Consider the following 461373-nt stretch of genomic DNA (forward strand, 5'->3'; position numbering starts at 1 on the left):
AGCTCCCCTGCCGGACCGTCTTCGCGTCCGGTACCGGCATCCGGTGCGAGCCCAGCGGCTTCCCGTCCAGCCAGGCCATCAGCATGCCCTGGGTTCCCGTGCTGTAGGCGAGGGAGACGGACTCCAGGTCCACCAGGGAGTCGTCCTCGATCCGCCCCCGGTACCAGACGTCCCCGTAGTGGAAGCCGTAGTCGTCGGCGAAGAGCACGGGCCGGCCCGTCGGCACGGGCGTCGTGCTGAACGTCGTCTTCTTGTCGGCGACCGTCCACTTCGCGTCGTCGAAGCCCGCCGCCGACTCGGGGTTCTCGGTCTTCCGGCGCCAGCCGTCCAGCACGGGCAGCGTCACCTTCGGCGCCCCCGCGAGGTTGATCTCGGAGACGAGGCTGCCGGCAAGGCTCACCCGGGTCCGCACCGGCTGTCCGTTCCAGGTGACCGAGGTGATCCCGCGGGGCCCCCAGACCTCCAGACCGGTCTCGACGGTGGTGTCGCCGGTGAGCTCCACGGTGTCCCCGCGGAGCTTGGCGTGGCGCAGCAGCGTCGGGCCGTAGACCAGTACCGTGCCGGACGGGGTGTCGTACGGGAACAGCCGCATGGACGTCCCGTCGGCGGCGAAGAGCAGGAGCAGCGGGGTGTCGCTGTCGCCGCGCTGGACCAGGACCCGGGTGAGCCCGCCCACCCCGAGCGGCACGGTGACGTGCAGGACGTCCTGGTCGTACACCCAGGCCGCCTCGGCGTCGATGCGCTGGACGAACGGCTCGGACGGGCTCTCCAGCACCAGGTGCGCCATCTCGCCGTACCGGCCGGTGAACAGGGCGATGTCCTGCCGGCCGGCGGTGAGGACGAACGCCGGCTGGGCGGTGCAGTACCGCAACGTCCGTTCGCCGAGGGCGAGTCCGGTGGTCAGGAGCCTGGCGTCCGTGGCGGGGACGGTGACTTCGACGTCGTCGCCCGCCGCGGTCCTCAGCGTGGACTTCACCTCGGTCGTGCCGTCGTTGCGCAGCACGTACACATGTGAACCGGTGTCCGGGTTGGTGAGGTGGTACGCCTTCAGGCCGGGCACGTGGACGTCCGCCGCGCGTTCGAGTTTCGCGAAGTCCGGGACGCGCTGGAGGAGATGGCCGAGCTGGTGCATCGGCGCGATCTTCGTCGTGACGTTGCGGGCCTCGTCGATGGCCGCGCCGTAGTCGTACGACGTGTAGACGACCGGCGCGGGCAGCCAGCCCCAACTGGTGCCGCCGTAGGTCATGTAGACGTTGTGGAGGGTGATGCCGTTGGCGAGGTTGGTGAGGTAGAAGCGGCGTTCGTAGGCCGCGTCCCGGGTGAGCCGGGACCCGGCGTAGCCCTTGCCGCCGAACTCGACCCCGCCCCAGGGGTCGAACCAGCCGCCTCCGAACTCCGGTACGAAGCCGGGCGTGTGCGGGCTCGCGGTGGCCCCGCCCTTGAGGCCGCCGATCCCGAAGTCGCCCCAGTCGGGCGGGGTCTGGGAAGGCGAGGGGTAGCCGTCGAAGCCGTACAGCCACTTCCCCTTCTCGCCGCCGGTGTCGAAGGAGCCGGGGATCCAGTAGCCGTTGCGTCCCTTGTCGTTGTGGAAGAGGGGGACGTCGATGCCGTCGGCCCGTACCTTCTTGTACAGGTGGGACATGTAGGCGGGGCCGGTCGGGTCGGTGACGTGGCCGTCGTACTCGTTCTCGATCTGGTAGAGCAGCACGGACCCGCCGCCGTCCGTGAACTGGTGGCGGCGCACGATGCGGTTGACGGCCGTCAGCCACTCGTCGACGTGCCCGAGGTAGGTCGGGTCGGTGGTGCGGGCGGTGCCCTCGGTGGCGGTGAGCCAGCCGGGGAAGCCGCCGGCGTCGACCTCGGCGTTGATGTAGGGGCCGGGGCGGACGATGACGTACAGCCCGGTCTCGGCGGCCGTGCGGAGGAAGAGATCGAGGTCGCGGACGCCGGTGAAGTCGTACGCGCCGGGTGCGGGGGAGTGGTAGTTCCAGGCCGCGTAGATGCTGACCGTGTTGTAGCCGTGCGCCCGCATTTTCTCCAGGACGTCCCGCCACAGGGACGGGCTCGGGAGGCGGAAGGGGTGCATCTCGCCGGACCAGACCACCAGCCGTCGGCCGTCGACGACGAGTGAGTGGTGGTCGTAGCCGATGGTGTGCCGCTGCCCGTCGGCGCTCGGCGGGGCCGGGGCCGGGCCGGTCGGCACGCTGCGCGCCGCGTACGCCGAGGGCGCGCCGGGGCCGCCGCTGCCGCCCAGGGCGAAGCCGAGCGCGGCCGAGCCGGCGAGTGCACTGAAGGTACGTCTGCTGAGCGCCAAGGGATCCTCCCGGGCGATCTTACGGGGCGCGGGTCCGGTCATTCTGCACGGGAGTACGCCCCACAATGGATCCATGAGGATCTCGGCACGGGCGGATTACGCGGTACGGGCGGTACTGGAGCTCGCCGTACGGCAGGGCGACGGTCCGGTGAAGGCGGAGGAGATCGCCTGTGCGCAGGACATCCCGCACAAGTTCCTTGAGGGCATCCTGGGCGACCTGCGGCGCGCCGGGATCGTCGACAGCCGGCGGGGCGGGGGCGGCGGCTACCGGCTGGCCAGGGAGGCGTCCGCGATCACCGTGGCGGACCTGATCCGGGCGGTGGACGGTCCGATCGTGTCGGTACGCGGCGAACGCCCGACGGGCCTGGCCTACACCGGCACCGCCCAGCCCCTGCTGCCGCTCTGGATCGCGCTGCGCGCCAACGTCCGCAAGATCCTCGAAGGTGTCACCGTGGCGGACATCGCGGCGGACGCGCTCCCGGAACCGGTACGGGCACTGGCGGCGGAACCGGCGGCCTGGGAGAACCCGTAGCGCCCGGACAGGCTTCAGGGGGCTGTGAAATCCGGTGTTGTGAATGGCCGGAGTTCGCCCTGACCGGTTCGCGTGGGGGTTCCTACGATTCGAGCGCCCCGGTCTTCACAGGAAACCCACAGGTTCTTCAAAGGTAAACCATGTGGGTGATGAGGGTCGCGGGCGTAACCCCCCACCCGATCACCGAACTGGAGAAACCATGGGACTCAGGAGACCCAGGAGACATGGACTCCTGCTCGGCGGAGCGCTCGCCGCGCTGCTCACCGCCGGGCTGCCCGCCCAGGCCCGGGCCTCGTCGTCGCCCGTGTTCGACGACCCGCCGCCGGACAAGATCGTCATCACCATCGCCACGGTGAACGGCTCCGGCTGTCCGCAGGGCACCACCGCCGTCGCCGTCTCCGAGGACAACACCGCCTTCACCGTCACCTACAGCGCCTATCTCGCCCAGGCGGGCGGCAACTCCGACCCCACCGCCCTGCGGCGCAACTGCCAGCTCAACCTGGTGGTGCACGTCCCGCAGGGCTTCACCTACGCCATCGCCAGCGCCGACTACCGGGGCTACGCGTCCCTCCAGTCCGGCGCCACCGGCACCCAGCGCGCCTCGTACTACTTCCAGGGCTCGTCCAACACGGCCGCCGCCAGCCACCCCTTCAGCGGCCCCTACGACGACAACTGGCAGGCCACCGACACCACCGACTGGGCCCAACTGGTCTGGGCACCCTGCGGGGTCCAGCGCAACTTCAACATCAACACGGAGCTGCGGGTGAACGCCGGGACCGCCAACCCCGGCAAGGTCAGCTTCATGACCATGGACTCCACCGACGGCGACATCAGCACCGTCTACCACATGGCCTGGAAGGAGTGCCCCGGCAAGTAGGCCCACCGGGCCGCCCGGGCGGTCACAGGCTGCCCGGGCGGACCAGGCCGGTCCGCCCGGGACTGGTACGACGGCTCCCGCCTCGCCGCCCTCGGCGACGTCGTGATCGTCACCGCCAGCTACCGCGTGGGATCGCTGGGTTACCTGTATCTGCCGGAGATCGGCGCCGCCAACCTCGGCCCCCGGGACCAGGATGCCCTGGGTCTTCGGCGGCGCGGTCGCCGAGTTCGTCAGGATCGGCTCGGTGCACGACTGGCTGCCGTACGCCCCGCGACGGCCGCCCGCGTCCGCCACTTCGCCTGAGCGAGAGCGGGAGGAGAGTAGGAACGGGAGCGGGAACGGGAACGGGAACGCGCTCAGACCTTGCTGTCGCCCGGCACCGTGTTCCGGAAGGTGTTCCGGTACGCCTGCGGGGAGACGCCGATCGCCGCGTGCAGGTGCTGCCGCAGGGACGTGCCGGTGGCGAAGCCGACCTCCGCCGCGACGCGGTCGACCGGAAGGTCGCTGCTCTCCAGGAGGTGGCGGGCGCGGTGCACCCGCTGCTGGATCAGCCAGCGCCCCGGGCTGGTACCGGTCTCCTCCTGGAAGCGGCGCGCGAAGGTGCGCCGGCTCATCCGCGCATGCTCGGCCAACTCCCCGAGGGCGAGCGGGCGTTCCAGGTTCTCCAGGGCCCAGGCCCGGGTGGCCGCCGTACCGGTGGCGCCCTCGTCCGGCACCGGCTGCTCGATGTACTGCGCCTGCCCGCCGTCCCGCCACGGCGGTACGACACACTGCCGGGCCACGCTGTTGGCGACCGCGCTGCCGTGGTCGGAGCGGACGACATGCAGACAGACGTCGACACCGGACGCGGCCCCCGCGGAGGTCAGCACATCACCGTCGTCGATGAACAGCACGTCGGGGTCCAGGGCGACCTGGGGGAACATCCGCCGGAACCGGGGCGCCAGCGCCCAGTGGGTCGTAGCGGGCCGCCCGTCGAGCAGCCCGGCCGCCGCGAGCGCGAACGCCCCCGTGCAGATGGAGACGATCCGGGTGCCCGGCCGGATCCGGTCGAGCGCGGCGGCGACCGGCTCGGACAGCTCCTGCGAGATCCGCGCCATGTCATACGGCGGTACGACCACGGTGTCCGCGCTCTCCAGCGCCTCGGGCCCGTGCCCGACGGTGACCGTGAAGTCGGCGCTGGTCGCCACCGTACGGTCGTCCGTCGCCGCGCACGTCACCACCTCGTAGGCGCCGGGTACACACGGGAACACCCGGTTGGGGATCCCCAGCTCGAAGGGGTAGACGCCGTCGAGGGCGAGGACGACGACCCGGTGGGGCCGGGCGGGCAGGAAGTCGATGGCGACGGACATGGCACGATGCTATCGCTCACCGCTCATATGGCCATCGCGCGCAGGATCGCCGCCGTCCGCGCGTCCGCCGGGAAGAAGGTCTCGACGGCGATCTCGTCCAGGGTCACGTCACGCGGCGAACCGAACACGGTGGTGGTGTAGAGCAGCGCGAGTTCCCCGTGCTCGGACGACAGCCGCAGCGGAACCACCAGGTCGTCGTACGGCGTCCGGTCCCGGCCCGCGTCCGTCTCCTCGGGGCCGGGGTAGCTCTCCAGCTCCGCGAGCAGCTCGGCCAGGCCGGCGGCCGAGGTCCGCTCCAGCTGGCGGCGGACCCGGCGCAGCACATGCGCCCGCCACTGTGCGAGGTTGCGGATACGTCCGGACAGGCCGTCGGGGTGCAGGGTCGCCCGCAGCACGTTCAGCGGCGGCCGTGTCACCTCCGCCGCCGCATCACCGAGGAACACCCCCATGGCACGGTTCGCGGCCAGCAGCTCCCAGCGCACGTTGACGGCGAGCGCCGGGTTCGGTTCGTGCCCGGTCAGGACGGCCTCCACCGCCTCGCGCGCCGCGCCCAGATCGGCGTAGGCGCGCTCGGGGTGCACCGGGGCGAACCCGGCCGCAAGGTAGAGCGCGTTGCGTTCCCGCAGCGGCACGTCGAGCTCCTCGCACAGCCGCCGGACCATGTCCCGGCTGGGGTTCGCCCGCCCGGTCTCGATGCAGCTCAGGTGCCGGGTCGACAACTCGGCGGCGAGCGAGACGTCGAGCTGTGAACGCCGGCGCCGCTCCCGCCAGCAGCGCACCAGCACCCCGACCGGTTCGGCGGTGGTCGTCGTCATGCCCCTCAGACTGCCCGGCGGTACGGGCCACGGCAATGACCTCGCAGGTCATCGACAGCGCTCGCCCCGCGCCCTCAGAGTCGGGACACGGAAGCGCAGTTCGCGACGAAGGGAGCACCACCATGACCGAGACCACCGTCGACGCCCACGAACAACTGGCGCAGTACGTACGGTTCTGGAACACCGGCGTCGAGCGGGAGCAGCGCGCATGCGCCGAAGCCGCCTTCACCGACGGCGTCGAGTACCGCGCGCAGATCGGGATCCTCACCGGGGCACAGGCGTTGATCGACTTCCGCGACCAGTTCGCCGCCCACATGGGCACGGTCACGTTCCGCCTGCGCGAACAGCCCCAGGTGCACCACGGCCGGGCACGGCTCCGGTGGGAGATCCTGACCGGCGACGACGCCGACACGTCCTTCGCCACCGGAACCGACGTCCTGCACCTCGACGAGGACGGCCGGATCAGCTCCGTCTCGGTCTTCCTCGACCGGGCGCCCGAGGGCTTCGACCCCGAGGCGCACGACTAGCCTTCGACAGGGAGAGCCGTGCCGAGACGGATCCGGGTGTCGCAGCCGAGATCCTGGTGGTAAGTGGCGGAACCCTGCCGGTACTCGTAGCGGCAGGTGGACAGGTCCCCGTGCACGGCACCGGTCACCTTGACCCGGGCCTCGTAGTACAGGCTCGACATGCCGTGCGCCGTGACCGGGATGGAATCCCCCTTGTGATCGCCGGCGCTGTCGGCGCCGACGGGTATCACCCCGATCGGGTGACCGCCGGTGCCGGCGTCGGCGACCCGGTACCCCGTGATCCGCAGCCCGGCCGGGACATGGGCGATCTCCGCGCTCAGGACGGTGAGCGGCTTCCCCGACTTGTTCGACATCTGGGGCATGGTCACCCAGTACTCCTTGCCGACCTGGGCATGGTCGTACCCGGCGAGGTCCGAGGCCTTCGCATCGCCCTCCAGGGCCGTACCCCCGGAGCCGGAGCACGAGGTGAGGAGAGCGGCGGTGAGGAGGAGCAGCAGGGCCCGTCTTCGATGTCTCATCAGGTGATCATCGCACCGCGAACCTGGGGAAGATACCCCCAGGTGACGGCGCGTGCCGCGTAGTCTTCACCGACAACTCCCTGGCGGAGAAGGTGCTTCCGTAAGGGGGAAGAAGCGGTGAGCCCGATCAGGTACGCGCGGGTGCTCGGTGGTGTCGCCGGGGCCTCCGCCCAACTGTGCGCGCACGACAGGTGCGTCGAGGACCGGCTGCGGGACGAGGGCATCACGAGCTTCGTACTGCGGCTGTCGGACGACGTGGGCCCCGATCTCGGCACGGTCCGCTTCCGGGTGACCCGCAAGGGCAGCACCGAGCCCTCATCGACGCGTCCACCGACAAGAAGCTCAGCCACCAGTCCGACGGCTGCGCCTACAACGGGGCACTCGCCTTCATCAAGGAGGGCGGCCTGACCGGCACGGTCCCGAAGGCCGTGTCGGACGCCTGGTTCAAGCAGGTCAGGACTCGGGCGACCGCATCCCCGCGTACGTGAGGAAGCCGGCCCAGGTGGCGGGGGAGAGGGTGAGCTGCGGGCCCTGTGGGCTCTTGGAGTCGCGGACGTGGATGGTGGTGGGGCGGGCGGCGACTTCCACGCAGTCACCGTCGCCGCCGCTGCTGTAGCTGGACTTGCGCCAGGAGAGGGCGACTTCGATGCAGTTGTCGCCGGATCCGCTGCTGTAACTGCTCTTGAACCAGGCCAGGCCGGATGTGCTCATAAGTCCCCTCGCATCCGTTCCAACAGGCTCGCGGAGTCCTCGATGGTGAGAGCCTGTGAACGAATCCTGGCATACCTGCTGTGCAGCACGCTGACCACTTGAGGGTTGGCGATCATCTGTCCGTTCTCCTGCCCTTCGCTGTAGCCGAACCACTTGTGCTCGGGCGTTTCCAGCAGGGCGATCGGCCCGTGCAGGCCTGCGTGCGACCTCTGGACAAGCGGCATGATCTGGATCTCGATGTTCCGCAACGTGAGCATTTCCAGAAGGCGTTCAATGGCCGCGCGCGTCACCTCCGTCCCGCCGGTCCGACGGAGGAGCGCGTGCTCTTCCAGGATGAAGCTGAAGGCGGTGTTCGGTCGCTCCCATAGCAGCAGTTGCCGTTCGGCCCGTGCTGTCCAGCTGACCTCGATCTGCTCGTCGGACAGCGGGGGAAGCTCGTCGGCGAACAGTTGCCGTGCGTAAGCCTCTGTCTGCAACAAGCCGGGGATCATCCTGCACTCGTAGTTGAACAGGCTGATCGCTGCCTTCTCCATCCGAGCCCACTGCCGGAACCAAGCCGCCAACCCCGGCTGCCGTGCCAGATGCGCGGCCGCCCGCCGCAAGGCCCCCGTGTCGCCCAGCGCGGCCTCCGCCGCCTCCACGAAGGACTGGTCCGGCATCCGGCGGCCCAACTCGATGGACGCCACCGTATGTTTGGAGAACCGCACTCGCTCCCCGAACTCCTCCCTGCTCAGTCCGGCGTGCTCGCGCAACGCCTGGACCACCGCCCCGAAGGTCCGCAGACTGTCCGACGGCTCCGGTTCGCATCCATCGCCCACGTAGGCCACCTCCGACCCTATGGTGACAGTCAGTTACTGGTACGGTCCAGTCAGTGACCGCGTACGCGGTTCGGGCGTACGCGGCTCCCACCTGGAGAAGTGGCCTTTCCGCAGGCCAGATTGGGCGCATGGAAGCTCCCCCCACCACGGTCACCGTGAGTCGGACATTCGCCCAGCGGCTCAGTGCCACCCCGCGTGGCGCCCGGCTGGCCCGCCATCTCGCCGTCGCTCAACTCCACGTGTGGGGAGGCAGGTTCGCGGCGCCGGAGGTGATCGACAAGGTCTCGGTGATCGTCGCGGAGCTGGCCGCGAACGCCGTGACGCACGGACGGGTGCCCGGAAGGGACTTCGAGTTGCGGCTGGCCCTGGTGACGGGGAGCGTGCGCGTCGAGGTCACCGACACCTGGGCCGACCGACGGCCGTCCGCACCGGGGGTCGTACGGCCGCCTCGGCCGCTGGACGACGGCGGGCGCGGGCTCGTGCTCGTGGACGCGCTGGCCGACCGGTGGGAGGTGCTGGACCGGGAGTGCGGTGACGCGCCCGGCAAGGCCGTGCGGGCCGAGGTGGACCTGCCGCTGCGCCGCAGACGCTGAGGCGGGCCCCGGGGGACGCACCTTCCCCGGGGCCCGTGGCGTCAGCTGGAGACGCCGAGGGTGAGCGTGCCGGTGTAGCCGGCGGAGGTGGAGCCGGTGACGGTCAGGAGGCCGGAGGAGGCGCCGCCGCCGTCGTAGACCGAGTCGCCCGAGAGGGTGGTGCGGGTGACCGTGTTGGTCGAGTACGGCGAGACCTTCGCGACGGCCGTGGTGATGGTCTCGTCGATGAAGAGCTGACCGGTGTGCACGGTCGTACCGCCGCTGAAGGAGCCGTCGGAGGTCAGGGTGACGCCCGTGTGGACCTTCACGTGGATGTGGATGCAGCGGCCCTGGTACCAACCCGGGTAGATGGTGGTGATGTTGGCGACGCCGCTGGAGTTGGTGAGGACCCCGCCGCGCAGGAAGGTGCCGTCGTCGCTCTCGCTGTGGCCGTTGTTGCCGACATAGCCGGAGTACTCGCCGAGCGCGTCGGCGTGCCAGACCTCGACCAGTGCGTTCGGGATGACGGTGCAGGCGGAGTTGACGACGGTGAGGGCGAGGCTGAGCGCGATGCCCGACTTGCCTTCGGTGATGTTCGTGCGGACCAGTGCCCCGTCGAGGTAGTAGGGGCCTTCGGTCTGTTCCTCCGTGAGGGTGCAGACCGCCGCGGCGGCGGCCGGCCGGACGTTGGGAGCGGCGACTGCCGCGGGGGCCTCGGTCGAGACCGCTGCGCCTACGGCCAGGGCAGCGGCGGTCGTACCGGTGGCGACGAGTACGGTACGGCGCCCGACGGAGCGGGCGTCCTCTGAAGTTTCTGTCATGGACACGGCATCGTAGGAAGGGTTTCTGTTCGCAGCCTGTCAGTTGTGCAAAGTGGGCAACCGTCAAGTCCGCGGATGAGACAGCCGAGTTGAACCTCAACCGAAACCACTCCGCCCACCCCCGATCCGCGCTCGCATGGCTGACGAACAACAGGTCCCTGCCCGCGGCGCGCCCGTCCTCGACCACCATCTCGGTCCCACCCCGAGACTGGAGCCGGCCGTCCGCCTCTATCTCGACTTCGCCCGGAAATCGTCTCGGTGAAAGCCCCGGGATGCGTACCTTTCCCAGGTCGGACAGGGTCCGTTGGTAGCGTCAGCGTATCCGTGCCGTCCGACCGAGAGAGACGTGATGTCCCCGACGATCCGCAGGGCCGTGATCCCCGCCGCCGGTCTCGGCTCCCGCCTGCTGCCGCTGACCAAGGCCACGCCGAAGGAGATGCTCCCGGTCGGCGACAAACCGGTGATCGAGCACACCGTGCGCGAGCTGGTGGACTCGGGCATCACCGACATCACCATCGTCGTGTCCGGCGGCAAGAGCCTCATCCAGGACCACTTCCGGCCCAATCCCGCGCTCGTCGAACAGCTTCGCAACGACGGGAAGGCCGCCTACGCGGACGCGGTCGAGGAAGTCGCCGAACTGGCCCGCCGCGGCCACATCACCTACCTCGACCAGTACGGCCCCTACGGCAACGGCACCCCCGTGCTGAACGCCGCCCGCGCCTTCGGTGACGAACCCGTCCTGGTCCTGTGGCCGGACGACGTCTTCGTCGCCGAAGTCCCCCGGGCCCAGCAGCTGATCCGCGCCTACGAGCAGACCGGCTGCCCGGTGCTCGCCCTGCTTCCCATGGACCCCGCCGACTCCCAGCGTTACGGCGTGCCCATAGTCAAGGAGGACCTCGGCGACGGCCAGCTGCGCATCACCGGCCTGGTCGAGAAGCCCGACCCGGCCGACGCACCCTCCCCGTACGCGGCCATCGGCGGCTATGTCGTCACCCCCGGCATCATCGACGAGCTGCGCGAGCAGACCCGCCGCTGGTACGAGCGCCGGACCGGCGAGGTGTACCTGACCGACGCCATCAACGCCTACGCCCACAGCCGCGCCGTCTACGGGCAGGTCATCCAGGGGCGGTGGTACGACACCGGCAACCCGGCGGACTACCTCGTCGCCCAGATGGCCTCCGCCCTGGCCCACCCCGAGTACGGGCCGGTGCTGCGCCGCCTGGTCCGCCAGCTCGACGAGGGACAGGACGGCTCGCCGCGTACGGTATGATCTTCTCAGAGCTGGTCGCCGCAAATCCCGGTGGCTGGTGCTGCGTTGGTGGTCCAAGGAAAGACGCCCCGCTTCCTGCGGGGAAATGCAGGTGCAAGGCCTGCCCGGCGCTCGATCCGGTGCCCGTCCGCATGTCGCGCGGACGGGCACCGTGCCGTTCGGCCCGCTCTCGGCAAGACCCGCACCACCTGCCTGTTCCGCAGCGACCGTGGTGAATTCGCCCTGAACTACGGGAAGTTGGGGCAGGGCGAGGTTCATACCGTCTACCCCCGGCAGGAACTCGTACGAGACCTGGTCGCCGAGCACCTGCGGCGCGGCGGCGAGATCCGGTTGCCCGGTACGGTTCCGTAGCCGGCTTCACCAGGCCCGCCCAGCTTCCCGAAAGGGGCGCGGAGAGCTGCGCGACCGGCCATGGACAACCCGCACCCGGCCACGGCCACGCACCGCACCCCGACGGCGAAGCCCTAACCGGCCTGCCCCATCCCCGCCGCATTGGGCCAGCTCTGCGCATTCGGCCACCCGGTAGGCGAAGCCGGCTGCAACCCCGGCGCCTGGGCAGGGGCGGGGGCGGTAGCCCCCCGCACCTGCGCCGCGGTCAACCCACCCCGCGCCGGAACCCCCGGCGGAGTCGGCCCGGTCATCGGAGGCGCCGGCATCTGCATGGGCGCCGGAGCGGGCGCCATCGCGGCAGCGGGCGCCATCGCGGGAGCCGGCGTCGGAGCCATCACCGGCGCCATCATCGGCTGCGGCGCCATCATCGGCGCGGCCGCCGCCGGCATCGGCATCCCGGCCGGCGGACCGGCGACGGGGAGCGGCATGCCGACACCGGCGGCCGGGGCCGCGGTCAGACCCGGCCCCATGGCGGGAGCCATCGCCGGTGCCATGGCGGGAGCCATGGCCGGAGCCGCGGCCAGTCCCGGGACGGGCCCCGCGCCGACGGCCTGCGCGAGCTGCATCCCGGCCCCGTTGGTCGCGCTCACCAGCCGGTCAACCGCCGCCGTACCCGAGCTGTAGCTGGTCCCTGTGCCCAGCTCGGGCACGGCGGCTCCCCTCCTGGTCCCGTAGAGCACCTGTTCCATGGCGGACACCAGGCGACGTACGTCCACTTCGGGGCGCACCACGAGACGCAGGAAGCGGCTGGAAGACCCGATCTTGTTGCCGCACTCGCGGACCAGGATCCGGTGCTCGGTGAGCATCCGGTCCCGGACCACCGTGCCCTCGGCGCCGACGGGAAGGCGCACGAAGAGGAAGTTGCCCTGCGAGGGGTAGACGGTCAGACCGGGCAGGACGGAGAGCTGGCTGGCCATCTCCAGCCGGTCCTTGCGGATCTGGAGCAGGCTCTGCGCGTACTCGGCGCCGTGCTCCTTGAGCATGAAGACGACGTACTCGGCGAACGCGTTGAGGTTCCACTTCGGCAGCATCGAGCGGACCTTGCCGGCCAGCGAGGGGTTGGCGACCATGTAGCCGAACCGGATGCCGTGCAGGCCGAAGTTCTTGCCGAGGCTGCGCAGCACGATGACGTTGGGCCGGAGCATCGCCTCCTGCACGACGCTCGGCTCCTGCTCGGCGTCGGCGAACTCCAGGAACGACTCGTCGATGACGATCAGGTCCAGGTCGGCCATGGCGTCCATGAACTGCACCAGGGCCTGCTTGTGGATGAAGCCGCCGTCGGGGTTGTTGGGGTTGCAGATGACGGCGACCTTGGTGCCCCGTTTGCGGATGAAGTCGGCGTACTGCGCGAGGTCCAGGACGAAGCCGTTGGACTCCTGGAGCGGGAACATGTCGACCCGCTTGCCGGTCTCCATCGGCTGGTCGGTCCAGCGGCCGAACGTGGGGACGGGGATGGCGAGGGACTCGCGGACCAGCAGGTGGTCGATCCAGGTGATCAGCTCGGTGGACCCGTTGCCCATGGCCACGGCCTGCGGGGGGAGCTGGAGGAGGTTGCAGAGCTCGGCGGTGATGGTGTCGGCGCTGGACGGGTAGAAGGTGATGATGTCCTTCAGCCGGGCCGCCATCGTTTCCATCATGGCCGGAGTGGGGAAGTAGGGGTTGCAGGGGATGCAGAAGTCAACCGGCCCGGTCCCGTCGCCTCCTTCGCGCGCCAGCGCCGCCATCGACGGGCTGTGAGCACCGCTGCGGAACAACGAGGTGACGTTGCCGGCCATTGAACCTCCGGTATGAGGCGGGCCCGATGGGGACGTCCGGGCCCGTCGCTTGGGCGGCCCGCGCGGGGGAGCACGGGCCACCCCTGAATACGGAGGGCGCTGTGGCCCTGTTCAACCAGTGTGAAAAAAGTGTGAGTTTACGTTCCTTCTTGTGGCCCGGCTGTGCGACACGCCCCAGAACGGGGAGCGGGGAGCTGCGTGCCCGGCCCCTTACCGGTCACGCAGCTCCCCACAACCTCAGGCGTCGAACGTGTGAACCGTCCGAGTCCTGTAGACCTGCCCCGGCCGCAGTACCGTCGACGGGAAGTTCGAGTGGTTCGGCGAGTCGGGGAAGTGCTGCGTCTCCAGGCACAGGGCGTCACCCTGGCGGTAGGTGCGGCCGCCCGTGCCCGTCAGCGTGCCGTCGAGGAAGTTGCCGGAGTAGAACTGCAGACCGGGCTGGTCCGTCGCGATCTTCAGCGTGCGGCCGGAGCGCGGGTCGCGCAGCGTGGCCACGTGCTCGGGCTTGGCGGTGATGCCCTTGTCCAGGACCCAGTTGTGGTCGTAGCCCTTGGCCTGCACCTGCTGGACGTGGCCGGCGCGGATGTCGCGGCCGATCGCCTTCGTCTCGCGGAAGTCGAACGGGGTGCCGTGGACGGTGGCCAGCTCACCGGTGGGGATCAGGCCGGAGTCGGTCGGCGTGTAGCGGCCCGCGGCGATCGTGAGCTCGTGGTCCTCGATCGTGCCGCTGCCCTCGCCGGCGAGGTTCCAGTAGACGTGGCTGGTGAGGTTGACGACCGTGGCCTTGTCGGTGGTGGCTTCGTAGTCGATGATCCACTCGCCGCGCCGGGTGAGGGTGTACGTCACCTTCGCCTTGAGCGTGCCCGGGTAGCCCATCTCCCCGTCGACGCTGGTGTAGTGCAGGTGCAGGCCGACGTCCGAGCCCTTGACGAACGGCTCGACGTCCCAGACGTGCTTGTCGAAGCCCTGGCTGCCGCCGTGCAGGCTGTTCACGCCGTCGTTGACGGAGAGCTGGTAGGACTTGCCGTCGAGGGTGAACTGGCCCTTGGCTATGCGGTTGCCGTAGCGGCCGATGAGGGCGCCGAAGTACGGGGACTTGGCGACGTAGTCGTCGATGTTGTCGAAGCCGTTGACCACGTTGCCGTAGTGGCCGCGCCGGTCCGGGATCTCCAGGCTCTGGACGACACCGCCCCAGTTGAGGACCTTCAGGCGGGTGCCGCCGTTCTCCAGCGACCAGCGGTAGATCTTCGTGCCGTCGGCGAGCTTCCCGAAGGACTCCTTCACCGGCTTCCTGCCTCCCGAGGCGGCCTCGGCCGTGCCCGTGCCGAGGGTGGTGGCGGCGATGCCCGCCGCCGCGGCTCCTGCGATGACCGTGCGTCTGTTCAGTTCCATGTAGCGGCTCCCGTGAATGAGGTGAAAGACGCCCGCTGGACCCGCGCCCCAAAGGGGCGCGGGGAACTGCGCGACCAGCCACACACGGCCCGCAGATTCGTACGGCCTTCCCAGCGGAGCGTCGTCGCTGACTTACGAACCGGACTTGCGCTTGTTCCACACGTCGAACCCGACCGCCGCGAGCAGGGCGAGGCCCTTGATGACCTGCTGCCAGTCGGTGCCGACGCTGAGGAGATTCATACCGTTGTTCAGCACGCCGAGGACGAGACCGCCGATGATGGCACCGAGGATGGTGCCGACACCGCCGCTCATGGAGGCGCCGCCGATGAACGAGGAGGCGATCGCCTCCAGTTCGAAGCCGTCGCCCGCCTTCGGCGAGGCCGCGTTCAGCCGGGCTGCTACCACCAGACCGGCCAGGGCCGCGAGCACGCCCATGTTCAGGAAGACGTAGAAGGTGACCTTCTTGTCCTTGACGCCGGACAGCTTCGCGGCCGGCAGGTTGCCGCCGATCGCGTAGATGTGCCGGCCGAAGACCGCGTTGCGCATCACATAGCCGTAGCCGACGACCAGCGCGCCCAGCACGATCAGGATGATCGGGGCGCCCTTGTAGCTGGCGAGCAGCATGGTGAGGACGAGGATCGCGGCGCCCAGGGCCGTCAGCTTGAGCAGGAACAGCCGGGTGGGCGGTACCTCCAGGGCGAACTCCTGCTGGCGGCGCCGGTCGCGGAACTCCTGCCAGACCACGGCGACGATCAGCACGATGCCCAGCAGCAGCGTGATGTTGTGGTAGTTCGTGTGCGGGCCGACCTCGGGCAGGAAGCCGTTGCCCAGGTTCTGCAGGCCGTTCGGGAACGGGCCGATGGTCTGCCCCTGGAGCAGGATCTCGGTGAGACCGCGGAAGAGCAGCATCCCGGCGAGGGTGACGATGAACGACGGTATGCCCAGGTAGGCGATCAGCACACCCTGCACCGCGCCGGCCACGGCACCCATCGCCAGACACATGATGAGCGCGATCGGCCAGGCGATCCCGTGGTTCACCGTCAGCACGGCCGCGAAGGCACCCACGAACGCCGTCAGCGAGCCGACCGACAGGTCGATGTGCCCGGCGATGATCACCATCATCATGCCGATGGCGAGGATCAGGATGTAGCTGTTCTGCAGGACCAGGTTGGAGACGTTGCGCGGCAGCAGCAGGTCGCCGTTGGTCCACACCGCGAACAGGGCGACGATCAGACCGAGCGCGATCAGCATGCCGTACTGGCGCATGTTGCGGCGCAGCCCGCCGAGGACCAGCTGGAGCAGGTTCCCGTCGGCGGCCGATCCGCTCTTGCCCGGCGGCGCGGGCGCCGGGCTCGTTGCGGTGACATCCGTGCTCATCGCGTTACCTCTTTGTCCTTCGTCATATGGCGCATCAGCACTTCCTGCGTGGCCTCGGCCCTGGGCACCTCACCGGTCAGGCGGCCCGCGGCCATGGTGTAGATGCGGTCGCACATGCCGAGCAGCTCGGGCAGCTCGGAGGAGATGAAGACGACCGCCTTGCCCTGGGCGGCGAGCTGGTCGATGACCGTGTAGATCTCGTACTTGGCGCCCACGTCGATACCGCGGGTCGGCTCGTCCAGGATCAGCACGTCCGGACCGGCGAAGATCCACTTGCTGAGGACGACCTTCTGCTGGTTGCCGCCCGACAGCTTGCCCACCGGCTCGAACACCGTCGGCGCCTTGATGTTCATGGACTTGCGGTAGCCCTCGGAGACCTGCCGCTCCTCGTGCTCGTCCACGATCCCGCGCCTGGCGACCTTGGCCAGCGCGGTCAGGGAGATGTTGCGGTTGATGGTGTCGATGAGGTTGAGGCCGTAGTGCTTGCGGTCCTCGGTGACATACGCGATGCCGTGCCCGACCGCCTCGGCGACCGACTTGGTACGGATCTCCGTGCCGTCCTTGAGCACGGTGCCGCCGTCGTAGCGGCCGTAGGTCCGCCCGAAGACGTTCATCGCCAGTTCGGTGCGGCCGGCGCCCATCAGGCCCGCGATGCCGACGATCTCACCGCGCCGGACGTCGATCGACACGTCGTCGACGACCTTGCGCTCCTGGTCGATCGGGTGCCGCACGGTCCAGTTGCGGATCTCCAGGGCCGGCGCCGCGTCCTTCTCGCCCTCGTAGGGGGTGCGTTCGGGGAAGCGGTGGTCCAGGTCGCGGCCCACCATGCCCGAGATGATCCGCTCCTCGGTCGTGTCCTTCGACTTCACGTCGAGGGTCTCGATGGAGTGGCCGTCCCGGATGATCGTGACCGAGTCGGCGACCTTGCGGATCTCGTTGAGCTTGTGCGAGATGATGATCGAGGTGATGCCCTGGTTCTTCAACTCCAGGATCAGGTCGAGGAGTTTGCCGCTGTCCTCGTCGTTCAGAGCCGCGGTCGGCTCGTCGAGGATGAGCAGCTTCACCTTCTTCGAGAGCGCCTTCGCGATCTCCACGAGCTGCTGCTTGCCCACGCCGATGTCGGTGACACGGGTCTCCGGGTGGTCGTCCAGACCCACCCGGCGCAGCAGTTCGGTGGCGTGCCGCAGGGTCTCCCGCCAGTCGATGAACCCGCCCTTGGCGTGTTCGTTGCCGAGGAAGATGTTCTCCGCCAGCGAGAGGTACGGCGACAGCGCCAGCTCCTGGTGGATGATCACGATGCCGCGCTGCTCGCTCGCCCGGATGTCGCCGAACTCGCAGAGCTCACCCTCGAAGAGGATCTCGCCCTCGTAACTGCCGTGCGGATGGACGCCGGAGAGGACCTTCATCAGGGTCGACTTACCGGCGCCGTTCTCCCCGCAGATGGCGTGGACCTCGCCCTGGCGGACGGTCAGGGTGACGTCCGACAGCGCCTTGACGCCGGGAAAGGTCTTGACGATCGAGCGCATTTCCAGGACGGGTCCCGCCATGGTCTGCCTTCCAATCAGTACGTGTGGGTCAGGACCGGCGGACTACTTGAGCTCGGCGTCCGTGTAGTAGCCGCCCTTGACCAGGACGTCCTCGTAGTTGGTCTTGTCGACGCTCACCGGCTGCAGCAGCATCGCGGGGACGACCTTGGACCCGTTGTCGTACGTCTTGGTGTCGTTGGTCTGCGGGGTCTTCTTGTTCAGCACGTCGTCGACCATGGTCGCGGCGACCTTGGCGAGCTGACGGGTGTCCTTGTAGACGGTCTGCGTCTGCTCGCCCGCGATGATCGACTTCACCGAGGCCAGCTCGGCGTCCTGGCCTGTGATGACGGGCAGCGGCTGGCTGGAGGAGCCGTAGCCGTCCGACTTCAGCGCGGCGATGATGCCGATCGAGATGCCGTCGTACGGCGAGAGCACCGCGTCGACCTTGCCCGACTTGTAGGAGGAGGTGAGGATGTCCTCCATGCGCTTCTGCGCGGTCGCGCCGTCCCAGCGCAGCGTGGTGACCTGGTTCAGCGCGGTCTGCTTCGACTGGACCACCAGCTGCTTCTTGTCGATGTACGGCTGGAGCACGCTCATCGCACCGTTGAAGAAGTACTTGGTGTTGTTGTCGTCGTTCGAGCCGGCGAACAGCTCGATGTTGAACGGGCCCTTCTTGCCGCTGTCCAGGCCCAGCTTGTGCACGATGTAGGTGCCCTGGAGGACACCGACCTTCGTGTTGTCGAAGGACGCGTAGTAGTCGACGTTCTTGGTGCCGAGGATCAGCCGGTCGTAGGCGATGACCGGGATGTTGGCGTCCGCGGCCTCCTTGAGCACGTTGTTCAGGGACTTGTTGTCGATGGCCGCGATGATCAGGCCCTTGACGCCCTGCGTGATCAGGTTCTCGATCTGCGAGACCTGGGTGTCCGGGTCGTCCTCGCCGTAGACCAGCTTGGTCTTGTAGCCCTTGGACGTCAGGTCCTTGACGACGTTGTTGCCGTCGTTGATCCAGCGTTCGGAGGACTTGGTGGGCATGGCGATGCCGATGGTGCCGCCCTTGGCGCTGCCACCGGACTCCTTGCTGCCGCCCGTGCCGCTCTGGCCACAGGCGGACAGGGTGAGAGCGAGGGAGGCGGCCCCGGCTATGGCGGTCAGTGCGGCTCTGCGGTTGCGCATGTGATCAGTCCTGTTCGTCTCGTCGTTGAGAGGGGCTGTGCTGGGTCTTGTCCGTCGGCGGTTCAGGCGCCGACCGGAAAGCGGTTGAGCGGCCCCGGCAGCCGGGAGCCGAGCGGGGCCATGCCGCCGTCCGCGCCGTGCCGGGCGAGCAGGTCGAGGGCGAGCCGGCCGCGCCGCACCCGCTCCTTGGCGGTGTTCAGGGTCAGGTCCCGCAGGTGGTTGCCGTACGGGTAGATACCGGGGGCCTTGGACAGACCGAACTTCAGGTAGACCGGCGCGCCGCGCCGGATCAGTTCGGCGACCTCGTACATCCGGATGTAGCCGCCGAGGTCGTCGGGGGCCTCGATGTACATGTCCATGGGGGCGCCGGACACCCGGCGGATCTCGGTGAGGTGATCGAGCGTCAGGTCGCTGGGGACGTTGACGGAGTCGGCGCCGAGGTGCTCGAAGACGGAGTACGAAGCCGGGTTGACCGGACCGATCAGCGCCGAGACCTTCAGCGTGGTGTCGGCCGGGATGATCCCGGCCTCCCGCGCCCGGTGCAGCGTCCACAGCACGCCCTCGTCGGCGACGAGCAGGCACTTGACGCCCAACTCCGTTGCCCGGACCGCGTCTTCGACACAGCCGGCGACGGCGTCGTGGCCGCGTGCGCGCAGTCCGGCCCCCCGCGAGTCGGAGCGCACCGAGCCGCCGATGTCCCAGGTGCCGCGCGGGCCGGTGAACAGGCAGAGCTCGATGTCCCGTTCGCCCGTGGCGTCGACCATCTCGGTGATCTCGGCGTCGGTGAGCATCCACACGCCGCTGCCCTGGCTGATCCGGTGGATCGGCACGTCCAGGCGCGAGGACTCCTTGAGTACGACGGCAAGCGCCTCGGGACCCTCGCAGGAGGGGATCTCGGTGCGCCACTTGCCGCCGCCCGGGAAGCTGTGGGCGGAGGCGTCGGCGGGGTCGAGGGCGGGCGCACCCAGGCCGAGGGCGGCGAGCGCCTGCTCACCGGGTCGGCGGGCCGCCGTAACGGAAGCGTCGGTCGTCACAAGCTGTCCTTCATGTTCGGTATTTCGGACAAGGTTCGCGGCTCGGGGTAGAAAAAACGGCTTGGTGGTACGCCGGCCACGGCGAGGTCAGGGCACGCCGCGGCCGGCGTACGACTCAGGGGCGGAGCAGCACCTTGCCCACCTTCGGATCACCGGCCCCCACCAGCTCGATGGCCTGCGGGAACTCGGTCAACGGCAGCTCGTGCGTGACCAGCGGCGACGGGTCGAGAAGTCCGGCCCCGAAGACCCGCACCGTGTGCGCCCAGGCGTCCGGCGGTGCCCCGAAGACGGTGTGCACCTCCAGCTGCCGTACGACGAGGTCGGTCGGGTCGAGACCGTCGGCGCCCGCGGCCGGGATGCCGGTCAGAACCAGGCGTCCGCCACGCCTGAGCAGGGAGGCAGCGGTGCGCGCGGCGGACGCGGACCCGGCGGTCTCGATGACGACGTCGAAGTCGTCCGGGAGTTCCTGGTCCTTGGTACGGAAGTCGGTCGCCCCGAACTGGCGGGAGAGGGCCTCCCGGTCGTTCCGGGTCCCGACCACCAGCAGTTCGCCCGGCGAGATCGCCTTCAGGAACTGCACGGCGAACATGCCCAGCGTCCCGGTGCCGACCACCGCCACCCGCTCGCCCGGCTGGGCGTTGCCCTTCAGAGCGGCCGCCGCGATACAGGCGGCGGGCTCCAGGAGGGCGGCGGCGGTGAGGTCCGCGTCGTCCGGCAGGACGTGCAGCAGACGGGCCGGCAGGGTCAGGGTGGCGGCCATGGCGCCCGGCTGGGTGAAGCCGGTCTCCTCGTAGCCGTCGGTGCACAGGGTGGTCTCACCGGCGTGGCAGCGGTCGCAGACCTGGCAGTTGCGGAAGCCCTCGCCGACGACCTTGCGGCCGACCAGACCGGCCGGCACCCCGGCGCCCACCGCCCGCACCGTCCCCGACCACTCGTGGCCGGGCGTGAGCGGGTAACGGACGTACCCCTCGGGCCGGTTCCCCTGGTACACCTCGCGGTCGCTTCCGCAAATCCCGACCGCGTGCACGGCGACCAGCGCCTCGCCGGGACCGGGCTCGCGGGGCGTGTGCTCCTCGACCCGGTGGGCGCCCGGCGCCTCGACGACGACCTGGGAGCTCACTTCGACGTCCCCTTGGGCTTGCGCTGCTCCCAGCCGTCCGCCCAGAGGTCGAACCGGGCCTGCTGCTGCGGGAACTCGGCGGCCGCGTCGGCGTCGAACTCGACCCCGAGCCCCGGCGCGTCGGACAGGTGGAAGTACCCGTCGATCACCTCGGGCGCGCCCTTGACGATCTTCTTGATCTCGGCGTCGGCGAAGTCGTTGAAGTGCTCCAGGATCTTGAAGTTCGGGGAGGTGAACCCGACCTGGAGGGAGGCGGCGGTCAGCACCGAGCCGCCGACGTTGTGCGGAGCGACCAGTACGTAGTGCGTCTCGGCGGTGGCGGCGAGCTTCCGCGTCTCCCAGATACCACCGATATGGCCGACGTCCGGCTGGATGATGTCCACGGCCTGGCTTTCGAAAAGCTCGCGGAACTCGATGCGGTCGTGGATGCGCTCACCCGTGGCGACCGGGATGTCGACCTTGGCGGCGACCTTCTCCAGCGCCTTCAGGTTCTCCGGCGGGCAGGGCTCCTCCAGCCAGGCCGGCTTGAAGGGCGCGAGCTCGCGCGCCAGCCGGACGGCGGTGGCGGGGGAGAAGCGGCCGTGCATCTCCAGCATCAGCTCGGCGTCCGGGCCGATGGCGTCCCGCACGGCCTCGATCAGCGACACGGAGTACAGCGTCTGCTCGTGGTCGAGCTCGAAGTGCCCGGTGCCGAACGGGTCGATCTTCAGCGCCTTGTACCCGCGCTCGATCACCCCCTGGGCGGCCTTGTGGTAGGCCTCCGGCGTCCGCTCGGTGGTGTACCAGCCGTTGGCGTACGCCTTGACCTTGTCGGTCACCTTGCCGCCCAGCAGCTGCCACACCGGCACGCCCAGGGCCTTGCCCTTGATGTCCCAGCAGGCCATCTCGATCACGGCGATGCCGGACATGACGATCTCGCCCGCCCGGCCGTAGTCGCCGTACTTCATGCGGCGTACGAGGTCTTCCACTGCGAACGGGTCCGAACCGAGAATGTGATTCGCCTCCGCCTCCCGCAGGTAGCCGATCAGCGCGTCGGTGTGACCGAGCATCCGGGTCTCGCCGACTCCCGTGATCCCCTCGTCGGTGTGCACCTGGACGTACGTCAGGTTGCGCCACGGCGTCCCGACCACGTGTGTGCTGATTCCGGTGATGCGCACGGCAGTTGCCCCTCAGCTGTTCGAGATTTCGTCACACGTTCGAAATGCTGGCGTGACAGTAAGGACGGGGCGGTCTGGGTGTCAATGGGTCGAACAGGTAACGGTTTCGACAAGGCTTTCGAGAGTTTTTTCGATCCCCCACAGAACCTTCACGAGGGCGCCTGGTTATGTGACCCGCGGGGAACTTAGTCTTCCCGCGTCATGGACTACTGCCACCCGTGCCGACGGCACCTCAACGGCGCCCTCGCCTGCCCGGGGTGCGGCACACCGATCGAAACGCTACGCGCGTCCGCGCAGGGGGCGACCCCGCCCGGACCGGCCTCGGCCGGTGAAACGCCGTACGCGGAAGCGGAGTTCGCGGAAGCGGAGTTCGCCGGTGCCGACGGCGACGGTGGCGACCACGGGGGCGGCGAGCCCGACGAACCCGTGTCCGGTGGCCGCGCCGACCGGCGCCGGTCGGCGCGTGGGCGCGGGCGCGGCCGGGGCGCCGACAGTCCCTCCGGGCCCGCCGGCGATGCCTCCACGGGGCCTTCCGAGGCCGACGGGAGCCGTCGCGACCGCAAGGCCGCGGCCCACCGCCGACGGCGCCGCAGGGTCCTGCTGGTGACCGCGGCGTGCGTACTGGCGGCCGGCGGCCTGAGCCTCGCCGAACTCGGCACCGACTCCATGCCGTTCACGAGCCCGGGCCCGGCCTCGGCGGGCGGCGACACGACCGACGGCGGTACGTCGACGTCGTCCCCGGGTACGACGGCCGAGCCCCTCGGTGACACGTCCGGCGGGACGGGCGCGAAGGCTTCCGCGTCGGCCGACCCCTCCGCGTCACCGTCCCCCTCCTCGTCGAAGGACAAGGCGTCCGACTCCCCGTCGGCGTCCGCGAAGGGCGCGTCGGCCCAGTCGGCGACGGTGAACCCGGGCACGAAGGCCCCGACGGCCACGGCGACGAGCACGGCGGGCTCGACCCCGACCGCGGACCCCACGACATCGAAGCCGTCCCCGGACCCGTCCCCGAGCAAAACGTGTACACGGTTCCTGTGGTGGTGCTCGTAAGGGGGACCTTCTGCCGCGCCCCGCTGCAACGCGGCCCCAAAGGGGCGCTGGGGGTACCCCCGGCCGAAGGCTGGGGGAGGAACTGCGCGACCAGCCCCCACCGGCCGGCACCCGAAACTCTGCCGAAGCAAATTCAGCAAACGTGTCGCATTCGACGGACCCGCACTGTCGTAGAACAGGTGCCCCCCGTGCGTCGGCCGCTACGCGCCCGCGTCCAGCATCCGCCGCAGCAGATCCCGCAGCGACAGCCGCTCCTCGTCCGACAGCCCGGCCAGCGGCGCGCGCGCGAAGCGCAGCCCGTCCCGCAGATCCCGGGCGACCCGCAGCCCCTCGTCCGTCGCGGCGGCCAGCTTCACCCGGCGGTCGGCCGGGTCGGGCCGCCGCTCCACGAGCCCGCGCGCTTCCAGCCGGTCCACGATCCCGGTCACGTTCGACGGCTCGCACTTCAGCTTCTGCGCCAGCTTCCGCATCGGCAGCGGCTCCAGCGACAGCAGGCTGAGCAGCCGCGCCTGCGCCCCGGTGAGCGTGCGCTCGCCCGCCGCCTCCTCGTAGTCCGCGTAGAAGCGGGCCACCACGTCCCCGATGAGCTCGACGACCTCCAGGGTCAGGGCGTCGGGGCGGCGGGTCTGCGCTGGGGTGGACTGTGACGACGACATGCGGTCAAGAGTACCCCTTTACTTGACATGCTGAAATATTCAGGAGCATGGTTGTTTCAGGTACTGAAATATTTGCCGAAGCTGAAGCTGAAGCAGTGAGGAAAGGCGCACTGTCATGATCAACCGCGAGTGGCACCTGATCAGCCGTCCCGTCGGCTGGCCGAAGCCGGAGGACTTCGCCCTGGTGGAGGCGGAGGTGCGGACGCCGGGTGAGGGACAGGTGCTGGTACGGAACAAGTACCTCTCCGTCGACCCGTACATGCGGGGCCGGATGAGTGCCGCGAAGTCGTACACCGCCCCCTTCGAGTTGGGCAAGGTCATGCAGGGCGGCGCGGTCGGCGAGGTCGTCGAGTCGAACGCCGAGGGCATCGCGGTCGGCGACCACGTCCTGCACTTCTTCGGCTGGCGCGAGTACGCGGTCGTGGACGCGAAGAACGCGGTCAAGGTCGACGCCGACGCCGCGCCCCTCTCGACGTACCTCGGCGTCCTCGGCATGACCGGCCTCACCGCCTACGCGGGCCTGCTGCGCACCGCCTCCTTCAAGGAGGGCGACTCCGTCTTCGTCTCCGGCGCGGCCGGCGCGGTCGGCAGCCAGGTCGGCCAGATCGCCAAGCTCAAGGGCGCCTCGCGGGTGATCGGCTCGGCCGGCTCCGACGAGAAGGTCAAGCTCCTGGTCGAGGAGTACGGCTTCGACGCGGCGTTCAACTACAAGAACGGCTCGGTCAGCGAGCAGCTCCGCGCGGCCGCGCCCGACGGTGTCGACGTCTACTTCGACAACGTCGGCGGTGACCACCTGGAGGCCGCGATCGGGCAGCTGAACCAGGGCGGCCGGATCGCGATCTGCGGCATGATCTCTGTCTACAACAACACCGAGCCCGCCCCCGGCCCGAAGAACCTTGCGCGGCTCATCCAGACCCGCGGCCGGATCGAGGGCTTCCTGGTCGGCGACCACTACGACCTGCAGCCGCAGTTCGTCGCGGAGGTCGGTCCCTGGGTGGCGTCCGGGCAGCTGAAGTACGCCGAGACGGTCGTCGAGGGCATCGAGAACAACCTGGAGGCGTTCCTCGGGGTGCTGCGGGGCGACAACACCGGGAAGATGATCGTAAAGCTCTGACCGGCGTGACGCTCGGCTGACATCCGTCGTTGCGCTTTGCGGAGGCCGCACCCTTGGACGTGGGGTGCGGCCTCTCGTCTGCGGAGTGTTTGCCGCCGTCTTGAGGCGCGGGCCGGTGGGGGCTGGCCGCGCAGTTCCCCGCGCCCCCTACGGGGCGCGTTTCAGCCGGCCAGAGCTGCCAGGTGCACCGCCCTCGCCAATCGGTCGTTCTCCGGCGCCGCTCCGCCCGGAAACGCGAACCTCCGTCGGGTGTAGCCGTACGCCAGGCCGCTCCTCGGGTCCGCGAACGCCTGTGAGCCCGCCGCGCCGCTGTGGCCGATCGTGCCCGCGCCCAGGAACGGGTGTGCGATGTCCGCCGTCGCCTGGAAGCCCAGGCCGAACGATTTGTGGATCCTGGCCACCAGGTCGTAGCCCACCGAGTGGAACTGGCCGAACTCCGCCACGGTGTCCTCCTTCAGCAGCGGGGCCTTGCCGTCGATCTCGCTGAGCAGCGCCGCGTACATCCCGGCCAGGCCGCGCGCCGACGCCACCCCGCCGAACGACGCCGGGCCCTTGGCGCGGACCAGCGGGTCGTTGGGCAGCGACGCCAGGACGGTCGGCTCGGCCGTGTGCGTGTTGAAGGCGATCGAGGCGAGCGTGTGCGGGCCGGACGGCACGGCGTCGAGGAGCGCCTGCTCCTCGGGCGTCGGGAGCATCGGCAGGGTGGCGCGGAAGCGCGGCTCGTGCACCGCCGGCAGGCCCAGGAAGAAGTCCAGGCCGTACGGCGCCCGGACCCGCTCCTCGTACACGTCCTGCAGCGTACGGCCGGTCGCGCGCCGGACCACCTCGCCGGTGAGCGCGCCGATGACGAGAGCGTGGTACCCGAAGGCCGTGCCCGGGCGCCAGAACGGCCGCTGGTCGGCGAGACGTTCGGCCATCGCCCGGTCGTCCGCCAGTTCCTGCGCGCTGAACCCGGTGTCGGTGCCGACCAGACCCGCCCGGTGCGCGATCAGCTCTCGCAGGGTCAGGGCGCCCTTGCCCTCGGCGGCGAACTCCGGCCAGTAGTAGGTGACTTTACGGTCCAGCTCCAGCGTGCCGTCCTGCACCAGCATCGCCACGACCAGGTGTGCCGCCCCCTTGGTGGACGAGAACACACCGTAGAGGGACTCCCCGTCCGCGCCCTCGCCCGCCCACAGGTCGACGACCCGCCGGCCGCGGACGTACGCGCACAACTGCCCCTCGTAGTCGGCCGGTTCGCCGGCGACGAAGGCGGCGAACTCCTCGCGCACCGCTTCGAAGCCCTCCGCGACCGTGCCCTGGACGGTGATCTCCTGCGTCATCCGCTCTCCTCAACCGAGCCGCCGCGAGCAGCTCCCACTGTGAACAACGCCCTACCCACCTGGGCGAACTCCCCCTTCGGGTGATCCCGGAAGAGGGGCTCGGTGCCGAACAGCACGGCCCGCGGGCCGCTCACCACCGAGGCCTGTCCCGCCGCCGCGCCCGGCCCACCCGAGCCGTCGGACAGCGCCCGCCAGTGTCCCGACACCAGCGGGTTCCCGGGCGCGTAGGTCTGCTCCACGCGTACTCCGGGCCCGAGGTCGGTGAACCACACCGGCGCATACACGAAACCGTAGTCGGGGGCACCGGCCGTGACCGGTCCCGAATTCACAACCCGCACCACGCCGTTGGCGTCCGCGCTACCCTGCACGGCCCGCACGGGGAGCCGTCCCAGCGCCGCTCCGGCCGTACCGCGGCCGACCAGGCCGTGAGCGGAGAGGAAGCCGTCGAGGGCGGCCCGGGCGGTCGCGGTCAACGCCGTACGGTCCAGTCCGGCGGACACGAACAGCGCATCCGTCCGCGACCAGTCGAAGCCCGCGTTCAGGATCTCCGTCGAGACCGGTGTGACGGCGAAGCCCATCTCCCGCAGCGCGAACAGCTCACCCGGGGTGACGGCGGCGGCGATGCGCAGGGGGCGGCGGAGGGCGGGTCCCGAGGCTGCGTCCGTCGCCTCGAAGGCCACGTCGTAGGTACGGGCCGCCTGTGCCGCCCGCGGCCGTGCCGAGGCCGGGAGGACCGCGGCGGCTCCCGTCAGGTGTGCCGGTACGCCCTGTGCCAGAAGGGAGTTGAGAGCCGCGAGCGCTCTCGGGTCGTCCAGGCGCAGGCGCAGGTCACCGCGCGTAGCTACGGACCCGACGGCCGCCGCCGCGCGCACCCGCCGGACCGGCAGCCCGGACAGGGACCCCGTGCGCACCGCCTCCACCCGGGCGCCCCACAGCCGTCCCGGACTCCAGCCCGAGATGTCGTACATCACCGAGACCTTGTCGCTGATGTCCCGGCCGTCGGCGAGCAGTGCGTCGGCCAGCCCCCGCTCGGGCTGGTGCATGTCGACGACGTACGAGCCCTTCGGGTACGACCGCCCGCCGAGCCGGAAGGCGGTGCCCGCGCGGCTCACCCGGACGCCGTTGGCGAGGAGGTGGTCCACCAGCCGGGCGGTGGCGGTGCCGGTCGGGCCGGCCGGGAGGACGTAGGCGCGCGGGAACGTGGTCGTGTACACGTCCTTCGGGCCGATGCCCGGCACCCCGGGGACGGTCTGCGCCGACACCGGCACCTGTGCGGCCCCTGCCGCGCCCCGCCGGAACACCTCGATCTGGTCGGCGAGGAGGGAAGCGCGGTGCTGCTGCGCGTAGGCGAGCGCCGCGTTGATGGCGGCGCCGGCGACGGCCACGTTGATCGCGGAACGGCGGCGGAGTTCCGTGACCGGGAGGGTGTCGTACGCCGTGTCGTTCACCGTCATGGGGATCTCGACGGTGTGGGCGGCGACCGTGCCGTGGAAGGCCGCGTACTGCGGGGTGAAGACCGGCGGCCAGTCGTCCCAGCCCTCGCGCTGGTCCCGGAACGGGATCTGGACGGGCTGCACACCGTCCTTCGCCGGGGTGTAGCCGAGGCCGTTGACGGCGGACTCCATGCCGAGGGCGTCGGCGTAGGTGTGCTTGAGGAACAGGTCGTACTCGTAGTTCTCGCCGTGCGGCGGGGTGGCCGGTTCGATCAGCGTGCCGTTGACGTAACCGTGCAGGTCCAGCATGACGGCCGGCTGCTTGTCGATCTCGATCTGCCGCATCGCCCGGACCTCGGGCTGGGAGGCGGTGACGAAGTCCCGGTTGAGGTCGAAGCCATTGGCGTTGGCACGGGTGCCGGCGATACGGCCGTCCGGGTTGGCGGTGATGTCGAAGTACAGGCGGCTGTGGGCCAGCAACTCGCGGGTCCTGGTGTCGTTCGCGGTGGCGAGCTGCTCGATGAGCTTCAGGGAGGCGTCGGTGCCCTCCCACTCGTCGCCGTGGATGTTGGCGTTGAAGAAGACGGGGGTCTTGTAGGCGGCCTTCAGCGAAACGTCCTCGGCGGCCCGCGTCGGCGCGTTCTCGATCTGGTCGCGCATCCGTTCCTGCGCCCGGGTCTGCGCGGGCGTCTCCGGGGCGGTGACCGTGACCAGAAACAGCCGGTGCCCGCCGGCCGAGCGGCCCGCGATCTCGACGCTCACCCGGTCGCCGAGCCGCTGCAGCGCGTTCAGCTTCGGCGCGATGCCGTGGTACGGGGTCAGGCCCAGCCTGATCGACCGGTCGGCGGGGTCCACCGGGTCGGGGGCCAGGACCTGCTGCCGGGGGTAGCCGCGGCCGGCGTCCGCGAGGTCGGGGACCGGGGCGGCGAGCGCGGTGCGGGCGGCGGCGGCCGGGGTCCGGGCCGCCCCGGTGTCACGGCCGTGGCCCTCCCGGACGACCGGGGCGGGCTCGGCACCGGCGGCCGTGCCGGTGACCAGGGCGGTGAGGGCGAGGGCGGCGAACAGAACGGGTCTCGGGGGAACGACTGTCGCGGTGGGGCGCACGCGTACCTCCTCTGCTGGTTCCTGAGATCGGTACGGCGAGATGTACCTGTTCGACTCAACAGGCACGACGAGGTCTTGGTGTCACCGTTGCCCCGGATGGCCGACGCCCCCCTCGTACATACGCCCACTCAGCCCCCTCCCCGACCCCCGGTAAAGTTTTCGCCATGCGTGATCTCGGGGCGGGTTTCGGATATCTCCTCAAGGGCCAGCGATGGGTCGGCCGGCACGGCAGGCAGTACGGCTTCGGTCTGCTGCCCGGCCTGATAACTCTCGTCCTCTACGCCGCGGCCCTGGTCTCCCTGGCGATATGGGGAGCGGACTTCGTCGCCTGGGCCACCCCGTTCGCCGACGACTGGTCCAGCCCCTGGCCCGGCCTCTTCCGCGGCTTCCTGACCGCCGTGCTGTTCGCCCTCGGCCTCCTCGGCGCCGTCCTCACCTTCACCGCCGTGACCCTGCTGGTCGGCCAGCCGTTCTACGAGAACCTCTCCGAGAAGGTCGACGCCGACGTCTCGCCCGACGGCACCGCGCCCCGGTCCGGGCTGCCGTTCTGGCGCGAGCTGTGGATCTCGGCCCGCGACAGCCTGCGCATCCTGGTCCGCGCCGGGCTCTGGGGCGTGCTGCTCTTCGCCGTGGGCTTCCTGCCGTTCGTCGGCCAGACCGTCGTACCGGTCGTCGGCTTCTTCGTGACCGGCTTCTTCCTCACCGAGGAACTCGCCGCCGTCGCCCTTCAGCGCCGGGGCGTCGACCTGCGCGCCCGGCTCGCCCTGCTGCGCTCCCGCAAGACCCTGGTGTGGGGCTTCGGCACCCCGCTGGGCCTGGCCTTCCTGGTGCCGTTCGTCGCGGTGTTCCTGATGCCGGGCGCGGTCGCGGGAGCCACCCTCCTCGCCCGCGACCTGCTGGGCGAGGAGACGGCGGCGGAGGACGAGCAGGACGCGGACCAGCCGGCTACTTCCTGAAGCTCACGTCCGCCGCGACGGTCACGATCGCCCGTACCTGGTCGATGATGTCCACCCGGTTCCTCACGAAGTCGGGGTCGGTCACCTCGGTGGTGTTCCCGGCGCCGAACTCCAGCACCGGAGTGTGCACATGCCCGCCCGGGAGCGTGTCGTGCAGCCCGAGCCGGTCCCGCAGCAGGGTCGCCCGGTAGGCGATCTCGTTGGAGAGGTAGTTCCCGCCGCCCCCGGCGCGCGCCGTCGATCCGGCGGTCGGCCCGTCGGCCCGTACGACGGGGTCGGTACCCCCCGCAGGGATCTCGGTCACCTCCGTGTGGTCGTACACCGGGAAACGCCCGGTCTTCGCCGCCACGATCGCCGCGTACGGGAGTGTCGTGGTCGTCCACTGCGGCTGTGAGGCCGGGTCGGTGACCGGGACGGTCTCGGTCCTGCTCAGGTTCTCGTTGTCCGGATAGCCGCCCCGCCAGGCCCCGTTGGTCCGCTCCACGTCGAACCGCCCGACCCGCCCCTGGCTCACGGTCGTGAACAGGTCCACCTTCGGCAGGTACGGCCGCAGTGTCCGCTCCACGGTCCCCTGCGCGAAGTCGTCCCACCGGACGGGGAAGACGGCCGTCTCGACCCGGGCCGGACCCTCCGCGGTCCGTATGACCGTCCCGTCCAGCGCGAGCGCGGTCGCCCCGGAGGGATTGGAGATCCGGATGTCCCGGTCGAGCGTGAACGGATCGAACCCGGTGACGATGATGCGCCTCATGTGCCCGCCGGGGTAACGGATGTCCGTCTGCCCCCGCGAGGTACGCTCCAACGCGTCGAGCAGCCGCGTCCGTTGCTGCGCACTGAGCGCGAACCCCGGCTCCCAGGTGCGCACTTCCCGGGTCATCCCCAGCCGCGCCCAGTACAGCGGCCGGTCGTCGTCCCGGCTCAGGCCCACCCGTTGTCCGCCACCACCCTTACAAGGAAGCGCTTCGCGCCTTTTTGATTCGGCCGGCCCGCGCCCCTGCGCCCGGTCCACCGCCCGCCGCCACAGCGCCGAGCCCTCCCGTACGACGATCTGCCGGGCCTGCGCATAGGAGTGCGCACCCGTGAGTGCCTCGGCCAACTCCGGTGCCACGGCGTCGAATCCGGATCGCCGGAGAATCTCCTGCGGCACCGCCCGGTCCAGCCGCTGCTCCTCGACGGTGGGGGCGGGGACGGTCGTCGCCTGCGCCGCGGTGGGGGCCGACGTCCCCGCCAGCAGGGCGACTCCGAGGACACCGATCCGAACACGTAGGGAAGTCAAGGCAGTTGGCCCTCCGTCACAGTGGGGTGCGTGGTGCCGGACGGCCGCAGTATCGCCTGCCGGAACTGGTCTACGCCATGGCGCCCCCGGACGCCCCGTGCGGGACGCGGGCGGCCGCCTCGCGCAGTGCCCCGAGGAAGGACTCCGCGGCCGGGGCCAGGGACCGGCCGCGGGCCGTCGCCGCGTACACGGCCCGGGCCGGGGCGCCCTCGTCGAGCACCGGCAGCAGGGCGACGTCCCGGCGTACGGACTCGGCGGCCAGCGCCGGGACCAGGGTCACGCCGAGGCCCGCGGCGACGTATCCCAGCTTGGCGGTCCACTCGGCGACGACGTGGGTCACGCGCGGGCGGAAACCCTGGCGCAGGGCCGCGTCCAGGAGGGTGCCCTCGGGACGCGGGCTGCCGGAGATCCAGTCGGCGTCGGCGAGCCGGGCGAGCCGGACCGGGTCCGTGGAGCCGGCCAGGGGGTGGCCGGCGGGGACGGCGACGTACAGCGACTCGTCGAGGAGGTGGTGCAGGTCGTACGGCTCCAGCGGGGCGCCGCCCGTCGTCGAGACGACCGCGAGGTCGAGGTGGCCGGCGGCCAGCCGGTCCAGGAGACCGGGCGTGAGCCCCTCCTCGCGGGACAGCCGCACACCGGGGTGCCGGGCGCGGAACGCGGCCAGGGCGTGCGGCACCAGCGCCGCCTCGGCGGTGGGGAACGCCCCGAACCGCAGCCGCCCGGCCGCCACCTCGCGCAGCGCGGTCAGCTCACGGGCGGCGCCGTGCAGTGCCTCGGTGACGGCCTCGGCGTGTGGGACGAGCACCCGCCCGGCCGCCGTGAGCCGTACCCCGCGCGGCAGCCGGTCGAAGAGCGGACCACCGCCCAGCGCCGCCTCCAGCGCGGCGATCTGCCGGGACACGGCCGACTGCGTCCACCCGAGCGTCCGCGCGGCCACCGTGAACGAACCGTGCCGCGCGACATCCAGGAACACGCGCAGCCAGACGGTGGAGACATCGGGGAGGGCGGGAGCGAGGGCGGGAGCCCCTTCGAGATGCGGTGTCAGCATGGCAGCCATGCTAGACATTCGCTTGTTGCATCGCTCGCCGGTGCTTAGCGTCGACGGCATGGAACGGATCGCTTTTCTCGGCCTCGGGCACATGGGCGCTCCCATGGCCCGTCGCCTGCTCGCCGCCGGACACCCGCTGACCGTCTGGAACCGCACCGCCGCCAAGGCGCAGCCGCTGGTCGCCGAGGGCGCCGTGCTCGCCGGGTCCCCGGCCGACGCCGTACGGGACGCCGACGTGGTCGTCACGATGCTCGCCGACCCGGCCGCGCTCGGCGCGGTCGCCGACGAGATCGTGCCCGTGCTGCGCACCGGCGCCCGCTGGGTCGAGATGTCGACGGTGGGCCCGGACCCGGTACGGGAACTCGCCGCCCGGCTCCGGGTCGGCGTCACCCTCGTCGACGCGCCCGTCATGGGGAGCACGGACCGGGCGGCGACCGGCGGGCTCGTCATCCTCGCGGGCGGCGACACGGCCGGCGTCGAGCACGTCCTGGCCCACCTCGGCACGGTCACCCGCACCGGTCCCCTCGGCAGCGCCGCCTCGCTCAAGCTCGTCATGAACGCGGCCGTCATCGGCGGGGTCGCCCTGGTCGCCGAGTCGCTGCGGCTCGCCGACGCGCTCGGCGTGGACGGCGACACCGCGCGCACCGCCCTCGCGAACAGCCCGGTCGGCGGCGCCGTCGCCCGTGCCTTTGCCGAGGACGTGCACTTCGGCACCGCGCTCGCCGCGAAGGATCTGGAGCTGGCGACGAAGACGGCGGAACTGCCCGCCCTGGAAGCCGCGCTGGAGCACTACCGGCGGGCCGCCGCCGACCCCGCCCTCACCCACGCGGACATCTCCCTGGCCGCCGCCCGCATCCGCGCCTCCTGACCTTCTGACCCTCTGCCCCTCTGACCTTCTGACCTCCTGAAGGAGCACCGTGCAGGTCACCCTGGACAACCCGGCCGGCGCACCCCAGCCGGCGAGCCCCTACTACTCCCAGGTCGCCCGCGTCGAACACGCCGACGGCAGCGCCCTGTTGTTCGTCTCCGGCCAGATCGCCGAGGGCACCACCCTCGCGGAACAGACCCGGGGCATCTTCGAGGGCCTCGACGCGCTGCTCCGCGCACACGGGGCGACGCCGGCCGACATCATCAACATCCGGACGTATCTGACCGACATCTCCCGGCTGGCCGAATACGGCGCCGTGCGCCGGGAGTACCTCACGGGCACACCACCGACGAGCATGACCTTCGAGGTGCCGCGGCTGTTCCGCGCCGAGGCCCGGATCGAGATCGAGGTGGTCGCGGCGGTGGCCGGCCGAGAGTCTTTGTGAAGGGTTCGTACGAAATCGCTGTGGGACGCCCGATCACCGTCCGTCCGCGCACAGCCACGACTAAGGTCGGGTGCGGGACACGTCCCCCCTGAGCAGCCCCGGTCCGAGACCTGACCCTTGGACCGGGGCTTGCGGCTTTTCGGTGCCTCAGTCCCGCACGCCGAAGCCGTACACCGTCTGCGAGCGGTAGACCGCGCCCGGCTCCAGCCGTGTGCTCGGGAACTCCGGCCGGTTGGGGGAGTCCGGGAAGTGCTGGGTCTCCAGGGCGATGCCGTCGCCGGGGGCGAACGGGGCGGTCAGGTGCTCGGCCGTGTAGAGCTGGACGCCGGGTTCGGTGGTGGCCACGGTGAGGGTCCGGCCGGAGCCCGGGTCGTGCAGCTCGGCGATCTCGACCGGCGTGTCCGTGACGCCCTTGTCGAGGACGAGGTTGTGGTCGTAGCCGGAGCCGGTCTTACGGGCCGTACGGAAGTCGAAACGGGTGCCGGAGACGTCCTCCACGACACCGGTCGGGATCAGGTCGCCGTCGACGGGGGTGTAGCGGGAGGCGGCGATCCGCAGCTCATGACCGTCCGCGTTGCCGGAGCCTGCGAGGTTGAAGTAGCTGTGGTTGGTGAGGTTCACCACGGTCGGCGCGTCGGTGACCGCCTCGTAGGAGATGCGCAGCGCGCCCAAGGAGTCCAAGGCGTAGGTCACGGCCACCTCCAGCCGCCCCGGGAAGCCCTCCTCCCCGTGCGGGCTCACCCTGGTGAGCCGCACCCCGTGCTCGACACCCGCCACGTCCCACACCCGCTTGTCGAAGCCCCGGGAGCCGCCGTGCAGGGAGTTGGGCGCGTTGTTCGGCTCCAGGGCGTAGGTCACACCGTCCAGCGGGAAGCGCGCCCGGGCGATCCGGTTGGCGTACCGGCCGACCAGGGCGCCGAGGAACGGGCCAGGGTTCTCCAGATAGCCGTCCAGGCTCGCGAACCCCAGCACCACGTCCGCCGTCCGCCCGTCCCGGTCCGGGACCTCGACCGACTGCACGATCCCGCCGTACGACAGGACCCGCACCCGAGTCCCCGCGCGCTCCAGCGTCCAGCGGTGCACCTCGGTGCCGTCGGAAAGTGTGCCGAAAAGTTCACTCATGTGGGAAACCCTAGGTCACGGCCCCCGGAATCCCTAGGTGACCGGGTCCTTCGCGGTGATGGTCCGATAGGCGATCGCCGCGAGCCTCGACTGGCCGTCGGTGCTCGGATGGAACCAGTCCCAATGGCTCAACTGATCCGTGCCGAAGCGGTACTCGTACACCGCCCCGCCGTCGAAGCGGCACCGCCGGTCCTTGGCGCAGACCGCCTTCAGCACCTTGTTGTAGTCCTCGACCCGCTGTTGCACCCGGTCCCGGCGCAGGGTCGCCGCGCTGGTCAGATCGTCCGCGTCGCCCAGCATCGACGGGCAGATGCCCAGCTTCCAGATCTGCTTGCCCAGCGGATTGGTCCGGCCCTCGGACCACAGCCGCTTCAGATTCGGCACGCTCGCCACGTACACCTGCGTCTTCGGCAGCGCCTTGCGCAGTGTGTCCATCGCGTCCTCGAACTGGGCGCGGAAGTCCGCCACCGAGGTCATCGCCCGCACCGACGAACGGCAGGCGTCGTTGGCCCCCGCCATCACCGTCACCAACTGCGGCCTGCGGACGGCCGCGTCGGCCATCTGCCCGGGCAGGTCGGCCATCCGGGCGCCGGTCTCCGCGTAGTTCCAGCTGTGGTCGGCCGCCTTCGCCCGCCCCAGCAGCCGTACCGCCAGGCTGTCCACCTGGTCGCTGGTGCCGGTCGCCCAGGACACCTCGGGGCAGTCCGAGAGCACCGTGCAGGCGTCGAAGCCGCGGGTGATGGAGTCGCCGACGGCCGCGATCGAGGCCGGGCTGCGGTTCCACACCTGTACGGCCCTGGAAGCCCGCGTCCGGCCGGCGTCGGGCCCGGACGGGGAACCGCCGATGACATCGCACCCGGCCACCCCCAGCACGGCGGTGACGGCGACGGCACCGACCAGGGCACGCGAACGCCGGCGTCGCTGCTTGCGCATACCCCGTCGGTCCTCTCCGTCGGTTCGATCGTCCCCCGTAATGACAACGCACGGGAGTTCCCACCCCGCGCACTGCAACGGACCACCCCGTACAAGCGTCCCCCTGGGTGAATGGCAGGGGTTTCCTGGCTGTGGGACCGACGGTACGTCACACTCCTTGCGCCGCCGCACGGTAGCCTCGCCATCAACGCGGCCGTCGTGCCACTGCCGCCAGCCAGCCAGCAAGATGTCCCGCTCTGCCCGGAGGTTCCGGTGACGACACGTGGAGTTCTGTACGTGCACTCCGCGCCGCGCGCGCTGTGCCCGCACGTCGAGTGGGCCGTCGCCGGGGTGCTCGGCACGCGCGTCAACCTCGACTGGATCCGGCAGCCGGCGGCACCCGGCACCTGGCGCTCCGAGTTCTCCTGGCAGGGCGAGGTCGGTACGGCCTCCAAGCTGGCGTCGGCCCTGCGCGGCTGGCATCTGCTCCGCTTCGAGGTCACCGCGGAACCCTGCGCGAAGGCCGAGGGCGAGCGCTACAGCTGCACCCCCGACCTCGGCATCTTCCACGCGGTCACCGGAATCCACGGCGACATCCTGATCCCGGAGGACCGTCTGAGGGCCGCCATGACCCGCTCACAGCGCGGCGAGACGGACCTGGAGGCCGAGATCGCCAAGCTCCTCGGCAAGCCCTGGGACGACGAACTGGAGCCGTTCCGCTACGCGGGCGAGGGCGCGCCGGTGAGGTGGCTCCACCAGGTGGTCTGACGCCGGATGCCGTCCGCGGCGCCGTCGTGGCTGATCGCGCAGTTCCCCGCGCTCCTGAAGGGGCGCGGGAAACTGCGCGACCAGCCCCCGCCGGGCCGTCGGCCGACAACGAAACGCGAAGTGGCCCGAACTCCGACAAGGAGTCCGGGCCACACGCCGCTCACGGCAAGGAACCTCAAACGGTCCTGAAAGCCAGCACCACGTTGTGCCCGCCGAAGCCGAACGAGTCGTTCAGCACGGCGATCTGTCCCTCGGGCAGCTGCCGGGCCTCGCCCCGCACCACGTCCGCGTTGACCTCGGGGTCGAGGTTGTCCAGGTTGATGGTCGGCGGAGCCGTCCGGTTCACCAGCGCCAGGATCGACGCGACGGTCTCGATACCACCGGCACCGCCCAGCAGGTGACCGGTCATCGACTTGGTCGCCGAGATGGCCATGTGGTCGACGTCGTCGCCGAACACCTTGCGCAGCGCCTTGATCTCGGCCACGTCACCCTGCGGCGTCGACGTCGCGTGCGCGTTGACGTGCACGATCTCGGCCGGCTTCAGATCCGTGTTGTCGAGCAGGTTCTGCAGCGCCTGCGCGATGCCGTTGCCCGAGGGCTCCGGCTGCGTGATGTGGTGCGCGTCGGCCGAGATGCCCTGGCCGACCGCCTCGACGTAGATCCGCGCCCCGCGCGCCTTCGCGTGCTCCTCGGACTCCAGGACGATCACGCCCGCGCCCTCACCGAGGACGAAGCCGTCACGGCCGGAGTCGTAGGGACGCGACGCGCCCTGGGGGTCGTCGTTGTTCTTGGACATCGCCATCATGTTGCCGAACGCGACGATGGGCAGCGGGTGGATCGCCGCCTCGGTGCCGCCGGCCACGACCACGTCCGCACGCCCGGTGCGGATCATCTCGATGGCGTACCCGATGGCCTCGGCGCCGGAGGCGCAGGCCGACACGGGGGTGTGCACACCGGCCCGCGCACCCAGCTCGATACCGACGTTGGCGGCCGGCGAGTTGGGCATCAGCATCGGCACGGTGTGCGGGGAGACACGGCGTACGCCCTTCTCCTTGAGCACGTCGTACTGGTCCAGCAGGGTCGTCACACCGCCGATGCCGGAGGCGATGACGGCGCCGACCCGGTCGGGGTTGGCGGACGCGTCCTCACCGGCCTTGGCGGTGAAGCCGGCGTCCTTCCAGGCCTCCTGAGCGGCGATCAGCGCGAACTGCGCGGACCGGTCCAGCTTGCGGGCCTGCGGGCGGGGGATGATCTCGCTCGGTTCGACGGCGATCTGCGCCGCGATACGGACGGGCAGCTCGGCCGCCCAGTCCTGCTCCAAGGGGCGGACGCCGGACTTACCGGCGAGCAGGGCCTCCCAGAACGAAGCTGCGTCGCCACCCAGCGGTGTGGTTGCGCCGATACCGGTGACGACCACGGTGCGATTGGTCGGGCTCATCGGGAATTCTTTCTCCAACGGATACGGGATTCGACGGCGCCACCGCCGGGTGGCGGGGCATTGCGGCCGGAGGCTCGGTTAGCGCCTCAGGCCTGTGTGATGCCTCAGGCCTGGTGCTTGAGGATGTAGTCGGTCGCGTCGCCGACGGTCTTGAGGTTCTTGACGTCCTCGTCCGGGATCTTGACGTCGAAGCGCTCTTCGGCGGCTACGACGACCTCGACCATGGACAGCGAGTCGACGTCCAGGTCGTCGGTGAAGGACTTGTCCAGCTGGACGTCCTCAACCGGGATGCCGGCGATCTCGTTCACGATCTCGGCGAGACCTTCGACGATCTCTTCCTGAGTGGCGGCCATGTCAGGCGCTCCTTCTTAGATGTTCCAGACGGTTGCTGCGGTACTGCTGTCGGCGTTCCCGCACCGGACGCATGATCCGGCACGGAGTGCCTAGGGGAGGGTAACGACAGTGGCGGCGTAGACGAGACCCGCCCCGAACCCGATGACGAGCGCGGTGTCGCCGCTCTTCGCCTCGCCGGTCGCCAGGAGCCGCTCCATCGCGAGCGGGATCGAGGCGGCCGAGGTGTTGCCGGTGGTGCGGACGTCACGGGCGACCGTGACGTGCTCCGGCAGCTTGAGAGTCTTCACCATCGAGTCGATGATCCGCACATTGGCCTGGTGCGGGATGAAGACGTCCAGGTCGTCCGCGCTGATCCCGGCCGCTTCCAGCGCCTGCTGGGCGACCTTCGCCATCTCGAACACGGCCCAGCGGAACACCGCCTGGCCCTCCTGCGTGATCGCCGGGAACTTGATGTGGCCCTGGCTGTCGCGCGGAAGCTCGGCCCTGTCACCGAAGTGGAAACGGTCCCAGGGGATGGTCTGCTTGATGGTCTCGGACTTGTCGCCCTCCGACCCCCACACCGTGGGCCCGATCGCCGGCTCCTTCGAGGGGCCGACCACGACCGCGCCCGCGCCGTCGCCGAACAGGAAGGCGGTGGCCCGGTCTTCGAGGTCGGTGAGGTCGCTGAGCCGCTCCACGCCGATCACGAGCACGTACTCGGCGGAACCCTCCACCACCATGCCCTTGGCGAGCGTCAGACCGTAGCCGAAGCCCGCGCAGCCGGCGGAGATGTCGAAGGCGGCCGCCTTGTTCGTGCCCAGCTTGTCGGCGATCTCAGTCGCCACGGCCGGGGTCTGGCTGAAGTGCGAGACGGTCGAGACGACCACGGCGCCGATCTGCTCGGCGGAGATGCCCGCGTCCGCGATCGCCTTGCCGGCGGCCTCGATCGACATCGCGGCGACCGTCTCCTCGGGGCCCGCCCAGTGCCGGGTCTCGATGCCGGAGCGCGAGCGGATCCACTCGTCGGACGAGTCGATCTTCTCGAGGATCACCTCGTTCGGCACCACACGGGTCGGGCGGTAGCCGCCGACACCGAGGATGCGCGCGTACGGGGCACCCTTGCTGGGCTTGATCTTCGACATCGCTGTGGGCTCCTAGGTCAGGCGCTGTGCTCGGCGATGAGTTCGCGGGCCGCGTCGAGGTCGTCAGGGGTCTTCAGGGCCAGCGTCTTCACGCCGGGCAGGGCGCGCTTGGCCAGGCCGGTCAGGGTGCCGCCGGGGCACACCTCCAGGAGGGCGGTGACGCCGAGCTCCTGGAAGGTCTCCATGCACAGGTCCCAGCGGACCGGGTTGGCGACCTGGCCGACCAGGCGCTCCACGATCTCGTCGCCGGTGGCGACGGCCTGCCCGTCCTTGTTGGAGACGTAGCTGACCTTCGGGTCGGCCGGCACGAGCTCCTTGGCGGCCTCGGCCAGCTTGTCGACCGCGGGGCGCATGTGGTGCGTGTGGAAGGCGCCCGCGACCTTGAGGGCGACGACCTTGCGGACACCCTCGGGCTTGTCCTCGTTCAGCGCGGCGAGCTGCTCCAGGGTGCCGGCCGCGACGATCTGGCCGGCGCCGTTGATGTTCGCCGGGGTCAGACCGAGCTTCTCCAGGTGCGCGATCGAGACCGCCGGGTCGCCGCCGAGCAGCGCCGACATCCCGGTCTCGGTGATCGCGGAGGCCTCGGCCATCGCCAGACCGCGCTTGCGTACGAGCCGCAGCGCGTCGGTGTCGTCGAGGACACCCGCGAAGGCGGCGGCGGTGAACTCGCCCACGCTGTGACCGGCGACCGCGCCCGGCGCGACGTCGGACATGTCACCGAGTGCCGCGGCGGACAGGATTCCGGCGGCGACGAGCAGCGGCTGGGCGATCGCGGTGTCGCGGATCTCGTCCGCGTCCGCGTTCGTGCCGTAGTGCACCAGGTCGAGCCGGATGGCGTCCGACCAGGAACGCAGACGGTCCTCGACACCGGGGAGGTCGAGCCAGGGGGTCAGGAAGCCAGGCGTCTGGGCGCCCTGGCCGGGAGCGACGAGTACGAGCACCTTCACACTCTCTCTTGGGGACGGCCACGGCCGCCCGTGGGGACAGGGACGAAGAACACGAAGGGGTTTTGTGGACCCCCGACAAAATCCTATGGCTGGAGATCTCCATCGACCAGACGCCCCAGGATCAGCGCGATCCGCAGTGTGAAGGCGGATCGTACATCGGAGGGCGACCATCCGGTGACGTCAGTCACACGTCGAAGCCGGTAGCGGACGGTGTTCGGGTGAACGAAGAGCATTCGGGCGGCGCCCTCCAGGCTGCTCGCCTGTTCCAGATAGACGCTCAGTGTTTCCAGCAGCGCCGAGCCCGCTTCCTCCAGCGGTCTGTAGATCTCCTCCACCAACTGCTCGCGCGCACCCGGATCGCCCGCGATCGCGCGTTCCGGAAGCAGATCGTCCGCCAGTACCGGCCGCGGCGCGTCCTGCCAGGCGGCACAGGCCTTGAGCCCCGCGGCGGCGGCCTGCGCGGACCGGGTGGCGGCCAGCAGGTCCGGTACGACGGGCCCCGCGACGACCGGTCCGGCGGCATAAGGCCCGATCAGCGACTTGGCGACGGCCAGCGGATTGTCGTGGCCGCCCGCGATGACGACGAGCCGGTCCCCGAGCACCCCGGTCAGCACCTGCAGCTTGGCATGCCGGGCGGCGCGCCGGATGGCCTCGACGGTCAGCTCGCTGTCCCCGTCGGGCGCGGTGCCGAGCACGACACACACGTTGTCGGGCGAGTTCCACCCCAGAGCCGCGGCCCGGCTGACCGCACCCTCGTCGGCCTCCCCGCTCAGCACCGCGTTGACGACCAGCGACTCCAGCCGTGCGTCCCAGGCACCCCGTGCCTCGGCGGCCTGGGCGTACACCTGCGCGGTGGCGAAGGCGATCTCACGGGCGTAGACGAGCAGCGCCTCCCGCAGCACGCGCTCGTCGCCGGGGGCCGCCACCTCGTCGATGGCGCTCTCCATGACCTCGATGGTGGTCCGCACCATCTCGACGGTCTGCCGCAGGGTGATCGCCCGCGTCAGCTCCCGCGGCGCGGTCCCGAACACGTCCGTCGAGATCGCCTGCGGGGCGTCGGGGTGCCGGAACCACTCGGTGAAGGCCGCGATACCCGCCTGGGCGACGAGCCCGATCCAGGAGCGGTTCTCCGGGGGCATGGCCCGGTACCACGACAGGGTCTCGTCCATGCGTGCGATGGCCTGGGCGGCGAGACTGCCGGACGACTTCTCCAGCCGCTTCAGGGTCGCGGAGTGCGGATGGACCACATGAGCCGAGGGATCGGACTTGCGCGTTACGGGTTCGGGCACGTGGACAAGACTGCCTTATCCGGACGGGAGCCTGCGCCGCCGGGTGCCGACTGCGGTCTACCGTGGTCCCGTGATGGACGTCAGGCGCGCGGCGGAGCGCTACCCCGGGGGAGACCCGGCGACCGGGATCGAGTCCCGGCACGCCTTCTCCTTCGGCCCGCACTACGACCCCGACAACCTGCGCTTCGGCGCGGTCATCGCGTGCAACGAGGAGCGGCTGGCGCCCGGCGCCGGCTTCGACGAGCACCCGCACAGCCACACCGAGATCGTGACGTGGGTGGTCGAGGGCGAGCTCACCCACCGGGACTCCGAGGGCAACGAGACGGTGGTCCGCCACGGCGACGTCCAGCGGCTCAGCTCGGCGGGGGGCGTCCGCCATGTCGAGCGCAACGACGGGGCGGAGCCGCTGACCTTCGTCCAGATGTGGCTGGCACCGGTGCGCCCCGGCGGCGAACCGTCGTACGAGATCGTCCGCGGCATCGCGGACTCGACGCCGTACGCGGTCCCGGAGGCGGGAGCGATGCTGCACGTGCGCCGGCTGGGGGCGGGGGAGCGGACGGCGGTGCCGGACGGGGCGTATGCGTATGTGCACGTGGTGCGGGGCGAAGTACGGCTGGGGGGAGAGCCGTTGGGGCCCGGGGATTCAGCGCGGGTCGCTGACGCGGAGGGCCTGGAGGCGGAGGGGCTGACGCCGGCGGAAGTGCTGGTGTGGGAGATGGCGGGGTAGCCGCGGGCCGTCGTTCGGCTGCGGGCAGGTGGCGGCCGGCCGCGCAGTTCCTCCCCCAGCCTTCGGCTGGGGGTACCCCCAGCGCCCCTGAAGGGGCGCTGCAGTCGCGGCTTCTTTGCAGCCGCCGTCTTTTCTCCAGCCGCGGGCAGTCGTGCCTCCCCCGGAGGGGGGACCCCCAGGCGGCACGGGTGGGTGCGACGGCACCCTGCCAGCGCCGGTAAGCGTCCCCACCCCGCCCAGCGGACCTCAGCCGCGTGACTCCGCCAGCACCGCGTCCGTGAACACCGGCCAGACCTCGACCGCCCAGGGGCCGAACGCCCGGTCCGTCAGGGCGACGCACGCCAGCCCCGCATCCGGGTCCACCCACAGGAACGTGCCCGACTGCCCGAAGTGGCCGAACGTCCGAGGCGAAGACGAAGCACCCGTCCAGTGCGGCGACTTGGAGTCCCGGATCTCGAAGCCCAGCCCCCAGTCGTTGGGGTTCTGGTGGCCGTAGCCCGGCAACACGCCCTTCGTGCCGGGGTAGTGGACGGTCAGCGTCGCCTCCGCCACCGTCCGCGGGTCCAGCAGCCTCGGTGCCTGCAGTTCCGCGGCGAAGCGGAGCAGGTCGGAGACCGAGGACACGCCGTCCTTCGCCGGGGAGCCTTCGAGGGACGTCGACGTCATGCCCAGGGGCTCCAGCACCGCCTGCCGCAGATACTCGCCGAACGGAATCTCCGTCACCTTGGCGACATGGTCCCCGAGCACCTCGAACCCGGCGTTGGAGTACAGCCGCCGTTCCCCGGGCGGCGCCGTCACCCGGTGTTCGTCGAAGGCCAGCCCCGAGGTGTGCGCGAGCAGATGCCGTACCGTCGCCCCCTGCGGCCCCGCCGGCTCGTCGAGGTCGATCGCCCCCTCCTCGTACGCGACGAGCACCGCGTACGCCGCGAGCGGCTTGGTGACGGAGGCCAGCGGGAAACGGTGACCGACCGGCCCGTGGGCGCCCAGGACGGTCCCGTCGGCCCGTACGGCACCCGCCGCGGCCGTGGGCACCGGCCAGTTGTCGATCACTGCGAGGCTCTGCAAGGACATGCCTACGACCCTAAGTGCTTCAGAGCGGCAGGATCATCGTGGGGTCCGGCTTGTGGACGAAGCCGAGCGCGGCGTAGAGCGGCTCGGCCTCGGCGGACGCGGTCAGCATGACCTGGCCAGCGCCCCGCTCCCGGAACCAGGCCAGCAGTTCCTCCATGCACGCGAGCGCGTACCCGCGGCGGCGCGCGTCCGGGTCGGTGGCCACGCTGAAGACGTACCCGGCACGCCCGTGCGGACTGCTCGCCTTGCCGATCCGGTAGTCGATCGTCCCGACGACCAGCGCCCCCAGCGCCCCCGGCCGGTCAGGATGGTCCACGACGAACGCGGCGAAGTCGCCGTCCGTCTCGCCCAGCCTCTCCGTGAGCCCCGGCAGCGCCTGGTCGTGCCATCCGGTGGAGGCGTCCCCGCCGGGGAGCGCGTCGATCATGACCTGGCGCAGCCGCAGCACTTCCGGCGCGTCCTCGGGCGTGGCCCGGCGTACGAGACTCATGCCGTGCACGCTAGTCACGGCCGCTCCGTCGCGTCGCGCGCATTTATTACCGGGTAATACCGGGTTCCGCTTGCTTCGAGTGCACTCGAAGGTCATAGCGTTGGTCCATGACGGTGATGCAGTCCACGACCGCGGCCCCTATCGAACAGCAGAGCCCCGCTCCCGCCGACATCTGCTCCGCCCCACCCCGGCGGCACCCGCGTCCCGAGGGGCAGGACCGCTACACGATCAGCGAGGTCGTCGCCTTCACCGGCCTGACCGCCCACACCCTGCGCTGGTACGAGCGGATCGGCCTGATGTCCCACATCGACCGCTCCCACACCGGCCAGCGCCGCTACACCAACCGCGACCTGGACTGGCTGGACTTCGTGACCAAGCTCCGCCTGACCGGCATGCCGGTGGCGGACATGGTGCGCTACGCGGAACTGGTGAGAGAGGGCGAGACGACCTACCCCGAGCGCCGCGAACTGCTGGAGCAGACCCGCAGGGACGTGGTGTCGAGGATCGCGGAGCTGCACGACACGCTTTCGGTACTGGACCGAAAGATCAGCTTCTATGAAACAGGCGGCAACTGAAGCGCCCTTGAAAGGGGCGCGGGGCTGTATCGATTTGCGGCTACCGCCGCGTGGGCGCGACCAGCCCCCACCGGCCCGCGGCCAAACCACTGCCGATCACAGCTCGGCCAACAACTCCGCCTTCTTCGCGGCGAACTCCTCATCAGTGACCAGCCCCGCCTGATGCAGCTCTCCCAAATGGCGAATCCGCTCCGCGATGTCCGCCGGGTCACGGCGCCCCGCCGGCGCCGGCAGCGCGGCCGACCCCTTCGCCCGCACCGCATGGAGCACCGCCGCCGCGAACGGCAGCGACTCGTGCACGGGCCCGTACCCCAGCCCGAACACCACCGTCGCCGGATCCTGGTCCGGCTGCGTCGGCTGCGCCCCCGCGAGGTCCCGCCGCAGCAGTCGTAGATGCCCCTCGAAGACCTCCGGCGACCGCCACTCCACACCCCCGAGGTCGGCGACCGCGAAGCTCTGGTCGCCGGCCTTCCACTTCGCCGTGGACGCGCCCGTCCACGACCACCGGAAGTGCACGGCCTTGCCGTCGAAGCTCGCCTTCCCGTCGTACGCCTTGAACTGCCGGGGCGTCTCGGGCGCGGCCACCAGAAACCTTTCGGCCGGGCCGGACTCGGCGAGCAGCGGCCGCAGTTCGTCGGCGTAGTACTCCGCGAGGGTCGCCCGCTCGGCCGGCAGGACGAGGCGGTAGGGGTCGCTGCCGTCCTTCAACTGCCCGGCTGCCGCCTCCATCAGCGGATCCGCGCCGGCGCGTGGCTCGGCGCGGAGTACCACCGTGCCCCGTTTCCCCGTGGTGAGCGTCACACCCGCCAGCGCGGCCAGCGGCACCCGGCGTTCACCCAGGGCCTGGAGCAGCTTGGGTGTTCGAATCCCCCGTTCGTAACGGATGAGCACGGAGTCGGACTCGAACTCCCAGGCGGCATGAAATCCGGCCAGTACGTCACCCATGCGGCTCATCGTATGCGGCACGTGCTTCCCAGTCCCATCCCCGCGCGCACCGCACTTCCTGCTGTCTCTACGCGCGTCCGGCCGTCGACGTGCCGGACAAATCCGCCCGGCACCCGTCATCGTCATGGGCGCACGTCACCGCGCCGTACTCGCCAACTCCGATGTCGGCGAGGTTGCGCAGGCTGTCCGTGCCCGGCTCGAAGTAGCCGGCGTGTCCCAGTGCGTCCTGCGCCGACAGCACCCGGGCCCCGAAGGAGGAGGAGACGGGATCGGCGCCGTGGCCGAGTCCGCCGAGCTCCAGATAGGGGACGTCCTGGATCCAGTCGGTGGCGTCCCGCATCGCCCACACCCGCACCGAGGTGCCCAGGTCCGCGGCCTTCTCGACCCGCATCCCAGGGCTCGCGGCCACCGCTATGTCCGCCACCCGCGCCGGCATGCCGTGCGCGGCGACCCCGCAGAGCACCGAGCCGTAGCTGTGGCAGAACATCGACACCGGCGCCTCGCCGGGCAGGGCACGCAGCAGCGCGTTCAGGCGTACGGCACCGAGCTCGGCGGCCGTGCCCGTCGCCGCGTCCACGCCGAGCCCGCTGGGCGCGGTGTAGTCGGCCCAGGCGATCACCGCCGTACGGGTCCCGGGGCTCGCGGCGTGCTCCGCCTTGTGCAGCGCCCTGGCCATACCGACCGGCGCGGTGTACTGGCGGTTCGTCTTCTGGAAGGTGAGCAGATCGGTGTCGACGCCGGGGACGATCACGGAGATCCGCTGGGCCCTGGGGAGATCGCCGAAGACCTCGGCGACCCGGCCGTCACCGTCCGGGTCGAAGGAGAGGATCTGCCGGCCCTTCGTCATCAGCGCCTCGTAGCGGTGCATACGACGTCCCGCGTCCTGTTGCCCGGCCGCGGTGAGCCGCGGGTCGTGCATGCGCTTCTTCTCGACCCTGCGCTGCTGTTCGAGGGCGATGTGGTTGGCGCGGTAACGCAGTTCGACCGGGGCGCCGTTCATGTTGCCGACCGCCAGCGGGTAGCGGTGGGCGAGCCGGTCGCGGTCCTGCGGGGTGAGCGACACGAAGAAGCGGGTGAGCAGCGCGGGCGACGCCTGCGGGTCGGGCAGCTGGAGACCGTGCACGCTGCCGTGCTCCCACTTGGTGAGGGAGGCCTGCAGGGCGGTGGTCTCGCGGTGGGTGCGCAGGGCGGTCCAGCCGGTGGTCGCGAGCATCACGAACACCACGGCCAGCGCGAGCAGTGCGCGCCAGACGTTGAGTGGCGGGGAGGCGTCGAAGGAAGTCACTGGGAGGACACACTAGGAGAACGGGAGGGTCTCGCGGTAACCGAGTGAGGGTTATCACGTTTCGGCAAACGTGAGGCTCATCTCAGGCCCCTCCGAACGGCCTCAGCGCTCCCGCCAGTTCCCGGTGAGCGCCGGCTCCACCTTGTCCAGGTACGCCACGGTGAGTTCACGGATCGCCTCGACGCTGAAGTCGTCGCCGACCGACCACTGCCGCTCGGTCACCCGGATCACCGCGCCGAACAGCGCGACCACGAGCCGGGGCCGGGGGTCGGTGTCCGGGTCGACGCCCTCCCGCTCGGCGACGATCCGCGTGATCTCCTCCTCCGTCTCGGCCTGGCGGCGCAGATGGGCCGCGTGCAGGGCCGGGGTCGCCTCGATCATCCGGTAGGCGCGCATGTGCAGTTCGACCGGGACGTACCGCTCGATGGCCTGCTCGATGGAGTCGAAGCTGTCCAGGACCGCCCCGCGCAGCGCGTCCAGCGGCGCCTCCTCGGGCGGGCGCCGACGCAGTGCCTCCACGTAGTACGCCTCGGTGAGCCGGGGCACGAAGAAGGCCACCTCCTCCTTGCTGGCGAAGTAGCGGAAGAAGGTGCGCTGCGAGACGTCGACGGACTCGGCGATCTCGTCGACGGTGGTGTGCTCGTAGCCCTGGGCCACGAAGAGTTCGAGCGCGGACCGCAGCAGCGCGTCCCGGGTGCGCTGCTTCTTGCGTTCGCGCAACGTTTCCATGTCTGACAGTTACTGACTAGTGAATTTGTTTGTCAACTGTCAGAGGCTGTCACTAGCCTCGAACGCATGACTAGTCAGACCACGATCGACACGGCGGGGTCGGGGGACAAGGCCCCGGTGGCCCCCTCGGACCAGCCGCCGGCCTCCGGCCTGCGGGGCCATCCCTGGTTCACCCTGATAACCGTCGCCGTCGGGGTCATGATGGTGGCCCTGGACGGCACCATCGTGGCGATCGCCAACCCGGCGATCCAGAAGGACCTCGGCGCCACCTTCGCCCAGGTGCAGTGGATCACCAACGGCTACTTCCTCGCCCTCGCGGTCTCCCTGATCACCGCGGGCAAGCTCGGCGACCGCTTCGGCCACCGGCAGACCTTCCTGATCGGTGTCGTCGGCTTCGCCGCCGCGTCCGGGGCCATCGGCCTGTCCAGCAGCATCGGCGCGGTGGTCACCTTCCGCGTCTTCCAGGGCCTGTTCGGCGCGCTGCTGATGCCGGCCGCGCTCGGCCTGCTGCGGGCCACCTTCCCGGCCGAGAAGCTCAACATGGCGATCGGCATCTGGGGCATGGTCATCGGCGCGTCCACCGCGGGCGGCCCGATCCTCGGCGGTGTGCTGGTGCAGCACGTCAGCTGGCAGTCGGTGTTCTTCATCAACGTGCCGGTCGGCCTGATCGCCCTCGTCCTCGGTGCGGTGATGCTGCTCGACCACCGTGCGGAGAACGCCCCGCGCTCCTTCGACCTGCTCGGCATCGCCCTGCTCTCCGGCGCGATGTTCTGTCTGGTCTGGGCGCTCATCAAGGCGCCGAGCTGGGGCTGGGGCGACGGCAAGACATGGGCGTTCATCGCCGCGTCCGTGCTCGGCTTCGGGCTCTTCTCCTTCTGGGAGACGAAGGTCAAGGAGCCGCTGATCCCGCTCGGCCTGTTCCGCTCCGTCCCGCTGTCGGCCGGTGTGGTCCTGATGGTCCTGATGGCCATCGCCTTCATGGGTGGCCTGTTCTTCGTGACGTTCTACTTGCAGAACGTGCACGGTATGGACCCGGTCGACGCGGGTCTGCACCTGTTGCCCCTCACCGGCATGATGATCGTCGGCTCGCCGCTGGCCGGCGCCGCGATCACCAGGCTCGGCCCGCGCATCCCGCTGGCCGGCGGCATGGCGGCCACCGCGATCGCCATGTACGGCATGTCCACGCTCAAGGCGGACACCGGCAGCGGGATCATGGCCGTCTGGTTCGCCCTGCTGGGTCTCGGCCTCGCGCCCGTCATGGTCGGCGCCACCGAGGTCATCGTCGGCAACGCGCCGATGGAGCTCTCCGGTGTGGCCGGCGGTCTCCAGCAGGCCGCGATGCAGATCGGCGGCAGCCTCGGTACGGCCGTGCTGGGCGCCGTGATGGCCTCCAAGGTCGACAACGACCTGCCGGGCAACTGGGCCGACGCGGGGCTGCCGAAGCTGACCTCGGCGCAGCTGGCACAGGCCTCCGAGGCGGTTCAGGTCGGTGTCGCGCCGGTCGCGAAGGGTACGCCCGCGGAGGTCGCCGCGAAGATCACCGGCGTTGCGCATGACACGTTCATCTCCGGCATGAGCCTCGCCTCTCTGGTCGCGGCGGGGGTGGCGGCGGTCGCGATCCTCGTCGCGCTGCTCACCAAGCGCGGCGAGAACGCGGACGGCAGCGCCGGCGTGGGCCATATCTGACGTTGATTCAGGGGGAGTTCACCTATCAGGGTGGCTTCGCTAAAGATCCCTCACGCAGGGCAGGCGCCGCAGGTGACATTGGGTCAGGTCCTCCGCAGGGCATGAAGGGGGACTTGACCGAGCTGCGGCGCGCTGCTGGAGGGGGGCAGCGGGCCGTCGTTCGGCTGCGGGTGGGCGGGGGCTGGTCGCGCAGTTCCTCCCCCAGCCTTCGGCCGGGGGTGCCCCCAGCGCCCCTTACGGGGCGCTTTCCAACCGTCGGCAGTCGTGGCAGCGGGACTCCGTCAACGCCGGTGAGCGCAACGCCGTCACCTCGGCCCGCAGCGCCCGCACCTCCTCGGTCAGCAAGGCGATCGCCTCCGTCTGCCGCCGCTCCTCCACGTCGTCCTTCTCGAACCGTGCGATGAACCACGTCGCGATGTTCGCCGTCACCACACCCAGCAGTGCGATCCCCGACAGCATCAGGCCCACCGCGATCATCCGGCCGAGCCCGGTCGTCGGCGCGTGGTCGCCGTAGCCGACCGTCGTCATCGTCGTGAAGGACCACCACAGCGCGTCACCCAGCGTCCTGATGTTCCCGTTCGGCGAGTCGCGCTCCACCGAGAGCACGGCCAGCGACCCGAACATCAGCAGCCCGATCACCGCGCCCACCACATACGTCGTCAGCCGGATCTGCTCGGCCATCCGCGCCCGCCGCCCCACCAGCGTCAGCGTCGCGACGAGCCGCAGCAGCCGCAGCGGCTGGAGCAGCGGCAGCACCACCGCGCACAGGTCTATCCAGTGCGTCCGCACGAACTCCCGGCGCCGGGGCACCAGGGCCAGCCGTACCAGGTAGTCCAGGGCGAAGGAACCCCAGACCACCCACTCCGCCATCGTGCACACGGACGTCAGGACGTGCCCTGCGGAACTGTCCACGATCGGCAGCGCGTAGGCGATGGCGAAGACCACCGCGAGTGCCAGCAACGGCCGTTGAGTGAGCTGCTCCCAACGAGCCTGCGCGGACTGTTCCTTCATGTGCGCATCGTAAAGAAATCGCAAGGGCGGCGGAGACCGGAGTCCCGCCGCCCCTGCGACCTGCTGCCCGATACGGCCGATACCGCCGATATGGCCTACGCGTCGCCGCCGGCCGCGCCCGGGTGCGCCGCGGTCACGTCCAGCAACTGGTACCGGTCGATGGCCTGCTTCAGCACCGAGCGGTCGAGCTTGCCCTCGCGGGCCAGTTCGGTCAGCACCGCGACCACGATCGACTGCGCGTCGATGTGGAAGAACCGGCGCGCCGCGCCCCGCGTGTCGGCGAAGCCGAAGCCGTCCGCGCCCAGCGACTGGTACGTGCCCGGCACCCAGCGCGCGATCTGGTCCGGAACCGATCGCATCCAGTCGGACACGGCCACGAACGGACCCTCGGCGCCGCTCAGCTTCTGCGTCACCCACGGGGTGCGCTGCTCCTCCTCCGGATGGAGCAGGTTGTGCTCCTCGCAGGCCACGGCCTCGCGCCGCAGCTCGTTCCAGGAGGTGGCGGACCAGACGTCGGCCTTCACGTTCCAGTCCTCGGCGAGGATCTTCTGGGCCTCGATCGCCCAGGGGACCGCCACGCCGGACGCCATGATCTGCGCCGGGACCGTGCCCGTCGTGCCCGCGCTGATCCGGTGGACGCCCTTGAGGATGCCCTCGACGTCGACGTCGGCCGGCTCGGCCGGGTGCTGGATCGGCTCGTTGTAGACGGTGAGGTAGTAGAAGACGTCCTCGCCGTGCGGGTGCTCGGCGTCGCCGCCGTACATCCGGCGCAGGCCGTCCTGGACGATGTGCGCGATCTCGTACGAGTACGCCGGGTCGTAGGCGACACAGGCCGGGTTCGTCGAGGCGAGCAGCTGGGAGTGGCCGTCCGCGTGCTGGAGGCCCTCACCGGTCAGGGTCGTACGGCCGGCGGTCGCGCCCAGGACGAAACCGCGCGACAGCTGGTCGGCCATCTGCCAGAACTGGTCACCGGTGCGCTGGAAACCGAACATCGAGTAGAAGACGTAGACCGGGATGAGCGGCTCGCCGTGCGTGGCGTAGGCCGAGCCCGCCGCGATCAGGGAGGCCGTACAGCCCGCCTCCGAGATGCCGTCGTGCAGCATCTGGCCGGTCGGCGACTCCTTGTACGCGAGCAGCAGGTCGCGGTCGACCGCCTCGTACTGCTGGCCGAGCGGGTTGTAGATCTTCGCGCTCGGGAAGAAGGAGTCCATGCCGAAGGTGCGGTACTCGTCCGGCGCGATCAGTACGAAGCGGCGGCCGAGCTCCTTGTCCCGCATGAGGTCCTTGAGCAGGCGGACAAAGGCCATCGTGGTCGCGATGGACTGCTGGCCGGTGCCCTTCTTCACGGTCGCGTACGTCTTGTCGTCCGGCAGCGCGAGCGGCTTGGAGCGTACGACGCGGGTCGGGACGTAGCCGCCGAGGCCCTTGCGCCGGTCGTGCATGTACTGGATCTCCTCCGAGTTCCGGCCCGGGTGGTAGTACGGCGGCAGGCCGGACTCCAGCTCCTTGTCGGAGATCGGCAGGTGCAGCCGGTCGCGGAAGCCCTTGAGGTCGGCGACCGTCAGCTTCTTCATCTGGTGCGTGGCGTTGCGGCCCTCGAAGTTCGGGCCCAGCGTCCAGCCCTTGATCGTCTTGGCCAGGATGACCGTCGGCTGGCCCCGGTGCTCGGTGGCCGCCTTGAACGCCGCGTAGATCTTGCGGTGGTCGTGGCCGCCGCGGCCCAGGTGCAGGATCTGGTCGTCGGTCATGTGCTCGACCATCGCGCGCAGCCGCTGGTCGTCACCGAAGAAGTGGTCGCGGATGTACGCGCCCGACTCGGTGGCGTAGGTCTGGAACTGTCCGTCGGGGGTCGTGTTCATCTTGTTGACGAGCACGCCGTCGCGGTCCTGGGCGAGCAGCGGGTCCCAGGTGCGGTCCCAGACCAGCTTGATCACGTTCCAGCCGGCGCCGCGGAAGACCGACTCCAGTTCCTGGATGATCTTCCCGTTGCCGCGCACCGGGCCGTCGAGCCGCTGCAGGTTGCAGTTGACCACGAAGGTCAGGTTGTCCAGGCCCTCGCGAGCCGCGATGGAGAGCTGGCCGAGCGACTCGGGCTCGTCCATCTCGCCGTCGCCGAGGAACGCCCAGACGTGTGACTTCGAGGTGTCGGCGATCCCGCGCGCGTGCATGTAGCGGTTCATCCGCGCCTGGTAGATCGCGCCGATCGGGCCGAGGCCCATCGAGACGGTCGGGAACTCCCAGAAGTCCGGCATGGAGCGCGGGTGCGGGTAGCTGGAGAGGCCGTCCGGGTACTTCGACTTCTCCTGGCGGAAGCCGTCGAGCTGGGCCTCGCTGAGCCGGTCGAGCAGGAACGCGCGCGCGTAGATACCGGGGGAGGCGTGCCCCTGGAAGAAGACCTGGTCGCCGCCGAGGCCGTCGTCCTTGCCGCGGAAGAAGTGGTTGAAGCCGACGTCGTAGAGGGACGCGGAGGACGCGAAGGTGGCGATGTGACCGCCGACGCCGATGCCCGGACGCTGGGCGCGGGAGACCATCACGGCCGCGTTCCAGCGGGTGGCGTTCAGGACCCTGCGCTCGATCTCCTCGTTGCCCGGGAAGAACGGCTCGGCCCGGGTCGGGATCGTGTTGACGTAGTCCGTGCTGCGCATTTCGGGCACGGCGACGCGCCGCTCGCGTGCCCGCTCGATCAGGCGGAGCATCAGATAGCGGGCCCGCTCCCGGCCGCGCTCGTCCACGGCGGCGTCGAGCGAGTCGAGCCACTCCTGGGTTTCCTCGGGATCGAAGTCAGGAACCTGACTCGGAAGGCCGCCAATGATGATCGGGTTGCGATCGGATCCGGAAGCCACGCTGTTCCTTACCTGTCAGAGGGGCACTGATTCCCTGGTTTTTCTGTTTTCGCCGCTTTTCCCTGCGTCTTGCCTGCGCCGCTGTCCATCGTCCACCCCGGGGCAGCGCACGTCATCTCTACCGTGAGGTAACTCGGGACCGGCCAAAACGCAACGATACGCCCGAGGTGTGACGCGCTTGGCAAACTCGTTCGACCGCCGTGTGTGAGGATGATTCCGAAAGGTGCATTGCGGGCAAAAGGGAGTGGTGCGTGTCACAGCCGTCCGCGATACGGTGCCGGGAGTTGCGGCGACACGGCCGGGATCGTCACCGTTTCGGCGGTCTGAACGGCCGGGTACTTGCGCGATCCGTCCCGCCCGTGTGGACTACGGCCAATGCTTCGCGCACGCGCGTGGCTGAGTTAATCACCAAGACATGATCAGGAGGCAACCCGTGAGCGCGACCGCGGACCACGCGGAGGAGCGGACCACCCCTGCCGTCAGGCTGGGGTTCCAGCCAGACCAGGTGGTCCAGGAGATCGGCTTCGACGACGACGTCGACCAGGAGCTCCGCGAGTCCATCGAAGAGACCATCGGCAACGAGCTGATGGACGAGGACTACGACGACGTGGCCGACGCCGTGGTGCTCTGGTTCCGTGAGGATGACGGCGACCTGACGGACGCGCTGGTCGACGCCCTCGGCTACCTCGAAGAAGGTGGCTCGATCCTGCTGCTGACGCCGAAGACCGGCCGCGACGGCTACGTCGAGCCGAGCGACATCGGCGAGGCGGTCACGACCGCCGGCCTCTCGCAGACCAAGAGCGTCAGCGTGGGCAAGGACTGGAACGGCAGCCGGCTGAACACGCCGAAGGGTGCCGCCAAGAAGCGCTGAGCCCCACCGGTGGACGGACCGCGCCGGTCCGTCCACCGGCCTGCCGTGATCGCCGTGCAAGGGTCGCCGCATAGGGTGTGCGTACCCGAACAGCCCCTGACGAAGGGATGCAGCGATGGCGATCCAGGTCGGCGACAAGGCGCCCGACTTCGAGCTCAAGGACAACCACGGCCGGACCGTGCGGCTGTCCGACTTCCGCGGTGAGAAGAACGTGGTGCTGCTCTTCTACCCGTTCGCCTTCACGGGTGTGTGCACCGGTGAGCTGTGCGAGCTGCGCGACAACCTGCCGAGGTTCGAGGACCGCGACACGCAGTTGCTCGCCGTCTCCAACGACTCCATCCACACCCTGCGCGTCTTCGCCGAGCAGGAGGGCCTGGAGTACCCGCTGCTGAGCGACTTCTGGCCGCACGGCGACACCTCGCGCGCGTACGGCGTCTTCGACGAGGCCAAGGGCTGCGCCGTGCGGGGCACCTTCGTCATCGACAAGGAGGGCGTCGTGCGGTGGACCGTGGTCAACGGACTGCCGGACGCCCGCGACCTGAACGAGTACGTGACGGCGCTCGACGCGCTGTGACACGCGCTGTGACCCTCCTGTAACCCCCTCGGCCGACCCCTAGGGGTCGACATGGCCGACACCCGGTAATTCTTCGGGGTCCAGGGCCTGCGGGGGGCGGGAACCCGTCACTAGGATCGAATCGTTGATCCGGTATCCGACGTACGACGGGGGCTGACCGCCCCTGGACACCACATGGGAGGACTCGTGGGAGTCAGCCTCAGCAAGGGCGGCAACGTATCGCTGACGAAGGAGGCCCCCGGCCTGACCGCGGTCCTCGTCGGTCTGGGCTGGGACGTCCGGACCACCACCGGCACCGACTTCGACCTGGACGCCAGCGCCCTGCTGCTGAACTCGGCGGGCAAGGTCGGCAGCGACCAGAACTTCGTCTTCTTCAACAACCTCAAGAGCCCCGACGGCTCGGTGGAGCACACCGGCGACAACCTCACCGGCGAGGGCGAGGGCGACGACGAGGTGATCAAGGTCGACCTGGCCACCGTCCCGGCCGACGTCGACAAGATCGTGTTCCCGGTGTCGATCTACGACGCCGACAACCGCCAGCAGTCCTTCGGCCAGGTCCGCAACGCGTTCATCCGCGTCGTCAACCAGGCCGGCGGCGCCGAGATCGCCCGCTACGACCTGTCCGAGGACGCCTCGACCGAGACCGCCATGGTCTTCGGCGAGCTGTACCGCAACGGCGCGGAGTGGAAGTTCCGCGCCATCGGTCAGGGCTACGCCTCCGGCCTGCGCGGCATCGCCCAGGACTTCGGCGTCAACGTCTGAGCCACAGCGCCCGTGTCCCGGGCGTTCGAAAGTCCGCTCTGTCCGGCGCCGCACCGTTTACGGTCGGCGCCGGACGCGCAGGACAACCGGAGAAGCACCGTCAGGGGAGGACCATCACCATGGGCGTCACGCTCGCCAAGGGAGGCAATGTCTCCCTCTCCAAGGCCGCACCGAACCTCACCAACGTCATGATCGGACTCGGCTGGGACGCCCGCTCCACCACCGGCGCCCCCTTCGACCTGGACGCCAGCGCGTTGCTGTGCCAGGGCGGGCGGGTCCTGGGTGACGAGTGGTTCGTCTTCTACAACCAGCTCAAGAGCCCGGAGGGCTCCGTGGAGCACACCGGGGACAACCTCACCGGTGAGGGCGAGGGCGACGACGAATCGATTCTGGTCGACCTGCCCAAGGTGCCGGAGACCTGCGACAAGATCGTGTTCCCGGTCTCGATCCACATGGCCGACGAGCGCGGCCAGACCTTCGGCCAGGTCTCCAACGCGTTCATCAGAGTGGTCAACCAGGCCGACGGCCAGGAGCTCGCCCGCTACGACCTCAGCGAGGACGCCTCCACCGAGACCGCCATGATCTTCGGCGAGCTCTACCGCTACCAGGGCGAGTGGAAATTCCGTGCCGTGGGGCAGGGCTACGCCTCCGGGCTGCGGGGCATCGCACTCGACTTCGGTGTGAATGTCTCGTAGCAGCTTCACAGTCCGGATGTGGGGCCCGCCAGACCCGCAGGACACCGATGCCCTCTACACTTCGGTCAACAGTGAGTAAAGCCGAGTAAACGATGATTGGGTAGCCAGTGCTTCTGAAAACCTTCGGCTGGTCGTTCGCGATCACCGCGCTCGGCCTGGTCGCCGCGGTCTTCTACGGGGGCTGGCAGGCCTTCGGCATCGTCGCGATCCTCGCCGTCCTCGAAATCTCCCTGTCGTTCGACAACGCGGTCGTCAACGCCGGGATCCTGAAGAAGATGAACGCCTTCTGGCAGAAGATCTTCCTCACGGTCGGCGTCCTCATCGCGGTCTTCGGCATGCGGCTGGTCTTCCCGGTCGTCATCGTCGCGATCACCGCCAAGATGGGCCCCATCGAGGCCGTCGACCTCGCGCTCAACAACAAGGACCGCTACCAGCAGCTGGTGACCGACGCCCACCCGGCGATCGCCGCCTTCGGCGGCATGTTCCTGCTGATGATCTTCCTCGACTTCATCTTCGAGGACCGGGACATCCAGTGGCTGCGCTGGATCGAGCGCCCGCTGGCCAAGCTCGGCAAGGTCGACATGCTGTCGGTCTGCATCGCCCTGATCGTCCTGCTGATCACCTCCTTCACCTTCGCCACCCACGCCCACCAGCACGGCGGCGGCCACGTCGACAAGGCGCAGACGGTCCTGATCGCGGGTATCGCCGGTCTGATCACGTACATGATCGTCGGTGGCCTCTCCGGCTTCTTCGAGGACCGTCTCGAAGCCGAGGAGGAGCGCGAGCACGAGGAGGAGGAAGAGGCCGAGCGCACCGGGAAGAAGAAGTCGCCGGTGGTGCTGGCCGGCCAGGCCGCGTTCTTCATGTTCCTCTACCTGGAGGTCCTGGACGCGTCCTTCTCCTTCGACGGCGTGATCGGCGCGTTCGCCATCACCAACGACATCGTGCTCATGGCCCTCGGCCTCGGCATCGGCGCGATGTACGTCCGCTCGCTCACCGTCTACCTGGTCCGCCAGGGCACCCTGGACGACTACGTCTACCTGGAGCACGGCGCCCACTACGCGATCGGCGCGCTGGCCGTGATCCTCATGGTCACCATCCAGTACGAGATCAACGAGGTCATCACCGGTCTCGTCGGCGTCGTCCTGATCGGCTGGTCGTTCTGGTCCTCCGTACGGCGCAACCAGCGGCTGGCGGCCGCGAAGGGAAAAGCGGGAGCGGACGAGAAGGCTGAGGTCTCGTCCGGCGTCTGACCGACCGAAAAGAAGGGTGTGACACCCTTCTGGACGAGGAACGCTCTGATCGGGGCGGCCGGCGGGGCCGGCCGCCCCGAGCTGTCGGCAGGAGTCTCTGGGGGCGGGAATGGGTTTCTTCGACGGGCTGCTGGGCGGGAAGGCGGCCGAGTTCGACTCGGGCAGCGCCGCCTCCAACTCCATCGAGCTCACCAGGCGGCACCAGCAGGTGTCCCTCACGAAGCAGGGCGCGGCCACCGGCAACCTGCGTATCAACCTGAGCTGGCGGATGCGGACGTCCGACTTCGACGGGGAACAGCGGGAGAGCCTGTTCCGGCACCCCTTCAAGGCGCTCAGGCCGCCGGAGGTGATCGGGCACGGCCAGAGCATGGTCAACGTCGACCTCGACCTCGGTGCGCTGTACGAGCTGACCGACGGTACGAAGGGGGTCGTCCAGCCGCTCGGCGGCCTGCTCGGGGACGTGAACGCACCGCCGTACGTCAAGCTCAGCGGCGACGACAGGTTCGGCTCCGCGTCCGGCGAGACGATGTACGTCAACCTCGACCACCGCGACGACATCAAGCGGTTGCTGGTGTTCGTGTACATCTACGACCAGACGCCGGCGTTCGACCGCACCCACGCGATCGTGACGCTCTACCCCAGCAACGGGCCGCGGATCGAGATAGGCCTCGACGAGCGGCATCCGCAGGCCCGGTCCTGTGCGGTCGTGATGATCGAGAACGTGAAGGGCGAGCTGGTGGTCCGGCGCGAGGTGAAGTTCGTGTACGGCTTCCAGGGGGAGCTGGACCGGTTGTACGGGTGGGGGCTGCAGTGGGGGCGGGGTTACAAGACGCAGGTGGAGAGGTAGTTCGCCTACAGGGGTGGGTGGCGTGGCGGGTGCGCGACTGCTGCGCCGTCGTGGCTGGTCGCGCCCACGCGGCGGAGCCGCAGATCGACACGGCCCCGCGCCCCTGAAGGCAGGTCGGCATCCCTAGCGTCCGATGAATTGCGGGCCCTGTGGCGGCAGCCGGAAGTCCGTGTTCGGGACCGTCGCCACCGGGATCGGGGCCGGCGGCGGGTAGCCGTAGCCCGACTGGGGCTGTTGCTGGGTGTATGCGGGCTGCGGGAAGCCGTAGGCCGGCGGCTGGGCCGGTGAGGTCGGCTGGGGGTAGCCGTAGGCCGGCTGCGCGGGCAGCGGTGCGGGCTGCTCCGGAGGCAGCGGCATGGACGCCGACGGCTCCTCCATCGGCTCGGACTCGTCCACCGAGATGCCGAAGTCCGTGGCCAGGCCCTTGAGGCCGTTGCTGTAGCCCTCGCCCAGTGCGCGGAACTTCCAGCTCTCGCCCCTGCGGTACAGCTCGCCGCAGATCAGGGCCGTCTCGGCGCCGGTCTCCGGCTTGATGTCGAAGTAGGCCAGCGCCTCGGCGTCGGGGGACGTGGCGTCGTACAGCAGGATGCGCAGGGCGGGTACGTGTTCGAACGGGACGCCGTCCGCCGATGCGACCAGCAGGATTCGGCCGACATTCGGCTCGACACCGGGGAGATCTGTCTGGATCGTGTCGGTGAGGCCCTCGGCCACCCGCTTCTTGCCGAGCCGCCAGACCTTCCCGGAGGGGTGCCGGGGCTGGTTGTAGAAGACGAAGTCCTCGTCGGAGCGCACACGTCCGTCGGGGCCGAGGAGCAGCGCCGAGGCGTCGACGTCCGGGACCCCCTGCCCGGGTGTCCAGCGCAGCACCGCCCGGACCGTGGTGGCTTCCACGGGGACGTTCGACCCCTTCAGCATCGCGTGCGTCATGCGGTCATCCTGCCCTCTCGGTCCTGGTCACGACAATGCGGGGTGCCTCGCGACCGACACAGGCGGGTTACCTGAAGTTCATGCCCTGCGGGAACCTCCGACATGGCTTCGTACGTACTATTACCGGCCACCCTTTACCAATTTCACAGGCTCGGCCCACGCCACGGGGGAGTTTTATGCGTCATTTCGGGCACATCGCACCTGAGGTGCGGGAGCGCCTCTTCCACCAGGAGCCGTGCGAGTTCACCGCCGACTCACCGGCCAGGCTGCTCTCCGCGGCCCTGGGCGCCACGCTGTACAGTCCGGCCACCCGGGCGCGGCTCGCCGACGACATCGTCAAGCAGGCGGGACTCGGCGTGGTCTCGATGGTGCTGTGCCTGGAGGACTCGATCGGCGACGAGGACGTGGTGGCCGGCGAGGAGAACCTCGTCCGGCAGTTCGCCGATCTGACCGAACGGGCGCGGGCGGGCGTGGCGCTGCCGCTGCTCTTCATCCGGGTGCGCGAGCCCGAGCAGATCTCCGACCTCGTACGACGGCTGGGCGGAAGCGTCTCGCTGCTCTCCGGTTTCGTGTTCCCGAAGTTCACCGAGGAGCGCGGCATCCCCTTCCTGCAGGCGCTGGACGGCGCCGCGGCGAGCAGCGGGCGCCGGCTGTTCGGGATGCCCGTCCTGGAGACACCCGAGCTGATGTACCGGGAGACCCGCGTGGACGCCCTGGAGGGCATCGCCCGCGCGGTCGACAAGTACCGCGACATGGTCCTCGCGCTGCGCCTCGGCGTCACCGACTTCTGCTCCTCCTACGGGCTGCGGCGGGCCCCCGACATGACCGCCTACGACGTCCAGATCATCGCCTCCGTCATCGCCGACGTGGTGAACATGCTGGGCCGGGCCGACGGCACCGGGTTCACGGTGACCGGGCCGGTCTGGGAGTACTTCCGGGTCCCCGAGCGCATGTTCAAGCCGATGCTGCGCTCCAGCCCCTTCCTGGAGGGACAGGCCGTGGAGCTGCGCGAGCGGCTCATCGAGCACGCCATGGACGGCCTGCTGCGGGAGATCTCCCTGGACCAGGCCAACGGGCTGCTCGGCAAGACCTGCATCCACCCGTCCCACGTCATCCCCGTGCACGCGCTGTCGGTCGTCAGTCACGAGGAGTTCTCCGACGCCCAGGACATCCTGCGGCCGGAACGGGGCGGCGGGGGTGTACTTCGCTCGGCCTACACGAACAAGATGAACGAGGTGAAGCCGCACCGCGCCTGGGCCGAGCGGACCATGCTCCGCGCCGAGGTGTTCGGTGTCGCCAACGAGGACGTCGGCTTCGTGGAGCTGCTCGCCGCCGGAATACCCGGGTGACGAGCCCTGGGGGACGACACAAGGAACACATGAACATCGCAGCGAACGACGGGGTCTGGTCCGGCAGCTGGGTCGCCGAGCGGCTCGGCGTCGAGCTCGTGGGCGACGACGGCCTGACGGCCCTGCTGGGCCTCGCCCTGCGCCGCAACCCCAAACGGGCCCACCTCCTGGTCTCCAACGTGCTCGGCAAGCACGTACCGCAGTCCCCCGCGATGGTGTACGGCCACGGCTTCGCCCTGGGCCGCCGGGTACGCGACCTCCTCGGCGAGAAGGAGGCCCGGCGGGCCGTCGTCCTGGGCTATGCGGAGACGGCCACGGGCCTCGGTCACTGCGTGGCCGACGGCATCGGCCTCGCCCCCTGCCTCCACTCCACGCGCCGCCCGGTGGCGGGGGTGGCCCCGGCGGGCGGCTTCGAGGAGTCCCACTCCCACGCGACCTCGCACCTGCTGCTCCCGGAGGACCCGGCACTGCTCGCCACCGACGGGCCGCTGGTCCTGGTCGACGACGAGTTCTCCACCGGCAACACGGTCCTGAACACGATTCGGGACCTCCATGCCCGTTACCCACGGAAACGTTACGTCGTGGTGGCATTGGTCGATATGCGCTCCCCGGCGGATGCGGGGCGACTGACGTCGTTCGCCGAGGAGATCGACGCGCGGGTGGAGCTGGTGGCGGCGGCGTCGGGGACCGTGCTCCTGCCGGAGGGCGTCCTCGAAAAGGGCCAGGAGCTGGTGGCGCGGTACGAAGAGAGTGCCGCGTCAGGTGATCGGTCGGGTGCGGCGCCGTCCGGGCCGGCCGCGCAGTTCCCCGCGCCCCTTCCCGGCGTTGCCCCTCAAGCCGACTTCCAGCGCAACCCCCCAGGGGTGCGGGGAACTGCGCGACCAGCCCCCACCGCCCCGCACCAGACCGACAACCGCACCACCCCCCACTTCACCCGCATCGACCTGCACTGGCCGCAAGGCCTCCCCGACGGCGGCCGCCACGGTTTCACCCCCGCCCACCGAATACGCCTCGAATCGGCCCTCCCCACCATGGCCGCGCGACTCGCCGAAGCCCTGCCCCCCGACACCCGCCGCGTGCTGACGCTCGGCTTCGAGGAGCTGATGTACGCCCCCCTCAGAGTCGCCCGTGAGCTGGAGGCCCTGGTGACCGCCGAGGTGCGGTACTCCACCACCACCCGCTCGCCCGTCCTGGCCGTCGACGACCCCGGCTACGCCATCCGCAGCCGCCTCGTCTTCCCGGCCCACGACAACCCCGCCGACGGCCCCGGCGACCGCTACGCGTACAACGTGGCCGGCGCCGGCTTCGACGCGGTCGTCCTGTTCGTCGACTCGGCCGGCGACACCCCCGAACTGCACGCCCCCGACGGCCTGCTGGCCCGGCTCGGCGCGCATGCCCCGCACGTCCTGCTCGCGGTTGTACCGTCGTACGTCCCCGCGCTACCCGAAGAGAGCCCCGCCATGCTGCCCGAGCCCCTTTGCGGCCCCGCCTTCTCCTCGTACCCGCCGGAGGACGTCGGCTGGCTGCTCCAGGACCTCTCGGACGTCACGCTGGAGGCGCCGACCGAGGAGCGCGAGGAGGCGATCCAGAGCGGCGGCGCGCACTACGCCGAGTCGCTGCCGGTGGAGTACCAGCCGAGCGAGCAGTACCAGGCCCTCTTCCACGCGGCCCTGGAGACCTCGGCCGCGCGGATCGCGCAGGCCGTCGGGGTCGTCACCGAGACCGTGCTGGCCGAGCGGTCGCCGCGGCCGGTGCTGGTGTCGCTGGCCCGCGCCGGAACCCCCGTGGGCGTGCTGATGCGCCGCTGGGCGCAGTTCCGCTACGGCCTCGACCTGCCGCACTACGCCGTGTCGATCGTGCGCGGCCGGGGCATCGACGCGAACGCGCTGCGCTGGCTGGCCGCGCACCACGACCCGCGGGACATCGTGTTCGTGGACGGCTGGACCGGCAAGGGCGCAATCACCCGGGAACTCGCCGACGCGATCGAGGAGTTCGAGGAGCGGACGGGAGTGAGCGGCTTCGACCCGGAGATCGCGGTGCTCGCGGACCCGGGGTCGTGCGTACGGACGTACGGCACCCGGGAGGACTTCCTGATCCCGTCCGCGTGCCTCAACTCGACCGTCTCCGGGCTGATCTCCCGGACCGTGCTGCGGTCCGACCTGGTGGGGCCGGACGACTTCCACGGCGCCAAGTTCTACCGCGAGCTGGCCGGGGCCGATGTGTCGGTGGCCTTCCTGGACGCGGTCTCGGCCCGGTTCGGGGAGGTCGTGGACGCGGTGGACGGCGCGGTGAAGGAGCTGGCGGTGGCCGACCGCACGCCGACCTGGGAGGGCTGGGCGGCCGTCGAGCGGATCAGCCAGGAGTACGGCATCCACGACGTGAACCTCGTGAAGCCGGGCGTGGGGGAGACCACCCGGGTGCTGCTGCGCCGGGTGCCCTGGAAGATCCTCGCGCGGGCCGGGGCGGGCGCCGACCTGGACCACGTACGGCTGCTTGCGGAACAGAGAGGGGTACCGGTGGAAGAGGTCGGCGAACTGCCGTACACCTGTGTCGGGTTGATCCACCCCAAGTACACGCGCGGGGCGACGGGCGCCGACGGCAAGGCGGTGAACCTCTGATGCCGGTGCTGGTGGCGAGCGACCTCGACCGTACGCTCATCTACTCCGCGGGTGCCCTGGCGCTGACCATGCCGGACGCGCGGGCGCCCCGGCTGCTCTGTGTCGAGGTGCACGAGGCCAGGCCGCTGTCGTACATGACGGAGACGGCGGCCCAGTTGCTGACCGAACTCGGGGACGCGGCCGTCTTCGTGCCGACCACGACCCGTACCCGCAAGCAGTACCAGCGGATCAACCTGCCCGGGCCCGCGCCGAAGTACGCCATCTGCGCCAACGGCGGGCATCTGCTCGTGGACGGGGTGTCCGACGGGGACTGGCACGGGCAGGTGCTGGCGCGGCTGGCCGACGAGTGCGCGCCGCTGGACGAGGTGCGGGCGTATCTGACGGAGCACGCCGATCCAGTGTGGCTGCGCAAACACCGGGTCGCCGAGGACCTGTTCGCCTATCTCGTCGTGGAGCGGGAGCTGCTGCCCGAGGAGTGGGTGAAGACCCTGGCGGTGTGGGCCGAGAACCGCGGCTGGACCGTGTCCCTGCAGGGCCGGAAGATCTACGCCGTGCCGAAGCCGCTGACCAAGAGCGCGGCGATGCGGGAGCTTGCGCGGCGTACGGGGGCCGAACTGACGCTGGCCGCGGGGGATTCCCTGCTGGACGCCGACCTGCTGCTGGCCGCGGACCGCGGATGGCGGCCCGGGCACGGGGAGTTGGCCGACGTCGGTTGGACCGGGCCGGCCATCGGTGCGTTGCCCGAGCGCGGGGTGCTCGCCGGCGAGCGGATCCTGCGGGAGTTCCTGAAGGCGGTCCGTACGGGGGGCTAACCGCAGCAGCCTCCGCCGCAGCAGCCGCCACCGCCACCGCCGCCGGAACTGGGCGTGGGTGCCGAGGACTTGCCCGCCACCGCCACCGTGGACAAGAGCTTTACAGTGTCTTCATGCCCTTGCGGGCATGCTGCGGGGGCCGACGACTCGGCCATCGGGCGGGACAGTTCGAAGGTGTCACCGCAGGGGCGGCAGCGGTACTCGTATCGGGGCATGGGGACAGATTAACGGCAGTGGCGTCGGCGTGACGGGCATCACTGCGCCTCAGAATTTCATGAGTGTTCCTTTCTGTCCGATACTTGTGAGGAGATATTGAAAAGATCGCTGATAATTTAATCTGGCCGCGAGGAGCCAAAAGACTGAGGGAAGAGGGGGGGGCTCGTGCGTGCCGCGCCTGCCGCGGCCCTGTCCACCCGACCTGTCTCACCGCGCGCGCAAGACCGAGTGCGAGGGGAGACGCAGTCGTGACGGACGCAACGGAGCGGACGGGCGACCCGGAGGACGGCCGTGACCGGGCCGAATCCAGGGAGAAGAAGCCGTTCGGGCCGGACGCGACCCTGCATCTGAAAGTCGACGGCCTGCGCGCGGAGCATGCTCTGTGGCAGCAGGGCGACGACGCTCAGCGTGCGCAGGAGATCGCCCGGAGCAAGGCGGAGGCACTGTGGCAGGAGCATCGCGCCAGGCGGGCCGAGGAGGCCGACGCCGCGAAGGCGGCGGAGGGCAAGGGTGCGCGCCGAGGGAGGGGCGACGACCCGGCGCCTCGTGAGCGGGCGCGGCGCAAGGAGCCGGATCCGCCGATACACGACGAGACCCTGCATCTGAAGGTGGACGCCCTGCGGGCGGACGTCACGATGCAGATCCGGGTGCCCGAACAGCGGCAGCCGGAACCGGAGTCGGCGGCCTCGGGCGGCCGCGCCGAGCGGCGCCGCAGTGCGCGGCCATCGCCGCGGGACCGCGTCGTCGGCGTCTGGGGCCGGATCGGGGCCTTCGTGGGGCCCCGTGTCGAGCCCCTGCTGCCGTACGTGCGGAAGTTGAGACCGCTGTACCCGCGGCCCGGCCGGAGCGGCTGGCGGCGCTGGATGCCGTCCTGGCGGCAGTGGCTGGGGGCCTGGCTGGGCGGTATCGGGCTGACCGGGCTGTTCCTTGTCGTGGCCTACGCGGCTACAGACATACCCAGCAATCTCAACAGCTATGCCACCCAGCAGGACAATGTCTACTTCTGGTCCGACGGGACGCCGATGGCCCGTACCGGATGGGTGCAGCGGCAGGACATGCCGCTCAAGGACATACCCGTCGATGTGCGCTGGGCGGTCCTCGCGGCGGAGAACGAGAGTTTCTACACCGACCCCGGCATCTCGGTCAAAGGCATAGCCCGGGCCCTGTATCGGACGGTCGGCGAAGGGGACACCGAGGGCGGCTCCACCATTACCCAGCAATATGTGAAGAACGTCTATCTCTCGCAGAATCAGACCGTAAGCCGTAAATTCACCGAGGCGATGATCTCCCTCAAGCTCGGCAACAAGATGAGCAAGGACAAGATCCTGGAGGGCTACCTCAACACCAGCTGGTTCGGCCGGGGTACCTACGGCATCCAGCGCGCCTCGCAGGCCTACTACGGCAAGGACGTCAGCAAGCTGAACGCCAGCCAGGCCGCCATGCTCGCCTCGCTGCTCAAGGGCGCCGGGCTCTACGACCCGACACTGAGCGCCGCCAACCACAAGCGGGCGGTGGAGCGTTGGTCCTGGATCCTGGACCGGATGGTCAAGATCGGCAAGCTGTCGGCGAGCGAGCGGGCCAAGTACAAGGCCTTCCCCGAGCCGATCAAGTCCGGCAAGGTCTACGACACGGGCAAGCAGAGCGACTACCTGGTGGAACTGGCGCAGGCGTACGCCAAGAAGGCCGGCCATATCTCGGACAAGCAGTTCGACCTCGGCGGATACCAGATCTACACCACCTTCGACCGCAAGAAGGAGGCCACGCTCACCGACGCCGTGACCAAGGCCCGCAAGGACGCCAAGAAGAGCGACCCCAAGCTCGCCGCGGCCGCGCACTACGGCGCCGCCTCGGTGGCCACGGACGGGCGGATCATCGCCGTGTACGGCGGACCCGACCACCGTACGCAGGGCTACAACGAGTCCAACGCGGCCACCGTCCAGGCCGGCACCTCCTTCCTGCCCTTCGTCTACGCGGCCGGGCTGCAGAACGGCGTCCAGAAGGAACGCGGAGCGGCGGCCACCTCGATCACCCCTCAGACCCTCTACAACGGGAACGACAAGGTCTCGGTCACGACACCCGACGGGCCCTACTGGGACCGAAGCGGCAAGCAGGTCCACGCCGACAACGACGACGGGAAGTCCTACGGGCAGATCAGCCTGGAGAGGGCCCTCGCCCTGTCGGTGAACACCCCCTTCATGCAACTCGGCGTGGACACCGGGCTCGACAAGGTGCGGTCCACGGCGGTCGCCTCCGGGCTGCTCTCCGACACCATCGGGGCGCAGGTGCCCGCACTGTCCATGGGCAGCTCCACGCCCAGCGCGATCCGGATGGCGAGCGGCTACGCCACCTTCGCGGCCGGCGGCAACCACACCGAGCCGTACTCCATCTCCAAGATCACCCGCAACGGCGCCAAGGTCCGCCTGGACACCCCGCAGCCGACCCGCGCGGTCCGCGACGACGTGGCCGAGGACGTCGAGCAGGCGCTCACGGAATCGTTCCGTCTCAGCCATCCGACCACGGCACTCGGCACCGGGGCGGCCGGGAAGGCGGGCACCACCAACGCCAGCGGCAAGGACACCGCCTCCTGGTACACCGGCACGCTCTCGTCCGTGACGACGTCGGTCGTCGTCTACCGCATCGACCTGAACAAGTCCCTGGAGCCGCTCCCGCTCAAGGGACTGGCCGGATCCGGCACCGACAACGTCCCGTACACGGTCTGGGCACAGGCCATGGGCCTTGACTGACCATCAAGGCCCCGAAGCTCCCACGCCACCCACCCGCAGAATGAGCCCCGCATGAAGCCCCGCACGAAGTCGACAACCGGCGGCCGCCGTCGCAAGGCGCCCGCGCGTGACCGCCGTCCAGCCCGCCCGGAGTTCCTGACCCTGGCCGCCTTCCTGGTCGTTGCCTCCCTCGTCGCGGGCTATCTGGTGCTCACCAGACAGGACGACACCGCGCCCACCGCCGCCGGCAGCAGGAGATCCTCGCCGTCGGCGTCCGCGTCACCGAAGTGGGACGGCAAGACCCACATCCTCGGCGACGGCTCCACGTCGTACACCGGGCCGCAGAAGGACCAGTTGAAGCCCGTGAAGCTCAAGCCCGGTGAGAAGCCGCCCCAGTTCGTGGTCTTCTCCTGGGACGGCGCGCTCCAGGGCGACGACGAACTCTTCTCGCACTACCGGGAGATGGCCAAGGAGTACAACGCCCATATGACCTTCTTCCTCACCGGCATCTACCTGCTGCCCAAGAGCAAGAAGGACCTCTACACCGGGCCGATGCACAAGCCGGGCGACGCCGCCATCGACTACGCCACCGACGAGCACATACGCACCACCCTGGAGCAGCTCCGCGAGGCGTACAACCAGGGCAACGAGATCGGCACCCACTTCAACGGCCACTTCTGCGAGGCCAAAGGCGGCGGCGACTGGAGCGTCGCGCAGTGGAAGAGCGAGATCGACCAGTTCTTCAAGTTCACCGAGAACTGGAAGACCAACACCGGCTTCAAGGACATCCCCGCCCTGCCCTTCGACTTCAAGCAGGAGGTCGTCGGCGGCCGCGCCCCCTGCCTGGAGGGCCAGCCCAACCTGCTCAAGGCCCTGCAGAAGTACGGCTACAACTGGAAGTACGACGCCAGCTCCCCGGGCGACCTCCAGATATGGCCCTCCAAGAAGGACGGCGTCTGGAACTTCCCGCTCCAGCTGCTGCCGTACGGCGACAAGATCCAGGCCCTGTCGATGGACTTCAACTTCCTCTACAACCAGTCCAACGGCGAGACCAAGGGCGACCCGTCCCAGTACGCCACCTGGGAGCAGCAGGCCGTCGACGCCTACATGAACGGCTTCAACCGGGTCTACTACGGCAGCCGCGCCCCGCTGTTCATCGGCAACCACTTCGAGAACTGGAACGGCGGCATCTACATGAAGGCCATCGACCAGATCGTCCCGAAGATCTGCGCCAAGAAGGGCGTCAAGTGCGTCTCCTTCAAGGAGCTCTCCGACTGGCTCGACGTGCAGGACCCGCAGACCCTCGCCCGGCTGCGCACCCTGGACCCGGCGCAGGCACCGGCCGACTGGTCCTCGATCGTCAAGTGAGGCGCGCGCAGGGCTGATTCCAGTTCTGCAACCCCCTTCACAGGAGTCACACACGCCGTGCGAAGATGCCGTCGCCCGGTAGGTGTACCGGCGTAGAGGGGAACATCATTGAAATCCAGAAAACTGAGCCGTAAGCGCAGCCGTACGGTCATAGTCGCGGCGACGGCTGCCTCGGTCTTCGGCGGCGTCGCCTTCGCGGCCAACTGGAGCGCGGGCGCGGCCGTCGTCGACGACCCGACCGTTAACGCCGCGACCAAGGCGACCTTCCAGAAGCTGGCCGACGCGGTCTTCACCGACCGCACCCAGGCCCTCGTCCAGGGTGCCTCGAAGAAGCAGCAGACGTCCCACTTCTCCGGCGACGTCCGGCTCTCCAGCACCCAGTCGCGTGACGAGGACTCCGCGCTGACCCAGCTGCGCGGCCGCCAGAGCCGCATCGCCAAGGCCGGCGAGACGTACAGCGCCGGCAGCACCAAGGTCACGCTCGACGCGACCCGGGTCACCGGCCGCACCGCCAAGGCAGACGTCACCGAGACCACGACGCTGTCCTACGCGAAGGCCACCGGCAAGGAGCCGAAGACCACCAGCTTCCAGGCCCACCACGAGCTGACCTTCAAGGCCGACCAGCAGGGCACCTGGCAGCTCACCACCATCGAGGACACGGACAACGGCGGCCTCGCCGTCAACACCCTGTCCAAGCCCTCGGTCAAGGCGCCCGCCACGCCCGACGACGGCAACACCACGCCGGACGCCCCGCGCGCGGCCATCACGCCCAACCCGACGCCCGTGCCGAAGACCCTCACCGGCGGCACGTACGACTACAAGGCGATGGCGGCGTACGCCGAGAAGTACGTGTACAACTACAACCCGGACTACCCGAACTACAACGGGCACGCGGACGGCGGCGACTGCACCAACTTCGTCAGCCAGTCCCTGAAGGCCGGCGGCTGGAAGCACGTCCCGGGCTACGTGTACGACTACACGAAGTGGTTCGGCACCGCCGACATCCAGTCGGACTCGTTCGTCGGCGTCAACGAGTGGTCCTGGTTCGCCCAGAACTCCAAGCGCACCAAGCCGCTCGCCAACGTCTACCAGGCCGAGGTCGGCGACGTCATCCAGATGGACTTCGACCGCGACGGTGCGAAGGACCACACGATGATCGTGACGTACAAGGCCAACGGGGTCCCGTACGTCACGTACCACTCGAACAACACCTACCGCAGGTCGCTGGCGAGCATCATCGCGTCGTACCCGAACGCGTACTACTACGCCTACCGCACCTGATCATCGGTGGCCGGTGCGGCCCGCTGCTCCGCCTCGGGGTGGCGGGCCCGCCAGTACGGGTTGTCGTGCGGCAGGTTCGTGCTGACCCGGCCGTACATCCCGAACACCATCAGCACCAGGCCGACGACAAAGCTGAACAGCACGTTCTGGATCCTGAAGGCCAGGAAGTTCGAGGCCGTACTGAGCAGGCCGAGGAACAGGAAGCCGTTCAGGATGAACAGCACGCCGAGCACCATGTTCAACGTGGACGCGAAGTTCCCGCCGATCACCATGCCGACGAAGAGCAGCAGTCCGACACAGATCGACAGCACGCTCAGCGCGCCGTTGGTGTTCAGCCCGATCGCGGTGTTCCCGCCGGTGTCGAAGAAACCGATGTTGTCGGTGAGCCCGAGGATCCCGAAGGCCAGCAGGAACAGACCCATCAGGCCCGCCCCGATCCGGTAGACCGTGTTCAGACGGTGGTCGACGGGCAGCGCCTCGTCGAAGAGGATCTTCTTCCGCTGCGTTCCCGGGTGCGTGACGTGTGAGGCCATCTCCGCCTCCTGACATCGAATGCGGATCGGAATACGGGTCGCGTACCCAATATCCGCCCGGAACGGCTCCTCGGCAAACGCCTCAGTGGCCCGCGCCCCGATCCTCCCGGATCTGCGCGACCACCCGCGCCACCGACTGCCGTACCCCATCCGTCTCCGTCAGGAAGTGCCAGTAGTCGGGGTGCCGCCCCTGCAGCGACCCCGCCGCCCGGTCCAGCCGCGCCACCGCGTCGTCCAGCGGACCCGCGTGCCGCGGATCGGGGCTGGTCCGCCCGGACATCGCCAGCCGCTGCGCGTCCCGGATGGCGAAGCGGGTCCGCTCGATCTCCTGCTGCGGATCCTTCTGCACGGCGTTCAGCCGGCTCAGCCGGTCACCGGCGGCGGAAACGGCCTCATCCGTACTGTTGAGCAGCGCCCGCACGGTGGAGAGCAACGAGGCGGCATCCGCCCACCTCTGCGCGTCCCGCGCGCCCTGCGCCTCCTGCAGCTTCAGCTCCGCCTGCCGTACGTTCTCCACGGCCTGCCGGGGCACCTGCTGCAGATCCTGCCAGCAGGCCGCCGAGAACCGCCGCCGCAGCTCGCTGAGCACCGGGTCGACCTGCCCGGCCCGGGTGGTCAGCGCCTGCGCACGCGTCCGCAGACTCACCAGCCGGTGATCGATCTCGGCGGCCTTCTCCGGCAGCCGTTCGGCCTCGACCCGGATCGCCTCGGCCTCCCGCTGCACCCGCCCGGCCCGCTCCACCGTGGCCTGCACACCGTGCTGCCCGGCCCCCTGGTTGAGCTTGGTCAACTCGGGAGCGAGCGCGGCCAGCCGAGCCGCCAGATCATCGGCCTTGAGCTGCGTCTGTCGCACGGCGTCGAGGGCGTTGCTGGCCGCCAGCAACGCCTGCCGGGCCCGCTCCACGGCAGGCGCCAGCCGCGCCAGCTGTGTCTCGGCCTTCCCGAGCAGCGGCCCGAGCGACTCCCCGAACCGGTCCAGCTCCCGCTTCACACCGACGAGCTCGTCCTTGGCCCGGGTGATCTCCCCCCGGGCCCGCGACGCCGCGGCGGCCTCCAGATCGTCCCGGTCCAGGTCGTACGCGTCGATGGCCTGGATGTACCGGTTGCTGACTTCGTCGATCCGCCGCCCCAGCGCCTCGAAGTCGGAGACGGCACGACGGGCGGCCGGCGAGTCGTCGACGGCGGAGATGGTCTCTATGGAGATCCGCAGATCCCGCTGCGCGGTGTCCAGTTCGTAGAAGGCGGCCGCGGCGGCGTCCTTCGCCGCCTGCGCCTCGGCCCGCTGCCCCTCGGCCCGCCCCCCGAACCACCGCCGGGTCCCCCCGCCGGCGAACGCCCCGGGCACCACGAGCAGGGCCACCACCGGCAGACCCACGAGAGTGAGGACATCCCGCAGAGGAGTGCGCCGGCCCCTCACAGGAGGCGAGTACGACTGCTCGGATGCCGCCGAAGTCGCCGATGTCGCCGTCACTTCTCCCTCTCCCCGTGCCGCGGTGCGCCCTGTGTGCTGGCGGTTGTCAGTCATTCTCCCACCCGTGAAAGACGAACACACGGGGCGGTCAGTTCGCGGTTCGGGCGATCACTTCGCAGTGGCTCGCGCGATCGGTCCGGATTCGGGTTTGCGGGACAGCGCCTCGGGCAATGTAGGCTGTCGACTCGTCTCGGGTGCGTAGCTCAGGGGTAGAGCGCCTGCCTTACAAGCAGGATGTCGGCGGTTCGAAACCGTCCGCGCCCACAATGAGAGGACCCCGGCCGTAGCGGCCGGGGTCCTCTCGCGTTGTCAGTCCTCCTCGTGCGCGTGCTTGAGGCGGCTTCGGGCGTTCGTACGGTCCGCTGCCGTCACCTCGGCCCAGAAGCGGTGGCCGCTGACGAACACCGCCAGCTCGTGTTCGCGGCGGCGCAGTTTCTCGACCTCCGCCTGTTCGTCCTCGGTCCAGCCCGGGGAGGCGGGGCGCTCCACCTTGCGCCAGCCGCCGGCGTCACTGAATCCGTCCAGCGGCTCGACCGACCAGGGGAGCCGCTTCAGCAGGGCCGACAGCTCGGCCCGGACCTGATGCAGCTCCTCCTGACCGGCGAGGAGGTCACTCGGAAAGTCATAGGTCGCAGCCACACGGCAATGGTACGCCTGTTCGATTTTGGGTGGCGAGTTCGTTCGGGGGGTTCATGCGTTCGAGTTCGGCCCGGTACTGGCCCCGTGACCGCGCCCCGCTACGGTCGCCGGCTCACGAACCCGACGGTCATGTACGCCTCGCCCGGGCCCGGGGCGCGGTTCCAGGGGCGGGTGCGGAACGTGTGCAGGCGGCTGTGGGTGAGCGCGAACCGTGGCAGTGCGACGCCGAGTTCGGTCGCCAGGGCGTCGAGGGCGAGTCGCTCGCCCCGGCGGTCCTCGGCGGGTGTGTCCGGTGGGAAGAAGCGGTCCGGGCGGAGCGCGCCCGGGACGGGGCCCCGGCTGTCGGTCGTGGTGCCGCGGACCGTGAAGCCGTACCGCTCCTCGCCGTTCTCCGCGACGGAGAGGTGGAAGACGTGCGGGAGACCGGGGCGGTGCCCACGGAAGGGCTCGCTCCACACCGTCACCGCCCGGGTGCCCCGGGAGGCGGCGAGGCCGGGGGAGAGGAACCGCGGTCCGACGGCGTTCCCGCCCGGCGCCGCCTCGAACGCGAAGCTCCAGCCGGGGCCCGCCCGGCCGACGGCGGTCAGCGCCACGTCCGCCCACGGCGGGACGTCGTCGGTGCGGCGGAACCGCGTCCGGGCGTCCCACAGTGTCACCGGGTCGTTGAGGACGGTGGACTCGTCCACGCCGATCCGGGACGGCAGTCCGGCCGGTTCCACGCCCTCCACGAGGAGGAAGCGGTAGGACGACAGGATGTTGCCGGGGGCGATGTCCGCCAGCCAGGCCAGACCCGGCGGATCCAGGCCGGCGGTGGGCGGCGGGACCTCGCCCGGCCGGCCCGCCCGGGGCGTGGCCAGCAGCTCCCGGCCCCGCTCCGGTGTGATCACAGGGCCCAGCAGCGGGTCGGCGCACAGGCCGACCGGGGCGAGGTGGTCGGGGCTGCGCGGGCGCCACTCGGGCAGCGCGGCGCGCAGGGTGTGCCAGGCCGCGTCCGTGTCGCCCCAGCGGGCCTGTTCCCGCGCCTCCTCGACGGCACGGCCGAAGACGCCCTCGGCGGTGTAGCGGAAACTGCCGTCCCGTAGCTGCTCCAGGACCTGGTCCGCCGCCTCGCGCACCGCGCCGGAGGCGCCCGGCAGGTTGTGGGCCGCCAGGTCCTCGCCCCTGCGCGTGCGCGCGTGCTCGGCCACGAGTACCGGCATGATCTCCGGGGCGTACAGCGGATCGTCCGCCAGGCCGCGGAAGGACACCATGTACGTCTCCCCGAGCAGTCGGCGGATCTGGTCGTGCAGCCCCGCCGCCCGGGGCCTGCCGAACGCGACCGCCTCCGCCAGCGCCGTCGCGGCCCGCTCGTACCGCCCGCCCAGCGCGTCTAGCCGGGCGGCCTCGACGGACTCGTCCAGAGCCCGGGTCGTCGCGTTGACGAACTCCCTCCCCGCCCGCTTTGAGCGGCTGCTCGCCTGGAGTCTGTGGAACTCCCGGTACATCGCCTCCATGAACGCCCGGAACGACCCGTATCGCCTCGGCATATCCCCGTACCACGGCGCCCATGTGTACACGGCCCACTCGCCCGCCTCGTCCACGTCCCCCGGGTCCAGCAGGACGTGGACGGCGTCCGACTCCACGTCCAGTTGCAGCGCCCGCCCCCACATCCCGGCGAGCAGGACGTCCTCCGGGGCGGAGTCCTCGTCCAGTTCCCCGGGGAAGTACTCGGACAGGCCCGCCGCGTCCTCGTGCGGGCGCACCTGGCCGGTGCCGGCGAGCAGCCAGACGAAGCCGCCTGCGTGCCGCCAGCCGTCGCTCACCGCGAGGAACGTCCGGTACGACGGCGGCAGCTGGTGCCCGAGCCGCTCCTCCAGCGCGCCTATCCGCTCCTGCGACGCGGCCGGGAAATCCAGCCGGCGGTCCGGTTTGGACTCCTCGTCCCCCGCCGGCTCCTCCGCGCCCTGCGCGTCCGCCCACTCCTGGCTCCACCGTGTCAGGAAGGTCCGCCAGTCCTCGCTCACATCCGTCATGCCGGTGATGCTGGCAGCCGCCACTGACAACGCACCGGCCCGCGGGTGAGAGCCTGGGGGCGACGATCGCGTTCCCGCCGGGCGGGAGAACGGAGCACAGGACAGGATGAGCGGCCAGCAGTCGACGTTCGTGAAGGTGTGCGGGCTCACCCAGGAGCAGCAGATCGACTGGGCCGTCGAGCTCGGGTACGACGCGATCGGGATCGTCGTGACCCCGAAGAGCAAGCGGTACTGCCCGCCCGAGCGGGCCGTGGCACTCGCCGGGTACGCCCGCGGCCGGGTCCCGGTCTTCGCCGTGGCCCTGACCTACGCCGAGACGGCCGCCGTCGCCGAGCACTTCGACACCGTCCAGATCTACGAGCCGGCCGGCATCCCCAACCTGGCCCTCGCCTCCGGCACCCCGCCCAAGAAGCCGGAGGCCCTGCAGTACTTCTTCTACGACGCCAGCGCGGGCAGCGGAGTGTTCGCCGACATCCCCGCCTGGGTCGCGGACGTGCCGGGAAGGGTCGTGATCGCCGGCGGCCTCGACGAGCACAACGTGGCCGGTGTCATCGCGGACTTCGGACCCTACGGCGTGGACGTCTCCAGCAGTGTCGAGACCGCGCCGGGGGTCAAGAGCCGCGAGAAGATGGCCGCTTTCCTCACGGCCGCCCGAACCCCCGGGCGCAGCAAGCGGGTTGACGGCTAGGACCTGTCCGTCCGCGGCCTGATCGGCCGGACGGCCCCTAGCGACCGCCGGCCGACTTGCGCAACTCCCGTACGACGCGGGCCGTCACCGGCACAGGTACGCCGTGCCGGTCCGCCGCGCGCAGCAACGCGCCTCCGATCGCGTCGAGTTCGAGCGGGCGGCCCGCTTCCGCGTCGCGCTGCATCGAGGACTTGGTGGTGGGCGGGAAGGTGTCGTAGCGGGCCAGGGTCTGGGCCGGGTCGGCGGGGGCCCCGCAGGCGCGGCTGACCGCGGCCGTCTCCGCGACCAGCGAGGCCAACTCCTCCCGGTGCCGGGTGCGGGTCTCCCCGAGCGGGAGGCCGTAGCGGGTGGTGAGGAGGGCCAGCGGGGCCAGGAACGACATCTTCGCCCAGAGGGCCGTCGTCTCGTCGTCCAGGACGCGGGTGGCCGGGCCGGCCGCGGTGAGCGCTTCGGCCAGGGCCTCCAGACGGGGACGGGGGACCTTGGCGCCGGTGAGGTCGATCTCCGCGAACGGGCTGCCGTGTTCGATCAGGCCGGGGGCCAGGCGGGTCGACTCGACGCGGATCACGGAGGGGGCCACGCGGTCGGGGGAGTAGCGGGCGCGCAGGAGTGCGGGGTGCTCCACGCCGTTCAGGAAGGGTACGAGGAGGGCGTCGCCGAAGGCCGTCGGCGGGATCCGGGTGAGGGCCGCGTCCAGGGCGGTGGCCTTGACCGTGATCAGGCAGGCGTCGACGGACTGACGGAGGACCGTGTCGGCCTCCACGGAGGCCGTGAAGTCGCCGAACAGGGCGCTGCGGACCTGGATTCCGTCGGTACGGAGGGTGCGTGCCGTCTCCTCGCCCGCCAGGCAGATCACGCGGTGGCCGGTTCGGGAGAGCAGGGCGGCGAGGAGGCCGCCGACGCCGCCGGGGCCCAGGACGGCGACGGTGAGCGGGGGGAGCGGTGCGTCCGGCGTGTTCGGCGCGTTCGTCATGGAGTCGTCCTCTCGTCGGTCGGCCCCGGAGCGGTGGCCGCCTCGGGAAGATCCTCGCAGGAGGGAGGGGTTGTGAACAGGTTTGAGTGTGTTCTGGCATGCATGAGTGAGCCTTCGGGAGGTTGCAGGCACGCCTGTTCCGGGTGGGGAACGAGAGTTCCTGCATCGAATGGGTGACCTTCTGTGGTGGTGGTCGTTGGGTGGGGTGACGGATTTCTGCGACACGGGCCCGGGGGGTGTGAAAAGGGTGGGTGGGCTGCGGGAGGTGGCGGCGCCGTTCGTGGTGCCCGGCCCCTCGGGTGTCACGGTCCGTACCCGGCTCAAGGGCCTGACCGTGGTGGACGAGACGGTGCTGTACCTGGTCGGCGATCTTCTTGGTTCGCTGGCGTCCCGTGATCTGAGGGCGCGGTGTTCGGCCGGGCTGGAGCACGACAGCGGGCAGTGGGCCGAGCGCAAGCGTGTCCTGACCGCAGAGTCCTCCTCGCGCTGGGCGGGGTCGGTCACGAAGGCCATCCACGACCAGTGGGCGCTCGCCCGGCGCGGCCAACTCGCGCACGTCCACAGCCTCCAGGCGGGCGTGCGTACGATCAGGCACCGGCTGTCCCTGCCCGTCGGTGAGAAGGGCTCCAGACATGCGCCGGGCGGCTATCGCAGCAGGAAGGAGTGGTTCGCCAAGTCCCGCCGCCTGCGCGTCCTCGAAGACCGGCTGAGGGCGGCGCGGGCCGACTGGCAGGCCGGGGCCGTGCGTGTGGTGCGCGGCGGCAAGCGGCTGCTGAACACCCGACACCACCTGGAGGCCGCCCACCTCACCCACGAGCAGTGGCGCGCCCGGTGGCAGGCCGGACGCCGGTTCCTCGAGGCCGACGGCGAGTCCGGCAAACGATTTGGTAACGAGACCATCCGCGTCACGCCCGACGGTGAGGTCTCCCTCAAGCTCCCCGCACCACTTGCACACCTGGCGAACGCGCCGCACGGCCGGTACGTCCTCGCCGCGAAGGCCTCGTTCGCGCACCGGGGCGAGCAGTGGGCCGACCGCGTCACCTCCAACCGGGCCGTCGCCTACCACATCCACGAGGACGCGGACCGTGGCCGCTGGTACCTGACCGCATCCTGGACCATCCCACCGACCAGGACGGTGCCGCTGGAGACGGCCCGCGCGAACGGCCTGATCGGCGTGGACACCAACGCCGACCACCTCGCCGCCTGGCGCCTCGACCGGCACGGCAACCCCCTCGGCGAACCACTCCGCTTCGGCTACGACCTGACCGGCACCGCTTCGCATCGTGACGCGCAGGTCAGGCACGCGCTGATCCGTCTGCTGCACTGGGCCAGGCGCCATGGCCTCGCGATCGCGGTCGAGGACCTCGACTTCACCGGCGAGACCAGCCGTGAGAAGCACGGGGGCCGTAAACGCTTCCGTAAGCTGATCTCGGGCATGCCCGTCTCCCGGCTGCGGGCCCGGCTGGTGAGCATGACCGCCGAACTCGGCATCCCCGTCATCGCTGTCGATCCCGCCTACACCAGCCGGTGGGGTGCCCAGCACTGGCAGAAACCCCTCACCGGCAAGACTCGCAAGACCACTCGCCACGACGCGGCAGCGGTGGCGATCGGAAGACGCGCCCTGGGGCATCCGATCCGGCGTCGGACGGCACCGCCCCGCACCCACCAGAGCGATGGGTGCGGGCATCGGACCGTCCAGGCCGAACCGGTGGCCCCAGGACGTGAGGGAAACCGCCCCCGCGTCCCCGGACCACGGACACGATCCGTCGGCGCCGGACGCGGAGCGAACGCGGTCGACCAGAACGCCCAACACCGTCCGGGGCGTTCGGCTGAGCACGAGTCCTGGCAACAGGACTCACTCCCGCTCAGTCTCTAGGAACGGTGTTGCGGGAGACTGGGGACATGTGCCGGAGCATCAAGACCCTGCGTCCGCCTCAGCTGGCCGAGGAGGCCACCGAGGAGGAGATCCGTGCTGCCGCGTTGCAGTACGTACGGAAGGTGTCCGGGTTCCGGGCGCCGGCCGCGCACAACCGGGAGGCGTTCGAGCGGGCGGTGGACGCGGTCGCGGAGGCCACCGCCGAGTTGTTGGGGAGCCTTGAGGTGCGGGGGCAGGCCGTGCGGGCGACCGCCGACTGAATCAGGCGGGGCGTCTTCGCACCAGATACCCTGCCCCGGCCCCCGCCCCGAACAGCGCCACCACCGAGACCGCGGTCGCCATCCATGTCGCGCCCAGCCACTGCGCGCCCAGGTAGCCGAGGGCGACGCTGTAGACCGCCCAGGTCAGGCCCGCCAGGGCGGACCAGGGGAGGAACTCGCGGACTCGGCGGTGGGTCGCACCGGCCCCGAGGGAGACGATCGAGCGGCCGGCCGGGGCGAAGCGGGCCAGTACCACCAGCGCGCCGCCACCCCGGGACAGCGCCTCGCCGAGACGTTCCTGCGCGCTGCTCAGCCGCCGGGAGCGGGCGATCGCGCGGTCCAGGCGGGCACCGCCGCGCCGGGCCAGCCGGTAGGCGACCAGGTCGCCGAGGACCGACGCGGTGGCCGCGCAGAAGATCAGCGCCAGGATGTCGGGTATGTCGGCGTGCGGGACCTGTCCGGCCGACGCGCCGGAGCCCGCCGCGGCGGCCGTGGCCGCGGTGATGACCAGCACCCCGCTCGGCAGGACCGGCAGGAACACATCAAGCAGCACGGAGAGGGCGACCATGGCATAGATCCATGGCCCGGCCTCCAGCGACCCCATGCTTTCCCACACGACGGTTCCCCCGTGATTGTCCTGTTGCGCCCCCCGGCGACAGCCATACAGCGTACGCCGGGGTGTGACAGGAGTTTCACGGGGGGCTTGTGCGGTTGGCAAAGCGTTATACGGCCACCGGCGTGTTCCCCACGGCCTGCACCGGCCCACCAGCCCCGTCAGACCCGGCCGACCCGTCAGACCCGCCAGTTGTGGTCGACCCGCCAGCCGCGGCCGGCCCGGCCGCCTCCGCGGGGGCCTCCCGTGCCGTCACCTCCGCCGCGGCCGTCCGGAGCACCGCCCGTGCGACCGCGTCGGCGTCCGACAGCGTCACCGAGTCCACGCCCGGCCGGGCCCCCGCCGCGGTCACCCAGTGCACGCCCTCCGTGGGCACCCCGAAGGCGAACCGCCTGGTGTGCGACCGGCCTTGGCGGTCGATCAGCCGGTACGGGCGCGGTGTCACGTCCAGTCCGCCGGTCGCGTGGCCGTCCGCCGTATGGGGGCGGCACGCGCCCTCGCGCAGCAGCCCGGCCAGCAGGTCGTCGGCGGTGCGGCGCAGATCGGGTTCCGGGAGGCGCGCCTCTATCAGGGTGGACACCCGGACCGCCGAGCCGGGGACCTCCGGGGAGCGCGCCACCCAGGCGCCGTCCTCCCGGCCCACCTCCAGCCCCGGCCCGAGCACCTCCACCACGCCCGCCTCAAGCAGCGCGGTCAGCTCCTCGACACGGCGGCGGGGCGGGCCGATGGACAGGAACGCGTTGAGCGGGGTGTACCAGCCGTCCAGGTGGGTGCCCCGGGAGGCGCCGGCCAGTCCGCCGTGGTCGACGATCAGCCGTATCTCGTTGCGCAGGTCGCGCAGCACGTCCAGGGCCGCCTTGAGCGGGCCGCGCACATTGCCGAGGGCGGCCTGTGCCGCGTCCGCGCGCAGATACCCGAGGAGCCAGGCCCGCCATGCCGCGCGGTCGGTGAACCTCCGCTCCCGGTACGGGTGCTGGAGGCGGTCCCAGCACCAGCGGTCCGCCTTTGGGACACCGGATCCGTCGAGCACGGCCGCCTCCGCGCGCCGTCCGTCGGCCGCGAGGAAGCGCCCGGTGATCTCGGGGTCGCCGGTCAGGGCCGTGTAGTACACGGTCTCCACCTCCTTCGCGACCAGCGGCCAGATCTCCGTGAGGAAGTCGGGCGCCTCGCCGGAGTCCGCGCGTGCGCGGAAGCCCGCGATCACCTCGGGGGTGAGCAGGAGGGGGGTGTGACGGCCGTACGGGCCCTTGGCGTTGTCGCCGCGCGCCTGGTACGGGACGCCTCGCCGGGAGCCGGCGTACAGGCGGGGCTCGCGGCCCGAGGGCGTGTAGTGCAGGGCGCCGGCGGCTGTGCGGGTGAAACGGCCGCCCCTGCCGGTGGTCAGCAGGGCGAGGTGGTCGAAGAAGTTGAGGCCCAGGCCGCGCAGCAGCACCGGTTCGCCGGATGCGAGCGGGGTGAGGTCGACGTCGGCCGGGTTGGCGGGCGGTATGTGCCGCAGGCCGTGCCGGGCGGCGTGGGCGCGGTGCCGGCGGTCCTCGGGGGACGCGGTCGCCGGGAGGTGGCCCTGGGCCAGCACCACCGCCGCCAGGCCGGGCAGGGTGCGGCCGTCGTCGAGGGTGATCGTCTGCCGTCCGCCGGGGCCGTCGGCGAGCCCCACGGCGCGGGCGTGGTGCGTCTCGATGCGCACCGCCTCCGGCGCCCGCGCGACCGTCCTCGCGAACACCCACTCCAGGTAACGGCCGTAGTGGGCGCGGGTCGGGTAGTCGTCCGGGCCCAGCTCACCGGCCGCCCATTCGTGCAGGCTGGGGCCGGACCGGACCGGGCCCGCGCAGTCCACGCTGTCGTCGGTGAACAGGGTGACCTGGCTCGCCACGGTGTTCATCAGCAGCTCGGCCGACTGCGTCGTACGCCAGACCCGGCCCGGCCCGGGCGGCGCCGGGTCGATCACATGGACCATGAGGTGCCGCCCCGGGGGCAGCAGTTCGGGCGCGGAGGCGCAGAGGCGTTCCAGGACGCTGGTGCCGCGCGGGCCGGCGCCGACCAGGGCGACGGGCACAGGGGCGACGGGGACCGGGGCGGATTCCTGGGGCGAGGGGGACAAAGACATGACTCCCGGGCGTGTGGGGGCGCAGGGCAGGAAGAGCCGCCCGCAGGAGATAGGGAAGCGGACGGTCCGCCTCATCATGCCGTTGCGGTTAACAGAAGCCAACGCGCGCCCCACGCACCTCGGTTGTCCCTCATGGGGTGGTGAGGGCGGACTCCTCCACGGTCTCCAGGGACCCGTCCGGCCGGGCCCGCTCCAGCCGCAGCCGGGCCGAACGGCCGTGCAGCGTCAGCGTCATGAGCTGGTTGCCGAACCATGGCCCGCCCCTCTTCCGCCATGTCACCGGCGGTCGCGCACAGCGCCCGTGCCGGGCCAGCCGCCGCCCGAGGAACCGGGCCGGGGCGCTCCAGCCGAACCGGAAGCCGACCCGGATCGACGACGGCACGGAGTTGTGGACGGGGGAGCAAGTGAGTTGCAGCACACGGGAGTCGAGCGGGACCCCGGCGGGCCACGAGGGCTCGGCGACATACGCGTGGTGGACGTCCCCGGAGAGCACGCAGACGGTCGCGGGTGCCTCGGGGCCCGAACCGGTACGGGCGATCAGGTCGGCCAGTCCGGCGAAGGACGCCGGGAAGGCCGCCCAGTGCTCCAGATCGGCCGCCCGGCGCAGCCGCTCCCCGAACCCGGCCCAGCGGGAGCCCCGTTCGCCCCGGCACAGCGCCGCGTCCCAGGTCTCGACGTCGTGTATCAGGTGCGGCAGCAGCCAGGGCAGCGAGGTGCCGACCAGCAGATGGTCGTACGACTCCCGGTCGGCCAGCGCCTGTCCGTGCAGCCACTCGGCCTCGCCGTGATCGAGCATGGCGCGGTTTTGCTCGTCGAGCACCCTGGCCGCCCGGGTGTCCACCATCAGCAGCCGCACCCGCCCGAAGTCCCGCCGGTAACTCCACCGCACGGACGCCGGATCGGTGTCGGCCCCGGCGGCGAAGGCCCGCAACTCCTCGGTGCCGTCGGGGGAGTCGAGCACGGCCGTATAGAGCGGGTCGGCGGCCAGCTCGGCGGGGGAGAGGTTCCCCAGGTGCTGGTACACCCAGTACGACATCAGGCCGCTCAGCAGCCGCTCCTGCCACCAGGGGGTGGCCCGCATGTCGGCCAGCCAGACCGCCGAGGCGTTCCAGTCGTCGACGACGTCATGATCGTCGAAGATCATGCAACTCGGCACCGTGGAGAGCAGCCAGCGCACCTCCGGATCGAGCCAGGACTCGTAGTAGAGGCGGGTGTACTCCTCGTAGTCCGCGACCTCGGCGCCGGGCGGGTCCGCGAGGCCGCGGCGGGCGGCGAGCCAGTGCCGGGTCGCCGCCGAGGTCTCGTCGGCGTACACCTGGTCGCCCAACAGCAGCAGCACGTCCGGCCGTTCACCGCCGGCGGCGAGCCGTGCGGCCAGGCTGTCGAGGGCGTCGGGGCCGGCCGGGTCGTGGCCGTCGGCCGGGGGAGCGGCCCAGCGGCAGGAGCCGAGGACCACGCGCAGGGGGTCGCCGTCGGCCCGGGTGCGGATCACCGGGGGCGGGAAACGGTGGTCGGGCGGCGGCCAGACCCGGGTGCCGTCCAGGACCACCTCGTACGACGGCGAGGTCCCCGGGGTCAGCCCGGTGACCGGGATCAGGGCGTAGTGGTGGCCGGCCACCTGGAAGGTGTGCGCGGTGCCGCCGGCGCCGTCCGGGCAGCGGACCCCGGCGGTGCACGGACGGCTCGTCTCGACCCAGACGGTCGCCGACGAGCCGTCGGCGTACCTCAGCAGCGGTCCCAGGAGCAGTCCGGCCACAGTCCCCTCCTCCGTCGCCCCGTACGGTACGGAACGACGGAGGTCGGCGGGGAGGTTCCGGTGCTCAGCAGTTGGCGAGGTAGCCGGTGAGCGCGCTCTTCTCGGCGGAGTCCACCGAGAGGTTGTAGTAGTACTTCACCTGGACCCAGGCGCGGACGTAGGTGCAGTAGTACGAGGAGAGCGGGGGCATCCACTCGGCCGGGTCCTTGTCGCCCTTGGACTGGTTCACGTTGTCGGTGACGGCGAGGAGCTGCGGGCGGGTGATGTCGTTGGCGAACGCCTGGCGCTGTGCGGTGGTCCAGGCGCTGGCGCCGGAGTCCCAGGCCTCGGCGAGCGGGACCAGGTGGTCGATGTCGACGTCGGAGGCGGCGGTCCAGGTGGCGCCGTCGTAGACGGAGTACCAGCTGCCGCTGGTGGCGGTGCAGGAGGAGTTGGTGACGACGTTCGTACCGTCCCGCTTGAGGATGTACTCACGGGTGTTGCAGGTGCCGCTGATGGTGATCCAGGTCGGGAACAGGTCCCGGTCGTAGCCCGTGCGGTTCTCGGTCGCCACGGTGAGCGAGGCGAGGTAGGTGCGGGCGGTGGACGCGCTGACCGGCGTGGGGAGGGCGGCGGAGGCGCTCGGGGAGTTGAAGAGAGCGGCGGAGGCTATGAGTCCGGTAAGAGCCGCGAGTATGCTGAGTCGTCGACGCGCGTAGAACGTTGAGCTGCGAGCCATGCGAACTCCCTGGTGGGGGTGGGGTGTTGGAGCGCGAGCTAGGGAATGCTCGCGTCGCCGTGTTGCCGTGGGGTGAGCTTTCGGTAAGAAACTAATGACGCGTTCATGACATGACAAGCTGTGCGACGTGACTCACAGGTGGGACGTCCGGCCTTGGGGTCGATGGAAGGGTCACGTACTGTGGAGGGCGTTGAAGGGGAGTAGCTCTTCGCCGGACCGTCGACATACTGCTCAGCTCGTCTGAGCCGGCGCCCGGAGGCGTACCTCGATCGAGAGGCCGCCAGCGAGACCTTCGGCAAGCAGTGCACGCCCATGCCGTACGGCGCGGGTGCCTTTGTGTGCTGCCGTGCCGAGGCGTCCGCGTTGTGAGGAACAGCACTCTCGGTGGGGCGGCCCCGACCGATTGAGGACCCTTGATCAGCATCACCGTGACGGCGCTCGTCTTCGGCGTCATCTTCCTCGCCGAACTGCCCGACAAGACCGCGCTCGCCGGCCTCGTCCTGGGCACGCGCTACCGGGCGTCGTACGTCTTCGCCGGTGTCGCCGCGGCCTTCCTCCTGCACGTCGTGCTCGCCGTCGCGGCCGGCAGCGTACTGACCCTGCTTCCGCAGCAGATCGTGCACGCGATCACCGGCGTGCTGTTCCTCGGCGGCGCGGCCGTGCTCCTGATGAAGAAGGGCGAGGAAGAGGAGGAGATCCGCAAGCCGGCCGACCAGTCCTTCTGGAAGGTCGCCGGGACCGGCTTCATGCTCATCCTGGTCGCGGAGTTCGGTGACCTCACGCAGATCATGACGGCCAACCTCGCGGCCCGCTACGACGACCCGCTCTCCGTCGGTCTGGGTGCGGTGCTGGGGCTGTGGGCGGTGGCCGGACTGGGCATCGTCGGCGGAAAGGCGCTGATGAAGAAGGTGCCGCTGCACCTGATCACGCAGGTCGCCGCCGTGCTGATGCTGGGGCTGGGCGTGTGGAGCCTGTGGGAGGCGATCGCGGGCTGAGCCGCCCGGGCGAGCTGAAGACTCGGTGAACGGTCGGCGAAGGCGGTGGCGGGATGGCCACTCTGTTTTGTACCGTGGAGAAACAAAGTGGCTCCCGCCCGTTTTCCCTGACCGGCGGGCGGGGCCGCCTTGTTCTCTCGTACTAGGAGCTGCCCGATGACGGCCACTGTCCTCACCGCCCGCGCCCTGCTGCTCGACATGGACGGCACCCTCGTCAACTCCGACGCCGTCGTGGAGCGCATCTGGCGGCGCTGGTCCGACCGGCACGGTCTGGACGGCGACGAGGTCATGAAGGTCGTCCACGGGCGACAGGGCCACGCGTCCATGGCGGTACTGCTGCCGGACCGGCCCGTGAAGCAGAACCTCGCGGACAACGAGCGGATGCTCGCCGAGGAGACCGCCGACACCGACGGCGTGGTGGAGATCCCGGGCGCCGCGGCCTTCCTCGCCTCGCTGGACGGGTTGCCGCACGCGCTGGTGACCTCGGCGGACGTGGCGCTGTCGACGGTACGGATGGCCGCGGCCGGGCTCCCGCTGCCGGCGGTGCGGATCACGGCGGAGTCGGTGGGCGCGAGCAAGCCCGACCCGGAGGGCTTCCTGAAGGGGGCGGCGGAGCTGGGCGTCGCCCCGGCGGACTGCGTGGTCTTCGAGGACTCCGGCGCGGGGATCGCTGCGGGGCGTGCGGCGGGGATGCGCGTGGTGGGAGTCGGGCCGCGGGCAGCCGTACACGACCCGGACGCGGTGGTACGCGACCTGACCGAGGTGCGGGTGGAGAGCGTGGCGGGCGGCTTGCTCCGGGTGCACGTCGGCTGAGGCCGGGCGCAGCTGAGTGAGCCCCGTAAGGGGCGCTGGGGGTACCCCCCGGCCGAAGGCTGGGGGAGGAACTGCGCGACCGGCCCCCACGGACCCGCAGCCACACGACGTACCACCGTTCGAACCAACCGACCGCCCCGTCCGTACCGTCGGTCGACAGACGGTAGCTGTCCGGAACGGCGCCAGGCATCACGCCCTCCGCTATACCGTCTGGAGTCCTGATCGGCGGTAGGGCGGAGGGCATCGGTTCATGATCGGTCAGCGGCACACCGGCCGACACGCGCGTTTGGTCGCGTTCCTCCTGATATTCGCCGGCATCCAGCTCGGCCGGCTCGCCGCCCCCTCGTCCGCCTTCGCCGCCGGCGCCCTCGTCCCCGACGCCCGGCAGCAGCTCGCCGTGGGCAGGGAGGAGTCGGTCGTCCGCTGGGACGGCACACGCGAACAGATCGTGATGCGCCTGACGGTCACCGGCGACGCCGACCGCGCCGCCTGGATCATGCCCGTCCCGCACCGCGCCACCGTGGCCCTCGCCGACCCGGCCCTCTTCGACCAGCTGCACACCCTCACCACCCCGGTGAACCGCACCCGCTACCACTTCTGGCCGCAGGACGGCGACTGGCCGCTCACCACCGGCAGCAGCACACCCCCCGGCCCGCCCGGCGGCGCAGCCGCCCACGCCCACGCCCACGCCCCCGGCGTCGGCGTGGTGGACCGTCAGCGGCTCGGCCCGTTCGACGTGGCCCAGCTGACCGCCACCGACCCCGGCGCCCTGGACGGCTGGCTGCGCGGCAACGGCTTCCCGTTCCCGGCCCGCCTGAACACCGCGCTCCATCCGTACGTCCAGCACCGCTGGGAGTACGTCGCGGTCCGGCTCGCCCCCGAGGCCGTGGACACCGCCCTGAACGGCGCCCTCGACCCGCTCCACCTCGCCTTCGCCAGCGACCGGCCGGTCTACCCGATGCGACTGGCCGGGCTCGCGGCCACCCCGCAGTCACTGGGCCTGTACGTCCTCGCCGCCCACCGCATGGAGCCGAGCGCGGCGATCGGGGGCGAGCGCCCCAGGATCGTCTACGCCGGCCGTCTCAGCAGTCCGGCCGGCGCGCTGCGCGGCCTCGCGGCCGGCACCCCGTACCTGACGGCGATCGCCCAGGAGTTCCCGTACCCGTCCCGGATCTCCGACGACCACGTGCTGCGCCGGGCGTCCTCCGACACCGCGTTCCAGCAGGTCGTCTACACGGACCGGCTGCGCAAGGTGGCCGGGATCCCGGCCTGGCTGGCGTCGGTGGGCACCGGGCTGCTGCTGGTCGTCACCGCGGGGACCCTGGTCACCGTACGACGGTCCCGCCGCCCGGCCGTCCCGCCGCCGCCGGTACAGCCCCCGCCGCCCGTGCAGTCGCCGCCCCCGGTACAGCCCCCTGCGCCGATCGGCTGAGTTCCGCCCGGAACCGGGGCGGGAGATCCCCCGGGCGCCCGCCGCCTCAGTAGTGCTATCCAGGTAGCTGTGAGTGGACAGCTACCTGGATATGCGAAAGGCAGCGGACGCATGAGCGGCTCTCAGCTCTGGGACGACGTCGACTTCTACTTCACCAGCCACCTGTCACCGGACGACGAGGCGCTCCAGGCGGCCCTGCGGGAGAGCGAGGCCAACGAGCTCCCGCACGCCAACGTCACCGCCAACCAGGGCAAGCTGCTGCAGCTCCTCGCGCAGATCCAGGACGCCCGGAACATCCTGGAGATCGGCACCCTCGGCGGCTACAGCACCATCTGGCTGGCCCGCGCCCTGCCCGCCGACGGCAGGCTGATCTCGCTGGAGTACAGCGCCCGGCACGCCGAGGTCGCGGTCCGCAACATCGCCCGGGCCGGCCTGGAGAAGGTCGTCGAGGTGCGGGTCGGGCCCGCCCTGGAGTCGCTGCCGAAGCTCGCCGACGAGAACCCGGCCCCCTTCGACCTGGTCTTCGTCGACGCCGACAAGGCCAACAACCCGCACTACGTGGAGTGGGCGCTGAAGCTCACCCGCACCGGCAGTCTGATCGTCATCGACAACGTGGTGCGCGGCGGCCGGGTCGTCGACGCGGAGAGCAGCGAGCCGGACGTGGTCGGCACCCGCGCCGCGATCGAGCTGATCGCCGCCCACCCGAGGCTGACCGGTACGGCGATCCAGACGGTCGGCAGCAAGGGCTACGACGGCTTCGCCCTGGCGCGGGTGCTCGACTGAGGAACTTCTCGGAGGGTCAACCCTCGTGGTAGAAGCCCACGTTGACGCTGCGCGGGGCGGTGCGGTCCCGGACGACGATCTCGCCGGAGCCGCCCCGGGGCAGCGCGACGGTCCCGCCGTACGGGATGGCCTGGGCGTACTCCCCGACCTTCAGCAGCACCTCGGAGGAGGGTTCGGCCTGGGAGCCGCGCAGCCAGCTGACCTGCCAGCCGCCCTCGGGGCCGCACAGGAACTCCAGGTGCACCCGGGAGACGAACAGCCAGTCGTCGGGCGTGGCGAGCCGGCACGCGGAAGCGTCGCGGCCCACTCGCAGCACGGCGCCCGGTTCACTGGGCGCGTCGGCCATGAGCATTCCGGCCGTCTCGCCCGTCTCCCCGGATACGGAGGCCATGGTGAGTTCGAGCACGTGCGTTCCCCCTGGGCGGTTCCTGGGTCTTTCCTGAGATCCATCCTGGATCTCGGCCGCATGATAAAACGCCCGGCGGGATCGCGTCCGGCACAATGGAGTCATGACCGAGCGAAAACCACCCGGGGTGCCGTTCGAGTCCTGGGTCGACAAGCAGATCGGGGACGCCCAGCGGCGCGGTGAGTTCGATCAACTGCCGGGCACCGGCGAGCCGTTGCCCGCCGCTCTGGAAGCGCCGTACGACGAGATGTGGTGGGTCAAGCGGAAGCTGGCCCGTGAGGGCCTCGCCCTCCTGCCGCCGACCCTCGCCCTGCGCAAGGAGGCCGAGGACGCTCTGGCGGCCGCCTGGGCGGCCCCCTCGGAGCGGATCGTCCGCAAGATCATCACCGAGATCAACGTCAAGATCCGCGACATGATGTTCAAGCCCCCGCCCGGCCCCCCGCTGGGCAAGAAGCCGTACGACGTCGAGGAGGTCGTACGGGAGTGGCGGGAGCGCCGGGCGGCGGCGGGTACGGCGGGTACGGCAGGTTCCGCGGAGGCGGAGCCGGAGTCACAGGTGTAGCAACCGCCGCCGGGGTCCCCGTCGCCGCCGATGGGCCTGCGGCCGGATCCTGTCCTCGCGTCGGTCATGTCGGTCAACTCTCCTTCGGACGGGCCGCGTCGGCGGACCAGGGCAGACGGCCGCCGGAGCCGGCACCGGCGCGGTGACGGCGGCCGTGCCCGCGGGAGGCCGGGGTGACCAGCTCGTCGAAGAGGGGACGGGCCTCGACCAGGGCGACCCGCATCTCCTCGGTGCCGGCCCGGCTCTGCGGTGCCCCGCCCTGGGGCGCCAGGGCGACACGGTGGACGCGGCGGTAGCCGTCGACGTGGTCGGCGTGGTGCACGGAGAGCGCGGCGACCTGGTCCTCGTACCGTCCCCCTTCCGGGAAGCCGCGGGCGGCGGCCAGTTCGGCGAGCAGCCGGTCGATCTCGGTCACGGCCTCCCGGGGCGAGTCGACGAACTGTTTCTGTGCGGTCGTCCAGCGGGCCGCGTAACGTTCGCGCTCCGCCGGTTCCAGGTCGCGTTCGTGCAGTGCGCCGTGGCGCTGCACCCGTTCGGCGAGCTCCCGCTCGGCCGCCCTGGTGTCGCCGTCGTGCTGGGCCACGACCCGCTCGTACTCGGGGCCGAAGCGCCGCTTCAGCCCGCGCGGGCTCCCGCCCCTGGACGTCATGGCCAGAGCGGCCGCGACGACGACCACGGCGGCCACGATCACGATCCCGATGGTCAAGCCTGTGGACATGGTTGCCTTCCGGTGTCTCGGCCCGACGGGCCGGCCGTCCGGGTGACCCGCACGGCGCCGCGCAAACAGCCGCCGCACGCATATCCGGTTGCGCAGGCCGGGCGGGTCCGACTGAGATCGGGTCCATGAGCTCCTGGACGATCACCCCGGAACGCCCCGACTCGCCCGTGGCCCGCGCGCTGTGGCGGGCGTACTACACGGAGGTCAGCGACCGCTGGTACCTGCTCCACGAGGACCGGCGCACCGACCCGGCCGAGCTGGAGCGCGAGGTCGCCGCCCGGACCGGGGCCGAACTCGCCCCGCCCGCCGGGCGGTTGCTGATCGCCCGGTACGACGGCGAGCCGGCCGGCAGCGCGGGTGTCCGTCTCCTCGACCCGGCCACCGCCGAACTCACCCGGGTCTTCGTGCCGGAGGGGCTGCGCGGCAAGGGCGGCGCCGCGCTTCTCGTCGCGGCGGCCGAGGACGCGGCCCGTGACCTGGGCGCCCGGCGGATCGTCCTGGACACCCGCAGCGACCTGGTGGAGGCGCGCGCCCTGTACGCGCGGCTCGGCTACACGGAGACCCAGCGGCACAACGACGACGTCTACGCCGAACACTGGTTTTGCAAGGAGCTGTTCAACTGACCGGCCGTGCCGCCGGGTTCTGTGGCTGCTCGCGCTGGGTGCCGCACATCTCGTCCGTCAACTCCCGCACCAGGCGGTCCAGATCGGTGGGCCGGTCGGGCCCCCACCAGTCGCCGAGCAGATCGGCCAGGGACTCCTCGCGGGCCCTGGCGAGCTGTTCGGCGAGCACCCGGCCCTCGTCGGTCGGCGTCAGTTCGAGGCCAAGGCGTTCGGCCAGGTGCCGCTCCTCCAGCTGGCGGGCGCCCTCCAGTACGACCTTCAGCGGGACGGGGCCGCGTTCCGCGAGCACGCCCGGTTCCACCGAGCCGTACTTGCGGATCCGCAGCAGCAGCCAGCCGGCGGCGGGCAGCAGATCGCCGTGCCCCGCCCGCTCGTTGATCTTCCGGTAGACCTCCCGGCGCCCCTCGCGGGTGCCGAGCAGCGACAGCGCCCGGCAGCACTCGTCGTAGGAGGACCGCTGGACCGGGTTGGGCGGGATGGTCTCCGAGGCGTCCGGCGCGGTCACCGAGCCGCGCAGCCGGTCCTCCTTGAGGAACCAGGCGAGGACGAAGCCGAGGGCGGCCACCGGAGCGGCGTACAGGAAGACGTCGGTGATCGAGGACGCGTACGCGTGCAGCGCCGCCGGGCGCAGCGCGGGCGGCAGGGCGGCGATGCCTCGCGGGTCGGCCCTGAGGGCGCCCGGGGTGACACCGGCCGGCAGGTGGACGCCCCGGAAGGCGTCGGCCAGCTTGTCGGCGAGACGGCTCGCGAAGACGGAACCGAAGATGGCCACGCCGAACGAGGCCCCGATGGAGCGGAAGAAGGTCGCGCCGGAGGTGGCGACGCCGAGATCCTCGTAGGAGACGGCGTTCTGCACGATCAGGATCAGCACCTGCATGACCAGGCCGAGGCCCAGGCCGAAGACGAAGAAGCAGCCGCTCATCTCCGCGGTGGAGCTGTGCTCGTCTAGCCGGTGCAGGAGCAGCAGCCCGATCGTGGTCACGGCGGTGCCGGTGACCGGGAACACCTTCCAGCGGCCGGTGCGGCTGACGATCTGGCCGGAGAGGGTGGAGGACAGCAGCAGGCCGATCACCATCGGCAGCATGTGCACCCCGGACATGGTCGGCGATACGCCCTGCACCACCTGGAGGAACGTCGGCAGATAGGTCATCGCGCCGAACATCGCGAAGCCGACGATGAAGCTGATCACGGCCGCGAGGGTGAAGGTGCGGATGCCGAACAGCTTCAGCGGCAGGACGGGTTCGGCGGCCCGCCGCTCGACGGCCACGAAGGCGACCGCGAGCACGATCCCGACGACCACCAGCCCGATGATCTGCGCCGACCCCCATGCCCAGGTGGTCCCGCCCAGCGAGGCCACCAGGACCAGGCAGGTGGCGACGGCGGCGATCAGGAAGGTGCCGAGGTAGTCGATGACGTGGCGGGCGCTCATGCGCGGGATGCGCAGGGCGGTGGCGATCACGGCGAGCGCGACGATGCCGACGGGCAGGTTGACGTAGAACACCCAGCGCCAGCTCAGCTGCTCGGTCAGCACCCCGCCGAGCAGCGGCCCGAGCACACTGGTCGCACCGAAGACGGCACCGAACAGCCCCTGGTAGCGGCCGCGTTCACGTGGCGGGACGATATCTCCCACGATCGCCATCGACAGCACCATCAGCCCGCCGCCGCCCAGCCCCTGCAGCGCGCGGAAGCCGATCAGCTCGCCCATGTTCCGGGACATCCCGCACAGCGCCGACCCGACGAGGAAGATCACGATCGCGATCTGGAAGAGCCTCTTGCGCCCGTACTGGTCGCCGAGCTTGCCCCAGAGCGGGGTGGCGGCGGTGGAGGCCAGCAGATAGGCCGTGACCACCCAGGACAGGTGCTCCAGACCGCCGAGGTCACTGACGATCGTCGGCAGCGCCGTCGACACGATGGTCTGGTCGAGCGCGGCCAGCAGCAGGCCGAGCAGCAGCGCGCCGATGGGCACGAGCACATTGCCGGGTATGCGCTCCGCGTCCTTCGCCGGGGTGTGCGTCGTGTCCAGGGCCATGGAGACCTCCCGGGGTGCGTCCGGCCACCTTCCATCGTGGACGGTGCAACCCGTTATGGCCCGTCGAGTTCTCTTTGCGGCCCTTGAAACGAGGGGTTCCTGCGAACGTACGTGTGGGTGCTTCGCATAATCTGTGGAGTTTGCAAGGGGAGGGGCGGACACCGTGACGGACGTGACGGATACGACCGGAGGCCATCAGTGCCCGGAGTGCGGGGCGCCGAAGGGGCCGGACAACTCACCCTCCTGCGACTGCAACCAGCGGGCGTCCGACGCGTTGCGCGACGCGCGTACGGCCGAACAGGCGGCGGCGGAGGACTTCGACCCGCTGCGGATACGGCCGTACATCGACGTCGAGGCCGGTGCCGGTACCGCCGGCGGCGGGGAGACCGAGCCGATGCCGGTGGTGGAGCCGATGCCGGTGGTGGAGCCGATGCCGGTGGTGGAGCCGGCGGTGGTGGTGGAGCCGGCGGTGCCGGCGGAGTCGACGATGCCGTTGCGGGCGGTGCCGGTGCCGCCCGTCCTCGATGCGGAGCCGCCGTACGACGGCGGACCCGGGGCGTCCCCGGAGGAACCTCGTCGGCGCTCCCGGAGGGCCCTGCTGCTGTCCGTCGCCGGGGCGGTGGTCGCGATCCTCGCCGTGGCGGGTTTCGTGAGCGGCCTCTTCGCCCACCTCACGCCGGCACGGGACGGGGCGGGGCCGGAGGACGTGCGGGAGAGCGTCCCCGACGTGACACCGACGTCGGCCTCCGCCGCGACGCCGACGCCCTCGCCCTCCGTCACCTCGGCCGCGCCGTCCCCGTCCGTCAGCGCGAGCCCCTCCAGCACCCCGTCCCCGTCCTCGCCGAGCCCGACGCCCTCCCGGACCCCTTCCCGCTCGGCCACGCCCACGGCGTCGGCGTCGACGGGGGGCACGTCCGCGTCCCAGGAACCCAGCACGCCCCCGGTCCTGCGCCTCGGTGACAGCGGTGCGGAGGTCACGGAACTCCAGCTCCGGCTGAAGCAGCTGAGCCTCTACTCGGGGAACGCCGACGGCGACTACGACCAGAAGACAGAGGACGCGGTGCGGACGTACCAGCTGACGCGGGGGATTCTGGCCGACGAGTCGGGGGTCTACGGGGCGGCCACGCGGAAGGCTTTGGAGGCCGAGACGAAGGAGCCGTAGGAGTCGTAGCCGTTGGGGCCGTGTTCGGCTGCGGGTCCGGTGGGGGCTGGTCGCGCCCACGCGGCGGAGCCGCATATTGACAGGGCCCCGCGCCCCTTTCGGGGCGCGGCTGTCAGGGTGCTTCTACAGAAGGCGCCGAGCCCGGAAGAGGCTGTCCCGCCGTCTCCTTCATGCGCCATACCGCGAAGCCGCCGATCACCGCCGCCGCCATCATGTAGTACGCGGGCATCATCATGTTCCCCGTCGCTCCGATCAGGGCCGTGACCACCAGCGGGGTCGTGCCGCCGAACAGGGACACCGAGACGTTGAAGCCGATCGACAGGGAGCCGTAGCGGACCCGGGTCGGGAAGAGGGCCGGGAGGGCCGCCGGCATCGCCGCCGTGAAGCAGACCAGGAGGAGACCCAGGGCGCCCATGCCGAGGGCCACCGCCAGCAGGCTGCCCTGGCGGATCAGGAGCACGGCCGGGACGGAGAGGAAGAGGAAGCCCGCGCAGCCCGCCGCGATCACCGGGCGGCGGCCGACACGGTCGGTGAGCGCTCCCGCGAACGGCTGGACGATCATCATCAGCGCCATCACGCCCAGGACGACCAGCAGGCCGTGGGTCTCGTCGTACTTCAGCTCGCTCGTCAGGTAGCTGGGCATGTACGACAGCAGCATGTAGTCCGTGACGTTGAAGACCAGGACCAGGGCCATGCACAGGAGCAGGGCCTTCCACTGGCCGGTGATCATCTCGCGCAGGGGGACCTTGGGGCGGGCCTGTTCGGCCTTCGCCACCTCGGCCGCGAACGCCGGGGTCTCCTCCAGCCGCATCCGCAGGTAGAGGCCGATGATGCCCATCGGGCCCGCGATCAGGAACGGGATGCGCCAGCCCCAGGACGTCAGGTCGTCCGAGCCGAGCAGGGCCGTCATCAGGGTCACCAGGCCCGCGCCGCCGATGTAGCCCGCCAGCGTGCCGAACTCCAGCCAGCTGCCGAAGAAGCCGCGCTTCTTGTCCGGGGCGTACTCGGCGATGAACGTGGACGCGCCCGCGTACTCGCCGCCGGTGGAGAAGCCCTGCACCAGGCGGGCGGCGAGGAGAAGGAGGGGCGCGCCCACGCCGATCGTCGCGTAGGAGGGGATCAGGCCGATCGCGAAGGTGCCCGCCGCCATCATGATCATGGTCACGGCCAGGACCTTCTGGCGGCCCACCCGGTCGCCGAGCGGGCCGAAGACCATGCCGCCGAGCGGGCGGACCAGGAAGGCCGCGGCGAAGGCTCCGAACGTGGAGAGCAGCTGGGCCGTCGGGTTGCCGGACGGGAAGAAGACCTTGCCCAGCGTCACCGCGATGTAGCTGTAGACGCCGAAGTCGAACCACTCCATGGCGTTGCCGAGCGCGGCCGCCTTCACGGCGCGCTTCACCAGCGCGGGGTCCGTGACCGTGGGCGCGGGTGAGGCGGTGCGGGGACCGGGGATCTGGACGGACGGGGTGACTGCTGCGGCGGTCGCCAAAACGGGGCTCGCCTGCCTTTCGACGGGGACGGGGACGCGGCCCGTACGGCGCCGGACGGGTCGAAAAGCGACCATAGGGCCGATTCGGGCCCTTACGTCGCGTACGCATGTCGATGCATAGTGCAGCTAAATGCGGTGTATGCAGGGACGTATGCCCGCTCCCGCGGTTGTATGCGGCCCGCGCACTGTGATCCATGTCGCGTCCGCGGGCGGCGAGGCGAATGGCACGGCCGTCCTCGCGCTGCTCGCCACGGCGTGCGCCTCGGAGTCGGCGACCACGGCCCCGAGAACCGTGCTCGCGGCGGCTCCGGCGCCCCCGGCAGGGCGGCCGGGTCTACTACCGGCGGACGTCGCAGGCCGACCGCCTGGTCGCGAGCCCCGGGCGGCGCCGCGCCTCGCACGGCGCCGCCCGGCCCGCTACAGCCGCTGGATGATCGTCCCGGTCGCCAGACCGCCGCCCGCGCACATCGTGACCAGGGCGAACTCCTTGTCCGCGCGCTCCAGTTCGTGCAGGGCGGTGGTGATGAGGCGGGCGCCGGTGGCCCCCACCGGATGGCCGAGGGCGATCGCGCCGCCGTTGACGTTGACCTTGTCCAGGTTCTGCTCGAAGACCTGGGCCCAGCTGAGCACCACGGACGCGAACGCCTCGTTGATCTCGACCAGGTCGATGTCCTTCAGGGTCATACCGGCCTTGCCGAGCACGGCCCGGGTCGCGTCGATCGGCCCGTCGAGGTGGAAGTGCGGGTCGGCGCCGACCAGGGCCTGGGCGACGATCCGGGCCCGGGGCCTGAGTTTGAGGGCGCGGGCCATCCGCTTCGACGCCCACATGATCGCGGCGGCGCCGTCGGAGATCTGGGACGAGTTGCCGGCCGTGTGGACGGCGGTGGGCATGACCGGCTTGAGGCCCGCCAGCGCCTCCGCCGACGTGTCGCGCAGCCCCTCGTCCCGGTCGACCAGGCGCCACATGCCCTGCCCCGCGTGCTGCTCCTCCTCCGTCGTCGGCACCTGGACGGCGAAGGTCTCGCGCTTGAAACGCTCCTCGGCCCAGGCGTGCGCCGCCCGCTCCTGCGAGAGCAGCCCGAGCGCGTCGACGTCCTCGCGGGTCAGGCCCCGGTTGCGGGCGATGCGCTCGGCGGCCTCGAACTGGTTGGGCAGATCGACGTTCCACTCGTCGGGGAAGGGTTTGCCCGGCCCGTGCTTGGAGCCGGAGCCCAGGGGCACGCGGGACATCGCCTCGACCCCGCAGCTGATCCCGACGTCGATGACCCCGGCGGCGATCATGTTGGCGGTCATGTGCGAGGCCTGCTGCGAGGAACCGCACTGACAGTCGACGGTCGTCGCCGCCGTCTCGTACGGCAGTCCCATGGTCAGCCAGGCCGTGCGCGCGGGGTTCATGGACTGCTCGCCGGCGTGCGTCACCGTGCCGCCGACGATCTGCTCGACGCAGTCGGCGGGGATGCCGGTGCGGCCGAGGAGTTCACGGTAGGTCTCGCCCAGGAGATAGGCGGGATGGAGGTTGGCGAGCGCGCCACCGCGCTTGCCGATGGGGGTGCGTACGGCTTCGACGATCACGGGTTCCGCGGCCATGGGGGCTCGGTCCTCTCCTCGGTCACCCGCGCGGCGCAGGGGCGTCCCGGCCCGGCCCGCCACGCAGAACTAGAACGCGTACTAGTTCTGTGTGCAGTCTGCTGACAGGCTGTCCACAACCGCAAGGGGGTTGCAAGTAATTGGAGCGACCGTGCCCCTTGCGACTTGTGGAACCCGTTACTACCTTCACGGCAACCGTCGTTTTCTGACAGACCGTCAGAACGCTTCTCAGACCTGTACACGGTGGGAGTGAGCCGCTCATGCCCTGTCCCGCGCTGCCCGACGGGTTCGACCTCACCGACCCCGATCTGCTCCATCACCGGGTGCCGCTCCCGGAGTTCGCCGAACTGCGCCGCGCCGAACCGGTCCGCTGGATCGAACAGCCGCACGGCCTCGCCGGGTTCGCGGACGACGGCTACTGGGCCGTCACCCGGCACGCGGACGTCAAGTACGTCTCCACGCACCCCGAGATCTTCTCGTCCTGGCTCAACACGGCGATCATCCGGTTCGGCGAGCACATGCAGCGGGACGCGATCGACGCCCAGCGGCTGATCCTGCTGAACATGGACCCGCCGGAGCACACCCGGGTCCGCCAGATCATCCAGCGCGGCTTCACCCCGCGCTCGATCCGCGCCCTGGAGGAACGGCTGCGGGCCAGGGCCGGGGCGATCGTCGAGGCGGCCCGCGCCCACTCGGGACCCTTCGACTTCGTCACCGAGGTCGCCTGCGAGCTCCCCCTCCAGGCGATCGCCGAGCTGATCGGCATCCCGCAGGACGACCGGGCCAAGATCTTCGACTGGTCCAACAAGATGATCTCGTACGACGACCCGGAGTACGCGATCACCGAGGCGGTGGGCGCCGAGTCCGCCACCGAACTGATCGCCTACGCGATGAACATGGCCGCCGACCGCAAGCAGTGCCCGGCCGGGGACATCGTCTCCACGCTGGTGGCGGCCGAGGACGAGGGCAATCTGAACTCCGACGAGTTCGGCTTCTTCGTGCTGATGCTCGCGGTGGCCGGCAACGAGACCACCCGCAACGCCATCACCCACGGCATGCACGCCTTCCTCACCCACCCCGGGGCCTGGGACCTCTACAAGCGCGAGCGCCCGGCGACCGCCGCCGAGGAGATCGTGCGCTGGGCCACCCCGGTCAACTCCTTCCAGCGCACCGCCACCCAGGACACCGAGCTGGGCGGCAAACTGATCCGCAAGGGCGACCGGGTCGGCGTCTTCTACGCCTCCGCCAACCACGACCCCGAGGTCTTCACCGACCCCGACGACTTCGACATCGCCCGCGACCCCAACCCCCACCTCGGCTTCGGGGGCGGCGGTCCGCACTACTGCCTCGGCAAGTCCCTGGCCGTCCTCGAAATCGACCTGATCTTCAACGCCATAGCCGACGCGATGCCGGACCTCCGTCTGGTCGGCGACCCGGACCGGCTCCGCTCGGCGTGGATCAACGGCGTGAAACACCTCCAGGTGACCACGTCGTAGACCCTTCCGGACCCGGGCCGACGGCTCCCGGCGCCGCCGGCCCGCCCCGAGGGAGGCAGGAGCACCCCCTGTCCCTACGCCCCGTTCCTGCCTCCCCCGAGACGCCCCCTACTCCCTCCCTGAGGCGATCACCGCCAGCACCCCGGAGACCGCCGCCGCGACCAGCAGGGGGATGCCCAGGTCGTGGTGGACCACCAGCCAGGCGCCGAGGGTCGCGCCCACGAGCATCGCGACGACCGAGGCCGTGCGGCGCGGCGAGCGGTGGCCCGTTCCGTCGCCCAGGCGGGACTCGGAGGCGAGGCCGGTCAGGGTCATCGTCAGGACCGTGGTCGTCAGATCGGGGACGCCCAGCTTGCGCACGGTCGCGTTGCGCAGGCCCATCGCGAAGGCCGTCAGGGCGATCAGGGCGTACGTCGTCGCGTTCGTGCCCGGCCAGGCGAAGGCCACCAGCGCCGACGCACCCACCAGCAGCGCCTCGGCCGTCAGGGTCACCCGCGCCCACTTCCGGCGGGAGCCGCCCCCGAGACGGGCCGACAGCCGGCCGCCCACCACCGCGCCCAGCAGGAAGAGGGCCAGGGAGGTCGCCGTATGGGGGACGGAGAAGCCGGGCGCCCCGGCGGCGGCGAAGCCGAGCACCACCACGTTTCCGGTCATGTTCGCGGTGAAGACATGGCCCAGGCCGAGATAGCTGACGGCGTCGATCAGACCGCTCACCACGGTCAGGGCCAGCAGCACGGCCACCAGCCGCACGCCGCGGGTCTCGGGGTCGCGGGGCGGGGTGGCCGTCGTCATCGTTCCTCCGGTGGTGCGCAGGACCGAGTGGTTCGGTTCCGGGACAGTCCACCACGTCCGGACTTACGCCGGCACCCTCGCCCGGAGAAGGGGGCGAGGGTGCCGGAAAACAGCGGGGAGCCGGTCAGGCGGCTCAGTACCAGCCGTTGGCCTGCCAGAAGCTCCAGGCGGCCGTCGGGCTGCCGTAGCGGGAGTTCATGTAGTCCAGGCCCCACTTGATCTGGGTGGCCGGGTTGGTCTTCCAGTCGGAGCCGGCGGACGACATCTTCGAGGCGGGCAGGGCCTGGACCAGGCCGTAGGCGCCGGAGGACGAGTTGGTGGCGGAGGGGTTCCAGCCGCTCTCGTGGGAGACGATCTTGGAGAACGCGTTGAACTGTGCGGCGTCCGGAATCATCTTGTGCGCGATCGTCTGGGCGGAGGAGGCCGAGGTGGTGGCGGCCTGCGCGGGCGCCGCGCTCAGCGCCATACCGGCGGTGGCGGCGGCCACGGCGGCGACGGTGAGGACCTTCTTCGGGGAGGCGATGCGACGGATGAAGGACACGGACACGGAGAACCTCGTTCGTCGGGGACAGGAAGTCGCCGCGCTCCGGAACCACACCTTGTGCGGTGGCCGTATGCGTCGGCGCCGCGGCCCGGGTGGGCTCGTGGCGCCTGGCGACGTCGTCCAGACAAGCAGTCCGGAAACCCGTCCGCAATCACCCCTTTTACTAGTTGTGATCGCATAGGCGGGGAAGGTCCGTTGTGTGGCGTGGCTCTCAATCCGCAGGTCAGCGGGCGCCTCAAACCGGACATTCAGGAAAAGTCTGACTACTGTTCCGGATCGTAGGTGACGTGCGTCATGTGGGGTGCTTCACCGGTCGGCTGACCGTGCGCGTACGACGGCTCACGCCCCGGGGTCGTCGAAGGTGACCGCGGTCTCGAAAGCGGCCCGGCGGGTCGCCCGGCGCAGCGCCCGCAGCAGGGCCGGACCGAGCGCGAGGGTGAGCACGACCGTGCACAGGGCCCGGCCCAGGTTCCAGCCCATGGCGGTGGCCAGGCTGTAGGCGAGGAAACGGGCCAGGTTGGCGGCGGGCCCGGCGTCCGGATCGAAGGCGATGTTCGAGGCGGTGCCGCTGAGCAGCGGCCAGCCGGCCAGGTCCACGACCGTGCCGTAGGCGAACGCGGCCAGGAACCCGTAGACCGCGAGCAGCGCGAGCTCCGCCCGCCCCCGCAGCCGCTCGGGCCCCGGCAGCAGACCGGCCCCCATCGTGAACCAGCCCATCGCCAGCATCTGGAACGGCAGCCACGGTCCTACCCCACCCGTGAGCAGCGCCGATGTGAACAGGGTGAGCGAGCCGAGGGTGAACCCGAAGCCGGGCCCCAGCACCCGCCCGCTGAGCACCATCAGGAAGAACATCGGCTCGATCCCGGCGGTGCCCGCGCCGACCGGCCGCAGCGCCGCGCCGGTCGCGGCCAGCACCCCCAGCATGGCGACGGCCTTGGGGCCGAGCCCCGACTCCGAGATGGTCGCCGCGAGCACGGCGACCAGCAGGACCAGCAGCCCCGCGAAGAGCCAGGGCGCGTCCTGGGCGTGCGAGGCGATCCGGGAGGAGGGCGGGGCGAACAAGGGCCAGCCGATCGCGACCACGCCGACCGCGCTGACGAGGAGGAGGGCGGCGAGGGAGCGGGGGCCGAGCCGGACCGGACTGCTCATGCCAGTGCCTCCCGTATCTGGGGCACCGTGAGCCACCGCTGCGGGGCGAGGATCTTCGTCACCTGCGGCGCGAACGACGGCGAGGACACGACGATGTCGTCCGTCGGCCCGTCCGCGATCACCTCCCCCTCCGCGAGCAGCACCACCCGGTGCGCGAGTTCGGCGGCCAGTTCCACGTCGTGCGTGGCCAGCACGATCGCGTGCCCGTCGGCGGCCAGCCCGCGCAGCGCGCCGACCAGCCGGGCCTTCGCCGCGTAGTCCAGCCCCCGGGTCGGCTCGTCGAGGAGGAGCAGCGGCGGCCGGGCGGTGAGGACGACGGCGAGCGCGAGGGCGAGCCGCTGCCCCTCGGACAGGTCCCGCGGATGCGTGTCGTCGCCGACTCCCGGCAGCAACCCGGACACCAGGCCGCGGCAGGTCCCCGGTACCGCCCCCGCGTCCCGGTCGGCGGCCGCGCACTCGGCGCCCACCGTGTCGGCGTACAGCAGGTCACGGGGTTCCTGCGGGACCAGACCGACAAGGCGTACCAGGTCGCGCGGGGCCGTGCGATGTGGGACCGCGCCACCGACCCGGACCGTGCCGCCGCTCGGCGCGACGAGTCCGACCAGGGCGCTGAGCAGGGTGGACTTCCCGGCGCCGTTACGGCCCATGAGCGCGACGGTCTCGCCGGGCGCGACGGCGAGATCCACGTACCGGAGCGCGTCGACCCGCTCCCGCCGCACGGCGAGGGAGCGCACCTCGGCGAGCGGAGCCGCGGGTGCGGCCGTTCGGTGGTGCGGCGGCGTCCGCCCGGCGAGACGCTCCCGCAGCCCGCCCGCCTGCCGCCGGGCGTCCCGCACGGTCATCGGCAGCGGTGACCACCCGGCCAGCCGCCCCAGCTCCACCACCGGCGGACACACCGGCGACACGGCCATCACCTCGGCGGGAGTACCGACCACGGGCGCCGCTCCCGCCTTTGGGAGCAGCACGACCCGGTCCGCGTACTGCACCACCCGCTCCAGCCGGTGCTCGGCCAGGAAGACGGTCGTCCCCAGATCGTGGACCAGGCGCTGCAGCACGGCCAGCACCTCCTCGGCGGCGGCCGGGTCCAGGGCGGAGGTCGGCTCGTCCAGGACCAGGACCGCGGGATGCGGGGTGAGCACCGACCCGATCGCGACCCGCTGCCGCTGCCCGCCGGAGAGGGTGGCGATGGCCCGGTCCCGCAGCTCGGCGAGCCCGAGCAGATCGAGGACCTCCTCCACCCGCCGCCGCATCACGGCCGGGGCGATCCCCAACGACTCCATCCCGTAGGCCAGTTCGTCCTCCACCGTGTCGGTCACGAAGTGCGCGAGCGGATCCTGCCCCACCGTGCCGACGACATCGGCGAGTTCGCGCGGCTTGTGGGTCCGGGTGTCCCGCCCCGCGACCGTCACCCGGCCGCGCAGGGTGCCCCCGGTGAAGTGTGGCACCAGCCCGCTCACGGAGTTGAGGATCGTCGACTTGCCGGTGCCGGACGGGCCGACGAGCAGGACGAGTTCACCTTCCGGCACCTCGAAGTCGACGCCCTGGACGGCGGGTCGGGCCGCGCCCTCGTACGTCACGGAGACATCCTCGAAGCGGATCACGGCGACTCCTTCGGCACGATGAGGGCGGGCAGCAGACCGAGCAGCACGGCGGCCGCCGGCCACAGCGGAAGCGTGGGGGCGACCAGCGGTACGACCCCGGGATGCAGGGCGTCCGGATCACGCACCGACGCCAGGGTGAGCAGGGCGGCGACGGCGGCGCCCGACCCGGACACCAGCCAGGCATGCGCGTCCCACGGATCCGGGCGGTAACGGGTCCGCAGCGAACGCCGGCCCCCGAGCCGCAGCCCCGCCAGCGCGGCCCCGACCCCGGCCAGCAGCACGGGCAGCCCGTAGCCGCCGCCCTCGGCGGTGAGCAGGCCGTACGTTCCCGCACAGACGCCGAGCAGACCGCCGAGGGTGAGCCCGGCCGTCGTACGGCGGACCCGGGCCGGGACGTCGGCGCTGCGGCCGTAACCGCGCGCGTCCATCGCGGCGGCGAGGGCGACCGACCGCTCCAACGCGCCCTCCAGGACGGGGAGTCCGACCTGCAGCAGACCGCGGACACCGGAGTCGGGACGGCCGCGCAGCCGGCGGGCGGCACGCAGCCGCTGGACGTCGGCGATCAGATTCGGCGCGAAGGTGAGGGCGACGACCACGGCCACACCCAGCTCGTACAGCGCGCCCGGGAGGGACTTGAGGAGCCTGGCCGGGTTGGCGAGCGCGTTCGCGGCGCCGACGCAGATCAGCAGGGTGGCGATCCGGAGACCGTCGTAGAGGGAGAAGACGAGCGCCTCGGCGGTGACCTTTCCGCCGAGCCGGATGCCCTGGGCCCAGTGGGGGAGGGGGACTTCGGGGAGGGTGAGAAGGGTGTGCGAGCCGGGGATCGGGGAGCCGAGGACCACGGTGAAGGCGAGACGGACGAGGAGCACGGCGAGGCCGAGCTTGGCGAAGGCGGAGTAGGACCGCGCCCAGGGCGCCCGGCTCCGGCAGACGGCGACGACATACCCGGTCACCGCGACGAGGAGGGCGAGAAGCAGAGGGTTGCCGGTACGGGACGCGGCAACACCGAGGGAAAGCGACCAGAGCCACCAGGCGCCGGGGTGGACGCGGGAGCGGTGCTGGTGCCGGGGCGCGGGGGGTTTCGGTTGCCGGCGCTGACGGGGGGCCGCCCCAGCGGCACGACTGCCCGCAGCCGGGGAACTGAAAGAGCGCCCCTGACCGAAGCGCCCCGTCAGGGGCGCGGGGAACTGCGCGACCAGCCCCCACCGGCCCGCAGCCGAGCGGCGGTCGCCCCGATCACGCATCCTTCCGCCGCCGCGCCTGCCAAACCGCCCCCGCGGCCAGAACCACGACCACTCCCGCCCCGGCCAGCAACCCGACAGACGGCCCGCTGCCCGACGTACCACTCGCCGCCACCTTCTCCCCGCACCCCTTCTCGGGATACCCGGCGATCGCACACAACAACGCGTTCGTGTCGTACCGCAACGGCTTCGCCACAGCGGCCAGCGCCTCCGCCGTCGTCGCGTCCCCGGACACCACCGCGCACGCCGTCCGCCCCGCCGGCGGCCGCTCGCCGGACGGCGCGTCCGCCGTCGTACCGAAGTCGATGACCAGCGCGACCCGTTTCCTGCCCCGCACCGGGGCCGTGTCCGCGCAGATCGTCCCGAAGTCCGCCGCCCCGCGCGGCCGCGACGCGTCCGCCGGGTCCTCGCTCACCGCGAAGCGGAAACCCTCCACCGCACCGTCGGCGGGCCGCGCGGTCGAGGGGCCCTGCGTGGCGTACGTCCAGCGCGAACCGTCCCGCTCCCAGAAGGACCAGTAGCGGTAGCCGGCGGCCTGGGCCGGCCCCGCCGCGGCCCCCCAGACCAGGAGCGCGGTCATGAGCAGCAGCGCGGCCCGGCGGACGGCGGTCACAGCTGCCGCTGCTTCCGGCGGCCGCTGAACAGGAAGCCGATGCCGATACCCGCGACGAGACCGGTGCCGACGATCCACCACACACTGGTGCCCGACGACTTCTTCGCCCCGGTGTGCTCGGCGGCAGCCGCCCGCGGGGCCGGTCCCGTCGCGTTCAGCGCCGTCACCAGGTCCGTACCGCCGAAGTCGCGCGGATCCGCGCCCATCGCGTGCGCCGCGAAGATCAGCTCGGCGTAGGCCGCGGGCCCGCTCTGCTTCGCCCACTGCGCGGAGTTCGCCGTCAGCCAGGCGTACGACTTCTTCGCCGGCTTCGTCCAGCCCTGCGCGGCCATGGCGACGACCGCGTCGGCGGTGTTTCCGTAGTCCGGCTGGGGCTTGGCACCGGGGAGCGCGGAGACCAGGTAGCCCTTCTCGTGCACGGCGTCCGCGAGGTACTCGGCGCCGTTGCGGGCCACCTCATCCCGGGTGCGGGCCTTGTCGGAGTCGGCGCAGATGTATCCCTCCACCGGGGCCTTGCCGGCCGTCGCCGCGAACCCCTTGCCGAGGGCGCCGAGCACCCCGGCGGCCGTGGCGTCCGCGTTGGCGGTCAGCTTCCCCGTCTTGTCCGGCTGGTAGGCGAGACCACCGCCGCCACCACCGTCCTGGTCGCAGGGGATGGACCACTTGGCCAGCAGGTCGTACGGCGTCCGGTCCGCGCTCGCGCCGGCCGCCGCGAGGGCGCCGATGACCACGCCGGTGGAGTTGGTGTCGCTGGGCGAGCCCGGGGCGTAGCCCCAGCCGCCGTCCTTGTTCTGCTGCGACTTCAGCCAGGTCACGGCCTTGCCCACGGCGGAGTCGTGGCCGCCGACCGCCTTCAGCGCCTGTACGGCGGCCGCCGTGCTGTTCGTGTCGACCGTCACCTTGGCGTCGCAGGCCGCCGTCGGCTCGGCGCGGAACGCGGCGAACGCGCCGTTCGCGCACTGCTGCCCGGCGAGCCAGTCCACCGCCTTCGCGGCCGGGGTCACCCCGGCCGTGTGCTGCGCGAGCAGGGCGAGCGACTGGCGCCAGACGCCGTCGTACTTGGGGTCCGTGCTGCCGTACAGCCCCGACGGGAGCGCCGCCGAGGCGGACGGGGACGGATCGTCGGCGGCCAGTGCGGTCATCGTGGGCATGGCGGCGCCGATGACGGCGGTGGCGGCCAGCACCGCGGCGCTGCGGCGGAGGACGTTCATGGTCGGCGGGTGCCTCTCCCTGTGGGGGAGCCGGGCAGCACGGGACACCCCGGCGGCTCGGCTCCGTAACCTCGACGGTGCCGTGCGCCGGCGGACACCGGCGCACCTGAGCCGATCAACGTCCGCGCGGGGCAGTCCGGCTCGCCGCACGGAACGGCTCACGGTTGCGGGTCAGCGCCGGAATTACACCGGCTTCCCCCCGTACGGGTGATGACGACCCCGCTACTTTACCGGGCGTCAACAAGAAGCTGAGGGGCGGCTGTGCGGAGCCCGTTTCGTTATGGTCGCGCCATGACGGGGAGACTGCTCGGCTCGGGTCGTTCGGCCGATGTGTACGAGATCGACGAGGCGTGGGTGCTGCGCCGCGAGCGGGGCGACTGGGGGGACGCGGCGGCCAAGGGCGCGCTGATGACGTACGTACGGGAGCACGGGTACCCGGTGCCCCGGGTGCGGCCCTCCGGGTCCCGGACCGACCTGGTGATGGAGCGGCTGTCGGGGCCGACCATGCTGGCGGCACTGCTGGCGGGCGGGATGGGCGCGGAGGAGGGCGGTGCGCTGCTCGCCTCGCTGCTCCGGCGGCTGCACGCGGTGCCCGGCCGGAACCCGGCCGACCCCGGCTCGCGCGTCCTCCACCTCGACCTGCACCCCGACAACGTGATCCTGACCCCCGACGGGCCCCGGGTCATCGACTGGTCCAACGCCGAGGACGGGCCGCCCGGTCTCGACTGGGCCATGTCCGCGGTGATCCTCGCCCAGGTCGCCGTGGACGGGATGCCGTTGGCCCGCGAGCTGCTGGCGGCCCTGCTGGCCGATCCGGGCGAACTGACCGAGGAGGGGCTGACGGAGGCGCTGCGGCGGCGGGCGGTCAATCCGACGATGAGTCGGCGGGAGGTCGAACTGCTCGGTGAGGCCGGGGAGTTGATACGAGGGTTCGTCTGCTGAGCCGCGGTCGCGAGTGGGGCGACGGTCGCGGGCAGGTGGCGGGCCGTCCGGCGGAGGGTGTTGCCGCGTCTGGTGGGCGGCACGGGCGATTCGATAACCTCGCGACTGCTTGGCCGACCGACCAACGACGCACGTCCAGGGGGACCTTGGTGAGCGACGCCCATGCCCCGCTGACCGGCGTACCGGAGCGGCTGGGGGAGCTGACCTCCCGCACCGGAATCCCCGTCGGGGTCGTCGCCGAACTGCTCGGCGCCGCCTCCGAGGGTGCCGCCGCCAACTGAGCCGAGCGCCCGTGCACGTCAATCCACCCGGGTCGGAACCGCCCTCCTCGAACAGGGGGCGGATGTCGCAGAAAGCTTCAGCACTCATGTCTGACAGAGCAACCGCAGCGGTCCGTCGTACCGCGATCGTCATCGGCGGCAGCACCGCCGGACTGCTCGCCGCCTCGGTCCTCGCCACCCGCTTCGACGAGGTCACCGTCGTCGAGGCCGACCGGCTGCCGGCGGGCCCCGCACACCGCAAGGGGCTGCCGCAGGCCAGGCACGCCCATCTCCTGTGGTCGGGCGGCGTGGCCGCCCTCGAAGACCTGCTCCCCGGCATCACCGGCGAACTCGTCGGCAAGGGCGCCGGACTCATCGACGTGATGAAGGACCTGGTCAGCAAGGCGCCTTCGGGACACTGGTTCCGGCGGTTCACCGACTCCCGGCACAACATGATCGTGTGCAGCCGTGACCTGCTGGACGCGGTGATCCGCGCGGACGTGCTCGGCAGGCCCCGGGTGACGCTGCGGGACGGCACCCGGGTGGCGGGGCTGGTCGGAGACCGTGGCCGGGTGACCGGCATCCGCATCTCGGACGACGGTGAACTCGGCGTCCTGCACGCAGACCTGGTCATCGACGCGAGCGGCCGGGGCTCCCGGACGCCGGACTGGCTGACGGAGCTGGGCCTGCCGCCGGTCGTGGAGCGCGTCGTGGACGCCGGGGTGGCCTACGCCAGCCGCGTCTACGAGGCCCCGCCCGCGACCGCCGCCGTGCCCCGCTACCCGGTCGTCAACGTCCAGGCCGACCCGCGCAACGCCCCCGGCCGCGGCGGGGTCCTCATCCCCATCGAGGGCGGCCGCTGGCTGGTCACCGTCTCGGGTACGCGCGGCGGCCAACCGACCGCCGATCCGGCCGAGTTCGGGCCCTTCGCCCTGACCGGCCTCAAGGACCCGATCATCGGCCGGCTGATCGCGGGCGCCAAGCCGCTGACCGACCCGGTGACCACCCGCAGCACGGCCAACCGCCGCCGCTACTACGAGAACGCCCCCGCCTGGCCGGAGGGCTTCGCGGTGATCGGCGACGCGGTCGCCGGCTACAACCCGGTCTACGGCCACGGCCTCTCGGTCGCCGCCCAGAGCGCGATCGCGGTCCGCGAGGTGCTCGACAGGCACGGTGCGGGCGCTCCGGGCACCGCCCGCCGTATCCAGCGCGCGGTGGCCCGCCCGGTGGGCAACGCGTGGAACCTGGCCGTGGGACAGGACGCGTACTACCCCGGAGCGGCACCGGAGCCGCCGAGGGCGGTGGAACGCCTGCTCACGGCGTACGTCGACAAGGCGGTGGCGGCGGGCTCGGAGAACCCGCGCGCACTGCACGGACTGCTGGACGTGATGAGCCTGAAGACGGCCCCGACACGGCTCTTCGCCCCCGACATGCTGTGGAACATCTTCTTCGGGGGCCGGAAGGGGCCGTTGGGAGAGGTGCCGTTGTCGGCGGCGGAGCGGGCGGCGGCGGGGCTGGAGGGGTAACTCACCAGGGCAAAGGGGCACTTCACCCGCTCGCCTGCGGAGTCGGCCCGCCGAAGGGGAGGACCAGGGAGCGGGAGGACAACAGCCATCGGCCGTCGAGGCGCCGGAACGTGTCCTCGTACTGGCCGATCTGGACGGGCGGCCCGGCCGGCACCAGGCCCCCCTCGTACCCGTCGACGCGGTACGTCTGGAAGTACGACGTGGCCGTCGCCGTGTCCGGTCCGGTGACCGTGACCAGGATGTTGGACATGATGCGCCGGGACAGCCGGCCCGTCGGCCGGGCGCCGAAGTACGCGGCCAGCGCCTCCTGCCCTGCGGCCCGCCGCCCGTCCCCGGGCGGCGGCCACTCCCACCAGCCGTCCGCCGTGAACAACTCGGCGACGGAGGCCGGCCGGCCGAGATCGAGCCGGTGGACGAAGTCGATGACGAGGCGCTCGCAGGCGCGTTCGGCGAGGAGTTGCTCCAAGGGGTCCATGCGACTGTCTAACAGCGGGGGACCGCGCCCGGCGACCGGATTACACCGCCACGTACGTGACCGGCTCGCTCCCCGCCACCTGCTCCACGTGTCCCAGCTTCACCAGGCGTCGTAGATGGGCCTCGGCCTCCGAGACCGCGATGTTCCTCGATCCGTAGGGGATCTGCTCCCAGGGCCGGTTCCACTCCATCCGTACCGCCAACTGCCAAGCGGTGAGCGGCTGCTGGAGAAGGGAGCGGAGCCCGGCAAGGCGCTCCTCGTGGTGGGCCAGGAGTTCCCGTACCCGGCCCGGTGCGTCGGTGAAGGTGTGCTGGTGGGCCGGGAGGACCTCGGCGGGGGCGAGGCGGCCGATGCGTTCCAGCGAGTCGAGGTAGTCGCCGAGGGGGTCGGTGACGGTCGCGTCCTCGGGGTCCTCGTACAGCCCGATGTGCGGGGTGATCTCGGGGAGGAGGTGGTCACCGGAGAACAGGCGGCCGTGGCCGGGGAGTCGGCTCGGATGTTCCTCCTCCAGGTGCAGGCAGACATGACCGGGCGTGTGCCCGGGTGTCCAGACGGCGCGCAGCCGGCGGCCCGGCAGGTCGAGGAGTTCGCCGGGCACGATCTCCCGGTCGGGAAGGGCGGGGGACAGGCCGGGCAGGGAGCGGCCACGACGGCCTCCGCGCAGCGGCGCCACATGCTCCTCGGGCGCACCGGCGGCGGTCAGCTTCGCCTCCATGTAGCTGAACCACCGCTCGGACCCGGTCTCCCGCGTCCGCCGCACGATCGCCGCGTCGGCCGCGTGCATCGCCACCCACGCCCCGGACGTCTCCCGCACCTGTCCCGACAGCCCGTGATGGTCGGGATGGTGATGCGTGATGACGACGCCGTACACCTCCCCGACCGCCGTACCGCACCCGCCCAGCCCCGCCACCAGCACATCCCACGACCCGGGATCGTCCCACCCGGTGTCGACCAGCACCGGCCCGCGGTCGGTGTCGACGACGTACACCAGGGTGTGGCCGAGCGGGTTGTCCGGGATGGGGACCTCGACGGAGCGCACGCCCCCGCCGTGGTCGTGCACGGTCACCTCGGGCCGCCCCGCCGCCGACTCGCCCTGTCCGTCACGCTCGTTCTGGCCGTTCGCCATTCCGCCGCCCTCCGCCCCCGCACCGCCGCACGGCTCCTGCTCACTATAGCCAGAACTGATTACACGTCAGATTTCCGCGGGGGAAACCGACTAGGAGCAGAGATTCACGTGCCGGACGGCCAGGACGTGCCCCGCCGCGTCGATGAGGCGGCTGCGGGCGAGCTTTCCGCCGGTCACCGCGTTGGTGATCGCCGAGGCGATCGAGGACGTCTGGGAGCCGACATTGCTTCCCAGGTCGAACATGACCATGTCGGCACCGGAGCGAAGGGCCTGGACGGCGGCCGCGGGGATGGTGAAGCCGGCGCCTGAGATCGCCTTGGCGCTGAGCGAGTCGGTGACCACCAGCCCCTTGAAGCCCAGCTTGCCGCGCAGCTCGGAGCTGATCACGGTGGGCGACAGGCTCGCCGGATTGGTGCCCAGTCCCGGCACGATGTTGTTGGAGACCATGATGGCCGGGGCGCCGGCCTTGATGGCCGCGGTGAACGGCGGGATCCCCACCTTCTGCAGGGTGGACCAGGGCAGGGTGCGGGCGGGGCCGAAGTCGGAGTTGTAGGTGGAGCCGCCGAGGCCCGGGAAGTGCTTGACGACGGGTATCACGCCTCCGTCGCGCATCCCGTTCATGTACGCGACTCCGGCCTTGGAGACCACCGCGGTGTTGCCGCTGAAGGACCGCCATCCGTCGGGGTTGGTCTTGCTGGGGGCCACGTTCCTGCCGTCGACGTCGACCACCGGCGCGAGGTTCATGTTCACCTGGGCGGCCGCCATCTTCTTGGCCACCTTCGCGACGTTCTGCTGGATCTGGGCCGGGGTCCAGTGCGCGCCCATGTACGCGGCCCAGGGCAGGGATCCGACGAGGTTCGCCATGCGCTGGATGCCGCCGCCCTCCTCGTCCGTCATCACCAGCAGGCCCAGATGGCCCGGTACGTGGGACTTCAGGGTGGTCAGCCGGGAGCCGAGGTCGGACGGCGCCGCACTGCCGAACAGCACCACGCCGCCCGCACCGGCGCTCACCTCGGAGGTGGCGCCGGACACCGAGGTCTCCGACACCGGGACGGCGATGGTCAGCATGGCCAGCCGCTGGTTCGACCACCCGGCCAGCTTCGTGGCGTTGGTGCACGCGGCGGGGGTGGTGTCGGCGGCGGTGGTGGCCGCGGTGGTGGCGGTGCCGGTGGCGCCCGGTGTCAGGGACGACGGGGAGGTCCCGTCGGGTGTGGCGGGGGACTTGCCGGGGGCGCTGGAGTGCGGGGACGCCTGAGGGGCGCCCGTGCCGCAGCCTGCCAGGAGCATCGCCGCCATGACGGCGGCGGTGCCGGTGCTCAGTCTGCGTGCGGTAGTGCGGTCACGGTACGACGGGACATTCATCGCCCGGCCTCCTTCCGGAAGACGCGACGGCGTCCGTCGCGCTGAGGGCCGTATGAACATGAGGTGGGCTTCTCGAAGCGTGGGATGCGCTCCGGTCCGAATTTGTTCGAAGGTCCGCGGTCGGCGTACCAACAGGATCTCGCGTTTCGGGGCCGGGCGGAAACCCGGCCGACCCGACCCTGGACCAGCTCGAGCCGGCCTGTCGGCCACTGTCGGAAGCGGTCCGGCCACCCAGCGAAGCCGGAGGCGGCGACGGGGTGCAGGCGGCCCGCGCGGCCGGACGGCACCTCCGCCGTTCGCAAAATCACTGGTGAGGGCCTATTCGTTCCCGCCCCTGGCTTACTTCAACTAGAACTGGTATCAGTTCTGAAACATCGTCAGGAAAGGTGGCGGGGCGCCATGACCGAGTTCCTGGAACACGGACAGCTGTTCATCGGCGGGGAGTTGACCGACCCTCTGGGCAAGGACGTCATCGAGGTGGTCTCCCCGCACACCGAGGAGGTCTTCGGGCGGGTGCCGCACGCCTCGCGGGAGGACGTGGACCGGGCGGTGGCCGTGGCGCGGCGGGCCTTCGACGAGGGGCCCTGGCCGCGGATGACGCTCGACGAGCGGATCGAGGTCGTCACCCGGATCAAGGACGCGATCGCCGTACGGCACGAGGAGATCGCCCGGGTGATCTCCTCCGAGAACGGCTCCCCCTACTCCTGGAGCGTCCTCGCGCAGGCGCTCGGCGCGATGATGGTCTGGGACGCGGCGATCAGGGTCGCGCGCGACTTCACGTACGAGGAGACGCGCGACGGGGTGCTGGGGAAGATCCTGGTGCGGCGGGAGCCGGTCGGGGTCGTGGCCGCCGTGGTGCCGTGGAACGTGCCCCAGTTCGTGGCCGCCGCCAAGCTCGCCCCCGCGCTGCTCACCGGCTGCACGGTGGTGCTCAAGCCGTCCCCGGAGTCGCCGCTGGACGCCTACATCCTCGGCGAGATCACCAAGGAGGCCGGGCTGCCGGACGGGGTCCTCTCCATCCTCCCGGCCGACCGCGAGGTGAGCGAGTACCTCGTCGCCCACCCCGGCGTCGACAAGATCTCCTTCACCGGGTCCGTCGCGGCCGGCAGGCGCGTGATGGAGGTCGCCGCGAAGAACCTCACCCGCGTGACCCTGGAGCTGGGTGGCAAGTCGGCGGCGGTCGTGCTGCCGGACGCGGACGTGGCCGCCTCCGTCGCCGGGATCGTCCCGGCGGCCTGGATGAACAACGGCCAGGCGTGCGTGGCCCAGACCCGCATCCTCGTCCCGCGCTCCCGCTACGACGAGTTCGCCGACGCCTTCGCGGCCGCGGCGAGTGCCCTGAAGGTCGGCGACCCGCTGGACCCGGCCACCCAGGTGGGCCCCCTGGTCGCCCGCCGCCAGCAGCAGCGGAACCTGGACTACATCCGGATCGGCTTGGAGGAGGGCGCGAAGATCCTGACCGGCGGCGGCCGGCCGGCGGGCCTGGACAAGGGCTGGTACGTCGAACCGACCCTCTTCGGCGGCGTCGACAACTCGATGCGGATAGCGCGGGAGGAGATCTTCGGCCCGGTGATCTGTCTGCTCCCCTACGGCGACGAGTCCGAGGCCCTGAAGATCGCGAACGACTCGGACTACGGGCTGAGCGGAAGCGTGTGGACGGCCGACGTGGAGCACGGCATCGAGGTCGCGAGGAAGGTGCGCACGGGGACCTACTCCGTGAACACCTTCAGCCTCGACATGCTCGGTCCGTTCGGCGGCTACAAGAACTCCGGTCTGGGGCGGGAGTTCGGGCCCGAGGGGTACGGCGAGTTCCTCGAACACAAGATGATCCACCTGCCGGCCGGCTGGGAGGGCTGAGCGGCCATGGGGGACCGCTGGCACGTCGAGGTCGACCGGTCGATCTGCATCGGCTCGGCCCAGTGCGTCCACCGCGCCACCGGGGCCTTCCGCCTCGACTCCGCCATGCAGTCCCACCCCGTGGACCCGGAGACGGACGCCAACGGCAGGATCCTCGACGCGGCGGAGAACTGCCCGGTGGAGGCGATCGCGATCACCCTGCTGGGAAGCGGGGAGCCGGTGTTCCCGCCCGAGGACTGAGGACCGAGGACTGAGGACCGAGGACTACCGGGGTTGGAGAGCGGCGAACAGGGCGTGGGCGCGGCTGCCGTCCGGCCGCTCCCACGCCCCGCTGACCTGCCCGACCGCGCCGTCGGGCGGTGTCGAGCCGGGGGTCAGTACCCGCTGCAGCCGTAGCACCAGGCCCGCGTCCGGCACGGTGAACTCGGTGCTCTCGTCGGTGTCGACGGGGGCGCCGAGGCCGGGGACGGGGCCCTGACCGGCGTAGGAGCGGACGACCTCCCGGTCGGGGGTGTCGGTGATGCTCTGCGCCTGTGCCTCGGTGCGCCCCTCGATCAGGGCGAGCAACCCGGCCGTCAGCACCGGGTCGTGGCAGCCGTCGTAGGCCCAGCGCGGACCGAGCACACCGTGCTCCATGGTGCCGACGAGGGCGTGCTCGGCGCCGTCGAGCGGGGCGCCGCGGTACGTGAGCGGCACGAGGTACGCCCCCGACTCATCGGTGACGACCATGAACTCGATCCCGACCTCGCCCTCCGGGTCGTCCAGCCGGAATCCGCCGGCCTTCACCAACTCCGGGGCGGCGGAGCCGTGGTACCAGGGACGCGTCGGGAGCCAGGCGGCGAGCAGTTCGACCTTGGTGGGCTTGAGGGTGGTGCGGTGGATGAGTGCCATGGGGGAGATTCTGCGATCAGGCGCGGGTGCCCCGCCAGGCACTTTCCCGTGCCCGGTATCAGGAAAAGAAGAAAAAATCCAGCCCTGGGGTATTGTCTTCCGCTTCGCCCGTTCTATGCTGGTATCAGCCTACGAGGCGAGTGAGGGAGTCCGAGCGGAGTAGCCGACTCTGGCGTGACGCAGATGCAGAAGCATCCGCCGGTGCCGACGTCGACGGTCGGGCTGAGAGGCCGGAAGGCAGTAGCAAGGCCCGACGGCGACCCCCATTACCTGATCCGGACCATGCCGGCGAAGGGAACCCGTCTCGTAGGTCTTTTGCGTGCCTATTTCTTCTCGTCCGGCTCCGTGAGGTCGATCAGGCGGCACACCGTCTCGATGTCGATCTTCACCTGGGCGATGGAGGCGCGGCCCGAGAGCCAGGTGATCAGGGCCGAGTGCCAGGTGTGCTCGATGACGCGGACGGCGGAGAGCTGGGCGGGGGTGGGGTCGGTCAGGCCCATCGCGTCCAGGATGATCGCCGTCGTCTGCCGGGAGACCTGGTCGACCTCGGGCGAGACGCTGCGGTCGGCGAAGGTGAGGGCCCGGACCATCGCGTCGGCCAGGTGCGGCTCGCGCTGCAGGGCCCGGAAGGCCCGCATCAGGGTCTCGGCGACCCGCTCGGACGCCGTCTCGCCCGCCGGCGGCTTCTTGCGCAGCGTGCCGTGCATGTGCTCCAGCTGGTCCTGCATGGTGGCCACCAGCAGGTGGACCTTGGACGGGAAGTAGCGGTAGAGCGTGCCCAGGGCCACCTGGGAGGACTCGGCCACCTCGCGCATCTGCACCGCGTCGAAACCGCCCCGGCTGGCCAGCTGCGCGCTCGCGTGCAGGATCCGGCGGCGCCGGGCCTCCTGGCGCTCCGTGAGCGGCGGGGAGGCTGGTCGGGCGCTGATGTCCACCTTGGCTTCCACAGGCATGGGTCCCGTCCGTGACAGTCGGTGAGGGCAGTGCTCAGGGCGAGTGATCAGACAGCATGGCAGGGGTTCGCGCCGTGGCGCGAATCACCTGATCCACTGCTCACTCCGCTCCTACCTGCCGGTAGATTCAGAGCCTCTTGAACGATCAAGTCTGAAACTTGTTCTAGATTAGCGTCCCGGCGTAATCTCGCGGGAAAGTGCAGGGAGAAGGGGGCCCGGAGTGACCGCTGAGGCCAGGCGGGCGGGTACCAAGGACGAACCCGCCGCCGACGGCGAGCGACCGCTCGACATCGCGCTCCTCACCTATAAAGGGAACCCGTTCTGCGGCGGCCAGGGCGTCTATGTACGGCACCTGTCGCGCGAGCTGGCCCGGCTGGGCCACCGGGTCGAGGTCATCGGCTCACAGCCGTATCCCGTCCTCGACGAGGGGTACCCCGCACTCACCCTCACCGAGCTGCCCAGCCTCGACCTGTACCGCTCCCCGGACCCCTTCCGGACCCCGAAGCGCGACGAGTACCGGGACTGGATCGACGCGCTCGAAGTGGCGACCATGTGGACCGGCGGCTTCCCCGAGCCGCTGACCTTCTCCCTCCGCGCCCGCCGCCATCTGCGCGCCCGCGCCGGGGAGTTCGACGTCATCCACGACAACCAGACCCTCGGGTACGGCCTGTTGGGTGACGTCGGTGCGCCGCTCGTCACCACCATCCACCACCCCATCACCGTGGACCGGCAGTTGGAGCTGGATGCGGCCGAGGGATGGCAGCGCCGTTACTCCGTACGGCGCTGGTACGCCTTCACCCGGATGCAGAAGCGGGTCGCCCGCCGGCTGCCCTCCGTGCTCACCGTCTCCGGCACCTCCCGCCAGGAGATCGTCGACCATCTCGGCGTCCGTGACGACCGCATCCACGTCGTCCACATCGGCGCCGACACCGACCTCTTCGCGCCGAATCCCGCCGTGCCCCAGGTGCCCGGCCGGATCGTCACCACCTCCAGCGCGGACGTCCCCCTCAAGGGGCTGGTGTACCTCGTCGAGGCCCTCGCCAAGGTACGGACCGAGCACCCCGCCGCCCACCTCGTGGTCGTCGGCAAGCGGCCCGTCGAGGGGCCCGTCGCCCAGGCCGTGGAGCGCTACGGCCTCGACGGCGCCGTCGAGTTCGTGAAGGGCATCTCCGACGCCGAACTCGTCGACCTGGTCCGTTCGGCCGAGGTCGCCTGCGTGCCCTCGCTCTACGAGGGCTTCTCGCTGCCCGCCGCCGAGGCCATGGCGACCGGCACCCCGCTGGTCGCGACGACCGGCGGCGCCATCCCCGAGGTCGCCGGACGCGACGGCGAGACCTGCCTGGCCGTACCGCCGGGCGACGCGGGGGCGCTGGCCGCCGGGCTCGGCCGCCTGCTGGGCGACCCGGAGCTGCGGGTCCGGCTCGGCCAGGCGGGCCGTGAGCGGGTGCTGCGGCACTTCACCTGGGCCCGCGCCGCGGAGGGCACGGTGGCCCGCTACCGCGAGGCGATCGCCGGCCCTGCCGGGGAGCGTTCCGCGCCCACGACTCCGGGCCGCCCCGCGGCCACCCCCCTCGTAGACGTCGCTTCCACTCCCGAAAGCAGGGCCACGTGCTGACCGTCGACTTCTCCCGGTTCCCGCTCGCCCCGGGCGACCGAGTCCTGGACCTCGGCTGCGGAGCCGGCCGCCACGCCTTCGAGTGTTACCGGCGTGGCGCCCAGGTCGTGGCCCTCGACCAGAACGCCGAGGAGATCCGCGAGGTCGCCAAGTGGTTCGCGGCGATGAAGGAGGCCGGCGAGGCCCCGGCGGGCGCCACCGCGACGGCCATGGAGGGCGACGCCCTCGCCCTGCCGTTCCCCGACGAGTCCTTCGACGTCGTCATCATCTCCGAGGTCATGGAGCACATCCCCGACGACAAGGGCGTGCTCGCCGAGATGGTGCGGGTGCTCAGGCCCGGCGGGCGGATAGCGGTCACCGTGCCGCGTTACGGCCCCGAGAAGGTCTGCTGGGCGCTCTCCGACGCCTACCACGAGGTCGAGGGCGGGCACATCCGCATCTACAAGGCCGACGAGCTGGTCGGGAAGATCAAGGAAGCCGGTCTGCGGCCGTACGGCTCCCACCACGCACACGCGCTGCACTCGCCGTACTGGTGGCTGAAGTGCGCGTTCGGCGTCGACAACGACAAGGCGCTGCCGGTGCGGGCGTACCACAAGCTGCTGGTCTGGGACATCATGAAGAAGCCGCTGGCCACGCGGGTCGCCGAACAGGCGCTGAACCCGGTCATGGGCAAGAGCTTCGTCGTCTACGCGACCAAGCCGCACCTGCCCGCGGTGTCGGAGAAGGCCGACAAGGCCGGCGAGGCCGAGAAGACCGAGGTGGCCGCCAAGTGACCACCCCCCGGACAGAACACCTCGTCCTGCCCGGGGTCCTCACCGCCGAGCAGGCCGCCGCGACCGTCCGCGGCATCCTCGCCGTGCAGCGGGAGGACGGCGCGATCCCGTGGTTCCGGGGGCACCACCTCGACCCCTGGGACCACACCGAGGCCGCCATGGCCCTGGACGCGGCCGGCGAGCACGAGGCCGCCGAGCGGGCGTACAGCTGGCTCGCCCGGCACCAGAACGAGGACGGCTCCTGGTACGCGGCCTACGCCGACGGCGCACACGACGACGTCACCGACCGCGCCCGCGAGTCCAACTTCGTCGCCTACATAGCCGTCGGCGTCTGGCACCACTACCTGTCCACCGGCGACGACACGTTCCTCGACCGGATGTGGCCCGCCGTCTACGCGGCCGTCGAGTGGGTGCTGCGGCTCCAGCAGCCGGGCGGTGAGATCGGCTGGCGCCGCGACGACGACGGCACGCCGACCGACGACGCGCTGCTGACCGGGAGTTCGTCGATCCACCACGCGCTGCGCTGTGCGCTCGCCATCGCCGAGCAGCGCGAAGAGCCGCAGCCCGACTGGGAGTTGGCGGTGGGCGCGTTGCGGCACGCGATACGGCGGCACCCGGAGCGGTTCCTCGACAAGGACCGGTACTCGATGGACTGGTACTACCCGGTCCTCGGCGGGGCGTTGACCGGTGCGGAGGCGGGCGCGCGGATCGACAAGGACTGGGACCGGTTCGTCGTGCCCGGGTTCGGGGTGCGGTGTGTCGTCCCCAACCCGTGGGTGACGGGCGGGGAGTCGGCGGAGCTGGCGCTGGCACTGTGGGCGGTCGGAGAGTCCGACCGGGCGCTGGAGATCCTCCAGTCCATCCAGCATCTGCGGGACGCCGAGTCGGGGCTGTACTGGACCGGGTACGTCTTCGAGGACGACGCGGTCTGGCCGAGGGAACTGACGACTTGGACGGCGGGGTCGTTGTTGCTGGCGGTTGCCGCGCTCGGGGGGCATGACGCGACGTGTGCGGTGTTCGGGGGCGAGCAGCTTCCTTCGGGGCTTGAGGTGGATTGTTGCGCCTAGTGGGGTGGGGGGTCTGTGCGATGGCGGGTGCGGCGCCGTCGGGGCTGGTCGCGCAGTCCCTCCCCCAGCCTTCGGCCGGGGGTACCCCCAGCGCCCCTTCGGGGGCGCTGGCCCTGACCGGTGTTTGTCAGTGGCGGTGCATTCGGTTGGCGATCGCGTGGCCGATGAACAGGTAGACCACCGCTGCCAGGCCGTAACCGGCCACCACTCGGGCCCACGCCTTGTGGAAGGTGAACAGGTCGTGTGACCAGCCGGCCAGCCAGTCGGCCGCCTCGTGGACGAACTGGACCAGGGTGTTCGCCCGGTTCGCGTCCAGCAGGTACATCACGATCCAGAGGCCCAGGATCAGGGCCATGACGTCGGCGATGGCCGCGACGACCATCCCAGCCTGATTCGCACCCTTGCCAGATTCGGGGGACATACCCTCCGGGTTGCCGCGGAACGGTCCTTGAAACCTGAACGGCGTTCCTCCCGAGTGGCGAGGTGCCGCCATTTGGGTGAGGCTGCCGGAGGAAGCAACCGCTCGGGGAGGAATCGAGACACACGGGAGGATCCCGTGCCCGTACCGATACGGCGCCTCGTCGTCGCGCTTACCCTCTGCTGCGCCCTGGTCGCCGGTGTCACCGCCTGCGGCGGCAGCACACAGAGCAAGTCCATCGACACCGGCATAGTGGCGGCCCCCGTGGCCGACACACCCAGTCCGACCACGCCCGCGGAGAGACAGAAGCTCGCCAAGGCACGGTTCGTCGCCAACGCGGGTCTCGCCGCCGGCGCGACCTACCAGTGGATCGTGAAGCCCTGGAAGGCGGGCAAGTTCAAGAAGGGTGCCCACGGCCGCACCTTCACCCTGATCAAGGCCGCCGCGGCCGGTGGCTTCGCCTACAACCGGCTCAAGGCCGCCAAGCGGAACGCCGAGGGCGATCCGCTGCTGTCCAAGGCCATCGCACCGCTCTCCGCCGGTATCGACTCGCTGAAGAGCCTGCCGGCCAAGCTCCGTTCGGGCGACGGGAACGCGGCCGGTGCCTTCGACGACGTCATCAACAAGGTCAAGGACGCGGGCCAGAGCGCGGGCGCCCCGGTGCACAACCAGGTGCCGTCGGCCCACCAGCTCAGCGGAGGCTGAGCCCACGAGCCCACGAGCCCACGAGCTCACCGGCTCACGAGTTCAGCTCGGCGAGCACCCGTAGCGTGTGAGGGTCCGGTGCCAGGGCCAGCAGGTCCGTCACCGGACCCTTGCGCCACAACTCCAGCCGCTCGGCGATGCGTTCGCGCGGACCGACCAGCGAGATCTCGTCGGCGAACGCGTCCGGCACCGCCAGCACCGCCTCCTCACGGCGCCCGGACAGGAACAGCTCCTGGATCCGCCGCGCCTCCTCCTCGTACCCCATGCGCGCCATGAGGTCGGCGTGGAAGTTTCGGGCCGCGTGCCCCATCCCGCCGATGTAGAAGCCGAGCATGGCCTTCACGGGCAGCAGCCCGGCGGCGATGTCGTCACAGACCCTGACCTGGGCCAAGGGGGCGACCAGGAACCCCTCCGGCAGACCGGCCATCGCGGGGCCGTACACCTCGGGCCGGCTGGGCGCCCAGTACAGCGGCAGCCAGCCGTCGGCAATCCGGACCGTCTGGGCCACGTTCTTCGGCCCCTCGGCACCGAGCAGGACCGGCAGATCGGCGCGGAGAGGATGGGTGATCGGCTTCAACGGCTTGCCGAGACCGGTGGCGTCCGGCCCTCGGTACGGGTGCGAGTGGAACCGGCCGTCCACCGCCACCGGCCCCTCCCGGCGCAGCACCTGCCGTACGACGTCCACGTACTCCCGGGTCGCGGTCAGCGGCGACTTCGGGAACGGGCGTCCGTACCAGCCCTCGACGACCTGCGGCCCGGACAGGCCGAGCCCCAGCATCACCCGGCCGCCCGACAGATGGTCCAGGGTCAGCGCGTGCATCGCGGTGGTGGTCGGCGAGCGGGCGGCCATCTGGGCAACGGCCGTGCCCAGCTTGATGGTCGACGTCCGGGCGGCGATCCAGGTGAGCGGGGTGAAGACGTCCGAGCCCCAGGACTCCGCCGTCCACACCGAGTGATACCCGAGCCGCTCGGCCTCCTGCGCGAGCGGAACGTGGTCCGGGGAGGGGCCGCGCCCCCAGTAGCCGAGTGCCAACCCGAGCCGCATGAGGACCTCCTGACGAAGGGTCAGATCTCCGAAGGTCACTGGACTGTACGACAACGGCCCCTCGCCCGAAAGGGCAAGGGGCCGTAGGTGCGGGCCGGTTCAGCCGCGCTGGATTCCGGAGGTGTCCTGCAGCACGCCACGGCGGCCGTCCTGTGTCTGCGCGACCAGGGCGGCACCGCGCTGCTCCACCGCCAAGTACCAGGTGCCGGGCGCGAGTTCGGCGATCGGCGCGGTCGAGCCGTCCTCCGCGAACAGCGGACGCGACACCGGGACGGCGAACCAGAACGGCGAGAAGTCCGCGGCCGGCGGCTGCTGTGCCGCGGCCGGGGGCTGCGGCTGACCCGGCTGGCTCTGCTGGCCGAAGGGCTGGCCGGGCTGCGGCTGCGCGCCGTACGGCTGCTGCGGGGCACCGGCGCCGGGGTAGCCGTAGCCGCCGGGAGGCTGGGCGCCGTAGGGCTGCGGGGCCTGCGGCTTGGGGGCCGGGACCAGTGCCGCCTGGAGAGCCGGGACCAGGGGGGTGGCGATGGCGGCCGCGGCCAGGACCAGGGCCGCGAGCAGACCGAGGAACAGGCCGGCGCCGGCGTCCACGCCCTCGGGAACGTCCACCAGCGACCAGAACAGCGTCCAGGCGGAGAGGATCGCGAAGCCCGTGCCGACCATGCCGAGGTCCAGGCCGAGCACCTTGCGCTGCTGCGGCAGGGCGCGGTTGAGAACGATCAGCGCGCCACCGATGACGGCCCCCATGTACGTGCCCAGGCCTGTCCCGAGGTCGTCCCAGGCGTTCCGGCTGAAGGTGAGACCGGAGCTGGAGTAGGAGTAGGCAGCGAGGAACGACGCGATGAACAGCAATACCGCTGCTCCGATCACCACGCCGTCGCCTCTAGTGAGGGAGCGGATATTCACTTCAGGTCCTTCGTAGGTCGTCTCGTCGGCAGAGGAGGCGTCGAACGTGGCCTCTCATCGTGGAAAGGACACTATCGTCCGGCCGATCGGAGTGTCCGCCCGGTCCTGCCCGCCGTTGGCCACCCAGTGCAGGAAACTCACGATTCCGTTACCCAAGCCTCAGCGACCGTACGCCCGTCGGCCGGGACCGAGAGGTGCCCGATCCCGGGGACGGCCGTCGAACGGGGCGTCCGCTAGTTGCTGAGGAAGTCCGCGAGGCCGTCCGAGATGCCCTGGGCCGCCTTCTGCCGCCAGGCCCCGCTGGTCAGCAGTGCCGCGTCCTTGCTGTCGCGCATGTTGCCGCACTCGATGAACACCTTGGGAACCGTGGACAGATTGAGTCCGCCGAGGTCCTTGCGTACGTCAAGTCCCGTGCCGTTGCCCACGTAGTTGGACGGTGCGCTGCCCGTGACCTTCGCGAAGTCCTTCTCGACGCGCTCCCCGAGGGTCCGCGAGGGTCCGACGATGGGGCGGGTGTCGGCGGCGCCGGAGTGCACGGTCGCGGGCAGGATGACATGGAAGCCGCGGTCGCCCTCGGGCGCTCCGTCGGCGTGGATGGAGATGGCGGCGTCGGCGTGCGCGTCGTTCCCGATCGCCGCGCGCTTGTCCACGCACGGCCCCCAGGCCGGCCGGTCCCCGTCATGGGTCATCTTCACCGTCGCGCCCTGCTTCTCCAGCAGCGCCCGCAGCCGGTGCGCGACATCGAGCGTGAACCGGGCCTCGCTGTAACCGGCGTTGGTCGACGTCCCCGTCGTATCGCACTCCTTCCAGTTCGTCCCGATGTTCACCTTCTGGTTGATCTCGGACGCGTGCTGGAAGTTGCCGGGGTTGTGCCCCGGGTCGATGAGGATCACCTTGCCCGCGAGGGAGCCGGAGGGTGTCGGAACGGGCGCCTTGGCGTCATCGTCGGGCGACGCGGGCGCCGACTTGGGCGTGGCCGCGCTCGCCTGCCCGGCATCGTCGCCGCCGGGCCTGCCCACGCCCTCGTACACCACCCATCCGAGCAGTGCACCGGGCACCAGCGCGGCAAGGCCGACGGCGAGCGGCGCCCGCCGGAACCGGCGCTGCTGCGGGGGATCGAATTCCGGGCCTGTGTACGACACGTCTGCCACCCTAACCGTCGTCCAGGGTGTCCATACGGTCGATGACGGCCCTTCGGGTGACCCGTGTCACCCGCCCCGGGGCCCCGTCAGCATCCGCCTTCGTCGTAGTAGGCGTAGTAACCGGCGTTGTAACCGCGGAGGTAGTCACTGTTACGGCTCGAAGGGGTATAACCTTCGCAATTCTGGCCGTCGTACTTACCGTCGCTGTAACCGCGCCGGTAGTCGGCACGTGACTGAGGGGCGAGGTTGTGTGCGGCCTGTGCCGTGAGCGCCGGCGAGCCGGCCGGGGTGGCTACGGCCTGCGGTCCCACGCCTGGCACGAGTGCCAGGCTCCCCGCGGCGATCGGGCCTGCAAGCAGTACGAGGATTCGCTTCGCGCGCATGGTGATTCCCATTCCGGAAACGAGGATGAGTATCTGGTGCCTCGACCCGGCCGGGGGAGAGTTCTCGCGACAGCCGGCCCGGTGGACGCTCGGTGTGAGCCGTCTGGGCGACCAGGTGGCGGTGGGCTCCGCCTCAGGCGCCGACTGTGCGAATTGCCGACCACTTCCGGCTGTGGCGCCCGCATTTCGACGGTATCGACTCATATCCGTCATGTCCACTCGCGCGAAGGGGCGTGCCGGCGCCCTCAGATCCCCGTCCCCGTTCGCCGCAGGACGCGCAGCGAGTCCTGGGCCGAGACCTCCGTGAACGCGCCCGACTCCAGGGCGCGGAGGTAGACGCGGTAAGGGGCCTGGCCGGTGAACTCGTCCTTCGGGTCGGGAAAGACGTCGTGGATCAACAGCAGCCCGCCCGGGGCCACATGGGGGGCCCAGCCCTCGTAGTCGGCGGTGGCGTGCTCGTCGGTGTGCCCGCCGTCGATGAAGACGAACCCGAGCGGGGAGTTCCAGAAGGCGGCGACCTGCGGGGAGCGGCCGACGATCGCGACGACATGGTCTTCGAGGCCGGCGCGGTGCAGGGTCCGCCGGAAGGCCGGCAGCGTGTCCATCAGCCCGATCTCCGGGTCGACCGTCTCCGGGTCGTGGTAGTCCCAGCCGGGCTGCTGCTCCTCGCTGCCCCGGTGGTGGTCGAGGGTGAGCGCGGTGACTCCGGCCGCGCGGGCGGCGTCGGCGAGGAGCACGGTGGAGCGTCCGCAGTACGTTCCGACCTCAAGGAGGGGGAGCCCCAGGGCTCCGGCCTCGACAGCGGCCGCGTACAGCGCCAGCCCTTCGTCCACAGGCATGAACCCCTTGGCCGCCTCGAACGCGGCCAGGATCTCGGGCTTGGGGGCTGCCGCGGTCATAGGGGGTCCTTCCGGTCGTACGACGGTCTCGGCGCCCCATGCTGTCGTACCCCCTGTCGATGATTCGACAGGGGGTACGTGGGGCGCCCCGTAGGGGGCGCGGGGAACTGCGCGACCAGCCACAGAGCACCCGCACCCGCCAACCGGCAGGTCACGGCACGCCACTAGGCGCTGACAGTCTCCCCAGGCAGTGAAAGATCCAGGTCAACAGCCCGCTCATCCCCCGCATGCGTCGCGGAAGAAGCCAGCGGCCCATGCCCGACCGCCATCGCGGCCAGCACATACGCCCCCTCCGCCGGCACGGCGAGCGCATACGTCCCGTCGTCACCGGAGAGCGTCGCGCCCGCCTGCCGCCCCCGCCGGTCGATCAGCGTGACCTTGGCCCGGGCCACCGGGACCCCCTGCGCCGACAGGACGCGGCCACGGAAGCCCCGCAGCACCTCCTCCGCGGTGACGAGCGCGGCGTCTTCCTCGCTGCTCGCCCGCAGCTGCGTGTGCTGGGCGGCCTCGGCAGCCGGCAGGCTCCGCTTCGGCAGGAACAGGGCGAGGACCAGCCCCACCGCCACCGCGCCCGTGGCGATCAGGAAGGACACCCGGAAGCCGTGCATGGTCGGGATCTCGACGCCGCCGACGTTGTTCGCGGTGTTCGCCAGCACCATGCCGATGACGGCGCTGGACACGGACGTACCGATGGACCGCATCAGCGTGTTGAGGCCGTTGGCCGCGCCCGTCTCCGACGCCGGGACCGCGCCGACGATGAGCGCCGGCAGGGAGGAGTACGCGAGGCCGATGCCCGCGCCGAGGACGACCGCGATGACCAGGCTCTGCCAGGGCGCGCTCATCAGGCCGAGGCCCGCGCCGTAGCCGATCGCGATGATCAGCAGGCCGAGGATGAGGGTGGTCTTGGGGCCGTACTTGGCGGACAGGCGGGCGTAGACCGGGGCGGTGAACATCATCGTCAGGCCCAGCGGGGCGACCAGCAGACCCGCGGCGACCATCGACTGGCCGAGGCCGTAGCCCGTGGCCTTCGGGAGCTGGAGCAGCTGCGGAAGGACCAGCGAGACGACGTAGAAGCTGACGCCGACCATGATCGACGCGAGGTTGGTGAACAGCACCGCCGGGCGGGCCGTGGTGCGCAGGTCGACCAGCGGGGCCGAGTGGCGCAGTTCGAAGACGCCCCACAGGAGGAGGACGGCGACGGAGGCGGCGAACAGGCCGAGCGTGGTGCCGGACGACCAGCCCCAGTCACTGCCCTTGGTGATGGGCAGGAGCAGCAGCACCAGGCCGGTGGACAGGCCCAGCGCGCCGACCACGTCGAAGGAGCCCTCCGCGCGCATCGGGGACTCCGGTACGACCAGGAGGGTCAGGGCTATGGAGAGCACGCCGAGGCCGGCGGCGCCGTAGAACAGGGCGTGCCAGTTCATGTGCTGCGCGACCAGGGCCGCCGCGGGCAGTGCGAGGCCGCCGCCGACGCCGATCGAGGAGCTCATCAGGGCCATTGCCGAGCCGAGCTTCTCGCGCGGCAGCATGTCGCGCATCAGGCCGATGCCCAGCGGGATCGCGCCCATGGCGAAGCCCTGGAGGGTACGGCCGACGATCATCGTGAGCAGCTGGCTGGTGAGCGCGCTGACCAGGGCGCCGACCACCATCACGGCGAGGCTGAGGATCAGCATCCGCCGCTTGCCGTAGAGGTCACCGAGGCGGCCCATGATCGGAGTGGCCACGGCACCGGACAGGAGCGTCGAGGTCAGGACCCAGGTGGCGTTGCTGGGCGCGGTGCCCAGCAGCTGCGGCAGGTCCTTGATGACCGGGACGAGCAGGGTCTGCATCACCGCGACCACGATGCCCGCGAAGGCGAGGACCGGGACCAGGGCCCCGCTCGCGCCCCGGGTGGGCTGGTCGGTCGTCGTGTGCGTCATTGAGTGAGGCCTCCGGGCCGAGAGAGTGACGGGCAAGAAGTCGTGGATAAGTGGTGGGTAAACCTCGTATGCACAGGCAACTATTCCGTTGCTTCGAGCTGCTAACGAATCCTTGACCATCCCATGGGTTTCTGATCCGTCGTCAAGGTCTGGCCAGTTTGTGGAACGTGTTCTAATCTCCCGCGTCATGGCTGCTGTGAAGGCGTATGTCGCCGGGGTCGGGATGACCAAGTTCGAGAAGCCCGAGACCCGGGACTGGCAGTACTGGGACATGGTTCGGGAGGCGGGCGGCTCCGCTCTCGCCGACGCCGGGATCTCGTACGGCGATGTGGAACAGATTCCTGTCGGCTACTGTTTCCAGCCCTCCACCGCCGGTCAGCGTGCCGCCTATGAACTGGGTCTCACCGGCGTCCCCGTCTACAACGTCAACAACAACTGCGCCACCGGCGCGACCGCGCTGATGCTGGCCCGGCAGCTCGTCGAGGGCGGCGCGGCCGACTGCGTACTGGCGCTCGGCTTCGAGAAGATGAAGAAGGGCGCGCTCGGGAGCGGGGCCGACGGGGGCGACTTCGCCACCTCACCCGTCGCCCGGCACTACGGCATCATGGCCGCCCGGCACGGCTTCGAGATGACCCCGCCCACCGCCCAGATCTTCGGCGACGCGGCCCGCGAGCACATGGAGCGGTACGGCACCACGGAGGCGCAGCTCGCCGCGGTGGCCGCCAAGAACCACCGGCATTCGGCGGACAACCCCTACGCCCAGTTCCAGGACGTCTACGACGTCGCCGACGTCCTCGCCGCCCGCACCGTCCACCGCCCGCTCACCAAGCTCCAGTGCTCGCCCACCTCCGACGGCGCGGCGGCCGCCGTGGTCGTCTCGGAACGCTTCGCAAAGCGGCGCGGACTCACCGGACTTGTCGAGATCGTCGCGCAGGCGATGACCACCGACACCGAGGAGTCCTTCGCGTCGGGCTCGTGCATCGACGTCGTCGGGCAGCCGATGTCCCGGGCGGCGGCCCGGCAGGTGTACGACCGCTCCGGCCTCGGCATCGAGGACGTCGACGTCGTCGAACTGCACGACTGCTTCTCGGTCAACGAGCTGCTGACGTACGAGGCGCTCGGCATGTGCGCCGTCGGCGAGTCGGGCAAGCTCGTCGAGTCCGGCGCGACCACGTACGGCGGGCGCTGGGTGGTGAACCCCTCCGGAGGGCTCATCTCCAAGGGGCATCCGCTCGGCGCGACCGGGCTCGCGCAGACCGCCGAGCTGGTGTGGCAGCTGCGCGGCGCGGCAGGGGACCGGCAGGTCGCGGGCGCGCGGGTGGGACTGGCGCACAACATCGGGCTGGGCGGGGCGGCGGTGGTGACGCTGCTGCGCGGGGCGGCGTAGGCCGTACACGTCGACGATCGCGGCGGCCCGGACCGGCGGTGCCGGCGACGCGGCCGCCCTGACGGAGGGGTACGCGGCGGCCTTCCGCACCAGCACCGGGCTGCTGCTGGCCGGGGCGGTGCTGATGCTGCTGTGGCTGCCGCGCCCGAACGCCTCCACGAGGTAGCCCGGAAGTTCCGGCGGGGCCGGCCGAGGGCACTGGCGAGGCAGGCCGGAAGTTCTGGCGAGGTCGGCCGGAAAGTTCTGGCGGGGCAGGCAACGGTCCGGGCGGGTCGCGGACTCCTCTTTACATCTAGGAGGTGCCCATGGGGGAACGGGACAACGCTCGGAACGAGGAGTTCCAGAGCTTCATGATCGGCCGCTGGCCGCGGCTGATGCGTACGGCATTTCTCCTCACGGGGGAGCAGCACGCTGCCGAGGACCTCGTCCAGACGACGCTCGAACAGGTCTTCGTGGCCTGGCGGAAGGTCGGCTCGGCCGACGATCCGGAGGCGTATGTACGGCGCGTGATGATCAACGCGCATGCCCGTCGGCACAGAAGGAAACTCAAGGAGTTCCTCGCGCCCAGGGACGACTCGGGCCTGGTGCGGGAGGTGCCGGACACGGGGGACCGGATCGCCCAGGCCGACGACCGCAGCGCCCTGCTCAAGGCGCTCGCCCAACTGCCGCCGCGGCAGCGGGAGGCGGTGGTGCTGCGCTACTGGGAGGACCTGACGGAGACACAGGCGGCGGAGGCGATGGGCTGCTCGGTCGGCACGGTCAAGAGCAACGCGGCCAAGGGGATCGCGAAACTCCGTGCCATACCGGGGCTGGCCGACATGGTGGCGCAGGGAGGGCGTAACTGATGAGCGTGGACCGGGAGAAGCAGTACATGACACAGACGGAGACGGACATCGCCTTCCTCCTCGCGGACGCCACGGACGAGGTCGAGATCGGTATAGCCCCCGTGCAGGCGGTGATGCGCGGCGGCCGGCGGCGCCGGGCCCGGCGGTGGGCGATGGCGGCGGCCACGGCGATGGTGGTGCTGGGCGGATCGGCGGGGGCGACACTGGCGTTCGCGGGGCTTCCGGGGGAGCACCGGGCACAGGAGGTGGCGAAGCCGGCGCCTCCCGAGGCGCGGCATGTGTACGAGCCGCAGCGGACCGAGGTGTCGCGGGGGACCTACCAGGGCAAGGAGTGGCATGTCAGCGTCCAGGTGTGGGGAGCACCACGCGACGAGAACGAGGCGGACCGGCAGTTCGACGCCATGGCCGAACTGGGAGTGATGCCGGCGGAGGTCCGCAAGCCCGCCGATCTGATCGGCAAGATGTCGTTCTTCGCGACCCGGGGCTGGGGTGAGGAGCACGCCCAGCAGGTCATGTTCAACACCGTCCGCAAGCCGGAGTCCTACGCCGGCACGGACCTGGAGGCCATCGCCACCCGGTTCTCGTCCGACCCCGCGAGCTCGGGCCGGCTGGTGATCGGCATCGTCGCCAGGACCGCCCAGGAGGTCACCTGCCACTGGAAGGACGGCCGGACCAGCGTGGCCCACCCCGCCGACGGCTTCTCGGCGCACGACGACGGCAACGCGATCCGCACGGTCGACGGCTTCCCCACGGCGAACTGGTTCGTCTGCGTGGCCCCGCAGGGCACGGTCTACCAGTCGGCGGAGGTGACGAAGTAACGCGCCGCCACCTGTCGGCCGGCCCGCCGGGAGGTCACAGCCACCCCTGCCGGCGGGCCTCCCGCACCGCCTCCGCGCGGTTGCGGGTGCCGGTCTTGCCGATCGCGGCGGAGAGATAGTTGCGGACCGTCGACTCCGACAGGTGCAGCCTCGCCGCGATGTCGGAGACGGTCGCGCCGTCCACCGACGCCTTGAGGACGTCGCACTCACGGGCGGTGAGCGGGTTCGGCCCGGCGCTGAGCGCGGCCGCGGCGAGCGCCGGGTCGACCACGGTCTCCCCGGTGAGCACCCGCCGGATCGCCTGGGCCAGCTCCTCCACCGGCCCGTCCTTGACGAGGAAACCGGCCGCACCGGCGTCCATGGCCCGGCGCAGATAGCCGGGCCGGCCGAAGGTGGTGAGGATCAGCACCCGGCAGTCCGGTGCCTGCTCGCGCAGCTCCGCCGCCGCGTCCAGGCCGCTGATGCCCGGGAGTTCGATGTCGAGGAGTGCCACGTCCGGCCGGTGCGTGAGCGCCGCGTCCACGATCTCGTCACCCGCCCCGACCTGGGCGACGACCTGGATGTCCGGCTCCATCCCGAGCAGTAAGGCGAGTGCTCCGCGCATCATCCCCTGGTCCTCGGCGAGCAGTACCCGGATGGACTTGGCGGGCCGGTGGGACCGGGGCATCTCGTTCGCAGGCTCGTACACAGCCCAAGCCTAGCCTCGGGCCCGGCAATTAAAGAGTAGTCATTGTTCCGGTCCGCAGGTCTTGACGGAGCTTGACCGTGCTCAAACAATCGCCTCTGCAATTCCCCGAATGGTCGGCATTTCGACAGCTGAATAGGTTCGGTATTTCGATCGAACGACGTTCGGTATACCGGCCAAGAACCCGCACCGCCCTACGAGGAACCGAAGAAGAGGTGCACCGTGTTCTCAGTGTCCCTACGAGCCGCACGCTCCTGTCCGCCACGGCTGAAGAGGGCCGTGCTGTCCGTGCTCGCGGCGTTCGCGACCATCGCCGCGCTCGTCGTCGGGGCGGGCGCCCCGCAGGCATCCGCCGCGAGCTCGCTGCCCTGTGACGTCTACGCCGCCGCCGGTACCCCGTGCGTCGCCGCACACAGCATGGTCCGGGCGCTGTACTCGTCCTACAGCGGCTCCCTCTACCAGGTGCAGCGCGCCTCGGACGGCACCACGGCCAACATCGGCCTGCTGTCCACCGGCGGCTACGCCAACGCCGCCGCCCAGAACTCCTTCTGCGCCGGTACCACCTGCATCATCACCAAGATCTACGACCAGTCGTCCAAGCACAACGACCTCACCGTCGAGGGTGCCGGCGGCGCCGGCTCGGCCGATGTCGGGTCCCCGGCGGACGCACTGCCGGTGACCGTCGGCGGGCACCAGGTCTACGGCCTGGAGATCTCGGCCGGCATGGGCTACCGCAACGACGCCACCTCGGGAGTCGCCACCAACGGCGCCGCCGAGGGGATGTACATGGTCACCTCCGGCACCCATGTGAACGGCAGCTGCTGCTTCGACTACGGCAACGCCGAGACCAACAACAAGGACACCGGCAACGGCCACATGGACGCCATCAACTTCGGCACCGAGTGCTGGTTCTCGCCCTGCTACGGCTCGGGACCCTGGGTGCAGGCGGACCTGGAGAACGGGCTCTTCGAGTCCAACCTCGGCTACAGCACGAACTCGTCCAACACGGGCACGGGCGCTCTGCCGTTCGTCACCGCTTTGCTGAAGAACAATGGGCAGGACCATTTCGCACTGAAATGGGGAAATGCTCAATCGGGCAGCCTCACCACCACGTATTCCGGCGGCGAGCCCAGCACCAGCAGCGGTTACTCGCCGATGCACCAGGAGGGCGCGATCGTCCTCGGCACCGGCGGTGACAACAGCAACGGCTCCATCGGCTCGTTCTTCGAGGGCGTGATGACCTCCGGCATCCCGACCGACGCCGCCGACGACTCCGTCCAGTCCAACATCGTCTCCGTCGGCTACGGCGGCGCGACCGGTTCCACCGGCAGCCTCAGCTCCGCCTCGGAGATCTCCCTCCAGGCCACGACGTCCTGCTGCACCGCGGACTACGTCCGCCACCAGAACAACGCCGGCGTCCTGTCCGCCATCACCTCCAGCAGCTCGACCCTCGACAAGAACGACGCCACCTGGATCGTCCGCCCCGGCCTCGCCGACAGTTCCTGCGTCTCCTTCGAGTCCCGGAACTACCCCGGCGACTACCTGCGCCACTACAACTACAAGATCTACCGGCAACCCATGGACGGCACCACCACGTATCGACAGGACGCCACCTTCTGCCCGACGACCGGCAAGAGCGGCACGGGCACGTCCTTCGCCTCGTACAACTACCCGACGAAATACCTGCGCCACTACAACTACAACCTCTACATAGCGAGCGACGGCGGCTCCAACGCCTGGGACACCGCCACGTCGTGGACCGACGACGTGAGCTGGGCCGTCACCTCTCCCTGGGCTCCGTAGCAGCCGCCGAGGTCAGCAACTCCATCGCCTCGGCGGGGAGTTCCGCGGTGACCGTGAAGCCGCCGCGCGGCGACGGGCCGGCCCTGAGGGAGCCGCCCGCCGCCGCGAGGCGCTCGGTCAGCCCCTTCAGACCGGTGCCGCCGACGCCCTCCCGGCGGGGGCCTTCGTCAGCGGTGCCGGTGCCGGTGCCGTTGTCGGCGACGGTGAGACGGACCCGTTCCGCGTTGCCGTCGACGGTGATCTCGCAGCGGGTCGCGCCGGAGTGCCGTACGACGTTGGTGACCGCCTCCCGCACCACCCAGCCCAGCAGCGCCTCGGTCTGCGGGGCGAGCGGGGCGCCCGAGCGGCCGACCACCGGCTCCACCCCGGCCGCGTCCAGCACCGAGCGGGCCCGGTCCAGTTCGGTGCCGAGGCTGCCCTCGCGGTAGCCGGTGACGGCCTCACGGATCTCGGTGAGCGCCTGCCGGCCCACCGACTCGATGTCGGTGATCTGGGCGAGCGCCGCGTCCATGTCCCGCGGTGCCAGCCGCCGGGCCGCCTCCGACTTCACCACGATCACGGACATGGTGTGGCCCAGCAGGTCGTGCAGATCGCGGGAGAAGCGCAGCCGTTCCTTCTCCACGGCCTGGTGCGCCAGCTGCTCGCGGGCGGCGCGCAGTTCTCGTACGGCCTCGGAGAGACTGAGGATCGCCGCCGTCACCATCGTCGAGATCCAGGTGGCGTACCCGATGTTCAGGCCGTTCCAGCCGTCGTGGCCGGCGGTGACCGCACCGGCCAGCGTGGCGACGGCCGCGCCGGCCCATCGCAGGTGCTCGCCCCGCAGCGCCGCGCCCGTCGCCAGACCCAGCAAGGGGAAGAACAGCTCCCAGCTGCCGCCGTAACCGCCGGCGAGGCCGCAGGTGATCACGGCCATCAGTGCCAGTGCCACCCGCGTCGAGACCGCCTGCCGCTTCTCCTTCACGAACGCGCGGGTCGACACGTAGATGTAGAGGGAGTTGAAGGCGAGCAGCCCCAGGCCGCCGACCCATGGATTCGGGGTCTTGCCCTGGAACAGATTGGAGAACGCGCCCAGCCCCATCAGCAGCCAGGGCACCAGGGAGAAGGCGGTCGGCGGCGGACCAGGCTGCTCGGGCACCTTCGCGCCGGTCCGGCGCGCCTCCTTCTCCGAGGCCCGGAAGGCCCGCATGTCCGCCTTCCACCGCTCCTGTGCCGCCTGCCACTCGCGCAGCCGACTGCGCACTCCTCGCATCCAGTACATCTCTCGCTCCCCCGGTCAGCCGGCCCGTCCGGACCGGCGGTACGACAGCACAGCGTACGAACCGAACACCAGCAGCCAGAAGGCCAGCATCGCGACCGCCCCGGGCGCGGGGGCGCGGCCCTCCGCCACCGAGGTGCCGAGCTGGGCGAAGCGGTAGGTGGGCGTGTACGCCGACACCGAGCGCAGCCAGGCGGGGAACAGGGCGATCGGGAACCACAGTCCGCCGAGTACCGCGAGGCCCAGGTTGCAGGCCATGTTCGCCACGCCCGTGGTCTGCCCGGTCAGCCGGTAGCCGTTGCCGAGCCCCAGCAGGGTGAACGGCACCGAGCCCAGCCACAGCAGCACCGCGATCGCCGCCCACTGCCAGGCGGCCAGCCGTACCCCGTTGAGCAGACCGCCCGCCGCGAGCACCGCCACGATCGCCGGGAGCACCGTCACCGAACCGGTCAGGGCCCGGCCGACGACGACCTGGCGCGGGGTCATCGGCGTCACCCTGAGCTGCCGCAGCCACCCGATCGCCCGGTCCTCGGCGACCCCGCCCCCGGTGTTCAGTGCGGAGCCGACCGCCCCGTACCCGGCCATCCCGACCATCGCCCCGGTCTTCCAGCTCCCGTCGGCCGCACCGAGGTTGGTGAACAGCAGATACATCAGCACGGGCATCGCGATCCCGCCGATGACGAATCCGGCGTCCCGCAGGGTGCGGCGCACCTCAAGGCGCAGGTAGTCCAGCATCACAGTGCCTCCGTCGCAGGTGAGGTGAGCGGCTCCGGCTCGGACGCCGTCAGTGCCAGGAACGCGTCGTCCAGTGACGCCGGGGCCACCTCCAGGCCCCGTACCGCGCCGAGCGCGGCGAGCGCGAGCACCGTGGCGTCCGGGTCGTCGGTGCGCAGGCGGGCCCGGTCGCCGCGGATCTCCAGCGAGCGCACCCCCGGCAGCCGCTCCAGGCCGTCCGTCGCGCGCCCGGCGAGGTCGACGGCGACCAGACCGCCGCCGACCGACCGCTTGAGCTGCTCGCCGGTACCGTCCGCGACGATCCGGCCGCGGTCCACGACGAGGATGCGGTCGGCGTACCGGTCCGCCTCCTCCAGGTGGTGCGTGGAGAACAGCACTGTGTGGCCGCGGCGGGCGAACCCCCGCATCGACGCCCAGAACGCGTGCCGCGCCTCCACGTCCAGCGCGGCCGTCGGCTCGTCCAGCACCAGCAGCGCGGGGTTCCCGGCGAGGGCGACGGCGAACCGGACCCGCTGGGTCTGGCCGCCGGACAGCCGGTCCACGCGCCGCTCCGCCAGCTCGGCGATCCCGGCCAGCGCCAGGGCCCGCGCCACCGGCAGCGGTTCCGGGTAACGCCCGGCGACGAAGGCGACCAGCTCGCGCACCCTGACCCGGGGAACGGCCCGCGCCTCCTGGAGCATCGCGCCGACCCGGCCCGCCCGCACCGACCGCTCCGGCGGTCCCCCGAAGAGCCGCACCGTCCCCGCGTCGGGCTCGATGAGGCCGAGCAGCAGTGAGATCGCCGTCGACTTGCCCGCGCCGTTGCGGCCGAGGAGGGCGACCGTCTCACCGGGCTCGACGGTCAGGTCGACGCCGTCCACGGCACGTACGGCACCGAAGGTCTTGACCGCGCCCGCGAAGGACACGGCGGCACAATGCGTCTGCGTCATGGCCACCAAGCTACGAATCCGGCCCGCCCGTCCGGCAGATGCGCATGTACCGACTCCGGCAGGACAAATGTCCCGGGTCGCGCGCACCCCGAGGCGAACTGACACACCGTCAGGAGCCTTCACAAGTCCGGAGCGCTGGGCTATACAAGGTGCGCTGGACTGGAACGCGTTCTAGACCCGCACGCCCCGTGGACGACCTCGGTGCGGCCGACGGTGCGGACGGTCGTGCCGAGGTCTTGAGACACCTCAGGAGCCGTATGCCCATCGACGCAGCCAAGGCCCTCGCCGCCGAACCCCGGTCCGGAGAGATCCGCTGGGAGCGCCGGGACGTCCAGCTCTACCACCTCGGCATCGGCGCGGGCCGCCCCGCCACCGACCCCGACGAACTGCGCTACACCCTGGAGACCCGGCTGCACGTCCTGCCCAGCTTCGCCACCGTCGCGGGCGCCGGCTCGCCCGGGGTGATCAGCGGACTGTCCATGCCCGGCATCGACGTCGACCTCGCCAAGGTGCTGCACGGCGGGCAGCGGCTGGAGATCCACCGCCCCATCCCGGTCGCGGGCACCGCGACCGCCACCGGCCGGATCGCCGCCGTGTACGACAAGGGCAAGGCGGCCGTCCTCGTGATGCGCACCGACGTCGCGGACGCCGACGGCCCGCTGTGGACCAACGACGCGCAGATCTTCGTACGGGGGGAGGGCGGCTGGGGCGGCGACCGCGGCCCCTCGACCCGGCCGGAGCCGCCCGAAGGCGAGCCCGACCGGACCGTGGAGCGCGCGGTCCGCGAGGACCAGGCGCTGCTCTACCGCCTCTCCGGCGACTACAACCCGCTGCACGCCGACCCCGAGTTCGCCAAGCTCGCCGGCTTCGACCGGCCCATCCTGCACGGGCTCTGCACCTACGGCATGACCCTCAAGGCGGTCGTGGACACCCTGCTCGACGGGGACGTGTCGCGGGTGCGGTCGTACGAGACGCGGTTCGCCGGGGTGGTGTACCCGGGGGAGACGCTGCGGATCCGTATGTGGCGCGCCGCGGAGTCGACACGGGTGGCCGTCAGCGCCGTCGAGCGGGACGACGCGCCCGTCCTCGCCGACACGATCGTCGAACACTCTTGATCCAGTGAGCAGTTGAGGGGAGCCGCACCATGCGCGCAGCCGTACTGCACGAGATCGGCCAGGACAAGCTCGAAGTCCTCGACGACGTCGAGGCGGTGGGATTCGGGCCCGGCAGGGTGCGCATACGGGTGCGCGCCACCGGGCTGTGCCACTCCGACCTGTCGGCGATGAGCGGGGTGCTGCCGCAGCCGGGGCCGTTCGTGCCGGGCCACGAGGGCGCGGGCGAGGTCCTGGAGGTGGGGGAGGGCGTCACCCGCGTGAAGCCCGGCGACCGGGTGGTGGTCTGCTGGCTGCCGGCCTGCGGCGCGTGTCCCGCCTGCAAGCGCGGCCAGACCGAACTGTGCCTGGCCGGGTTCATGAACGCTGGCACCCCCAACTTCAGGCGTCCCACCGGTGATGTCTTCGGCTTCGCGGGCACCGGCACCTTCGCGGAGGAGGTCGTGGTCGACGCCGGGTGTGCGGTGCCGATCCCCGACGACGTGCCCTTCGACATCGCCGCGCTGATCGGCTGCGGGGTGACCACCGGGCTCGGCGCGGCCCTCAACACGGCCGATGTGGAGGCCGGTTCGTCGGTCGCCGTGATCGGGTGCGGGGGCGTCGGGATCTCCGCGATCCAGGGGGCGCGGCTCAAGGGCGCCGCCGAGATCGTCGCCGTCGACCCGGTCGCCTCCCGGCGCGAGTCGGCGCTCAGGTTCGGCGCCACGAAGGCCGTCTCACCGGACGAACTGCCCGGCGCCAAGCAGGAGGTCACCGCGGGCGAGGGCTTCGACTACGTCTTCGAGGTCGTCGGCAGGTCCGCTACCGCCCGCACGGCCTACGAGAACACCCGGCGCGGCGGCACCCTGGTGGTCGTCGGCGCGGGCGCCATGGACGACTTCCTCCAACTGAACATGTTCGAGCTGTTCTTCGACGAGAAGCGGATCCTGCCGTCGATGTACGGCGGCGGCGACGTGGTGAGCTCCTACGAGCGGACGATCGCCCTGTGGCGGGCCGGCCGCGTCGACCTGGAGAGCCTGATCACCCACCGGGTGCCGCTGGCGGAGATCAACGAGGCACTGGACCAGATGCGCACCGGCACCGCGCTGCGCACCTGCATAGAGATCTGAGGGCCGTCGGATGCCGGAAGAAAGGCCTCTGGACGGGCTCAGCGCGATCGTCACCGGCGCCGGCCGCGGGCTGGGCCGGGCCGAGGCGCTCGAACTCGCCCGGCTGGGCGCGGCCGTCGTCGTCAACGACTTCGGGCAGCCGGGCCGCGACGGCTCCGGGAACGCCTCCACCGGTCCCGCCGAGCAGGTCGTCGAGGAGATCCGCGCCGAGGGCGGCCGGGCCGTCGCCCACACCGGGGACGTCGCCGACTTCTCGCAGGCGCGAGACCTTCTCGCCCTGGCGACAGCCCATTTCGGCAAGCTGGACATCCTCGTCAACAACGCCGGCATCCTGCGCGACCGCATGGTCTTCTCCATGACCGAGGAGGAGTGGGACTCGGTGATCCGGGTCCACCTCAAGGGCCACTTCAACACTACCCACTTCGCGGCCGCGCACTGGCGGGAGCGGTCCAAGGCGGCGGGCGGCGCGAAGGTGTACGGCCGGATCGTCAACACCTCCTCCGAGGCCTTCCTGGCCGGCTCCGCCGGCCAGCCCAACTACGCGGCCGCGAAAGGCGGGATCGTCGGCCTGACCACCTCCACGGCCCTCGCCCTCGCCAAGTACGGCGTGACCGCCAACGTGATCTGCCCGCGCGCCCGCACCCGGATGACCGAGGACGTCTTCGCCGGGTTCGAGCAGCCCGCCGAGGGCCTCGACCCCCTCGCCCCCGAGCATGTCGCCCCGCTCGTCGGCTACTTGGCGTCCCCGGCCGCCGGACGCGTCAACGGCCAGTTGCTCGTCGTACACGGCGGGATGGTGGCGATCGTTGAACGGCCGCACGTCCAGGCGAAGTTCGACAGCAAACAGGACACCTTCAGCTACGACGAACTCGACGCCCTGCTCACCCCGCACTACGCCGGACGGCCGACGGGGGAGACCTTCGCCGCGGCGGAGGTGCTGGGGCTGAAGCGGCAGTAGGACGGCGAGAACGCGACAGCGGCTCCGCCCCCTCAGGGGCGGAGCCGCTGTCGTGTGTACCGTCAGGCCCAGGCCACCGTCTCGGCCGGCTCCGGCTTGCGGTGCCGCCCACTGGGGGCCGCTTCGCTGTCCTGACCCGAGACCTGACCACGGTGCTTGCCGTGGCCGTCGGGCTCATCGAGGTCGGCGGACAGCTGCTGGGACGTGCTGGCGTCGCTCATCGGAAGAATTCACCCCGTCAACATGATCTTTCTTACAGCGCGGCGATTTTAACCGGCCGACCACAGGGGGGATCCACGCGGGCACGCCGACCGCTGCGAGTTCGTTACAGACGGGGGAGTTCGTCACAGACGGGCCAGCGGAGCCTGCTGCAAGGGTACCGGCCGGTTCACGGCAGGTCCCGGGGTATCCGGTTCGGCCGGCTCCCCGGGCGCACTCGACGCCCCGGCAGCCACGCCGTCCCGAACCGGATCCCCCGGTCCCACGTCCCCCCACCTCCCGGGCTCCCCCGTTTCCCCCGAGCCCCCCGTTTCCCCCGAGCCCCCCGGACCCCCCGTCTCCCCCCAGGGCACCGCCACCGCCGCCACACCGCACGGGACCTCCTCCGTGGCGTACGGCAGCAGCAGCGCCCCGTGCTGCGTCCACAACCCGGCGCCGGACAACCACCCTTCCGGCGCCGGGAGATGGCACATCCGGCGTTCCCGGGGCCGCCAGGCGCCGACCCAGCCGCCGAGCGGACCCTCGATCCGCACCGCGACCCCGCAGCCCTCCGGCGTCAGCACCTGCCCCGGCTGGACCGCGAACGGCGTCACCGTGCAGTCCGGCACCTCCGTCACCCGCAGGCTCTCCGGGAAGCGCACCGGCAGCGTGCTGCCGAGGACGCCCCAGCCCAATCGTTCCTGCCCGGGACAGGGCGCGTCCGAGCCGACCAGGATCAGCCCGCTGTCCGGGTCGGCGAGCAGCAGCCGGTCGTCGCTGTCCGGGGCGATCTGCAGCAGCGGCGACACCTCACCGCCCCGCTCCAGATCGACCACGACCGCCTTGGTCCGCCCGCCCAGTTCCCGGTTCAGCGCCAGCATCCGCCCGCCCCGGTCCAGCCAGACCCCGCCGGAACACCGCCCCGGAAGCACCGCGAGCCGCTCGGGCCCGAAGGCCCCGCCCGCCACCAGCCACACCGTGGAGGAGCGCGGGCCCACGGCGAGCGCGAACGCCCGCACACCCCCGGGCGCGGGCGGCAGCAGCCGTAGCGAGGCACCCTCGTCCGGGCACTCCACCGCACCCAGCGGCAGCTCACCCGTGCCCGGCTCGGTCGGATACAGCAGGGCGAAGTAGTGCCGCCCGTCCGCCAGCCGGTGGATGAGCACCCGCCCGTCACCCATCGGCTGCACCTCCGTGCCGGGCTCCTCGGGCTGGTTCCCGGGCAGCGGCACGGCGTACGGCTCGGGACCGTCCAGCGTCCACCGCTCCGGGTACCAGGAACCTTCCTGCTGAGCCAGCCGGGCCGCGTACGCCCCGTCCACCGTGATGGCGCAGTCCACCGTGATGGCGCGGTCCGTCGTGATGGCGCAGCCCGCCCCCGGCACGCCGTCGTGCTCGGCCGCAGCCGAGGGTTCGATCGCACAGGCCGTCATCGTTCGGTCACCTCCGGCCACGAAGCTAGTTTTCGCACGCACAGGCGGGGGACCGGCAGTCCATGGCTTCACACATACGGGTGCACGCCCGGCGATTCGCCTGAGGAAACAGGGGCCGGTGTGCTGCGCGCCGCCTCCCGTGGGTGAGCAGGTACAGCCCCGCGGAACAGGCAGGTAGCCTTTTCCCCGTGCCCCGTCTGTCAGAAGTCATCGCCGCGCTGGACAACCTGTGGCCCGCCGAGCGGGCCGAGTCCTGGGACGCGGTCGGCACGGTCGTGGGCGACCCCGACCAGCAGATCGGCCGGGTCCTGTTCGCCGTCGACCCGGTGCAGGACATCGTCGACGAGGCCGTGAAACTGGGCGCCGACCTGCTGGTCACCCACCACCCGCTCTATCTGCGCGGTACGACGACGGTGGCGGCCTCCCACTTCAAGGGCCGGGTCGTGCACACCCTCATCAAGAACGACATCGCGCTGCACGTCGCCCACACCAACGCCGACACCGCCGACCCGGGCGTCTCCGACGCGCTCGCGGGAGCCCTGGACCTGCGGGTCGTACGCCCCCTGGTCCCGGACCCCACCGACCGGGAGGGCCGCCGGGGCCTCGGCCGCGTCTGCGAACTGGACCACCCGGTGACGGTCCGCGAGCTCGCCGCGCGGGCCGCCGCCCGCCTCCCCGCCACCGCACAGGGCATCCGCGTCGCCGGCGACCCCGAGGCCCTCGTGCACACGATCGCCGTCAGCGGCGGCTCCGGCGACAGCCTCTTCGACGTCGTGCGCGCCGCCGGTGTGGACGCCTTCCTCACCGCCGACCTGCGCCACCACCCGGCGTCGGAAGCGGTCGCCCACAGCCCCCTCGCGCTGCTCGACGCGGCGCACTGGGCCACCGAATGGCCCTGGTGCGAGCTGGCCGCAGCCCAGCTCGACGAGATCTCCGACCGCCACGGCTGGGACCTGCGCGTGCACGTCTCCAAGACGGTCACCGACCCCTGGACCAGCCACTCACCGTCCCTTGGAGCCCCCAACTGAACGCCGCGCCTGCCGACCAGATCCGACTCCTCGACGTCCAGGCCCTGGACGTACGCCTCCAGCAGCTGGCGCACAAGCGGAAGTCGCTGCCCGAGCACGCCGAGATCGAGTCGCTGACCAAGGACCTCACACAGCTGCGCGACCTGCTCGTGGCCGCGCAGACCGAGGAGAGCGACACCGCCCGCGAGCAGACCAAGGCCGAGCAGGACGTGGACCAGGTGCGCCAGCGCGCCGCCCGCGACCAGCAGCGCCTGGACTCCGGCGCGGTCACCTCTCCGAAGGACCTGGAGAACCTCCAGAAGGAGATCGTCTCCCTCGCCAAGCGCCAGGGCGACCTGGAGGACGTCGTCCTGGAGGTCATGGAGCGCCGTGAGACGACGCAGGACCGGGTCGCCGAGCTGACCGAGCGGGTCGGCGCGGTCCAGGGCCGGATCGACGACGCGACCGCCCGCCGGAACGCCGCGTCCGAGGAGATCGACGCCGAGGCCGCGACGGTGACCAAGGAGCGCGAGGTCATCGCCGGCGTGGTCCCGGCCGACCTGCTGAAGCTCTACGACAAGCTGCGCGAGCAGCAGGGCGGCATCGGCGCGGCCAAGCTGTACGCCCGCACCTGCCAGGGCTGCCGCCAGGAGCTCGCCATCACCGAGCTGGCCGAGGTCCGCAAGGCCGCGCCCGACACCGTGGTCCGCTGCGAGAACTGCCGCCGCATCCTGGTGCGTACGGCCGAGTCCGGCCTGTAGGAACACCTCAGGGTCTTAAGGGGCTTACGTGGCAAGGGAGTTCATCGTCGAGGCGGACGGCGGCTCCCGGGGCAACCCGGGACCCGCCGGCTACGGCGCGGTGGTCATCGACGCGGCGACCGGCGAGACGCTGACGGAGGCGGCCGAGTACCTCGGCGTCGTCACCAACAACGTCGCCGAGTACCGCGGCCTGCTGGCGGGCCTGCGCGCGGCGCACGACCTGGACCCGGCCGCCGCCGTCCACGTCCGCATGGACTCCAAGCTGGTCATCGAGCAGATGTCGGGCCGCTGGAAGATCAAACACCCCGACATGAAGCCATTGGCGATGCAGGCCGGCCGGATCTTCCCGGCCGAGCAGGTCACGTACGAGTGGATCCCCCGGGAGCAGAACAAGCACGCCGACCGATTGGCGAACGAGGCGATGGACGCGGGCAAGCGGGGCGAGCAGTGGTCACCGACGGCGGAGGCAGCGCCCCGTAAGGGGCGCGGGGAACTGCGCGACCAGCCCCCGCCGACCCGCACTGTGACGACTGCCGAGGCAGTCGGCCACGACACCCACGCCGCGAGCAATGTGGCGACGGCACCTCAGCCGACCTCCGGCTGGGCGTCGCCAGACATGGGGGCACCCGCCACCTTCGTCCTCCTCCGCCACGGCGAGACCCCCCTCACCCCCCAGAAACGCTTCTCCGGCAGCGGCGGCACCGACCCCGCCCTCTCCGACGTCGGCCAGGAGCAGGCGCGCCGCGTCGCCGAGGCGCTCGCCCGGCGCGGCACGATCGAGACGATCCTCGCCTCCCCCCTCACCCGCACCCGGCAGACCGCCGGGGCCGTCGCCGAGCGCCTCGGCCTCGACGTGACGATCGAGGAGGGGATCAAGGAGACGGACTTCGGCGCCTGGGAGGGCCTCACCTTCGGCGAGGTCCGCGAGCGCTACCCCGACGACCTGACCACCTGGCTGGCCGACCCGTCGGCCCACCCCACCGGCGGCGGCGAGAGCTTCGCCGAGACCGCGGCGCGCATCGCGGCCACCCGCGACAAGCTGATCGCGGCCTACGCGGGCCGCACGGTCCTGCTCGTCACCCACGTCACGCCGATCAAGACCTTCGTGCAACTCGCCCTCGGCGCCCCGCTGCAGTCCCTGTTCCGTATGGAACTGTCGGCGGCCTCCCTGTCGGCGGTGGCGTACTACGCCGACGGCAACGCGAGCGTCCGGCTCTTCAACGACACGTCCCACCTGCGTCCCTGACGCTCCGGAGCCCCGCCGCCGCCCGGGCCAGCGACTCGACACGGTCCCAGTCCCGGGTGGCCACGGCGTCCGCCGGGATCATCCAAGTGCCGCCCACGCAGCCGACGTTGGGGAGGGCGAGGTAATCCGGCGCGTTGTCCGGACCGATCCCTCCCGTCGGGCAGAAGCGGGCCTGCGGGAGCGGACCGGCGAGGGACTTCAGGTACGCCGTGCCGCCGGCCGCCTGCGCCGGGAAGAACTTCATCTCCCGCACCCCGCGTTCGAGCAGCGCCACGACCTCCGAGGCGGTCGACACCCCCGGCAGGAACGGCACCCCGGACGCGACCATCGCCGTCAGCAGCCCGTCCGTCCACCCCGGGCTGACCAGGAACCGTGCCCCGGCCGCCACGCACTCCGTGACCTGCTCCGGCGTCAGAACGGTCCCCGCCCCGACCACCGCGCCCGGCACCGCGCCGGCGATCGCCCGGATCGCGTCGAGCGCGACCGGCGTCCGCAGCGTCACCTCGATCGCGGGCAGCCCACCGGCCACCAGTGCCCGAGCCAGCGGTACGGCATCGCCGGCGTCCTCGATCACGACGACGGGGACGACGGGTGCGAGGTCCAGCACGGAGATGGGCATGACGAACATGCTGCCCGGGGTGCTGCAGAGTGTGCAATCAGCGTTGCGCATGCTGCAATGGAGGCCAATTCGTAGCGGCCGTAACGACCGCTATACCCTCTAACTCTAGTGAACCTCCGTAACCAACACATCCAGCGCCCACCCCTGCCCCGCCTTGCCCGGAGCCGTCGCCTCCACCTCGTACCCCAGGTCCCGCAACGCCTCCACCAGCTCACCCGGGCCATCCGGCGCCGCCCCTGCGGTCAGCAGGCTCCGTACGATCCGCCCCTTCGTCGCCTTGTTGAAGTGGCTGACGACCTTCCGCGTCGGCGCGTGCAGCACCCGCACCGTCGCCGTCCGCGCGGCCACCTCCCCCTTCGGCTTCCACGCCGCCGCGTACGCCGCCGACCGCAGGTCCAGCACCAGCCCCGCCCCGGCCGCCTCCGGCAGCACCTCGGCCATCGGCTTCCGCCAGTGCGCGCCCAATGCGCCAAGACCCGGCAGCTTCACCCCCATCGAGCAGCGGTACGACGGAATCCGGTCCGTCACCCGCACCGCGCCCCACAGCCCGGAGAACACCAGCAGCGACCGCGCCGCCCGCCGCTTCGCGGCCGCGTCCAGGGAGGCCAGGTCGAGCGCGTCGTACAGCACCCCCGTGTAGATCTCCCCGGCCGGCCGCGCGCCCGCCGTCCTGAGCTGCGTGTTCTTCGCGACCTCCGCGCGCAGCCCCTCGCTCAGCCCGAGGACCTCGCGGGCCTTGTCCTCATCGCCTGCGCACAGGTCGACCAGTTCGGCGAGCACGGCCTCGCGCGCGTCCGCCAGCCCCGGCAGGGACAGCGACTCCGGCTTCAGCGGGGCACCACGGCCCGAGGACGCCTTGCCTTCCGAGGGCGGCAGCAGGACCAGCACACGTACTCCTCTTCATCACCGGCTCTTCGTCACCGGCTCTTCGTCACCGGCGTTCATCACCAACGCCTCGCGCCAGAGTAAGGCGCCGGAGGAGCGCGATGTGACTACGCTCGTCCTATGCCCCGCCGCCACATCCGCGTCAAGGGTGCCCCTGAGGCCCCCCTCCGGACCGCGCTCGCCGCGCTCCGCGCCGACCTCGGTATCCAGGAGAGCTTCCTGACCGAGGTGCAGGCGGAGGCCGAGAGCGCCGCCAAGTACCCGGCCGTGCCCGGCCACGACGCGACCGACATCCCCTTCTTCACGGTCGACCCGCCCACCGCGAACGACCTCGACCAGGCGATGCACCTGTCCCGGCACGACGGCGGCTACCGCGTCCGGTACGCCATCGCCGACGTCGCCGCCTTCGTCGTACCCGGCGGCGCCCTGGACTCCGAGGCGCACCACCGCGTCAACACGCTCTACTTCCCGGACGGGAAGGTCCCGCTGCATCCGACCGTGCTCAGCGAGGGCGCGGCCAGCCTGCTCCCCGGCCAGACCCGCCCCGCCGTCCTGTGGACCATCGAACTGGACGGCGAGGGACGGACCCGGACCGCCGACGTCCGCCGGGCGCTCGTCCGCAGCCGGGCCAAGCTCGACTACGCCGGCGTGCAGAAGCGGATCGACGAGGGGACCGCCGAGGAACCCGTCGCGCTGCTCAGGGAGATCGGCGAGGCCCGCGAACGCCTGGAGGTGGAGCGCGGCGGCATCTCCCTCAACGTGCCGGAGCAGGAGATCGTCGAGTACGACCACACCTACGAACTCACCTACCGCGCCCCGCTGCCCGCCGACGCCTGGAACGCGCAGATCTCCCTGCTCACCGGCATGGCGGCGGCCGATCTGATGCTGGCCCACGGCACCGGCGTGCTGCGCACCCTCCCGGTCGCCCCAGACGGCGCGGTCGCCCGCCTCCGCCGTACCGCACACGCGCTGCACATCGAGTGGCCGCACCACGTCTCGTACGCGGCGCTGATCCGCTCCCTGAACCCGCACCGCCCCCGCCACGCGGCCTTCCTCCAGGAGTGCACCACCCTGCTGCGCGGCGCCGGTTACACGGTCTTCCGGGACGGCGTCCTGCCCGCGGTCACCACCCACGCGGCCGTCGCCGCCCCCTACGCGCACTGCACCGCGCCCCTGCGCCGGCTGGCCGACCGCTACGCCTCCGAACTCTGTCTCGCGGCGGTCGAGGGCGAGGAGCCGCCGGACTGGGTGCTGATGGCGCTGGACACGCTCCCCAAACAGATGGCCGAGGGCGCACGGCGCGCGGGCACGGTGGAACGCGAGTGCGTCGACATCGTCGAGGCGGCCCTGCTCAAGGACCGGGTCGGGGAGGTCTTCGACGGCTGTGTGGTGGAGGTCGAGGAGCGCCGGCCGACCGTGGGCCGGGTGCAGCTGCAGGAACCCGCCGTCATAGGGCGGATCGAGGACGGGAACCCTCTTCCGCTGGGCGAGCGGCTGCCGGTACGGCTGACCCAGGCCGATCCGGGGACGGCGAAGGTGCGGTTCGCACCTGCGTGAGCGCCCTGTTCAGAGCCCGTACGAGACCGGTGGCGTCGTCGGCGTGGAACCGCACGACGCTCACCTCGCGCCGACGGCCCAGCAGGGAGACATGGGTGACGGGCTCGGCCAGTTCGAGGGTCACCGAGGTCTGGGAGCCGACGGGCAGGTCGAGTTCGGCGACGGCGGCCTTGTCGTGCAGGTAACGGGTGTCGCCGCGTACGGACTTGACCGAGTCCAGCGGTATCCGCTGCTCGACCCGGACGCCGCTCCGGACGTGCAGCGCGTCCGCGGTCAGCAGATGCGGATGAACCACGCTCGCCGCGTGCAGGCCGACGACCATGAGGACCGTGTAGACGTCCAGGACCAGCGCCACCCGCTCAACGGCAGGCCAGTTGCGGAGCAGCACCGACATGGCGACCGTCTCGACCGCGCACATGAAGGCGAACCCGGACATCATCGCGCCCTGGCCCTTGGCGTACCCGAACCTCACCCCTGGTCCGCCCGTTCCGCTGGTGCGCCGGGCGGCCCACAGCACCAGGCTCGCCATCAGCCGCACCTCGTGCCGGAGCATGGCGTACGTCGTCTTCACCGCCGTCTTCATGGCCCCTCCCCGGTCTCGCGGGTCTCCCCTGTCGTCACGATGTCCAGCGCCCGTCGGATCGCCGCCGCCTGGGCCGGGGCGAGGTCGGCGTAGAGGGCGCGCATGAAGCTGTTCCCGTGGTCGAGGCCGCGGTCCGGGAGCACGCCGGCCGGGATGGCGCCGGCGATCACCCGGGCGGCCTCGGCCACCCGGGGATCGTCGGTCTCGGCGTCGGCGAGGGCGTCGAGGAGCGTGTACACCTCGTTGGCCCGGGCCGTCGCCCGCGGTGACCCGGCCATGGCACCGGCCAGGGACATCAGCTGAGCGCGCTGCGCAGGGTCCGTGACCGTCTCCACCAGGGCGAACACCTCACGGTCCTTGGCGGCCATGGGGGAGTCGCCGAAGTGCGGGGCCGTCGCCCTGAACAAGCCGGCCAGCTCCGGCGAGACGGGCCCCTCGGCGGGCAGCTCGCCCGCGTCCAGCAGGTCCCGCAGCCGTTGCCGCCGCTCCCGGATGTCCGCCTCCTGCCGGGCGAGGTCCTCGTCGAGCTCGGTGAGCACCTCGACGAGGTCCTTGCCGGCGTCGTCCGCGAGGACGTCCCGTACCTCGGCGAGCCCGAGCCCCAGCTCGGTCAGCCGCCGGATCCGGGCGAGGACGACGGCGTGCCGGAGGGTGTAGTCCCGGTAGCCGTTGGAGAGGCGTTCGGGCTCGGGCAGCAGGCCCTGGTGGTGGTAGTGCCGCACCGTGCGCGTGGTGACGCCGACGGCGGCGGCGAGTTCTCCGATCCGCATGGGACCAGTACAGACGTTGACGTGGCGGCAGGGTCAAGCCGCCGAGTGCGGGCTCAGACGGCGACGAACCAGCGGCTCAGGGCGTCGCCGAGGCCGCTCCCGCCTTCGTCGCCCTTGTCCGCGGCCCAGGCGACGAACCCGTCGGGCCGTACGAGCAGAGCGGTCAGCTCCGGCCGTCCGGGGCAGGCGGCGGTCAGCACGTCCACCCGGTCGGCGTACTCCTCGGCGCGGGCCCGCAGCTTCGGGTCGTCCGCGAGGTCGAGGAGGAGGGCCCGGCCGCCGTGCAGATGGTCCCCGAGCCGGGTTCCGTCGGAGAGCTCCAGGTCAGGGGTGCTCTGCCCGGTGAGGGCGTGCTCGCCGGGCAGGTCGTAGTGCTGCCAGACGCCGGAGATCTGCTTGACGAGGTACGTGGTCCCGCTCGTCGTCAGCGCCAGGCCGGTGACGACCCGGCGCAGGGCGCGGGCATGCCGGTCGGGCCGCATCACCGCGATCTGGGCACGGGTCCAGTCCAGCACCCAGGCGCCGATCGGATGCCGTTCGGCGGTGTAGCTGTCGAGGAGGGAGGCGGGCGCGAGTCCGCGGACGACGGCCGCGAGCTTCCAGCCGAGGTTCATGGCATCGCCGAGCCCGAGGTTGAGCCCCTGTCCGCCGAACGGCGAGTGCACATGCGCAGCGTCCCCCGCGAGCAGCACCCGGCCCTTGCGGTAGCCGGTGGCCTGCCGGGCGTTGTCGGTGAACCGGGTCGAGGAGTGCACCTCGTGGATGGTCACCTCGTCAACGCCCGACACCCGGCGCAGGGAGGCCTGGAGCTCCTCGGCGGTGATGGGCGCGATGGGGGTCCCCCCGCGCGAGCGAAGCCGAGCGTGGGGGAGGTCGGCGGGCGGCCCGTCGAACTCGACGGTGAGGATCCGCCCGGGGAAGGGCCCGTTGACGTACGTCCCCACGTCCGTCGTGTTCCATCCGGCCCCCAGCCGTTCGCCCCCGGTCATCTCGACGACCGCCTGATAACCGGTGATCTCGGGATCGGTCCCCGGGAAGTCGAATCCGGCGAGCTTGCGGACGGTACTCCGCCCGCCGTCGCACCCGACCAGCCAGCCGGTACGGACGGTGTTGTCACCGCCGAGGTGTACGGACACCCCCTCGCCGTCGGCGTCGAAGCCGGTCAGCTCCACGCCCCGGCGGACCTCGACGCCGAGCCGCTCGGCGCGGGCGGCCAGGATCCGCTCCAGCTCGGCCTGCGGGACCCCGAGGCCGACGCCGTCGGCGGGGCCGATGTCGGCGAAGGCCGGGTCGGAGTCGTCGAACAGGTCACCGCGCATCATGATCCCGGCGAAGTGCCCGGCGAACTTCGGGGGAGTCGCCCGGGGCGCGCCGGCACTTCGCTCCCCGGCACTTCGCTCGCCGATGAAGGCCCGCATCCGCCACAGGTTCCTCTCCCAGGCCGCCGCGAGCTCGGGCAGCATCCCGCGCCGGTACAGCGCCACCGCGCCCGCCGTGTTGATCCCGCCCGCCTTGATGGTCTCGTCCACCTCGGCCAGCCGCTCCACGACCAGCACGCCCGCGCCGCCGAGCCGCAGCTCGCAGGCGAGGAAGAGCCCGACGGGCCCGCCGCCCGCCACCACCACGTCATAGTCCGCGCCGTAGTCCGTGCCCTCGTTCTTGCCGTCTGTCATCGGCATCGTCGTCGTCATGACTTCACTGTAGTCACTAAAAGTTTCGAGCGGCTATAGTTTTCTTGTGATCGATGAGAACAGGCCAGGGGAGTCCCTGCGGGAGCGCAAGAAGCGTGAGACGCGGCAGCGGATCTCGAACGTCGCGACGGTGATGTTCCGGGAGCACGGCTTCGACCGGGTGACGGTCACGGAGGTCGCGCGGGCGGCCGGCGTCTCGGCGATGACCGTCTTCAACTACTTCCCCCGCAAGGAGGATCTGTTCCTCGACCGCATCCCGGAGGCGGTCGAGGCGTTCGCCGGCGCGGTACGGGGCCGCGCGGCCGGCGTGCCCCCGCTCGCGGCGCTGCGCCGCCTGGCCTTCCGGTTCATCGACGCACGGCATCCGCTGGGCGGGCTGGGGGAGGGCTTCGCGGGCTTCTGGACCGTCGTCGCCGACTCGCCGGCGCTGCTGGCCCGGGCGCGGGAGGGCGCGGAGGAGGTGGAACGGGCGCTGGCCGGGGCGCTGGCGGACGCCGGAACCGCCGACCCGGGGCTGGTGGCGGCCGTGACCGTCGCCGCGTACCGCTCGGTGTGTGTCACCTCGGTGAGTCGCCAGCTCGCGGGTGAGCCGTACGCGGAGGTTGCCGAGGATCACCAGGAGCGGATGGGGGCGGCGTTCGATGCGCTGGAGCGGATGTTCCCCGGTCTGTGACCGACTCTCTTGACGGCTAACGCGGTTAGCCGTACGGTCATGGCTAACGGCGTTAGCTAAGATGCCTTCGGGAGGCAGCCATGACCACCACCACGAACGCCACCCCCGTCCCCGCCCTCCGCACCGCCACCACGGTGGCCCGCCGCACGGCCTGGCTGGCCGGCGCCCTGTTCTGGACCGCGTTCGCCGTGCTGGAGGGCGTGAACCACGGCTGGCTCGCGGGCGCCCTCGCCCTGCTCTTCCTGATCCTCCCGGACCTCACCTTCCTGGTCGCCGCCGACGAGGCGCCCCGGATGGCGAAGGGGCAGCTGCCGCCGCGCGCGGTGCCGTACTACAACGCGATGCACCGGGCGCTGGTGCCGCTGGGGCTGCTGGTGGCGTACGCGGTCCAGCCCCTCTTCTTCTGGCCCCCGGCGTTCGCCGCGCTCTGCGGCTGGCTGGCCCACATCTCGTACGATCGCGCCTTCGGCTACGGACTGCGGACGAAGGAGGGCTTCCAGCGTGACTGACGGGACTGGCGCGACTGGCCGACTGACGGCAAGGGCGCGGGAGATCGTCGCGGCGGCCAGGGACCTGCTGGAGGAGTCCGGCCCCGCCGCTCTCACCATGCGCACCCTGGCCGACCGCCTGGGCATCAAGGCCCCCTCCCTCTACAAGCACTTCCCGGACAAGCACGCCGTGGAGGTCGAGCTGGCCGCGCAGATGCTGGAGGAGTCTGCGGAGGCGCTCGAAACGGCGGCGACCAGGACCCCAGGCTCCCTGGAGGAACTTGCCAGGGCCTACCGGACGTACGCCCTGTCCCACCCCCACCTCTACTGCCTGGCCACGGAACGCCCCCTGCCGCGCGCCTCCCTGCCCGCCGGTCTGGAGGACAGAGCCGCCCTCCCTCTGCTGCGGGCCTGCGGCGGCGACCTCGACCTGGCCCGCGCCACCTGGGCGTTCGCGCACGGCATGGTGGTCCTGGAGATCCACGGCCGCTTCCCGGAGGACGCCGACCTGGACGCGGCATGGAAACGGGGCCTGAGGGCGTTGCACCCTTAGCTCAAGGGGGTTGCAAAGGTGGCCGAACAAGCACGGTGGACGAGGGCGAGGCTGGGGCGCTGCGGCCCGCCGCTCGACCTGTTGACGGCGAATTTCGAACGGCACACGTACGCCCCGCACGCACACGCCGAGTTCACGATAGGCGTCTGCGTCGGCGGCTCCGAGGTGATCGACTACCGGGGCGGGCACATCCGCACCGGCCCCGGTTCGATCGTCGTCCTGGCCCCGGGAGAGATGCACACGGGCGGCCCGGCGACACAGACCGACGGCTACGCCTACCGCGCCATGTACGCGGACCCGTCCCTGCTGACGGACGGCACCCTGGTCGGCACCGGCACACCGCACTTCCGCGACCCCGTCCTCGACGACCCGGAACTGGCCGCGGCCTTCCGCCACGCCCATACGACCCTGTCCACCTGCCCCGACCCACTGGAGGCGGAATCCCGCCTCCCCTGGCTGCTGACGGCCCTGTCCCGCCGCCACTCGACGGCGCGGCAGGCACCGGACCGCATCCCCGGCGCGGGCGGTGTCGCGCTCCTGGTCCGGGACCGCCTGGCCGACGAACTGACCTGCCCGCCGTCGCTCGCCGACCTCGCCGCGGACCTGGGCCTCTCCCGCTACCAACTCCTCCGGGCCTTCCGTACGACGATGGGCGTCCCGCCGTACGCGTGGCTGGCCCAGTATCGGGTGAACCGAGCCCGCGGCCTTCTGGAGGCGGGCCTGCGCCCGGCGGAGGTGGCGACCCTGGTGGGCTTCGCCGACCAGGCGCATCTGACCCGCTGGTTCCGCCGGGTGCTGGGGGTGACCCCGGCGGCGTACCGCAACAGCGTTCAAGACGCGGCACGCCTGCTCAGCTGAAACTCTTCGTATGACTGCACGCGGCTGGATGTTGTTCTCCCTCATGGGAGTGATCTGGGGCATCCCCTATCTGATGATCAAGGTGGCGGTGGACGAGGTGTCCCCGTCGACGGTGGTGTTCGCCCGCTGTGCGGTGGGCGCCCTGCTCCTCCTCCCCCTGGCGATCCGCCAGGGCGGCCTGTTCCGCACCCTCCGCACCCACTGGCGCCCGATGCTGGCCTTCGCGTGCATAGAGATCATGGGCCCCTGGTTCACCCTCACGGACGCCGAACGCCACCTCTCCAGCTCCACGGCGGGCCTGCTGATAGCGGGCGTACCGATCGTGGGCGTGGTGGCGGCGCGTTACTTCGGCGGCGAGCGGGAGCACCTGGGCGTACGCCGGATCGCGGGCCTGCTGATCGGCCTGGCCGGCGTAGGAGTCCTGACCGTCCCCCACCTGACGGGCGGCGACGCCCGCTCCCTCGGCGAGGTCCTGCTCACGGTGATCGGCTACGCGACCGCACCCCTCATCGCGGCCCGCCGCCTGAAGGACGTCCCGACGCTGCAGCTGATCGCCCCCTGCCTGACGCTGGCGGCGCTGGTCTACGCCCCCGCGGCGGCGGCGACCTGGCCCACCTCCATGCCCTCGACGAACGCGCTCCTCTCCCTCCTCGCCCTGGGCATCCTCTGCACGGCGGTCGCCTTCGTGGCCTTCCTGGAACTGATCAAGGAGATAGGCCCCACCCGCTCCACAGTGATCACCTACGTCAACCCGGCGGTGGCCGTGGCCGCGGGTGCCCTCTTCCTGGGCGAGAGCTTCACCCCCACGATCGCCGTCTCCTTCGCACTGATCCTCACGGGCTCCGTACTGGCGACGATGGCCTCGGCACCGAAGAGGCCGGCCCGCCCGGTAACATGGTCGACACGGCAGACGAGCCGGGCGGACGGCCGCGTGGAGTCCCCCTAGGGGGCTTCCCGAGGAACGTCCGGGCTCCACAGGGCAGGGTGGTGGCTAACGGCCACCCGAGGCGACTCGCGGGACAGTGCCACAGAAAGCAAACCGCCGGGGACCTCGGTCCTCGGTAAGGGTGAAACGGTGGTGTAAGAGACCACCAGTGCCCAGGGTGACCTGGGCAGCTAGGTAAACCCCACCCGGAGCAAGGTCAAGAGGAGCGCTGTAAAAGGCGCTCTGCGGGGACGTTCGAGGGCTGCCCGCCCGAGCCCCCGGGTAGACCGCACGAGGCCGGCGGCAACGCCGGCCCTAGATGGATGGCCGTCGCCGAGGGCTCCGCGAGGAACCCTCGGAACAGAACCCGGCGTACAGCCCGACTCGTCTGCCGCTACCTGTGGTTTTGCCCGGGGAAGGGCCTCTGGCTTGCGTCGTGCTTCGCCGCGCTGCCGCCTTTGATGCTGCCGAGGTTCGGCGTGCCGAACTCCATCAGCCGGCAGTACGACGGTCCGTTCTCGAACGGCGTGCCCTGCCCCAGGGCGTAGCGCGACAGCGACAGTGTCGCCCATTCCTCCAGGGGGAACTGCCAGAGCACCTGCTTGCGTTCGTCCTCGGCGGCTGTCTCGCTCTCCGGAGCGCTACTCCGGTCGAATGTCGCCGCTGCCGCCTGCAGGTCCATTTCGTCCGCCATGAAGGTCATCATGCCGAATCATCTGCATTCGAGGCGCCGTTGGGCAGTTGAAAGCGAGTTCGGAAGGCGAGTCGGCTCGGGAGTTCATGCGGCGGTTGGGAGTTCGCCTTCGGCAGCGCTGGAGATGCCGATGACCTCCACGGTCACACCCCGCGCCGCGAGCGCCTTCGCGGTCTGGGCGATGGTGATCTGGGAGAAGCCGAAGACGGACTCCGCAGTTAGGTTTTCGCGGTTCTTCAGAAGTACGCCCAGAACGATGCGCTTGGGTGTGAAGTGGTCCGGGAGCAAGATCTCGCCTCCGCTGAGCCGGGCCACCTTCGTCGTGAACTCCGTACGGACCTGGGCAGACTCCTGGAGCAGTTCCACTGCGACCCTGGCCTGGCTGAAAAGGTGACTCAGCGGACCGGAACCGCCTGCGCGCTTGACGAGGATGAGGGTGCCGTCGGGCATCAGCAGGTCGCAGATCTCGACCTGGTCCCTGGGGCGGAGCGGGTTGCTGACGTTCCTGGTGTCGAGACAGAGCCAGCCAGGCCGGTCATCAGCCACCCTGTTGTTGTAGGCGTTCTCGGACTCGCCGTCGGCCCAGGCAGGAAGCGAGACGGAAGGCGAGGGAGGGAACAGCGCGGCCACGGTGGCCCGGCACTCTTCCACATAGGCGGATCCGGCCTCGTACCACTCGCCGTCCATGAGGAAGAACCGGCGGGCGCCGAGGGGGATGCCGGTCTCCAACCAAGTCAACGCGCTGGTAACGGCGAGCGTGTCGGCCGTCCCTGCCCGGCGGTCCTTGGCGAGGGTCACGGTCCCGTCGCGCAGCGCCTTGAGGCGCCGGCCGGGCGGCGCGAGTCGGGCGCGGGTGAGCAGGTAGTCGAGATCGAAGTCCTCGGACCGCAGGGCTCCGGGACTGTTGACCTGCGTCAGATACGCGGTGGCCTCGGCGTATGCGGTGTGATGTCCGAAGGGGACGGAGACCGAGATGTCTCCCTCGGCCGGACGGCCGAGACGGCCGTCCAGCGCCTTGTCGAGGGCGTCGAGTGTCGAGGTGTCGCTGACCGGCACGATGTGATCCACGAACTCCAGCTCACTGTGCGGGATGTCCTCGCGGCAGATTCTCGTGATGGCCCGCAGATCGGCGAGCAGGGCCTCGGGTTCGACTCCGAGTGCGATCCTCAGGCCACGTCCCCCTTGGGCGCTGACTGCCTTGCCACGGGTGTATCGCGACCGGGTGAGCGGAAGGTCGTCGAGGTAGCCGCCCAGACTGCGCACGATGCGCGAGTGGTCGCGGATGCCGAGCAGCGGGACCGGGGCGCCGCCAGGAACGAGGGAGATGTCGGTGCGCGCCTGCCCGAGCGACTTCGACACGGCCTCGCGGATCATGTTCGGGTCCATCTGGCGGATGGCGAAGGAGAGACCGAAGCGCTGGTCCTTGAGGTGTTCGGGGATCAGCCGGTACCCCTGGTCGCAGCCGATCGCGTACACCGTGCCATCGACAGCGAGCAGGAGCACGGCGGCGGTACGGCGGACGTTCTCGGTGACCATGATGCCTGTGGTGCGCGACATTGGCTCGCACCACGGGGCCTCGGTGTGCTCGATCCCGCAGGTGACGAACACGGCAGGGACGCCGAGTACGTCGGGGAAATGTGGTTCCGCGCCGAGGCTGTCGAGAAGTTCGGCGTCAAGGGCGTTCAGCATGGCGTCCGTGGTGGGGGCGGCGGCGGATAGCCGGTAAACGGTGCGTACTGCGGTGTTCGATGCCATGGTGCGCCTCCGTGGGGCAGTGGCTGCTGGGTTTCGAGGGCGGGTGGGACACGTCGGTGCCTCCGAGGTCGTGACTGGACGGGACAGGGGCGGGTGTGTGAGGCAGGCCGGAAGGCCCTGCGGCGAGGACATGCTGCACACCGCACCCGCCCAGGGACGGCCGAGTACACAAACTATGTTGTCAATGTCTGTGTACGTTGTCAACGTGATTACCCTGGAAACGTGATCGGCAGTCCGTGTACGCTGGGGGTATGACGGACAATGCCGCTTCATCGGTCGGCCCTCTGGTCACCGGCTCCGAGATCGCACGGTTGGCCGGAGTGACCCGGGCGGCTGTCTCCAACTGGCGTCGGCGCTACGACGACTTTCCCGCGCCGGCGGCGGGAGCCGCGAACAGTCCGCTCTACGCGCTCGCCGAGGTCCAGGAATGGCTGGACAGGCAGCGCAAAGGCCAGGAGGTCTCACCCGAGGTCGAGTTGTGGCAGGCCATGCGGGCCGCATACGGCGAACAGATGGTCGTCGGTTTGGCGGAGGTGGCCGGGGTACTGGCCGGGCAGCCCGAGGCAGGCATGCCGGACGACGTGGCCGGCCGTGTACAGGCGCTCGCTCGGGCCGAGGCACCCATCGACCTGGTGAACGGGCTGACCGAACGATTCATGGACTCCGCTCGACGCGCGGGCTCGGACCAGGTGACTTCCGAGCGCGTGGTGCGTGCCGTGTGCCACTTCGCTCCCCGGCTGTCGGACGACGCCACGGTCTTCGATCCCGCCTGCGGAATCGGGGTGTTGCTCCTCTCCGTCGGCGCCGCAGAGGGAATGCGTTGCCGAGGCCAGGAGCTGGATCCTGACAGCGCTCGGTTCGCACAACTTCGCGCCGACCTCATGGGCCGATCGGATGTACAAGTCGTGGCGGGTGATTCCCTGCGTGCGGACGAATGGCCGGAACTCAGGGCGGATCTGGTCGTCTGCGACCCTCCCGCCGGCGTAACTGAGTGGGGCCGCGAGGAACTGCTGCTCGACTCTCGCTGGGAACTTGGCACCCCGTCGAAGGCCGAAGGGGAACTCGCGTGGCTCCAGCACGCGTACGCGCATACCGGACCCGGCGGCCACGTTCTCATGGTCATGTCGGCCTCCGTCGCCTACCGCAAGGCAGGCCGTCGCATCCGGGCGGAGCTCGTACGCCGTGGCATCGTGCGCCAAGTGGTCGCCCTGCCGCCGGGGACGGCGACCTCCCACGCCCTGCCGATCCATCTGTGGTGTCTGCAGCGTCCCGAGAACCCTGGAAACGCGGACGCCGGCCGTACCGTGCGCATGGTCGACCTGACCGGCAATAGCCCCGACGACGGTCTGGAACCTCGCCCCGACCAGGTCGCCGACGTTCCGTTGATCGAACTCCTCGATGACACCGTCGACCTCACCCCCGGCAGCCACATCAGGGTCAGGCAGCGCGACTATCCAGGCGAATACGCCGCCCTGCGCAAGGAACTGGAGGACGAGATCCGCCGACTTGCTGCGATCCTGCCCGCGTTCGCGCCGGGCAGCGGGCCGGGCTCACTGGACGGCGCCACCACCAGCGTCGCGGATCTCGTCCGCGCGGGCCTCGTCACGTACGAGGGGCCGGAACCCGTCTCTGCCAGCGAACAGCTCGACACGGACTATCTGCAGGGATTCCTGCGCAGTTCCGGCAACACCCGCAGGGCCACAAGTGCCAGCGGGACCTACCGCCTTGACAGCAAGGGATCACGCATCCCGCGCATGGGCATGGACGAGCAGCGGAGGTACGGCTCCGCTTTCCGGTCCCTCTCCGCGTTCGAGGAGGCAATGCGTCGAGTCGGCGAGCTGAGCCGGCAACTCGCCGAAGTCGCGCGTGACGGCCTCGCCACGGGGGCCTTGGCACCGGAGGAGTGAGGGCAGGGCGGCTGATCAGGTCGCCTGCGGCAGGAACGGGCTGCGGGCTCCGCTCCAGGTCACACTCAGCGTTTCGCGCGCGCGAGTGCAGGCGACGAAGAGGAGACAGCGTTCCCGGAGCAGGTCGGCGTCATGCTGCAGCGTGTCCACCTCGCGTGGCGTGATCTCACGGGCGAACGGGACCGTGCCCTCGTTCACACCGAGGACGGACACCGCGCGGAACTCCAGCCCCTTCATCGCGTGCATGGTCGCCAGCCGCACCCCCTCGGTCCCCGCCGGGATCTGCCCTTTGACCCGTAGCACCGGGACACCAGACGCCTTCAGCTTCTCCTCGGCCGCGTCGAGAGAGAGGTTGAAGCGGGCGCAGATCCCGATCTCCTGCGGTGCCAGGCCCTCAGCGAGCAGTGCCTGGACCCGTTCCACCAATGCCTCGGTCTCTTCCTGCCGAGTCGTGTACCCCTGCGTCTGGGGGCGGCGCCCGTGGAGCAGGGAGCGGTATCCGGCCAGAGAGTCCGTTCCGTCACCCTCCAGCGCGTCGATGGTCACGGGGGCGAGGAGCTGCGCCGACCAGGCCAGGATCTCCTCGGTCGAACGGTAGTTGACGCGCAACCGGAAGCTGCGGCCGGCTGTGGTGATGCCCAGAGAGGCCAGCGACACCCGGGAGTCGTAGATCCGCTGGTGCGGGTCACCGGTGACGAATAGGTCGTCGGGGCCGGATGCCACGGCGGCGCGCAGCACACGCCACTGGGCGGGATGCAGATCCTGCGCCTCGTCGACGACGACGTGAGCGTAAGGTGCCGACTCGCCTGCGAGGAGTTCTGCCGCGCGAGAGCAGATCTGCAAGTGGGTGGTCTCACCGCGGTCACGCAGGAACTGCTCGAACCGCTGCACGCCGTTCCACACCTCCCGACGGCGGCCGGGCCCGAGGCCGGTGCCACGACCGCGGCGGCTCGCGCCGAGGTAGGCGTCGAGATCCCGGAGGTTCTGGCCGAGAACGACGTGACGGTACTCCTGGGCCAGGAACTGGGCAGTGAAGGGCAGACCGAGCTGTTTGACGGCCTTCTCCCACAACTGCCGCTGCTCCCGGTCCCCGATCGGTCTGGGCGGCGTCGCCGACTTCGCCCGCACGATGCCGTTCGCACAGGCGTCGACCGTCGTCACATCGACCCGGGCCAGCAGCTTCTCGTCATCGTCGAGGAGCAGACCGAGCATGTCGCGCAGTCCGGCGGCGAGTGCGTTCGTGTACGTGGTGAGCAGGATGCGGCCGTCCTCGGAGCGGCTGAGGAGGTGCTTCACTCGATGCAGGGCGGCCACCGTCTTGCCCGTCCCGGGGCCGCCGGTGACCTGGACGGGGCCTCTGTACGACGTGCGGTAGGCGACGCGCCGCTGCGAAGGGTGGAGGAAGACCCGCCAGGCCGCGAACGGCTTCTCCAGGATCTCCTCCAGCTCCCGCGGACCGGTGACCAGGCGGATGCGTGCGGAGGTGTTGGAGATGACCGTGGCCAGGTCCTCGACCGGTTCGGCGGGCGCGTCGGCAGGCCGGCGGACGGCCACGACGTCCCGGTAGACTTCTTCCGGACTGAATCCCTCGGCGAGGTACTGCAACACCTCCAGCTGGTCCTCCGGCAGGAGCGTCGAGAACGCCTCCAGCTGAGCCTTGTCCACCAGTGAACGCGCGGCGCGCAGCACCTGGTCGTCGACGCCGAGCTCCCGCAGTGTGCCATCGGAGACGTCCGCGAACAGCAGACGGGGAGCCGTGCGAGCGGCCGTCTCGTACAGCGGCGTCAGCTCGTCCAGGGCGACCGCGTTGCGCACCTCCAGGGCGCGCGTGGCGGAGTTGGCGCTGTACAGGCGCTTCGTCGCCCAGGCGTAGGCGTCGTCGTGTGGCAGGACCTTGACCAGCAGGAACATGTCGCTGCCGTCATCGGGGGCAAGGACGACACCCCGCCAGAAGTCGGTGATGCGGATGGTGCGTATCCGCCGGTCACGTGCGTTCTCGACGGACTCCAGGTGCAGTCCTTTGTCGGCGTTGAGTTCGGAGACGCTCAGGGCCTGGAACTTCGCCATGGCCTTGCGTACTCCGGCTCGAACCGGCTTCTCCAGCGTGTCGTATCCGTCCCAGAAGCTCTGGGCGAAGGCGAGCCGGGGCATGAGGTCTCTTCCTTTCCGCCTGACGGGGTTTCATGATCGGGGAAGTGGAGTGGCTTCGGCCAGCCGTCCGGCGACCTTCCGTAGGGCAGTGAGCAGTTGTCCGGGGTCGCGGGAGAGGTCGAGGCTGTGCTGGTACAACCGCACTCCCCGTCCGTCCGGTCCTCCCGCCGTTCCGCACACCTCGTGGAAGCGCTCGGGCTGCCGTCCGGCCGCGTACACCAGGTGCGCCTCGCGCAGACCGAGCACCGTGGCGTAGGCGAGCACCTGGTAGAGGTCGGCGTTGAGGAGTCCGTCGGCCTTCTCGACCTTGTACTTGGCGTCGACGACGGCGACCGGGATACGCCCGTCGCCGGTGCGCACGACCAGGTCGGGGCGCATCCGGACGAGACCCGCGGTGTCCAGGTGGTGTTGGTCCTGCAACCGCGCGGTCAGGCCATGCTCGTGAAGGGCCTCACGCAGGGCGACGGTGACAAAGTCCTCGAACAGCTTGTTCATGTCGAGCAGGAAGCCGTCCACGGTCAGCGGGTCGGATCCGGTCGGCCGGTGTTCCGGCGATGTGCCGCGCAGGACTGCCTCGGCGAGTCGCAGCGCGGGCTGATAGCGGGAGTTCAGGCGTGACGGCTGCCAACGTGGCAGGTGCTGCCCGCGTATCAGCGGCCGCGCTTCGGCAAGGCGTACACGCTGATGGGCGAGGCGCCGCCGAACAGGAGCTGGAACGCCCGGCAACCGCAGCAACCGCTCGGCGGCGGCGCGCAGGATGCGGTTCTCGGCGGTGTCGGCGGTGTACGCGTCGTAGGCGATCTCCACGGGCGGCGTACGGCCGAAGTGCCGGCGGATCTGCTCGGCCTCGCGCAGCCGCCCGCGCACGACCGTCGCGGACTCCTCCACCTCCCGGTAGCCCTGCAGAACCCCCTGCCGCAGTGCGGCGTCGATCTGACGTTCCACGGCGTGCGCGAGTGCGGGGACGACGTCGTCGTACGCCCCGATGTCGACAGTGCCCTCCCGGCTGTCACGCCAGGCACGGGCCGGGTCGAGGCTGAACCCCAGGAGGAAGAACAGTCGGCTCACGGGGGTCTTGGGCACAATCCGCACGACCGGACCGCCGGGCGTGCGAACGGCACCGACCCGGCTGCCTGCCCGCAGCAGCCAGTGCCGGTCCCGGCCGGGGTCCGGAGTCACGCTCAGCAGGATGCCGGAGGCGGCCAGTGCCCGCCCGGTCTCCGCGCCCAGCGGCACGGAGACGGCGGGACCGTACTCGAACACGGTCACCTCGGATACGGTCACGGGCGTTGCTCGCGCAGCGAGTCGAGGCCGTAGCGGCCGGCGATGTCGAGGCCCTCGCCGTAATGGTGCTCCTCCAGCAACGGCAGGATCTTCGTGCGCCAGGTCCGGTCGAGGCCGCCGTCGCGGTACACACCCGGCTTCATCAGGTACGACGGGCCGATGGCGAAGTCCGCGTCGTCGATGCGGGCGTTGAGGGCGTCGAGGAGGCGGGCGGGCTCCGGATCCCTTTCTTCGCGTTCGAGCCAGCGCGCGAGCAGCCCGGCAGTCGGCTCTATCCGCGGGGACAGCTCCACGAACGCGAAACGGCGTCGCATCGCCGCGTCGACCAGGGCGATCGACCGGTCGGCCGTGTTCATCGTGCCGATCACGAACAGGTTGGGCGGGAGCGCGAAGTCGTCCCCGGAGTAGGTCAGACGGACCGACCTCGTCCGGTACTCCAGGAGGAAGTACAGCTCGCCGAAAACCTTGGCCAGGTTGGCGCGGTTGATCTCGTCGATGATCAGGAAGTGCGGGATGTGCCGGTTGCCCTCACGGGAGGCGAGATCGGCGAGCTCCCGGAGCGGGCCCGCTGTCAGCCGGAAGGCCACGTCCCGCGTCTCGGGATCCTCCACGGGTCGGAACCCCTCGAAGAAGTCCTCGTAAGCGTAGGAGGGGTGGAACTGTACGATCTTGACCTGCTCCGGTCCGCCGCCGAAGTGCTCGGCCAGCTTCATCGCGAGGTACGTCTTGCCGGTTCCCGGGGGGCCGTAGAAGACCAACTGCCGTTCATCCAGAAGAAGTTCGCGTATCTCGTCCAGCCAGGCCCGATCATGGACGAGGAGGTCGGTGGTGAGTTCCGCGGTGATGTCCGGCAGTGACAGCTCCCGTTGGGAAGGCCGTTCGACGGTCAGGTACTCGCCGGTGCCGTCGGCCGCTGCGGGGTTCGTACGCTCCGTACGCCCGACGAGCCCGTCCAGCGCGTCCAATATGCCGGTCAGGTCGACGACATCATGCTGGACGGACAGCTTCTGCTGGATCTCCTCCGGCAGGTCCTCGTACGCGTGGCTCTGCGGCAGCCAGGTGACGGTCCTGCGCAGGTTGGACAGCCCGCCCGGCGACGAGGCCTGGACGGCCTCGCCGGTGACCTGCCCGATGTGCAGCCGGCCGTCACCGATGGTGGCCACCGTGTCGTCCACGCGCATCTGCGTCAGAAAGGCGTGCAGCTCGTCGACGAGGCCCCGCTTCTGGTTGTACGACGCCGCCCCCTCGTACCCATCCTCGATGTAGCGGCGCAACGCGCTCTTGGTCGGATCGGTCTCCTCCAGCGGTGGCAGATGGGCACCCGCGAGCGACACGAAGCCCTCCTTCAGCCACAGCTGCCGGACCAGGTTGTGCCCGGAGACGTTGGAGCCGCGGACCAACCACGCCTTCCGCGGGGGACGCCAACTCGTAGACAGGTAGTCGGCGAGCGGATGACCTTCGGCGGTTCGCCAGGACTCCGGGCCGGAAGCGTCGTACCCGTACACCAGAGCGGCCGCGGCCGAGGAAGAGTTGCACTCGATGTCATGAGCCACTGTCCAACGCGACGGTGCGTCAGGCCGGTCGGGATCGGCGGGCACATCGACAAGCCCGCCGCTCGCGCGTAGATCCGCGCGGATCCGGCGCGCGTGGTCACCGAGACCAGGCCAGGCCTCGGCGGCTACCGTCGAGCCCTCCTGCAGGAGGAACTTGTGCGTGCCGTTGCCGCCGAACTCCGCGAGCAGATGTCCGCGCGCCTCAGCCCCGTCCTTGGGGAGCCTGATGCGGAACTCGGGCGCGCCGGGAAGGCGGTCGGGCTGCGGCATGGAGGACCTTTCCAGGGGCGGCCGAGGCCTTGGGCGAACGTCGCCAGCTTACCTGTTGACACTGTCAAGTGATTCGCCATTGAGGTAACGAATCTTCTGCACTATGCGTTGACAGTGTAAACGTGCTGTCCTTACAGTGCGGATGTGCCCGGATGGCTCTGCCGGGCGGAACCGGCGGTTGACCGCTGGAGTGGGGGGCGTTATGGGTGGGGAGTCGACGGCCGAGGCCGAAAGACGCACGATCGAGGCAGAGTTGCCGTCCGTCATCAAGAGGCTGAAGAGCTGTGCGTCTCACGGAGGCGTGGTGAGTCAGCGGGCCTTCTCCGCAGAGGCGAACCGGCTCGGACTGACGAGCGACGAGCAGCGGAGAAGGCTCCGAAACGGGCTTGCCGCTCTCGGTATTCATGTAAGGGCCTCGCCCCGGACGAAGCCGTCGGTTCCGCAGTCCGTCCACCCTGAGCTCGGGGCCGTGCCGAGCGAGGCGGCGAGACGCCTCGCTCAGGCCCGGAGGATGCTGGCCCGCTATGCCGACGCCGACGGGAAGGTGAGCAGGCTCGCCCATGACGGTGTCGTACGGCTCCACGGGCTCGGCCCAGGAGAAGTGCGTGAGCTGATCGCCGCCTTCCCGGTCACGCGCCCCCTCCCGCTCGTGCAGACGGTGACAAGCGGTCAGGTCCCGCCTAGGGCACCCGCATCCGCTCCGGCGCCGATCGGCAGGAAGCGTGCCACCTCCTCTGTTCCCGCCATGGACGCGCGACTCGCCGACGCCATCCGCGAAGCCCGGGTGGTGCTGGAAGCGGACCGATGGCGCCGGAACCCGGACAAGGTGATGCTCAAGGCGGAAGAGGAAGTGGGTCTCGCCGTCCTCCTCCGCGGCGGTGCTGAACTCCTCACCCGTGATGTTCCGAAGGAGGAGATCGCGGCGCTGCCCCGCGACAGCGAGCGGTGGCGGGCGTACGAGTGCCTCGTCCTGCACAACCGGCGGCTCGTGTGGAAGATCGCGCTGGGCCATCAGGGGCGCGGACTGGATGTCGACGACCTCACCCAGCACGGACAGATCGGACTCATGCGGGCGGCCCGCAAGTTCGACGCCACCAAGGGCTACAAGTTCTCGACCTACGCCACGTGGTGGATCAGGCAGGCCCTCACGCGGGCCGTCGCCGACGAGGGCACCCTGATCCGGGTGCCGGTGCACATGCACGAGAAGGTGAACAAGGTTGCCAACGCCGAGCGCAAGCTCCTGAACGAAGGCCGCGCCCGAACCATCGACAACGTGGCCTACGTCAGCGGCCTCACCTTCGCCGAAGTGGAACAGGTACGCAGGATCAGCCGGACCACCGACTCCCTGGACCGAATCATCGGTGACGATGCCGCGCTCGGTGACCTCATCATCGGGCCGAGCCGACTGCCCGCACCCGACGTCGTATTGATCCGCAAGGAGCTTCAGGCACGCCTGCGGCACGTCCTGGAGCACCTCACCGAACGTGAGCGGCATGTGCTCATCCGGCGAACCGGTCTCGACGGTGACGAGCCGGACACGCTGGAGGACATCGGAGTCGTCTTCGGCGTCACCCGTGAACGAATCCGCCAAATCGAATACAAGGCCAAGGCGAAGTTTCGTGGCCAACTGATCCGTCACGGGATGATCCCGTCGCACGTCTGAACCCGACGGATCTACCGCCGTCCCCTCTGGCCGCCCCACCTGATCCGAAGGAACCCGCACATGGACCCGCGCCAAGAGCTGGTCGACTACCTCACCCGCCAGCTCGTCGGCCCCGTCGGCGGTGACGACGAGGTGCTCGACGCGCCGCCGGACCGGCAGTACCTGATGGGCACGCTCTATCCACAACAGGCAGACCTCCAGCGCCGTCTCGCCCTCGCCGCCGACGACCCCGAGGCTCCCGGTGCCGAGCAGGAAGCCCCCGACGTGGATCCGGCCCCCGACCCTGTGCCGGAGACCAACAGCTGGCTGCCCGCGTCCCTCGGCGTCAGCTTCTACACCGATGCCACCGACATCGAGGTGAGGTGCGCCGCTGCCCGCTACGAGACCCAGCGGAACGAATCCGGGCGCGGACGACGCTGGCAGCGCGTCCCCCTCACCCCCGAAACACACCAGATCGGCCCCGACCGGGAGGAGGTGCCCGTTTTCGGCGGCCGCGCGAAGATCCAGCTGACCCGCCGCTCTTACGGCGAGGGCACCCTCATCACCGTGGCCCTGGTCAACGAAAAACATCACGACGGCACCGACGGCAAGGCGCCGGACTGGGACGACATGCTGTTCCAGTGCCGGCTCAGCGTCCGCCCCGCCGACGGCGCGGTGCTGCCGTATCCCAGCGTCCGGCTCGCCAGCCGTGACCCCGAGGAACGCGAACTGCGCCTCCAGTACCGGCATGTTGTCACCCATGCCGTCGGTCACGGCTGCGCGGTCCGAGAGGAGCGCGGCGAGGACGACCGCGTCGAATTCCTAGCCTGTGAGGCCCTGCCGCGCGCCGAGGTGCCGGCCATCCGGGCCGGCGGCCCGCTCGACGCCCCCGTGCTCACGATCGCCCACCTGGCCGACCCGACTGTCAGCAGTGACCAACTCCGCGAGGAGCTGGCCGAGTTCTCGGCCTCGTACCACGCCTGGTACGTGGGGCAGCGATCCGTCCAGGTACCGCCCTGGGGCCGGGAGGCCGCGGAGCGGATTCTCGACCGCGTCCGCCAGGCGGTCACCCGCATTGAGTCCGGCGTGCGCACCCTGTGCGACCCGAACCGCCCTGAACTCCTCGCCGCTTTCCGTATCGCCCAGCGCGCCATGTTGCTGCAGATGCGGCACTCCGCACCCGACCAGGCCGGTCAGCGGCGTCACCGCTCGGACCCGGTGGCCCTCGACCCGCCCCTCGACCCCCAGGCCACCTGGCGGCCCTTCCAGCTCGCCTTCTTCCTCCTCGCCCTCGACGGTGTCGCCGAACCCGGCCACCGCGACCGCGAGACCACCGACCTGATCTGGTTCCCCACCGGCGGTGGCAAGACGGAGGCCTATCTGCTTCTGGCCGCCTTCACCATCGCGCTGCGTCGGATCCGCGGCGAAGGCGGCGGAACCACCGTGCTCAGCCGCTACACCCTCAGTCTGCTCACCACCCAGCAGTTCCAACGCGCCGCCACCACGATCTGCGCCCTGGAACACCTCCGCCGCACCGAACCCGGACTCGGCCTCGGCGGCGAACCCGTCACCATCGGCCTGTGGGTCGGCGACACCACCACCCCGAACAAGTTCCAGACGGCCAAGGTCGCCTTCGACGAGCAGCGCGAGGCCAGCCACCCCGAGGACGTCTTCATCCTCGACCGCTGCCCGTGGTGCGGCACCCGCATCCTGCCGTCGGCCTGGTCAAGCGTCCGTGACGACTACGGAGTCCGCGCCACGACAGACGAGTTCGCTTTCTACTGCACCCGTGACGAGTGCGCCTTCCACGACGTCCTGCCCGTCGCCGTGGTCGACCAGCACCTCTACGAGAAGCCGCCCACCTTCGTCCTCGGCACCGTCGACAAGTTCGCCCGACTCGCCTGGGAGCCCGACTCCGGCAGCCTCTTCGGCGCGGGTACTGACAACCGGCCCCCGTCCCTGATCATCCAGGACGAGCTGCACCTGCTCACCGGACCGCTCGGCACCACGGTCGGCCTCTATGAAGCGGCCATCCTGGAACTGTGCACCGCCCCGGACGGCCGTCCGCCCAAGATCGTCGCTGCCACGGCCACCATCCGCCGTTCCGCCGAACAGGTCCGCGCCCTGCACCAGCAGGACGTCCAGCTCTTCCCGCCATCCGGACTCGACGCCCGCGACAGCTTCTTCGCCGTCCCCGACAGCGGCCGCCCCGGCCGCCTCTACCTCGGCGTCATGGCACAGGGACACACCGCGGGCCGCGGCGCCGTCGCCACCACGGCGGCCATGCTCCAGGGCGTCCACCAGCTTCCCGAGGAGCACCGCGACGACTACTGGACGCTCGTCGCCTACCACCACAGCCTGCGGGAACTCGGCCGTACCGTCACCGCGGCCGGCGACGACATTCCCGCCCAGCTCCGGGGACTCGACGAGGGCACCGGTGTACGGGCACTCGGGGACGGCGACGTACAGGAACTGACCAGCAACCTGAAGCGCGCCGAGCAGCCCATCCTCCTCGACCGCCTCGAAAAGCCCTGGACAGATCCCCGGTCGGTTTCGTTCCTGCCGTGCACCAACATGCTGTCCGTCGGCGTCGACGTGAAGCGGCTCGCGTACATGCTCATGCAGGGCCAGCCCAAGACCACCGCCGAGTACATCCAGGCGACCAGCCGCGTCGGCCGTCACCACGTGCCCGGACTCGTCGTCACCTACTTCAACGCCACGCGCCCGCGCGACCGGTCCCACTACGAGACGTTCACGGACTACCACCGCGCGCTCTACCGCTACGTCGAGCCTGCCAGCGTCACCCCCTGGTCCCTGCCCGCGCGCCGCCGCGCCCTGCACGCCGCGCTCGTCATCCTGGTCCGCCACCGGCTCGGCCTTGCCGCCGAGAACCGGGCCGGACGGATCACCGACCACAAGCAGGAGGCCGGGCGAATCGCCGACGCCCTCGCCGAGCGTGCCGCGACCGCCGAACGCGGCGCCACGGGAGCCGACGCCGACACGGTACGCGCCGATGTGCGGGCGGAACTCGGCTACCTCCTCGACGACTGGTACCGACAGGCCGACACGGCCGCCGCCGAGGGCAAGCCCCTTTACTACCGCAGCCAGGGCAAGGGCCAGCACAACCTGCTCAAGATCTTCGAGCAGCGCTACGGCATGTGGGAGACCCTCAACTCCATGCGCAGTGTCGACCGCGAGTGCCAGATCACCGTGACGGGAGCAGGAAAGTGAAGCGCAAACTCCGGGTCCGCCAGGCGCAGACCGTGCTGCCGTTCGGCGTGGGCGCCGTACTCGACGTCCAGGGCGAGTCGTTCGTGGCCGCCGGCATCGAGAACTGGCCTCAGCTGAAGACCTCCGTGCCCTCTGAACGGCTCGCCGCCCGCCTCGGCGTGACCGGTTTCTTCGCAGCGCCCCACACTCTCAACGACCGCTACGACCAGCCCGACCGCCCAGGCGTCCCCTATGTGCGCTTCCCCGGCTGGCTGTTCTGCGGCTCCTGCCGTGCCATGGTCCGCTTCCTGCGCGAGAACGAGAAGCCGGGCGAGCCGCCCGTCTGCGCGTCCTGTGCCGCCGCACCTCGTCTCACCCCGATGCGGTTCGTCCGTATCTGCCCGGACGGGCACCTCGACGACGTCGACTGGTGGTACTGGGCCCACTCCAAGCTCGCGCCCGAACTGCGGGACACCTGCTCCGAGTCGAAGCACGCCTGGAAGGCACGCCGGCTCAGCTTCCGGGTCGCCGACCGCGCCTCCGGACTCGAAGCGCTCTCGGTACGCTGCGGGGCGACCAGGGAGAGCGGCAAGCCCTGCGAAGCCGAACGTGACCTGCTCGACGTTCTCGGCCCCCAGGGCGGACACTGCTCGGGCCGCAACCCCTGGCAGCGCTGGGACGCGAGAGCTACCTGCGGCCAGCAGGTGCACATCGTGCAGCGCACCGCCGGCAACGTCTACTACCCGGTCGTCTACTCGGCCCTCGACATCCCCCAGACCGACGAAGCCCCGCGTGCGGAGCAGGACGCGGCGGAGGCCGTCCTGGGCCACGGCTGCTGGTCACTCCTGCTCGACGCACTCGACACACCCAGAGCCGACACTTTCCGAGGCTTGATCAAGGAGGACACGGACGCCCCCGACAGCCTGATCGACCAGCTCGTCGCGGAGGCCACGGGTGCCCCCGCGCCATCGCCCGCCGACCGGCCGGAGCCCGGAAAGTCCGGCAAGATCGACCTCAGCCGCGACGAGTGGTACGCCTTCGACGCCACCCGGCTCCCGGAACCCACGAAGGAGTTCGCCGTCCGCCGTGGCGGACTCGGCCTCGAAGGCGAGAAGGAGGAACCCTGGGCCGCCCTCGATGCGCACATCGACGGTGTCGTCCTCGTCGACCGCCTCCGTGAGGTACGGGCGCTGACCGGCTTCCGCCGCCACTCGCCGGGCGGCACCCTCGTCAAGGCGGACACCAGCGGTCGCCTGCGCTGGCTGCCCGCGACGGAGGTCTACGGCGAGGGCATCGTCCTCACCTTCGACGAACAGCGCCTCACGGCCTGGGAGAACGACACCCGCGTGCGGACCCACGTCCACGACATCCGCGGGGACCTCGACGCGTCGTTCCGCGACGAACAACTCGCCGAGACCGTCGGCAGCGTACTCTCGCCCCGCTTCCTGCTCCTGCACACCGTCGCCCATCTGCTCATCCGCCAGCTCTCCTTCGACTCCGGCTACACCACCGCAAGCCTGCGCGAGCGCGTCTACGGCCGCCCCGAGTACGGCCAGCGCGGTCTGCTGATCTACACGGCGGCCGGTGACGCGGAGGGCACCCTCGGCGGTCTGGTCCGGCAGGGCGAGGCACCGCACTTCGCCGAGACGCTCATCCGCATGCTGGAGGCGGCCGCCTGGTGCTCCGCCGACCCGCTGTGCGCCGAGCACACCGGCCAGGGCTTCGGCAACCTCAACCGGGCCGCCTGCCACGCCTGCACCCTGCTGCCCGAGACGAGCTGCCAGACCAGCAACACGCTCCTCGACCGCGCCCTGGTCGTCGGCTCCGCCCGCGTCCCCGGCTACTTCACCGATGTCCTCACCGCGAGCCGCGAGTACGCCGCCGCCACCGTCCTGGGATGACACCATGACCACCGCGAACGCCCCCGTCCTTCACCCCGACCTCGTCCCCGCTCAGCGCGACTGCCTGGACACCCTGCCGCTGACGGGCAACCACGTCGTCAGCGGCCCGCCCGGCAGCGGCAAGAGCCTGCTCGCCGCCCACCGCGCCGTCCATCTGGCCCTCACCGGCCACCCCACCGTGCTGCTGTCCCGCTCCAACCTGCTGCGCCAGCTTCTGCAGGGGATGCTCGACGGCCTCACGGTCCCCGGCGCACCCGCCGAAGCCGCCACCGTCCACAGTTGGATCCAGCGCCGCTTCGGCCACGACGTGCCGCGCACCGAGGACGGCTGGTTCGACTGGACGGCCCTCACCCACCGGGTCGCCGCCACGCTCGGCGAGAACGACGCTGCCACCCCCCACCTGGTCGTCGACGAGGGCCAGGACCTGTCGCCGGGCTTCTACCGGCTGGTCCGCCTCGCCGCCGCCTCCGTCACGGTGTTTGCCGACGAGTGCCAGCGCCTCACCGAGACGAACTCCACCCTCACCGAGATCACCGAGGCCCTCGGCCGCTCCACCAGCCGTGTCGAGATCGCCGGCAACCACCGCAACACCCGCGAGATCGCCTCGCTCGCCGAACACTTTCGCACCGCCGGCCCCCGACCGGACCTGCCCTTCCGCAGCGGTCCCCGGCCTGAAGTCCGTCACTACTCCGGTGACAAGGACATCGCCGACGACATCGCTGCCAGAGCGGCGCGGCAGCCGCGGGACCGCGTCGGCGTCATCGTCAACTCCCTGCGCACCGCGGCCGAGCTGATGCGGCGCCTGGAGCGGGCCGGCCTTGCCCAGGAGCCTCAGCTGTACAGCTCGGCGGCCGGCTCCGGCCGCTACCGCGACCTCGACCTCGGCCGCCCCGGCGTCGTCCTTGTCCACCGCGCCAGCGCGAAGGGCCTCGACTTCGACACCGTCGTCATCCCGGACACCGAGACCGACGCCGGCACCGACCCCACGGCGGCGACCCTGCGCATGGCGTACTACGTCATGATCACCCGTGCTCGGGAGCGGCTGGTGCTGGGCTGGCAGGGGAGCGGGCTGCCGCGGCAGCTGGCGGGGCTGGACGGATGGGTGGAGTCGCGGTGACGGGATCACTGCGGCTACGGACGTTCGACGTCAGACGTACGCTGCGTCGGAGAACAAGGGGGAGACGATGACTGACGACCGCAAGACGACCGTGCCCGTGTGGACGCTGGCGACCGCTGACGTCCGGGTGCCTGGGTTGGCCGCGGGCGAGTCGATGACGGCCGAGCGCCTGGCTGAACTGCGCGGAGTGCTGGCCGTTCTGGCCGACGAGCCGATCGTCACACTTGAGGTGCATCCGCTGCCCGACAAGATCGACCGCGGCCGTGGCATCCCGCTCGACGCCGCGAGTCCCTTGGCGCAGCACTTGTCGCAGTTCATCACGCAGTCGACGCGGACCTCCCTTACGGCGGCCAGGGCGACCGCGTCCGGTGAGAATCTGTATCGCATGGTGGTCCCGGCGAAGGTCGCCGCCCAGTTCGGGAAGGGCCTCGTGCGCCCGATGGTGGCGAAGGGAGCGGCCGGTGGCTTCCGTGGTCCGCTGGTGGACGCGGGGGGCAAAATCGTCGCTGGTTCGAGGTTCGTGCCGGTCGGAGGGGCGGCAGCGGCCGGCACGGTCGGCGGGGCCGGTGCGACCGCCGGTGCCGCGGCCGCCGGCGGCACGGTGCTCACCGTGGCCGCTCCGCTCGTGCTCATGGCCGTGGCGGTGGGGGTGAGCGCGTACGCCGACCACAAGCGCCAGCAGGCCATAGAACACATCACGGAATTGCTGGAACAACTCCAGCAGGACAAGCTCGACGACGAGCACAGTGCGCTCAACGGCTGCCGTGCCGCCATCGACAAGGCCACGGCCATCCTGCTCGACGAGGGCAAGCTCGGTGTCTCACTGGGACTCGACTCGGCGGTGCACACCATCGACACGGCGCTGAGTAAGGCCGACCTCCGCCTTGCCCGATGGCAGAGCGCGCTCGACGGACTGCCCGAGGGCGAGGCCGTCGAACTCGGCACGCTGACCAAGTCGTTCCCCGGCGTCGACGACCAGGGAGGCGTGTTCCGCACCCACGTCGAACTCGCCTCCCTGGCCATCGCGCTGATGCGGCGGGTCGTCGTCCTCCAGGCCGTCGACCACGCCCAGAGCAACCCCGGCAATGCATTCGAGAACTTCACCCGCGCACTCAAGCGCGATCAGCAGCGTCTCGACGAACTGGAGTCGGGCATCGCCGGTGTCCTGGTACGCCTGTCGGCGCTGGAACTGGGCCGCCCGAACGGAATGCTGCCCGTCTTCACGAGCGGCGAAGTCGATCGCCTCATGAGCGCGGCACACCGGATTCACAAGCTGGGCGACGGCGTCACGGGCAACAGCCGCACGACAGACGTGGCGATCGAGATCGCCCGCAGCAAGGACGGCTCGGTGGTCGTGTTCCCCGCGCTGCCCGCGTAGACGAAGGCGCGAGGGACAGCTCATGCTGAGGCCAGTCAGGAGTCGTATGTACAGGGTTATGCCATGGTGAGGCTGCAGACATTGCGGGGGTACCTTCTCGAAGAGGTTCTCGCCTGGCTGCTCCGGTCCAGTGGGTACCGTCTGCTGACGGAGAAGGACGACCCGGCCCGGCCGCCGTGGAAGGTGTTGGAGCAACGCACACACGGACTCGTGGTGCGGGGACGCGGGGCGTGGCATCAGGCGGACTCTCTGGGAGAGTTCCAGTACGTGCCCCCGTTCTCACTCCCGATCCGCCTGTTCGCCGAGGCGAAGTTCATACGCGCCAAGGTCGGTCTCCCCACCGTACGCAATGGTCACGGTGTCGTGCACGACCTGAACGAGAACGTCGTCACCACATTGGTGAACGGCTCCGGCCCGCACCGGCCGAGGGTGCGCTACCACTACAGTTACGCGATCTTTTCGGCATCAGGGTTCACCCAGGATGCCCAGGAGTTCGCGCTTGCCCATCAGATCTCTCTCATCGATCTCTCTCTGCCCGACTTCCAGCCGCTGCTCGATCTGGTGAGAACGGCGGCCGAGTCGGTGTACAACGCCATGGCGCCGATGCCGCCGAGCCAGCGACCCACGGTGTACAAGATCCGCAACTACTTACGTCGGCACCTCTTGAACCTGTGGGACGGACCCGCAGCCAATGCCTCCTCGGTGACCGATCCGCTCGACACGTTGGCGGCGGGCCTGCGCCGGCGGTCATCCCTGGGGCTCGTCCTGGCCTTTCCCGCCGCTCCTTTCGTTCTCGGGCTCGTCTCCGACGATCTCCGTGCCTTTGTCAGACACTCGCTCGAACAGCCGACCCATGCTGTCCGTGTGCACAGGAGCCACCGGTCGGTGGGGCATCCCGTGTGGCTGATCGAACCGCGCGAAGGCCATGCCTACAGGCTGACCTTCAGCCTGCCGGAGCAGGTCGAATCATGGATCCTGGACCAGGAGGAGGGAACGCGGTCCCGCACCCGCTGGATGACGCGGAATCTGCTCTCTGCCATCACCATGTACTGGGTTGACGAAAACCACACCCACACTTTCCAGCTTCAATACAGCTCGGAGGAGTTTCGGGAGGTCAGCGGGAGGCCTGGACCGTCCTTCAGTGACTTCGGCGAGACAACCGATCTCTTTTGATCCCAAAGGCGTGCCACAGACGGAGTTCGGCAGGCGGAGCAATGGGCACCGCGAGCGACTTCCGAGCGCTTCGCTCCGTTCCACCTTGTCGGCGTCCACCGCGGATCCTGCTTCTTCCGCATCCTCCACAGCCGACAACCGGCTATGGAGGGGCGTCGCCGTCCTCGGCACTGTCGGCGGCGATCACCACCGCCCGGGTGATCCGGTGGTTGGTCCGGGGCCATGGCCTGGGGAGAACACTTCTGCCGCGACCTTGATGTGGCACGAGAACCTTGAAGGCGCGTCACGGTCAGGTGCGGTACTCCTGCCAGGTCCCGAGCAACTCGGTCTGGGCGAAGGGAGGCAGCCCGTCGCCGAACTTTCGGAGGCGTTCCCACGCGGCCTTCAGGGCCGCCAGGTCCGGGAAGCAGTCGGCGTAGACGGCGTAGTGCATGACGTCCTCGACGGTGAAGCAGTCGAGTCCGTAGCGGGCGGCCATGCGCTGTCCGTCTCGGTCGTCCATGCCGACATACACCGTGCGTCCACGCTGCGCGAGGTACGAGCCGTGGGCGACGACGACACACTCACCCAGGTGCTGCCGTTGTTCGTGAGCTCTTTCGAAATCGCTGTCGCGGATCTCGCTGAACCGGTCGATCAGGTCGGGGTCGCTGGATATGAGGGTCAGCTCGGGCAGGACAGTGATGTGGGCGCTGCGCTCGACCGCCGCCCAGCGCTTGCGCAGGCCGGGAAACTTGGGGTCCTTGCCCTTGACCTCCTCGCAGACCTCGTGGGGAACGTGGATCCGCCAGCCTGCGTGTCCAACGCTCTCAGGAGAACGTCGACCAGGTTCGCGCCGGCGAAGTGGACACAGACCACCGCGTCGAGGATGGAGACAGTGGGTTCGGGGTCGCTCTCGGACTCCCCGGATTCGTTCGCCCTCACGTTCACGCCTGTGGTGGCTCCTCGTCGTCGCGGTTCTGGAGCCGTCGGCGAGCGGCTGCCATGGACCGGGCATCGATCCGTCGGGCTTCAGGAGCAGCAGGGGGCCGGATACCGGCCCCTTCCAGCTGGGCTTCGGCGTCCTGAACGTCCATGCACAGCAGGCGAGCCAGCGGTTTCAGACCGATGGAGCCGGCCGCGTACGCCTGAACCGCGCGTTCGAGGATCCGGCGCGGCGGACTGATCTGCTGTGCGGCCTTGACCTCGGCTTCGTACTCCGGGCCCCATCCGAACCGCCAGGCGGCTTCCCGGTTGGTGGGCAGAGCGTTCTGGCATTCCGGGGGCAGACCAATGCCGAGTTTGGCGCACTGGATGCGGGCCACGGAGAGCGAGACGCGGTAATGCCGGGCGACCTGGGCGAGCCGCCGCAGCGGGTCGACGCTGCCGTCGCCCGCTGTGGGCGCGCAGGTCGTCGCGGTTCGCTGCCACTCCTGGCGCACTCCTTCCAGCGGGGCCAGGAAATGACGGGCGAACGCGTCGCACCGGATCTCCTGCGGCGAGCGGCCGCCCCGCAGGTGGTCGACGGCGACTCCGTCGTCGAGGACCACATGACCGAGCTCGTGCGCGTAGGAGAAACGCTGCCGTTCGGGTACGTCGCAGATGTTGACGAGCGCGACGGCCACCCCTCGGGCGGGGTCCTGGGCGGAGATGCCGCTGACGGTGCTCGGTATCGAGACCGCGCCGGCGTCCAGGTGGGTGGCGGTCTCAAGCAGCTCCGGAAGGTCCACGAGTGGTGCGATGCCCAGCCCCAGCCGTGTACGCAGAGCAGCCGCGGCTGTCCGCCCCTGTCCCTCCGCGTCGGTGACAGGGGCCGACCGGCCGGAATCGCGCGGCGGCGTGGGCGTGCGATGCGGGGCAGCTGATTCTGTCAGCCGGTCGTCGAGCGCCAGGAGATCGACGGCCATCCGTCTCGCCTCGTCCAGATCCTCCTGGGTGGCCTCCCGCGCCGTTCGCGGGGCGACCCGGACCCGGTCGGCGACCGGGTTCCCCTGGAGGAGATAGCGCAGGGGCACGTCCAGCGCTCGCGCGATCCGGTCCAGTTCCGTGACGCTCAGCGCTGCTCGGGCACCCTGCTCGATCCGGTGCAGCGTGGGCTGGCTGAGCCCGGCGTGTTCTGCCAGATCCCGCTGGTTCAGCCCCGCGCGTGCACGCTCCCGCTGGATGTGCCGGCCTACTTCTTCCAGCTCTTCCACCTGCATGAGGACCCCCGTGTGCCGTCTTGAATCAACTATTCTACCTTTGATTCAGCCGCGCTGCCAGCAGGAGAGGCGGGCGTGCCACGTCCTGGGGAGTGCTGCGTGCTGCACGGGAGCGTGTGTCGGCCGGCGCGATCAGGCTTCGGTGATCGGTGTCGTGAGCACGGCCCGGACGGTCTTGCCGCTGGGCGGGTGGGGGACGCAGTCCCAGTGGTCGGCGAGGGCGGTGACGAGGGTCAGGCCGCGCCCGCCCGTGCGGAACGCATCGGCTTCGGTGGAGCCCGTCACGATCTGTGGGTAGAGGTCTCCTCGGGCGTCGCTGACCTCCACGCGCAGGCGGCCGGCTGACGGGTCGAAGACGAGCGTCAGCCGAAAGCAGCGGCCCGGTACCCGGCCGTGGATGACGGCATTGGCGGCGAGCTCCGCGACCACGGCTTCGGCACGCTCCGTCAGGTCGGGCGGGGCGTCCCAGGAACGCAACTCGTTCACGCCGAGGAGCCGGGCGAGTCGCGCGCCGCGCCGCGTGGACGAGAGGAGCTGTGTGAACGTGCGTGCGGGAGCCTTGAGTTGCGGGGCTGGATGGTTCATGACGCCAGCGTGGTGGCCGGGAACGGGTGGACGCGACCCCGCTGTCCCGTACGCGGAGTTACCGTACGGGCACATGGGGTGGACGGTACGACCGGATTGCCATCACGCTGAGTGCGGGGCGACAGCCAAGGGGCTGGCGTTGCGCGGTTCGGCGAGAAAGGCGGCGCATGGACATCGACGAAGGGGACGCGAGCGGGGGCCTCGGCGTGCGGGTGGCGACGGCGGGGGACTGGGAGCGGGAGCCGCACCCGTCCGACAGCCTGCGCACGTTCGGCGCCGTTGTCCAGGCGTTGCGTGAACACGCGGGGCTGAGCCGAGCCGAACTCGCCGCTCAGGTCCAGTACTCCAAGCACACCGTGGAGTCCGTGGAGCTGGGGCGCCGGATGCCGGACGAGGCGTTCGTGGAGCGTGCCGAGGCGGCGCTTGGGAACACGGGTGCGCTGCGCAAGGCCGCGCGTCATCTGACCAGGGGTGAGGCGGGACTCGCGGCGTGGTTCCGGCGGTGGGCTCGGCTGGAGAGGGAGGCGGTGAGCCTGTGCACGTACGAGTGCCGGTTGGTGCCGGGGTTGTTGCAGTCGGAGGCGTATGCGCGGGCACTCTTCGAGAATCGGATCCCGCTGCTGACGGATGAGCAGTTGGAGGCGCAGGTCGAGGCGAGGATGGAGCGGCAGCGCATGCTGCACGAGCGTCCAACAGTTCCGTTCCACTTCATCGTTGAGGAAGCGGTCCTGCGGCGGAGGCTGGGCGGCGCCGAGGTGCGGCGCGAGCAACTGAACCACGTCCTGGAGCGCACGTTGCCTCGCAATGTGACGTTGCAGATCATGCCGCTGGAAGCCGAGTACCACTCGTGCATGGATGGGCCTCTGCGCCTACTGGAGACCCCGGAAGGGCGTCGACTCGCATACTCGGAGGGCCAGGAAAGCGGGCGGCTGATTGGCGATGCGAAAGAGGTGAGAGTTCTCCAGCAGCGCTATGACACACTGCGGTCGCAGGCCCTGCACCCCAAAGATTCCCGGGCCTTGCTGGAGCGACTGCGAGGAGAGGCATGAGCACGACGGAACTCGCCTGGTTCAAGTCAAGCTATAGCGGTAGCTCGGGCGACGACTGCGTGGAGGTAGCGATCGCAGAACGGGCCGTTCACGTAAGGGACTCGAAGGACGTGAGCCGCCCGGCCTTCGCGGTCGGCCGTGAGGGCTGGCGGTCGTTCGTGCAGTTCGTGGACCACGCCTGAGCGGGGCGCTGGAAGTGACGGTGGCGCTCTGATCGGGCGCCACCGCAGCGCTTACGTGACGTCGGGCTGGGGATCCTCGTACTCGTCGTCGGTCGCCAGTGCGGCGGGGAGCGGCAGTCCGTACTTCTCGCAGAGAAAGCGGGTCTGGCAGTACCGCTGGGCGTCGGCGGCCACCCTGCCGAGGACTGCGGCATTCATGCCCGCACCGACGAGAATCCCGACGAACGGCACGACCTTGGCGACGTTCTGCACCGGCACCCTGGAGCCGGCCGGGCCGAGCTGCTGCATCAACTTCTCCAGGGCGGCCACGAGGCGATGGTCCTGGCGGAGCTTCTGCGACCAGTTGACGCGTCCCTTGAGTGCGTGCGCCGCCCGGGCTGTGTCACGCAACGGCTCGGCCTTCGCCGCCTGCGCCATGAAGGACCGGCGTACCAGGCGCTGGATGAAGACCTGCTCTTCGGGGTCCTTGGCGTCGTAGCCGTACGAGTACGCGATGCGCGAGGCGATCGACGTGCTCAGTACCTGGACGACGAGGATGTCCGCCGTCATCGCGGCGGGGATACCGGCGACGGGGACCAACGCCAGCACGCCCATGGCGCCGCCTTCCAAGGCGCCTGCGGTGCGCCACTTGAGGGTGTTGCGGGTCAATAGGCGGTCGCAGAACTTGAGCTCCTGCTTCCGTAGTTCGGTGAAGCTTTCGAGATCGAGACCCTGCTTGCGGGCGATCTTCTCGACGTTTTTCGGGTCGTTGAGCTCCCTGGCTGACTCATTGACCAGGTCAAGCAACGCCGCAGCGCCCGCGAGCGCCGGTCGCAGGGCCTTGTCGGCGACCGCGTCGCCCGCGCGCCGCATCGGTTCCGAGACCGCGTCCGGGACGGCGTCGGCGACCCGTCTTGTGGCCTTTCCTGCTGCCTCGCCGGTGCGAGTGAGCGCGGTGCTGGCCCAGTTGGGCAGGCCGCGGCGGTTGTTGCGGCGCTGCCAGTGGTCGTTGAGCTTGGCCCACACCTGTTTGTCGTACTCGCTCATCGCGGGTATTGCGCCGGGGAGTCGGTCGGCGTCTGTGCTCACTGGGGTTCTCCGTTTCGACGGTGGTCCCTGGGTGCCGTGGTGTGGACCTGCTGCGTGCTCGAACCGGTCAGGGTCAGGTGGTGTGCCGGGGGCTGTGGCCCGGGGGTGAGGCGAGGGGGGAGCGGTAGGTGCCGGACTCACCCTCGGTGAGCGGGGTTTCCAGGGTCAGGCCGGAGGCAGCCATGCGGTCGTACTCGGTGAGGACGAGACGCTTGGTCCGGTACTCGCCGAACGCGGAGATCTCGTTGTTCTTCAGGCCACCCGAGGCTGTCTGGAAGGATTCCAGGACGTAGTCGGTGTCCTCACGATTGATTCCGTAGAGGTGGAAGAAGTAGGCGTCCAGCTCGGCACGCAGTTGGGCGCGGCGGTCGTCGTCCCACTGGAACGGTTCTCCCTCGTCGCCCAGGTCGCGGGCGAGCGGGGTCATGTCGTAGGCGGTGTAGACGAGTTCTAGGACGCGGGGGAGGAGGAAGGGGAGATGGGGTTCGAAAGTGGTGGGGGTGGGGACGGGTAGCTGCTTCCAGATGAACAGCTTCATGTGGGCGTCGCTGATCTTCTGGCGACTCACGAAGTCGAAGACCAGGGAGGACTGGGTGGCGATGAGGGCGGCGACCAACGGGGGTGCAACACGGGGGAACATCAGGGGGTAGGTGTGACCGACGGCCGTGCGCGGGAGGAAGGCAGGGATGGCGGTGCGCTCGTTGGTCGAGGCGGTGACGTCGCACCAGCCGCAGAGCCAGTCACGGTCCCAGTGCTCTTCGGTGAGGCGCAGCTCGATGCCCTTGACCTCAACGTCCCGGTTGTTGCGTCGCGTGGCGATCTTCCCGTCCCGCTGGATCCAGTTGAGCGGTAGGGCCAGGCGCGCGGGATCCCGCAGCTCGTCGGTGGGCAGGTACTTGGGCTGGTTCTGTCGGTTGACGGCGGTCAAGCTCTTCACTACATCCGCGGCACGGTGGTTGAAGAAGTCCACCATCTTCGCCTCGTACAGCGGCAGCATTCGCTCCTCACCCCGCTCGAAGATGTTGCCCCGCAACTCCCACCCCTCGTCCTCAAGCCGCTCGCGGCTGCGGAAGAGGTCCGAGTCGTCGGCCATGTCGAAGAGGCGTTTGAAGGCCATGCTCCACGGGTTGCCGTTCCGTCGCTTTTCGTTCCACAGGACCGGCAGACGTCGGTACACATCAGCCGTGATGTCCGCGTCGCGCTGTGTGCGGAACACCGGGAGAGTGCCCGTGTTCGGGTTGATCCGAGCCAGGTCATCCGGGTCCAGCGCGAACACCCGGTTAGGGTCCTCCAGGTCCGTGATCTCGGACAGGAAGAAGCCGATGCGGCTGGCCTCCGCGCGTGCGGCCCGGCCGGTGAGGGAGATCAGGCAGAACTTGTAGCGGGAGTCCACGCTCTCGAACCATTTACCACCCTGCGGCAGCGCGGGCGACTTCGGGCGCCGGTTCTCGAAGTCGTACAGGGACGCCAGAACCCCCCGCTGTGTGAAGTCCGCGAACAGGTACTGCGACCCCGCCCCCGTCGCGACAGCGGTCGGCAGGATGAGACCGAACCGCCCCTCAGGTGCGACCACGTTCACCATCCGCTCGGCGAACAACGTGTCCGTCTGAAGGGAGTTGACGCCCTTGACCGTCAAGCCCTTGGCGCACAACGGGAACACCTCGGCGTCCCCCGCGAAGTGAAACGCCCCCTTGACCGCCCGCCGCGCCTCCCGATATCGCTGCCCGGCCTCCGGGTTCTCCCGCTCCCACTCCACGATCCGCGTACGCCGAGCCGTTCCCGAGATCTCCGCGATCTCCGGCGCGACCACGCTGAAGTACTTCTTGTCCTCGAAGTCGACCTTGTCCCACGGCGGATTCCCCACCACACAGGAGAACCCCCCAGCCCACCCCGTCTCCGGATCGACGGAACCCGCTCCCGCCGGTACCTCCCCGTCCTCCGGAACCGCAAAAACCTCCGGGAACTCCAAGTGCCAGTGGAAGAAAGCATATTGATCCCGCAATCGCACGATCTCATCGTGGGTCGACTGCGGCGCCGCGTCCCCCTCGGGATCCTCCAGCCCCCGGAACACCTTGTGCGTGATGGCCGGCGGTGCCTCCTCGCTCTTGACCCAGACGAACGCCGCACACCACGCGTCCGCGAGATGCAGAGCCTGCAGATATTCGGCAGAGTTCGCCCAGTCCCGGTAGTCGGCCTCCTTACGACGGATGTCCTTCAGCTCACCAGCCGGAGCCGCCGTGATCCGCCGCAGCCTCCGCGCGAACGAACCGTTGGCGACCTTCGTCTCCGTCTCGACCTCGAACAGGCCGCCCTGGCCCTCGCGTTCGTGGGCGTTACGGGAGAGGAGCTGCCGTGCCCACCCCTCGTCGTCACCCTCGGCCTTTTTGAACGCCTTGTCCGGGATCCCGTCCCGCATCAGCGCGGGCGTGGCCCCGATCAGGCCGTTGCCGTGCTTGATGTGCACGTCGAGGAAGCCGAGCGGCCGGCCGGGCTCCATCGCCTCCAGCCACAGGGACACCTTGGCCAGCTCGACGGCCATGGGGTTGAGGTCCACGCCGTACACACAGCGCGCCACGACCTCGTGCAGAGCGTGCCGCACGGCCCCCTCTGTGGGCTCCGGGTTGCGCTCACGCACCGCCGCCACTCGCTTGGCGATCCGCCGGGCCGCCGCCACCAGGAAGTGTCCCGACCCGCACGCCGGGTCGCACACCGTGAGGGACAGCAGCTCCTCGACGATCGTGTCGGCCGGGTCGGGCCGCCCCTCGGCGCTCGCCCGCTGCTCGCCGCGCTTGACGGCGTCGTCGATCACGGGGTTCAGCGTGGAGTCGAGCAGGGTCTCGGTGAGCGGGGTCGGCGTGTAGTAACTACCGGTCTTCTTACGGTCGTTGCCGATCCGGTCGACCAGTTCGAAGCTACGGTCGGCCGCGCTGTGCTTCGGCACCAGCTCCAGCAGCGCCTCGTACACGGACCCGAGTTCCTCGGCACCCATGCGCAGGTAGTCCACCGGGCGCCAGCGCGCGGAACCGGCGTCCCGCACGCGGGCCAGGTGCTTGACGGCCTCGAAGAGGTGGCGGTTGGCGAGCCGTACGCCACGCAGGGGCGCGTCCGCCGGGGTGTCGTTGAAGAGGCCGCCGAGACCCTTCAGGCCCAGCTCGGGACGGCCCTGCTCGGAGCCGAGCGCCTCGATGAGCAGCTCCAGGGCGCGGTACTGGTCATCGTGGGCCGTGCCAAGCCGCCGTAGCGCATGACGGCGCAGACGAGCCGTGGAGAAGTAGCGGGTGAAGCGGTCGCGGGCCTGTTCGTCGGCGTTGGGATCGAGCAGGGCTCCCCTGTCCTCGGCCACGAAGAGGAAGATCATGCGGTAGACGAGCCGGAGCAGCGCTGTCTGGAATGCGTGGACGTCCAGGCGATCGCGGAGCTCGTTGTTCTGCGGGTGGCTCAGGAAACCGGTGCCGAGGACGGTGAGGGCCGACTGGACGCCGTCGCGGAAGTGGTCCAACGCCCGGCTGCCGGACTCTATGGCGACCGTCCGCCACTTCTCCAGCCAGCACCCCGAAGCCGCCGCCCCCTCCGCCACCGCAAACCGCGAAGCGTGCAGCACGCAGTACAGCAGCACGAACTCGCTGAACAGCTCCCCGTCGAAGATCGCCTCCAGGTCGAACTCGACGTAGGCAGCCGTCGCGAAGGACGACGAGTCGCGCAGCAGCCGCAGGCGGCGGCCGTTGGTGAGGACCGCCCACAGGTGAGCCTCGGTGCGGTTGAGGCAGTCCTGGAGCATCGACTGTGCTGGGACTTGTCCAGCCGCCGGGCGCTTGTCCAACTCCTGGTTCCACGGGATCAGGTGGACGAGGGCCGGACCGTGGCGGTGCGAGACCGGGAACCGCTTCTCCGGATCCGAGTCGGCCGGGATGCCCGCCGCGCCGACCTCCGTCAGCGCCCCGAAGTCCAGCTTGCGGAAGAGCTGGGCGAGCCAGTCGGTGCCGGCCCGGCCCGTGGGGTCGGCGGCGGGCGCACCCGTCGTGGGGTCGGAGGGCAGGGCGGCGCGCAGCTCGCGCCAGAGGGGCTTGAGGTACTCCCAGGCACGCTCGGCCTCGTCGCGTACGGGCACCGAGGCGGGCAGGCCGTAGTCGGCGGGCTTGGTGCCCGGGAGGTTACGCGCCTCGGCGATGCGCAGCAGCATGTCGGCGGGGAGCAGGCCGCCGACCGTGGCGACGGCGGTGAAGGCCAGGGAGGTGCGGGTGGCGGCGGACATCAGGCTTCGGCTCCGGGCGAGAGAGAGACGGGCTGCTGGGGGAGGTAGACGTACACGCCCAGCACGTCGGCGGGCTCCTGCGGGACGACCTTCAGGCCGCGGACGATCTCCTCGTTGGCCTTGCGGACCCGGCGGTGGGAGGCGTCGAGTTCGGCGGCGAGGCTGGTGCCGTACTCGGTGAGATACCCCGCGATATCCGGCAGGCCGTCCAGCGTGCGGGTGATGTGGTTGGTGGCCGACTGCTCGTGGGTGTTGGCGGTGGCGCGGGCCGCGAGGAGGGCGGTGGCCGCTTCGTCGTCCAGCCAGCGGGCGCGGGACGGCCTGCCCTCGTAGGCGAGGAGGCGGGCGTCCTCGGCGACGATCTGTCGCTCGCCGGTGCGCGAGGGCAGGGTGAGGTGGAAGCGGTAGCGGACCAGGAGGAGTGTGGTGGTCGTGGTGACCGCGTCCGTCGTCACTACGCCGCAGCGGCGGGCCGGGCGGGGGCCCAGGGCGTTCACGTCGAGCGCCGAGTCCAGGACGTAGGAGGCGATGGCACCGATTGCAGGGTCGGTGCGGACCAAGGCCGCCTCGCCGCGGGCGATCGCCGGGGTGGTGCGGAAGGGGATCGCGCGGTCCTCTTCCACCAGCCGGTTGCCGAGCGTGGCGGCGAGCGCGTCGCGCAGGCCGGCCGGGGTGCCGCCGACCTGGGCGGTGAAGTCGCCGGTGCCATCGTGCGGGTCGCGGACCAGGGCCTCCAGGTCGCGCAGCGCCTCCAGGGCGAAGCCGCGGACCTCGTCGGCGCCGCCGAGCGCTGCTCGTACGGCGGTGACCTCGCGGGCCACCTCCTCGGGGTGGATGGCTCGCTGGGCGTACTTCGAGCGGGAGGTTGTCTCCCGTTCGGCGGCGGAGTTCCACTCGCGCTCGATGCGCTCGAACGACTCCTGGTGGGTGTCCATCTCGAACAGGCTCTCCTGGCTGCCCTGCCGGCCGTGCAGCAGCAGCCACTCCACGACGGCGTCGGTGACGCCGGAGGCGGTCTCGTCGGGGACGGAGACGGAGATGCCCAGGTCCTTCTTGATCTGCCGGTGTTTGGCGAAGAGCACCTCCAGGACCTTGCCGTCGATGCCGTTGTCCTCGCCGAACATGGTGATGACACGGACCTGGTCGCGCTTCTGGCCGTAACGGTCGACGCGGCCCTCGCGCTGGTCGTGGCGGGTCGGGTTCCATGCCAGGTCGTAGTGGACGACGGCGTCGAAGTGGTGCTGGAGGTTGACGCCCTCGGAGAGGCAGTCGGTGGCGATCAGCACGCGGCGGACGGCTGGGTCGTCGGCGGCCTCCTCGGCCGCCTCGGCGGCGAGCTGCTCGATCCGCTCCAGGCGCTGCTGCGGGGAGAGGGTGCCGGTCACGGCGGCGATCTTCGTCTTCTTGCCCAGCTTGCCGTCGAGTTCCTCGGCGAGGTATTCGGCGGTGGGGATGTAACGGCAGAAGACGATCGGGTGGTAGCCGTCGGCGATCAGGTTCTTCAGGTGCCGGGTGAGAGCCTTGAGCTTGGCGTCCTCGGTCGGGCCGACCAACTGCTGGGCGCGCTCGGCGAGTTCGAGAAGGCGTGCGCCCGCGTTCTCCGACTCGGCGGCGCCCGGTGCGACGTCCATGCCCTCCAGCCGGTCGTTCTCGGCGGAGTCGGCGGCTACCGGGGCGCCCAGCACGTCCGCCTCGTGCGCGGTGCGGGCGGTGGCGGACTCGGAGCGGGTCTTCAGGGTCTGCGCGGCGGCGGCCGGCGAGGAGACCATCGAGCGGAGCAGTGCGATCACCGACCACCAGGCGATACGGGCCTCCCGCTTGCCCTGCTCCCCGGCCGCCTGGACTCGGTCACGGGCGTAGGCGATGGCGTCGTCGAGCAGCGCCCGGTAGGCCGGGGTCAGCTTGTACGGCTCGTCCTTCGTCCAGCGGTCGGTCGGGAACGCGGTCCGCTCGACCAGGGAGTCGTCGGCGAGGCCGTCCTCCTTGGTGAGGTAGTCACGGACGTCGGCGCGCTTGCGGGCCACGAAGTGCTCGGCGAGCTTCGCGCGTCCCGCAGGGGTCTCCAGGTTCAGGGTCGCCAGTTCGGGCCGGACCAGGCCGAGGAGGTTGCGGAACGCGGACTCCTTACCGGAGTGCGGGGTCGCGGTCAGCAGTAGCAGGTGGCGGTCGGCGTCGGCGGAGACCCTACGCAGCAGCTCGTAGCGGAGCTGGTTGGAAGCGGACGAGGCGGCACCCTGCGCGGGGTCGTCTGCGGCCACGCAGGTGTGGGCTTCGTCGACGATCACCAGGTCGGGGCAGTGACGTACGAAGTCCTCGCGGTGGCGGGTCGACTTGATGAAGTCCGTCGAAATGATCGTGAACGGGTGCTTGTCGAACAGGGACTGGCCCAGCTCCAGGCCGCGCTCCAGGCGTGACACCGTGGAGGCCAGGACGAGTTCGGCGTCGATGCCGAACTTTTCCCGCAGTTCGCCCTGCCACTGCTCGGCCAGTGCCGGGGAGCACAGCACGGCCAGCCTTGTCGCCTCGCCCTGCGCGAGCAGCTCCTTGGCGATCAGGCCCGCCTCGACCGTCTTGCCGATGCCGACGTCGTCCGAGATCAGGAGTCGTACGGTGCGCTGGCGCAACGCCATCAGCAGCGGGACGAGCTGGTAGGCCCGGGGTTCCACGGCGATGGACGCCAGGGAGCGGAACGGGCCCGCGCCCGACCGGAACCCGATGCGCAGTGCCGTGCGCAGCAGGCCTGCGGCGCGCTGGTCGCCCAGGTCGGCCGGGCTCGGCGCCGCGAACTCGGCCGGACGCACGTCCTCGAACGCGGGGAAGACGGCCGCGATGTCGTCCTCGCTCCCGCCCAGCGGGCGCAGCACCAGCATGTCGGCGGCGCTCTCCGGCAGCACCACCCATTCCCGGCCGCGGGCGGCGACCAGCGAACCGGCTGTGTACGTGAGGCTCATGAGATGTCTCGGTTCCTAGAGGTCGGCGGGGAGGTCGGGAGTGGGCGAGCGGTCAACGGAGGTGGAAATAGCCGCGGTTGTTGTCCGCGATGGCGTCCCAGTCCGCATCCGTCGGGAAGCGCACGACGTCCCAACCGCGGTCCTCCAGGCGATAGCCGGCCTCGACGTCACGCGTGGAGTCGGCCGGGTGACCGGGGACGTCGACGAACACCGCGAGGTTGGCGCCGTCCAGGTGGAAGGCGAGGTCGGGGCACGCCCCCGCCTCCGGGACAAGGGTGCTGACCTCGTCGGGCAGCCGGTAGCCCTTCGTCCGCAGCCAGCCGAGCAGGTCGCCCTGCGCGACGAGGGCCGCCAGATCCGCCTCCACCGGCGTGGGCGTCGGCGTCGGTGTCTGTGTCGGTGAGGTGGTCCCGGACGCGGACGTGGCACCGCCGCTCGCCGAGGGGGCGAGCCTGCGGAACTGTTCGCTGCGGGACTCGCCGCGGTCCTCCCGCTCGGTACGCGCGTGGGCCAGCCGCGCCAGCAGCGGGCGGGCGGCGTGGCGGCTCAGCTGGCGGTGGTGTGTCTGGTTGGCGTAGGTCAGCAGGCAGGCGTAGCAGCCGCGGGCGCACTCCTCACCGTCCGCAGGGCCGCCCTCGTCCTCGCCGGTCTCCGGGTCGAAGTGGCAGATGTCCAAGGCGGTCCGGGCGGCCTCGGCGAGGGCGTCCGCGTCGTGCTGGATGCGGCGCAGCACACCCGCGCCGCCCTCCGCGGCCTCCGTGAACAGCATGCGGCGGCGCGGGCCGTCGTCCGGCGGCAGCAGCTCCGCCGTCAGTTCGGAGTCCTCCAGCTCGAACGCCGCCTCGATGCCCCGCTCCAGCGCGTACAGGAACGACAGGGCGACCGGCTCGGGCTGCGGCTCGTCCAGGGTGACGACGAGGATGTTGCGGCGGTCCTCCACGTACGGCAGGACCCGCTTCTTGCGGCGCTTCTCGTTGCCGTCCTCGTCGACCACCGGCATGCCGGTGCCCTCGATGGCGTCCGCGGCGGCCCGGTCGTTGAGCCAGCGGCCGTCGCCCAAGTCCAGCCAGTAGCCGTCCAGCTCGCCCTTGTCGCGGACCCGGCCCAGGTTGGTGATCCGTACGGTCGCCGAGTCGCCGTAGTCCAGGTCGAGGACGGGCGCGCCCTCGGAGTCGGCGACATGCGAGGTGAGGCGGCCCTTGCGGGCACCGTGGTCCTGGAACGCGTACGAGGTCTCCAGACGGAAACCGGCTCGGCGGCGCTCCTCCTCGTCCGAGGAGATCCGCTCCCGCGGCGTGGTGTACACGGTGTGCAGATGGAGCAGGCCGGTGCGCTTGCCCCGCAGCGTCTCACCGCACATCACGCAGATGTCGGAGCCGACCTTGACCTCGTAGTGATAGCCGCAGCCGTCGCACCGCCGAGCCTCCGCCGTCGCCAGATCGCCGGAGGCGTCCGGCGGCAGCTGGACCCGGGTGACCTGGTAGCGGGCGCCCTCGTGGTAGATCAGCGCGCCCGGGCCGAACTCTCGGATCGCCAGGAAGCGGGGGCGCTGCAGGTAGTCGCCGTCGGCGTTGCGGCGGTTGCCGGAGCGCGGGATGTACGCGGCCAGCGGCAGGCGCGGGAAACTGTAGCCGGGCAGGAACCCCTCGGACGCCAGATAGCGGTACGGATTGAAGTCGCTCATCACCGACTTGCTGTCGACCGAGCGGTTGAGCAGCAGGTTCGTCTGGGTTTCGGCCTCCCGGCGGCGGCTGCGCGCCCGGCCCTGCTCACCCGGGGAGAGCGTGTGGTCGACGACGCGCTTGTTCTGCTCGTACTGGTCGATCACGGCCGCCCGGAACAGCTGGCGCCACCGGTCGAAGGACGCGTCGAACTCCTTCGGGGCCCGCTCGATCCGGTCCTCGATCCACTCGTCGTACCACCAGGTCGTCGCCTCGAAGTCGGTGATCAGCGGCGCGAGGACGGTACGGGCGGTTTCGACGGCGCGGCTGCGGGCGTCCTCGGCCAGGGAGAGATCGCGGATGTGGGGGAGGAGCGGCAGCGGCATCTGCGGGTCGGGACGGTCGTCGCCGTCGGGGTCGTAGGCGACGTCGACGACGTCCGGGACCGCGATGCCGAGCTTCATGCCGGTCTCCGCCAGCCAGATGCCCTGCAGGTGGGAGCGGACCAGATCCTCGTTGGCGAGGTCCAGGCGCGGCGGGGCCACCTGCCCCGACACCATGTCCTGGGATTTGCGGAAGTAGTACTGGTCGTGGCTGTTGCCCGTCGCACAGTAGGTGGTGACCAGCGCCGGCTGGCCGGAGCGGCCCGCCCGGCCCGAGCGCTGCGCGTAGTTCGCCGGGGTCGGTGGCACATTGCGCATCATCACGGCGTTGAGCGAGGAGATGTCCACGCCCAGTTCCATCGTCGGCGAGCAGTACAGCAGGGGCAGTTCGGCGTCGCGGAACAGCTGCTCGCGCTCCAGCCGGTCCTCCGGGGTGACCTGCGCGGTGTGTTCGCGCGCGTACAGGCCTGCCAGCTCGGTCGCCGCGGTCCGGTACAGGTCGCGGAAGAACGGGTTGACGCGCGGGCCCTCGCCGCTGCTGTAGGTGCGTGCCAGCGGGTCGACCGCGCCCCGCTCGCCGTTCCCGGCCCGCCAGATCAGCGCGGCGGCCGACACCCGGTATCCGGTGCGTCGCTGGGCCGCGCGGCGCCGGTAGGCCGGGCCGGACTGCTCGGGGGTCGCGTCCACCTCGCGCACCAGGTCCGCGTCCCGCAGCACCTTCAGCAGGTCCTCGATGACGCTCTGGACGTCGTCCAGGGAACCGGTGGGCGGGCGCAGTTCGGGCATGTTCCGCTGGAGGTACTTGCCGAACTTGCCGCGGGCGGACAGGAACAGCGCGGTGCGTTCCATGCCCGGTCGTGAGCCGTACGGGTAGGCGGTGCCGACGGCCGGACGGTCGCTCTCGCCCAGCACCCACGGCCCGGTGAGACGCTCCTCGCTGGCCCGCTGCAGGGTGTCGAAGTCGTCGCGGAAGTACTGCACGTCGATGGCGAGGGCACGTCGCATGAAGTCGAGCAGCGTGCGGGCGATCTCCTCGCGCAGCGCGGGGTCGGCGTCGCGCAGGACGGCGTGGGCGGACTGCCAGCGTTCGGGGTTGGCGGCGAGCCAGCCCAGGTCCTCGTAGTCGATCCGCAGCAGGCCGGTCTGCTCCAGGTTCGGCATCGTGATGCGCCAGCCGCGTTCCAGGTCGCGGTAGAGGCGGTATCCGACGACGTCCCGGAATGCCTTGGTGGCCCGTCGCTCCATCGACGGGGCCAGGTCGGTGCCCGCCGCGTACTCGCGGGGCGTCAGGCCCATCACCTCGGTGACGGCCTCGGCGAGGTCGTCGTGGCGCAGCCCCTCCTCGCCCGACCGGACCGCGGCCTGGTGGAGGGCGCCGCGCAACTGGGTCACCTGGGCGAAGTCGTTGAAGTGCCCGGCCTGCAGCGAGGCGTCCTGCCGGTTGTCGACGAAGGTGAGGAGCTTGCGCGCCTCCTTGCCCAGGCTCTCCTCGGGCACCGCGCGCAGGGACTTCACGATCGACGCGGAGATCAGTGAGGTCGCCGACGAGCGGCCCTCCTGGTCCAGGGTGGCCAGCTTGGCGAAGTCCCGGCCGCGGGTCTGCTCGTAGGAGACCTGGCAGTGCACGCAGAACAGGAACGGAGCCGGGACGAACGCTGCCACCAGCCCCTCACCGGACTCGTTGCCGTGCGCGTCCACGACGACACGCTTGGGCACCCGCGGCTTGTAGGATTTCTTGACGACCGTCACGCCCTGCGCGTCCGGCTCCAGCCATGACTCCGGGAGCCGTCTGTCGTCCACGGCCTTCTGCGGGTCGGCGGGCCACTCGTAGTCCTCCCCGGGCATGCCCAGGTACAGGTAGCCTTCGCCCTCTCGGCCGCCGGAGGCGGAGGTGTCGCGACGCGGTTCGTACCGGAACGCGCCGCCGTCCTCGGTGCGCCAGACGGTGAGGTACTCCTGGCCGCACTCACGGCAGAACGCCAGCGGGAACAGCGGCTTGCCGTCGCTGCCCGGCTGCTCCAGCTGGTAGGTGCGGGTGAGCGGCCGGGTGAGCGGATCCTCCAGCGTCGTGTAGACGGTGTCGCCCTTGGAGAGGAACTGGTGCAGTCGGAACGCGAACAGCGGCCGCTCCGTCACCGGATGCTTGGCCTGCGCACCTGCTTCCAGGGTCGTGCGGATCGCCTCGCGCACGCTCTCCTCGGCCACTCCCGACCGGGCGGCCAGCTCGGCCGCCGCCGCCTCGACGGTGCCCGGGGCGCAGCGGCGCAGCCGCCCCGTACCCTCCTCGTGCTCCAGCCCGAAGCGGGACTCCACCCAGCGGGCCAGCGTGTCCTTCGTGAGCGCCTCGTACGAGCGGGGCGCCGCCGGCACCCGCAGCCGTTCGGCGGGCACGGTCTCGGGCGGCTCGTCGGTCGCCCGGACCAGGGTCTCGCCGATGACCCGCTTGGGCAGCACCGTCGTACCGAACAGCCGGCCGGCGACCCTGGCCACCTCGCGCTGCTGGTCCTCCCAGGAGCCCTCGGTGGACATGGTCGCCGAGGTGCCGATGCACTGCAGGGTCGCGGAGGCCCGGCAGGCCTCACGCACCCGGCGGATCAGGAACGCCACGTCCGCGCCCTGCCGGCCACGGTAGGTGTGCAGTTCGTCGAAGACGAGGAACTGCAGCCCGTCGGCCATGCGGATCAGGCTGGACCGGTCGTCCGGCCGGGTCAGCATCAGCTCCAGCATCACGTAGTTGGTCAGCAGGATGTCCGGAGGGTTCCTGCGCAGCTCACGGCGGTCCTCGTCGGACTCCTGGCCGGTGTAGCGGGCGAAGGTGACCGGCTCACGGCCCTTCCCGAAACCGTTGCGCAGGTACTTCTTCAGCTCCTCCACCTGGGAGTTGGCCAGCGCGTTCATCGGGTAGACGATGATCGCGCGTACCCGGCCGCCCGCGCTCGCCCCCGCCGCCTGGCGTTCCTTCAGCACCTGGTTGACGATCGGGACGATGTAGGACAGCGACTTGCCGGAACCGGTGCCGGTGGTGAGGACGTAGGAGTCGCCCGCTTGTGCGGCCTCGATCGCCTGCCGTTGGTGGAGGTGGAAGGTCAGCGGTCTTCCGTCGGGGCGGGGGGAGGTCTCCTTCTTGCCGGCCTGGAAGATCTCCGCGCACTTGGGGTGCAGCGCGCCGTCGCGCACGAGGTCCGTGACCTGGCCGCCGTCCGCGAAGAACGGGTTCAGCGACAGCCAGGGATCGGGCCACTGCGACTTCGCCGCCAGGTCGTCCTCTACGAAGCCGGCGATCCGGGCGTCCCGGATCACCGTCGCGCTCTTGGTGAAGCTCTCGTACTCGGTGATCAGGTCGCTGTGTATGCCGAAGACGTCCATCGTCTCGGGTAGGCGCGGCTCCCTGCGCGGTACGGGTACCGGCGCGGCTGGGGCGGACTCGGGAAGCAGCGCGCGCAGTCGTGCCACCGGGTCCATCACCTGCCAGTGCGGGGCCAGCAGGGCAGCCGTGTCGTCCGGAGCGAGGGCGAGCGGGACCAGCACCTCACGGACCTGGGCGGCGTTCTCGGGCCGCAGCTCGGCGTCCTTCTCCAACAGGCGGTCCACCAGCCGGACCAGCTCCGTGGGCAGGTCGGGACGGACCAGGGTCAACTTCGGGGGGCGTTCGTGCTGGTGCTGCTCGGAGAGCTCAAAAGGGGTCCTGGCGGAGAAGGGCGGCCGCCCTATCAGAAGCTCGTACAGGATGCAGCCGAGCGCGTAGAGGTCGGCCGCGGCGGAGACCCGCTCGGCACGGAACTGCTCGGGGGCCATGTAGCGGGCCGTGCCGACACTGACGCCCGTACTGGTCAGCCGCGTCTGGTCGGGATCGTCGACGACCGAACCCATGCCGAAGTCGAGAACCTTGACGGTGCCGTCGCGGGTCAGCATCACGTTGGCCGGCTTCAGATCGCGGTGGACGACCCCGGCGGTGTGCGCGGCCGCCAGCCCGGCGGCGATCTGGGCGCCTGTGGCGGCGACCCAGGAGACCGGGAGCTGGGGCTCCTCGTCGATTAGGTCCGCGAGCGGATTTCCGTCCAGGAGCTCCATGGCCAGGTAGGGCAGGCCGCTGCCGCCCGCTGCCTGGTCCACACCGCCGTCGATCAGCAGGGTGAGGTTCGGGTGGCCCTGGGAGAGCATGCGCATGATCCGCACCTCACGGCGGAAGCGGTCGATCTCCTTGCCGGATCCCGAGGCGTCGACCGCGATTCCGGTCCGGCCGCGCAGCACGGTCTTGACCGCGACCTCGCGGTGCCGGGAGTCGGGGGCGGCCTGAAGGTCTTCGGCGCGGTGTACCTCGCCCATGTTCCCGCGTCCCAGGATCCCCGTGATCCGGAACCGTCCGTCCACGGTTTCCAGGCTCATTTGCCCCACCCCGTCCTCACCCGCTGCGTACAAGGCGCTACGTCCCGCGAGGAGCGTATACCTTCACCGATTGACGAGGATCGTACAATCCGTTGACGCTGTCAACGGAACGACTGAAGGTCTGGCGCGTGACAGTCTAAATGCGGGGTTCCTGTGGAGACAGGGGTGGTTATTCTCATTCCGTGGAGTAGTCAACGCTTCACGCATTGGTGTGCTGACCGTAGAATTCCGCACCCAGGGGGGATCAGCGGGACTTGTGCGGCCACCAGGACAGTAGGGACGTCTGTGGCCGCGCTGTGCGTTGGCGGCGGAGGGGACTGTCGTCGGCGCCGATGCTCCGCTGGCCCGGAAGCGACAACAACAGGGGCCGGCGTGACGAACGCGCGTGACTTCGGGGGCAGCCAGGAACTCGACCGCCTCAAGGCGATGCTTGAGAGCTGGCGAGCCTCACTGGTGGACCTGAGCGGCCGTAACCGGCTGCTCAACTTTCGCCACACCAAGTCGGCGACACTTGAGATCTCGACCCCGTCCGCACAGGAGCTCGTCGAAGGCCTGGCCCGTGGCTGGGACTTCGCGCCGCTCCCGGACGAGGAACCGGAGGCAGGTGAGGGTGACCGGTCTGGTGAGGTGGTCCTGGCGAAGAGGGGCGACCGCACCGACGGAATCGTCACCCAGAAGACCACCGCGCCTTCCCTTCTGCGCGCGTTGAACAGCCTGCGCGCCAAAGCGACGCAGGTCTTCAACGACTACGGCCTGTGGACCCTCAATCTCGGCGTCGGCATGCTCCGTTGGCGTGAGGACGGCGCCGAGACGAGCAGCGATGCCCCGCTGGTCCTGATGCCGGTGGTCGTGGAGCGTGCGCGCAACGGCCGGATCCGCCTCAGGGCGAGCGACGACGAGGAACCCCGTCTCAACCCGGCCTTGAAGGTGAAGCTGGAGCAGTTGCACATCGACTGGATGCCCGTCGGTGAACAGGACCCTTCGGACCTGCAGGCAGTGCTCTCCGCTGCGGCTCGCGCGGTGGCGGGCAAGGCCGGATGGCAGATCTCCGACCGGGTGGTGCTCGCGCTCTTCGCCTCCCACAAGGAGTCGATGTACCAGGACCTGGTGGACAACGAGGATCGCGTCCTCGGTAGTGACCTCGTACGGGCGATGGCTCTCGGCCCGGACTCCGGACTCGCTCCCGACCGTTTCGACTTCGAGGAGATCGAGCTCGACCGGATCGACGAACTGAGCCCGCCCGAGGACAGTCCGCTGGTACTCGACGCCGATGCCTCGCAGCGGCAGGCCGTCGCCGCCGCCGTGGCCGGACAGTCCTTCGTCCTGGACGGGCCGCCCGGCACCGGCAAGAGCCAGACCATCACGAACATGATCGCCGGTCTGATGCATGCGGGCCGGAGTGTGCTGTTCGTCAGTGAGAAGGCGGCGGCCCTCGATGTCGTCCTCGACCGGCTGAAGTCGGTCGGACTCGACTCGTACGCGCTGGCCCTCCACAGCCACAACACCAGCCGCAAAGCGGTGGCCCAGGAACTGGGCCGTGCTCTCGCGGAGGAGCCGCGCGCACCGCAACTGTCACCGCAGACCCTGGCCCAGGCCAGGGAACTGCGCCTCGCGCTCAGCGACTACGCCGAAGCGATGAACGAGGTCCGCGACCCGCTGGGACGGACCCTGCACGACGTACTCGGCCGGGTCGGCCAACTGTCCGAGGCGCCGGTGGCCTATCTGATCCGTGGTGACGACATGCCCACGGGCGCGGAGGCGGGGACAGGAGCGACCTTCAGCGCTGGGACGCTCAGTGACGAGGACCTGCGCCTGATCGTCGAGGCGACCAGAGCCATCTCCCAGGCATGGGAGGCGGTCGCCGATCCGTCCTTCCCCTGGCGTGACCTGCGAGCCGGCCTGCCGCATCCGCGTCCGGTGCTGGAGCAGGCGCAGGCGGCGCGGGACGCGCTCACGACGGCGGTCGAACGGTACCGGGATCTCGCGCCCGGGGGTGTGCCCGTCACGGACCAGAGCGGAATCGACCGGCTGGTCGCGCTCGTGCGGCTGCTCGACGTGCGGAGTTCCGTGCCGGAAGCGTGGCTCACCACGGATGCCTTCGCCGACGAGGTGGACGACCGGGTCGACGCGTTCCTGGCGGAACTGCGCAAGGTGCAGCGTACGAGCAGTGCCGTCCGCGCGGCGGTGGGCGAGCGTTGGCAGGAACTGTCCACCAGACTGACGGCTGAGCCGGGGGAAGCCGAGAAGGCGCTCTCGGCGATGACGCCGCGCGGCCTCGACCTCGCCGGACTCACGGAGGAGCGGGCGCGACAACTCGCCGGGGAGTTCGACGCGACCGCGGGTGTGCTGGAGCGGACTCGGCAGGGCCTCACCGGTGTCAGCCACCTCACCGGGCTCACGAATCCCGGCAGCGCCAAGGAAGCCCGTGATCTGTGTGACGTGATCGCCGTGGGCGGCACCGAACACCGCCCGCTGGAGCAGTGGCTGGTCCCTGAAGGCGACGTGCGGGCGGAGGAGGCGGCGGTCGGGGCGACCGCCGACGCACTGAGAGACTTCTTCGCACGACGCGACCAGGTGCTCTCTGCCCAGGCTCTCGCGGCGGCCCACGCGGGCCCGGGGTGGGCCGAACTGCCTCGTGAAGTGAGCGCCGAGCGACCGGCCAACGAGCGGGCCCTCGCCGCACTGGAACCTCCCGGTATCGCTATCGCCCCGTTGACCCGCTGCGAGGCAGCGGAGCTGGCCGAGCGGTTCGACAAGCTCGCCGGCACTCTTGAGACGGCCGCCGAGCATGCCGACGCGGTGGCCGAAGGCCTCGGGTGCGACCGGCCGAAGGCGACGTCCGAGGCGGAGGACCTGGCCACCCTGGTGGAGTTGGCCACGGTCTCGGACCGCACGCTCGAAGCGTGGCTCGATCCCCGGGCACTTCCCGGTGTTCAGGCAGCTGTCGCGGAGATCTCCGCGGCCGCCGACGACCTGGCCGCCGCGGAAGGGGCGGCGCGCGACACCTTCCTGCCCGACGTCCTCTCCACGCCCGAACTGCCCGAAACGGTCCACCGGCTGATGGAGGGCCGCCAGGGACTCGCCGGCATGCTGTCCAGCGGCATCCGCGCCGACCGGAAGCTCGTGGCCCGGCTGACGCACGGCGGCTCGTGGCGCGGCGAACTGTACGACAAGCTGCCACTCGCCGACGCCTGGTACGCCGCTCACCGAAAGCTGCGGTCGCTGGCCACGACCCACGCCGAGCTGCTCGGCCGCCATCGGGGCACCGCGCTGCCGGACGTCCCGGCACTGCGCAAGGCACTCGCACATGCCGAGGCGATCCACGCACTCGTGCCGGAGACCGTCGCCGACCCCTACCGCCGGAACCTGCTCGCCACTCACCTGGCCGACGGCCGAGAACCGCGCCCCGCACTCGTCGATCAGGGAGCGGCGCTGCGCGACGATCTCGCCAAATGGCGAAGGAATCTGGACGACCCGTCGCTCGCACCACACGCTGCCGACCTCACCAAGCAGCGGCTCGACGACGTCGCCCGCTGGCTGCGCGCCCACCTTGCCCCCTTGCAGCAGGCCGTCGCGCTGCTGGACACCGTGGTGGCGGTCGGTCAGCGGGGCGACGGCTCCGGCTCCGACCACACGCTCGCCTCCGCGCGCACGGCGGTCACGGCCGCGCACGCGGCACAGCGGGAGACCGACGCGTTCGCCGCTCGAGCCGTGACCGACCGCAGCCTTCTCGGCCCCTGGTACCGGGGCCTCGACACGCAGGCGGACGACCTGCGCGACACCGCGCCCAACGGCGTGACGGGCTACGAGCCCATGGGGCGGCTCCTGCGCCGAGGCCTTGACCTGACGCAACAGCAACCAGGCCCCTACGCCACGGAACAACAACGCGCGTTGCTGGGCCGCTACGCCCCCGAAGGACGCCCTCGTACCGCGGAGTTGACAGCAGCCCTGGACTCCGCTCGGCTCATCGGCCGTGTGGCACCCGACACGCTCGCGGATCCAGCGCGCCGCACCAGCCTCGCCCATGTACTAGCCGACGCCTGGCCCGCACCGCGCGAATTTCTCGCGCAGGCCGACCAGATCAGCCGTGACCTCGGCCTGTGGCAGGAGTACATCGGGCAGTCCCACCTCGCGGCGGTCGGCACAGCACTCGCCGCCTGCCCCCTCGAACGGGCGGCGGGCTGGCTCCGCGCGCATGTGGAGCCCTGCGAGGACGCGGCCGACCTCATCCGCTCCACCGCCCGCGTCATGGACGAGGAGACGGGCCTCACCCTGTCACAGGCCAGGGAAGCGGTGTCCTCCGTGGTCTCCGGCCGCGCCGCCGAATCCTCCTTCGCGGCGAACGACGCCACGTACCGAAGCCTTCTCGGGTCCCTCTACCAGGGCACCGAGACACACCGCGATGCGATCCTGGACGCCCTGGACTGGGCCCAGAAGATCCGTCGAACCGCACATGGCGGCCACTCCGCGCCCCTGTCGCAGCCGGCGGCCCGGCTGATGTCCGCCGCGCCCGCCGATCCGTCCGTGGCGGCCTGCGCCGACGACTGGAACCGTCAACGTGAGGCGCTCGCCGGGTACTTCGAGCCCGAGCGGGCCGAGGAGCTGCGCCGCGAACTCGCCGAATCCCTCTCCACGGCCGAGTCCGTCCTGACGCGCCTGGACCGCGACCCCTTCGGCCCAGAGGCGTGGACCAGCTGCACCGACGCACTGACCTTGCTGCGCCGCTACCACCTCGACGGACTGCCCGACCAACTCGCACGCCGCGAGGTTTCCGCCGAGGACTTCCCCGCCGCCATGGAACGTGCGGTGCTCACCGCATGGGTCGAGTATCAACTCGCCACCGACCAGCGGCTGAAGTCGATGCGGGCCGTGGAACGTGACCAGTTGGTGGAGCGTTTCCAGAGGGTGGACCGGGATCTGGTTGCCGCGGCACACGCCGAGGTCATCGCGGCGTGCAACTCCCGCCGCCCTCGCCGGACAACGGTCGGCCAGGCCGCCGTGCTCCGCCGCGAGTCCGAGAAACAGCGTCGCCACATGCCCGTACGGCAGCTGCTGCAGCAGACTCGCGACGTCGTACGGCTTATCAAGCCCTGTCTCATGATGAGTCCGCTGACGGTCAGTCAGTTCCTGCCGCAGGATTTCGAGTTCGATGTCGTCGTCTTCGACGAGGCGTCCCAGGTGCTGCCCCAGGACGCGGTGAACTCCGTCTACCGCGGCAAGGCCCTCATCGTGGCGGGCGACCAGAAGCAGCTCCCGCCGACCTCCTTCTTCACCGCGGCCGGCGTCGGTGACGACGGCGACGAATGGGACGAGGACGCCACCGACAGCTTCGAGTCCATCCTCGACATGTGCAAGGCCAGCGGAGTCCTGCGCGGGCTGCCCCTGCGCTGGCACTACCGCAGCCGGCACGAGAACCTGATCGCCTTCAGCAACCACGACTTCTACGACAATGCCATGGTCACGTTCCCGGGCGCGCTGGAACAGGGCCCCGACATCGGAGTGGAGTTCATCAAGGCGGACGGCGTCTACGACCGCGGCGGGAGCAGCGACAACCCGCTTGAGGCCGCGAAGGTGGCCCAGCGCGTCATCCACCACTTCGACACCCGCCCCGAGCACACCCTCGGCGTGGTCGCGCTGTCCAAGGCGCAGGCGGAGGCGATCGAGGAGGCGGTGCAGAAGGCCAGGGCGGCCCGCCCGGACCTCGACCACCACTTCACGGAAGGCCGCCTCGACGGGTTCTTCGTCAAGAACCTCGAAACCGTCCAGGGCGACGAGCGCGACGTCATCATCCTCTCCATCGGCTACGGTCCCGACCACCGGGGCAAGCTGCTGTCGACCTTCGGACCCATCAACAGAGAGGGCGGCTGGCGACGCCTCAACGTGGCCGTGACCCGCGCCCGGCGCCGCATGGAGGTCATCGCCTCCTTCCACGGCGGCGATCTGTCGGACAGTGCCAACAAGAGCGTGCAGCACCTCAAGCGGTACCTGGAGTACGCCCAGCATGGTCCAGCGATCCTCCAGACGGAGGCCGCTGCTCCGGACGCCGCTCCGGAGAGCCCCTTCGAAGAGGAGGTCATCGACGTCCTGCGCGGCTGGGGGTATGAGGTCCAGCCGCAGGTGGGGGTCGCCGGTTTCCGCATCGACATGGCGGTACGACACCCGGGCGCGCCCGGCACGTATGCGCTGGGCATCGAGTGCGACGGGGCCATGTACCACTCCTCGCGGGCGGCGCGGGACCGTGACCGGCTGAGGGAGGCGGTCCTTCGGGACCTGGGATGGAGGCTGCACCGGATCTGGGGAACGGACTGGTACCGGAACCGCCGGGATGCGATGGCACGGCTGCGGGCCGCGGTGGAGGCGGCGTGCGCGGAGGATCCGCATGCGGTGCGCGTGGCGCCACCCACAGGGGTGGCGGGTAGCCGCGGCGACCTCGGCAACGGCGGTAGCACGGCACAGATCGTGGACGGCCCCCTGGGCGCGGAGGGCGGGGAGCCTGTGGAAGCCGCGGGTGGTCCGGCGGTTCCGCGAGTGGAGTTCGTGACGGTCGACGTCGGCCCGGCGCCTTGGAGCCGTCCCTACCAGGAGGTCGACCTTGACCTGTTGACAGAGGTGCGTGACAGGTCGAGCAGCCGGCGAGGCATGTGGGGTGTGGAGTTGCAGGACCCCGATGCCCTCGACGTGGTGGCCGACGTGGCCCTGTGTGTGGTCGAGACGGAAGGGCCCGTCGAGAAGGAGGTGATCTACACCCGGATCCGTCTCGCGTGGGGCCTCGGACGAGCCGGCCAGGTGGTCCGCGACCGCATCGACCGAGCTCTTCGCCGCCTGCTCAAGCAGGGAAAGCTCGTCCATGTCGGCACGGCCTACGACAGGCCCGGCCACGAGACCGAGTTCGCCCGCACACCGACGGAACGGTGCGCCCGACGAGTGGCGGAGGTTCCCGTGGCGGAGCGGCAGCTCGTCCTCAGAAACGTGGTCGAGGAAGGACCGGGTGTGCACCGCGAGGATCTGCTGCGGGAAACCGCTCGCTTCTTCGGATGGGCTCGGCTCGGCGCCGATATCCGGGACGCGCTCACGGGCGACGTCGACGAGTTGATCGCCGTAGGAGACTTGACCGAGTCGGAGGGCGGCCTGATGCCCGCTGAGGGATCTTGATCGGCTCGGCCAGCGAACGGAAGAGGACCCTTTCCGGGCTGGGCGTGGTCCGGCCCGAGCCCGGCGCCTCCACCGTCGCGCCCTGGGGCGCGGACTCGCGCTGTACCGCCCTCAGGGTCGGCTACCACAGCGGATCCTCCCTCGCAGAGTTCACCATCCCGGTGCTCGCGATCCTGCCGTTCGGGGCGAAACCGCCCAGAGGTCAGCGGGAGTTGGGAGGGGACCGGCGGCCAGTCCGGTAGCTCCAAAGAAGGGGATCGTGAAACCCCGGAAGAAGTAGCTGCCCGAACCGGGCACGCTGCCCGACGCGCTCTTCGACGTGGCGCTGACGGCTGGGGGAGACGACGCCCTGCTCACCCCGACCATCGTCTCCGGAACAGAGGCAGTCGTGACGGCGCTGCTCGACCCGGAGACGTAGCGGGGGTGACTCCGACGGCCTCCACTCAAGCCGCAACAGGGCCAGGTTCACAAGGCCTCGCCGCCCTGCTTGATGGGGGCACCTTGCCCATGGCTGCGCTCGCCCAACGCGCGGGCATGTCCACCACCCGGGTCGACGGCTTTGCCGCGCTCCTGCGGCAGCTCAAGGGGGTGATGGAGACCTTGCCGGACGGGCGCCCCCTACAGCCGAAGGGGCCCTGACCGCGTGGCAGGACGCCGGACAGCCTGGCACCAACGCGGTACGCGTTCACATCACCGAGGGGGCTCAGACGTACTGGATCGGAGGGCAGCGGATCACCCGGCCGAGTAGTGAGAAGCGGATGGGAGACCAGCTGGTACTGTGCGGAGAACGTCCCATCCGCTGACCTCTGACGTTCGTTCGCCCCAGGCTGAGCAGTAGACAAGCCGCGGCAGTGTGCACGCGATGTGCACGGCCTCTGGCCACGCGGAACGTTCGCACAGGCCAGAGGCCGTTGTCACGAACCACATAGCTGTCCCCGGCGTACAGCCCGACTCGTCTGCCGCTCTTTGTTTCCGCCGTCGCGTGACGCCCTCATCCGCAGGAACGCGACGAGCGGACTGGCTGCGGCCCGCACCAGCGACTGCGGCAGACGGGACTCCTTCCTTCCCACGCCATCGGCGCCCTGCGGGCGGAAGCACGCATCGTTCATAGGCAGCCGGTGCCACTGTGGCCGCGGCGACACGCGTGCTCTCACCGGATGCGGAACTGGGCGGTGGGTTGTCGCTGTACGACCTGGTCGCCGCCGACGCTGATCTGCTCTCTCAGCACTTCGTACACGAATGAGCTGCGCGGCTGACTCCGGCCTCCTGCACAGCCAGCGCGGCCTGTCAGGACGGCGGGTTTCCCGCAGCGCCCCTGAAGACAGCCCGTACTTCCCGCTCCTCGCCCCTCATGCGTGCCCCTCTTCCACCCCCTGACCGGGATTTCCTGGGCGCGTTGCCCGCCGGGCACGAAGATCACCGCTTGCGGTTGGAGTATTAGGCCGCCTGTCGTAGCGGATTTTCAGTTCCTGCCGATGTCTGGGGCAACGGAGGAAACCTGTCATGCCGAGGGGCGTGCGGTGTCACTCCAGGGGGTGAAAGGGGTGCCATTCAGGAACCCGATGACGGTGTGTCGAGTCCGAACAGGCATGTAACGGTTCATGTTGTTGGGGCACCGACGGTGCGAGAGGTTCCCGATTACCGGTGCCGCATTCTCGCGCGAACGCGTGCCGGGAGTCCTGGGGCTATAGATTGTGTTTCCGTCCGTGCGTGGCTGTCCGACGGGGTTGATGGCGGGACGACGTGCGGATGGGCAACGGCGATCAGGGGATCCTCGCAGGTTGTGCCTGATGCGTTTGCGGTGTGCCCGTGACCGGCGGTTGAGGAGCCGCTCGGTGTGATGGGGGCGGCGCACGTTGCTTCATGTTGGTGTGTATCAGTCAGGAGTTCCCGGTGCCCGATCCTGTTCCCACGGCATCAGGGATGCCTCAGTCCGGTTCTGGAACGCCGGATATCCCGTCGCAGAACGGGGCCGCTCTGAATGGCCGTCGCGGTTCAGTGCAGGAGGAGGCTGGACGCGACTCTTCTGCGGACGGTGCATATATCCATAGTCGGAGAACGGGGACGCCAAATGACCGTTCGGATACTCCGCCTGAAGGCTTTCTGGATTTTCTGGACCGTCTTTCGGAGCGGGTCTTCACAAAGAACGACACGGCGTGGCCTGCCGTGCTCCAGTTCGCACTGCTCGTGTTATTGCTGCCTGCATCGCTGATCGGAACCGTGATGGCAGCCCACGCCGTCGGCGTTCCCGGCTGGGCGATCGCCTCCGGGACAGTGACATCGGCCGCCGGAGCGGGTGTGGCGACCGTGAACCGCCGCCGCAGCGCCGGCCGCGGGACGCACCAGCGGCCGGGGCGGCGCGGAGCCGGTCGCGGTTCTAACCGGCGTCAGGGATTGCACCGCCGCCGTTGACGGTCGTGCGCGGGAATTCGCCAGTGACGGGCCAGGCGGCGCCGGGCAGGGTGTCTGACGCACGACGTGAGCGGCGCAGCAGCCCCAGGAACACTGCGAGGAAGGTCGCCGCCGCTTGCACGGCCAGGAACACGGCCGTACGCCCGGTACGGGGCACGGCGAGGGCTGCCCCGGTGGCCACGGCGAGCCCGAAGACCGTACAAGCGGCGATGAACAGGGCGGACGACACGGCCCGGCCGCCTTCGGCCCGCGGGCGCCGGTGTGCTCCGCCCGGGTGGTGCGCAGAGGAACAGCGCGGAGGGAATCCCTCCGTGTGATCGGTTTCCTGTGTGGTCATCGTGGCCCCCACGGCATCGCCCCTCGCTACTTTCCGTCACTGGCTAGTTACCCATCATCCAGGGTGCAGGACATGCTCCGCTGGATATCGCCGCATGCAACAACGCAACTTTTGTCCAATGGGTTCTCCCGCTCCGGACGCAGGGGGCGATCGGGCCGTGTGGACCGGCCGTTCGCGCCGTCTGCCGGTAACACGACTTCAGGCGCGCGCGGGAGCCCCGTAGGGCCGTGGACATGACCAACGACCAGCAGCACGAGCGGGCCGTGACGGCGCCTGGGCGAGGATCGAGACGTGATTAAGGCAGCCACCGGATGCTTCCCCCGCCCCGGAAGCCGTCTGGAGGGCGCCCTCGTCGAACAGGCCGTCCGGGTGGGGGCTCGGGGGCGTGACGCGCCCTCACTCACCAGTCAGGTGTGAGCGTGGGCGCTGTTCGTGATGGAGGTCCGAGCGGCGTGTGCCGGGGCGCTCAGGAGATTTTGCAGAGCGTCATCGCGCGCGTGTCGAGCTCGCCCGGCGATCCGAGGACGGAGTTGCGGCCCATGTAGATGGTGTCCCAACGCGAGGTTCCGGCTGGGCATGTGCAGAACGTCGGCGAGAACCTCGTCCTGCCTGATGTGGACCGCCGGGCCGTACGCGGGCTGAAGTTCTCCGCCGCTCTCCCGGAACGCCTCGCCGTAGCCACGGTGGCGGCCCGCTTGGCCGACTTCGAGGGCGCCTGCTCGGTGCTCGGTGAGCCGACGCTTCAGTACGACAGCTGAATCCGAAAGGCCGCCAAGGCCGCTTCTGGCGCCCGCGGACGTCTGCGAGCGCATCGAGCGGTCCGGCCGAACCCAATCTCCTTGCGTATCCGTCAAGGTGGCCACACAAGCGCCCTCGGTCTACGTTTGCTCAGGTCGCAGCGGTGCGGTGGCAATCCCGGCGTACGGCCCGACTCCGCTGCCGTTGCTGGGAGCTTCAGGACCCGGCACGTGCGCACTTTCGTTCCACCTCCGTCCGCATTCCCGTGTTTGAGGCATGGCTCACAACCGGGCCGTGTCCCGCGCGTCAGCGGGAAAACGAGTTCTCAACGGAAAGGAGGCTGATGTGTCACGCGATCGGATCGCACTGGCTGAGGTGCTGGCAGCGGCGGAGGATGCCGCGCCGGTGCGCTCTCTCGATGTCGTGGCCCGCAATCTGCGCGAGCGGTTCGGTGCCCGATACGTGTCGTTCCTGTTCCTCGACGTGGTCGGCCGGCGCCTGTTGCGGGTGAGCGAGGAGGCCGCCACGCCTCAGGAGCGTCGCGCTGAAGAGGTCCCCTTCGACGACAGCGTCTACGACGAGGTCCTGCGCGTACAGCACACGGTGCGGGTGCCGGAGGGCGAGCGCGGGCACCGGGTGCTCACCCCCGTCACCACCCGCGGCGACGCCATCGGTGTCCTGGAGCTGTTCCTCTCCGAAGCCACCCGGGAAGTGCTGGAGCAGGTCGAAGAGGCCGCGCACGCGCTGGCGTACATCATCGTCACCGACCGCCGCTTCACCGACCTCTACCACTGGGGCAACCGCACCACCTCGGTCAGTCTGGCCGCGGAGATCCAGCGTCAGCTGCTGCCTTCCGCCCCTTCCTGCGAGGCCCCGGAGTTCGCGCTCGCCGGCGCCCTGGTCCCGGCCGCCGACATCGCTGGTGACACCTACGACTACGCCCTCGACCACGACACCCTGCACCTGTCCGTCACCGACGCCATGGGCCACGACGTCAGCGCCGCACTCATGGCCACTCTCCTGGTCAACGCCTCCCGCGGCGCCCGCCGTGCCGGGTGCGACCTCGCCGAACAGGCCCGCCAGACCCACGAGGCCCTCCTCGCCCACGGCCGACAGACCTTCGCCACCGGCCAGTTGCTGCGCATCGCCCTGGACGGCACCAGCTCCCAGCTCGTCAACGCCGGCCACCCCTGGCCCCTGCGGCTGCGCGACGGCACGGTCGACGAACTGCGTCTGGCAGTGAACCTGCCGTTCGGCGTCGCCACGCACGAGGGACCGTACCTGGTGCAGGATCTCGACCTGCGCCCCGGTGACCGCCTCGTGCTGCACACCGACGGCATGCAGGAACGCCAGGCGAAAAAGGTCGACCTTCCCGGTCTCATCCGTGACACCGCCGCCGAGCACCCGCGCGAGGTCGTGCGCACTCTGGCCACCGCGGTCACCGACGCCTGGGACGGCCACCCGCAGGACGACGCCACCGTCCTGTGCCTGGACTGGCACGGCCTCCACGTCCGAAGACCGCCGCGCGAACGCCGCCGCCGACTCCCCGAGTGAGGGCCGGCGGGCGGACCGGACTACACCTGCTTGGCGCCGCCGTCGATGAAGATCTCGGTGCCGGTGATGAAGCTGGACTGCTCGGTGGCGAGGAAGAGCGCGAGGTTGGCGACTTCTTCCGGCCGGCCCATGCGGCCGAGGGGGACGATGCCGGCGAGGGTCTCCCGCAACTGCGCGGCCCCTGCCTCGTCCGCGGCGAGACCGTTGAGGCCGGGGGTGGTGATGGGGCCGGGCGAGATGGTGTTGACGCGGATGTCGCGCCCGCTCAATCACCCTGGGAAACGGGAAGGTGATACGTCAACCGTTAGGTGATGCATCATCTGATTTTTCGTTCGTTGACTCAGTGGTCCATCGCGGCATGCGCGTGTGTGTGCTTCGCCGAAGTGTCCGGCTGTCGCATCGCGCCGGGGGCGAAGATGCCGCCCGGTTCATCCGCGTCCGCGCCGGACGCTGCTTCCCCTGGCGGCACCTGCCGTGGCGCTTGCGTCAGCGCCAGCCGAGTTCCGGCGCGACGTGCGTCAGGATGCTGTCGACGACATGCGCGTTGTAGTCGACGCCGAGCTGGTTGGGCACGGTGAGCAGCAGTGTGTCGGCGGCGGCGACGGCCTCGTCCTCGGCGAGCTGCTTGACGAGCACGTCGGGCTCGGCGGCGTAGGACCGGCCGAAGATACTGCGTGTGCTGGGATCGATGTAGCCGATCTGGTCCGTCGAGTCGCGGTCCCGGCCGAAGTACGCGCGGTCCCGCTCGTCGACGAGCGGGAAGATGCTGCGGCTGACCGACACCCTGGGGGCGCGGGTGTGTCCCGCGGCGCGCCACGCCTCGTGGTACGCCTCGATCTGCTTGCGCTGCTGGACGTGGAGCGGCTCGCCGCTCTCGTCGTCCTTGAGGGTCGAGCTCTGCAGGTTCATGCCGAGCCCGGCGGCCCAGACCGCGGTGCCGTTCGAGCCGGAACCCCACCAGATGCGGTCCCGCAGCCCCTCGGAGTGCGGTTCGATGCGCAGCAAGCCCGGCGGGTTGGCGAACATCGGCCTCGGGTCGGGCTCCGCGAATCCCTCACCCCTGAGCACCTCGAGGAGTTCCTCGGTGCGTGCGCGGGCGAGGTCGGCGTCGGTTCCGCCCTCCGGCGGCCGGTGACCGAAGTGCCGCCAGCCGTCGACGACCTGCTCCGGTGAGCCCCGGCTGAGGCCGAGCTGGAGTCGGCCGCCCGAGATCAGGTCGGCCGCGCCCGCGTCCTCCGCCATGTACAGGGGGTTCTCGTAGCGCATGTCGATCACGCCGGTGCCGATCTCGATCCGGCTGGTGCGCGCGCCGATCGCCGCGAGCAGCGGGAACGGTGAGGCGTGCTGCCGGGCGAAGTGGTGAACCCGGAAATAGGCGCCGTCTGCCCCCAGCTCCTCCGCGGCGACCGCCAGGTCGATCGCCTGCAGCAGGGAGTCCGACGCGGAGCGCGTCTGCGAGTGCGGCGATGGCGTCCAGTGCCCGAAGGACAGGAACCCGATCTTTTTCATACCGCTTTCAACAATCGGTGACCGTGTTCATTCCGCTGTGACCCGGCGACCCGGCCGGGCGCAGGAAGTCCCGGCGAAAGCTTGCGCGAACCGACTCCGGTCGTTCGCGAGGACCGGGATCTTTCGCGAACGCCGTCCATGCCGGCTGCATGCCGAATGAGGCCTCTGGGAACGGTGGGGCCTAGGGGGCCCTGATTACTTCGTGTCGATCTTCTCGATGACCGTGTCGGTGATCTCCGTGAGGAGTGTGACCTGGCCGGGCGAGAGGTGGTCGAGGAAGAGGCGCCGGACGTCGTTGACGTGCTGCGGCGCGGCGGCTTCCAGGGCGGCACGGCCGGCCGGGGTGACCATCATGTACGCCCCACGACCGTCGTCGATGCACTCCTCCCGGGCGACCAGGCCGCGCTTCGCCATGCGTGCGAGCTGGTGCGACACCCGGCTCTTATCCCACCCGAGCACCTTCGCGAGTTCCGGCACGCGCAGTCGGTCACCGGGCGCGCGGGTCAGCTCGGCGAGCACGGGATAGTCGGTCGCGGACAACCCGAACTCGCTCTGCAGCGTCCGCCCGGCTTGATTGACCAGCAGGTCGTGCACGCGCAGCATGCCGCGCCAGGCTCGTTCCTCGACGGGACTCGTTCCCGAGCCACTATGCCGTCAAGACCTCCGCCCCCGTGACCGCTCCGCGGATCACCAGCCGCCACCTGGGCGTGCTGGTCCTGCTCGGGGCGCTCCCGTCGGCGCGAAAGCCCGGTCGGTTCTCCCGTCGGTTCTCCCGTCGGCTCACGGCAGCGGGCCGGGGCGGGTCGGCGGCTGACGGTGCGCCGGCGTCGCGGAGTCTGGTCTGTGTCTGTCGGCTCGCGGGCGCCCGGTCAGGTCCGCTTCGCGGGTGCAGCAGCGCTGTCAGACCGATCCGAGCAGGTCATTGAGGATGCCCTTCTCGGCGAGGTAGAAGACAAGGCCGCCCGCGGGAGCGAGCGCAGCGCACAGCCAGTAGCGCTGCACCCCACCGCGCGCCAGGTAGGCGGTCACAAGAGCGGTGAGCAGCGCGCCGACGGCCAGGAAGACGGCCGCGTCTCCCCAGTAATGGAGCCCCAGCCCCAGCCAGAGTCCCTCGCCCAGCACCACCATCGTGATGACAGCCCCGGTCACCGCCCGCATGTCCCCCTGCCCTCGCCGTACTGTCCACCCGGCCCATCCCAGCAGGGGCCCTCCGGCAAGCCCCGCCACCGACCACACGGCGGCGGTTCCGAGCCCGCCGCTCCCGAAGGTGCCGCCGAGAGTGGACGCCGTGTAGTAGCCGCAGCAGGTGGCGAGCATCATCAACGCCCCGCCCCAGATGGCGAGTTGCCGGCTCCGGATCAGGGTGCCGGCCGCGGCGGTCCAGATGATCCAGGTGGACGCCGAATTGGTCGCCCGGTCCAGCAGGGGCGTCATCCCGTGCAGGCCGTACGTCGCCGAGCCGAGCAGCAGTCCGAAGGCGGTGGTCGTGGTGAGAACGACGACGGGGGCGTCGCGCCGGAAGGCGGTTGCGGAAGCCATGCCTCAGACTATACATGCCATGTATACACTCAGTGTTTAGTTACGGATGAGGGTTCGGCCCGGCTGTCTTCGAGTATCTGAACCGGCAGTTTCCCGTGGAGGTGGGCACCTGTCGTGCCCCGGGGCGACGGCCCGTCAACTGCGGGACGACCATCTCCGCCGCGGGACCGAACGGCCCGCCGATGCACGCCGATCCGCCTCGTGCGGAGTACCCGTCGGCCCTGCAGAGCGCCCGGACCGGTGGGACGGCCCGATTTGGAGGAGCTCGCGCCTGCCGTGCTGGTGGGGTCCCCGCTGATCGGCGACACCGTGCGCACGCCCGTCCGGGTAGGGGGCAGCGCCGACACGTTCGAGGCCGTGTTCCGGCTGAAGGTCACCGACACCACCGGCCGCACCACGGCCGACGTATGCGTGACGGCCACCCCCGGCACGGGACCTTCCCCTACAAACCCGTCCGTACCGGCCCGGGCCTGCTGACCGCGTACTACCTGTCTGCCCGGGACGGCAGGGCCGTGACCGTGGACACCGTTCCGCTGTACCTGAACCGACGACGAGAGGGCCGGCCGGACCGGACGCGCTTGCGAGGCGATGTCGGCCGCCCGGTCGGCGTGGGCGGCCCAGCTCCTCACCTCACCCCACCGTCGGACTCGGTGACACCGTGCTGTTCGCCGGCGGAGTGAGGACGACCTGCGGTTGGCCCGCGACCGCGGGTGGCGGGGTCAGCTGCTGGGCCGGAAGGTTGGGCGAGGTGGTTTCCTGGACGAGGGCCTGGCCGAAGTCGACCAGGCCGGTCTTCTCCACGACCGTGATGTGGTCCAGGACGGTGTCGTTGGCCTGGTCGGCCAGTGCGCGGACCAGCGAGTTCCTCGTGGTGGTGCGGACGCTCGCGATCGTGGTGAGGAGTTGGCCGTTCGTCGCGCGCACGGTGGTGGCCAGGTCCGTGTCGAACTGCTTGCCGCTTTCCCCGTTCAGCCGGGACTCGAAGCCCTGCTGCTGCGGCGACGGCTGGTTGGGCAGCGCGATCCCCAGCTGATTGCCGACGTTGCGGCAGGCGGCGTCCAACGCGGCGTCCCCGTCGACCAGATGCTCCCCAGCACTCCTGACGGCCTTCGTTGTCCCCTTCTTCAACGCCCTCTGACCGACGGGGTACTCCCACAGCCCCGCCGAGCGCACCTTGACCACGAAATCCCGGTCGGCTTCCGTCAGCGGTCCGGTCGCCGGGGTGGCGACGACCCGCTCGGGTGCGCTGCTGACCTTCTGAACTCCGAGCATGGAGGGGTAGAGGAGGGCGCCGAGGGTGAGGCTGAGCGCACCACCGACAAACAGAGTTCCCGCCGCCTTCTGTGTAACGAGCACCGTGTCTCCTGATCCGGTTCTTCGGATCCCGCACGCACGGACATACGGATGTGAGGGTTCCGTAGAACCTTTCGGGCTCGTCATGGATTCGCAAAGCGACTGGCTCAGCGGCGCGAAGAAGGGCCGTTCGGCCCTATCGGCGGCCAAGGAAGGGACTGTTGGGCCCTATCGGGGCCGGGTGCCTCACGGCCGACCATGTAGCGGCGACCGGGAAGGGCCAGGTCCATTCCCGCACTTCTGGGTCTTCCCGGTTCGTCGACGACACCAAGTGATGGGGAGGGCGCCGTTCGATCGACGGGATACAGCGCAACGTTCGTGGCGGCACCGGCACAACAGGCGACTGTGCCGGGGCCTTGTCGTGCCCGTAGGCGCTCACGGGAGTCGTTGAGCAGACCATCAGGGCCGGTCGGAAGTCGTGAACTACCCAACAGAAAAAGGGAGTTCGCTCGTAGGATGTGCCCCGGATGATCCAAGCCCCGGTCGAAGGACGCACCCGACTCATGACCGACCCCGTAACGACGCCCCAGGCGGCTGAGCAGCAGAAGATCGACACCTCCGTGCCGCATTCCGCCCGTATCTGGAACTACTGGCTCGGGGGCAAGGACAACTACTCCGTCGACAAGGCGGCCGGTGATGCGTACACCGAGGTCTTTCCCGGGATTGTGACCATCGCTCGCTCCAGCCGTGCCTTTCTGCGGCGCAACATTGCGTATCTCGTGTCGGAGGCTGGGATTCGGCAGTTCCTGGACGTCGGGACCGGGCTGCCGACCGCGCAGAACACCCATGAGGTCGCCCAGGGGCTCGCTCCCGAGGCGCGGATCGTCTACGTCGACAACGATCCGATGGTCCTCGCGCACGCCCGTACCCTCCTCTACTCCAGCAAGGAGGGGGCGACCGCCTACGTCGACGCCGACGTGACGGACCCGGAGCGGATTCTCGAAGTCGCCGCCGAGACACTGGACTTCGGTCAGCCCATCGCGCTCATCCTCAGCAACATCCTGGGTCACGTCGCCGACTACGACCAGGCCCGTTCCATCGTCACCCGGCTGATGGACGTCCTGCCCTCGGGTAGTTACCTCTCCATCAACGACGGGTCGCGCGGCATCGACCCCGTCTTCGAGCAGGCCCAGGACGCCTACAACGACAGCGGCGCCGTTCCGTACAACCTGCGCACCGTTGATGAGATCAGCGCGTTCTTCGACGGTCTGGAGTTTGTGGAACCCGGTGTCGTCTCGGTGACCGAGTGGCGTTCGGAGACTGGTCCGGGAGTCCCGGAAGTCGTCGCCGAGCACGGTGGACTCGCGCGGAAGCCGTAGCGACGGGAGTGGCGTGGTGGTCCCGGGCTGATGCCTCTCAGGCCACCGCGCTCAGTGTGTCCGCCAAGCGGCGTCGTGCGGCGCGGGTTGCCGGGACGGCGGACAGGGCCGCCGCGCCCGCGACCGCGGCCGTGCCGAACAGGAGCAGGAGCAGGAGGGGTGGGCCCTGTGCGATGCCCGCGCCGATGCCGCTTGACCTGCCCTGTGTGTTGATCAGCCAGTGGGAGAGGGGGGCGCCCAGGGCCGTAGCGGCCAGGACTGCGGTCAGTGCCGTGCAGCCGGTTGCTGTGACGGTGACTGCGGTGATCTGGCGGGGGGAGAGGCCGATGGCCTTCAGGGCGAGCAGGTCGCGTTCGCCCTCGCGTACCGTGCCGCCGATCGCGGTCAGGAGTTCGACCAGGCCGATCAGGGCCAGGACCGCGATGACTCCGGCCGCCACTCCGCGCAGTGGGGAGAGGCCGTCCGCCGGGTTGGTCACGGTGTGTACGTCCAGGCGGCCGGCTCCGGCCGTGGTCAGGCGACGGGCGGCCTCGTGGACGTCGGTGCCGGGGTGGAGGCGGACCTGGTAGAGGGTGGGGGTCAGGCGGGGGTCGTTCTCGCGCAGGGTGTCGAGGGACGTGGAGATGACCCGGCCGGCGTTCTCCGTCTCGATGCTGCGGCCCACGATGTGCAGGATCTGCGGCTGGTTGCCGACGGTCATGCGTACCCAGTCGCCGACGTGCGCGTCGAGAAGGTCCAGCAGGCCCTGGCCGGCCACCGCCTCGTCGGTGCCGCGTGCGGGGCGGCCCTCGGCCAGGGCGTACGGGTACGGGTCCCGGTGGGTGCCGAAGCCGCGCAGGGCGATCGTCGCCGTCTGGCCCGGGACCAGCGCGGCCACCTCCACGCCCGGGTAGGCGGCGGCCACCTGCGGGTCGCGGGCGAGGAGGGCGCGGGTCTGCCGGTCGTCGAGGCCCGCGTCGGCGTGGACGGTGAGCGCGGCCGGGAGTCCGATCCGGCCGGGGTCGCTGTGGAAGCGGCTGATGGTGGTCCATGCGCTCATCGCCACGACGATGAGGAGGAGGGGCAGGGCCAGTCGGGCGATGGTGGTGAGTGAGCGGGCTCTGCGGGCGAAGGCGGTGTGCCAGCCCAGGACCAGGGCGGGCGGAACCTGAAGACCCAGTGCGTGCCGGGCCGGGGAGGAGAGGCGTCCGGTGGGACGTGGGGTGTGGGGGGTGGCGCCGGACCGGAACGACGGGAGCGGCATCGGGACGGGGGGTACGCGTCCGGCGCGCCAAGCGGCCAGGCCCGTCGTCGCGGCGATGAAGAGCACCGCGCCGGCCGGGATCGCGATCAGTGCCACGGCGTGGCCGGGCAGGCCCTGCCAGAGCGCGATCGCGTCCCCTAGGCGGCCGGGGAGTCTGCTGCCCAGGGACCTTGTCAGCGCGGCCGCGCTCACGGCGCCGAGCAGCGCGTAGGCGATGTGCTGGAGGAGGAAGACGCGGACCACCTGGTCGGGGGTGAAGCCGATCGCCTTGAGGATGGAGATGTCGCGGAGATGGCCGCGGATGCGGGTGGTGATCGCTCCGTGCACCGCCAGTCCGGCGGCTATCAGTGCGCCCAGTCCGAACAGGGCCAGGACCTGGCCGAGCAGTCGGTTGTCGCCCTGTGCCTCGGCGCGTGCCTGCTGCCAGGTGGCGACCTCGCCGATCGCACCGGCGCCCAGCACTGTGACGGCGCGCTGCACGGCGTAGTCGGTGTCGTCGGGGTTGGTCAGGCGCAGGCCGATGACCTGGCCGTTCGGGGTGCTGACGACGGAGCGCGGGGCCCAGACCAGGCCCGGCTGCTCTTCCGGGTCGTAGCGCGGCTCGGCGCTGTCGGCTATGCCGAGCACGGTCACCGTGCGGGTGGTACCCAGCAGGGTGAGGGTGTCGCCGGGCTCGGCGAGCAGGGCGCGGGCGAGATGGTTCTCCAGGACCACGCCGTCGGGGGTCGTCGGGTCGAGCCAGCGGCCGGAGACGAGGAGCGGGCGGCCGATCGTGAGGTGCTGGGGGGTGGCGCGCAGTTCCACGGCGGCTCGGGTGCCGTGGGAGGTGAGGGTGGTGGACTCGGTGGCGTACGGGCCGGCCTCGGACTCGACGCCGTCCAGTCCGGCCAGCTTTCCCACCTGCGCGGACCGGGCGGTGTGCAGCCATACGTGCGCGCCGCGGGTCTGTTCGAAGACGCGCTGCCAGGGGTTGGTGGCGTAGCCGAAGAGGGCGGTGGCCAGCAGCAGCGACAGTACGATCCCGACCGTGGCCAGCACCAGGAACAGCGCCTCGCCGCGGTGCGTGCGCAGATCGGAGTGCGCCCAGCGCAAGGTGGCCCGCATACGGCTCAGCCCCTCCGGGTGACGTCGTACGCCTGTATGCCAGTCCGTCGTACGACAGTCGGTCGTATGCCAGTCGGTCGTACGACAGTCGGACGCGTGTCGGTCGGTCGCATGTCAGCCCGCCAGTCCGTCAGTCCGTCAGTTCGAGCACGCCGGAGATGCCGGTCCCGCGGGTGGGCGTGGCGTCGAGCTCCGCGTCGTCGGCTATCCGGCCGTCGAAGAAGCTGATCACCCGGTCCGCGGCGCTGGCCAGCCGGGCGTCATGGGTGACCAGGAGAATCGTCTGGCCGCGGTTGTGGAAGCGGGACAGCAGGCGCATCACCTCGCGGGTGCCCTTGCTGTCCAGGCTGCCCGCGGGTTCGTCGGCGAGGAGGAGCGGGGGGTGGTTGACCAGGGCGCGGGCCAGCGCGACCCGCTGCTGCTCACCGCCGGACAGTTCGCCCGGCAGGCTGCGGTCCTTGCCGTCGAGGCCGAGTTCGGCCAGGAGTGCCGTGCGTTCGGCGCGTGCTTGTTTCGGGGGCACGCCGGCAAGGAGCGCGGGGAGTTCCACGTTGTCGGCGACGGACAGGTTCGAGACCAGGTTGAAGAACTGGAAGACGATCCCGATCCGCTTCCTGCGCTCGACCGCCCAGCGGGCCTCGCTCCATTCGTCGGCGCGGGTGCCGTCCAGCCAGATGCGGCCGGCATCCGGCCGCTGCAGTCCGCCCAGCAGGTGCAGCAGCGTGGACTTGCCGGCTCCGGACGGGCCGGTGACGGCGACGAACTCGCCCGGCCGGAGGGAGAGGTCCACGCCGCGGACGGCACGGGCCGGGGCGCCCTCGCCGTGGTGCGTCTTGACCAGGCCCTCGGCGCGCAGCACGGGAGTGACCTGGCCTTCGGCGCGCAGCACAGGAGCGGGACCCTGCGTCATTCCAGCCCCTCCAGTTCTTCCAGCTCTTCCTGACACCGTTCCAACCAGTCGAGGTCGGCCTGCAGGTGCAGCATCGCGCCCTCGATCAGCAGATGGGCGATCCGGTTGTCGCGGTTCTCGGCGGCGGCCAGCTTCGACAGGCTGCGCATGGTGGTCAGGTACTGCCGCCGCTGCCGGTTGATCAGGGCGATCTGGTCGGCGAGTCCGGTCTGCGGAGCGAGCGCCAGCTTCATGAAGAACTCGTCCCGCACCCGGGGCTCGTCCTCGGGCTTCTCGAACCAGGCGCGGAGTTCGTCCTGCCCGGCCTCGGTGAGGTGGTAGACCTTCTTGTTGGGCCGGCTGGACTGCTCGACGTCCTCGCCCTCGATCAGCCCCTGCTTCTCCAGACGGCCCAGGGTGACATAGACCTGGCCGATGTTCGGCTGAGGGTACGCGGAGCCCAGCAGTTGCTCAAGGTCCTGCTTCAGCTCGTAGCCGTGGGCCGGACCGCGCGCGAGGAGTGCCAGGAGGGGCAGGCGCACGTGTGCAGTCCTCCTGTCTACCGATTGTGCTCCGCACCCTAGTATCGCCCATACCTAACAGGTATACATGGCCTCCGACTCGGGGTGAAGGTGCCCCGTGCGGTCGCGGTGCGCAGGGAGGAACCTATGCGGTGGTGGCATGCCGCGGGTAGGGGGCTCCTCGCTCTGGTCGTGGTGATGACCGGGTACGTGGCCTCGGGCGCGCACACCGGCCAGGGTGCCGGCGGCGGCCGTGGTCCGCTGACCCTGGCCACCGCGGGGGACCTCACGGGCTATCTCGGCCCGCTCCTGGAGGGCTGGAACCGCACCCACCCCGGCGAGAAGGTCACCCTCGTCGAACTTCCCGACTCCGCCGACGAGACCCACGCCCAGATGGTCACCGACCTGCGCGGCGGCGACCGCAGCCGGTTCGACGTCCTCAACATCGACGTCGCCTGGACCTCGGAGTTCGCGGCGGCGGGCTGGATCCGGCAGCTGCCCCGGGACCGCTTCCCGCTGGACACGTTCCTGCCCCGGGTCGTCGACACGGCGACCTACGAGGGGCGCCTGTACGCGGTCCCGTACGTCACCAACGCCGGCCTGCTCCTGTACCGCGCGGACATCCTCGCCAAGGAGGGCGTGCGTCCGCCGCGCACCTGGGCCGAGCTGGAGCGCGACGCGAAGGCCATCGCGCCCAAGTACGGACTCGGCGGCTACGCGGGCCAGTTCCTGCCCTACGAAGGGCTCACCGTGAACGCCGCCGAGGCCGTCTACTCGGCCGGCGGCACCATCCTCGGCGACGAGGGCGCCCGGGTCACCGTGGACTCCGCGGCGGCCCGCGAGGGCATCGGGTTCCTCACCCGCGGGGTGCGCGAGGGCTGGATCCCCAAGGCCGCGCTGACCTACACGGAGGAGGAGTCCAAACAGGCCTTCCAGGACGGGCACCTGCTCTTCCTGCGCAACTGGCCGTACGCGTACGTCGGCGCATCGGGCCCGGGCTCGGCGGTCGCCGGCAAGGTCGGCGCCGTACCGCTGCCCGGCCCCGACGGGCCGGGGACCAGTGTCCTCGGCGGCTCCAACCTGGCCGTCAACACGCACGCCCGGCACCCCGACTCGGCCGCACGGCTGATCGCCTACCTCACCAGCGCGCCCGTGCAGCGCCAGGTCCTCACCCGCGGCGCACTGCCGCCGGTGCGCGCCGCGCTGTACGAAGACCCCGCGCTGATCCGGGAGTTCCCCTATCTGCCGACCCTGCGCGCCAGCGTGCAGGCGGCCCGGCCGCGCCCGAAGAGCCCGCGCTACGACCAGGTCAGCCTGGTGGTGCAGGCCGTCGTCCACGACGCGATGACCGGGCACGAGACGCCCGCGGCGGCGGTGCGGCGGCTGGCGCGGGAACTGGCAGCCCTCTCCGACCGCTAGTTACTTGTTAAGTAACGCCACGGTCTCTTCTGCGCTCTCAAGCGGCCTATTTCTCCTGATATAGAACCCAACTGGGCAGTAGCTTCCGTCCTGCTCGTTGACACCCTCTCGACATGCCTACTTAACATGCATGCATAACGGCTGGCCTCACCAGCTGGCTTCAACGGCTGCCCTTCGCACAGACAGGTCAATGGGTTGAACAGGCACCCTTGGTGGCGTGACGCAGTGATCTACCAGGTGTACGTCCGCAGCTTTCTGGACAGCACCGGCGACGGCATCGGCGATCTGGCCGGCGTCCGGGCCGGACTGCCGTACCTGAAGAAGCTCGGTGTCGACGGGATCTGGCTGAGCCCCTTCTACCCCTCCCCGCAGCACGACCACGGCTACGACGTGGCCGGCTACTGCGACGTGGACCCGCTCTTCGGCGACCTCGCCGAGTTCGACCTGCTGACGGCGGCTGCCCGGCGGCTCGGCATCAGGGTGCTGCTCGACATCGTCCCCAACCACTGCTCCGACCAGCACCCGTGGTTCCGCCAGGCCCTCGCCTCCGCACCCGGCAGCCGGGAGCGCGGCCGCTTCCACTTCGCCGACGGGCGGGGCCCCGACGGCTCCGAGCCGCCCAACAACTGGCACTCCATGTTCGGCGGGCCGGCCTGGAGCCGGGTGACCGAGGCGGACGGCCGGCCCGGACAGTGGTACCTGCACATGTTCGCGCCCGAGCAGCCCGACTGGAACTGGCGCACCCCCGAGGTCGCCGACGAGTTCGACCAGGTGCTCCGCTTCTGGCTGGACCGGGGCGTCGACGGCTTCCGCATCGACGTCGCCGCCGGCCTCTTCAAGCATCCCGAACTGCCCGACTCCCCGGACCCGGAGGCCGACGCCCGCACCCGCGACTCGGTCAACCCCCTTGCCTGGAACCAGCCCGAGGTGCACGACGTCTGGCGGAACTGGCGCGCGGTGTGCGAGGAGTACACGGCCCGCGACGGCCGCGAACGCCTCCTCGTCGGCGAGGTCTCCGTCCCCACCGCCCGTGACCACGCGCTCTACGTCCGCCCGGCCGAACTCCACCAGGCCTTCTTCTTCGACCTGTTGAGCGCGCCCTGGAACGCCGACGTCTTCCGCAAGGTCATCGGCGAGGCCATGCAGGACATCGCCGGCACCGGCTCCACGGTCACCTGGGTCCTCAACAACCACGACCAGGTCCGTACGGTCACCCGCTACGGCGAACCCACCCCCGAGGGCAGCGGACTCGGCGCCGCCCGGGCCCGCGCGGCCGCCCTGCTGATGCTGGCGCTGCCCGGCGCCGCCTACATCTACCAGGGCGAGGAACTGGGTCTGCCCGAGGTCGTCGACCTGCCCGACGACGTGCTCACCGACCCGATCTTCCGGCGCACCGGCAGCCGGGCCCGGATCCGCGACGGCTGCCGGGTCCCGCTCCCTTGGTCCGGGCAGGCCTCCCCGTTCGGCTTCACCTCCGGCGCCGAAGGGGCCCGGCCCTGGCTGCCGCAGCCCGACTACTTCGCCGAGTACGTCACCGAACGCGCCCTCGCCGACACCCGCTCCTTCTGGCACCTGTACCGCGACGGACTCCAACTGCGGTCCCGACTGCCCCAGTTGGGCGACGGCCCGCTGGAGTGGCTGGACACCCCGCCCGGCGTCCTCGGCTTCGTCCGCGGTGCGGGCCCGCTCCGTGGCGACGGACTGCTCCGAGGCGACGGCCTGGTCTGCGCCGTCAACTTCGGTACGGCGCCCACCCCCGCCCCCGTCTCCGGCACTCCGCTGCTCGCCAGCGGCCCCTGCCCCGCCGGAGTACTCCCCGGCTCCACCGCCGCCTGGTGGATCAACGACTCCTGACCCGACCGTCCGACCCGATCACCCGCTCAACTCGGGCTCTCCCGAAGGGACATCAACGATGATGCGACGACGCACCACCACCCTCCTCACCGGCTGCACCGCCCTCGCCCTCGCGCTCGGCGCCACCGCCTGCGGCGGCAGCGGCGGCCCGGTCTCGGCCGGCGGCGGCTCCAAGGCGCTCAGCGGCCAGACGGTCACCGTGGCCGGCGTCTGGTCCGGCGACGAACTGAAGAGCTTCCAGAAGGTCCTCGACGCGTTCAGCGCGAAGACCGGCGCCAAGACCCAGTTCGTGTCCACCGGCGACAACGTCTCCACCGTCATCGGAAGCAAGATCGAGGGCGGCAACGCCCCCGACGTCGTCATGGTCCCGCAGGTCGGCGTGCTCCAGCAGTTCGCCAAGAGCGGCTGGCTGAAGCCTCTGTCCACGACCACCCAGCAGTCCGTGGACTCCGACTTCGCGCCGGTCTGGAAGAACTACGGCAGCGTCGGCGGCACCCTCTACGGCCTCTACTTCAAGGCCGCCGACAAGTCCACCGTCTGGTACAGCCCCGACGCCCTCGACCAGGCCGGCGTCAAGCCGCCCACCACCTGGGCGGACATGCTGAAGGACGGGCACACCGTCTCCGACTCGGGGCTCGCCGCCTTCTCCATAGGCGGCGCGGACGGCTGGACCCTCACCGACTGGTTCGAGAACATCTACCTCTCCCAGGCCGGACCCGAGAAGTACGACGCCCTCGCCGCCCACAAGCTCGCGTGGACCGACGCGTCCGTGGTCAAGGCGCTCGGCACGCTCGGCACCCTCTTCAAGGACAAGCAGCTGATCGCGGGCGGTCAGAAGGAGGCCCTCAACACCGACTTCCCGACCTCGGTGGAGAAGGTCTTCGGGCCCAAGCCGGAGGCCGCCATGGTCTACGAGGGCGACTTCGTCGCCGGCGTCGCCCACGACCAGTTCAAGAAGACGATCGGCAAGGACGCGACGTTCTTCCCCTTCCCGGCGGTCGACGGCGGTACGGCGCCCGTGGTCAGCGGCGGTGACGCGGCGGTCGTACTGAAGGCCGGCAAGAACGCCACGGCCGGCATGAAGCTCCTGGAGTACCTGGCCACGCCGGAGGCCGCGGCCGTCTGGGCCAAGGAGGGCGGCTTCCTGTCCCCGAACAAGAACCTGGACCTGTCCTCCTACGGCGACGACGTCACCCGCGCCATCGCCAAGTCCCTGGTGGGAGGCGGAGATTCGGTCCGCTTCGACATGTCCGACCAGGCGCCCGCGGCCTTCGGCGGCACCAAGGGCGCCGGCGAGTGGAAGATCCTCCAGGACTTCCTGGCCGACCCGTCGAACCCGAAGGCCACCGCCGCGCAGCTGGAGACCGCCGCGGCCAAGGCGTACAAGGGCTGACGGCCGTGACCGCGACCCTGGTGAAGAACGCCAGGCCACCCCTGTCCGGGCAGGCCGAACGCGCCCGGCAAAGCCGCCGCCGCAGCCGGATCATCGCCCTGCTCTTCGTGTTCCCCGCGCTGCTCCTGCTGGGCGCGCTGGTCGTCTACCCCGTGCTGTTCTCGATCGGCCGCAGCTTCTTCGACGCGTCCGGCTCCCGGTTCGTCGGCGGCGACAACTACACCGAGATGTTCAGCGACCCGGCGACCCTCAAGGCCATCCGCAACACCGTGATCTGGGTGCTGGTGGCCCCGACCCTGCTCACCGGGCTCGGCCTGATCCTCGCCGTGCTGGTGGAGAAGGTGCGCTGGGCGACCGCCTTCAAGCTGCTGCTGTTCCTGCCGATGGCGGTGTCCTTCCTGGCCGCCGGCATCATCTTCCGGCTCGCCTACGACGAGGACCCGCACAAGGGCGTGCTCAACGCGGCCGCGGTCACCGTGCACAACGCCTTCAAGGGCACCGCCGAGTACCCCACCGCCCGCGCCCGTACCGGCCAGGACCTCACGGCCGGGGAGGACGGCTCGTACCGTACGGCCGTGAACCTCGGGCCGGGCGACACGGTGACGCTCCCCCTGGTGGGCGTCGCACCGAAGGACCTGCCGGGCGGTGCACGGCCCGCCTACCCGGCGGCACACCGCCGGGCCGCGGCCGGTGACCTGCGCGGGGTGGTCTACCTGGACTTCACCCCGGGCGGCGGGGGCAGTCCGGGCGTGGTCGACCGCAAGGAGAGCGGGCTGCCGCGGATGAAGGTCGAGGCGGTGCGCGCCGACGGCAAGGCAGTCGCGAGCACCACCAGCGCGGCCGACGGCTCCTTCCGCTTCACGGGCCTCGCGGCCGGCTCCTACGGGGTCGAGCTGCCGGCCTCCAACTTCGCACAGCCCTACCAGGGCGTCTCCTGGCTCGGGCCCGCCCTCGTCACGCCCGCCATCATCGGGGCCTACCTGTGGATCTGGACCGGGTTCGCGATGGTGCTGATCGGCGCGGGTCTCGCCGCTCTTCCCCGGGACGCCCTCGAGGCCGCCCGGATGGACGGCGCGAACGAGTGGCAGATCTTCCGGCGCATCACCGTGCCGCTGCTGGCGCCGGTGCTCACCGTGGTGTTCGTGACCCTCGTCATCAACGTGATGAAGGTCTTCGACCTCGTCTACATCATCGCGCCGGGGCAGGTGCAGGAGGACGCGGCCGTCCTCGCGACCCGGATGTGGCTGGTGTCCTTCGGCGGCGGCAACAACCAGGGGCTGGGCAGCGCGATCGGCGTGCTGCTCCTGGTCCTGGTGATCCCGGCCATGGCCTTCAACGTCCGGCGCTTCAGGAGGAGTCAGCGATGAACGCGATCAGACGCGGCCTGAGCAGCGCCGTGGTGCAGGTCTTCCTCGTGGTGGTCGGGCTGGTCTGGCTCACCCCCCTTGCCGGGCTGCTGCTGTCCTCGCTGCGGTCCTCGCAGGACTCGGCGAGCAGCGGCTGGTGGAAGGCGTTCGCCAGTCCCGGGCAGCTGTCCTTCGACAACTACTCGGCGCTGCTGAAGAACTCGGGCATGACCCAGGCCTTCTGGAACACCGTGCTGATCTCGGTGCCGGCGACGACGCTGGTGGTCGTGGTGGCGGCGTTGGCCGGATACGCCTTCGCCTGGCTGGACTTCCCGGGCCGCGAGCCCGTCTTCCTGCTGGTGGTCGCCCTGTTGGTGGTGCCGGTACAGATCGGCCTGCTGCCCGTCGCCAAACTCTTCGGGCAACTGGGCCTGTTCGGCACGATTCCCGGCGTGGTGCTGTTCCACGTGGCCTACGGACTGCCGTTCGCGGTGTTCCTGCTGCGGAACTACTTCGCCGAGATACCCAAGGAGATGCTGGAGGCCGCCCGGATGGACGGCGGCAGCGAATGGCGGATCTTCACCCGGCTCGTCCTGCCGGTGGGACGGCCGGCGATCGCCAGCCTCGCCATCTTCCAGTTCCTGTGGGTCTGGAACGACATGCTGGTTGCCCTGCTGTTCGCGGACCCCTCCTCGCAGCCGCTGACCGTCGAACTCCAGTCACAGATCAGGCAGTTCGGCAGCAATATCGATGTGCTGGCGCCGGGCGCGTTCCTGTCCCTGGTGGTGCCCGTGGTGGTGTTCTTCGCCTTCCAGCGGCACTTCGTCCAGGGCGTGATGGCGGGGTCGGTCAAATAGGCCTCCCACCCCGGAGCCGAGGGACCTACCTGTCGGCGTCCGGGGCCGCCGCGGGAAGTTCCACGGTGATGCGGATGCCGCCTTCGGGGCGGGGGGTGAGGGTGAGCGTCCCGTCGTGTGCCTGGGTGATGGTCTTGACGATGGCCAGGCCCAGGCCCACGCCCGCGTGATCGGTGTGCACGCGTTCGGTGCCGCGCCGGAACGGCTCGGTCAGTGTCGCGGCCAGCTCGGGGGTGACCCGCTCGCCGGTGTTCTCGACGGTGAGCACCGCCGACTCGGGGCGGACGTCGGTACGGACCCACACGGTGCCCTGCTCCGGCAGGTTGTGGACGATCGCGTTGTGCACCAGGTTCGTGGTCAGCTGCAGCAGAAGCGCCGGCGATCCGGTCGTGGAGGCGATGTCGCCGCCGGTCTCGACGGTGACGCCGTGCTTCTCCGCGAGGGGGAGGAGCGTCTCGGTGGCCTCCTCCGCCAGGAGGGACAGGTCGACCCGTTTCCGGGAGAAGGACCGCTGCTCGGCACGGCTGAGCAGGAGCAGCGCCTCGGTGAGGTCGATCGCCCGGGTGTTGACGGTGTGGAGGCGGTCGATGACCTCGCCGGTGTCGCACGTCGGGTCGGTACGGGCCACATCGAGGAGCGTCTTCGAGATCGCGAGCGGGGTGCGCAGCTCATGAGAGGCGTTGGCCGCGAATCTCCGCTGTTCGGCGACGTGTGCTTCGAGCCGGGCGAGCATCGTGTCGAAGGCGTCGGCGAGCTCGCGGAACTCGTCGTTGCGGCCCGGCAGCCGGATCCGGTGCGCGAGCGATCCGTTCGTGGCCAGGCGGGTGGCCTCGGTGATACGGGTCAGCGGGGCGAGCATCCGGCCGGCCAGGATCCACCCGCCCACGAGGCCGAACACCAGCAGGAACGCCAGCACCGCGGCCGCCCGCGGAAGGAACACGTGCACGAGGTTGTACCGGACGGGAAAGACGCCGTCGGTCCCCGCGGTGTCGTCGCGGGCGATGAGCACGGCACGGTCGGGGACGTAACGCAGGAGGAACAGCCACACGGCGCCGAGCAGCAGGGCGCCCGCGAGCATGAGGAACCCGGCGTAGCTGAGGGTGAGCCTGACGCGGACGCTCGGACCAGGGGGCCTATCCACGGTCTCCTCCCTCGGCTCCGGCCTGCGGCGGTGTGCCGATGCGGTAGCCGACGCCCGGCGCCGTGGCGATCAGCCAGGGTTCGCCGAGTCGTTTGCGCAGTGCCGAGACGGTGATGCGCACGGCGTTGGTGAACGGGTCGGCGTTCTCGTCCCACGCGCGCTCCAGGAGTTCCTCGGCGCTGACGACACCGCCTTCCGCGGCGACCAGGACTTCGAGCACGGCGAACTGTTTCCTGGTCAGCGCGACATAGCGGCCGTCCCGGTAGACCTCCCTGCGGAACGGATCCACCCGCAGCCCCGCGATCTCCCGTACCGGCGGCCTGCTGCGGGCGCGTCTGCGGTCGAGTGCTCTGAGCCTGAGCACGAGCTCCTGGAGTTCGAAGGGCTTCGTGAGGTAGTCGTCGGCGCCGAGTTCGAACCCGGACGCCTTGTCGTCGAGCCGGTCGGCCGCGGTGAGCATCAGGATCGGCATGCCGCTGCCGGAGGCGACGATCCGTTCGGCGACCTCGTCACCGGACGGGCCGGGGATGTCGCGGTCGAGGACGGCGATGTCGTAGGCGTTGACGCTCAGCAGTTCCAGGGCCGTGTGACCGTCACCTGCGATGTCGGCCGCGATCGCCTCCAGGCGCAGTCCGTCGCGGATGGCCTCCGCCAGATAGGGCTCGTCCTCGACGATCAGCACACGCATGCCGTCAAGGCTACGAGCCGGCACATATCGCCGGCGTATCGAAAACGGCATACATGCAGGCAACACGGCACCGCCTTGACTGGCCGCATGAATCAAGTGACCGGCAGTGAACGAGGTCGGACGGTACTGCCGCCGGACACGGCCGAGACGGGTCAGGAGGACACCGGCCGCAGCGGTTCCGGGACCGGTTCCGGGGCCGGTCCCGGAACCCGGCGCGCGCATATCCGCAGGGTGACCGGCCGCGCGCACATCCGCGAGGGGATCCGCCGCGCCACCCGGCCGGAGCCCTGGAAGCGCGGCCCGGTGCCGGCCGCGCTGGCGCTGCTGCTCGGGCTGCTGATGCTGCTGCACGCGCGGATCACGGACCGCGGGGGCCTCGGCAGCCTGGTGGAGAGCCTCCTGCCGTGGTTCGGCCTGTTCGTCCCGGTGCTGCTGGCTGTGGCGCTCTGGCGCCGCTCCGCCTCCGCGGTGGCCGCGCTGCTGCTGCCGGTGACGATGTGGCTGAACCTCTTCGGGGGGCTGCTCGTCGACAAGTCCCACCCGGGCGGCGACCTCACCGTGGTCAGCCACAACGTCAGCGCCGACAACCCCGACCCGGCCGGTACCGCCCGCGACCTGGCCGCCTCCGGGGCGGACCTGCTGGCGCTGGAGGAGATCACCCCGCAGGCCCGGAGCGGGTACGAGAAGGCGCTGGCGAAGCCGTACCCGTACCACACGGTGCTGGGCACGGTCGGACTGTGGAGCAGGCTGCCGCTGTCGGACACCCGGCCGGTCGACATCGAGACGGACTACGGGCCGCTGGCGGCCACCAAGCCGGCCGACGTCAAGCTGGCCTACAACCGGGCGCTGCGCGCGACCGTCACCACGGACAAGGGGCCGCTCGCGGTGTACGTGGCCCACCTGGGGTCCGTACGCGTGCTGCCCAGCAGCGGCTTCTGGACGGAGAGCCGGGACCGCGGCGCGAAGGCGCTCGCCGAGGCCGTCGCCGCCGAGCCGGAGCAGCGGACGGTACTGCTCGGCGACCTGAACGGCACCACGGACGACCGCGCGTTCGCCGGCCTCACCGCGCGGCTGCGCTCGGCCCAGGAGACGGCCGGGGACGGCTTCGGCTTCAGCTGGCCGGCGACGTTCCCGGTGGCACGGATCGACCAGATCCTGGTCCGCGGTGTGCGGCCGGACAGCTCGTGGGTGCTGCCGGCCACCGGCAGTGATCATCTGCCGGTGGCGGCCCGCATCAGCTGGTGACCAACGCGTCGAGCCTACGGATCCGCCCCGCCCGCCGTCTCAGGCTTCAGCTCAGGTCCCGGCAGATCGGCCGCAGTACGTGCCCGGCGGAGCAGAACCATTCCGCCAGCCCCGCCGTGCTGGAGGGATGGACGCCGAGCCGGTGGGCCGGGCAGGTGGGCCATACCGTCCAGCCCGGGTAGGCCACGTAGGTCTGGACGCCGTCGGCCGCCTCGGCGAGGACGCCCTGCGCGTCGACCGAGAAGATGTGGGTGCCCTCCACCGAGATCTTGCCCAGGCTGTACGGGAGGCCGGGCTCCATCACGTCGATGACGATGTCGGGTGCCCGATGCCCGGCGGCGCGGATGTCCCGTATCAGCGCGGCCACGGATGACTCCGCCAGGAGAGTGCGGCGCGCCATGACATGCGGGGCCAGATGTGCGGTGGTCATCTCCCCGTTGTCGCGGAAGAGGGAGTACAGCCACTCGCCGACGGCCGGATCCCGGTGGAAGGGGTTGAAGTGCACCTCGATGTCGTCGCGCAGGCGCGTCAGCCAGCGCGTGAACGCGTGGCGGTACTGGTCGTCCGGCAAGTCGGCTCTCCTGGGGCTTTGCGCACAGCGCCGGTCCGGACAGCTGGCAGGGGGTGCGATTCCAGGACCGCCGCCGACCGCCGTCGCACCCCGCCCCACAGGAGCCCCGCCGTGCCCGACCCCGCACCTGTCAACGAGCAGTTGATGGCCCGTCTCGACGGTCACACCCGGACCTTCGAGACGCTCTTCGCGGAGTACTTCGACTCTCTGGGCGGCGCGCTCGACACACCGCCGTTCAGCCGCTTCACCCCCGAATGCCTGGGGCTGCTGCGGGAGTTGTCCCTGCGGGGCGGCAAGCGGATCCGGGTGATGATCCTCAACGAGGCGGCGCGGCTGGTACCCAGGCCGTGGCATACGCGATCAGGACCGGCATCTTCTGAACCCGGGCCGCCGGGACCGGCGTTACGGCGCGGCCGGGCCCAGGGGGCGTTCGGTCACCCGTGTCAGGTGGCGGGCGAACACCCCCTCCGCGTCCGGGGTCAGCGTCCGCAGTGCCACCAGCGCCGTGATCGCCACGTCGCACAGCTCGCCCTGTACGTCCTCCCAGGTGTGGGTGACGCCCTTGCGGGGGTTCTGGCCGGTCGCGCCGATCACCGCCTGGGCGACCTCGCCGACTTCTTCGGAGAGTTTGAGGATGCGCAGCAGCACGCCCTCGGGTCCGGCGTGCCTACGGGTCGCCTCCAGGCGGGACCAGAGTTCGTCGACGGCCGGCCACAGGGCCACGGGGGGCGCGATGTTGGGGGTGTTCTGTTCGCTCATGGACCGTAGCCTGTCCCACTCGCCGCTACTCCTCGAACAGCGCCTCCTGCTCCCCCTCCTTCTCCCTCCGCACCCGCCGGTTCCGCGCCCCGATCACCACCGCCGTCACCGCCGCCGTCACGCCCAGCGCCGCCGGGACCATCCAGCCCCGGTCGAAGACATGGCCGCACGCGTGGTCCAGGGAGAGCCGGCCGGGACCCGAGACGGCCAGCCCCGCCGCGGCCAGGCCCAGGGTCGCCGCGTACTCGTAACCGCCCTCCTGGGCGAAGAACCCGTTCGGCACGTTCAGCGCCGCCGCGCCCGCCATCGCCCCGGCCGCCGCGGCACCCGCCGACGGGGTCGCCAGGCCCAGTGCCAGCAGCGTTCCTCCGCCGGCCTCCGCCAGCCCCGCCGCCATCGCGCTCTGCTTCCCGGGCACGTACCCGACCGACTCCATGAACTGGCCCGTGCCCTCGATCCCACCCCCGCCGAACCAGCCGAACAGCTTCTGCGCGCCGTGCGCGGCCAGCACCCCGCCGGTCCCCAGCCGGAGCAGCAGCAGGCCCACATCGCGTCGGTCGTAGCAGGTCACGGCGGCTCCTCGGGCGACGGGTGCGATCAGGCCTCCACCGTCGCACCGGGACACCCGGGTGGCCCGTCCTCGCCGCCGTTCGGGTGGCGGGCCTTTGGCCGCGGTGTGAGGCTGGCTGGCATGACGATCAAGACAGCCAAACTCAGCGACCCGGCCGTCCGGGCCTTCGTCACCGCGGTCAACGCCCACGACCGGGAAGCCTTCCTGCACCTTCTCGCGCCCGACGCGACCATGGCGGACGACGGGTCCGACCGTGACCTCGCCGACTGGATCGACCGCGAGATCTTCTCCTCCAACGGTCACATGGACGTCGAGAACGAGACCGACAAGGGCCGCTCCCTCGTCGCCCGCTACCGCAACGACGCCTGGGGCGAGATGCGCACCCGGTGGACCTTCACCGTCGAGGACGACGGGCGGATCTCCCGCTTCGAGACCGGCCAGGCCTGACAACTCCCTTGTCTTCGTGTGCGCTTCAACTCCTAGCGTCCACAGGTATGGAAACCGACAGCACCACCAGGACCCTGGGACGTTCCGGCATCCGCGTCAGTGCGCTCGGCTTCGGCTGCTGGGCCATCGGCGGTGAGTGGCAGGACGCGGCCGGGCAGCCGCTCGGCTGGGGGAAGGTCGACGACGAGGAGTCCGTGCGGGCGATCCACCGCGCCCTCGACCTCGGCGTCACCTTCTTCGACACCGCCGACACCTATGGCACCGGGCACAGCGAGCGCATCCTCGGCCGTGCCCTCGGCAAGCGGCGGGACGACGTCGTCGTCGCCACCAAGTGGGGCAACGTCTTCGACGAGGAGAGCCGTACCCTCACCGGCCGCGACGACTCCCCGGCCCATGTCCGCCGCGCCCTCACCGCCTCCCTGCGCCGCCTCGGCACCGACCACGTCGACCTCTACCAGCTCCACATTTCCGACGCCGACCCGGCCCGCGCCGCCGAACTCCGCGATGCCTGCGAAGAGTTGGTCGGCGAGGGGCTGATCCGGGCCTACGGCTGGAGCACCGACGACCCCGTCCGCGCCGCCGTCTTCGCCGAGGGGCCGCACTGCACGGCCGTCCAGCACACCCTCAACGTGCTCCAGGACGCGCCTGAACTCATCGCCCTGAGCGAGGAGTTGGAACTCGCCGCCATCAACCGCAGCCCACTGGCCATGGGGTTGCTCGCCGGACGGCGGGCGGGGGCCGCGGCCGGGGACATCCGCAGCAGGCCGCCGGCCTGGCTGCCCGGGTTCGGGGCCGGGGCCGGGGCCGACCCCGAGTGGCTCGACCGGATCGACGCCGTGCGGGAGATCCTCACCAGCGGCGGGCGGACCCTCGCGCAGGGCGCTCTCGCCTGGATCTGGGCGCGCAGCCCGCGCACGGTCCCCATCCCCGGCTTCCGGTCCGTCGCCCAGGCGGAGGACAACGCCGGCGCGATGGCGAAGGGGCCGCTCACCGCCGAGCAGCTGGCCGGGATCGACCAGCTCCTCGGGCGGTGAGCGGCCCCGGGCCGCTCCCTGCCGACGGTCAGTAGCCCTGGCCACCGCCGTACTGCTGCTGTACGTAGGGCTGCTGGCCGTACGCCGCCTGCTGCGGCCCGCCGTCCTGCCCCGCCGCCTGCTGTGCGAACCGCTGTCCGTCGCCCTGCTCGGTGAGGGTGATCTGGCCGGCCTTGATGGTGGCCAGGCGCGGGGCGCGGCGGGCGATGGAGGAGTCGTGGGTGACCATGATGAAGGTCAGCCCGTACTCGTGCCACAGCCCCTCCAGCAGGGCCATGATGTCGTCGCGGGTGCCCTCGTCGAGGTTGCCGGTGGGTTCGTCGGCGAGCAGCACCTTCGGCTTCTTCACCAGCGCGCGGGCGATCGCTACGCGCTGCTGCTGGCCGCCGGAGAGCTCGGCGGGGGCGTGCCCGAGGCGCTCGCCGAGACCGACCGAGCGCAGCGCCTCGGCGGCCCGCTCACGGCGCTCGGCGGGCTTGACGCCGAGTGGGACGAGGGCCGTCTCCACGTTCTCCTGGGCCGTCAGCGTCGGGATGAGGTTGAACGACTGGAAGATGATGCCGATCTTCTCGGCGCGCAGCCGGGTCAGCTTGGTCTCGCTGATCCGGGCGAGGTCCTCGCCGTCCAGTTCGACGCTGCCGTCGGTCGGCCGGTCGAGACCGCCGATCATCTGCAGCAGCGTCGACTTGCCGCCGCCGGTCGGGCCCTGGATGACGAGCTGGTCGCCGTCCTCGATGGTCAGGTCGATGCCGCGCAGCGCCTCGACCGTCTCCTTGCCCCGCGTGTAGCGCTTGGTGACACCGGTGAGTCTGTACATGGGTTCTCCACAGGGTGGTAAGGCCGCAGGTGGTAAGGGGGGGTGGGGCGCCGCGTCCCGGGGGGAACGGAGGCGGCGCCCCGGCTCGGGGGTGCTCCGGTGCTACGAGACGCTGCGCAGGGCGTCGGCCGGGCGCATCCGGGAGGCGCGCCAGCCGCCCATCGCGCCGGCGATCAGACCGCCGGCGACCGCGAGGCCGACCGCGAGGGCGATGGTGGTGAGGGAGACGGGCGCGGTCAGCGCGATCTCCAGGGTGTTCTGGGTGGACTGCTGGCCGGGACCGCCGCCGCCCGGGCCGCCGCCCATGCCGCCACCGCCGCCGGTGGAGCCCATCTGGGCGGTGAGCTTGGGGCTGATCGCGGTGACCGCGTAGGCCGCGCCGACACCGAGGGCGATACCGAGGGCGCCGCCGATCAGGCCGTTCACCATGGACTCGCCGACGACCTGGCGGGTCACCTTGCGGCTCGGCCAGCCGAGGGCCTTCAGGGTGCCGAACTCACGGACCCGGCGGGAGACCGCGGAGGAGGTCAGCAGGGCCGCCACCAGGAAGGCCGCCGCGAGGACCGCGATGGACAGCCACTTGCCGACGCTGGTGGCGAGGCTGGAGGCGGTGGAGAGGGAGCCGGAGACGGTGGACGCCAGGTCGGCGGAGGTGGTGACCGTCGTACCGGAGATGTTGGACTGGATCTCCTTCTTCACGGTGGAGATCTGCTTGGAGTCGGTCGCCTTGACGTAGATCGTGGTGACCTCGTTCTTGGCGTCGCCCAGCGTCTGCGCCAGCTTCAGCGGGATGAACAGGTCGGTGGTGGACTCGCTGCTGTCCGGGGTGGCGATGCCGATGATCGTGAACTTGGTGCCGGAGATCTTGAACGTCGAGCCGACCTTGTACTTCTTCTCCTTGGCGTACGACTTGCTGACCACCGCGACCTTGGTGCCGGTCTGCGAGGAGGTGAAGGTCCTGCCCGAGGTGATCTTCATCGAGGCCAGCGGGCCGAGGCCCTGGTGGGCGACGTCGACGCCGACCACGGAGTAGCTGTTGACGTTGAAGTTGGCGCCGCCGCCCTGGACCTGCGGCTGGCCGCCGCCCGAGCTGCTGCCGCTGCCGCCGCCCGGCTGCCCCTGGCCGCTGCTGCTGTTGCTGCTGCTGCCCGTGGTGGTCTTCGCCTTGCCCTGGGTGAAGGAGCCGTCGACCTTGGTGACGTTCAGGGAGAGCGCTCCGACCGCGTTCTCCACGCCCTTCTGCGAGGCGACCTTTGTCACAAGGGAGGACTTCAGGGCCTGACCGCCCTGAGTCATCACCCGGTCCGAGCTCTGCTTGGTGCTGCTGCTGGACTTGGCGCCGAACTTGAAGCTCGGGCCGCCGGAGCTGCCCGAGGTGGGCGCGGACTGGGCCTTGGTCACCGTCATGTCGGTGCCGAGGCCGTAGAGCGACTGGAGGACCTTGTCCTGCGCCTTGGACATGCCGGCCGACACCGAGCTGACCGTGATGACCAGCGCGATTCCGAGCGCCAGACCCAGTGCGATGACGAGGGCCGCCTTCTTTCTACGGCCCAGCTCGCGCTTGAGATAGATGCCAAACATCCCGTTCCTCGCAGGTTCTTGGCGCCCGCTGTGGGCGCCGCATCAAGCTAGGGAGAAACCTTTGAGTCGCACTGAGTAAAGGATGTGTCAGAGCTGAGAAAACGGGCACTCTTATCAAACTTTCATAAGACAGCAAATTCCTATCTCGTCGAGTGGGTCCTCCCAGGAAACCGCTGTTGGATGCGGTGTACGGTCCCGGGATGCGCGATTCCTCTCGGCTGACCCGGCGTGCCGCCCTCGGACTGACGGCCGCCGCTCTTCCCCTGGCCGCAGCGTCCCCTGCCTCGGCCGCCACCACCGTGGTGGGCGGCGAGCGGCTGGCCCGCGGCGGGATACAGGTGCGCGGCGCCACCGGCCTCCCCAAGAAGATCACCGCCCAGGCCTGGCTGCTGGCCGACTGCGACAGCGGAGAGGTGCTCGCCTCCTACAACGCGCACCGGCGGCTGCCGCCCGCCTCCACCCTGAAGATGCTGTTCGCGGACACCGTGCTGAAGAAGTTCGAGCGCAGCGGGCGCTACACGGTCAAGGACTCCGACATCTCCGACGTCCCGTCCGGCTCCAGCCTGGTCGGCATCAAGCCCGGCATCACCTACACCGTCGAGCAGCTGTGGCAGGGCGTCTTCCTGCGCTCCGGCAACGACGCCGTGCACGTCCTGTCCCACATGAACGGCGGCCTCGCCAAGACCGTCGCCGAGATGCAGGCCAAGGCGGTCGACCTGCAGGCCCTCGACACCCATGTAGTCAGCCCGGACGGCTTCGACCACAAGGGCCAGGTGTCGTCGGCGTACGACCTGACCCTCTTCGCCCGGCACGGACTGAAGGACGAGGAATTCCGGGGCTACTGCGGGACGAGGACCGCGGACTTCCCGGCGGGCGGCAAGAAGACATTCCAGATCCAGAACACCGACCGCCTGCTCACCGGCGCCTGGGGCCTCGGCGTCTACAAGGGCCTGATCGGCGTCAAGAACGGCTACACCAGCCACGCGGGCAACACCTTCACCGGCGCCGCGACCCGGGGCGGCCGCACCCTGCTGGTCACCGTGATGCACCCCGCCGCCGGCAGCAACGCCGTCTACGAGCAGACCGCCGCGCTGCTCGACTGGGGCTTCGGGAACGGGAGCTCGGCGCAGTCGGTGGGGCTGCTGGTCGACCCGCTGAGCGAGGGCGGGGCGAGCGCGAGCGCGTCGCCGTCGAAGGGGGCCGCCGGGGCGTCCGGGATGTCGGCGGCCGCTGCGGGATCGTCCAAGCCGTCGCCGTGGCGGCTCGCGGAGGGCGGGGCGGGGACGCTCGCGCTGCTCGGCGCGGGGGCCTGGGCGCTGCGCCGCCGCCGGCGGACGGCCGTTGCAGCCGCTGCCACCGCTGCCGAACCCGACTCGCGCGACCCGAGGGTCTCCGACCCGGGTGACACGCCGGCCGGCTGACGTCACGCGGCAGCCGTCCCACCCACCGGTGCGTACCCGCGGTCCCACGCGGGTCCACCCCCACCCGGTCCGGTGGAACGGCTGCCGCCTCCCCCCTCGGTGTGGTCGGCGGAATGCCAGAGCTCCAAGTGTGAAGTTCTGGTGGAGAAGAGTCGAGCATAGGCTTCTTACCGGCCGCAATACCTCGGACGTCTGAATTCCGCTTGTGCAGGTTGCGAAGGTCCGGACTGAACGGGGGTTCAGCCCCGGCCCACGTACGGCATCGCCGTCGCCAGCACCGTCGCGAACTGCACGTTCGCCTCCAGCGGCAGCTCGGCCATGTGCCGCACGGTCCGCGCCACGTCGGCGACGTCCATCACGGGTTCGGGGGCGAGCTCCCCGTTGGCCTGGAGCGCACCGGTCTGCATCCGGGACGTCATGTCGGTGGCCGCGTTGCCGATGTCGATCTGCCCGACCGCGATGCCGTACGGCCGCCCGTCCAGGGACAGCGACTTGGTCAGGCCGGTCAGTGCGTGCTTGGTCGCGGTGTAGGCGACGGAGTGCGGGCGGGGCGTGTGCGCCGAGACGGACCCGTTGTTGATGATCCGCCCGCCCCGCGGGTCCTGCTCCTTCATCTGCCGGTACGCCGCCTGCGCGCACAGGAACGCCCCGTTGAGGTTGGTGTCCACGACATGCCGCCAGGCGTCGTAGGGCAGGTCCTCGACGGGCACCCCGCCGGGCCCGAAGGTCCCCGCGTTGTTGAAGAGCAGGTCCACCCGCCCGAACCGCGCCACGGCCGCCGCGAACAGCCCGTCGACGTCCTCCGGCCTCGCCACGTCCGTGCGTACGGCGACGGAGGCGCCGTCCGGCACCAGCGCTGCCGTCTCTTCCAGCGGCCCCGGGCGCCGCCCGGCCAGCGCCACCGACCAGCCGGTTCGCAACAGCTCCACGGCGACGGCCCGCCCGATCCCGGAACCGGCGCCGGTGACCACCGCGATCTTCGATTGCTTGGCATCCATGGGGCCGCACCCTATGGAGTGCGGCCGGGTCAGGTCACGCTTCCCCGGGGTAGCGCACGCCGATCTGCCCCCGAAGGGTGTCCAGGGTGCGCATGACCGCGAGGGTGCCGTCCAGCGGGACGAGCGGGGACTCCTTCTCGCCGGCGCGCAGTGCCCGCATCACCTCCCGGGCCTCGTGGCGCAGGGTGTTGCGCGGGCCGTCGGCCGGGTCCATGACGAACTCCTCCGGGTCGCGGCCGTCGCGGTGCAGCACGAAGCGCTCGGGGTGGAAGAAGCCGTCCGGGATGTCGATCCGGCCGTGCGAGCCGGTGATCGAGGCACTGGTGCCGGTACCGCCGACGATGGAGCAGTGCACCATTGCGAGAGCGCCGCTCTCCCAGGAGAGCAGTGCACCCGTCTGGAGATCGACGCCCTCCTCCGAGAGCACCGCTCGCGCCGACATTCCGTCGGGTTCACCGAGCAGCAGGTGCGCGAACGACACCGGGTACACCCCCAGGTCGAGCAGCGCGCCCCCGCCCAGCGCCGGGTCCCGCAGCCGGTGCGCGGGCGGGAACGGGCCCTCCAGTCCGAAGTCGGCCTGAACGGTCCGCACCGCCCCGATCGCCCCGTCCGCGACCAGCGCCGTCAGCCGCCGCACCAGCGGGTTGCAGTACGTCCACATCGCCTCCATCAGGAAGCGGTCGTGCTCCTTCGCCAGTGCGACGAGTTCCTCGGCCTCACGGCCGTTGACCGTGAACGCCTTCTCGCACAGCACGTTCCGCCCCGTCTCCAGGCAGAGCCCGGCGGCCGCCCGGTGCGCCGAGTGCGGAGTGGCGACGTAGACGACATCGATGTCCTCGTCCCGGGCCAGTGACTCCCAGTCGCCGTACGCCCGCCCGATCCCGAACCGCTCGGCGAACGCCTCCGCCGACGCGGCCGTCCGCGAGGCCACCGCGACGATCTCCGCGTCCGGCAGATCGACCAGGTCCGCCGCGAACGCGGCCGCGATCCCGCCCGTCGCCAGGATCCCCCACCGCACGCTCTGCTCCGCCATCCCGGCCGCCCCACCCTCGCTCGTGTGTCTCCAGGCAGTCTGTACGAGCTGAGAGCATAGGCGGCGGACATCCGGGTTCACCAAGCAAGGGAATCAGCGCATGCGAGAGACACGGAGAGAGTGAGGGGCAATGCCCGAGCAGCCGGCGCCGCCGACATCGGACACACAGGACACCGCCGTACCCCGTAGGACCGCCACCCCCATCCCCATCCCCACCCCCGCCGTCGTGCCTTCCGCCCGCCGCACCGGCCTCCTCCTCGTCCTGATCCTCGGCGGCCTCACCGCGACACCCCCGCTGGCGATGGACATGTACCTCCCGTCCCTGCCGGAGGTCACCCGCTCCCTGCACGCCCCCGCCGCGACCGTCCAGCTCACCCTCACCGCCTGCCTCGCCGGAATGGCCCTCGGCCAGCTGGCCGTCGGCCCGATGAGCGACCGCTGGGGCCGTCGCCGCCCGCTGCTGGCCGGCCTCGCCGTCTACATCGTCGCCACCGCCCTGTGCGCCCTCGCGCCGGACGTCGGGACCCTGGTCGCCTTCCGCCTCGTCCAGGGCCTCGCGGGCGCGGCCGGCATCGTCATCGCACGGGCCGTCGTGCGCGACCTCTACGACGGGGACGCCATGGCCCGCTTCTTCTCCACCCTGATGCTGGTCTCCGGAGCCGCCCCGATCATCGCCCCGCTCATCGGCGGGCAGATCCTGCGGGTCACGCAGTGGCGGGGCGTCTTCGTCGTCCTGACCGTCGTCGGCGCGGTGCTCGCCGCGCTGGTCTGGGCGAGGCTCCCGGAGACCCTGCCGCCGGCCGACCGGCACGCCGGGGGAGCGGCCGGCGCCGTACACGCCATGCGTACGCTGCTCGCCGACCTCCCCTTCACCGGCTACATGCTCTCCGGCGGCTTCGCCTTCGCGGCGCTGTTCGCCTACATATCCGCGTCCCCGTACGTCATCCAACTGATCTACGGCGCCTCCCCGCAGACCTTCAGCCTGCTCTTCGGGCTCAACTCGGTCGGGCTGGTGATCGCCGGGCAGGTCAACGGCAAGGTGCTGGTCGGCCGGGTCAGCCTGGACAAGGTGCTGGGCGTGGGCCTGGTGGTGACCGTCCTCGCCTCGACGGCGCTGCTGCTGATGACCACCGGCGCCCTCGGCCCGGTCGGACTCGCCCCCGTCGCCGCCGCCCTCTTCGTGCTGATGTCCGCGATGGGCTTCACCCTCCCCAACGCCCAGTCCCTCGCCCTGCTGCGCACCCGGCACGCCGCCGGTTCCGCGTCCGCGCTGCTCGGCACCTCGTCGTTCCTGGTCGGCGCGGTCGCCTCGCCGCTGGTCGGGATCGCCGGGGAGAGAACCGCCGTGCCCATGGCGATCGTCCAACTGGCAGGGACACTGGTGGCGCTGGCCTGCTTCATGGGAATGTGCCGTCCCTGGGCTGCGCGTGGGAACACACGTGCGGGGACGGAGGGAGCGGAGCACTGAGCGTACCGAGACTGCGCGTCGAGACACCCGAACGGGCCGGGCTCGACCCCGCGGAACTCAGGCACCTCGTCCGCGATGTGCGCGACCTCACCGCCGGTGAGCGGCCCTGGGCGGCCGGAGCCGTCGTGGTCGCCGGTCGCGGGCCGGTGATCGCCGTGCAGGAGGCGGCCGGCTGGGCGGTGCGCTGGTCCGCGTACGACCCCGAAACCGACGCCGGTGTCGAACTGCCGCCCGCCGCCCGGGTCCCGATGACCGTCGACACCCCCTTCGACCTGGCCTCCCTCACCAAGCTCTTCACCGCGGTCGCCGCCGTGCAGCAGCTGGAACGCGGCACCCTCGGCATAGACGCCCGCGTCGGCGCCTACCTCCCCGACTTCCACGCGGCCGCCGCCCACGGCATCACCGTCCGCCAGCTCCTCACCCACACCTCCGGCCTGCGCCCCGAACTCCCGCTGTACGACTGCCCGGACGACACGGCCCGCCTGGAGCTGCTGCGCGCCGAGGCACCGAGCAGCGCACCCGGCGCGTACCGCTACTCCGACCTGAACATGCTTTTCCTCCAGTACGTCCTGGAGCGCATCACCGGCCGCACCCTGGACGTCCTCGTCCGCGAGGGCATCACCCGCCCCCTCGGCATGACCGCCACCGACTTCGGCCCCTGCCCCGGTGCGGCGGCGACCGAGGACCAGCGGCGCCCGTGGGCCAAGGCGGACCGCGGGATGCTGCGGGGTGTGGTGCACGACGAGAACGCCTGGGCGCTGGGCGGGGTCGCCGGGCACGCGGGCCTGTTCTCCACGGCCGGGGACCTGGCGGTCTTCTGCCGCGCGCTGCTCGCGGGCGGCGCGTACGGCCCCGCGCGCATCCTCGGCCCCGACTTCGTGGACCTGCTGCTGGCCCCGCCCGGTCTGGGGTTCCTGGTGGACCAGCAGTGGTTCATGGGCGACCTGGCGGGTCGGGGCGCGGCCGGCCACACCGGGTTCACGGGGACCTGCCTGGTCCTGGACCGGGCGACGGACACGTTCCTCGTGCTGCTGGCCAACGCCGTGCATCCGCGGCGGCGGCCCGGCGACAGCGCGCCCCGGGCGGCAGCGGCGACCCGCCTCGCCCGGGCTGTCCATACAATCGCCGGGTGAACCACCCCGCAGCCCCCGGCTCCGTGTCCCCGGCGGACCAGCTCCGTGCCACGCTCTCGGCCCTTCTCGACGGCCTGCCCCCGAAGCAGGCCGCCGGAGCCGTCGACCGGCTGATCGCCACATACCGGGGGGCCACCCCGACCGACGCGCCGATCCTGCGGGACCGGGCGGACGTGGTCGCGTACGCGGCGTACCGGATGCCGGCCACCTTCGAGGCGGTACGGGCGGCGCTGGCGGCCTTCGCCGACGCGGTGCCGGAGGGCTGGGCGCCGGGCAGCCATGTGGACGTCGGCGGCGGGACGGGCGCGGCCACCTGGGCGGTGACCGACACCTGGGGCGGGGTGCGGCCGGTGACGGTCCTCGACTGGGCCGAGCCCGCGCTGGCCCTCGGCCGGGAGATCGCCGCGGCGAACCCCGCACTGCGGGAGGCGGAGTGGCGGCGCTCTCGGATCGGAGCGGCGCTCACCATCGAGAGCACTGATCTCGTCACGGTGTCGTACGTCCTCAACGAACTCGACGAGGCCGACCGGGCGACCCTCGTCGACACCGCCGCGGCGGCCGCCCGGGCGGTGGTGATCGTCGAGGCCGGCACACCGGCGGGCTACGCCCGGATCATCGAGGCCCGCGACCGCCTGATCGCCGCCGGCCTCCACATCGCGGCCCCCTGCCCGCACAGCGCCGCCTGCCCGATCACCGCCGGCACGGACTGGTGCCACTTCTCGGCCCGGGTCAGCCGCTCCTCCCTGCACCGCCAGGTCAAGGGCGGCTCGCTGCCCTACGAGGACGAGAAGTTCAGCTATGTGGCCGCCACCCGCCTCCCGGTCGCCCCGGCACCGGCCCGGGTGGTCCGGCGGCCGCAGATCCGCAAGGGACAGGTGCTCCTCGACCTGTGCGAGGCCGACGAGCAGTTGCGCCGCACGACGGTCACCAAGCGCCACGGCGACCTCTACAAGGCGGCGCGGGACGCGGACTGGGGGGATGCGTGGCCGCCGTTCGATTCGCAATCGTGAGCCCCTCCAACCCCCGCAAGCTCCTCTCGCCCCCGCGAGACCCCCTTGCCCCCCGTACCCCCCTTCGCACCCAGATGGGACCATAAGGCATGCTGGCGGGACCACAGCGAGGCGAGGCGATAGATGAGCGCGACGTTCGGCGGCCGTAGCGGCCGGCAGGGCAAACTCACCCGGTGGCTGCTCGGACGGCGCCCGAAGGAGGCCGCCGCAACCGACGACGAAGGCCGTGCGGCCCTGCTGCTCGCCGCCGCCGAAGCGGGCCTCCCGCTGGCCCCCGCCGCGCACCCGGCCCCTGGCTACGGTTGCTCCTGCGACCGTGTCGGCTGCCCGACCCCCGCCCGGCACCCGGTGTCCTTCGCCTGGCAGACGCAGTCCACCTCCGACCGCGCCCAGATCGAGCGCTGGGCCCGGCACCAGCCGCACGCCAACTTCATCACCGCGACCGGTATGACCCACGACGTCCTCGACGTCCCCCTGGAGGCCGGCCGGCAGGCGCTGGAGCGGTTGCTCGCGAACGGCGTCGAGGTCGGTCCCGTCGCCGAGAGCGACGACGGCCGGATGTTCTTCTTCACCCTCACCCGGGGCACCCCCGAGGACGAGGACGAGTGGTGGCCCTGCGAGCTGGACTGCCGCCCCGAGACCATGGACGAGCACCCGGGCCTGCGCTGGCACTGCCGGGGGTCGTACGTCCTCGTACCGCCCGCCCGGCTGCCCGGCGACGACGACCGGCGGGTGCACTGGGTGCGCGGCCCGGAGCATGCGCTGCCCGACCCGCTGAGCCTTCTGGAGACCCTCACCGATGCCTGCGCCCGGCACGCCGGCGAGGAGCCCGACCAGGCGGGCGCCACCTGGCCCCTGCGGCACTAGGCCGTCACGACCCCGCCTACGACCCCTGCGCGGAGGTGAGGCCCTGGATGCGCCCCAGGATCGAGACCTTCCCGGTGCCCGCCGGGTCCAGCGCGACCTGGTTGGAGACGAACTGCATGGTCAGCGACTGCTTGACCTCACCCTTGGTGAGGGCCTTGACGTCCTGGTTCGGCGTCGGCACGGAGGTGCCCGCGGCCGCGGTCTGCTTGGCGTAGTAGCGGGTGGTGAAGAACACCAGCGCCCCGCCGTCGGCGGTGCGCAGCGCGAGCGGCGCGTAGTCGCCGTTGGTGAGCGCCTCGTCGATGTACTGGGTCGCCAGGCCCGGCTTGGTCGACTTCCTGCGGTCCGTGCGCCAGCCGCTGGTGTGCGCGCCGTCCGCGAACACCGAACCGCCGTTCTTCAGGTACGTGGCGTAGTCGTGGCTCAAGTCACCGGGGGATGCGGCCAGTTGGGCGCTGTTCGCCGGGACCGCCTCGGCCCACCCGGCCTTGTCGGTCTTGAACTTCGGTATGTCGTCCGGGGCGACCAGGGTCAGATACGCCACCTGGAACGGCTCGGAGAGGCTGTTGCGGGTGAAGACCAGCAGCCAGCGCTCGTCGCCGCCCTTGTTGCCGTGCGCGTCGGCGACGAACCAGCGCGGCCAGCCGGCCTTCTTGGGGATGGTGTACTTGACGTCGTCGAACTCCAGTGCCGAGTGGCCGGAGTTGCCGGCCGGGCTGTTGGCGTGCCCGGCCTTCAGGCGCGCGGAGTCGATGTCGGCGAGGGCGCCGGTCGTGTAGTCCGCGTCCAGGGAGGCGTTGTAGGCCTTGTCGGCCTTGTTGTACGCGGCCGTGAACTGCTCCAGCGCCTTGGCGGCCTCGGCGCGGGTGGTGGCGGGGAGCACCTCGCGCTCCCCGTGCACCACCACGCATCCGCTCGCCGTCATCGACATGGCGGTCAACGAGACCGCCATGAGTACCTTTCGGTCACGCCTGCGGAGCCTTCGAGGGCCGCGATCCCTGGTCGTCAGGTGCGTCATCAGGTGCCTTCACCTTCCCCTTCCCGGAGGCGAACCCTACCGGGGCGAAGAAGAGTACGAGCGTCGGGACCAGGTAGAGCAGCCACACCGTGACCTGAAGCACGGTCGGGTCCGGCTGGAAGTTGAACACGCCCTTCAGCAGCGTCCCGTACCAGCTGTCCGGCGGAATGGTGTCGCTGATGTCGAAGGCCTGGTTCGTCAGCCCCGGGATCCAGTCGGCCTCCTGGAGGTCGTGGAAGCCGTATGCCAGCACGCCCGCCGCGACCACGACCAGCATGCCGCCGGTCCAGGTGAAGAACTTGGCGAGGTTGATCTTCAGCGCACCCCGGTAGAACAGCCAGCCGAGGAACACGGCGGTGGCGAGGCCGAGGGCGGCGCCGACGAGCGGACGCGGGGTGCCGTCGCCGGCCGCGTGCACGGACGCCCACACGAACAGGGCGGTCTCGAGCCCCTCACGGCCGACGGCCAGGAACGCGGTGGCGACCAGTGCGCCCGTGCCCATCGCCAGGGCCGCGTCCAGCTTGCCGTGCAGCTCCGACTTGAGGTGCCGGGCGGTGCGCCGCATCCAGAACACCATCCAGGTCACCAGGCCCACGGCGACGACGGACAGCGACCCGCCGAGCGCCTCCTGCGCCTTGAACGTCAGTTCCTGGGAGCCGAATTCGAGCACGCACCCGAAGCCCATCGCGATCAGCACCGCCACGGCGATGCCGGTCCAGATCGGCTTCAGGGCGTCCGTGCGCCCGGTCTTGACCAGATAGGCGATGAGGATGCAGACGACGAGCGAGGCCTCAAGACCCTCCCGCAGCCCGATCAGGTAGTTGGAGAACAATGCTCACGCCCCCTCGGAAAACAGTGCTCGGCCCCACCAGTCGTCCTTGTCCCGGACGCCGGGCGGGACGGCGAAGACGGCCGAACCCACATGCTGGATGTACTCGTTGAGCGCGTCGGACGCGGACAGCCTGCGCTGCAGCGGGATGAACCCCTTGCGCACGTCCCGCATGTAGGCCAGGAAGAACAGCCCCGCGTCGAGCCGCCCGAGCCCGTCGGTGCCGTCCGTGAAGGAGTAACCCCGGCGCAGGATGGTGATCCCGCCGTTGGAGTCGGGGTGCGCGAGGCGGACATGGGCGTCGGGCTTCATGGCCTTCAGGAACGGCTCGTCGTGCTCCTTGGCCTTGCCGACCGGAGCGCCCTCGCCCTTGTCCCGCCCGAAGACGTCCTCCTGTTCCTGGAGCGAAGTCCGGTCCCAGGTCTCGATGTTCATACGGATCCGCCGGGCGACGAGATACGACCCTCCCGTCATCCACGCGGACCCGTCCCCCTCCGCGGCCCACACGAACTTCTCCAGCCGGCCGGTCTCGGTCCCCGCGATGTTGCGGGTGCCGTCCTTGAACCCCATGAGGTTGCGCGGGGTCTGGGCGTCCGGGGTGGTCGACGAGGTCTTCCCGAAGCCGAGTTGGGACCAGCGGATGGCGACCTTGCCGAAGCCGATCCGGGCGAGGTTGCGGATGGCGTGCACGGCGACCTGCGGATCGTCGGCACAGGCCTGGATGCAGAGGTCGCCGCCGGTACGGGACCTGTCGAGGTTGTCCCCGGGGAACTTCGGCAGATCGACGAGCGCGGCCGGCCGCCGCCCGCCGAGCCCGAACCTCTCGAAGAAGGACGGCCCGAAGCCGATCGTCAGCGTCAGCCGGGACGGCCTGAGCCCGAGGGCCTCACCGGTGTCGTCCGGCGGCGCCTCGGCGAGCCCGCCGTACGCGCCCTCGCCGACCGCCTGCCCGGCGGTCATCCGCCGGGCCGCGGCCGTCCAGTCCTTCAGCAGCTGCACGAACTCGGCCCGGTCTTCGGTCTTCACGTCGAACGCGGCGAAGTGCAGCCGGTCCTGGACGGGCGTGGCGATGCCGGCCTGGTGGGCGCCGTGGAACTCGACCGCGCCACCGGTCTCGGCGGCGGCCGGGTCCAGGTCGTCGCCGGCCTGGGCCATCGCCACCGCGCCCCCGGCCACGGCGGCCCCGAGCGCGAGCCCGGCCCCGCCCCAGCCGATGAGCGCCCGACGCGAGGGAGTGACTTTCTCGCTCATGTCCCGTCCCCTACTTGACCACGGCCGCGGCGAGCTTCGACAGCGGCTCCGCCAGGGCGTTGACCGCGTCGGACAGCTCCTTGCGCTGCTCCTTGGTCACCTTGTCGTAGGACACGAAGTCGTACGACGCCTTGTCCGCGCGGTACTTGTCGAGGAGCGTGTCCAGCGCGGCGAACTGCTTGTCGAGTTCGGCCGTCAGCGCCGGGTCGTTCTTCGAGGCGACCGGCTTCAGCAGCTCGTACGCCTTCTGGGCGCCCTCGACATTGGCCTTGAAGTCGACCAGGTCGGTGTGGGAGTAGCGGTCCTCCTCGCCGGTGACCTTGCCGGTGGCGACCTCGTCGAGCAGTTCCTTGGCGCCGTTGGCCATGGAGGTCGGGGTGATCTCGGCCTTGCCGACCCGCTTCTGCCAGTCCTTCAGGTCGGTGACGAGCTGATCGGCGAGCGTCTTCTCCGTCTCACCGATCTTCTTGTCCGCCCACAGGGCCTTCTCCAGCCGGTGCCAGCCGGTCCACTTCTGGCCTTCCTCCAGGCCGTCGGCGCGGGTGTCGGTCTTCGGGTCGATGTCACCGAAGGACTCGGCGATCGGCTCGGTGCGCTCCCAGCCGAGCCGCGAGGGGGAGTACGCCTGCTGCGCGGCCGCCAGGTCACCGGCCTTGACGGCCTTGGCGAAGGTCTCGGCGAGCGGGACGGTGGCGTCGGCCTGCTCCTGTGCGTACTCGCGGTAGTCGGCGACGGCCTTGTCGAGCGTCGGGTTGCGCTTGGCGACGGTGCCGGAGCCGGTGACGGTCAGCTTCTGCCGGACGCCGTGGCCCTTCATACCGGGCCGGCAGGCTATCTCGTACGACCCGGCCTTCACCTCGGCGGTGAGCGTGTACTTGGTCCCCGGCCCGACGTTCTCCTTCTCGGAGACGATCCGGTCGTCCGGGAAGAGGATCTCGACCTCGGTGGCCTTGGAGCCCTTGTTCTCGATGGCGAGCGTGACATGCCCGGCCGGGACCGACTTCGTCGACGTCTCGCACCTGGAGTCGGCGGCGGTGACCTGGATCGCGTCGCCGCCCTTGCCGTCGCTCTTCGCCGTGCAGGCCGAGAGGGCGGTCAGGGCGGCCGCGGTGGCGGCGGCGGTGACGGTGAGTCGGACGGCACGCATGCAGGCTCCAAGCGAGGACGGTGTGGTGAGGCTTGCCTAACTTACCTGAGGCTTACCTCACTCTTACCCGCGCGGGTCGTGATTCACCGGATACAGAAAGATCACAGACACGGCTTGATGTCGACGGCTCAAAACGCACGTCAAGAGATAGTAAAGGAGCGGTCAAGGGGCGTGTCCCGGCGGCCCGCCGCGAGTGCTTCAATGCCGGAGTGACTGACTACGACGTGCTGCGTGTCTTCTGCGCGGCGAACGGCGGATACGGCAACGAGCTCGGCGTCGTCCGCGACGGCTCCGTGCTGCCCGAGCGCGAGGACCGGCAGGCGCTGGCGGCGAAGCTCGGATTCAGCGAGACCGTGTTCGTGGACGACCCCGAGCGCGGGATCGTCGACATCTACACCCCCACCCTGCGCCTGCCCTTCGCCGGGCATCCCTGCGTCGGCACGGCCTGGCTGCTGGACGTGCCCGAACTGGTCACCCCGGCCGGAGTGGTCGGCGCCCGCCTGGACGGGGAGTTCAGCTGGATCGAGGCGCTCCCGGAGTGGGCCCCGCCGCGCACCCTGCGCCAGTACGCCACCGCCGCCGAGGTCGACGCCCTGCCGGTGCCGCCGCCGGGGGAGTGGATCTACGCATGGGCGTGGGAGGACGAGTCGGCGGGCCGGGTCCGCGCCCGCGCCTTCCCGGGCCGCGACGACGGCATAGGCGAGGACGAGGCGACCGGCGCGGCGGCGCTGCTCCTCACCGACCTGCTGGGCCGGGCCCTGAACATCACCCAGGGCAAGGGCTCGCAGATCCTCACGGCACCGCAGCCCTACGGCTGGGTGGAGATCGGCGGGCGGGTCCTCCTGGAAGGCCCGGAGAAGCAGCCGGGAGGTCAGCCGGCGGACTTCTCGGTACGGCCGCGCTTCACGTAGTACCAGGTCATGTTGGACGACAGGCCCGTCAGCAGCACCCAGACCACGCCCATCAGCCAGCTGCCCTGCACGAAGGAGATGACGGCGGCGGCGACGGCGAGAACGCAGACGGCCAGGGCGTAGAGGGCGAGGCGGGGCATAGAAGTCGCTTTCGAATCGGTCGGATCGGTCCGGATCGGTCGGATCGGTCCGGATCGGTCGGATCAGTCGGGGACACTGGTGGCCGCCCACCAGTGTCCCCCATCCGCTCAGACGTCCGTGACGCGGAGCCCGGCGTGTGCCTTGTAGCGGCGGTTGACCGAGATCAGGTTCGCGACCAGGGACTCCACCTGGTGCGCGTTGCGCAGCCGCCCCGCGAAGACACCGCGCATCCCGGGGATGCGCCCGGCCAGCGCCTGCACGATCTCCACGTCCGCCCGCACCTCGCCCAGCACCATCACATCGGTGTCGATCTCATCGATCTCCGGGTCCTGGAGCAGCACGGCCGAGAGGTGATGGAACGCGGCAGTGACCCGCGAGTCAGGCAGCAGTGCCGCGGCCTGCTCCGCCGCGCTGCCCTCCTCCGGCTTGAGCGCGTAGGCGCCCTGCTTGTCGAAGCCGAGCGGGTTGACGCAGTCCACGACCAGCTTGCCGGCCAGTTCCCCGCGCAGCGACTCCAGCGTCTTGCCGTGCCCGTCCCACGGCACGGCGACGATCACGATGTCGCTGCGGCGTGCACACTCGGCGTTGTCGGCGCCCTCGATGCCGTGACCGAGCTCGTCGGCGGCGGCCTGCGCGCGCTCGGCGGCCCGGGAGCCGATGATCACCTTCTGGCCGGCCCGGGCCAGCCGGTAGGCGAGGCCCTTGCCCTGCGGGCCGGTGCCGCCGAGCACACCCACGACCAGGCCGGAGACGTCGGGCAGGTCCCAGGGGTCCTTGGCGGGGGCCTTCGCGGCCGTCGGCTGCTGTGCACTGTCGGTAGAGGTCATGGGCCGACTCTACGTCCGCGCCGACGGCCGCAACCGGTCAGGTGAGGCGGTTCACCGGCACCCGTCGGAACGTGATCGTCGTGTACGCGCTGAAGTCACCGGTCTCGTAAAGGAGTCCCACGGTGGCCGCGTCGATCCGGGTCAGATCGGAGTAGGCGGCGGGCAGCCCGTCCACGGTGTACACGGGCCGCCAGGTGGTACCGCCGTCGGCGGAGGCGCGGATCGTCATCAGGGCGCGGCTCGCCGGATCGCCCGGCCCGGAGTAGAGCAGCACGTCCGGGTCGCGGAGTTGCAGCACGCCGGCCTCGCAGACGGGGGCGGCGAGCCCGGCCTGCGGCCGGAACGGCTTCACGAGCGTCCGCCCGCCGTCCGCCGAGTGCGCGTCGGCCCGGTTGCCGGGGGCGGGGGAGTCGTTGCGGGTATTGAAGTAGACCCGTCCGTCCGGGAGTTCGGCCGCGGTGGTCTCGTTGACGTTGATGTATCCGTCGGTGTTCTCGTCGACGTACCCGAGGTACCAGGTCTCCCCGCGGTCGTCACTGAGCAGGCAGTGCCCGCTGTTGTACTTCCCCTCGGTCCCGTTGTCGGTCCCGGCCGGCGGCAGGGAGTGGTTGCCCGGTACGACGACCCGCCCGGACCGCAACTGCAGGCCATGCCCGGGGGTGGTGGCGTACCACCGCCACCCGGCCCTCTTCACGGACTTGGTGATCTCCTTCGGGGCGGACCAGGTCACCCCGTCGTCGTCACTGTGCTGCACCCACACCCGCCGCCCGTCGGCGTCCGGCACCTGCCCGCGCAGGATGGCGTCCTCGGTGGCGGAGGCGGCGCTGCGGACATGGACGAGCAGGATCCGGCCGGTGTCGAGGACGACGGGGGCGGGGTTGCCGGCGAGATCGGCGCCGTTGCTCGCGGCGACCTGCAGCGGCCCCCAGGTACGCCCGCCGTCCCCCGACCGCTTCAGTACGACGGCGATATGCCCGTGGTCCGCGGCGGAGTTCACTCTCCCCTCGCAGAAGGCGAGCACGGTGCCCGTCCGGGACACCACCACGGCCGGGATCCGGAAACTGGCGTAGCCCTCTTCGCCCCCGCGAAAGGGAATGCTTGCTTCTAGGTCGCTCATGGGCCGGGTTCTCCCCGGTTCGGACGAATTCCGGGTGAACTCCGCGTCACGAGTGACCGATTGCGGCAGTATGCGATGACATGGACGCTGTGCGGGTCGCATTGTTGCGCGAAGTGCTCGCCGGGACCGAGTGGTTGGGGGCGACGCGGAGATTTGCGGGTGCGCTGCGGGGCTCGGTGGTCACACACGGCGGCGGACTGCTTCTGCTCGGCACCCCGGAGTACGAGCCGTGGCATCTCGCCGCGCATCTGGTGGACGAGGCGGCGTGGTCCGGTACGCCGGAACTGGCGCCGACGCTCGTACGACACGACGCGCGCCCCACCGACCCGGCGCACCTCGCGGTCGGCCCCGGCCGTATCGAGGCGGCCCGCCGGGGCGAGACGCTCCTGGTCGTGGCGCCGGGCGAGTCGGTACCCCTCCTGGACCACGTCCACGCGGCCCGCAGGGCCGGGGTGACGGTCCTGGCGCTCTCCACCACCGCCGACGACGCGCTGACCACGATGGCCCACGAGACGCTCACGGTCCCGGAGGGCGCGGAGCTGGACCTGGACACGGTCCAGCACCTGGTGAGCGCGGCGACCGGCGAGAACGGTCCGTCCCCCCGCGGCCGCCGCCGCTTCAGGGACTGCCTGGCCCGCCTGGCGGAAGCGGTAACGGCCCCGCCGCCGACCCCCTGGTGACTTGCCCGCCCACCCACCCGACTCGCCCGGTCAACTGCCTTCGGCAGCACGGAGGGAGGGTGGGGAGGCGTCGGCCGCGACGGAAGGGTGGGGGAAGAAAGCCGGGACCCGAGGCCACGGATGTCGGCTGCGGGCGCGCAGTTCCCCGCGCCCCTGAAGGGGCGCTACAGCAACGCGCTCTGAAGGGGCGCGGGGAACTGCGCGACCAGCCCCCACCGGGCTGCACCGGATCCAGTTGCCCCCGGCGCCCCGAGGCCCCCGGCCGTTCGCCCCTATGCTGGTCGAGTTGGCTCCGCCCGACTCCTCACCTCGCCTCCCCACCAACCGAGTCGGGTGGGTGGGCGAAAAACGTTTGCCGGTGCCGAGCGCAGCGTTCAGCATGGGGCGGCGTGAGACGTCTGCTTCCCGACCTCGCTCCCTGGCACGCCTCCCTCGACTTCCGGCGGCTGTGGGTCTCCGGGCTCGTCAGCAACTTCGGGAGTTTCCTGACGTTCGTCGCGCTCCCCGTGCAGATCAAGGACCTCACCGGGTCCGCGGCCGCCGTAGGAGCCGTCGGCGCCGTCGAGTTGCTGCCGCTCATCCTCTTCGGGCTGTACGGCGGCGCCCTCGCCGACGCCCTCGACAAGCGCACGCTGATCGTCTGGACCGAGGCCGGTCAGGGGCTGCTCAGCGCGGGACTGCTGGTCAACGCCCTGCTGCCGCACCCCGCCGTATGGCCGCTGTACGCCGTCGCCGCCCTCTCCGCCGCCCTCGGGTCGGTCCAGCGCCCGGCCCTCGACTCGCTCTGGCCCAGGATCGTCGCCCACGACGACCTCCCGGCCGCGGCGGCCCTCAACTCGTTCCGCTGGACGGTCGGCGGCGTGGCGGGCCCGGCCGTCGCCGGCCTGGTCGTGGCGTACGCGGGACTCGGCTGGGCGTACGGCGCCGACCTCGTCACGTTCCTGGTCTCCGTCGTCCTGATCGTCCCCATCGCCGCGTCCCCCGCCTCCCACGAGGCCGCGAAACCCTCCCTCCGCTCCATCGCCGAGGGCGCCCGCTACGCCTGGAGCCGCAAGGAACTCCTCGGCACCTACGCCGTCGACCTCGCGGCGATGTTCCTGGCGATGCCGCTCGCCGTACTCCCGTTCCTGGCCGACGAGTTGCACGCGGAGTGGTCCCTGGGGCTGATGTACGCGAGCGTCCCGGCCGGGGCGCTCCTCGTGAGCCTCGTCAGCGGATGGACGTCCCGCGTGCACCGGCACGGGCGGATGGTGGTGCTGTCCGCCGCGCTGTGGGGCCTCGCGATCGCCGCCGCCGGCGCCGTGGCGAACGTATGGCTGGTGCTGCTCTTCCTCGTCGTCGCCGGCGGCTGCGACATGGTCAGCGGGATCTTCCGCGGCATCATGTGGAACCAGACGATCCCCGACGAGCTGCGCGGCCGCCTCGCCGGGATCGAGCTGCTGTCGTACTCCGTGGGCCCGACCCTCGGCCAGGTCAGGGCCGGCGGCATGGCCGGCTGGCTGGGCGTACGGGCGTCCGTGGGTGCGGGCGGCCTGCTGTGCACGGGTACGGTCGGCCTGCTGGCCCTGTGCCTGCCCGCCCTGATGTCGTACGACGCGCGGACCGACGAACACGCCGTACGACTGCGCGCCCAGCGGATGGCCGCCGCGGCCCCCACCCAGTCCTGATCAGGCCGGATCGGTCCTGATCAGTCCTCTTCCGAGGAGTCACCCGCCGGCGCGTCGTGCCACCGCGGATCGTTCTCCCACTGGAGGTTGCGCTCCCGCGCGATCTCCATCGCGTGCTCGGCCTCCGCACGGGTGGCGTAAGGGCCGAACCGGTCCTTGGCGGGGCACTCGGGACCCTCCTCGACCTTCTTGTGCTGCAGGCAGTAGTACCACTCGCCCGCCTTCGCGACGGTCCGCTTCTTGAACAGGGCCATGACCGGCTCCTTTCGCCATCCACATGTTCCCCCATGCCCGCTGGTTAGACTCGCTGGCATGTCTGGCCAGTCGCTGCTCGTACCAGGGGAGCTCTCTCCCACCCGTTCGGTACCCGGAAACATCCGCCGCCCCGAGTACGTCGGTAAACCCGCGCCGACCCCGTACACCGGGCCCGAGGTGCAGACCCCGGAGACCATCGAGGCGATGCGGATCGCCGGCCGTATCGCCGCGCAGGCGATGGCCGAGGCCGCGAGGCTCATCGCGCCGGGTGTGACCACCGATCAGCTCGACAAGGTCGCGCACGACTACATGTGCGACCACGGGGCCTACCCGTCCACGCTCGGCTACCGGGGCTTCCCCAAGTCCCTGTGCACCAGCGTCAACGAGGTGATCTGCCACGGCATTCCGGACACGACGGTGCTCCAGGACGGTGACATCGTCAACCTGGACGTGACCGCGTACATCGGCGGGGTGCACGGCGACAACAACGCGACCTACCTGGTCGGTGACGTGGACGAGGAGAGCCGGCTGCTGGTCGAGCGGACCCGGGAGTCCCTCGACCGCGCGATCAAGGCGGTCAAGCCGGGCCGGCAGATCAACATCATCGGCCGGGTCATCGAGTCGTACGCCAAGCGCTTCGGGTACGGGGTGGTGCGTGACTTCACGGGGCACGGGATCAACTCGTCGTTCCACTCCGGCCTGATCATCCCGCACTACGACAGCCCGCACGCGACGACCGTGATGCACCCCGGGATGACCTTCACCATCGAGCCGATGCTGACGCTCGGGACGTACGAGTACGACATGTGGGACGACGGCTGGACCGTCGTCACCAAGGACCGCAAGCGGACCGCGCAGTTCGAGCACACGCTGGTGGTGACCGACACCGGCGCGGACATCCTCACCCTGCCGTAGCGGTCCCGTGACCCCGCCCCCTGCCGGGGCGGGGCTTTTCTTGTACGCTTTTACCGACAGACTGTCGGTAACTTTACCGACGAAGCGTCGGCAAGAACGTTGACTTAGGTAAGCCTTACCTTGGAGGGTGTTGCCCATGGACTCGTTCTCGACACTCATCCGCACCGCGTCCCACGAGCAGCATGTGGCGGCGGAGACCTCGACGTTCATGAGCGACCTGCTCGGCGGCCGGCTGGGGATGGAGGCGTACACGCGCTACACCGAGCAGCTGTGGTTCGTGTACGACGCCCTGGAGGACGGCACCATGCGGCTGGCGTCGGATCCGGTGGCGGGGCCCTTCGTACAGCCCGAGCTGTTCCGGCTGGCGGCGCTGGAGCGGGACCTCGCGCATCTGCGCGGGCCCGGGTGGCGGACGGGGCTCACGGCGCTGCCGGCGACGGAGGCGTACGCGGCACGGGTGCGGGAGTGTGCGCAGGGGTGGCCCGGCGGCTATGTCGCCCACCACTACACCCGCTACCTCGGCGACCTCTCCGGCGGCCAGATCATCCGCGACCGGGCGGAGCGGACCTGGGGTTTCGAGCGGAAGGGCGACGGCGTCCGCTTCTACGTCTTCGAGGACATCGCCAACCCGGCCGCCTTCAAGCGGGGTTACCGCGAACTCCTCGACGCGGTGGATGCCGACGACCTGGAGAAGCAGCGCGTCGTGGCCGAGTGCAGGCGCGCGTTCGCCCTGAACACCGCGGTGTTCAGGGCGCTGGGCGAGGAGTTCCCGCTGTCGGCGTGAGGGGCGCCTGAAGGGCGCCTCGGGGTCAGCCGACGGCGGAGCAGTACTCGTTCGTGCCCTGCCAGAAGCGGTAGAGCTGCTGGCCGCAGTACTGCGAGAAGTCGTCGACACCCAGCCCGCGCAGCAGCGCGTCGATCACGTCGAAGAACACGCTGTTGATCTGCGGCACCCACAGCAGCGCGAACACGAACAGCAGGCCGAACGGCGCGAACGGCTCCACCTGGCGCTTGATGTTGTACGACAGCCAGGGCTCGATCACGCCGTAGCCGTCCAGGCCCGGTACCGGAAGGAAGTTCAGGATCGCGGCCGTGACCTGGAGCAGGGCGAGGAAGGCGAGGGCGAACCGGAAGTCGGCGGGGACACCGTCCAGGGCGTGCAGCCAGAAGGGGGCCGTGCAGACGGCGGCGAACAGGACGTTCGTCAGCGGGCCCGCGGCCGAGATGAGGCTGTGCCGCCAGCGGCCGCGGATCCGGTTGCGCTCGATGAAGACCGCACCGCCGGGCAGACCGATCCCGCCCATGATCACGAACAGCACGGGGAGCACGATGCTCAGCAGCGCATGGGTGTACTTCAGCGGGTTCAGGGTCAGATAGCCCTTCGCGCCCACCGTGATGTCACCGCCGTGCAGGGCGGTGCGCGCGTGCGCGTACTCGTGCAGACAGAGGGAGACGATCCAGGCCGCCGTCACGAACAGGAACACGGCGACCCCGGGCTGCTCGGCGAACCCGGACCAGGTGGCCCACCCGGTGACCGCGGTGACGGCCAGGATCCCGACGAAGACGGGACTGATCCGTCGGTCGCTGTGGCGAGTGGTGGTCGCGGTCATGGATGGGACTCCTGGAGGACTGGGGTGGTCGACGCGGGTCCGACCGTACCTGGCACGGCGGAAAAACGCTTCGGGTGCTGGGGAAATACCTCTTGGCTCACGTGAGAACGGATCGCGACCGGCGTTCGGTTCCTGGAAGCTGGGGCCATGCCACTGCTGAAGGTGTTCTACGAGGACTGGCAGATGGAGTGCTGCGGCACCCCCTTCGCCGTCGGCGACGAGGTGGCCTGGAAGCTGGTCGCCTACGGGGCCGGGGCCCGGCGGGAGAACACCGGGTACGGCGCCGAGGCCTGGGTGGAGAACCACGGCGGGCCCGACCGCCCCACGGCCGGGCGGGTCCACGCCGTCGACCTGGTCCGCGAGGAGTACCGCTGCCACCTGCCCGATCCGGTGCCGGAGGGGGAGGGGGAGGGCGTCGTCGTCCTCCGGGGCACGGGCCGCGGCCTGGAACCGGTCCCCGGGACCGTCACGCTGGAGCCCGCCGACGGCTGCCCCCGGTGGTTCGAGGAGGTGGACCGCGGCACCCTGGACGGCCTGGGGCGGGTCCGCCGCACCCGCGGCGCCCTCGTCACGCTGGACGCCCCGGACACCGCACATCTCCTGCGCCCCTGACGGCAGCGGGGCCCGTGCGGCCGGGGCCCGACACCCCCGCCTTCGAAACCCCGTGACCGCCGCCGACGTCCCCAGGGACAATGGACCCCGTGCGCTACCGGATCCTCGGCACCACCCAGGCACTCCGCCCCGACGGCACGGCCGTCCCCGTGGGCGGGGCGCGGCTGCGTGCCCTGCTGACCGTGCTGGCGCTGCGGCCCGGCCGCGGGGTGCCGGCCGGGCACCTCGTCGACGAGGTGTGGGGCGACGAACCGCCCGCCGACGCGAGCGGCGCGCTGCAGGCGCTGGTCGGCCGGCTGCGGCGGGCGCTCGGCGCGGACGCCGTCGGCTCCACCGAGGGCGGCTACCGGCTCGCCGCCGCCCCCGACGACGTCGACCTGCACCGCTTCGAGCGGCTCACCGGCGAAGGCCTGCGCGCGCTCGCCGACGGCGACCCCGCCAAGGCGGCCACCGTCCTCGACGACGCCCTCGCCCTCTGGCACGGCCCGGCCCTCACCGACCTGCCCGACCGTGCCGCCGAGGCGGCCCGCGCCGACGTCCGCCGCCTGGACGCGCTGCGCGGCCGCCACACCGCGGCCCTCGCCCTCGGCCAGGCCGAGCAGTCGCTGCCCGAGCTGACCGCCCTGTGCGACGCCCACCCCCTCGACGAACCCCTCCAGGCCCTGCGCCTGCGCGCCCTGCACAGCACCGGCCGCACCGCCGAGGCGCTGGCCGCCCACGACGACGTACGGCGCCTCCTCGCCGACCGCCTCGGCTCCGACCCCGGACCCGAACTGCGGGCCCTGCACGCCGAGTTGCTCGCGCCCGCAGCGGCCGTGGAGAAACCGTCCCGGCCCGGCAACCTGCGCGCCCGGCTCACCTCCTTCGTCGGGCGCGAGGCCGACATCGAGGCCATCCGGGGCGACCTCGCCGCCGCCCGGCTGGTCACGCTGCTCGGGCCCGGTGGCGCGGGCAAGACCCGGCTGTCGCAGGAGGCCGCCGAGACCGTGCGGTACGCCTCCCGAGACGGGGTGTGGCTGGCCGAACTGGCCCCCGTCGACGACCCCGCCGCCGTCCCCGAGGCCGTGCTCAGCGCGCTGGGCGCCCGCGAGACCGTGCTGTACGGCGCCGGCGCCGAGGGCCTGCGGGCCGCCGCGGACCGGCACGACGACCCGGTCGAGCGGCTCGTCGAGCACTGCGCCCGGCGCCGGATGCTGATCATCCTCGACAACTGCGAGCACGTCGTGGACGCGGCCGCCGACCTGACGGCCCGGCTCCTGGAACGCTGCCCGGACCTGACGATCCTGGCCACCAGCCGCGAACCCCTCGGAGTGCCGGGGGAGTTGCTGCGCCCGGTGGAGCCGCTGCCCGAGCCGACGGCGCTCCGGCTGCTCGCCGACCGGGGCGGGGCGGCCCGGCCCGGCTTCACGGTCGACGCCGACGAGGAGACCGCGGCGGCCTGCGCCGAGATCTGCCGCCGCCTGGACGGACTGCCCCTCGCCATCGAACTGGCCGCCGCCCGGCTCCGGATGCTGACCCCCCGCCAGATAGCGGACCGGCTCGACGACCGCTTCCGGCTCCTGACCTCCGGCAGCCGTACGGTCCTGCCGCGCCAGCAGACCCTGCGCGCGGTCGTCGACTGGTCCTGGGACCTCCTCGACGCCGACGAACGGGACGTCCTCGGCCGCCTCTCCGTCTTCGCGGGCGGCTGCGACCTGGCCGCCGCCGAGGCCGTGTGCGGCCCGGCCGCCCTCGACGCGCTCGGCGCCCTGGTGGACAAGTCCCTTGTCGTGGCCGCGCCTTCGGGGGAGGAGGGCATGCGCTACCGGCTCCTGGAGACCGTCGCCGAGTACGCCGGGGAACGCCTCGACGAGAGCGGTGAGCGGGCTGCCGCCGAGCGCGCCCATCTGACGTACTACCGCGAACTCGCCCGCACCACCGACCCGTTGCTGCGCGGCTCCGGCCAGCGGGCCGCCATCGCGCGGTTCCAGCTGGAGTACGAGAACCTGCGCACCGCCCTGCGGCACGCCGTCGCCGTGCGCGACGAGCAGGAGGGGATCTGCCTGGTCCACGCCCTGTTCCGGTACTGGCAGTTGCGCGACCAGCGCATCGAGACCCGCACCTGGTGCGCCGATGTCATGGCCCTCGGCCCCGACCCCTTCGCCGCCCCGCTCCGCCGTGCCGAGCCGGTGTGGGAGCGCTGCACCGACACCCCGCCGCCGTACACCGGGGAGGCCCTCGTCGAGGCCCGGCGCGGGGTTCATCTGGCCCATCTGGCCTGTATGGACACCGAGCTGGACGCCTGGCAGACGCCGGAGGCCCAGGCCAGGATGCGCGTCGTCACCGAGGTCTACGAGCCGGGTCTGCCGCAGACCTGCCGGACCCCGGGCATGTTCTGGTTCTTCGCCGTGATGCTGACCCGCGGCATGGACCGGCTGCGTGTCATCCTCGACGCCGGCGTCCAGACCTGCCGTGAGACGCCCGGCTTCGAATGGGAGCTGGCCGGCGCCCTCGCGATGCGCGCCAACCTGCTCGCCAACCGCGCGGACTGGGCCGCCGACGCCACCCGCGACGCCGACGAGTCACTGGAGCTCTTCGGGCGCCTCGGGGACGACTGGGGCGCCGCCGAGGCCTTCTCGGCGCGGGCCGAGTCCCGCGAGCGCAAGGGCGAGTACCCGGCGGCGGCCGCCGACTACCAGGCGGCCATCGAGCACGCCGACCGGCTCGGCGCCGGCGCCCAGATCGCCGTGCTCAACGCCCGCCTGGGCAGCGTGCTGATCGAAAAGGGCGAGACCGAACGCGGCGAACGGCTGCTGCGCGAGGTCATCAGCTCCAACGACAGCCTGAGCAACGAGGCGATGCCGGCCGCCCGGCTCTTCCTCACCGCCTGGCTCATGCTGACCGACCGCGTAGCCGAGGCGCGCGAGCAACTCCGTTTGCTGCGCGAGGAGTTCAAGATCGCGCACTTCGTCGTCTTCGACGCGCTGATCCTCACCCAGGAGGCCTGGGTGGACGCCCTCGAAGATCTCCACGAGGACGCCCTGGCCAAGGCCGGGCAGGCCCTGCGGCTCGCCGGCGACCCGCTGACCGAGGCCATCACCCCGCATCTGCCCTCCGCCTGCCTGACCGTCGCCGCGGTCGCGCTGGCCGGCGCCGACGGCGGCACCCGCGCCGGGGACGCCGCCCGCTGCCTGGGCGCCGCCGACGCCCTGCTGCCGGCCGGCCACATCTCCGTCGGCATGGAGCGCGCCACCCGCGACCGGGCGGAGAACCGGGTCCGGGCCGCACTCGGCGACGACCGGGCATTCGCGTCCGGGTACGCCGAGGGCGGTGGCCTCTCCCTCGCGGAGGCCACCGCCCTGATCTGACCTGTGCCGGTGAACGTCAGCTCTTCGTACGGAACTTGTGGATCGCGTACGGGGCCGCGACCGCCGTGATCGCCACCGACCAGGCCAGCGTCACCCACAGGTCGTGCGCGACCGGGCCGCCCACCATCAGTCCGCGCGCCGCGTCGGCGAGCGTGGACAGCGGGTTGTAGTCGGTGAAGGACTGCAGCCAGCCCGGCATCGAGTTGGTCGGGGCGAAGATCGACGAGCCGAACTGCAGCGGGAACAGCACCAGGAACCCCATGGCCTGCACGGACTGCGCGTTCTTCAGGACGACGCCCAGGGTGAGGAACACCCACATGATCGACGAGGCGAACACCGCGGACAGACCCACGGCGGCGAACAGCCCGCCCCAGTGGTTGATGTGGAACCCGACGAGCACGGCGACGATCATCAGCACGGCGGTCGCGAACAGCATCCGCACCAGTTCCACCGAGATCTTCGCGAACAGCACCGAGCCGCGCCCGATCGGCAGCGACCGGAAACGGTCCATGACACCGGAGTTGAAGTCCTGGCTGAACCCGGTGCCGACGCCCTGCGAGAGCGTCATGCTCATCATCGCGATCATGCCCGGGATGACGTACTGGACGTACCCGTCCTGACCGCCGCCGAGCGCCTGGCCGATCGAGCCGCCGAAGACGTACACGAACAGCAGCGTGAACACGACCGGCATCAGCAGTGCGTCGAACATCGACTCCGGGTCCTGCCGGATCCACAGCAGGTTGCGGCGGACGAGCGCGCCGGTGTGGCGCAGATGGGCGCGCAGCGAGATGGGCGCGTCGGATACGGGGGCGGTGGCGGCTACGGGTGCGGTGGCGGCGCTCATACGGCGACCTCCTGACGGTCGTCGGCGGGCGTGGCGTCCTGCGGGGCACTGGCGCGGTGGCCGGTGAGAGACAGGAACACCTCGTCCAGGCTGGGCAGTTCGGTGGTGATGGAGCTGATGGTGATACCGCGTGCGGTGACGGCGCCGACCACGGCGGTCAGCTGTTCGTCGCTGAGGATCGGCACCAGCAGGGTGCCGCTCTCCGCATCCACGGTCGTCGAGGCGAGCCCGGTGATGCCCAGCTCGTCGATCATCTCGGCGAGCGGCCGCACCTGCAGCGGATCGACCGGCCGCACCCGCAGCGTCCGCCCGCCGACCTTCGCCTTCAGCTCCTCCACCCGGCCGTTCGCGATGACCTTCCCGCGGTCCACGACGGTCAGCTCGGAGGCGAGCTGCTCCGCCTCCTCCATGTACTGGGTGGTCAGCAGCACGGTCACCCCGTCGCCGACCATCGCCTTGACCTCGGCCCACACCTCGTTCCGGGTACGCGGGTCGAGACCGGTGGTCGGCTCGTCCAGGTACAGCACCTGGGGGTGTCCGATCATCGAGGCGGCGAGGTCGAGCCGGCGGCGCATACCGCCGGAGTAGGTGCTCGCCGGCCGCTTGGCGGCCTCGGTCAGCGAGAACCGCTCCAGCAGCTCGTCGGCGCGGGCCCGCGCGTCCTTGCGCGGCAGGTCGAGGAGCCGCCCGATCATGTACAGGTTCTCCCAGCCCGGCAGCTTCTCGTCGACCGAGGCGTACTGCCCGGTCAGCCCGATCACCCGGCGCAGCTGGCGGGGCTGGCGCAGCACGTCGTACCCGGCGACGGTGGCTTCGCCCGCGTCCGGCTTCAGCAGCGTGGACAGGATCCGCACCAGGGTCGTCTTGCCGGCCCCGTTCGGCCCGAGCACCCCCATCACGGTGCCCTCACGGACGTCCAGATCAACTCCGTCGAGTGCCTTGGTGTCGCCGTAGTGCTTCACCAGCCCCCGTACGGACACGGCGTTGTTGTCGATTCGCGTCATGGGAAGAACCGTGCCAGCCCCCACCGACAAACCACCGACAGCCCGCCTACACCGTCCTGCAGACCACCGACACGGGTACCGCGCGGGGCGTGGAACCGTGAAATGGGGACAGCCCGCCGACGGGGGAAGATCGGCGGGCTGTCCTTGGTGTTTCCGCAGTGGCTCTCAGTAGCGCCCCGCAGGGGCGCTGGGGGTACCCCCAGCCGAAGGCTGGGGGAGGAACTGCGCGACCAGCCACGACGGTGCCGCAGACGATCGACGGCGCATCGCGGCACTTTCGGCGGAGCGCTCAGTGGACGGAGTGCTCCTCCAGCGGGAAGGTTCCGCCGACGACGTCCTCGGCGTAGGCGCGGGCCGCGTTGCCCATCACCTCGCGCAGGTCCGCGTACTTCTTCACGAACTTCGGCACCCGGCCCGAGGTCAGACCCAGCATGTCCGTCCAGACCAGGACCTGCGCGTCGGTCTCGGGACCCGCGCCGATGCCGACCGTCGGGATGTGCAGCATCCGGGTCACCTCGGCCGCCAGCTCCGCCGGAACCAGCTCCAGGACGACCGCGAACGCGCCCGCGTCCTGGACCGACTTCGCGTCCCGCAGCAGCTGCTGGGCCGCCTCCTCGCCGCGGCCCTGCACCCGGTAGCCCATCGCGTTGACGGACTGCGGGGTCAGGCCGATGTGCGCCATCACCGGGATACCGGACTCGACGAGCAGCCGGATCTGTTCGTACGACCGCTCGCCGCCCTCCAGCTTGACCGCGCCGACGCCGGCCTCCTTGACCAGCCGGGTCGCCGAGCGCAGCGCCTGCACCGGGCCCTCCTGGTAGGAGCCGAAGGGGAGGTCGCCGACGATGAGGGCGCGCTGGGTGCCGCGGACCACGGCCGCCGACAGCATCGTCATCTCGTCCAGGGTGACGGGCACCGTCGACTCGTACCCGAGGTGGCAGTTGCCCGCCGAGTCGCCGACCAGGAGCACCGGGATCCCGGACTCGTCGAAGACGGAGGCGGTCATCGCGTCGTACGCGGTGAGCATGGGCCACTTCTCGCCGCGTTCCTTGGCGAGGGCGATGTCGCGGACCGTGATGCGGCGGGTGCCCTTACCCCCGTACAGCGTCCTGCTGCCGTCGGAGGGGCTGTTCTGCACAGTCTGGGCAGCCGAAAGCTGCGTCATGACAACGGCTCCTAACAAGTCATCTCGAGGCACCCTCACGGTGTCCCCGGACCGGTTCCATGGTGGCACTTCGTGCCGCTCTCGGCCAGGGGACCGCCGTGTGATCCATTGAGCACGGCCGCCCCCGCTCCATGGGCGCCGCCCCCGCTCCGTAAGCTCTGGGTAAAGGAATTCAGATACGAGACGGTGCCGTATTGAAATAGGCCTAGGCTCGCACCATGACAACTCCTGCCGACCACGCTCCACCCGGCCCGCGAATACCCGAGGAGGTCCACCGGCGCCGCTGGGCGATCCTCGGCGTGCTGATGCTCAGCCTGCTGATCGTGGTGCTCGACAACTCGATCCTGAACGTCGCGATCAAGACCATCTCCACCCCGGCCCCGACCGGCCTGGGCGCCACCCAGAGCCAGCTGGAGTGGGCGATCAACGCCTACACCCTCGTCTTCGCGGGCCTGCTGTTCACCTCCGGTCTCGTCGGCGACCGGCTCGGCCGCAAGAAGGTGCTGATCGGCGGCATCGCCGTGTTCGGCGTCGGCTCCGCCCTGGCCGCGGAGTCCGGTTCCGCGGACCAGCTGATCGCCTACCGCGCCCTGATGGCCCTCGGCGCAGCCTTCGTGATGCCCGCCACCCTCGCCGTCCTGATGAACGTCTTCGAGCGTCAGGAACAGCCCAAGGCCATCGGCATCTGGGCCGGCGGTGTCGGTCTCGCCATCGCCATCGGCCCGATCACCGGCGGTGTGCTGCTCGACCACTTCTGGTGGGGCTCGGTCTTCCTCATCAACGTACCGATCGTGATCGTCGCGCTCGTGCTGATGCTGTGGCTGGTGCCCGACTCGCGCGACCCGCGGCCCGGCCGCCTCGACCCCGTCGGCGTGGTCCTGTCCGTCGTAGGTCTCGTCCTGCTCGTCTACGGCATCATCAAGGGCGGCGAGGTCGCCGACTTCACCGACGGCAAGGTGCTCGCCACCATCGCCGCCGGACTCGCGGTGCTCACCGCCTTCGTGATCTTCGAGAAGCGCAGCGACCACCCGTCCCTGGACGTCACCTACTTCAAGAACAAGGTCTTCTCGGCCGCCATGGCCGCCATCGCCCTGGTCTTCTTCGCGCTGATGGGCGTGACCTTCTTCTCCGTCTTCTACACCCAGAGCGTGCGCGGCTACTCGCCGCTGCAGTCCGGTCTGCTGATGCTGCCGCTGGCCGCCGCACAGATGATCTTCGCGCCGAGGGCCCGGCTGGTGGTGCAGCGCTTCGGCAACAGGGCCACCACCGGGGGCGGTCTGGTGCTGCTCGCCGCCACCCTGGGTGCCTTCGCCACCTTCCGGGCCGACACCCCGATCTGGCTCCTGGAGATCGTCTTCTTCCTGATGGGCGCCGGCATGGCGCACGTCATGACGCCGACCTCGGTCGTCATCATGCAGGCCCTGCCGCGCGAGAAGGCCGGTTCCGCCTCCGCGCTCAGCAACACCTTCCGCCAGGTCGGCGGCGCCCTCGGCATCGCCGTCCTCGGCTCGGTGCTCTCCACGTCCTACCGCAACGGCATCGAGGGCAAGCTCGGCGCGCTGCCGCCCGGGCTGCGCGCGACCGCCGGCGAGTCCATCGAGGCGACGCTGGGCGTCGCAGGGAAGCTCGGGGCGCAGGGCAAGGCCCTGATCACCCCCGCCAACGACGCCTTCCTGCACGCCATGCACATCACCGCCCTGTGCGGTACCGGCGTCGCGCTGCTCGGTGCCCTGGTCGCGGCCCTCTGGCTGCCGGGCAAGCCGCCCGCCGGTCAGCAGGGCGAGCGGGAACAGGAGTTGGTCGCAGCGGCGGAGTGAACGACCGGCCGAACGGCCGAGTGGACACCACGGGGGTGGCGACGGCTGCGGGAGAATTCCCGCAGCCAGTGAGAGGACGGTACGACGTGACGCTTGCCGACAGCCGCCCGCGGACCCAGGGCCCCGCCCGGGGCCGCCCCCGCAGCGAGGCGGTGGAACACGCCATCCTGGAAGGGGTGATGAAGCTCCTGGAGGAGGGTGTTCCGCTCGCCGAACTGTCCATCGAGCGGATCGCCCGGACCGCCGGCGTCGGCAAGGCCACCATCTACCGCCGCTGGAACGGCAAGGAGGAGCTCTTCGTCGACGTCATGCGCGCCGCCGAGCCCCCCGACCCCGAACTCCCCGGCACCTCCATGCGCGACGACCTCGTCGTCCTGCTGGAGGCGCTGCGCCGGCGCGGGCTGATGAACCGCACTTCGGCGATCCTGCACAACGTCTATGCCCAGATGAAGAGCAGCCCCCGGATCTGGAAGGCCTACCACATCAACGTGGTGAACCCCCGGCGTGAACTCGGCAAAGAGGTGCTGCGCCGCGGCCAGCGGAACGGCGAACTCCACGCCGACATCGACCTGGACCTGGCCAACGACCTGTTCACCGGCCCCATGCTGCTCCGGGCCATGATGCGCCCGGACGACGAACTCCCCGAGGGCCTGGCCGAACAGATCGTCGATTCCGTGCTGGCCGGCCTACGGCCCGTCAGCTCGCCCCAGCCGTAAGCCGGAGTGTGCGCGTTTCGTCACAGTCCCCGCCGCCGCGGCGGTAACCGGAACCCCTGCTGTCGGCTCGTTCGTCCTCGTCTTCCGTACGGACGTCATCCGGCGGTGGCCGCCATGTGACGTCGGGATCGGAACCGATCATCCCCTAGGGTCGTATCCCGGGGGACGACGGTGTGCACGGCGGGTTGTGAGGCAGGCGGTATGGCGCAGCAGGCGTACATGACGGAGACGGACAACGGCGGCTCGGGACCCGAGCGTCCGGGGGACCGGTTCCGGCGCCTGATGAACCGCTTGCTGTCCGGCTGGCGCGACGATCCGCGCATCTGGCGCCGGGGCGTGGTCGTCGCCGCCGTGGCGCTGCTCCTCGCCGGGGTGATGCTGCTGCATTCCCGTATCCCCAACACCATCGGCAACCTCGGCAGTCTCACCGAGACGTTCCTGCCCTGGCTGGGCCTGCTGATCCCGGTGCTGTTGCTGCTCGGCGTCCTGCGCAAGTCCGCGACCGCACTGATCGCCGTGCTGCTCCCGGCGATCGTCTGGCTGAACCTGTTCGGCGGACTGCTCACCGACAAGTCCGGCACCGGCGGCGACTTCACGGTGGCCACGCACAACGTCAACGCCGAGAACCCCGACCCGACCGGTACCGCCGCGAAGCTCGCCGCGTCCGGCGCCGATGTGCTGGCCCTGGAGGAGCTGACGGCGACGGCCGTGCCGACGTACGAGAAAGCGCTGGCGTCGACGTACAAGTACCACGCGGTCGAGGGCACCGTCGGGCTGTGGAGCAAGTACCGCCTCTCCGGTGTGAAGGCCGTCGACATCAAGCTGGGCTGGACGCGCGCGATGCGGGCCACGGTCGCCACGCCCGACGGTCCCCTCGCCGTCTACGTCGCCCATCTCCCCTCGGTCCGGGTGAAGCTGAACGCCGGGTTCACCGCCCGGCAGCGCGACACGAGCGCGGACGCGCTCGGCGAGGCCATCGTCGACGAGACACTGCCCCGCGTGATCCTCCTCGGCGACCTCAACGGCACGATGAACGACCGCTCCCTCAACGGCGTCACCTCGCAGATGCGCTCCACACAGGGCGCGGCGGGCAGCGGCTTCGGGTTCAGCTGGCCGGCCTCGTTCCCGATGGCCAGGATCGACCAGATCATGGTCAAGGGTGTGGAACCGGAGAGCTCCTGGACCCTGCCGAGGACCGGAAGCGACCACCTTCCGATCGCCGCCCGCGTGAACCTGACCACATCGGGTTCGTAATAAGCGCTGGTCAGCGCAGTATCGTTCCTTTGTCAGGACAATCGGACACCGCGCCGTAACCTGCCGGAATACTTGGGCTGGGACACTTTGTTCCGTAGCTGAACTTAGAACGCACGGAACCCTGCTCCCCGAAAGGCAAAGCCCTTCATGCCTCTGGCCCTGCTCGCACTGGCCGTCGGCGCTTTTGGTCTCGGCACCACCGAATTCGTGATGATGGGGCTGCTCCCCGACGTCGCCGACGACCTGCACATCTCGATCCCCACCGCCGGGCACCTCGTCTCGGCGTACGCGCTGGGCGTCGTCATCGGCGCCCCGCTGCTGGCCGCGCTCACCGCGCGCATGCCCCGCCGCACCGTCCTCATCTCCCTGATGGCCCTCTTCGTCGCGGGCAACGCGCTCTCGGCCCTGGCCCCCGGCTACGACTGGCTGCTCGCCGCCCGTTTCCTGAGCGGCCTTCCGCACGGCGCCTTCTTCGGCGTCGGCGCGGTCGTCGCCACCGGCCTGGTGGCACCGGAGCGCAAGGCCCGCTCGGTCTCCCTGATGTTCATGGGCCTGACCGTCGCCAACATCGCGGGCGTCCCGGTCGCCACCCTCATGGGCCAGCACCTCGGCTGGCGGGCGACCTTCCTGGGCGTGAGCCTGATCGGCGTGGCCGCGATGGCCGCGGTCCACCTCCTGATCCACCCCGCCCACACCCCGGCCCCCACGACCGGCCTGCGCGGCGAACTCTCCGCCCTGCGCTCCCTCCCGGTCTGGCTGGCCCTCGCCACCACGGTGGTCGGCTTCGGCGCCCTCTTCTCCGCGTACAGCTACATCACACCGATGCTGACGAGGTCCGCCGGCTACGGAGAGAGCACCGTGACGCTCCTCCTCGCCCTGTTCGGCGTCGGCGCCACGATCGGCAACCTGGTCGGCGGCCGCCTCGCCGACCACGCGATGCGCGGCACGCTCTTCGGCGGCCTGGCGTCCATGGTGGCGGTGCTGCTCCTCTTCCCGGTCCTGATGCGCGCGGAGTGGAGCGCGGCCCTCGCGGTCGTCCTCCTCGGCGTGGCGGCGTTCATCACCGGCTCCCCGCTTCAGCTGATGGTCATGGAACGCGCGGCCGCGGGCCCCTCCCTCGCCTCCTCCGCCAACCAGGCCGCCTTCAACCTCGCGAACGCGGGCGGCGCTTGGATCGGCGGCGTGGCACTGGCGGCGGGCTTCGGCGTGACGTCGCCGGCGCTGGCCGGCGCGGCCCTGGCGGTCCTCGGCCTGGGCGTCGCGAGCGTGGCGTACGCGGTGGACCGGCGGCGGGACATGCCATCGGTGGCGCGCGAGCGGGTCATCGCTTCGCACGTTCCGGAGCCCGCGGAGCCGGTGCACGCCTCCTGACCACCCGTGTCCTGGCCGGCCGCCGATGCGCACCCGGCCGGGACACCGCTCGCACGCGGAGCCCGGTACCACGACCGCTGCCGCCGCATCCGGCCGTCAAGGGGCAGGGGCAGTGGTCACCTTCGGGTGAAGCGGTTCGGAAGGGACGCCGGCGGTCCGATCTGCCTACGATGATGCTCTCGACACCAGCCCCTGGGAGGCACGCGATGTCCGCCGCAGCCATCGAGCAGCCCTTCGACGACGAGCCGTTCTCGCTCACGGCCATCGCCGACGAGATCATGGAGCGGCATCCGGGCTACCGCGTCGAGATCATCGGAGGTCACCTCCTCGTGACCCCATCACCGGATGCCCCTCACGCCCGTGCCCTGACCAAGCTCATGCGCCCCTTCATCGCGGCAGGGCTGGACGACGGCGACACCGAGGTCCTCCAGAACGTCGGCCTCTGGCTGCCCACCGGAGCCGAGGACTACGCCATCCCCGACCTCGCGATCGTGGACGCCGACATCGACGACCACTTCGTCGAGAACAACGCCTATGACCCGGTCTGCTTCCGTCTCGTCCTGGAGGTCACCTCCAGCAACTGGAAGGACGACCTGAAGACCAAGGCCGTCGCCTACGCCCAGGCCAAGGTTCCGGTCTATGTCGTCGTCGACCGCAAGCACCAGCGCGTCCACGTGCTCACCGATCCCAGTGGGGAGAAGTACGAGCACCACCGCCCGTACTCGCCCGGTGAGACCGTCACGTTGCCCCAGTCGATCGGCGCCCAGGTCATCCTCGATGTCGACCAGATCCTCAAGGCCGCCCAGAAGAAGGCCAACTGACCGGACCGGTACGGAAGAGCGGGCCGCCTACGAGGCCTTGAAGGCGCCCCCTCCGTGCAGCGGATCAGCGCCTGCTGCGGTGGCTCCACGGAGCCGCCCGTCGGTGTGCCCACGCCCGTGACGTCGTCGTAGCCCTTCACCGTGGGCAAAGAGCCGCCCTTGCCGAGGTGCCCCGACGAGGGCGGCGTCCGCGCTTGCTGGGATACCAGGACTCGAACCTGAACTAACGGAACCAGAAACCGTCGGGCTGCCAATTACCCCATATCCCATTCACCCCGAAGGCCGCGGGAGCTCGGCCGGCCGGGCGTTGCCCTACGGCGTGACGACGCTGTACGGCCTTGCCCAGTCTATGCGGGCTCTCCGTGGTGCCTGGTGATGCGTGCCCGGAGTGTCGACCAGAGTTCTGGGGCCGGCGGCGGACAGCGTCCGTTGGCGATCCGTGCCGCCGCGTTCTCCCTCTTCGTCCCGTGGCCGCCACGGGACGAACGGTCCGCCGGCCTGCAGAGCCCCCTGCCGCCCACGCCGGCGGTGAGTGCCGCCTGTGTGGTCGTGTCCGCCGGCACCGGTTCATCCTGCGGTCTCCGCGGCTGGTTCGCCGGTTGCCGGATCCGATCGGGGGATTCCTCGCCCCGAGCGGTCCTCCCGATTGCGGGGCTGAGCGATGTCGCCATAACTTCGACATGTCGGAATTGTTCCGAAAAGGTCAACATAATCTCTCATGTTGGCTTTCCTGTGACATTGAACGGAGTATTCATGTCGGTGATGACCGGTACCCCGCCCCTGCAGCAGTTCGGCCAGCAGTTCGCCGGGCCGCAGCCGCAGCAGCAGCTCGCGCAGGTCGTCCAGCAGTCCATCCAGCAGGCCTGCCAGCAGGCGAGCCAGCAGATCGCGCAGCGCATGCAGCAGACGCTGCAGCAGATCCAGCAGGTCCAGCAGCAGCTGCAGCAGCAGGGCATCGCCCACCACGCCCACCCGTACCTGGCCGTCGCGCTGCATCACACCCTGGTGCAGGGCGTGCGCAGCGCCGTGGAGCAGTCCGTGCAGCAGGCGCTGCCGACCGCGATCCTGACCCTGCTGCAGCAGAGCCAGCAGAGCCAGCAGAGCCAGCAGGGCCAGCAGGGCCAGCAGGGCCAGCAGGGCCAGCAGCAGTGGGGTGGCGGTTTCGGCCATCAGCAGTTCGGCCAGCAGTACCCGCAGCAGTACCAGCAGCCCGGCTTCGGCTTCGGCCAGCCGGGTCAGCCCTTCGGCATCGGCTGACGCTGACATAAGGCAGTGCGCTGTGCGGTGTGCCCGGGACCGGTTCCCGGGCACACCGCACAGCCGCGGAAGGCGCGAGCTGCCCGTCACACGGATCAGAAGCTCAGAAACCGACGCAGGCATGGTTGAGGTGGATGTAATGGTCAAGGACAGGCCCGGAGACAAGCCCCGGAACAGTCGCCAGAGCGAATCCGAGGGCGCGGGGGCCGGTGGGCCGGGCCCCGCGGAGCAACCGGCGCCACGCAGGAAGGGCGGAACGTCGCCGATCGCGGTACAGCCGCGCCGGTCCCGCTACATGGTGACCCCGCTGCCGCAGCAGCTTCTGCCCCTGGGAGTGCCCGAACCCGGCATGGACGCGGTGTGCGACCACCTGGAGCGGATGCCCGAGGTCACGGTGGTCCGCAGACTCACCCCGTCGGACAAGCTGCAGTCGGCGGGAGTGCAGCCCTCCTGCCCCGAACTCGTTGTTGTCGAGGCCCCCGAGACCCAGGTACCGGCGATGCTGTCGCTGCATGTGCACATCGAGCCGGATCTGCCGTTGTCCGCAGCCGTCCCCATTGGCATGCCGACCGCGGGGATGCTGTCGCTGTGCGACCCGGGGCTGGTCATGCCGCTGGACGAGCCCGTGGACATCTCGGTTCTCGTCAGTGGACCCGACGGCGAACCGCTGGCCGGCGCCGGGGTGTTCCTGATCGGGGCGGCATGGCCGAGCCAGGGCGTCACCGACCCCGACGGGAGAGTCACCCTCACCCTGGCGACGGAGACCGCGCAGTCCGTCCAGTCCCTCTACATCCGGCCCGCGGGCGGCTACACGGACCGCTGGATCCACCGCCCCGACCTGTCGGCGACCCAGGACAACCTCGTCACCCTCACCCCGCTGTCCAAGATCTACCCGGAACTGGAACAGCGGCAGAGTTACGGCTGGGGCCAGCAGGCCATGCGGCTGGACCGGCTGCCGCCCACGTTCCGTGCCTTCGGCATCAAGATCGCCGTCATCGGTACGGGCGTCGGCACCGACCATCCCGACCTGAAGCAACGGGTGCGCTCCGGCATCGACCTCGTACGCCGCACGAAGGAGGGCTGGGCCCACGACCCGGTCGGCACCGGCACCCACGCGGCCGGCGTCATCGCCGGGGCGGACACCGGCAAGGGTGTCATCGGCATCGCCGTCGACGCCGAGCTGGAGGTCTGCCAGGTCATGCCCGACGGCCACTTGAGCGACCTCATCGCCGCCCTGGACCACTGCATCAAGCAAGAGACCGACATCGCCCACATCCAGGTGGCGACCCCCTACCCTTCGGCGCTGGTCTCCCGCAAACTCGCCGACGCCACTGCTGCGGGCATCGCCTGCATCGCTCCGGTGGGCGACAGCGGCGGTCCGGTCTCCTTCCCCGCCTCGCTGCCCACCGTCTTCGCCGTGGGCGCCCTGGGAGCATTCGGTACCTACCCGCCTGACACATCCCAGGCCACCCACGTCGGGCCACAGTTGAGCCCGGAAGGGCTGTTCGCCGCGCCGTTCAGCTGCCACGGCCCCGGGGTGAACGCGGCCGCCCCCGGCGTTTCGGTTCTGTCCTGTTCCTCGGACGGCGGCTACACCGCCCTCGACGGCACCGTCACCGCATCCGCCCACATTGCGGGCCTGGCCGCGCTCGTGCTGGCCCACCACGAGGACTTCCACAGCCAGTTGCTGCCCCGTGGACCCGGCCGCGTGCAGCACCTGTTCGAGATCATCGCCGCCAGCTGCCGTCCACTGGCCGCACCGGGAACACTGGACGCGGTCCGTACCGGACGCGGCCTGCCCGATGCCCTCACCGCCCTCGGCCTGGTCCATGGCACACAGCTTGCCCCGGCCCTGTCCCCCTTCGCCCCCTCCATGACCGGGTAGATCCCGCCCGCGGCCTGCACACCGGACGTCCCCGAGGTCGAGGGGGCCGTCCGGTGTGCAGGCCGGACAGACCCGCAAGGCCTTGGACAACTGGTGGGCGAAGTGGCTGGTCGGCATCCGCTCCGGCCAGGTCACCGGCCGCACCTGGGGCGCCAAGGGCCACACCCCGATCGTGCTCCGCACCGTTGACGCCCTCTCCTGCCCGAGGACAGGAGATTCCGGTCCGCACCTCTCCGAGGTACCACCTTGGGTTCCTGTTTCACTGGCCACTGCCGACCGGTGAAGGTCGGTCCTACGCGGCCTCCGCAGGCCTGACTTCCCGCCCGTCCGGCGGTAGGTCCGACAACTACGTTGTCGGACAAGGCGATCCTGTCATGGATCAGCGACCCTCCGGGCCGCCAGGGCGAGGATGCCCTACACCTCCACCCTGAAGGGTGGAGCACTGGGCAAGTGTTCGGTAGCTGGTTCTCGGTGAACGCGATGTCCGCGATCAGCACGAAGGGCCGGATGCACTACGGCAAGTCCCACCTCAGCGACATCGAGCGTGGTGAGCGCCGGATGCCCTTGGAACTGGCCCGGCACGTGGACCGGGTGCTGGGGACGGACGGGTACTTCGAGCGGCATTGCGAGGATGTGCGGAGGGTGCGGAGGGGGCCGCACGCGGCGTACTTCGAGAAGGCGCTGGAGGCGGAAAGGCAGGCGGAGTCCATCGAGTTGTGGTCTCCCAGCATCTTCCCCGGGTTGCTCCAGACCGCTCCGTACGCGCGGGCCTTGGTCTGGTCAGCTCATCCGGCTTCCGCCGATGAGTGGGTCGAGGAAAAGGTGCACGCCCGTCTCGCCCGTGCCCGCCCTTTCGATGAGGACCACTCCACCCCGGAGTACTGGGCGATCCTGCACGAGTTGCTGCTCACCGATGCGATCCTGCCGCCGCAGGAGATGGCCGATCAACTCGACCGGGTGGCGGAGTTGGCCGGGCGCCGCCGGATCGTTCCGCAGATCGTCCTGCGGAAGACCGGGGCGTATCCCTTGATGGCCGCCTCCATCATGGTCATGACGTTCCCCGAGGCGCCGCCACTGGTCTACACGGAGGCCTCCTACAGCGCGGACACCATCGACGATCCGGCCCTCGTGAAGCAGTACCGCAAGGCATACGGATCGGCTCAGGGCCGTCGCACTGTCACCGGAGACGTCCCTGGCCATGATCGAGGCAGCGGCAGGGGACTATCGAAATGGCAAGCAGCCGGATCGACTTGAGTGACGAGTTCTGGTTCAAGAGCAGCTACAGCAATGGTGACGGCGGTGACTGCGTCGAGGTCGCCGGCGGCTTCTCCGGCGCCGCCCTCTGGCGCAAGTCGAGCTACTGGGTCCAGATCGTTCCGAAGCGCTGGCCGCTTCCGGCCGACGGCAGGGCGATCTCGCCGAAGCCCCTGGACGCGTCGGGCCGAACGGTCGCTTACCAGGACTTCTGACCGGACCGGCCGACGGTGAGTCACTGCCGTGATCGCAGGACGACGAAGGGGCGTGAGGTCCGTTACGGACCTCACGCCCCTTCGCTCAGTGGATCAGCAGCTCAGTGGATCAGCGCTGCCTGCGGAACGACTCCAGGTAGCCGCCCGCCGGGGTGCCGACGCCGGTCACGTCGTCGTAGCCCTTCACCGCGGACAGGGAGCTGTCCTTGCCGAGGCTGCGGACCGAGGTCAGCAGGCCGTTGGTGGCGTCGTAGCCGTTGGCGAAGTCGACGCGGGCGACCGCGAGGTCGGTGCCGGTCGGCTTGTCCACGACGTCGTGGTAGGCCTTGGTGCCGTACTTGGAGTAGATCAGCGGGTTGGCGAAGCCGATCGCCTTGCCGCCGCGCGCCTCCTCGGCGAGAGCCTGGACCGCGGCGATGACCGGCGCGGCCAGCGACGTGCCGCCGATGCGGTACTCGCTGTACGCCTCGGTGCCGTCCGCCTGGGTCTGGGTCTGACCGACCTTGAAGCCCGTGTTGGGGTCGGCGATCGCCGAGATGTCCGGGACCACGCGGTTGCCGGTGGCGCTGTTGGCCTTCGCGAGGGAGTCCGGAACGACGCGCTTCTGGTAGGACGGCTCGTTGACCGTCTTGCTGGTGCCGCCGCCCGCGCCCGAGGTGAACGCGCCGGGGAAGTTGGTCCAGCTCTTGCCGTCGGCCGACAGCGAGGCCTTCTCGGTGCCCCAGCCGGTCTCCCACAGGTACTTGTCGTCCTTGCCGACGGCCAGGGACGTGCCGCCGACCGCGGTCACCCAGGCCGAGTTGGCCGGGGTGTCGACCTGCTTCGTCTTGGTCTTGGCGACCTCGTCGCCGTTGTCACCGGACGAGAAGTAGAAGCCGATGCCCTGCACCGCGCCCAGCTGGAAGACCTGGTCGTAGGCGGCCGCGAGGTCCGGCGTCTGGTCCGCCTCGGTGCCGCCCCAGGAGTTGGAGACGATGTCGGCGAGGTGGTTGTCGACCACCTTGCTGAGCGCGTCGAGGAGGTCGTTGTCCTGGCAGGACGCGGCGCCCACGTAGGTGACGTCGGCGTCCGGCGCGACCGCGTGCACGGCCTCGACGTCGAGGGTCTCCTCGCCGTACCAGCCGGAGGCGTCGCACGCGTCGGCGCCCGTGTCCGTGTAGTTCGAGGGCAGCACCTGGTGGAGCTGGCTCGTCTTCCACGCGGCGTCGCCGTGCGCCTTGGCGTAGGTGCCGGCGTCGAAGGCGATGGTGGGCGAGGCGAACGCGTCGGTGATGGCGACGCGCACGTGCTTGCCGGTGTACTTGCCGGCGCCGTAGGCGGCCCGCAGCTGCTTGCCGGTGTAGCCCTCGACGGCGTACGGGATCTTCGTGCCGTACGCGTCCGGCAGCGTGGTCGCGATGTTCGAGCCGTAGTACGACGAGAACGGCCCGGAGTTCTTGAACACGGCGCCGGGAGGCGGCAGCGTGTCGTCGTGGGTCGCCGTGTGCGGCGCGTTGTCCAGGCCGGTGACGGTCAGGACGGCGGAGCTGACGGCGGCCGGCACCGACGCGGTCTTCGCCGGGGCGTGGTACGTCTTCGAGCCCTTGGCGTAGTTGTGCAGCTGGGTGCCGAACGCCTGCTCGACGGCGGACACGTCGCCGGAGACGGCGATGTAGTGCTGCGTGACCTCGGTGACCTGCAGACCGGAAGCGGTCAGCCAGGACTTGACGGCCTTCACCTGGGCCTTGGTGGCGCCGAAGCGGGCCTGGATCTGCTTGGCGGTCAGGTACTTGCCGTACAGCGGCGAGCTCGGGTCGGACACCGCCTTCGCGTAGGCCGCGAGGCCCTTGGCGTCCTGGCCGGCCAGGTAGACCCGGGCCTTGAGCTGCGCGCTGTTCGAGGTGGCGCCCTTGTCCGCCTTGGCCGTGGCCCAGGCGGGCTTGGTGCCCGCCAGAGCGTCACGGGCCGGGGTGTCCGCGGCGTGCGCCGCGGGTATGCCGAGCGCGAGCGCGCCGGCGATCATCGGCAGTGTCGCTGCCATGCTCACGCTGGCCCGCACCTTGGCACGGTTCGATCTCATACTGCCCCCTGCTATGCGGTTCGTCGCATGGAGTGGTCGGTCGTACGTGATCACCAGGCGGCCAGCGGCGGAACGGCCCATGAATCGATCACGTGGTGGACGCCACTCTTTCGATGAACTGTTCATGTCAGGGGAATGAAATTACCAAGGAAACCCCAAGTGGGCTTTGATTAGGGGTATTTGACCGGATTTCGACGGTGCGTGGAACGTTACGGATCGATTGCGATTGTCGGTAAGGTCTTGCGTTGCCGCTAAGTCGACAAATCCCCCTGGTTGTCCGTCCGTTCAGTCGCGCGGCTTCGCGCCCCGCTCCTTCAGCATCTGCTTCATCGTCGCCAGCTCCGACTGCTGCGCGTCCACCATGCCCTGGGCGAGGTTCTTCTCCACCTCGACGGTGCACTTGGACACACAGCCCTCGGCCATGTGGATACCGCCCTTGTGATGGTCCGTCATCAGCTGCAGATAGAAGATCTCCGCCTGCTTGCCGTTCAGGGTCCCCAGCTTCTTCAGTTCCGTGTCGGTCGCCATGCCCGGCATCAGCGAACCGTCCCCGCGCTCGGGCATGTCACCCATGCCCATCCAGGACATCGGCGGCTTCGCCGACACCTTCGGCAGGTCCCACAGATCCAGCCAGCCCAGCAGCATGCCGCGCTGGTTGGCCTGCGTCTGCGCGATGTCGTAGGCGAGCCGCCGCACTTCGGTGTCGGTCGTGCGGTCGCGGATGATGTACGACATCTCCACGGCCTGCTGGTGATGGACGGCCATGTCCCGCGCGAACCCCGCGTCCGCCCCCTCGGCGCTCGGGACGCTCAGGCCGCCGCCACCGCTGCCGTCCTCGGCGACCGCGTAGGTGATCGCGCCGGCCGCGACCAGCACCGCCGCCGTGGTCCCGGCGATCCAGCCGATGTGCTTCTTCACGTCACATCGTCCCGCCCGTGCAGGAGGCACCCGGCTCCGGGGTCTGCTTGCCCTGCACATACGTCTCGAAGAACTTCGCGACCTTCGGGTCGGCGGCGCTCGTCACGCTCAGCTGGTGGCCCCACGCCGACAGCTCGATCGGGGAGGTCTGGTTCGTGTACGGGCTCATCAGCGAGTACGGCGTCTGCTTCACCTTCGCCGCCAGCGTGGCCACGTCGGACTTGCTCGCCTTGTCGGTGTACGTCACCCAGACCGCGCCGTGCTCCAGGGCGTGCACGGCGTTCTCGTCCTTCACCGCCTTGGTGTAGACGTCGCCGTTGCAGTTGAGCCACACCGGGTTGTGGTTGCCGCCGACCGGCGGGTGCATCGGGTAGCTCACGGTCCCGGTGACGTGGGTGCGGGAGAGCTTGCCGGTCCAGGTCCGTACGCCGTCGCTGCCGGTCACGAAGTGCCCGGAGTCCCCCGAGCTGCCCTTCGCGTCGCTCGAGCTGTCGCTCTTGTCCGACTGCGAGCGGACGAGCACCACACCGCCGACGATCAGACCGGCGACCACCACCGTGCTCGCGGCGATGGTGAGGATCCGGTTGCGGCGCTCGCGGGCACGCTCCGCGCGCCGCATCTCCTCTATGCGTGCCTTGCGTTCGGCGTTGCCGGCCTTGTTCTTCGCGGAACCCATGAGGTGTGTCCTTCTGGGGGAAAGGGACGTGGACGGTGGGGCTCACTGATCGTAATGGGGGAGATGGGGCCGTCCGTAGGGAGGGAGCAGGAAAGAGCGGTAAAGAGCCGGGATCCGACAGGAAACCGATAATTTGAATGCCGGATGTGTATTACCTACCCTGGCCGGTATGCGGCTGTTGCGCTCCACCGACCTCGCTCTGCGGCTCCTGATGCGGCTCGCCGTCGCCGACGGGGCCAGCCCGGCGACCCGCGAGGTCGCGGCGGACATGGACGTGCCGTACACGCACGCGGCGAAGGTCGTCGCCGAACTGCAGCACCTCGGGCTGGTCGACGCCCGGCGCGGCCGGGGCGGCGGGCTCACGCTGACCGAGAAGGGCCGTACGGCCTCGGTGGGCGCGCTGGTGCGGAGGTTCGAGGGCGACGGCGACGTGGTCGACTGCGACGGCACCGCCACCAGCGTCACCCCCTGCCCCCTCAGCTCCGCCTGCCGCCTCAGGGGTGCCCTGCGCCGGGCCCAGGAGGCGTTCTTCGCGGCGCTGGACCCGGTGACGGTGGCGGACATGGTGGCGGAGCCGACGGGGCCGTTGCTGCTCGGTATTTCCAGGAGGCCGGGCGCGGTCTAGGCGCCTATGGAGGTGCCGTGGTCCGCCGTTCGCGGCTGCTGCGCCGTTGTGGCCGGTCGCGCGGTTCCTCCCCCAGCCTTCGGCCGGGGGGTACCCCCAGCGCCCCTGCGGGGCGCTCAGGCGGCCGCCATCCAAAGGTCCGGGCCGAACACCTCGTAGTGGATGTCGGCCGGGGAGACACCCTTGTCGATCAGCTGGGTGCGGATCGCGCGCATGAAGGGGAGCGGCCCGCACAGGTACGCGCGCGTGCCCGGCGCGACATCGACGTCGGCGAGATCCACCAGGCCGGTGCGGGTGCCGGGCTCGGCGTCGCGCTCGTAGAAGAAGTGGACGCCCGCGTCCGGCAGCTTCGCCGTGTACGACGTGTGGTCCGCGCGCAGCGCGTGGTCGGCGGGGGAGCGGTCGCCGTGCACGACCGTCACCGGGGCGCCGTGACCGTCGGCCGCGAGCGCGGCCAGCATCGCCACCATCGGGGTGACGCCGATGCCGGCGGAGGCGAGCAGCAGGGGCCGGTCGACGGCGTCGCCCAGGACGAGGTCGCCGTACGGCTCGGAGAGCTCCAGCACGTCACCTTCGCGCACGCGCGCGTGCAGGTGCTGGGAGACCTCGCCGTCGGGCGTGGCGGCGTCGCCGTGCACCCGCTTGACGCTGAACTGGCGGACCGACTCGCCCGGCGCGCCGGAGAGGCTGTACTGGCGTATCTGGCGGGCGCCGTCCGGGAGTGTGACGCCCACGGAGACGTACTGCCCGGCCCGGAAGCCGCGCACCGCCGTCCTGCCGTCCACCGGCCGGACCCGGAAGGTCGTGACGTCGGCCGTCTCCGTGACCCGCTCGACGACCTCCCAGGGGCGCAGGCCGGGCTCGCCGCTCTCCTCGTACAGCCGCTTCTCGATCGCGATGAGGGCGTTCGCCATCAGCCAGTAGACCTCGTCCCAGGCCGCCGCGACCTCCGGGGTCACGGCCTCGCCGAGTACCTCGACGATGGCGGCGAAGAGGTGCTCGTGGACGACGGCGTACTGCTCGGGGGCGACGCCCAGGGAGGCGTGCTTGTGCGCGATGCGCCCGAGCATCGCGTCGGGCCGCCGGTCCGGGTGGTCCAGCAGCTGCGTGGCGAACGCGACGATGGAGCCGGCGAGGGCCTGCCGCTGGGTGCCGGCGGCCTGGTTGCCGCGGTTGAAGAGGTTGCGCAGCAGGTCGGGGTGGGCGGCGAAGAGCCGGGCGTAGAAACGCTCGGTGATCTCGCCGATGGCCGCGCCGATGGCGGGGAGGGTGGCGCGGACGGTGACTGCGGACGGCTCGGACAGCATCGGGGCTCCTTGTGGCTCGGCTCGGCTCGGCGCAGACTCGGCCGGGCGGCTCGACACCTCGACGCTATTAAAACTTGCATCTGAGATTCAAATTTAAGGACCGTGGTCTCCGTCACTGGGAACTGAGATCGGCCATTACGGATGTCGCTGCGAGCAGGCAAGATGGGCAGCAGGGCGGTACACCTGCCGTATGTGAGCCGTTCAGGCCGAGGACGCCGGAGCGATCAAGGTCCGCAACGCGCATGAAATGCTGTTGTGGTGTGATGCTCGGGTGCCCGACCGCTCTCCCGTGGGACCGGGAGCACGCGGCCTGACCAGCAAGGATGGGGAAGCGGAAGATGGACAAGCAGCAGGAGTTCGTGCTCCGGACCTTGGAGGAGCGCGACATCCGGTTCGTACGCCTGTGGTTCACGGACGTGCTGGGCTTCCTCAAGTCCGTCGCCGTGGCCCCGGCCGAGCTGGAACAGGCCTTCGACGAGGGCATCGGCTTCGACGGCTCGGCGATCGAGGGCTTCGCCCGGGTCTACGAGTCCGACATGATCGCCAAGCCGGACCCGTCCACGTTCCAGGTGCTGCCGTGGCGCGCCGAGGCCCCCGGCACGGCCCGGATGTTCTGCGACATCCTGATGCCCGACGGCTCCCCGTCCTTCGCGGACCCCCGCTACGTCCTGAAGCGTGCCCTGGCCCGCACCTCGGACCTGGGCTTCACCTTCTACACCCACCCCGAGATCGAGTTCTTCCTCCTGAAGGACCGCCCGCTCGACGGCTCGCGCCCCACCCCCGCCGACAACTCGGGCTACTTCGACCACACCCCGCAGAACATCGGCATGGACTTCCGCCGCCAGGCGATCACCATGCTGGAGTCGATGGGCATCTCGGTCGAGTTCTCGCACCACGAGGGCGCGCCGGGCCAGCAGGAGATCGACCTGCGCTACGCGGACGCGCTCTCCACGGCCGACAACATCATGACGTTCCGGCTGGTCATGAAGCAGGTGGCGCTGGAGCAGGGCGTGCAGGCGACGTTCATGCCGAAGCCGTTCAGCGAGCACCCGGGCTCGGGCATGCACACGCACCTGTCCCTCTTCGAGGGCGACCGCAACGCGTTCTACGAGTCGGGCGCGGAGTTCCAGCTCTCCAAGGTCGGCCGCTCCTTCATCGCGGGCCTGCTGAAGCACGCCGCCGAGATCTCGGCGGTCACCAACCAGTGGGTGAACTCCTACAAGCGCATCTGGGGCGGCTCCGAGCGCACCGCCGGCGCCGGCGGCGAGGCCCCCTCGTACATCTGCTGGGGCCACAACAACCGCAGCGCGCTGGTCCGCGTCCCGATGTACAAGCCCGGCAAGACGGGCTCGGCGCGGGTCGAGGTCCGCTCCCTGGACTCCGGCGCGAACCCGTACCTGGCCTACGCCCTCCTCCTGGCCTCCGGCCTCAAGGGCATCGAGGAAGGCTACGAACTCCCGCCGGGCGCCGAGGACGACGTCTGGGCCCTCTCCGACGCGGAACGCCGCGCGATGGGCATCGAACCCCTCCCGCAGAACCTCGGCGAGGCCCTCACCCTGATGGAACGCAGCGACCTGGTCGCCGACACCCTGGGCGAGCACGTCTTCGACTTCTTCCTGCGCAACAAGCGCGCCGAGTGGCACGAGTACCGCTCCGAGGTCACCGCCTTCGAACTGCGGAAGAACCTGCCGGTGCTGTAGTCGCAGGTCGAAGCAGTTCCCTGGCTCTTTCCGCCCGTGGGGCCGACGGTCGCATACCGTCGGCCCCACGGCGTGCTTGAGGACGTGCGCCACGCGATCCGACAGGGGAACGTCCCTCAGCCGGACCCCGCGTGCCCGACGGGTCGGCACGGTCCCTGCGACTCTCCCGGCCACCCCCGCGCGGGAGCGCCCCGCACCGCGTGGCTGCGGGGCGCCTGGTAGTGGGGCTCAGTCGACCATCTGCCCGTCGAACCTACCGCCGCTGCAGGTGTTGTTCGCCCAGTTGACTGTTCCGCCGCCTTGCTCGCACTCACCTGGGGTGAGGCTGGCGGCGGAGGCGGTGGTGGCGCCTGTGAGGCCGAGTCCGGCGAGGGCTGCCGCGGCGATGACGGCGGCGAGGATTCGTCGAATGCGCATGTGGTTCGCCTTTCACGGATTGCCTCGGTTGGGACACTAATCAGCTTGATGTTCACCCATGTGGGCGACACATCATGTTGGGCCGTTCGGGTGACATTGCTGCCGGGCGCCGGGCCGGTGACGCGACCCGTAGGACAGGCCCTGGCGGGCGGTGCCGCGCATGGCCACCTCACGGTCCCGTTCTCAGCCCCAGTAGCGGACCGGCAGCGGAAAGCCGCAGGTCACGCGGTATGACGCGAGCCCGCTGTACATCTGCCGAGGCGGGCCGCCTTCGGCTTCCCGGCCGCCGGCCGGACGTCGCCGCCACCACAGGTCGGCACGCCACTGCCGATTACCGGCGAACGGATCCGGCAGCGTGCGCCGGGCATACCTGGCGTCCGGAGCGCGCACTCTGCGTCTCAGCTCCGTCCGGGGCCTGGGAGGCAACTGCCGCAAGACCTCATCGAGGACGTCGCGGGCGTGCCGCACGTCATCGAAGGAACAGCCACGGCACGAACACTCCGCGTCCTGGGGATAGAGCGGCCGTCGCCCCGGTGCTCGCAGAAACGCTCGGTACCGCCGCAGAGCATGGCGGACGGTTACTCCGACGACCCGCCATTCTGAGTCCATCGCCCACCGTGGGCCGCTCGTCAAGAGACCGTGAACGTCGGCGACACCGCCGAGACGCTGATGCGCTGTGGCTTGCCCGTGCCGTTCGCCGGGAGTTCGTACAGGTCCGCTCCGTAGTCGCCCGGGAGGGCGTAGACGACCGTGTGCGTGTCCTTCCACACCGCCTGGTCGTCCACGCTCCGGGGCTCCGCCAACGGCGTCTCGCGCATCGTCTTCAGGTCCAGGACGTACAGGTGCCAAGGGGCGTCCTTGGGGAGGCCCTTCACCCGCTTCTTGTACGCGACGCGCGTGCCGTCGGGGGAGAGGGAGGGGCATTCGACGTTCTGGTGGAGGGTGGTGAGGGTGCGGGTGCGCAGGTCGCCCCGGACCAGATAAGTCGAGCCCTTCGTCGCCAGCGTCGCGTAGAAGGTGTTGTCGTCCGAAGCGAACGTCACGCCCCAGAAGTTGACGTCCGCCGACTGATAGGCCTTGCCGTCCTTGCGGATGCGGAACGCCTCCAGCGACGGGATGTAGGCCCCCGTGCGCGTGTCCACGATCGCCGTGCGGGTGGAGAAGTTCGTGCCCGCGTAGGAGTCGCCTCCGACGAACGCCGTCCAGGCCGCGTAGCGGCCGGACGGGGAGACCCGGGCCCGGGAGGGGATGCCCGGGACGTCGTAGTGGGCCGTCGTGTGCAGCTTCGCGTCCAGGATCAACGCGCGGTAGGTGTCCGAGACCGGGCCGTGGACCGCCTGGAGGCAGACGCCCGTGCCCGAGGCGGCGTAGAAGCGGAGACACTTGACGCCGGAGGCGGTGCGGGGGCCGGACGGGGCGGACGCCGGGGTCGTGGTCAGTTCGTCGCGGTGCGGGCCCCACGCCATGTTGCGGAAGATCATGCGGCCCGGGGCCGTGAGGGTCACCGTTCCCGGTGTGATCTTCGGGCCGCCCGCCTGGGTGTGGTCGCGGCGCTCCGCCCGCGCGGACGCGTGTAGCACGGAGGCCAGGGCTATCGCCGCCAGGACGGCCAGCGCCGAGGCGAGGATCAGGATGCGGGACCTCAGGGTCATACGGCTGTCTCCCGGGAGGGGCGGAAGGTGAGTGCGTATGCGGCGCAGACCGCCAGCGCCGCCGTCGACACCAGCAGCGCCGTACGGTCGCCCCACAGCGTCCACGCCGCGCCGAACGCCAGCGAGCAGGCGAAACGCGCCCCCGCCTGCCCCGTCTGAACCAGCGCCAGGCCAGACGAGCGCAGCGCCTCGGGCACGCTGTCCGACGCGACCGCCATCAGCACCCCGTCGGTCGCCGCGTAGAACGTGCCGTGCAGCGCCAGTACCGCGTACGGCAACCCCGTACCGTGCCAGGACGTGAGCAGCAGCGCGTAGGCCAGGAGCAGGGCGCCGTGGCCGGCCAGGAAGACGCGCCAGCGGCCCCAGCGGTCGGCCAGCCGGCCCAGGGGCACGGCCAGGAGGAGGAAGGCCGCCGCCGTGCCGAGGGGGAGGAGAGGGAACCAGCCGTCGGGGACGCCGAGGCGCCGTTGCAGCAACAGGTACACGAAGGAGTCGCTCACCGTCGCGAGGCCCAGGAGCAGGGCGCAGACGGTGACGCGGCGCAGACCGCGGTCGGACAGGAGGCCCAGGGCCGCTCGCAGCGTGGGGCGCGCCTCCACGGCAGCCGTCCGGGAGCGTTCACCCGGTACGGACGTCCCGGAGCGGCCGCCCGGTACGAACAGCACCAGGACCAGCACCCCGAGCACCGCCACGCAGAAGCTCACCGTGAACACCGCGTCGTAGCCGTCCACCGTCGCCCGGAGGATGAGGAACGCGGCCAGGGGGCCGAGCAGGGCGCCCGCCGTGTCCATCGCGCGGTGGACGCCGAAGGCACGGCCGCGGCTCTCCGGGGTGCTGGAGAGCGAGATCAGGGCGTCCCGGGGAGCCGTGCGCAGGCCCTTGCCCGTGCGGTCCGCCGCCAGGATCAGGCCGATGGGAGTGAGGGTGTGGGCGACCAGCAGCAGGGGTTTGCAGAGTGCAGAGAGGGCGTAGCCCGCGCCGGCCACCCACTTGTGCCGGCCGCCGCCCCGGTCGGCCAGATGGCCGCCGACCAGTCGTACGACCGCCGAGAAGCCGTTGTAGACGCCGTCCAGGAGGCCGAAGCCCAGCGGGGACAGGCCGAGGCCCGTCACCAGGTACAGCGGGAGGACCGCCGTCACCATCTCGGAGGAGACATCCGTGACCAGGCTGACCGTGCCGAGGGCGAGGACGGTGGGGGCGATCGTGGAGCGGTACCGCCCGGCCGTCGCGGGCCGGGCGGTACCTTCCACGGACGCCGTCGGAGTGCTCGCGCGGCTGTCCGCTACGTACACGTCAGGACGTCCAGATCCCGGTGATGTCGGAGGCGGACGCCGCGTTGCCCGCGTGCGCGGTCAGGCCCTGGCTGTCCTCCAGGGTGCGCAGCAGGTCGTAGTGGTCGTAGGTGGCGGAGGAGGAAGAGCCGGCGGTGACGGGCTGGCCGTAGAGGACCGTCGGGATGCGGTTGCCGGCGAGGCGGTTGTCCTCGTCCATGGTGACGACCAGCAGGCTGTTGTGGGTCTTGGCCCAGGTGGCGTACGCGCCCAGGTTGTTCTTCAGCCAGGTGTCACCGGTGGACACCGAGCAGTCGTGCATGTCGCTGCACAGGTTCGGGGTCACGAAGGACAGCTGGGGGAGGGTGGAGTAGTCGGTCGGGAACTGGGCGAACGTTTTCGCGGACGACGTCGGTACGTTGCTGAAGCCGAACCACGGGTTGTGCTTCTGCGCGTACTTGCCGCTGCTGCACGTGGTCGAGCCCTGGCTGGGCAGGGTCTCGTTGTAGCTGGCCCAGGTGCGGCCGGCCGCGAGCTGCTCGGAGGCGAGGTTGGCGGCGGAGGAGAAGCCGGGCGTGACGCAGCTGTCGTCGGTGATGCCCTGCGTGGAGCCCGAGAACATCGCGTAGTAGTTGGGCTGGCTCGGGTGGGTCTCGGCGTACATCTGAGTCAGGTTGGCGCCGCCGGAGACCAGCGAGTTGATGTACGGGGCGCTGGAGGAGCCGATGACCTGGCTGTACGCGTGGTTCTCGAAGACCACGACGATCACGTGGTCCGGGGTCGGTACGGCACTCGCGGCGTGCGCGGACGTGCTGCCGAACCCGGTCCACAGGCCGACCGCGGCCGCGGTGAAGGCGGTCGCGGACGCCACTGCCGTACGGGCTCGGCGCAGCATCCCGGAGCGTGCGGAACTGCCGGACACATCAACCTCCGTGCTGGAGATGGGGAGGGGTGGGGGTGGTGCCGGTGCGCACTGAGCATGCGCACGCCAATAATCCCTCGCCCCACCGCACCTGACCAGACGGATGAAGAGCGGGTGAACTACTCCCACTTCGTCTGGCTGAAGGGCTCCCCCTTGCCGAAGCCGAGCACCTTGCGCGGCCGCACCGCGAAGACCAGGGCCCGGCCCGGGCCGTGCCGGAAGTGGCCGTCCGCCACCTCGTAGTGCCAGAACGGGCCGTACTTCGCCTCCCAGGCCGCCGCCAGCTCGCGCAGCCGCTCGTCGTCGGCGACCCGCACCGCCTCGCCCTCGACGGTGACGTCGTACCCCTCGGTCCAGCTGTTGGTGCCGGTCGTCAGGACGACATGCGGGTTCCCGCCGAGGTTGAGCGCCTTGCGCTCGCCGGGGCCGGTGCCGAAGTGCAGCGCCCCGTCGTGCCACACCGCGAGGAGCGGAGTGACATGCGGGCGCCCGTCCGGCCGTACCGTCGAGATCCAGAACAGCTCGGATTCCGTCAGTACCTTCTCCGCTTCGGACCAGTCGTGCGCCGAGGTGCCCTCGCTGCTGTAACGGGCGTCCAGCACGCCCTGGGGTTCACGCATGATGCCTCCCCTGGCCGGTTACCCGTACAGACCGCGATCCCGCGTGAAACTCATCGGTGCTCGTGACAGCCCCTGCGGTTAGGCTCTGGCGTGGACGACCTTGATCCGATTCCCGTTCCGAGGGGAGGCCGCGGATGACGCCGGGGCGCAGGAGCAGCACCTTCACGCGACTGCTACGGCACGGCTTCACCGATGCCTCGGCCGCCGAGCGGCTCCTGGACAGCGCCGAGCTGGTACCCGTCCGGGACGACCCGTTCCTCCTGGAGGCGCTCGGTGCCACCGCCGACCCGGATCTCGCCCTGCACAGTCTGGTACGGCTCGTGGAGGCCCAGTCCGGCCACACCGCCCGCCAGGAACTCCTCGACACCCTGATAGCGGCCAAGCCGCTGCGGGACCGGCTGCTCGGTGTCCTCGGCGCCTCCGCCGCGCTCGCCGACCACCTGGCCCGGCACCCGCGCGACTGGGAGGCCCTGGTCACCTACGAGCCCCGGGACCTGCACCCGGGCGTGGCGGAGTTCGAACGCGGCCTGGCCGAGGCCACCGACCCGATCTCCCTCCGGGTCGCCTACCGGCGCTGTCTGCTGTCCATCGCCGCCCGGGACGTGTGCGGCACCACCGATGTCGCCCAGACCGCCGCCGAACTCGCCGACCTGGCCACCGCCACCCTGCGCGCCGCCCTCGCCCTCGCCGAGAAGGCCGCGCCCGAGGACGCCGCCGTCTGCCGGCTCGCGGTGATCGCCATGGGCAAGTGCGGCGGCCATGAGCTGAACTACGTCTCCGACGTCGACGTCATCTTCGTCGGCGAGGCAGTGGACGGCGCCGACGAGTCCAAGGCGCTCCGGTCCGCCACCAAGCTGGCCTCGCACATGATGCGGATCTGCTCGGAGACGACGGTGGAGGGGTCCATCTGGCCCGTCGACGCCAACCTCCGCCCCGAGGGCCGCAACGGCCCCCTCGTCCGCACCCTCAGCAGCCACGTCGTCTACTACCAGCGGTGGGCCAAGACCTGGGAGTTCCAGGCCCTGCTCAAGGCCCGCCCGGTCGCCGGCGACCTCGACCTGGGCGCGGAGTACGTCGCCGCGCTCGACCCCCTGGTCTGGAAGGCCGCCGAGCGCGACAACTTCGTGGTCGACGTGCAGAAGATGCGCCGCCGGGTGGTGGAGAACATCCCCGCCGCCGAGATCGACCGCGAGCTCAAGCTCGGCCCCGGCGGCCTGCGGGACGTCGAATTCGCCGTGCAGCTGCTGCAGTTGGTGCACGGCCGGGCCGACGCCTCACTGCGCAGCGGTACCACCCTGGACGCCCTGCAGGCGCTGGCGGCCGGCGGTTACGTGGGCCGCGCCGACGCCCTTCAGCTCGACGACGCCTACCGCTTCCTGCGCTCCATGGAACACCGCATCCAGCTCTACCGGCTGCGCCGCACCCACCTCGTCCCCGAGGACGAGGCCGACCTGCGCCGCCTCGGCCGCTCGCTCGGCCTGCGCACCGACCCGGTGACCGAGCTGATCCGCGAGTGGAAGCGGCACACGGGTGTCGTACGACGCCTGCACGAGAAGCTCTTCTACCGCCCGCTGCTCGACGCCGTCGCCCAACTCGCCCCCGGCGAAGCCCGGTTGAGCGCCGAGGCAGCCCGGGAACGCCTTGAGGCCCTCGGCTACACCGACCCGGCCGCCGCCCTGCGCCACCTGGAGGCCCTCGCCTCCGGCGTCACCCGCAAGGCCGCGATCCAACGCACCCTGCTGCCCGTCCTGTTGGGCTGGTTCGCCGACTCCGCCGACCCGGACGCGGGCCTGCTGAACTTCCGCAAGGTGTCCGACGCCCTCGGCAAGACCCCTTGGTATCTACGGCTGTTGCGGGACGAGGGGGCCGCCGCCGAGAACCTCGCCCGGGTGCTGTCCGCCGGCCGCCTCGCCCCCGACCTGCTGATGCGCGCCCCCGAGGCGGTCGCCCTGCTCGGCGACGGTGACAGCTCAGGCCTGGATCCGCGCGGCCGCGCCCACCTGGAGCAGGAGATCCTCGCCGCCGTCGGCCGCGCCGAGAACGCCGAGGACGGGGTACGGGCGGCGCGCGGTGTGCGCCGCCGCGAGCTGTTCCGTACGGCCGCCGCCGACATCGTCGACTCCTACGGCACCGAGACCAAGCCCGCCGAGGCCGACCAGGGCGCCCTGGTGGACCGGGTCGGCGCCGCGGTCTCCGACCTCACGGCGGCGACCCTGGCCGGCACACTGCGGGCGGTCGTCCGCGAAGGCTGGGGCGACACCCTGCCGACGCGGTTCGCGATGATCGGCATGGGCCGGTTCGGCGGGCACGAACTGGGCTACGGCTCCGACGCGGACGTCCTGTTCGTGCACGAGCCCCGGGACGGCGTGGACGAGCGGGAGGCGTCCGAGGCGGCGAACAAGGTGGTCGCCGAGATGCGCCGGCTGCTCCAGGTCCCCAGCGCCGACCCGCCGCTGCTCATCGACGCCGACCTGCGGCCCGAAGGCAAGTCCGGGCCGCTGGTGCGCACGCTCAAGTCCTACGAGGCGTACTACCGCCGCTGGTCCCTGGTGTGGGAGTCGCAGGCCCTGCTGCGGGCCGAACCCGTCGCCGGGGACGAGGAGCTGGGGCGCCGGTTCATCGAGCTGGTCGATCCGCTGCGGTATCCGGCGGAGGGGCTCGGGGACGAGGCGGTCCGCGAGATCCGGCGGCTGAAGGCACGGATGGAGTCGGAGCGGCTGCCCCGCGGGGCCGACCCCAAGCTGCACACCAAGCTCGGGCCGGGCGGGCTGTCCGACGTCGAGTGGACCGTGCAGTTGCTGCAACTGCGGCACGGGTGGGCCGAGCCGGGGCTGCGGACCACCCGGACACGGGAGGCGCTGGCCGCGGCGCAGGCGGCGGGGCTGCTGGGGGCCGAGGAGGCCGGGATACTGGACGAGGCCTGGGTGCTGGCCACGCGGGTGCGCAACGCCGTGATGCTGGTGCGGGGGCGGGCCGGCGACACGTTTCCTTCCGTGAGCCGGGAGTTGGCTGCGGTGGGGCGGTATCTGGGGTACGGGGACGGGCATGCGGGGGACATGCTCGATGCGTATCGGCGGACTGCGCGTCGGGCAAGGGCCGTTGTGGATGAGCTCTTCTACGGAGCTTAGGGAGTAGCGGTTTTCGGGGCGGTGGCTGTCTCGTTTCGGGTGCGGGCGGGTGGGGGTTGCTCGCGCCCACGCGGCGGAGCCGCAAATGTCAGGGCCCCGCGCCCCTGACGGGGCGCTTCAAGCCGGGGGCGCTGCGAGCAGCGTTCTTGCATGGTTCATCAAGCCCGTCAGTCCTACCTCGAAGGCTCGGTCCGCTCTGCCTGGGCCCACCGCTGCCAGGGCCTCGGCCAGGTGCGGGGTCGGGGTCTGTGCCGTCAGTTCCCACATCGTCTCCGGGGCCGCCAGGTCCAGTGCCGAGCCCAGGACCAGGTTCTCCAGGGCGATCAGCAGCGGCATCACGTCCGCCGGGGCGAAGCCCGCGGCCAGCAGCAGAGTGACCGCGCGCTCGTACTGCTCCAGGACCCGGGGCGCGCGCACCGGTGAGGTCATCAGGAGCGGGATCGTCCTCGGGTGGGCGGCGAACGCGGCCCGGTAGGAGCGGGCCCAGGACTCCAGCGCGGTGTCCCAGGGGGCCAGGTCCAGGGTCGTCGGGTCGATCGCGGACGCGACCCGCTCGCGCAGCAGCTCGACTATGCCGTCGCGGCCGTCCACGTGGTGATACAGCGAGCCGGCCTGCGTGCCGAGCCGCTTCGCGATCTGCGGGACGCTGAAGTCGCCCTGCTCGTCCACGAGTTGCAGCGCCGTCGTGGTGATCCGCTCCCGGTCGAGGAGCGGGGTGCGCGGCCGTCCCATCTGTGTGCTCTCCCCTGAAGGTGTGAAACGGGTCTTCCCGGATGTCCAGGAGGAGGCTACATTGCCAAAACCGAAAGGCTTTAGATTTACGGGTCCGGGGCAGTTCCTGCCCTGGTAGCGCCGGTCATCCCGCACGCCCGGAACCCTCCCGTCCGTCGCGCTCGAAGGGCTCCCCCTCCATGTCCGTCACCGCTCGCGAGGAGAGCACGCCACCCGCCGTGGCCACTCTCCGCTCCGGCTCGCTCGGCACCGCCGACATCGCCTTCTTCGTCATCTCCGCCGCCGCCCCGCTCACCGTCATGGCGGGCGTCGCCCCCCTCGCGGTCCTGCTCGGCGGCATCGGCGCCCCGGCCGGCTACCTCATCGCCGGCATCACCCTCGCCGTCTTCGCCGTCGGCTTCACCACCATGAGCCGGCACATCAGGAGCGGCGGCGCGTTCTACGCGTACATCACCCGCGGCCTGGGCCGCCCCGTCGGCATCGGCGCCGCGCTGCTCGCGCTGATCGGCTACAACGGCATGGAGATCGGCGTCTACGGCCTGCTCGGCAGCGCGGGCCGGGACACCGCGCAGGCCCTGTTCGGCGTCGACGTCCCCTGGCTGCCGATCGCCCTCGCCGGGCTGCTCCTCATCGGCTACGGCGGCTACCGCTCCATCGAGTTCGGTGCCAAGGTGCTGGGCGTGCTGCTGCTCGCCGAGACCGGGATCCTCGTGCTGCTCGCGGGCGGGGTGCTGGTCAAGGGCGGCGCGCACGGACTCTCGGCCGCGTCCTTCGCCCCGAACCACGTCTTCGTCTCCGGTACCGCGGTCGTCCTGGCCTTCGCCTTCGCGGCCTTCACCGGCTTCGAGTCCACCGTCATCTACCGCCGCGAGGCCCGCGACCCCGAGCGCACGGTCCCGCGCGCCACCTATGCGGCCGTCGCCTTCCTCGGCCTCTTCTACGCCTTCATGGTGTGGATCGTCATCCAGGCCTTCGGCAACGCGGACGTCGTCGCGGCCGCAGCCAAGGACCCCGGCGGACTCTTCTTCACCGCCATCACCACCTATGTCGGCGGCTGGGCGTCCGACCTGATGCACGTCTTCATCGTGACCAGCATCATCGCCTCGCTCCTCGCCTTCCACAACGCCATCAACCGGTACGGCCTCGCGCTCGCCGAGGAGGGCGTGCTGCCGAAGTCGCTGGGGACCATCCACCCCCGGCACCGCTCCCCGTACGTGGCCGGCATCGCGCAGACCGTGGTCGGCCTGGTGGTCGTGCTCGGCTTCTGGGCGGCGGGCGCGGACCCGTACGGACAGCTGCTGCTGTGGGTCAACACCCCGGGAATGATCGGCCTGTTCGTGCTCCAGCTGCTGGCCGCGATCGCCGTGCCCTGTTACTTCCGGCGGGTCCGGCACGAGGAGGGCACGCTGCGCACCGTGGTCGCCCCGAGCGTCGCCGCCGTACTGCTGGCCACCGCCATAGGACTGGTCATCACCCATATCGACCTGTTCACCGGCGCCTCCACCACCGTCAACACAGTGCTGATCGTCATCGCACCGGCCGTCTTCGTCGCGGGCCTCGGCCTCGCGTGGTGGCTGCGCCGCGAACGGCCCGCCCTGTACGCGGAGTTCGCCGCGGAGCCCGCCGAATAGCCCCGCCGAACAGGCCTGCCGCCCGCCTGTCGGACCCCTACCGGACAAAGGAGTTCACCCCGTCATGACCGCCGCCCCCGACCTGATCCTCACCGGCGCCGAGGTCCGCACCCTCGACCCCGGCCGGCCGTACGCCACCGCCGTCGCCGTACGCGACGGGCTGATCGCCGCCGTCGGCGAGGACCGCGACGTACGCGACTGGCGGGGGCCCGGCACGGAGGTGGTGGCGCTGGCGGGCGCGCATCTGGTGCCCGGCCTGGTGGACGCGCACAGCCACCCGGTGTGGGGTCTGGACATGGCGACCGGCGTGGACCTGTCGGGGGTGACCGGTTTGGCGGGTCTGAAGGCGGCGCTGGCCGGTGCCGGGCGGATCGACGGATGGGTGATCGGCTTCGGACTCGACCACAACGCGTTCGAGGGCCGGCCCGTCGACCGGGCGCTCGTCGAGGACGTACTCGGCGGCGCGCCGGCCTTCCTGAGGCTGTACGACGGCCACTCCGCGCTCGCGACCGGCGCGGCGCTGGCCGCGGCGGGTGTGACGGGCGCGCGGGACTTCGAGCAGCGGTCGGAGGTCGTGTGCGACGCCGGGGGGAGGCCCACCGGGCACCTCGTCGAGCACGCGGCGATGCAGCTGGTCGAGCGGGCGATGCCCCGCCCGTCGTACACGGCCCGGCGGAGACGGCTGGTCGAACTCCTCGGCGCGATGGCGGCGACCGGGCTGACCGGGGCGCACGTCATGGACGCGGGGGACGCGGAGCTGGTCGGGTCGGTGGCCGAGGAGACCGTCCTGCCGTTGCGGCTGCGCTTCGCGCCCTGGTGCATGCCGGGGATCGACGAGGCCGGGCTGAAGGAACTGGTCGCGGCGCAGGGGAGGGGCGGGCGGCACTGGGTGGTCGACGGGGTCAAGTTCTTCATGGACGGAACGGTGGAAGGCGGCACCGCCTGGCTGGAGCACGCGGACTGCCACGGGCAGGGGACGGAGGCGTTCTGGCCCGACCCCGAGGCGTACGGGGCCGCCGTACGGCAGCTGCACGCGGCCGGGGTACGGACGGCGACGCACGCGATCGGGGACGCGGCGGTACGCCATGTGCTGGACGTGGTGGCGGGGCTGGGTCCCGGTGGCGCGGGCCGGCACCGCGTCGAGCACATCGAGACGGCGCCGGACGCGCTGCTGCCGCGGTTCGCGGAGCTGGGGGTGGCCGCGTCGATGCAGCCACCGCACACCGCGTACACCAGGGCCGACGGTACGGACGAGTGGTCCCGCCGGCTGGGCGCCGGCCGTGCCGGGCACGCCTGGCGTCTGCGCGACCTGCGCGACGCGGGTGCGACGGTCGCCCTGGGCTCGGACTGGCCGATCGCCCACTACGACGTACGCACCGTCCTGGCCACCGCGCGCGCACCGAGGGGCGCGGCGTCGGCCCGGGCGGGCCTGACCGGCCTGGAAGCCCTGGAGGGCTGCACGAGCCACGCGGCACGGGCGGCGGGAGAGGCGGAGACGGCGGGCCGCATCGCGGTGGGCCACCGCGCCGACCTGACGGCGTTCGCCCTGGACCCGGTCCGGGCACCGGCGGACGAGCTGGCGGAGACACCGGTAAGAGTGACGGTGACCGGGGGACACGTGATTCACCGGGGAGAGTGACGGGACGCCGCCGGCGGGCGCTTTCCCCCGCCTGGGCCGGCGCAGCCGCCCGTACGCACCGCCTCAGCTGCCCGTGGGGTCCGGCGTCGGCTGGGGCGGTGCGTACGGGACGGCTCCGTACCAGAGCCGGGCCAGCGCGAAGCCGAAGGTCAGGCACAGTGTGCCGCCCACCGCGTCCAGCCAGAAGTGGTTGGCGGTCGCCACGATCACCAGCAGGGTCGTCGCGGGGTAGAGGAGGCCCAGCAGCCGTGCCCACGGCACCGATGCCAGGGCGAAGACCGTCAGGCCGCACCACAGGGACCAGCCGATGTGCATCGACGGCATCGCCGCGTACTGGTTGGACATGTGCTTCAGGTCGCCGGAGGCCATGGAACCCCAGGTGTGGTGGACCGTCACCGTGTCGACGAAGCCGCCGTCCTTCATCAGCCGTGGCGGGGCGAGAGGGAACAGGTAGTAGCCGAGGAGGGCCACGCCTGTCGTCGTGAAGAGGGCGAGGCGGGCCGCCGCGTAGCGGCCGGGGTGGCTGCGGTAGAGCCACACCAGCACACCCAGCGTCACCACGAAGTGTAGCGTCGCGTAGTAATAGTTTATGCCGATGATCAGCCAAGTTGCCGAGTTCACGGCGTGGTTGACCGACTCCTCCACGGCGATGCCCAGCCGGTGCTCGGAGTTCCAGATCCAGTCCGCGTTGCGCAGCGCCTGCGCCTTCTGCTCCGGGACCGCGTTGCGGATCAGCGAGTAGATCCAGTAACTCACCGCGATCAGCAGGATCTCGAACCACAGCCGGGGCCGGCGCGGGGTGCGCAGCCGGCGCACGAACCCCTGTGCTCCCTCACCCGTGACGGTCCGCGGAAGGGTCTGCTGTGCGCGACCTTCCGGCTCTGTCACGGTCGAGTCACTCATAGCCACAGAGTCTGCCAGAAAAGACGTATGCGACAGATCATCCCAAGGGTGGGATCACCGCGCATGTTCTACCGCAGGGGTTCTACAGCGGACGGAGTACCTCGCCGGAACTCAGGGACGGTTGCGGTCCCCGGGTGCCGACGCCGTTGAACCGCGTACCACCAATTCCGGCATGAAAACAAACTCGCTGTGCGGGGCCGGCGTACCGCCGATCTCCTCCAGCAGGGTGCGCACCGCGGCCTGGCCCATCGCCGGCACCGGCTTGCGGATCGTGGTGAGCGGCGGGTCGGTGAAGGCGATCAGCGGGGAGTCGTCGAAGCCGACCACCGAGACGTCCCGGGGGACGTCGAGGCCGCGCTGCCGGACCGCCCGTATCGCACCGAGGGCCATCATGTCGCTCGCGCAGACGATCGCCGTGCAGTTCCGGTCGATCAGGGCGGTGGTGGCCGCCTGGCCGCCCTCCAGGGTGTAGAGGGAGTGCTGGACCAGCTCACGCTCGATCACGTCCGCGGCCAGGCCCAACTGGTCCTGCATGGCCCGGACGAAGCCCTCGATCTTGCGCTGCACGGGGACGAAACGCTTGGGGCCCAGGGCGAGGCCGATCCGGGTGTGGCCCAGGGAGGCGAGGTGGGTGACGGCCAGCGTCATCGCGGCCCGGTCGTCCGGCGAGATGAACGGCGCCTGCACCTTCGGCGAGAACCCGTCCACCAGGACGTACGGCACGCCCTGCGCCCGCAGTCGCTCGTAGCGCTGCATGTCGGCGGTGGTGTCCGCGTGGAGCCCGGAGACATAGATGATGCCCGCGACCCCGCGGTCCACCAGCATCTCGGTCAGCTCGTCCTCCGTGGACCCGCCGGGGGTCTGCGTGGCGAGCACGGGGGTGTAGCCCTGTCTGGTCAGCGCCTGCCCGATGACCTGGGCCAGGGCCGGGAATATCGGGTTCTCCAGCTCCGGGGTGATCAGGCCGACCAGGCCCTCGCTGCGCTGCCGCAGCCGCACCGGGCGCTCGTAGCCGAGCACGTCGAGCGCGGCGAGCACGGACTGGCGGGTGGTGGCGGCGACGCCCGGCTTCCCGTTGAGGACCCGGCTGACGGTCGCCTCGCTCACCCCCGCCTGCGCTGCGATGTCGGCAAGCCGTGTGGTCACGGCACTGGACTGTACCGGTCGTATCTCTCCTTGCACACCAATCGGGCGCCTGATGCGGCCTGGGGGGCGGCCCGGGGCGGGCTGCTGCGTCATCGCACTCCCTCATGAAACGTGACGGCAAGAGCTTGCAGAGTCTTGCACAAGTCGCCCCCGTAGCGCTCTACCGCCGTAAACAAGCGTCTCGCGGCGGTCGCCGACAGGTCACGCCCGGATAACTTCGGCGACTTCTTGCACTTTTTTTCTGCAAGGTCTTTCGTAAGGGTTGCATCGCTGTTACGTTCCCTGACGCCCGGCCGCCGCAGCAACGGCGCAGTCGGCACGACAGCGGGAACGGCGGACGGGGCCGCTCCCGCATCACACGGGCTTAACCCTCAAGGAGAACTCATGCGGCGTGGCATAGCGGCCTCCGCACTGGTGGCGTCCCTCGCCCTCACGGCGACGGCGTGCGGCGGGAGCGGTAGCGACAGCAAGTCGGACGGCCCGGTCACCATCACCTGGTGGGACACCTCCAACGCCACCAATGAGGCACCGACGTACAAGGCCTTGGTCAGCGAGTTCGAGGCCGCCAACAAGGACATCAAGGTCAAGTACGTCAACGTCCCCTTCGACCAGGCGCAGAACAAGTTCGACACCGCCGCCGGCTCCACCGGCGCCCCGGACGTGCTGCGCTCCGAGGTCGGCTGGACCCCCGCCTTCGCCAAGAAGGGCTACTTCCTGCCGCTGGACGGCACCGAGGCCCTGGCGGACAAGGACAAGTTCCAGTCCAGCCTGATCACGCAGGCCCAGTACGACGGCAAGACGTACGGCGTGCCGCTGGTCACCGACACCCTCGCGCTCGTCTACAACAAGGCGATCTTCGCCAAGGCCGGCATCACCACGCCGCCCAAGACCTGGGACGAGCTGAAGGCCGACGCCTCCAAGATCGACGCCAAGGAGAACGTCTACGGCTACTGGGGCTCCACCCAGGCCTACTACGCCCAGACCTTCCTCTACGGCGAGGGCACCGACACCGTCGACGCCTCCGCCAAGAAGATCACCGTCGACTCGGACGCCGCGAAGAAGGCCTACGGCACCTGGCTGAGCCTCTTCAAGGGCCAGGGCCTGCACAAGGCCGACACCACCGCCGACGCCTACGCCCACATCCAGGACGCGTTCCTCAACGGCCAGGTCGGTGCGATCATCCAGGGCCCCTGGGAGATCACGAACTTCTACAAGGGCAAGGCGTTCGCCGACAAGTCCAACCTCGGCATCGCCACGATCCCGGCCGGCTCCACCGGCAAGTCGGGCGCCCCGACCGGCGGCCACAACCTCTCGGTCTACGCCGGCTCGGACTCCGCCCACCAGAAGGCGGCCCTCAAGTTCGTCAACTTCATGACCTCCGCCAAGTCGCAGACGGAGATCGCCCTGAAGAACTCCACGCTGCCCACCCGCGAGGACGCCTACACCGCCGAGGTCAAGGCCGACCCGGGCATCGCCGGCTACCAGAGCGTGCTCTCCGCCGCCCAGCCGCGCCCCGCGCTGCCCGAGTACAGCTCCCTGTGGGGCCCGCTGGACATCGAGCTGCCGAAGATCGCCGGTGGCAAGGAGTCCCTCGACACCGGCCTGAGCAACGCCGAAGTGGCCATCGCCAAGCTGGTGCCGGACTTCAGCAAGTGACAAGCAAGTGACAGCCGTGGCCGCCGGATCCTCCTGCGAGCAAGGGGACGGATCCGGCGGCCACCGGCCCGCGCCCAGCCACTTCTCAGAGCCGTAGAACTTCCAGAAGGTGTCGAACATGACAGTCGCCATCGACCGCGCCACCGGCAAGCGCCGCGGTGACCGCGCGCCACGGCCCGGGCTGGGCCAGCGCCTCAAGCACAGCTACCAGAAGTACTGGTACGCGTACGCGATGATCGCCCCCGTGGTGATCGTCCTCGGCGTCCTCGTGCTCTACCCCCTGGTGTACGGCCTCTACCTGACGCTCACCGACGCCAACAGCCTGAACACCGCGCGCACGATCGGCGTCAACCACATCGACGCCACCTACAAGTTCATCGGCCTGGACAACTACAAGGACATCCTGTTCGGCCCGCTGTCCTACGACCGCTTCTGGTCGCACTTCATCTGGACCGTCGCCTGGACGGCCCTGTGCGTCGCCCTGCACTACACCATCGGCCTCGGCCTCGCCCTGCTGCTCAACCAGAAGCTGCGCGGGCGGACCCTCTACCGGCTGCTGCTCATCGTGCCGTGGGCCGTACCCACCTTCGTCACCGTCTTCGGCTGGCGCATCATGCTCTCCGACGGCGGCATCATCAACTCCTTCCTGCACATGCTGCATCTGCCGCAGCCGTCCTGGCTGGAGGACACCTTCTGGCAGCGGTTCGCCGCCATCATGGTCAACACCTGGTGCGGTGTGCCGTTCATGATGATCTCGCTGCTCGGCGGACTGCAGTCCATCGACGCCTCCCTGTACGAGGCCGCCGAGATGGACGGCGCGAGCGCCTGGCAGCGCTTTAGGTACGTCACCGTGCCGGGCCTGAGGTCCGTCAGCTCCACCGTCGTACTCCTCGGCATCATCTGGACCTTCAACCAGTTCGCCGTCATCTTCCTGCTGTTCGGTCCGACCTCGGCCCCGGACGCCCAGATCCTCGTCACCTGGGCCTACTACCTCGGCTTCGGACAGCAGCCGCGCGACTTCGCGCAGTCGGCCTCCTACGGCATCCTGTTGCTGGCCGTCCTGATCGTCTTCACCTCGTTCTACCGCCGCTGGCTGAACCGCAACGAGCAGCAGCTCGCGATCTGAGGCAGGAGTTCCCATGAGTACGACCACTGTCGAGACCTCCGCCGCGGTGACCGACGACGGCCCGGCGCGGCGCCCCCGCAGGATCCGGGGCAGGGAAGAGCGCAGCCTCGCGGCGTCCCTCGCCTCCCACGGCATCCTCATCGCCGGGAGCGTCGTCGCGCTCTTCCCGGTCGGCTGGCTCGTCTTCCTGTCCCTCGGCCCGGACGAGGACGACTACCTCCACCCGGGCGGCATCTGGAAGAAGATGACGTTCGACAACTACTCGTTCGTCCTGCAGCACACGAGCTTCTTCGACTGGCTGAAGAGCTCCCTGATCGTCTCGCTCGGCACCACCGTGCTCGGCGTCCTGGTCGCCGCCACCACCGGGTACGCGGTCTCCCGGATGCGCTTCCCGGGCTACCGGAAGTTCATGTGGGTGCTCCTGGTCACCCAGATGTTCCCGGTGGCCGTCCTCATGGTGCCGATGTACCAGATCCTGTCCGACCTCGGACTCATCGACAGCTACCTCGGCCTGATCCTCGTCTACTGCTCGACGGCGGTCCCGTACTGCGCGTGGCTGCTCAAGGGCTACTTCGACACCATCCCGTTCGAGATCGACGAGGCCGGCCGTGTCGACGGGCTGTCCCCCTTCGGGACGTTCGCGCGGCTGATCCTGCCGCTGGCCAAGCCGGGGCTCGCGGTCGCCGCGTTCTACAGCTTCATCACCGCGTTCGGCGAGGTCGCCTTCGCCACGACGTTCATGCTGGACGACCAGAAGTACACGCTGGCCGTCGGCCTGCAGACGTTCATCAGTGAGCACGACGCCCAGCGCAACCTCATGGCCGCGACGGCGGTGCTGATCGCGATACCAGTCTCCGTGTTCTTCTACCTCGTGCAGAAGAACCTGGTCGCGGGGCTCACCGCGGGCGGCACGAAGGGCTGACGCGGGGCGCTGCCGCGATGGGCCGTGTTTCGTCTGCGGCGCCGTTGTGGCTGGTCGCGCAGTTCCTCCCCCAGCCTTCGGCCGGGGGTACCCCCAGCGCCCCTGACGGGGCGCCATGACTCCCGTGCGCCCGAACGCGCGGGGTGGCGGCCGTGGTCTTCATCCGACCCCGCTGTGACCACGGCCGCCTCAACACCCACCTCTGACCCGATGACCCTGTTACGACGCATCAAGGACGCCATGAGCCAGCAGCAATCCGCCGCACCGGCCCCCGTCACCGCCACCGTCGCCAAACGGCGCGACTGGTGGCGGGACGCGGTGATCTACCAGGTCTATCCGCGCAGCTTCGCCGACAGCAACGGTGACGGGATGGGCGACCTGGAGGGCGTACGTTCCAGACTTCCTTATCTGCGTGACCTCGGCATCGACGCCGTCTGGCTCAGCCCCTTCTACGCCTCCCCGCAGGCCGACGCCGGCTACGACGTCGCCGACTACCGGGCCGTGGACCCGATGTTCGGCAATCTGCTCGACGCGGACGCGCTGATCCGGGACGCCCATGGACTGGGTCTGCGGATCATCGTCGATCTGGTGCCCAACCACTCCTCGGACCAGCACGAGTGGTTCAAGCGGGCGTTGGCGGAGGGCCCCGGCTCGCCGTCGCGCGACCGGTACCACTTCCGCCCGGGGAAGGGCGAGAACGGCGAACTCCCGCCCAACGACTGGGAGTCCATCTTCGGCGGACCCGCGTGGACCCGGGTGGCCGACGGTGAGTGGTACCTCCACCTCTTCGCCCCCGAGCAGCCCGACTTCAACTGGAACCACCCGGCCGTCGGCGACGAGTTCCGCTCCATCCTGCGCTTCTGGCTGGACATGGGCGTGGACGGCTTCCGTATCGACGTGGCCCACGGCCTGGTCAAGGCTGAGGGCCTCCCGGACCTCGGCGGCGCCGACCAGCTCAAGCTGCTGGGCAACGATGTCATGCCGTTCTTCGACCAGGACGGTGTGCACGAGGTCTACCGGCAGTGGCGGCACGTCCTCGACGAGTACGCCGGTGAGCGCATCTTCGTCGCCGAGGCGTGGACTCCGACCGTCGAGCGCACCGCGAACTACGTCCGCCCGGACGAGCTCCACCAGGCCTTCAACTTCCAGTACCTGAGCACGGAGTGGGACGCCGCCGAGCTCCGCAAGGTCATCGACCGCACCCTGGAGGCGATGCGCCCCGTCGGCGCCCCCGCCACCTGGGTGCTGTCCAACCACGACGTCACCCGGCACGCCACCCGCTTCGCCAACCCGCCGGGACTGGGTACCCAGATCCGTACCGCGGGGGACCGGGACCTCGGCCTGCGCCGGGCCCGCGCGGCGACCCTGCTGATGCTCGCGCTGCCCGGCTCCGCGTATGTCTACCAGGGCGAGGAGCTCGGCCTCCCGGACGTCGTCGACCTGCCCGACGAGGTCCGCCAGGACCCCGCGTACTTCCGGGGCGCGGGCCAGGACGGCTTCCGCGACGGCTGCCGGGTGCCGATCCCGTGGACGCGCGAGGGCTCGTCGTACGGCTTCGGAGGCGGGGGCAGTTGGCTTCCGCAGCCCGCCAGTTGGGGCGAGCTGAGCGTGGAGGCGCAGTCGGGGGTGGCCGGTTCGACGCTGGAGCTGTACCGTTCCGCGCTGAGCGTCCGCCGTACGCAGCCCGACCTCGGCGCGGGCGAGTCGGTGGAGTGGCTGCGCGTCCCCGAGGGCGTACTCGCCTTCCGGCGCGGGGAGTTCGTGTGCGTCGCGAACACCAGCGGAGAGTCGGTGACGACTCCGGCGTACGGCCGGGTGCTGCTCGCCAGCGGTGAGCTGACGGAGGCCGACGGCGAGGCGAAGGTGCCGGCCGACACGACCGTGTGGTGGACGACCGCCTGACAGTCGTCTGACGGACCGTCACTCGGTAACTTCTTGCAGCAACTTCACGGGGCCCGCTACCCAACTGGGTGGCGGGCCCTTAACATCTGCGCAACCGCAAGGTTTCAGCAAGGTTTCTGCAAGAGCTTCAGTACGGCCTTCAACGGCGAAGGAACCCCCACATGGCACGCAAGACCCTCGCGGCAGCGGCAGCGCTGGCCGCAGCCACCTCTGTCATTGTCATGACCCCGACCGTCGCGGACGCCTCCCCGCCCGGCACCAAGGACGTCACCGCCGTCCTCTTCGAGTGGAACTACGGCTCGGTCGCCAAGGAGTGCACCAACACCCTGGGCCCCGCGGGCTACGGATACGTCCAGGTCTCCCCGCCCGCCGAGCACATACAGGGCTCGCAGTGGTGGACGTCCTACCAGCCGGTGTCGTACAAGATCGCGGGCCGCCTCGGCGACCGCACCTCCTTCCAGAACATGGTCAACACCTGCCACGCGGCGGGCGTGAAGGTGGTCGTCGACACCGTCATCAACCACATGTCGGCGGGCAGCGGCACCGGCACCGGCGGCTCCTCGTACACCAAGTACAACTACCCCGGCCTGTACTCCTCCTACGACTTCGACGACTGCACCTCCCTCGTCTCCGACTACTCCGACCGCTGGAACGTCCAGCACTGCGAACTCGTCGGCCTCGCCGACCTGGACACCGGCGAGGAGTACGTCCGCAAGACCATCGCCGGCTACATGAACGACCTGCTCAGCCTCGGCGTCGACGGCTTTCGGATCGACGCGGCCAAGCACATCCCGGCCGAGGACCTCGCCAACATCAAGACCCGGCTGACCAACCCGTCCGTGTACTGGAAGCAGGAGGTCATCTACGGCGCCGGAGAGGCCGTCCAGCCCACCGAGTACACCGGCAACGGCGACGTCCAGGAATTCCGCTACGCCTACGATCTCAAGCGCGTCTTCAACAACGAGAGCCTCGCCTACCTGAAGAACTACGGCGAGGGCTGGGGGTACATGAGCAGCTCGGTCGCCGGGGTCTTCGTCGACAACCACGACACCGAGCGCAACGGCAGCACTTTGAACTACAAGGACGGTGCCAACTACACGTTGGCCAACGTCTTCATGCTCGCCTACCCGTACGGCGCTCCGGACATCAACTCCGGCTACGAATGGTCGGACGCCGACGCCGGACCGCCCAACAACGGTGTCGTCAACGCCTGTTGGCAGGACGGCTGGAAATGCCAGCACGCCTGGCCGGAGATCATCCGCATGGTCGCCTTCCGTAACGCGGTGCGCGGCGAGTCGGTGACCAACTGGTGGGACGACGGAGACGACGCGATCGCCTTCGGACGGGGCGCGAAGGGCTATGTCGCCATCAACCACGAGTCGGGCTCGCTGACCCGCACCTACCAGACGTCGCTGCCGGCGGGTACGTACTGCAACGTGCAGAACAACACGAGCGTGACCGTGAACGGCTCCGGGCAGTTCACCGCCACCCTCGGCAGCAACACGGCCCTCGCGATCTACGCCGGGAAGCCGACCTGCTGATCCATCCGCTGCGTCCCGATGACGGCCAGCAGACGCAGCGCCTCCTCCGACGGTGAGCCCGGAGTGGCGGTGTAGATCACGACCTGCTGGTCCCGTTCGGTGATGTCGAGGGCATCGCAGTTCACGGTGACCGGGCCCACCACCGGGTGCTGGAAGGTCTTGCACAGGGTGGGCTCGGCGGACACGTCGTGCGACTCCCACAGCCGACGGAACTCCTCGCTCCCGGCGAGGAGCTCGGCCACCAGCCCGGTCACCTCCGGCGAGTCGGGGTAGCGGGCGGCGACGGCCCGCAGCCGCTGTGCCGAGAGCCGTGCGAAGGCGTCGACGTCCGACACCCCGTACAGCCTGCTGCCTTCCGGGCGCGGGGTCAGGAAGGCCCGGCGTACCAGGTTCCGGTCGCGCGGCGGCAGCGCGGAGAAGTCCTCCATGAGGGCGGCGGCGAGGTCGTTCCAGGCCAGCACTTCGAAGGTCGCGGACGTCACGAAGGCCGCGGCCTGCGGCAGCCGGCGCAGCAGGTCCAGAAGGCTCTGCCGCACCTCGCGCGAGGGCCCGGGCGGCGGTCCCGGAGGCGCCCCGGCGAGGTGATGGAGATGCCCGCGCTCGGCGTCCGACAGCCGCAGCGCCCGCGCCAGCCCGCCCAGCACCTCCCGCGACGGACGCGGTCCCCGGGCCTGTTCGAGCCGCGTGTAGTACTCGGTCGAGATGAACGCCAGCTGCGCCACCTCCTCGCGCCGCAGCCCCGGCGTACGGCGCCGCGGGCCACGCGGCAGCCCCACCTCGGCGGGGGAGATCCGCTCACGCCGGCTGCGCAGGAACGCCGCGAGTTCTTGCCTGTCCATGCCCTTCAGTGTGCGCCGGGCGCCCGAGCCCATCCAGGTACCGCCGGTGCCTGGATGAGCCGTGGGCCCGGGCCCAGGCTCGAAGCCATGGAAAACACTGCGCTCACCCACCAGGGCCTGCTGACCGGCAAGGTCGCCTTCGTCACCGGCGCCGGCCGCGGCATCGGCGCGGCCGCCGCCCGGCTCTTCGCCCGCGAGGGCGCCCGGGTCCTGCTGGCGGCCCGCACGGAGGAACAGCTCAAGACGGTCACCGAGGAGATCCGCGCGGCGGGCGGCACCGCGGACTACACGGTCTGCGACCTGGCCGACGCGGCGAGCGTCCGCGCCGCCGTCGACCGCACCGTGGAGGTCTACGGCCGCCTCGACATCGCCTTCAACAACGGCGCGATCGGCCAGCACCACCCCGGCCCCGTGGACGAACTCCCGGAGGCCGAGTTCGACCACCTCACCGCCGTCAACCTCAAGGGTGTCTGGCTGGCCATGACCGCCGAGGTCGCCGCCATCCGCGCCACCGCGGGCACCGGCGCCATCGTCAACAACTCCTCCATCGGCAGCCTGCGCGCCAACCCCGTCCTGCCGGTCTACGGCGCCCTGAAGCGCGCCGTCAACAGCCTCACCGAGTCGGCCGCCGTCACGTACGGCCCCGAGGGCATCCGCGTCAACGCCGTCGCCCCGGGTGGCACGCTCACCGAGATGATCCGCGACTGGGAGGCGGCCACCCCCGGCGTCATCGACCACATAAAGTCCGTGTCGCCCCTGCGCCGCATGGCCGCCCCCGAGGAAATAGCCGAGGCCGCCGCGTGGCTCCTGAGCGACCGGGCCTCCTTCGTGTCGGGCGCGATTCTGCAGGTGGACGGGGGAGCGGGCGCATGAGAGGCCGCCACCGGGACCCCGGTGGCGGCCCGCCCGGCCGTGAGGTCACGGCGTGACGTCGATGTGCCTGGACAGCGCTGTGACGGAGAGGTCGCCGTGGTCGACCCACTGGGGGAACGCCAGCGTCTTGTGCTTGGTCGAGGCGGGCGGGGTGATCTCCAGGTAGGAGGCGTGCACCGCGCCCGAGGTGCCGGTGTTGGCGTGGGTCCAGGCGACGACGGCCTCGGCGCTCTGGCCGTCCTTGAGGACCAGGGTCTTCTTGCCCGGGTCCTTGGCGTACCAGGTGTTGCCCCAGTGCGTGTGGGTCGTGATCGCCTTGTGCGCGGAGTTCTCCAGGCCCAGGCCCGGGTAGCCGCGCAGCGCACAGGTCTTCCCGCTGAGGTTGCGCAGCCTGATGACGACACCCTGGTGGTTCATGCCGCCGGCGAGCCCTTGGCCGAAGGTGGCCTTGAGCGCGGCGGCGGAGCAGGTGGGCGTGGCCTCGGCGGTGCTCGGGCCCGCGGCCTCGGCGGTACCGGCCCAGGCGAGCCCCAGGCCGGCGACGGCCGCCGCGGCGAGCACCGTACGGCCGAGCCTGCGGCCGGTGCGGTGCCGGGTGGTGGTGGACAGGTCGGTGGTGTTCCGGTGTGCGTTCACGGTGACAGTGCTCCACTCGCGCTCCGAGGCGCGGGCCGCGGCGTGCGGCCCGCGCCGGCTTTGTGTGCCGTGCACAAGGTCAGATGCGCGGTGCTCCGGAATTGTTCACGGGAGACGGCAGGAAATTTCCGTACCCGTCCGCCCCCGCTCGGCTACCGGGATTCATTCGCAGTGCTCCGGCGTTCACGCCGGGGGTGAAGCGAATCACGCCCTTCAGGGCGAGGAGCATGTCAATTCCAGGTGTCGCTCGTCGTGTAGCCGGACGAGGTGCCCGTCGTGTACGACCGGTTCGTGCCCGACTCCCAGGTCACGTTCCCGGAGCTGTCCTTCTTGATGTACTTGTACGTGAAGGCCGTGCTCTTCGGGACGATCACCAGTTTGCTCCACGTCGGGTACGACGCCGACGACAGCGGGATCGCGTCGCTCGTGTTCCAGGAGCCGAGGGAGGCGATGGAGCCCACGACGTAGACGTTGGTGCCCCAGGTGGTCGTGGCGTACTCGTTGAAGGTCACGTCCGTGGCGTCGGCGTTCGCCACGTTCCAGGAGTTGTTGAGCGAGACCGCCGACGTGGTGGTCGTGGCCGACCTGTTGGCGTTGGACTCCCAGGTCACATTGCCCGAGCTGTCCTTCTTTATGTATTTGTACGTGAAGGACGTGTTGACCGGCACGCTCACCTCACCCGACCAGATCGGGTACCCGGAGGACGAGAGCTGGATCGCCTTCGAGGTGTCCCAGCTGCCCAGCGCCGAGATGGAACCGACGACGTACACGTTCGTGCCGGATGTCGTCGGCGCATACTCGTTGAAGGTCGCGCTCACCGTGTCGCCTGAGCTGCCGCCCGCGTCACCGCAGCCCACCGTGCAGGTGTAGGAGGAGTTGTAGAAGGCGACCGCGCTCTTCGCGGGGATGGTGATCGACGCGCTGCCGCCGGAGACGGTGACCGTCGTGGCGCCGCCGTCGACCACGTTCTTGTACGTGCCGTCGGCCATGCCCGTGGTGAATGTGTAAGTGGCGCTGCTCGTACCGTTGTTGAGGGCGAAGAAGCCCGCGCCGCTGCGGCCGAAGCCGATGACGCTGGAGGACATGGTCTGCCAGTTGGAGACCGCCGCCGAGTCCACCGCGTTGTGCCAGGCGACCATGCCGACGACCCCGGTGTCGCGGTCGAGGCAGTACCAGGAGCCGCTGGAGCAGTCGGTGTCCGTGACGAAGCCGGACGAGTTCGGCGGGGCCTGGTCGCTCTGCGTCCACTCCCAGCTGGCGTAGACCGTCGGCGTCGACCACTTGTAGGCGAGCTCGAAGAGGTTCGCCAGCTTGTAGGTGTCGCCGTCCTTGTACGACATGTGCAGGCCGTTGCGCTCGGTGTCGTGGTTGGTCACGAAGGACACCGAGTTGGCGGCCGGCAGGATGCCGCTGCTCTCGATCGAGGACAGGTCGCTCACGTTGCCCTGGAACGCCGACTTCAGCTTGCTGGCGTAGGTGAAGTCCAGGACGTCGCCGGAGCCGTAGTAGTCGCTGGGCTGCGGGGTCGAGCCCGGGTAGACCTCGTCGAAGACGTACGGCGCCGCCCCGGACGTGGTGGTGTTCAGCTTCGCGACGATGGCCGCCATGTCGGTGGCCGGGATGTGCTTGGCCGAGTCCACCCGGAAGCCGTCGACGCCCAGCGCGATCTGCTTGTTGAGGAAGGCCGCGAGCCCCGAACGGACGTTGTCCGCACCGGTCTTGAGGTCGGGCAGGCCGAGCAGTTCGCAGTTCTGGACCTGAGTGAGGTTCGAGTAGTCCTGGATGGTCAGGTCGGAGGTGGGGCAGTCCGCGGAGGTGTGGTAGTCGCTGGGGTCCCAGTCCGGGGTGTCGTACTTGTTGGTGATCGTGGTGCCGTCGTAGCCGGTGCCGGTCTGGGCGGCCGTGTGGTTGATCACCGCGTCCGTGTAGACCTTCACGCCGGCCGTGTGGCAGGCGGAGATCATCGACGCGAACTGCGTCGCCGTTCCGAAACGGCTGTTCAGGGTGTACGAGTACGGCTGGTAGACGTCCCACCAGTAGTAGTTGGACTGTTTGAGGGACTCGGACGGCGGGGCGACCTGGACGGCTCCGTAGCCGGCCGGGCCGAGGATGTTGGTGCACTCGGACGCGACCGAGTTCCAGTTCCATTCCCACAGGTTGGCGATCACGTCGCCCTTCGTGGTGGTGTCCGCCTGTGCGGGGGCGGCCGGCAGGGCGATCACGCCCGCGAGCGCCAGGGCGCCCGCGGCTACTGCGCCGGCCGTGCGCCGGAAGACACCCGGGGGGCGGTGTCTGGTGGTCATGTGCGGCTCCGAAACGAGATCCGATTCGAACGGGACAGGTTTCAACAACCCGTGAGCGTGCGGCAGTTGAGACATCGCGTCAATACGACCGGTGAAAGTTCTTGCTGTGAGTTTCAAGCCTCTTGCTGTAAACCTTTCGTTAGCGATACGGTCGCGCCGGGTCGGACCCAAGAGAGCCGCTATCGCTAGGAGTTCACACCGGTGATACATGTCAGACGGGTCGCGGCCGTCGCCGTCGCCGCCCTCGCAGTCGCGCTGGTGCAGCCACTCGCCGCACACGCCGACACCCCGCCCGCGCCGCCTTCCGACGCGAAACTCGCCGCCGAGCCCGCCCGGCACGACGACACCCGCGAGCAGTTCTACTTCGTCATGCCGGACCGTTTCGCCAACGGGGACAAGAGCAATGACAAGGGCGGCCTGACCGGCTCCCGGCTCTCCACCGGATACGACCCCACCGACAAGGGCTTCTACCAGGGCGGCGACCTCAAGGGCCTGACCAAGCGGCTCGACTACATCAAGGGGCTCGGCACCACCGCCATCTGGATGGCCCCGATCTTCAAGAACAAGCCCGTGCAGGGGACGGGGAGCAACGCCTCCGCCGGCTACCACGGCTACTGGATCACCGACTTCACCCAGGTCGACCCGCACTTCGGCACCAACAAGGACCTGGCGACGCTCATCTCCAAGGCGCACGCCAAGGGGATGAAGGTCTTCTTCGACGTCATCACCAACCACACCGCCGACGTCGTCGACTACGAGGAGAAGTCGTACGACTACCTCTCCAAAGGTGCCTTCCCCTATCTGACCAAGGACGGGCGGCCGTTCGACGACGCCGACTACGCGGACGGGAAGAAGAGGTTCCCGGCGGTCTCCACCGCCTCCTTCCCGCGCACGCCCGTCGTCACCAGCGACAGCAAGGTGCCGTCGTGGCTCAACGACCCGACGATGTACCACAACCGGGGCGACTCGACGTTCGCCGGTGAGTCCGCGACCTACGGCGACTTCTCCGGCCTGGACGACCTGTGGACCGAACGGCCCGAGGTCGTGCAGGGCATGGAGAAGATCTACGAGCGGTGGGTGAAGGACTACGCCATCGACGGCTTCCGGATCGACACCGTGAAGAACGTCAACATGGAGTTCTGGACCCAGTGGGCGACCGCGCTCGACGAGTACGCGGCGCAGCACGGCCGTAAGAACTTCTTCATGTTCGGCGAGACCTACTCCGCCGACACGTCCGTCACCTCCCCGTACGTCACCCAGGGGCGGCTGGACGCGACCCTCGACTTCCCGTTCCAGGACGCGGCCCGCTCCTATGCCTCGCAGGGCGGCAGCGCCCAGAAGCTGGCGAGCGTCTTCGGTGACGACTACAAGTACACGACCGACAAGGCCAATGCCTACGAGCAGGTCACCTTCCTCGGCAACCACGACATGGGCCGGATCGGGTACTTCCTGGAGCAGGACAACCCGAAGGCCACGGACGCCGAGCTGCTGGCCAAGGACCGGCTCGCCAACGAGGTGATGTTCCTCAGCCGCGGCAACCCGGTCGTCTACTACGGCGACGAGCAGGGTTTCACCGGCTCCGGTGGGGACAAGGACGCCCGGCAGACGATGTTCGCGTCGAAGGTCGCCGACTATCTCGACGACGACGAGATCGGCACCGACCGCACCGCCGCCAGCGACTCCTACGACACCAGTGCGCCGCTCTACAAGCAGATCAGCGCTCTCTCCAAGCTGCGTGCGGCCAACCCCGCGCTCGCCGACGGCGTCCAGACCGAGCGTTACGCGGCCGACGGCGCCGGTATCTACGCGTTCACCCGGACGGATGCGAAGACCGGCCAGGAGTACGTCGTCGCCTTCAACAACGCAGGCACGGCGAAGACCGCGACCTTCATCACCGGCTCCGCCGGGATGGGCTACCGCGCGCTCTACGGCACGGACGGCACCGTCACCTCCGACGCCTCCTCCCAGGTCACCGTCACCGTCCCCGCCGAGTCCGCCGTCGTGTACAAGGCCTCCGGCGCCCTCGCCAAGCCCGCGACCGCACCCGCCCTGACCCTCACCGCCCCGGCCGCCGGCGCCACCGGCACCGTCGACCTCACCGCGGACGTCACCGGCGGACAGCTCGACCGCGTCGTCTTCGCCGCCCAGGTCGGCAACGGGAAGTGGGCCACCCTCGGCTCCGCCGACCACGCCCCCTACAAGGTCACCCAGACCATCGCCAAGGACGTCCCGGCCGGCACCGCCCTGCGCTACAAGGCGGTCGTCATCGACTCGGCGGGGCGCACGGGCAGCGCACTCGCCGCCACCACCTCCGGCACCCCGCCCGCCGCCGAGACCCCCACCGCCTCCTCCCGCGACTACGCGATCGTCCATTACAAGCGCACCGACGGCGACTACGACAACTGGGGCCTGTACACCTGGGGCGACATCGCCGACGGCGAGGCGACCACCTGGCCCGCCGGCCACCCCTTCGCCGGCCGGGACGCGTACGGCGCCTTCGCCTACGTCAAGCTGAAGTCCGGCGCCTCGAACGTCGGCTTCCTCGTCGTCGACAAGGACGGCAACAAGGACGTCTCCGCCGACCGCTCCATCGACGTCACCAAGACGGGCGAGGTCTGGGTCGAGCAGGGGAAGACGGACGTCCTCACGACGCGGCCCTCGGACGCGTACCCCGCCCAGGACACCACCAAGGCGGTCATCCACTACCACCGCGCCGACGGGAACTACGACGGCTGGGGCCTGCACGTCTGGACGGGCGCCGCCAATCCCACCGACTGGTCGAACCCCCTGAAGCCGGTGAAGACTGATGCCTATGGCGCGGTCTTCGAGGTACCGCTCACCGCGGGTGCCACCAGCCTCAGCTACATCATCCACAACGGCGACCAGAAGGACCTGTCCGCCGACCAGTCCCTCGACCTCAAGTCCGACGGCTACGAGGTGTGGCTGTTGAACGGCCAGGAGAAACACCTGCTCCCGCAGCCCGCCGGCAGCGCGGCCGCGCTCGACCTGACCACCTCCAAGGCGATCTGGATCGACCGGAACACGGTCGCCTGGGACGGCGTCGACGGTGCCGCCTCCACCCAGCTGCTCTCCTCCCACGACGGCTCGATCGCCGTCAAGGACGGGGCGCTGACCAGTGACGACGAGCGCTGGCTGCGGCTGACGAAGACCACGCTCACCGACGCACAGAAGGCGAAGTTCCCGCACCTGAAGGACTACACGGCCTGGTCCGTCGACCCGCGTGACCGCGGTCGGGTGCGCGAGGCGCTCAGCGGTCAGCTGGTCGCCTCCCAGCGGGCCGCGAACGGCGCTGTGCTGGCCGCCACAGGCGTACAGATCGCGGGTGTGCTCGACGACGTGTACGCGACGGCCACCAAGGCCGCCTTCGGCCCGGTCTTCCACCACGGAAAGCCGACCCTCTCCGTCTGGGCCCCGACCGCACAGTCCGTCGCCCTCGAACTCGACGGCGGGGTGAAGCCCATGCACCGCGACCCCGCCACCGGCGTCTGGTCCGTCACCGGCCCCGGGTCCTGGAAGAACAAGCCCTACCGGTACGTGGTGAAGGTCTGGGCGCCCAGCGTCCGGAAGATCGTCACCAACAAGGTCACCGATCCCTACTCGGTCGCCCTCACCGCGAACTCGGAGCGCAGCCTGGTCGTCGACCTCGATGACAGGTCCCTCGCCCCCGGCGGCTGGTCGACCTACACCAAGCCCAAGGCCGTACCGCTGAAGGACGCGCAGATCCAGGAGCTGCACATCCGCGACTTCTCGGTGGCCGACAAGACCGTCCCGGCGAAGGACCAGGGCACCTACCTCGCCTTTACCGACAAGAACAGCGAAGGGTCCAGGCACCTCAAGGCCCTGGCCAAGGCGGGGACCTCGTACGTCCACCTCCTCCCGGCCTTCGACTTCGCCACGGTCCCCGAGAAGAGGTCCGACCAGGCGAGGACCGACTGCGACCTCGCCTCCTACCCGGCCGACTCGGAGAAGCAGCAGGAGTGCGTCTCGGCGATCGCCGCGAAGGACGCCTACAACTGGGGTTACGACCCGTACCACTTCACGGTCCCCGAGGGCTCCTACGCCACGGACCCGGACGGCACCGCGCGCACGGTCCAGTTCCGCAGGATGGTGAAGTCGCTGAACGAGGACGGTCTGCGGGTCGTCATGGACGTCGTCTACAACCACACGGCGGCCAGCGGCCAGGCGGACACCTCCGTCCTCGACAGGATCGTGCCGGGCTACTACCAGCGGCTGCTCGCCGACGGCAGCGTCGCCAACAGCACCTGCTGTGCCAACACCGCGCCCGAGAACGCCATGATGGGCAAGCTGGTGGTCGACTCGATCGTCACCTGGGCCAAGGAGTACAAGGTCGACGGCTTCCGCTTCGACCTGATGGGCCACCACCCGAAGGCCAACATCCTCGCGGTCCGCAAGGCGCTGGACGCGCTGACCCTGAAGAAGGACGGCGTCGACGGCAAGAAGATCATCCTGTACGGCGAGGGCTGGAACTTCGGCGAGGTCGCCAATGACGCCCGGTTCGTCCAGGCCACCCAGCAGAACATGGCCGGCACCGGGATCGCGACCTTTTCCGACCGCGCCCGGGACGCCGTGCGCGGCGGCAGCCCCTTCGACGACGACCCCGGCGTCCAGGGCTTCGCGTCCGGGCTCTACACGGACCCCAACTCGTCAACGGCAAACGGTACTTCGGCGGAGCAGAAGGCCCGGCTGCTGCACTACCAGGACCTGATCAAGATCGGCCTGACCGGCAACCTCGCCAAGTACCGGTTCACCGACGACGACGGCAAGGACGTCACCGGCGCCGAGGTCGACTACAACGGCTCGCCCGCCGGCTACGCGGACGCGCCCGGCGACGCCCTCGCCTATGTCGACGCGCACGACAACGAGTCGCTGTTCGACGCGCTGACGTACAAACTGCCCGCCACGACCAGCGCGTCCGACCGGGCCCGGATGCAGGTCCTGGCGATGGCCACGGCCGCCCTCTCGCAGGGCCCGTCGCTCTCCCAGGCGGGTACGGATCTGCTCCGCTCCAAGTCCCTGGACCGCAACTCCTTCGACAGCGGAGACTGGTTCAACGCCATCCACTGGAACTGCGCCGACGGCAACGGCTTCGGGCGCGGACTGCCGATGGCCGCCGACAACGAGTCCAAGTGGTCATATGCCAAGCCCCTGTTGAGCTCGGTAAGCGTCGGATGCGCGCAGATCGACGGGACCTCGGCCGCGTACCGCGATCTGCTGAGAATCCGTACGACCGAGAGCGTGTTCTCGCTGGACACGGCTGGACAGGTGCAGTCGAAGCTGTCCTTCCCGCTGTCCGGGAAGGACGAGACACCCGGTGTGATCACCATGGAACTCGGTGACCTCGTCGTCGTGTTCAACGCGGCGCCGGAGCAGCGGGAGCAGCGGGTGACGGCACTGGCTGGTACCGGTTACCGACTGCACCCGGTGCAGGCCTCGGGCGCGGATTCCGTTGTCAAGTCCGCTTCGTACGAGCGGGGAACGGGTACGTTCATCGTCCCGGGACGCACGGTGGCGGTGTTCTCCCGGACCAAGTGACGATGGCGTTAGGTTGGTGGGGCAGGCCCGGCACCGGGTCTGCCCCACCGGCGTTGTCCAGGGGCTGGGAGAATGGACGTCAACGGCAAGCTGACAGACACGACCGTGCTGGTCGTGGACGACGAGCCCGCGAGCCGGTACGCGATGGGCACCGTGCTGCGCCGGGCCGGCCACGAGGTCGTCGCGGTAGGCGGCGGCGCGGAGGCGCTCAGCGAACTCGACGTACGGCTGCGCAAGGGCCACCTGCCCGACGTGGCCCTCATAGACGTGCACCTGCCCGACATGAGCGGCTTCGAGCTGTGCCGCCGGCTCAGGGAGCGGCCGCACATGGCCGGACTGCCCGTCGTGCACTTCTCCGCCCTCTCCGTCGCCCCGGCGGACCGCTGCCCGGGACTGGACACGGGGGCCGAGGCCTATCTGACGGTGCCCGCCGAACCGGAGGACATCGACGCCGCGGTCCGGGCCGCGGTGCGCGCCGCCCGGCTGCGCGCCGACGACCAGGCACTGGTACGGCGGCTGAAACTGCTGTCGGAGACGATCGTCACCATCCAGGCCTCGCGCTCGCTGCACGAACTGGCCGACGCCGCCGCGGACGGCGCCGCACGGCTCCTCGGCTGCCCCGCCGCCGTCTTCGTCCTCGACCAGGACGACGAGCTGTACCGCGGCCTGTGCCGGGAGCGCACCTCCCTCGCCCTGCCGGACGAGGGCGCCCACCGGGAGGTGGCCGGCCTGCTGAGGCGGCTCACCCGGTGGCAGTCCGGGGTGCAGATCACCACCGTGCCGGCGCCGCTGTGGCCGGCCGGGTTCTTCCGGCCCGGAGTGCAGCACGACGCCCGGCTGACCCTGGTCCTCACCCAGGACGGCAAGGTCCCGGTGTGCCTGGCCACACCCACCCGCGGGCTGCGCAGGATCGACCCCGAGAACGAGGCGCTGCTGGCCCAGCTGGCCCACGCCACCGCGCTCACCGCCGAGCCGCTGCTCATGTACCAGGTGGAACGGCATGTCGCGCTCACCCTCCAGCACAGCTTCCTGCCGCGTCCGCACCAGCTGCCCGAGCTGCCGGGCGTCGACATAGCGGTGCGTTACGAGCCCGCCTCCCAGGAGACGGAGATCGGCGGCGACTTCTACGCCGCGCTGCGGGTCGGCGACCAGGTGCTCACCGCGGTGGGCGACGTAGTGGGGCACTCGCTGGACGCGGCCACCGTGATGGTCGAACTGCGGCACGCGCTGCGCGCCTACTGCCTCGCCGAGAGCGACCCGGCCGCGCTCGCCGAACGGCTCGACCAGCTGCTCCAGCACTACCACGCCGATGTCACGGCCACCGTCTGCCTCGCCCTGATCGACCCGGAGACCGGGCGGACCCGGATCGCCAACGCGGGTCACATCCCGCCGCTGATACTGAGCGAGGACGGCAGCGCCGAGTACGTCAAGGCGTCCGGTCCGCTGCTCGGGGTGGGCCTGCCCCATCCGCCGCCCACCGAGCTGGTCCTCGCCCCCGCCGACCGGCTCCTCATGATCACCGACGGCCTGATCGAGACCCGCGGCACTGACCTCACGGTGTCGATGGAACAGCTCCGGGCCGCCGCCGTGGGCGCCCTGCCAGGCCTGGACGCGCTGTGCGACACCCTTCTCGCCTGCTTCGGCCGCGACCGAGAGGACGATGTCGCCCTGCTGGCGCTGAGCCTGGCGAACTAGGCTGGCCCCCAGTTGCCGTAGAACAGGAGTGCTCATGCCGCAGATCACCGTCGACTACTCCGCCACGGCGGACGCCGCCTTCGACCGGGCCGGCTTCGCCAAGGCCCTGCACACCGCCGTCGTCGAGATCGCGGCGGCCAAGCCCGAGGCCTGCAAGACCCTGTTCCGCGCCGCGGACGCCACGGCGTACGGCTACGAGGAGGAGGGCGGGCACGTCATCGTGCACGTGACCTTCGGCCTGCTGGCCGGCCGCACCGAGGAGACGAAGGCGAGGCTGACGGAGGCGACCCTGGAGCTGCTGCGGGAGCACCTGAAGCCGGAGGGGTTCGTGCTGCATGCCTCTGCCGAGGTGCGGGACCTGGACCCGTCGTACCGGAAGTACGAGGGCTAGCATCAGTGCCCCGTCAGGGGCGCGGGGAACTGCGCGACCAGCCCCCACCGGCCTGTGGCCGCCCAACAACGCACTGTGGCACTACCGTTGGCACACTCAGCCCGCCAGGGCGATCAGCCGCGCCGCCAGGTCCGCGAACGGCCCGTCCGTCGGCTCGTCCTGCACCATGCGCTTCACCAGCGCGCTCATCTCCTCGTCGTACGCCGCACTCACCGCGGCCAGCGCGGCGAAGTCGTGGACGAGCTGGACCTCCAGCTCACCGCGCGGGATCCGGCGGCCGTCCAGCCAGATCAGCGCCGTGGACTCGGCGAGCGAGATCCAGGAGCGGACGATCAGTTCGAGGCGGGCCGGCGCCTCGGTGACGTCGAGGTGGGAGAGGATCTGCTCGTACGCGGCCTGCCGCACGGAGTCGATGAGCGCGTTGGTCGCCGAGGAGCCCACCGCCGGGCCGCCACGCATCAACGCGGCGAAACCGGGTCCGTGTTCGTCGACGAAGTCGAAGTAGCGGCGCATCACACGCAGTAGCCGGGCGCCGAGCGGGCCCTCCTGCGGTTCGGCGAAACGGCCCGCGAGATCCTCCGAGGCGCGCTTCAACGCGGCCTCGTACAGGCTGAGTTTGCCGGGGAAGTAGTGGTAGACCAGCGGCCGCGAAATGCCCGCGGCCGCGGCTATCTCGTCGATGGAGACCTCGTCGGGCGAGCGGCGGCTGAACAGTTCGAGGGCTACGCCGATCAACTGCTGCCGCCGCTCGTCGACTCCCATCCTGCGGCGTACCCCGATACTCATGCGAACACCTTACCGATCGGATCCGGCCTCCAACGGACCCGACCCGCCCTGGGTGTTCACAGATCCAGCACAATTCTCCCACTTCGCGCCCGCGACACACAGATCAGCATCGAGTCGGCACGCTCCGTGTCCGTGAGCAGCTCGTCCTGGTGCTCCACCTCCCCTTCCAGCACCCGCTGTTGGCAGGTTCCGCAGAAGCCCTGCGCACAGGAGTAGGGCGTGTCGGGCAGCTCCGCCCGTACGGCGGCCAGCACCGAGGAGCCGGCCGGGACCGTCAACACACGTCCGCTGCACCGGAGTTCGAGTTCGAAGGCGTGGTTGCCGTCGGTGTCGGTGCGCGGTGCGAAACGCTCCAGGCGTGCGGCGGGAAAGCACTCCTCGACCGCCGCCATCAGCCCCTGTGGACCGCAGCAGTAGACCGCCGCGTCCTCGGGAACCGTCAGCGCGTCCAGGTCCGGGCGTCCGTTCTCGTCCTCCGCGACCACCGTGACCCGCTCGTCCCCGGCGAGTTCCCCGAGGAACGGCATCGAGGCCCGGGACCGCCCGCAGTACAGCAGCCGCCACGGCATGTTCTCCGGCAGCGACCGCACCATCGACAGCACCGGGGTGATGCCGATCCCCCGGCGACGAAGACATAGGACCCGGCGTCGACGAGCGGGAAGCGGTTGCGCGGCCCGCGCACCTCCAGCTCCATCCCCTCCACCACCTGCTCGTGGACCTCCCGCGAACCACCCCGGCCGTCCGCGACCGGCCGTGTGGCGATCGTGTACGACGAGGCGTCCGCCGGGTCCCCGCACAGCGAGTACTGCCGGACGAGTCCCGAGGGCAGCACGACGTCGAGATGCGCCCCCGGCTCCCAGCGGGGCAGCTCCCGCCCCTCCAGGCGCAGTTGTACGACTCCGTCGGCGACCGTCCGGTGCGAGGCGACCAGCAGCCGCAGTGCCCGGGAGCGCGGCTGCCCGGAGGTCGGCGGGTCCAGGGCCCCTGCTCCACCGGAGTGATGGTTCAGGGCCTCCTCGTCGCCTCTGGCCGTGCCCAACTGGCCAGGTCGCGAGGGAAACCGGCCTCCCGGGATCGGACCACGGACAGGATCCGTGTCGCTGCCTCGGGGTCGAGCATGCCGGGTACCAGTGCGCTCAAGACCGTTCGGGGCGTGCGGCTGGGCAGGCTCGCCTCTGCTCAGTCCGCAGGAACGGCGGTAGGTGCGGCTGAGGTAGCGCAGGATGGACCTGAGCAGGCTTTGCTGGTGAGCATAGAAGTCCCTAAGCCCGGCCCGGCCCTCGACGAGGGTCGGGCCGTTCGCGAAGAAGAAGCGGGCGCCGCGCTGTCGGCGTCGGGTCCAGCCCCTGCTCCCTGAGGTGGGGCAGCACCTCGTCATGGGCCTGGGAGTGCATCGCCTCCTGCCCGATGAACCCGATGACGTCCGCGCGCAGCCGCTCGTCGCGGATGAGGGGCAGCGCCTGCTTGTAGACATGCACGAACCACCGCTCACCGGCGGGCAGCAGCATGTGCAGCACATTGATGGTGTGCGTGGCGAAGGGGTCGCCCGGCACCCAGTGCAGGGGGGTGTCCTTCCAGCTGAAGGACACATTGCGGGCCGTGAGCGCGATGTGCTCGGACTTCACCGCTTGCGGCTGCTTGTTGGACATGGCGTCAATGTACTGACGGGTAGATGGTCTGAGAAGACCTGCGGCCGAGCTTATTTACACTGATGTCAGCAAGGTGGCCTCATGTCGGCCTCACCGCAACCCGCTGATCCCGGTCCCGTCCTTCAGCGTGCCCGTCAGGTCGGCCTGTGCCCCCTGCTTCGCCCTGGCCACCAGCAGCGTCCCCGGTGCCGAGGCCGTGATCCCGCCGGTCGCGCGGATCGACGCCGTGTCGCGACCGCCCGCCGCCAGCAGGTACCACTGCCCGGCCCCGGACTTCCACAACACCCCGGCCAGCACCTGCGGATCACGCGGACCGCAGGCCGTCACATCGGCCCCCTTCGCCGTGACCGCCCCGTACTGGCTGCCCGGCGTCCGGAACTGGGCGAGCGACAGCGTGCCGTCGCCCCGCCAGGTCTCCGCGCGCGTGCACACCCATGACCCGGTGCCGCTGGCGTCGGGCAGCGGCTGCTCGGCGAACGCCCACACGTTGACGCTGCGCACCCCGGCCGAGCGCTCCGCGGCCAGCGAGCAGGCGAACGGCGCCCAGTCGCGCAGCGCCTTCGCCCCAGAGGCCTCGCCGGTGTAGCCCGGCCGCCCGGCGGTGAGGTGGGCCGGCACCAGTTCGCCCAGGTCGGTCGCCAGCTGCACGCCCTTCGCGTCGGTCAGCTGGAGCACGTTCCAGGACGTGCAGGTGCCCTGCTGCACCGCGGGGCCGGCCAGCGGCCCGGCCACCCCGTCGGTCAGCCCGAGGTCCATCGCCCCGGCACTCGGCTTCATCAGGTCCCGCTCGGCCGCCCTGGTCACCCAAGGGGCGGTCAGATACCGGACGTTGCCGTCGGCCCGGCCCAGGACCAGCGCGCCCGCCTCGGCACCGCTCGCGCCGTCGACCCGGGCGAAGTCCAGGGCCGCCCCCTCGGTGCCGGTCTTCGGCTCGGCGTAGCGGGCGATGCGCAGACCGTCGTAGAAGACCACCACCCGGGCGCTGTCGACCACACCCGCGTACAGCAGCTGGGGCGGTCCGGCCGGGCCGCCGGTCTGGGTGCCGGGGGTCGCCGAGACCCGGACGGTGGCACCGGGGCGGGCCCAGACGGCGAGGGCCCGGCGCAGCAGCCCGGTGTCTTTGGTGAGCGTGCCGCGCGCCGGCCAGACGGAGAAGTCGGTGCGCGCGGCGGTCTGCCACGCGGTGGCCGGGACCTTCGTCACCTGGGCCGGGTCAAGGGCGGCCTGGGCGGCCGCGTTCTGCGCGTACGGCGGGGCGGCCGCCCCGTCGGCGCCCCAGCCGCCGCCCGGCAGCACGACCAGTGCCCCGCACACCACGAGCGCGGCGGCGGCGGCGAGCGCGGCCTTGGTGTGCTGGCGGCGCCGCATCAGATCGGTGGGCCGGGCCTGCAGCGAACAGGGGTCGAACTCGGGGGAGTCGAGCAGCGGGTACTCGGCCGGGACGCCGTTCGCCTCTGCGAGCGCACCCTCCGGGTGCCCGATCCCGGCCGCCCGCAGGATCTTGCGGACATCGCCGTCGGGGAGCTGCTCCAGACCACGCAGCGCGTACGCGGCGCGCGCCGGGCCGGAGAGGCCGGCGAGCCGCTGCTCCAGAGCGAGCTCGTCGGCACTGCCGGAGCGCGGGAAGAGCCGGATGCCCCACACCAGGGGGAGCAGCGGCGGCAGCTGGGCACGCTTGGGCCACGCGGTGAACTTCAGCGGTACGCCCGCCTCCAGCGCCGTACGCACCACCTGGAGGCGGACGAACGCGTACCCGGGGTCGGTGTCCCGCCCGGTGGACTGGGCCGGGATGACCGGGGCCTGCTTACGGCCCCGGGGCAGCGCCCGCTGGACCAGCGCGTGTGCGGTCAGGACCCGGCGGCCCCGGGCGAGCCCCGGCGGCAGCACCAGATAGGCGAGCCGGACCAGCCGCGCGTAGTGCTCGACGAGCGCGGCCTCGGCCTGCTCCACGTCGACGGCCGGACCCAGGGTTCCGGCGGAGGAGGCTGCGTGACGCTGGGCTACATGCTGTGACTGCACGTCCTGGAGAACGAGCGACCCGTTGGTTGGTCACCGCCACGCAGGTGACACTGCCGTACGCGCACGATTTGAGCGCTTCGCGCCCCACGGCCGTATCGAAGGGGACGGGCCCCCGAAGGCACCCCGGGGCCAGCAATTTGACCGGAGGATCAGATGAGGTTGACCCGACCGATGTCCGCCGTGGCCGGCGCCGTGGCCGTACTGGCGCTGGCGGGCTGTGGATCCGGAGACAGCAAGGCGGAAGCCAAGGTGCCCGTCACCGCGACCGGGAGTCTGGAGAGCCTGGCCGCCAAGGTGAAGTGCACCCCGGACATGCAGATCGACTCCGACGAAGTGCGCCAGGCGATCTGCAAGGTCCCCGCCGGCAAGTTCGTCTTCGCCACTTTCGCCACCGACCGCGGCCAGCGCGAATGGATCAATGACGCGAAGGACTACGGCGGTTTCTACCTCGTCGGCCGCAAGTGGGTCGCCGTCGGCACCGACAAGGTGGTCAAGACGCTGCAGACCACGCTGGGCGGCGGGGAGGAGATCGGCACCAACCACGCGAAACACAGCAGTTGACCGAAGAACTCTCGGGCAGATACGAAGGCGGGCGGTGGGAGATTCCCACCGCCCGCCTTCGTGCTATCGGCTAGTCAGTGCTACTGGCACCGCTTGCCGGTGTTGATGCAGTTGGCGATGGTGGCCGCCAGGTTGTTCTTGGTGACGCTGATGAAGTCGTCGTGGTCGGTCGCCGCCTTGTGCAGCTCCTCCGGGAAACCGTCCACCGCGTACGCGTTCTTCACCTGGCCGTTGACGATGGCCGGCGGGGTGATCTTGTAGACCAGGCGCATCGTCAGCTGCGGGATCGCCTTGAAGCCGTTCGGGCAGACACCGCTCGCGGCGTCGGCGAAGGCCACGTGCGTACGGTGGTTCGCGCTGTCGATGTTCTTGCCGTCCCAGCAGCTCTGGAAGGCGAAGGTACGCACCACGTTGCTGCCCTGCGGGCAGATCGGGTACTGCTGCGTCAGCTGGACCTTGTTCTCGAAGCCGGTGCAGCTCCAGTGGGCGTTGGCGTTCCCCAGACCGTTGACGGTGGACTTGGCGTCACCGGTGATGATGCGCAGGAACTGCGGCATCGCGACGACCTTGCTGGCCGGGCTGCCGACGTACTTGATCTGCGCCTGGAGCGGCGTCAGGATCTTGCCGACGTTGCCTTCCTTGCCACCGCCGAGCGCGTTCGCGTCGAACTCCTGCGAGCCGTCCTGAACACGCACGACCGGCCAGTAGTACGCCGACAGGTCGCTCTGGTTCTGGCAGGAGCTCGGCGCCGCCAGCAGCGAGTTGTTGGTGGAGAACGCGTTGACCTTCTGGTTGCCGACGTAGTCGTGCTCGTGGTGCGCGCCGTTGGTCACGCCGGGCGCCACGATGACGTTGTCGGTGTTGTGGTTCTTGTTCGCGTTCACACCGCAGCGGGTGATGAAGACACCGGTCGAGGCGTTGCCGGAATTCTGTGGCTTGGCCTGGACGTTCGGGGCGACCTTCGTGATGTCCACGAAGTCCGCGGCGACCGGACCGTTGCCACCCTGTCCGCCGATGTTCGCCGGAGCGCTGGCACTCGGGGCGGCCGAGGCCTGCCCGTTGTTGCCGGTGTTGTTCTGACCGCCGGTGTTGTTCTGGCCGCCGTTGTTGGCGCCACCACCCTGGCCGGCGGTCGTCTGGTTCACGCTCTGCGTCGTGCAGGCGGCGAGCTGGGCCAGCGAGCTGTCGAACGTTCCGCCGACCCGCGTGATGTCGATCCGGATCCGGTCGATCGTCGCCGACCGCTTCTCCTTCAGGGGGCCGACGATCGCGTTCTGCACGAAGTTCGCGTCGTTCGCCTGGGCCTGACGGGTGGAGGAGAGCCGGGCGTAGGCCTCGGTGATCTGCTTGTCGAGGTTCGCCAGTTCCGTCGCCACCCCCTGCTTGGCGTTGGCCGGCACGTTCGTCAGCTTCTGGCCGACGTCCGGGCAGGAGATGGTCGCCACCGTGGCGGCGGCGGCCTTCGTGTAGTTCTGGGCGGCGTCGTTCGACTCGTGGGCCGAAGCGTTCATCTGTGCCCAGAGCAGCCCGCCCCCGCCGAGCGCTATGGCCGCCGATGCGGCTACGACCTTGACGGCCAGCGGCGAACGGCGTTTGCGTATGTTGCGTCCCATGGAACTCCTCAGACCTTCCTTGCGGGGCGGCATCGAGGCGCCCGACAGGAGTGAAGCGGCGCCCTCTCATACGCACCTGGTCTCAGAGGTGTTCAGGCGTCTCACAAAATAATCAGAGACTTGTTACGCACTTGGGCCACAAATGCCGTTTGAGCTGCGGAAGTTCCGGGGAAATCAGCGATCGCGGTCCAGGTGGGCCAGCACCGCGAGCACACGCCGATTGTCATCGTCCGACACTTCAAGTCCGAGTTTGGTGAAGATGTTGGAGGTGTGCTTGGCGATGGCCCGTTCCGTCACCACGAGCTGCGCGGCGATCGCCGCGTTCGAACGGCCCTGCGCCATCAGCTCCATGACCTCCAGCTCGCGCGCTGTCAAGCGGCCCAGCGGCCGGTCGTCCGCCCGCCGGGACAGCAGCTGCTGGATCACTTGCGGGTCCATCGCCGTACCGCCCGCCGCGACCCGCCGTACGGCGTCCACGAACTGCTCCGCGTCGAACACCCGGTCCTTCAGCAGATACCCGACCCCGCCCGTGCCGTCGGCCAGCAACTCCCGTGCGTAGAGCTGCTCCACATGCTGGGAGAGCACCAGCACGGGCAGTCCGGGCCGCTTCCGCCGCGCCTCCAGGGCGCACTGCAGCCCCTCGTCGGTGTGGGTGGGCGGCAGTCGTACGTCGACCACCGCCACGTCCGGCTCCGTCTCGGCCAGGGCTCGCGTGAGTTCGGGGCCGGATTCGACGGCGGCCGCGATCTCGAAGCCGTAGGCCTCCAGCAGCCGGACCAGTCCGTCGCGGAGCAGGAACAGGTCTTCGGCTAGGACAACGCGCACGGGATCTCCATGGTGACCATGGTGGGACCGCCCGCGGGGCTGCTGACGGCCAGGACGCCGTCGAATGTACCGAGCCGCCGCTCCACCCCGGCGAGCCCGGAGCCCGCGCCGATCGTGGCGCCGCCCCGGCCGTGGTCGGTGACCGAGATCCGCAGCATCCCGTCGGTGTGGTGCACGTCCACCCAGATCCGGTCGGCACCGGAGTGCTTGACCGCGTTGGTGAGCACTTCGCTCACCGCGAAGTACGCAGCCGACTCCACCGGCGCGTCCGCCCGCCCCGGCAGGTCCACGGTCACCTCCGTGGCCACCGGCAGCCGCAGCGCCAGCGCCCGTACGGCGTCCCCCAGCCCGCGCTCCGCGAGAACCGGCGGATGGATGCCCCGGACCAGGTCGCGCAGCTCGCCCAGAGCCTCCACGGACGCCTGCCGGGTCTGCGCGAGGAGCTTCTTCGCGTGCTCCGGGTCCTTGTCCAGGAGCATCTCGATGGTCCCCAGATCCATGCCCATGGCGACCAGCCGGGCCTGCGCCCCGTCGTGCAGGTCCCGCTCGATCCGGCGCAGCTCGGCCGCCGAGGCGTCCACCGCGTCCTTCCGGGTCTCGGTCAACACCCGCACCCGCTCGACAAGTTCCCCCTCCCCGGGGTCGAGGACGGCACGGGTGAGCCGGAAGTGGGCGGTCAGCAGGGCGGGGGTCCAGCGGAAGGCAGCCACGAGGATCACGGCGCCGAGCGCCGCGGCGGCGAACGCGGTGCCCTGCCCGCTGACCGGTACGAAGCCGTACCAGTAGGTGCCGCCCTCCCTGAGCACCCGCCAGAGCCCGGCGGCCACCGCGAACCCCTCGAACGGATAGAACAGCAGCACCGCCGGCAGCAGCGCGGTCAGGAACCCCGCCGTCATGTCCACGAACAGCCACAGCACGTCCCGCCCGACCTGCGGGTCGCGCAGCATCCCGAAGGTGCGGGCCCAGGGACTGGCGTCCGGCGGCAGCGGCCGGTACGCCGACCGGATCCGCATCCCGCACCACTCGTAGGCGAGCCGCCGCCGCACATCCGCCACGTCCCGCACGCCGCCCAGGATCCAGGGGGTCGTGACGATGCCGACACCGATCGGGATCAGGGCGACGGAGATCGCTGTCAGGGCGAAGCAGAGCACCGAGACCGGCAGGATCACCAGCGCCAGCACCAGTCCCCGCACGGCGGCGAGCAGTACCTCCCGGGCCCGGCCCCGAAAGCCGCCACTGTTCGTGTTCGTCGTCATGGCGCCAGTCTGTCCGACCCCACGGGAGCCGGTCACTGGCCCGAAGCCCCATGCCAGGGGGTGGTGTCAGGTACACCCCGGGGACTTGAAGCGCCCCCGAAGGGAAGCGCCCCCGAAGGGGCGCGGGGCTGTGTCAGATGTGCGGCTTCGCCGCGTGGGCGCGCCCAGCCCCCACCGGCCCGCAGACCGATCACGGCGTACCGCGTGAAACGCCGAGCACCCTCGCCTCGACAACAGGGTCGAGCCCGACGGCCGGCCGGTCCTCCCGCGCCGGCGCCACACCTCCGGTGTCCCGCAGCCACCGCCACGTGTCGCCCACGGTCTCCTCGGCCGGCCGGCACACCAGCCCGGTCGCCAGGGCCCGTGAGACGTCGACGCGGTGCACGCCGGCGTACAACTCGCTGTCCGGCGGCACCCACACCGGCAGCTGGACCCAAGGTTCGATCCCGGCGGCGAGGATCGGCCCGGGGGCGGTCCAGCGGAGTTCGGCGTCCGAGCCGGTGACCTGGAGGCAGGCTTCCAGCAGGCCGCCCATCGTGGTGTGCCCGGGCGGGCCGATCAGGTTGTACGGCCCGGACAGCTCCCGCTCGACCGCGCCGAGGGTCCACTCGGCGAGGTCGCGGGCGTCCACGAACTGGACGGGCAGCTCACGCGGGCCCGGGGCCAGCACCGGGCCGCCCTTCGCGATGCGGCTCAGCCACCAGGGGAGCCGGCCGACGTTCTCGTACGGGCCGAGGATCAGCCCGGCCCGTACCAGGATCGAACCGTCCGCCCCGAAGGACTCGACGGCGGCCAGCTCACCGCCCCGCTTGTCCTGCGCGTACTCCGTCCGGTCCGCATCGGCCGCGGCGCCCGCCACCAGGGGCGCGTCCTCGGTGCAGCCGACCGGGCGGGGCCAGTCGTAGACCGACAGGCTGGACACGTACGCGTACCGTCCGACGCGGCCCCGCAGCAGCCGCGCCGTCTCCCGTACCGCCCGGGGCGCGGCCGACCAGGTGTCGACGACCGCGTCCCACCCGGTGCCGTCGCCGAGGGCGGCGAGGCCCTCGGCAGAGGTGCGGTCGCCGTGCAGCGACCGCACCCCCGGCGGGGGTGCGTGGCGTCCCCGGTTGAAGACGGTCACCTCCCAGCCGCGTCCGAGCGCCGCGTCCACGACGGCCCGCCCCACGAACTCCGTTCCACCCAGCACGAGAAGTCTCATGCGGGTGATCGTGCCCGGGAGCGGCGGCGGACGTAACGGTTCTCTGCCGAGGGCAGAGCGGCTCGTCAGCGGCCGGTCGGCGGGGTGTACTTGTATCCGACCCGGCGCACCGTCTGGATCGCGCCCCGGTGCTCCGCGCCGAGCTTGCGGCGCAGCCGGGCCACATGGACGTCCACGGTCCGGCCGTCGCCGACATGGCCGTAGCCCCAGACCGTGGTGACCAGCTGGTCGCGGGTGTGCACCCGGCCCGGGTGCGCGACCAGGTGGGCCAGGAGCTCGAACTCCAGGTAGGTGAGGTCGAGTTCCTCTCCGTCGACCTGGGCGGTGCGCTGCCTGGTGTCGACGGTGACGAGCGGCCGGGCGCCGCCGGCCGGTTCCGCCGTGGCCCCCGGCCCGGCGGCCGTCTCCGGCCGGTCCGGCACCGCGACCGGCAGGAACGGCGGCTGCTGGTCCGCCGGGACCAGCACCAGGTAGCCGATCATCGGCGGCTGGCCCGGCAGGGCTGGCAGGGTGTGCTGTGGGGCGGGCAGCCAGGTGGTGCCCGGCGGCAGGAAGTCCGCCATGTCCACGACCTCGTCCCGGTCGACGGCACGCAACCGGTGCCGGGCGGGGGAGGAGGTGGCGAGGGCGGTAGCGGGGGAGAGAGAACGAGTGGTCGCCATGAGACGTCAGCTCTTTCGCGCGAGGAGTTCGTCGGTCGAGGACGACGGCCGCGATTCGTGGTCGGGCGCGCCGGGGAGACGTACTGCGTTTCGCGCTGGCCGAAGGCCGGGGTGTACGGCTTTAGAGGGCCCGCGCGTTCATCGCGCGGCAACACACCCGGTCGAAGTCGTGGTGCTGACGGGAAGGCCAGAAGGGCTCGAGGTCATGGCGACCCGTCGCGGTGTACTTCTGGAAGCTGGCCATGCCCATATTGAAGCAGACACAGCCCGGAAACAGGACCCTCCTCTCACTGCTTGGACGCGTCCTTGGTGGGAAGTTGACGTTGCGCACCTCACCCCACCAGGCGTTTGTGCCAGGTCAGGGGCGTAAGCTCGATCGCCTTGTCCGGATTGCCGTCCCACACTGCGGACAGCCCGGCGGTCCGGAGCGCGGCGACGACCTTCCGGCCGACCGAGGTGGTGGTCGCGGCGGAGTCGTCGAAACCGCCGTAGTAGAGGGTGAGTCCACGGCCCTCGGCCGCGGCGCGGGTGCCCTGGTGGTGGAAGAAGACGAAGCCCCGGGTGGCCTCCGCGTCCGCCGCCTCGGCGCCTATCTCGGTCATGCCGCAGGAGCGGCAGCAGGTGAAGTCCTGGCGGGCGACGACGCCTTCGCGCTCCAGGGCCGCGAACGCCCGGGTCAGCCGGTCCGGGTCGGTGAGCCCGGCCCACGCCCGCTGCTCCTGCAGCCGCTCCACCCAGAGCCGCTCGACGATCTCGCGTGCCTGGGCGGGGGAGACCGGCGGCGCACCCTCCTGGCCGTCGTCCCCGTCACCGTCCTCCATCAGGTACACGGTCTCCTGTACGAGCCGGTCGATCCCGAGGAACCCGTCCCGGAGCAGCGCGCGCACATGGTCCTCGGCGCGGGCCGCCACCTCGGGCGTGAGGGCCGGTATCTCCTCGCGCGGTGGTGTCCGGACCGGCGCCCACTCCACGCCCGCGTCCCAGCCGTCGTCCTCGTGCGCCCAGTCGACGAGCAGGTCCGCCGCCCGCTCCGGGTCCGTGAGGCTCGTACCGAAGAACTCGTCCGCGCCGCGCCGGTGTTCGAGGCGGTAGTCCCCGCCCTCCTCGTGCCACACCTGCGCGAACACCTTCGGCAGGTCCGGGATGCGCTGCGCGACCAGGAAGCGGTTCCCGGCCCCGCCCAGCCCGCGCACCGCCGCCCGCAGCTCGTCCGGCGAACTCCATACGTACGTCTGCCCGTTCTCCGTCCAGGCGTTGACGGCGAGCACCTCGTCGATCTCCATGCCACCCACCATGACACGCACCACTGACAACGCGGTCACGGGCATACGAAAGGGGCGCCCGCCGCGAACGGCGGACGCCCCCTCCGAGGAGCTGTCTGCGGATCAGACCTGGCCGGCCTTCTCCAGGGCGGAGCAGCAGGTGTCGACGATCAGCCGCGTCACCAGGTACGGGTCGACGTTGGCGTTCGGACGGCGGTCCTCGATGTAGCCCTTGCCGTCCTTCTCGACCTGCCACGGGATACGGACCGAGGCACCGCGGTTGGAGACACCGTAGGAGTACTCGTTCCACGGGGCGGTCTCGTGCAGACCGGTCAGGCGGTCGTCGATGCCGGCGCCGTAGTTCTTGACGTGGTCGAGCGGCTTGGAGCCCTCACCGAGCGACTCGCACGCGGTGATGATCGCGTCGTAGCCCTCGCGCATCGCCTTGGTGGAGAAGTTGGTGTGCGCGCCGGCGCCGTTCCAGTCGCCCTTGACCGGCTTGGGGTCGAGGGTCGCGGAGATGCCGAAGTCCTCGGCGGTGCGGTAGAGCAGCCAGCGGGCCACCCACAGGTGGTCGGAGACCTCCAGCGGGGAGACCGGGCCGACCTGGAACTCCCACTGGCCGGGCATGACCTCGGCGTTGATGCCGGAGATCGCGAGCCCCGCCTTCAGGCAGTTGTCCAGGTGGGCCTCGACGATCTCGCGGCCGAAGATCTCGTCGGCGCCGACACCGCAGTAGTAGCCGCCCTGGGGGGCCGGGAAGCCGCCCTCGGGGAAGCCCAGCGGGCGGGCGCCGTCGAAGAAGGTGTACTCCTGCTCGATGCCGAAGATCGGCTCCTGCGCGGCGAACTTCGCCGCGACCTCGACCAGCGCGGCACGCGTGTTGGAGGGGTGCGGGGTGAAGTCGATGTCCAGGACCTCGCACAGGACGAGCACGTCGTCGCCGCCGCGGATGGGGTCCGGGCAGGTGAAGACCGGCTTCAGCACACGGTCCGAGGAGTGCCCCTCGGCCTGGTTCGTGGACGACCCGTCGAAGCCCCAGATCGGCAGCGCGTCGAGACCGGCGGGTGCGCCCGAGATGATCTTCGTCTTCGAACGCAGCTTGGCCGTCGGCTCGGTGCCGTCGATCCAGATGTACTCAGCCTTGAAGGTCACGGGCCACATCCTTCGGGGGTGGGTCGGGCGCACTTGCGGGTGCAGCGGCGCTACGGCACTGGGGCGCCGCCTTTTCTGCCCGGCAGCCTGTCAACAGGCGATTTCCCGATCATTGCTCGAATGTGAACCCCGTGTTACCTGGTGGTTCTGTGGCGCGACTCACGTCGTGAGATTCGGAAAGGCGGGGTATGGGGCCCAATTCGGGCACCGTACGGAGCTGTCCGTGTGGCGGCCGCCGGCTTTCCCTCCGTAAAAGCCGGCGGCCGTGCCTCAGCTCGTCTCCGGGGTCAGCCGATCTTCTCGATCACCGCGCGGCGGATCAGGAACTTGCCCGGCTCCCGGACCTGTTCGAAGGCCGCGTTGTTGAGCAGCACGCAGCTGCCGGAGACCGAGGTGACCTTCACCATCGTGGACTTGTTGTTGTCCAGGTTGGTGACCTTCAGCGTGGTTCCGGCCGGGAACTGGTTGCTGGAGGCGGCGGGGGCGCCGGCCTCGCCGGACAGCGTGACGGTCGAGCCCTTGCAGACCTGTGTACCGGAACCGGCCGCGGCGGCACCGCCACCGGTGTTGCCGGTGGCCGCGCTCTGCGAGGGAGTCGCGGTCTTGCCGCCGGCCTGGGTACCGCCCGCCTGCGCACCGCTCGCCGCCTGGGAGCCCTGAGCCGACTCCCCAACGACGCAGCCGGCCGCCTTCTGCTGGACCTGGATCTGCTGGATGACCGCCTGGCGGTTGGCGATCCGGGCCGCCGACTGGGCGTCCGGGTTCGCCTGCTGGCCGGCGATGAACTTCTGGTTGTTGCCGAGGGCCGTGGCCAGCCCCTGGCAGACGGTCGAGTCCGCGGCCGACGACAGCGTCTTGGCGTTCTGCGGTGTCTGCGCGGCGTTCGAGGTGGACGCCAGGGCGAAGGCCCCGCCGCCCGCCATCGCGGCGGCGCTGACCAGCAGCGCGATCTTCTTCTTGGCGCTGACGTTTCTCCTACGCGACATGCGCGCCTCCTGTGAGGTGTGGGGGTGCGTACGCCGCTACGTACGGGATGTCGAACGCCGTTACTCAGCAGTTACAGGAGTCAACTGAAGTAACCTACGTCACACTGGAGTTGAAGAATGTTCAGCTCTTGCTCCTGGCCAGCGCTTCTTCCACTGCCTCGCTGCTCCGGGCGACGATCGCCGTTCCGTCGTCGGCGGTGATGATCGGCCGCTGGATGAGTCTGGGGTGCTCGGCGAGCGCCGTGATCCAGCGGTCGCGTGCCGTCTCGTCCCGTGCCCACTCCTTCAGGCCCAGCTCCTTGGCGGCCGCCTCCTGGGTGCGGGTGATGTCCCAGGGTTCGAGCCCGAGCCGATCGAGTACGGCCCTGATCTCGTCCTCGCCCGGCACGTCCTCCAGGTAGCGGCGGACGGTGTAGTCGGCCCCCTCGGCGTCGAGCAGGCTGATTGCGCTGCGGCACTTCGAGCAGGCGGGATTGATCCAGATCTCCATGCGGGGAACGGTACGCGAGCCGCTGTCCCGGGTCTGGTCTGTTCGATTTCCGGGGAGTGTCGTGGAGACCTCTCCGGTCCATCACGTCACACCTGAAATACCCTTTCCCACCTGGGGAGTTCGGTGCCGTTTCGAGCTGTCTCGATGTCAGTGGCAGCCGGTACACTGGAAGCAGTGTTCGAGAGGGTCGCCGGGGTTTCCGGGGGCGCTCCGACCGCGACAGGAGGATGTCTTGCCCGCTGCCGCACTGAAGCCGAAGTCGAAGCCGTTGCCGACCCAGTCCACCGCCAAGCGTGCCGTCCTGCTCGACTCGCCCTACGCGCCGGTGGAGAAGCGCCCGCTGCCGGCCGGGCGGCCCCGCGAGTGGTACGTCATGCACAACCGCCGCCTCAAGGCCATGCGCCTCGCCATCGCCCTGCTCGACTCCGGCGTCTACCTGCCGAACCAGGCGCGCAACGAGACGATACGGAGCGCGGCGGAGAGCGTCGGGATCCACCCGCCGTCGGACACGACGTGTCACATGGTGCGGGCGCTGATGCGATATTCGCGGTGAGCCGTGGTGCCGGGTGCCGTGTGTTTTGCGGTGCCCGGTGCTTTTTGCCTGGGGGCTGCCGCCCCCAGGCCCCCGCGTCGGTGGCCTTGAGTGTCGGCTGCGGGCCGGTGGGGGCTGTTCCCCGCGCCCCTGACGGGACGCTGCGGGCATCGTCACTCGATTGGCGGGCTCGGCATGCGTGTGCCCCTCGGTCTCCCGTTCACTGCGAACAGCAGGTCAAGGAGGGGGCAGCCGAGCGAGGGGAGTGACGTATGACCACGCCCGCCGAGCGTGCCGCCCGTGGCAAGGCTGCCCGTAAGCGTGCCCCCCGCTCCGCGCACGCCCTCTGGCTGCCGCCCGTGGACCGGCCCGACCCCGTCGCCGTGCTGGAGCGGCAGGGGCGTGACCGGGTGCCCGAGCTACTGCCCATCCGGTACGGGCGGATGGCCGCCTCGCCCTTCGCGTTCCTGCGCGGCGCCGCCGCCGTGATGGCCGCCGACCTCGCCGCCCGGCCGCACACCGGGCTCACCGTGCAGCTGTGCGGCGACGCCCATCTGCAGAACTTCGGGCTGTACGCCTCCCCGGAGCGGATCCTGGTCTTCGACCTGAACGACTTCGACGAGACGTTCCCCGGCCCCTTCGAGTGGGACGTCAAACGGCTCGCCGCCTCGGTCGCCGTCGCCGCCCGGGAGAACGGGCACAGCGATGCGGAGGCCCGGGCCGCGACCCGCGCGGCCGTGGCCGGGTACCGGACCGGCATGCGGCGGCTGGCGAGGCTCGGGGAACTCGCCGTCTGGTACGAGCGGGTCGACGCCGGCAGTCTGCTGTCCCTGGTCGGCTCCGCGCACCGCCGGCACCGGATCGAGGACACCCTCACCCGGGCCCGGCGCCGCACCAGCCTGCACGCGCTCGGCAAGCTCACCGAGGTGGCCGACGGCCGGCGCCGTATCGTCGTGGACCCGCCGCTCCTCGAAGCCGCCGGTGCCCCCGACATGGCCTCGCTGCGCAAGATCTTCAGCGACTACCGCTCCACCCTCGCCGAGGAACGCCGGCTCCTGCTCGACCGCTACCGCTTCGTCGACGCCGCCCGGAAGGTCGTCGGCGTCGGCAGCGTCGGCACCCGCTGCTTCATCGTGCTGCTCACCGGCCGGGACGACGACGACCCGCTGTTCCTGCAGATCAAGGAGGCCCGGACGGCCGTACTGGAGCAGTACCTGCCCAGCGGGCCGTACGCCCACCCGGGCCACCGGGTCGTCGCCGGGCAGCGGCTGCTGCAGGCCACCGGGGACATCTTCCTCGGCTGGATGACCGGCCCCCAGGGCCGCGCCTACTACTGGCGCCAGCTGCGGGACATGAAGGGCTCCCTGGAGGCCGCCGCCATGGACGCCAAGGGCCTGAGCGTCTACGCCGAGCTGTGCGGTACGACCCTCGCCCGCGGCCATGCCCGCTCCGGTGACCGCATCGCCATCGCCGCCTACCTGGGCGGCACCGACTCCTTCGACCGCGCGGTCACCGACTTCGCGCTCGCCTACGCCGACCAGACCGCCACCGACCACGCCGCCCTCCACACGGCCGTCACGGCGGGCGTCCTGACGGCACTGCCGGGGGTCTGAGTCAGCCGCGCGGTTCCAGCAGGAGGGCGGCGAACTCCCGTCGGTCCTCCCGGTGGTCGCGGAGCCACAGCCCCAACCGGTGCCCCGAGTGCGGCAGTTCGAACCGGGTGAAGTGGGAGCGGGTGCCGAGGGCGTCCTGACGGCCACAGGGGCCTCCCGAAAACGAGATGCACGCCGAGTGACCGTCTCCCTACGCTGGACACGCGTTGCGGAGTCGTCCACCACTGCTTTCCGCAGAGGCGGCCGCGCCCCGGTGACTCGGGGCTACTCTGCTACGCACCGACGGACGGCCGCCCGTCCCCCGCGTGCCGTCGGATCCGTCGACCGCTCACACACCCACGCCACGGAGGCCCGTCATGGGCACCATCGTCCTATCCGGAACAGTCGTCCTCGTCATCCTCGGATTCGGCAACCACAACTGGTGGCTCGCCGCCGTCGCCCTGCTCTTCCTGTACGTCCAGTACGGACGGGGCTCGTCGTCGGCCTCCTCGTCGGGCGGTTCGTCCGGCGGCGGAGGGGGCATGGCCGGCGACTACAAGACCTACCGCGACCGCCGTGACCAGCAGGCCAAGTGGGAGCGCCGCTACCGTCGCGAGCGCCCCCTGGAGTCCCGGCGCCAGCAGAACGAGAAGGGGAAGTAGAAGGGGAAGCAGGCAGGTGCTGCCGGCCGGTCGGAGGCCGCCGGTCACAGGCCGGGGGCGCCCCACACCGGGAACCAGCGGCTGAGGTCCTGCTCGATCCTCAGGTCGTTCGCGAGTGCCGCCTTCACCTGCAGCTCCAGTGCGCTGTCCCGCCGCTGCCCCGACCCGGGCAGCGGTGCGAAGGGGTAGAAGGTGCCCCGCTTGTAGAGATAGACGAGCGCGAGCCCGCGCCCGCGCTCGTCCTCGAACGCGGCCAGGGAGCAGAGCAGCTGCGGGCCGAAGCCGTTGACCTCCATCGAGCTGTTCACCGCGTGCAGGTCGTTGACCAGCTGCGGAAGCTGGTCGGGGGTGCGCCGGGAGACCAGCCAGGAGTATCCGTACTCGTCCTGGTGCAGCTCCACCGGCGGCCCGCTGCGGTCCGCGTCCGCGTCCAGGAGCGCCTGGACCTCCCGGTGCGTCTGCTCGAAGGCCGAGCCCTCCACCGTGGCGAAGCACACCGCGCCCCCGCCGGTCGGGGTGAACCCGGCAGCGGCCTCCAGGGTCAGCGCCGCGGACGGCAGCGCGAACAACTGGTCGAGGTCGGGTGCGACGGGCTTCGTACGGCCGAGCAGGATGTCCAGGAACCCCATGCTCACCCGGCCTTCCCGGGCGTCGCCGCCTCGCCCAGCTCCGCCGAGATCCGGCCCAGCTGCTCAAGGCGCTGCTCCAGGGGCGGGTGGGTGGAGAAGAAGCGCTCCAGGCCGGGCTCCTTGCCGGCCGCCGGGGTGAAGTAGAAGGCGTTGAAGGCCTGGGCGGTGCGCAGGTCCTTGGTGGGGATCCGGGCGATGTCGCCGGAGACCTTGGTCAGCGCCGACGCCAGCGCGGAAGGCCGGCCGGTCAGCTGGGCAGCCGCCCGGTCGGCGGCCAGCTCCCGGTACCGGCTCAGCGCCCTGATCAGCAGGAAGCTGATCGCGTACACGGCCGCGGAGACCCCGATGACGGCGGCGAACACGGCGGCCGTGTTCTGGTCCCGCCTGCCTCCGCCGAAGAGCTGCGAGTAGAAGGCGAACCGCACGATCAGCCCGGCGATCACGCCCAGGAAGGACGCGATCGTGATCACGGCGACGTCCTTGTGGGCCACGTGCGACAGCTCGTGCGCGAGCACACCCTCCAGCTCGGCGGGCTCCAGCCGCCGCAGCAGCCCGGTGGTCACACACACCACCGCATGGTCGGGATTCCGCCCGGTCGCGAACGCGTTCGGCATGTCCATGTCCGACACGGCCACCACCGGCTTCGGCATGTCGGCGATGGCACACAGCCGGTCCACCACCGCATGCAGCTCGGGATACTCCTCCCGCTCCACGACCCGCCCGCGCATGGCGAACATCGCTATCCGGTCGGAGAACCAGAACTGCGCCACAAACATCGCGCCGACCAGCACCACGACCAGCAGCCACGACTTCAGCAGCACGATCAACGCGGCAACGAATCCGACGTACAACAACCCGAGCAGGAACAGCGTGATCGTCATCCGTACGGTCAGCCGTCGGTCGCTCCGGAAGCGGCTCTGCATCTTGCCTCACCCCGCAGTCAGGCACTCGTCCCGCTGTCCAGTGTGCACCTGTGCGGACCCATGAGGAGGTTCCGAACGTCCCTAGTGGCGGCAAAAGGTCCCTGTGAGCCCGGGTCCCCCTCTTGTATGCCTGATACGGCGACTTCTGCCCCGCCTAGTACGGCGACCGCGTCTGTATGTACCCCAGCAGCAGGATCACCGCCGCCACGCACCCCAGCACCAGCGCCGTCGACAGCCACGACGACCGCCGTGGCGCCACCGGACCGGGATCCGCCCGGAACGGCACCGGGTCCGGCGGGTTCTCCTTCCAGCGTGCCGCGAGCATCCGTGCCCGCGCGGACGGCTCCCTGTGCTCGGCCTGGTCGGCCCAGCGCAGATCGAACTCCCGCTCCTCGTCGTCCTGTTCCGACATTCCGTGCCCCCGTTTCGAACGCCAGTACCCAGGCACGATACGACGGCGCCCCCGCCCTGAGAAACAGGAACGGGGGCGCCGGGAGCCGGAGAGGCGTCGATCACACGTCGAAGTACAGCTCGAACTCGTGCGGGTGCGGACGCAGCTGCAGCGGGGCGATCTCGTTGGTGCGCTTGAAGTCGATCCACGTCTCGATCAGGTCGGGCGTGAAGACGTCACCGGCGAGCAGGAACTCGTGGTCGCGCTCCAGGGAGTCCAGGACGGCCGGGAGCGAGGTCGGGACCTGGGCGACGTTCGCGTGCTCCTCGGGAGCCAGCTCGTAGAGGTCCTTGTCGATCGGCTCGGCCGGCTCGATCTTGTTCTTGATGCCGTCCAGGCCCGCGAGCAGCAGGGCCGAGAAGGCCAGGTACGGGTTGCCGGAGGAGTCAGGCGCGCGGAACTCGACACGCTTGGCCTTCGGGTTCGAACCCGTGATCGGGATACGCATCGCGGCCGAGCGGTTGCGCTGCGAGTACACCAGGTTGATCGGGGCCTCGAAGCCCGGGACCAGACGGTGGTACGAGTTCACCGTCGGGTTGGTGAAGGCGAGCAGCGACGGGGCGTGCTTGAGGATGCCGCCGATATAGTAGCGGGCGGTGTCCGACAGGCCCGCGTAACCGGCCTCGTCGTAGAAGAGCGGGGAGCCGCCGGCCCACAGGGACTGGTGGACGTGCATGCCCGAGCCGTTGTCACCGAAGATCGGCTTCGGCATGAAGGTCGCGGTCTTGCCGTTGCGCCAGGCCACGTTCTTCACGATGTACTTGAAGAGCTGAAGGTCGTCCGCGGCGGCGAGCAGCGTGTTGAACTTGTAGTTGATCTCCGCCTGGCCGGCGGTGCCCACCTCGTGGTGCTGGCGCTCGACCTGGAGGCCGGACTTGGCCAGCTCCAGGGAGATCTCGGCGCGCAGGTCGGCGAAGTGGTCGACCGGCGGGACCGGGAAGTAGCCGCCCTTGTAGCGGACCTTGTAACCACGGTTGTCCTCGAGGGCACCGGTGTTCCAGGCACCCGCCTCGGAGTCGATGTGGTAGAAGCTCTCGTTCGCCGAGGTGGCGAAACGGACGCTGTCGAAGACGTAGAACTCGGCCTCGGGGCCGAAGTACGCGGTGTCCGCGATACCGGTCGACGCGAGGTAGGCCTCGGCCTTCTTCGCCACGTTGCGCGGGTCACGGCTGTACTGCTCGCCGGTGATCGGGTCGTGGATGAAGAAGTTGATGTTGAGCGTCTTGTCCCGGCGGAACGAGTCCACCCGGGCGGTCGACAGGTCCGCGCGCAGCGCCATGTCGGACTCGTGGATCGCCTGGAAACCACGGATCGACGAACCGTCGAACGCGAGCTCCTCGTCCGGGTCGAACGCCTCGACGGGCAGCGTGAAGTGCTGCATGACGCCCGGCAGGTCGCAGAAACGGACGTCGATGAACTTGACGTCCTCGTCCGCGATGAACTTCTTGGCCTCGTCGGCGTTCTGGAACATCCAGCTCCTCCTACTCCCGGCCGTTCCCGTGCCGGGGTGGTAGTTCGTTCGTGCGGCCAGTGCGGTGGCACACGCTGTCCTCGACCCTAGGGACGGGTGATTTCTCGGGCGTGACCCATTTGTTTCGCCGAAGTTAACCGGGTTCGCTTCCGCGGTAGCCCCGGGACACCCCGCCGAACCCCGGGTGGATACCGGGGCAGTACCGTTGACGGGTGGACAACAGGCAAGCAATCGGATCGTGGCTCTCCGGGCCCCGCGCGGCCATGGAAGAGGCGGGCGCGGAGTTCGGCTACCGGGGCGAGCAGCTCGGTCTGCCGGAACAGGGACCGGGCTCCATCGCCCGCCCCGGCAGGCGGCTCGGGGCGCTGGCCGTGGACTGGGCGCTGTGTGAGTTGATCGCATACGGCCTGATCACTCATGGCTACAACCCGGCTTCGACCGGCAACTGGGCCCTGCTCATCTTCTTCGTCCTGGGCGTCCTCACGGTGGGCACGGTCGGCTTCACGCCGGGCAAGCGGCTGTTCGGGCTGCGGGTGGTCGGCGTCGGGACGGGGCGGGTGCAGCCGCTGCGCGTGCTGGCCCGCACGGTTCTGTTGTGCCTCGCGATTCCGGCGCTGATCTGGGACCGGGACGGCAGGGGGCTGCACGACCGGCTGGCGCGGACCGTGGAGGTCCGTATCTGAGGCGCGGGGGGTTTGGCCGCCCGGTCGACTGCGGAGTTCCGTTTCGTCGGCGGCCGCGGGCCGGTGGGGGCTGGTCGCGCAGTTCCTCCCCAGCCTTCGGCCGGGGGTACCCCCAGCGCCCCTTACGGGGCGCCGTAGCCCCACCCTCGCTCACCTGGTTCGCAGTACCTGGCCCAATACCTCCCTCACCTCCGCCTCCGCGTCGCCTTCCGCCGGGCCCTCCGCGCGCCAGGCCACGAATCCGTCCGGACGTACCAGCACCGCGCCGTCCGCCGTCGTGCCGTGTGCCGTCGCCCAGTCGTCGCCCTCCGTGTCGTACACAAGATCGGCCCCTGACCCGGCCGTGCCGATCCCGTACGCGTCCAGTCGTACCCGTTCGGTGTCCGCGATCCGGCGGGCCGCCATGTGCCAGGGCGAACCCGGGGCGCTGAGCAGGACCAGGGCGCGCTCGTACAGGTCGAGCGTGGAGACGCGTTCGTCCGCCCGGCGCAGCCACAGGTGCGGCGCCCTGCTGCCCGGCCGGCCCGTCAGGTTCATCCCGTCGGGTACGACCGGCTGGCCGACGTCCGCGCCCAGTACCGCCCCCCTCGGGTACCGGTAGCCGAGGACGATGTTGAGGATGCCGCCGCGCTTGCCGGCGCCGATGCCGGGGGCCGGGGCGAAGCCGGGGTGGCTGTGTTCCACCGAGCGGGCGGACGCGCGGGCGCTGGTGGCGAGGGCGACCGGGCGGCGCTCGGCGTCGTAGGACTGCAGCAGCCCCGGCCCGGCCCAGCCGTCCAGGACCGCCGCCAGCTTCCACGCCAGGTTGTGGGCGTCCTGGATGCCGGTGTTGGAGCCGAACGCGCCGGTCGGGGACATCTCGTGCGCGGAGTCCCCGGCGAGGAAGACCCGCCGGTCCGAGTACCGCTCGGCGACCCGCTCGGCCGCCCGCCAGGACGCGCGGCCGGTGATCTCGACGTCGAGATCGGGGACGCCGACGGCGCGGCGGATGTGCCGGGTGAGCCGCTCCTCGGTGAACTCGTCGAGGGTTTCGCCGCGTTCGGGGTGCCAGGGCGCGTGGAAGACCCAGCGCTCCTTGTTGTCGACGGGGAGGAGGGCGCCGTCCGCCTCGGGGTCGGTGAGATAGCAGCAGATGAAGCGGCGGTCCCCGACCGTGTTCTGGAGCAGCTTGGAGCGGAAGGTGATGCTGACGTTGGCGAACAGGTCGCCCGGGCCCGTCTGGCCGATGCCCAGCCGGCCGCGGACCGGGCTGCGCGGGCCGTCGGCGGCGACCAGGTAGTCCGCGCGGACGGTGTACATCCGGTCGGAGTCACGGTCGCGGACATACGCCGTCACTCCTTCGGGGTCCTGTTCGAAGGACTCCATCTCATGGAAGTAGCGCAGCTCGCCGGTGAGGGATTCGGCCGCCCGGCGGAGTACCGGTTCGAGGTCGTTCTGGCTGCACAGGCACCAGCCCGTCGGGCTGAACCTCGCGAGTCCGCCGCCCGGGTCGATCTCCTTGAACAGCCATTCGCCGGCGTCGCCGACCAGCGTCGGGGTCTGCAGGATGCCGTGGTTGTCCGCGAGGAGCGAGGCCGCGGACTTGATGTCGGCCTCGATGCCGGCCTTCCGGAACAGCTCCATCGTGCGCACGTTGTTGCCCCGGCCCCGTGGATGGACCGAGGTCCCGGAGTGTCTCTCGACGAGCATGTGCCGTACGCCCAGTCGGCCCAGGAAGAGGGACATGGACAGGCCCACGAGGGAGCCGCCCACGACGAGGACGGGGACCTGGTGATCGGTTTTCCGGTGCATCGGGCACTCCAGAGGCGGGTGGTGGTCCGTCAGGTGCGTCGCAACTTCCATGCCCCTTCCAGGCCCCTTCGGCAGGGGTTCCGCGCGCTCAATCACCCACCTGGTTCACGCGAGTCGCGCACTTCGAAGGACCGGCACAGGATCAAAAAGCGCTGACGCCGCGTCATCGGTGAAGGCGCAGGCCGCTGCCCCCGCGAAGGAGATGTGCGAAGCATGACGACGATCTCGGAAAAGGTTTCCCCGACCCGAACGACCCGCCCGGTGTCCAAGCGGGTCTCGCAGTCCGTCTTCGACGGCTCCCGGCTCCGGGTCGTCCTGCTGGTGGACGTCTACGACGGCGCACAGCAGCAGTTCCTGGAGGCCTACGAGCAGCTGTGCAACCAGGTCGCCCAGGTGCCCGGCCACGTCAGCGACCAGCTCTGCCAGTCGATCGAGAACCCCTCGCAGTGGCTGATCACCAGCGAGTGGGAGAGCGCCCCGCCGTTCCTCGCCTGGGTGAACAGCGAGGAGCACGTGCAGATGGTGAAGCCGCTGCACAACTGCGTCCGCGACACCCGTTCGCTGCGCTTCCACGTCGTCCGCGAGACCCGCGGCCCGGCGGCGGACTCCGTGCGCGTCCTGCAGGCCGAGCCTCGGATGGGCGACGGAGTGATCCGGCACGCGCTCACCTTCACCGTCCGGCCGGGCAGCGAGGCCAAGGTCGCGAAGATCCTCGCGGACTACGCCTCGCCCAAGGCGATCGTCGATGACACCACCCGGCTGATCCGCACCTCCCTTTTCATGCACGGCAACCGGGTCGTGCGGGCCATTGAGGTACGCGGTGAACTGATGGCCGCCCTGCGCCATGTCGCCCGGCAGCCCGAGGTACGGGCCGTCGAGGAGGCGATCAACCCCTACCTGGAGCAGGAACGCGACCTCAACGACCAGGAATCCGCGCGGGTGTTCTTCACCCGGGCGGCGCTGCCGGCCGTCCACCACGTCAGCGTCGACGAGCTCGCCGAGGGCGAGCGCCACGCGCTGTACTACCCGGCCCGCCCCGGCTGCGGGATGCGGCTCGCGGAACTGCTCGCGCAGCACGACGAGACCGCCGTCGAGGACCCGGCGAGCCCGGTGCTGCACAGCACGGTCTTCCAGCGTGACGACGTCGTCGTACGACTGGTCGAGCACCGGCCCGGCGAGGCCGTGGACGTCACCCCGGCTCAAGCCCTGACCGCCCTGCTGGACGGCGACGCGGTGCGGATGCAGCTGATCACCGACCGCCGCTCGCCGGACGCCTGACCCCCTCACCACCGTCGCATCAGACCACGGCATCACATTCACGGAGGAGTACGTGATGAAGCCCATTCCGAAGATCGTGGACCTCAGCGAGGTCGAGCCCAACACGCGGCGTGGCGGCGATCTGCGCGCCATGCTCACCCCCGCCACGGTGGGCTCCACCAGCGGTTTCATGGGTGTGGCCATCGTGCAGCCGGGCGACCGCATCGCCGAGCACTACCACCCGTACTCCGAGGAGTTCGTGTACGTCGTCTGCGGCGACATGGAGGTCGACCTGGACGGCGAGCCGCACCCGCTGCGGCCCGAGCAGGGCCTGATGATCCCCATGAACATGAAGCACCGCTTCCGCAACGTGGGCAATGTCGAGGCCCGGATCGTCTTCCACCTCGGCCCGCTCGCCCCCCGCCCGGCCCTGGGCCACGTCGACACGGAAGAGACGGAAGCCGTCGCCGTGGGGCAGGTCCGGTCGTGACCCGGCGCGTGGCGGTTACGGGCATAGGCATCGTGGCTCCGGGGGGTGTGGGCGTACCGGCGTTCTGGGATCTGCTCGCCTCGGGCCGGACCGCGACGCGCGGCATCACCTTCTTCGACCCCTCCGGACTCAGGTCACGGATCGCCGCCGAGTGCGACTTCGACCCGGCGGCGCACGGCCTGGACCCTGAGGAGATCGAACGGGCGGACCGTTACATACAGTTCGCCCTGGTCGCCGGCGACGAGGCGGTCCGGGACTCCGGTCTCGACCTGGGCCGGGAGGACCCCTGGCGGATCGGGGTCTCCCTGGGTACGGCGGTCGGTGGCACCACCCGACTGGAGCACGACTACGTCCTGGTGAGCGGCGCGGGTCAGCGCTGGGACGTGGACCACCGGCAGGCGCAGCCCCAGCTGCACCGGGCGTTCTCCCCGAGCACCCTGGCCTCCGCGGTGGCGGAACGATTCGGCGCCCAGGGTCCGGTGCAGACCGTCTCCACCGGCTGCACCTCGGGCCTGGACGCCGTCGGCTACGCCTTCCACACCGTCCAGGAGGGCCGCGCCGACATCTGCATCGCCGGTGCCTCGGACTCCCCGATCTCACCGATCACCATGGCCTGCTTCGACGCGATCAAGGCCACCTCACCGAACAACGACGACCCCGAGCACGCCTCCCGCCCCTTCGACAACCGTCGCGACGGGTTCGTCATGGGCGAGGGCGGCGCGGTGCTCGTCCTGGAGGAGGAGGAGCACGCCAAGGCCCGCGGCGCGCACATCTACTGCCTCCTCGACGGCTACGCCACCTTCGGCAACGCCTACCACATGACCGGTCTCACCAGCGAGGGCCTGGAGATGGCCCGGGCCATCGAGACCGCCCTGAACCACGCCCGCCTCGACCCCACCGCCATCGACTACGTCAACGCGCACGGCTCCGGCACCCGGCAGAACGACCGCCACGAGACCGCCGCCGTCAAGAAGGCGCTCGGACAGCACGCGTACCGCACGCCCATGAGCTCCATCAAGTCCATGGTGGGCCACTCGCTCGGCGCCATCGGCGCGATCGAGGTCGTGGCCTGTGTGCTCGCCCTGGCCCACCAGGTCGTCCCGCCCACCGCGAACTACGAGACCCCCGACCCCGAGTGCGACCTCGACTACGTGCCGCGCGTCGCCCGCGAACGGCCCCTGAGCGGTGTCCTGTCCGTGGGCAGCGGGTTCGGGGGCTTCCAGTCCGCGGTGATCCTGACCCGGCCGAGAGGAAGGACACGATGAGCGAACCCCATTCTCGGCGGGCGGCTGTCACCGGCATCGGTGTCGTGGCGCCCAACGGAACCAGCACCGAGACCTTCTGGAAATCCGTCCAGGAGGGCCGCAACGTCCTCGACAAGGTGACCCGCGACGGCTGCGAGCACCTGCCCATGAAGGTGGCCGGAGAGGTCCGCGACTTCGACCCCGCGGCCGCCGTCGAGGAACGCCTCATCGTCCAGACCGACCGCTTCACGCACTTCGCGATGGCCGCGGCCGACCTTGCCCTGGAGGACGCCCGCCTCGGCCGCGCCGACACCGACGGCTCGCCGTTCGACGTCGGCGTGGTCACCGCGGCCGGCTCCGGCGGCGGCGAGTTCGGCCAGCGCGAGCTCCAGCAGCTGTGGGGCAAGGGCAGCCGGTTCGTCGGCCCCTACCAGTCCATCGCCTGGTTCTACGCGGCCAGCACCGGTCAGATCTCCATCCGTCGCGGCTTCAAGGGACCCTGCTCGGTGGTCGCCGCCGACGAGGCCGGCGGCCTCGACGCCCTCGCCCATGCCGCCCGCGCGGTGCGCCGGGGCACGGACGTCATCGTGGCCGGCTCCACCGAGGCGCCGATAGCTCCGTACTCGGTGGTCTGCCAGCTCGGCTACGAGGAGCTCAGCCGGGAGACCGACCCGGCCCGCGCCTACCGCCCGTTCACCGAACAGGCCTGCGGGTTCGTGCCGGCCGAGGGCGGCGCCATGCTCGTCGTCGAGGACACCGGCTCGGCCCGCCGGCGCGGGCTGCCGGTGCGGGCCACCCTCGACGGCCATGCGTCGACCTTCACCGGGGCCTCCCGCTGGGCCGAGTCCAGGGCCGGGCTTGCCCAGGCGATCCGGGGCGCCCTCGCCGAGGCCGGGTGCGCCCCCGAGGAGATCGACGTGGTCTTCGCCGACGCCCTCGGCGTCCCGGAGGCCGACCGGGCCGAGGCGCTGGCCATCACCGACGTCCTCGGCGCGCACGGCAGACGCGTACCGGTCACCGCGCCCAAGACCGGGATCGGCCGCGGCTACTGCGCGGCGCCCGTCCTGGACACCGCCGCCGCGGTGCTCGCCATGGAACACGGGCTGATCCCACCCACCCCGGGTGTCTTCGACATCTGCCACGACCTCGACCTCGTGACCGGCAGCGCCCGCGCCGCCGCACCACGCACGGCGCTGGTCCTCAGCCGGGGCCTCATGGGGTCGAACTCGGCACTCGTGCTGCGCCACGGCGCGGCCGGGTGACGCGAACAAGCAGCTGCTGACCGGCAGCGAACGAAGAAGGAGTCCCTATGAGCATCACCGTGGACGAACTGTCCGCACTCATGAAGACGGCCGCCGGCGTCACCGTCTCCCCGGCCGATCTGCAGGAGCGGAGCGACAGCGGCTTCGACGCCTTCGGTGTCGACTCGCTCGGCCTGCTCGGCATCGTCGGCGAGCTGGAGAACCGGCACGGCGTGCCGATGCCGGTGGACGCCGAGCGGTGCAGGACGCCCCGCGCGTTCCTCGACCTCGTCAACAGCGCCATGCCCGCGGGAGCCTGACATGACCGGACACACCCAGAACGAGATCACCATCGCCGCGCCCGTCGACCTGGTCTGGGACATGACCAACGACGTGGCCAACTGGCACCAGCTGTTCAGCGAGTACGCCAGCGCCGAGATCCTGGAGGAGGCGGGGAACAAGGTCACCTTCCGGCTGACCATGCACCCCGACGAGAACGGCAAGGTGTGGAGCTGGGTCTCCGAGCGCGAGGCGGACCGCGCCCGCCTGCGGGTCAAGGCCCGCCGCGTGGAGACCGGCCCGTTCGCGCACATGGACATCCTCTGGCAGTACGAGGAGGTGCCCGCCGGTACCCGGATGGTCTGGACCCAGGACTTCGCGATGAAGCCGGACGCCCCCGTCGACGACGACTGGATGACCGACAACATCAACCGGAACTCCAAGGTCCAGATGGCCCTGATCCGCGACAAGATCGAGAAGGCGGCCACCGGCCGGCGCCGCGACCCGGCCCTGGCCGACTGAGCCGACCGAACCCACTGAGCCGACCGACCCACTGAGCCGACCGAACCCTCTGAGCCGACCGAACCGACCGAACCGCACGAGCCGTACGACAGGAGAGACACCGTGCACCAGGCCCTGATCGTCGCCCGTATGGCCCCGGGCTCCGCACCCGACATCGCGAAGGTGTTCGCGGAGTCCGACCGGGGAGAGCTGCCGCACCTCGTCGGGGTCACCCGGCGCAGCCTCTTCCAGTTCGGTGATGTGTACATGCACCTCATCGAGTCCGAGCGCGAGCCGGGACCGGCCATCGCCAAGGTCACCTCGCACCCCGAGTTCAGGGACGTCAGCGATCGTCTCCAGGCGTACGTCAGCGCGTACGACCCGGAGACCTGGCGCTCCCCGAAGGACGCGATGGCACAGCGCTTCTACCTCTGGGAGCGCGACGGCGGCGCCTGAACCGCAGGCCGCCCAGCCAACGGTGCCGGACCCGCGTACGACGCGGGCCCGGCACCGGCGTGCACGGGGTCCTCCGCCGCCCGATCAGGCGGGCACCGTGCACTCGAAGGCGTGCAGATACGGATTGACCGGCCGGATGTCACCCACCTGCAGTCCCGCGTCGGTCAGCCGGCGCACCATGCTGTCGGTGGTGTGCTTGGCCCCGCCGACGTTCAGGAGCAGCAGCAGGTCCATGGCCGTACTGAACCGCATCGACGGGGAGTCGTCGACCAGGTTCTCGATGACCACGACCCGGGCCCCCGGACCACCGGCCGCGATGACATTCGCGAGCAGCCGCGCGGTGGACTCGTCGTCCCACTCCAGGATGTTCTTGATGATGTAGGCGTCGGCCCCGACCGGCACGGCCTCCCGGATGTCACCGGGCACGATGCTCGCCCGGTCCTCCAGGTCCCCGCCCGGACGCAGCCGCGGCAGCGCCTTCTCCACCACCCGCGGCAGATCCAGCAGATAGCCCTTCATCGCCGGGTACTTGTCCAGCAGGCATGCCACCACATGCCCCTGCCCGCCGCCGAGATCGGCGACCGACCGGCTCCCGGACAGGTCCAGCAGCGCGGCGACCTCACGGGCCGACTGCTCGCTGGAGGTGGTCATCGCCCGGTTGAAGACGTCCGCCGATTCCGGCGCGTCCTCGTTCAGGTAGTCGAAGAACTCCTTGCCGTAGAGGTCCTCGACGACGTTGCGGCCGGTGCGCACGGCCTCGTCGAGCTTCGGCCAGGCGTCCCAGGTCCACGGCTCGGTGCACCACAGGGCGATGTAGCGGAGGCTGTGCGGGTCGTCCTCGCGCAGCAGCCGGGAGGTCTCGGTGTGGGCGAACGTCCCGTCCGGCCGCTCGGCGAAGACGCCGTAGCAGGACAGGGCGCGCAGCAGCCGGCGCAGCGGCTTCGGGTCCGTCTTCACCGTGGCCGCCAGGGTCTCCACGGTCATGGGGGCGTCCCCGAGCGCGTCGGCGACGCGCAGCCGGGCGGCCGCGCGGACGGCGGCGGCACACGCCGCCCCGAACACGAGCTCGCGCAGCCGCATCGACGGCGGCGGAGCGTCCTCCTGCGTCGGCTGCTTCGCCGCCGACGAGAGGTCGCGTGCTGGTGCGGTCATGTGCCGCCTTCCTTCCTTCTGAGGGTCCTTCTGGGGTTTCTTCTGGGGGTGCCGTACGTCCCTACGGTCAGCACAGACCCGCGGGCTTGGACTTCTTGCAGGTGTTGCCCTTGAAGGCGTTGCCGTGCTTGGTGGCTTCCTGGTTGATCAGGTCGGCGGGGCCGTTGCCCGACAGCTTGTTGTCGGTGACCTGGTTCTTGTCGCTGGTGGTGCCGACGAAGCTCTTGAAGATCACGACGCCGCCGGACAGCGGGGACTTGCCGGTGTTGCCGGTGACCGTGTTGTGCGTGACCAGGGTCTTTTCGGTGCCGGTCAGGACGATGCCCGTGCCCTGCAGGAAGGCCAGCCTGGCGGTCTTCTTGCAGTACTTGTTGTTCTTGACGACCTGGTTCTCGGCGACGGTGATGTTGCCCGCCTTCGGCTTGTTCTCGTCGCCGACGACGAAGACGCCCGCGCAGTTGCCGGTGACCGAGTTGCCGGCGACGGTCAGGTTGCGCAGCCGGCGCACGGTGACGCCGATCCGGTTGCCCTGCAGGAGGTTGCGCTCGACGACCGTGCCGTGGGTGTCCGTGGCGCCCTTCTCCGCGGTGACGGAGTTGGCGAGGAACAGGCCCGCGTCGCCGTTGTCCCGGGCGACGTTGTCGCGGTAGGTGCTGTGCACCGAGCGCTCCTCGGCGATGCCCCACTGACCGTTCTTGACGGCGGCCACGCCGTGCACGTTCAGGTTGGCCGCGCCCACGGTCATCACGCCGATCCGGGAGAACCCGGTGACGGTCATCCCGGTGATGGTCACGTCCTCGACGGGCTGCTTCTTGGTGCCGACCACGCAGATGCCGTTGCCCATCTCCGCGCAGGACTTCTGGGCGGCGGCCCTCGCCTTGCCGGCCTTCACCTTGCCCGCCTTGACCTTCTTGGCCGGCTTCAGCACGGTCTGCGGGCCCACGCCGCGCAGCGTGAGGCCGGGCGTGGTCACCTTGACGCTCTCGCGGTAGGTGCCGGCCATCACGACGACCGTGTCACCGGGCTCGGCGGCGTTCACGGCCTTCTGGATCGACTCGCCCGGGTGCACCCAGTGGACGCGATGGGCGGCGGACGCCGGTGCGGCGCCGAGGAGGGAGCCGCACAGGACGGCGGCACCGGCGAGGTATGTGATATGGCGTTTTGTCACATTTGGAAGGTTAGGAGTGGATGACCCGATAACCCGCTGGATGCTCCGTTCGGCGGCGTGTCATCCGCGTTGGACGACCGGGAAACCACAAAGGCGCGGTGGTCGCCGTAGCGACCACCGCGCCCCGAGCTCTTGGGCGGACTACCGCCCCCGAGGTCCGCCCTTCGGCATCCGCATGCCCCTGGGCATGGGTCCCTTCGGCAGCGGCATGTTGGACATCAGGTCGCCCATGGCCCGCAGTCGGTCGTTGGTCGCCGTCACCTGGGGGCCGGCAAGCACGCGCGGGAACTTGAGCATCGTCGTGCGCAGCTTCTTCAGCTCGACCTGGCCCTCGCCCGTGCCCACGATCACGTCGTGCACCGGCACATCGGCCACGATGCGGGCCATCTTCTTCTTCTCGGCGGCCAGCAGGGTCTTCACCCGGTTCGGGTTGCCCTCGGCGACCAGCACGATGCCGGCCTTGCCGACCGCCCGGTGCACCACGTCCTGGCTGCGGTTCATCGCCACTGCCGGCGTTGTCGTCCAGCCCCGCCCGATGTTGTCCAGCACCGCGGCGGCCGCGCCCGGCTGGCCCTCCATCTGGCCGAAGGCCGCCCGCTCGGCCCGGCGGCCGAAGACGATCGCCGTCGCGAGGAAAGCGAGCAGCAGGCCCAGGATGCCCAGATAGACCGGGTGGCCGATCAGGAAGCCGATCACGAGGAAGACGGCAAGGGTGCCGAGACCGACACCCGCAAGTACAAGACCGATCGTCTTATCGGCCTTGCGGGTCATCTTGTACGTCAGGACGATCTGCTTCAGTCGTCCCGCATTCGCAGCGTCCGCTGCGGGTTCCTTCCTCGCCATGCCCCGAAGTCTACGTGGCCCCGGGAGTGCCGACGACGGCAGTGCCCCGGGAAGGCCCCCGGAAGGGGCGTCAGGAGCGGCCGGCGGCCTGCTCCAGGAAGCGCTGCGCCTCGACCCGGTCCTTGGCACGACGGCGGTCCTCCAGTACGGAGGTCCAGGCGTTCTGGCGGGCGGTGCGCTGGCCGCCGCTCATCAGGATCGACTCGACGGCGCGCAGGGCGTCGGTGAAGGACGGGATGGCGGTGGCGCGAACGGGCGCGGCCTGCATGGTGGAGGTCCTCCCTCGAAGTGGCTGTACGTGCTGTGATACCAGGGTCACTGTTTGGTGTTACCAGGGCGTGACCGACCGGTCAAACACCAATGAAGCCTTGATGCGCGGGGCCGGAACGCTGACGCGGCCCTGACGTACGCCCTCATCAGCGAGGACGGTCAGGACCGCGTCCATTCGGTCATTACTGACCGGTAGCAACTTGTGCGTGAATTCACACGCAAATGGCCCAAGGCCGTGGCGGAGACCGTCAGACGGCCTGCGCGGCGACGAACGCGCCCCGCTTCTCCACGGCCATCTGGTAGAGGCGGCCGGCCCGGTAGGAGGAGCGGACCAGGGGGCCGGACATGACACCCGAGAAGCCGATCTGCTCGGCCTCCTCCTTCAGCTCCACGAACTCGTGCGGCTTGACCCAGCGCTCCACGGGGTGGTGCCGGACGCTCGGACGCAGGTACTGGGTGATGGTGACCAGCTCGCAGCCCGCCTCGTGCAGCTGGCGCAGCGCGTCGCTGACCTCCTCGCGGGTCTCGCCCATGCCGAGGATGAGGTTGGACTTGGTGACCAGGCCGAAGTCACGGGCCTCGGTGATGACCTTCAGCGAACGCTCGTAGCGGAAGCCGGGGCGGATCCGCTTGAAGATCCGGGGCACCGTCTCGACGTTGTGCGCGAAGACCTCGGGGCGGGACGAGAAGACCTCGGCGAGCTGCTCGGGGACCGCGTTGAAGTCGGGGGCGAGCAGCTCGACCTTGGTGCGGCCGCCCTCGCGCTCCGCTGTCTGCGCGTGGATCTGCCGGACGGTCTCCGCGTACAGCCAGGCACCGCCGTCCGCCAGGTCGTCGCGGGCGACGCCGGTGATGGTGGCGTAGTTCAGGTCCATGGTGACCACGGACTCGCCCACGCGGCGCGGCTCGTCGCGGTCCAGCGCCTCGGGCTTGCCGGTGTCGATCTGGCAGAAGTCGCAGCGCCGGGTGCACTGGTCGCCGCCGATGAGGAAGGTCGCCTCGCGGTCCTCCCAGCACTCGTAGATGTTCGGGCAGCCGGCTTCCTGGCAGACCGTGTGCAGGCCCTCGCTCTTCACGAGGTTCTGCATCTTCGTGTACTCGGGGCCCATTTTCGCCCGGGTCTTGATCCACTCGGGCTTGCGCTCGATGGGGGTCTGGCTGTTACGGACCTCCAGGCGCAGCATCTTGCGTCCGTCGGGTGCGACTGCGGACACGACCGGCTCCCTAGCGATTGATTCTTCGGCGTGCTCCAGCGTACGCCCGTGGATTCGAAAGCCTGCTGGCCAAAGTCAGGCAGCGGGTGTCTTCTCGATCACCCTCGGCGCGAGTTCCGCGTTCTCCAGGACGTCCTTGAGGTGCCGCTCCACCACCGGCAGCACCTCCTCGATCGTGACGTCCCGGCCCAGTTCGCCCGCCAGGGAGGCCACGCCCGCGTCCCGGATGCCGCACGGGATGATCCGGTCGAACCACTTGTTGTCGGGGTTCACGTTCAGTGCGAAGCCGTGCATCGTGACGCCCTTGGCGACCCGGATGCCGATCGCGGCGATCTTGCGGTCCTCGCGCCGCTGGCCGGCGTTGGAGGGCGCGTACTCCGGGCCGTTCATCCGCGGGTCGAACTCCTCGTCGTGCAGCCGCGGGTCGAAGTCCAGGGAGAGGCCTCCGATCGTCGGCCGCTGTTCGACCGGGTCGCCGAGTACCCACACGCCGCTGCGGCCCTCCACCCGGGTGGTCTCCAGGCCGAACTCGGCGCAGACGCGGATCAGCGCCTCCTCCAGGCGTCGTACGTGCGCGACCACGTCCACCGGGCGCGGGAGCTTCTGGATCGGGTAGCCGACCAGCTGGCCGGGGCCGTGCCAGGTGATCTTGCCGCCGCGGTCCACGTCGACGACCGGGGTGCCGTCGAGGGGGCGCTCGTTGTCCGCGGTGCGGCGGCCCGCCGTGTACACCGGGGGGTGTTCGAGCAGCAGCACCGTGTCGGGGACTTCGTCGGCGAACCGGGCCGCGTGCACCCGGCGCTGCTCGTCCCACGCCTCCTGGTACTCGACGGCATCCGCGCCGAACCCCATACGGACGAACCGCAACTCGCTCACGGCAAGCGCCTCCCTCGGCGATAAGGCGATAAGTGCGTCAGGCACGTAACGCGCCCAAGCCACTGTACGTCCGCCCGGCGCGCGTCAGCCTCGGGGGCAATCCTCACACGATCGGATGAATGAACGTCGAAGTGTGCGATCGGCTGCTCACTCTCCGCTACATTCGCGCCGTCCACGAGCGCCAAAAGGGCTGCTCACCGGCAATCCGGGCACAAGCTACCGAGCTGAGCCAGAAGGCAGGAGACCCCACCCCAGATGACGGACCGACCCGCGCAGCGCACCCCCAACCGCCAGCTCGCCGCGCTCATCGCAGAAGCGGGGTTCTCCAACGCGGGTCTGGCGCGTCGCGTCGACCAACTCGGCCTCGAACACGGGCTGGATCTCAGATACGACAAGACATCCGTCACCCGGTGGCTGCGCGGCCAGCAGCCCCGGGGCACCACCCCCGCGCTGATCGCCGAGGTCTTCACCCGGCGCCTCGGCCGCCGGCTCACCGCCCAGGATCTGGGCCTCGACGCATGCGCCCCGGTGTACGCCGGACTGGAGTTCGCGGCGACGCCCGAGGAGGCCGTCGACATCGTCAGCGGGCTGTGGCGCAAGGACTCCGGCAGCCACGCCGAGCTCCGCAAGATCGCGTTCACCCCGGCCGGGCTCGTGGTGCCCAGCCGGGACTGGCTGATCGGCCGCGCCGACGACAGGGTGGCCCGCGGCGAGCCGGCGCCGGCGCCCGCACCGGCGGCCCGGGTGCCGGCGCAGCTCCGTCCGGCCGTGCCCAGGCAGGTACCGCCCGTGCCGGGGCGCCCGCGCGGACAGACCGAACGCGGACCCGGCCAGAAGGTCACCGGCGGCGACATCGCCGCGCTGCGCTCCGTCGGCGACCTGTTCCGCACGCTCGACGACGCGTACGGCGGTGGGCACGCCCGGCAGGCACTGGTGCGCTATCTGGAGCACGAGTGCGAGCCGATGCTGCGCGGCACGTACGGCGAGCAGACCGGCCGCAAGCTGTTCGGCGCGGCCGCCGACCTCACCCGGCTCGCGGGCTGGACGTCGTACGACATCGCGGCGCACGGCCTGGCGCAGCGTTACTTCGTGCAGTCCCTCCGGCTCGCCCAGGCGGCGGGGGACCGGGCCTACGGCTCCTACGTCCTGGTCACCATGAGCCGTCAGGCGGTCTACCTCGGGCACGGCCGGGAGGCGGTGCAGCTGGCGCGGGTGGCCCAGCAGGGCGTCGGCACCAGCGCCTCGCCGGTCGTCCAGGCGCTTCTGCACGCGGCCGAGGCCCGCGCGCACGGAGTCCTCGGCGAGGTGCGGGCATGCACGGGCGCGCTGGTCCGCGCGGAACGCGCGCTGGAGGCGGCCCGCCCCGGCGACGAGGTCCCGCACTGGGCCCGCTTCTTCGACGAGGCCCAGCTCGCCGACGAGTTCGGCCACTGCCACCGGGACCTGCAGCAGTTCCGCGCGTCCGCCCAGCACGCCGAACGCTCACTGCAACTGCGTGCGCCCTCCTACGCCCGCAGCCGCCTCTTCTGCCGCGTCGTCCTCGCCACGGCTCGCCTGGGCCTCGGCGAACTCGACCAGGCGTGCGCGCTCGGCGTGGAAGCGGCGGGGGCGGCCGCGGAGATGCGCTCGGTGCGCGCGATCGAGTACGTCAAGGACTTCGAACGCCGACTGGAGCCGTACAAGGACGCGGCACCGGTAAAGGGCTACCGCGACAAGGTCGCCGCGCTGGGCTAGCGGGGCAACCGCGCCGGCCGGGCCGACGGGGTGCTGCGCCGGGCGGGGCGGCTTTCGACTCGGCTCGCCTTTTCGCCGGTCCTTCCTTCTCCACCGCTCGCTTCCGCCGCGGAGGTGCTCAGCCACGACGGTGTTGTCCGGCGGTGCCGGGCCGGCCTTGACCACTCGCCGTTGCGGGTGGCGATGGTCGCTTCCGTGCCGCGCCGTCGTGGCTGGTCGCGCAGTTCCCCGCGCCCCTTACGGGGCGCTATGCGGCTCGGCGTTGCACAGTCCGCCTTGTGCGGCTCGCCTTTGTGGTGCTCCCTCTTTCTCCACCGCTCGCTTCCGCCGCGGAGGTGCTCAGCCACGACGGTGTTGTCCGGCGGTGCCGGGCCGGCCTTGACCACTTGCCGTTGCGGGTGGCGGTGGTCGCTTCCGTGCCGCGCCGTCGTGGCTGGTCGCGCAGTTCCCCGCGCCCCTTACGGGGCGCTATGAGGCTCGGCGTTGCACAGTCCGCCTTGTGCGGCTCGCCTTTGTGGTGCTCCCTCTTTCTCCACCGCTCGCTTCCGCCGCGGAGGTGCTCAGCCACGACGGTGTTGTCCGGCGGTGCCGGGCCGGCCTTGACCACTCGCCGTTGCGGGTGGCGATGGTCGCTTCCGTGCCGCGCCGTCGTGGCTGGTCGCGCAGTTCCCCGCGCCCCTGGCGGGGCGCTTACGCTGCTCGGCGTTGCATGGGCTCTGCTCGGTTCAAGGAGCCTGATGCGTCCAGGTCTGCCAATATCGCTGCCGTTGCCCGGTGGGCCGAATGGAGGGCTCCCTGGACTGTGCTGGTGTCGCGGTGGTCGCCGCAGACGTAGAGGCCGGCCAGGAGGCGGACCGGGCGGCGGAGGTCGTGCGGGGGGCGCATGGCCGGGATCGCCTCCGGTGTGTGGTGGATCGCGAGGGTCTCCCAGCGGCGCGTCGACGTGCCGTAGAGACGGGAGAGGTGCATACGGACCGATGTGTCGATGTCCGAGGGCGGTGTGCCGAGGACCGTGGAGGAGATCAGGGCACGGCCCTGGGGGGCCCGGCTCGGGTCGATGTTGCTGACCACGGAGGTGTGGGAGACGGGGCCGCTCCGGTCGGCGTCCAGCAGGAGCGACGTGCCCGTCGTGAGCGTCGCCGGTTCGTCCGTCGTGTGGTGGACCACCGTGACCTGGTGGAAGTCCGGGACCCGGAGGCCCGGGAGCAGTTCGGCGGCGGCCCGGGCATCGGTCGCCAGCAGGACCGCCTGACAGCGGATCTCGCCGTGGTCGGCCGTCGTCACCGATGTCGTCGAGACCGAGGTGACCCGTACGCCCGTGCGGACCGTGCCGGGTGGCAGGGCGCGGGCGAGGAGCTCGGGGACGACCTCGGCGCCTCCCTCCGGCACGCACAGCCGCCCGCTCGCGAAGGAGCGCAGGGCGAGGTCCGCGCACCGGCTGGACGTCGTCAGCTCGGGGTCGCAGAGCAGCGCCGCGAGCAGCGGGCGCAGGAAGCCGTCGACCGTGCGGGCGGGTACCCCGCGCTCCGCGAGGGCGTGGGCGGCGGGGAGCTCGGGGCGGGCGAGGAGCCGCTCGACGGGCGTGGTCGCCATCCGGCCCAGCGCCGCGCCCAGACGTGCCTGGTCGACCGCGCTACCCATCGGCGCGGTCACCCGCGCCGGGGCCACCGCCGAGCCCCTGGGGGCGCTCGCCAGGGCGCGCACGGCATACAGTGCGCCCCTCGCGCTTCCTCCGCCCGCCGGAGCGCCGGCCCGGTGCCTGCGCCCGTTGCGATGCAGTAGCACGCCGGGCGCGAACCGGCGCAGAGCCAGGGCGTCCAGTCCCGGTGTCAGCTGTAGTTCCGGGTAGGACGTGGACAGGAGCTGACCGATCCGGTCGAGCCGGAAGCCGTCGACCTTCTCGGTCGACATGCGTCCGCCGACGTAGGGGGCGGCCTCCAGGACCGCGGTCGTTACTCCTGCGCTGTTCAGCCGATGAGCCGCGGAGAGTCCGGCGATACCGGCTCCCACGATGACGACGTCCGCCTGGTACGCGGGCTCATGCACGAGGCCCCTCCTCGATTGCGCGTCCGGTGGAGACGTGATGCCCCCAACAGGCTCCGGGGATACCCGAGTTCGGGTCGAGGTTAGGGCGGTGAACGGTCGAGGACAGTCGCGCATGAACAGGGCACGGTCGCACACCGGTCGCATGCGGTCACATGTGGCGTCAGGCCGCGCGAATCGCGTCCTCGATGCCCGGGAACGCGAACGTGAACCCCGACTCCAACAGCCGCTTGGGCACCACCCGTTGGCTGCCCAGGATGTCCCCGGCCAGCTCGCCCAGTGCGGTCCGCAGCACGGCGGCGGGCACCGGGAAGAGGGCCGGGCGGTGCAGTACCCGGGCCATCGCCGCCGTGATCTCACGGTTCGTCAGAGGCTGCGGCGCGGTGAGGTTGAAGGGGCCCGCCAGGCCCTCGGTGTCCATCAGGAACCTGATCGCGGCCACCTCGTCGTGCAGCGCGATGAACGACCAGTACTGACTTCCGTCACCCAGCCGGCCTCCGAGCCCCGCGCCGAAGAGCGGGAACAGCCGGCCCCAGGCCCCGCCACCCCGGGCGACCACCAGGCCCGTGCGCGGGAACACCGTCCGTACCCCCGCCTCCTGCGCCGGGGCCGCCGCCTCCTCCCACTCCACGCACAGCGACGGCAGGAAACCGTCCCCGGGCGGGGCGTCCTCGTCCACGATCCGGTCGCCGGTGTCGCCGTAGATGCCCATCGCGCTGCCGCTCACGAACACCCGGGGCGGCTCCGGCATGGCCGCCACCGCCTCGGCGAGCGCGGCCGTGCCGAGGACCCGGCTGTCCCGGATCGTCTTCTTGTACGCCGGTGTCCAGCGCCGGTTGCCGATGCCCGCCCCTGCGAGGTTCACCACCGCGTCGCAGCCGGCCAGCCCGGCCGTGTCCACATACTGCCCCTCGGGGTCCCAGCACACCTCGCCGGCGCCGTGGGCCCCGCGCCGCACCAGGCGGACCACCTCGTGCCCGTCCGCCCGCAGGGACCGCACCAGGGCGCTGCCGATCAGACCGGACGCACCGGCCACCGCGATACGAGAACGTTCCATGTGCCCCAGCATGCCCGCAGGTACGGCGGAAAACCCGATGGGCCCCCGGCGCGGCCCCGCTTAGGGGGTGTCCGGCGGATCAGGTTGGCTGAGAGAAGCGGCGGCTCTTGGCCGGCCGGAGCGGGGTCTGGTGCGTGCAGCTGCAAGGCGGAGGAGGGAGTCGACGCGGTGGGGGCACCTCCCGGCCGAAGGCTGGGGGACCTCGGCGAGTGACGACAACGCGGCCGGGGGTGCCCCCTCTGGGGGAGTGCGTGCCAGACCCCGCGACGCCGACAGGATCCGCCGGCCACCCCCTAAGGTGACCGGCATGGCAGATCCGTACATACGCACCGCCCTGCCCGACGACGAAGAGGAACTCGCCCTCCTCGACCGGGTCACCTGGTCCACCCTGCACGCGGTGACCCCCGAGCCGCAGCCGCCGTACCCGCCGTACTTCGACGAACGCCACACCCCGGACCAGTTCCTGGTCGCCGAGCTCGACCGGCGGATCGTCGGCTACGTCCGGCTCGCCCGTCCCACCCCGCTCGCCGCCAACACGCATGTGCTGCAGATCCAGGGCCTCGCCGTCACCGAGGAGGTGCGCGGCCGCGGCGTGGGACGCATCCTGATCCGGGCCGCCGTCGAGGAGGCCCGGCGGCGCGGCGCCCGACGGCTCACCCTGCGCGTCCTCGGACACAACACCCCGGCCCGCAAGCTGTACGAGGCCGAGGGCTTCGCCGTCGAGGGCGTACTACCCGAGGAGTTCCTCCTCGACGGGCGGTACGTCGACGACGTCCTCATGGGGCGGACGGTGTGACGGTCAGGACGTGATCAGGTCGCCCGTGTCCACCGGCTGGGTCGCGTCCGCCCCGCGCTGCGCGTCACCGGCCACCTCGTCGGCCGTCAGGACGTACCCCGTCTCGTTGTCCGAGGTGGAGCGGGCGAACACCACGCCGTACACCTTGCCGCCGGTGGTCAGCAGCGGGCCGCCGGAGTTGCCGGGGCGGACCGTGGAGCGGATCGAGTAGATCTCCCGGGTCACGGTGGCGTCGTTGTAGATGTTCTGCCCGGTGGCCTGCACCTTGTTCGCCACCGTGGCCGCCTGCAGGTTCAGGTCGCCGTCCTGCGGGTAGCCGGCGACCACCGACGAGTTGCCGCGCGCCGCGGCGGTGTCGAACCTCAGCACCGGCGCGCGCAGTTCCGGCACGTACAGCACCGCCACGTCCCGGTCCGGGTCGAAGAGGACCACCTGAGCGTCGTACGCCGGCCCCACCCCGCCGATCCGCACGCTCGGGTTGTCGATGCCGGCCACCACATGGGCGTTGGTCATCACATGCTCCGGCGCGAACACGAATCCGCTGCCCTCGCGGCCCTGGGTGCCGGAGGAACCCTCGATCTTGACCGTGCTGCGCTTGGCCGCGTTCGTCGCGGCCGCCGTGACGTTGTCGCCGGAGGGCTTGGCGACCTGGGCCGTCGACTCGTTCTCGAACGGGTTGAAGACCTGCGGGAAGCCCGCCTCGGTGAGCGCCGAGGTGGCCCGCGAGAACCAGGCCGGGGTGGTGTCCGGCATGGTTCTCTGCACCGCGCCGAGCAGCGTCGAGTCGCGGATCGCCGTCGTCACCGCGGGCGACGAGGACGCGGCAAGCACGCTCGCCGCCACCCAGGCCACGATCAGCACCGCCACCGAGTTGGCGAACGCCCCGCCTATCCCGTCGGCCACCCGCAGCGGCCCCTCGTCCAGCTCCCGGCGCAGCCGCAGCGCCAGCCGCCCCGCCAGCTCGTGCCCCACCACCGCCGGCACCAGCACCGTCAGCACCGCGACCACCGTCGCCGTCGCCGTCCCGCGCGTGACCAGCTCCATCACCCACGGCAGCACCCACACGCCGATCACCGCGCCGCCGACGAACCCGGCCAGCGAGACACAGCCGGCCACCAGCCCGCGCCGGTAACCGGACGCCGCGTACACGAGGACCACCAGTACGAGCACCAGGTCGAGCAGGTCCACTGAGCCGCCTTTCTCTCGGTGCCCTTAATACGGTCGGGACAGGTCCAGTGATCAGTTCACGCGCGCGGGAACCTCGGGAACCGGCCACGCGTGCGTGTACCTCCTGAAACGTCCCGGACCGGGACGATGGTTCCACCAGGTGGCACAGCACACATCGCGGACGCGGTGGATCAACCCGAGAGTGGGTGCCATGCGTGTCCTCCCCAGAGCGGGGCGGCGCACCAGGATCACCGTCCTGACGCTGCTCGGCTGTCTGCCCGGCCTTGTCGCCGTCCTTACGCTGGTGCTGTGCACCCAGGGCGTCGACCGCCCCGTCGCGATGCACCTCGCCGCACCCGCGCCCGCCAGCCCGGCCGGCCGGTACCGGGCGCCCCGGCCGCGTATCGTGCCGCGCTCGGCCTGGCTGAACGCCACCGTCCGCCGCATCCAGCCGCCGCCGCGCTACGACGACAAGGTCGTCGCCGTCTTCGTGCACCACACCGACTCGCCCAACGGCTACTCCTGCGCACAGGCGCCCGAGATCATCCGCCGCCTCTACACCGGCCAGACCGGCGACCGGGACTGGGACGACATCGGCTACAACTTCCTCGTCGACCGCTGCGGCACCATCTACGAGGGCCGTGCCGGCGGCACCGACCGGGCCGTCACCGGCGCCCACACCCAGGGCTTCAACCACCGCACCGCAGGCATCGCCGCCCTCGGCACCTTCACCGCCGGGGTGCCGGTGCCGCGCGCCATGACCGACTCCATCGCGGCCCTCGTCGCCTGGAAACTCGGGCTGGCCGACGTCGACCCGCGCGCCAAGGCCCGCCTGGTCTCCAGCAACGACCGCAGCCGCTACCAGCAGGGCACCACCGTCGCCCTGCCCGCGGTCGCCGGCCACCAGGACGGCTACATGACCAACTGCCCCGGCGCCGCCCTCGCCGCCCGCCTCCCGGAGATCAGGGCGGCGGCGGCCCGGCTGCAGGGCAGGGTGCCGACGAGGGCGGCCACCGGAACACCGACCAGGACGCCCACGGCGACCTGGCCGGGAACGCCGTGGATGACACCCCTGCGCCCGGCCACGGCGGCACCGGTGACACCGGCGCGAACGCCTGCGGGAACACCCGCGAAGACGTCCACAGGCACGCCATAGCCGATACGCAGGCCCCACAGATCCGCGCGTCCTACCGTCGAGGACATCAGCAGCCGACTGGAGGTGGGGATCATGAACAGCAGTCGTACCGAAGCCCGTACGGAGACCACGCAGGGTGCGGAGGGCACCGGGAAGGCCGGCCGGGTCAGGTCGTCCCGGGGACCGTGGGCCGTGGTCTGCGCGGTCGCGACGGTCGTCCTCGGACCGGCCGCGGTCACCGCGTCCGCCCTCGACCAGGCCAACGCGGCACCGATGCACCATGCGGTCAAGGCCGAGCAGACGCAGGCGTACATCCCGTCGGACGTGACCCGGCGCCGCACTGCGGCGTGACACTCACGCCCCGACACTCACGCCGTGGCGCTCACTCCTTGAAGCGGTCCCACAGCTTGGGGAACCGCTCGGAGAGCACCCGCTCGTTCTCGAAGTCGACCGGGGCGCCCTCCGGTTCGGAGGGAGCGGGCGCGATACCCAGATCCGGCGCCACGGTCCCGGTGAGCTGCTCGTACGCCTCGTCCGCCGCGTACCCCAGCTCCTCGCCGTCGCCGTCGACCTCCTCGTCGAAGTCGTCCAGCAGCTCCGCCAGCGTGTCCGGATCGTGCACGGCACCCTCGTAGACATCCCGGCCCTGGCCGATCAGCCAGCACCGGAAGAAGTCGAACGCGTCGTCGCTCGCGCCGTCCAGCAGCACCCAGGCGGCGCCCCACAGGTCCCAGCGGTAGGCGCGGTTGTAGCGGGCCTCGAAGTGACGGGCGAAGTCCAGGACCAGGTCCGGCTCCAGCTGGAGCAGCCGGTCGACCAGCAGGTCCGCCTGGTCGTCGGGGTCGCCCTCGGCGGCCTCGCGGGTGGCGTCGACCAGCTCCCAGAACTCCGTCTCGTCCATCACGGGTCCAGCATCGTGCCTGAGCGCCGGGGGCGCACGCGGAGTGGTGCGGATTGTTATGCGCCGTCGCCCGGCCGTGCGTAGAGCCCCGCCAGCCGGGCCGCGTCCGCCGCGAAGCGCGCCCGCAGCCGGGCCGGCGCGAGCACCTCGGCCTCCGGCCCCAACGCGGTCAGCTGGCCGTGCGCGACCTCCTCGCTCTCCACGGGCAGCGTCACCGTCACCCACCCCCGGTCGTCCGGGGTCCCGGCCGCCGCGAGGGCCTGCCGCGCGGCGGCCGGATCGACGGCGTACGACAGCCTCCGCACCCCGATCGCCGACAGCCGTACCACCACCTGCGCGTGCAGCAGGGACCGCGCGAACTGCTCCGCCCGCTGCTCCCAGAACCCCGGCAGATCGAACTCCTCGTCCCGCTCGAACCGTTTCCCGCCGGCCTCCACGGAGGTGAACCGGTCGATGCGGTACACCCGGTAGGAGTCGCTGTCCGCGACCCGCGCGCACAGGTACCAGACCCCGGCCTTCAGCACGAGCCCGTACGGCTCCAGTTCCCGCCGTACCTCCGACTCCCCGCGCCGGTAGTGCGCGACGACCCGCCGGTCGTCCCACACTGCGTCGGCGACGGCGGGCAGCAGCGCGGGGGTCTCCGGCTCGGTGAACCAGTTGGGCGCGTCGAGGTGGAACCGCTGCGCGGCGGTACGGGACGCGTCGCGCAGGGACGGCAGCAGCGCGGCGGACACCTTCAGCCGGGCGGCACTGGCCGCGTCCTCGAGGCCCATCTCCCGCAAGGCCCCCGGCATCCCGCTCAGGAACAACGCCTCGGCCTCGCTCCGCCCCAACCCCGTCAGCCGCGTCCGATACCCCCCGACCAGCCGGTACCCGCCCGCACGCCCCCGGTCCGCGTACACCGGCACCCCCGCCTCCGACAGCGCCTGCGCGTCCCGCATCACGGTCCGCTCGGACACCTCCAGCTCCACGGCCAGCTCACCGGCGGTCATGACGGACCGGGACTGCAGCAGAAGCACCATCTTGATGAGCCGGGCGGCGCGCATGCGTTCATGATGCCGGGGCCCACCGACAGAGGGGGAAAAGGGAAGCGGCGGAGAGGGGGGAAATGGGAAGCGGCGGACCGGAAGGTGTGCGCACCCTCTTGTCCGCCGCAACGTCGCTCGGCCGGGACGGCGCAGGTCGGCGGTGCCGAACCGCGCCGTGGCCCAGTCGGTTTCCCTACAGCCCGTACTTCTCCCGGGCTTCCTTCACCGCCGTCGCCTTGACCTCGCCGCGCCGGGCCAGCTGGGCCAGGGCCGCGACCACGATCGACTCGGCGTCGACGCCGAAGTGGCGGCGGGCCGCCTCGCGGGTGTCGGAGAGGCCGAAGCCGTCCGCGCCGAGCGAGGACCAGTCCTGCTCCACCCACTGCGCGATCTGGTCCGGGACCTGGCGCATGTAGTCGGACACGGCCAGGACCGGGCCCTCGGCGCCGTGCAGGACCTGGCGGACGTACGGGACGCGCTCCTCGCCGCGCAGGAGTGCGGCGTCCGCCTCCATCGCGTCACGGCGCAGTTCCGACCAGGACGTCGCCGACCAGACGTCGGCGGCCACGCCCCACTCGTCGGCGAGCAGCTGCTGCGCCTTCAGCGCCCAGTGGATCGCCGTACCGGAACCGAGGAGCTGGATGCGCGGGGCGTTGGCCGGGACGGTCACGCCCGCGGACTCCGCGGTGTTGAAGCGGTACAGGCCCTTGACGATGCCCTCGTCGATGGCGAGCCCGGCCGGCTTGGCGGGCTGCGGGAGCGGCTCGTTGTAGACGGTCAGGTAGTAGAAGACGTTGGAGTCCTCGCCCGGAGCCGCCTCGCCGTACATCCGGCGCAGACCGTCCTTGACGATCGTCGCGATCTCGTAGGCGAAGGCCGGGTCGTACGTCATCGCGGCCGGGTTGGTCGCGGCGATCACCGGGGAGTGGCCGTCGGCGTGCTGGAGGCCCTCGCCCGTCAGGGTCGTACGGCCGGCCGTCGCGCCGACGAGGAAGCCGCGGCCGAGCTGGTCGCCGAGCTGCCACATCTGGTCGGCGGTCCGCTGCCAGCCGAACATCGAGTAGAAGATGTAGAACGGGATCATCGCCTCGCCGTGCGTCGCGTACGCGGTGGACGCGGCGATGAAGTCGGCCATCGAACCGGCCTCGGTGATCCCCTCGTTGAGGATCTGGCCGTTCTTGGCCTCCTTGTAGTACATCAGCTGGTCGCGGTCGACCGGCTCGTACGTCTGCCCCTTGGGCGAGTAGATGCCCAGGGAGGGGAAGAGGCTCTCCATGCCGAAGGTGCGCGCCTCGTCGGGGACGATCGGTACCCAGCGCTTCCCGGTCTCCTTGTCCCGGACCAGGTCCTTGACGAGGCGGACGAAGGCCATCGTCGTCGCCACGTTCTGCGTGCCGGAGCCCTTGTCGAAGGAGGCGAACGCCTTGTCGGCGGGGGCGGGCAGCGGAGCCAGGGCGTGGGTACGGCGGGCGGGGGCCGGGCCGCCGAGGGCCGCGCGGCGCTCCTGGAGGTAGCGCACCTCGGGGGAGTCGGCGCCGGGGTGGCCGTAGGGCACCTTGCCGTCGACGAAGTCGCTGTCCTTGATCGGCAGCTCCAGCAGGTCCCGCATCGTCTTGAACTCGTCCACCGCCAGCTTCTTCATCTGGTGGTTGGCGTTCTTCGACGCGAAGCCCTCGCCGAGGGTGTGGCCCTTGACGGTCTGGGCGAGGATCACGGTCGGCGCGCCTTTGAACTCGACGGCGGCCTTGTACGCGGCGTACACCTTGCGCGCCTCGTGACCACCCCGGGAGAGGTGGAAGCACTCCAGGATCTTGTCGTCGCTCAGCAGCTTCGCCATCTCGGCGAGCGCGGGGTCCTTGCCGAAGAAGTCGGCGCGGATGTAGGCGGCGTCGCGGGTCTGGTACGTCTGGACCTGCGCGTCCGGTACCTCGCGCAGGCGGCGGACGAGGGCCCCGGTGGTGTCGAGCTGGAACAGCTCGTCCCACGCAGTACCCCACAGCGTCTTGATGACATTCCAGCCCGCGCCGCGGAACTGGGCCTCCAGCTCCTGCACGATCTTGAAGTTGGCGCGGACCGGGCCGTCGAGGCGCTGCAGGTTGCAGTTGATGACGAAGGTGAGGTTGTCCAGGCCCTCACGGGAGGCGAGCGCGAGCGCCGCAGTCGACTCCGGCTCGTCCATCTCGCCGTCGCCGAGGAAGGCCCAGACGTGCGAGGCGGTGAGGTCCTTGATGCCGCGCGCGGTCAGGTACCGGTTGAAACGGGCCTGGTAGATGGCCGAGAGCGGGCCGAGGCCCATGCTCACCGTCGGGAACTCCCACAGCCAGGGGAGGCGGCGGGGGTGGGGGTACGACGGGAGGCCGTTGCCGCCGGCCTCCTGGCGGAAGTTGTCGAGGTGCGCCTCGGTCAGCCGGCCGTCGAGGAAGGCGCGGGCGTAGATGCCGGGGGAGGCGTGACCCTGGATGTACAGCTGGTCACCGCTGCCGTCCCCCTCCTTGCCCTTGAAGAAGTGGTTGAAGCCGGTCTCGTACAGCCAGGCGGCGGAGGCGAAGGTCGCGATGTGCCCGCCGACACCGTGTTTCGAGCCCCGGGTGACCATCGCGGCCGCGTTCCAGCGGTTCCACGCGGTGATCCTCCGCTCCATCTCCTCGTCGCCGGGGACGGCCGTCTCGACGGCGGTGGGGATGGTGTTGACGTAGTCGGTCTCGAGCAGCTTCGGCAGCGCGATGCCGTCCGCCTCGGCGCGCTCCAGCGTGCGGCGCATCAGGTACGCGGCGCGGTACGGCCCGGCCTCCTTGGCCACGGCGTCCAGTGAGGCCTGCCATTCGGCGGTCTCCTCCGGGTCCCGGTCGGGGAGCTGGTCGAGCGCGCTCGGCTGGATGGCCTGGGGGTCGGTCATGTCGCCGCCTTCCTCAGTCGAAGGGGGTTCCCTCATCGGTAAGGGGTTCTTCGGGGGTGCCCTTGGTCTTTGGCAGGACAGGGCGTGAGGCTCTGGTGGAAGCCCGTCGGCGACTCTAACTCCCTGATCGATGATCGATCAAAGGGTTCAGGGGCAAAACCTCTCGATTCCGAGAAAGTCGGCACGGGGTGCCTTCGGCGATGGCACCGGGTGACGTGATCCGATCGACGTTTGCGCAGGTGAGGCGGTGTCTGAGCGGGGGTGCGCTCTTCTGGTTCGGGACGGGGACGCGGTCGGTCGGTTCAGGACGGGGACGCGGTCGGTGCCGCGGTGTCGGCGGCGCCCCGCGCCTGCCCCCGCACCGACAACAGGACCGCCAGGGCGCATCCGCATGTGATCGCCCAGTCGGCGAGGTTCATCACGCTGAAGTCGCGGACGGAGATGAAGTCGACCACCGCTCCCCGCATACCGCCTGGGGAACGGAAGACACGGTCCGTCAGATTGCCGACCGCCCCGCCCAGGATCAGCCCCAGCGAGACCGCCCACGGTGTGCTGGTCAGCCGCCGGGACACCCGGACGACGGCGACGGCGACGCCCGCCGCGATCAGCGTGAACACGATGGTCGTGGTCCGGCCCATGCTGAACGCCGCGCCGGGGTTGCGCTGGACCCGCAACTCCATCCAGGTCCCGATCACCGGTAGGGCGGCACGCCCCTCCAGCCAGGCGACCACCGCCAGCTTGCTCCCCAGGTCGACGGCGTAGGCGAGGCCGGCCACGCACCACAGCACCCATACCTGCCGCCGCTTCACCGGCGTCTCGCCCACCGTCACGTCAGGCCTCCTCGTCGCCCCGGATCCCGGATCCCGGATCCCGGGTCAGCGTACGGCGGCCCCTCACGCCCGCGGCGCGCACCCCAGGACATGCGCCTTCACGATCTCCGCGATCCGCGGGTCCCGGCGCTGGAACGCGGCGACCAGCTCCTCGTGCTCCTCGGCGTACGACTGCTGGACCGTCCCCAGCCAGCGGATGGAGAGGGCGGTGAAGACCTCGATGCCCAGCCCCTCCCACGTGTGCAGCAGGACCGAATTGCCGGCCGCCCGGACCAGCTCGCGGTGGAAGCCGACCGTGTGGCGGACCTGGGCCGTGCCGTCGGCGTTCCGGTCGGCCTCGTAGAGCGCCGCCACGTGCGGTTCGAGCGCCGAGCAGTCCTCCGCCAGCCGCTCCGCCGCCAGCTCCGCCGCGATCGCCTCCAGCCCGGCCCGCACCGGGTAGCTCTCCTCCAGGTCTGCCGCCGTCAGGTTCCGGACCCGCACGCCCTTGTTCGGCGCCGACTCGATCAGCCGAAGGGACTCCAGCTCACGCAGTGCTTCCCGCACCGGCGTCTGGCTGACCTCCAGCTCCGTGGCGATCCGCCGCTCCACGATCCGCTCGCCCGGCTGCCAGCGCCCGCTGACGATCCCCTCCACGATGTGCTCGCGGATCTGCTCGCGCAGCGAGTGGACGACGGGCGCGGTCATGGGAGCTCCTTAAGGGCGTTTGACGTTTAGACAATAAGGCCGGACTGCCTTTCGGGAGAGGTGCACGGGGGCGCTTTCGCGCAGGTGAGACGAGACTTACATGCTTCCCGGGCCGACGGGATCCGTAAAGCCCCGCAGCGTCGACCCGGCGGGGCTGAGGCCGACCGCTCGGGCCACCGGGCGGCTCTGCACCTGGTCGGGGCCGAGTACCGCACTCCGCCCACCCGGGACACCGTCAAGCCGCGCGGCAGCGGTCTCTCCTGGCGGCTGCGGAAGAAACCGCTCCGCTCGGTCGGCAAGGCGCACAGCATCGCCGTAGGGGTCGTGGGCCAGGGGGTGGCGTCATAGGGGCGTCGGCGAGGACCGCCGACATGGCCAGGTGGACGGTGGCGGTGAACTCGTCCTGGTGGAGCGGGAGTTCGAGGAGCGCGCAGGAACTGAGGAGTTCGGCGTCCGGAGTGGCCAGTAGGCCCTGTATCCGTGCGTTCAGGGCGTCGCGGTCCGCGATGTACGCGTAGGCGGTGGGGATTCCGTCCACACGGGCGAGGCGCAGGAGCGCGAAATGGACGGCGGCCTCGGTTGCGGTGGTGAGTAGTCCGGTGGCCTGGTCGTGCAGCAGACCCGGCTGCGTTGATGGTGGTGAGTGCGCTGGTGGGGTCTCCGGTCTCGCCTTGGCGGTTGGCGAGGTTGTTGAGAAAGGCGGCTAGGGCGATCTGGCGGCGGGTGACCTCGTGATCGCCTGGGCACTCGACGTAGTACCGGGCCACCAGGCCGCCCATCGAGTGGCAGAGGAACACGACCTGGGCGTCGGCGCGTTCCGGAGCCGAGGAGCGCCGGCGTTCCAGTTCCTCCGCCACGCGTTGTGGCGGAACGAGAGCCGCCAGTCGTAGCCGAACTCGTAGCCGCCAGTCGAACGATCCACCGGGCACCCCGGTCGACGGGGTGCCAGAACGCCCGGGATGACGTGGAAGTCGGGCATCACGCCGAGAGGACGTATGCCGTCGCCGGGGTGGTCGTCGCCGATGTCGGCCGGCGGCCGGAGCCGCTTGACCGACCCGCCGAACGTGCGCCGGGCTCGCCATGACGCACCCCCCGACAGGTCCCATACGGCGTTGCCGTCCGTTCTCCGAAACCGCGTGTGAACTGACTCACCGTAGCGGTCGCCGGGCGGGCGCAGCAGGGAAAGGGTCATGAGAGGGGCAAAATGCGGCGCCCCCGGCCGGAGTGCTCCGGTCGGGGGCGCCGTGGAACAGCGTCAGTACTGCCTGGCTGGTCAGAGACCGAGCTCGACCTCGAACTCGCCGGCCTCCAGGATCGCCTTGACGGCCGTCAGGTAACGGGCCGCGTCGGCGCCGTCCACCAGGCGGTGGTCGTAGGACAGGGTCAGGTACGTCATGTCGCGGACGCCGATGACCGTGCCCTCCTCCGTCTCGATGACGGCCGGACGCTTGACCGTGGCACCGATGCCGAGGATCGCGACCTGGTTCGGCGGCACGATGATCGTGTCGAACAGCGCGCCGCGCGAGCCGGTGTTGGAGATGGTGAAGGTCGCGCCGGACAGCTCGTCCGGGGTGATCTTGTTGGCGCGGACCTTGCCGGCCAGGTCCGCCGTGGCCTTGGCGATACCGGCGATGTTGAGGTCGCCGGCGCCCTTGATGACCGGGGTCATCAGGCCCTTCTCGGAGTCCACCGCGATACCGACGTTCTCGGTGTCGAAGTAGGTGATGGTGCCGTCGGCCTCGTTGATCCGGGAGTTGATGACCGGGTGGGCCTTCAGCGCCTGGGCGGCCGCCTTGACGAAGAACGGCATCGGGGAGAGCTTGACGCCCTCGCGGGCCGCGAACGAGTCCTTGGCCTGGGCGCGCAGGCGCATCAGGCGGGTCACGTCCACCTCGACGACCGAGGACAGCTGGGCCTGCTCGTGCAGCGCCTTGACCATGTTGTCGCCGATGACCTTGCGGATGCGGGTCATCTTGACGGTCTGGCCGCGGAGCGGGGAGACCTCAAGCGCCGGGGCCTTCTTGGCGGCGGCGGCCGGAGCGGCAGCGGCCACGGGGGCCGGAGCAGCGGCGGCGGCCTTCGCGGCCTCGGCGGCGGCGATGACGTCCTGCTTGCGGATACGGCCGCCGACGCCGGTGCCCTTGACGGAGCCCAGGTCGACGCCGTTCTCGGCGGCGAGCTTGCGCACCAGCGGGGTGACGTAGGCACCCTCGTCGACCGGAGCGGCCGGAGCCGGAGCCGGGGTGACGGGGGCGGCGGCCACCGGCGCGGGGGCCGGAGCCGGGGCGGCCGGAGCCGGAGCGGCGGCGACCGGGGCGGGCGCGGCCGGAGCAGCCGGAGCGGGCGCCGGGGCAGGGGCGGCGGGCGCGGGGGCCGGAGCCGCAGGGGCGGGCGCGGCCGGGGCAGCGGCGACGGGCGCCGGAGCCGGAGCGGCCGGGGCAGCCGCCGGAGCGGCACCCGGGGCGCCGATGACGGCGAGCTTGGCGCCGACCTCGGCGGTCTCGTCCTCGCCGACCACGATCTCCAGCAGGACACCGGCGACCGGCGCCGGGATCTCCGTGTCGACCTTGTCGGTGGAGACCTCGAGCAGGGGCTCGTCCTCCCCGACCTCCTCGCCGACCTGCTTCAGCCAGCGGGTGACGGTGCCCTCGGTGACGGACTCACCGAGCGCGGGCAGGACCACGTCCGTGCCGGACGCGCCACCGGCCGGAGCGGCGGGCGCAGCGGCGGCGGGGGCCGGGGCCGGGGCGGCGGGGGCCTCGGCGACCGGCGCGGGGGCCGGGGCGGCCGGAGCCGGAGCGGCCGGAGCCGGAGCGGCGACGGGCTCGGCGACCGGGGCCGGGGCGGCAGCGGGCGCGCCCGTGCCGTCGTCGATGATGGCCAGCTCGGCGCCGACCTCGACCGTCTCGTCCTCGGCGACCTTGATCGAGGCCAGGATGCCCGAGGCGGGGGCCGGGATCTCGGTGTCGACCTTGTCGGTCGACACCTCGAGCAGCGGCTCGTCGGCCTCGACGCGCTCGCCCTCGGCCTTCAGCCAGCGGGTGACAGTGCCCTCGGTGACGCTCTCGCCGAGCGCCGGAAGGGTTACGGAAACCGCCATGGTTTCGGTTGCTCCTTACGAATTGCGGAAGTCTGAGTCGTCGCTTGTGCCGACCGAGGGTCAGTCGTGCGAGTGCAGCGGCTTGCCGGCCAGGGCCAGGTGGGCCTCGCCGAGCGCCTCGTTCTGCGTCGGGTGGGCGTGGATGAGCTGGGCGACCTCGGTGGGCAGCGCCTCCCAGTTGTAGATCAGCTGGGCCTCGCCGACCTGCTCGCCCATGCGGTCGCCGACCATGTGGACGCCGACCACGGCACCGTCCTTCACCTGGACGAGCTTGATCTCGCCGGAGGTGTTGAGGATCTTGCTCTTGCCGTTGCCCGCCAGGTTGTACTTCAGCGCGACGACCTTGTCCGCACCGTAGATCTCCTTGGCCTTGGCCTCGGTGATGCCGACGGAGGCGACCTCCGGGTGGCAGTAGGTCACGCGGGGGACACCGTCGTAGTCGATCGGGACGGCCTTCAGACCGGCCAGGCGCTCCGCCACCAGGATGCCCTCGGCGAAGCCGACGTGCGCGAGCTGGAGGGTCGGGACCAGGTCGCCGACGGCGGAGATGGTCGGGACGTTCGTCCGCATGTACTCGTCGACCAGGACATAGCCGCGGTCCATGGCGACGCCCTGCTCCTCGTAGCCGAGGTTGGCGGAGACGGGCCCGCGGCCCACCGCCACCAGCAGGATCTCGGCCTCGAACTCCTTGCCGTCGGCGAGGGTGACCTTGACGCCGTCGGCGGTGTACTCGGCCTTCTGGAAGAAGGTGCCCAGGTTGAACTTGATGCCGCGCTTGCGGAAGGCGCGCTCAAGAAGCTTGGAGGAGTTCTCGTCCTCGACCGGGACGAGGTGCTTGAGGCCCTCGATGACGGTGACGTCGGCACCGAAGGACTTCCAGGCGGAGGCGAACTCGACGCCGATGACACCGCCGCCCAGGATGATCGCGGACTTCGGCACGCGGTCCAGGACGAGGGCGTGGTCGGAGGAGATGATGCGGTTGCCGTCGATCTCCAGGCCCGGCAGCGACTTCGGCACGGAGCCGGTCGCGAGGAGCACGTGGCGGCCCTGGATGCGCTGGCCGTTCACGTCGACGGAGGTGGGGGAGGAGAGACGCCCCGTGCCCTCGATGTACGTCACCTTGCGGGAGGCAATGAGCCCCTGCAGACCCTTGTACAGGCCGGAGATGACACCGTCCTTGTACTTGTGGACGGCCGGCACGTCGATGCCCTCGAAGGTGGCCTTGACACCGAACTGCTCGCTCTCGCGGGCCTGGTCGGCGATCTCGCCCGCGTGCAGCAGGGCCTTGGTGGGGATGCAACCCCGGTGCAGGCAGGTACCGCCGACCTTGTCCTTCTCGATCAGGGCGACGTCCAGGCCCAGCTGCGCCCCGCGCAGGGCCGCGGCGTAACCACCGCTACCACCGCCGAGGATCACTAGGTCGAAAACGGTGCTGGCGTCGTTCGCCACGTCACGTCCTCCATGCATGTGCGCCGTACGCCGGTCAACGGCGACCGGTCGGCGGCTGGTGTCCGGCCGCTCTTCTTCGGCCCTGTGGGTGGGGCCCTGTCCTGCCGAGCCCCATCTTCGCACTTGTCGGAGGTGAACGAGACGCGGGGCCGGGGTGTGAGACACCACACGCAGCGCCCCGTCAGGGGCGCGGGGGTCCCCCGGCCGAAGGCTGGGGGAGGAACTGCGCGACAAGCCACGAACCACCCGCAGCCGCCGCACAACCGAACCCACCGAGCTGTTCGGCGACGGGGCCCTGCACTACCCGCAGGCGAGGCCCCGTCCACAAAACCCGACGTCAGCCGAGGTCGCCGGCCGCGGTCAGCTCGGCCAGCCGCACCAGCGTCCGCACCGCCGACCCCGTGCCGCCCTTCGGCGTGTACCCGAACGGCCCGCCCTCGTTGAACGCGGGCCCCGCGATGTCGAGGTGCGCCCAGGTGATCCCCTCACCCACGAACTCGCGCAGGAACAGTCCGGCGACCAGCCCGCCGCCCATCCGCTCACCCATGTTCGCGATGTCGGCCGTGGCCGAATCCATCCCCTTGCGCAGGTGCTCCGGCAGCGGCATCGGCCACGCCGGCTCGCCCACCTCCTCCGCGGCCTCGTGCACCGTGGAACGGAACGCGTCGTCGTTCGCCATGACGCCGAACGTCCGGCTGCCCAGCGCCAGCATCATCGCGCCGGTCAGCGTCGCCACGTCCACGATCGCGTCCGGCTTCTCCGCCGACGCCGCCCACAGCGCGTCGGCGAGCACCAGCCGCCCCTCCGCGTCCGTGTTGAGCACCTCGACCGTCTTGCCGCTGTACATGCGCAGCACGTCGCCCGGCCGCACCGCGGACCCGGACGGCATGTTCTCGGCCAGCGCCAGCCACCCGGTCACATTGACCTCGAGACCGAGCCGCGCCGCCGCGACGACGGCCGCGAAGACCGCCGCCGCCCCGCTCATGTCGCACTTCATCGTCTCGTTGTGGCCGGCCGGCTTGAGGGAGATACCGCCCGAGTCGTAGGTGATGCCCTTGCCGACGAAGGCGAGGTGCTTGTCCGCCTTGGCGTGCGTGTACGACAGCTTCACCAGCCGCGGCGTCGCCGCCGAGCCGCCGCCGACGCCGAGGATGCCGCCGTAGCCGCCCTTGGTGAGTGCCTTGTCGTCGAGCACCTGGATCTTGATCCCGTGCTCCTTGGCCGCCTCCTGCGCGATGCCCGCGAAGATGGCAGGCGTGAGGTCGTTCGGCGGGGTGTTGATCAGGTCACGGGCGCGGTTGAGCTCCTCGGAGACGGCCGTGGCGCGGGCCGCGGCCGCCTTGTGGGCCGCGTCCCGCGGCTTGCCGCCGAGCAGCGCGGCCTCGGCGAGCGGCGCCTTGCCGTTCTTCGCCTTCGGGTCCTTGCCGTTGTCCTTGTAGGTGTCGAAGGAGTACGCGCCGAGCAGTACGCCCTCGGCGATGGCGCCGACGGCGGCCGCGTCCTCGACGGGCAGCGCGAAGGCCGCCTTCTTCGCCCCGGTCAGCGCGCGGGCGGCGACACCGGCCGCCTTGCGCAGCGCCTCCGCCGGGTAGTCGCGGTCCTCGGGCTCGGCGCCCAGGCCCACCGCGATGACCAGCGGTGCCTTGAAGCCCGCCGGGGAGGGCAGCTTCGTCAGTTCGCCCTCGGCACCCGAGGCACCGAGGGTCTCCAGGACGCCGGCGAGCTTGCCGTCGTAGGCCTCGTTCACGGCCTCTGCGCCCGGCGCTACGACCGGGCCCTTGGCGCCCTTGGCGACACCGATCACGATCGCGTCGGCCCGGAGGCCGGGCGCCGCTGAGGTGCTGAGAGTGAGAGCAGTCACGGTGGTGGAATCTCGCTTCCGATGTTGAGTTGCTGTGGCCGAGCGGGTGGGTCGACCGGGCCCGGGAAGCGACCCTAGGTGTGGCCTCAGGGCGCGTTGCGACCGGGGCCTTCACCCTGTCGGCGAACACCTGGGACGAGCCTACGCGTGTGTATGCGTTCGCTCATTCCTACGGCCGTTCACCTGAGGGTGGCGTCGTCGCCATTTCCGGCCCATCCCCACCGGCGGGCCGGGGCACACTCGTGGCGTTCAGGGCCGTGCGCCGCGCGGTCCCCGGGATGGGAGATCATCCTGGGGTACCTCGCCGAACACCCTGGAGCCCGCCCGGTGATACCCCGCACCATGCCTCTGCTCGCCCTTCTTGCACTGCTCGCCGGCTGCACCCAGGCCTCGGAGGGGTCCGGGCGCTGGCAGCCCGAGCCCGGGGTCAGCTGGCAGTGGCAGCTGAGCGGCCGTGTCGACACCTCCGTCAAGGCGTCCGTCTACGACATCGACGGCTTCGACCAGTCGAAGGCGACCGTCGCCGCACTGCACCGCGACGGCCGCAAGGTCATCTGCTACCTCTCCACCGGCGCCTGGGAGGACTGGCGCCCGGACGCGAAGAAGTTCCCCGGCTCGGTACTGGGGCGCGGCAACGGCTGGGAGGGCGAGCGCTGGCTCGACATCCGCCGTACGGACGTCCTGAAGCCATTGCTGACGTCCCGTCTCGACATGTGCAGGGACAAGGGATTCGACGCGGTGGAGCCCGACAACATGGACGGCTACAAGAACCGCACCGGTTTCCCCCTGAAGGCGGTCGACCAGCTCCGCTACAACAGGCTCGTCGCCCGACTCGCCCACGACCGGGGCATGTCGGTGGGCCTGAAGAACGACCTGGACCAAATACCGCAGCTGGTGGGGGACTTCGACTTCGCGGTGAACGAGCAGTGCGCCCAGTACGGCGAGTGCGACGACCTGAAGCCGTTCATCGAGGCGGACAAGGCGGTCTTCCACGTGGAGTACGAACTGCCGACGAGCAAGTTCTGCGCCGAGTCACGGAAGTTGAGGCTGAGCTCGCTGGAGAAGAAGTACGAACTGGGGGTGTGGCGCAAAACCTGCTGACGCCGGTCAGCCGAGGCAGAGAACGACCAGCGCGGTCGTCGCCGCCGTCTCGGCGAGCGCCCCGAACACATCCCCGGTGACCCCGCCGAACCGCCGCCTGCAGTGCCGTAGCAGCACGTCGGTCGCCATCTCCGCGCCGACCACCGCGAGCAGCGCCCGCAGACTCTCGCCGGCCCCGATCGCCGCCCCCGCGCCCGCCGCGGCCGCCATCACCGCGACCGTGACCAACGAGGCCCCCACCTTCGGCACCACCCCCGCGACCGCCGCCCCCAGCCCCTCCGGCCGGGCGGCGGGGACCCCGTCCACCGCGGCCAGTGTCAGCGCCAGCCGCGCCACCGTCCCCGAGACGACCGCGGCAAGCGCCCCCCGCTGCCACGAGTCGCCGTACGCCTGGGCCAGCGCGGCCACCTGCCCGAGCAGGACGAGGAGGAGCGTGATCACCCCGAACGGTCCGATGTCCGACTGCTTCATGATCCGCAGGGCGTCCTCCGCGGGCTTGCCGCTGCCCAGCCCGTCGGCCGTGTCGGCGAGGCCGTCCAGGTGCAACCCCCGGGTGAGCACGGCCGGTAGCGCGACGGCGGCGACCGCGGCCAGCAGCGCACTCGCACCGGCCAGCAGCAGCAGCGCACCGGCCGTGCCCGCGCAGACGCCGACCGCGAGACCGGCCAGCGGAGCGCACAGCATGCCGCCGCGGGCCGCCTCGCGGTCCCAGCGGGTCACCTTCACGGGGAACACGGTGAGGGTGCCGAAGGCGAAGCGGAGGCCGTCCGGCCAGGGAGTCGCAGAGGTCGCAGCCACCGGCGAAGGTTACCCGGTAGTCAGGAAGGGCCGTGTCCCGGCCGGGCGTCGGCCCGCCTTCAGGCGCGCCCCGAACAGGATCTGACCAAGCCTCCGCCGGACTTCGGCCGGGGATAAAGTGCGCACATGGGGCACTGGTTGGAACGGAACATCATCGAGCCCGGCAAACTCCCGCTGCTGCTCGCCCTGACCGCCTTCGTCCTGACCTTCGTGATCACGCGGGTCATCACCCGGCTGATCCGGGCCGGAAGGGGCCCGTTCGGCAATGTGAAGGCGGGCGGGCTGCACATCCACCACGTGGTCCCCGGGGTCGTCCTGATCATCGTCGGCGGCTTCGGCGCGGTCGCCAGCGCCCGCCAGGGCTTCGGCGCGGCCCTCGCCGCGATCGTCTTCGGGATCGGCGCGGGGCTCGTGCTCGACGAGTTCGCGCTGATCCTGCACCTCGACGACGTCTACTGGACCGAGGAGGGCCGCAAGAGCGTCGAGGCCGTCGTCATCACCGCCGCGCTGGTCGGGCTGCTGCTCGCCGGGTTCTCCCCGTTCGGCGTCAACGACCTCTCGGCCGACGAACTCCAGAGCCGGGGGACCGTCATCGCCAACATCGTGGCGAACTTCGCCTTCTCGCTGGTCGCCCTGAGCAAGGGCAAGACCCGCACCGCGATCTTCGGCGTGGTCGTCCCGCTGGTCGCGATCGTCGGCGCGGTCCGGCTGGCCCGCCCCGGCTCGGCCTGGTCCCGCCGCTTCTACGCCAACCGCCCGCGCGCCCGGGCCAGGTCCGGACTGCGCGCCTACCACCACGACCGCCGCTGGGCCGGGCTCACCCGGACCCTTCAGGACTGGATCGGCGGCAAGCCCGACCGCCCCGAGCCGGCCCGGCTGCCCGGCCGCCGGTGACCGTACCGGTTCCGCAGCCGCCGGCCCGCCACCACCGCCCCGCCCAGCGCCGCCACGCCCACGATGGCCGCCAGATGCTCCTTGCCGGCGAGGTTCTCCTTCACCCCCACCTCGACCGCCATCGCCGCCGCCACGGCGCCCGCGGTGACATAGGCGCCGTAGCGCCAGCCCAGGTAGAGCGCGATACCGACGACGGCGGCCGACGGCCCGGTGTCCACGACCCTCGCGTCCGAGGCGGGCAGCCCCAGCGGACTGCCCGGGCCGAGCGAGATGCCGAGGCGGGCGTACAGCGTCCCGGCGAGTGTCGCCACGTACGCGATGGTCAGGGTCCGCCACCAGCCCAGGCACACCTCGGCGATGCCGAACACGACCAGGATCTGCGCCAGCGCACCCCACACCGGCAGATCCAGCGCCGGCACGAACAGCGACAGCGGGGTGCGCAGCAGCGCCAGCCAGAGCGGGTCCTGGGCGCGGACCGCCCCGATGTTCTCCACGAACCGGTAGCCCCACGGCTGGTTCTGGGCGAACTGCAGCAACGTCGTCAGGCACACCGCCGTGACCGCCATCGGCACCGCCCGCAGCCGCAGCTTCAGCAGCGGACCGCGCACGGTGGCGTGCAGCAGACCCCACTCGGTGCGGGCCCAGCGGGCGATCGACTTCATGCGGTGGTCCTCATCCGTGGGCTCTCATCCGTGGGCTCTCATCCGTGGGTTCTCATCCGTGCGTGTCCAGGTGCCGACGGCGCACCCACTTCGGCAGCCCCGGCGCCGCGGTCCCCAGGAACCCCTCCGCACGGGCCGACGCGAGGCCGATGCGCGGCAGGTCCGCGCTCTTCTCGAAGAGCAGGAACCGGGGCTCCCAGATGGGCCGGTACTTGGCGTTGGCCCGGTACAGGGACTCGATCTGCCACCACCGGGAGAAGAAGCTCAGCAAGGACCTCCACAGCCGCAGCACCGGCCCCGCGCCGAGACGCGCACCACGTTCGAAGACCGACCGGAACATCGCGAAGTTGAGCGAGACCTGGGTGATCCGGATGTCCTCGGCACGGCGCAGCAGCTCGATGACCATGAACTCCATCAGCCCGTTGTCGGAGTCCCGGTCCCGGCGCATGAGGTCGAGGGAGAGCCCGCCCGGCCCCCACGGCACGAAGGACAGCAGGGCCCGCAGCTCGCCGTTCTCGTCGGTGCACTCCAGCATCACGCACTGCCCGTCCCGGGAGTCCCCGAGCCGCCCCAGCGCCATGCTGAACCCGCGCTCGGTCGCCCCGTCCCGCCAGTCGTCGGCCCGCCGGATCAGATACGACATCTCGTCAGCCGGGATGTCCTCGTGCCGGCGGATCCGTACCGAGTACCCCGCCCGCCCGACCCGGTTGTGGGCCTGCCGGACGGTGCGCATGGCCCGCCCCTCCAGCGTGAACTCGGCGACCTCGACGATCGCCTCGTCGCCGAGCTCCAGGGCGTCCAGCCCGTGCCGCGCGTACACGGTCCCGGCCTCCTCTCCGGCGCCCATCACCGCCGGGATCCACCCGTGCGCCCGGGCCTCGCTCAGCCACGGCACGATCGCCCCCGGCCAGGCCTCCGGATCCCCGATCGGATCCCCGGAGGCGAGGCTCACCCCGCCCACCACCCGGTACGCCACCGCCGCCTTCCCGGTGGGCGACCACACGACGCTCTTCTCCCGGCGCAGCGCGAAGTACCCGAGGGAGTCCCGCTCCCCGTGCCGCTCCAGCAGCACCCGCAGCCGCTTCTCGTCGTCCTCGGTGAGCGGGTCGACGGCGCGGCGGGAGCGGAAGGCGGCGTAGAGCACGGTGAGGACGAGGAGCGTGCTGAGCACGTTGACGACGACGTTCACCCAGTTGGGCGGTGCGATGTACGGGAACCGGGAGGGGTCGGCGGCGACCGACACCAGGCGCAGGGTGCCGTAGTGCCAGCGCTCCGCGAACGTCGAACGCGCGGCGTGCGGGGCCTGGTTGGTGACGGTCACGAGGAGGGCGGCGAACAGCGAGGCGAGGAGCCCGCCGCCGACGGCGACGGTGGCGGCGAGGCGGGGGTTGGACCGGTCGCCCTTGGCGTAGAACTCCCGCCGGCCGACCAGCAGTGCGCCCACGAACGCGGCGGTCAGCGCGATCGAGATCCAGTTCTGCGCGTACCGCCGGATCTCCGGGAAGGCCATGGCGAACGCGAACAGTGCGAGGAACAGCCCGCTCAGTACGAGGTTGAGGATCCAGGCGGCCCGCTTCCGCCGCCGCATGGTGATGGCGAGGAACGCGGTGAACACGCCGGAGGCGAAGCCGGCCGTCAGCAGGTACGGCGTGAAGAAGTTCTCCTGGTTGTGCCGCCGTACGTCCTGACCCAACGACACCCACACCGCGCTGAGGAAGTTGACGAAGGCGACGACCCGCAAGTACCACACGGCGAAGGCGGCGGCCCGCTGGGAAACCCCGCTGCCCTGCCGCCCCGGCTCACGTCCATCACACTGCTCCACGGCAATTCGGGCATCTCCCATGGAGAGGGATCATATGGGCGTCTCCGTGGCGAACCCTGCCATCCAAGCCGACGCCACCACGTCTCCAACCCCGCTTTTTGCCCAACACCCGCCTCACCCGAGGGTTACCTTCTCCACGGCCCGCCTCACCCGAGGGCTGCCCTCTCCACGGCCCGCCTCACCGGAGGGCTGTCTTCTTCAGGCCGCCTCGCCCGCGGGTCCCCTCGTCCGCCGGTCTCTCCGTCTCCGCCGGTCTTCTTTTTCCGTCGCGACGGTGATCGGCCGGGACGGTGCATCTCGGCGGTGCCCAACCGGCCCTGCCTCGCCCGGCCCCCGCCCTTTTACCCGTTCCCTCGGCGGCCGGTCTTTGGCCTCCGTCGGCCCCTTGGTCCGCCGGTCTCTCCGTCTCCGCCCGTCTTCTTTTTCCGTCGCGACGGTGATCGGCCGGGACGGCGCATCTCGGCGGTGCCGTCCCGGTCGTGACCTGTCCGGTGGCTACTCCTCCGGCTTCTCCTCGGTTTCCGGCTCCGGCTCCGGCTCCGGCTTCTCCGGGAGTTCTGCCGCCAGTGCCGCCGCGGCCTGGACCAGGGGCAGGGCGAGCAGGGCGCCCGCGCCCTCTCCCACCGTCACGCCCTGCTCCAGCAGCGGCTCCAGCGCCATCCGGTCCAGCGCCTTCGCCTGCCCCGGCTCCCCGCTGCCGTGCCCGGCCAGCCACCAGTCCGGTGCCCGGAACGCGACCCGCTGCGCGACCAGCGCGCACGCGGCGGTCACGACGCCGTCCAGGACCACCGGCAGCTTCCGCACCGCCGACTGCAACAGGAACCCGGTCATCGCCGCGAGGTCCGCCCCGCCGACCGTCGCCAGCAACTGCAACTGGTCCCCGAGCACCGGCCGCGCCCGCCGCAGCGCGTCCCGGATCGCCGCACACTTCCGCATCCACGTGAGGTCGTCGATGGCGAGACCGCCCCGCCCGGTCACCACGGACGCGTCGGTCCCGCACAGCGCGGCGACCAGGACGGAGGCCGCCGTGGTCCCCCCGACGCTGACATCACCGAGCACCACCAGATCGGTGCCCGAGTCGGCCTCCTCGTCGGCCAGCGCGACACCCGCCCGGAAGGCCGCCTCCGCCTCCTCCAGGGTCAGCGCGTCCTCGATGTCGATACGGCCGCTGCCGCGCCGCACCCGGTGCCGTACGACCTCCTCGGGCAGCGTGTCCGGATCGCAGTCCAGAGCCATGTCCACGATCCGCACGGGCACCCCGAGCCGCCGGGCGAGCACCGCCACGGGGCTGGCCCCCTCCAGGATCGCCCGCACCAGCAACTCCGCGCTGCCCGCGGGCCGCGCGGAGACGCCGAGTTCGGCGACGCCGTGGTCACCGGCGAAGAGAAGGACCCGCGGCCGTTCGACGGTCCGTACCGGTACGGACCCCTGTGCGGCGGCCAGCCACTCACCCAGGTCGTCCAGGCGGCCCAGCGACCCGGGCGGCACGGTCAGCCGCTCCCGGCGCGCCTCGGCGTCCCGGCGTACACCGCCGTCGGGGCGCTCGATCAGATCGGTGAAGTCGTCGAGATTAAGCGAGCTCATTCGCCGAACAGTACCGGCACGGAACGAACGGTTCGGCGTCAGATCGCCACCACACCCGCACGGCGTCTTTGCACGCAAGATCGGTATCCCATACGTTCCGGTTTGCAGTGGATTGTGTTCCGGGAAGCAGAGGGAGCCGCCCATGCCGCCCAAGCCCGAACTCGCCCCGGGCACCGACCGGTTCCACGAACCGCGCCGCGAGGACTGCCCCTGGTGCGGTTCCAGACGCCTGCGCACCCGTCTGCGCGCCCCCGACCTCCTCCACCACCGACCCGGCACGTTCGCCGTCGACGAGTGCCGCGACTGTGCCCACGCCTTCCAGAACCCCCGGCTGTCCCCGGAGGGCCTCGCCCTCTACCACCGGGACTTCTTCGAGGGCCGCCTGGAGGACTACGCCGAACGGTTCCGCGCCACCCGCTCCGGCCGCCGCCGGCACCGCGCCGCGGCCCGCGCGATGGCGGCGCTGCCGGAGCCGGAGAGCTGGCTGGACGTGGGGACGGGCCACGCCCACTTCCCGCGCACGGCGAAGGAACTCTTCCCGTACACCTCCTTCGACGGCCTGGACACCACCCTCCGGGTGGCACGGGCCCAGACCGAGGGCCACATCGAGGAGGCCCACTGCGGCCGGCTCACCGCCCCGGAGGTCCTGGCCCGCCTCCGCGCCCGCTACGACGTGGTCAGCATGATCCACCACCTGGAACACACCCCCGACCCACGCGCCGAACTCCGCGCCGCGCTCACCGCGCTGCGTCCCGGCGGCCACCTCCTCATCGAGGCACCGGACCCGCGCAGCACGTTCGCGAGGCTGCTGGGCAAGTGGTGGCTCCACCACGGCCAGCCCCGCCACCTGCATCTCATGCCGCCGGCCAACCTGCGGGCGGAACTGGAGTCCCAGGGCTGCGAGATCCTGAAAGCCGACCGGAAGACGCCCCACATTCCGTACGACATCTCCGCGGCACTCTTCCTGGTCCTGGGCCGGCTGGTGCCGAGGCGGTGGCTCCCGGCGGCGGCCCCGTTCGTGTCCCTGACAGCGGCCGTCGACCACGCCCTGGCTCCGCTGCTGCGCCGGACACGCTTCTCGAACACCTATCGGATCATCGCGAAAAAGGGGGGATGACAGCCCGTTGCACGGCCGCGCCCCTCACCTCAGCACCACCGCCTGCCCCGCCACCACCAGCACCACCTGCTCGCACTCACCCGCGAACGCCGCGTTCAGCCGCCCCAGTTCGTCCCGGTACCGTCTCCCGGACGCCGTCGCCGGCACGATCCCCGACCCCACCTCGTTCGACACGGCGACCACCGTGCGCCGGGTCGCCCGTACCGCGTCCGTCAGCTCCCGCGCCCGCTCCCGCAGCGCCTTCTCGCCGCCCGATGCCCACTCCGTGTCGTCCCACGCCCCGACGGAGTCCATCGCGTCCGTCAGCCACAGCGACAGACAGTCGACCAGCAACGCCGGCCCGTCCTGCGCCAGCAACGGCACCAGGTCGCAGGTCTCCGTCGTACGCCACGACCCCGGCCGCCGCTCCCGGTGCAGGGCCACCCGCGCCGCCCACTCGGTGTCCCCGCCGCGGATTCCGCCGGTGGCCACGTACAGCACGTCGGGAAAGGACTCCAGCCGCCGCTCGGCCTCCACGGACTTCCCCGACCGCGCCCCGCCCAGCACCAGCGTCCGCCGCGGTACGTCCGGCACGTCCTCGTACACGCCCACCGTCAGCGTCGTACCGTCCGGCACCGCCCGCGCCCCGGCCGTCGCCAGCCGCCGCCGCAACTCCGCGCCGGGCGGCAGGTCGTCGTCCAGATGCACGGCGAGGACATCCGTGGCCGGCCCCACCGAACCGACCGCCCGCAGCCGCGCCAGCGCGTCCGGCCGCCCCACGACGTCGAGGAGCACCATGTCGTACGAGTCCGCGCTCCCGTTCTCCAGCCCGGCCGGCGCCCCGCCCGGCGGCAGGTACAGCAGCCGCTGCCCCTCGGGACCGGTCACCGCGTACCCGGTGCCGCCCGCGTCCATCGCCACCGCCCGCACCCGATGCCCCGTCAACAGCGCCAGCTCCCGCCCGTCCGGTACCCGCGCCGGCTGCGGCAGCCCGGCCGGCACCTCGACGGCCGGCCCGTCGTGCGGATGCGACAGCAGCACCTGCCGTACGCCTCCGAGCGACCGCCCGGCCCGGGCCGCCGCGAACGCCGCACCGGGCGTCAGATCGAGCAACAGCGTCCCGTCGACGAGCAGCGCGGTGGCGGCCCGCGCATCCTCCCCGACGGCACACGCACAAGCCGCGCAGGAACAGCCGGGGCGAGGCAGCCCCGCAGGAGCACCGGTACCGAGCAAAGTCACTTCCACGTACTGATTTTCACCCGTCCCGATGGTTCTCGCTCCAGTTGGCGCCCCCTGCAGCGCGCCCCGAAGGGGCGCGGGGCTGTATGTGACATGCGGCTCCGCCGCGTGAGCGCGACCAGCCCCCACGCGCCCGCACCCACCCCACAACCTGCGGAGTCATATCGGCACCCGTACTGAACCGCATACGATGCATCAGTTGGATCAAAGGGAGGCCTACATGGCGGCATGGACGTGGCGGTTCGAGAAGGCCGACGGGACGGAGGTCCAGCCCGCGGTGGAGCCCGAGGAGTTCACCACACAGGGCGACGCCGAGTCCTGGATCGGCGAGCAGTGGAAGGCCCTGCTGGCCGGCGGCGCCGACCAGGTGCGGCTCTTCGAGGACGCCACCGAGATCTACGGCCCGATGAGTCTGCACGCGGAGGCCTAGGACGCGTCCGCGAACGTCGGCCGGGGCGGCCCCAGTCGGCCGCCCCGCCGTCGCCGCGTCACTGCTCGCCCAGCGTCACCCCCACCGTCCGCCGGACACCTTCCCGGCTGTACGTCACCGTCGTCTTCTGCCCCGGCCGGTCCGAGGCGAGCGACACGGCCAGTGAGGTGATGGTGGTGATGCGGTCGTCACCCACTCTGGTGATGATGTCCCCGGTCCGGATGCCCGCCCGGTCGGCCGCGCCCCCCGGCTGCACGCTCACCACGGCCACCCCGGCCGGCTGGTAGTTCTCGTCGACGACCGTGCGCGCGGTGATGCCGAGCGCCGCCCGCCCCGAGTCGGTCACCTTGCCCTGCTTGATGATCTGGTCGGCGACCGTCTTCACCATCGACGCCGGGATGGCGAACCCGATCCCGGGCGCCGCGCTGCCGCCCAGGTCGGGATCGCTCGCGGCGAGCGTCGGGATGCCGATGACCCGGCCGTCCAGGTCGACCAGGGCGCCACCGCTGTTGCCCGGGTTGATGGCGGCCGAGGTCTGCACCATGTTGGCGATGGTGGCGCCCGTACCGCCGCCCTCGGGGTTCTCCGTGACGGTCCGTCCGGTCGCCGAGACGATGCCCTCGGTCACGCTGGACGACAGCCCGAGCGGCGACCCCATCGCGAGCGTGATCTGCCCGACCTGGACCTTCTCGGTGTCCCCGAAGGAGGCCGGCTTCAGCCCGTCCGGGACCTTGTCGAGCCTGATGACCGCCAGGTCCTGCTCGGGGTAGGAGTAGACGAGGGACGCGGTGAGCGGTTCCTCGCTGTTGGCGGTCGTCACCCTGAACGTCTTCTCGTTCCCGACGACATGCGCGTTGGTGACGATGCGTCCGCTGCCGTCGTAGACCACACCCGAGCCCAGGTCCCTGCTGGCCTCGATCTGCACGACCGACGGCAGAACGTTCTTGATCACCTTCAGGTACTGGTTCTGCAGATCGGTCACCGACACCGGGACCGCCGCCTGCTGGGCGTCCTGGGTGGTCGAACCGGCCTCGGCCGAACCGCTGCCCGGGACGGAGCAGCCGGAGACGAGGACGAGGCAGCAGGAGCCGAGCGCGGCGGTCGTACGGAGGGTCCGTCGGGTACGGGAGACATCCATGCCCCGAGTCTCGCCGCGGGGTGCCGGTCCGGCTCGTACTGCTGACCCGAACGGGCAGGCTACGGGGAGGTCAGCCGCGGACCCCGCACAGGTGCAGCAGCGCCGCGACCGACCGGTACGGATCCGTCCGCCCGGCCCGCTCCTCCGCCGCCAGCAGCGCCTCCACGTCGGAGGGCACCTCGGCGTCGTCCGCCGCCGTGTCCGTGAACACCCGCACCCCGTACCAGGAGTGCAGCGGCGCACCGATACCGGCGAGGGTGGCGGTCAGCGTGCCCAGCCGGTCCGCCCGTACGTCCAGGCCGAGCCGGTTGCGGTAGGAGACGGTGTCGAACGCGTCCAGCGCCCCCGCCCAGTCCCCGGCCAGCCCCGGCCGCATGGCCAGTGCCTCGGCGTTGCGCACCAGCAGCGACAGCAGCCCGCCCGGGGCCAGCATCCGGGCCACCCCGGCCAGCAGTGCGTCGGGCTCCTCGACGTACATCAGCACACCGTGGCACAGCACCACGTCGAAGCTGCCCGGCAGGAAGTGGACACCCGTGTCCCGCCCGTCGCCCTGGACGATCCGCACCCGCTCGCGGATCCCCTCCGGCTCACCGGCCAGGTTCTCCCGCGCGGCCGCGATCATCGTCGGATCCTGCTCGACACCGGTCACCTGGTGCCCGGCCCGGGCCAGCCGCAGCGCCTGCGTGCCCTGGCCCATCCCCACGTCGAGCACCCGCAGCCGCCGCCCGACCGCGAACCGTCCGGCTATCTGCTCCTCGAGCTGCCGGGCCACCAGCTCCTGCCTCACGACGTTCCGCAGCCCGCCCAGCTTGTTCAGCCAGGCCTCGGACGCACCCCCGGTGAAAGGCTCTGTGCTCAGGGCCGCTCTCCGCGCTTGACCTGCGGCTTCGGCAGCCGGAGACGGCGCATCTGCAGCGAGCGCATCAGACCGTAGGCGACGGCGCCCTTCTTGTTCTGGTCCGGGAAGCGCTCGGCGAGACGCTTGCGCAGCCGGAAGCCGCTGACGGCTGCGTCGAGCACGATCAGCACGATCACAACCAGCCACAGCAGCAGCGCGATGTTCTTGATCGCCGTGTTGTTGACCACACTCATGACCAGGATGACCACGGCCAGCGGCAGGAAGAACTCCGCCACGTTGAAGCGTGAGTCGACCCAGTCGCGGGCGAACTTGCGGACCGGGCCCTTGTCACGGGCCGGCAGGTACCGCTCGTCGCCGGTGGCCAGCGCCTGGCGCTGCCGCTCCATGGCGGCGCGCCGGTCGTCGCGCTGACGCTTGGCGGCGTCCTTGCGCGTCGTCGGCGTACTGGCCACGCTGCGCCGCTGGGACTGGGCCTCACTGCGCTTGGGCGTGGGCCTGCCCTTCGGGGCCTGCGGGTCACGGGTCTGCTTGGAGTCGGTCACCGCCGCCTTGTCGGCGGGGGCCTTCTCATCCTTGGCACGGCTACGGAACACAAAACCCAAGGGTACGGGGTGGTGGGGTGTGGGCCCTAGTCCGGCGGGGAACGATCCCGCAACGCCAGTCGTCTCCATTGGGGACAGAGGGGACGTTGCAGGCGGTTCGGGGAACCCTGGGGGGCCACCTACTACCTGTGCCGGAGCGTGGTTGTCCGCAGTCGTCCTTGGGGATGAGCGCATCGGTCCCCGAACAGTGCGGTAATGGAGGCAGGGCCCGTACTGTGGGTTCTGTCGCAGGATCTGTGAGCTGGAGTCCGTCAGAAGGGGGCGCGCGAAGCCCATGAGCGGTGTCATGAAGCGTATGGGGATGATCTTCCGCGCGAAGGCGAACAAGGCCCTGGACAGGGCCGAGGACCCGCGCGAGACCCTCGACTACTCGTACCAGAAACAGCTCGAACTGCTGCAGAAGGTCCGCCGCGGCGTCGCCGACGTGGCGACCAGCCGCAAGCGGCTCGAACTCCAGCTGAACCAGCTCCAGCAGCAGTCCAGCAAGCTGGAGGACCAGGGACGCAAGGCGCTCGCGCTCGGCCGTGAGGACCTCGCCCGTGAGGCGCTGTCCCGCCGCGCCGCGCTCCAGCAGCAGGTGACCGACCTGGAGACCCAGCACGCCACCCTCCAGGGCGAGGAGGAGAAGCTCACCCTCGCCGCGCAGCGCCTGCAGGCCAAGGTCGACGCCTTCCGTACGAAGAAGGAGACCATCAAGGCCACCTACACCGCCGCCCAGGCCCAGACCCGGATCGGCGAGGCGTTCTCCGGTATCTCGGAGGAGATGGGCGACGTCGGTCTCGCGATCCAGCGTGCCGAGGACAAGACGCAGCAGCTCCAGGCCCGCGCCGGCGCCATCGACGAGCTCCTCGCCTCCGGTGCCCTGGACGACCCGACCGGCATGGCCAAGGACGACATCGCGGCCGAGCTGGACCGCCTCTCCGGTGGTTCGGACGTGGAGCTCGAACTGCAGCGCATGAAGGCCGAGCTCGCCGGCGGCCAGCCCCAGCAGGCGATCGAGGGCGGTACCGGCCAGGGCCAGCAGTCGCAGCAGCCGCAGGACACCCCGCGCTTCGACAAGCAGTAGCCGACGCCTGGAGGGCGACATGGCCGACATGGTCGTGAGGATCATGGGGGAGGGGCAGGTGAGGCTGGCGGACAGCCACCTCACCGAACTCAACAAGCTGGACGACGAGCTCCTGGCACAGATGGAGACCGGCGACGAGCCGGCCTTCCGCCGCACCCTGACCGCCCTCCTGGACAAGGTCCGAGATCGCGGCGAGCCCCTGCCGGACGACGCCCTGCAACCCTCGGACCTGATCCTCCCCTCCCCGGACGCAACCCTGGAACAGGTCCGCGCCCTCCTGAGGGACGACGGCCTGATCCCGGGCTGACGACGGCCCCGCCCCACCGGGACGACGGGTTTGTGCCGGCGGGCGACAACTGTGTTCCCGGGCTGACGACGGCCTCGCCCTACCGGGACGACGGGTTTGTGCCGGCGGGCGACAACTGTGTTCCCGGGCTGACGACGGCCTCGCCCTACCGGGACGACGGGTTTGTGCCGGCGGGCGACAACTGTGTTCCCGGGCTGACGACGGCCTCGCCCCACCGGGACGACGGGTTTGTGCCGGCGGACGGCGACTGTGTTCCCCGGCCGACGGCGGCCGTGTTTCCGGGGCGGCGACGGGCTTGCTCCGGGGCCGGCGCTTTCGTTCCCGGCCTGACGGCAGCCTTGTTTCCGGGCTCATCCCGCCCACCCCACCCCGGGCCTCTCGGCCGACCGAGTCGGGTGGGTGGATGGGTGGGAAAACGGGCCGGGGTGCAGGGGGCCGAGGGTGTAGTTCCGGTCGGTGGGAAGCCGCCGTACCGTTCAGTACGTGAGCACCTTCGACAAGGCCCGCTGCAGAGCCGACGCACATCCCCTCGCGCTGGACGCCGCGATCGCCGTCGGCGTCCTCCTCTGCATGGTCGCCGGCTCCTTCGTCGTCCCCCACGGAGCGCACGGCGTCAAGTGGGGTGTCCGCAGCCCCGACCCCCTCAGCCTCGTCCTGATGACGCTCGCCGCCGCGGCCCTGGTGTTCCGCCGCAACGCCCCCAGGTCGGTTCTCGCCTTCACCGGCGCCGCCTCCGTCGTGGAGAGCCTCACCGGCAACCCCCGCGCCCCCGTCGCGATGGCCGCCGTGATCGCCCTCTTCACCGTCGCCGCCACCACCGACCGCCGTACCACCTGGCGCTGCGGCCTGCTCACCATGACCGTGCTGACCACCGCCGCGATGGCCGCCGGCCCGCTGCCCTGGTATGCCCAGGAGAACCTCGCGATCTTCGCCTGGACCGGTATCGGCGCCACCGCCGGGGACGCCGTCCGCAGCAGAAGGGCCGTCGTCCAGGCCATCCGCGAGCGTGCCGAGCGCGCCGAGCGGACCCGTGAGGAGGAGGCCCGCCGCCGGGTCGCCGAGGAGCGGCTGCGCATCGCGCGCGACCTGCACGACGTCGTCGCCCACCACATCGCCCTGGTCAATGTGCAGGCCGGAGTCGCCGCGCATGTCATGGACAAGCGGCCCGACCAGGCCAAGGAGGCCCTCGCCCACGTCCGTGAGGCCAGCCGTTCCGCACTCAACGAACTGCGGGCCACCGTCGGCCTGCTCCGCCAGTCCGGCGACCCCGAGGCCCCCACCGAACCCGCCCCCGGCCTGCACGTCCTCGAAGAGCTCGCCGACACGTTCCGCAACGCGGGCCTCCAGGTCGAGATCGCCCGCGCCGACCAGGGCACCACCCTGCCCGCCACCGTCGACCTGGCCGCCTACCGGATCGTCCAGGAGGCCCTCACCAACGTGCAGAAGCACGCAGGACCCGACGCCAAGGCCGAGGTCAGCGTCGTACGCGTCGGACCGAACGTCGAGGTCACCGTCCTCGACAACGGTTCCGGCGAGGACACCGCCCCCGAGGCAGGCGGCGGCCACGGTCTGCTCGGCATGCGCGAGCGCGTCACCGCCCTGCGCGGCACCCTCACCACCGGTCCCCGCTACGGCGGCGGCTTCCGCGTCCATGCGATCCTGCCGGTCAAGGCCGCCACGACCGACACGACCGGCCGTACGGACAGCCGTACGGCCGCCCTGGGGGATTCCGTATGACGATCCGTGTCCTGCTCGCCGACGACCAGGCACTGCTGCGCAGCGCGTTCCGCGTGCTCGTCGACTCCGAGCCCGACATGGAGGTGGTGGGCGAGGCCTCCGACGGCGCCGAGGCGGTGCAGCTGACTAAGGAGTGCGAGGCCGACGTCGTCCTGATGGACATCCGGATGCCGGGCACGGACGGTCTCGCCGCCACCCGGCTCATCAGCGCCGACCCGGCCCTCGACCAGGTCCGGGTGGTGATCCTGACGACGTTCGAGGTCGACGACTACGTCGTGCAGGCGCTGCGCGCCGGCGCCTCCGGGTTCCTCGGCAAGGGCAGCGAACCCGAGGAGCTCCTCAACGCCATCCGGGTCGCCGCGGGCGGCGAGGCACTGCTCTCCCCGACCGCCACCAAGGGCCTGATCGCCCGTTTCCTCGCCCAGGGCGACGGCGACGACGGCCGCGACCCGGTCCGCGCCGAGCGGCTCGACGCGCTCACCGGACGGGAGCGCGAGGTCCTGGTCCAGGTCGCCGGCGGGCACTCCAACGACGAGATCGCCGAGCGCCTGGAGGTCAGCCCGCTGACCGTGAAGACGCACGTCAACCGGGCCATGGCCAAGCTGGGCGCCCGGGACCGGGCCCAGCTCGTGGTGATCGCGTACGAGTCCGGGCTGGTCCGCCCGAGGATGGACTGATCTCCACCCGGGCGTACTGCGGTCGGAGTAGGAGCCGGATAAGGGAACGGGACCCAGGGCCTACGTGAGCAGGGCTTTCGATGGGCGAGGGTGGTGGGGTGGGCGCCCACAGGTGCCCCATCTGCTTCTCGCAGCAGTTCACGGCAGCTCACCGAAAAGAGACCCTGACCCATGTCCTGGCTGTCCAGATTCAGCCTCGCGCAGCGGGCCCTGATAGGCCTCATGTCACTGATCGCGCTCGTCTTCGGGGCGATCGCCATCCCCCAGATCAAGCAGCAGCTGCTGCCCACCATCGAACTCCCGGTCGTCTCCGTCCTCGCCCCCTACCAGGGCGCCTCGCCGGACGTCGTCGAGAAGCAGATCGTCGAGCCCATCGAGAACAACCTCGAAGGCGTCGACGGCATCACCGGCGTCACCTCCACCGCGAGCGAGGGCAACGCCGTGATCATGGCGTCCTTCGACTACGGCAACGACACCAAGCAGCTGGTGGCCGACGTCCAGCTGGCCGTGAACCGCGCCCAGCTCCCGGACTCCGTCGACCCGCAGGTCATCTCCGGCTCCACGGACGACATGCCGACCGTGGTCCTCGCCGTCAGCTCCGGCAAGGACCAGCAGGCCCTCGCCGACCAGCTGGACAACACGGTCGTCCCGGATCTGAAGAACATCGACGGCGTCGGCCGCGTCCAGGTCACCGGTGTCCGGGACCTCCAGGTCACCGTCACCCCGGACGACGCGAAGCTGACGAAGGCCGGTCTGACCTCCGCCGCGCTCGCCCAGTCGCTGCAGGCGGCCGGCGCGACCGTCCCGGCGGGCTCCTTCGACGAGGACGGCGCCAACCGCACCGTCCAGGTCGGCGGCGGACTCACCTCGCTGCAGCAGATCAAGGACCTGATGGTCACCGGGCAGGGCGTGAAGAAGCCCGTGCGCCTCGGTGACGTGGCCGCGGTCGAGGAGCAGGCGGCCCCGGCCGACTCCATCACCCGCACCGACGGCCGCCCCAGCCTCGCCGTGAACGTCACCATGGACCACGACGGCAGCGCGGTCTCCATCTCGAACGCGGTCAAGGACAAGCTGCCCAAGCTGCGCCAGGACCTCGGCTCCGGCGCCACCCTCACGGTCGTCAGCGACCAGGGCCCGGCGGTCTCCAAGTCCATCAAGGGCCTGACCACGGAGGGCGCCCTCGGCCTGGTCTTCGCGGTCCTGGTCATCCTGGTCTTCCTGGCCTCGGTCCGCTCGACCCTGGTGACGGCGGTGTCCATCCCGCTGTCCGTCGTCCTCGCGCTGATCGTGCTGTGGACCCGGGGCCTGTCCCTCAACATGCTCACCCTCGGCGCGCTCACCATCGCCATCGGCCGGGTCGTCGACGACTCGATCGTGGTCCTGGAGAACATCAAGCGCCACCTCGGCTACGGCGAGGAGCGCCAGTCCGCCATCCTCACGGCGGTCCGTGAAGTGGCCGGCGCGGTCACCTCCTCCACCCTCACCACCGTCGCCGTCTTCCTCCCGATCGGCCTGGTCGGCGGCATGGTGGGCCAGCTGTTCGGCCCCTTCAGCCTCACCGTCACCGCGGCCCTGCTGGCGTCCCTCCTGGTCTCGCTGACCGTCGTACCGGTCCTGGCGTACTGGTTCCTGCGGGCCCCCAAGGGCACCTCCGAGGACACCGCGGAGGCCCGCCGCAAGGCCGAGGAGAAGGAGGCGAACAGCCGCCTCCAGCGCGCCTATGTGCCCGTCCTGCGCTTCGCGACCCGGCGCCGCCTCACCAGCGTGCTGATCGCGATCGTCGTCCTGGTCGTCACGTTCGGCATGTCCGGGCTGCTGAAGACCAACTTCTTCGACCAGGGCGACCAGGAGGTCCTCACCGTCAAGCAGGAGCTGAAGCCCGGCACCAGCCTGGCGGCGACCGACGCGCAGGCGAAGAAGGTCGAGAAGCTCCTCGCCTCCATCGACGGCGTCAAGGACTACCAGGTCACCGTCGGCTCCTCCGGCTTCATGGCGGCCTTCGGCGGCGGCACCGACACCAACCAGGCGTCGTACTCGGTGATGCTGGACGACGCGAAGTCGTACGACAAGGTGCAGAACGCCATCGAGGGCGGCCTGCACAAGCTGTCCGGCATCGGTACGACCACGGTGTCGGCCGGTGACGGCTTCGGCAGCCAGGACCTGAGCGTTGTCGTGAAGGCGTCCGACGGTGATGTGCTGCGCAAGGCGTCCGAGCAGGTCCGGGCCACGGTCGCCAAGCTCGACGACGTCACCGACGTCACCAGCAACCTGGCGACGAGCGTGCCGCGCATCTCCGTGAAGGCCAACTCCAAGGCCGCGGCGGCCGGTTTCGACGACCAGACGCTGGGCGCCGCCGTCACCCAGGCGGTGAAGGGCACGACGGCCGCGAAGGCCACCCTCGACGACACCGAGCGGGACGTCGTCGTGAAGTCGGCCAAGCCGGCCGAGACCCTCGCGCAGTTGCGCGCCCTGCGCATCGGCGGGGTGAAGCTGGGCGACGTCGCCGCGGTGAAGGTGGTGGCCGGACCGGTGTCGCTGACCCGGATCGACGGCCAGCGTGCCGCGACCATCACGGCGAAGCCCACCGGTGACAACACCGGCGCGGTCAGCACCCAACTCCAGTCCAAGATCAAGGCGTTGAAGCTCCCGGCGGGCGCGACGGCCTCGATCGGCGGGGTCACCTCGGACCAGAACAGCGCGTTCAAGAACCTGGGCCTGGCGATGCTCGCGGCGATCGCGATCGTCTTCATGCTGCTGGTCGCGACCTTCCGCTCGCTCGTCCAGCCGCTGATCCTGCTGGTCTCCATCCCGTTCGCGGCGACCGGCGCGCTCGGTCTGCTGGTCGTCACCGGCACCCCGATGGGCGTCCCCGCGATGATCGGCATGCTGATGCTGATCGGCATCGTGGTGACCAACGCGATCGTGCTGATCGACCTCATCAACCAGTACCGGAGCCAGGGGCACGGCGTCGTCGAGGCCGTGATCGAGGGCGGCCGGCACCGTCTGCGGCCCATCCTCATGACGGCCCTGGCGACCATCTTCGCCCTGCTCCCGATGGCGCTCGGCGTCACCGGCGAGGGTGGCTTCATCGCCCAGCCGCTGGCGGTGGTGGTGATCGGCGGTCTGATCACCTCGACCCTGCTGACCCTCCTGCTCGTCCCGACGCTGTACGCGATGCTCGAACTCCGCAAGGAGCGCCGGGCCGGGAAGCGGGCCGCGAAGCAGGGCCGGACGGCCGTGGAGTCCGCCCCGGCGTCCGAGGAGCCGGAACCCGCGTCCGTGTGACGCTCCCGTGAGCGACGGCCGGTTCCCGGAAACCCACCGGGAACCGGCCGTCGCCACGTTTCCTGTTCCGTATGCTGACGCATCGAACAGCCATGCGGCGAAGAGGAGTTTCAGCGTGCCGCTGCGCAAGGAGGACCCGAGGTCCGTCGGCGGCTACAAGCTGATCGACCGGCTCGGGGCCGGCGGCATGGGGGCCGTCTATCGGGGCCGGGCGCGCTCCGGGCGTGAGGTCGCCGTCAAGGTGGTGCACGCCCAGTACGCCGAGGACCCCGTCTTCCGCTCCCGCTTCCGGCAGGAGGTCGAGGCCGCCCGCCGGGTGAGCGGCGCCTTCACCGCACCGGTCGTGGACGCCGACCCGGAGGCCGCCCGGCCCTGGATGGCGACCCAGTACGTGGCCGGCCGCTCGCTCGCCGACCGGCTGCGCGACCGCGGCTCCCTGCGCGGCGCCGAACTGCGGCGGCTGGCCCTCGGGTTGGTGGAGGCGCTGCGGGACATCCACCGGGCCGGGGTGGTGCACCGCGACCTCAAGCCGGCCAACGTGCTGCTGGCGGAGGACGGCCCGCGCGTCATCGACTTCGGCATCTCCCGCGCGGCCGAGAACCACCACACCCTCACCGAGACCGGCCAGATGATCGGCACCCCGCCCTTCATGTCCCCGGAGCAGTTCACCGACGCCCGTACGGTCGGCCCCGCCTCGGACGTCTTCTCGCTCGGCGCGCTCCTGGTGTACTGCGTCACCGGGCGCGGCCCCTTCGACGCCGACAGCCCCTATCTGACCGCCTACCGGGTCGTCCACCACGAGCCCGTGCTCGACGGCGTGGGCGAGCCGCTGCGCACGGTTCTGGAGCGCTGCCTGAACAAGGAGGCCGCCCGGCGGCCCGGACTGGACGAGCTCGCGGGGGAGTTGGCGGCCGTCCTGCCCGAGCCGACGGACGACGAGGCCGCCGCGCCGGACCACCCGGCCGGAGGCGACCAGGTCACCCTGGGCCTGCGCGGGGAGGCCGGGCCGGCCGACGCGGCGACCGGCCCGGTGACCGGCCGTCGCTCCGGTCGCCGTCGCCGTCCTCTCCGGGTGGCGGCCGGCACGGCGGGGGCACTGGGCCTCGGTCTGCTGGCCTACATCACGTACGGCCCCGGCATCCCGCAGAGCTGGCACAGCACACCGAGTCCGGAGGCGACCTCGCGCTGGACCGCGGTGCCCACCGGCTGGCACCCCTGGAAGACGACGGTGTACGCGCCGGCGGAACGGGGCGAGGTCAACGCGCTGGGCGCGACCAACGGCCCGCCGACGGGCACCCAGTCCGACTGCCTCGCCCAGGGCGACGACGTCTACTGCGGCGGCCAGGGCGTCCTGCCGGTACGGCTGGACGGCCGGACCGGAAAGACGCTCTGGCGCGCCTCCCTCGGGGCGTCCGGCGACGACCCCACCCAGTACGGCTCGAAGATCCTCGGCGTGTACGACGGCACGGTCGTCGTACACGAGACCATCACCAAGGAAGGCGCCGCCAACACCCCGGCCTACATCGTCGCCCTCGACGCGCAGAGCGGCACCGAACTGTGGACCCGCAGGATCAACGACGACAACGCCGACCTGATCATGGCCGGCGATGTCGTCCTGACCACGGACACCGCCGGCCGTACGGTGGTGGCCCGCTCCCCGCGCACGGGCGAGGCCCGCTGGGCGCTGCAACTGCCCGCCACCACCTACTGCACGTTCCTGCCGTCCGGCGCGGACCTGTACGCCCAGTGCTTCCCCACGAAGCAGGACGCCAAATACTCCTCGCTCCTGGAAGTGAACCGCGCCGACGGATCGGTCGTCGCGAACCGGCAGATCCCCTTCGAGAGCGGCTTCCTCGGCGTCGTGGACGGCCACCCGGCCATGGTCCTCGCCGACAGTTCGAGCGGCGGCTCGGTGTCCCTGGAGGACTCCACGTTCAGCAAGATCCTGCTGACCGACCCGACGACCGGGGGCCAGAGCACGACGAAGCTCGCGAAGACGTACGAGGGCTCGGTGACGCTGGCCTCCGGCACCTTGTGGATCACGGGCTCGAACGGCCAGGTGACGGCGGTGTCCCCGCTGACAGGCAAGGAACTCTGGCACACCCGCACCAGCGTGGAGAACTCCGGCTCCCCGACGTACGACTCCCGCACCCACACCCTCTACCTGGCCAGTCCCAGCGGCCGCGCGGCGGCCGTGGACACCCGCAAGGGTGCACTGCTCTGGGAGACCGACCCCCGGGTCCAACGCGCCTCGACGGGCGACGCGGCCGACCCCAAGGCACTCCTCTGCTCAGGCGCGCTGATCGTCATGACCCCCGACGGCACCCTCTTCAGCATCGATCCCGCCCACCCGAACCGGACCACGGCGGCGGGGTGAGCGCGGTGCGGGCCCGGGTCGGCCCGGGTCAGAGGAAGTCCGCGGTGTCCAGCTCGAAGGCGAACGGCTCCGGGAGGGCGAGCGGCTTGCCGAGCGGGCGGGTGCACTGCTCCCGGTAGTCGTCCTTCTCCGGGTCGCTGAACAGCGTGATCGAGGAGGCGTCGCGGTCGACGAGCAGGTACAGCGGGATGCCCGCGCGGGCGTAGCAGCGGCGCTTGGCCTCGCGGTCGGCCTTGGGCTTGGTGGAGGTCACCTCCAGGACCATGGCGACACCCTCGCAGGGCATCCAGGATTCGGCGCCGCGGTAGAGCCGCAGTTCCCTGGGGGCGAACGTGCCGTCCGGGATCACCCGGTCCTTCGGGCAGCCGCCCCCGCTCTGCAACGTCAGTCCCTTGTTGCCGGAGAACTGCATGCGTGTCCGGGAACGCCCGTACACCTGGTTCACGACCAACTCGATGTAGTCCTCGTGGTCCCCGTCCGGCGGCGGCGTCACAACGATCTCCCCCTCGATCAGCTCGGCCCGGAATCCCTCCGGGGTGTCCAGGGCGAGAAAGCCCTCCAGCAGGACCTCTTCCTGCGTGAGCGGCTCATGGGCCAAGGCAGTCATGTCACGCCCCTCCTTCGGTCGCTCGCCAGACTGGGCCATCGGAAGATCACCTGTTCACGAGATGGGGAGCAGTTCCCTCGATCGTGGCACAAGACGACGGCCGGGTCCCGTGGACCCGGCCGTCGTCTGTCACGCATTCAAGGAGCTCGGCCCTTGCGGCCTTTACGGCAGCGCCAGCATCCGCTCCAGCGCCAGCTTGGCGAACGCCTCCGTCTCCTTGTCGACCTCGATCCGGTTGACCAGGTTGCCCTCGGCCAGCGACTCCAGGGTCCAGACCAGGTGGGGGAGGTCGATGCGGTTCATGGTCGAGCAGAAGCAGACCGTCTTGTCGAGGAAGGCGATCTCCTTGCCCTCGGGGGCGAAACGGTTCGCGAGGCGGCGGACCAGGTTCAGCTCGGTGCCGATCGCCCACTTGGAGCCGGCCGGGGCCGCCTCCAAGGCCTTGATGATGTACTCCGTCGAGCCGACGTAGTCGGCCGCGGCCACGACCTCGTGCTTGCACTCGGGGTGGACGAGGACGTTCACGCCCGGGATGCGCTCGCGCACGTCGTTGACGGAGTCCAGGCTGAAACGGCCGTGGACCGAGCAGTGGCCGCGCCACAGGATCATCTTGGCGGCCCGCAGCTCGTCGGCGGTCAGGCCGCCGTTCGGCTTGTGCGGGTTGTAGACGACACAGTCCTCCAGGGACATGCCCATGTCCCGCACCGCCGTGTTCCGGCCCAGGTGCTGGTCCGGCAGGAAGAGCACCTTCTCGCCCTGCTCGAAGGCCCACTCCAGGGCCCGCTGCGCGTTCGACGAGGTGCAGATCGTGCCGCCGTGCTTGCCCGTGAACGCCTTGATGTCCGCGGACGAGTTCATGTACGAGACGGGCACGACCTGCTCGGCTATACCGGCCTCGGTCAGCACGTCCCAGCACTCGGCGACCTGCTCGGCGGTGGCCATGTCCGCCATCGAGCAGCCCGCCGCCAGGTCCGGAAGGACCACCTTCTGGTCGTCCGAGGTCAGGATGTCGGCCGACTCGGCCATGAAGTGCACACCGCAGAACACGATGTACTCCGCCTCCGGGCGCGCGGCCGCGTCCCGGGCCAGCTTGAAGGAGTCGCCCGTGACGTCGGCGAACTGGATGACCTCGTCGCGCTGGTAGTGGTGGCCGAGCACGAACACCTTGTCGCCGAGCTTCTCTTTGGCCGCGCGGGCGCGGGCGACCAGGTCCGGGTCGGACGGCGAGGGCAGGTCGCCGGGACACTCGACACCCCGCTCACTCCTCGGGTCGGCTTCACGGCCGAGCAGCAGCAGGGCGAGCGGAGTCGGCTGTACGTCGAGCTCCGGGGTCTGGGCGGTGGTCACGACACGCACCCTTTCTACTTTTCGTCGTTCTGACGTTATCTATCATAACTGCTTCACGTCACTTTGACGATGGCCATAGCGTCGATGTGACATCAATCCCGGTGCCGCACGGGAGGGTTACCGGGAGGTGGCCGCCGCGGGCCCGGCGCCGGGCCGCTGCGGGGCCACTGTGGGGCCACTGTGGGGACATCCACAGCTGCTGGGCGTGACTTCGGGCGTGTGCGAGCATGAAGAGGTAGAGAAAACGCGAGAAAGCGAATGCCGGCCCGGAATGAAACAGCGGACCCGCCGGTTGCACTCGTCGGCAAGCAGTCTCCGTACAACCCGGGAGAGATGTAGATGTCCGTATCGGACGAGACCAGCACCGCCACCGACGGCATCATCCTGAGTGACGCCGCCGCGGCCAAGGTCAAGGCCCTGCTCGACCAGGAAGGCCGTGACGACCTCGCCCTGCGTGTCGCCGTCCAGCCCGGTGGCTGCTCCGGCCTGCGTTACCAGCTCTTCTTCGACGAGCGTTCCCTCGACGGCGACGTGGTCAAGGACTTCGGCGGTGTCAAGGTCGTCACCGACCGTATGAGCGCCCCGTACCTGGGCGGCGCGTCGATCGACTTCGTGGACACCATCGAGAAGCAGGGCTTCACGATCGACAACCCGAACGCGACCGGCTCCTGCGCCTGCGGCGACTCCTTCAGCTAAGAGCTGCGCGGCAGACAGAACGAAGGCGGCGGCCCCTCACGGGGGGCCGCCGCCTTCGTGTTCGCGTGTGCTCAGCCCACCTTCGCCTGCGGGTCGAGTGTCGTCGCCTTCTCCTTCGGGACCGCCTTGCCGTCCGTGCCGACCACCTTCCGGCCGTCCAGCGGAGCGTCCAGGTGGATCGTCTGGTGGTACTGCTTGGCGATCATGACGCAGATCTTGTCCGGCCAAGGCGTCGCGGTCACCTTGACCACCACCTGCTCGGAGCTCTCGTCAGCCGTGGCCTTGTAGTCGGCGCACACCCCGCCCGTGAAGGCGACGGTCAGATCACGGCCGTCGACGGTGTAGCCGTCCACCTTCACGTCCTTCGGGGCGGCACTGGCGCTCGCCGACGGCGTCGACGAGGAGGCGGAGGCCAGGTACTTCGGGTCCACGGCCGGGTAGGTGACGGTGTACGCGTTTGCCGCGCCGCGCACCTGGAACAGCCAGGACGGCACGAGCGCCTGTCGGCCGGCGACCGACTGCGCGGCCAGCCCGAACACGGCCTTCTCGATCACGGCCGAGGACGCGGACGGTGTCGACGCGGTGCAGGGCTGCTCCAGCCGGTCCTTGAGCGGTACGGAACTCGCACAGCCGCCGATGCCCATCCGGTGACCGATGCCGGGCGCCGCGTTCAGCAGGGCCAGCGTCTTCGCGGCGCTCAGCACCGGATACGTGTCGCCCTTCGCCGGCGCCGCGAGCATCCCGTTGCCGCCGACCACCTCACCCTGCTTGTCCACGGTCAGCCCGGTCGACCAGCCGTACGTCGGCAGCCCGCCGACCACCGGAGCGGCGTTCACCACCCGCTGCGCGCCCATCACCTGGCTCGCGTCGAGCTTCGCATCGTCCTGGCCGAGCGCCTTCAGGACCGGCGCCGCGGCCTTCTCCGCGGCGGAGACGCTCACCGGGTCACCGGCCGGTGCGATCGGGTCCTGCGCGCACACCAGCCCGCTCTTGCAGTTGTCGGTGCCGGGGGCGTAGCGGCTGTACGTCCAGATGCCCGTTCCGGTCCTGTTCACCTGGAGGCTCCCGCCGGAGCCGTCGTTGTCGGTGCCGACCTTCCACACCTGGCCCTCGGCGACCGGTGTCCCCTCGATGCCGAGCGCCTTCGCCAGCTCGGCCACCCGGTCCTCGGAAACCGCACCGGACGGCTGGTACACCGCGGCCGAACCGGGCCCGTCGGGCAGCGTCCCGCTCGCCTTGTAGGTCACGCCGTAGGGGTTGGGCTCGCCGGGGGCGATGCCGTTGCCGGTGCTGCTGCCGGTTCCGGAGGAGTGCCCGTCCAGGGCGAGCGGCGGGGGAGTGGACCCGCCGGACGCCCCGGCCCCCGTGCTACCACCGGAACCGTCCCGCCCGGCCAGGATGGCGCCACCACCGCCGACCAGCAGTACGGCGGCGGCCACCGAGGCGATGACAAGGGCGGAGGAGCGGCGGCGGACGGGATGGCCGACGGGCTCGGTCTCGGGAGCACCTGCCGCAGAGGCGACGACTTCCGGCTCGTTCACCGCCGCGGCCGGGGGAACGGCTTCCGCGCCGAACTCATCGACCGACTCCACGGCGGCAACTGCTGCCGACTGCTCCTGAGCAGCTTCCGACTCGGGACCGGCTGGCGCGCCGACGGCTTCCTCCGGCCCAGGGGCCGCATCCGGGACGGGGGCCTTCTCCGGTGCGGGGGCTGCTGCCGGCTCGGAGGTGGCTGCTGCGGCCGGAGGCTCCTTTGCGGCGAGGGTCTTCAGCAGCTTGGGGGACCCCGCTGCAGTGGGGGTCTTTTCCGGCTCGGGGGCCGGTGCGGATGCGGGGGCGGCTTCTGCGGCGGGAGCCGCTGTCGGCTCCCGGGGCGCCTCCGCGGCGGGCGCCTTCTCAGGTGCGGGGGCCGCGTCCGCCGGAGGGGCCTTCACCGGCTCGGGGGACGCTTCCGGCTCATGGGTCCGCGACGGCTCGGTGGCCTTCTCCGGCTCGGAGGGCTTCTCCGGCGTGGTGGCCTTCGGCTCCGGGGCGGCCTCGTTCACGGCGCCCTCGGTGGACTCCGCGTCGGCCCGGGTGCCGGGCCCGGCAGTCTCCGTGGTCTCCTGGGCCTCGGGGGGCTCCCCGGCGGTGCCCGCGGACGCGTCGTCGTTCTCGGGTCGCTCGCTCTTCACCGCATCGCTCCTTGCCAGCGTCGTATCCCGCCTCCCCTTCACGGGGGACGGCGATGGGACGCGGGAGGGGAGCGCGCGGTTCCCTGGAAACGCGCCGGGCGGAACTCAGTCGCCGTAGTCGGACATCGCGTCCAGCAGCCTGGCGGACTTCTTCGGCACGGTCACCCCGTGGATGAGTGACGGCGGCACCGGACGGGCATCGCTGTGATCGGGAACCGCCCAGTGCGGGGCCATCCGCGCGCAGTCACCGCGCAGCGACGCCAGGTCGCCGTCGAGGTCGGCCGGAGCGGACGCGTGGACCTTGAGGTTCGTCATGATGGAACCGTAAGCACGTCAGGGGCCGCGAAGAAAGATCTACTATCGGGTAGTTTTGGCACCTTCAGGGTGCCCACGCCGACCCGGTAGCGTTAACTGTCAATTACGCCTCCCCTCAGGAGAGTCCCAGCCGTGCGCATCGCAGTCACCGGCTCCATTGCCACCGATCACCTCATGACCTTCCCCGGCCGCTTCGCCGACCAGTTCGTCGCGGACCAGTTGCACACGGTCTCGCTGTCCTTCCTGGTCGACAATCTGGACGTACGCCGGGGCGGCGTCGGCGCGAACATCGCGTTCGGCATGGGACAACTCGGCACCCGGCCGATCCTGGTCGGCGCGGCGGGCTTCGACTTCGACGACTACCGGGCCTGGCTCGACCGGCACGGCGTCGACACGGACTCCGTCCGCATCTCGGAGACCCTGCACACCGCGCGTTTCGTGTGCACGACCGACGCCGACCACAACCAGATCGGCTCCTTCTACACGGGCGCGATGAGCGAGGCCCGGCTGATCGAGCTCAAGACGGTGGCCGACCGGGTCGGCGGACTCGACCTGGTGCTGATCGGCGCGGACGACCCCGAGGGCATGCTCCGCCACACGGAGGAGTGCCGCACCCGCGCCATCCCGTTCGCCGCCGACTTCTCCCAGCAGATCGCCCGGATGAACGGCGACGAGATCCGGATACTGCTGGAGGGCGCGACGTACCTCTTCTCCAACGAGTACGAGAAGGGCCTGATCGAGACCAAGACCGGCTGGACCGACGAGGAGATCCTCGCGAAGGTCGGCCACCGGGTCACCACGCTCGGCGCGCGCGGTGTGCGGATCGAGCGGGCCGGCGAGGAGGCCATCGAGGTCGGCTGCCCCGACGAGGAGCGCAAGGCCGACCCGACGGGCGTCGGCGACGCGTTCCGTGCCGGGTTCCTGTCCGGGCTCGCGTGGGGGGTCTCGCTGGAGCGGGCGGCCCAGGTGGGCTGCATGCTGGCGACCCTCGTCATCGAGACGGTGGGTACCCAGGAGTACCAGCTGCGTCGGGGGCACTTCATGGAGCGGTTCACGAAGGCGTACGGGGACGAGGCCGCCGAAGAGGTCCGGGGCTACCTCGTCTGAGTTTCGGGTGCGGGCGCGTGGGGGGCTTGGTCGCGCAGTTCCCCGCGCCCCCTTCAGGGGCGTTCAGCTGAGCCGGCGTACCAAGTAGGCCGTTCCTCGTTCCGCCGGTTCCTCACCCACGTACTCCTGGCCCCGCATCTCGCACCAAGCCGGGATGTCCAGCCGGGCCGCCTCGTCATCCGACAGGACCCGGACCGTGCCGCCCACCGGCACGGTCCCGATGACCTTCGCCAGCTCGATGACCGGGATCGGGCACCGCTTGCCCAGTGAGTCGACCAGTACGTCAGCGGTCTGCGGCACGGCCGTCGCCGGCACCGGGGCGCCCAGTTTCTCCCGCACCCCCGCCACCACCCCCGGCAGCACCGCCAGGAACCGCTCCACGTCCGCCTCGGCCGCCCCCGCCGGCAGCGACACCCGCACGTTCCCCTCGCTCAGCACCCCCATCGCCTTGAGCACATGGCTCGGCGTCAGTGTGCTGCTCGTGCAGGACGATCCGGACGAGACCGAGAAACCCTCCCGGTCCAACTCATGGAGCAATGTCTCTCCATCGACATAGAGACAGGAGAAGGTGACAGTCCCCGGCAGCCGCCGCTCCGCGTCTCCCACCACCTCCACGTCCGGCACCAACTCCGGTACCCGGGCCCGGATCCGCGCCGTCAGCTCCCGCAGTCGTACGGCCTCCTGCCCGGCCTCCGCCCGCACCGCCCGCAGCGAGGCCGCGGCCGCGACGATCGCCGGCAGGTTCTCGAAGCCCGGCGCCCGCCCCGACTCCCGCTCGTCGGACGCGCCTTGGACCGCGAACCGCACCCCCTTGCGCACGACGAGCAGCCCCACCCCGGACGGCCCACCCCATTTGTGCGCACTCGCCGTCAGCAACGACCAGTCGCCCTCGACCCGCCCCCACCCCAGCGACTGCGCCGCGTCCACCAGCAACGGCACCCCGGCCGCCCGGCACACCTCGGCGACCTCCGCCACCGGCTGCTCGGTGCCCACTTCATGGTTGGCCGACTGGAGGCAGGCGAGCGCGGTGTCGGGCCGCAGGGCAGCCTCGTAGGACCCGGCGTCCACGGCTCCCGTCCGCCGCACCGGCACCTGGGTCACCGTCCCGCCGTCCGCCTCCAGTACTTCCGCCGAATGGAGTACCGAGGAGTGTTCGACGGCTGACACGATCAGGTGACGTCCCGTCCGGCGACGACCGGCCATCGCCCCGGCGATGCCCGTATGGACGGCCCGCGTACCGGAAGAGGTGAAAGTCAGCTCGTCCGCCCGACAGCCGACGGCCTCGGCGGCCGCCTCCCGCGCAACATCCAGCAGCATCCGAGCCTTGCGCCCCTCGCGGTACAGCCGAGCGGGATCGGCCCACCCGTCGTCCAGAGCGGCCAACAGCGCTTGCCGGGCGACGGGATGGAGGGGAGCAGCGGACGCAGCGTCAAAGTAGGACACAGGGCAACGTTAAAACGTTCCCCAGGACAGCTGACGCAAGGGGCGCGGGGCTATGCCGATATGCGGCTTCGCCGCACGGGCGCGACCAGCCCCCACGCACCCGCACCCGCAACGCAAACCGCGACAACCCGAGCTATTGGGCGCCCATTCCCACCCCAACCGAGTGACAGGCGACGCGTATGCCCCCCTCCCCGCGAAGCCTCAGAACGCGTCGGCTAGGGTTTGGTCCGCATAAACATCCAAACCCCTGCCCGACGCAGGGCGGCGACCGACCAGCGAGAAGGCCGCAGCCGAACCGCCGGGCGAGACTCTCGGGAAGGCGCTACGTGAGTCCCAACGGCTCCGACCGCTCGCCGCGGCGCCCGATGCGGCGGAAGCTGCTGCAGGCAATGACCGCGGGCCTGGTCCTTGCGACCGCTACCGGTTGCACATACAAGGACTTCCCCCGCCTTGGTATGCCCACCCCGACCACGGAAGAGGCTCCGCGGATCCTCTCCCTGTGGCAGGGCTCCTGGGCCGCCGCGCTCGCCGTCGGCGTGCTGGTGTGGGGTCTGATCATCTGGAGCGCCATCTTCCACCGGCGCAGCCGCACCAAGATCGAGGTCCCGGCACAGACCCGGTACAACATGCCGATCGAGGCGCTGTACACGGTGGTCCCGCTCATCATCGTCTCGGTGCTGTTCTACTTCACGGCGCGGGACGAGACGAAGCTCCTCAGCCTCACCGACAAGAAGCCCGACGTCACGGTCAACGTGGTCGGCTTCCAGTGGAGCTGGGGCTTCAACTACATCACGCCCGTCGACGGTGTCACCGGCGACGCGAAGACCGACCCGAACCTGAGCGCCATTCCGGACCGGTTCAAGAACGCGTTCCCGGCCGCCGCCGGCGGTGTCTACGACGTCGGTACGCCGGGCACGAAGAACCCGCAGACCGGCAACCCCGGTCCGACGCTCTGGCTCCCCAAGGGCGAGACCGTCCGCTTCGTCCTCACCTCGCGTGACGTCATCCACTCCTTCTGGGTGGTGCCGTTCCTGATGAAGATGGACGTCATCCCGGGTCACACCAACGCGTTCCAGGTGACTCCGAACCAGGAGGGCACCTTCCTCGGCAAGTGCGCCGAGCTCTGCGGCGTCGACCACTCCCGGATGCTGTTCAACGTGAAGGTCGTCTCCCCCGAGCGTTACCAGCAGCACCTCAAGGACCTCGCCAAGAAGGGGCAGACCGGTTACATTCCCGCCGGCATCGCGCAGACGAGCCACGAGAAGAACCGGGAGACGAACAACCTGTGAGCATCCTCAACGAACCCCAGGGTGCCGCGGCAGCTGAAGGCTCTTACGCAGATGAGCTGCCGGTCAGGCGCAAGCAGCCCGGCAACGTGGTCATCAAGTGGCTCACCACCACCGACCACAAGACCATCGGAACGCTGTATCTGGTCACGTCGTTCGCGTTCTTCCTGATCGGTGGAGTGATGGCGCTGCTCATGCGCGCCGAGCTCGCTCGCCCCGGTCTGCAGATCATGTCGAACGAACAGTTCAACCAGGCGTTCACGATGCACGGCACGATCATGCTGCTGATGTTCGCGACGCCGCTGTTCGCCGGCTTCACGAACTGGATCATGCCGCTCCAGATCGGCGCGCCGGACGTTGCCTTCCCGCGACTGAACATGTTCGCCTACTGGCTCTACCTGTTCGGTTCGACCATCGCTGTCGGCGGCTTCCTCACCCCGCAGGGTGCGGCCGACTTCGGCTGGTTCGCCTACTCCCCGCTGTCGGACGCGGTCCGTTCGCCGGGCATCGGCGCCGACATGTGGATCATGGGTCTGGCCTTCTCCGGCTTCGGCACCATCCTCGGTGCGGTCAACTTCATCACCACGATCATCTGCATGCGTGCGCCGGGCATGACCATGTTCCGCATGCCGATCTTCGTGTGGAACGTGCTGCTGACCGCCGTGCTGGTCCTGCTGGCCTTCCCCGTCCTCGCCGCCGCGCTGTTCGCGCTGGAGGCGGATCGGAAATTCGGGGCACATGTCTTCGACGCCGCAAACGGCGGAGCACTGCTCTGGCAACACCTCTTCTGGTTCTTCGGCCATCCAGAGGTGTACATCATCGCGCTGCCGTTCTTCGGCATCATCTCCGAGGTCATTCCGGTCTTCTCCCGTAAGCCGATGTTCGGCTACATGGGTCTGATCGCGGCCACCATCGCGATCGCCGGTCTGTCCGTGACGGTGTGGGCCCACCACATGTACGTCACCGGCGGTGTGCTGCTGCCGTTCTTCTCCTTCATGACCTTCCTGATCGCGGTACCGACCGGTGTGAAGTTCTTCAACTGGATCGGCACCATGTGGAAGGGATCGCTGTCCTTCGAGACACCGATGCTCTGGGCCACCGGCTTCCTGATCACCTTCACCTTCGGTGGTCTGACCGGTGTCATCCTGGCCTCGCCCCCGATGGACTTCCACGTCTCCGACTCGTACTTCGTGGTGGCCCACTTCCACTACGTGGTCTTCGGTACGGTCGTCTTCGCGATGTTCTCCGGCTTCCACTTCTGGTGGCCGAAGATGACGGGCAAGATGCTCGACGAGCGGCTCGGCAAGATCACCTTCTGGACGCTGTTCATCGGCTTCCACGGCACCTTCCTGGTGCAGCACTGGCTGGGTGCCGAGGGCATGCCGCGTCGTTACGCCGACTACCTGGCGGCCGACGGCTTCACCACGCTGAACACGATCTCGTCGATCAGCTCCTTCCTGCTCGGCCTGTCGATCCTGCCGTTCCTCTACAACGTGTGGAAGACGGCCAAGTACGGCAAGAAGGTCGAGGTCGACGACCCGTGGGGCTACGGCCGTTCGCTGGAGTGGGCGACCTCCTGCCCGCCGCCGCGGCACAACTTCCTCAACCTGCCGCGGATCCGCAGCGAATCCCCGGCGTTCGACCTGCACCACCCTGAGATCGCCGCCCTGGAGCAGCTGGAGCACGGTCACGCCGCCGCTGTCACGGGCAGCAAGGAGGCCGGCAAGTGAAGATCCAGGGCCGCATGTTCGTGTGGCTGAGCGTCTTCGTCCTCGCCATGGCGATCGTCTATGGCGTGTGGTCGAAGGAGGCGGCCGGTACCACGGCGCTCTTCATGGCCTTCGGCCTGTGCATCATGATCGGCTTCTACCTGGGCTTCACGGCCTCGCGGGTGGACGCCGGTGCCCAGGACAACAAGGAGGCCGACGTCGCGGACGAGGCCGGCGAGGTGGGCTTCTTCAGCCCGCACAGCTGGCAGCCGCTCGCCCTCGGTGTCGGTGGCGCGCTGGCCTTCCTCGGTGTAGCCGTCGGCTGGTGGCTGCTGTACTTCTCGGCGCCCATCATCCTGTTCGGTCTCTTCGGCTGGGTGTTCGAGTACTACCGCGGTGAGAACCGCACCCAGTAGGCATACGCCGAGCGCACCGGGAGCCCGGATCCTCCGTCAGGAGGGTCCGGGCTCCCGTCTTTCGCGCCTCAGGCCACCTTCGGTGCAGTGCCGGTCCCTCGTACGGGTGACCCACCGTGCCGGTACGGAAAACATCTCATAGCTTGACAATATGAGTCACTCTCCGTGCGCCCGTAACGTCGTCAGCTGCACCCTGCTGGTGATCGCCCTCGGAGTAGGCGTCACCGCCTGCCATTCGGGCGGCAATCCGCTGGCGGACAAGCCGTATGACGCGGCGGACCAGATCTCCTTCAGCGCCCCCACCGGTGAGGGGAAGCGGGCCGACCCGGACAAGCCCCTGGAGGTCGTCGCCAAGAACGACGACGACCGCATCACGGACGTCACGGCCGAGGACGCCACCGGTCGCCATGTGGCGGGCGAACTCGACGCCGACGGCCGTCGCTGGCACAGCACCTCCCCGCTGGCCGCCAACGCCCACTACACGGTCCAGATCAGCACGGAGGACGCGGACGGCGCACCCGGCCGCAAGGTCCTCACCTTCGACACCAGCATGCCCACCACCAAACAGCGGTTGAAGGTCACCTTCGGCCCCAAGTCGGGCGAGTACGGCGTAGGACAGCCCGTCACCGCCCAACTCGACCAGCCGGTCAAGGACAAGGCCCAGCGCGCCACCGTCGAGCGCGCCCTCAGGGTCGACTCCGTCCCCGCCGTGCAGGGCTCCTGGTACTGGGTGAGCGACAAGGAACTCCACTACCGCCCCATGGACTACTGGCCCGCCCACGCCACCATCCGGGTGCACAGCAACCTGGACGGCGTCAGGATCAGCGACCGCCTCTGGGGCGCCGCGGCCACGCCCGTCACGCTCACCACCGGCGACAAGCTCCTCGCCCTCACGGACGCCGGCGCCCACGAGATGACGGTCTACAAGAACGACAAAGTGATCAACACCATCCCGATCACCACGGGCAAACCCGGCTACGAGACCCGCAACGGTGTCAAGGTCGTACTGGAGAAGCAGTACTTCGTACGCATGAAGGGCACCACGGTCGGCATCGCCGAGGGCACCGCGGACTCGTACGACCTCCCGGTCTACTACGCCACCCGGGTCACCTGGTCAGGGGAGTACGTCCACGCCGCGCCCTGGTCGGTGGGTTCCCAGGGCTATGCCAACGTCAGTCACGGCTGCACCGGCATGAACACCTCGAACGCCGAGTGGTTCTTCGACACCTTCCGCCCGGGCGACCTGGTGAAGGTCGTCAACTCCAACGGCGCGGAGATGGAACACTTCGGCAACGGCTTCGGCGACTGGAACATCGCCTGGAAGGACTGGCGCAACGGCAGCGCCCTCGTCAACGCCACCCCGGACGGCCCGATTCCGCAGGATGCGGCGAGAGTGCAACCGGCCGCACTTTGAATCGCCTCCAGGGGCAGCAAACCCAGGGGCGCGGGGCGGTAGTCGATATGCGGCTACCGCCGCGTGGGCGCGACCAGCCACGAACGACCGGCACCCGCGCACTCACCGCGCCCCGCCGCCTCCTAGGCGCTCTGCAGCCTCTTCTGCCGCAGCAAAGACGCCAGCGCGGCCGCGAACTCCACCGGATCCACCGGCAGCGTCACAGCCGCGTCCGCACGGCTCCACGTAGCCAGCCACGCGTCCTGCGGCCGCCCGATCAGCACCAGCACCGGCGGGCAGTTGAAGATCTCGTCCTTGATCTGACGGCACACCCCCATGCCCCCCATGGGCACGGCCTCGCCGTCCAGGACGCACACATCGATCCCGCCCTTGTCCAGTTCGGCGATGACGGCCTGGGGCGTCGCGCACTCCAGGAACTCGACGAAGGGCACATCGGGAGCCGGCCGCCGGCCGGAGGCCAGCCGTACCTGCTCGCGGGTGTTGGAGTCGTCGCTGTAGACCAGCACCGTGGCGGTCGGCTGCATTGTTCCTCCGAGACGTCAGCGTCGTACGGACAGGACCGATGCGCCGGATGCTACTCCCATGAACACCTAGTCAACACCTGTTGGAACACCGCTTCGATGGGCCATCCGGGCACTACACACGGGGCGGACACTCCGAACGGCACCCCCCGGAGTGAGCGCGAGATAAGCGACCGACATAATGTCGGTCGTGGCGACAGCAACGACAGTAGAAACCGGGCACGCGCACCCGTCGGTCAACAGGCCGAACCTCACCAGCGTCGGAACCATCATCTGGCTGAGTTCCGAGCTGATGTTCTTCGCGGCCCTCTTCGCGATGTACTTCACCCTGCGATCGGTGACCGGCGAGGCGCACTGGAAGGAGATGGCGAGTCATCTCAACATCCCCTTCTCGGCGACCAACACCACGATCCTGGTGCTCTCCTCCCTCACCTGCCAGCTCGGCGTGTTCGCCGCCGAGCGCGGGGACGTGAAGAAGCTCCGGGGCTGGTTCATCGTCACCTTCATCATGGGTGCGATCTTCATCGGCGGTCAGATCTACGAGTACACGAGCCTGGTGAAGGAGGACGGCATCTCGCTCTCCTCCGACCCGTACGGTTCGGTGTTCTACCTGACCACCGGCTTCCACGGCATGCACGTGACGGGCGGCCTCATCGCCTTCCTGTTCGTCCTGGGGCGCACCTACGCGGCGAAGAGGTTCACACACGAGCAGGCGACCGCGGCCATCGTCGTGTCCTACTACTGGCACTTCGTCGATGTCGTCTGGATCGGCCTCTTCGCCACGATCTACCTGATCAAGTAGCCGGGCCGGCTCCACGCGCCGTAGAAGCGCACAACCGAAGCATCGACGCAGAAGATCCTGACACCGGGGTAATCCGTGAAAAAGCTCTCCGCACGACGACGCCATCCGCTGGCGGCGGTCGTCGTCCTACTCCTCGCGCTGGCATGCACAGGAGGGCTGTACGCCGCGTTCGCACCCGCGAGCAAGGCGCAGGCCGATGAAACGTCCCAGTCCCTGACCATCGAGGAGGGCAAGAAGCTCTACGCGGTCGGCTGCGCCAGCTGCCACGGCAAGGGTGGTCAGGGTTCGTCCGACGGCCCCAGCCTGGTGGGCGTGGGCGCCGCGGCCGTCGACTTCCAGGTCGGCACCGGCCGTATGCCGGCCGCCACCTCGCAGGGACCGCAGGTCGTCAAGAAGAAGAACATCTACACCCAGGCCCAGATCGACCAGCTCGCGGCGTTCATCGCCTCGCTGGGCGCCGGTCCTGCGGTGCCGACCAAGGACCTGTACGGTCCGGACGGTGCCGACATCGCCGCGGGTGGCGAGCTCTTCCGCACCAACTGCGCGCAGTGCCACAACTTCGTCGGCTCGGGTGGCGCGCTGACCAAGGGCAAGTTCGCGCCGGACCTGCAGGGCGTCGACCCGAAGCACATCTACGAGGCCATGCAGACGGGCCCGCAGAACATGCCGTCCTTCCCCGACACGACGCTGTCCGAGAAGAACAAGAAGGACATCATCGCGTACCTCGACTCGGTCAACAGCAGCAAGACGGTGAACCCCGGCGGTCTCAACCTGGGCGGCATCGGGCCGGTCAGCGAGGGTCTGTTCGCGTGGATCTTCGGTCTCGGTGCGCTGATCGCGGTCGCCGTCTGGGTCGCCGCTCGGACCGCAAAGGCCAAGAAGTCATGAGTAGCCAAGACATTCCAGAAGAGAACCTGCCTGCTGAGCAGGACCACCACGCGCACGGCGCCGTGAGCGTCGCGGACGAGAAGAACCCGTTCGCGGACCCGGGTCTGCCGCCCCACGAGCACCGGATCCAGGACATCGACGAGCGGGCCGCCAAGCGGTCCGAGCGCGTCGTGGCCATGCTGTTCACGGTGTCGATGCTGGCCACGGTCGGCTTCATCGCCTCCTATGTGACGATCCCGAAGGACAAGGCGATCTTCGTCTTCCCGATCGGTCACATCAGCGCGCTGAACTTCGCCCTGGGCCTGACCCTCGGTGCGGCGCTGTTCTGCATCGGCGCGGGCGCGGTCCACTGGGCCCGCACCCTGATGTCCGACGTGGAGGTCGCCGACGAGCGGCACGCCATCGCGGCCGAGCCGGAGGTCAAGGCCAAGGTCCTGGCCGACTTCAAGCAGGGCGCGAAGGAGTCGGCGATCGGCCGGCGCAAGCTGATCCGCAACACGATGTTCGGCGCGCTGACCCTGGTCCCGCTCTCCGGTGTCGTGCTGCTGCGCGACCTCGGCCCGCTGCCCGGCACCTCGCTGCGCCACACGGCGTGGTCGAAGGGCAAGCTGCTCGTCAACATGAACACCAACGAGCCGCTGCGTCCCTCCGACGTCGCCGTCGGCTCGCTGACGTTCGCCAAGCCCGAGGGCGTCGAGGAGTCCCAGGAGGACTTCCAGAACGTGATGGCGAAGGCGGCCCTGATGATCATCCGGCTGCAGCCGGACAACATCAAGGACAAGCGCGAGCTCGAGTGGTCGCACGAGGGCATCGTCGCCTACTCGAAGATCTGCACCCACGTGGGCTGCCCGATCTCGCTGTACGAGCAGCAGACCCACCACGTGCTCTGCCCGTGCCACCAGTCCACCTTCGACCTCTCCGACGGTGCCCGAGTGATCTTCGGCCCGGCCGGTCACGCCCTGCCGCAGCTGCGCATCGGTGTGAGCGAGGAGGGCTACCTCCAGGCGCTGGGCGACTTCGAGGAGCCCGTCGGTCCTGCCTTCTGGGAGCGCGGATGAGCACTAACGAGAACTCCGAGTCCCGCGACGAGCGCGGGAAGGCACCGGCCGGCGAGCGTGTAGCCGACTGGGCCGACGGACGGCTCGGGATCTACTCCCTGGCCAAGTCCAACATGCGCAAGATCTTCCCCGACCACTGGTCGTTCATGTTGGGCGAAGTGTGCATGTACAGCTTCATCATCATCATCCTGACGGGTGTGTATCTGACGCTGTTCTTCCACCCGTCGATGAACGAGGTGGAGTACCACGGCAGCTACGTCCCGCTCCAGGGTCAGCTGATGTCCGAGGCGTTCAACTCGACCCTGCACATCTCCTTCGACGTGCGCGGTGGTCTGCTCATCCGGCAGATCCACCACTGGGCCGCGCTGATCTTCCTCGCCGGCATGTTCGTGCACATGATGCGCGTGTTCTTCACGGGCGCGTTCCGCAAGCCGCGTGAGATCAACTGGCTGTTCGGCTTCCTGCTGTTCGTCCTGGGCATGTTCACCGGCTTCACCGGTTACTCGCTCCCGGACGACCTGCTCTCCGGCACCGGTGTCCGCTTCACCGAGGGCGCGATCCTGTCGATGCCGATCGTCGGCACCTACATCTCGTTCTTCCTCTTCGGTGGGCAGTTCCCCGGCCACGACTTCGTGGCCCGGTTCTACTCGATCCACATCCTGCTGCTGCCGGGCATCATGCTCGGCCTGATGGTGGGCCACCTGATCCTGGTCTTCTACCACAAGCACACGCAGTTCGCGGGCCCCGGAAAGAGCGAGAAGAACGTCGTCGGCATGCCGCTGCTGCCGGTCTACATGGCCAAGGCCGGAGGCTTCTTCTTCCTGGTCTTCGGTGTCATCGCGGCCATCGCGGCGACCACCCAGATCAACCCGATCTGGGCCATGGGCCCCTACCGTCCGGACCAGGTGTCCACCGGCGCCCAGCCCGACTGGTACATGGGCTTCGCCGAGGGTCTGATCCGGTACATGCCGGGCTGGGAGATCAACTTCTGGGGCCACACCCTGGTCCTGGGCGTCTTCATCCCGCTGGTCCTGTTCGGTCTGGTCCTCGCGGCCATCGCGGTCTACCCGTTCATCGAGTCCTGGGTCACCGGCGACAAGAGCGAGCATCACATCCTGGACCGCCCGCGCAACGCCCCGACCCGCACCGCCTTCGGTGTCGCCTGGGTGACCGTGTACATGGTGGGCCTGATCGGTGGTGGCAACGACCTCATCGCCACCCACTTCCACCTGTCGATCAACGACGTGACCTGGTTCGTCCGGATCTTCTTCTTCGCCGGACCGGTGATCGCGTTCATCGTCACCAAGCGCATCTGCCTCGGCCTGCAGCGCCGGGACAAGGAGAAGGTGCTGCACGGTCGCGAGACCGGCATCATCAAGCGGCTGCCGCACGGTGAGTTCATCGAGGTCCACGAGCCGCTCTCGCAGGAGCAGCTGCACACCCTCACGGCCCACCACCAGTACGAGCCGGCCCAGGTCGGTCCGGCGGTCGACGAGAACGGTGTCGAGCGCAAGATCAAGGGGTCCGAGAAGCTCCGCGCCAAGCTGAGCAACGCCTACTACGGCGAGGACAACCAGATCCCGAAGCCGTCCGTCGAGGAGTACAAGGAGATCACGAGCGGCCACGGCCACCACTGATCGACGCGTCGCCACGCCACAGCCGAAGGGCCCCCGTCCGTACACCGGACGGGGGCCCTTCGCGGTGCCCTGGGCTGGATAGGGTAGGCCTCACAGGCACCATTTCCCGGTACGACGATCAGGAGCGGCCTTATGAGCGCTGTGACCCCCGCTGGAGGCGACACCGCGGCGGGCCGTTCCTGGCCCGAGGTACTGAACGCGCTGCTGTACGGCAAGGACCAGAGCGCCGACGCGACGGCCTGGGCGATGGACCAGATCATGCGCGGCCAGGCGACCGACGCGCAGATCGCGGGCTTCGTCGTCGCCCTGCGGGCCAAGGGCGAGACGGTCGAGGAGATCAACGGGCTCGTCCGCACGATGTACGAGCACGCCAACGTCATCGAGGTGCCGGGCCGTACCGTCGACATCGTCGGTACCGGCGGTGACGGCGCGAAGACGGTGAACATCTCCACGATGTCGGCGCTGGTGGTGGCCGGCACGGGCGCGAAGGTCGTCAAGCACGGCAACCGCGCGGCCTCCTCCGCGTCCGGGGCCTCCGACGTCCTGGAGAAGCTGGGCGTCAACCTCGACCTGACCCCGCGGCGGGTCGCCGAGGTCGCCGAGGAGGCCGGCATCACCTTCTGCTTCGCCATCAAGTTCCACCCGGCGCTGCGGTACGTGGGCGCCGCGCGAGGCCAGCTGGGCATCCGCACGGTGTTCAACATCCTCGGCCCGCTGACCAACCCGGCGCGGGTGCGGGCCCAGGCGGTCGGCGTCGCGGACCCGCGCATGGCCCCCGTGGTCGCCGGCGTCTTCGCGGAACGCGGCAACTCCTCCCTGGTCTTCCGCGGCGACGACGGCCTCGACGAACTGACGACGACCGCCACGTCCCACGTCTGGATCGTCCGCGACGGCAAGGTCACGGAGGAGACCTTCGACCCGAGGGACGTCGGCATCGACCTGGTCCCGGTGGAGGCGCTCAGGGGCGGCGACCCGTCGTACAACGCGGAGGTCGCCCGCAGACTCCTGGACGGCGAGACGGGCCCCGTGCGCGACGCGGTACTGCTGAACTCGGCGGCCGCCCTGGTGGCCCTGGACCCGGGCGCCGGGACCCTCGCCGAACAGCTCCGCGCCGGCATGGACCGGGCGGCGGAGTCCATCGACTCGGGCGCGGCCAAGCGAGCGCTGGAGCGCTGGGCGGCGGCGACGCACAACTAGGAGGCCGGGGTCGGTGTCCGACGCCGCCGGACACCACCGCGGCGGGGGATTTTCGAGCGGCGGTGCGCTGTGGAGTGCCGCCGCGGCCGGTTCGGTACCGCCGGTCTCCGCCGTCGTGGCTGATCGCCGTGGCGGCGGGAAATAAGGACGGGCGTCGGCGCGGCGTAGGGACAGGGCAGGCGTCGGCGCGTCGGGGATCGCTGTGCGGCCGGCTCTTGGCGGCCTTCCTCGCCGCTCGTTCCTTCCGCCGCGACGGCGCGCAACCACGTACTGCCTTTCCGGCGGTGCCGGGCCGGCCGGGCCCCCGTCCCCGTCCCGTCATCCGGACAGGAGTTGCGCGGTGGCGATCACTTCCCATACGTTTCCATCCAGGTCATGAGTGACAGTCATGAGGCCCCGGCCGACTGTCCGGCAACCCTCCGTCCGTGGCGGGGTGCCCCGGGTGAAGACCAGGTCGTAGGCAGCGAGGTCTACGGCAAGCGCGGACCCCTCGACACACCAGGGGTCCTGGTCGTACGAGGGAGCCTTCTGTGAGCAAGCGAATGCGATAGGGCGTCGAGCCCCGCCTCCGCGTACCCCTTTTTTCGCCCTTCCCCGTGCCGTCGACACACCGTCCGGCACGGCGGTTCCGCGCACCCTCACAGGAGTTCCGCCATGTCCGTCTCCACCGCTGCCTCCGCCCAGACCGTTTGTGCCCCGTTGCCCGTTCTGGGACGGGATGTCACCGTCCCGCTCGTCACCGGCGGCGAGGTCACCTACGCCGCCCTCGACTACGCGGCGAGCGCCCCCGCCCTCCAGCGGGTCTGGGACGACGTGGCGGCGTACGCTCCCTACTACGGCAGCGTCCACCGCGGCGCCGGCTACCTCTCCCAGCTGTCCACGGACCTCTTCGAGAACGCCCGCCGGACCGTCGCCGGGTTCCTCGACTGCCGCCCCGACGACCAGCTGGTCTTCACCCGCTCGACGACGGACTCCCTGAACCTCCTGGCCCGCGCCCTCCCCGCCGACTGCCAGGTCTTCGTCTTCGAGACCGAGCACCACGCCTCCCTGCTGCCCTGGCAGGACGCCCGGGTCACCTACCTCAACGCCCCGCGCACCCCGCGGCAGGCGGTGGAGACCCTGGAGCGCGCGCTGGCCGACCGCGACCCGTACGGTCCGGCCCTGGTCTGTGTCACCGGCGCCTCCAACGTCACCGGCGAGCTGTGGCCCGTACCGGAACTCGCGGCCGCCGCCCACGCCCACGGCGCCCGGATCGTCCTGGACGCCGCCCAGCTGGCCCCCCACCACCCGGTGTCCGTGCAGGACCTGGACGTCGACTGGATCGCGTTCTCCGGCCACAAGCTGTACGCCCCCTTCGGCTCCGGCGTCCTGGCCGGCCGCGCCGACTGGCTGCAGGCGGCCGAGCCGTACCTCGCGGGCGGCGGCGCCAGCCGCAAGGTGACCCGGCGCGAGGACGGGGGAGTGGCCGTGGAGTGGCACGAGAGCGCCGCCCGGCACGAGGCCGGCTCGCCCAACGTCATCGGCGCCTACTCCATCGCCTCCGCCTGCAAGGCGCTGACCGAGGCCGGCTTCGACACCCTGGTCGCCCGCGAGCGGTACCTGATCGAGAAGGTGCGGTCCGGTCTGGCCGAGGTCCCGGAAGTCCGGATCCTCTCCCTCTTCGGCGACGACGCCCCGCGCGTCGGTGTCATCTCCTTCGTCGTCGAGGGCTGGAACAGCTCCCACTTCGCCGCCGCCCTCTCCGCCGAGTACGGCATCGGCGTCCGCGACGGCCTCTTCTGCGCCCACCCGCTGGTCCGCACCCTGCTCGGCTCCGACCCCCAGACCCAGGGCGAGTGCGGGGCACCGGAGGCGGCACCGGGCGAGAAGTCCCTGAACGCGATCCGGGTGAGCTTCGGCGCCGGCACGCCGGACGAGCACGTCGAGCGCTTCGTCAACGCGGTGAAGGAACTCGTCCGCAATGGCGCGAAGTGGAACTACCGTACGGAAGACGGCCGTTGCGTACCGGCCGTCTGACGTACTGAAGCCCGGCCGCGCGTATACGCTCCCCTCGGCGGCGCTACGGAGGGCAGGGGAGCACGGGGTGCAGGAGCTGCGGGACACGGATCCTCGGACCGTCGGCCCCTACGAGGTCCGGGGCAGACTCGGATCCGGCGGCATGGGCGAGGTGTACCTCGCCGAGGCACGCGGTGGTCTGCGGCTCGCGGTGAAGGTGGTGCGGGCCGAGTACGCGGAGGACCGCACCTTCCGGGCCCGGTTCCGGCACGAGGTGCGGGCCGCGCAGACCGTCGGCGGGGCGGGGACCTACACCGCGCGGGTCGTGGACGCGGACACCGAGGCGTCCCGGCCGTGGATGGCAACCGAATACGTGGACGGGCCGAACCTGCGGGACGCGATCCTCGACGGCGGCCCCCTGCCCGGCGACGCGGTACGGCTGCTCGCGGCCGCGCTCGCCGAGGCACTGGCCGCGATCCATGCCAAGGGCCTGGTGCACCGGGACCTCAAGCCCTCCAACATCCTGCTGGCGGCGGACGGCCCCCGGGTCATCGACTTCGGCATCGTCCGGGCCCTGGAGGGGACGGCGCTGACCCGGACCGGGGTGATCGTCGGGTCGGTCGGCTATGTCTCGCCCGAGCAGATCCGCAACGGCGCCCGGGTGGGACCCGCCAGTGACGTCTTCTCGCTGGGCGCGGTCCTCGCGTACGCCGCCGGCGGGCGGGAGCCCTTCGGCGAGGGCCAGGACTCGGTCGTACTGCTGCGGATCCTGACCGGGGACGTCGACCTGTCCGCCGTACCGAAGGACCAGCTGGCGCTCGTGGAGTCGTGTCTGCGCGACGATCCCGGGGCGCGGCCGACACCCGCCGGCGTGGTCGCGGCGGCGGGGCACACGGCGGACAGCCTGCGCCAGGGGCTGCGGGCGGGCTGGTACACGGGCGGCCCGCGGACGGAGCAGGGAACCGCGGCCGGCGGCGCGCGCTGGATGCCGGAGCACGGCTCGGGGGAGCGGGACAGCCGGGTCGAGTACATGGCGCCGGTGACGGTCACGGACGCGGACGCGGACACGGACACCTCGGACCCCGCCCCGCCCTCCCGGCGACGCCTGCTGGCGACCCTGGCGGGCGGTACGGCACTCGTGGCGGCCGGGGGCGTCGGCGGGTGGCTGTGGCTGCGGGACTCCTCCGGGAGCACGGGCCCGGTGGTGCGGGGAGAGAGCGGAGGCAAGGGCACGCTCTCGTCGGCGGCGGCCGAGGTGGGCTGGCAGTGCCGGGTCCAGGGGCTCGGCGGCCGGCGCGGCCCGTGCGCGGCGGTGTCGCCGGACGGGCGCCTGGTGTACGTCGGCGGGGCGGACGGCTCGCTGCACGGGCTGGAGCTGAACGGCCGTCCCCTCTGGAGCACCCCGCTGGGCGGCCCGGTGATGTCCCCGCTCGCCACCGCCGACGGCGCGTACTGCCTGCTCTTCGACGACCGGGAGGGCTCCACCAGGCTCTGTGCGCTCGGCCGGGACGGCAGGGTGCGCTGGACGCGGCCGCTCGCCGGGAGCAGCCAGTTCCCGGTGGCCGCGGGCGACCTGGTCCTGGTGTCCTACGGCCCGACGGACGCGGGCGGGGTGCGCGCCTACACTCCCGACGGCGGCGTGGCCTGGTCCACACCGACCGGGCCCGCGCCCACCGCCGAGCCCATGGTGGCGGGCGGAGTGGTGTACGTCGGTACGTTCGGGGACCGGCTGCAGGCCCTGGACGCGAGGACCGGGAAACGGCTCTGGGCGACGGCCGCCGGCAGCGACACCGGCCGGCCCACGCCGGTCGGGGACGTCCTGGTGGTCGGGTCGGGCGGCGAGCAGATGCTGCACGGCATCAGCCGGGCGGGCAAGGCGCTCTGGCACCAGGCCGGCAACGAACTGCCGAGTGCGAGCCGCTATTTCACCAGCGTGGCCTTCGGCGGCCTGGCCGTCACCGCGGGCACCTTCGAGCTGTTCGCCCTGGACCCGGCCGACGGATCGAAGGCGTGGACCTTCGCGCTCACCGACGAGGGCACCCAGTACAGCGACCCCACGGTCGCGGGCGACACCCTCTACGTACGCCAGGGCTCGACGCTCTACGGCGTGAACCGCAAGGGCAGGCGCACCTGGCGGAAGCGCGTCGAGGGCGGGGCGTCCGTCGGCACCCAGAGCCCGGTCGTCCGCGACGGCCGCATCTACGTCGCGACCGCCGACGGCATCACCGTCCTCGCCCTCGGGGACTAGGGCCTGCCCTGCCCTAGCTGTCCAGCCCGATGGCGAACGCGGCCTCCAGGTCGTGCTGGGAGTACGTGCGGAACGCGACGTGCGTGTCCGTCGCCTCCACGCCCTGGATCTTGCTGATCCGCCCGGGGATGACCTCCGCCAGGTCCTCGTGCTGCTGGACCCGGACCATGGCGATCAGGTCGTACGTACCGGTGACGGAGAAGACCTCGCTGACACTCTCCAGCCCGGCGATCTGTTCCGCGATCTCGGGGATCCGGTCCACGCTGGTCTTGATGAGGACGATCGCGGTGATCACGGCTGGTTCTCTCCCTCGGGTGCCGGGGCTCGGGCGGTCCTCACTTTAGTCCTACGGCCGTAGCGGACCCACGCGTAGCCGAAGCCGAGCCCGAAACCGACGAGGTGGGCGAGGTAGGCCACGCCCGGTCCGGCGGGGGCCTGCCCCAGGGCCAGCCACTGCAGCGCCGCCCAGAACGGGAGCACCACCCAGGCCGGGAAACGCAGGGGCAGGAAGAAGAGGAAGGGGAGAAGACTGGTCACGCGAGCGCTGGGGAACAGGTACAGGAACGCTCCGAGGACCGCCGAGATCGCCCCGGAGGCCCCCACCAGCGACTGCTGGGAGGCGGCATTGGCGGCCGCGTAGCCGAGCAGCGCGAGATAGCCGCAGCCGACGTAGAAGAAGGTGAACGCCACGCGGCCCATCCGCTCCTCCGTCATCGCCCCGAAGACGAAGAGGAAGAGCATGTTGCCGAGCAGGTGCACCCAGCTGCCGTGGATGAACAGCGCCGTGGCCGGGGTGAGCGCCTCCCGCGCCGGGCCGTCGAACAGCTCGGCGGGGACCACCCCCCAGTGGCGGAAATACGCCCGCTGGGCGGCGGCCAGGGTCTCCCCGGTGCCGTAGGACGGCGTCAGGCCGGAAGCGGGGCCGAGTACGAAGATCAGGCAGCACACGGCGATGAGGGTGTACGTCATGGGCGCCGACGTGTTCCTCAGGCTCCGCAGGGCCCGGCCGGCCGTCGTGTTCCAGTTGCCGATCATGGACATAGAGCATGGCGTAACGGGACGCACCGGCGCAGATCGCCTCGCCGCCGTGGACAGGCGGGCGTCGAGTACCCGCCAGGCCGTAGGGTTACGAGCCACACGCGTCGGGACGGCGCGTCACGGACACTAGAAGGAAGCGAACAGTCACGATGACGGTTCCCCTGCCGACCGCCACGACGCGGTGGCGCTGCACCCTCTGCGGCAACCTCACGCGCTTCGACGTGACCCGCTCGTCGAAGGTCGTCGAGTACGTGCACCTCGACCTGGCCGGGGAGGCCAAGGTCGAGGAGCGCGAGGTGGTCAGTGAGACCATCGAGTCGGTGCGCTGCCGCTGGTGCAACGCGGTGGACCAGGTGGAACTCGTGGACAGGCCGGGCGCCGACTCCTGAGACCGGGAGGCGGCCCCGCACAGGTGATGGGGTGTGACGGATGGTGGAGACCACAGGCGGGGGGCCGGGCGACGGCACCGCCGAGGTGCTTGACCGTCCGTTGCCCGACGGCGTGCGACGGCGGGTCGTACAGATCGTGTCGGAGGGCTTCGGCGGGCTGACGATCGCCGAACTCCCCGCACAGCTGCGGCAGTATGCGCGCTTCGCCCCGAACCGTCGGGCCAAGTTCGCCGGGAACGCGATGGCGGCCGCGCTGGAGACGGACACCCTCTTCCGGCAGCGGATCGGGGAGAAGCTGAGAGAGGCCCAGCCGGAACTCGCCGGCGCCCTCGACTCCGGCTCCCCGCCCCCGGCCGCGGACCCGCTCGATGTGGCGGCCGCGGCCTATGTACTGCGTCCCACGGGCTGGGTGAAGCTCGTCGCGGCGGCCGGTGAGGAGGCCCAGCGGGCCGACGCCGAGCGCGCCGACGAGGAGAGCCGCGCCGAGCTGGAGCGGCTGCACGAGGAGCTCGACCGGGCGCGGGAGCAGATCCGTTCCGAGACGGAGCGGCTGCGCGTCGAGCTGGACGCGGCGAAGAAGGAGGCGGACTCGCTGCACCGCAAGCTCCGTGCCGCCCTCAGTGACGTCAAGCGCGGCGAGGCCGCCCTGCGCAAGCTGCAGGGCGAGATGGAGGCGGGGCGGGCCGAGGGGCAGGCCCAGGTGTCCGCCGCCGAGAGCGAGAGCCGGCGGCTCAAGGCCCGGCTCGGCGAGGTCGAGGCCGCCCTGGAGGCCAGCCGCCGGGCCGCCCGCGAGGGACGCAGCCTCGAGGACATGCGGCTGCGGCTGCTGCTCGACACCGTCCTCGACTCGGCCCAGGGGCTGCGCCGCGAACTGGCGTTGCCGCCGGTGTCGATGCGGCCGGCCGACACCGTGGACGCGGTCGAACCGGGACGGATGACCCCGAAGGACATCGCCGCCCGTGCGCTGTCCGAGCATGATCCCGCCATCCTCGATCAGCTGCTCGCCCTGCCGCAGGCGCACCTGGTCGTCGACGGCTACAACGTGACCAAGACCGGTTATCCGCAGATGCCGCTGGAGAAGCAGCGGCTACGGTTGCTCGGTCAGCTCTCCCAGCTCGCCGCGCAGACCGGCGCGGAGGTCACGTGTGTCTTCGACGGTGCCGAACTGGTCGCGCCGGTGCTGCTCGCCCCGCCGCGCGGCGTCCGGGTGCTGTTCTCGAAGCCGGGTGTCACGGCGGACGAGCTGATCCGTCAGCTGGTGCGTGCCGAGCCGCCGGGCCGTCCGGTGATCGTCGCCTCGACCGACCGCGAGGTCGCCGACGGGGTCGCCAAGGCGGGTGCCCGACCGGTGGCTTCTGCGATGCTTCTGAAGCGATTGTCCTGAACGTTGAATTCGCATACTCAATGCCCGAATTGACCGGTGCGTCGAGCAACGTTGGGTCAATCAAACGTCACGGCACGTTAGTTATGTGCAAAGAGTGTGTTGCGTGACCAGATTTTTGGCTGTTGGGATTTGAACTGATCACAAGTAGGTCACTAGGGTCTGGCCTCGAACCTCCACACGGGTGATCACTCAAACGAAGGAGCCCGTCTCCGTGGCGTCCCATCGTCGACCCAAGCAGCAGAGTCGCGCGCGCGTGACCGTGCTGACCACCGCAGCCGCCGCTGCCGTCGTCCTCAGTGCCAACGCCGCCAACGCGGCGCCCAGCGCGAAGCTGAGCAAGGACGAGGTCAAGGCCAAGGTCGACAAGCTCTACGAGGAGGCCGAGCAGGCCACCGAGAAGCTCGATGGCGCCAAGGACAAGCAGCAGAAGCTGCAGAAGGAGATATCCACGATCCAGGACAACGTGGCCCGTGGACAGGAAGACCTCAACAAGCTGCGGGACAGCCTCGGTTCGCTGGCCACCGCGCAGTACCGCTCCGGCGGCATAGACCCGTCCGTCCAGCTCTTCCTCTCGTCCAACCCGGACGACTACCTCGACAAGGCCTCCACGCTCGACCAGTTGAGCAGCCAGCAGGTCGAGGCCCTGAAGAAGATCCAGGACAAACAGCGCGAACTCGCCCAGGAGCGGGCAGAGGCCTCCGACAAGCTCAAGGACCTCTCCGCCACCCGCGCCGAGCTGGCCAAGCAGAAGACCGCCGTCCAGGGCAAGCTCGCCGACGCGCAGAAGCTCCTCAACACCCTGACGGCCAAGGAGAAGGCCGCCCTGGACGCCGAGCAGGCCCAGGCCGCCAGCCGCGCCTCCTCCCGCGTGAACCTCGGCAACACGGGCTCCGCCTCCAGCAGGGCCGCCGCCGCCTTCGCCGCCGCCCAGGGCGTGCTCGGCTCGCCGTACGTCTACGGCGCCTCCGGACCGTCCTCCTTCGACTGCTCGGGCCTGACCTCCTGGGCCTACGCCCAGGCCGGCGTCACCATCCCGCGCACCTCCGAGGCGCAGGCAAACGCCGGCACCCGCATCTACAGCGCGAGCGACCTCAAGGTCGGCGACCTGGTCATCTTCTACGGCGACTACCACCACGTCGGCCTCTACGCCGGCAACGGCCAGGTGCTGCACGCCCCGCACACCGGCGCCGTGGTCCGCTACGAGGCGATGAGCGACATGACCTTCGAGTTCGGCGTCCGGATCTGACCTCCGCCGAGGCCCCGGGCCCCGTCAAGATCACAACGCCGGGACGTCCGAACGGGCGAACTGCGCCAGCCTGATGTACCCACCGCCCCGCCTTTGACCTGCGTCGGAGGCGGGGCGTCACGTTGTGCGCCCTGGGAGGGGCTTTGGCCGGTGCGTGTCCGCGCGGCTAGCATCGCCGCGTCCAGTGACGGAAGTCGCCGGACCTACCGCCGGACGGGCGGGAAGTCACGCCTGTGGAGGCTGTGTGAGACCGACCCACATGGGTCGGCGGCGGCCTGTGAAGCAGGAACCCGCGGTGGCGCCGTTGAGCGGTGCGGACCGGAATCCTCCGCCCTGGGCAGAGGAGGGCGTCAATGTCTGGCGCGTTTCCCCCTGTACCGGGGGAGACCGTCGGCGTCCGACGATCGAAGGAGTGCGGCTTCCTGTGGGGTCCCATCGCCGCCCTGTGCCGTCCGGGTTCGACCGGGGCGCCGGTGCCGCCGTCTGCGTGCTGTCGGCCGCGGCCGCCGCGCTCGGCGCCGTACCGGCGAACGCCGCCCCGCACGGGGACTCCCGCGCCGAGGTCGACCGGCTGTACCAGCAGGCCGAGGAGGCCACCCAGGCCTACGACAAGGCCGACGAGCGGGCCGTCGCGCTGCGCCGCGAGGTGAACGACGCCCAGGACCTGATCGCCCGTCAGCAGCAGCGCATCAACACCATGCGGGAGGCGCTCGGTTCGCTGGCCGGAGCCCAGTACCGCTCCGGCGGCCTCGACCCCACCGTGGCCCTGCTGTTCTCCGACGACCCCGAGGACTACCTCGCCAAGGCGTCCCTCCTCGACCGTATCGACGTCCGCCGGGCCGGGCAGCTGAGGGAGCTCCAGGCGGCGCTGCGCGAACTCGCCCAGGAGCGCTCCGAGGCCGCCGGCAAGCTCGCCGAACTGGAGCGCAGCCGCAAGGCGGTCGCCACCCACAAGGTCACCGTGGAGCGGAAGCTCGCCGCGGCCCAGCACCTGCTCGACACGATGTCCGCCGCCGACCGCGCCGCCTTCGAGCACGCCTCCCGGGGCGACGGCCGCGACGACCTGCCCGACCTCTCCGGCGTCGTTCCCCCGGACGGCCGAGCCGCCGTCGCGATCGCCGCCGCCCGCGCCGCCCTCGGCAAGCCCTACGTCTGGGGCGCGAGCGGCCCCTCCGGCTTCGACTGCTCGGGCCTGATGCAGTGGGCCTACGCACACGCCGGGATCCACCTCCCGCGCACCTCGCAGGAGCAGCGCTACGCCGGCCACCAGGTCCCGCTCTCCCAGGCGCGCCCCGGTGACCTGGTCGTCTACCGCTCCGACGCCAGCCATGTCGCCATGTACGTCGGCCACGGCCAGGTCATCCACGCCCCCTACCCGGGCGCCCCGGTCCGCTACGACCCGGTCGGGATGATGCCCGTCTCCTCGGTCACCCGGCCCTGACTTTCGGGCCCTGACCCGTACGATCGGAAAGTGGCTGGTCGTAGGCGGGTGTGGCGTTCAGGAGCGGTGGGGCTGTGTCTGCTGCTCCTGCCGCTGACCGGATGCGGCGGCGGACAGTCGCCGACCGCGACGGCGGTGAACGAGGTGCAGCAGGTCCTGGACCGGCGCTCGGCCGCGGTCCTCGGCCATGACGAGACGGCGTACGGGCGGACGGGCACCCGGAGCTCGTACGCCGACCTGCGGGCCGTACCGCTCGCCGAGTGGCGCTACCGGGTCACCGCCGTGCACCGGGACGGCGCCGGGGCCACCGTCGACGCCCAGCTCCGCTACCGGATCCGCGGCTACGACAAGGCGCCGGTCACGACGGACCGCATGCTCACCCTGGACCGCACCGCAGACGGCCAGTGGTACGTCACGTACGACAAGCCCGCCAAGAAGGCCGGACAGCAGCTCTGGGACCAGGGCGAGGTGACGGCCGTCAAGGGCGCCCACAGTCTCGTCCTCGGCGTCGGCCAGTCCGAGGAGGCGCTGCGCGGCTACGCCCGTCTCGCCGACACCGCCGTCCCCGCGGTCTCCGCGGTCTGGGGCACGGACTGGACCCGCCGGGTCGTACTGCTCGTGCCGAAGTCGCTGAACGGCATGGCGGGCCTGCTCGGCGCCCCCGCCTCCAACTACCAGGGCATCGCGGCCGTCACCACGGGAGAGGCGGGCGGCTCCGGCACGACCCCGGCGGACCGGGTCATCCTCAACCCGGAGGCGTACGCGGTCCTGGGCCAGGTGGGCAGACAGGTCGTGCTGACGCACGAGACGACCCATGTGGCGACCCGCGCCCGCACCACGCCCGCCACCCCCCTCTGGCTCTCCGAGGGGTACGCCGACTGGATCGGCTATCTCCACACCGGCCGCACCCCGACCGAGGCGGCCCCCGAACTCGCCCGCGCCGTCCAGGGCGGAGAGGTCCCGGCCGGCCTTCCGGCGGACAAGGACTTCGGCTTCACCGACGACCCCACCAAGCTGGCCCAGGCCTACGAGGGCGGCTGGCTGGCCTGCCGGATGATCGCCGCCCACTGGGGCGAGGAACGGCTCGGCGCCTTCTACCGGGCCGTCGGCGCGCACAAGGAGCGGGCCGGCGCGGTGGAGGACGCCCTCCGGAAGGAACTCGGCACCACCCTGACGGACTTCACCGAGCGCTGGCGGGAGTATCTGCCGGATCAGCTCGGCGGCTGAGCCAGCCGCTCGATCGCCTCCTTCCGCCAGGCCCGCTCGGCGGTGCCGGTCGCCCGTGCGACCCGCCGTATCCCCTCCCGGAAGAGATCCCTGCTCTCCGCCGCCCGCACCGGCTCGCCGTCCCGGTAGAAGAAGCCCGACGGTGCCTCCAGGAAGTCGATCCGCGGCCGCAGCACGGCCGCCTGCGCCGCGGGGTCGGGGAGGTGGCGCAGGAAGGCCAGGACCGTGTTGAAGCGGACGTGGTCGGTGATCTCGGCCTGCTTGGGCGCGCGCAGCCGGTCGAGCAGCTCCGACCGCCCCTTCTCGGTCCGGCGATCACGCGGCTGGTCGCGGCCGGCAATCGCCCACACCCTGTCCGGGCCAGGGCTGCCCGGGATCTGTCCGGCCCTGGTTCTGGGGATGGGCGTGCAGTGCGCGGCTGTCGTGGTGCTGCTGTCCCGGGCTCAGGAGGAGACCGAGTTCTCCTTGGCCCGGGCGGCCTGAGGGGGGAACGGGGCGACGGGATCGTCGGCCGCGGTGGAGCGCCACAGCGCCCGGGCCGCCGTGACCGTCGCCGCGACCAGCAGGCCGTTGCGCAGGAGCAGCAGCGTGACGCCGTACCAGTCGCTCGCGACCACGTGCGCGAAGCCGGCCGGGAACTCCAGGACCGTCACGAAGGAAGCCAGCACGACCAGCACCGCCGGCACGGTCATCCGGCCGGCCCGGAAGCACAGGCAGACGGCGGCCAGGCCCACCAGCCACACCATGTACTGCGGGCTGATCACCCGGCTGGTGACCGTGAACATCAGTACGGCGGTGAAGGCGGCGTCCGCGAGCGTGTGGTTCCGGAAGCGGACCGCCGACAGCCGCCACAGCAGCAGCCAGCCGAAGGCGAGCACGGTCAGCAGCAGGGCCGCCGTGCTCACCGCCTTCACATGCGGGCCCAGGAATTCGATCGACCCGTAGTTGAGCAGTACCTGGCCGTGCCAGCCGTAGTGCCGGGCGATGTGGAAGACCAGCGCGCCGAGCGACTCCACCTCGGTGCCCCGGTCCCGCTGGAACGTCAGGAAGGAGAACGCACCGGGCATGGCCACCGCGAACAGCCCGCCGACCGCACCCGCGGTGACCGCCGCCGACACCCAGGCCCGCCGCCGTACGGCACCCACAAGGAGCAGGGCCGGCCACACCTTGACCATCGCGCCGAAGCCCACCAGGGCGCCCATGATCCTCGGATGTCTGGCCCCGGCGAGCAGCGCGGCGACCGCGACCGCGGTGACCATCAGGTCGTAGCGGGCGTAGACGGTCGGGCCGAGGAGCGGCACGCCGAGCACCCAGACCCAGGCGCCGCGCAGGGTGCGGCCGGGGCGCAGGCCCGTGTAGAGGAGGAGGACCAGGACCGCCAGGTCGGCGAGGAAGGCCAGGACGAAGAAGGCGGTCGGATAGTCCAGGAAGGGCAGCAGCCCGGGGGAGAGGATCGCCAGGGCCGCTGCGGGCGGGTACTGCCAGGTGACGTCGTCCAGGGGGAACGTTCCGTGGCGCAGCACCTCGTACCAGCCCTGGTAGATCACCGACACGTCGGTCGTGACGTCCGCGCCCGGGAACACGAACACCTTCAGGACGAACAGCAGCAGCACCAGCCGGCTGGCTCCCCAGATGACCAGCAGCAACGCCAGGGCACGCTTCACGCCCGTCCTGTCCACTTGAGCCCCTGTCCGTCGGCGTGCTGTGTCGAGTGGGCCACATGATCCCCCGTCGCCCTGTGCGGCGGCCATGAAGCACGGCCGAACACACTGTGCGGGTAAGGTCTGCGGCGATGCACAAGACCCTCATCGTGACGAACGACTTCCCGCCCAGGCCGGGCGGCATCCAGGCCTTCCTCCACAATATGGCGCTGCGCCTGGACCCCGAGCGGCTGGTCGTCTACGCGTCCACGTGGAAGCGGAGCCGGGAGGGCGTCGAGGCGACCGCCGAGTTCGACGCGGAGCAGCCCTTCACCGTCGTGCGCGATCGTACGACGATGCTGCTGCCGACGCCGGGGGCGACCCGGACGGCGGTCGGGCTGCTGCGGGAGCACGGGTGCACGTCCGTATGGTTCGGGGCGGCGGCTCCGCTGGGGCTGATGGCGCCGGCGCTGCGGAAGGCGGGCGCCGAGCGGCTGGTCGCCACCACCCACGGGCACGAGGCCGGCTGGGCCCAGCTGCCCGCCGCGCGGCAGCTGCTCCGGCGGATCGGGGACGCGACCGACACGATCACCTATCTCGGCGAGTACACGCGGTCCCGGATCGCCGGCGCGCTCGGTGCGGAGGCGGCGGGGCGGATGGTGCAGCTGCCGCCGGGGGTGGACGAGAAGACGTTCCATCCCGGGTCGGGGGGCGATGGGGTGCGGGCGCGCCTCGGACTCACCGACCGGCCGGTGGTCGTGTGCGTGTCGCGGCTGGTGCCGCGCAAGGGGCAGGACACGCTGATCCTCGCGATGCCGCTGATCCTGGCCGCCGAGCCGGACGCGGTGCTGCTGATCGTGGGCGGCGGGCCGTACGAGGGTGATCTGAGGCGGCTCGCGCGGGAGACCGGGGTGGAGGCGTCCGTGCGGTTCACGGGGGCCGTGCCCTGGGCCGAGCTGCCCGCGCACTTCGGTGCGGGGGACGTGTTCGCGATGCCCTGCCGGACCCGGCGGGGCGGGCTGGACGTGGAGGGGCTCGGGATCGTGTACCTGGAGGCCTCGGCGACCGGGTTGCCGGTGGTGGCGGGGGACTCCGGGGGCGCGCCGGACGCGGTGCTGGACGGGGAGACCGGGTGGGTCGTGCGGGGCGGGTCGGCCGAGGAGGCCGCCGAGCGGATCGTCGTGCTGCTGGGGGACGCGGAGTTGCGGCGGCGGATGGGGGAGCGGGGGCGGCAGTGGGTGGAGGAGAAGTGGCGGTGGGACCTTCTCGCGGAGAGGCTCAAGGAGCTCCTGTAAAAGTCTGTTTCAAGGGCTTGCGGCAAACGTCGCCGTACCCCTAGGCGGAACCGGAAAATCCGCACATGCTGCGCGCATGACAGCAAAACTGATGCAGCGTCAGCTGACGAGACGTCATATCCTGGGCATGATCGCCCTCCAGACCGCCGCCGCGGCCGGTCTCACCCGTATCGGGCTCCAGTCGGCGCAGGCCGCCGAGGAGGCCGCAGCCGTCGACAACGCGCCCGCGATCGTGGTCGGTTCGGGCTACGGCGGGGCCGTGGCCGCGCTCCGGCTCGGCCAGGCGGGCGTACAGACCCTCATGATCGAGATGGGCCAGCTGTGGAACACGGCCGGCTCCGACGGCAAGATCTTCTGTTCCACCGCCGCCCCGGACAAGCGGTCCATGTGGTTCAAGACCCGGACCGAGGCGCCGCTCGCCACCTTCCTCTGGCTGGACGTCGTCAACAAGGACATCACCGCCTATCCGGGAGTGCTCGACCGGGTGCACTACGACAACATGTCCGTGTACGTGGGGCGCGGTGTGGGCGGCGGGTCGCTGGTCAACGGGGGGATGGCGGTCACCCCGCGCCAGTCGTACTTCACCGAGCAGTTCCCGACCGTGGACGCGAGCGCGATGTACAACACGTACTTCCCGCGCGCCCGCACCATGCTCGGCGTCAACACCGTCGACGCCACCTGGTTCGAGTCGACCGAGTGGTACCAGTTCACCCGGACCTCGCGGAAGGCCGCCGCCAACACCGGGCTCACGACCACCTTCGTGCCCAACGTCTACGACTTCGGGTACATGCAGCAGGAGGCCGCCGGAACCGCCACCAAGTCCGCGCTCGCCCAGGAGGTCATCTACGGCAACAACTTTGGCAAGAAGAGCCTCGACAAGACCTATCTGGCCGCCGCCCTCGGCACCGGCAACGTCACCATCCACACCATGGAGAAGGTCAAGGCGGTCACGCGGGCGAGCGACGGGTCGTACCTGCTGAGCGTGGACCGGATCGACACGAGCGGGGCCGTCGTGGAGAGCAAGCAGTACAGCTGTACCTACCTGTTCCTGGGAGGCGGCAGTCTCGGGACCACCGAACTGCTCGTCCGGGCCCGGGACACCGGTGCGCTGCCCGCCCTCAACTCCAGTGTGGGCGCCGGATGGAGCACCAACGGCAACACCATGCTCGGGCGCGCCAACCACATCTGGGACACCACCGGGGCCAACCAGGCGACCATGCCGGTCATGGGCATCGACGACTGGGCCAACACCGACAACCCGGTCTTCGCGGAGATCGCCCCGCTGCCCATCGGGTTCGAGACCTGGGTGAGCCTCTATCTGGCGATCACCAAGAACCCCCAACGGGCCTCGTTCACCTACGACTCCGCGAGCGACGGGGTGAAGCTGGGCTGGACCGCCGCCCAGAGCGCGGTCTCGGTCGCCATGGCCAAGAAGCTCTTCGACCGGATCAACGCGGCCAACGCGACGATCTACCGGTACGACCTGTTCGGCTCGTCCAGCAAGGTGTTCGCCGACGACTTCTGCTACCACCCGCTGGGCGGCTGTGTGCTGGGCCAGGCGACCGACGACTACGGCCGGGTGAAGGGGTATTCGAAGCTGTACGTCACGGACGGCTCACTGGTCCCCGGGAACATCGGTGTGAACCCGTTCGTGACCATCACCGCGCTCGCCGAGCGGACGATGGAACGGGTTCTCGCCGAGGACATGTGAGCCGAGGGCCGTACTACTTCGCGTAGATGGCCTCGATCTCGTCCGCGTAGTCCTTCGCCACCACGTTGCGCTTGAGCTTCAGGGACGGCGTCAGGTGGCCCGAATCCTCCGAGAACTGGGAGGACAGAATGCGGAACTTCCGCACCGATTCCGCCTTCGACACCGCGGCGTTGCCGTCGTCGACAGCGGCCTGGATCGCCGCGATCAGATCCGGGTCGTCGCGCAGCGACGCCGCGGTGGCACCCGCCGGCTTGCCGTGGTCGGCCGCCCAACGGCCCAGGAACTCCTCGTCGATGGTGACCAGCGCGCCCACGAACGGCCGCCCGTCGCCCACCACCATGCACTCCGCGACCAGCGCGTGCGCGCGGATCCGGTCCTCGATCACGGCCGGGGCGACGTTCTTGCCGCCCGCGGTGACGATGATCTCCTTCTTGCGGCCGGTGATCCTGAGGTAGCCGTCCTCGTCGAGGGTGCCGATGTCACCCGTGTGGAACCAGCCGTCGGCCAGCGCGTCGGCGGTCGCGGCCTCGTTGTTCCAGTAGCCCTTGAACAGGTGCTCGCCGTGCAGCAGTACCTCGCCGTCGTCCGCGATCCGGATGACCGAGCCCGGCAGCGGCTGCCCGACCGTGCCGATCTTCTGCCGGTCCCAGGGGTTGAACGCGGTCGCCGCACAGGACTCGGTCAGGCCGTAGCCCTCCAGGACCGTGAAGCCGATGCCGCGGAAGAAGTGGCCGAGGCGTTCGCCCAGCGGGGCACCGCCGGAGATGGCGTACTCGCCCTTGCCGCCGAGCACCGCGCGCAGCTTGCTGTAGACCAGCTTGTCGAAGGTCCGGTACTTGATCTTCAGGCCGAGGGACGGGCCCGCCGGGGTGTCCAGCGCCTTGCTGTACGTGATCGCGGTGTCCGCGGCCTTGTCGAAGATCTTGCCCTTGCCGTCCGCCTGCGCCTTGGCACGCGCCGAGTTGTAGACCTTCTCGAACACGCGCGGGACGCCGAGGATCAGCGTCGGCCGGAACGCGGCCAGTTCGTCGGTGAGGTTCTTGATGTCCGGGACGCAGCCCAGCTTGATCGGCGCCATCATCGGGGCGATCTGGACCAGCCGGCCGAAGACGTGCGCGAGCGGGAGGAAGAGCAGGACCGAACACTCACCGGTGCGGAACAACGGGCGCAGGCGCTCGACGATGTTGCCGCACTCGGCGAAGAAGCTGCGGTGGGTGAGGACACAGCCCTTGGGGCGGCCCGTCGTACCCGAGGTGTAGACGATGGTCGCCGGATCGTCGGCTCTCGCCTGCGAGCTGCGCTCGTCCACCGTGGCGTCGGTGACGCCCTGGCCGAGCCGGCCCAGCTCCTCCAGGCCGCCGGCCTCGATCTGCCAGACGTGCTTGAGGGCGGGCAGCGTCTCACGCACCGACTCGACGGTGGCCGTGTGGTTGTCGAGTTCGACGATGCAGGCGGTCGCGCCGGAGTCGCCGAGGATCCACTGCACCTGCTCCGGCGAGCTGGTCTCGTACACCGGTACGGTGACCGCGCCGGCGCTCCAGATCGCGAAGTCGAGGAGCGTCCACTCGTAGCGGGTGCGGGACATCAGGCCGACCCGGTCGCCCGGCTGGATGCCGGAGGCGATGAGGCCCTTGGCGGCCGCGTGCACCTCGGCCAGGAAGGTGGTGGCGGTCACGTCCTGCCACACACCCCCGACCTTGCGGGCCATGACGGCTACGTCGGGATGCTGCGCGGCGTTTCTGCGGACGATGTCGGTCAGATTGCCGTCCGCGGGGACCTCGTACAAAGCCGGAAGGCTGAACTCGCGCAAGACTGCTGCTCCTCATAGGGCGCCGACGCCACGACGTTGTGCGATGCGACGGTGCGGTCCAAGGCTCGGGCAGGTGCTCAGGCCTCACCCACGGGCCACATGATCCGTTGGTTGAAATCCTGAGCACGACTGGACTGCCCGGACGTTACCCGCCGGTATGGCTTCTTCGACAGGGGGTCCCGGCGAGATGTTCGGTGCGTCACACAGGTTGGTGTTCCTTCGCGTACGGTAGTCCACCGCTTTAGTGACTGACCAGTAACCGCAGGTCCGCCCACCGCCTGTTCACAAGTGCATTGCCCGACCTACGCTTGATCACCATGGCAGCCACACCCACCGGCCCCCGAAGGACCCGCGTCCACGTGGTCAGCGACGTGCACGGCAACACCCGTGACCTGGCCAGAGCCGGCGACGGCGCCGACGCCCTGATCTGTCTCGGCGACCTCGTCCTCTTCCTCGACTACGCCGACCACTCCCGCGGCATCTTCCCCGACCTGTTCGGCGTCGAGAACGCCGACCGGCTCGTCGAACTCCGCACCGCCCGCCGCTTCGAGGAGGCGCGGGAGCTGGGAGCCCGGCTGTGGGGCGGGATCGGGGTCGACCGGGCGACCGCGATAGAGAAGGCGGTGCGCAAGCAGTACGCCGAGACGTTCGCGGCGTTCCCGACGCCGACGTACGCCACCTACGGCAATGTCGACATGCCGCCGCTGTGGCCGGAGTACGCGGGACCCGGAACGAGGTTCCTGGACGGCGAGCGGGTGGAGATCGGGGGACGGGTGTTCGGGTTCGTCGGCGGCGGGCTGCGGACGCCGATGCGGACCCCGTACGAGATCTCCGACGAGGAGTACGCGGCGAAGATCGAGGCGCTCGGCGAGGTCGACGTGCTGTGCACGCACATCCCGCCGGAGGTGCCGGAGCTGGTGTACGACACGGTGGCGCGCCGTTTCGAGCGGGGGAGCCGGGCGCTGCTGGACGCCATCCGGCGTACCAGGCCGCGTTATTCGCTCTTCGGACATGTCCACCAGCCGCTGGTGAAGCGCATGCGGATCGGGGCCACCGAGTGCGTGAACGTCGGGCACTTCGCCGGTACCGGGCGGCCCTGGGTGCTGGAATGGTGACAGCCCCGGACGAGGGGGTGAAGTCGGCTGGTCGGACGCGCGGTAGCCTTCACGCTGCACACGCGTGCGCACGCCCGCGCACGGTGGGCGTTTGTTCTTACCGGCCCGCATCTGGAGGAGCCACGGCGATGGCGGAACACACCAGCTCGAGCATCACGATCGAGGCGGCCCCGGCCGACGTCATGGCGGTGATCGCCGACTTCGCCCGGTACCCGGACTGGACCGGTGAGGTGAAGGAGGCGGAGGTGCTGAAGACCGACGCCAAGGGCCGGGCCGAGCAGGTCCGTCTGGTCATGGACGCCGGTGCGATCAAGGACGACCAGACGCTGGGCTACACGTGGACCGGTGACAACGAGGTCTCCTGGACGCTGGTGAAGTCGCAGATGCTGCGGTCGCTGGACGGGTCGTACCTGCTGAAGCCGGCCGGGGCGGGGGCGACCGAGGTCACGTACTCGCTGACGGTGGACGTGAAGATCCCGATGCTGGGGATGATCAAGCGCAAGGCCGAGAAGGTCATCATCGACCGGGCGCTGGCGGGCTTGAAGAAGCGCGTGGAGTCGGGCGAGTAGTCGTTCGGCTGCGGGTGGGTGGGGGCTGGTCGCGCAGTTCCCCGCGCCCCTGGGTAACTCAGCTGCGGGCATGCGTGCCTCCCCCAGAGGAGGACCCCAGGCGGCACGGGTGGGCGCAGCGGCACCCTGCCGACGCCGGTAAGTGCCCCCCAGGCCAGCCACAGCGAGGGCTCACCTGGACGTCCGTTACGGTTCACCCTCATGCGCACCATCCTGATCACCGGCCCCGGCGGCAGCGGCCGTACGACCGTCGCCGCGGCCACCGCCCTGCGCGCCGCAGGCGAGGACACCCCCACCCTCGTACTCAGCGCCGACCGCGCGGACACCCTCGGCGCCGCCCTGGGCACGGCGACAGGACCGGAGCCGACCCCCGTCACCGACACCCTCACCGCCTGGCGCCCCGACGCGGCCGCCCGCTTCCGTGAGGACCTCACCGCCTTCCAGACCCGTGCCGCGAACGTCCTCGACCTTCTCGGCGCCTCCCGTCTGGACGCCGAGGAGCTCACCCCGCTCCCCGGCGCCGAGGAACTCTCCTTCCTCCGCGCCCTGCGCGACGCCGCCCTCTCCGAGCGCTACGAGCTGCTCGTCGTGGACCTCCCGCCGGTCTCCCCGGCCCTCGCCCTGCTCGCCCTCCCCGAGGAGCTGCGCCGCTATCTGCGCCGGCTGCTCCCGCCCGAGCGGCAGGCGGCCCGCGCCCTGCGCCCCGTCCTCGGCCGCCTCGCAGGCGTCCCCATGCCCGCCGACTGGCTGTACGAGACGGCAGCCCGCTGGGACGTCGAGCTGGCCGCCGTGGAGGCCGTGCTCGCCGACCGCCGCACCTCCGTACGCCTGGTCGCCGAACCCGGTCCGGCCGGTGCCGACGCCGTCCGCACCGCCCGCCTCGGCCTCGCCCTGCGCGGCCTGCGCGCCGACACCCTGGTCGCCAACCGGGTGCTGCCCGAGGGCATGCCCCTGCACAACCTCGTCGCCCAGCAGCGCAAGGCCCTCGCGGAGTGGGGAGAGGCGTTCGACGTCACCCCTGTTCCCCACCTCGGCCACGACCCGCGCGGCACCGACGACCTCGCCGCGCTCGCCGTGCCCGGCGTCAACACCGTGACCGCCCCGGTCGAGTGGCCCGTCGCCGACCGTATCGAGGCGGACGGCGTCCTGGTCTGGCACATCCCGCTGCCCGGCGCGATACGGGACGGCCTCGACCTCGTCCGGCGCGGCGACGAGGTCGTGATCACCGTCGGCGGCTTCCGCCGCATCGTCGCCCTGCCGTCGGCCCTGCGCCGCTGCACCGTCGCCGGGGCCGCCCTGCGCGACGGCGAGCTGCGGCTCCGCTTCGCGCCCGACCCCGATCTGTGGCCGCGCTGACGGTGAAACCGGTACGCCCGTTCGGGTAACGTCGTAGAGACGAATTGTAGTCAGGAGTCCGTCATGAGCGAAGAGCGCCCCACAGCCGACGCCTCCGAGGAAGCGGACGAGGTACGGGCGACCGACGACGACGCCTGGGCCACGGCCTGTGCCGAGGACCTGGCGCGGGAGAAGGCCCGCCGCCGCTCCGAGTACGGGCCGACCCCAGGATCGGCCGCCGAGGAACTGCGCAAGCTCGTCGACGCCGTCGCCGACAAGCTTTCCGGCCTGCAGACCCCCCTCCTCGGGGCGGTCGCGGGCCCCGCCGCCCAGCAGGTGGTCCGGCAGGTCGTACAGCAGGCGAAGAACGCCGTCGACCCCGTCATAGAGCGCAACCCGGACGTCTTCGACCACCTGGCCGCCGCCGGCAGCGAACTCCTCGCGGCCTACCGCTCGGCGGTCCAGCACCAGGAGACCCGCTGGACCTCCGGCACCCACGACAAGGGCGACGACCCCGGCCCCGGCGAACGCATCGATCTCGACTGACAGCCCCCTGAAGACCCAGCCCGCGGGTTCCCCCGGCGGCGTTGTCGTCGGTTTCCCCATCGCTGCGCGTTGACTCCCTCCTCCGCCTTGCAGCTGCACGCACCAGACGCCGCCCGGCCCGCCCTCCGGGCGGACGACGGGAACCCGACGGCAGGGCCTCGGGTACGGTTGGCCGTAGCGGGGTTCGACCGGAACTGAGGGATTCATGGGACTCACCATCGGCGTCGACATCGGCGGCACGAAGATCGCGGCCGGCGTGGTCGATGAGGAAGGCAACATCCTCTCGACCCACAAGGTGCCGACCCCGGGCACGGCCGAGGGCATCGTGGACGCCATTGCTTCCGCCGTAGAGGGCGCCCGCGCCGGGCACGAGATCGTCGGCGTGGGCATCGGCGCGGCCGGTTACGTGAACCGGCAGCGCTCCACGGTCTACTTCGCGCCCAACATCGACTGGCGCCAGGAGCCGCTGAAGGAGAAGGTCGAGGCCCGCGTCGGCCTCCCCGTGGTCGTGGAGAACGACGCCAACGCCGCCGCCTGGGGCGAGTACAAGTTCGGCGCCGGCAAGGGCCACCGCAACGTCATCTGCATCACCCTCGGCACCGGCCTCGGCGGCGGCATCATCATCGGCAACAAGCTGCGCCGCGGGCACTTCGGCGTCGCCGCCGAGTTCGGTCACATCCGGATGGTCCCGGACGGGCTGCTGTGCGGCTGCGGCTCGCAGGGCTGCTGGGAGCAGTACGCCTCCGGCCGCGCCCTCGTCCGCTACGCCAAGCAGCGCGCCAACGCCACCCCCGAGGCCGCCGAGATCCTGCTCGGCCTCGGCGACGGCAGCCCCGACGGCATCGAGGGCAAGCACATCTCCATGGCCGCCCGCCAGGGCGACCCGGTGGCCGTCGACTCCTACCGGGAGCTCGCCCGCTGGGCCGGCGCCGGCCTCGCCGACCTGGCCTCCCTCTTCGACCCCTCCGCCTTCATCGTCGGCGGTGGCCTCTCCGACGAGGGTGAACTGGTCCTGGACCCGATCCGCAAGTCCTACAAGCGCTGGCTGGTCGGCGGCAACTGGCGCCCGGTCGCCGAGGTCATCGCCGCCCAGCTGGGCAACGAGGCGGGCCTGGTGGGCGCGGCCGACCTGGCACGGGAACCCGACCCGATCATGTAAATGCGGCCCACTGGCCCCACCTGCCTTTGAGGGGCGCGGGGCGGTAGTCGACTTGCGGCTACCGCCGCGCGGGCGCGGCCAGCCGCAACGCACCGGCGGTCGCGCACAGACCTCGCGCCCCGAGCCATTGGGCGCGCGGCCGTTTCCTCTGCCGCGTACAGTTGATCCACATGGCGCCGCTCCCCAACTCCCACACAGAGCCCGACGGTTCCGCCGTCATCCGCGTCCTCGGCTACAACATCCGCTCCATGCGGGACGACACCGACGCTCTCGCCCGGGTCATCAGGGCCTGCGCCCCCGACCTGGTCCTCGTCCAGGAAGCCCCCCGCTTCTTCCGCTGGCGCAAGAAGCTCGCCCGCCTGGCCTCGGCCGCGGACCTGGTGATCCTCACCGGAGGCGCCACCGCGGCGGGCCCGGCGATCCTCTGCGACCTCCGTGCCACTGTCGAGCACACCGAGGACGTCCTGCTCCCGCTCACCCCCGGCCTGCACCGCCGCGGCTTCGCGACAGCGACCGTCCGCTTCGGCGGCGCCCGCCTCGGCGTCACCAGCTTCCACCTCAGCCTGCAGCAGGACGAGCGCTACGAGCAGGGCGGCATGCTCCTCGACCGGCTCGCCGGCCTGGGCGTGGAGCACGCCATCGCGGGCGGCGACCTCAACGACCGCCCCGACGGCCGCACCTTCCGCCGCCTGGCCGACACCCTCCAGGACTGCCGTACCACCGCGCCCTGGGGCGGCGAGTTCACCTCCTGGTCCACCGCCCCCCACCAGCGCATCGACGCTATCTTCGCGACGAAGGGCATCGAGGTGCTCGGCTGCGGCGTACCGACGGACCTCCCCGGCATCACCGACGCGGACCTGAGGGCGGCCACGGACCATCTCCCGGTCCTGGCCGCCCTCAGGGTCCCCGCCGCCTCCTAGCGCCCTACGGCCGCTGCTTCACCCTGTCCACGACGGCCCAGCTGTCGAGATACGAGAGCTGGGTGTACGTCTTCATGGCCGCGCCGTCGCCCGAGGTGCGTACGTCGCGGAAGCCGAGGAACTCGTACGTCACGGGGTCGAAGATGAAGTAGCCGCCGAAGCCCACCGAACCCTTCGGGAGCGTCGGGTCGTCGTACGTGATGGCCACGCCGGTACGCCCCTTCGCGTCCTTCTGACCCGGCACCACCTTCACACCCGGCACCATGCCGAGCGCCTCGTACGCCGCCGGACGCAGTCCTTCCGGCATCACCGGGACCAGCTCCAGCAGCCCGGCCAGGCTGAAGTGGACGTTCGACCACTCCACATCGTTCAGGTCGTCGAGGGAGGCGGCCCGGCCGCCGTACCAGTCCGTGATCGACAGGATCAGCCGCTTCGGGTCGGTCGGCAGTTTCCGCAGCGTTCCCCAGTCCCGAGGCGGCCAGATACGCTCGTCGGCCTTCAGCGGCGGCGTCCACCAGCCCTTTCCGATCTCCATGACCCAGGACCGCTTGGAGCCGTCCACCGACCGCCAGTTCTCGTCGACATAGCTCTTCGTGACACCGGTCTTCTGGTCGGTCTCCTTGATGATCTCCTTGGTGTAGATGAACTGGTCGTCGCGCGGGCTGGCCGTCCGCTCGTGCTCGCGCGCATAGGCGGCGGCCCCCTTCAGGACCGTCTGCGCGCTCACGTTCCGCATCGCGGGCGCACTGGTCGCCGGCGGCTCCGCCGTGTGGTGCGTGCGGGGGCCGTGGTCGTCCCCGACGGCGACCAGTACGGCGCCGGCGACCACGGCGGCGAGCGCGCCGGACAGGGCGATACGCAGGAGGGGGCGGTGGGGCCGTACGCGCACGGCAGGCTCGTTGACCGCCGTGAGCAGGCGGGCCCGCACCCGCCGTCTGGTCTCGTCGTCGAGCGGGGGAGCCCCCGTGTCGAAGTCCCTCAGTTCGCGCAGTTCGTCGATGTCACGCATGGGCGTCTGCCTCTCGGAAAGCCGTCGGATCGGTGCCGCCCAGTGCTTCGCGCAATCTGCTGCGGGCCCGGTGCAGCCGCGATCTGACCGTGCCGACCGGCACTCCCAGCGCCAGGGCCACCTCCTCGTAGTCGAGGTCGCCCCAGGCCACCAGGAGCACCACATCGCGATGCCGGGCCGACAGCCCGGCCAGCGCGGCCGCCAGGTCCCGACGCACCCCCGTGGCACCGGCCCTGGCGACCGCGCGATCCGCGACCGGTTCCTCGTGCTCGACCGGCGCCGGGACCTGGGCGAGCGCCTTGAAGCGGCGTGCCTCGGCCCGGCGATGCCGGCCCACGAGGTTGGTCGCGATGCCGAACAGCCACGGACGGGCGTCGGCACGCGTGAGGTCGTAGGTCTTGCGTTTCTGGAAGGCGGTGACGAAGGTCTCCGCCATCAGGTCCTCCGCCGCCTCTGGACCGAGCCGTCTCGCCGCGTAACGGTGCACGGCGTCGGCATGGCGGTCGTAGAGCGCGGCGAATGCTTCGGGCTCGTCCCGGGACCGCTCGATCACGCAGGCGTCACTCTCCCCGCGATCCTCCGCGCGGGTACCGACGCCCGGTCCGACGGTCATCGGGGCTCCTCTCGTTCGTCCGAACGCCTCGAAGGCTTGGGCTTGTTGGTTCACCTCTCCTTCGCCGCTCGGCGGAATCGAGTTCCCTTTCGGGACGGGGGCCGTGCCCGGAAACGCGAGAGCCCGTCCGGAGCGACTCCGGACGGGCCCTCGGGCGGGAGCTGATCGGTCAGACGACGGCACCCCGCCCGGGGTCGCCGTCCTCGTCGTCATCCGTCTTCATACGGGTCACCAGCGTGACGAACCCGCCGAGGAACCCGCCGATGCCCAGCGTCGCCAGCCACCAGGTCATGTCCCAGCCGAGCAGCACCGCGAGCAGCAGCAGGACCGGTCCGCCCACCACGCCCAGCCAGGCGAACTTGGCCGTGGCGTCGGCGGTCGGCAGCGGCGGCGGCTCGGGCGGCACGAAGTGCCCCTCGTCGTCATCGTCGAAGTCGTCCTCGGACGGCTCCGGCGCCGTGTAGTCACGCGGTCCGCCCACCCCGGGCGCGAAGGAGATGGAGCTGCCCAGCGGCTTCGCGGGCCGCTGCTCCTCGGCCGCCCCCGCATCGGTGTCGGTCTCGTCCTCTTCGGTCGCCGGCAGCGCCAGATCCTCCACCGGCTTGTAGGGCTTCGCGCCCGGCGGGTCCGGCGGCTCCTCGCCGTACCCCGCGACGATCGCCGCCCAGGCGGCCTCCTCGTCGAAGGGCACTCCCTTCTCGTCCGGCTCGCGGTCCTCGCGGTCGGAGTCGTGCTCAGCCAACTGCGGCCGTCCCTTCCTTGCCGACACTGGGTGCGAGCCGGCCGATGAAGGCGAGGCTCTCCTCGAGGATCCGGTCCGCGTCGTGGTCCAACGTCGCCACGTGGTAACTCTGTTCCAGCACGACCTCCGTTACGTCTGTGGAGGACACCCGGCTCAGGATCCGGGCGGAATCGACCGCCGGAACCACATGGTCCTGGGCGCTGCGCAGGAGCAGCAGCGGCTGGGTCACCTGCGGAAGCTCGCCGTCCACCTTGCGGAAGAAGTTCCGCAGGGAATGCGCGCAGTGCAGCGGCACCCGGTCGTACCCCACCTCCGCGGCGCCCGGCTTGGCGATGTCGCTGGCGATACCGGGGGCCGTGCGCACCAGATGCCGGGCCACCGGAAGGGCGTACGCCGAAAGGCCGTGCACCTTGTTCGCCGGGTTGACGACCACCACACCGTCCACACCCGCACCGTTCTTCGCGGCCAGCCGCAGCGCCAGCGTGCCGCCCATGGACAGGCCCGCCACGAACACCCGGGAGCAGCGCTCCCGCAGCAGCCGCAGCTCGCGGTCCACCTCCGCGTACCAGTCCTGCCAGCCGGTGACCGCCATGTCCTCCCAGCGGGTGCCATGCCCGGGCAGCAGGGGCAGGGACACGGACAGGCCGTGTGCCGCAAGGTGCTCCGCCCAGGGGCGCAGCGACTGAGGCGAACCGGTGAAACCGTGACAGAGGAGGACACCGACCTCCCCGCCGTCATGGCGGTACGGCTCGGCTCCGGGGAGAACCGGCACCTTCGGTCTCCAATTCATGAGAGGGCGGGAACTGGAAGGGGCACGAACGACGACTCCAGTTGTGTTTCACCGTACGCGACGGCACTGACACCGACCAGGGTCGTCGGGCTCATTCCCGGCGCTCCGGGTTAAGGTCTGATCGACGGAAACAGGAGGCACTCGGTTGTTGTACGGCGCGATGAAGGTCGCTATCGGGGGACCGCTCAAGGTCACCTTCAGACCCTGGGTGGAGGGCCTGGAGAACGTCCCGGCCGAGGGCCCGGCGATCCTGGCGAGTAACCACCTGTCCTTCTCGGACTCGTTCTTCCTGCCCGCGGTGCTGGACCGCAAGGTCACCTTCATCGCGAAGGCCGAGTACTTCACCACGCCCGGTGTGAAGGGCCGGCTGACGGCCGCCTTCTTCAAGGGCGTCGGCCAGCTCCCGGTGGACCGCTCCGGTGCGCGCGGTGCCGGTGAGGCGGCGGTCAAGAGCGGCATAGACGTGCTGGAGCGCGGTGAGCTGTTCGGTATCTATCCGGAGGGCACCCGCTCGCCCGACGGCCGTCTCTACCGGGGCAAGCCCGGCGGCCTCGCGCGCGTGGCGCTCGCGACCGGCGCCCCGGTGATCCCGGTCGCCATGATCGACACGGAGAAGATCCAGCCGCCGGGGCAGGTGATGCCCAAGCTGATGCGGCCGGGCATCCGGATCGGCAAGGCCCTGGACTTCAGCCGTTACCAGGGCATGGAGCACGACCGGTTCGTGCTGCGCGCGGTGACCGACGAGGTCATGTACGAGATCATGAAGCTCTCCGGCCAGGAGTACGTCGACATCTACGCGACCGCCGCCAAGCGGCAGATCGCCGAGGCCGCCAAGGCCGAGAAGGCCGAGAAGAAGACCGCCGGGTCGTAGGCCCGCGGCAGGGGGACAGGGGGGACCGGGGTCATGGCCAAGCGGGAACGCGTCATCCGCATGTCGGTCGAGCAGCCCCTGTGGCGTGCGCTCACCGGCTACCGCGTACTGACCCTGCTGTACGCGATCGGCCTGTTCGCCTCCGCCTACGAGGACTACGACCGCCCCGGCGTCGCCATCGCCTACTTCGCCCTCCTGACCGTCTGGACGCTGGCGACCCTGCCCCGTGTGCAGAGCGCGGCTGCCTGCACCAAGCGCTTCCTCGCCGTCGACCTCGCGATCGCGATCACCGGCATCGTCCTGACGCCCTGGGTGGTCACCCAGGGCCACATCGACCGCGGCGGACCGACCCTGCCGTCGATATGGACCGCCGGTTCGGTCCTCGCCTACGCCATCAAGGGCGGCTGGCGGTGGGCCGCCTTCGCCTCCACGCCGGTCGCCGTCGCCAACCTGGTCGAGCGCGGCCACCCGGCCCGCGACACCGTGCACAACGTGATCCTGGTCTGGGTCGCCTCCATCGCCATCGGGTACGTCGTCGAGGTCGCCCGCGCCTCCGAGCGCACCCTCGCCCGCGCCCTGGAGATCGAGGCGGCGACCCGGGAACGGGAGCGGCTGGCCCGGGACATCCACGACGGCGTGCTCCAGGTGCTGGCCATGGTGCAGCGGCGCAGTGTGCTCCTCGGCGGCGAGGCGGCCGAACTGGGGCGGATGGCGGGCGAGCAGGAGGTGGCACTGCGCACTCTGGTCTCCGGGGGCCTGGTGCCGCCCTCGCGGGCCTCGGAGGACGCGGCGCAGGGGGCACTCGTACGCCTGGTCGAGGACGAGCCGGCGGACTCCGGCCCCGTCGATCTGCGCGTCCTGCTCGCGCCGTACGCCGGGTCCCGGGTCAGCCTGGCCGAGCCGGGCGCCCCGGTGGAGCTGCCGCCGGGGGCCGCGCGTGAGCTGGCCGCCGCCGTCGGCGCCGCCCTGGACAATGTGCGCAGGCACGCGGGCGAGCAGGCGCGGGCCTGGATCCTGGTCGAGGACGAGCCCGGCGAGATCGTGGTGACCGTGCGGGACGACGGCCCCGGCATCCCGGAGGGGCGGCTCGCCCAGGCCGAGGGGGAGGGGCGGCTCGGGGTGGCCCAGTCGATCCGGGGGCGGCTGCGCGACCTCGGCGGCAGCGCCGAGCTGGTCTCGGTCCCCGGGCAGGGCACGGAAGTGGAGTTGACGGTACCGAAGGTCTCCCCGGGGAAGGCGGAGCGGCGATGAGCATCAAGGTCATGGTGGTCGACGACCACCCCATGTGGCGCGACGCGGTCGCCCGGGACCTGGCCGAGTCCGGTTTCGAGGTGGTCGCCACCGCGGGGGACGGCGACCAGGCGGTGCGCCGTGCCAAGGCCGCCGCGCCCGACGTCCTCGTCCTGGACCTCAACCTGCCCGCCAAGCCCGGCGTCCAGGTCTGCAAGGAACTCGTCGGCCACAATCCGGCGTTGCGGGTCCTGGTCCTCTCCGCGAGCGGGGAGCACGCCGACGTCCTGGAGGCGGTGAAGTCCGGCGCCACCGGCTATCTGCTGAAGTCCGCCTCGACGGAGGAGTTGCTGGACGCGGTCCGCCGTACCGCCGTCGGCGACCCGGTGTTCACGCCCGGCCTCGCCGGACTGGTCCTCGGCGAGTACCGCCGCCTGGCCTCCGAACCGGCCCCGGCCGCGGACGCCGAGGGGCCGGACGCGCCCCGGCTCACCGACCGCGAGACCGAGGTGCTGCGCCTGGTGGCCAAGGGGCTGAGCTACAAGCAGATCGCCGAACGCCTGGTCATCTCGCACCGCACGGTCCAGAACCACGTCCAGAACACCCTCGGCAAACTCCAGCTGCACAACAGGGTGGAACTGGTCCGTTATGCCATAGAGCGCGGCCTCGACGACGAATGATCCACAGGTGATGTGATCTTCGCGCTTGACGGCAAGTAAACCAACCGCCCACCAATTCACCGGAATTGCCTGTCCCGCCCATCCCTGTGTGACCTGGATCACCACTAGCGTGAGCCTCACCAGGCAACCGCGGCGAAGGGACATTTCCATGCGGGTCGGAGTACTGACCGGAGGCGGCGACTGCCCCGGGCTCAACGCCGTCATCCGGGGCATCGTCCGCAAGGGCGTGCAGGAGTACGGCTACGACTTCGTCGGCTTCCGGGACGGCTGGCGCGGACCCCTCGAAGGCGACACCGTCCGCCTCGACATCCCCGCCGTGCGCGGCATCCTGCCCCGCGGCGGCACCATCCTCGGCTCCTCGCGCACCAATCCGTTCAAGCAGGAGAACGGCATCCGCCGGATCAAGGACAACCTCGCCAAACTGGAGGTCGAGGCGCTCATCGCGATCGGCGGCGAGGACACCCTCGGAGTCGCCGCACGCCTCACCGACGAGTACGGCGTGCCCGTCGTCGGCGTCCCGAAGACCATCGACAACGACCTGTCCGCCACCGACTACACCTTCGGCTTCGACACCGCCGTCGGCATCGCGACAGAGGCCATCGACCGGCTGCACACCACCGCCGAGTCCCATATGCGGGTCCTGGTCTGCGAGGTGATGGGACGGCACGCCGGCTGGATCGCCATCCACTCCGGCCTCGCCGGCGGCGCCAACGTCATCCTCATCCCCGAGCAGCGCTTCGACGTGGACCAGGTGTGCGCCTGGATCACCTCCCGCTTCAAGGCGTCGTACGCCCCGATCGTGGTCATCGCCGAAGGCGCCATGCCCAAGGACGGCGAGGCGGTCCTCAAGGACGAGTCGCTGGACTCCTTCGGGCACGTCCGGCTCTCCGGGGTCGGCGAGTGGCTCGCCAAGGAGATCGAGAAGCGCACCGGCAAGGAGGCCCGCACCACCGTCCTCGGGCACATCCAGCGCGGCGGCACCCCGAGCGCCTTCGACCGCTGGCTCGCCACCCGCTTCGGCCTGCACGCCATCGACGCCGTCCGCGACGGCGACTTCGGCAAGATGGTCGCCCTGCGCGGTACCGACATCGTCCGGGTCCCGATCGCGGAGGCCACGGCCAAGCTGAAGACCGTGGACCCGAAGCTGTACGAAGAGGTCGGGGTGTTCTTCGGCTGACGGCTCCGCCGCCCGCACGCGCGGTTGTACGGACCTCCACGCGCCATCACGGTCACGGTGACGGCGCGCGGAGGCACCGGAGGGTCGCCGGGAACTGCGTCAAGCCTGAACTGTTCCGGTGCCGCGCAGCTGCCCCACCAACTCCCGCACGATCACCGCCCCGTTCAGTGTGAGAACCGACTCGGGATGGAACTGGACCCCGGCGAACCCGGGACCCCGCAGCGCGTGCACCTCGCCGTTCGCCGCCCGGCTCACCTCCACCCCGTGCGCCGCCAGCTCCCGCGCCGCGTCGTCGTCGCAGCGCGCCACGAAGCTGTTGTAGAAGCCGACGGTCTCCGGACGCCCGAACAGGTCCACCGTCGTCTGCGCCCCCTGGTAGGGGACCTCCTTGCGGACGATCTCCAGCCCCAGCTCGGCCGCGACCAGCTCGTGCCCGAGGCAGACCCCCAGCACCCCGTACCGGTGTTCCCGGATCACCGTCGCCGTCAGCTCCCGCAGGAACCGCATCTTCGGATCGTCCAGGTCACCCGGGTCGCCGGGTCCCGGGCCGAGCACGACCGGCCCCTCGTGCGCGTGCACCGCCGCCCGCAGCCCCGGCTCGTCGTACCGCCGGACGGTGACGTCCAGCCCGCCCGCGCGCAGCACATGCGCGAGCATCGCCGTGAACGTGTCCTCACCGTCCACCACCAGCGCGTGCCCGGTCAGCTCCCCGGTCCGCTCCTGCATCCGCAGCCAGAACGGCGCCAGCGCGGCCCGGCGCCCGTCCAGCGCGGCCCGCACCCGGGGGTCGTCGGCCAGCCGGGGCCGGGCCCCCTCCGCCCGCGGCCGTGCCGGTCGTACGCCCAGGGCCGCCAGCACCCCCGCCGCCTTCGCGTGCGTCTCCGCGACCTCGCTCACCGGGTCCGAACCGCGCACCAGCGTGGCGCCGACGGGGACGCGCAGCCGCCCCCGCGCGTCGATGTCGGCGGTGCGGATGAGGATGGGGGAGTCGAGGGTCTGGGCCCCGCCGGAATCACGCCCCAGCAGCGCCAGCGCACCGGCGTAGTAGCCACGCCCCCCGACCTCGTGCCGCTCGATCACCCGGCAGGCGTTCTGCACCGGCGAGCCCGTGACGGTCGCCGCGAACATCGTCTCCTTCAGGACCTCCCGCACGTCCAGCGAGGACCTCCCGCGCAGCTCGTACTCGGTGTGCGCGAGGTGCGCCATCTCCATCAGCCGGGGCCCGACGACCACACCCCCCATGTCCCCGACCGTGCACATCATCTTGAGCTCCTCGTCGACGACCATCGACAGCTCCTCGATCTCCTTGCCGTCGGCGAGGAAGCCGAGGAGGTGCTCGGGGGTGGGGCCCTCGGCGGGGTAGCGGTACGTGCCGCTGATCGGGTTCATGACGACCGTGCCGCCGGACATCCGGACGTGCACCTCCGGACTGGCCCCGACCAGCGTCCGGTCCCCGGTGTGGACGACGAACGTCCAGTACGCGCCCCGCTCGCCCTCCAGCAGCCGCCGGAAGAGAGCGAGGGCGTCGGCGCGTCCGAACCCGGGCATCTCGCCCTCGTACGTCCGCCGGATCACGAAGTTCGCGCCCTCGCCCCGCCCGATCTCCTCGCGCAGCACCCGGCCGACGATCTCCGCGTACTCGTCGTCGTCGACGTCGAAGCCGCCGGCCCGGACGTGGACGTCGTGGGACGGCAGGGCCGCCAGGGCCTCGTCCAGTGGAATGTGACCCACCACCGTCGGTGTCAGCACCAGCAGCGGCGTCCCGTCGTCCCGCACGTCGAACCCGCGCTCCCGGATCTGCCGGTACGGCACGAGGGCCAGTCCCTCGCCGGGCAGGTCGGCGAGCCGGTCGTGGGCGGTGACCGGACCGATCAGGACCTCCACCGTGTTCTCGTCGTGGCCGGGCGTGCGGCGGCGGAGCAGGGCGAAGGGGCGGTTGTCGTGGAGCAACTGGGTCAGGTCCATGGTTCCTCTGCCTCATCGGGCTGGTAAGGGAGGAACGACCCCGGAAACGCCGAAGGCCGCCCCTCGGGCGGCCTTCGCGAAGTCTTGCGTACGCGTAGTCAGTGGGCCGCCGGAGAAGCGGTCCACCACCAGTTCTGGATCTGGTTACGGGTCGAATACGCGAACATGCGGAAAACAGTACCGCACCCCACCCTCTGTCCACGGGACAATCTTTCCGTCTCATCAGTCGAGCCACGGAAATATCCGTGGACACGACCCCGTAATGTTTACGAGGTGACCGTGAACGCTAAGACCAGCCAGAGCGCTGGCAACACCTGGCGAGACCTGCCCGCGGCGCAGCAGCCCGAGTACCCCGACCCCGAGGCTCTGCGCGCAGTCGTTGCGGAGCTGGAGTCGTATCCGCCGCTCGTCTTCGCGGGCGAGTGCGACCAGCTGCGCGCCCGGATGGCGGCCGTCGCCAAGGGAGAGGCGTTCCTCCTCCAGGGCGGCGACTGCGCGGAGGCCTTCGACGCGGTGTCGGCCGACCACATCCGCAACAAGCTCAAGACCCTTCTCCAGATGGGTGCCGTGCTGACGTACGCGGCGTCGGTGCCCGTGGTGAAGGTGGGCCGGATCGCCGGCCAGTACAGCAAGCCGCGCTCCAAGGGGACCGAGACCCGCGACGGCGTGACGCTGCCGACGTACCGTGGTGACTCGGTCAACGGCTTCGACTTCGACGAGAAGGCCCGGATCCCGGACCCCGAGCGGCTGAAGCGGATGTACAACGCGTCCGCCTCGACGCTGAACCTGGTGCGTGCCTTCACCACCGGCGGTTACGCGGACCTGCGCCAGGTGCACGCCTGGAACCAGGACTTCGTGAAGTCGTCCCCGTCCGGCCAGCGCTACGAGCAGCTCGCCCGCGAGATCGACAACGCGCTGAACTTCATGCGGGCCTGCGGCACCGACCCGGAGGAGTTCAAGACCGTCGAGTTCTTCTCCTCGCACGAGGCGCTGCTGCTGGACTACGAGTCCGCCCTGACCAGGGTCGACTCCCGCACCGGCAAGCTGTACGACGTCTCCGGGCACATGGTGTGGATCGGTGAGCGCACCCGGCAGCTGGACGGCGCGCACATCGAGTTCGCCTCGAAGATCCGCAACCCGATCGGCATCAAGCTCGGCCCGACGACGACGGCCGAGGAGGCGCTGCGGTACATCGACCGCCTCGACCCGGACCGCGAGCCGGGCCGGCTGACCTTCATCGTCCGGATGGGCGCGGACAAGGTCCGCGACAAGCTCCCCGAGCTGGTCGAGAAGGTCACCGCCTCGGGCGCCACGGTGGCCTGGGTGACCGACCCGATGCACGGCAACACCTTCGAGGCGGCCTCAGGTCACAAGACCCGCCGCTTCGACGACGTGCTCGACGAGGTCAAGGGCTTCTTCGAGGTCCACAAGACCCTCGGCACCCACCCGGGCGGCATCCATGTCGAGCTCACCGGTGACGACGTCACCGAGTGCGTGGGCGGCGGCGACGAGATCTTCGTCGACGATCTGCACCAGCGCTACGAGACGGCCTGCGACCCCCGCCTGAACCGCAGCCAGTCCCTTGACCTGGCGTTCCTCGTGGCGGAGATGTACCGGGACCAGTAGCAGGTCTTTGCAGTGCAGTGGGGCGCGGATCACAAATGATCCGCGCCCCTTCCACTTTTGCGGGCCCCGGGTGATGGGTAAGGTTAGGTTTGCCTCACCGTCCATCGGTACGGCACCACTGATCGATCCCGGCGGGAGGTGAATCCGCGTGTACGTCTGCAGCTGCTTCGGAGTGACCGAGGCGCAGGTCAAGCAGCATGCGGAGGACGGCGCCCGCACCCCTCGCCAGATAGCGTCCGCCTGCAAGGCGGGCACGGACTGCGGTTCGTGCGTCCGCCGGATCCAGGCGATCCTCGGCCGGGGCGCCTGCCCCCGCCGTGAGCTGGCCGACCAGGGCCGCCCGGTGCTCTCGGAGATCGAGGGGCTCGACGAGGCCGCTTAGGTCAGCTGCTCTCGGGCTGCTCGATGATCTGCGAGATGTAGAGCGCCTCACCGAGCTTCTCCACCAGCTCCAGCTGGGTGTCGAGGTAGTCGATGTGGTTCTCCTCGTCGGCCAGGATGTCCTCGAAGATGTTCGCGGACGTGATGTCGCCCTTCTCGCGCATCACCTTGATCCCGCGCTTGAGCCGGTCGATCGCCTCCACCTCGATCTGCCGGTCGGCCTCGAACATCTCCTTCACGGTCTGCCCCACGCGCACGTGGAACAGCCGCTGGTAGTTGGGCAGCCCCTCCAGGAACAGGATCCGGTCGGTGAGCACCTCGGCATGCTTCATCTCGTCGAACGACTCGTGCCGGGTGTACTTCGCGAGCTTGTACCAGCCGAAGTTCTCCTGCATCTTCGCGTGCAGGAAGTACTGGTTGATCGCGGTGAGCTCACCGGTGAGCTGCTCGTTGAGGAATTCGATGACCTCGGGGTCGCCCTGCATCGCAGAGGCTCCTTCCACGGACTGGGGTGTTTGCGGCGCATGATTGCACCGGCACAGAAGATCGTCCAGTAAGTGCGTACTTAGTAAGTACGTGCATGCTTGATGCCAGTTGGCCGTTTTGGCGACTTCCGAGGGGTATGCCTGGTCGGGTGCACCGCTTGCGGTCTGTCAGGATGGAAGGCATGGGTCATCCGGTGGAGCGCGCGTCGCGAGAAGCTGCAGGGTCCGAGCTTCCGCCGGGGCAGCGACTGCAGCGCGGCTGGCCGGTCACCCACTACGGCCCGGTGCCCAAGTTCCGGCCCGAGCGCTGGGAGTTCAGGGTCTTCGGCGCCACCGCCGACGCGGGCGCGCACATCTGGAACCACGAGCAGTTCACCGCCCTGCCGTACGCCACCGTGGTCGCGGATCTGCACTGCGTGACGAAGTTCAGCATGCTCGGCGCGGAGTGGGGCGGGATCCCGGCCCGGACCGTCCTGGAGCTCGCCCCGCCCGCCCCCGACGTCACCCATGTGATGGTCTGGGCGGAGTACGGCTTCAGCTCCAACCTGCGCCTCGCGGACTTCGCCGCCGAGCGCACCGTCTTCGCCACCCACAAGGACGGCGAACTCCTCACCGCCGAGCACGGCTTCCCGGTGCGCCTGGTCGTGCCCCATCTGTATGCCTGGAAGGGCCCCAAGTGGGTCCGTGGCATCGAGTACATGACCGCCGACCGCCGCGGCTTCTGGGAGGAGCGTGGCTACCACAACATCGGCGACCCCTGGAAGGAGCAGCGCTACTCCTACCAGGAGGGTCCGGGGGACGGTCCGGAACTCTGAGCCGCCGGTGCCGGTGCCGGTGTCGGTGCTCTAGTGGTGGTACTGGTGCACCACCGCGTGCCCCTTGCCCCGCCCGATGGTCCACTTGTTGACCGGCGTGGTCACGATGAACGCGAGCACGAGCGACACGGCCAGCGATATCCAGAACAGCGCGTCGTCCAACTGGGCGTCCATCGCGGCCGGCCAGACCAGGATCGTGCCGTTGTCGATCAGCTCCATCACGGCGATGGAGACGGTGTCCGCGGCCAGCGCCACCCGCAGCGCGGTACGGAAGTCGACGCCCGCCCTCAGGACCCCGCGCATCGTGAGCGCGTAGCCGAAGAAGAACGCCAGCACGATCGCCAGCAGCGTGGTCGGCAGGTTCCCCCAGCCGAACGCCGTACCGACGACCATCCCGAGCACCTCGCCGACGGCGCAGCCGGTGAGACAGTGCAGAGTCGCCTGCGCCGCCATGGCCCAGGAGGCACCGGTGCTGCCGTGTGCTCCGTGTGCCGTGTGGGCGTGCGCGGTGTGGGCGTGCGCGGTGTGGGCGTGCGCGGTGTGGGCCTGCGCGGTGTGGGTGTGTTCGGTGTGCTCGTGGATGGCGTGTTCGTGGTCCATGGCTGACCCCCGGTGTCAGGTGCGGAACCTTCTGTGACGCCAACATGTATACCCCCATGGGGTATTCCAGGGAAGGGTTCGGGGCTCGTTCCGGTAACGGCGGGCACATTCCGTGCCCAGAGCGCTACGCTGAGACCCTTGCCTGGCGGGAGACGCGCCGGGCGGAGACGGATCCGGGGGGCCCGTGGGGTTCCGCTTGTGATCCGGTTCGGGGGCGAGCGGTCGGGGGACGACGGTGGGGCTGTTCGGAGAGCGGCATACCTTCATGGGGGGACTCGGTCCGGGGGACCGGGAAGCACTGGCGGGATTAGGTACCCGGCACGAGTACCCGCCGTACGACACGGTGATCGCGGAAGGCGACCGCACCACGTTCGCGGTGGTCCTGCTCAGCGGCTGGTGCACGGTGTGGACACCGACCGAGCGCGGCGGCCGGCTGATCCTGGCCCTGCGCCGGGCCGGCGAGGTCATCGGCGACATGGCGGCGCTCGACGGCCGCCCGCGCAGCGCCTCGGTGAGCACGCTCGGACAGGTGACGGGACTGGTCGTACCGGGTGAGCGGTTCCGGCGGTTCCTGGCCTCGCGGCCGCACGCCAACGCGCTGATGATGAACCAGCTCGCCGAGCGGCTGCGCAGCGCGGACCACGAGCGCCGGGCGCTGGCCTCCATGACCGTGCTGCAGCGGCTCGCCGAGCGCCTCGTCGAACTCGCCGACCGCACCGGCCGCCTGGAGAACGAGGCCGTGACCATACGGCTGCCCCTCGCGCAGCACGAACTGGCCGCGTCCGTGGGCTCCACGCGCGAGGCCGTCGCCAAGGCACTGCGCCTGTTACGCGAACAGGGCCTGATCCGCACCGGTCCCGGCATGTTGGCCGTGGCCGATCTGGACCCGCTCCGCCTGCTCGCCGCCGGACAACCGCACGAGACCTAGAAACACCGAGTCCCGTGCGCTGTGTAAACGGCTACAGCGACAACCGGCCGGCTCCGCGACCATCGCAGCCAGGCGGCCGGTGGTCCGGCGGGACGGCAGGGAGGAGAAAGCGATGGAGGGGGAAGCCGCGTACGGCTTCATCGTCAACGTGGACGCACAGGGCTCGGGCCTGCTGTCCGACACCGAGAAACCCGAGATGCGGCGCAGACTCTACGACGTCACGGGCACCGCCTTCGAACAGGCCGGTATCCGCCCGCCGCGGCTCTACCAGGAGGACCGCGGCGACGGCATCCTCGGTGTGCTGGCACCCGATGTGCCGCCCGTCCGGGTCGTGGGGGAGTGGGTGGAGAACCTCCACCAGAACCTGCGGGAGACCAACCGGGACCTCAGAAAGCCGCTGCGGCTGCGCGTGGGCCTGCACATCGGCCGGGTCACGGCCGACGCCTTCGGCCGCTCCGGGCGCGCCGTCGACCTGGCCTGCCGACTGTGCGACTGCGGCACCGCGAAGGCGATCCTCAGGGCCGCGGCCGACGCGCCGCTGGTGGTGGCCGCCTCCGACCGGGTGCACGAGGACTTCGTCCTGCCCGGCGGACGCTGGGTGGACCCCAAGTACTACCGACGGTACGACGTGGACCTCAAGGAGGGCCGCACCACCGCCTGGTTCATGGTCCCCGGCCGGTGCGAACCGCCGGAGCCGTACGCGGAACAGCACCCGGAGCCGGCGGCGGACGGGCCGGGCGGTCTGCCGGAGCAGTCCGGGCCGCGGACGGACCACCCGCCGCAGCCGCCGGCCGCCGCCGACACCGCAGGCACCGCAGATGACGCGGCCACCGCTGGCACTGCAGACGACGCGGCCACCGCAGATGACGCGCCCACCGCGCCCACCGCGGGCACCGCAGCCGCCGGAGACGACGTGGCCACCGGTGACCGCGTCGTCCAGAACGTCAACCAGTACGGGACCGGCCGGATCGTGGTCGCCGGCACCGTCGACTCCATTGACCTCTCCGACGGCGGTGGCCGATGAACGCACCGGGCCCCCAGCCGCCCCAGGGCTCCCCGAAGCCGCCGCCGCAGCAGCCGCCGCCGCAGAAGGCCGAACCCGACAAGCCGCAGGGCGCCGAGTCCGCCGGCGCACCCGAGCCGGACAAGGCCGATGTCATCGGCGGCTCCACCGCCGATCCGCTCGGCGAGGCGGCGCTGCCCGGCGCCGCGGCCGCCGCCTCCCGCGTCTACCGCTCGACCGTGAGCCAGCACGGATCCGGCACCCTCGTCAGCTCCGGATCCGTCGGCACCATGAACTTCTACGGCCGGCAGACCACGGAACGCGTCCTCGCCGGCCCGCTCCCGCCCGACCAACTGCGCAGACTCCGCCAGGTCTTCACACAGCCCGCGGACTACGACGACCACCTCGGCCAGCTGACCGCCGGACGGCTCCTGGTGCTGTTCGGCCAGCCCGGCACCGGCCGCGCCTACACCGCCCTGTCCCTGCTGGACAGACTGACCGACGGCCATGTCTCCCGGCTCGACCCGCGCACCGACCTGGACAAGCTCGACGACGACCAGATCAGCGAGGGTCACGGCTACGCGCTGGAACCCGGCGCCGCGCTGCCCGACGAGACCGGCCTGGACCGGCTCTGCCAACTGCTCGGCAGGAAGGACGCCTACGCGGTCCTGCTCGCCACCCCCGAACCCGGTGACGTGCTCTCCCGCAGCGCCCGCTACCACCGCGCCCACACCCCGGCCGCCCAGACCGCCGTACTCGAAGGCCACCTCGCCCTCGAACTCGGCGGCGCGGGACCCGACTACGAACGGGCCCGGGCGACCGCCCTCGACCCCGACGTGCTGGCGGCGCGGGGACTGGAAGACCTGCGGCCGGCGGAGGCGGCCCACTTCGCCACCCTGCTGGCCCGGCACACCCAGGGCAAGCTCACCCACGACGAACTCCTCGGCGAATGCCGGAAGTTCGCCGAGAACCAGGCTGCCGAATGGTTCGCGGGCGGGGGCCGCTCCGAGACCCCGGAGCGGCTGCGGGACGCGGCCTACCGGATCGCCGTCGCCGTCCTGGACGGGGCCTCGCTCAGCGCCGTCGCCGAGGCCGCCGAGATGCTCGCCTGGGAACTGGCCGTCACCGTCGACCCCGAGGCCACCCCCGGGCGCCTGCTGTTCAGCGACGGCGTCGACGCCCGGCTGGTCTCCGCCCGTGCGGTCGCCGAACTGGGCACCGAACTGGTCGGTACCGAGGAAGTGCCGGTGCGCACCGTGCGGTTCGGCGGCGACGCACTCGCCCCCGCCGTCCTCGGCCACCTGTGGCAGCACCGGCACAACGCACGCGGACCCGTACTGCGCTGGCTGGCCGGGCTCTGCGAGGACACCCGGCCCCAGGTCTGGGTCCGGGCCGCCGTGGCGGCCGGCCGGCTGTGCCGCCTGGACCTCTCCCACACCGTGCACGAACTGGTCCAGCCCATGGCCCAGTCCGAACGGGCCCGCCGGAGGCTGTTCGCCGCCTCCGTCCTCGACGTGGCCCTGAGCTCCCCGGAGGTCGGCACCGCCATCCGCGCCCTGGTCGGCTCCTGGGCCCGGTACGGCGACCAGGAACTGCGCTGGACGGCAGGGGCGGTACTCGGCCGGGGCCGGGCCACCGACACCGTCCGGGAGTCCCTCGACCTGCTCGGCGGCATCGGCGTCTGGGAAGAGGGCAAGCTGCGGGCCGGTGCGGCCGTGCAGGTCGCCCACTTCGCCGGCGCCCACCCCGAGGCCCGGACCCTGCACCGGATCCGGGCCTGGCTCTCCGACGAACGCCGCCCCCAGCAGGACCTCGGCCTGCAGTCCACGGTCTACCTGGCCGGACTCCCCGCCAGCGACCTCTGGAACCGGCACGAGGACCTGGAGGACCACGGCGACTGGCCGCTGATGCTGGCCCTCGCCGCCGTGCGGCCCGCGCTCGCCCCGGAACTCGCCGGGTTGCTGTGGACGGCCCTGCAGACCCCGCGGTCCTACGAGGCCGCCGTCGAGACCGTGTCCGACTGGCTGCGCGGCTCCGCCGACCAGCCCTGGGCCGGCCAGCTGGAGCGGTTCCTGCCGCTGCTCGTGCACAGCCACGACGACCGCAACCGGCTGCTGTCCCTCATCAAGGAACTCACCGAAGACCCCGACCAACCACTGAACGAACAGCAGGTCCGCCGCCTGTGGGGGGCGGTCCAGGGAGCGAGTACACCATGACGCACAACCAGTGGCAGCCGTGGCAGCCGCAGGACGAGGAGTTCGTCCTGCCGCTCGACCTCAGAGGCCCCTTCGTCCGCGAGTTCGCCCCGCAGGCCGCCTACCGGCACCGCAACAGCCAGGTGGCGTCGGTGCTTTACTACAAGAACGGCGGGCACAGCATCATCACCGTCCGCGGTGCCGAGCACTTCAACAAGCCGCTGATGGGCAAGCCCACCTCGGTGTGCTGGATCGCCCGCGGCCAGCACCAGGTCTCCTTCCAGCTGGACCTGCCCACCTACGGGGACCGCTCCCAGTTCAGGGCGGGCGCCGACGTCAACTGGGAGGTCCGCGACTTCTACCTGGCCGCCGAGAAGCGTGTGGTCGACGTCGAGCGGATGCTCCGCCCGTCGCTGGAGGCCAGGCTGCGCGGGCTCAGCCGCCGCTACAGCCTGGACTCGGCCCAGCAGGTCGACGAGGCGATCCAGGACGAGCTGGTCAGCGGCCGGTGGGCCGACTTCGGTGCCGAACTCGGCCTCGCCACCCAGGTGTTCGTCCGTATCGACCTCGGCCAGGCTGCCGCCGACCACCAGGCCCAGATGGTCGCGGTGGAGAAGGACAGCGTGGTCCAGGAGGCCATCGACACCGCCAACAAGGCGCGGATCGCCGCCAACCTCGACGACGCGCAGAAGCTGATCGGGGCGGGCGAGACGGCCCAGTACGCCCATATGCTGGCCGCCGACCCGAGCCGGGCGCACGAGATCCTCGGAGTGCTCCAGCAGCAGGCCCGTGAACAGCGCCAGGGCGCCCTGGACTACCTGACCAACCTGATCAACCAGGGTGTGGTCCAGCGCCACCAGATCGACGACCAGGTCCAGGCCCTCATCGACTACAGCCGCTCGGTCTCCACCGGCGTTTTTCCGGGTGGCCTGCCGCAGGCCCCGACCTCGCTGCCGGTGCCGCCGATGCCGCCCGCGCCCCCGCTGCTCCCGGCCGACGCGCCGCCGCCGCTCCCGCCGGCCCCGCCCGTCTTCCCGGCGGACGTCATCCCCGGTGAGGGGACGGGGGTGGAGGACGACTCCAGCCCCGAGGCCCGCCGATGAACCCAGGCGATCCAGACCCCGGTCCTGGTCCCGGTCTCGGTCCCGATCCCGACGCCGCCGCGTACTACGTCGCCGAACGGCTGCTCCTGACCGTGCGCGAGGACCTGGGCAGGGCGGACGTGAAGGCGTCCGTCCTGCTCTCGGGCGCCGTCGCGGTGCCCGCGCTGGCGCTCGGCAGAGGGGCTCCGTCCGGCACCTCCGGCGCCGCCCTGGCCTTCCTCGGGGCGGGCGGGGCGCTGTGGGCGGCCGGCACGCTGCTGCTGCTCGCGGTGATCGTGCCCCGCACCCGCACGGTCCGCTCGGCACCCGGCCCGACCTTCTACGCCGACGCGCTGGGCGGCGTGGACCGGGAGGCGCTGCGCCGCGCCGCCGCCGAGGCCGGGGCGGACCGGGTGGGCTGGCTGCTCACCCAGTTCCAGGACGTCAGCGTCATCCTCTCGGCGAAGTACCGCTGGCTGCGCCGCTCGATGGCGCTGCTCGGGGCGGGGTTGTTGCTGGCTGTGGTGCCGCTGGCGGTGGGGTGAGCCCAGGTCCGAGGGGCGTCAGCCGTCGCGGAGCCGCTTGAGGCGCTCGACGTCGGCCGCGTGCCCCTCCTTGCCGCCGGGCGTCTCGATGATCAGCGGTACGCCCGCGGTCGCCGGGTGGGTCATCAGCGCACGGAACGGATCCTCGCCGATGTGCCCGGACCCGATGTTCTCGTGCCGGTCCTTGTGCGCGCCGACGACGTCCTTGGAGTCGTTGGCGTGGATCAGCTTCAGCCGCCCCTCGCCGACGGTGTCCACCAGCAGGTCCAGTGTCCGGTGCATCCCGCTCGGCCCGGTCAGGTCGTGTCCGGCGGCGAAGATGTGGCAGGTGTCCAGGCAGACACCCAGCTTCGGATGGGCGTCCAGCGCCTCGAAGTACGGCCCGAAGTCCCAGGTCCGCGAACAGAGGGACGCGCCCTGACCGGCGGTGGACTCCAGGAGCAGGAACGGGTCGTCGTCGTGGGTGAGCTCGTCCAGCAGCGGCAGCAGCTGCGCCCGTACCTGCTTGAGCGCGACCTCCCGGGCCCGCCCGCCGGTCGCGCTCCCGGTGTGCACGACCACACCCAGCGCCCCGATCTCCCGCCCGCGGCGCAGCGAGTGCCGCAGTGACTCCACCGACTTCTCCACGGTCGCCTCGGTGTGCGAGCCGAAGTTGATCAGGTAGGGGGCGTGCACATACGCCGGGACCGACCCCTCCGCGCAGGCCGTGCGGAACGCCTCGTCCTGCCTGGGGTTGCCGGCCGGGGTGGCCCAGCCGCGCGGGTTGGCGACGAAGACCTGCACGGTCTCGGCCTTCAGCTCACGGGCGTACGCCAGCCCCACGGAGTGCAGGCCGCCGGCCACGGGGACATGACCGCCGACGGGGTTGCGGGAGGGACCGGACTGCTGACTCTTCACCCGTCAAGGGTGTCATGACAGGGCCGGGTCCCCGTCAGCGGATGGTGATCGTGATCGTCGACCCCTTGGGCGCCTGCTCCCCGGCGTCCACGGACTGCTTCTTCACGGTGTTCCCGAACAGCCCGAGCAGTCCGCGGTCCTCCTTGACCTGGAAACCGGACTGCTCCAGCAGCTTGGTCGCGGCGTCGACGCCGGCCCCGACCACGTTCGGCACCTCGACCATCTCCGGGCCCTTGGAGAGCGTCAGCGTCACCGTGTCGCCCTGGGCGGCCTGTGCGTCGCCGGCCGGGGTCTGCTGGGCGACCTGCCCCTGGTCGTACTGGGAGCTGACCTCGGTGGCGGACACCGTCACCTTCAGCCCGGCCTCCTGGAGCCCCTGCCGGGCGTCGTCCAGGCTGTCACCGGTGACGTCCGGAACGTCGACCGGCGAGCCCTTGCTGACGACGAACGCGACGGCCGCTCCGGCGTGCCGCTTCGACCCGGCCCCGGGATCGGTGCTGATCACCGACCCCTTGGGCACGTCGTCGCTGAACTCCCGCGTCACCATGCCCGGTTCGAGGCCGTCGGCCCTGAGCAGCGCCTTGGCCCTCGCCAGGGTCCGTCCCTGCACGTCCGGCACGTTCACGGTCTCCGGGCCGTCGGAGACGGTCAGCGTCACCGAGTCGTTGCTGCGGATCCGCGCGCCGGCCGCCGGGTCGGTGCTGATCACGGTGCCCCGCTTCACCGTGTCGCTGTAGGCGTGCTCGACCGACCTGACGTCGAGCCCGGCCTCCTTCAGCCGCGCGGTGGCCTGCGCCTGGGTCTTGGCCAGCAGCGGCGGGACCTTGGTGAACTGGCCGGAGTTGATGTACCAGACGCCGGCCCCGGCGCCGAGGACGATCAGCACGGCGACGATGAGCGTCACCAGCCCGCGCCGGGACCGGCGGCCCCCGCGCCGCCGGTCCGGAGCCGCCGGAGGTGCCTCGAACGGGCTGGTCCGCAGGACGCCCTCGTCCTCCTCGTTGACGGGCAGCGGCCGGGGCACCGTCAGCGACCGCGGGATCACGCTGGTCCGGTCCTCGGCGATGTCATGCGCCTGAGACAGCGCCTGCGGCGGTACGGCGTCCAGCTGCGCGTCGCTCAGCCTGCCCCGCGCCTCCCGTACGGCGGCGAGCAGCGCGACGGCGTCGTACGGCCGGACCTCGGGGTTGCGGGCGGTGCCGAGGGCGACCAGCTCGTCGAGTTCGTACGCCAGCCCCGGCACGGTGACGGACGGCGCCGGCACGTTCTCGTGGAGGTGCTTGTACAGGATCACCGCGGGCGAGTCCCCGTCGTGCGGTTTCTCCCCGGTGAGCATCTCGTAGAGCACGACACCGCACGCGTAGACGTCGACGCGCGGATCGGCGGCCCCGCTCTCGACCTGCTCGGGCGCGAGATAGGCCACGGTCCCGAGCACGGCCCCCGTCGTGTTGGTGACGCTGTCCACGGACCGCACCAGCCCGAAGTCCGCGACCTTGACCCGCCCGTCGTCCCCTATCAGCACGTTCTCGGGCTTCATGTCCCGGTGGACGAACCCGGCGCGGTGCGCGGCGCCCAGCGCGGCCAGCACCGGCTCCAGGATGTCCAGGGCGGCCCGCGGCTGCAGTGCGCCGCGCTCCCGCAGCACGTCGCGCAGGGTGCACCCCGCGATGTACTCCATGGCGAGATAGACATACGTCCCGTCGGTGCCCTGGTCGAAGACCTGGACGACGTTCGGGTGGGCCAGCCGGGCGACCGACTTGGCCTCCCGGATGAACCTCTCGACGAACGCGCCGTCGGCGGCGAGCGCCGGATGCATCACTTTCAGCGCGAGCACCCGGTCCAGCCGGACGTCCAGGGCCCGGTAGACCGTGGCCATCCCGCCGACGGCGATCCGCGCGTCGACGCGATAACGGCCGTCGAGCACCTGCCCGACGAGAGGGTCCTGAAGGGTCATATCCACGCAGGCGAGTGTACGAGCCCGTACCGACGGCCCCCCAGACGAGACTGTTTTCTCCCCGGGACTGCAGCGGACCTGTGACGCTGGAAAATAGTAGCCATGTACATAGTATCCATGTACTGTATGTGTTCATGAGCACTGCAGCTGAGGGCGCCACGGCGGGGTTCCTGGTCTGGCGTCTGTCGATGAAGTGGCGGGTGGCCGTCGACCGGGCGGTCGCACCGCTGGGCCTGACCCACGCCCAGTACGCGTTGATGGCGTCGCTGTACGGCATCGCGCGCTCCGGGGCACGGCCCAGTCAGCGCGCGCTCGCCGACCACACCGGGCTCGAACCGCTGTACGTCTCCAAGCTGGCCCGCGCCCTGGAGACTGCCGGACTCGTCGCCCGCACCCGGGACCCGGACGACCCGCGCGCCATGCAGCTGTCGCTCACCGAACAGGGCCGCGATGTCACCGGCCGGGCGATCAAGGTGGTCCAGGGGCTGCTGGACCAGTTGCTCGCGCCGCTCGGGGGACGGGACGACCCGCGCGCACGGCAGTTCACCCGCGAGCTGGGGACCCTGCTCGCCGCACCTCTTGATCCGCACACCGAGAACGAGACCGAGAAGGAGCAGTCATGACCACCACGCCTTTGGTCAACGCCCGCGTCATCGGCTTGGCGCACCACGCCCCGCGTGCCCTTCTGGAGGGCGTGCTGGCCCGCCACGGCATCACGTTCCACCAGAATCTGACCCTCCGGCTCGTCGCGGTCGCCGGTGAGTCCATCGGCCGCGACGAACTCGTCGGCGAGATCACCGGCGCGCTGAAGACCGGCGAGTCGGTCGGGCGCGGCGCGATCGAGGAGCTGACGGCCGCGAAGCTGCTGGAGGCGGACCCGGCGGACACGTCCCGGCTGCGGGTCACGGATGCCGGACGGGAACTGTACGAGACCATCTCCACCGAGAGCACCGAGATCGCCGCCCGCCTGTACGCGGGCATCCCGGAGGAGGACCTCGCGGTCACCGGCCGCGTCCTGACCCTGATCACAAACCGCGCAAACGCCGAACTCACCGACGCCTGACCCCCGTCCCCGCCACGCACGGCCCGAGGCCGCCGATGGGGCTGGGCCCCCGCGGGAGAGTTCCGCTTCTCGGCCGACGGTTTCGGGCGGTGCGTGGGTGGGAGAACCGGTCGGCGGTCAGAACGCGGGGCGCTCCGGGTCCAGCACGGCCAGGCCCTCCGCAGGGGACGACGCCTCCGCGAAGTGCCGGCGGGGAATGCGACCGGCCAGCCGGGCCAACCGCCCCGCCTCCACCCCGGCCCGCATGGCGTGAGCCATCCGCTCGGGATCCTGCGCCCGCGTCACCGCCGACGCCAGCATCACCCCCGCACACCCCAGCTCCATCGCCAGCGCCGCATCCGACGCCGTACCGGCCCCCGCGTCCAGAATCACCGGCACGCGCGCGTGCTCGACGATCAGCTGGAAGTTGTGCGGGTTGCGGATCCCGAGCCCCGACCCGATCGGCGACCCCAGCGGCATCACCGCCGCACAGCCGACGTCCTCCAGCTTCCGCGCCAGCACGGGGTCGTCGTTCGTGTACGGCAGCACCGTGAACCCGTCGTCCACCAGCGTCTCCGCCGCGTCCAGCAGCTCGACCGGGTCCGGCAGCAGCGTCCGCTCGTCGGCGATGACCTCCAGCTTGACCAGCGAAGTGCCCAGCGCCTCCCGCGCCAGCCGGGCCGTCAGCACCGCTTCCCCCGCGGTGAAGCACCCGGCCGTGTTCGGCAGCACCCGGATCCCCAGCCGCTCCAGGACCGACAGCACGGAACCCCGTACCCCCGGGTCCACCCGCCGCATCGCGACCGTCGTGAGCTCGGTCCCGGACGCGACGAGCGCCCGCTCCAGCACCTCCAGGCTGGACGCGCCCCCGGTCCCCATGATCAGCCGGGAGGAGAAGGCCGTACCTCCGAGGACGAACGGATCGTCGGCCATGACTCAGCCCCCCTGCACGGCGGTGAGAACTTCCACGCGGTCACCCTCGGCGAGCGCCGTGCCCGGCCACTCCCCGCGCGGTACGACGGTCTCGTTGACCGCCGCGGCCACCCCGGAGGGCGCGGCCGTGAGGGACCGTACGAGCGTGTCGAGAGCCGTGCCCGGGGCGATCTCCCGGCGCTCCCCGTTGACAGAGATGGTGACGGTGACGGAGATGTTCATGCGGTCTGCTCCACGAGTACGGCGCCGAATCGCCTCGGCGTGAACGGACGGGCCTGAGCCGGCAGCTCCCCGCCGGCCAACAGCTCCGCCATCACGTCCCCCGTGACCGGCGTGAGCAGCACCCCGTTGCGGTAGTGCCCGGTGGCCAGCAACAGCCCGTCGAGGCGGGTCGGCCCGAGCAGCGGCGCGTTGTCGGGGGAGCCGGGGCGCAGCCCGGCCCGGGTCTCGGTCAGCGGGAGCTCGGTGATCCCGGGAACCAGTTCGTGCGCGTCCCGGAGCAGCTCGTAGACGCCGCCCGCCGTGACCGTGGTGTCCCAGCCGAGCTCCTCGCTGGTCGCGCCGACGACCAGCTCGCCGTTCTCCCGGGGCACCAGGTAGACGTTGCCGCCCCGCACCACGGCCCGCACGGTCCGGCTCAGGAACGGCGCGTACCGCGCGGGCACGGTCAGTCGCAGCACCTGCCCCTTCACGGGCCGCACCGGCGGCAGCACGTCGGCGGGCACGCCCGCGAGCTGCCCGCTCCGGCTCCCGGCGGCCAGCACCACCTGGTCCGCGCCCAGCGCATCGCCTGTGCGGGTGACGACACCGGCGGCCCGCTCCCGTACCACCGTCAGCCGCTCCGCCCAGTCGCGGTGGAACACCACCCTGGCCCGCTCGCACGCGGCGACCAGCGCCGCCGCCAGCCGGCGCGGGTCGATCTGGTGGTCGCCGTCCACCCGCAGCCCGCCGCGCACACCCGGCGCGAGCATCGGCTCCAGGCGCCGGCACTCCCGCCCGGACAGCCACTCGGACTCCAGCCCCGACTGCTGCTGCAGGGCGTGCAGCTCGCGCAGATGGGAGCGGTCGTCGGCGTCGAGGGCGACCGCGAGGGTGCCGCAGCGCCGGTAGCCGAGGTCGTGGCCGGTGAGCTCGGTGAGCTCGGCGGCGAACTCGGGATAGCGGCGGGCGGAGGCCAGGTTGAGCCCCAGCAGGGTCTGCTCGCCGTAGTGCAGTTCGGTGACCGCGGCCAGCATCCCGGCCGCGACCTGCGCGGCTCCGCCGCCGGGCCCGGGGTCGACCACGGTGGTCGAGAGCCCGCGCTGAGCCGCCCGCCAGGCCGTGACCAGGCCGATGATGCCGCCCCCGATGACGAGGACGTCGGACGTACGTGAGGACATGGGCGTCCAGCCCCTCCCTTCGCCGGCATGACCCGGATCAGGTTCGTACGGTCGGAGGCCGCCAGCCTCCCTCTCAGCCCGGTGCGTCCGGGCTCCCGCGTGTGCTTGTACGCCACCCTAGCCCGCACCGCTCCGCCCTTGTAAGACGGCCTCGGCGGGCGCTGTGCAACAGGTCACCCGGCACGCCCCCTGACTGACTCTTTGTCAGTTGTCTATCGTTCTTGTCCATGGTGATCGAGTGAGCGGGCAGACGCAGCAACGGGGCACGTCACAGGCGCGGCGCGTGGTCGTCGTGGGTGCGGGCATGGCCGGGGTGCAGACCGCCGTCGCCCTGCGCGAGCAGGGGTTCACCGGCGCCGTCACCCTGATCGGCGCCGAACCCCACCAGCCGTACGACCGGCCACCGCTCTCCAAGGCCGTGCTGCTCGGCAAGGCGGAGGGCTCCGCCTTCGAGGTCGACTTCGACGCGCTCGGCATCGAGCTGGCGCTCGGCCGTGAGGCGCTGGCCGTGCGCCCCGCCGACCACGAACTCGACACCGAGGCCGGACCGGTGCCGTACGACGTCCTGGTCCTCGCCACCGGTGCCGAGCCGATCACGCTGCCCGGCACCGAGGGCGTGCCCGGCGTCCATCTGCTGCGCACCCTCGACGACGCCGACCGGCTGCGGCCGGTGCTCGCCCGGCAGCACGACATCGTGGTGGTCGGCGCGGGCTGGATCGGCGCCGAGTTCGCCACCGCCGCCCGCGAGGCCGGCTGCGCGGTGACCGTCGTGGAGGCCGCCGACCGCCCGCTCGCGGGAGCGCTCCCGGCCGAGGTCGCCGCGCCGATGACCGCCTGGTACGCCGACAGCGGCGCCGAACTGCGTACGCACGCGCGCGTGGCGCGTGTCGAGCCCGGCGCGGTGGTCCTCGACGACGGCTCACGGGTACCCGCGGGCGCCGTCGTGGTCGGCATCGGCGCCCGTCCCGCCACCGCCTGGCTGACCGGCTCCGGCATCGAACTGGGCGCACACGGCGAGGTGGTCGCCGACGACCGCCTGCGCACCGGCGTCCCGGACGTCTACGCGGTCGGCGACTGCGCGTCCTTCCCGTCCGGCCGCTACGGGGAGCGCCTGCTGGTCCACCACTGGGACAACGCCCTCCAGGGCCCGCGCACGGTCGCCGCCAACATCCTCGGCGAGTCCGACGCGGTCTACGACCCGGTGCCGTACTTCTGGTCGGAGCAGTTCGGCCGCTTCGTCCAGTACGCCGGCCACCATGCCGTGGCCGACCGCATGGTCTGGCGCGGTGACCCCGCCGGCCCCGCGTGGACGGTGTGCTGGCTGCGCGAGGACCGCCTGGTCGCCCTGCTGGCGGTGGGCCGCCCGCGCGACCTGGCGCAAGGGCGGCGGCTGATCGAGGCGGGGCGCCCCATGGACCCGGAGGCACTGGCCGATCCCGCTCGCCCCCTGAAAGGCGCCACCGCGGAGCCGTAGCCGCTCCCGGCGGTCCGGCCGGCGGGCGGTCGGCCGCCGCCGCGATGCCTTCACCGCGTGAGCCGCGTGAGCCGCATGAGCCGCATGAGCGGCGCGAGCGGCATGAGCGGCGCGAGCGGCTGTGCATGGCGTCAGCGTGCGAACTTCTCGATGGCTGCCGGGGTGACGGGGGTGAAGAAGTTGACGAGGTTGCCGTCGGGGTCGCGGAACAGCAGTGACCGGTTGCCCCAGGGCATCGTGGTGGGCTTGGTGACGAAGTCGGTGACGAAGCCGGTCAGGTTGTTGTAAACGCTGTCCACGTCGTCGACGAGGAACTCGGTGATCACGCTGTGGTTGGCCGCCGGGCGGGCGGAGCCCGGGGCGAACAGCGGGACGGTGCGGGTGCTGCCGATCGCGAGGGTGGCGCCCGCGGTCCTGAGCTCGGCGAAGTCCTCGGTGGCCCACGTCGCCGCTGCCCCCGTCGCTCGCTCGTAGAACTCGACGAGGCGTGCCACGTCGCCGGTGATGATGCGGATCGAGACGAAGTCCATGGGAATCTCCTTGGCTGTGCTGAAGGCGTGCACGCCGCAGGCTAGGAGAAATAGCGGACAGAATCGGTCCTGTATTCGCATTAGGCTGCGCACATGCCTCGACCCACCGGCCGCGTACTGACACTCCTGGAACTGCTGCAGTCGGGCGGCACCCGGACGGTGGCCGAACTCGCCGACCGGCTCGGCGTCCAGGGGCGCACCGTGCGGCGGTATGTGGACCAGCTGATCGACCTCGACGTGCCCGTGGAATCGGTGCGCGGCCGCTACGGCGGGTACCGGCTCGCCCCCGGGTACCGCCTGCCCCCGCTCATGTTCAGCGACGACGAGGCGCTGGCCGTGCTGCTCGGCCTGGTCGCCGGCCGACGGGCAGGGCTGACGACGACACAGCACACGGCGAGCGAGACGGCGTCGGCGAAGATCCGGCGGGTGCTGCCCAGGCACATCGCCCGTCGGCTCGACACACTCCTGGACACTCTCGCCTTCACGGATCGGCCTGGCGAGTCCGACACCCCGGACGCCGAGGTCCTGCTCACCGTCGCCGATGCGGTGCGCCACCGCCGGCCGGTCTCGATCCGCTACACCGACCGCGACGGACGGCGCACCGAACGCACGCTGCACGCGTACGGGATCGTCGCCCACGCGGGCCGCTGGTACGTCACGGGCAAGGACGCCCAGATCGGCGAGGACCGGACCTTCCGGCTCGATCGCATCGCGGACGCGAGGACCCTGCCCGGCTCGTTCGAGGCGCCCGAGGACACCGATCCGGCACAGCGCGTGCTGTCGGGGTTCGCCACGGCCGAGTACCGGCACGAGGTGACCTTGCGGATCCACGGGACGGCCGGGCAGATCCGCGCCCGCCTTCCCGCCGGCGTCGCCATCCTGGAGGAGCTCACGCCCGCGGCCGGCCAGGACGGGGCGACCGAGCGCTGGCTGCGCGTCGAGCTGCGGGCGGAGCGGCTCGACTGGCTGCCCGGGGTGCTCGCCTCACTCGACCGGCCGTTCGTCATCGAACGCCCCGAGGAACTGCGCGACCTCGTCGCCGCGCTCGCCGATCGCCTCGCGTCCCACGCCCGCCAGGCCTGACAGCGCGCGGCGCCGATGTCATGGGACGCCGCACCCGGACGACCACCCATCGCGGCCGAACCGGCAAAGCGCCTACCCTGGATCCCGTGACCGAGATTGACGCAAACATCGATGCTCTCGTCCCCGCCTGGCTCAACCTCCCCGACATCGCAGAGATGCTCGACGTCGAGGTGACCCGCGTGCGGCAGCTGGTCAAGGAGGGCCAGCTCATCGCCGTACGCCGTGGCGAGAACCGCGCGCTGCACGTCCCCGCCGCCTTCATCGACGGGGACAAGGTCGTCAAGGGCCTGGCCGGCACCCTGACGCTCCTGCGGGACGACGGCTTCACGGACGAAGAAATGCTGGAGTGGCTCTTCACTCCCGACGAGACCCTGCCCGGCACCCCCGCCCAGGCGCTCAGCGAGAATCGCGGCACGGAGGTGAAGCGCCGCGCCCAGGCGCTCGCCGTCTGAGGAAACCCGCACCGACACAACGGGGGAACACACCGATGCCCGACACCGCCCGAGCCCAGCTCGCCGACGCCCGTCTCTACCTCTGCACGGACGCCCGCAAGGAGCAGGGCGACCTCGCCGAGTTCCTGGACGCGGTCCTGGCGGGCGGTGTCGACATCGTGCAGCTGCGCGACAAGGGCATGGAGGCCGCCGAGGAGCTGGAGCACCTCGCGGTGTTCGCCGACGCCTGCGCCCGGCACGGCAAGCTGCTCGCGGTCAACGACCGCGCGGACGTGGCCCACGCGGCCGCCGCCGACGTGCTCCACCTCGGCCAGGGCGACCTCCCGGTACCGGCCGCCCGGGCGATCCTCGGCCCCGACGTCCTGATCGGCCGCTCCACGCACGCCGAGTCCGAGGCCGAGGCGGCCGCCGTCCAGGACGGCGTGGACTACTTCTGCACCGGCCCCTGCTGGCCCACCCCCACCAAGCCCGGCCGCCCCGCCCCCGGCCTGGACCTGGTGCGGTACACCGCCGCCCTCGGCACCGACCGCCCCTGGTTCGCCATCGGCGGCATCGACCTCGGCAACCTCGACCAGGTGCTGGACGCGGGCGCCCGCCGGGTGGTCGTCGTCCGGGCGCTCACCGCGGCCGACGACCCGGGCGCCGCGGCGGCCGAGTTCGCGAAGCGACTGCGGTCGGCGTGACGCTCTGTTCGCTCGGTTGTTCGCCCCGACTGTCCGGAAACTTGTCCAGTATCCGGACACGAGATCGACAATTCGGGCAATTTTCCCGAGTGTGGTTGGGTGACCGTCCACCCCTGACTAACCTGCGGGTATGGCCCTAGGAACCGCGTCCACCAGGACTGATCGCGCACGCACCGTGCGCGACATGCTCGCCACCGGCAAGACCACGTACTCGTTCGAGTTCTCGGCGCCGAAGACCCCCAAGGGTGAGCGGAACCTGTGGAGCGCGCTCCGGCGGGTCGAGGCGGTCGCTCCCGACTTCGTCTCCGTGACCTACGGCGCTGGCGGTTCCACCCGCGCGGGCACGGTCAAGGAGACCGAGCAGATCGTCGCCGACACCACGCTCACCCCGGTCGCCCACCTCACCGCGGTCGACCACTCCCTGGCCGAGCTGCGCAACATCATCGGCCAGTACGCGGACGCCGGGATCCGCAACATGCTCGCGGTGCGCGGCGACCCGCCCGGCGACCCGATGGGCGACTGGGTGGCGCACCCGGAGGGTCTGACCTACGCGGCCGAACTCGTCCGGCTCATCAAGGAGTCGGGGGACTTCTGCGTGGGCGTCGCCGCGTTCCCGGAGATGCACCCGCGCTCCGGCGACTGGGACACCGACGTCCGGCATTTCGTCGACAAGTGCCGCGCGGGCGCCGACTACGCCATCACCCAGATGTTCTTCCAGCCCGAGTCCTACCTTCGCCTTCGCGACTCGGTCGCCACGGCCGGCTGCGAGACTCCGGTCATCCCGGAAATTCTTCCGGTCACCAGTGTGAAGATGCTGGAACGGCTGCCCAAACTCAGCAACGCGGCCTTCCCGGACGCCCTGAAAGAGCGGATCCTCACAGCGAAAGACGATCCGGCGGCGGTACGCTCCATCGGTATCGAGTTCGCCACGGAGTTCTGCGCTCGGCTGCTGGCCGAGGGAGTGCCCGGACTGCACTTCATCACGCTCAACAACTCCACGGCCACGCTGGAAATCTACGAGAACCTGGGCCTGCACCATCCCCCGCAGGCCTAGACCGGCCGCACCGGAGTACGACACACTGCGTAGCGGGCACATGGGAGAGGGGCGTACATGGGCTGGACGGTCCTCTACGTAGCGTTCGGCATCGTCGCGCTGTGGCTGCTCGGCGAGGTGCTACTGCAGTACAAGGCGCGGCTGCGCTGGCGTCTGCTCGCCTTCGTCGGCTTCCTCGGGGTCGTCTTCGGTGTTCTGATCCCGTCCGTGATCGTCATCGGCGTGGGCGCGATCGCGTTCGCGGTCGGCCAGACGTACGTCACGCTGTCGTTCCGCCGCGGCTTCGAGGCCGGCTGGGCGGTCAAGCGCCCCGGTGCGGACGACGAGGCCGGCGGCCTGATCAAGCGCCGCCGTGGTGAGCCGGACGAGGACCCCGGCCTGGAGGCCACCGACCCGGACGCGGCGGACGCCGCCTACGCCGGCCAGCAGGCCGCCTACTCCACGGGCAGTACCCCCGTCTACGGCGGCGACGACTTCGACCGCGACGACGTCTTCACTCCGGCGGCCCGCACCATGGAGCCGACCGCCGCGGAGTCCACCACGGTGTACGAGCCGCAGCCGATGCCCGACGACACCGGCTCCTACGGCGTCTACCGCGACTCCTCCGGCTACGCCGCCACCGGCGACCAGCAGGCCGCCTACGCGACCGCGGGCCAGGACCAGTCGTACGCCACCCAGGGCACCGACCAGAACTACGCCTACGACTACTCCGGCTACGGCCAGCAGCAGTACGGCTATGACGCGAGCGGCCAGCAGCAGTACGCCAATTACTCCGACCCGTACATCGGCAACCAGACCTACGGCGGCGCCGGGTACGACCAGTCGTACGGCACCCAGCAGTACGACCAGCAGGGCTACGCCCAGCAGCAGTACGGCACCAACGGTTACGCCGAGACCCCGGCCGGCGGTGTCTGGGTCCCGCAGCAGCGCGCCGACGAGACGTACGGCGGCGAACTCCCGCAGGAGCAGCAGTACTACCAGGGCGACGGCCAGCAGCAGGGCCAGGGCCACCAGAGCAACGGGTACGACGAGCAGCAGTACCGTTTCTGAAGCCGCTCCGGAGAGCCCGGCTCACTGGGAGCCGCGGAACTCCGGCCCCTCCACGATCAGTCCGGCGACCAGTGCGCCCGACATCCCGGCGTGCGGCAGGCCGCCGCCCGGGTGCGACCAGCTCCCGACCCGGTAAAGGCCCGGCAGCCGGGTGCTGTTGGCCGGGTGCAGGAAGCGGCCCTGACCGGCGGCCAGGGCGGGAGCGGAGATCTCCCCGAACCCGGTGCTGTCCGTGACCTGCTCGGGTGTCCGGGTCTCATGCCAGAGCAGGCGCTCCCGCAGCCCCGGCACGGCGGCCTCGGCGGCTTCGAGCAGGAAGTCCGTGTAGGCGAGGGCCGTACTCTCCTGCTCCCAGTCGGCCTCGGTGGACAGCACCGCCGACAGCACCACGGACTCGTGGTTCTCGTCCGGTCCGAGCGCCGGGTCGTCGGGGCGCAGCACGGTCACCGTGGGACGCACCGGCCGGTCGCCGCCGGGCGCGACCAGCAGGTCCAGCTCGGTCTGGTCGTCCGGTGCGTGCACGACCGTGCGGTGCACCGCACCGGCCTCCCGGCCGCCCCGGAGCGCGAGCAGCACGCTGAACCGGCCCGGGCGCGCCACTGCCGCGTCGGCCCGTACGTCACCGTCCGCGTCCAGCTGCCAACCCGTCCACTGTGTGAGGGTGTTGAGTCGCACCGGATCCACGCCGGCCACCACATGGTCGGCGTCGACCACTTCGCCGTCGGCGAGCTCCACCCCCACCGCCCGGCCGTCCTTCGCCAGGATCCCGGTGACCTCCGCCCCGAACACGAACTCCACCCGCCGCTTCACGCACCGCTCGTACACCGCGCGCGCCAACTCCCGTATGCCGCCGCGCACATACCAGATGCCGAAGGCGTGCTCCAGATACGGCAGCACCGCCGCGCTCGCCGGAGTGTCCCGGGGGTCGAGGCCGTAGGCGATCGCGTGGCTGTTCAGCAGGGCGGCGAGCCGCTCGTCGCGCAGCTCCCAGGCGCCGATCTCCGCCAGCGTGCGCGCCCGGCGGGTGCGCAGCAGCTTCTTGTGCGGGACGGACGGGTACGGCTCGCGCTCGGCCAGCACCTGCCAGTTCGGCCACAGCGGCTCCTCCAGGAGCGGGCGCCGGGTGCGGTCCCAGGCCTCCCGGGCCCGTACCAGGAAGTCGCCCCAGCGCTGCCCGGCGCCCGAGCCGAGGGCCTCGTCCAGGGCGGTGACGACACCCGCGCGGGACGCGTTCGGCAACGACACCTCGGTGCCGTCCGCGAAGACGTGCCGGGCCGACGGGTCGACCTGGACCAGCTCGACGCAGTCCTCCAGCGGCTCCTTGCCGGTCTTGACGAACAGATCGCGGTACACGGCCGGCAACGGCAGCAGCCCCGGCCCGGTGTCGAAGGCGAACCCGTCGCGCTCGAACCGGTGCACCTCGCCGCCGTACGTCTCCGTGCGCTCGTACACCGTCACCCGGTGGCCCGCGACGGCCAGCCGGGCGGCCGCCGCCATGGCGCCCATCCCGGCGCCGATCACCGCAATCCGTCCCATGCCCGCGACTTTATCGACCGCCACCGACAACGCGGTGCGGCGGGCCGTCAGCCCGGCGGCCCGCCCACCTGCGTGGCAAGCCGCCGTTCCTCCCGGCGCTGGGCCCGGCGGCGCCAGAACCGCCGGATCCGGGAGATCAGGAACACCAGCACGACCAGGCCGGTGGCCAGCAGCACCGCCGCGATGATCGCCGCCGGCAGCGGATGGAACACCGCGAACGTCACGATCCCGGCGACCCCGAGATCCTCGGCCAGGCTCAGCGCGATGTTGCTGAACGGCTCCGGGGAGGTGTTGACCGCCATCCGGGTCCCGGCCTTGACGGCGTGGCTGGCCAGCGCCGTCGAACCGCCGACCAGCCCGGCCGCCACGTCCGACAGGGAGCCGCTGTGCCCGGCGAGGAGCGCTCCGACCCAGGCGCCGGCGACCGGCCGGATCACCGTGTGCACGGAGTCCCACACCGAATCGACGTACGGGATCTTGTCGGCGACCGCCTCGCACAGGAAGAGCACGCCCGCGACGATCAGCACCTCGGGGCGCTGCAGCGTCTCGGGGACGTCGTCGCTCAGGCCCGTCGCGCCGAACAGGCCGAGCAGCAGAACCACCGCATAGGCGTTGATTCCGCTGGCCCAGCCGCTGGTGAAGACCAAGGGGAGTACCGACACGGACGCGATCGTAGCCAGTCGGCGGCCGGGCGTCCTGGGTCCGCGTGCGCAGGGCTGAGTACGTGTACCTAGGGAGCGAGTTGAGTACGCGCGCGGATGGGCCGCGACCTGCGTGAACGAGAGAGTGGAGACACGGAAGGGGGCGCGAGGCCCGGCACCGCCGACACGGGGCGGCGGAACGGCGCCGGCGCCCTTGACCGCTCCTTCCGCCGATTCACGTCGGCGGAAGCGAGACACGGGGGAGAGGGGACCCGGGGGAACACGGGGGAACGGGGAAGCACGGGGGTGTACGGAAGGCGCCGGTCCGACGGCGGCCCGCGGGGGACGCGGCCGGTGGCGGGGGCCGGCGCCTTCGCACATCCCGTTCAGCCCTTCCCGCTCACCCGCCCCTGCAGCAGCCGGGACAGCGCGGAGTGGACGTCGTCGAGGGAGCGCTCGGGCTGGAAGGACTTCCAGTCCAGGGCCGCCACCAGCACCATCCCCACCAGCGCGGCCGCCGTCAGCTGGACGTCGATCTCGTCGCTGAACTCGCCGTTCTCCACGCCCTCGCGCAGCACGCCCTCGACGACCGCGACGGCCTGCTGCCTGACCACCATCAGCGTCGACTGCCAGGCCCGGTTGGTGCGCCACAGCTCGGCCACGTAGAGCTGGGTGAAGGCCGGGTAGCGGTCGATGAAGACGAGGCCCGCGCGGACCATGGCGTCCAGGGCGTCGACCCGGCTGCCGCCCTCCCGAGCGGTCCGCTCCGCGGCCTCTCTCAGGGAGGCGGTGAGGAGGCCCACGCCGTGCCGCAGCAGCTCCTCGAAGAGGACCGACTTGCTCGCGAAGTTGTAGTAGACCGTGCCCTTCGCGACCCCGGCCCGTTCGGCGATCTCGTCCACGGTGGTGGCGGAGAAGCCCTGCTCGGCGATGAGTGTGACGGCGGCCTCGTAGAGCTTCTGCCGGGTGGCCTCACGGCGTGTGCTGCCGCCCGTGGTGCTGCTGCTTTCCATGGTCCTGATTCTCACAGGAACGGCGGCCCCCGCGGGCACGGAAGGGGAGGTCATGAACGTCCTCACAGGCTCAGTTCAGGATGCAGCCGGTCCAGGGTCCACACCTGGCGGCGCCGGGCCGACAGCGCGGTGAGCGCCAGCGCACCCGCAGTGAACGCCGTCAGGACCGCGCAGGCCTGCCACACCGGGCCCAGTCCGCCGCCCGTGATCAGCCTGCGCAGCGCCGCCACGACGTAGCTCATCGGCAGGAACGGGTGGATCGCGTTGAAGAAGCCCGGGCTGGTCTGCACGGGATACGTGCCGCCCGCCGAGGTCAGCTGGAGCATCAGCAGGGCGAGCACCAGGATCCGGCCGGCCGCCCCGAAGCGGGCGTTCAGCCACTGCACGATCGCCGCGAAGCACGCGGCCACCAGGAACAGGAAGCCGACCGTCCCGGCCGCGCGGACCATCTGCAGCCCGATCGCCCAGTGCAGTACGGCCATCAGGGCGGCCGTCTGCAGCACCCCGACCGCGACCACCGGCAGCCAGCCCGCCAGCGCGATCCGCCAGGCCGCCGAGCCGGCCGCCAGGGCCCGCCGGTTGAGCGGCTGGATCAGCATGTAGGCGACCATCGCGCCCACCCACAGGGACAGCGGGATGAAGTAGGGGGCGAACCCGGTGCCGTAGTTCGGTGCCTTGTGCAGGTCCTGCGAGGCGAGCTGGACGGGATCGGCCATGACGCCGGTGCGCTGGTCGCGGTCCTTCTTGTCGTAGTCGGGGATTCTGTCCGCGCCGTCGTGCAGGCCGCCCGCCAGCTTGCCGGAGCCGTCGACCAGCTTGTACATCCCGCCGTCGAGGTCGTAGGCGCCGGTCTTGAGCCTGCCGATCCCCGCGTCGAGACCGGTCGCACCGGTGGTGGCCGTGCCGAGACCGGTGTGCAGCTTCGCGGCGCCGGCGGCGACCCGGGCGGCACCGGCGTTCAGCTTGTCGATCTTCTTGACGGCGTCGGCGACGTCCTCGGAGAGGTGCGGGGCGCGGTCGGCGAGGGCCTGCGCCTGCGTCTGGAGCGTGCCGAGGTTCGCGTCGAGCGTCTTCAGGTCGCCGTTCTGGTCCGCGATCAGGGTGTTCAGGTCGTCGGCGACGGCGGCCACGTCGTCGGCCGCGTCCCTGGCCTTCTTCAGATCGGGGCAGACCGGGTCGGTCAGCAGCTTCGCCGAGCAGCGCGCCGTGTAGACCTCGTCCAGTGTGCCGGCAGCCGCGTGCGCGGTCTCCGCCGCCGCCGGGGCCGTCTTCACCAGGACGCCCAGGTTGTCGCGGACGGTCCGGGCCGAGTCGGCGACCAGCTGTGCGGTGTCGCCGATGGTCTTCTCGTTCTTCGCCAGATACGGGCCGACCTTGCCGTAGACCCCGTCGACCTGGTCCGCGAGTGCCTGGGTGCCGTCCGCGACCTGCCGCGAACCGTCAGCGAGCGTCCCGGCGCCCGCGTCCAGCTTCTTGATCCCCTTGGCGAGCTTCCCGCTGCCGGTCTTGGCGTCCTTCAGGCCGTCCGCGAGGTCCTTCGAACCCTTCTCGGCCTTTCCGATGCCACCGGTGAGGGTGTCGGCGCCCTCGGCCGCCTTCACCGTCTGTCCGTGGATGCCGGAGAACGAGATGAAGATCCGGTCCAGGAAGGACCGGGACGCCTTGGCGGACGCCGCCGAGCGCACCTCGTTGAAGACCGTGCGGGAGATCTGTCCGACGATGTAGTTGTTGGCGTCGTTCGTGCGCACCTGGAGTGCGCCGGTCTCCGGGGAGTCGCCGGCGCTGGAGGCGATGCGCGCACTGAAGTCGGCGGGCATGGTCAGCGACAGGTAGTAGGTGCCGTCCTCGACGCCCCGGCGCGCCTCGGCGGCGCTCACCTCGTGCCAGTCGAAGGTCCTGCTGTCCTGTAGTCCGGTGACGATGTCGTCGCCCGCGGTGATCCTCTTCCCGCTCGCGGTCGCCCCCTTGTCGTCGTTCACGAGCGCCACCGGGATGCGGTCCAGGCGGCCGTAGGGATCCCAGAACGACCACAGGTACAGCGCGCCGTACAGCAGCGGCAGCACCAGCAGGGCCACCAGGGCCGCGCGCGGCAGCTTCCCCCGTCCGAAGCGCCTGAGCTCAAGCGCGGCCAGTCGCGGCGAGCGCATCGCCGGCCTCCTCCCTCTGTGCTGCCTCGGACGTCCCGGATGCCTGCGACGTCTCGGATGCCTGCGACGCCTCGGCAGACGTCCCGGCTGCCTCGGTGCTGCCGGTGCGTACGACGACGGCCCCCGCCATCGCCTCCCCGCACACCGCCACCACCGTCGTCCCCGACTCCGCGATCGACACCAACAGCGCCCGGACCTCGGCCCGTTCGGCCTCCGACAGCTTCAGGTCCGCGTCGTCCACGGCCAGCAGCCGGGGCCGTCCGACCATGGCCAGCGCCAGGGACAGCCGCAGCGCCTCGATCCGCTCCAGATCCCGTACGGCGGTGCGGACGCCCTTCGGCAGCGACTCCAGGTCGAGCCCGGCGGCGGCCAGGGCGTCGTCGACGAGCTGCCGTGCCCGCGCGCTCCGGTCGGCGCGCGGCCTCACCAGGTTGCGCAGGGAGTCGCCGAACCGGCGCTGCAGCAGGGCCCGTTCGCGCAGGTGCTCGCTGACGGTCAGGGCCGGTTCGAGGTCGGTGACCCCGGCGACGTTGGCCACCGCGCTGATCCGGCGCACGGCCGCCAGCTGCTTGGGCAGCCGGGCCGCGCCGACGGTCGCGGTGCCCTCGGTGGCCTTCATCCGGCCGGTGAGCGCGAGCAGCAGACAGGTGCGGCCGGAGCCGGACGGCCCCTCCACCGCGATCAGCGCGCCCGGCCCGGCGTCCAGGGAGATCCCCCGGAACGCCCAGCCGCGCGGGCCCTTGAGCCCGAGGCGCTCGGCTGTGACAGGTACACCGTGCACAGGTCCCCCTCTTCCGGATCCCCACCATTTTTGAACTGACTGGTCAGTGCAAAAACTAACCCGAACCTTCGATCGAAGCAAAAGCCCAGGTCAGAACGGATTGTCAGTGCCATACCTCACGATGGGCACATACGGCACCCCGTGTGAGGGAGCCGTCACCCAGACGACAGGAGGTTCGTCATGGCCAACTCGTCAGCGGCCGCCGCCCACCGGCGCCGCGCCACCGGCCCTGCCCCCTCACTGACCGGCCCGGCGAGCGATGTGCACCCCGTGCTCCGCCGGGCCACGGCCCCGCCCGCCGCCCTCGACCTGCTCACCCAGGCCCGTGCCGCCCTCGACGAGGCCGAACTGCTCGACACCCCGAACGAGCGCTATGCCACGGCCCACCTGGCCGCCCTGCGCACCGCGGCCGCCGTGCTCGCCGCCCTCGCCCGCCCCGAGACCTCGCCCCGGCGCCGGGCCCGCATCCGCAGCGCCTGGGAGGTGCTGCCCGAGGTCGCCCCCGAGCTCACCGAGTGGAGCGCCCTGTTCGCCTCCGGCGCCCGCCGCCGGGCCCGCGCCGAGGCGGGCATCCAGGGCGCGGCCAGCCGCCGGGACGCCGACGACCTGATACGCGACGTGGCCATGTTCGTCCGCATCGTCGAGCGGATGCTGGTCCTCCAGCCGGTCCTGCCGCAGCCGCGCCGACAGGACGGGGAGCGGCCCGACGACGACTCCGGGAGCCCGGGGAGGGAGTTGCCCGACGCGGGATGACCAGGCAAGGCAGCGGAGGCAATAGGGTGGAGAGCGCCTGAAGCCTTCCCGCCATCCGTACCCCGGGCCGGGGAGGCACCGAGTTCGCGCCGCCGGGCAACAGGCGGTGCCGCGCCGAGGAGTCAACTGCCGTGCCGGACCCCACTCGACCCCGCGCTTCTCTCCGTACCGCCGTGGTCTGGGAGGTCCTCCAGGACGCCCTCGACCGCAGGGTCAAGGCCACCGGCCGGGACATCCTC

Annotated in this window: 398 protein-coding genes, 2 tRNA genes, 1 other RNA gene, 9 pseudogenes and 3 riboswitches (2 of these 413 only partly in view); of the genes and pseudogenes, 199 read left to right on the top strand and 211 right to left on the bottom strand. The window is 70.8% G+C overall.

All coding sequences use genetic code 11. The features are described 5' to 3' along the window. Positions 1-2314 carry the 5' portion of a beta-galactosidase gene (locus tag EDD90_RS37345; protein ID WP_123977362.1) on the bottom strand. The gene continues 686 nt to the left of window position 1, outside the view, so 2314 of the gene's 3000 nt are visible here — the first part of the coding sequence; it begins with the start codon at positions 2312-2314; its stop codon lies beyond the left edge, outside the window. 73 nt (positions 2315-2387) lie between these two features. Between EDD90_RS37345 and EDD90_RS37350 the strand changes: the two genes are divergently transcribed. The 3 genes and pseudogenes from EDD90_RS37350 to EDD90_RS59145 form a co-directional block, all read left to right on the top strand. Then, positions 2388-2846 carry an Rrf2 family transcriptional regulator gene (locus EDD90_RS37350; RefSeq protein ID WP_123977364.1) on the top strand — a complete coding sequence of 153 codons (459 nt, stop codon included), beginning with the start codon at positions 2388-2390 and terminating at the stop codon, positions 2844-2846. A gap of 199 nt (positions 2847-3045) precedes the next feature. Next, a complete protein-coding gene (locus EDD90_RS37355) occupies positions 3046-3723 on the top strand; it encodes a DUF4360 domain-containing protein (RefSeq protein WP_123977366.1) in 678 nt (225 codons plus the stop codon). A gap of 66 nt (positions 3724-3789) precedes the next feature. Then, positions 3790-4026: pseudogene (locus EDD90_RS59145) on the top strand (carboxylesterase family protein); the annotation flags it as partial. A 53-nt stretch (positions 4027-4079) separates the two neighbouring features. On the opposite strand, the gene EDD90_RS37365 reads toward EDD90_RS59145, so the two are convergent. Together EDD90_RS37365 and EDD90_RS37370 are read right to left on the bottom strand one after the other, a co-directional pair. Beyond that, a complete protein-coding gene (locus tag EDD90_RS37365) occupies positions 4080-5072 on the bottom strand; it encodes a GlxA family transcriptional regulator (RefSeq protein ID WP_123977368.1) in 993 nt (330 codons plus the stop codon). A gap of 23 nt (positions 5073-5095) precedes the next feature. After that, a complete protein-coding gene (locus EDD90_RS37370) occupies positions 5096-5887 on the bottom strand; it encodes a helix-turn-helix domain-containing protein (protein ID WP_123977370.1) in 792 nt (263 codons plus the stop codon). Between the two features lie 122 nt (positions 5888-6009). Between EDD90_RS37370 and EDD90_RS37375 the strand changes: the two genes are divergently transcribed. Continuing rightward, positions 6010-6414, top strand: a complete 405-nt coding sequence (locus EDD90_RS37375) for a nuclear transport factor 2 family protein (RefSeq protein ID WP_123977372.1) — start codon at positions 6010-6012, stop codon at positions 6412-6414. Here the strand turns inward: EDD90_RS37375 and EDD90_RS37380 are convergent. The 3 genes from EDD90_RS37380 to EDD90_RS37390 all read right to left on the bottom strand — a co-directional run bounded on the left by EDD90_RS37380 (position 6411) and on the right by EDD90_RS37390 (position 8470). Beyond that, on the bottom strand, positions 6411-6932 hold the full coding sequence (locus tag EDD90_RS37380; protein WP_123977374.1) for a hypothetical protein: 522 nt from the start codon (positions 6930-6932) through the stop codon (positions 6411-6413). The two genes, EDD90_RS37375 and EDD90_RS37380, sit on opposite strands and share 4 nt — an antisense overlap. 453 nt (positions 6933-7385) lie before the next feature. Then, positions 7386-7643 carry a DUF397 domain-containing protein gene (locus EDD90_RS37385; RefSeq protein WP_123977376.1) on the bottom strand — a complete coding sequence of 86 codons (258 nt, stop codon included), beginning with the start codon at positions 7641-7643 and terminating at the stop codon, positions 7386-7388. Then, a complete protein-coding gene (locus tag EDD90_RS37390; RefSeq protein WP_260328378.1) occupies positions 7640-8470 on the bottom strand; it encodes a helix-turn-helix transcriptional regulator in 831 nt (276 codons plus the stop codon). The genes EDD90_RS37385 and EDD90_RS37390 overlap by 4 nt, the downstream gene beginning before the upstream one ends. 119 nt (positions 8471-8589) lie before the next feature. Between EDD90_RS37390 and EDD90_RS37395 the strand changes: the two genes are divergently transcribed. Next, complete coding sequence (locus EDD90_RS37395) at positions 8590-9054, top strand: ATP-binding protein (RefSeq protein ID WP_123977380.1); 465 nt, start codon at positions 8590-8592, stop codon at positions 9052-9054. Between the two features lie 41 nt (positions 9055-9095). On the opposite strand, the gene EDD90_RS37400 is transcribed toward EDD90_RS37395, so the two are convergent. Then, on the bottom strand, positions 9096-9854 hold the full coding sequence (locus tag EDD90_RS37400; RefSeq protein ID WP_123977382.1) for an intradiol ring-cleavage dioxygenase: 759 nt from the start codon (positions 9852-9854) through the stop codon (positions 9096-9098). A 349-nt stretch (positions 9855-10203) separates the two neighbouring features. On the opposite strand from EDD90_RS37400, the gene EDD90_RS37405 reads away from it, so the two are divergent. Continuing rightward, complete coding sequence (locus tag EDD90_RS37405) at positions 10204-11124, top strand: UTP--glucose-1-phosphate uridylyltransferase (protein WP_123977384.1); 921 nt, start codon at positions 10204-10206, stop codon at positions 11122-11124. Positions 11125-11588: 464 nt separating this feature from the next. Here the strand turns inward: EDD90_RS37405 and EDD90_RS37415 are convergent, their stop codons facing one another. The 8 genes from EDD90_RS37415 to EDD90_RS37450 form a co-directional block, all read right to left on the bottom strand. Beyond that, positions 11589-13289, bottom strand: coding sequence for a histidinol-phosphate transaminase (locus EDD90_RS37415; protein WP_123977386.1), 1701 nt, complete (start codon positions 13287-13289; stop codon positions 11589-11591). 237 nt (positions 13290-13526) lie between these two features. Then, on the bottom strand, positions 13527-14681 hold the full coding sequence (locus EDD90_RS37420; RefSeq protein WP_123977388.1) for an aldose epimerase family protein: 1155 nt from the start codon (positions 14679-14681) through the stop codon (positions 13527-13529). Between the two features lie 132 nt (positions 14682-14813). Next, positions 14814-16058, bottom strand: coding sequence for a multiple monosaccharide ABC transporter permease (mmsB, locus tag EDD90_RS37425; RefSeq protein ID WP_123977390.1), 1245 nt, complete (start codon positions 16056-16058; stop codon positions 14814-14816). Continuing rightward, on the bottom strand, positions 16055-17605 hold the full coding sequence (mmsA, locus tag EDD90_RS37430; RefSeq protein ID WP_123977392.1) for a multiple monosaccharide ABC transporter ATP-binding protein: 1551 nt from the start codon (positions 17603-17605) through the stop codon (positions 16055-16057). Before mmsA ends, mmsB begins: the two co-directional genes overlap by 4 nt. Positions 17606-17647: 42 nt before the next feature. Then, complete coding sequence (chvE, locus tag EDD90_RS37435; RefSeq protein WP_123977394.1) at positions 17648-18757, bottom strand: multiple monosaccharide ABC transporter substrate-binding protein; 1110 nt, start codon at positions 18755-18757, stop codon at positions 17648-17650. 62 nt (positions 18758-18819) lie between these two features. Next, entirely contained in the window at positions 18820-19791 is a 972-nt protein-coding gene (locus EDD90_RS37440; protein WP_123977396.1) for a hypothetical protein, read from the bottom strand. Positions 19792-19906: 115 nt separating this feature from the next. Next, positions 19907-20911 (bottom strand): zinc-binding dehydrogenase, encoded by a 1005-nt coding sequence (locus EDD90_RS37445; protein ID WP_123977398.1) that lies wholly within the window; start codon positions 20909-20911, stop codon positions 19907-19909. After that, positions 20908-22068 (bottom strand): mandelate racemase/muconate lactonizing enzyme family protein, encoded by a 1161-nt coding sequence (locus EDD90_RS37450; protein WP_123977400.1) that lies wholly within the window; start codon positions 22066-22068, stop codon positions 20908-20910. The genes EDD90_RS37445 and EDD90_RS37450 overlap by 4 nt, the downstream gene beginning before the upstream one ends. Before the next feature lie 201 nt (positions 22069-22269). On the opposite strand from EDD90_RS37450, the gene EDD90_RS37455 reads away from it, so the two are divergent. Continuing rightward, positions 22270-23115 carry a hypothetical protein gene (locus tag EDD90_RS37455; RefSeq protein ID WP_123977402.1) on the top strand — a complete coding sequence of 282 codons (846 nt, stop codon included), beginning with the start codon at positions 22270-22272 and terminating at the stop codon, positions 23113-23115. 200 nt (positions 23116-23315) lie between these two features. Here EDD90_RS37455 and EDD90_RS37460 read toward each other — a convergent pair whose 3' ends face one another. Continuing rightward, the gene (locus EDD90_RS37460; RefSeq protein ID WP_123977404.1) at positions 23316-23771 is read right to left on the bottom strand and encodes a MarR family winged helix-turn-helix transcriptional regulator; all 456 of its coding nucleotides are present in this window, start codon (positions 23769-23771) and stop codon (positions 23316-23318) included. A 115-nt stretch (positions 23772-23886) separates the two neighbouring features. Here EDD90_RS37460 and EDD90_RS37465 point away from each other — a divergent pair, with 115 nt between their 5' ends. Beyond that, positions 23887-24885: an NADP-dependent oxidoreductase gene (locus tag EDD90_RS37465; protein WP_123977406.1), complete on the top strand. Its 999-nt coding sequence runs from the start codon at positions 23887-23889 to the stop codon at positions 24883-24885. A 161-nt stretch (positions 24886-25046) separates the two neighbouring features. Here the strand turns inward: EDD90_RS37465 and EDD90_RS37470 are convergent, their stop codons facing one another. Together EDD90_RS37470 and EDD90_RS37475 are read right to left on the bottom strand one after the other, a co-directional pair. Next, complete coding sequence (locus EDD90_RS37470; RefSeq protein ID WP_123977408.1) at positions 25047-26204, bottom strand: serine hydrolase domain-containing protein; 1158 nt, start codon at positions 26202-26204, stop codon at positions 25047-25049. Further along, entirely contained in the window at positions 26201-28741 is a 2541-nt protein-coding gene (locus EDD90_RS37475) for a M14 family zinc carboxypeptidase (RefSeq protein ID WP_123977410.1), read from the bottom strand. Before EDD90_RS37475 ends, EDD90_RS37470 begins: the two co-directional genes overlap by 4 nt. Before the next feature lie 164 nt (positions 28742-28905). Between EDD90_RS37475 and EDD90_RS37480 the strand changes: the two genes are divergently transcribed. Continuing rightward, the gene (locus tag EDD90_RS37480; RefSeq protein WP_123977412.1) at positions 28906-29697 is read left to right on the top strand and encodes an EI24 domain-containing protein; all 792 of its coding nucleotides are present in this window, start codon (positions 28906-28908) and stop codon (positions 29695-29697) included. Here the strand turns inward: EDD90_RS37480 and EDD90_RS37485 are convergent. Together EDD90_RS37485 and EDD90_RS37490 are read right to left on the bottom strand one after the other, a co-directional pair. After that, positions 29687-30970, bottom strand: coding sequence for a pyroglutamyl peptidase (locus EDD90_RS37485; protein ID WP_123977414.1), 1284 nt, complete (start codon positions 30968-30970; stop codon positions 29687-29689). The genes EDD90_RS37480 and EDD90_RS37485 overlap by 11 nt on opposite strands. A gap of 70 nt (positions 30971-31040) precedes the next feature. Continuing rightward, positions 31041-32018 carry a LysR family transcriptional regulator gene (locus EDD90_RS37490; RefSeq protein ID WP_123977416.1) on the bottom strand — a complete coding sequence of 326 codons (978 nt, stop codon included), beginning with the start codon at positions 32016-32018 and terminating at the stop codon, positions 31041-31043. A gap of 58 nt (positions 32019-32076) precedes the next feature. Here EDD90_RS37490 and EDD90_RS37495 point away from each other — a divergent pair, with 58 nt between their 5' ends. Continuing rightward, positions 32077-32886, top strand: a complete 810-nt coding sequence (locus EDD90_RS37495) for an NAD(P)-dependent oxidoreductase (RefSeq protein WP_123977418.1) — start codon at positions 32077-32079, stop codon at positions 32884-32886. A gap of 49 nt (positions 32887-32935) precedes the next feature. Further along, positions 32936-33331 carry a RidA family protein gene (locus EDD90_RS37500; RefSeq protein ID WP_123977420.1) on the top strand — a complete coding sequence of 132 codons (396 nt, stop codon included), beginning with the start codon at positions 32936-32938 and terminating at the stop codon, positions 33329-33331. 147 nt (positions 33332-33478) lie between these two features. Here the strand turns inward: EDD90_RS37500 and EDD90_RS37505 are convergent, their stop codons facing one another. Together EDD90_RS37505 and EDD90_RS37510 are read right to left on the bottom strand one after the other, a co-directional pair. Then, a complete protein-coding gene (locus EDD90_RS37505) occupies positions 33479-34453 on the bottom strand; it encodes an aldose epimerase family protein (protein WP_123977422.1) in 975 nt (324 codons plus the stop codon). Between the two features lie 33 nt (positions 34454-34486). Further along, the gene (locus tag EDD90_RS37510) at positions 34487-35386 is read right to left on the bottom strand and encodes an SGNH/GDSL hydrolase family protein (RefSeq protein ID WP_123977424.1); all 900 of its coding nucleotides are present in this window, start codon (positions 35384-35386) and stop codon (positions 34487-34489) included. Between the two features lie 252 nt (positions 35387-35638). On the opposite strand from EDD90_RS37510, the gene EDD90_RS37515 reads away from it, so the two are divergent. Continuing rightward, positions 35639-36133 carry a DUF3145 domain-containing protein gene (locus tag EDD90_RS37515; protein WP_123977426.1) on the top strand — a complete coding sequence of 165 codons (495 nt, stop codon included), beginning with the start codon at positions 35639-35641 and terminating at the stop codon, positions 36131-36133. A gap of 175 nt (positions 36134-36308) precedes the next feature. Here EDD90_RS37515 and fabF read toward each other — a convergent pair whose 3' ends face one another. From fabF to EDD90_RS37540, 5 genes are all read right to left on the bottom strand, one after another. Further along, positions 36309-37571: a beta-ketoacyl-ACP synthase II gene (gene fabF, locus EDD90_RS37520; protein ID WP_123977428.1), complete on the bottom strand. Its 1263-nt coding sequence runs from the start codon at positions 37569-37571 to the stop codon at positions 36309-36311. Positions 37572-37675: 104 nt separating this feature from the next. Next, entirely contained in the window at positions 37676-37924 is a 249-nt protein-coding gene (locus EDD90_RS37525) for an acyl carrier protein (protein ID WP_046425089.1), read from the bottom strand. Between the two features lie 90 nt (positions 37925-38014). Continuing rightward, complete coding sequence (locus tag EDD90_RS37530; RefSeq protein ID WP_123977430.1) at positions 38015-39046, bottom strand: ketoacyl-ACP synthase III; 1032 nt, start codon at positions 39044-39046, stop codon at positions 38015-38017. Between the two features lie 17 nt (positions 39047-39063). Beyond that, positions 39064-39987 carry an ACP S-malonyltransferase gene (locus tag EDD90_RS37535; RefSeq protein ID WP_123977431.1) on the bottom strand — a complete coding sequence of 308 codons (924 nt, stop codon included), beginning with the start codon at positions 39985-39987 and terminating at the stop codon, positions 39064-39066. An 89-nt stretch (positions 39988-40076) separates the two neighbouring features. Next, positions 40077-41282, bottom strand: a complete 1206-nt coding sequence (locus EDD90_RS37540; RefSeq protein ID WP_123977433.1) for a CdaR family transcriptional regulator — start codon at positions 41280-41282, stop codon at positions 40077-40079. A 73-nt stretch (positions 41283-41355) separates the two neighbouring features. Between EDD90_RS37540 and EDD90_RS37545 the strand changes: the two genes are divergently transcribed. Next, positions 41356-42009, top strand: a complete 654-nt coding sequence (locus EDD90_RS37545) for a pirin family protein (RefSeq protein ID WP_123982057.1) — start codon at positions 41356-41358, stop codon at positions 42007-42009. A gap of 246 nt (positions 42010-42255) precedes the next feature. Here the strand turns inward: EDD90_RS37545 and EDD90_RS37550 are convergent, their stop codons facing one another. Continuing rightward, positions 42256-43080, bottom strand: a complete 825-nt coding sequence (locus tag EDD90_RS37550) for a serine hydrolase (protein WP_123977435.1) — start codon at positions 43078-43080, stop codon at positions 42256-42258. A 19-nt stretch (positions 43081-43099) separates the two neighbouring features. Then, positions 43100-43570, bottom strand: coding sequence for a GNAT family N-acetyltransferase (locus EDD90_RS37555; protein WP_123977436.1), 471 nt, complete (start codon positions 43568-43570; stop codon positions 43100-43102). 107 nt (positions 43571-43677) lie between these two features. On the opposite strand from EDD90_RS37555, the gene EDD90_RS37560 reads away from it, so the two are divergent. Then, entirely contained in the window at positions 43678-44145 is a 468-nt protein-coding gene (locus tag EDD90_RS37560; RefSeq protein ID WP_123977438.1) for a MerR family transcriptional regulator, read from the top strand. Between the two features lie 96 nt (positions 44146-44241). Here EDD90_RS37560 and EDD90_RS37565 read toward each other — a convergent pair whose 3' ends face one another. From EDD90_RS37565 to EDD90_RS37575, 3 genes are all read right to left on the bottom strand, one after another. Continuing rightward, entirely contained in the window at positions 44242-45090 is an 849-nt protein-coding gene (locus tag EDD90_RS37565) for a DUF4429 domain-containing protein (protein WP_123977440.1), read from the bottom strand. A 67-nt stretch (positions 45091-45157) separates the two neighbouring features. After that, positions 45158-46375, bottom strand: coding sequence for an alpha/beta hydrolase (locus EDD90_RS37570; RefSeq protein ID WP_123977442.1), 1218 nt, complete (start codon positions 46373-46375; stop codon positions 45158-45160). Positions 46376-46477: 102 nt separating this feature from the next. After that, complete coding sequence (locus EDD90_RS37575; protein ID WP_123977444.1) at positions 46478-47104, bottom strand: TetR family transcriptional regulator; 627 nt, start codon at positions 47102-47104, stop codon at positions 46478-46480. Positions 47105-47170: 66 nt separating this feature from the next. Between EDD90_RS37575 and EDD90_RS37580 the strand changes: the two genes are divergently transcribed. Beyond that, positions 47171-48790 carry an MFS transporter gene (locus tag EDD90_RS37580; protein WP_123977446.1) on the top strand — a complete coding sequence of 540 codons (1620 nt, stop codon included), beginning with the start codon at positions 47171-47173 and terminating at the stop codon, positions 48788-48790. Between the two features lie 234 nt (positions 48791-49024). On the opposite strand, the gene EDD90_RS37585 is transcribed toward EDD90_RS37580, so the two are convergent. After that, positions 49025-49801, bottom strand: coding sequence for a potassium channel family protein (locus tag EDD90_RS37585; RefSeq protein WP_123977448.1), 777 nt, complete (start codon positions 49799-49801; stop codon positions 49025-49027). A 95-nt stretch (positions 49802-49896) separates the two neighbouring features. Beyond that, positions 49897-52644, bottom strand: coding sequence for a pyruvate dehydrogenase (acetyl-transferring), homodimeric type (aceE, locus tag EDD90_RS37590; RefSeq protein ID WP_123977450.1), 2748 nt, complete (start codon positions 52642-52644; stop codon positions 49897-49899). Positions 52645-53077: 433 nt separating this feature from the next. On the opposite strand from aceE (EDD90_RS37590), the gene EDD90_RS37600 reads away from it, so the two are divergent. The 6 genes from EDD90_RS37600 (at position 53078) to EDD90_RS37625 (ending at position 57646) form a co-directional block, all read left to right on the top strand. Next, the gene (locus tag EDD90_RS37600; protein WP_185149371.1) at positions 53078-53515 is read left to right on the top strand and encodes a DUF3052 domain-containing protein; all 438 of its coding nucleotides are present in this window, start codon (positions 53078-53080) and stop codon (positions 53513-53515) included. 115 nt (positions 53516-53630) lie between these two features. Next, the gene (locus EDD90_RS37605; RefSeq protein ID WP_123977454.1) at positions 53631-54089 is read left to right on the top strand and encodes a peroxiredoxin; all 459 of its coding nucleotides are present in this window, start codon (positions 53631-53633) and stop codon (positions 54087-54089) included. A gap of 186 nt (positions 54090-54275) precedes the next feature. After that, the gene (locus EDD90_RS37610; protein WP_123977456.1) at positions 54276-54851 is read left to right on the top strand and encodes a TerD family protein; all 576 of its coding nucleotides are present in this window, start codon (positions 54276-54278) and stop codon (positions 54849-54851) included. Between the two features lie 119 nt (positions 54852-54970). Beyond that, complete coding sequence (locus EDD90_RS37615; RefSeq protein ID WP_123977458.1) at positions 54971-55546, top strand: TerD family protein; 576 nt, start codon at positions 54971-54973, stop codon at positions 55544-55546. Between the two features lie 107 nt (positions 55547-55653). Then, entirely contained in the window at positions 55654-56799 is a 1146-nt protein-coding gene (locus EDD90_RS37620) for a DUF475 domain-containing protein (RefSeq protein ID WP_123977460.1), read from the top strand. A gap of 109 nt (positions 56800-56908) precedes the next feature. Then, positions 56909-57646, top strand: a complete 738-nt coding sequence (locus tag EDD90_RS37625; protein ID WP_123977462.1) for a Tellurium resistance — start codon at positions 56909-56911, stop codon at positions 57644-57646. Between the two features lie 123 nt (positions 57647-57769). Here EDD90_RS37625 and EDD90_RS37630 read toward each other — a convergent pair whose 3' ends face one another. Then, positions 57770-58573 carry a TerD family protein gene (locus EDD90_RS37630; RefSeq protein WP_123977464.1) on the bottom strand — a complete coding sequence of 268 codons (804 nt, stop codon included), beginning with the start codon at positions 58571-58573 and terminating at the stop codon, positions 57770-57772. A 176-nt stretch (positions 58574-58749) separates the two neighbouring features. On the opposite strand from EDD90_RS37630, the gene EDD90_RS37635 reads away from it, so the two are divergent. Genes EDD90_RS37635 through EDD90_RS37645 form a run of 3 tightly spaced genes read left to right on the top strand, consistent with a single transcriptional unit; the run spans position 58750 to position 63352 of the window. Next, entirely contained in the window at positions 58750-59922 is a 1173-nt protein-coding gene (locus EDD90_RS37635; protein WP_123977466.1) for an HpcH/HpaI aldolase/citrate lyase family protein, read from the top strand. Positions 59923-59951: 29 nt separating this feature from the next. Then, on the top strand, positions 59952-62540 hold the full coding sequence (locus tag EDD90_RS37640) for a phosphoribosyltransferase (protein WP_123977468.1): 2589 nt from the start codon (positions 59952-59954) through the stop codon (positions 62538-62540). Beyond that, the gene (locus EDD90_RS37645) at positions 62540-63352 is read left to right on the top strand and encodes an HAD family hydrolase (protein ID WP_123977471.1); all 813 of its coding nucleotides are present in this window, start codon (positions 62540-62542) and stop codon (positions 63350-63352) included. The genes EDD90_RS37640 and EDD90_RS37645 overlap by 1 nt, the downstream gene beginning before the upstream one ends. Here the strand turns inward: EDD90_RS37645 and EDD90_RS37650 are convergent. Then, a complete protein-coding gene (locus EDD90_RS37650; protein WP_123977473.1) occupies positions 63349-63567 on the bottom strand; it encodes a zinc ribbon domain-containing protein in 219 nt (72 codons plus the stop codon). The genes EDD90_RS37645 and EDD90_RS37650 overlap by 4 nt on opposite strands. Before the next feature lie 636 nt (positions 63568-64203). Here EDD90_RS37650 and EDD90_RS37655 point away from each other — a divergent pair. The 3 genes from EDD90_RS37655 (at position 64204) to EDD90_RS37665 (ending at position 68940) form a co-directional block, all read left to right on the top strand. After that, the gene (locus EDD90_RS37655; RefSeq protein ID WP_123982059.1) at positions 64204-66312 is read left to right on the top strand and encodes a transglycosylase domain-containing protein; all 2109 of its coding nucleotides are present in this window, start codon (positions 64204-64206) and stop codon (positions 66310-66312) included. 51 nt (positions 66313-66363) lie between these two features. Further along, positions 66364-67659, top strand: coding sequence for a hypothetical protein (locus EDD90_RS37660; RefSeq protein ID WP_123977475.1), 1296 nt, complete (start codon positions 66364-66366; stop codon positions 67657-67659). 108 nt (positions 67660-67767) lie between these two features. Further along, entirely contained in the window at positions 67768-68940 is a 1173-nt protein-coding gene (locus EDD90_RS37665; protein WP_123977477.1) for an amidase domain-containing protein, read from the top strand. Here the strand turns inward: EDD90_RS37665 and EDD90_RS37670 are convergent. Together EDD90_RS37670 and EDD90_RS37675 are read right to left on the bottom strand one after the other, a co-directional pair. After that, positions 68928-69473 (bottom strand): DUF4383 domain-containing protein, encoded by a 546-nt coding sequence (locus tag EDD90_RS37670; protein ID WP_123977479.1) that lies wholly within the window; start codon positions 69471-69473, stop codon positions 68928-68930. The two genes, EDD90_RS37665 and EDD90_RS37670, sit on opposite strands and share 13 nt — an antisense overlap. Positions 69474-69555: 82 nt before the next feature. Further along, positions 69556-70998, bottom strand: coding sequence for a hypothetical protein (locus EDD90_RS37675; RefSeq protein ID WP_398926735.1), 1443 nt, complete (start codon positions 70996-70998; stop codon positions 69556-69558). Between the two features lie 138 nt (positions 70999-71136). Between EDD90_RS37675 and EDD90_RS37680 the strand changes: the two genes are divergently transcribed. After that, positions 71137-71208 (top strand) — tRNA-Val (locus EDD90_RS37680). Positions 71209-71253: 45 nt separating this feature from the next. Here EDD90_RS37680 and EDD90_RS37685 read toward each other — a convergent pair. Beyond that, complete coding sequence (locus EDD90_RS37685) at positions 71254-71583, bottom strand: hypothetical protein (protein WP_123977483.1); 330 nt, start codon at positions 71581-71583, stop codon at positions 71254-71256. A gap of 98 nt (positions 71584-71681) precedes the next feature. Next, a complete protein-coding gene (locus EDD90_RS37690) occupies positions 71682-73595 on the bottom strand; it encodes an SMI1/KNR4 family protein (protein ID WP_123977485.1) in 1914 nt (637 codons plus the stop codon). Positions 73596-73701: 106 nt separating this feature from the next. Here EDD90_RS37690 and EDD90_RS37695 point away from each other — a divergent pair, with 106 nt between their 5' ends. Next, the gene (locus tag EDD90_RS37695; RefSeq protein ID WP_123977487.1) at positions 73702-74283 is read left to right on the top strand and encodes a hypothetical protein; all 582 of its coding nucleotides are present in this window, start codon (positions 73702-73704) and stop codon (positions 74281-74283) included. A 37-nt stretch (positions 74284-74320) separates the two neighbouring features. Here the strand turns inward: EDD90_RS37695 and EDD90_RS37700 are convergent, their stop codons facing one another. Next, positions 74321-75256: a ketopantoate reductase family protein gene (locus EDD90_RS37700; protein ID WP_123977489.1), complete on the bottom strand. Its 936-nt coding sequence runs from the start codon at positions 75254-75256 to the stop codon at positions 74321-74323. A gap of 247 nt (positions 75257-75503) precedes the next feature. Here EDD90_RS37700 and EDD90_RS37705 point away from each other — a divergent pair, with 247 nt between their 5' ends. After that, positions 75504-77132 (top strand): IS200/IS605 family element transposase accessory protein TnpB, encoded by a 1629-nt coding sequence (locus EDD90_RS37705; RefSeq protein ID WP_123977491.1) that lies wholly within the window; start codon positions 75504-75506, stop codon positions 77130-77132. 26 nt (positions 77133-77158) lie between these two features. Beyond that, positions 77159-77392, top strand: coding sequence for a DUF2277 domain-containing protein (locus tag EDD90_RS37710; protein WP_123977493.1), 234 nt, complete (start codon positions 77159-77161; stop codon positions 77390-77392). A gap of 1 nt (position 77393) precedes the next feature. Here EDD90_RS37710 and EDD90_RS37715 read toward each other — a convergent pair whose 3' ends face one another. The 4 genes from EDD90_RS37715 to EDD90_RS37730 form a co-directional block, all read right to left on the bottom strand. Beyond that, positions 77394-78008, bottom strand: a complete 615-nt coding sequence (locus EDD90_RS37715; RefSeq protein ID WP_185149372.1) for a DedA family protein — start codon at positions 78006-78008, stop codon at positions 77394-77396. 106 nt (positions 78009-78114) lie between these two features. Next, positions 78115-80112 carry an FAD/NAD(P)-binding protein gene (locus EDD90_RS37720; RefSeq protein ID WP_123977495.1) on the bottom strand — a complete coding sequence of 666 codons (1998 nt, stop codon included), beginning with the start codon at positions 80110-80112 and terminating at the stop codon, positions 78115-78117. 130 nt (positions 80113-80242) lie between these two features. Next, on the bottom strand, positions 80243-81868 hold the full coding sequence (locus EDD90_RS37725; RefSeq protein ID WP_123977497.1) for an alkaline phosphatase D family protein: 1626 nt from the start codon (positions 81866-81868) through the stop codon (positions 80243-80245). 64 nt (positions 81869-81932) lie between these two features. Continuing rightward, on the bottom strand, positions 81933-82586 hold the full coding sequence (locus EDD90_RS37730; RefSeq protein ID WP_123977499.1) for an HNH endonuclease family protein: 654 nt from the start codon (positions 82584-82586) through the stop codon (positions 81933-81935). Between the two features lie 413 nt (positions 82587-82999). Here EDD90_RS37730 and EDD90_RS37735 point away from each other — a divergent pair, with 413 nt between their 5' ends. From EDD90_RS37735 to EDD90_RS37750, 4 genes are all read left to right on the top strand, one after another. Next, positions 83000-83581 carry a TMEM165/GDT1 family protein gene (locus tag EDD90_RS37735; RefSeq protein ID WP_123977501.1) on the top strand — a complete coding sequence of 194 codons (582 nt, stop codon included), beginning with the start codon at positions 83000-83002 and terminating at the stop codon, positions 83579-83581. Between the two features lie 156 nt (positions 83582-83737). Further along, positions 83738-84394: an HAD-IA family hydrolase gene (locus tag EDD90_RS37740; protein WP_123977503.1), complete on the top strand. Its 657-nt coding sequence runs from the start codon at positions 83738-83740 to the stop codon at positions 84392-84394. A gap of 250 nt (positions 84395-84644) precedes the next feature. After that, a complete protein-coding gene (locus tag EDD90_RS37745; RefSeq protein WP_123977505.1) occupies positions 84645-85826 on the top strand; it encodes a DUF2330 domain-containing protein in 1182 nt (393 codons plus the stop codon). 111 nt (positions 85827-85937) lie between these two features. Continuing rightward, positions 85938-86609 (top strand): O-methyltransferase, encoded by a 672-nt coding sequence (locus EDD90_RS37750; protein ID WP_123977506.1) that lies wholly within the window; start codon positions 85938-85940, stop codon positions 86607-86609. Between the two features lie 16 nt (positions 86610-86625). Here EDD90_RS37750 and EDD90_RS37755 read toward each other — a convergent pair whose 3' ends face one another. Continuing rightward, positions 86626-87015 (bottom strand): FHA domain-containing protein, encoded by a 390-nt coding sequence (locus EDD90_RS37755; RefSeq protein ID WP_123977508.1) that lies wholly within the window; start codon positions 87013-87015, stop codon positions 86626-86628. 103 nt (positions 87016-87118) lie between these two features. Here EDD90_RS37755 and EDD90_RS37760 point away from each other — a divergent pair, with 103 nt between their 5' ends. Next, positions 87119-87577 carry a DUF1992 domain-containing protein gene (locus tag EDD90_RS37760; RefSeq protein ID WP_123977510.1) on the top strand — a complete coding sequence of 153 codons (459 nt, stop codon included), beginning with the start codon at positions 87119-87121 and terminating at the stop codon, positions 87575-87577. A 73-nt stretch (positions 87578-87650) separates the two neighbouring features. Here the strand turns inward: EDD90_RS37760 and EDD90_RS37765 are convergent, their stop codons facing one another. Further along, positions 87651-88295, bottom strand: a complete 645-nt coding sequence (locus EDD90_RS37765; RefSeq protein ID WP_123977512.1) for a hypothetical protein — start codon at positions 88293-88295, stop codon at positions 87651-87653. A 125-nt stretch (positions 88296-88420) separates the two neighbouring features. On the opposite strand from EDD90_RS37765, the gene EDD90_RS37770 reads away from it, so the two are divergent. Then, complete coding sequence (locus EDD90_RS37770; protein WP_123977514.1) at positions 88421-88918, top strand: GNAT family N-acetyltransferase; 498 nt, start codon at positions 88421-88423, stop codon at positions 88916-88918. Here the strand turns inward: EDD90_RS37770 and EDD90_RS37775 are convergent. Beyond that, positions 88911-90947 (bottom strand): DHA2 family efflux MFS transporter permease subunit, encoded by a 2037-nt coding sequence (locus tag EDD90_RS37775; protein ID WP_123977516.1) that lies wholly within the window; start codon positions 90945-90947, stop codon positions 88911-88913. The two genes, EDD90_RS37770 and EDD90_RS37775, sit on opposite strands and share 8 nt — an antisense overlap. A 172-nt stretch (positions 90948-91119) precedes the next feature. Between EDD90_RS37775 and EDD90_RS37780 the strand changes: the two genes are divergently transcribed. Continuing rightward, positions 91120-92109, top strand: a complete 990-nt coding sequence (locus EDD90_RS37780; RefSeq protein ID WP_123977518.1) for a peptidoglycan-binding protein — start codon at positions 91120-91122, stop codon at positions 92107-92109. 112 nt (positions 92110-92221) lie between these two features. Here EDD90_RS37780 and proP read toward each other — a convergent pair whose 3' ends face one another. Both proP and EDD90_RS37790 read right to left on the bottom strand, forming a co-directional pair. Beyond that, positions 92222-93673 (bottom strand): glycine betaine/L-proline transporter ProP, encoded by a 1452-nt coding sequence (proP, locus tag EDD90_RS37785; protein WP_185149373.1) that lies wholly within the window; start codon positions 93671-93673, stop codon positions 92222-92224. 342 nt (positions 93674-94015) lie between these two features. Next, positions 94016-95185: a steroid 3-ketoacyl-CoA thiolase gene (locus tag EDD90_RS37790; protein WP_123977520.1), complete on the bottom strand. Its 1170-nt coding sequence runs from the start codon at positions 95183-95185 to the stop codon at positions 94016-94018. Between the two features lie 260 nt (positions 95186-95445). Between EDD90_RS37790 and EDD90_RS37795 the strand changes: the two genes are divergently transcribed. Next, entirely contained in the window at positions 95446-96681 is a 1236-nt protein-coding gene (locus EDD90_RS37795) for a cytochrome P450 (RefSeq protein ID WP_123977522.1), read from the top strand. Between the two features lie 108 nt (positions 96682-96789). Here EDD90_RS37795 and EDD90_RS37800 read toward each other — a convergent pair whose 3' ends face one another. The 7 genes from EDD90_RS37800 to EDD90_RS37830 form a co-directional block, all read right to left on the bottom strand. Next, positions 96790-97473 (bottom strand): YoaK family protein, encoded by a 684-nt coding sequence (locus EDD90_RS37800; RefSeq protein WP_123977524.1) that lies wholly within the window; start codon positions 97471-97473, stop codon positions 96790-96792. A gap of 133 nt (positions 97474-97606) precedes the next feature. Beyond that, positions 97607-98020 carry a transglycosylase SLT domain-containing protein gene (locus EDD90_RS37805; protein ID WP_123977526.1) on the bottom strand — a complete coding sequence of 138 codons (414 nt, stop codon included), beginning with the start codon at positions 98018-98020 and terminating at the stop codon, positions 97607-97609. Positions 98021-98356: 336 nt separating this feature from the next. Further along, positions 98357-99166: an ECF transporter S component gene (locus tag EDD90_RS37810; protein ID WP_123977528.1), complete on the bottom strand. Its 810-nt coding sequence runs from the start codon at positions 99164-99166 to the stop codon at positions 98357-98359. Continuing rightward, positions 99163-100767 (bottom strand): ABC transporter ATP-binding protein, encoded by a 1605-nt coding sequence (locus tag EDD90_RS37815; protein ID WP_123977530.1) that lies wholly within the window; start codon positions 100765-100767, stop codon positions 99163-99165. Before EDD90_RS37815 ends, EDD90_RS37810 begins: the two co-directional genes overlap by 4 nt. Then, on the bottom strand, positions 100764-102011 hold the full coding sequence (locus EDD90_RS37820) for an energy-coupling factor transporter transmembrane component T (RefSeq protein WP_123977532.1): 1248 nt from the start codon (positions 102009-102011) through the stop codon (positions 100764-100766). The genes EDD90_RS37815 and EDD90_RS37820 overlap by 4 nt, the downstream gene beginning before the upstream one ends. Further along, on the bottom strand, positions 102004-102621 hold the full coding sequence (locus EDD90_RS37825; protein WP_123977534.1) for an SCO2322 family protein: 618 nt from the start codon (positions 102619-102621) through the stop codon (positions 102004-102006). Before EDD90_RS37825 ends, EDD90_RS37820 begins: the two co-directional genes overlap by 8 nt. Further along, positions 102618-103832 (bottom strand): prenyltransferase/squalene oxidase repeat-containing protein, encoded by a 1215-nt coding sequence (locus EDD90_RS37830; protein ID WP_123977536.1) that lies wholly within the window; start codon positions 103830-103832, stop codon positions 102618-102620. The genes EDD90_RS37825 and EDD90_RS37830 overlap by 4 nt, the downstream gene beginning before the upstream one ends. A gap of 112 nt (positions 103833-103944) precedes the next feature. Further along, a riboswitch (cobalamin riboswitch) is annotated at positions 103945-104069 on the bottom strand. A 54-nt stretch (positions 104070-104123) separates the two neighbouring features. Here EDD90_RS37830 and EDD90_RS37835 point away from each other — a divergent pair. The 3 genes from EDD90_RS37835 to EDD90_RS37840 all read left to right on the top strand — a co-directional run bounded on the left by EDD90_RS37835 (position 104124) and on the right by EDD90_RS37840 (position 106560). Continuing rightward, on the top strand, positions 104124-104774 hold the full coding sequence (locus EDD90_RS37835) for a phosphotransferase (RefSeq protein WP_123977538.1): 651 nt from the start codon (positions 104124-104126) through the stop codon (positions 104772-104774). 149 nt (positions 104775-104923) lie between these two features. Further along, entirely contained in the window at positions 104924-105055 is a 132-nt protein-coding gene (locus EDD90_RS57810; RefSeq protein WP_260328384.1) for a hypothetical protein, read from the top strand. A gap of 86 nt (positions 105056-105141) precedes the next feature. Beyond that, complete coding sequence (locus EDD90_RS37840) at positions 105142-106560, top strand: NAD(P)/FAD-dependent oxidoreductase (protein ID WP_123977540.1); 1419 nt, start codon at positions 105142-105144, stop codon at positions 106558-106560. Between the two features lie 22 nt (positions 106561-106582). Here the strand turns inward: EDD90_RS37840 and EDD90_RS37845 are convergent, their stop codons facing one another. The 3 genes from EDD90_RS37845 to EDD90_RS37855 all read right to left on the bottom strand — a co-directional run bounded on the left by EDD90_RS37845 (position 106583) and on the right by EDD90_RS37855 (position 109523). Next, positions 106583-107035 (bottom strand): nuclear transport factor 2 family protein, encoded by a 453-nt coding sequence (locus EDD90_RS37845; protein WP_123977541.1) that lies wholly within the window; start codon positions 107033-107035, stop codon positions 106583-106585. A gap of 40 nt (positions 107036-107075) precedes the next feature. Beyond that, positions 107076-108161, bottom strand: coding sequence for an MBL fold metallo-hydrolase (locus EDD90_RS37850; protein WP_123977543.1), 1086 nt, complete (start codon positions 108159-108161; stop codon positions 107076-107078). 90 nt (positions 108162-108251) lie between these two features. Beyond that, the gene (locus tag EDD90_RS37855) at positions 108252-109523 is read right to left on the bottom strand and encodes a glycoside hydrolase family 3 N-terminal domain-containing protein (protein ID WP_185149374.1); all 1272 of its coding nucleotides are present in this window, start codon (positions 109521-109523) and stop codon (positions 108252-108254) included. Between the two features lie 399 nt (positions 109524-109922). On the opposite strand from EDD90_RS37855, the gene EDD90_RS37865 reads away from it, so the two are divergent. Together EDD90_RS37865 and EDD90_RS37870 are read left to right on the top strand one after the other, a co-directional pair. Next, positions 109923-111380 carry an aldehyde dehydrogenase gene (locus EDD90_RS37865; RefSeq protein WP_123977545.1) on the top strand — a complete coding sequence of 486 codons (1458 nt, stop codon included), beginning with the start codon at positions 109923-109925 and terminating at the stop codon, positions 111378-111380. Between the two features lie 6 nt (positions 111381-111386). Next, positions 111387-111620, top strand: a complete 234-nt coding sequence (locus EDD90_RS37870; protein WP_123977547.1) for a ferredoxin — start codon at positions 111387-111389, stop codon at positions 111618-111620. 24 nt (positions 111621-111644) lie between these two features. Here EDD90_RS37870 and EDD90_RS37875 read toward each other — a convergent pair whose 3' ends face one another. Next, entirely contained in the window at positions 111645-112271 is a 627-nt protein-coding gene (locus tag EDD90_RS37875) for a maltokinase N-terminal cap-like domain-containing protein (RefSeq protein WP_123977548.1), read from the bottom strand. Between the two features lie 323 nt (positions 112272-112594). Beyond that, entirely contained in the window at positions 112595-113224 is a 630-nt protein-coding gene (locus EDD90_RS37880) for a TetR family transcriptional regulator (protein ID WP_123977550.1), read from the bottom strand. Positions 113225-113444: 220 nt separating this feature from the next. Here EDD90_RS37880 and EDD90_RS37885 point away from each other — a divergent pair, with 220 nt between their 5' ends. From EDD90_RS37885 to EDD90_RS37895, 3 genes are read left to right on the top strand one after another with little or no spacing between them, the layout of a single operon-like run. Beyond that, positions 113445-114839, top strand: coding sequence for a glycosyltransferase family 4 protein (locus EDD90_RS37885; RefSeq protein WP_123977552.1), 1395 nt, complete (start codon positions 113445-113447; stop codon positions 114837-114839). Further along, positions 114833-115612 carry a class I SAM-dependent methyltransferase gene (locus EDD90_RS37890; protein ID WP_123977554.1) on the top strand — a complete coding sequence of 260 codons (780 nt, stop codon included), beginning with the start codon at positions 114833-114835 and terminating at the stop codon, positions 115610-115612. Before EDD90_RS37885 ends, EDD90_RS37890 begins: the two co-directional genes overlap by 7 nt. Beyond that, positions 115609-116679 carry a prenyltransferase gene (locus EDD90_RS37895; RefSeq protein WP_123977556.1) on the top strand — a complete coding sequence of 357 codons (1071 nt, stop codon included), beginning with the start codon at positions 115609-115611 and terminating at the stop codon, positions 116677-116679. Before EDD90_RS37890 ends, EDD90_RS37895 begins: the two co-directional genes overlap by 4 nt. A 127-nt stretch (positions 116680-116806) precedes the next feature. On the opposite strand, the gene EDD90_RS37900 is transcribed toward EDD90_RS37895, so the two are convergent. Further along, positions 116807-117100, bottom strand: a complete 294-nt coding sequence (locus EDD90_RS37900) for a hypothetical protein (protein WP_123977558.1) — start codon at positions 117098-117100, stop codon at positions 116807-116809. Positions 117101-117235: 135 nt separating this feature from the next. On the opposite strand from EDD90_RS37900, the gene EDD90_RS37905 reads away from it, so the two are divergent. After that, a complete protein-coding gene (locus EDD90_RS37905; RefSeq protein WP_123977560.1) occupies positions 117236-117802 on the top strand; it encodes a hypothetical protein in 567 nt (188 codons plus the stop codon). 34 nt (positions 117803-117836) lie between these two features. On the opposite strand, the gene EDD90_RS37910 is transcribed toward EDD90_RS37905, so the two are convergent. The 6 genes from EDD90_RS37910 to EDD90_RS37935 form a co-directional block, all read right to left on the bottom strand. After that, positions 117837-118847: an LLM class F420-dependent oxidoreductase gene (locus EDD90_RS37910; protein ID WP_123977562.1), complete on the bottom strand. Its 1011-nt coding sequence runs from the start codon at positions 118845-118847 to the stop codon at positions 117837-117839. A gap of 99 nt (positions 118848-118946) precedes the next feature. Beyond that, positions 118947-119750, bottom strand: a complete 804-nt coding sequence (locus EDD90_RS37915; RefSeq protein ID WP_185149375.1) for a DUF5336 domain-containing protein — start codon at positions 119748-119750, stop codon at positions 118947-118949. A 233-nt stretch (positions 119751-119983) separates the two neighbouring features. Further along, positions 119984-120892: an N-acetylmuramoyl-L-alanine amidase gene (locus EDD90_RS37920; protein ID WP_123977563.1), complete on the bottom strand. Its 909-nt coding sequence runs from the start codon at positions 120890-120892 to the stop codon at positions 119984-119986. 86 nt (positions 120893-120978) lie between these two features. Further along, positions 120979-121287 (bottom strand): hypothetical protein, encoded by a 309-nt coding sequence (locus EDD90_RS37925; protein WP_123977565.1) that lies wholly within the window; start codon positions 121285-121287, stop codon positions 120979-120981. A 233-nt stretch (positions 121288-121520) separates the two neighbouring features. Further along, positions 121521-122174, bottom strand: a complete 654-nt coding sequence (locus EDD90_RS37930) for a class I SAM-dependent methyltransferase (RefSeq protein WP_123977567.1) — start codon at positions 122172-122174, stop codon at positions 121521-121523. Between the two features lie 164 nt (positions 122175-122338). Then, positions 122339-124093 carry an MFS transporter gene (locus EDD90_RS37935; protein WP_123977569.1) on the bottom strand — a complete coding sequence of 585 codons (1755 nt, stop codon included), beginning with the start codon at positions 124091-124093 and terminating at the stop codon, positions 122339-122341. Positions 124094-124280: 187 nt separating this feature from the next. Between EDD90_RS37935 and EDD90_RS37940 the strand changes: the two genes are divergently transcribed. The 3 genes from EDD90_RS37940 (at position 124281) to EDD90_RS37955 (ending at position 127143) form a co-directional block, all read left to right on the top strand. Then, positions 124281-125480, top strand: coding sequence for a lipid-transfer protein (locus tag EDD90_RS37940; protein ID WP_185149376.1), 1200 nt, complete (start codon positions 124281-124283; stop codon positions 125478-125480). A gap of 305 nt (positions 125481-125785) precedes the next feature. Further along, positions 125786-126325: a SigE family RNA polymerase sigma factor gene (locus EDD90_RS37950; RefSeq protein WP_123977571.1), complete on the top strand. Its 540-nt coding sequence runs from the start codon at positions 125786-125788 to the stop codon at positions 126323-126325. Next, the gene (locus EDD90_RS37955) at positions 126325-127143 is read left to right on the top strand and encodes a hypothetical protein (protein WP_185149377.1); all 819 of its coding nucleotides are present in this window, start codon (positions 126325-126327) and stop codon (positions 127141-127143) included. Before EDD90_RS37950 ends, EDD90_RS37955 begins: the two co-directional genes overlap by 1 nt. Positions 127144-127177: 34 nt before the next feature. On the opposite strand, the gene EDD90_RS37960 is transcribed toward EDD90_RS37955, so the two are convergent. Then, the gene (locus tag EDD90_RS37960; protein ID WP_123982070.1) at positions 127178-127810 is read right to left on the bottom strand and encodes a response regulator transcription factor; all 633 of its coding nucleotides are present in this window, start codon (positions 127808-127810) and stop codon (positions 127178-127180) included. Positions 127811-128059: 249 nt separating this feature from the next. Between EDD90_RS37960 and EDD90_RS37965 the strand changes: the two genes are divergently transcribed. Beyond that, complete coding sequence (locus EDD90_RS37965; protein ID WP_123977575.1) at positions 128060-129631, top strand: alpha-L-arabinofuranosidase B; 1572 nt, start codon at positions 128060-128062, stop codon at positions 129629-129631. On the opposite strand, the gene EDD90_RS37970 is transcribed toward EDD90_RS37965, so the two are convergent. The 3 genes from EDD90_RS37970 to EDD90_RS37980 are packed head-to-tail and all read right to left on the bottom strand — an operon-like array spanning position 129609 to position 132550. After that, positions 129609-130889 carry a sensor histidine kinase gene (locus tag EDD90_RS37970; RefSeq protein ID WP_123977577.1) on the bottom strand — a complete coding sequence of 427 codons (1281 nt, stop codon included), beginning with the start codon at positions 130887-130889 and terminating at the stop codon, positions 129609-129611. The two genes, EDD90_RS37965 and EDD90_RS37970, sit on opposite strands and share 23 nt — an antisense overlap. A gap of 15 nt (positions 130890-130904) precedes the next feature. After that, complete coding sequence (locus tag EDD90_RS37975; RefSeq protein ID WP_123977579.1) at positions 130905-131621, bottom strand: ABC transporter permease; 717 nt, start codon at positions 131619-131621, stop codon at positions 130905-130907. After that, positions 131621-132550 carry an ABC transporter ATP-binding protein gene (locus tag EDD90_RS37980; RefSeq protein WP_123977581.1) on the bottom strand — a complete coding sequence of 310 codons (930 nt, stop codon included), beginning with the start codon at positions 132548-132550 and terminating at the stop codon, positions 131621-131623. The genes EDD90_RS37975 and EDD90_RS37980 overlap by 1 nt, the downstream gene beginning before the upstream one ends. 257 nt (positions 132551-132807) lie before the next feature. Between EDD90_RS37980 and EDD90_RS37985 the strand changes: the two genes are divergently transcribed. From EDD90_RS37985 to EDD90_RS37995, 3 genes are read left to right on the top strand one after another with little or no spacing between them, the layout of a single operon-like run. Continuing rightward, positions 132808-133665 carry a MaoC/PaaZ C-terminal domain-containing protein gene (locus EDD90_RS37985; RefSeq protein ID WP_123977583.1) on the top strand — a complete coding sequence of 286 codons (858 nt, stop codon included), beginning with the start codon at positions 132808-132810 and terminating at the stop codon, positions 133663-133665. 29 nt (positions 133666-133694) lie between these two features. Then, complete coding sequence (locus EDD90_RS37990) at positions 133695-134771, top strand: Zn-dependent alcohol dehydrogenase (protein ID WP_123977585.1); 1077 nt, start codon at positions 133695-133697, stop codon at positions 134769-134771. Positions 134772-134781: 10 nt separating this feature from the next. Beyond that, positions 134782-135729: a 3-oxoacyl-ACP reductase gene (locus EDD90_RS37995; RefSeq protein WP_123977587.1), complete on the top strand. Its 948-nt coding sequence runs from the start codon at positions 134782-134784 to the stop codon at positions 135727-135729. A 62-nt stretch (positions 135730-135791) separates the two neighbouring features. Here EDD90_RS37995 and EDD90_RS55880 read toward each other — a convergent pair whose 3' ends face one another. Both EDD90_RS55880 and EDD90_RS38000 read right to left on the bottom strand, forming a co-directional pair. After that, on the bottom strand, positions 135792-135950 hold the full coding sequence (locus tag EDD90_RS55880; RefSeq protein ID WP_185149378.1) for a hypothetical protein: 159 nt from the start codon (positions 135948-135950) through the stop codon (positions 135792-135794). A gap of 123 nt (positions 135951-136073) precedes the next feature. Beyond that, entirely contained in the window at positions 136074-137360 is a 1287-nt protein-coding gene (locus EDD90_RS38000) for a hypothetical protein (protein ID WP_123977589.1), read from the bottom strand. 188 nt (positions 137361-137548) lie between these two features. Between EDD90_RS38000 and EDD90_RS38005 the strand changes: the two genes are divergently transcribed. Genes EDD90_RS38005 through EDD90_RS38015 form a run of 3 tightly spaced genes read left to right on the top strand, consistent with a single transcriptional unit; the run spans position 137549 to position 140374 of the window. Then, entirely contained in the window at positions 137549-138388 is an 840-nt protein-coding gene (locus EDD90_RS38005; RefSeq protein WP_123977591.1) for a Nif3-like dinuclear metal center hexameric protein, read from the top strand. After that, on the top strand, positions 138385-139128 hold the full coding sequence (locus EDD90_RS38010) for a zinc ribbon domain-containing protein (RefSeq protein WP_123982072.1): 744 nt from the start codon (positions 138385-138387) through the stop codon (positions 139126-139128). The genes EDD90_RS38005 and EDD90_RS38010 overlap by 4 nt, the downstream gene beginning before the upstream one ends. A gap of 28 nt (positions 139129-139156) precedes the next feature. Further along, positions 139157-140374 (top strand): bifunctional RNase H/acid phosphatase, encoded by a 1218-nt coding sequence (locus EDD90_RS38015; protein ID WP_123977593.1) that lies wholly within the window; start codon positions 139157-139159, stop codon positions 140372-140374. On the opposite strand, the gene EDD90_RS38020 is transcribed toward EDD90_RS38015, so the two are convergent. Then, the gene (locus EDD90_RS38020) at positions 140346-140993 is read right to left on the bottom strand and encodes a bifunctional 4-hydroxy-2-oxoglutarate aldolase/2-dehydro-3-deoxy-phosphogluconate aldolase (protein WP_123977595.1); all 648 of its coding nucleotides are present in this window, start codon (positions 140991-140993) and stop codon (positions 140346-140348) included. The two genes, EDD90_RS38015 and EDD90_RS38020, sit on opposite strands and share 29 nt — an antisense overlap. A gap of 105 nt (positions 140994-141098) precedes the next feature. Continuing rightward, on the bottom strand, positions 141099-141881 hold the full coding sequence (gene yaaA, locus EDD90_RS38025; protein ID WP_123977597.1) for a peroxide stress protein YaaA: 783 nt from the start codon (positions 141879-141881) through the stop codon (positions 141099-141101). Between the two features lie 117 nt (positions 141882-141998). Between yaaA and EDD90_RS38030 the strand changes: the two genes are divergently transcribed. Beyond that, a complete protein-coding gene (locus EDD90_RS38030; protein WP_123977599.1) occupies positions 141999-143435 on the top strand; it encodes an RNB domain-containing ribonuclease in 1437 nt (478 codons plus the stop codon). Here the strand turns inward: EDD90_RS38030 and EDD90_RS38035 are convergent. From EDD90_RS38035 to EDD90_RS38045, 3 genes are read right to left on the bottom strand one after another with little or no spacing between them, the layout of a single operon-like run. Beyond that, the gene (locus EDD90_RS38035; protein ID WP_123977601.1) at positions 143326-144018 is read right to left on the bottom strand and encodes a hypothetical protein; all 693 of its coding nucleotides are present in this window, start codon (positions 144016-144018) and stop codon (positions 143326-143328) included. The two genes, EDD90_RS38030 and EDD90_RS38035, sit on opposite strands and share 110 nt — an antisense overlap. After that, the gene (locus EDD90_RS38040) at positions 144015-144788 is read right to left on the bottom strand and encodes a MerR family transcriptional regulator (protein ID WP_123977603.1); all 774 of its coding nucleotides are present in this window, start codon (positions 144786-144788) and stop codon (positions 144015-144017) included. Before EDD90_RS38040 ends, EDD90_RS38035 begins: the two co-directional genes overlap by 4 nt. 53 nt (positions 144789-144841) lie before the next feature. After that, complete coding sequence (locus EDD90_RS38045) at positions 144842-146461, bottom strand: FAD-dependent monooxygenase (RefSeq protein WP_123982074.1); 1620 nt, start codon at positions 146459-146461, stop codon at positions 144842-144844. Positions 146462-146525: 64 nt separating this feature from the next. Between EDD90_RS38045 and EDD90_RS38050 the strand changes: the two genes are divergently transcribed. The 6 genes and pseudogenes from EDD90_RS38050 to rnpB all read left to right on the top strand — a co-directional run bounded on the left by EDD90_RS38050 (position 146526) and on the right by rnpB (position 150367). Continuing rightward, positions 146526-147152 carry a TetR/AcrR family transcriptional regulator gene (locus EDD90_RS38050; protein WP_260328392.1) on the top strand — a complete coding sequence of 209 codons (627 nt, stop codon included), beginning with the start codon at positions 146526-146528 and terminating at the stop codon, positions 147150-147152. Positions 147153-147232: 80 nt separating this feature from the next. Beyond that, on the top strand, positions 147233-147661 hold the full coding sequence (locus tag EDD90_RS38055; RefSeq protein WP_123977605.1) for a DUF4260 family protein: 429 nt from the start codon (positions 147233-147235) through the stop codon (positions 147659-147661). A gap of 22 nt (positions 147662-147683) precedes the next feature. After that, positions 147684-148193, top strand: coding sequence for a TetR/AcrR family transcriptional regulator (locus EDD90_RS38060; protein WP_123982078.1), 510 nt, complete (start codon positions 147684-147686; stop codon positions 148191-148193). 18 nt (positions 148194-148211) lie between these two features. Then, complete coding sequence (locus EDD90_RS38065) at positions 148212-149051, top strand: AraC family transcriptional regulator (RefSeq protein WP_123977606.1); 840 nt, start codon at positions 148212-148214, stop codon at positions 149049-149051. A gap of 73 nt (positions 149052-149124) precedes the next feature. Then, a pseudogene (locus tag EDD90_RS59150) lies at positions 149125-149847 on the top strand (DMT family transporter); the annotation flags it as partial. 115 nt (positions 149848-149962) lie between these two features. After that, an RNA gene (gene rnpB / locus EDD90_RS38075) (RNase P RNA component class A) lies at positions 149963-150367 on the top strand. A gap of 3 nt (positions 150368-150370) precedes the next feature. Here rnpB and EDD90_RS38080 read toward each other — a convergent pair. Together EDD90_RS38080 and EDD90_RS38085 are read right to left on the bottom strand one after the other, a co-directional pair. Beyond that, positions 150371-150682: a hypothetical protein gene (locus EDD90_RS38080; RefSeq protein ID WP_260328393.1), complete on the bottom strand. Its 312-nt coding sequence runs from the start codon at positions 150680-150682 to the stop codon at positions 150371-150373. A gap of 72 nt (positions 150683-150754) precedes the next feature. Continuing rightward, a complete protein-coding gene (locus tag EDD90_RS38085; RefSeq protein ID WP_123977608.1) occupies positions 150755-152425 on the bottom strand; it encodes a TIGR04141 family sporadically distributed protein in 1671 nt (556 codons plus the stop codon). A 251-nt stretch (positions 152426-152676) separates the two neighbouring features. Between EDD90_RS38085 and EDD90_RS38090 the strand changes: the two genes are divergently transcribed. Further along, positions 152677-154332 (top strand): N-6 DNA methylase, encoded by a 1656-nt coding sequence (locus EDD90_RS38090; protein ID WP_185149379.1) that lies wholly within the window; start codon positions 152677-152679, stop codon positions 154330-154332. Positions 154333-154347: 15 nt separating this feature from the next. Here the strand turns inward: EDD90_RS38090 and EDD90_RS38095 are convergent, their stop codons facing one another. The 3 genes from EDD90_RS38095 to EDD90_RS38105 are packed head-to-tail and all read right to left on the bottom strand — an operon-like array spanning position 154348 to position 159590. Beyond that, a complete protein-coding gene (locus tag EDD90_RS38095) occupies positions 154348-156483 on the bottom strand; it encodes a UvrD-helicase domain-containing protein (RefSeq protein WP_123977612.1) in 2136 nt (711 codons plus the stop codon). Between the two features lie 30 nt (positions 156484-156513). Next, positions 156514-157767 carry an McrC family protein gene (locus tag EDD90_RS38100; protein WP_123977614.1) on the bottom strand — a complete coding sequence of 418 codons (1254 nt, stop codon included), beginning with the start codon at positions 157765-157767 and terminating at the stop codon, positions 156514-156516. Further along, the gene (locus tag EDD90_RS38105; RefSeq protein WP_123977616.1) at positions 157764-159590 is read right to left on the bottom strand and encodes an AAA family ATPase; all 1827 of its coding nucleotides are present in this window, start codon (positions 159588-159590) and stop codon (positions 157764-157766) included. The genes EDD90_RS38100 and EDD90_RS38105 overlap by 4 nt, the downstream gene beginning before the upstream one ends. A gap of 469 nt (positions 159591-160059) precedes the next feature. On the opposite strand from EDD90_RS38105, the gene EDD90_RS38110 reads away from it, so the two are divergent. The 6 genes from EDD90_RS38110 to EDD90_RS38135 all read left to right on the top strand — a co-directional run bounded on the left by EDD90_RS38110 (position 160060) and on the right by EDD90_RS38135 (position 170011). Beyond that, on the top strand, positions 160060-161253 hold the full coding sequence (locus EDD90_RS38110; RefSeq protein ID WP_260328394.1) for an RNA polymerase sigma factor RpoD/SigA: 1194 nt from the start codon (positions 160060-160062) through the stop codon (positions 161251-161253). A 60-nt stretch (positions 161254-161313) separates the two neighbouring features. Further along, entirely contained in the window at positions 161314-164463 is a 3150-nt protein-coding gene (locus EDD90_RS38115) for a helicase-related protein (protein WP_123977620.1), read from the top strand. Then, the gene (gene drmB / locus EDD90_RS38120; protein ID WP_123977622.1) at positions 164460-166343 is read left to right on the top strand and encodes a DUF1998 domain-containing protein; all 1884 of its coding nucleotides are present in this window, start codon (positions 164460-164462) and stop codon (positions 166341-166343) included. The genes EDD90_RS38115 and drmB overlap by 4 nt, the downstream gene beginning before the upstream one ends. Positions 166344-166347: 4 nt before the next feature. After that, positions 166348-167460: an AAA family ATPase gene (locus EDD90_RS38125; protein ID WP_123977624.1), complete on the top strand. Its 1113-nt coding sequence runs from the start codon at positions 166348-166350 to the stop codon at positions 167458-167460. A gap of 67 nt (positions 167461-167527) precedes the next feature. Further along, positions 167528-168838, top strand: a complete 1311-nt coding sequence (locus EDD90_RS38130) for a hypothetical protein (protein ID WP_123977625.1) — start codon at positions 167528-167530, stop codon at positions 168836-168838. Positions 168839-168901: 63 nt separating this feature from the next. Beyond that, entirely contained in the window at positions 168902-170011 is a 1110-nt protein-coding gene (locus tag EDD90_RS38135) for a restriction endonuclease (RefSeq protein ID WP_221305147.1), read from the top strand. A 289-nt stretch (positions 170012-170300) separates the two neighbouring features. Here the strand turns inward: EDD90_RS38135 and EDD90_RS38140 are convergent, their stop codons facing one another. The 3 genes from EDD90_RS38140 to EDD90_RS38150 all read right to left on the bottom strand — a co-directional run bounded on the left by EDD90_RS38140 (position 170301) and on the right by EDD90_RS38150 (position 172773). Continuing rightward, a complete protein-coding gene (locus EDD90_RS38140; protein ID WP_123977626.1) occupies positions 170301-170513 on the bottom strand; it encodes a hypothetical protein in 213 nt (70 codons plus the stop codon). A gap of 421 nt (positions 170514-170934) precedes the next feature. Beyond that, the gene (locus EDD90_RS38145) at positions 170935-172188 is read right to left on the bottom strand and encodes a helix-turn-helix domain-containing protein (protein ID WP_123977628.1); all 1254 of its coding nucleotides are present in this window, start codon (positions 172186-172188) and stop codon (positions 170935-170937) included. Positions 172189-172320: 132 nt separating this feature from the next. Next, entirely contained in the window at positions 172321-172773 is a 453-nt protein-coding gene (locus EDD90_RS38150) for an ATP-binding protein (RefSeq protein ID WP_123977630.1), read from the bottom strand. Between the two features lie 167 nt (positions 172774-172940). Between EDD90_RS38150 and EDD90_RS38155 the strand changes: the two genes are divergently transcribed. Together EDD90_RS38155 and EDD90_RS38160 are read left to right on the top strand one after the other, a co-directional pair. After that, the gene (locus EDD90_RS38155) at positions 172941-173822 is read left to right on the top strand and encodes a helix-turn-helix transcriptional regulator (protein ID WP_123977631.1); all 882 of its coding nucleotides are present in this window, start codon (positions 172941-172943) and stop codon (positions 173820-173822) included. Then, positions 173819-174004, top strand: a complete 186-nt coding sequence (locus EDD90_RS38160) for a DUF397 domain-containing protein (protein WP_123977633.1) — start codon at positions 173819-173821, stop codon at positions 174002-174004. Before EDD90_RS38155 ends, EDD90_RS38160 begins: the two co-directional genes overlap by 4 nt. A gap of 51 nt (positions 174005-174055) precedes the next feature. Here the strand turns inward: EDD90_RS38160 and EDD90_RS38165 are convergent, their stop codons facing one another. The 4 genes from EDD90_RS38165 to EDD90_RS38180 all read right to left on the bottom strand — a co-directional run bounded on the left by EDD90_RS38165 (position 174056) and on the right by EDD90_RS38180 (position 188705). Then, the gene (locus EDD90_RS38165) at positions 174056-175072 is read right to left on the bottom strand and encodes an EcsC family protein (RefSeq protein ID WP_260328398.1); all 1017 of its coding nucleotides are present in this window, start codon (positions 175070-175072) and stop codon (positions 174056-174058) included. Between the two features lie 73 nt (positions 175073-175145). Next, the gene (locus EDD90_RS38170; RefSeq protein ID WP_123977635.1) at positions 175146-179324 is read right to left on the bottom strand and encodes an Eco57I restriction-modification methylase domain-containing protein; all 4179 of its coding nucleotides are present in this window, start codon (positions 179322-179324) and stop codon (positions 175146-175148) included. Continuing rightward, positions 179324-182275 (bottom strand): DEAD/DEAH box helicase, encoded by a 2952-nt coding sequence (locus tag EDD90_RS38175; protein WP_123977637.1) that lies wholly within the window; start codon positions 182273-182275, stop codon positions 179324-179326. Before EDD90_RS38175 ends, EDD90_RS38170 begins: the two co-directional genes overlap by 1 nt. Before the next feature lie 52 nt (positions 182276-182327). Beyond that, positions 182328-188705, bottom strand: a complete 6378-nt coding sequence (locus EDD90_RS38180) for a protein kinase domain-containing protein (RefSeq protein WP_123977639.1) — start codon at positions 188703-188705, stop codon at positions 182328-182330. A 372-nt stretch (positions 188706-189077) separates the two neighbouring features. Between EDD90_RS38180 and EDD90_RS38185 the strand changes: the two genes are divergently transcribed. Both EDD90_RS38185 and EDD90_RS59155 read left to right on the top strand, forming a co-directional pair. Then, positions 189078-195857 (top strand): DUF3320 domain-containing protein, encoded by a 6780-nt coding sequence (locus tag EDD90_RS38185; protein WP_260328399.1) that lies wholly within the window; start codon positions 189078-189080, stop codon positions 195855-195857. Between the two features lie 501 nt (positions 195858-196358). Further along, on the top strand, positions 196359-196496 hold the full coding sequence (locus tag EDD90_RS59155) for a hypothetical protein (protein ID WP_185149380.1): 138 nt from the start codon (positions 196359-196361) through the stop codon (positions 196494-196496). 1738 nt (positions 196497-198234) lie between these two features. On the opposite strand, the gene EDD90_RS38195 is transcribed toward EDD90_RS59155, so the two are convergent. After that, on the bottom strand, positions 198235-198498 hold the full coding sequence (locus EDD90_RS38195) for a hypothetical protein (protein WP_123977641.1): 264 nt from the start codon (positions 198496-198498) through the stop codon (positions 198235-198237). Positions 198499-199151: 653 nt separating this feature from the next. Between EDD90_RS38195 and EDD90_RS38200 the strand changes: the two genes are divergently transcribed. Then, a complete protein-coding gene (locus tag EDD90_RS38200; protein ID WP_123977643.1) occupies positions 199152-199364 on the top strand; it encodes a hypothetical protein in 213 nt (70 codons plus the stop codon). Positions 199365-199689: 325 nt separating this feature from the next. Then, positions 199690-200898, top strand: coding sequence for a PP2C family protein-serine/threonine phosphatase (locus tag EDD90_RS38205; RefSeq protein ID WP_123977645.1), 1209 nt, complete (start codon positions 199690-199692; stop codon positions 200896-200898). Between the two features lie 20 nt (positions 200899-200918). Here EDD90_RS38205 and EDD90_RS38210 read toward each other — a convergent pair. The 4 genes and pseudogenes from EDD90_RS38210 to EDD90_RS38225 form a co-directional block, all read right to left on the bottom strand. Next, positions 200919-201167 (bottom strand): annotated as a pseudogene (locus EDD90_RS38210) (SDR family oxidoreductase); the annotation flags it as partial. 217 nt (positions 201168-201384) lie between these two features. Next, a complete protein-coding gene (locus tag EDD90_RS38215; protein ID WP_123977647.1) occupies positions 201385-202407 on the bottom strand; it encodes an LLM class flavin-dependent oxidoreductase in 1023 nt (340 codons plus the stop codon). Positions 202408-202602: 195 nt separating this feature from the next. Continuing rightward, on the bottom strand, positions 202603-203001 hold the full coding sequence (locus EDD90_RS38220; protein WP_123982084.1) for a MarR family winged helix-turn-helix transcriptional regulator: 399 nt from the start codon (positions 202999-203001) through the stop codon (positions 202603-202605). A gap of 306 nt (positions 203002-203307) precedes the next feature. Continuing rightward, on the bottom strand, positions 203308-203946 hold the full coding sequence (locus EDD90_RS38225) for a DUF6518 family protein (RefSeq protein ID WP_123977649.1): 639 nt from the start codon (positions 203944-203946) through the stop codon (positions 203308-203310). Between the two features lie 276 nt (positions 203947-204222). Here EDD90_RS38225 and EDD90_RS57825 point away from each other — a divergent pair, with 276 nt between their 5' ends. Next, on the top strand, positions 204223-204423 hold the full coding sequence (locus tag EDD90_RS57825) for a Gmad2 immunoglobulin-like domain-containing protein (RefSeq protein WP_260328402.1): 201 nt from the start codon (positions 204223-204225) through the stop codon (positions 204421-204423). Positions 204424-204576: 153 nt separating this feature from the next. Here EDD90_RS57825 and EDD90_RS38235 read toward each other — a convergent pair whose 3' ends face one another. After that, on the bottom strand, positions 204577-205302 hold the full coding sequence (locus tag EDD90_RS38235; RefSeq protein WP_260328403.1) for a DUF4142 domain-containing protein: 726 nt from the start codon (positions 205300-205302) through the stop codon (positions 204577-204579). A gap of 500 nt (positions 205303-205802) precedes the next feature. On the opposite strand from EDD90_RS38235, the gene EDD90_RS38240 reads away from it, so the two are divergent. Next, positions 205803-206618 carry an SAM-dependent methyltransferase gene (locus EDD90_RS38240; RefSeq protein ID WP_123977653.1) on the top strand — a complete coding sequence of 272 codons (816 nt, stop codon included), beginning with the start codon at positions 205803-205805 and terminating at the stop codon, positions 206616-206618. Between the two features lie 37 nt (positions 206619-206655). Here EDD90_RS38240 and EDD90_RS38245 read toward each other — a convergent pair whose 3' ends face one another. The 3 genes from EDD90_RS38245 to EDD90_RS38255 form a co-directional block, all read right to left on the bottom strand. After that, positions 206656-208965, bottom strand: coding sequence for an ABC transporter permease (locus EDD90_RS38245; protein ID WP_123977655.1), 2310 nt, complete (start codon positions 208963-208965; stop codon positions 206656-206658). A gap of 130 nt (positions 208966-209095) precedes the next feature. Then, positions 209096-209875 carry an ABC transporter ATP-binding protein gene (locus EDD90_RS38250; protein WP_123977657.1) on the bottom strand — a complete coding sequence of 260 codons (780 nt, stop codon included), beginning with the start codon at positions 209873-209875 and terminating at the stop codon, positions 209096-209098. Further along, positions 209872-210396 carry a PadR family transcriptional regulator gene (locus tag EDD90_RS38255; protein WP_123977659.1) on the bottom strand — a complete coding sequence of 175 codons (525 nt, stop codon included), beginning with the start codon at positions 210394-210396 and terminating at the stop codon, positions 209872-209874. Before EDD90_RS38255 ends, EDD90_RS38250 begins: the two co-directional genes overlap by 4 nt. Positions 210397-210522: 126 nt before the next feature. Here EDD90_RS38255 and EDD90_RS38260 point away from each other — a divergent pair, with 126 nt between their 5' ends. The 5 genes from EDD90_RS38260 to EDD90_RS38280 all read left to right on the top strand — a co-directional run bounded on the left by EDD90_RS38260 (position 210523) and on the right by EDD90_RS38280 (position 217244). After that, positions 210523-211794: an ABC transporter substrate-binding protein gene (locus EDD90_RS38260; protein ID WP_123977660.1), complete on the top strand. Its 1272-nt coding sequence runs from the start codon at positions 210523-210525 to the stop codon at positions 211792-211794. Between the two features lie 195 nt (positions 211795-211989). Further along, on the top strand, positions 211990-213648 hold the full coding sequence (locus tag EDD90_RS38265) for an alpha-amylase family glycosyl hydrolase (RefSeq protein ID WP_123977662.1): 1659 nt from the start codon (positions 211990-211992) through the stop codon (positions 213646-213648). Between the two features lie 58 nt (positions 213649-213706). Further along, positions 213707-215041, top strand: a complete 1335-nt coding sequence (locus EDD90_RS38270; RefSeq protein ID WP_123977664.1) for an ABC transporter substrate-binding protein — start codon at positions 213707-213709, stop codon at positions 215039-215041. 5 nt (positions 215042-215046) lie between these two features. Next, positions 215047-216408, top strand: coding sequence for an ABC transporter permease subunit (locus EDD90_RS38275; RefSeq protein WP_123977666.1), 1362 nt, complete (start codon positions 215047-215049; stop codon positions 216406-216408). Next, positions 216405-217244, top strand: a complete 840-nt coding sequence (locus EDD90_RS38280) for a carbohydrate ABC transporter permease (RefSeq protein ID WP_123977668.1) — start codon at positions 216405-216407, stop codon at positions 217242-217244. The genes EDD90_RS38275 and EDD90_RS38280 overlap by 4 nt, the downstream gene beginning before the upstream one ends. A gap of 25 nt (positions 217245-217269) precedes the next feature. Here the strand turns inward: EDD90_RS38280 and EDD90_RS38285 are convergent, their stop codons facing one another. Beyond that, a complete protein-coding gene (locus EDD90_RS38285) occupies positions 217270-218385 on the bottom strand; it encodes a HAMP domain-containing sensor histidine kinase (RefSeq protein WP_123977670.1) in 1116 nt (371 codons plus the stop codon). Next, complete coding sequence (locus EDD90_RS38290; protein ID WP_123977672.1) at positions 218378-219073, bottom strand: response regulator transcription factor; 696 nt, start codon at positions 219071-219073, stop codon at positions 218378-218380. Before EDD90_RS38290 ends, EDD90_RS38285 begins: the two co-directional genes overlap by 8 nt. A gap of 96 nt (positions 219074-219169) precedes the next feature. Here EDD90_RS38290 and EDD90_RS38295 point away from each other — a divergent pair, with 96 nt between their 5' ends. Beyond that, a complete protein-coding gene (locus tag EDD90_RS38295) occupies positions 219170-220318 on the top strand; it encodes an endonuclease/exonuclease/phosphatase family protein (protein ID WP_398928703.1) in 1149 nt (382 codons plus the stop codon). Positions 220319-220364: 46 nt separating this feature from the next. On the opposite strand, the gene EDD90_RS38300 is transcribed toward EDD90_RS38295, so the two are convergent. The 3 genes from EDD90_RS38300 to EDD90_RS38315 form a co-directional block, all read right to left on the bottom strand. Further along, on the bottom strand, positions 220365-220889 hold the full coding sequence (locus EDD90_RS38300; protein ID WP_123977676.1) for a hypothetical protein: 525 nt from the start codon (positions 220887-220889) through the stop codon (positions 220365-220367). Positions 220890-221291: 402 nt separating this feature from the next. Continuing rightward, the gene (locus EDD90_RS38310) at positions 221292-221648 is read right to left on the bottom strand and encodes a MazG-like family protein (protein ID WP_123977677.1); all 357 of its coding nucleotides are present in this window, start codon (positions 221646-221648) and stop codon (positions 221292-221294) included. A gap of 25 nt (positions 221649-221673) precedes the next feature. Then, the gene (locus EDD90_RS38315) at positions 221674-222219 is read right to left on the bottom strand and encodes a DoxX family membrane protein (protein WP_123977679.1); all 546 of its coding nucleotides are present in this window, start codon (positions 222217-222219) and stop codon (positions 221674-221676) included. Between the two features lie 120 nt (positions 222220-222339). On the opposite strand from EDD90_RS38315, the gene EDD90_RS38320 reads away from it, so the two are divergent. Together EDD90_RS38320 and EDD90_RS38325 are read left to right on the top strand one after the other, a co-directional pair. Beyond that, on the top strand, positions 222340-222666 hold the full coding sequence (locus EDD90_RS38320) for a nuclear transport factor 2 family protein (RefSeq protein ID WP_123977681.1): 327 nt from the start codon (positions 222340-222342) through the stop codon (positions 222664-222666). Between the two features lie 47 nt (positions 222667-222713). Beyond that, positions 222714-223700: an aldo/keto reductase gene (locus EDD90_RS38325; protein WP_123977683.1), complete on the top strand. Its 987-nt coding sequence runs from the start codon at positions 222714-222716 to the stop codon at positions 223698-223700. Between the two features lie 28 nt (positions 223701-223728). On the opposite strand, the gene EDD90_RS38330 is transcribed toward EDD90_RS38325, so the two are convergent. Together EDD90_RS38330 and EDD90_RS38335 are read right to left on the bottom strand one after the other, a co-directional pair. Continuing rightward, the gene (locus EDD90_RS38330; RefSeq protein WP_123977685.1) at positions 223729-224517 is read right to left on the bottom strand and encodes an ABC transporter ATP-binding protein; all 789 of its coding nucleotides are present in this window, start codon (positions 224515-224517) and stop codon (positions 223729-223731) included. Between the two features lie 102 nt (positions 224518-224619). Next, positions 224620-226098, bottom strand: a complete 1479-nt coding sequence (locus EDD90_RS38335) for an ABC transporter permease (protein ID WP_123977687.1) — start codon at positions 226096-226098, stop codon at positions 224620-224622. A gap of 200 nt (positions 226099-226298) precedes the next feature. Between EDD90_RS38335 and EDD90_RS38340 the strand changes: the two genes are divergently transcribed. Further along, a complete protein-coding gene (locus EDD90_RS38340; protein ID WP_123977688.1) occupies positions 226299-227519 on the top strand; it encodes a D-alanyl-D-alanine carboxypeptidase family protein in 1221 nt (406 codons plus the stop codon). A gap of 239 nt (positions 227520-227758) precedes the next feature. Here the strand turns inward: EDD90_RS38340 and EDD90_RS38345 are convergent, their stop codons facing one another. Together EDD90_RS38345 and EDD90_RS38350 are read right to left on the bottom strand one after the other, a co-directional pair. Then, positions 227759-228517: an SDR family oxidoreductase gene (locus EDD90_RS38345; protein ID WP_123977689.1), complete on the bottom strand. Its 759-nt coding sequence runs from the start codon at positions 228515-228517 to the stop codon at positions 227759-227761. A 34-nt stretch (positions 228518-228551) separates the two neighbouring features. Continuing rightward, on the bottom strand, positions 228552-229550 hold the full coding sequence (locus tag EDD90_RS38350) for a Gfo/Idh/MocA family protein (RefSeq protein ID WP_123977690.1): 999 nt from the start codon (positions 229548-229550) through the stop codon (positions 228552-228554). Between the two features lie 130 nt (positions 229551-229680). On the opposite strand from EDD90_RS38350, the gene EDD90_RS38355 reads away from it, so the two are divergent. The 4 genes from EDD90_RS38355 (at position 229681) to EDD90_RS38370 (ending at position 234028) form a co-directional block, all read left to right on the top strand. After that, complete coding sequence (locus tag EDD90_RS38355) at positions 229681-231018, top strand: multidrug effflux MFS transporter (protein ID WP_123977691.1); 1338 nt, start codon at positions 229681-229683, stop codon at positions 231016-231018. Next, entirely contained in the window at positions 230958-232151 is a 1194-nt protein-coding gene (locus tag EDD90_RS38360; protein ID WP_123977692.1) for a serine hydrolase, read from the top strand. Before EDD90_RS38355 ends, EDD90_RS38360 begins: the two co-directional genes overlap by 61 nt. Further along, positions 232148-233161: a small ribosomal subunit Rsm22 family protein gene (locus tag EDD90_RS38365; protein WP_185149382.1), complete on the top strand. Its 1014-nt coding sequence runs from the start codon at positions 232148-232150 to the stop codon at positions 233159-233161. The genes EDD90_RS38360 and EDD90_RS38365 overlap by 4 nt, the downstream gene beginning before the upstream one ends. 123 nt (positions 233162-233284) lie before the next feature. After that, positions 233285-234028 carry a bifunctional DNA primase/polymerase gene (locus tag EDD90_RS38370; RefSeq protein WP_123977693.1) on the top strand — a complete coding sequence of 248 codons (744 nt, stop codon included), beginning with the start codon at positions 233285-233287 and terminating at the stop codon, positions 234026-234028. A gap of 16 nt (positions 234029-234044) precedes the next feature. On the opposite strand, the gene EDD90_RS38375 is transcribed toward EDD90_RS38370, so the two are convergent. Genes EDD90_RS38375 through efeO form a run of 4 tightly spaced genes read right to left on the bottom strand, consistent with a single transcriptional unit; the run spans position 234045 to position 238273 of the window. Continuing rightward, positions 234045-234980, bottom strand: a complete 936-nt coding sequence (locus EDD90_RS38375) for a hypothetical protein (protein WP_123977694.1) — start codon at positions 234978-234980, stop codon at positions 234045-234047. 13 nt (positions 234981-234993) lie between these two features. Further along, positions 234994-235878, bottom strand: a complete 885-nt coding sequence (gene efeU / locus EDD90_RS38380) for an iron uptake transporter permease EfeU (RefSeq protein WP_123977695.1) — start codon at positions 235876-235878, stop codon at positions 234994-234996. A 3-nt stretch (positions 235879-235881) separates the two neighbouring features. Further along, positions 235882-237126, bottom strand: a complete 1245-nt coding sequence (efeB, locus tag EDD90_RS38385; protein WP_123977696.1) for an iron uptake transporter deferrochelatase/peroxidase subunit — start codon at positions 237124-237126, stop codon at positions 235882-235884. Positions 237127-237136: 10 nt separating this feature from the next. Beyond that, the gene (gene efeO / locus EDD90_RS38390) at positions 237137-238273 is read right to left on the bottom strand and encodes an iron uptake system protein EfeO (RefSeq protein ID WP_123977697.1); all 1137 of its coding nucleotides are present in this window, start codon (positions 238271-238273) and stop codon (positions 237137-237139) included. A gap of 209 nt (positions 238274-238482) precedes the next feature. Between efeO and EDD90_RS38395 the strand changes: the two genes are divergently transcribed. Continuing rightward, positions 238483-239184 (top strand): PhzF family phenazine biosynthesis protein, encoded by a 702-nt coding sequence (locus EDD90_RS38395; protein ID WP_123977698.1) that lies wholly within the window; start codon positions 238483-238485, stop codon positions 239182-239184. Here EDD90_RS38395 and EDD90_RS38400 read toward each other — a convergent pair. The 3 genes from EDD90_RS38400 to EDD90_RS38410 all read right to left on the bottom strand — a co-directional run bounded on the left by EDD90_RS38400 (position 239145) and on the right by EDD90_RS38410 (position 241269). Further along, positions 239145-239324, bottom strand: coding sequence for a hypothetical protein (locus EDD90_RS38400; RefSeq protein ID WP_123977699.1), 180 nt, complete (start codon positions 239322-239324; stop codon positions 239145-239147). The two genes, EDD90_RS38395 and EDD90_RS38400, sit on opposite strands and share 40 nt — an antisense overlap. 108 nt (positions 239325-239432) lie before the next feature. Continuing rightward, positions 239433-240152, bottom strand: a complete 720-nt coding sequence (gene npdG / locus EDD90_RS38405) for an NADPH-dependent F420 reductase (RefSeq protein WP_123977700.1) — start codon at positions 240150-240152, stop codon at positions 239433-239435. A gap of 37 nt (positions 240153-240189) precedes the next feature. Beyond that, positions 240190-241269 carry an exo-alpha-sialidase gene (locus EDD90_RS38410; RefSeq protein WP_123977701.1) on the bottom strand — a complete coding sequence of 360 codons (1080 nt, stop codon included), beginning with the start codon at positions 241267-241269 and terminating at the stop codon, positions 240190-240192. A gap of 80 nt (positions 241270-241349) precedes the next feature. Between EDD90_RS38410 and EDD90_RS38415 the strand changes: the two genes are divergently transcribed. Then, positions 241350-241949 carry a hypothetical protein gene (locus EDD90_RS38415; RefSeq protein WP_123977702.1) on the top strand — a complete coding sequence of 200 codons (600 nt, stop codon included), beginning with the start codon at positions 241350-241352 and terminating at the stop codon, positions 241947-241949. A gap of 389 nt (positions 241950-242338) precedes the next feature. After that, positions 242339-243616: an MFS transporter gene (locus EDD90_RS38420; RefSeq protein ID WP_123977703.1), complete on the top strand. Its 1278-nt coding sequence runs from the start codon at positions 242339-242341 to the stop codon at positions 243614-243616. A 20-nt stretch (positions 243617-243636) separates the two neighbouring features. On the opposite strand, the gene EDD90_RS38425 is transcribed toward EDD90_RS38420, so the two are convergent. Next, positions 243637-243870, bottom strand: coding sequence for a hypothetical protein (locus EDD90_RS38425; protein WP_123977704.1), 234 nt, complete (start codon positions 243868-243870; stop codon positions 243637-243639). A gap of 58 nt (positions 243871-243928) precedes the next feature. Between EDD90_RS38425 and map the strand changes: the two genes are divergently transcribed. Both map and EDD90_RS38435 read left to right on the top strand, forming a co-directional pair. Then, positions 243929-244786, top strand: coding sequence for a type I methionyl aminopeptidase (gene map / locus EDD90_RS38430; RefSeq protein ID WP_123977705.1), 858 nt, complete (start codon positions 243929-243931; stop codon positions 244784-244786). 136 nt (positions 244787-244922) lie between these two features. Next, positions 244923-245570, top strand: coding sequence for a heme oxygenase (biliverdin-producing) (locus EDD90_RS38435; protein WP_123977706.1), 648 nt, complete (start codon positions 244923-244925; stop codon positions 245568-245570). Between the two features lie 25 nt (positions 245571-245595). Here EDD90_RS38435 and EDD90_RS38440 read toward each other — a convergent pair whose 3' ends face one another. Beyond that, a complete protein-coding gene (locus tag EDD90_RS38440; protein ID WP_123977707.1) occupies positions 245596-246396 on the bottom strand; it encodes a site-2 protease family protein in 801 nt (266 codons plus the stop codon). Between the two features lie 147 nt (positions 246397-246543). Between EDD90_RS38440 and EDD90_RS38445 the strand changes: the two genes are divergently transcribed. Together EDD90_RS38445 and EDD90_RS38450 are read left to right on the top strand one after the other, a co-directional pair. Further along, positions 246544-247008, top strand: coding sequence for a DUF6578 domain-containing protein (locus EDD90_RS38445; RefSeq protein ID WP_123977708.1), 465 nt, complete (start codon positions 246544-246546; stop codon positions 247006-247008). Positions 247009-247088: 80 nt separating this feature from the next. Next, complete coding sequence (locus tag EDD90_RS38450; protein WP_123977709.1) at positions 247089-250355, top strand: BTAD domain-containing putative transcriptional regulator; 3267 nt, start codon at positions 247089-247091, stop codon at positions 250353-250355. Between the two features lie 16 nt (positions 250356-250371). On the opposite strand, the gene EDD90_RS38455 is transcribed toward EDD90_RS38450, so the two are convergent. From EDD90_RS38455 to panB, 3 genes are all read right to left on the bottom strand, one after another. Beyond that, positions 250372-251199 (bottom strand): ABC transporter permease, encoded by an 828-nt coding sequence (locus EDD90_RS38455; protein WP_123977710.1) that lies wholly within the window; start codon positions 251197-251199, stop codon positions 250372-250374. Next, a complete protein-coding gene (locus tag EDD90_RS38460; RefSeq protein WP_123977711.1) occupies positions 251196-252203 on the bottom strand; it encodes an ATP-binding cassette domain-containing protein in 1008 nt (335 codons plus the stop codon). The genes EDD90_RS38455 and EDD90_RS38460 overlap by 4 nt, the downstream gene beginning before the upstream one ends. Before the next feature lie 289 nt (positions 252204-252492). Then, complete coding sequence (gene panB, locus EDD90_RS38465; protein ID WP_123977712.1) at positions 252493-253368, bottom strand: 3-methyl-2-oxobutanoate hydroxymethyltransferase; 876 nt, start codon at positions 253366-253368, stop codon at positions 252493-252495. Positions 253369-253586: 218 nt separating this feature from the next. Between panB and EDD90_RS38470 the strand changes: the two genes are divergently transcribed. The 5 genes from EDD90_RS38470 to EDD90_RS38490 all read left to right on the top strand — a co-directional run bounded on the left by EDD90_RS38470 (position 253587) and on the right by EDD90_RS38490 (position 259347). After that, positions 253587-255185 (top strand): MFS transporter, encoded by a 1599-nt coding sequence (locus EDD90_RS38470; protein ID WP_123977713.1) that lies wholly within the window; start codon positions 253587-253589, stop codon positions 255183-255185. An 86-nt stretch (positions 255186-255271) separates the two neighbouring features. After that, entirely contained in the window at positions 255272-255901 is a 630-nt protein-coding gene (locus EDD90_RS38475) for a TetR/AcrR family transcriptional regulator (RefSeq protein WP_185149383.1), read from the top strand. Between the two features lie 282 nt (positions 255902-256183). Then, on the top strand, positions 256184-257155 hold the full coding sequence (locus EDD90_RS38480; protein WP_398928706.1) for an endonuclease/exonuclease/phosphatase family protein: 972 nt from the start codon (positions 256184-256186) through the stop codon (positions 257153-257155). A gap of 147 nt (positions 257156-257302) precedes the next feature. Further along, the gene (locus tag EDD90_RS38485) at positions 257303-258526 is read left to right on the top strand and encodes an MFS transporter (RefSeq protein ID WP_123977715.1); all 1224 of its coding nucleotides are present in this window, start codon (positions 257303-257305) and stop codon (positions 258524-258526) included. Positions 258527-258732: 206 nt separating this feature from the next. Next, positions 258733-259347 carry a Uma2 family endonuclease gene (locus tag EDD90_RS38490; RefSeq protein WP_123977716.1) on the top strand — a complete coding sequence of 205 codons (615 nt, stop codon included), beginning with the start codon at positions 258733-258735 and terminating at the stop codon, positions 259345-259347. A 197-nt stretch (positions 259348-259544) separates the two neighbouring features. Here EDD90_RS38490 and EDD90_RS38495 read toward each other — a convergent pair. Continuing rightward, positions 259545-259616: transfer RNA gene (locus EDD90_RS38495), tRNA-Gln, on the bottom strand. 484 nt (positions 259617-260100) lie between these two features. On the opposite strand from EDD90_RS38495, the gene EDD90_RS38500 reads away from it, so the two are divergent. From EDD90_RS38500 to EDD90_RS57830, 5 genes and pseudogenes are all read left to right on the top strand, one after another. Then, on the top strand, positions 260101-260604 hold the full coding sequence (locus EDD90_RS38500) for a hypothetical protein (RefSeq protein ID WP_123977717.1): 504 nt from the start codon (positions 260101-260103) through the stop codon (positions 260602-260604). Positions 260605-260899: 295 nt separating this feature from the next. Next, a complete protein-coding gene (locus EDD90_RS38505; RefSeq protein ID WP_260328407.1) occupies positions 260900-262489 on the top strand; it encodes a S8 family serine peptidase in 1590 nt (529 codons plus the stop codon). Between the two features lie 55 nt (positions 262490-262544). Beyond that, positions 262545-262772 carry a hypothetical protein gene (locus tag EDD90_RS38510; protein WP_123977719.1) on the top strand — a complete coding sequence of 76 codons (228 nt, stop codon included), beginning with the start codon at positions 262545-262547 and terminating at the stop codon, positions 262770-262772. Between the two features lie 230 nt (positions 262773-263002). Beyond that, positions 263003-263747, top strand: a pseudogene (locus EDD90_RS38515) (DUF5753 domain-containing protein); the annotation flags it as partial. Beyond that, positions 263719-263850: pseudogene (locus EDD90_RS57830) on the top strand (DUF397 domain-containing protein); the annotation flags it as partial. The pseudogenes EDD90_RS38515 and EDD90_RS57830, both read left to right, overlap by 29 nt. A 217-nt stretch (positions 263851-264067) precedes the next feature. Here EDD90_RS57830 and EDD90_RS38525 read toward each other — a convergent pair. The 3 genes from EDD90_RS38525 to EDD90_RS38535 form a co-directional block, all read right to left on the bottom strand. Beyond that, entirely contained in the window at positions 264068-265978 is a 1911-nt protein-coding gene (locus tag EDD90_RS38525; protein WP_260328788.1) for a protease pro-enzyme activation domain-containing protein, read from the bottom strand. 324 nt (positions 265979-266302) lie between these two features. Then, positions 266303-266935, bottom strand: a complete 633-nt coding sequence (locus EDD90_RS38530) for a DUF305 domain-containing protein (RefSeq protein WP_260328408.1) — start codon at positions 266933-266935, stop codon at positions 266303-266305. Position 266936: 1 nt separating this feature from the next. Further along, a complete protein-coding gene (locus EDD90_RS38535) occupies positions 266937-267611 on the bottom strand; it encodes a DUF3105 domain-containing protein (protein WP_123977723.1) in 675 nt (224 codons plus the stop codon). 169 nt (positions 267612-267780) lie between these two features. Here EDD90_RS38535 and EDD90_RS38540 point away from each other — a divergent pair, with 169 nt between their 5' ends. After that, the gene (locus EDD90_RS38540) at positions 267781-268236 is read left to right on the top strand and encodes an Rrf2 family transcriptional regulator (protein WP_123977724.1); all 456 of its coding nucleotides are present in this window, start codon (positions 267781-267783) and stop codon (positions 268234-268236) included. Positions 268237-268352: 116 nt separating this feature from the next. Here EDD90_RS38540 and EDD90_RS38545 read toward each other — a convergent pair whose 3' ends face one another. After that, the gene (locus tag EDD90_RS38545; RefSeq protein WP_123977725.1) at positions 268353-269543 is read right to left on the bottom strand and encodes a globin domain-containing protein; all 1191 of its coding nucleotides are present in this window, start codon (positions 269541-269543) and stop codon (positions 268353-268355) included. Positions 269544-269881: 338 nt separating this feature from the next. Here EDD90_RS38545 and glnA (EDD90_RS38550) point away from each other — a divergent pair, with 338 nt between their 5' ends. Next, complete coding sequence (gene glnA / locus EDD90_RS38550; RefSeq protein ID WP_123977726.1) at positions 269882-271243, top strand: type I glutamate--ammonia ligase; 1362 nt, start codon at positions 269882-269884, stop codon at positions 271241-271243. A 228-nt stretch (positions 271244-271471) separates the two neighbouring features. Here the strand turns inward: glnA (EDD90_RS38550) and EDD90_RS38555 are convergent, their stop codons facing one another. The 5 genes from EDD90_RS38555 to EDD90_RS38580 all read right to left on the bottom strand — a co-directional run bounded on the left by EDD90_RS38555 (position 271472) and on the right by EDD90_RS38580 (position 276125). Continuing rightward, on the bottom strand, positions 271472-271660 hold the full coding sequence (locus tag EDD90_RS38555) for a hypothetical protein (RefSeq protein WP_123977727.1): 189 nt from the start codon (positions 271658-271660) through the stop codon (positions 271472-271474). 629 nt (positions 271661-272289) lie between these two features. Continuing rightward, positions 272290-273312 carry a PD40 domain-containing protein gene (locus tag EDD90_RS38565; RefSeq protein WP_123977728.1) on the bottom strand — a complete coding sequence of 341 codons (1023 nt, stop codon included), beginning with the start codon at positions 273310-273312 and terminating at the stop codon, positions 272290-272292. Then, the gene (locus tag EDD90_RS38570) at positions 273309-274604 is read right to left on the bottom strand and encodes an MFS transporter (RefSeq protein WP_123977729.1); all 1296 of its coding nucleotides are present in this window, start codon (positions 274602-274604) and stop codon (positions 273309-273311) included. Before EDD90_RS38570 ends, EDD90_RS38565 begins: the two co-directional genes overlap by 4 nt. A 1-nt stretch (position 274605) precedes the next feature. After that, entirely contained in the window at positions 274606-275478 is an 873-nt protein-coding gene (locus tag EDD90_RS38575; protein WP_185149654.1) for an alkaline phosphatase family protein, read from the bottom strand. A 146-nt stretch (positions 275479-275624) separates the two neighbouring features. Beyond that, the gene (locus EDD90_RS38580; protein WP_123977731.1) at positions 275625-276125 is read right to left on the bottom strand and encodes a pyridoxamine 5'-phosphate oxidase family protein; all 501 of its coding nucleotides are present in this window, start codon (positions 276123-276125) and stop codon (positions 275625-275627) included. Positions 276126-276259: 134 nt separating this feature from the next. Here EDD90_RS38580 and EDD90_RS38585 point away from each other — a divergent pair, with 134 nt between their 5' ends. Beyond that, positions 276260-279253, top strand: coding sequence for a bifunctional [glutamine synthetase] adenylyltransferase/[glutamine synthetase]-adenylyl-L-tyrosine phosphorylase (locus EDD90_RS38585; protein ID WP_123977732.1), 2994 nt, complete (start codon positions 276260-276262; stop codon positions 279251-279253). 117 nt (positions 279254-279370) lie between these two features. Here EDD90_RS38585 and EDD90_RS38590 read toward each other — a convergent pair whose 3' ends face one another. Beyond that, on the bottom strand, positions 279371-279985 hold the full coding sequence (locus EDD90_RS38590) for a TetR/AcrR family transcriptional regulator (protein ID WP_123977733.1): 615 nt from the start codon (positions 279983-279985) through the stop codon (positions 279371-279373). 179 nt (positions 279986-280164) lie between these two features. On the opposite strand from EDD90_RS38590, the gene EDD90_RS38595 reads away from it, so the two are divergent. Then, positions 280165-281616: an APC family permease gene (locus tag EDD90_RS38595; RefSeq protein ID WP_123977734.1), complete on the top strand. Its 1452-nt coding sequence runs from the start codon at positions 280165-280167 to the stop codon at positions 281614-281616. A gap of 64 nt (positions 281617-281680) precedes the next feature. After that, on the top strand, positions 281681-283255 hold the full coding sequence (locus tag EDD90_RS38600; RefSeq protein WP_123977735.1) for an amidohydrolase: 1575 nt from the start codon (positions 281681-281683) through the stop codon (positions 283253-283255). A 63-nt stretch (positions 283256-283318) separates the two neighbouring features. Here the strand turns inward: EDD90_RS38600 and EDD90_RS38605 are convergent, their stop codons facing one another. Then, positions 283319-284158, bottom strand: a complete 840-nt coding sequence (locus tag EDD90_RS38605; protein ID WP_123977736.1) for a phosphatase PAP2 family protein — start codon at positions 284156-284158, stop codon at positions 283319-283321. Between the two features lie 111 nt (positions 284159-284269). Further along, positions 284270-285304 carry a LacI family DNA-binding transcriptional regulator gene (locus EDD90_RS38610; protein ID WP_260328411.1) on the bottom strand — a complete coding sequence of 345 codons (1035 nt, stop codon included), beginning with the start codon at positions 285302-285304 and terminating at the stop codon, positions 284270-284272. Positions 285305-285688: 384 nt separating this feature from the next. Here EDD90_RS38610 and EDD90_RS38615 point away from each other — a divergent pair, with 384 nt between their 5' ends. The 5 genes from EDD90_RS38615 (at position 285689) to EDD90_RS38635 (ending at position 292451) form a co-directional block, all read left to right on the top strand. After that, on the top strand, positions 285689-286960 hold the full coding sequence (locus EDD90_RS38615; RefSeq protein WP_123977738.1) for an extracellular solute-binding protein: 1272 nt from the start codon (positions 285689-285691) through the stop codon (positions 286958-286960). 118 nt (positions 286961-287078) lie between these two features. Continuing rightward, positions 287079-288086: a carbohydrate ABC transporter permease gene (locus EDD90_RS38620; protein ID WP_123977739.1), complete on the top strand. Its 1008-nt coding sequence runs from the start codon at positions 287079-287081 to the stop codon at positions 288084-288086. Between the two features lie 13 nt (positions 288087-288099). Then, positions 288100-289008 carry a sugar ABC transporter permease gene (locus tag EDD90_RS38625; protein ID WP_123977740.1) on the top strand — a complete coding sequence of 303 codons (909 nt, stop codon included), beginning with the start codon at positions 288100-288102 and terminating at the stop codon, positions 289006-289008. Between the two features lie 240 nt (positions 289009-289248). Continuing rightward, positions 289249-290910, top strand: coding sequence for a glycoside hydrolase family 13 protein (locus tag EDD90_RS38630; protein ID WP_123977741.1), 1662 nt, complete (start codon positions 289249-289251; stop codon positions 290908-290910). 161 nt (positions 290911-291071) lie between these two features. Beyond that, a complete protein-coding gene (locus EDD90_RS38635) occupies positions 291072-292451 on the top strand; it encodes an alpha-amylase family protein (protein WP_185149384.1) in 1380 nt (459 codons plus the stop codon). Here the strand turns inward: EDD90_RS38635 and EDD90_RS38640 are convergent. Next, positions 292427-293290 carry a helix-turn-helix transcriptional regulator gene (locus tag EDD90_RS38640; RefSeq protein ID WP_123977742.1) on the bottom strand — a complete coding sequence of 288 codons (864 nt, stop codon included), beginning with the start codon at positions 293288-293290 and terminating at the stop codon, positions 292427-292429. The genes EDD90_RS38635 and EDD90_RS38640 overlap by 25 nt on opposite strands. Before the next feature lie 87 nt (positions 293291-293377). On the opposite strand from EDD90_RS38640, the gene EDD90_RS38645 reads away from it, so the two are divergent. Beyond that, positions 293378-294163: an SDR family NAD(P)-dependent oxidoreductase gene (locus tag EDD90_RS38645; RefSeq protein WP_398926840.1), complete on the top strand. Its 786-nt coding sequence runs from the start codon at positions 293378-293380 to the stop codon at positions 294161-294163. A gap of 45 nt (positions 294164-294208) precedes the next feature. Here the strand turns inward: EDD90_RS38645 and EDD90_RS38650 are convergent, their stop codons facing one another. After that, positions 294209-294799 carry a DUF4232 domain-containing protein gene (locus EDD90_RS38650; RefSeq protein ID WP_123977744.1) on the bottom strand — a complete coding sequence of 197 codons (591 nt, stop codon included), beginning with the start codon at positions 294797-294799 and terminating at the stop codon, positions 294209-294211. A gap of 230 nt (positions 294800-295029) precedes the next feature. Then, positions 295030-297102 carry a carbohydrate-binding module family 20 domain-containing protein gene (locus EDD90_RS38655; RefSeq protein ID WP_123977745.1) on the bottom strand — a complete coding sequence of 691 codons (2073 nt, stop codon included), beginning with the start codon at positions 297100-297102 and terminating at the stop codon, positions 295030-295032. A gap of 201 nt (positions 297103-297303) precedes the next feature. Between EDD90_RS38655 and pulA the strand changes: the two genes are divergently transcribed. From pulA to EDD90_RS38670, 3 genes are all read left to right on the top strand, one after another. Continuing rightward, positions 297304-302676: a pullulanase-type alpha-1,6-glucosidase gene (pulA, locus tag EDD90_RS38660; protein WP_123977746.1), complete on the top strand. Its 5373-nt coding sequence runs from the start codon at positions 297304-297306 to the stop codon at positions 302674-302676. 72 nt (positions 302677-302748) lie between these two features. Next, entirely contained in the window at positions 302749-304371 is a 1623-nt protein-coding gene (locus EDD90_RS38665; RefSeq protein WP_123977747.1) for a fused response regulator/phosphatase, read from the top strand. 34 nt (positions 304372-304405) lie between these two features. Next, a complete protein-coding gene (locus tag EDD90_RS38670; protein ID WP_123977748.1) occupies positions 304406-304762 on the top strand; it encodes a 5-carboxymethyl-2-hydroxymuconate Delta-isomerase in 357 nt (118 codons plus the stop codon). A gap of 96 nt (positions 304763-304858) precedes the next feature. Here EDD90_RS38670 and EDD90_RS38675 read toward each other — a convergent pair whose 3' ends face one another. The 4 genes and pseudogenes from EDD90_RS38675 to EDD90_RS38695 form a co-directional block, all read right to left on the bottom strand. Further along, positions 304859-305548 carry a TetR/AcrR family transcriptional regulator gene (locus EDD90_RS38675; RefSeq protein WP_123977749.1) on the bottom strand — a complete coding sequence of 230 codons (690 nt, stop codon included), beginning with the start codon at positions 305546-305548 and terminating at the stop codon, positions 304859-304861. A 56-nt stretch (positions 305549-305604) separates the two neighbouring features. After that, positions 305605-306587 (bottom strand): annotated as a pseudogene (locus EDD90_RS38680) (PDR/VanB family oxidoreductase). A gap of 226 nt (positions 306588-306813) precedes the next feature. Beyond that, positions 306814-307197, bottom strand: a pseudogene (locus EDD90_RS38690) (metal-dependent hydrolase); the annotation flags it as partial. 90 nt (positions 307198-307287) lie between these two features. After that, on the bottom strand, positions 307288-309216 hold the full coding sequence (locus tag EDD90_RS38695; RefSeq protein WP_123977750.1) for a hypothetical protein: 1929 nt from the start codon (positions 309214-309216) through the stop codon (positions 307288-307290). A 153-nt stretch (positions 309217-309369) separates the two neighbouring features. Between EDD90_RS38695 and EDD90_RS38700 the strand changes: the two genes are divergently transcribed. Then, positions 309370-309777, top strand: coding sequence for a hypothetical protein (locus EDD90_RS38700; RefSeq protein WP_123977751.1), 408 nt, complete (start codon positions 309370-309372; stop codon positions 309775-309777). A gap of 80 nt (positions 309778-309857) precedes the next feature. On the opposite strand, the gene EDD90_RS38705 is transcribed toward EDD90_RS38700, so the two are convergent. The 9 genes from EDD90_RS38705 to EDD90_RS38745 all read right to left on the bottom strand — a co-directional run bounded on the left by EDD90_RS38705 (position 309858) and on the right by EDD90_RS38745 (position 319227). Further along, positions 309858-311390 (bottom strand): DUF1996 domain-containing protein, encoded by a 1533-nt coding sequence (locus EDD90_RS38705; RefSeq protein WP_123977752.1) that lies wholly within the window; start codon positions 311388-311390, stop codon positions 309858-309860. 174 nt (positions 311391-311564) lie between these two features. Continuing rightward, positions 311565-312215, bottom strand: coding sequence for a response regulator transcription factor (locus EDD90_RS38710; protein WP_123977753.1), 651 nt, complete (start codon positions 312213-312215; stop codon positions 311565-311567). Continuing rightward, a complete protein-coding gene (locus EDD90_RS38715; RefSeq protein ID WP_123977754.1) occupies positions 312200-313471 on the bottom strand; it encodes a sensor domain-containing protein in 1272 nt (423 codons plus the stop codon). The genes EDD90_RS38710 and EDD90_RS38715 overlap by 16 nt, the downstream gene beginning before the upstream one ends. A 190-nt stretch (positions 313472-313661) precedes the next feature. Continuing rightward, on the bottom strand, positions 313662-314672 hold the full coding sequence (locus EDD90_RS38720) for an SDR family oxidoreductase (RefSeq protein WP_123977755.1): 1011 nt from the start codon (positions 314670-314672) through the stop codon (positions 313662-313664). Positions 314673-314737: 65 nt separating this feature from the next. After that, positions 314738-315334 carry a winged helix-turn-helix domain-containing protein gene (locus EDD90_RS38725; protein ID WP_123977756.1) on the bottom strand — a complete coding sequence of 199 codons (597 nt, stop codon included), beginning with the start codon at positions 315332-315334 and terminating at the stop codon, positions 314738-314740. Between the two features lie 332 nt (positions 315335-315666). Next, positions 315667-316617, bottom strand: coding sequence for a DUF6891 domain-containing protein (locus EDD90_RS38730; protein WP_123982092.1), 951 nt, complete (start codon positions 316615-316617; stop codon positions 315667-315669). A 102-nt stretch (positions 316618-316719) separates the two neighbouring features. Next, positions 316720-317751: a glutamine synthetase gene (glnII, locus tag EDD90_RS38735; RefSeq protein ID WP_123977757.1), complete on the bottom strand. Its 1032-nt coding sequence runs from the start codon at positions 317749-317751 to the stop codon at positions 316720-316722. 287 nt (positions 317752-318038) lie between these two features. Further along, positions 318039-318737, bottom strand: coding sequence for a hypothetical protein (locus EDD90_RS38740; protein WP_123977758.1), 699 nt, complete (start codon positions 318735-318737; stop codon positions 318039-318041). A gap of 121 nt (positions 318738-318858) precedes the next feature. Continuing rightward, on the bottom strand, positions 318859-319227 hold the full coding sequence (locus EDD90_RS38745) for an arsenate reductase family protein (protein WP_123977759.1): 369 nt from the start codon (positions 319225-319227) through the stop codon (positions 318859-318861). Between the two features lie 232 nt (positions 319228-319459). Between EDD90_RS38745 and EDD90_RS38750 the strand changes: the two genes are divergently transcribed. The 3 genes from EDD90_RS38750 to EDD90_RS38760 all read left to right on the top strand — a co-directional run bounded on the left by EDD90_RS38750 (position 319460) and on the right by EDD90_RS38760 (position 322013). Continuing rightward, on the top strand, positions 319460-319780 hold the full coding sequence (locus EDD90_RS38750) for a hypothetical protein (protein WP_123977760.1): 321 nt from the start codon (positions 319460-319462) through the stop codon (positions 319778-319780). Between the two features lie 251 nt (positions 319781-320031). Then, positions 320032-321372, top strand: coding sequence for a DUF2252 domain-containing protein (locus EDD90_RS38755; RefSeq protein WP_123977761.1), 1341 nt, complete (start codon positions 320032-320034; stop codon positions 321370-321372). A 356-nt stretch (positions 321373-321728) separates the two neighbouring features. Beyond that, positions 321729-322013, top strand: coding sequence for a hypothetical protein (locus tag EDD90_RS38760; protein WP_123977762.1), 285 nt, complete (start codon positions 321729-321731; stop codon positions 322011-322013). Positions 322014-322057: 44 nt separating this feature from the next. Here the strand turns inward: EDD90_RS38760 and EDD90_RS38765 are convergent, their stop codons facing one another. From EDD90_RS38765 to glnA (EDD90_RS38780), 4 genes are all read right to left on the bottom strand, one after another. Further along, entirely contained in the window at positions 322058-322642 is a 585-nt protein-coding gene (locus EDD90_RS38765) for a PspA-associated protein PspAB (RefSeq protein WP_123982094.1), read from the bottom strand. Positions 322643-322644: 2 nt separating this feature from the next. Beyond that, the gene (gene htpX, locus EDD90_RS38770; RefSeq protein WP_123977763.1) at positions 322645-323565 is read right to left on the bottom strand and encodes a zinc metalloprotease HtpX; all 921 of its coding nucleotides are present in this window, start codon (positions 323563-323565) and stop codon (positions 322645-322647) included. Positions 323566-323719: 154 nt separating this feature from the next. Further along, positions 323720-323977 carry a hypothetical protein gene (locus EDD90_RS38775; protein ID WP_123977764.1) on the bottom strand — a complete coding sequence of 86 codons (258 nt, stop codon included), beginning with the start codon at positions 323975-323977 and terminating at the stop codon, positions 323720-323722. A 100-nt stretch (positions 323978-324077) separates the two neighbouring features. Continuing rightward, a complete protein-coding gene (gene glnA / locus EDD90_RS38780) occupies positions 324078-325487 on the bottom strand; it encodes a type I glutamate--ammonia ligase (protein ID WP_123977765.1) in 1410 nt (469 codons plus the stop codon). A gap of 212 nt (positions 325488-325699) precedes the next feature. On the opposite strand from glnA (EDD90_RS38780), the gene EDD90_RS38785 reads away from it, so the two are divergent. Beyond that, positions 325700-326170 (top strand): RDD family protein, encoded by a 471-nt coding sequence (locus EDD90_RS38785; protein ID WP_123977766.1) that lies wholly within the window; start codon positions 325700-325702, stop codon positions 326168-326170. 150 nt (positions 326171-326320) lie between these two features. Here EDD90_RS38785 and EDD90_RS38790 read toward each other — a convergent pair whose 3' ends face one another. Further along, positions 326321-327961 (bottom strand): FAD-dependent monooxygenase, encoded by a 1641-nt coding sequence (locus tag EDD90_RS38790; RefSeq protein ID WP_123977767.1) that lies wholly within the window; start codon positions 327959-327961, stop codon positions 326321-326323. 213 nt (positions 327962-328174) lie between these two features. Here EDD90_RS38790 and EDD90_RS38795 point away from each other — a divergent pair, with 213 nt between their 5' ends. The 7 genes from EDD90_RS38795 (at position 328175) to EDD90_RS38830 (ending at position 333429) form a co-directional block, all read left to right on the top strand. Beyond that, positions 328175-329239: a SchA/CurD-like domain-containing protein gene (locus tag EDD90_RS38795; protein WP_123977768.1), complete on the top strand. Its 1065-nt coding sequence runs from the start codon at positions 328175-328177 to the stop codon at positions 329237-329239. A gap of 55 nt (positions 329240-329294) precedes the next feature. After that, a complete protein-coding gene (locus EDD90_RS38800) occupies positions 329295-329708 on the top strand; it encodes a cupin domain-containing protein (protein ID WP_123977769.1) in 414 nt (137 codons plus the stop codon). Beyond that, positions 329705-330973, top strand: a complete 1269-nt coding sequence (locus tag EDD90_RS38805) for a beta-ketoacyl synthase (RefSeq protein ID WP_123977770.1) — start codon at positions 329705-329707, stop codon at positions 330971-330973. The genes EDD90_RS38800 and EDD90_RS38805 overlap by 4 nt, the downstream gene beginning before the upstream one ends. Next, the gene (locus EDD90_RS38810) at positions 330970-332214 is read left to right on the top strand and encodes a ketosynthase chain-length factor (RefSeq protein ID WP_123977771.1); all 1245 of its coding nucleotides are present in this window, start codon (positions 330970-330972) and stop codon (positions 332212-332214) included. The genes EDD90_RS38805 and EDD90_RS38810 overlap by 4 nt, the downstream gene beginning before the upstream one ends. 47 nt (positions 332215-332261) lie before the next feature. Further along, positions 332262-332513 carry an acyl carrier protein gene (locus EDD90_RS38815; protein WP_123977772.1) on the top strand — a complete coding sequence of 84 codons (252 nt, stop codon included), beginning with the start codon at positions 332262-332264 and terminating at the stop codon, positions 332511-332513. 1 nt (position 332514) lies between these two features. Continuing rightward, the gene (locus EDD90_RS38820) at positions 332515-332994 is read left to right on the top strand and encodes an SRPBCC family protein (protein WP_123977773.1); all 480 of its coding nucleotides are present in this window, start codon (positions 332515-332517) and stop codon (positions 332992-332994) included. 102 nt (positions 332995-333096) lie between these two features. After that, positions 333097-333429 (top strand): TcmI family type II polyketide cyclase, encoded by a 333-nt coding sequence (locus tag EDD90_RS38830; RefSeq protein WP_123977774.1) that lies wholly within the window; start codon positions 333097-333099, stop codon positions 333427-333429. Between the two features lie 84 nt (positions 333430-333513). Here EDD90_RS38830 and EDD90_RS38835 read toward each other — a convergent pair whose 3' ends face one another. From EDD90_RS38835 to lipB, 6 genes are all read right to left on the bottom strand, one after another. Then, the gene (locus tag EDD90_RS38835) at positions 333514-334509 is read right to left on the bottom strand and encodes a methyltransferase (RefSeq protein ID WP_123982096.1); all 996 of its coding nucleotides are present in this window, start codon (positions 334507-334509) and stop codon (positions 333514-333516) included. 139 nt (positions 334510-334648) lie between these two features. Next, positions 334649-335749, bottom strand: coding sequence for a nitrous oxide reductase family maturation protein NosD (locus EDD90_RS38840; RefSeq protein ID WP_123977775.1), 1101 nt, complete (start codon positions 335747-335749; stop codon positions 334649-334651). Positions 335750-335890: 141 nt separating this feature from the next. Next, positions 335891-336592, bottom strand: a complete 702-nt coding sequence (locus EDD90_RS38845) for a DUF4191 domain-containing protein (RefSeq protein ID WP_123977776.1) — start codon at positions 336590-336592, stop codon at positions 335891-335893. Between the two features lie 70 nt (positions 336593-336662). After that, positions 336663-336860: a hypothetical protein gene (locus EDD90_RS38850; protein ID WP_123977777.1), complete on the bottom strand. Its 198-nt coding sequence runs from the start codon at positions 336858-336860 to the stop codon at positions 336663-336665. Positions 336861-337110: 250 nt separating this feature from the next. Next, entirely contained in the window at positions 337111-338076 is a 966-nt protein-coding gene (gene lipA, locus EDD90_RS38855) for a lipoyl synthase (RefSeq protein WP_123977778.1), read from the bottom strand. Between the two features lie 75 nt (positions 338077-338151). Then, positions 338152-338952 carry a lipoyl(octanoyl) transferase LipB gene (lipB, locus tag EDD90_RS38860; RefSeq protein WP_123977779.1) on the bottom strand — a complete coding sequence of 267 codons (801 nt, stop codon included), beginning with the start codon at positions 338950-338952 and terminating at the stop codon, positions 338152-338154. 255 nt (positions 338953-339207) lie between these two features. On the opposite strand from lipB, the gene EDD90_RS38865 reads away from it, so the two are divergent. Next, the gene (locus tag EDD90_RS38865) at positions 339208-340686 is read left to right on the top strand and encodes a regulator (RefSeq protein WP_123977780.1); all 1479 of its coding nucleotides are present in this window, start codon (positions 339208-339210) and stop codon (positions 340684-340686) included. Between the two features lie 690 nt (positions 340687-341376). Here EDD90_RS38865 and EDD90_RS38870 read toward each other — a convergent pair. Together EDD90_RS38870 and EDD90_RS38875 are read right to left on the bottom strand one after the other, a co-directional pair. After that, positions 341377-342732: an NAD(P)/FAD-dependent oxidoreductase gene (locus EDD90_RS38870; RefSeq protein ID WP_123977781.1), complete on the bottom strand. Its 1356-nt coding sequence runs from the start codon at positions 342730-342732 to the stop codon at positions 341377-341379. A 160-nt stretch (positions 342733-342892) separates the two neighbouring features. Next, on the bottom strand, positions 342893-343786 hold the full coding sequence (locus EDD90_RS38875; protein ID WP_123977782.1) for a TIGR01777 family oxidoreductase: 894 nt from the start codon (positions 343784-343786) through the stop codon (positions 342893-342895). Positions 343787-344093: 307 nt separating this feature from the next. On the opposite strand from EDD90_RS38875, the gene EDD90_RS38880 reads away from it, so the two are divergent. Beyond that, the gene (locus tag EDD90_RS38880; RefSeq protein ID WP_185149385.1) at positions 344094-344582 is read left to right on the top strand and encodes a GNAT family N-acetyltransferase; all 489 of its coding nucleotides are present in this window, start codon (positions 344094-344096) and stop codon (positions 344580-344582) included. 3 nt (positions 344583-344585) lie between these two features. Here EDD90_RS38880 and EDD90_RS38885 read toward each other — a convergent pair whose 3' ends face one another. Beyond that, on the bottom strand, positions 344586-345770 hold the full coding sequence (locus EDD90_RS38885) for a MarP family serine protease (RefSeq protein WP_123977784.1): 1185 nt from the start codon (positions 345768-345770) through the stop codon (positions 344586-344588). A 190-nt stretch (positions 345771-345960) separates the two neighbouring features. Here EDD90_RS38885 and EDD90_RS38890 point away from each other — a divergent pair. Beyond that, a pseudogene (locus EDD90_RS38890) lies at positions 345961-346743 on the top strand (peptidoglycan recognition protein); the annotation flags it as partial. A gap of 234 nt (positions 346744-346977) precedes the next feature. Further along, entirely contained in the window at positions 346978-347235 is a 258-nt protein-coding gene (locus EDD90_RS38895; protein ID WP_123977786.1) for a hypothetical protein, read from the top strand. Positions 347236-347266: 31 nt separating this feature from the next. Here EDD90_RS38895 and EDD90_RS38900 read toward each other — a convergent pair whose 3' ends face one another. The 5 genes from EDD90_RS38900 to EDD90_RS38920 all read right to left on the bottom strand — a co-directional run bounded on the left by EDD90_RS38900 (position 347267) and on the right by EDD90_RS38920 (position 353226). Beyond that, on the bottom strand, positions 347267-347785 hold the full coding sequence (locus tag EDD90_RS38900) for a DUF4240 domain-containing protein (RefSeq protein ID WP_123982098.1): 519 nt from the start codon (positions 347783-347785) through the stop codon (positions 347267-347269). A gap of 56 nt (positions 347786-347841) precedes the next feature. Then, positions 347842-348831, bottom strand: coding sequence for a YafY family protein (locus tag EDD90_RS38905; protein WP_123977787.1), 990 nt, complete (start codon positions 348829-348831; stop codon positions 347842-347844). Between the two features lie 175 nt (positions 348832-349006). Next, entirely contained in the window at positions 349007-351709 is a 2703-nt protein-coding gene (gene aceE / locus EDD90_RS38910) for a pyruvate dehydrogenase (acetyl-transferring), homodimeric type (RefSeq protein WP_123977788.1), read from the bottom strand. Between the two features lie 302 nt (positions 351710-352011). Beyond that, positions 352012-352539, bottom strand: a complete 528-nt coding sequence (gene lspA, locus EDD90_RS38915) for a signal peptidase II (protein ID WP_260328413.1) — start codon at positions 352537-352539, stop codon at positions 352012-352014. A gap of 63 nt (positions 352540-352602) precedes the next feature. Beyond that, positions 352603-353226: a GntR family transcriptional regulator gene (locus EDD90_RS38920; protein WP_123977790.1), complete on the bottom strand. Its 624-nt coding sequence runs from the start codon at positions 353224-353226 to the stop codon at positions 352603-352605. A gap of 84 nt (positions 353227-353310) precedes the next feature. On the opposite strand from EDD90_RS38920, the gene EDD90_RS38925 reads away from it, so the two are divergent. Then, a complete protein-coding gene (locus tag EDD90_RS38925) occupies positions 353311-353574 on the top strand; it encodes a hypothetical protein (RefSeq protein WP_123977791.1) in 264 nt (87 codons plus the stop codon). A gap of 925 nt (positions 353575-354499) precedes the next feature. Here EDD90_RS38925 and sucB read toward each other — a convergent pair. The 3 genes from sucB to EDD90_RS38945 all read right to left on the bottom strand — a co-directional run bounded on the left by sucB (position 354500) and on the right by EDD90_RS38945 (position 359636). Continuing rightward, positions 354500-356326 carry a 2-oxoglutarate dehydrogenase, E2 component, dihydrolipoamide succinyltransferase gene (sucB, locus tag EDD90_RS38935; protein ID WP_123977792.1) on the bottom strand — a complete coding sequence of 609 codons (1827 nt, stop codon included), beginning with the start codon at positions 356324-356326 and terminating at the stop codon, positions 354500-354502. A 60-nt stretch (positions 356327-356386) separates the two neighbouring features. Beyond that, the gene (lpdA, locus tag EDD90_RS38940) at positions 356387-357775 is read right to left on the bottom strand and encodes a dihydrolipoyl dehydrogenase (RefSeq protein WP_123977793.1); all 1389 of its coding nucleotides are present in this window, start codon (positions 357773-357775) and stop codon (positions 356387-356389) included. Between the two features lie 337 nt (positions 357776-358112). Further along, complete coding sequence (locus EDD90_RS38945; RefSeq protein WP_123977794.1) at positions 358113-359636, bottom strand: leucyl aminopeptidase; 1524 nt, start codon at positions 359634-359636, stop codon at positions 358113-358115. 342 nt (positions 359637-359978) lie between these two features. On the opposite strand from EDD90_RS38945, the gene EDD90_RS38950 reads away from it, so the two are divergent. Next, positions 359979-360737 carry an endo alpha-1,4 polygalactosaminidase gene (locus tag EDD90_RS38950; protein WP_123977795.1) on the top strand — a complete coding sequence of 253 codons (759 nt, stop codon included), beginning with the start codon at positions 359979-359981 and terminating at the stop codon, positions 360735-360737. 6 nt (positions 360738-360743) lie between these two features. Here the strand turns inward: EDD90_RS38950 and EDD90_RS38955 are convergent, their stop codons facing one another. Next, the gene (locus EDD90_RS38955) at positions 360744-361535 is read right to left on the bottom strand and encodes an adenosylcobinamide-GDP ribazoletransferase (RefSeq protein WP_123977796.1); all 792 of its coding nucleotides are present in this window, start codon (positions 361533-361535) and stop codon (positions 360744-360746) included. A 126-nt stretch (positions 361536-361661) separates the two neighbouring features. Here EDD90_RS38955 and EDD90_RS38960 point away from each other — a divergent pair, with 126 nt between their 5' ends. Beyond that, positions 361662-362429 carry a hypothetical protein gene (locus EDD90_RS38960; protein WP_123977797.1) on the top strand — a complete coding sequence of 256 codons (768 nt, stop codon included), beginning with the start codon at positions 361662-361664 and terminating at the stop codon, positions 362427-362429. Here EDD90_RS38960 and EDD90_RS55890 read toward each other — a convergent pair. The 3 genes from EDD90_RS55890 to cobT all read right to left on the bottom strand — a co-directional run bounded on the left by EDD90_RS55890 (position 362366) and on the right by cobT (position 366497). Beyond that, positions 362366-363091, bottom strand: a complete 726-nt coding sequence (locus EDD90_RS55890; protein ID WP_185149386.1) for a hypothetical protein — start codon at positions 363089-363091, stop codon at positions 362366-362368. The genes EDD90_RS38960 and EDD90_RS55890 overlap by 64 nt on opposite strands. 52 nt (positions 363092-363143) lie before the next feature. Then, positions 363144-364934 (bottom strand): phosphatidylglycerol lysyltransferase domain-containing protein, encoded by a 1791-nt coding sequence (locus tag EDD90_RS38970; protein WP_123977798.1) that lies wholly within the window; start codon positions 364932-364934, stop codon positions 363144-363146. Positions 364935-365408: 474 nt separating this feature from the next. After that, a complete protein-coding gene (gene cobT, locus EDD90_RS38975) occupies positions 365409-366497 on the bottom strand; it encodes a nicotinate-nucleotide--dimethylbenzimidazole phosphoribosyltransferase (protein ID WP_123977799.1) in 1089 nt (362 codons plus the stop codon). A gap of 142 nt (positions 366498-366639) precedes the next feature. Between cobT and EDD90_RS38980 the strand changes: the two genes are divergently transcribed. Then, positions 366640-367614 carry a class I SAM-dependent methyltransferase gene (locus EDD90_RS38980; protein ID WP_123977800.1) on the top strand — a complete coding sequence of 325 codons (975 nt, stop codon included), beginning with the start codon at positions 366640-366642 and terminating at the stop codon, positions 367612-367614. A 24-nt stretch (positions 367615-367638) separates the two neighbouring features. Here EDD90_RS38980 and EDD90_RS38985 read toward each other — a convergent pair whose 3' ends face one another. Further along, the gene (locus tag EDD90_RS38985) at positions 367639-368838 is read right to left on the bottom strand and encodes a bifunctional adenosylcobinamide kinase/adenosylcobinamide-phosphate guanylyltransferase (RefSeq protein ID WP_123977801.1); all 1200 of its coding nucleotides are present in this window, start codon (positions 368836-368838) and stop codon (positions 367639-367641) included. Between the two features lie 214 nt (positions 368839-369052). On the opposite strand from EDD90_RS38985, the gene EDD90_RS38990 reads away from it, so the two are divergent. Next, a complete protein-coding gene (locus EDD90_RS38990) occupies positions 369053-369262 on the top strand; it encodes a hypothetical protein (protein ID WP_123977802.1) in 210 nt (69 codons plus the stop codon). Between the two features lie 58 nt (positions 369263-369320). Here the strand turns inward: EDD90_RS38990 and EDD90_RS38995 are convergent, their stop codons facing one another. The 3 genes from EDD90_RS38995 to EDD90_RS39005 form a co-directional block, all read right to left on the bottom strand. Then, positions 369321-370400 carry a S1C family serine protease gene (locus EDD90_RS38995; RefSeq protein WP_123977803.1) on the bottom strand — a complete coding sequence of 360 codons (1080 nt, stop codon included), beginning with the start codon at positions 370398-370400 and terminating at the stop codon, positions 369321-369323. A gap of 70 nt (positions 370401-370470) precedes the next feature. After that, positions 370471-371172, bottom strand: a complete 702-nt coding sequence (locus EDD90_RS39000) for a bifunctional 2-polyprenyl-6-hydroxyphenol methylase/3-demethylubiquinol 3-O-methyltransferase UbiG (protein WP_123982100.1) — start codon at positions 371170-371172, stop codon at positions 370471-370473. A gap of 83 nt (positions 371173-371255) precedes the next feature. After that, positions 371256-371930, bottom strand: a complete 675-nt coding sequence (locus EDD90_RS39005) for a DUF3043 domain-containing protein (protein ID WP_185149387.1) — start codon at positions 371928-371930, stop codon at positions 371256-371258. A 205-nt stretch (positions 371931-372135) separates the two neighbouring features. Here EDD90_RS39005 and EDD90_RS39010 point away from each other — a divergent pair, with 205 nt between their 5' ends. From EDD90_RS39010 to EDD90_RS39035, 6 genes are all read left to right on the top strand, one after another. Then, positions 372136-372927 (top strand): PspA/IM30 family protein, encoded by a 792-nt coding sequence (locus tag EDD90_RS39010; RefSeq protein WP_123977805.1) that lies wholly within the window; start codon positions 372136-372138, stop codon positions 372925-372927. 28 nt (positions 372928-372955) lie between these two features. Then, positions 372956-373234 (top strand): PspA-associated protein PspAA, encoded by a 279-nt coding sequence (locus tag EDD90_RS39015; RefSeq protein WP_123982102.1) that lies wholly within the window; start codon positions 372956-372958, stop codon positions 373232-373234. A 483-nt stretch (positions 373235-373717) separates the two neighbouring features. Next, complete coding sequence (locus EDD90_RS39020) at positions 373718-374971, top strand: sensor histidine kinase (RefSeq protein ID WP_123977806.1); 1254 nt, start codon at positions 373718-373720, stop codon at positions 374969-374971. Further along, positions 374968-375648, top strand: coding sequence for a response regulator transcription factor (locus tag EDD90_RS39025; protein ID WP_123977807.1), 681 nt, complete (start codon positions 374968-374970; stop codon positions 375646-375648). The genes EDD90_RS39020 and EDD90_RS39025 overlap by 4 nt, the downstream gene beginning before the upstream one ends. A 171-nt stretch (positions 375649-375819) precedes the next feature. Further along, positions 375820-378933, top strand: coding sequence for an efflux RND transporter permease subunit (locus EDD90_RS39030; protein ID WP_123977808.1), 3114 nt, complete (start codon positions 375820-375822; stop codon positions 378931-378933). A 115-nt stretch (positions 378934-379048) separates the two neighbouring features. Next, positions 379049-381310: a protein kinase domain-containing protein gene (locus EDD90_RS39035; RefSeq protein ID WP_123977809.1), complete on the top strand. Its 2262-nt coding sequence runs from the start codon at positions 379049-379051 to the stop codon at positions 381308-381310. A 28-nt stretch (positions 381311-381338) separates the two neighbouring features. On the opposite strand, the gene EDD90_RS39040 is transcribed toward EDD90_RS39035, so the two are convergent. Together EDD90_RS39040 and nadA are read right to left on the bottom strand one after the other, a co-directional pair. Beyond that, positions 381339-381917: a Uma2 family endonuclease gene (locus tag EDD90_RS39040; protein ID WP_123977810.1), complete on the bottom strand. Its 579-nt coding sequence runs from the start codon at positions 381915-381917 to the stop codon at positions 381339-381341. 162 nt (positions 381918-382079) lie between these two features. Beyond that, entirely contained in the window at positions 382080-383264 is a 1185-nt protein-coding gene (gene nadA, locus EDD90_RS39045) for a quinolinate synthase NadA (protein WP_123977811.1), read from the bottom strand. A 339-nt stretch (positions 383265-383603) separates the two neighbouring features. On the opposite strand from nadA, the gene EDD90_RS39055 reads away from it, so the two are divergent. Further along, positions 383604-383960, top strand: a complete 357-nt coding sequence (locus EDD90_RS39055) for an iron-sulfur cluster assembly accessory protein (RefSeq protein ID WP_030951236.1) — start codon at positions 383604-383606, stop codon at positions 383958-383960. Positions 383961-384031: 71 nt separating this feature from the next. Here the strand turns inward: EDD90_RS39055 and EDD90_RS39060 are convergent, their stop codons facing one another. Together EDD90_RS39060 and EDD90_RS39065 are read right to left on the bottom strand one after the other, a co-directional pair. Next, entirely contained in the window at positions 384032-386134 is a 2103-nt protein-coding gene (locus EDD90_RS39060) for a hypothetical protein (RefSeq protein ID WP_311737239.1), read from the bottom strand. A gap of 105 nt (positions 386135-386239) precedes the next feature. Beyond that, on the bottom strand, positions 386240-386449 hold the full coding sequence (locus EDD90_RS39065; RefSeq protein ID WP_123977813.1) for a hypothetical protein: 210 nt from the start codon (positions 386447-386449) through the stop codon (positions 386240-386242). 132 nt (positions 386450-386581) lie between these two features. Here EDD90_RS39065 and EDD90_RS39070 point away from each other — a divergent pair, with 132 nt between their 5' ends. Then, on the top strand, positions 386582-387556 hold the full coding sequence (locus EDD90_RS39070; protein ID WP_123977814.1) for a carbohydrate kinase family protein: 975 nt from the start codon (positions 386582-386584) through the stop codon (positions 387554-387556). Positions 387557-387619: 63 nt separating this feature from the next. On the opposite strand, the gene EDD90_RS39075 is transcribed toward EDD90_RS39070, so the two are convergent. Further along, complete coding sequence (locus tag EDD90_RS39075) at positions 387620-388999, bottom strand: cysteine desulfurase/sulfurtransferase TusA family protein (RefSeq protein WP_123977815.1); 1380 nt, start codon at positions 388997-388999, stop codon at positions 387620-387622. Positions 389000-389325: 326 nt separating this feature from the next. Between EDD90_RS39075 and coxB the strand changes: the two genes are divergently transcribed. The 4 genes from coxB (at position 389326) to EDD90_RS39095 (ending at position 393824) form a co-directional block, all read left to right on the top strand. Then, the gene (gene coxB / locus EDD90_RS39080) at positions 389326-390288 is read left to right on the top strand and encodes a cytochrome c oxidase subunit II (protein WP_123977816.1); all 963 of its coding nucleotides are present in this window, start codon (positions 389326-389328) and stop codon (positions 390286-390288) included. After that, positions 390285-392015 (top strand): cytochrome c oxidase subunit I, encoded by a 1731-nt coding sequence (gene ctaD / locus EDD90_RS39085; RefSeq protein ID WP_123977817.1) that lies wholly within the window; start codon positions 390285-390287, stop codon positions 392013-392015. Before coxB ends, ctaD begins: the two co-directional genes overlap by 4 nt. After that, a complete protein-coding gene (locus EDD90_RS39090) occupies positions 392012-392410 on the top strand; it encodes a cytochrome c oxidase subunit 4 (protein WP_123977818.1) in 399 nt (132 codons plus the stop codon). The genes ctaD and EDD90_RS39090 overlap by 4 nt, the downstream gene beginning before the upstream one ends. Positions 392411-392561: 151 nt before the next feature. After that, positions 392562-393824 carry an Ig-like domain-containing protein gene (locus EDD90_RS39095; protein ID WP_123977819.1) on the top strand — a complete coding sequence of 421 codons (1263 nt, stop codon included), beginning with the start codon at positions 392562-392564 and terminating at the stop codon, positions 393822-393824. A gap of 122 nt (positions 393825-393946) precedes the next feature. Here EDD90_RS39095 and EDD90_RS39100 read toward each other — a convergent pair whose 3' ends face one another. Further along, the gene (locus tag EDD90_RS39100) at positions 393947-394348 is read right to left on the bottom strand and encodes a response regulator transcription factor (RefSeq protein ID WP_123977820.1); all 402 of its coding nucleotides are present in this window, start codon (positions 394346-394348) and stop codon (positions 393947-393949) included. Positions 394349-394526: 178 nt separating this feature from the next. On the opposite strand from EDD90_RS39100, the gene EDD90_RS39105 reads away from it, so the two are divergent. From EDD90_RS39105 to EDD90_RS39135, 7 genes are all read left to right on the top strand, one after another. Next, positions 394527-395147: a heme-copper oxidase subunit III gene (locus EDD90_RS39105; protein WP_123977821.1), complete on the top strand. Its 621-nt coding sequence runs from the start codon at positions 394527-394529 to the stop codon at positions 395145-395147. A gap of 75 nt (positions 395148-395222) precedes the next feature. Further along, on the top strand, positions 395223-396035 hold the full coding sequence (locus tag EDD90_RS39110; RefSeq protein WP_123977822.1) for a cytochrome c: 813 nt from the start codon (positions 395223-395225) through the stop codon (positions 396033-396035). Continuing rightward, the gene (locus EDD90_RS39115; RefSeq protein WP_123977823.1) at positions 396032-397093 is read left to right on the top strand and encodes a ubiquinol-cytochrome c reductase iron-sulfur subunit; all 1062 of its coding nucleotides are present in this window, start codon (positions 396032-396034) and stop codon (positions 397091-397093) included. Before EDD90_RS39110 ends, EDD90_RS39115 begins: the two co-directional genes overlap by 4 nt. Further along, on the top strand, positions 397090-398730 hold the full coding sequence (locus EDD90_RS39120; RefSeq protein WP_123977824.1) for a cytochrome bc complex cytochrome b subunit: 1641 nt from the start codon (positions 397090-397092) through the stop codon (positions 398728-398730). The genes EDD90_RS39115 and EDD90_RS39120 overlap by 4 nt, the downstream gene beginning before the upstream one ends. 132 nt (positions 398731-398862) lie before the next feature. After that, the gene (trpD, locus tag EDD90_RS39125) at positions 398863-399927 is read left to right on the top strand and encodes an anthranilate phosphoribosyltransferase (protein WP_123977825.1); all 1065 of its coding nucleotides are present in this window, start codon (positions 398863-398865) and stop codon (positions 399925-399927) included. A 371-nt stretch (positions 399928-400298) separates the two neighbouring features. Continuing rightward, positions 400299-400415, top strand: a riboswitch (SAM riboswitch). 166 nt (positions 400416-400581) lie between these two features. Further along, positions 400582-401943, top strand: coding sequence for an aminotransferase class V-fold PLP-dependent enzyme (locus EDD90_RS39130; protein ID WP_123977826.1), 1362 nt, complete (start codon positions 400582-400584; stop codon positions 401941-401943). A 67-nt stretch (positions 401944-402010) separates the two neighbouring features. Further along, on the top strand, positions 402011-404170 hold the full coding sequence (locus tag EDD90_RS39135; RefSeq protein WP_123977827.1) for a PQQ-binding-like beta-propeller repeat protein: 2160 nt from the start codon (positions 402011-402013) through the stop codon (positions 404168-404170). Between the two features lie 13 nt (positions 404171-404183). Here the strand turns inward: EDD90_RS39135 and EDD90_RS39140 are convergent, their stop codons facing one another. Together EDD90_RS39140 and EDD90_RS39145 are read right to left on the bottom strand one after the other, a co-directional pair. After that, entirely contained in the window at positions 404184-404465 is a 282-nt protein-coding gene (locus EDD90_RS39140) for an Lrp/AsnC family transcriptional regulator (RefSeq protein ID WP_123977828.1), read from the bottom strand. Continuing rightward, positions 404462-405205, bottom strand: a complete 744-nt coding sequence (locus tag EDD90_RS39145) for a rhomboid family intramembrane serine protease (protein WP_123977829.1) — start codon at positions 405203-405205, stop codon at positions 404462-404464. Before EDD90_RS39145 ends, EDD90_RS39140 begins: the two co-directional genes overlap by 4 nt. Before the next feature lie 152 nt (positions 405206-405357). On the opposite strand from EDD90_RS39145, the gene EDD90_RS39150 reads away from it, so the two are divergent. From EDD90_RS39150 to EDD90_RS39170, 5 genes are all read left to right on the top strand, one after another. Next, positions 405358-405597: a hypothetical protein gene (locus tag EDD90_RS39150; RefSeq protein WP_123977830.1), complete on the top strand. Its 240-nt coding sequence runs from the start codon at positions 405358-405360 to the stop codon at positions 405595-405597. Between the two features lie 40 nt (positions 405598-405637). Beyond that, the gene (locus EDD90_RS39155; protein WP_123977831.1) at positions 405638-406981 is read left to right on the top strand and encodes an NYN domain-containing protein; all 1344 of its coding nucleotides are present in this window, start codon (positions 405638-405640) and stop codon (positions 406979-406981) included. A gap of 211 nt (positions 406982-407192) precedes the next feature. Beyond that, complete coding sequence (locus tag EDD90_RS39160; protein ID WP_123977832.1) at positions 407193-408227, top strand: C40 family peptidase; 1035 nt, start codon at positions 407193-407195, stop codon at positions 408225-408227. 424 nt (positions 408228-408651) lie between these two features. Beyond that, positions 408652-409668, top strand: a complete 1017-nt coding sequence (locus tag EDD90_RS39165) for a C40 family peptidase (protein WP_123977833.1) — start codon at positions 408652-408654, stop codon at positions 409666-409668. Between the two features lie 30 nt (positions 409669-409698). Beyond that, a complete protein-coding gene (locus tag EDD90_RS39170; RefSeq protein WP_185149388.1) occupies positions 409699-410895 on the top strand; it encodes a hypothetical protein in 1197 nt (398 codons plus the stop codon). Here the strand turns inward: EDD90_RS39170 and EDD90_RS39175 are convergent. After that, positions 410880-411203: pseudogene (locus EDD90_RS39175) on the bottom strand (PadR family transcriptional regulator); the annotation flags it as partial. The gene EDD90_RS39170 and the pseudogene EDD90_RS39175 overlap by 16 nt on opposite strands. Before the next feature lie 135 nt (positions 411204-411338). Next, positions 411339-412574, bottom strand: coding sequence for a glycosyltransferase family 87 protein (locus EDD90_RS39180; RefSeq protein ID WP_185149389.1), 1236 nt, complete (start codon positions 412572-412574; stop codon positions 411339-411341). 113 nt (positions 412575-412687) lie between these two features. On the opposite strand from EDD90_RS39180, the gene EDD90_RS39185 reads away from it, so the two are divergent. Both EDD90_RS39185 and EDD90_RS39190 read left to right on the top strand, forming a co-directional pair. Continuing rightward, positions 412688-413830, top strand: a complete 1143-nt coding sequence (locus tag EDD90_RS39185; RefSeq protein ID WP_123977835.1) for a glycosyltransferase family 4 protein — start codon at positions 412688-412690, stop codon at positions 413828-413830. Positions 413831-413957: 127 nt separating this feature from the next. Continuing rightward, entirely contained in the window at positions 413958-415541 is a 1584-nt protein-coding gene (locus EDD90_RS39190; protein WP_123982108.1) for a GMC oxidoreductase, read from the top strand. Positions 415542-415554: 13 nt separating this feature from the next. Here the strand turns inward: EDD90_RS39190 and EDD90_RS39195 are convergent, their stop codons facing one another. Further along, a complete protein-coding gene (locus EDD90_RS39195) occupies positions 415555-417351 on the bottom strand; it encodes a long-chain fatty acid--CoA ligase (protein WP_123977836.1) in 1797 nt (598 codons plus the stop codon). Positions 417352-417668: 317 nt separating this feature from the next. On the opposite strand from EDD90_RS39195, the gene EDD90_RS39200 reads away from it, so the two are divergent. The 6 genes from EDD90_RS39200 to EDD90_RS39225 all read left to right on the top strand — a co-directional run bounded on the left by EDD90_RS39200 (position 417669) and on the right by EDD90_RS39225 (position 422995). After that, positions 417669-418466: a metallophosphoesterase gene (locus EDD90_RS39200; RefSeq protein WP_123977837.1), complete on the top strand. Its 798-nt coding sequence runs from the start codon at positions 417669-417671 to the stop codon at positions 418464-418466. Positions 418467-418594: 128 nt separating this feature from the next. Then, entirely contained in the window at positions 418595-419035 is a 441-nt protein-coding gene (locus tag EDD90_RS39205; protein WP_123977838.1) for an SRPBCC family protein, read from the top strand. Between the two features lie 201 nt (positions 419036-419236). Then, positions 419237-420391, top strand: a complete 1155-nt coding sequence (locus EDD90_RS39210; RefSeq protein ID WP_123977839.1) for an ArsA family ATPase — start codon at positions 419237-419239, stop codon at positions 420389-420391. Between the two features lie 63 nt (positions 420392-420454). Further along, entirely contained in the window at positions 420455-420916 is a 462-nt protein-coding gene (locus EDD90_RS39215) for a DUF5304 domain-containing protein (RefSeq protein ID WP_123977840.1), read from the top strand. A gap of 205 nt (positions 420917-421121) precedes the next feature. Beyond that, entirely contained in the window at positions 421122-422075 is a 954-nt protein-coding gene (locus tag EDD90_RS39220) for an ROK family glucokinase (RefSeq protein WP_123977841.1), read from the top strand. Positions 422076-422245: 170 nt separating this feature from the next. Next, positions 422246-422995, top strand: a complete 750-nt coding sequence (locus EDD90_RS39225; protein WP_123977842.1) for an endonuclease/exonuclease/phosphatase family protein — start codon at positions 422246-422248, stop codon at positions 422993-422995. A 4-nt stretch (positions 422996-422999) separates the two neighbouring features. Here EDD90_RS39225 and EDD90_RS39230 read toward each other — a convergent pair whose 3' ends face one another. The 4 genes from EDD90_RS39230 to EDD90_RS39245 all read right to left on the bottom strand — a co-directional run bounded on the left by EDD90_RS39230 (position 423000) and on the right by EDD90_RS39245 (position 426131). Next, a complete protein-coding gene (locus EDD90_RS39230) occupies positions 423000-424004 on the bottom strand; it encodes a CU044_5270 family protein (protein WP_123977843.1) in 1005 nt (334 codons plus the stop codon). Next, positions 423997-424617, bottom strand: coding sequence for an RNA polymerase sigma factor (locus EDD90_RS39235; RefSeq protein ID WP_123977844.1), 621 nt, complete (start codon positions 424615-424617; stop codon positions 423997-423999). The genes EDD90_RS39230 and EDD90_RS39235 overlap by 8 nt, the downstream gene beginning before the upstream one ends. Positions 424618-424786: 169 nt before the next feature. Further along, on the bottom strand, positions 424787-425359 hold the full coding sequence (locus EDD90_RS39240; RefSeq protein ID WP_123977845.1) for a hypothetical protein: 573 nt from the start codon (positions 425357-425359) through the stop codon (positions 424787-424789). Continuing rightward, positions 425352-426131, bottom strand: a complete 780-nt coding sequence (locus tag EDD90_RS39245; protein ID WP_123977846.1) for a carboxylesterase — start codon at positions 426129-426131, stop codon at positions 425352-425354. Before EDD90_RS39245 ends, EDD90_RS39240 begins: the two co-directional genes overlap by 8 nt. A gap of 178 nt (positions 426132-426309) precedes the next feature. On the opposite strand from EDD90_RS39245, the gene EDD90_RS39250 reads away from it, so the two are divergent. The 4 genes from EDD90_RS39250 (at position 426310) to EDD90_RS39265 (ending at position 430107) form a co-directional block, all read left to right on the top strand. After that, positions 426310-427020 carry a 1-acyl-sn-glycerol-3-phosphate acyltransferase gene (locus EDD90_RS39250; protein ID WP_260328419.1) on the top strand — a complete coding sequence of 237 codons (711 nt, stop codon included), beginning with the start codon at positions 426310-426312 and terminating at the stop codon, positions 427018-427020. A 33-nt stretch (positions 427021-427053) separates the two neighbouring features. Beyond that, the gene (gene macS, locus EDD90_RS39255) at positions 427054-428271 is read left to right on the top strand and encodes a MacS family sensor histidine kinase (protein ID WP_123977848.1); all 1218 of its coding nucleotides are present in this window, start codon (positions 427054-427056) and stop codon (positions 428269-428271) included. Then, a complete protein-coding gene (locus tag EDD90_RS39260; protein ID WP_123977849.1) occupies positions 428268-428930 on the top strand; it encodes a response regulator transcription factor in 663 nt (220 codons plus the stop codon). Before macS ends, EDD90_RS39260 begins: the two co-directional genes overlap by 4 nt. Positions 428931-429078: 148 nt before the next feature. Continuing rightward, the gene (locus EDD90_RS39265; RefSeq protein ID WP_123977850.1) at positions 429079-430107 is read left to right on the top strand and encodes a 6-phosphofructokinase; all 1029 of its coding nucleotides are present in this window, start codon (positions 429079-429081) and stop codon (positions 430105-430107) included. Between the two features lie 99 nt (positions 430108-430206). On the opposite strand, the gene EDD90_RS39270 is transcribed toward EDD90_RS39265, so the two are convergent. Further along, positions 430207-432072, bottom strand: a complete 1866-nt coding sequence (locus EDD90_RS39270) for an anthranilate synthase family protein (protein WP_123977851.1) — start codon at positions 432070-432072, stop codon at positions 430207-430209. A gap of 98 nt (positions 432073-432170) precedes the next feature. Next, on the bottom strand, positions 432171-432239 hold the full coding sequence (locus EDD90_RS59160; protein WP_385675671.1) for a trp operon leader peptide: 69 nt from the start codon (positions 432237-432239) through the stop codon (positions 432171-432173). Between the two features lie 106 nt (positions 432240-432345). On the opposite strand from EDD90_RS59160, the gene EDD90_RS39280 reads away from it, so the two are divergent. After that, positions 432346-433698: a class II 3-deoxy-7-phosphoheptulonate synthase gene (locus EDD90_RS39280; RefSeq protein WP_123977853.1), complete on the top strand. Its 1353-nt coding sequence runs from the start codon at positions 432346-432348 to the stop codon at positions 433696-433698. Positions 433699-433846: 148 nt separating this feature from the next. Further along, positions 433847-434080, top strand: a complete 234-nt coding sequence (locus EDD90_RS39285) for a bacterioferritin-associated ferredoxin (RefSeq protein WP_185149391.1) — start codon at positions 433847-433849, stop codon at positions 434078-434080. 1 nt (position 434081) lies between these two features. Here EDD90_RS39285 and bfr read toward each other — a convergent pair whose 3' ends face one another. After that, the gene (bfr, locus tag EDD90_RS39290) at positions 434082-434564 is read right to left on the bottom strand and encodes a bacterioferritin (RefSeq protein WP_123977855.1); all 483 of its coding nucleotides are present in this window, start codon (positions 434562-434564) and stop codon (positions 434082-434084) included. 182 nt (positions 434565-434746) lie between these two features. Between bfr and EDD90_RS39295 the strand changes: the two genes are divergently transcribed. Further along, on the top strand, positions 434747-435379 hold the full coding sequence (locus EDD90_RS39295; RefSeq protein WP_123977856.1) for a sulfite oxidase-like oxidoreductase: 633 nt from the start codon (positions 434747-434749) through the stop codon (positions 435377-435379). 30 nt (positions 435380-435409) lie between these two features. Here EDD90_RS39295 and EDD90_RS39300 read toward each other — a convergent pair whose 3' ends face one another. Further along, positions 435410-435979, bottom strand: coding sequence for a DUF4396 domain-containing protein (locus EDD90_RS39300; RefSeq protein WP_123977857.1), 570 nt, complete (start codon positions 435977-435979; stop codon positions 435410-435412). Between the two features lie 265 nt (positions 435980-436244). Here EDD90_RS39300 and EDD90_RS39305 point away from each other — a divergent pair, with 265 nt between their 5' ends. From EDD90_RS39305 to EDD90_RS39325, 5 genes are all read left to right on the top strand, one after another. Further along, a complete protein-coding gene (locus EDD90_RS39305; RefSeq protein WP_260328421.1) occupies positions 436245-436907 on the top strand; it encodes a Crp/Fnr family transcriptional regulator in 663 nt (220 codons plus the stop codon). Between the two features lie 112 nt (positions 436908-437019). Beyond that, positions 437020-437931, top strand: a complete 912-nt coding sequence (locus EDD90_RS39310) for a hypothetical protein (RefSeq protein WP_123977858.1) — start codon at positions 437020-437022, stop codon at positions 437929-437931. Next, the gene (locus tag EDD90_RS39315) at positions 437928-440126 is read left to right on the top strand and encodes a hypothetical protein (RefSeq protein WP_123977859.1); all 2199 of its coding nucleotides are present in this window, start codon (positions 437928-437930) and stop codon (positions 440124-440126) included. Before EDD90_RS39310 ends, EDD90_RS39315 begins: the two co-directional genes overlap by 4 nt. After that, on the top strand, positions 440123-441208 hold the full coding sequence (locus EDD90_RS39320; protein ID WP_123977860.1) for a hypothetical protein: 1086 nt from the start codon (positions 440123-440125) through the stop codon (positions 441206-441208). Before EDD90_RS39315 ends, EDD90_RS39320 begins: the two co-directional genes overlap by 4 nt. Continuing rightward, positions 441205-441732, top strand: coding sequence for a Pycsar system effector family protein (locus EDD90_RS39325; protein ID WP_123977861.1), 528 nt, complete (start codon positions 441205-441207; stop codon positions 441730-441732). The genes EDD90_RS39320 and EDD90_RS39325 overlap by 4 nt, the downstream gene beginning before the upstream one ends. Before the next feature lie 18 nt (positions 441733-441750). Here the strand turns inward: EDD90_RS39325 and EDD90_RS39330 are convergent, their stop codons facing one another. Next, positions 441751-442629: a deoxyribonuclease IV gene (locus tag EDD90_RS39330; protein ID WP_123977862.1), complete on the bottom strand. Its 879-nt coding sequence runs from the start codon at positions 442627-442629 to the stop codon at positions 441751-441753. 34 nt (positions 442630-442663) lie between these two features. Continuing rightward, positions 442664-444583 carry a Stk1 family PASTA domain-containing Ser/Thr kinase gene (pknB, locus tag EDD90_RS39335; RefSeq protein ID WP_123982112.1) on the bottom strand — a complete coding sequence of 640 codons (1920 nt, stop codon included), beginning with the start codon at positions 444581-444583 and terminating at the stop codon, positions 442664-442666. Between the two features lie 134 nt (positions 444584-444717). Here pknB and EDD90_RS39340 point away from each other — a divergent pair, with 134 nt between their 5' ends. Both EDD90_RS39340 and EDD90_RS39345 read left to right on the top strand, forming a co-directional pair. After that, positions 444718-445206: a MarR family winged helix-turn-helix transcriptional regulator gene (locus EDD90_RS39340; protein WP_123977863.1), complete on the top strand. Its 489-nt coding sequence runs from the start codon at positions 444718-444720 to the stop codon at positions 445204-445206. Next, entirely contained in the window at positions 445203-445646 is a 444-nt protein-coding gene (locus EDD90_RS39345) for a winged helix DNA-binding protein (protein WP_123977864.1), read from the top strand. Before EDD90_RS39340 ends, EDD90_RS39345 begins: the two co-directional genes overlap by 4 nt. Before the next feature lie 117 nt (positions 445647-445763). Here EDD90_RS39345 and EDD90_RS39350 read toward each other — a convergent pair whose 3' ends face one another. The 3 genes from EDD90_RS39350 to thiO all read right to left on the bottom strand — a co-directional run bounded on the left by EDD90_RS39350 (position 445764) and on the right by thiO (position 447937). Then, the gene (locus tag EDD90_RS39350) at positions 445764-446558 is read right to left on the bottom strand and encodes a thiazole synthase (protein ID WP_123977865.1); all 795 of its coding nucleotides are present in this window, start codon (positions 446556-446558) and stop codon (positions 445764-445766) included. Between the two features lie 3 nt (positions 446559-446561). Then, the gene (gene thiS / locus EDD90_RS39355; RefSeq protein ID WP_123977866.1) at positions 446562-446780 is read right to left on the bottom strand and encodes a sulfur carrier protein ThiS; all 219 of its coding nucleotides are present in this window, start codon (positions 446778-446780) and stop codon (positions 446562-446564) included. Then, positions 446777-447937 carry a glycine oxidase ThiO gene (gene thiO, locus EDD90_RS39360; protein ID WP_123977867.1) on the bottom strand — a complete coding sequence of 387 codons (1161 nt, stop codon included), beginning with the start codon at positions 447935-447937 and terminating at the stop codon, positions 446777-446779. The genes thiS and thiO overlap by 4 nt, the downstream gene beginning before the upstream one ends. Further along, positions 447935-448046, bottom strand: a riboswitch (TPP riboswitch). Its footprint overlaps the gene before it by 3 nt. A 129-nt stretch (positions 448047-448175) precedes the next feature. Between thiO and EDD90_RS39365 the strand changes: the two genes are divergently transcribed. Continuing rightward, complete coding sequence (locus tag EDD90_RS39365) at positions 448176-449411, top strand: NAD(P)/FAD-dependent oxidoreductase (protein ID WP_123977868.1); 1236 nt, start codon at positions 448176-448178, stop codon at positions 449409-449411. Positions 449412-449542: 131 nt separating this feature from the next. Here the strand turns inward: EDD90_RS39365 and EDD90_RS39370 are convergent, their stop codons facing one another. Further along, on the bottom strand, positions 449543-449941 hold the full coding sequence (locus tag EDD90_RS39370; RefSeq protein ID WP_123977869.1) for a VOC family protein: 399 nt from the start codon (positions 449939-449941) through the stop codon (positions 449543-449545). Positions 449942-450034: 93 nt separating this feature from the next. Between EDD90_RS39370 and EDD90_RS39375 the strand changes: the two genes are divergently transcribed. The 5 genes from EDD90_RS39375 to EDD90_RS39395 all read left to right on the top strand — a co-directional run bounded on the left by EDD90_RS39375 (position 450035) and on the right by EDD90_RS39395 (position 454263). Next, positions 450035-451024 carry a YafY family protein gene (locus EDD90_RS39375; RefSeq protein ID WP_123977870.1) on the top strand — a complete coding sequence of 330 codons (990 nt, stop codon included), beginning with the start codon at positions 450035-450037 and terminating at the stop codon, positions 451022-451024. An 86-nt stretch (positions 451025-451110) separates the two neighbouring features. After that, positions 451111-451476 carry an Rv2175c family DNA-binding protein gene (locus tag EDD90_RS39380; protein WP_123977871.1) on the top strand — a complete coding sequence of 122 codons (366 nt, stop codon included), beginning with the start codon at positions 451111-451113 and terminating at the stop codon, positions 451474-451476. A 35-nt stretch (positions 451477-451511) separates the two neighbouring features. Next, positions 451512-452159, top strand: coding sequence for a thiamine phosphate synthase (gene thiE, locus EDD90_RS39385; RefSeq protein WP_123977872.1), 648 nt, complete (start codon positions 451512-451514; stop codon positions 452157-452159). Between the two features lie 130 nt (positions 452160-452289). Continuing rightward, positions 452290-453213, top strand: coding sequence for a methylenetetrahydrofolate reductase [NAD(P)H] (metF, locus tag EDD90_RS39390; protein ID WP_123977873.1), 924 nt, complete (start codon positions 452290-452292; stop codon positions 453211-453213). 57 nt (positions 453214-453270) lie between these two features. Further along, entirely contained in the window at positions 453271-454263 is a 993-nt protein-coding gene (locus tag EDD90_RS39395) for a hypothetical protein (protein ID WP_123977874.1), read from the top strand. Positions 454264-454284: 21 nt separating this feature from the next. On the opposite strand, the gene EDD90_RS39400 is transcribed toward EDD90_RS39395, so the two are convergent. The 5 genes from EDD90_RS39400 to EDD90_RS39420 all read right to left on the bottom strand — a co-directional run bounded on the left by EDD90_RS39400 (position 454285) and on the right by EDD90_RS39420 (position 460381). Next, a complete protein-coding gene (locus tag EDD90_RS39400) occupies positions 454285-455799 on the bottom strand; it encodes an NAD(P)/FAD-dependent oxidoreductase (protein WP_185149392.1) in 1515 nt (504 codons plus the stop codon). A 47-nt stretch (positions 455800-455846) separates the two neighbouring features. Further along, positions 455847-456461, bottom strand: a complete 615-nt coding sequence (locus EDD90_RS39405) for a DUF4126 domain-containing protein (RefSeq protein ID WP_123977875.1) — start codon at positions 456459-456461, stop codon at positions 455847-455849. 365 nt (positions 456462-456826) lie between these two features. Continuing rightward, a complete protein-coding gene (locus tag EDD90_RS39410; protein WP_123977876.1) occupies positions 456827-457453 on the bottom strand; it encodes a TetR/AcrR family transcriptional regulator in 627 nt (208 codons plus the stop codon). A 62-nt stretch (positions 457454-457515) separates the two neighbouring features. Continuing rightward, a complete protein-coding gene (locus EDD90_RS39415) occupies positions 457516-459600 on the bottom strand; it encodes a YhgE/Pip domain-containing protein (protein ID WP_123977877.1) in 2085 nt (694 codons plus the stop codon). Beyond that, positions 459572-460381 carry an ATP-binding cassette domain-containing protein gene (locus tag EDD90_RS39420; protein WP_123977878.1) on the bottom strand — a complete coding sequence of 270 codons (810 nt, stop codon included), beginning with the start codon at positions 460379-460381 and terminating at the stop codon, positions 459572-459574. The genes EDD90_RS39415 and EDD90_RS39420 overlap by 29 nt, the downstream gene beginning before the upstream one ends. 180 nt (positions 460382-460561) lie before the next feature. On the opposite strand from EDD90_RS39420, the gene EDD90_RS39425 reads away from it, so the two are divergent. Beyond that, a complete protein-coding gene (locus EDD90_RS39425) occupies positions 460562-461134 on the top strand; it encodes an SAV_6107 family HEPN domain-containing protein (protein WP_123977879.1) in 573 nt (190 codons plus the stop codon). Positions 461135-461265: 131 nt separating this feature from the next. Then, positions 461266-461373: the 5' end (the start) of a methyltransferase gene (locus tag EDD90_RS39430; RefSeq protein ID WP_123977880.1), read on the top strand. 663 nt of this gene lie beyond the right edge of the window; 108 of the gene's 771 nt are visible here — the first part of the coding sequence; it begins with the start codon at positions 461266-461268; its stop codon lies off the right edge, out of view.

Source organism: Streptomyces sp. Ag109_O5-1, assembly GCF_003814875.1.
In the GTDB taxonomy this organism is placed as follows: Bacteria; Actinomycetota; Actinomycetes; order Streptomycetales; family Streptomycetaceae; genus Streptomyces; species Streptomyces sasae.

Coding starts and splice junctions, on each gene's coding strand:
- EDD90_RS37910 (WP_123977562.1), bottom strand. CDS start 118,847: ATGCGGCTCGGGTTGGCACTCGGCTACTGGGGGCGCGGCCCCTCCCCG.
- EDD90_RS37385 (WP_123977376.1), bottom strand. CDS start 7,643: ATGAGCACATCCGGCCTGGCCTGGTTCAAGAGCAGTTACAGCAGCGGA.
- EDD90_RS38355 (WP_123977691.1), top strand. CDS start 229,681: ATGCCCGAGCAGCCGGCGCCGCCGACATCGGACACACAGGACACCGCC.
- EDD90_RS38960 (WP_123977797.1), top strand. CDS start 361,662: ATGGGGCACTGGTTGGAACGGAACATCATCGAGCCCGGCAAACTCCCG.
- EDD90_RS38310 (WP_123977677.1), bottom strand. CDS start 221,648: ATGAGCGAACAGAACACCCCCAACATCGCGCCCCCCGTGGCCCTGTGG.
- EDD90_RS38540 (WP_123977724.1), top strand. CDS start 267,781: ATGCGGCTGTTGCGCTCCACCGACCTCGCTCTGCGGCTCCTGATGCGG.
- EDD90_RS37850 (WP_123977543.1), bottom strand. CDS start 108,161: ATGGCGAACGGCCAGAACGAGCGTGACGGACAGGGCGAGTCGGCGGCG.
- EDD90_RS37395 (WP_123977380.1), top strand. CDS start 8,590: ATGGAAGCTCCCCCCACCACGGTCACCGTGAGTCGGACATTCGCCCAG.
- EDD90_RS37760 (WP_123977510.1), top strand. CDS start 87,119: ATGACCGAGCGAAAACCACCCGGGGTGCCGTTCGAGTCCTGGGTCGAC.
- EDD90_RS39155 (WP_123977831.1), top strand. CDS start 405,638: ATGGTGGAGACCACAGGCGGGGGGCCGGGCGACGGCACCGCCGAGGTG.
- EDD90_RS38535 (WP_123977723.1), bottom strand. CDS start 267,611: ATGGGTTCCGCGAAGAACAAGGCCGGCAACGCCGAACGCAAGGCACGC.
- EDD90_RS37605 (WP_123977454.1), top strand. CDS start 53,631: ATGGCGATCCAGGTCGGCGACAAGGCGCCCGACTTCGAGCTCAAGGAC.
- sucB (WP_123977792.1), bottom strand. CDS start 356,326: ATGGCGGTTTCCGTAACCCTTCCGGCGCTCGGCGAGAGCGTCACCGAG.
- EDD90_RS38820 (WP_123977773.1), top strand. CDS start 332,515: ATGACCGGACACACCCAGAACGAGATCACCATCGCCGCGCCCGTCGAC.
- thiO (WP_123977867.1), bottom strand. CDS start 447,937: ATGTCCTCACGTACGTCCGACGTCCTCGTCATCGGGGGCGGCATCATC.
- EDD90_RS37835 (WP_123977538.1), top strand. CDS start 104,124: ATGACGGGGAGACTGCTCGGCTCGGGTCGTTCGGCCGATGTGTACGAG.
- EDD90_RS38335 (WP_123977687.1), bottom strand. CDS start 226,098: ATGTTTGGCATCTATCTCAAGCGCGAGCTGGGCCGTAGAAAGAAGGCG.
- EDD90_RS38145 (WP_123977628.1), bottom strand. CDS start 172,188: ATGCAGGTGGAAGAGCTGGAAGAAGTAGGCCGGCACATCCAGCGGGAG.
- EDD90_RS37970 (WP_123977577.1), bottom strand. CDS start 130,889: ATGTACTGGATGCGAGGAGTGCGCAGTCGGCTGCGCGAGTGGCAGGCG.
- EDD90_RS39120 (WP_123977824.1), top strand. CDS start 397,090: ATGAGCACTAACGAGAACTCCGAGTCCCGCGACGAGCGCGGGAAGGCA.
- mmsB (WP_123977390.1), bottom strand. CDS start 16,058: ATGAGCACGGATGTCACCGCAACGAGCCCGGCGCCCGCGCCGCCGGGC.
- EDD90_RS38545 (WP_123977725.1), bottom strand. CDS start 269,543: ATGCTGTCCGAGCCGTCCGCAGTCACCGTCCGCGCCACCCTCCCCGCC.
- EDD90_RS38400 (WP_123977699.1), bottom strand. CDS start 239,324: ATGCCCCGCCTCGCCCTCTACGCCCTGGCCGTCTGCGTTCTCGCCGTC.
- EDD90_RS38665 (WP_123977747.1), top strand. CDS start 302,749: ATGGACGTCAACGGCAAGCTGACAGACACGACCGTGCTGGTCGTGGAC.
- metF (WP_123977873.1), top strand. CDS start 452,290: ATGGCCCTAGGAACCGCGTCCACCAGGACTGATCGCGCACGCACCGTG.
- EDD90_RS39215 (WP_123977840.1), top strand. CDS start 420,455: ATGAGCGAAGAGCGCCCCACAGCCGACGCCTCCGAGGAAGCGGACGAG.
- EDD90_RS38030 (WP_123977599.1), top strand. CDS start 141,999: ATGCCCCGCCGCCACATCCGCGTCAAGGGTGCCCCTGAGGCCCCCCTC.
- EDD90_RS37365 (WP_123977368.1), bottom strand. CDS start 5,072: ATGTCCGTCGCCATCGACTTCCTGCCCGCCCGGCCCCACCGGGTCGTC.
- EDD90_RS37670 (WP_123977479.1), bottom strand. CDS start 69,473: ATGGCCTCACACGTCACGCACCCGGGAACGCAGCGGAAGAAGATCCTC.
- EDD90_RS38340 (WP_123977688.1), top strand. CDS start 226,299: ATGCGCGATTCCTCTCGGCTGACCCGGCGTGCCGCCCTCGGACTGACG.
- EDD90_RS38280 (WP_123977668.1), top strand. CDS start 216,405: ATGAACGCGATCAGACGCGGCCTGAGCAGCGCCGTGGTGCAGGTCTTC.
- mmsA (WP_123977392.1), bottom strand. CDS start 17,605: ATGGCGGGACCCGTCCTGGAAATGCGCTCGATCGTCAAGACCTTTCCC.
- EDD90_RS38000 (WP_123977589.1), bottom strand. CDS start 137,360: ATGACGGCCTGTGCGATCGAACCCTCGGCTGCGGCCGAGCACGACGGC.
- EDD90_RS55880 (WP_185149378.1), bottom strand. CDS start 135,950: ATGAGCGACGCCAGCACGTCCCAGCAGCTGTCCGCCGACCTCGATGAG.
- EDD90_RS39295 (WP_123977856.1), top strand. CDS start 434,747: ATGGGTCATCCGGTGGAGCGCGCGTCGCGAGAAGCTGCAGGGTCCGAG.
- EDD90_RS37790 (WP_123977520.1), bottom strand. CDS start 95,185: ATGGCCGCGGAACCCGTGATCGTCGAAGCCGTACGCACCCCCATCGGC.
- EDD90_RS37695 (WP_123977487.1), top strand. CDS start 73,702: ATGAGCGGCCAGCAGTCGACGTTCGTGAAGGTGTGCGGGCTCACCCAG.
- EDD90_RS38150 (WP_123977630.1), bottom strand. CDS start 172,773: ATGAACCATCCAGCCCCGCAACTCAAGGCTCCCGCACGCACGTTCACA.
- EDD90_RS37865 (WP_123977545.1), top strand. CDS start 109,923: ATGACCGAGTTCCTGGAACACGGACAGCTGTTCATCGGCGGGGAGTTG.
- EDD90_RS37930 (WP_123977567.1), bottom strand. CDS start 122,174: ATGACCGCGGCAGCCCCCAAGCCCGAGATCCTGGCCGCGTTCGAGGCG.
- EDD90_RS39005 (WP_185149387.1), bottom strand. CDS start 371,930: ATGGAGACGACTGGCGTTGCGGGATCGTTCCCCGCCGGACTAGGGCCC.
- EDD90_RS37675 (WP_398926735.1), bottom strand. CDS start 70,998: ATGACTGACAACCGCCAGCACACAGGGCGCACCGCGGCACGGGGAGAG.
- EDD90_RS38175 (WP_123977637.1), bottom strand. CDS start 182,275: ATGAGCCTCACGTACACAGCCGGTTCGCTGGTCGCCGCCCGCGGCCGG.
- EDD90_RS38920 (WP_123977790.1), bottom strand. CDS start 353,226: ATGACCGCGCCCGTCGTCCACTCGCTGCGCGAGCAGATCCGCGAGCAC.
- EDD90_RS37845 (WP_123977541.1), bottom strand. CDS start 107,035: ATGGACCCCTTGGAGCAACTCCTCGCCGAACGCGCCTGCGAGCGCCTC.
- cobT (WP_123977799.1), bottom strand. CDS start 366,497: ATGAGCTCGCTTAATCTCGACGACTTCACCGATCTGATCGAGCGCCCC.
- EDD90_RS37460 (WP_123977404.1), bottom strand. CDS start 23,771: ATGTCGTCGTCACAGTCCACCCCAGCGCAGACCCGCCGCCCCGACGCC.
- EDD90_RS37690 (WP_123977485.1), bottom strand. CDS start 73,595: ATGACGGATGTGAGCGAGGACTGGCGGACCTTCCTGACACGGTGGAGC.
- EDD90_RS38605 (WP_123977736.1), bottom strand. CDS start 284,158: ATGAGTGACTCGACCGTGACAGAGCCGGAAGGTCGCGCACAGCAGACC.
- EDD90_RS38595 (WP_123977734.1), top strand. CDS start 280,165: ATGTCCGTCACCGCTCGCGAGGAGAGCACGCCACCCGCCGTGGCCACT.
- EDD90_RS38700 (WP_123977751.1), top strand. CDS start 309,370: ATGAGGTTGACCCGACCGATGTCCGCCGTGGCCGGCGCCGTGGCCGTA.
- EDD90_RS38645 (WP_398926840.1), top strand. CDS start 293,378: ATGGAAAACACTGCGCTCACCCACCAGGGCCTGCTGACCGGCAAGGTC.
- EDD90_RS37990 (WP_123977585.1), top strand. CDS start 133,695: ATGCGCGCAGCCGTACTGCACGAGATCGGCCAGGACAAGCTCGAAGTC.
- EDD90_RS37750 (WP_123977506.1), top strand. CDS start 85,938: ATGAGCGGCTCTCAGCTCTGGGACGACGTCGACTTCTACTTCACCAGC.
- EDD90_RS39235 (WP_123977844.1), bottom strand. CDS start 424,617: ATGACCGTCGGACCGGGCGTCGGTACCCGCGCGGAGGATCGCGGGGAG.
- EDD90_RS38450 (WP_123977709.1), top strand. CDS start 247,089: ATGGACCCCGTGCGCTACCGGATCCTCGGCACCACCCAGGCACTCCGC.
- EDD90_RS37975 (WP_123977579.1), bottom strand. CDS start 131,621: ATGCTGGACTACCTGCGCCTTGAGGTGCGCCGCACCCTGCGGGACGCC.
- EDD90_RS38045 (WP_123982074.1), bottom strand. CDS start 146,461: ATGACAGACGGCAAGAACGAGGGCACGGACTACGGCGCGGACTATGAC.
- EDD90_RS38850 (WP_123977777.1), bottom strand. CDS start 336,860: ATGCAGGCCGCGCCCGTTCGCGCCACCGCCATCCCGTCCTTCACCGAC.
- EDD90_RS38200 (WP_123977643.1), top strand. CDS start 199,152: ATGGTGTCCCAACGCGAGGTTCCGGCTGGGCATGTGCAGAACGTCGGC.
- EDD90_RS39300 (WP_123977857.1), bottom strand. CDS start 435,979: ATGGACCACGAACACGCCATCCACGAGCACACCGAACACACCCACACC.
- EDD90_RS38125 (WP_123977624.1), top strand. CDS start 166,348: ATGACCACCGCGAACGCCCCCGTCCTTCACCCCGACCTCGTCCCCGCT.
- EDD90_RS37985 (WP_123977583.1), top strand. CDS start 132,808: ATGCCCATCGACGCAGCCAAGGCCCTCGCCGCCGAACCCCGGTCCGGA.
- EDD90_RS38090 (WP_185149379.1), top strand. CDS start 152,677: ATGACGGACAATGCCGCTTCATCGGTCGGCCCTCTGGTCACCGGCTCC.
- EDD90_RS39200 (WP_123977837.1), top strand. CDS start 417,669: ATGGCAGCCACACCCACCGGCCCCCGAAGGACCCGCGTCCACGTGGTC.
- thiE (WP_123977872.1), top strand. CDS start 451,512: ATGCCCGACACCGCCCGAGCCCAGCTCGCCGACGCCCGTCTCTACCTC.
- EDD90_RS38245 (WP_123977655.1), bottom strand. CDS start 208,965: ATGCGGGCCACCTTGCGCTGGGCGCACTCCGATCTGCGCACGCACCGC.
- EDD90_RS38330 (WP_123977685.1), bottom strand. CDS start 224,517: ATGTACAGACTCACCGGTGTCACCAAGCGCTACACGCGGGGCAAGGAG.
- EDD90_RS37495 (WP_123977418.1), top strand. CDS start 32,077: ATGGAACGGATCGCTTTTCTCGGCCTCGGGCACATGGGCGCTCCCATG.
- EDD90_RS38460 (WP_123977711.1), bottom strand. CDS start 252,203: ATGACGCGAATCGACAACAACGCCGTGTCCGTACGGGGGCTGGTGAAG.
- EDD90_RS37455 (WP_123977402.1), top strand. CDS start 22,270: ATGGACTACTGCCACCCGTGCCGACGGCACCTCAACGGCGCCCTCGCC.
- EDD90_RS38035 (WP_123977601.1), bottom strand. CDS start 144,018: ATGAAGACGGCGGTGAAGACGACGTACGCCATGCTCCGGCACGAGGTG.
- EDD90_RS38600 (WP_123977735.1), top strand. CDS start 281,681: ATGACCGCCGCCCCCGACCTGATCCTCACCGGCGCCGAGGTCCGCACC.
- EDD90_RS38585 (WP_123977732.1), top strand. CDS start 276,260: ATGACGCCGGGGCGCAGGAGCAGCACCTTCACGCGACTGCTACGGCAC.
- EDD90_RS39220 (WP_123977841.1), top strand. CDS start 421,122: ATGGGACTCACCATCGGCGTCGACATCGGCGGCACGAAGATCGCGGCC.
- EDD90_RS39210 (WP_123977839.1), top strand. CDS start 419,237: ATGCGCACCATCCTGATCACCGGCCCCGGCGGCAGCGGCCGTACGACC.
- EDD90_RS38555 (WP_123977727.1), bottom strand. CDS start 271,660: ATGCGCATTCGACGAATCCTCGCCGCCGTCATCGCCGCGGCAGCCCTC.
- EDD90_RS38900 (WP_123982098.1), bottom strand. CDS start 347,785: ATGGACGAGACGGAGTTCTGGGAGCTGGTCGACGCCACCCGCGAGGCC.
- EDD90_RS38020 (WP_123977595.1), bottom strand. CDS start 140,993: ATGCCCATCTCCGTGCTGGACCTCGCACCCGTCGTCCCCGTCGTCGTG.
- EDD90_RS37560 (WP_123977438.1), top strand. CDS start 43,678: ATGACGGTGATGCAGTCCACGACCGCGGCCCCTATCGAACAGCAGAGC.
- EDD90_RS38755 (WP_123977761.1), top strand. CDS start 320,032: ATGACCACGCCCGCCGAGCGTGCCGCCCGTGGCAAGGCTGCCCGTAAG.
- EDD90_RS39345 (WP_123977864.1), top strand. CDS start 445,203: ATGACCACCACGCCTTTGGTCAACGCCCGCGTCATCGGCTTGGCGCAC.
- EDD90_RS37730 (WP_123977499.1), bottom strand. CDS start 82,586: ATGGCTCGCAGCTCAACGTTCTACGCGCGTCGACGACTCAGCATACTC.
- EDD90_RS38875 (WP_123977782.1), bottom strand. CDS start 343,786: ATGGAACGTTCTCGTATCGCGGTGGCCGGTGCGTCCGGTCTGATCGGC.
- EDD90_RS38170 (WP_123977635.1), bottom strand. CDS start 179,324: ATGTCCGCCGCCACCCGCACCTCCCTGGCCTTCACCGCCGTCGCCACG.
- EDD90_RS39025 (WP_123977807.1), top strand. CDS start 374,968: ATGACGATCCGTGTCCTGCTCGCCGACGACCAGGCACTGCTGCGCAGC.
- EDD90_RS38160 (WP_123977633.1), top strand. CDS start 173,819: ATGAGCACGACGGAACTCGCCTGGTTCAAGTCAAGCTATAGCGGTAGC.
- EDD90_RS37525 (WP_046425089.1), bottom strand. CDS start 37,924: ATGGCCGCCACTCAGGAAGAGATCGTCGAAGGTCTCGCCGAGATCGTG.
- EDD90_RS38635 (WP_185149384.1), top strand. CDS start 291,072: ATGGCACGCAAGACCCTCGCGGCAGCGGCAGCGCTGGCCGCAGCCACC.
- efeB (WP_123977696.1), bottom strand. CDS start 237,126: ATGAGCGAGAAAGTCACTCCCTCGCGTCGGGCGCTCATCGGCTGGGGC.
- EDD90_RS37880 (WP_123977550.1), bottom strand. CDS start 113,224: ATGCCTGTGGAAGCCAAGGTGGACATCAGCGCCCGACCAGCCTCCCCG.
- EDD90_RS38620 (WP_123977739.1), top strand. CDS start 287,079: ATGACAGTCGCCATCGACCGCGCCACCGGCAAGCGCCGCGGTGACCGC.
- EDD90_RS38290 (WP_123977672.1), bottom strand. CDS start 219,073: ATGCGTGTGCTGATCGTCGAGGACGAGCCCTATCTGGCGGAGGCCATC.
- EDD90_RS37925 (WP_123977565.1), bottom strand. CDS start 121,287: ATGGGAATCACCATGCGCGCGAAGCGAATCCTCGTACTGCTTGCAGGC.
- EDD90_RS38865 (WP_123977780.1), top strand. CDS start 339,208: ATGACGGACCGACCCGCGCAGCGCACCCCCAACCGCCAGCTCGCCGCG.
- EDD90_RS38095 (WP_123977612.1), bottom strand. CDS start 156,483: ATGCCCCGGCTCGCCTTCGCCCAGAGCTTCTGGGACGGATACGACACG.
- EDD90_RS38895 (WP_123977786.1), top strand. CDS start 346,978: ATGAACAGCAGTCGTACCGAAGCCCGTACGGAGACCACGCAGGGTGCG.
- EDD90_RS38215 (WP_123977647.1), bottom strand. CDS start 202,407: ATGAAAAAGATCGGGTTCCTGTCCTTCGGGCACTGGACGCCATCGCCG.
- EDD90_RS38135 (WP_221305147.1), top strand. CDS start 168,902: ATGGTGAGGCTGCAGACATTGCGGGGGTACCTTCTCGAAGAGGTTCTC.
- EDD90_RS39230 (WP_123977843.1), bottom strand. CDS start 424,004: ATGCGTGACATCGACGAACTGCGCGAACTGAGGGACTTCGACACGGGG.
- EDD90_RS39305 (WP_260328421.1), top strand. CDS start 436,245: ATGGGGGGACTCGGTCCGGGGGACCGGGAAGCACTGGCGGGATTAGGT.
- EDD90_RS38640 (WP_123977742.1), bottom strand. CDS start 293,290: ATGGACAGGCAAGAACTCGCGGCGTTCCTGCGCAGCCGGCGTGAGCGG.
- EDD90_RS38435 (WP_123977706.1), top strand. CDS start 244,923: ATGGACTCGTTCTCGACACTCATCCGCACCGCGTCCCACGAGCAGCAT.
- map (WP_123977705.1), top strand. CDS start 243,929: ATGTCTGGCCAGTCGCTGCTCGTACCAGGGGAGCTCTCTCCCACCCGT.
- EDD90_RS37740 (WP_123977503.1), top strand. CDS start 83,738: ATGACGGCCACTGTCCTCACCGCCCGCGCCCTGCTGCTCGACATGGAC.
- EDD90_RS38725 (WP_123977756.1), bottom strand. CDS start 315,334: ATGGCGACCACTCGTTCTCTCTCCCCCGCTACCGCCCTCGCCACCTCC.
- EDD90_RS38675 (WP_123977749.1), bottom strand. CDS start 305,548: ATGAGTATCGGGGTACGCCGCAGGATGGGAGTCGACGAGCGGCGGCAG.
- EDD90_RS39065 (WP_123977813.1), bottom strand. CDS start 386,449: ATGACGAACCTCAAGGTCCACGCGTCCGCTCCGGCCGACCTCGACGGC.
- EDD90_RS37655 (WP_123982059.1), top strand. CDS start 64,204: ATGCAGATCCGGGTGCCCGAACAGCGGCAGCCGGAACCGGAGTCGGCG.
- EDD90_RS38880 (WP_185149385.1), top strand. CDS start 344,094: ATGGCAGATCCGTACATACGCACCGCCCTGCCCGACGACGAAGAGGAA.
- EDD90_RS38505 (WP_260328407.1), top strand. CDS start 260,900: ATGGTGACCCCGCTGCCGCAGCAGCTTCTGCCCCTGGGAGTGCCCGAA.
- EDD90_RS37470 (WP_123977408.1), bottom strand. CDS start 26,204: ATGACGCAGGAGATCACCGTCCAGGGCACGGTCGCGGAGGGCTTCGAA.
- EDD90_RS39055 (WP_030951236.1), top strand. CDS start 383,604: ATGTCCGTATCGGACGAGACCAGCACCGCCACCGACGGCATCATCCTG.
- EDD90_RS39190 (WP_123982108.1), top strand. CDS start 413,958: ATGATCGCCCTCCAGACCGCCGCCGCGGCCGGTCTCACCCGTATCGGG.
- EDD90_RS37700 (WP_123977489.1), bottom strand. CDS start 75,256: ATGACGAACGCGCCGAACACGCCGGACGCACCGCTCCCCCCGCTCACC.
- EDD90_RS39310 (WP_123977858.1), top strand. CDS start 437,020: ATGGAGGGGGAAGCCGCGTACGGCTTCATCGTCAACGTGGACGCACAG.
- EDD90_RS38425 (WP_123977704.1), bottom strand. CDS start 243,870: ATGGCCCTGTTCAAGAAGCGGACCGTCGCGAAGGCGGGCGAGTGGTAC.
- EDD90_RS55890 (WP_185149386.1), bottom strand. CDS start 363,091: ATGAAGTCGATCGCCCGCTGGGCCCGCACCGAGTGGGGTCTGCTGCAC.
- EDD90_RS39395 (WP_123977874.1), top strand. CDS start 453,271: ATGGGCTGGACGGTCCTCTACGTAGCGTTCGGCATCGTCGCGCTGTGG.
- EDD90_RS37770 (WP_123977514.1), top strand. CDS start 88,421: ATGAGCTCCTGGACGATCACCCCGGAACGCCCCGACTCGCCCGTGGCC.
- EDD90_RS37370 (WP_123977370.1), bottom strand. CDS start 5,887: ATGACGACGACCACCGCCGAACCGGTCGGGGTGCTGGTGCGCTGCTGG.
- EDD90_RS37545 (WP_123982057.1), top strand. CDS start 41,356: ATGGACGTCAGGCGCGCGGCGGAGCGCTACCCCGGGGGAGACCCGGCG.
- EDD90_RS38970 (WP_123977798.1), bottom strand. CDS start 364,934: ATGGGAGATGCCCGAATTGCCGTGGAGCAGTGTGATGGACGTGAGCCG.
- aceE (WP_123977788.1), bottom strand. CDS start 351,709: ATGACCGACCCCCAGGCCATCCAGCCGAGCGCGCTCGACCAGCTCCCC.
- EDD90_RS39325 (WP_123977861.1), top strand. CDS start 441,205: ATGAACCCAGGCGATCCAGACCCCGGTCCTGGTCCCGGTCTCGGTCCC.
- EDD90_RS39265 (WP_123977850.1), top strand. CDS start 429,079: ATGCGGGTCGGAGTACTGACCGGAGGCGGCGACTGCCCCGGGCTCAAC.
- EDD90_RS37625 (WP_123977462.1), top strand. CDS start 56,909: ATGGGTTTCTTCGACGGGCTGCTGGGCGGGAAGGCGGCCGAGTTCGAC.
- EDD90_RS37490 (WP_123977416.1), bottom strand. CDS start 32,018: ATGCTGACACCGCATCTCGAAGGGGCTCCCGCCCTCGCTCCCGCCCTC.
- EDD90_RS39105 (WP_123977821.1), top strand. CDS start 394,527: ATGTCGGTCGTGGCGACAGCAACGACAGTAGAAACCGGGCACGCGCAC.
- EDD90_RS37400 (WP_123977382.1), bottom strand. CDS start 9,854: ATGACAGAAACTTCAGAGGACGCCCGCTCCGTCGGGCGCCGTACCGTA.
- EDD90_RS37510 (WP_123977424.1), bottom strand. CDS start 35,386: ATGCGCAAGCAGCGACGCCGGCGTTCGCGTGCCCTGGTCGGTGCCGTC.
- EDD90_RS38130 (WP_123977625.1), top strand. CDS start 167,528: ATGACTGACGACCGCAAGACGACCGTGCCCGTGTGGACGCTGGCGACC.
- EDD90_RS37830 (WP_123977536.1), bottom strand. CDS start 103,832: ATGAACGTCCTCCGCCGCAGCGCCGCGGTGCTGGCCGCCACCGCCGTC.
- proP (WP_185149373.1), bottom strand. CDS start 93,673: ATGGTCGCTTTTCGACCCGTCCGGCGCCGTACGGGCCGCGTCCCCGTC.
- panB (WP_123977712.1), bottom strand. CDS start 253,368: ATGACGCAGCTTTCGGCTGCCCAGACTGTGCAGAACAGCCCCTCCGAC.
- EDD90_RS38580 (WP_123977731.1), bottom strand. CDS start 276,125: ATGCGTGAACCCCAGGGCGTGCTGGACGCCCGTTACAGCAGCGAGGGC.
- EDD90_RS38105 (WP_123977616.1), bottom strand. CDS start 159,590: ATGCCGCAGCCCGACCGCCTTCCCGGCGCGCCCGAGTTCCGCATCAGG.
- EDD90_RS37935 (WP_123977569.1), bottom strand. CDS start 124,093: ATGACGCACACGACGACCGACCAGCCCACCCGGGGCGCGAGCGGGGCC.
- EDD90_RS38835 (WP_123982096.1), bottom strand. CDS start 334,509: ATGCGGCTGCGCGAGCTCGTGTTCGGGGCGGCGTGTGCCGCCGCCGTC.
- EDD90_RS37960 (WP_123982070.1), bottom strand. CDS start 127,810: ATGCCCCGGTCCCACCGGCCCGCCAAGTCCATCCGGGTACTGCTCGCC.
- EDD90_RS37995 (WP_123977587.1), top strand. CDS start 134,782: ATGCCGGAAGAAAGGCCTCTGGACGGGCTCAGCGCGATCGTCACCGGC.
- EDD90_RS39150 (WP_123977830.1), top strand. CDS start 405,358: ATGACGGTTCCCCTGCCGACCGCCACGACGCGGTGGCGCTGCACCCTC.
- EDD90_RS38745 (WP_123977759.1), bottom strand. CDS start 319,227: ATGGAGATCTGGATCAATCCCGCCTGCTCGAAGTGCCGCAGCGCAATC.
- EDD90_RS38115 (WP_123977620.1), top strand. CDS start 161,314: ATGGACCCGCGCCAAGAGCTGGTCGACTACCTCACCCGCCAGCTCGTC.
- EDD90_RS37640 (WP_123977468.1), top strand. CDS start 59,952: ATGAACATCGCAGCGAACGACGGGGTCTGGTCCGGCAGCTGGGTCGCC.
- EDD90_RS38795 (WP_123977768.1), top strand. CDS start 328,175: ATGACGACGATCTCGGAAAAGGTTTCCCCGACCCGAACGACCCGCCCG.
- chvE (WP_123977394.1), bottom strand. CDS start 18,757: ATGCGCAACCGCAGAGCCGCACTGACCGCCATAGCCGGGGCCGCCTCC.
- EDD90_RS39225 (WP_123977842.1), top strand. CDS start 422,246: ATGGCGCCGCTCCCCAACTCCCACACAGAGCCCGACGGTTCCGCCGTC.
- EDD90_RS38500 (WP_123977717.1), top strand. CDS start 260,101: ATGTCGGTGATGACCGGTACCCCGCCCCTGCAGCAGTTCGGCCAGCAG.
- EDD90_RS38080 (WP_260328393.1), bottom strand. CDS start 150,682: ATGATGACCTTCATGGCGGACGAAATGGACCTGCAGGCGGCAGCGGCG.
- EDD90_RS37375 (WP_123977372.1), top strand. CDS start 6,010: ATGACCGAGACCACCGTCGACGCCCACGAACAACTGGCGCAGTACGTA.
- EDD90_RS37380 (WP_123977374.1), bottom strand. CDS start 6,932: ATGAGACATCGAAGACGGGCCCTGCTGCTCCTCCTCACCGCCGCTCTC.
- EDD90_RS37765 (WP_123977512.1), bottom strand. CDS start 88,295: ATGTCCACAGGCTTGACCATCGGGATCGTGATCGTGGCCGCCGTGGTC.
- bfr (WP_123977855.1), bottom strand. CDS start 434,564: ATGCAGGGCGACCCCGAGGTCATCGAATTCCTCAACGAGCAGCTCACC.
- EDD90_RS37870 (WP_123977547.1), top strand. CDS start 111,387: ATGGGGGACCGCTGGCACGTCGAGGTCGACCGGTCGATCTGCATCGGC.
- EDD90_RS38565 (WP_123977728.1), bottom strand. CDS start 273,312: ATGACCCTGAGGTCCCGCATCCTGATCCTCGCCTCGGCGCTGGCCGTC.
- EDD90_RS37420 (WP_123977388.1), bottom strand. CDS start 14,681: ATGGAACTGAACAGACGCACGGTCATCGCAGGAGCCGCGGCGGCGGGC.
- EDD90_RS38440 (WP_123977707.1), bottom strand. CDS start 246,396: ATGACCGCGACCACCACTCGCCACAGCGACCGACGGATCAGTCCCGTC.
- EDD90_RS38630 (WP_123977741.1), top strand. CDS start 289,249: ATGAGCCAGCAGCAATCCGCCGCACCGGCCCCCGTCACCGCCACCGTC.
- EDD90_RS37810 (WP_123977528.1), bottom strand. CDS start 99,166: ATGAGCAGTCCGGTCCGGCTCGGCCCCCGCTCCCTCGCCGCCCTCCTC.
- EDD90_RS39350 (WP_123977865.1), bottom strand. CDS start 446,558: ATGGCCGACGATCCGTTCGTCCTCGGAGGTACGGCCTTCTCCTCCCGG.
- EDD90_RS39010 (WP_123977805.1), top strand. CDS start 372,136: ATGAGCGGTGTCATGAAGCGTATGGGGATGATCTTCCGCGCGAAGGCG.
- EDD90_RS38905 (WP_123977787.1), bottom strand. CDS start 348,831: ATGCGCGCCGCCCGGCTCATCAAGATGGTGCTTCTGCTGCAGTCCCGG.
- EDD90_RS39370 (WP_123977869.1), bottom strand. CDS start 449,941: ATGGACTTCGTCTCGATCCGCATCATCACCGGCGACGTGGCACGCCTC.
- htpX (WP_123977763.1), bottom strand. CDS start 323,565: ATGCAGAGCCGCTTCCGGAGCGACCGACGGCTGACCGTACGGATGACG.
- EDD90_RS38040 (WP_123977603.1), bottom strand. CDS start 144,788: ATGCGGATCGGAGAACTCGCCGCCGCCGTCGGCGTCACCACGCGCACG.
- EDD90_RS37530 (WP_123977430.1), bottom strand. CDS start 39,046: ATGTCGAAGATCAAGCCCAGCAAGGGTGCCCCGTACGCGCGCATCCTC.
- EDD90_RS38350 (WP_123977690.1), bottom strand. CDS start 229,550: ATGGCGGAGCAGAGCGTGCGGTGGGGGATCCTGGCGACGGGCGGGATC.
- EDD90_RS38590 (WP_123977733.1), bottom strand. CDS start 279,985: ATGGGACGGCCGCGCACCCCGCTCCTCGACCGGGAGCGGATCACCACG.
- macS (WP_123977848.1), top strand. CDS start 427,054: ATGGCCAAGCGGGAACGCGTCATCCGCATGTCGGTCGAGCAGCCCCTG.
- EDD90_RS39130 (WP_123977826.1), top strand. CDS start 400,582: ATGTCCGTCTCCACCGCTGCCTCCGCCCAGACCGTTTGTGCCCCGTTG.
- EDD90_RS37355 (WP_123977366.1), top strand. CDS start 3,046: ATGGGACTCAGGAGACCCAGGAGACATGGACTCCTGCTCGGCGGAGCG.
- EDD90_RS39400 (WP_185149392.1), bottom strand. CDS start 455,799: ATGGGACGGATTGCGGTGATCGGCGCCGGGATGGGCGCCATGGCGGCG.
- EDD90_RS38615 (WP_123977738.1), top strand. CDS start 285,689: ATGCGGCGTGGCATAGCGGCCTCCGCACTGGTGGCGTCCCTCGCCCTC.
- EDD90_RS39320 (WP_123977860.1), top strand. CDS start 440,123: ATGACGCACAACCAGTGGCAGCCGTGGCAGCCGCAGGACGAGGAGTTC.
- EDD90_RS39250 (WP_260328419.1), top strand. CDS start 426,310: ATGAAGGTCGCTATCGGGGGACCGCTCAAGGTCACCTTCAGACCCTGG.
- EDD90_RS38320 (WP_123977681.1), top strand. CDS start 222,340: ATGACGATCAAGACAGCCAAACTCAGCGACCCGGCCGTCCGGGCCTTC.
- EDD90_RS38765 (WP_123982094.1), bottom strand. CDS start 322,642: ATGGGGTTCCTGGACATCCTGCTCGGCCGTACGAAGCCCGTCGCACCC.
- efeO (WP_123977697.1), bottom strand. CDS start 238,273: ATGCGTGCCGTCCGACTCACCGTCACCGCCGCCGCCACCGCGGCCGCC.
- EDD90_RS39415 (WP_123977877.1), bottom strand. CDS start 459,600: ATGCGCTCGCCGCGACTGGCCGCGCTTGAGCTCAGGCGCTTCGGACGG.
- EDD90_RS37840 (WP_123977540.1), top strand. CDS start 105,142: ATGTCTGACAGAGCAACCGCAGCGGTCCGTCGTACCGCGATCGTCATC.
- EDD90_RS39015 (WP_123982102.1), top strand. CDS start 372,956: ATGGTCGTGAGGATCATGGGGGAGGGGCAGGTGAGGCTGGCGGACAGC.
- EDD90_RS38655 (WP_123977745.1), bottom strand. CDS start 297,102: ATGACCACCAGACACCGCCCCCCGGGTGTCTTCCGGCGCACGGCCGGC.
- EDD90_RS37550 (WP_123977435.1), bottom strand. CDS start 43,080: ATGTCCTTGCAGAGCCTCGCAGTGATCGACAACTGGCCGGTGCCCACG.
- EDD90_RS37580 (WP_123977446.1), top strand. CDS start 47,171: ATGACTAGTCAGACCACGATCGACACGGCGGGGTCGGGGGACAAGGCC.
- EDD90_RS38370 (WP_123977693.1), top strand. CDS start 233,285: ATGAGCGCGACGTTCGGCGGCCGTAGCGGCCGGCAGGGCAAACTCACC.
- EDD90_RS38705 (WP_123977752.1), bottom strand. CDS start 311,390: ATGGGACGCAACATACGCAAACGCCGTTCGCCGCTGGCCGTCAAGGTC.
- EDD90_RS38790 (WP_123977767.1), bottom strand. CDS start 327,961: ATGCACCGGAAAACCGATCACCAGGTCCCCGTCCTCGTCGTGGGCGGC.
- EDD90_RS38720 (WP_123977755.1), bottom strand. CDS start 314,672: ATGAGACTTCTCGTGCTGGGTGGAACGGAGTTCGTGGGGCGGGCCGTC.
- EDD90_RS38180 (WP_123977639.1), bottom strand. CDS start 188,705: ATGAGCCTGGAAACCGTGGACGGACGGTTCCGGATCACGGGGATCCTG.
- EDD90_RS37645 (WP_123977471.1), top strand. CDS start 62,540: ATGCCGGTGCTGGTGGCGAGCGACCTCGACCGTACGCTCATCTACTCC.
- EDD90_RS38455 (WP_123977710.1), bottom strand. CDS start 251,199: ATGAGCGCCGCCACCGCACCCGTAGCCGCCACCGCCCCCGTATCCGAC.
- EDD90_RS38730 (WP_123982092.1), bottom strand. CDS start 316,617: ATGGAGATCGACGAGGTGCTCGCCGTCAACGCCTGGACGGAGAACGGG.
- EDD90_RS37940 (WP_185149376.1), top strand. CDS start 124,281: ATGGCTGCTGTGAAGGCGTATGTCGCCGGGGTCGGGATGACCAAGTTC.
- EDD90_RS39425 (WP_123977879.1), top strand. CDS start 460,562: ATGGCCAACTCGTCAGCGGCCGCCGCCCACCGGCGCCGCGCCACCGGC.
- EDD90_RS38760 (WP_123977762.1), top strand. CDS start 321,729: ATGGGCACCATCGTCCTATCCGGAACAGTCGTCCTCGTCATCCTCGGA.
- EDD90_RS38415 (WP_123977702.1), top strand. CDS start 241,350: ATGGACGCTGTGCGGGTCGCATTGTTGCGCGAAGTGCTCGCCGGGACC.
- EDD90_RS37565 (WP_123977440.1), bottom strand. CDS start 45,090: ATGGGTGACGTACTGGCCGGATTTCATGCCGCCTGGGAGTTCGAGTCC.
- EDD90_RS38225 (WP_123977649.1), bottom strand. CDS start 203,946: ATGGCTTCCGCAACCGCCTTCCGGCGCGACGCCCCCGTCGTCGTTCTC.
- EDD90_RS38950 (WP_123977795.1), top strand. CDS start 359,979: ATGCCTCTGCTCGCCCTTCTTGCACTGCTCGCCGGCTGCACCCAGGCC.
- EDD90_RS39410 (WP_123977876.1), bottom strand. CDS start 457,453: ATGGAAAGCAGCAGCACCACGGGCGGCAGCACACGCCGTGAGGCCACC.
- glnA (WP_123977726.1), top strand. CDS start 269,882: ATGGACAAGCAGCAGGAGTTCGTGCTCCGGACCTTGGAGGAGCGCGAC.
- EDD90_RS38250 (WP_123977657.1), bottom strand. CDS start 209,875: ATGACGCAGGGTCCCGCTCCTGTGCTGCGCGCCGAAGGCCAGGTCACT.
- EDD90_RS38375 (WP_123977694.1), bottom strand. CDS start 234,980: ATGGCGGTCTCGTTGACCGCCATGTCGATGACGGCGAGCGGATGCGTG.
- EDD90_RS37585 (WP_123977448.1), bottom strand. CDS start 49,801: ATGAAGGAACAGTCCGCGCAGGCTCGTTGGGAGCAGCTCACTCAACGG.
- EDD90_RS37405 (WP_123977384.1), top strand. CDS start 10,204: ATGTCCCCGACGATCCGCAGGGCCGTGATCCCCGCCGCCGGTCTCGGC.
- EDD90_RS38470 (WP_123977713.1), top strand. CDS start 253,587: ATGACAACTCCTGCCGACCACGCTCCACCCGGCCCGCGAATACCCGAG.
- EDD90_RS38740 (WP_123977758.1), bottom strand. CDS start 318,737: ATGTCGCGTAGGAGAAACGTCAGCGCCAAGAAGAAGATCGCGCTGCTG.
- npdG (WP_123977700.1), bottom strand. CDS start 240,152: ATGACCTCTACCGACAGTGCACAGCAGCCGACGGCCGCGAAGGCCCCC.
- EDD90_RS37775 (WP_123977516.1), bottom strand. CDS start 90,947: ATGGCCCTGGACACGACGCACACCCCGGCGAAGGACGCGGAGCGCATA.
- EDD90_RS38995 (WP_123977803.1), bottom strand. CDS start 370,400: ATGGATGTCTCCCGTACCCGACGGACCCTCCGTACGACCGCCGCGCTC.
- EDD90_RS38445 (WP_123977708.1), top strand. CDS start 246,544: ATGCCACTGCTGAAGGTGTTCTACGAGGACTGGCAGATGGAGTGCTGC.
- EDD90_RS39340 (WP_123977863.1), top strand. CDS start 444,718: ATGAGCACTGCAGCTGAGGGCGCCACGGCGGGGTTCCTGGTCTGGCGT.
- EDD90_RS37820 (WP_123977532.1), bottom strand. CDS start 102,011: ATGCGTGATCGGGGCGACCGCCGCTCGGCTGCGGGCCGGTGGGGGCTG.
- EDD90_RS37465 (WP_123977406.1), top strand. CDS start 23,887: ATGATCAACCGCGAGTGGCACCTGATCAGCCGTCCCGTCGGCTGGCCG.
- EDD90_RS37710 (WP_123977493.1), top strand. CDS start 77,159: ATGTGCCGGAGCATCAAGACCCTGCGTCCGCCTCAGCTGGCCGAGGAG.
- EDD90_RS38575 (WP_185149654.1), bottom strand. CDS start 275,478: ATGCTGCGCCGAGCCCGTACGGCAGTGGCGTCCGCGACCGCCTTCACC.
- EDD90_RS38240 (WP_123977653.1), top strand. CDS start 205,803: ATGACCGACCCCGTAACGACGCCCCAGGCGGCTGAGCAGCAGAAGATC.
- EDD90_RS38155 (WP_123977631.1), top strand. CDS start 172,941: ATGGACATCGACGAAGGGGACGCGAGCGGGGGCCTCGGCGTGCGGGTG.
- EDD90_RS39030 (WP_123977808.1), top strand. CDS start 375,820: ATGTCCTGGCTGTCCAGATTCAGCCTCGCGCAGCGGGCCCTGATAGGC.
- EDD90_RS39185 (WP_123977835.1), top strand. CDS start 412,688: ATGCACAAGACCCTCATCGTGACGAACGACTTCCCGCCCAGGCCGGGC.
- fabF (WP_123977428.1), bottom strand. CDS start 37,571: ATGAGCCCGACCAATCGCACCGTGGTCGTCACCGGTATCGGCGCAACC.
- EDD90_RS37615 (WP_123977458.1), top strand. CDS start 54,971: ATGGGCGTCACGCTCGCCAAGGGAGGCAATGTCTCCCTCTCCAAGGCC.
- EDD90_RS38845 (WP_123977776.1), bottom strand. CDS start 336,592: ATGGCGAGGAAGGAACCCGCAGCGGACGCTGCGAATGCGGGACGACTG.
- EDD90_RS37480 (WP_123977412.1), top strand. CDS start 28,906: ATGCGTGATCTCGGGGCGGGTTTCGGATATCTCCTCAAGGGCCAGCGA.
- EDD90_RS39145 (WP_123977829.1), bottom strand. CDS start 405,205: ATGATCGGCAACTGGAACACGACGGCCGGCCGGGCCCTGCGGAGCCTG.
- EDD90_RS38345 (WP_123977689.1), bottom strand. CDS start 228,517: ATGGATGCCAAGCAATCGAAGATCGCGGTGGTCACCGGCGCCGGTTCC.
- EDD90_RS39270 (WP_123977851.1), bottom strand. CDS start 432,072: ATGGACCTGACCCAGTTGCTCCACGACAACCGCCCCTTCGCCCTGCTC.
- EDD90_RS38980 (WP_123977800.1), top strand. CDS start 366,640: ATGCCGCCCAAGCCCGAACTCGCCCCGGGCACCGACCGGTTCCACGAA.
- EDD90_RS37745 (WP_123977505.1), top strand. CDS start 84,645: ATGATCGGTCAGCGGCACACCGGCCGACACGCGCGTTTGGTCGCGTTC.
- EDD90_RS37630 (WP_123977464.1), bottom strand. CDS start 58,573: ATGACGCACGCGATGCTGAAGGGGTCGAACGTCCCCGTGGAAGCCACC.
- EDD90_RS38485 (WP_123977715.1), top strand. CDS start 257,303: ATGCCTCTGGCCCTGCTCGCACTGGCCGTCGGCGCTTTTGGTCTCGGC.
- EDD90_RS37505 (WP_123977422.1), bottom strand. CDS start 34,453: ATGAGTGAACTTTTCGGCACACTTTCCGACGGCACCGAGGTGCACCGC.
- EDD90_RS37875 (WP_123977548.1), bottom strand. CDS start 112,271: ATGGCACTCATCCACCGCACCACCCTCAAGCCCACCAAGGTCGAACTG.
- EDD90_RS38775 (WP_123977764.1), bottom strand. CDS start 323,977: ATGTCGGAACAGGACGACGAGGAGCGGGAGTTCGATCTGCGCTGGGCC.
- EDD90_RS37980 (WP_123977581.1), bottom strand. CDS start 132,550: ATGACGCAGACGCATTGTGCCGCCGTGTCCTTCGCGGGCGCGGTCAAG.
- pknB (WP_123982112.1), bottom strand. CDS start 444,583: ATGACCCTTCAGGACCCTCTCGTCGGGCAGGTGCTCGACGGCCGTTAT.
- glnA (WP_123977765.1), bottom strand. CDS start 325,487: ATGTTCCAGAACGCCGACGAGGCCAAGAAGTTCATCGCGGACGAGGAC.
- EDD90_RS38625 (WP_123977740.1), top strand. CDS start 288,100: ATGAGTACGACCACTGTCGAGACCTCCGCCGCGGTGACCGACGACGGC.
- EDD90_RS39375 (WP_123977870.1), top strand. CDS start 450,035: ATGCCTCGACCCACCGGCCGCGTACTGACACTCCTGGAACTGCTGCAG.
- EDD90_RS38715 (WP_123977754.1), bottom strand. CDS start 313,471: ATGACGACGAACACGAACAGTGGCGGCTTTCGGGGCCGGGCCCGGGAG.
- EDD90_RS38480 (WP_398928706.1), top strand. CDS start 256,184: ATGAACCGCTTGCTGTCCGGCTGGCGCGACGATCCGCGCATCTGGCGC.
- EDD90_RS37720 (WP_123977495.1), bottom strand. CDS start 80,112: ATGTCTTTGTCCCCCTCGCCCCAGGAATCCGCCCCGGTCCCCGTCGCC.
- EDD90_RS38815 (WP_123977772.1), top strand. CDS start 332,262: ATGAGCATCACCGTGGACGAACTGTCCGCACTCATGAAGACGGCCGCC.
- EDD90_RS37350 (WP_123977364.1), top strand. CDS start 2,388: ATGAGGATCTCGGCACGGGCGGATTACGCGGTACGGGCGGTACTGGAG.
- EDD90_RS37575 (WP_123977444.1), bottom strand. CDS start 47,104: ATGGAAACGTTGCGCGAACGCAAGAAGCAGCGCACCCGGGACGCGCTG.
- EDD90_RS39100 (WP_123977820.1), bottom strand. CDS start 394,348: ATGCAGCCGACCGCCACGGTGCTGGTCTACAGCGACGACTCCAACACC.
- EDD90_RS39115 (WP_123977823.1), top strand. CDS start 396,032: ATGAGTAGCCAAGACATTCCAGAAGAGAACCTGCCTGCTGAGCAGGAC.
- EDD90_RS38410 (WP_123977701.1), bottom strand. CDS start 241,269: ATGAGCGACCTAGAAGCAAGCATTCCCTTTCGCGGGGGCGAAGAGGGC.
- EDD90_RS37800 (WP_123977524.1), bottom strand. CDS start 97,473: ATGACGACGGCCACCCCGCCCCGCGACCCCGAGACCCGCGGCGTGCGG.
- EDD90_RS37855 (WP_185149374.1), bottom strand. CDS start 109,523: ATGAATGTCCCGTCGTACCGTGACCGCACTACCGCACGCAGACTGAGC.
- EDD90_RS39205 (WP_123977838.1), top strand. CDS start 418,595: ATGGCGGAACACACCAGCTCGAGCATCACGATCGAGGCGGCCCCGGCC.
- EDD90_RS37635 (WP_123977466.1), top strand. CDS start 58,750: ATGCGTCATTTCGGGCACATCGCACCTGAGGTGCGGGAGCGCCTCTTC.
- EDD90_RS37650 (WP_123977473.1), bottom strand. CDS start 63,567: ATGCCCCGATACGAGTACCGCTGCCGCCCCTGCGGTGACACCTTCGAA.
- EDD90_RS37955 (WP_185149377.1), top strand. CDS start 126,325: ATGAGCGTGGACCGGGAGAAGCAGTACATGACACAGACGGAGACGGAC.
- trpD (WP_123977825.1), top strand. CDS start 398,863: ATGAGCGCTGTGACCCCCGCTGGAGGCGACACCGCGGCGGGCCGTTCC.
- EDD90_RS37415 (WP_123977386.1), bottom strand. CDS start 13,289: ATGGCCGGCAACGTCACCTCGTTGTTCCGCAGCGGTGCTCACAGCCCG.
- EDD90_RS39260 (WP_123977849.1), top strand. CDS start 428,268: ATGAGCATCAAGGTCATGGTGGTCGACGACCACCCCATGTGGCGCGAC.
- EDD90_RS38670 (WP_123977748.1), top strand. CDS start 304,406: ATGCCGCAGATCACCGTCGACTACTCCGCCACGGCGGACGCCGCCTTC.
- EDD90_RS38525 (WP_260328788.1), bottom strand. CDS start 265,978: ATGGCAGCGACACTGCCGATGATCGCCGGCGCGCTCGCGCTCGGCATA.
- EDD90_RS38490 (WP_123977716.1), top strand. CDS start 258,733: ATGTCCGCCGCAGCCATCGAGCAGCCCTTCGACGACGAGCCGTTCTCG.
- EDD90_RS38270 (WP_123977664.1), top strand. CDS start 213,707: ATGATGCGACGACGCACCACCACCCTCCTCACCGGCTGCACCGCCCTC.
- EDD90_RS38325 (WP_123977683.1), top strand. CDS start 222,714: ATGGAAACCGACAGCACCACCAGGACCCTGGGACGTTCCGGCATCCGC.
- EDD90_RS39315 (WP_123977859.1), top strand. CDS start 437,928: ATGAACGCACCGGGCCCCCAGCCGCCCCAGGGCTCCCCGAAGCCGCCG.
- thiS (WP_123977866.1), bottom strand. CDS start 446,780: ATGAACATCTCCGTCACCGTCACCATCTCTGTCAACGGGGAGCGCCGG.
- EDD90_RS38990 (WP_123977802.1), top strand. CDS start 369,053: ATGGCGGCATGGACGTGGCGGTTCGAGAAGGCCGACGGGACGGAGGTC.
- EDD90_RS37660 (WP_123977475.1), top strand. CDS start 66,364: ATGAAGCCCCGCACGAAGTCGACAACCGGCGGCCGCCGTCGCAAGGCG.
- EDD90_RS38140 (WP_123977626.1), bottom strand. CDS start 170,513: ATGGACGACCGAGACGGACAGCGCATGGCCGCCCGCTACGGACTCGAC.
- EDD90_RS37950 (WP_123977571.1), top strand. CDS start 125,786: ATGGGGGAACGGGACAACGCTCGGAACGAGGAGTTCCAGAGCTTCATG.
- EDD90_RS39095 (WP_123977819.1), top strand. CDS start 392,562: ATGAGTCACTCTCCGTGCGCCCGTAACGTCGTCAGCTGCACCCTGCTG.
- EDD90_RS38260 (WP_123977660.1), top strand. CDS start 210,523: ATGCGGTGGTGGCATGCCGCGGGTAGGGGGCTCCTCGCTCTGGTCGTG.
- EDD90_RS38810 (WP_123977771.1), top strand. CDS start 330,970: ATGAGCGAACCCCATTCTCGGCGGGCGGCTGTCACCGGCATCGGTGTC.
- EDD90_RS38800 (WP_123977769.1), top strand. CDS start 329,295: ATGAAGCCCATTCCGAAGATCGTGGACCTCAGCGAGGTCGAGCCCAAC.
- EDD90_RS37900 (WP_123977558.1), bottom strand. CDS start 117,100: ATGTCCCCCGAATCTGGCAAGGGTGCGAATCAGGCTGGGATGGTCGTC.
- EDD90_RS39040 (WP_123977810.1), bottom strand. CDS start 381,917: ATGACTGCCTTGGCCCATGAGCCGCTCACGCAGGAAGAGGTCCTGCTG.
- EDD90_RS38055 (WP_123977605.1), top strand. CDS start 147,233: ATGACCACCACCACGAACGCCACCCCCGTCCCCGCCCTCCGCACCGCC.
- EDD90_RS37795 (WP_123977522.1), top strand. CDS start 95,446: ATGCCCTGTCCCGCGCTGCCCGACGGGTTCGACCTCACCGACCCCGAT.
- EDD90_RS37555 (WP_123977436.1), bottom strand. CDS start 43,570: ATGAGTCTCGTACGCCGGGCCACGCCCGAGGACGCGCCGGAAGTGCTG.
- EDD90_RS38085 (WP_123977608.1), bottom strand. CDS start 152,425: ATGGCATCGAACACCGCAGTACGCACCGTTTACCGGCTATCCGCCGCC.